Raw genomic sequence first — 388013 nt, forward strand, 5'->3', positions numbered from 1 at the left:
TCGCCGGCGTCAGCCTCGCGGGCGGCGCCGTCACCCTGCTGATCGCCCTGGGCGCCGTAGGGGCCGTCCTGTACGTGGCGCTGCGCCACGGCCGCCTGATCAGCCGCGCGGTCTCCTCCGACAGCGCCGAGATGCTGCTGCTCGTCGTCCTCGGCCTCACCCTTCTGATCGCCGGCATCGCCCAGCGCCTCCAGGTCTCCGCGGCCGTCGGCGCCTTCCTGGTCGGCATCGCCCTGTCCGGCGAGGTCGCCGAGGGCGCCAGCAGTCTCCTCACCCCGCTGCGGGACCTGTTCGCCGCGGTCTTCTTCGTCTTCTTCGGACTGCACACCGACCCCGCGGCCATTCCGCCCGTCCTCTTCCCCGCCCTGGCCCTGGCCACCGTCACCACCCTGACGAAGATCGCCACCGGCTACTGGGCGGCGCGACGTGCCCGGATCTCGGTCAAGGGCCGCTGGCGGGCGGGCGGAACGCTGGTCGCACGGGGTGAGTTCTCCATCGTCATCGCCGGACTCGCGGTCGGCGTCGAACCGCGCATCGGACCGCTGGCCACCGCGTACGTGCTGATCCTGGTCATCCTCGGGCCGCTCGCCGCCCGCTGGACCGAGCCCCTCGCCGGCCGTCTCACCGCGTCGCGGGCCGCCCCCGCCGAGGTGGCGGCCGAGGCCATCGGCGGCGCCGGCGACTTCGCGGACTCCGGGAGCGCCGGGACCACGGGGGCCGCCAGGGCGGTGCCCGCGCGCCGCTGAGGCGACCGTGCACGGTTGAGGCGACCGCGCGCTGTCGAGGCGACGGCGTGCCGCGAGACGGTGCCACCCCCCGGACGGCGGCGTCCGCGGGCGACAGGGAGATAATCCGCAGGCGAGCACGTCCTCGCCGAACGGGGAGGCCATGACCGACCGCAGCACGTCCGAGCCCTACCTCGACGGCTTCCAACGGATGCTCGCCGACGCCGTCGGCACCGGCCGCCGTCTCACCCGCGAGGAGGTCGAGTCCCGGCGGGAGCACGGCGCCTGGGCCGCCGAAGCCGGACACGACTGGCGCAGCCTCGTCCGGGCCCACCTCGTCGCCGGCCGGGAGGGCTGGCCGCGGGGGGCCGACCCGGCCGGCGTCCTCACCGTCGTCGAACAGGCGCTGGACGCGTTCGCCGACGGCTACGAGAACGCGCAGCGTCTCGTGATCCGCAAGGAGGAGGCCGCGCGCCGCGAGTTCATCGACGACCTGCTGCACGGGCGCGGGGACCCGGGACAACTCGCGGCGCGCTCCGAGCGGTTCGGGCTGCGCCTGTCCCGCGCGCACGCGGTCGCGGTGGCCGAGGGACCCGTCGAGTACGACGAGACGGACCCCGTCCCCCGCCGGGTGGCCGACGAACTCTTCGGCCGCTTCGAGCACCGCCGCATCCTGTTCACCACCAAGCACGGCCGGATGGTTTGCATCGCCCCCGGCGACCAGGACGAGGTCCTCACCCACTTCGCCAAGCACGCCTACGCCGCCGCCCTGGGGCAGATCCAGGTCGCCGTCGGCCGCCCGAGACCCGGACCGGTCGGCATCGGCCACAGCTACGAAGAGGCGCTCAACGCCCTGGACGTGGCCCAGCGCATGGCCCTCGACGAGCCCCTGCTGCGCGCCGCCGACCTGCTCGTCTTCCCCGTCCTCGCCCGGGACCGGCAGGCCCTGGTCGATCTGGTCCACAGCATCCTCGGGCCGCTCGAACGGGCCCGCGGCGGTGCGCAGCCGCTGATCACGACCCTGACGGCGTACTTCGACTCCGGCTGCGTGGCGGCGGCCGCCGCCCGGCAGCTCTCGCTGAGCGTGCGCGCCCTGACCTACCGGCTGGAGCGCGTCCACCATCTGACCGGCGCCGACCCCGCGGACCCCGGCCACCGCTACACACTGCAGACCGCGGTCATCGGCGCCCGACTGCTCGACTGGCCGACCAGACCGTTCCTAGAGACTGAGCGGGAGTGGCCGGCCTGAGCGGTCCCCGAACGCGGAACGCCGTCGGGCTCACTCCCGTTCGAGGATCGCCGCGGCCGCGTCCACGCCCTCCCGGGTGCCGATCACGATCAGGATGTCCCCGCCCGTCAGCCGGAAGTGGGGGGTCGGCGACGGGATGGCCTCGGCACGGCGCAGCACCGCCACGATCGAGACACCGGTCTCGGTCCGCATCCGCGTCTCCCCGAGCAGCCGCCCGTTCCAGTGCGACGTCGCCGTCAGCGCGACGCGCTCCGCCACCAGACCCAGCTCGGTGGTCGACAGCAGGTTGGGACTGTGGTGCGTCGGCGTCATCGCGTCGATGAGCGCCGCCGCCTCCCCGGAGGTCAGGCGCACCGACAGCGCGCAGTCGTCCGGATCGTCCTCCTGGTAGGCGTTCAGCGTCCGGGCTCCGTCGCGATGCGCGACCACCGAGATACGGCGCTGCTCCCGTGTGGTCAGGTCGTAGCGGACGCCGATGCCCGGCAACGGCGTACTGCTCAGGCGCGGAGCCCCCATGACTGCCCCCAGTCCGGTTCAAGCGTGCTGCGATCGTTGTCGGCCCAGCCTAGGCGCTGGCGGGCCCTCCTTCGGGACGGGCGTGCTCATCGTCGCCGACTTCTGCGTCGGGGACGGCCGAAGCCGGGCTCGGCGCACCGGTGGCCGGATGGGAGAATCCGTGTTCAGGTCCACGCTGCCGTGGGGCCGGCGCACCGCCCGCCGGCGTCCCTTCGGCACGGGGCCGGAAGGAGGCGTGGAACGTGATCGAGTGGGTGTGCCTCAGGCAGGGCACCAGGCCCGTACCCCAGCCCGTCGCGACTCCTCTGGTGTGGGCCACCGCCTGCGTCGGCGCGCTGACACTGGTGACGGTGCACAACATGCTCGTGGGCTCGGACCGCCCCGGGCTCGCGCTGGCCGCGCTGTCCCTGCTGGCGGGCCTGCTGGGGCTGTGCGCCCGCTTCACCGCCGCCCCCGGCACGGCCCTGCTGTGCTGGCTGACTCTCAACGGCTTCGCCGTCCCGCCCGCCGGCACCCTGACCTGGACCGGCCACCGTGACACCTTCTGGCTGACCTGCCTGTGCGCCGCGACCCTCGTCGGCACGGCGGCCGCCAGGATCGGCCATGCCCGCGCCGCCTACCGTCGTCTCGCGTCCGCGGTCACCACGCCTGCGGACCCGGAGGACGAGCCCGACATGCTGTGATCCGCGGGCGGGCGGCCCGAGGTCAGGACCGGGCACGCACCTGGCACGCATCCGGCACGCGCGGAACGCCGGCCCCACCGGCCCCACCGGCCCCCACCGGTCCGGCCGGCCCCCACCGGTCCCGGCCGGCCCCCACCGGTCCGGCCGGTCCCGCCGGCCGGCATCGATTCCTCGCCCGGCGCCATCGGGCACGGACGCGCGGCGGACCGTACCGACTGCCGACCGCCACCGGGTTTCCCGGGCTTTCGCTGCTCACACGTGCTGCCGGGGCTGCCGGGAGGCGCGTCAGGGGTGTAGAGGGGCTTGAGGGGCGTGTGTGTGGAGCAGCGGCGAGTGGGCACTCAGTGGGGCGGATAGTCGCGCCCCGTCCCGGGAGCGCCCTGCCGAACGGAGAACGCGATGACGGCGGAAGCATGGGCGCCGACGGCGCCGGCCCGGGCCTTCACGCCGCCGGGTGTGTACACGCCCCAGTGGGACACCCGGCTGCTGACGCGTGCCCTGTCCCGTGAGGACCTCGGCTCCGCCACGGAGGTGCTGGACCTGGGCACCGGCTCCGGAGCACTCGCCGTTGAGGCCGCACGACTGGGAGCCCGGGTGACCGCCGTCGACATCTCCCGGCTGGCCGTGCTGACCGCCCGGTTCAACGCGCTGCTGGCCGGCCAACGGGTCCGCTGCCGCCGGGGCGACCTCACCGCCGCCGTGTCGGGGCGCTCGTACGACCTGGTCGTGAGCAACCCGCCTTATGTGCCGTCGCCCGCCCTGCCACGCCGCGGTCTGGCGCGGGCCTGGGACGCGGGTCGGGACGGGCGCGTGTTCATCGACCGGATCTGCGCCGAGGCGCCCGCCGTCCTCAATCCCGGCGGCGCTCTGCTGCTCGTGCACTCGAGTCTGTGCGACACCCGGGCCACCCTGCGGCGACTGGCGGACGTCGGGCTGCGCGCCGCGGTCACCGACCGGGCCACCGTGCCGCACGGCCCGGTGCTGCGCTCCCGCCACCGGTGGCTCGTCCAGCAGGGCCTGCTGACGGGCGGCGAGCGCGGCGAGGAACTGGTGGTGGTCCGCGCCGAACGTGCGTGACGCCCGTGCGACGCGGGGGGAGAGACGCGACGCGAGAGGAGTGACGCAGGGGGAGTGACGCGTCGGGAGTGTCACGACGCGCAGGGTCTTGGGGACGTCTCGGGCCCGGTCGTCAGCCGGAAGCCGACACCACGCACGGCCTGGATGGTCAGGGCGTCCCCGAACTTGTGCCGCAGGGCGTAGACATGGGTGTCCAGGGTCTTGGCGGGGCCGAACCGGTGGGCGTCCCAGACCGCGAGGCTGCACAGGAGGTGCGGGATCACACTCAAGGCCGGGCAGTCCGGGGCGACTTCACCTCGGTCGATGCCGCGCCGGAGGATGGCGTTGAGGTCGTCGATGGCCGGGTTGAGCATCACCTCTCCCAGGGTGCGGCGGAGTTCGGGATTGTCGTAGATCGCGTGGCCGACGCCGAGTCGCAGTGCGACGCCACCCGCGACCGTCCGGTCGTCGGCCAGGCGGCCAGCGGGTACAGGTCACCGCGCAGCGAACCGGTGTCGATCGTGTCGATCTTCGTCGGTCGGCGGAACTGCAGGGCCGCGAGGACCAGTTGCGGCTTGCCTCCCGACTGGCGGTGGTGCACCCTCCCCTCGAGCGAAACGAAGTCGTTCTCTTGGGTGGGATCGGCGAAGCCGTGACGCCAAGGGAACGGCATCGTTTCCTTTGTGACGTGGGTCACAAAAATGCCGGTGGTTTCCTGGCGTCACGGCTCCCGAGGAGAGGTGTCGAAGTACGGCGTCACCAGCCTGTCAGCAGCAGATGGTTGAGGAGCAGCGCGAGCACGGCCTGCGCGGCGAGCCACGGCCGGGGCCGGGGAAGGAGTGCGCCCGCGGCGAGCAGCCACTGGGCGAACGGCAGCCAGATGCGCTCGGTCTCCGCCTTGCTCATCCCGGACAGGTCGGCGATCAGCAGCGCGGCGAACGCGGCGGCGACCAGCAGGGCGAGACGGAAGTCGGGGGAGGCGCCCCGCACGTCCACGAGCTGCGCTCGGGACCGGGGAAACGCGCCGCCGGCACGTCGCAGAGCGGCCACCGTGGCCGGACCCACGATCAGGACCGTGCAGGCGAGGTTGGCCCACACCCAGTAGCCGTAGGGCCGGACACCTCCGGCGCCCTGGTAGTAGCGGTGGACCAGCAGCCGGTACGCCTCCCACCAGTCGAAGCCCGCGAGAGTGAACGCGAGCGGCACGACGGCGACTCCGGCGAAGGCGTACGGCAGGGGCCGCAGTCGTCCCGGGCCGCCGAGCAGCAGGACGGCGGCCGCGATCACGGCGAAGAGGGTGAGGCCGTAGGAGAGGTAGCAGGTGAGTCCGAAGAGGAGACCCGCGGCGAAGCCGGTCTGGCGCGGCCGGTGTCCGCTGACCGCGAGGGCGAGGAAGGCGACCGTCCAGGCGGCGACCGCCGTGAAGTAGCCGTCGGCGGAGGTTCCCGTCCACACCGCGGCCGGCGCCAGCGCCAGGAACGGCGCCGCCCGGCGGGCGAGGCCCTCGCCCACCAGCGTTCGCACGGTGACGAGGACCGCCACGCACGCGGACCCGCCGACGGTGATGCACCAGACCCCGGCCCAGCCTCCGCCGCCGAGTCCCACCCGGTCGAGCAGGACGAAGGTGAGCGGCGCCGCGGGCGGGTGGCCCGCCACGTGCGCGGGCCAGTTGTCGGGGGACTGGAGCAGGATGTGGTGGGTGAAGTCCCGCAGGGCGGCCGGGATGTCGTGGAAGCGGTCGATGACCCGCAGATACTCGTGCCGGGTCGTGAGCCGGCCGGCGATCCCGCGCTGCCAGCCGTCGACGAGCGCCAGGGACCAGATCCAGGCCAGCGTGGCGCCCCACGTCGACCAGAGCAGCGTCCGCCACCGCAGCCGGGCCGCGACGGCGGGACCGTAGGCGACGACGGCGACCGCGACGACGATCGCCGCCGGGGTGCCCGGTCCGATGTGCGGCTGCCAGGTGGCCGACAGCGGGGGCCAGTTCACCCGCAGGGTGCCGTGCTCCCGCTCGATCGCGGTGCCCACCAGCACGGCGGCTGCGACGAGCAGAGCGGCAGCCGCCGTCGCGCCCAGGTCACGGAGATGATCACGATTCACAAGGGGAACGCTAGGCCGCGAAAGGCACGCCGACACCGCCGCGCCCGAGGACGTCAGAGTTTCGTCATGTGTCGAAGGCTCCGTCGCCCGGTCTGCCCGGCCTACGGTCGGCGCATGTCACGGTTGCCCACCCCGTCGTCCCTGTCCGCATCCTCCCGCCTGCCGACCTCTCCCCGCTTCTGGCGCAGCCCGCTGCGCGGGCCGTGGTTCACCTCCGTCCTCGGTGTCGTGCTGCTCGGCGGGATCACCGTGCTGTTCGTGACGGGGCTGCTCTCGTACGCCGCGTACAACCCGGATCTCTCGCCGGTCAATGACAAGACCCCGGACAAGGGACTGCTCGGCTTCTACCTCTTCGCGTGGCCGACGGATCCGACCTGGCTCTACCGGCTCAACCAGGGCGTCCATGTCACGCTCGGCATCACGTTGATCCCCGTGCTGCTGGCGAAACTGTGGTCGGTGATCCCCCGGCTGTTCGCGCTGCCGCCCGCGCGTTCGCTCGCCCACGCGCTGGAGCGCCTGTCGCTGCTCCTGCTGGTCGGTGGCGCGCTGTTCGAGTTCGTCACCGGCGTCCTCAACGTCCAGCTGGACTACGTCTTCCCTGGTTCGTTCTACCCGCTGCACTTCTACGGGGCGTGGGTGTTCTTCGCCGCGTTCGCCGCGCACGCGGTGCTGCGCGCACCGGCCGCCGTCCGTAATCTGCGCCGACTGCGGCACGAGACCGACGGCCCCAGGGACGTACCCGACGGCCCCAGGGACGTACCCGGCGGCCCCCGGGACGTGCCCGACGGCCCCCGGGACGAGACCGGCCGTGCGGCGGAGGTCTCCCTGGTGGCGCCGCGTCCCGTGGAGCCCACGGTGACGCGGCGGGGAGCGCTGTGGCTGGTCGGCGGCGGTTCCCTGCTGCTTTTCGCCACCACGGTGGGCCAGAGCTTCGACGGGCTCGCACGGTGGACGGCGCTCCTCGCACCGCGTGGGGGCGCGGATCCGGGCAGCGGGCCCGGCGGCTTCCAGATCAACAAGACGGCCGCCGCGCGGGGGATCGCCGCTGCGGAGACGAGCGCGGACGTGTGGCGGCTGACCGTCGTCGGGCCCGCGGGAACCGTCCGCTTGAGCAGGGCGGAGCTGCTGGACCTCCCGCTGCACAGCGCGGCGCTGCCCATCGCGTGTGTGGAGGGCTGGTCCACCTCCGACCAGTGGTGGCGGGGCGTGCGGCTGCGCGATCTCGCCGCACTGGTCGGTCACGACGCGGACACCGCCCCCGACGTCCTGGTGGAGTCGCTCCAGCGGAGCGGGGCCTTCCGCCGGGCGGCGCTGCGCGCCAATCAGGTGCGCGACCGGCGCTCCCTGCTGGCCCTGGACGTCAACGGCGAGCCGCTGACCCCCGACCACGGCTTCCCGGCCCGGATCATCGTGCCCGCGGCGCCCGGCGTGCTGAACACGAAGTGGGTCGCCCGGCTGACGTTCGGCGAACTGTGAGGACGTCGACGAGGCGAGCCGTGAGGACAGCCACGAGGCGAGCTGTGAGGACCCCGGTGAGGAGACACCTGTGAGGCGATCTGTGAGGCGATCTGCGAGGCGACGCGGTGCGGCGGCGGGCAGCCGTGCGCCCCGTGCGAAGACGACCCGGGCCCTGCGCGGGGAGGTCATCGGCAGCCCGTTCACCCTGCTGCTGCTGGCCTGCTCGTTCGCGCTGGCCGGATATGCGGGGGTGCGGCTGCTGACTGACGACTGGTTCGCGGTGGCCCTGTGGTTCGTGGGCGCGGCGCTCGTCCATGACCTGGTGCTGCTGCCGCTGTACGCGGCGGCCGACCGCGCGGCCGTGGGGTCGCTCGCCTCGGCCGGCCACCGCGCGTGGGCCCTGTACCTGCGGGTGCCGGCCGCTCTGTCCGGGCTGCTCCTGCTGGTGTGGTTCCCGCTGATCAGCGGGCGCGTGGAGGCGCGCTACCGGTCGACGACCGGGATGTCCGCGGACGGATTCCCGGCCCGCTGGCTGCTGATCACGGCCGCGCTCTTCGGCGGCTCGGCGCTGCTGCTCGCGCTGCGCCGGCGGTCGGGGCTGCGCAGGGCGACGAAGCAACGGCCGTCCGCCGACCACTGATCGGCGGCCCGCCAGCCCGACGGGCCGGTGCGCCCGAGCAGCGCCCGGGTGCCGAGCCGGGCCCAGGGGAACGGTGCGCCGGCGCCGCCCCGGACGTCGACGAGACGGACGCTGACGCACTCGTCGACGTCCACGGGAGCCGTCTCGGCGATCAGCAGGCCGCCGGGCAGCAGGACCCCCGCCAGCCTCTCGAGGAGGGCGCCCGCGTCACCGCCGATGCCGAGGTTGCCGTCGACGAGCAGGGCGGTGCCCCAACGGCCCTCCCCGGGAAGCGGCTCGAAGACCGAGCGCCGCAGTGCGGGGCCGCCGAGCCGGACCGTGTGCCGGACGGCGGCCTCGCTGACGTCGATGCCCAGAGCGGTGCGGCCCCGCGCGGCGAGCTCGGCGACCAGCCGTCCGGGACCGCAGCCCACGTCGAGGACGGCGCCCTCGCAGCGGTCCAGCACCTGCCGGTCCACGGCGTCGGCGCGCCCGCACCAGCGCTCCACGTCCAGGGGCAGCAGCCAGCCGTCCCCGCGGCGCAGGAAGAGCGGCCCGCGGCCGGCCCGGAGGGCGTCGGCGTACGGGTCGGCGCGGGACCAGCCGTGCTCCGCACCCTCGCGCGCCACCGTCTCGCGCGCCACCACCTCACGCTCGACCGTCTCGCGCGTCACCACGTCGTCCGTCACCACCTTGCTCGCCATCACCTTGCGCGTCACCACCTCGTGCGTCGTGCTCATCGGCTGCCGACCGCGTGGAGGCGGGTCAGGGCGGCGGCGAAGCGGCTGTGCGCGGCGCCGGCGGCGACCGCCTCGGCGTCGGCGGACGTGTCCACGTCCCGCAGGCGCGGCAGATCGCGCACGCGCAGTCCTGCGGCGACGAGCCGGGCGCGCTGCACCGCGCCGGTGGCGGACGTCGACATCGGTACCCCGCGCAACAGATCCGGGTCGGGGCGGGCCAGTCCGAGGGCCCAGAAGCCGCCGTCCTCGGCGGGGCCGAAGCAGGCGTCGTACCCCTCGAAGTCCACAGTGAGCAGTTCCGGCGTCACCTGTGGGGTGTCCATCCCGATCAGCAGGGCCGGGCCGTCGCACCCGGCGAAGGCCGCGGCGAGCCGCTCGTCCAGGCCGCCCGCGCACTGCGGCACGACGTCGAAACCGGGCGGCAGCCACGGCCCGCTCTCCCCGTCGAGGACCAGCACGCGACGCCCGGCGGGTGTCGCGGCGACCGTGCGCAGGGTGTCCTCGAGGGCCGCCTCGGCGAGCGAGGCGGCCTCGGCGGGTGTGAACGGCGGGGTCAGGCGGGTCTTCACCCGGCCCGGCCGCGGTTCCTTGGCGACGACGAGCAGGGTGATCATCGGCGGACCCCTTTCCGCACGGGCCCGGGCCCGGGAGTCGGAGCCGGAGCGGGAGCCGGGCTCGCCGCGAGCGTCGGAGATGGTGACGCCGACGGCGGTTCGGCCAGGACGCGGCTCATGTCGCGCACCGCGTGCCAGGTGCCGCGCCAGGTGCCCGTCACCTTGGACGCGCCGGACCGCGGCAGATACGGGACGTCGTGCTCGGCCACCCGCCAGCCCGCGTCGGCGGCCCGCACGACCATCTGCAGCGGATAGCCGCTGCGCCGGTCGGTCAGCCCGAGCCCGAGCAGCGCCTCACGGCGGGCGGCGCGCAGTGGACCGAGGTCGTGCAGGCGCAGGCCGGTGCGGCGGCGCAGCATCCGCGCGAGCGCGATGTTGCCGGCCCGGGCGTGCGCGGGCCAGGCGCCGCGGCCCTGCGGGCGTCTGCGTCCGAGCACCAGGTCGGCCTGGCCGTCTCGGACTTCGCGCACGAACGGCACGAGCAGGGCCGGGTCGAGTGAGGCGTCGCAGTCGCAGAAGCACACGATGCCGGCGGTCGCGGCGCTCAGCCCGGCGTGGCAGGCGGCGCCGAAGCCGCGGCGCGGCTCGTGGACGACGACGGCGCCGAGCCGCCGGGCGATGTCCGCCGATCCGTCGGCGGACCCGTTGTCGACGACCAGCGCACGCCAGCCGGAGGGAATGCGGGCGAGTACCCAGGGGAGCGCCTCGGCCTCGTTCAGACAGGGGAGGACGACGTCGACGTCCTCGAGCGGGGGAGGGGTCATCACGTCTCTCACCCTACGAACGGGAATAGGACATTTCGGACTTCGGCTCCTTACGAAACGCGGACGTCGATTACGGGACGGGGCCGCGGGGCGACGCGGGACGGCCCACGATGCGAGGCTGGCCCTATGGAACAGCAGCCGTACGAGCAGGCCGCGGACGCCCCCGCGAGCCGAGGGGCCGGGGCGACCCGGCCCCGGGTCCTGGTCGTCGACGACGACCCGACCGTCGCCGAGGTCGTCGCGGGCTACCTCGACCGCGCCGGGTACCTGGTGGACCGGGCGGGAGACGGGCCCTCCGCCCTCGCCGGCGCCACCGCCCACTGGCCCGACCTGGTGGTCCTCGATCTGATGTTGCCAGGCATGGACGGCCTCGAGGTGTGCCGGCGGTTGCGTGGCCGAGGTCCCGTCCCGGTGATCATGCTCACCGCCCGCGGCGACGAGGACGACCGCATCCTCGGCCTGGAGGTCGGCGCGGACGACTACGTCACCAAGCCGTTCAGCCCCCGGGAACTGGTGCTCAGGGTGGAGTCCGTGCTGCGTCGCACCCGGCCCCGGGTGGGCGCACGCTCCCTCGGCGCGGCCGGACTCACCCTCGACCCGGCGGCCCGCCGCGCCACCCGCGACGGCGCCGAACTGGCGCTCACGCTGCGCGAGTTCGACCTCCTCGCGTTCTTCCTGCGGCATCCGGGCCGGGCGTTCAGCCGTGAGGACCTGATGCGGGAGGTGTGGGGCTGGGACTTCGGCGACCTGTCGACCGTAACCGTCCATGTGCGGCGGCTGCGCAACAAGGTGGAGGACGATCCGGCCCGGCCCCGTCTGATCCAGACGGTGTGGGGCGTCGGCTACCGATTCGATCCCGCGGCCCCTGCCGGCCCCGGCGAGGAGTGACCGTGCGCGACAGCCTTCTCATCGCCCTGTACGCCCTGCTCGGCGCCGGCGCGGCCGGGTTGCTCGGCGCGGGCGCCCTGTGGCTGCTCCGCCGCCGGTCGCTGACCGGCTCGCTCACCGTGGTGGCGGCCGTCGCCGTGACCGCCATGCTCGCGGGCACCCTCGCGGTGGCGCAGGCGATGTTCCTGTCCCCGCACGACCTGAGCGTGGTCACCACGGTGGTCGCGATGGCGGCCGTCGTCTCCCTGGCCACCGCGCTGGCGCTCGGCCGCTGGGTGGTCGCCCGCAGCCACGAACTCGCCCTCGCGGCCCGCTCCTTCGGCGACGGCGGTGCCTTCACCGCACCCGACGGGCCGGCCACCGCCGAACTCGTCGCGCTCAGCCGCGAGTTGCAGGCCACCAGCGCGAAACTCGCCGAGTCCCGGGAGCGGGAGCGGGCGCTGGAGTCGTCCCGGCGGGAACTCGTCGCCTGGATCTCGCACGACCTGCGCACCCCGCTCGCCGGCCTGCGCGCGATGTCCGAGGCGCTGGAGGACGGCGTCGCCGTCGACCCCGGCCGCTATCTGCGCCAGATCCGCACCGAGGTCGAACGGCTCAACGGCATGGTCGGCGACCTGTTCGAGCTCTCCCGCATCCACGCCGGCGCCCTTGCCCTGTCGCCCGCCCGGATGTCCGTCTACGACCTGGTCGGCGACGCACTCGCCGGGGCGTACCCGCTGGCGTACGAGCACGGCGTACGACTGGTGGGGGACCGGGTGGAGCCCCTGCCGGTGGAGGTGGACGGCAAGGAGATGAGCCGGGTCCTCGGCAACCTGCTGGTCAACGCGATCCGCCGGACGCCCGCCGACGGCACCGTCATGGTGGCCGCCGAACGCTCGCCCGACGGCGTGGTGCTGTCCGTCTCGGACAGCTGCGGCGGCATCCCCGAGGAGGACCTCGGCCGTGTCTTCGACACCGGCTGGCGCGGCACCCACGCCCGGACGCCGCCGGCGGGCGCCGGACTGGGCCTGGCGATCGTCCGCGGCATCGTGGAGGCGCACCGGGGCCGGGCCACCGTGCACAACATCCCCGGCGGCTGCCGTTTCGAGGTGGTGCTGCCCGCGGCAGCTTCATGACGCGGGCAGCACCACCGGTCCTGTGTGGGGCGCGGCTTGTGTGCGGTGAGGTCTCTGTGCGGGGCGCGGTTCCTGTGCGACGCGATTCCTGTGCGGGGCGCGGTGCGGGCTACGCGCCGCGCATCGCCGCCGACGCGAACTCCCGCATCCCCTCCGCGAAGCCGACCTGAGGCTTCCAGCCCAGCTCCGCCCGCAGCCGGGACGAGTCCGCCGTGACGTGCCGGACGTCCCCCAGCCGGTACTCGCCGGTCACCGCCGGCTCGGGCCCGCCGTGGGCCGCCGCCAGCGCCGCCGCCATCTCGCCGACGGTGTGCGGCTCACCGCTGCCGGTGTTGTACGCGGTGAGCGCGCCGACGGCCGGATCCGCCTCCAGAGCGGCCGCGTTGGCCGCCGCGACGTCCCGTACGTGCACGAAGTCCCGTCGCTGCGACCCGTCCTCGAACACGCGCGGCGCCTCGCCCCGGGCGAGCGCCGAACGGAAGAAGGAGGCGACCCCCGCGTACGGGGTGTCCCGGGGCATCCCGGGCCCGTAGACGTTGTGGTAGCGCAACGACACCGCCGACCCGCCCGTCGACCGCGCCCAGGCGGCGGCCAGATGCTCCTGGGCGAGCTTGGTGGTGGCGTACACGTTGCGCGGGTCCGCCGCCGCGTCCTCGTCGACCAGCCCGGGCGACAGTTCCCTGCCGCACGCCGGACACCGCGGCTCGAAACGCCCGGCCGCCAGGTCGGTGACGATCCGCGGCCCCGGCCGCACCACGCCGTGCCGCGCGCACGTGTACCGCCCTTCGCCGTAGACCACCATCGACCCTGCCAGCACCAGCCGCCGCACGCCCCGCCCGGCCATGGCCGTCAGCAGGACCGCGGTGCCCAGGTCGTTGCGGGAGACGTACTCCGCGGCATCGGCGAACCCGGCGCCCAGCCCCACCATGGCGGCCTGGTGGCACACCGCGTCCACCCCGGCCAGTGCGCGCGACACGGCGGCTTCGTCGCGGACGTCCGCGGCGGGGTCGGCCCGCACGTCGAACACGACGGGTTCGTGCCCGCGCGCCCGGAGCGCCTCGACCACATGGGACCCGATGAACCCGGCACCGCCGGTGACCAGTACACGCATGACTCCACGCTAGAGCGGCGAACCCCCGAAGAGCTGGTCCGCGCCCGCCACGTCACGACTCCGTAAGAGTCAGTGAGTCAGTCATCGTGGGCCGCCCCGCCCTGCGGCGCACACCCCTCGTCGGCGAGCCGACGGGCGGTCAGCGCCGCGATGTCGTCCTGCAGCCGGTCGTGGCTGTGGGCCAGCAGATCGGTGTGCAGTCGGCGCAGCAGTTCGTCGGGCGGCAAGGCCCCCCAGGAGCGCAGCCGCTGTTGCAGCGGGTAGAACACGCCGCCGGGATCGCGGGTCTCGGTGACGCCGTCCGTGTACAGCAGGAGTTGGTCACCGGGCCGGAAGGCGTAGACTTCGACGCGATACGGATCGCCGACGAGCATGCCGAGGTTCAGCGGCGGGGCCGACCGCCCCCGGTCGAGTTCACGGACCTCGCCGGGCCCGATCAGCAGCGGCGGCGGGTGACCGCAGTTGACGACCCGGACGACGTCGTCGTCGGCGGGGACCTCGGCGAAGACGGCGGTGACGAACCGCTCGCCCGGGTCGGTGCCCTCGAGCAGCCTCGCCCTGCGGCTCATGCTCGTCTCCACCCGGTCCGCCAGCGCCGGGAGATCCGACTCGTCGTACGCCGCCTCACGGAACGCGCCGAGCAGGGCGGCCGCGGTCTCCACCGCGAGCAGGCCCTTGCCGCGCACGTCACCGATGAGCAGCCGCACCCCGTACGGCGTCGGAACGGCCTCGTAGAGGTCGCCGCCGATGCGTGCCTCGGCCGCGGCGGAGAGATAGAGGCTCGCAAGGCGCAGCCTGCCGATCCGGTGGGGGACCGGTCTGAGCAGGACGCGCTGCGCGATGTCGGCCACGAAACGCACGTCGGCGAGCGTGCGTTCACGACGGATCCGGTGGGCCGCCAGGATCGTGCCCAGGGCGCCCACCAGGGCGGTGCAGATGTAGGAGGCCACATAATGGCGGTCCCACAGATAGCCGACGGACCGGCCCGCGCAGCACGGGGTGCCGGCCAGCACCCCTTCGAAGAGGACGGCGAACACCGTGGCGCAGGCGACGACGGACGGACCGTGGGCGAACGCCGCCAGCAACGGCACGGCGATCAGCGCGAAACTCACCGGCCACCGCGTGGGCGTCACCGGCTCGATCAGCAGCAGCGCCACGACATACAGCAGCGGCAGCCATCGCATCCACGCCGGAGGCGCGGGCGGTCGGTTCCGCGCCGCCACGGCGGTCTTCGGCCGCCGGTCCGTGGACGCCTGCCTCACCCCACGCTCCTGCGCGCCACCGGGTGGGCGTGGCGTGCAGGCGGGCGGTAAGTCGCACGGTCGGGGTTACGCGGCCTTCGCACAGCGGACTCCTGTCACACAACCCGGGCAGGAGGTCCAGCCTGCTGTGCGCAGCCGCGGCACACCGGCGATTGCTCCGCCTGGCGGCATGTTCACCGCCCCGGACCCACTGTGCTGCCGCCCCCGTGGACAGTCTGAGCGGAAGGTGGGCCGGACGCGTCAGACGGTCGCAGGCTGCTTCTCGTCCGCGGCGGGAACGGACTCCGCCGAGTAGAAGACGGACTTGCCCTGCTTGCTGCGCCGGACCTGCCCCTTGGCCACCAGGGCCTCCAGGGTGCTGCGCACCACCGTGATCTTGATGCCGCGTTCCGGGTGGGCGCCGCTCAGCGCCTCGGTGACCTCCAGGGCCGACCGGGGCTCGCCCTTGCCGGTCAGGTGACCGACGACGAGTTCGCGCAGCGTCGGACCGTCGCCGGCCTTCGGTGCCGGCTTGGCAGCGGGCGCCTTCTTGGCCGCCGACGCCGACACCGACGCCGTCTTCGAAGCCGACTCCGTCTTCGGCGTCGACTTCGACGCTGCCGAGGTCTTCGACGCGGGCGCCGCCGCGGGCTTCGGTGACGCCGCGGGCTTCGGCGCCGACTCGGCCTTGGGCGATGACGCGGCCTTCGGGGACGACGTCGACTTCCTGGCGCGCGCCTTCTTCTTCTGCTCACGGCCCTGCGCGGCGGCCGGCACGGCGGTCGGCGCGGCCTGACGGGGAACGGAAGCCGTGGGCGCGCTCGCGGAAGCCGCCTCGCCCGCCTCCGCCGCCCCACCGAGCGCCTGCTGCATGTTGAGCAGCAGAGCGTGGTCGTGGCGCAGTGACTCCAACTTCTCCTGGAGCGCGCTCACTTCGTTGCCGAGACGCTCCTGCTCCTCGGTGTTGTGCTTCAGGTCCTCGGCCAACCGGGCGGCATACAGCGGCCTGAGGCTGGTCGTCTCGTCATGGTTGTCGGCCACGAGGGTCCTCCTTGGAGTGATGTGCCGTGGTTTTGCCGAATAGTACTCACCGCACTCATGACCGCGTCGCACATGTGCACAATCTCCCGCGCCCCGGCACCCGGTGGCCCCGCGGGGCCCACACCCCCCCGAACTCACCGCACGCCCCCGCAGAGCCGCGGCCGCTCGAGCCGAGTGAACCGTCACTGCCCCCCGGGCAGTTGCTGCTCGGTCCAGATGACCTTGCCTTCGGGGGTGTAGCGAGTGCCCCAGCGGTCGGCGAACTGGGCCACGAGGAAGAGTCCGCGGCCGCCCTCGTCCATGCCGGCGGCGCGGCGCAGATGCGGTGAGACGCTGCTCCCGTCGGACACTTCGCAGATCAGGGTGCGGTCACGGATCACCCGCACGGTGATGGGCCCGGTCGCGTACCGGATGGCGTTGGTGACCAGCTCGCTCAGGATCAGCTCCAGCGTGAACGCCTCCTCGTCCAGCCCCCAGGCGTGCAGCAGACCGCTGACGCAGGCCCGGACACCGGAGACGGCCGCCGGATCGGACTCCACCTGCCACAGGGCGGTCCGGTCACCGTCGAGCAGCCGGGTACGGGCGACGAGCAGCGCGACGTCGTCGCGCGGGGCGTTGGGCAGCAGGGCGTCCATCACGGCCTGGCACATCTGTTCAGGTGTGCGTCCGGCGTGTGCGACGACGCCGCGCAGCCGTTCGATGCCCTCGTCGATGTCCCACTGCCGTTCCTCGAGCAGACCGTCTGTGTACAGCACGATGCTGCTGCTCGGGGGCAGTTGGATCTCCGCCTTCTCGTAGGGCAGCCCGCCCAGTCCCAGCGGCGGCCCGGCCGGCACCCCGGCCAGCCGGGCCCGGCCGTCCGGGTGGACGAGAAGCGGCTCCAGGTGACCGGCGCGGGCCATGGCGCACCGACCGGACACCGGGTCGTAGACCGCGTACAGGCAGGTGGCGCCGGTCAGCGTCGGTGTGTCGCCGTTCTCGTCGTCCCGGTCCTGGTCGATGCGGGTGACGAGTTCGTCCAGATGCCAGAGCAGTTCGTCGGGCGGCAGATCCAGCGTCGAGAAGTTGTGCACGGCGGTGCGCAGTTGCCCCATGGTGGCGGCGGCGTGCAGGCCGTGCCCCACGACGTCGCCCACCACGATGGCGACCCGCGCCCCGGGCAGCGGGATGACGTCGAACCAGTCACCGCCGACGCCGCCGAGGCCCGCCTCTGCCGGCAGATAGCGGTGCGCCACCTCGACGGCGCTCTGTTCGGGCAGCGCGTGCGGGAGCAGGCTCCGCTGCAGGGCGACGGCCGTGGCGTGCTCGCGGGTGAAGCGGCGGGCGTTGTCGATGCTCACCGCGGCACGGGCCACGAGCTCCTCCGCGACCGACAGGTCCTCCTGGTCGTACGGGGTGGGTTCCCGCGAACGCCAGAACGTCGCCACGCCGAGGATCACCCCGCGGGCCCGCAGCGGAGCCGCGATCATCGAGTGGATGCCGGAGGCCACCAGGGCGCGAGCGCGGTCGGGAGCCTGTACCTGCCAGCCGGAGAACGCCGCCATGTCGGCCTCCAGCACCATCCGCCCCGAACCGAACCCGGTGGCCTGCGGCGTCGAGGGGTCGAAGTGGATGAGCTCACCGATCGGATACAGCGGTGTGCCCTCGCGGACGCCGTGCAGCGCGACCCGGCGCAGCTCCGCCATGTTCGCCAGGTTCGGTTCCTCCCCGCGCAGCACCGCGTCGGCCAGGTCGACGGTGACGTAGTCGGCGAACCTGGGCACGGCCAGTTCGGCCAGTTCCTCCGCCGTGCGCGTCACGTTCAAGGTGGTGCCGATGCGCAGGCCGGCCTCGTACAGCAGGCTCAGCCGCTCCTGGACGACCTCCACGCGCCCCACCAGGGCGCTGAGTTCCGTCGTGTCCCGCAAGGTGGTGACCGAACCCCCGGGGCCGGGCTGCGCTTCCATGGGGCGCTGGCTGACCGCCAGCAGCCGGGTGCCGACCTTGAGCACCCGGTCGGTGGCCGTCGTGCCCGCCAGCAGGAGCCGTTCGGCCCTCGGCTCCAGTCCGAGGCTGTCGACGGGCCGCCCCTCCACGTCGGCGCCGAGGTCCAGCAGGCGCCGCGCCTCGTCGTTGGCCAGCAGCAGCCGGCCCTGCCGGTCGATGATGAGGACGCCTTCGCGCACCGCGTGCAGGACGGCGTCGTGGTGCTCGTACATCCGGGTCATCTGCGCGGGGCCGAGCCCGTGCGTCTGCCGACGCAGCCGCCGGCTGATCAGCGCGCTGCCCGCGGTGGCCGCCGCGAGCACCAGCGCCGTCGCCGTCAGCACGAGCGGCGCCTGCCGGTCGGCCGCCACACTCACCCGCTTGACGGTGATGCCCGCGGAGACCAGCCCGACGATCTTCCCGCTCGGGTCCCTGACGGCGACGACGGTCCGCACCGACCGGCCCAGCGTCCCGGTGGTCGTCTCGGTGACGACTCCGCCGTGCCGGGCCTTGGTGATGCTGCCGATGTAGTGCCGGCCGATCTGCGCCGGGTTGGGATGGGTGTAGCGGATGCCGTCGACGCTCATCACCACGACGAAGTCCACGCCGGAGCGGGCACGCGTCTGTTCGGCCTGCCGCTGCAGTGCCGCGGTGGGTTTCGGTTCGCCCAGGGCCTGGACGACCGAGGGGGAGGAGGCGACGGCGGAGGCCACCGCGAGGGTGCGGTTGCGGGCCTCGCGCTCGGCGTCGGTGCGGGACTGCAGCAGCAGGGCGGCGACCGCGGCCGCGACCAGCACGAGGATGATGAAGACCTGCAGAACGAAAACCTGGCCGGCGACGGTCCGTAGCCCCTGCCAGGACCGCAGACGCCCGAGCCGTCGATCCATAGCCCCCATCTAACCGTGGCTCGTACCGGCCATCACCCTGGAATGCCGGGCTTGGCCGAACTCGTCACACGCGGTGCCGCGCTGTGCACCCACGGCACGGCGCCGGTTCCGCGGGACAGTCCCGCGCCCGACCGGTTCTGCCACCTACCGCCCGGTGCAGCCGCCGACGGGCCCGGAGCTCTCGCGGACGATCAGGTCGGTGCCGGCGAAGGTCGGTGCGGGGGGCCGATGGCCGCTCTCCAGCTGGGCGCGCAGCAGGGCGAAGGCGTCGCGGCCCAGCCCCTGGAAGTCCATCCGCACGGTGGTGAGGGCGGGCGTGAGGAACCCCGAGTGCGGGGCGTCGTCGAAGCCGACCACGCTGACGTCGCCGGGCACCTGCCGGCCGGCGTGGTGCAGGGCGCGCAGCACGCCCAGCGCCAGGTCGTCGTTGCCGCACAGGATCGCGGTGATGTCCGGGTCCTCCGCGAGCCTGCGCCCCTCGTCGTAGCCGACCTGGGAGTCCCAGCCGGCGCCGCCGCACGGTTCGGGCGGGGTGATGCCGGCCGTCTCCAGCGCGGCGCGCCAGCCCTGGGCGCGGGGGCCCTCGGGGCGGCGGGCGCCCACGGATGTGGGGATGGCGAGGTAGTGGACGGTCCGGTGTCCGAGCTCCAGCAGGTACGCGGTGGCGGCCCGGGCCGCCTCGCGGTCGTCGGCCCACACGGCCGGCAGGGGAGGCGTCCGGCCCGGCGGCGGGGCTTCGACGACGGCGGCGCACGGCACGTCGGCCGGAGCCCGGTCCAGGGCCGCGGCGCCGAGCGGATCGAAGCCGATGATCATCAGTCCGCCGCCCTCGGCCGCTGCCGAGGACATCGTGCGGTCGAGGTCGTCCTCGGACGTCAGCACCTTCATGCCCAGCGCGTATCCCGCGGCGCGGGCGGCTTGCTCCAGGCCCTGCAGGGTGGCCGCGTAGCCGTAGAGGGTGGTGTTCGACGTCAGCACGGTGAGGGACCGGGTCACGCCGCTGGCGAGGGCGAACGCGGTCGGGTTGCGTCGGAATCCGAGGCTCTCGACGGCCGCCTCGACGCGGCGGCGGGTCTCCTCGCGGACGTTGGGGTGAGCGTTGATCACTCGGGAGACGGTCTGGTACGAGACGCCGGCGGCCCGTGCGACATCGCGAATGCTGGCGGCTCTGCGTGGCTCCCGCCCGGAACCTGAGCGGTTGTCGGGATTCGTGTGACCGGTCACATCCATGGATCGAGTGTGCGAGGCCACCCTGCCGTGCGTCAAGCGACGTGAGTGACGGGGACCGGTGTTCGTACGACAGATATATTAGGAAACGGGTCGGCCGGTCGGCCAGGGTGGACCTGACCGGCCGGCCGACCCGTCGGTCAGGAAGACGTGGCCGCCGGGTTGCCGTAGTAGGCGTCGGGGCCGTGCTTGCGGGTGTAGTGGCGGTTGAGCAGGTGGGGCGGCGGCGGGGCCGTCGGGGACAGCGCGAAGGTGTGCAGCGCGATGTCGGCGACGGCTTCGCAGATGATGGCGTGCTCGAGTGACTTGCGGGCGCTCGCCCCCCAGGTGAACGGGCCGTGGTTGGCCACCAGGGCCGCGGGCACCTCGACCGCCCGCTGGTCGTCCTCCTCGAGCAGGTCCACGATGACCCGCCCGGTGTTGTACTCGTAGTCCTTCGCGCACTGCTCGGCCGTGAGGTCCGGGGTCACCGGGATCGGGCCGTTGAAGGTGTCGGCGTGGGTGGTGCCGAGCACCGGGATGTCACGGCGGGCCTGGGCGAAGGCGACGGCGCGGGTGGAGTGGGTGTGGGTGACGCCGCCGATGGAGGGGAAGGCGAGGTAGAGGCAGCGGTGGGTCTCGGTGTCGGTGGAGGGCCGCAGATGCCCGTCGACGACCGCGCCGTCGGACAGGCGCACGGTCACCAGGTCGTCGAGACCGAGGTCCTCGTAGGGGACCCCGGACGGCTTGATGACGAAGACGCCCGCCTCCCGATCGACGCCGCTGACGTTGCCCCAGGTCAGCGTCGCCAGGCCGACCTGAGGGATGGTCAGGTTGGCGTCCAGCACCTCTTGCCGCAGACCGTCGCGCACTCGTGCGGTCATCGGCTTCCTCCTTGCGTACGGATCAGAGCCACGGTGTCCGCCCTCACAGCGACTGGGCGAGACGGTGGTAGGCCGCGTTCCAGCGGACTTCCTTGGCGAACTGGTCGGTGCGGGTGTTCTCGTCGATGGTGAGGAGCTCGACGCCGGTCATGGCGGCGTAGTCGGTCAGGGTCTCCACGCTCACGGCCGAGCTGAGCACGGTGTGGTGCGGGGCGCCGGCGAGCAGCCAGCTCTCCGCGGACTCGGCGAGCGAGGGGCGGGGCTCCCACACGGCACGGGCCACCGGCAGGCGGCGCAGCGGCTCGCTCGGGGAGATGACGTCGACGACGTTCGCGGTCAGCCGGAACCGGTCGCCGAGGTCGGAGAGACCGACGACGACGGCCGGGCCCTCGGCGGCGTCGAAGACCAGGCGGACGGGGTCCTCGCGGCCGCCGATGGAGAGGGGGTGGATCTCGGCGCTGGGGCGGCCGGCGGCGATGGAGGGGCACACCTCGAGCATGTGGGCGCCGAGCACGCACGGCTTGCCGGGGCCGAGGTGGTAGGTGTAGTCCTCCATGAAGCTGGTGCCGCCGGGGCTGCCGGCGCCCATGACCTTCACCGTGCGCAGCAGGGCCGAGGTCTTCCAGTCGCCCTCGCCGCCGAAGCCGTAACCGTCGGCCATGAGGCGCTGGCAGGCGATGCCGGGCAGCTGGCGCAGGCCGCCGAGGTCCTCGAAGTTGGTGGTGAAGGCGGTGAAGCCGCCCTCGGTGAGGAAGGCGCGCAGGCCGGCTTCGATGCGGGCCGCGTACAGCAGGGAGTCGTGCTGGTCGCCGCCCGGGCGCAGGGCCTCGGCGACGTCGTAGGAGTCGGTGTACTCGGCGGCGAGTTCGGCGACGTCCTTGTCCGACACGGCGTCGACGACGGCGACGAGGTCGTTGACGCCGTAGGTGTTGACGGAGAACCCGAACCGCAGCTGGGCCTCGACCTTGTCGCCCTCGGTGACGGCGACGTCACGCATGTTGTCGCCGAAGCGGGCCAGCCGCAGGGTGCGGGCGGTGTGGCGGCCGACGGCGGCGCGGGCCCAGGCGGCGACGCGGCCCACGACGCGGGGGTCGGTGGCGTGACCGGCGACGATCTTGCGGTCGACGCCGACGCGGGACTCGATGTGGCCGAACTCGCGGTCGCCGTGGGCGGCCTGGTTGAGGTTCATGAAGTCCATGTCGATGCTGGGCCAGGGCAGCGACAGGTTGTACTGGGTGTGCAGGTGCAGCAGCGGCCGGTCGAGGGCGCTGAGTCCGGCGATCCACATCTTGGCGGGGGAGAAGGTGTGCATCCACACGATCACGCCCACACAGGTGTCGGAGGCCGAGGCCTCCTGGCACATCCGCCGGATCGCGTCGGCGTCGGTCAGGACCGGCTTCCACACGATCCGGACCGGGATCTCGCCCGGGTGACCCAGCGTCTCGGAGATGCTCCGGGACTGCTCGGCCACCTGCTGCAGCACGTCGTCGCCGTACAGGCCCTGGCTGCCGGTGAGAAACCAGACCTCGTGGTCGGGGTAGGGCGTGGCGTTGGCTTCCATGTCGGACGTTTCCTTTCGGGAATGATGACCACAGATCAGAAGGCGGTGACGTTCACCGCGCAGGGGGACGACGGGTTCAGACGGATGCCTCGGCCCGGATACGGCGCAGACGGTGCATGACCTCGTTGGCGCCGCGTCCGAAGTAGTCGTGAAGCTCCCGGTACTCGGCGAACAGGCGGTCGTAGGCCGCCGCCCGCTCGGGGTCGGGCTGGTAGACCGCCGGACGGGCCTTGCCCATGGCGTGGGCGGCGGCCCTGATGTCCGGGTACGAGCCGGCCGCGACCGCCGCGTGCATGGCCGCGCCGAGGGCCGGTCCCTGCGTCGAGTCGATGACGCCGAGGGGCAGGCGGGTGACGTCGGAGTAGATCTGCATCAGCAGCGCGTTCTTCGTCAGACCGCCCGCGATGATCAGCTCGCGCACCGGCACGCCGGAGTTCTCGAAGGCCTCGATGATGGTGCGGGTGCCGAAGGCGGTGGCCTCCAGCAGCGCCCGGTAGACGTCCTCGGGACGGGTGGACAGCGTCAGGCCCACGATGATGCCGCTGAGGTCGTGGTCGACCAGGACGGAGCGGTTGCCGCTCTGCCAGTCCAGTGCGATCAGTCCGTGCTCGCCGATCTTCTGCTCGGCCGCGAGCGCGGTGAGGTGCTGGTGCGCGTCGCGTCCCAGCGCGGCCGCCTCCTCGGCGTACGACGCCGGGAAGCCGGTGCGCACGAACCAGCCGAAGATGTCGCCGACGCCGCTCTGCCCGGCCTCGTAGCCCCACAGGCCCGGCAGGATGCCGCCGTCGACGACGCCGCACATGCCCGGCACCTCGGCCCACTGGTCGGAGCTCATGACGTGGCAGGTGGAGGTGCCCATGATGGCCACCATCCGGCCCGGCTCCACCGCGGTCGCGGCGGGCGCCGTCACGTGTGCGTCGACGTTGCCGACGCACACGGCGATGCCCTCGGGCAGGCCCGTCCAGGCCGCCGCCTCGGCGGTCAGCCGCCCCGCCAGATCGCCGAGCTGCCCGATCGGGTGCTCCAGCTTGGTCGTCACGAAGTCGGCGAAGTCGGGGTTGAGCGCCGCGAGGTACTCCGGCGACGGGTAGACGCCGTCCTGCAGCTGGCCCTTGTAGCCGGCGGTGCAGGCGTTGCGGACGTAGGTGCCGGACAGCTGCCAGACGATCCAGTCCGCGGCCTCCACCCAGCGCTCGGTGCGGGCGTAGATCTCCGGGTCCTCCTCGAGGAGCTGCAGCGCCTTCGCGAACTCCCACTCCGAGGAGATCTTGCCGCCGTAGCGCTTGATCCACGGCTCCTTGCGCTCGGCGGCCAGCGCCGTGATGCGGTCGGCCTGGGCCTGGGCGGCGTGGTGACGCCACAGCTTGACGTAGGCGTGCGGACGGCCGGCGAGCTCCGGCAGCTCGCACAGGGGGGTGCCGTCGGCGAGCGTCGGCACCATCGTGCACGCGGTGAAGTCCGTGCCGATCCCCACCACCTGCTCGGGGCGGACTCCCGAGCGGGCCAGCGCCTCGGGCACCGCGATGCGCAGGACGTCGATGTAGTCGCTGGGCACCTGCAGCGCCCAGTCCGGCGGCAGCGAGGTCCCGTCGGGCAGCTCCCGGTCGAGCACGGCGTGCGTGTACGCGTGCTCGGACGCGGCGAGCTCGGCGCCGTCGGAGACCCGGACCACCACGGCCCGCCCGGACAGCGTGCCGTAGTCGACTCCGATGACATAGGTGTCGGGACGGGACTCTTCCCCGCGCTCGTCCTGGATCTCGGCGTTCACCACCGGACCGCCCTTCTGTTCGGTATGACAATCAACGTTCGGTATTGCGGATAGGGGAAAGGTAACCGGTGGTGTGGAGGATGGGGAAGGCCGGGGCCCATGAAGACCCCGGCCGGGGTGATGTCAGCCGTTGAGCGGCGCGACGGTCACCTTGTCGATGTCGGGCGCGTACTTGCTGGAATTTGCGAAGGTGACGGTGTTGACGCCGGCCTTCAGGGTGACCGGGACCGGCAGGTCCCAGAAGTTGGACCAGCTGTAGGAGTTGCGGAACATCACCGTGTTCGTGGTGCCGTTCACCGAAATGTCCGCCGCCCTGGAGATGACGTTGGTGTTGTAGTTCCCGGAGCCGGCGACCTCGTTGTTCGCATAGCGCACGTTCATCACGTAGCGCCCGGCCGCGGGGGCCTTCACCTGGAAGGTGAGGGTGTTGGCGGCGCCCAGGCCGATGTGGCCGACGTACTTGCCGCCCGAGGACCAGGTGTTGCCGGAGACGTCCGCGGTCCCGGCGAGGGTGGCGTCCTCGGCCTCGTACGAGGTGATGCCCGTGGTGTCGGCGCCGCCGGTGACGCGCAGGTCCCGCAGGGTGAGGCAGGCATTGCCGGCCGGGGCGGCGGTGATGCGGTTGTTGCCCGCCGACAGGTACAGCCGCAGCGCCTTGTCGGTGACGCGGCCCCGGGTGGCGGGGAGGGTGACGGCGGTGGCGCCGTCCATGCTCAGGGTGCTGTCGCCGGTGGAGGAGTAGTCGGCGTGCACGGTGTAGTAGCCGTCGGCCGGCGCGTAGACGTCGAAGGCCGCCTTGTCGCCGCGGTCCAGCACCAGGGCGCCGGCGCCGCTGACGCCCGAGGCGGAGTAGTCGTAGGAGGGGGAGCCGCTGATGTCGGCGTAGGTCGCCGGGTAGACGGCGTCCGGTGCGGTGGCCGCCGTGAGGTCGATCTTGTCGAGGGTGACCTCGTTCGTGCCCTTGGCCAGGGTCAGCGTGTGCTGTCCGGCGGTGAGGGTGACCGGGACGCTCGCCTTGGCGCGGTAGGTCCAGTTCAGGGTGGACCCGTAGGTGAGGGTCCCGGCGGGAGCGCCGTCCACCGTGAGGGTGTGGGTGGCGGGGCCGCCGGACTGGTTGCCGTAGAAGACGTCCAGGTCGTACACGCCGGTGCGCGGGACGTCGACGGTGAAGGCGACCTTGCTGGTCGGCTGGTTCAGGCTGCCGACGTCCTTGGTGCCCGAGGTGGCGAAGCCGTAGGGGTTGGAGCGCGAGCCCTGCGAGTAGACCGTGCCGCCGGTGATCGCCGCGTTCTCCGCCTCGTACGTCGCCGACCAGGGCAGGCTCGCCGCGGCGGGCTTGCCGCTGCCGGCCGGGTTCACCGTGATGCGGTAGGCGGACATGGCGTCCAGGCCGGTCAGCGGCACGGTGACGCTGCCGTCCTTGGCCACGGTGGCCGTGGTGCGGGACACCACGGCGGGTGCGGCGGCCGCGCCCTCGTAACCGCTCCACGCGGTGCGCTCGACCGTGACGTCGACCTTCTTGCCGAACGAGGCCGGCACGTGCCGTATCACGGTGTCGACGGACCCGGAGGTGCCGCCGAGCAGCACCTGGGCCTGCTTGCGGCCGGTGTCCAGCGACGCGATGCCCTGGACGGTGTCGATGGTGTTGGACTGAGGCGGGGTGAGCTGGACGGTTTGGCCGGTGAGCCCCGCGTACCAGCGCAGCAGCCACCAGGTGCCGTTGGGGATGTTCGTCTGCACCGCGTTGTCGTTGAGGTTTCCGGCGATGTTCCAGTACGCCTGGTCGGCGTAGACCTTGTTCCGCTCGAACATGGACATCCACTGGATCATCTGACCCGGCACCGACTGGTCACGCCGGTTGCCGTACTCGTTGACGCTGACCGGCAGCCCGGGGATGCCCGCAGAGGCTTCCAGGGCCCGGTAGGCGGCCAGCGTGGACTCGAAGCTCGACAGCGAGCCGGGGTCGAGCTCGTGCCAGGTGGTGATGTCCGGCAGGACGTCGTTGGCCTTCGCCCACGGGTAGAAGTCGCCCATGAGGCGGGCGTCGTAGTGCGTCTCGTTGGGCCCGGCGATCCTGGCGTCCGGGATGATCGACCGGATCCTGCGGTAGACGGTGGTCCAGTCGCTCTTGAAGCTGTTGAGCGCGGCCGCGTACGTGGCGCTGTTCGAACTACCCAGCCCCGGGTACCAGTTGCCGTTGGGTTCGTTGAACGGCACCCACACGACATCGTCCGCGTCGGGACGGGCGGCGACCTCGCGGACCATCCTGTCGACCCTGGTCAGGTAGTCGGCCAGCCCCAGGTTCTCGTAGGGCCACTGGACGTAGTCGTCCTGCATGTAGACGTAGACGTCGCCGCCGCCGGCGCGGTCGAAGCCGGGCTTGACCGTCAGCGCGTCGCCGTTGGGGTGCTGCGCCCCGCCCTGCGGCTTCTGCACGACGGTCGTCATGTGCAGCGGGGTGACCAGTTCGTCACCGGGGACGCCGACGTCGCTCAGGCCGTACAGCGTCCCGTTGGCGCCGTGCATCACGGCGCCGGTGGTGCGGCCCAGGTCGACGGTGACCTGCGGGCCGGCCGCGTGGGCGACCGGACCGGTCAGGGCCGTGCCGGCCAGGACGGCGCTGAAGGCGACCGAGCCCATGAGGCGGCGGGCCTTCGGTGATCTGCGTGCGCTACGAGGCATGGATGTCCTCCGCCTCCCGCGTCGCTGCGGGAGGATCGTGGATGGAACCTGGGGCGGACCGGGGCGCGCGGGGAGGCGCGCCCCGGGGGTCGGGGGAGGGGTTACTTGACGGCGCCGCTGGTGATGCCGGCGACGACCCGGCGCTGGGCGACGACGAAGACCGCCACCATCGGCAGGCTCATCATCACGACGTAGGCGAAGATGAGATGCCAGTTGTTCAGGTACAGCTGCGCGTTGGCGACCTGGTACAGGTTGAGCGGGAGGGTGGCCTTGTCGCCGCCGCCGAGGACGAAGAACGCGTAGAACACGTCGCTCCAGGCGAACAGCATCACCATGATCGTCGCGGTGGCGATGACCGGGCGCAGCAGCGGCAGGATGACCTGGAAGAAGACCCGGACCGGGCCGGCGCCGTCCATGCGGGCGGCCTCCTCCAGCTCCTCGGGGAGACTGCGGATGAAACCGGTCATGAAGAAGATCGACGTGGAGAGGTACATCCCCGTGTAGACCGCGATCATGCCGAGCTGGGTGCCCGCCAGGCCGAGTTGACGCAGCTCCATCACGATGGTGATGACGGCCGGCGGGAGCAGCAGTCCGCTGATGCTCAGCGCGTACAGCGTGCCGGCCAGACGTCCGGTGCGCCGGGCGAAGACCCAGGCGGCGCCGGCGCCCAGCAGCAGCACCAGGACGACGGAGGGGACCACGACCAGCAGGCTGTTGACGAAACCCTGGATGATCTTGCCCTGGTCGAAGGCCTGTCGGTAGTTCTCGCCGGCCTGCACGTGGTGCGGCAGCGACAGGTTGGGTTTGATCGCCTCGGCCTGGGGCTTGGCCGAGGTGACCGCCACCAGCCAGAGCGGGATGCCGATGGCGACGGCCGCGATGACGAGGACGGCCACGGGCTGCACCCAGCGCAGGGGGCGTCGATGTGCCGGCGCGAAGGCGGTGACGGCGGTCACTGGTTGTTCTCCCTTCGGCGCAGGCCGACGATGACGGGCACGGCGAGGACGACGACGATGAGGAAGAGCACCAAACTCATCGCGGACGCCTGGGCGTACAGCCCCTGGCCGAAGACACGGAACATGTAGATGTTGAAGACTTCCGTCTCGCTGCCGGGGCCGCCCGCGGTGGTGGCCTGGACGATGTCGAAGGTGTTCATGGAGCCGATCAGCGCGGTGGTCACGTTGAACGTCACCGCGGGGGCCAGCAGCGGGAAGCGGATCGACCAGAAGGTGCGCCAACTGCCGGCGCCGTCGATGCGCGCGGCCTCCAGGACGTCGCCGGGCATGCTCTTGAGGCCCGCCAGGTAGACGAGCATGGCCAGGCCCATCCACTTCCACCCGTGGATCAGCGTCACCACCAGCAGCGTCCAGGTCGTCGAACCCAGCCAGGGTGTGTCCACCGGGTGGCCGGCCAGCGACGAGAGCATGCCGTTGAGCGCTCCGTCCTGGGCCAGCAGGGCCCGGAAGATGTAGCCGACGGCCAGGGCGGAGATCAGCACCGGGAGGAAGAAGACGGCGCGGAAGAAGCGGTTGAAGCGGGTGTCACGCTCCAGCAGCAGGGCGAGACCGAGACCGAAGCCGTTCTGGAAGACGGCCACCAGGACCGCGTACTCCACCGTGATGCGGATGTCCCGCGCCAGCGACCCGTCGTGCAGGATGGCGTCGAAGTTCGACAGCCCCGCGAACCCGATCTGCGGGTGGAACGCCGACCAGTCGGTGAACGGGTAGACGAAGTTCAGCAGGTTCGGCAGCAGGAAGAACATGCCGAACACGGCGAGCGCCGGCAGCGCGAACCACCACGGCTGGTCGGGTTTCCTGAGGGGGCGCCCTCGCCCGCCCTTCCGGGACGGACGGTCCCGGTCCTTCGCCTTGGGACTGGCGCTGACGTCCATGGTGGCGGTGTCCACCATCTTTCTTACCTCCGGTACGGGCCCCGGGCGCGCCGCCGACGGGCGGCCCGGGGGACGGGCTTGGTGAAAAGCGCCGGTCAGAAGCCGGAGATGCCGCGGGCCTTGAGGACCTGCTGGAACTGGTCCTGGGCGGCCTGGGCGACCTGCTGGGGCGTCTTCTTGCCGTAGATCATGTCGGCGAGGGCCAGGTGCATGTCCGGCGCGGTCAGCGCGTTGACCTGGAAGACGCCCGTCGCCGTGGACAGCGCCTTGGCCTGGGCGATCGCCGTCTGCGGCAGCCCGTCGGGGTTGGGCACGGACGGCTCCACGGACACCAGCTTGTTGGCCGTGATGTACGCGGGGTAGTTCGGGCCGAGCCAGAAGGACAGGAACTGCCGGGCGGCGTTCTGCCGCTTGGTGTCCCCGGTGTTGAAGGCGACCACGCCGTTGGTCTGGTCGGGCGAGTACTCGGCGTTGGCCTTGCTGTTGGCGATCGGGAACCAGCCCAGCTTCTTGTCCATCTCCGCGGTGCTGGAGGTGGCCTGGATCTCGGACTGCAGCGAGGTGACGTTCAGGGCCATCGCGGCCGTGCCGTCCATGATCGCCTTGCCCTGGTCGACGAACGTGCCCGTCCGGTAGTTCTTCTGGGCCAGCCCGCCGTCGAGGATCTTCGTCTTGTACTTGGTGATCGCGTCGACGATCGTCTTGTCGGTCCAGGACTCCTTGTTCTTGTTGAGGTCGTCCCAGAACGACTGCGGCAGATCCGTCATCTGCGCCTGCACCTGCCACTGCAGGGGCCACTTGTCGCCGCCGACCTCGAAGAACGGGGCCACGCCCGGGACCTTCGCCTTGATCGTCGCGGCGGTGGCGAGCATGTCGTCGTAGCTGGTGGGCATCGCGGTGATGCCGGCCTTCGCGAAGACGTCCTTGTTGTAGTACACGCCGAGCACGGCCGGGCTCGTGACGATCGCCGCGTAACGGTGGCCGTCGACCTGGCCGAGGCTCTGCTCCGTCTTGCCGAGCTTGGAGACCCAGTCCTCCTTGTCCAGCTGCAGCAGGTTCTTCGCCGGCTGGACGAACGGCAGCGTGCTGCCGGTGGGCTGCCAGAACATCAGGTCCGGCTTGTCGCCGGAGGCCAGCTTGGTGGGCACGTTCGACTCGTAGGGGTCGGGGATCACCTGGGTGGTGATCTTGGCGCCGGTGGCCTTCTCGAACGCCTCGATGGCCTGCTTGGGCTGCGCGACGCTGTTCTGCGCGACCCACATCGTCAGCTCGACGCCCTTGAGGCTCGCGGTGGGGTCGACCGACCCCTCGGGCGCGGCGCCGGGGGAGGAACCGGCGGTGCTGTCGCTGCAGGCGGTCGCCGTCAGCCCGAGGACACAGGCGGTGGCAAGGACGGAGAGGGCTCTTCTCATGGCGTGATCCTTGGTGGTGCGGAAGGGGCGGGGTGGGGCGGGCAAAGCGGAGACGGGCGAAGCGGAGACGGCTGGTGACACCGCGGTGAGCGGTGAGCGGTGCGTGGTGAGCGGCTGTCGGGTGCGGCGGGCGCGAAGGTCCCGTCGGTCCCGTCAACTCATGCGGTTCTGGGCCCCGAGCTCTCGCGGAGGACGAGGGTGGTCTCGACCGGGGCCGGCACCGTGGGCGGCCGGTCGCTGTCGAGTTGGCCGCGCAGCAGCCCGAAGGCGGCGCGGCCCAGTCCCTGGAAGTCCATGCGGACCGTGGTCAGGGACGGGGTGACGAAGGCGGAGTGCGGGGCGTCGTCGAAGCCGATGACGCTGACGTCCTCGGGGACCCGTCGTCCCGCGTGGTGCAGCGCGCGCAGGACGCCGAGGGCCAGGTCGTCGTTGCCGCACAGGATCGCGGTGACCGCCGGGTTCTGGGCGAGCTTCCGCCCGGCCTCGTATCCGGCCTGGGCGTCCCAGCCCCTGCCGGACGGTGCGGGAGCCTCGACCCCGGCCGCTTTCAGCGCCTGACGCCATCCTTCGGCGCGGGGTCCCGCCGAGCGCCGGGTTCCGGTCGAGGCGGGAATCGCCACATAGTGCACCGTCGTGTGCCCGAGCGCCAGCAGATGGTCGGTGGCGGCACGGGCCGCGGCGCGGTCGTCCGCCCACACCGCCGGCCGGCGGGGTGTCCGGCCCGGCGGCGGCGCCTCGACCACCGCCGCGCAGGGCACCTGCGCCGGCACCCGGTCCAGGGCGGCGGCGCCGAGGCGGTCGTAGCCGATCACCACGAGCCCGCCACCGGTGTCGGCGGCCGCCGCGATCGTCTGGTCCAGGTCGTCCTCGGGGGTCAGCAGCCGCACGCCGAGCGTGAAGCCCGCCGCCCGCGACGCCTCCTCCATGCCTTGCAGGGTGGCCGCGTAGCCGTGCAGGAGGGTGTCCGACGTGAGGACGGTGACCGACCGGGTGACGCCCCTGGCCAGCGCGAACGCGGTGGCGTTGCGCCGGAAGCCCAGGGCGTCGATGGCTTCCTGCACACGCTTGCGCGTCTCGTCTCGCACGCTCGGGTGGCTGTTGATGACCCTCGAGACGGTCTGGTAGGAGACGTCCGCCGCCCGGGCGACGTCGCGAATGCTGGCGGCCTTCTGCTGCCCTGGAGGGCGATCGGCCCGGCTGCCGAAGCTTGTGTGACCGGTCACTGACATGCGAGGATTGTGAGCGGTCACAACGTGCGCGTCAAGGGATTGAAACCAGGGAATCACCGCCCGGTCACTCCGGCCGGCGCGGCGAACCCGTCACCCGACCGGCGCGGATCTCCAGTTCAGCGCCCACGAGAACCACCGCAGGACCGAACCGTCCCGGAAGGGGAAACTGCCTTGACCACTGCCGTCGCGACAGACGCGAGGTCCCGTATCTGGTCCCGTCCGGAACTCGGACTGCACGCCGTGGTGGACGCCGGGGATCGGTGCGACTGGGCAGACCCGACCAGGACCGGGCCTGCCTGGTCCCCCTCGTCGAGGTGACCGCCACCGGCCACGGACGCCAGTGGTCCGGCGAACGCTTCGTCGAGACGTCCATAGGCGAACGCCTGACCTACCGCGGTCACGAGACGGTCCACGAGGACGGCCGGGAACGCACCACGATCCGGCTCTCGGACCCGGTGACCGGCCTCGCGGCCCACATCACCCTGGAGGCGGGCGGGAGCGCGGCGGTCCCCGGCGCCGGTTTCCTGCGGGCCCGGGTGCGCCTGGTCAACGAGGGCGACGCGCCGCTGCGGCTGGAGAGCGTGACCACGCTCACCCTCGGCGGCATCGCCGACGCCGACGGATCGCTCGACGGCCTCACCCTGCACTGGGCCGACAACGACTGGCTCGCCGAATGCCGCTGGCGGCAGGCCCCCTTCCGGGACCGGGTGGTCCCGCTGAGCCGGTCCGCCCACGGCCACGAGGGCCGCGGCTGCTTCGAGCGGTACTCGCAGGGCAGCTGGTCCACCGGCCGCCACCTCCCCGTCGCCGGCCTCACCGACCGGCACGGCAGGGCGTGGCTGTGGCAGATCGAGTCCAGCGCGGGCTGGCGCTTCGAGACCGGTGAGCGCGAAGGGTCCGCCTACGTCGCGCTGTTCGGCCCCGACGACGCCCACCACCAGTGGCACCACACCCTCGCGCCGGGCCAGGAGTTCCACACCGTGCCCGCCGTCCTCGTCCGCACGGAGAGCGGCGGGCTGGACGCAGCCTTCGGGATCCTCACCGACCACCGCCGCGGCATCCGCCGCGACCACCCCGACCACCGTGCGCTCCCGGTGATCTACAACGACTACATGAACACCCTGATGGGCGACCCCACCACCGAGAAGCTGCTGCCGCTGATCGAGTCCGCGGCCGCCGCCGGCGCGGAGGTCTTCGTCATCGACGCCGGCTGGTACGACGACGACGCCCAGGGCTGGTGGGACGCGGTGGGAGCCTGGGAAGCCGCCGCCGACCGCTTCCCCGGCGGTATCGGAGAGGTCCTGGACGCGATCCGGCAGCGCGGTATGACGCCGGGGCTCTGGCTGGAGCCCGAGGTCGTCGGCGTGCGCAGCCCGCTGGCCCGGGCGCTGCCGCCCGAGGCGTTCTTCCAGCGCGGCGGGGTGCGCGTCACCGAACACGGACGCCACCACCTGGACCTGCGGCACCCCGCCGCCCGCGCCCATCTCGACCGGGTCGTCGACCGGCTCGTCGGCGACTGGGGCGTCGGCTACCTCAAGCTCGACTACAACATCAACATCGGCCCCGGCACGGAGGGCGGCGCCGGCGACGGCCCCGAGAGCGCCGGCGCCGGACTGCTCGGGCACCACCGCGCCCACCTCGACTGGATGGCCTCGCTGCTCGACCGGCACCCGCGTCTCGTCCTGGAGAACTGCGGTTCGGGCGGCCTGCGCATGGACTACGCGCAGCTGGCCGTGACACAGCTGCAGTCCACCAGCGACCAGCAGGACTTCCTGCGCTATCCGCCGATCGCCGCCGCGGCCGCCACCGCCGCCACCCCCGAACAGGCGGCGGTCTGGGCCTACCCCCAGCCGGACCACAGCCTCGACGAGATCGCCTTCACCCTCACCGGCGCACTCCTCGGCAGGGTCCACCTCTCGGGGTTCCTCGACCTCATGGACGACGACCGGTCCGCCCTCGTGCGCTCGGCGATCGGGGTGTACAAGGAAATCCGGCCGCAGATCGCCGCCGCCCACCCCTTCTGGCCGCTCGGGCTGCCCGGCTGGGAGGACTCCTGGCTCGCGCACGGGCTGAGGGGCCCGGAATCCACGTTCCTGACGGTGTGGCGCAGGGGCCCCGGCCTTGAGCGGCGTGCCCTGTCCCTGCCGCATCTGCGGGGCGTCGGCCTGGTACCGGAGGTGCTGTACCCGCACCCGTCCGACGCCGGCGCCCGATGGGACGCCGACGCGGGGATCCTCACCGTCCACCTGCCCCGCCCCGACACCGCCGTGCTGCTGCGGTGGGACGACGCCGCCCACTGAGGCCGTGCCCGCCACGGGGGCAGGCCGGTGCCACGGACCTGCCCGCCCCGGAGGAACGGCCGCCGAGCGCGGCCCGGGTGACCTCGTCGAGCGTCAGGACCCGGCGCGTGCCGCGCGGGCCTGCCGGAAGTCGAGGTACGACAGCGCCGTCACCAGCAGCGGAACGATGACCCACAGCAGGACGACGCGGAGCCGGCCCGCCGTCAGCGCGGCGACGGCGAGCACGGCGACGGCACTGCCGACGAAGCCGAAGAACTGGCGGTAGGAGCGGAAGCCGCCCGACACGTCCGGCCGGGGATCGTCCTCGGCCAGCGCGGCGCGCGCGGGGTGGCCGTCCGGCGGGCCTGCCGCCAGGCGAAGAACCAGCGGGAGACCGCGTACAGGACAAACGTGCCCAGGTAGATCCACCACCCGATCGGGTCGTCGGGCAGGGCACGCGCGAGTGTCACCTGTGTCATGGACACCGCGTGCCCTGCCTCCCGGGGAGCAGACGGTTCCGGTTTCCGGCGGGGTGGGGCGGGGCCCGGCTCGTGGCCGCCGTCGGTGTCGGTGCAGGTGCCGCCGTCGGTGCCCGGGCCGCTGCCGAGGCCGGGCGGTCCGGGGCGACTCGATGGGGTGCGGTCGCGGCTGCTACGTTGCGGACGCATGAGTGACAACGTGTACGTGGGCAACGCCGGCAAGGACGCGGCGCTGGACCACGGCTGGCTGCTGGGCCACTTCAAGGACGCCCACGATCCCCGGCACAGTGCGGACGTCGAGATCAAGTGGGGCGTCCACCCGCGGGGCGACGAGCGGGTGAAGTGGGTGAGCGGTGAAGTGCGCACCGCCCTGCTGGTGCTCGTCAGCGGCCGCTTCCGGGTCGAGCTGCCCGGGCGCAGCGTCGTGCTGGCGGAGCAGGGCGACTACATCGTGTGGGGAAAGGGCGTCGACCATTCCTGGTACGCGGAGGAGGAGTCCGTCGTCCTGACCGTTCGGTGGCCGTCGGTCGCAGGCTACCGGGCCACCGCCGACGCCGCCCCCGACGACCGGGACTGAATTCTCAGCGCCCGCCCGCCCCGCCGGCCCATCCGCTCGGGCCGCCGCCTTCCGTGAAGGTCGCGAGGATGCGTTCGGCGGCCAGTGTCGCCGTCAGCCCGCCGTCCCTGACCTGCTGTTCCAGGACCGGGGCCAGGGCGCGCACCGCCGGGTCGGCGTGCAGCCGGCCGAGGAGTTCGTCGCGGACCATGGTCCACGTCCAGTCGACCTGCTGGTCGCGCCGCTTGGCCGCCAGACGTCCGGTGGAGTCCAGCACCGCGCGGTGCTGCTCCAGGCGCTCCCAGACGGTGTCCAGTCCCGACGACTCCCGGGCGCTGCAGCTCAGCACGGGCGGCGCCCACGCGGCGTCCTTGCCGTGCATCAGCCGCAGCGCGCCCGCCAGTTCGCGGGCGGCGGCGCGGGCGTCCCGCTCGTGCGGTCCGTCCGCCTTGTTCACGGCGATGACGTCGGCCAGCTCCAGGACGCCTTTCTTGATGCCTTGCAGCTGGTCGCCGGTGCGGGCGAGGGTGAGCAGCAGGAAGGAGTCGACCATGTTGGCGACCGCGGTCTCGGACTGGCCGACGCCGACCGTCTCGACGAGGACGACGTCGTAGCCGGCCGCCTCCATCACCACGATCGACTCCCTGGTGGCCTTGGCGACCCCGCCGAGGGTGCCCGCGGTGGGGGAGGGGCGGATGAACGCCGCCGGATCCACCGCGAGACGCTCCATACGGGTCTTGTCGCCCAGGATCGAGCCGCCGGTCCGGCTGGACGACGGGTCGACGGCGAGCACCGCCACCCGGTGGCCCCGCGAGGTCAGCAGCGTGCCGAACGCGTCGATGAACGTCGACTTGCCGACGCCCGGCACCCCGCTGACGCCGATCCTGCGGGCCCTGCCGCTGTGTGGGAGCAGCTCGGTCAGCAACTCCTGCGCCAGCGCCCGGTGCTGGGGCCGGGTTGACTCGACGAGGGTGATGGCGCGCGCGACGATCGCGCGCTTCCCGTCGAGCACGCCCTTCACATAGGTGTCGAGGTCGATGGCCATGGGCGTCAGAGGTCGTCGCCGAGATCGTGCCCGAGGTCGTCCGACAGCCGCTTCACCAGGTCGTACGCGGCGTCCGGGATCACCGTGCCGGGCGGGAAGACGGCGGCGGCGCCCATCTCCAGGAGCGTGGGCACGTCCTGCGGCGGGATGACGCCGCCGACGACGATCATGATGTCCTCGCGTCCTTCTTCGGCGAGCTGCTCGCGCAGCGCCGGCACCAGCGTGAGGTGTCCGGCGGCCAGCGACGACACCCCGACGATGTGCACGTCGGCCTCGACGGCCTGACGGGCCACCTCGCCCGGGGTCTGGAACAGCGGGCCGACGTCGACGTCGAAGCCGAGGTCGGCGAAGGCGGTGGCGATGACCTTCTGGCCGCGGTCGTGCCCGTCCTGGCCCATCTTGGCGACCAGGATGCGCGGCCGCCGCCCCTCGGACTCCTCGAACGCGGACACGAGGCCGCGGGTGCGGTCCACGGACGGCGACTCCCCTGCTTCGTTGCGGTACACGCCGGAGATCGTACGGATCTGGCTCGCATGCCGGCCGTACACCTTCTCCAGGGCGTCGGAGATCTCGCCGACGGTGGCCTTCGCCCGGGCCGCGTCGACGGCCAGCTCCAGCAGGTTGCCCTCGCCGCCCGCGGCCCGGGTCAGCGCGTCCAGGGCGGCCCGGCACGCGACGTCGTCCCGCTCCTCGCGCAGCCGGCGCAGCTTCTCGATCTGCTGGGCGCGCACGGACGAGTTGTCGACCTTGAGGACGTCGATCTGCTCGTCGCTGTCGACGCGGTACTTGTTGACGCCGATCACCGGCTGGCGCCCGGAGTCGATACGGGCCTGCGTGCGCGCGGCGGCCTCCTCGATGCGCAGCTTGGGGATGCCGGCGTCGATGGCCTTGGCCATGCCGCCCGCGGCCTCGACCTCCTCGATGTGCTGCCAGGCCCGGCGCGCGAGGTCGTACGTCAGCCTTTCCACGTAGGCGCTGCCGCCCCACGGGTCGATCACCCGCGTGGTGCCGGACTCCTGCTGGATCAGCAGCTGCGTGTTGCGGGCGATGCGCGCCGAGAAGTCGGTCGGCAGCGCGAGCGCCTCGTCGAGGGCGTTGGTGTGCAGCGACTGCGTGTGGCCCTGCGTCGCCGCCATCGCCTCGACGCAGGTGCGCGTGACGTTGTTGAAGACGTCCTGCGCGGTCAGCGACCAGCCCGAGGTCTGCGAATGGGTGCGCAGCGACAGCGACTTGCTGTTCTGCGGGTCGAACTGCTTCACCAGTTTCGCCCACAGCAGGCGCGCCGCCCGCAGCTTGGCGACCTCCATGAAGAAGTTCATGCCGATCGCCCAGAAGAACGACAGCCGCGGCGCGAACGCGTCGACGTCCAGGCCCGCTGCACGGCCCGCCCGGATGTACTCCACGCCGTCCGCGAGCGTGTATGCCAGCTCCAGGTCGGCCGTCGCGCCCGCCTCCTGGATGTGGTAGCCGGAGATGGAGATGGAGTTATAGCGGGGCATCCGCTGCGAGGTGTAGGCGAAGATGTCGGAGATGATCCGCATCGACGGCTTCGGCGGATAGATGTAGGTGTTGCGGACCATGAACTCCTTGAGGATGTCGTTCTGGATGGTCCCGGCCAGCTTCTCGGGCGGCACGCCCTGTTCCTCGGCGGCGACGATGTACAGCGCGAGCACGGGCAGCACCGCGCCGTTCATCGTCATCGACACGGTCATCCTGTCCAGCGGGATGCCGTCGAACAGCTGCCGCATGTCGTAGATCGAGTCGATCGCCACCCCGGCCATGCCGACGTCGCCGGTCACCCGCGGGTGGTCGCTGTCGTAGCCGCGGTGCGTCGGCAGGTCGAACGCGACCGACAGGCCCTTCTGGCCGGCCGCGAGGTTGCGGCGGTAGAAGGCGTTGGACTCCTCGGCGGTGGAGAAGCCGGCGTACTGGCGGATCGTCCACGGCTGGTTGACGTACATCGTCGGGTACGGGCCGCGCAGGTAAGGGGCGACGCCCGGGTAGGTGTCCAGGAAGTCCAGGCCCTCCAGGTCCTGGCCGGTGTACAGCGGCTTGACGGTGATGCCCTCGGGCGTCTCCCACAGCAGGTCGTCCCCGCCCGCCGCCCTCTTCACGGCCGTGCGCCACTCGTCGGCGCCGGCGTCGGCGGCCGGGGTCCCCAGTTCGATCCCGGTGAAGTCGGGGATTGCCATCAGGACACAGCTCCCATGCGGTCAAGGGTGGCGGACAGCACGGCGACGGCGTCGCAGCCCGCGAAGACGTACGCGTCGACCCCGGGGTACTGCCCGGGACGTCCGGCGAGGAACACGTGCGAGGCGCCGGCGGCCCGCAGCCGGGCCGCCTCCGACTCGGCCTGCTCTTCGTACAGGGCGTCACTCGAGCACAGGCAGACCTCCGTGGCGCCGCTGTCCTCGAACGGGCCCTCGGTGACGGGCTCGACGCCGCCGGCCTGGAACAGGTTCGCGGCGAAGGTCAGCCGGGCGGTGTGCGCGGCGGCCGGACCGAGCGCCGCCAGGTAGATCCGCGGCCGGGAGCCGGTCGCCGCGAGGTGGGCGTCCGAGCGCGCCCGCAGCGCCTCGTACGCCTCGTCGCGGCGCACCCGCGGCAGACCGCCGGAGCGTGGTTCGGGGGCGCTCTCGCGCAGCACCGGCTTCTCCGCGAGGAACGGGAACTCGCTGACCCCGGTGACGGGTTCGCGCCGCGTGGCGAGCCGGCCGCTGCGCGCCCGCCAGGTGTCGGCGAGGTCCTCCGCGAGGCGTCCCGAGCGCAGCACGGCCGCCTGGCCGCCGCCGCGCTCGATCCCCTGGAAGAACTCCCAGCCCGCGTGGGCCAGTTCGTCCGTCAGCCGTTCCACGTACCAGGAGCCGCCCGCCGGGTCGACGACCCGGGACAGGTGCGACTCCTCGATGAGGATGGTGGAGGTGTTGCGCGCGATGCGCCGCGCGAACGCGTCGGGCAGGCCGAGCGCGTGGTCGAAGGACAGCACGGTGACGGAGTCCGCTCCGCCCGCCCCCGCGGCCAGCGTGGCGATGGTGGTGCGCAGCATGTTCACCCACGGGTCGCGGCGCGACATCATCACCGGCGAGGTCACCACGTGCTGGATCTGCGCGCCGGCGCCGGGCGCCCCGGACACCTCGGCGACCCGGGCCCACAGCCGGCGGGCCGCCCGCAGCTTGGCGATCGTGAGGAACTGGTCGGCGGTCGCCGCGTAGCGGAACTCCAGCTGCCCGCAGGCCTGTTCCACGCTCAGCCCGGCCTCGGTCAGCTCCCGCAGGTAGCCGACGCCGGTGGCCAGCGAGGCGCCCAGTTCCTGCGCGGCGCTGCCGCCGGCCTCGTGGTACGGCAGCGCGTCCACGGTGAGCGCCCGCAGTTGCGGATACTCCTTTGCGCACAGCCGCGCGAGTTCGGCGGCCGCGGCGAACGCGACCGGCCGCCCGGTGCGGGCCTCGTGACCGAGGGGATCGGCGCCGAGATTGCCGCGCGCCGCGTCCTTCGCGACGCCCCGCTCCGCGAACAGCCGCAGCAACTCCCGTGCGGCGGGCCCGACCTGGTCGCCCGCGTCGAGGACGACCGGCGCCAGGTCGAGAAGCACACCGTCCAGGACCCGGTCGAGGGACGACACCGGGATGCCGCCTTCGCCGGCCACCAGCCACAGGGAGGTGACGCCGTTCTCCAGGTCCGCGAGCACGGCGCGGTCGTCGTCCGCCGTGTGCCGCTGCCGTACGTCCCAGCCCCCGACGGCATTTCCCTCGGGCCGGCTGCCGCGCACGAAGGGCGCGAAACCGGGGTGACCGTGCTCGGGCGCGGCGTCGCGCGCGGTGTAGAGGGGGCGGGTGCGCAACCCGTCCTCGAGGGCGGTGGACAGGGCTTCCTCGGCCTGAGCGCCCTCGACGTCCTTGCCCGACTTGCGCAGCACGCCTGTGATGAGGCGCTGCCACTGCTCGTGGGTGGCGTCAGGGAACTCGCCGGCCAGCTGGAGCCCGTCGTCAGGCAGGACCGTCATGCTCGGATGCTAGGCCCAAGACACGAAGGAGCAGCAGAGGGCATCGCTGTGACCTTTCCCTCGCCACGGCTGTGACCTGCCCCGCTCCACCGGGACTCGACGCGGCGAACCGGCTCGGACCGGCTGTGACCAGGCAAAACGGCCGATCCCGGCCGATGGTGCGAAGCCGGTTCCCCGGACCGGACGCCGGGGCGGCTACAGCGACGCGCCAGCGAGGCTGCAGCGGCGGCCCGGCGCCACTTCGGCGGAGCCGCCCGCTCCGCCGCTCACCGCCGCTCGCCCCGACCCGCGGCGAGGACTTCTGGCTTCCTGACCGCCGCCGCGTGACGCCCCGGCTCCCGGTCCCGTCGCTCAACTCCCGCACGGACCAGGCGATCTGACACTGAATCGCCCGGACATCCCTGCATGTACGCCGCCCGAGCCCCGAGCCCCGAGCCCCGAGCGTCGGCGGGCTGCCGCGCGCCGACTGCCGCCGTGGTCGAATCGTCGGACCCTTCTTCGCCGGCAGAGAGGCGCTCCACGTGACGACCCGCAGGGCGGCCCCGCCACTGACTCCCGAGCCCGAGCCCGGGTCGGGGTCCGCGGCGCCGCATCCGCTGCTCGCGTACCTCCTCGACGCCGCCGACGGCTGCTTCCCGCCCGCCGACGGCGCCGTCACGGTTCTGCCCGCCCTGCCCGCGCCGTCCGGCCCGCTGGAGGCGTCGGTCGCGTTCACCGGTCACGCCGTCGTCGCCACCGCGCTGACCGCGCCGGCGGTCCACGCCCTGCGCCCCGACGGCTTCGGCGGCTCGATGAGCCCGGACTTCCTGCGCGCCCTCGCCGGTCCCACGGGCTGGATCGGGTCGATCGACGCCGTGCTCGTCCGCCGCGGCGCCGGCGGGGCCGCCCGGCTGCAACCGCTCTGCGGGGCCGACGACCACCCGCGCGTGCGGTACGCCCGCCGGCTGCGCGGCGGCGTCCGGGTCTTCGGCGACGACCGGGGGCTGGTCACCCTGGCGGCGGGGCTCGCCGGCCGGACCGAACTGAGCATCGAACTGCACGCACCCGACGACGGCGGACGCCGTGGACGCGGCAGGTCGCTGCTCGGTGACGCGCTCACACTGGTCCAGGAGGACGAACCGGTCTTCGCCGCCGTCGCCCCGGGCAACGCCCGCTCGCTGCGGGCGTTTCTCGCCGCCGGTTTCACCCCGGTCGGCGCCGAGGTCCTCGTGCGGGCGGGGCGGGGTCGCGTGCCGCGGGCGTGAGACGGGGGTGGGGGCTGTGACGGTGGGCTCGGGTGAATTCGGGTACTCGGGGGCGCAGCGCGTTCTGCCGGGTCCTGTCGTCGGAGCGCGGAAGGGGTGTTCAAGGGGTCCCTAGGGCCGGAGCCGGTCCGGCCACGACCGTCGGGCAGGCGGACGGCAGACAGTATCTTCTGCGTCACTATGCCCATCTGAGTATAATATGCAACAAATGTGCGCTACTGGGCTTATGTGCCGGTCTGCGGGGAACTTGGTCTCCGCAGCCAGCCGCCGGCATCGACCCGGAGGATCAGCCCTCCACGTGGGCGTCCGGGCATACCCCGAGGAGTGAACGTGAGTATGCGTATCGGAGTGGAGGAAGAGTTCCACGTCCTGGAGGTGGAGAGCGGGCTCCTGGTGCCACGCGCCGAGGCCGTCCTGCAGCACCTGCCCAAACGGACCTTCACGACCGAGCTGCATCAGTCGACGGTCGAGTCGAACAGCGGTGTGCACACGTCGCTGGACGACCTGTACGCCGATCTCACCGAGACGAGACGGCGACTCGACGGGGCGGCCGCCTCGTCCGGTCTCGCGGTGATGGCCGCGGGCACCGCGCCCCTCGCGCCGGCCGCCTCCGCGCACCCCACCGCCGACGCCCGTTATCTGCACATGTCCGAGGAGTACCGCAGGATCGCCGACGAGCAGCTCATCTGCGGCGCCCAGGTCCACGTGGACGTGCCCGACCGGGACACGGCCGTACGCGCCATGTGCGTGGTGTCGCCCTGGCTGCCGGTACTCCTGGCGCTCTCCGCGAGCTCCCCGTTCTGGCAGGGGGCCGACACGGGCTACGCGAGCTGGCGCACCCTGGTGTGGCAGCGCTGGCCCACCGCGGGTCCCGCCGGCTGCTTCGCGAGCGCGGCCGAGTACGACGCCGCGGTGGAGGACTTCGTCCGCGCCGGGATCATCAGCGACCCGGGGATGATCTATTACGACGTACGCCCCTCCTCCCACCTGCGCACCCTCGAACTGCGCGTGTGCGACGCCTGCCCGCGCGCGGAGACCGTGGTGCTCATCGCCGGACTCTTCCGCGCCCTGGTGACCGAGGCCCGCGAGCGGCTGCGCACGCACGGCGAGCCGGGCTGTGCCGGACGGCACGAGTGGCTGCGCGGCGCCACCTGGCGCGCGGCCCGTTCCGGTCTCGAAGGCACGCTCGTGGACCCCGAGACGCACCGGGAGGCAGCGGCGGCGCAGGTCCTGCGCAAGATGCTCGTCCGGCTCCGTCCCGCGCTTGAGGCCCACGGCGACTGGGACACCGTCCGCTCGCTGGCGCGGTCGGCGCTCGCCGAGGGCAGCGCGGCCCGCCGTATGCGCCGTACCGCACAGGACGAGGACCTGCTGGCCTGCGTCGACATGCTCATCGCCGAGACGCGAGGCGAACGCCCCCGCGGACGGCGCGACCCGTCCCGGCCGTCCGCAGTGGGCGGCTCCCGCTCCTCTGTCCTGCGCCGAGTACTGCCGGAGGCCATAGGCCGCTGACGTGCTCATGAACGCCATGGAGCCGCCGCGTACTCGCCGCGTACCCGCCATGGCACCGGGTACCCCGACCGGGCAGCACCGGTCGGTCGACCCGCACCGGCGGGCTGCGAGCGGCGGTGTCCGCGCGGGCGGTTGCGCGGCAGCCACGCCTCGACCGCGCGGAGCCTGCCCGACGGCGCCTGTTCCGACGATCCGTTCAAAGATCGATCCGTCAGAAACGATCCGTCAGAAACGATCCGTTCAGAAAGGTTTTGTCATGTCCAGCAGCACGGCTGAGGTCGTGATCGGCGAGGGCGGTCCGGTTCTCCGGCAACGGCACCGGCCCGCGGACGCCGACGTGCGGAACGGAGGTGGTACGCCATGTGCGGTCTGAGCGGAGAGATCCGCTTCGACGGACGGCGCCCCGATCCGGCGGCCGTCGGGCGCATGAGCGACCGCCTCGCCGCCCGCGGACCCGACGGCCAGGGCCTCTGGACTCGAGGCGCGGTGGCGCTGGGACACCGGCGCCTGAAGATCATCGACCTGTCGGACCTCGGAGCCCAGCCGATGACGGACGCCGGCGGCGAGCTCACCGGCGTCTTCAACGGCTGCGTGTACAACTACCAGGAGCTGCGCGCCGAACTGCGCGGCCTCGGCCACCGCTTCACGTCGACGTCCGACACCGAAGTGGTGCTCAAGGCCTACCGGCAGTGGGGGACCGCCTGCGTCGAGCACTTCCACGGCATGTTCGCCTTCGCCCTCGTCGAGCACCGCACCGGCCGCGTGGTGCTGGCCCGCGACCGGCTCGGGATCAAACCGCTCTACCTGTCCCGGACGCCCGGCCGGCTGCGCTTCGCCTCGTCGCTGCCCGCCCTCCTCGCCGCCGGGGACGTGGACACCTCGCTCGACCCGGCGGCCGTCCACCAGTACCTCAGCTGGCACGCCACGGTGGCGGCGCCCCGCACCGTCCTGAACGGCGTGCGCAAACTGCCCCCGGCCACCGTGCGGGTCGTCGAGCCGGACGGCACGCACCGCGACCACCGTTACTGGCAGCCGTCCTACACTCGCCGGCCCGAGTACGCCGGCATGGGCGCGAACGAATGGCGTGACGCGGTGCTGGAGGCGCTGCGCACCGCCGTACGACGCCGGATGGTGTCCGACGTGCAGGTCGGCGTGCTGCTCTCCGGCGGCCTCGACTCCAGCCTCATCGTGGCGCTGCTCGCCGACGAGGGGCAGCGGGACCTGATGACGTTCAGCGTCGGCTTCGAGTCGGAGGGCGGCGAGGACGGCGACGAGTTCCGGTACTCGGACCTGGTGTCCCGGGAGTTCGCCACCGACCACCGCCGCCTGATGGTGCCGTCCGACCGGGTGTCGACGGCCCTGGACGGCGCGATCGAGGCCATGAGCGAGCCCATGGTCAGCCACGACGTGGTCGCCTTCTACCTGCTGTCCGAGCTGGTGTCGAAGGAGGTGAAGGTCGTGCAGAGCGGGCAGGGCGCCGACGAGGTGTTCGCCGGCTACCACTGGTACCCGCAGCTGGCCGAGGCCGCCCGGGAGGACGAAGCCGAGCAGTACGCCGACACGTACTTCGACCGGCCCCACGCCGACCTCGCCCGCGTCCTCCAGCCGCACATGCTGCCGCACGCCGACGTCTCGGGTGACTTCGTCCGCGCGCACATGGCGGTGCCGGGGGCGGAGAGCGCCCTGGACGCGGCGCTCCGCCTCGACACGCACGTCATGCTCGTCGACGACCCCGTGAAGCGGGTCGACAACATGACGATGGCCTGGGGCCTGGAGGCCCGGGTGCCGTTCCTCGACCACGAGCTCGTGGAGCTGGCCGCGGCCTGCCCGCCGGAGCTCAAACTCGCCGACGGCGGAAAGGGAGTGCTGAAGGAGGCGGGCCGCAAGCTCCTGCCGCGCGAGGTCGTCGACCGGCCCAAGGGCTACTTCCCCGTCCCGGCGATCCGCCATATGGCCGGACCCGTCCTGCAGCGCGTGCAGGAGGTGCTGAAGGCGCCCGAGGCGACACGACGCGGCCTGTTCCAGGAGTCGTACGTGGCCGAGCTCCTCGCGGCGCCCGACGAGTGCCGGACCAGGCGCGGAGCGAACGCCCTTTGGCAGGTAGCTTTGCTGGAGACATGGCTGCAGACGCACGGAATCACGTGACCGACGGCGACCGGAGCGAGCCGACAGCCGCGCACGGCCCGACGCCCGCGCCGCGGCGGGTCGACGCCGGCCTCGCGACACTCGGGGCGTCCTCGCGGCACGCGCCCACCCGGCCCGCGGAAACGTCGTCCACGGGCACGTCGTCCACGGAAACCCTCGCGGACATCCGGACCGCTGACACTTCGCTCGCGACCACGCTCGCGGACAGCCGGCCCGCGGACGGGGACACGCCCGGCGCGGTGTGCGCGGCGGCCCCGCCGCTGGTGCTGCTGCCCGAGGCGGCCGGACCGCGCGAGGCCGTCAGCCGGCTGCGCGCGCACGGCTGCTGGTACCCCTCCGCGGGCGCGGACGGCGCCGAGGTGGCCTTCATCTGCGACCGCGGCGGGGTGCCCCAGCTCTGGGCCGGCCCCGTCAACAGCGCCGAGGTGCGGCTGCTGGACTCCTCCCCGGACCCCGTCACCGAGGTCTCCTGGTCGCCGGACGGCCGCTGGATCGCGTACACCACCGCGCCGGGCGGCGGCGAGCACTCCCGGGTGCTGTGCGTGCGCCCCGACGGCACCGGACGGCGCGTGCTGGCCGGAGCCGACCCGGGCAGCACCGCCTACCTGGGCTGCTGGTCGCACGACGGCTCCGGTCTCGCCGTCACGGTCACCGCGCCGGCCGCCCGCACCCCCGGCGACGCCCCGGGCCGCCCGCCGGCGGACCGCGGCCCGGCCGCGGGCCCCCTCGACGGCGCCCTCCCGCCTGCCGGCTGGGCCGACCGCGGCGGACCCGCCACCCTCCTCGGCGCATCCTCGTACGACGCCGCGACATGGAAAGGACCGGCCACCGCCGGGGCGCCGGCCACCGCAATGGGGCCGGCCACCGCCACGGCGCCGGCGGCCGGGGCGACGAGCGGCGGTCCGACAGACGTCACCGCGCCGACGGCGGCGACCGTACGCCCCGACGGCGGCCTGTCGGTCTATCTGATCGACCCCGACGGGCTGGCCTCGCCCGCCCTGCTGACCACCGAGACCCACGCGGCCACCCTGCGGGCCTGTGACCTCAGCCGGGACGGCTCGCTCGTGCTGCTGCGCCGGGGACCGCGCGGCCGCCGGGAGGCCGTCGTGCGGCGGACGGACGACGCGACGGCCACCTTCGCCCTGCCGGTCGCCGACGGAGACCCGTGGATCGGCAGGTTCTCGCCCGACGCCCGCACGCTGTGGCTGCGCAGCAACGCGGACCGGGAGTACGCGGCCCTGCTCGCCGTGGTCCTGGACGCGGACGGCAGGCCCGACGCAGCGTCCGACGACCCCCTGGACGCGCCGGGCCACACCGTTGTCGTCGCGGAACGGGACGGCTGCGACCTCCAACTGCTGGCGCTGGCCCACGACGGCCGCACCGCCGCGCTGGCCTGGAACACCCGGGGGGCGAGCGAACTCGAACTGGTCGAGACCTTCCCCGCCTTCTGGGGCGTCCCCGTACGCCACGCTCCCGACCGCACGGGCCCGGCACGGCCCATCCCGCTGCCCCACGAGGTCGTCACCCGCGTCACGGCGGCCGGCGCGGGCCGCCTGCTGCTCGCGCTGTCGGGCTCGCAACGCCGCCCCGGCGTGTGGTGGGCCCACGAAGGCGTGTCCCTCCTGCGCACCCCCTGGTCCTCGAAGGACGAGGACGCCGTCCCGCCCGGCCGCCCGCCCGTGCGCCCCGTCCCGCTGCGGCTGACCGCGCGCGACGGACTGCCGCTGCACGGCTGGTACTACCGCGCGCCGGGCCGCCCCCCGAACGTGCCGGCCCCCTGCGTGGTCCATCTGCACGGCGGCCCCGAGGAACAGGAACGCCCCATCCTCCACCCGCTCTACCACGAACTGACCGGGCGCGGCCTGGACGTCTTCGCCCCGGACGTGCGCGGATCCTCCGGCCACGGCCGCTCGTTCCTCGACGCCGACCTCGGCGCGGGCCGCTTCGCCGCCCTGGACGACGTAGCCGACTGCGCGGCCCACATCGTCACGACGGGGCTCGCGGACCCGACCCGGCTGGCCGTCATGGGCCGCTCCTACGGCGGCTACCTGACGTTCGCCTCCCTGGTGTGGCACCCCGGACTGTTCCGCACCGGAGTGGCCGTCTGCGGCATGTCGGACTTCCTGACCTTCTTCGCCGCGACCGAGCCCTGGCTCGCCGAGTCCGCTGCGCACAAGTACGGTCACCCCGACCGCGACCGGGAACTGCTGCGCTCCCTGTCGCCGATGACCCGCATCGACGCGCTGCGCGTCCCGGTGCTGGCCGTCCACGGCGAACACGACACCAATGTGCCGCCGGAGGAGTCGCGGCAGTTCGTGCGGGCCGCCCGCGAACGGGGTCTCGCCGCCGAGCTGCTGACGCTGCGCGACGAGGGCCACGACTTCCTGCGCGCGGACAACCGGCGGCTGTTCCGCCGGGCCGCCGCCGACTGGATGGAACGCCATCTCCTGCTGTGAACGCCTCCCGGCGGGTGTGAACGTTCCCCGGATCCGGTGTGCGTAGAGCGGCGGACGCGGGGTAGTCGAAACCGAGTCGGCGGGAAGCGGCGCGATGCCTGGGGAGGTCGAGCGCCGCTTCCCGCCCTTTGAGGAAGGTGGCTTCCTCCATGGCGGTGTCGCCGCCGCCGACCACGACGATGGACAGTTCGTCCTCCTTCGGCAGGCCAAGTTTGCGGTAGCCGGATCCGGTCGCGATGATCACGGTCCTGGCGCGGTGGACGGTGCCGGCTGAGTCGGTGAGGAGCTTGATGTCGCCGGTCAGGTCGACGGACACGATGTCGTCGTCGATCATCTCGGCGCCGAACTTCTCGGCCTGGGCCCGCATGTTTTCCGTCAGGACCGGGCCGTCGACGCCCTGGGGGAAGCCGGGGAAGTTCTCGACCTCGGTCGTGGTGGTCACCGAGCCGCCGACGAAGATGTAGAGGGCGGCGGTGTATCCGGCGGGGCCGGAGCCGATGATGACGACCCTCGCGTATCTCGCTCACGCTGTGGCCTCCGGCTTCGCGGGGGCGATCTCGGCGATCAGGCCCTCGACCAGGGTCTTGATCTCGTCGCGGATCGGGCGCACGGCCTCGACGTCCTGGCCGGCCGGGTCCTCGAGCTTCCAGTCGAGGTAGCGCTTGCCGGGGAAGACGGGGCAGCTGTCGCCGCAGCCCATGGTGATGCAGACGTCCGACTCGCGGACCGCGTCGATGGTGAGGATCTTCGGCGTCTCCTTGGAGATGTCGATGCCGACCTCTGCCATGGCCTCGACGGCGGCCGGGTTGACCTGATCGCCGGGGTTGGAGCCGGCGGAGCGGACCTCGACGCGGTCTCCGGCCAGGTGGGTCAGCCACGCGGCGGCCATCTGGGAGCGGCCGGCGTTGTGGACGCAGACGAACAGGACGGACGGCTTGTCGGCCATGGTGATCGTTCTCTCTCGTCGCGTGGCGGAACCCAGCCGCCAATGACTTCAGCCCCCGCTGATGTCAGCGGTTGATGATGTGAGAATATCAGCGCATGCTGACTTCAGTCGATCCTGATGTGATCCGGGTGCTGGGCGATCCGCTCCGCCTTCAGATCGTGACCCTGCTGGCGCGCGAGACGCTCTGCACGACGCACCTGGTCGAGGAGACCGGAGCCAAGCAGACCAACCTGTCCAACCACATGAAGGTGCTGCGCGAGGCGGGGATCGTGGAGACCGAGCCCTGCGGCCGCTTCACCTACTACAAGCTGAAGCCCGAGGTCCTGGCCGGGCTCTCCGAGCAGTTCGCCGCACTGGCCGAGTCCGCCCGTACCGCTTCCGAGAACAAGAGGGCCTGCCCGTGACCTCCACCGAGCCCGCTACCGCCTCCGCTCCGGCCGGCGGTGGGGACGACTCGATCGTCAAGAAGCTCTCCACCCTCGACCGCTACCTCGCGGTGTGGATCCTGCTCGCCATGGCCGTCGGCCTCGGCCTGGGCCGTCTCATCCCCGGCATGAACGACGCACTGGCGAAGATCGAGATCGGCGGGATCTCCCTGCCGATCGCGCTCGGCCTGCTCGTGATGATGTACCCGGTCCTCGCGAAGGTCCGTTACGACCGGCTCGACCGCGTGACCAGCGACCGCAAGCTGCTCATCTCCTCGCTGGTCATCAACTGGATCGTCGGCCCGGCCGTCATGTTCGCGCTGGCGTGGATCTTCCTGCCGGACCTGCCCGAGTACCGCACCGGGCTGATCATCGTCGGCTTGGCCCGCTGCATCGCCATGGTCATCATCTGGAACGACCTCGCCTGCGGCGACCGCGAGGCCGCCGCTGTCCTGGTCGCGCTGAACTCGGTGTTCCAGGTGCTCGCGTTCGGGCTGCTGGGATGGTTCTACCTCGACCTGCTGCCGCGCTGGATGAACCTGGGCGACGGCCAGGGCCTGGACGTGTCCGTCTGGCACATCGCCCTGAACGTCGTCATCTTCCTCGGCATTCCGCTGCTGGCCGGCTTCCTGACCCGCCGCTTCGGCGAGCGGAAGATGGGCCGCGAGAAGTACGAGGCGAAGTTCCTGCCGAAGATCGGCCCCTGGGCTCTGTACGGGCTGCTGTTCACGATCGTCATCCTCTTCGCCCTGCAGGGAAAGACGATCACCTCGCAGCCGCTGGACGTCGTACGCATCGCACTGCCGCTCGTGGTGTACTTCGCGATCATGTTCTTCGGCACGTTCCTGCTCGGCAAGGGCCTGGGCCTGGCCTACGACCGCACCACGACGCTGGCGTTCACGGCGGCGGGCAACAACTTCGAGCTGGCCATCGCGGTCGCCATCGCGACCTTCGGTGTCACCTCCGGTCAGGCGCTGTCCGGCGTCGTCGGACCGCTGATCGAAGTCCCGGTGCTGATCGGCCTGGTCTACGTCGCGCTCGCCTGGCGAAGGAGGTTCGCCCCCGACGCGGTGACCACGGCCCCGTGACACGGCACACGGATGTAGTGGTGGTCGGCGGCGGCCAAGCCGGGCTCGCCGCCGGCTACCACCTGCGCCGGCAGGGTCTCGACTTCGTGATCCTGGACGCAGATACGGCGCCGGGCGGCTCCTGGCAGCACATGTGGGACTCCCTGCACCTGTTCTCTCCGGCGGACCACTCCTCGTTGCCGGGCCGGCTCATGCCCACCCAGGCGGGCGAGACCTACCCGGACGCCGGACACGTGGTCGACTACCTCGCCGACTACGAGAAGCGCTACGACATGCCGGTCCAGCACGGCGCCCACGTGGGCGCCGTGCGTCGCGACGCAGACCGGCTCCTGGTCGAAGCCGACGCGGGCAGTTGGCGGGGGAAGGCGGTCATCAGTGCCACCAGCACCTGGTCCGGTCGTCAGGCCGCAGCCGGCATGGCCAGCAGCTTGCCCATGGCCGCGAGCACCGAGGGCTCGACCCGGTAGTACACCCAGGTGCCGCGCCGCTCCGAGGTGAGCAGTCCGGCCTCCTTCAGCTTCTTCAGGTGGTGGGACACGGTGGGCTGGGAGACGCCGACGTCGGAGATGTCGCACACGCATGCCTCCCCGCCCTCGTGCGAGGCCACGGCGGAGAACAGCCGCAGCCGCACAGGGTCGCCGAGCGCCTTGAACATCCGCGCCGCGGTCTCCGCCTCCGCGGCGCTCATGGGGCGCTCGGCCAGCGGCGGGCAGCATGGCGCCACACCCTGACCATCGGCGGGCTCGATCAGCGGCAGCACCTTCGCATTCGACATACGTCTATGTTGACACACGTCGAACCAGTAACGGCGACGTCGATGTGCTCCATAACCGATCCCCCTGGATTCGATGAATGTCTATGTTGACGCTCATCAATACAGGTGCCATGCTGGGCCGCGCAAGCCATCGACAGATGTCGAACCACGCAAGGAGTCGCCGTGAACGCGCCCGCCACAACCGAGCTGCCCGTCGTCGTGATCGGAGCCGGACCCGCCGGCCTGGCCGCCGCCGCCCACCTGCTCGACCAGGGCATCGAGCCCTTGGTCGTGGAAGCCGGTCAGAAGGTTGGCGCAGCGGTGCGCGAGTGGGCGCACGTGCGCCTGTTCTCCACCTGGGGCGAGGTCGTCGACCCGGCCGCCGAGAAGCTCCTCGCTCCCACCGGATGGACCCGCCCCGACCCGGACACCTACCCCTCCGGCGGCGACTGGGCCGAGCAGTACCTACAGCCGCTCGCCGACGTCCTCGGCGACCGCGTCCGCCTCGGTGCGACGGTCACCGGCGTCTCGCGCACCGGCCGGGACCGCATCGTCGACGCCGACCGCGAGCAGCAGCCGTTCGTCGTGCACTTCACCCACGCCGACGGCCATGAGGAGCGCGTCTTCGCCCGCTCCGTCATCGACGCCTCCGGCACCTGGGCCACGCCCAGCCCGGCCGGCGGCAGCGGCCTTGCCGCCTTTGGCGAGCGTGCGGCGGCCGACCGGATCACCTACCGCGTCCCGGACCTGAAGGACCCCGCCGTCCGCGCCCGGTACGCGGGCAAGCGCACTGCCGTGATCGGCTCCGGCGCCTCCGCCTTCACTGCCCTCGCCTACCTCGCCGACCTCGCCAAGTCCAAGGACGGCGCGGGCACGAAGGGCGTATGGATCCTGCGTCGGGGCATCTCCGGGTCCACCTTCGGCGGTGGCGAGGCCGACCAGCTCCCGGCGCGCGGCGCCCTGGGCCTGGCGGCGAAGGCCGCCGTCGACGAGGGCCACGCGGACGCCGTGACCGGCTTCCGCACCGAAGCGGTCGAGCGCGACACAGACGGCCGTCTGGTCCTGGTGGGCGAGGACGGGCGCCCCCTGGACGCGGTCGACGAGGTGATCGTGCTGACCGGCTTCCGCCCCGACCTGTCCTTCCTGGGCGAGCTGCGTCTGGGCCTCGACGAGCGCCTCCAAGCCCCGGTTGAGCTGGCTCCGCTGATCGACCCCAACCAGCACTCCTGCGGCACCGTCTACCCGCACGGCCACCGCGAGCTCTCCCACCCCGAACCGGGGGTGTACCTGGTCGGGATGAAGTCCTACGGCCGCGCGCCGACGTTCCTGGCGATGACCGGCTACGAGCAGGTCCGCTCGGTGGCCGCCGCGATCGCCGGCGACCTCGACGCGGCGGACCGCGTGGAACTCACCCTGCCCGAGACCGGAGTCTGCGGCGGCGCCGGCCTGTTCGACGCCCCCGGCACCCAGGAGGCCGACGGCGGCGGCTGCTGCGCGCCCGCGCCGCAGCTCGTCCAGCTCGGCGCCCCCGTCGCGGCCGGGGCCGCTGCTGAGGAGGCGCCGGCGGGCGGCTGCTGCGGCTCGTGACCGACCTCAGCACCCGAGACGGCGGGGTCGCGACCGGAGCAGGGGACCGGTCGCGGCCCCGTGCCGCCCTGCCCGCCCTCTGCGCCACGCAGATCGTGAGCTGGGGCATCGTCTACTCCGCTACTCCGCCTTCCCCGTCCTACGACCTGTTCGCCCTGAACGGAAGCCGCTGGGCGTTCTTCCGCGGCGAAGTGTGCGGCAAGGGCCCCAAAGCCGCCGCGGTCACCTTGCTGACCCGCTACACCCTGCGGGCGGCGGCCCTGCACGATCCCGACCCGGTCACCGCGCTCACCACCTTGAACACGGTGCTGCACGAGCGCTGTACCGGCGGCGACCCGCGATACTGCACGGCGATCTTCGGCATCCTCACCCGTGACCCGTGACCCGTGACCCGTGACCCGGACACCGGTCACGTCACCGTCAGCCTCGCCTCCGGAGGGCATCCGCCCGCCCTCGTCATCCGCGGCGACGGAGAGACGGACCCACTTCGCCGTCCTGTCCGACGGCACGAAAATCGACTCCCCGCGGTTTCTGCGCCGCGCGGAGAAGAAGCTGAAGAAGGCCCAGCGGGAACTGTCCCGCAAACAGAAAGGCTCGAAGAACCGCGCCAAGGCCCGGCTCAAGGTCGCTCGCGCCCACGCCAAGGTCACCGATGCCCGCCATGAGTTCCACCACCGGCTCTCCACACAGCTGATCTCCGAGAACCAAGGGATCGCCGTGGAGGACCTGTCGGTGACGGGACTGGCCCGCACCAAGCTGGCCAAGTCCGTCCACGACGCCGGCTGGGCCTCATTCATCGACATGCTCCGGTACAGGGCGCAGCGGTACGGACGGACCCTGATCAAGATCGGCCGGTTCGAGCCGACCAGCCAGACCTGCTCCGGGTATTCCGATGACCGGGAATCCCCGCATGGTGTGCCTCTCTTGTTGCGCCATGCCGTCGGTAGGGGTGATCCAGGCGGACCGGACGGGGGTTCGTGAAATGTTTCCTCGGTTACAAAAGGCTTTCGTACACTTGCACGAGCCCAGGGAAATCGCCGGGCGAAAATAGCGGGGGAGGCGGCGCGAGGGCCGGGAATCAGGTGTGAGAGACCCCGAAGAGGGGACTTGAAGTGCAGGCAGGGCCCAGCGGCGGTCCCATGGGGCTGGCCCGGCCCAGGCTTCTTCGGTTCAGACTGCGTGCCGGGGGAGCCGCCCCCGAACGGTCATGAGAGTCCGCCCTTCTCGCAGACCAGGCGCGCGACCTCGCGGAGCTTGACGTTGTTCTCCTGCGAGTAGCGGCGCAGCACGTCGAAGGCCTGCTCCTCGCTGAGGCGGTGGCTTCCCATGAGGATGCCCATGGCCTCGCCGATGGCGTGCCGGGTGGCGACGGCCTGCTCCATCTGCGCGTGGGTGCGGGCGCTGGAGAACGCGACCGCGGCGTGCGAGGCTAGCAGCCAGCCGGCCAGCTCACTGGCCTCGTCGAACGCGCCCGGCCTCCGCGAGTAGAGATTCAGCGCGCCGAGATCCTCCTCGTCGGTGAAGAGCAGGAAGCCCATCATGCTGCCCACGCCGAGCGCGTGGGCCTGCGGGGCGTAGGCGGGCCAGCGCTGCTGCTCGCCGGTGAGGTCGGCGATGCGGAAGACCCGCTCCCCGTCCGCGCTGCGGGCGGCGTCGAAGCAGGGTCCCTCGCCGAGCCGCGCCTGCAGGCGGTCGCTGTCGACGACCAGACGATCGGTGGGGGCGAGCGACTCCACCTGCGCTTCGTGCAGCACGAGGATGCCTGCGGCGTCACAGCCCGTCACCAGTTCGGTGGCTGACGTGGTGATCCGCTCGAGTGTGGCGCCGACCGAATCCTGCGCGAGAAGATCCCGCGCCATCGACGCCAGCTGCTCCGCAAACCGGTCCCAGTCCACGCCGTCCTCCCTCGTCCGCCGCCCTGAAACCACCGCATACCCAGCTTTGCACGCGACGAGTACCACGGTGAGCGTGACGGGCCCGGGGAGGACCGGGGCAGCGGCGCGCGGTCACCGCCGGCGGCGCGCGCCTGCCGCACCTCGCGGTCGACCGCCCAGGCATCGGCCGCTGCCCCGAGGTGAATGCCCCGAGGTGAATGCCTCGAGCGACGCGGGTCGTGTCGCGGAGTCGTCGAACTCCCCGTCCTCAGGTCCTGGCCCACTGGACTCTCTGCATAGCCAGTTGTGGATCCTCCGTCAACGACAGGAGGACAGCCGACGGTGCAAGGTGGTGACCGCCGCCGCCGGGAGGCACCCGACGACAGCTCAAGTAGTTGTCCTGCAAGGCGAGTTGTCGGACAACGCCTGCTTCGCCTCGAGCTTGTTCCGGCTGCTCGCGCACAGCGGCCCCGACCCGCTCTACCGAGGAGAAACATGAAGTACCGATTGGCCGGGGCACTTGCCCTGGGGTCAGCCGGCCTTCTGATCGGCGGAGGAACTCCATACGCGGCCGACGCGGGCGCCTACACCGGCACCCGCGGCGGCTGGGCCGGCTGGACCGAGAACGGCGACACCCTGACGGTGTGCGACCTGAGCTCGGACGGGCACGGCGTCCGCGGCTACATCTACCCCCGGTTCCAGCGGCGACCCGGGTAACGGCAGCGTCCTCATCAAGGGCAACGACCCGAGCAACGACGGCAACTGCGCCACGTTCGCGAAGGACCTCAGCGAGAGCAGCCGCATCTCCATAAAGGTCTGAGTACGCCGGGCGACGTCATCACCTACTGCCGTTGCACCGCGATCCGGTAGCCGAGCGCCGTCGGCCGGGTCCCGGCGCCCAGAGCTCCGGGACCCGGCCTCTCATGTCGCCCCCAGTGCGTCGCGTGCGGGGAAGTCCTGCGACGCTCTGCCCTGTGCGACGACACCGCGGTCACCGTGGACCGCGGTCGTAGCCGCCTCAACTTCCGTCGAGACAAGGATCCACAGAATGCGTAGAAACGGCCTGCGAGCCGCTGTGGCCACCGCCTGCCTGGCGGTGGCCGCCCTGTTGTTGCCTGCGCACACCGCTGAGGCGGCCCCCGGCGACAACCCGGGAGCCCTTACCGCGATCACCTCCTCCTCGGAGCTGGCGAAGCTCCGACTGGTCGAGCACCGCGTTCCGACCGCCTCGCTCGACAACCTGGCGAACGAGATGGGCACGTCCCGCGGGGTCGACCAGGTCCTCGCCAGCGCCAACCACACGATGCGCAACGCGGCGAGCTGCTCCGGCACGGAGACCTCCGCCCTGCCGGTGAAGCCGACCGCTGAGTCCGCGTACTGCTGGGACACCGGTGACGCGGTGACACAGGACTGGCTGCCGCAGTCCGTTACCTCGTCAGGAGACGCGGACAACGACGGCGTGTGGGGCAACAACAAGGTGATTCTGTCCGGTTGGGGGCAGAACGGCACCACCACCACCGACCACATGGGCCGTATCGCCTTCATCGACGCCAACAACCCCAGTGCGTTCAAGTATCGCTGGGTACTGCCGGTCGTCCCGCTCAACGGCGGCACCGACTACCGCGCCCTCAAGACCCACATGGGCGGCATGGTCTGGTACCAGGACAAGCTGATCGTCACGTCCTGGGAGAAGGACGCCGATGCCAACGTGATGTACATCTTCGACATGAAGCGCATCCTCCAGGCGACCGTCAACAGCCCGACGGTCGGCAAGGTGAGCGGTGGATGGTCGGCAGGCGGGTACCAGTACGTGATGCCGGCCATCGGCTCCTACAGCCTCGCCGGCGGGGCCTGCAGTTCTGCCAACGACGACGCGCGGCCGTGCTTCGGGTCCGTCTCCCTGGACCGCAGCAGCGTGCCGGACAGTCTGGTCGCCACCGAGTGGTTCTCTTCCGGCGGCACGCAGCCGGCCCGCATCTGGCGATACGACTTCGGCTCGGACCCCGGCTACCTCGCCACGGACGGCAACGGCCGGGTGAACGCCTCGCAGGCGTACGAAACGAAGGCCGTCGGACTGCAGGGCGTGCTGTCCCACAGCGCCACCAGCGGCGGCACACCCGATTTCTACGTCGCCGACGCTCGCGGCGGTGTGGGTCAGCACGGCATCCTGTGGCGGCAGAACACCAGCGGAGCCAAGGCGGCCGCCAACTGCGGGCAGGACATCACATATGCCTGCTGGGGCCAGCACACCGAGAGCATGTCCTACTGGTGGAGTACGGGCCGGGTGTGGACGCTCACCGAATGGGCGGCAGACAGCGCGGGACACTGGTCCGGCACCGAAACGGCGATTCCGCAGCGCGTGCTGTTCTCCGTGCCACTGTCTTCGATAGACGCGTCCCTCAGCTGACAGCGGGTGCCCCAGGACACCGGTCTCCAGGGCGCAGCGGTTTCCAGGATGCCCTCCTGCCCTCCTGCCCTGCCCTCCTGCACTCCTGCACGACGGCATGCGGTCGGCAGCCGCGGCCGGGGAATCGTGGACCGCGTATCCGCGTTGTCACAGCATGGGAGAAGCATCCCGCTGCAGCGACGACGGGCCCGATCCGTCCATCCTCTCGAGGGCCCGCACGCGCCTCGCGGCCGACCGAGCGGGCACGCTCGCCCGGGCGGCCGCGCTGAGCCGGGACTTCGACGGGATCGTCGCGGCGAACGCCCTGATCGCGGTCGACGACGAGCACGACCCCGAAGGAGGCACCACCGCCTTCGAGCGGGCCCACGTGGCCTCCCTGATGGCGCAGGCGCACGAGCACCTGGAAGAACTGGACCGGGCGCTGGAACGTCTCGACCAGGGACAGTACGGACGGTGTGAAGGCTGCGGCAGGACGATCCCGCCCGAACGCCTGGAGATCCGTCCGGCGGCCACCACCTGCGTCACCTGCGCCCGGGGCGGCTCGCGCCGACAGCCGCCCCGGGCCTGACACGCGGCCGAGCGACCCACGTCACGACCCCGCGCGGGGCGTGTGGTCCGGGTCCGCCCCCAGGGCGTCCGTCCACGTGGCGCGCACGTTCTTCCACTCCCGTTCGCAGCCGCGTGCACGGTGTGCGGGGAGCGACCGCGGGCCGACGAGGTCCGCGTGCCGTGCCGGGCCGGCCCCGTAGAGGTAGCAGAGGTGATTGACGGCGCGCTGCTCGTCCGTGGAGTGTTCGTCCTCCTGGCCGTCGTCGACGTTCTCGTAGGTGATCGCGGACACGGCCGGCGACGCCCGGCGCGCCGGCCGTGTCCGACCGGCAGCCCGTGGTGAGGGCGGTGAGGACGAGGCAGAGGGCGATCGCCGCGGACGGCAGGGCGGCACGGGCCGGCTTCCTGCCGCGGATGTCTCCCCGGTCCTTGGTGCGGGCACGCATCGCCACCGGTCCCCCTCCCCGGATACCACCCCACCGGCATTCCTACCAGCGACGGCGCTCGGACGGTCGTCCGGCGAAGGCGCGGAGTGTGTGCGCACGCAAACGGGAGATGTGTCCTCCGGATGCCGTCCGCGCCGCTAGTCGGGGGCGGTGGTGGCGGCCCGGTCGGAGCGGCCGCCGGCGCCCAGCAGGCCCGTCGGGTGCAAGGGCTCCTCGGCCTCGAGCCGGGGCAGGGTCCGTCGTGTCGCACGCAGGACGAGCGGAGGGATCGCCGCCCGGCCCACTTGGGCCAGACGCAGCCACGAGGGGATGTAGACAGCGGTGCTCCGCTGTTCCACGGCATGGACGAGGCGGGCCGCGACGGCCTCCGCCGGGTGCACGCGCCGGGCGGGGAACGGCATGTGGCTCCGCAACTCCCGCAGGGCGGCGTACCGGTCGCCGTCGCGGATCATGTCGGTGTCGATCCAGCTGAGGTAGGCGAGGCCCACGGCCACGTCACGGTGCGCGACCTCGGCCCTCAGGGCGTGGGCGAAGGCCTCCACCCCGGACTTCGACGCACAGTACGCGCTCATCAGCGGGGCGGCGCCGAGGGACGCCAGCGAGGCGATCTGCAGGTGATAGCCCGCGGTCCGCATCAGGTCGGGCAGGAAGGCCCGCGCCGTCTGAGCGCTGCCGACGAGGTTGACCTCGACCACGCGGCGCCACGTCGCGGCGTCGGAGCGGGCGAAGGGGGCGGCTTCGGCGACGCCCGCGTTCGCCACGACGGCCGACGGCGGTCCCAGGCGCCCGCGGACGACCTCGGCGGCGTCGGCGAGGGCCCCGGCGTCGGTGACGTCGACCCGCAGGGCGAGCGTGGTCGCCGGCAGCGCGGCCGCCGTCGCCCGCAGCGCCGTCCCGTCGTGGTCGAGCAGGGCCAGCCGCGCCCCCCGCCCGGCGAGCGCGGCCGCGAGAGCCGCTCCCACGCCGCGTGCCGCTCCGGTGATCACGACGGTGCGGTCCTTGAGAGGGCTGTCGTCCACGGCGGTTCCCTTCTGGTGCTGCGGCACGCCGGCAGGGGCGGGCTCAGCCCGGACGGTCGCTGCCGTCGGCTGGACGGGCGGTGTGGGCCGGGTGGCCGGTGGTGCGTCGGGTCTCCTTCAGCTCGGCCTCGAACAGGTGGTCGCGGCCCTGGGCCAGCTGGTCCACGGCCTCACGCGCGAGGTGCGTGAACGGCCGGTGGTAGGTCGCGTCGTACGCCTCGACGATCTGGAAGGTCCAGTGCCCGGGGATCACGTTGCGGCCCAGGATCTCCGTGCGCACCTTGTCGGCCCACTCGGGGTGGCCGGCCTTGCGCAGCAGGTCGACGGCCTGGTCCAGCTGGAAGTCCGCGGTGCCGGTCAGCTGGTGGAAGCTGTAGAGGTGGCCCCGTGCGCGTTCGGTGGTCTCCAGGGCCTTGGACAGCGCCCCGAGCGCTTCCACGGTCTCGTCGCTGACGCCTTCCGGGCGCCGGTGGGCGCGGTCGGGGCCGTCCTGCGCAAGGGCGCGGTCGGGGCCGTCCTGCGCAAGGGCGCGGTCGGGGCCGTCCTTCGGGATGTCCATGGTGCTGTCCGTTCCTTGTGCAAAGGATCTCGGGGCGGTGGGGCGGGCGTCGTCACGGTGTGTGCGGTGGCTTCCGTCCGGTGCGGTCCCGGCGGGTGAGGACGCGCTGTGCGCGGGTGAGTCCCGAGAGCCGCTGCCGGTGCAGTGCGGCGCGGGCGGCGTTGGATCCCGGGGCGCCGTGGACGCCTCCGCCCGGGTGCGCGGAGGCCGAGGCGAGATAGAGCCCCTTGACAGGCGTCTCCGGGCGGCCGGTTCCGGGCACGGGACGGAAGACGAGCTGCTGGTGCATGGCCGCGGTGCCGCCGTTGATCGCCCCCCCGTACAGGTTGCTGTCCAGCGCCTGGAGCGTGGGCGGGGCCAGGATGCGGCGGGCCCGGATGAGGGAGCGGAACCCGGGAGCGAACCGTTCGACCTGGCGTTCGATCCGGTCGGCCATGATCTCCTGCTCCCGGGGACTCCAGGCACCCGTCAGCCCCTCGTCGCCCGCGTCCGACGTGACGACCTGCGGAAGATGGGTGTACGCCCAGGCGGCCTCGGTCCCCCGGGGCGAGCGTGAGGCGTCCGCCGTGGTCATCTGGCCGAACAGGGCGAACGGCCGGTCGGGCACCTGGCCCATGGCGATCTGGGCCGCGAAACGGGTGAGTTCGTCCACGCCGTCCGCCAGATGGACCGTGCCGGCCTGCGCGGCCGGCGCGGCCCGCCAGGGCACGGGACCGTCGCACGCCCAGTCCACCTTGAAGGTCGCGAAATCCCAGGCGAAGCGCCTGAGGTCGTCGAGCACCTGGGACGGCAGGTGCTCGGCCTCGACGAGCTCGCCGTACAGCGCCGACGCCGACACGTCCGCGAGGACGGCGCGCCGCGCATCCACCGTCTCTCCCTCGGCCGTGCGCACGCCGACGGCCCGCCCCTCCCGCACGATCACGCGGCGCACGCGCTGCCCGCAGCGCAGGACGCCGCCACGCGACCGCAGCCGGCGCACGAGGGCGTCGGTCAGCGCCCCCGCGCCGCCGACCGGCACCGGAAAGCCGTGGCTCTGCCCGAGCATGGACATCAGCCAGCCGAAGCCCCCGCTGCCCGCGGCCTCCGGAGCCAGGTCGGCGTGCAGCGCGTTCCCGGCCAGCAGCAGTCTGCCGCCCTCACCCCCGAACTCCTCACTCCCCAGACGGCGCACGGGCAGGATCAGCGTCCGGGCCATGCGCAGGCCGCCGGCCCCCCTGAGCCTCGCGGCGAGCCGGGCGGTGGCGCGCAGCGGCGGGAACGGGGTGAACAGGGCGTCCAGGATGTCCGGGGCGAGCCGGTTCCATGTGTCGTGCAGGCGCCGCCACGCGTCGCCGTCGCCGGGGTGGAAGGCGTCGAGGGAGTCGGCGGTGGCGTCGAGGTCCCGGGCGAGCACCGCGCAGCTGCCGTCTGTGAGGGGATGGGCCAGCACGCGGGGTGCGTGGCTCCAGCGCAGCCCGTGATCGCCGAGACGCAGCCGCCGCAGCACGGGCGACGCGGCGGCGAGCGGATAGAACGAGCTGCAGAGGTCGTTGACGAACTCCGGGTCGACCTCCCGGTCGTGGCGTACCGCGCCCCCGGGCCCCGGCTGCTCCTCCAGGACCTCCACGCTCCAGCCCTCGTCGGCGAGCAGGTTGGCCGCCACCAGCCCGTTGGGTCCGGCGCCGATCACCACCGCATCAGGCATGACCGCCGCCGACGCCGTGCGCTGCCTCCCCGCGCCCTCGCAAGCCCGACGGCCGTGCCGACCGGCTCTGGTCCTCGCAGACCCGGGCGAGCCGGGCCAGCATCGCGCGGTGCCGCAGCTGGATCAGTCCTTCGAAACCCACGTTGTGGAGCCGCCCGCTCGCTCCCTGCAGCGGATGCTCGTCCACGATCACCAGGCAGTGCTCACCCCAGGGGCGCAGCCCGATGGCGATGCGTGCCGATCCCAGCACGCCCGCGTGCGCCTCCAGCTCCAGTTCGGAGGCCTCCTCGCAATGCCGGACGACTGTCTCGTTGGTGAGCCGCAGGGGGCCGAGGCGCACCTCGTAGCGGATCGCGGAGCCGACCTGCGGCCACTGTCCCCGCACCGGTTCGGAGGACGCCGTGCCCACCACCCACTCCGCGTAGCGACCGCCGTCCGCGAGGACGGCCCACACGGTCTGGGGACTCACCTTGATCAGACGATGCCGTACCGCCACGCCACACCTCCGGAACACCAGGACAGGTCCCCCGCCGAGTGCCCATCCCGACGAACCCCAACCGGCGCCCGTCGACGGACGAGGTCCCCCGAAGCGGTTCCTTTGCTTCTGCGATGGCATAGGGGGCCCTTGCCGCGTGGTCCCGCGTCGGGCCGCAGGTGTGCGGTGCGGGACGGGGGAGTTCCGTGCGCTGCGGCAGGACGCACGTCCCGTTCCCCCGTGACACGGAGAGCGAAGGGGAGCGACGGATGCCGAGTGGGCTGATAGCGCCGGCACTCGGCGGCTTCGGCATCGGGCCGACCGGGTTCCTGATCGCCGGGCTGCTTCCACCGGTGGCGTCCGGTTTCGGAGTGTCCGAAGCGACGGCTGGCCGGCTGATCTCCGGGTACGCGTTGAGCGTGGCGATCGGCGCGATCGTGCTGACCGCGGCCACGGCTCGGTTGCCCCGCAAAGCGGTCCTGGTCGGCCTGGTGGCCCTGTTCGTCATCGGCAACCTGCTGTCGGCCGTCGCGCCGAACTGTCCGGTGATGATGCTCGGACGGATCGTCGCGGCGTTGTGCCATGGCTCGTTCTTCGGCATCGGCTCGCTGGTCGCCCGCAGCCTGGTCGCGCCGGAGCGGAAGTCCCGCGCGGTGGCGGTCATGTTCGCGGGGCTGACGCTCGCGAACGTGCTGGGCGTGCCGTTCGGTGCGCTGGTCGGCGAACGCTGGGGCTGGCGGGCGGCGTTCTGGGCGGTCACCGCCATCGGCGTGCTGGCGCTGGCGGGCATCGTCGCCCTCGTCCCCGGCTGGGCGGGCAACGCACCGCCGTCGCACGCGAGGAACGACCCGGACCCGGACCCGGCGCCGCCCAGCGGCCTGCGAGCCGAACTCCGAGCGTTCCGGTCCTGGCAGGTCTGGCTGACACTGACGGCCACCGCGCTCGGCTGCGGCGGGATGTTCGGCGCGTTCACCTACCTCGCCTACACCGTCACCGAGGTCGGCGGTTTCTCCTCGACGGACGTCGCCCGGCTGCTGATGGTGTACGGCGCCGGCCTCGTCGTCGGGAACCTGGTCGGAGGCCGAGCGGCCGACCGGGACCGCGACCGCGCCCTGGTCCTCGCCCTTCTCGGACTCGCCGTCACCCTGACCGCGTTCGGCCTGCTGGCCGGCAACGCCGTCGCGACGGTGATCCTGCTGTTCCTGATGGGGGCCTTCGGTTTCGCGAGCGTGCCCGGCCTGATCACGAGGGTCACCGACCACGCCCACGGGGCCGCGCTGGCCGCAGGCGCCAACGTGTCGGCGTCCAACATCGGCAACGCCCTGGGCGCCTGGCTCGGGGGCATGGCCATCAGCGCGGGCCTCGGCTACACCGCGCCGCTCTACGTCGGCGCGGGCGTCGTCGCCCTGTCGGTGGTCGTCATGGCCGTCGCCGCGAAGCGGGACGAGGCGCCCGTGCGGCAGACCGAACACATCACGTGAGCGCAGGGCCGGTGCCGGCGCGGGCCGGCCGTCGAGTGCCGGTCAGAGCAGGCCCAGGTCGCCGAGTTCCTTGTGCAGGGCGGCGCGTGGGCTCGCGGCGCTGTGGCGGGCGTCCGCCGTGTCGTCGGTTTTCGTGCGGCGGCCCCGGGTGCGGTCACGACCACGAGGGCGGTCGCGGTCGCGGAACAGCCATGCGCCCGCCAGGCCGCCGACCAGCCCGCCCAGGTGCGCGAGCCAGCTCACGCCGGGCGTGCCGGGGACCGCGACGGTGAGCATGTAGGCGAAGGAGGCCGCCATCACGACGCCGACGAGAGTGTCGAGCAGGTGCCGGTCGAAGAGGCCGCGGACGACGACGTAGCCGAAGTAGCCGAAGATCAGGCCGCTGGCGCCGACCGTCTCGACGTGTCCGTCCTCGAAGAACCAGACCGTGAGCCCGCTGGTCACCGCCACCAGCAGACTCAGCCCGAGGAAACGCACCACACCCCGGTAGGCGGCGAGGAAGCCGAACACGAACAGCGGGCCGGAGTTGCTCTCGATGTGGGCCCAACTCCAGTGCAGGAACGGCGCGGTGAGAACGTGCGGGAGGCTGCCCGTCTCACCGGACACCAGGCCGTACTCGCGCGCCGTGGCGTAGTCGTCCGCGAAGTTGACGATCTGCGCCAGCCCGACCAACGCCAGGAACCCGAACATCACGAAGAACGCCTTCCGCGCCTCCGCGACCGTCTGCTCCGGACTGCCCGGCGACGTGCCGGACCGATGCGCCACGCCGGACATCTCGTCGCCCATGGGCGCCCCCTCCCGTGCTGACCTAGATGATGCCAGTCGCCCGCCCCGCACGCCACGCCGGGTCGGTGGACGGCTCGTGCGAGCACCGTGCGAGGACAGGGCCCCGTGACGCCGGTCCGTTCAGCGGAGCCGGTCGTAGACCACGGCCGTCTCGCCCAGTTCGCCGGTCTCGTGGTGGGTGAGCCGCCACTGCGAGCCCGGCAGACCGTCCTCGAACAGCCGCCGGCCGCCGCCGACGATCTCGGGGCAGATCAGCAGGTACAGCCGGTCGACCAGGTCCGCGGAGAGCAGCGCCTTGATCACGCTCGCGCTGCTGTTGACGAGGATGTCGCCCTCGCCGGTGGCCTTGAGGCCGGCGATGACGTCGGCGGCCGGGGCGTTCACCACGCGGGCGTGGGCCCACGGCGCTTCGGTCAACGTCGTCGACAGGACCACCTTCTCCGTGTCGACCAGCCACTTCGCGTATCCGCGGTCCCGCGGGTCGGCGTTCTCGTCCCCGGCGACCATCGGCCAGAACCCGAGGAATCCCTCGGCGTTGACTCGACCGAGTACGGCCGTCGTGGCGTCCTGCCGCATGCGCGTGAGATGGCCCCGCGCGACCTCGGTCGTTGCGTAGCGGACGATCGCGCCGAGATCGCCCGGCCCGCCGGGGCCGCTGTACCGCCCGTCGAGGGTGAGGGCGAGGTTCGCCGTCACCTTGCGTCCGGGGGACTTGGACTTGGACTCGGTCATGACTGTGCGTCCTTTCCTTCGGTGTGCGTCGCCTCGGCGGCGCGCTGAGCGCTGCTGACGACGTCGGCGAGCTTGTCGAGGCTCTGGCCGAAGCCGATCTCGATGCCGGCGACGAAGTCCGCGGAGTCGACGGTGCTGTCGCTGAGGCGCCAGCGGGCGTCGAGGTCCGTGCCGGCGGCGGTGGCCCGCAGGCCGAGATCGACGTGAGCGGTGAAGGCGAGGCCGCCGCCCGGAAGCAGCGGCGACAACCGGTAGGCGAGACGCTCGCCCGGCTCCGCCACGTCGACGACTCCCTCGGCGCGTCCGGCAACCGGGTCGCAGCCGTCCGCGTCCTCGACGTCGCGGTACTCCTGGACGATCCGGCCGCCCGGCCGCGCCTCGAAGACCAGCTCGGAGACGCGCAGGTCGTCCGGCGCCCACCACCGGGCGAGCAGGGACGGCTCGGTGAGGTGACGCCAGACCAGCTCCGGGCGGCCGGCCAGTGACCGGTGGAAGCCGAACGATCGGCCGTCGGCCCATCCCGACTCCTCCGCGCGGCCCCTCTCTGTCTGCACTGCGGCGCCGTAGCGGGTGTGCGTCGTATGCGGGCCGTCGACCCGGTCCGCGTCGTCGGCGAGCCGGGTCAGTTCGGCCGCCAGCTCCCGCAGGGGGCCCGACCGCAGCGTGTAGACACGGCGCTGGCCGGTGCGCCGGGAGGTGAGGACGCCGGCGCGCTCCAGGGTCTGCAGGTGCTTGGTCGTCTGCGGCTGGCGCGCCTCGGCGAGCTGGGCGAGGACGCCGACCGAGCGGGGGCGCCCGGCCAGCAGAACCACGAGCCGCCAGCGGGCCGGATCGGCCAGTGCGGTGAGAAGTGCGTCCATGGCTCCAGTATTCCTCGACACGAATATTCGTGTCAAGGAATGCATAGGCTGCGGGAGGGAGTGGAGGGCGGACGGCGGAACCGGGCGGGGTGAGCGTCCGGTGGACGGGCAGTTGGCCGGAGGGCGCGGCGGCTCCTCGGCGGGTGCGTGCGGACGCGTCACGCACCCGGACCGGGGTCCGGCCGTACAGCCGAGGTGATGCCGGCGCGAGCCGCTTCGAGTTGCGCGGCGAACGCGATGCCGAGGAAGAGCGCGACGGCCGTGAGGTTGGCCCACAGCAGCAGGGCGATGAACGCGGTGAGCGGCCCGTACAGGGCGCCGAAGCCGCCGCTCTCCTCGACGTACAGGGCGAGCAGCCAGGTGGCCGCGACCCAGAGCAGCAGGTGCACGGCGGAGCCGAAGGCCAGCCAGGTGTACCCCGGCTGCACGCGGCGGGGCGACCAGCGGAAGATCACGGCGGACGCTGCCCAGGCCAGGACGAGGCCGACGGGGATCTCGAGAACGCTCCACCATCGTGGTCCGCCGCCCTCCCGTCCGGCGGACTGTGCGACGGCGTCACCGACGGCCTCGCCGGCGACGAGCACGACGAAGCCCAGCACCAGGGGCAGACCGGCCGAGATCGCGAGGACCAGTGCCCTGGCGTACTTGCGCGGGAAGGGGCGGTCGCGCTCGATGCCGTAGATGCGGTTGGCGCCGCGTTCGATCTGCCCCATGGCCGAGGCGAGGTTCAGCAGCGCGAACGCCAGGCCGAGCCAGAGGGCGAGCGTGCTCCACACGTCGCCGTCGGCGCTGCGCCGGGTCCCCGCGAAGGCGTCCTCGACGATGTCGGCGCTGGCGCCCGGCACGATGTGGCCGAGGGTCAGTTCGATGATCCGGCCGGCGCCCTCGGTGTGCACCGAGGTGGCCAGCCCTACGAGTGCCACGGTGCACGGCACCAGTGCGAGCACCACCTGGAAGGCGAGTGCGCGTGCGTTGCTGAAGCCGTCCGCGTAGCGGAACCGGGCGAAGGAGTCGATCAGCAGCCGCAGGCCTCCGTAGTGGCGCAGGGCGGTGAACGCCTCGTCTCCGGAGAGTTCCTCCCCGATCATGTCCCGGGTCTGGGGGACGTGGACGGCGGTTCCCATGGTGTGGACACTCCCTCGTCGAGTGGACGCTCCCCGTGCGGTTGCCCCGGAAACCGTCCCGCCCGACCTGATGCTTTCACGCCACGTCGATGCCCAGTGCCGTGTCCGGGCGGCAGAACCGGCACGGCTCGATGTTCGGGACAGCGAGCGCCGTGCGTGCCTCGTCGGCCCGGATCCGGTGCGAGGCGGCCTCGATCATGGTGCAGTCGGCCAGGTGGATCAGGGCGGGCTCGGGCCCGCCGGGGGTGCGCTTCTGCTGTACGACGAAGCCCTCGTCCCGCCCGGGGACCGGGTGCGGGGTGAAGCCGGGCAGCGACCCGGCGCCCTTCGCCCGGGGAGCCGGCCGACGCTGCGGCCGATGCTCGGAGCGGGCGAGCGCGGCGAGTACGGCGTCCCGCTGGAGCCGCAGGTAGACGGCCAGGGTCTCGTGCTCCGCCATCTGCCGGTCGAGATGGGCGAGGATCACCCGGAGCCGGGACGGGTCAGGCGGCAGCTGGGGCACGACGCGCCTCACCCCCGTCCGGGGTGGGCCCCATGGCGGAGCCCCCCTCCGCGTCCTGCCGTGAAAAAGGCTGCCCGCGCCGCCGCGCTCCGGCCACCGCCCCAGTACGGGTGGGACAGCACTTCGCACGACAGCCGGATGAGTCTGCGCCGCAGGGCGCTGCACGGCTGGGCGGCGAGCCGGCGGTAGGTGGTGTGCCAGTCCTCCAGGGCCTCGGCGAGATCGGCGGGAATCGGTCGCATGGCCGAATTCAATCATGTGTTCGATTTTCGGCGCCGGCCCGACGACCCCGACGGGCAGGTATCTCGAGCCCTACGCCGAGGCGGCCCGCACCTGGCTGCACGGCGAGGCCGAGGTCGTCGACACCACCCACCTCACGCCCGCCCAGGCCGCAACGCGGATCGCGGAGGCCGTCAAGGGCTGAGCTTGTCGTTCGACGTCCGGCTTCGGACGGGCGAGCCTGACGAAGGGGTCAGGCGGCGTAGAAGCCGAGCCATGGAGTGCTCGGGTCCGCAAAGTAGAAGCGGAAGAGGGTGCCGTCCTTGACGTCGGTGGCGATCGTGGTCCACTCGTTCGCCGTCGTGGTCTTGTAGTTGTCCTGGCAGTAGTTGAGGGAGGGGTGGGGCTTGTTGTAGAAGCAGACCTTCACCTTCCGGGCCGCCGAGATCTTGATGTTGATGTCGGCGCAGTTGCTGGTCGTCGACCAGTAACTGTTGCCCCAGGGAAGGTAGTGGGTGTTCCGGCTCTTCTCGAAGGAGTGGGCGCTGCCGTAGCAGGTAGCGGCGCTCGCGGTGGTGGCAGTGGCTACCACCCCCGCACCCGCGAGTGTGAGCGCCGCCGTGAACGCGGCGATCGCCTTGGGCGTCGTGCGTATGGTCATCGGTGTTCTTCCCCCTGTTTGTCGGAAGTCGTGCGCTCCGGCATCACGAGCCGAAGTCCCGGGCGCGGCCTCGTGCCGCTGGTTGCCGGGGCGGCCGTGTTCAGTGGGCGAGGGCGCCCCTGAAGGTGTTGCTGGCGAAGTCCAGGGAGACGCTGTAGCGGGTGCCGTTCTTGACGTCGCTGGCGATCACGCGCCACTTGTTCAGGTCGCTCGACTTGTAGAACTCCTTCCAGGAGTTGCAGGTCGTGCCGCCCGAGGCCGGGTGGAAGCACACCCGCACCAGCAGGGGGCTGGCGTTGCCCCAGCTGGTGATCTTCAGGTTGATGTCGTTGCACCGTGAGGTGGTGGTGTACGGGCCGAAACGGTGCTCGGCCTCGTCCGTTCCCATGTTGAAGGTCTTGCTGACCGCGCCCTCGTAGCAGGTCGCGGCCGCCGCGTTCGACGCGGTGCCGACCGTGAGCGCGCCGGCCGCCATGACCAGCCCACCCGCGACCGCCGTCAGCCGCTTTGCCGTCGTCCTCATAATCCGATCCCCCATAGGTCTCTGGTATCCGTACTCCGTGATCCGCAGATCCGGAATCCGTGGACAAGCTACAGAACCTGCAGCTCACAGGGTCCCTATAACTATTCAGGATGCTCCGCTGCGGGCCGCGAGAACGGCTGACCGCGGCCCAGTCTGGGCTCACCGTCGGGGCGGGCGACCCCGGGGATGGGAAGGTGGGGGAGTCGCATCCGTTCCACGGAGGAGAAGCCTCGGCATGGCCGTCATCCACCACACCGTCCTGAAGCCGACCAAGCTGGAGCTGCTCACTTCCTGGCTGCCCACCCGGCCGTGGTACGCCGGCGGCGCGGGCCGACCGGAGCCGGCCAAGGCCGGCGGCTTCCGGCTGGACGACCCGCAGGGCGAGGTCGGGATCGAGTTCATGGTCGTCACCGACACCGCCGGCCCGCACCCGGCCGCGTACCTGGTCCCGCTCACCTACCGCGGCGCCCCTCTCGAAGGGGCGGAACACGCCCTGGTCGGCACGACGGAGCACGGGGTGCTGGGCCGGCGCTGGGTCTACGACGGCTGTCAGGACCCGGTGCTGGTCGCCCAACTGCTGGCGCTCATCGAGGGCCGGGTCCAGGCGCAGGCCCAGAGCACCAGTGACACGCCCGACCGGGAGGTCATCCGCTCCTGCACCGGCGACGCGCCCCTCGCCGCGGACTTCTCCGCCGACACGGACCTCACCGCGCCCCTCACCGCCGCCGACGACCGGGACGGCACCGAACTGTCCGCACCGCACGGCACCAGGCTCCGCCTGAGGCGAGTGCTGACCCCCGCCCCGGACGACGCGCCCCTCCTCCCGCCGGACGCGACCGGCCATGTCGCCGGCTGCTGGCACACACCCGCCGGTACCCGCGAGCGGGGCCTGTTCGCCGTCCTGCTCACCGATCCGCGCGGTCAGGGTGACTCGTCCGGCGCGGTCAGCCGGGGATGAAGCCCGGCCACCGGGGCGGGGCGTCCCCCGGGCCCACCGGACCGGGGGACGAGTCCGGCGTGCCGAGCCACGTCACGAGGAACCGGGCCGCCGAAGACGGCGCCGAGCAGGAACCCTCTCACTGCTCACGGGTTCCGATGCCCGCCGCGTGGTCGGCGACGTACGTGCGCAGATCCCGTGGCGGACGCTGGTAGCCGGTGGAAGCGGGCCGCTCCGGGAGCTCCAGCACGGGCGGCGGCACCTCGTGGTACGGCACGGACGACAGCAGGTGGGCGATCATGTTCAGTCGCGCCCGCCGCTTGTCGTCGCTCTCGACGACGTACCAGGGCGCCTCGGCGATGTCGGTGTGCACCATCATCTCGTCCTTGGCCCGGGAGTACGCCTCCCAGTGGGTGATCGACTCCAGGTCCATCGGTGAGAGCTTCCACCGCCGCAGCGGGTCCTTGAGCCGGCGCCGGAAGCGCTCCTGCTGCTCGGTGTCGCTGACCGAGAACCAGTACTTGCGCAGCAGCACCCCGTCCTCGGCCAGCATGCGTTCGAAGATCGGACACTGGCGGAGGAAGAGCTGGTGCTCCTCCTTCGTGCAGAAGCCCATCACATGCTCCACGCCGGCGCGGTTGTACCAGGACCGGTCGAACAGCACGATCTCCCCGGCCGCCGGAAGGTGCTCCACATACCGCTGGAAGTACCACTGGGTGCGTTCGCGCTCGGTGGGCTTCGGGAGTGCCGCGATGCGCGCCACGCGCGGGTTGAGGTGCTCGGCGACCCGCTTGATCGTGCCGCCCTTGCCCGCCGCGTCCCGCCCCTCGAACACGATCACCAGCCGGGTGCCCGACGCCCGCACCCACTCCTGCAGTTTCACCAACTCCGTCTGGAGTCGCAGCAGTTCCTTCTCGTACGCCTTGCGCGGCAGTGCCGCCGCCTTCTTGCCGGACATGCCGCCTCCACCGCCCGTGACCCCTACGCCGACGACCCCGGAGTCCTCACCCGTGGCGAGATCGAACACCAGGACGCCACCGTACTGACCGACGACGCGCCGCGCACCCTGGACGGGCGCCGCGCACCCTGGACGGGCGCCGCGCACCCGGACGTGCACGGCGGTCCGTCCGGCCGTCCGCCCCGTCACGCGCCGACCGGCGCCCGTTCGTCGAGGAGCCCCGCCTCACGCAGGTCGGACCAGAGCCGGTCGGGGATCGGGGCGTCGAACGCCGCGGCGTCGAGCCGCACTTCCTGCGGGGAGCGCATGCCGATCACGATGCCCGCGACCGCCGGGTGCCGCAGCGGAAACGCCATCGCCGCCTCGGGAAGCCGCACGCCGTGCGCCTCGCAGACGTCGGCGAGTTCGCGCGCCCGGCGCAGGACGTCCGGTGAGGCGGGCGCGTAGTCGAAGTGGGCTCCCTCCACGGGGCGCGGAGTGGCGAGCAGCCCGGAGTTGAAGACCGACGCGGCGAGGACGGACACCCCGCGCTCCGTGCACGCCGGCAGCAGGTCGTCCAGAGCACGGTGATCGAGGAGCGTGTACCGCCCGGAGAGCATCACCACGTCGGCGTCGGTCTCCCGCACCAGCTCGGTCAGCAGCCCGGGGTCGTGCATGCCCGCTCCGACCGCCCCGACCACGCCCTGGGAACGCAGTTCCGCCAGGGCGGGGAAGCCTTCACGCAGCGCTGTGCCGAAGTGCTCCTCGGCGTCGTGCAGGAGGAGCACGTCGACGCGGTCGACGCCCATGCGGGCGAGGGAGTCCCCCACACTGCGCAGCACACCTTCACGGGAGAAGTCCCATACCCGGCGATGCGTGGCGGGTACGCGGAAACGCTCGTCGACGCGGCCCCGCGGATCCTGTGCGACGAGCAGCCGGCCCACCTTGGTGGACAGGGTGAACGTGTCACGCGGCATCCCGCGGAGGAAGTCACCGGTGCGGCGCTCGGACTGGCCGATGCCGTAGTGCGGGGACGTGTCGAAGTAGCGGACGCCGCAGTCCCAGGCGGCGCTCAGCGTCGCGGCCGCGGTCTCGTCGTCGAGCGGGGCGAAGAGCCCGCCGAGTGGTCCGCCGCCGAAGCCCAGCTCCGTGACCTCCACCGTGCTGCGCCCGAGACGGCTGGACCTCATCCGGTGCTCCTCTGCGTGCCTCGGCTCCGTAGCCGGCGGCGGCGGTCAGCGGACAATGCGGTGCTTTCGTCCGCCGCGGCGGAACCGGGCGGCGGCGTAGGCGAGATCGGCGAGGAGCACGACGGCGCCGATGACGAGCAGGTAGAACAACCCGTCGGCCGCGAATCCGATGATGCCGAGGACGAGGGCCACGAGGATCAGGAACAGGAACAGGGTCATCGTTTCTCCCCACTGGCGGGCCTCGGCGGCTTCGGCGGCTTTTGCGCTTTTGCGGCCTCGGCGTCTCAGCGGCGGGCGATACGGCGTTCGCCGCCGACGCCCGGCACGTAGTCCAGTTCGTAGTGGGCGAAGACCTTCGGCTCGTCCGGTGCGAGCAGCTCGCCGTCGACGTCGATCGACGGGGCCTTCCTCACCGTCTTCTTGCCGTAGGCCACCTTCAGGTTCCCGGGGCCCACCGTCGCCCCGGTGAGCGGTACGAACACCAGGCGGCGACGGGTGGGAAGACCGACGGTCACGGTGGCGAAACTGGGCACGTCGGTCCCGGTGTCCACATAGACCGACTCCAGGACGCCGATCCTGTGCCCCTCCGGATCCACCACGTCGTGACCGCGCCAGTCACGGATGTCGCCGGCTTCGAACATGAGCCACCTCCGCAGGTGCGGGTACCCGGCTTCGCGTCTTGGATGTCACCGCCGACCGCCGACCGCCGACCGCCGGTGGGGGCGTACTGGTGGGCGACCGCCGGTGGGTGAGCGGCACCGCGCGTCGCCGGGCCCGGCCGGTCACTGCGGGCGCGCCATCAGTATCGCGACGTCGTCCTGGGCGGGACGCGGGAGCATCTGCTCGAGGACGCCGTCACAGAGCGCCGGCAGGGGCCGTCCGGGTCGCCGCAGGGACCGGGCGAGCCGGTCGAGCCCCTGGTCGAGGTCGCGGTCCCGGGCTTCGATGAGGCCGTCGGTGTACAGCACGAGCAGGCTGCCGGACGGCAGCGGAACCTCTTCGGCCTCGAACTGCCGCCCACCGGTTCCCAGCGGGGTGCCGGGCGAGCCGTCGAGGAAGGTGACGGCGCCCGCGCCCGTCACCACGGCCGGCGGCGGATGACCGGCCCTGGCGACGAGGCATCCGCCGGCGGCGGGGTCGTGGACGGCGTAGACGCAGGTCGCCATCTGGTCGTCGCCCATCTCGGCCACGACGGCGTCGAGCGAGCGGAGCATGCGGGCCGGGTCGACGTCGTGGCGGGCGAGCGTGCGCACCGCCGTGCGGAGCTGGCCCATGACGGCCGCGGCGTGGATGCCGTGCCCCATGACGTCCCCGATGACGAGCCCCGTTCTGCCGTCGGGCAGCGCGATGACGTCGTACCAGTCGCCGCCGACGTCGTGCTCGCTCGCCGGCCGGTACCGGCCCGTGAGCTCGAGGCCGGGGACGACGGGCAGCGCGCGGTTGGTCAGACTGCGCTGCAGGGTCAGGGCCGCCGCCCGCTGCCGGGTGTACATGAGCGCGTTGTCGATGTTGAGGGCGGCACGCGCCGCCAGCTCGTCGATGAGCACGCACTCCTGGTCGTCGAAGGGCTCACGGCTGCGCAGCCGTGTCACCACGATCGCCCCGAGGACCTTGCCCCGGGCGACCAGCGGGATCAGCCGCGCGGACCCGAGGCTTATGAGGTAGGCGCGCAGCTCGTCGGCGCGCGGGTCGGTGACCAGGGCGGGAACGTCGGCCCGGTAGAGGTTGGTGGGGCGGCCGTCGGCGATGACCCGTTCGTAGAGGGAGCCCGCCGCGATCCGGGAGGTCATGCCGGGGCGCAGCTTCGCGGTCGGTGCGGCGGGATCGGGGAAGAGGGCGGCCGTCCGCCGGACCACGCCCCGGGTGACGGCGGTGGACTCGTCGGGTGCGAGGACCTCCTCGAGGAGCTGCACGTCGGCGGAGTCGGCGAGCTGGGGCACCAGCATCTGCACGATCTCCTCGGAGGTCTGCCGCAGATCCAGGGTGGTGCCGATGCGGGCGCCGGCCTCCGCCAGCAGCGCGAAGCGGTGACGGGCGCGTTCGGCGTCGTGTTCCGCCTGCTGGCTCTCGGTGATGTCGATGAGGGAGGCGATCACGCCCAGGGTCCGGCCGCCGCCGTCGAGCAGCGGCGCGTAGGAGCACGACCAGGTGCGTTCGCGGTCGGGGTCCGCGGGGGTCCGCCCGGTGCGGCGGACGTCGACGACGGCCGTCCCCCGCTCCAGGACCTCCCGCATGGTCGCCTCCAGCGCCACCGCGTTGACACCGGGCACGACCTCGGTCAGCCGCCTGCCGAGGTGCTCGGCGGCCGAGGCGCCGTTCATCCGGGCGAGGGCGTCGTTGACCCGGAGGAAGCGCAGGTCGGCGCCGAGGGTGGCTAGGCCGATGGGCGACTGGCGGAAGAGGCTCTCCAGGGCCGCGAGGGAATCGCGCATGCGCAGCACCTGGGAGGTCTCCACGGCGATCAGCAGAGCTCCGGGCCGGCCCCGCGCGTCGGCGGCCGGGACGATCCACATCTCCATGGTGACCTGGTGGCCGTCGCGGTGGCGCACCGACAGCGTGCCGACCACGGTCTCCCCGCCCTGGACGCGGTGGGTGAGGTGGTCGGCCAGCTCACGGTTGCCCTCGGGCACCAGAAGGGCCGAAGCGAGCCGGTCGAGGACGTCCTGCGGCCGGTACCCGAGCAGGTCCTGAGCGGCCAGCGACCACTCCACGATGCGGCCGTCCGAGTCCTCCCGCCACAGCGCGATCGGAAGCAGCTCCCGCAGTACGCCGGCGTACCCGACAGCTCCCCGAGGCTGCTCGGGCGCCGCGCCCGCCCGGTGAGGGGCTTCCACCGCGCTACCTCCCCATCGGCGTGGATTATATGAAAACACCATATCCAGAACATTCCGGGAAGAGGGGCGCTCGCGTACGCCCGCGCCGGACGCTTCCGTACGCCCGAGCCGCGCCCGGCCACGCGCGGGGAGCGTCCGCGTCGGACGGGGTACGCGTGTGTCCCGCGGTGCGGCTCTCTGACAGGCTCTGGCTCGTGACGTACGTAGTGACCGTGGACACCTGCATCCCGGAGGGCACTCCGGAGATGGACCCGCTTCAACGCGCCGGCGCCGTGGCGCTCATCGAGGACGGATTCGCCTCTGTGCGCTCCGTCAAAGGCCCCGAGGGAGTGGAAGTCGCTCTCCTCGACACCATCGTGGCCGTCCATCCCGGAGGCGCCCTGCTGAAAGTGATCGTGGACGCTCCGTCCCTGGAGCTCGCCGAGGACACCGTGCAGGCGCTCGTGGACGAGCTGCTGGAGCGCTCGGCGCTGCTGGCGGACTGGACGATCGAGCGGTGCGAGGTCGAGCTGCACCAGGATCTCGCCAGGGAGAGCCTCGACGCGGCCGAAGGCCCCGACGCCCCGCCCGACGACCTGGCCGCCCGCAAGGCCCGGCACTCCGCCGGCCCGTCGGTCGGGGACCCGGCGGAGGGCGACGGGGAGAAGAAGACCGCGGCGGTCAGAACGCAGATGCTCCGGCTGGCCGGAGCGCTGCGGTCGTTCCCTCCCGCGATATTCGGCGCGACGGGCGCGACGGGCGCGACGGGCGCGACCGGCATCACCGGGGTGACCGGCGCGACCGGGGAGGGAGCCGCCGCACTCGCCGCCGGCGCCCTCCTCTACGCGACCGACATCCTGGTGGACGAGCTGTTCGAAGACCTCCAGGTCCTGACGCAGGAGGACGCGGCCGTCGCCGAGTGCGAAGGCCCATTGTGGCACCTGGAACACCTTCCCGACCGTTACGCCCTCCAGTACGACGCCCGCTTCGCGCGCCGCTTCCTGGTGACCGTGATCGCCATGACCACCCGTTTCACCGACGGCTCCTTCCAGCGGCTCAGCTGCGTGGCCGAGGGACTCGCCCTGCGGCTGCTCCTCAACGAGACGACCACGACACTGGAGCTGTACGGACTCCTGGACGACGACGTGTCGGCCGCTCTCGACGCGTTCGCCGACCACGTGTACGAGGACATGGACCACCAGTGGCTCTACGACGACGCCCTGGGCGTGATCGACGGGGCGGCCGCCGGTACCGTCCCGAGGGCCGCGCCACTGGCGTTCAGGTCGTGGTTCACCCCCTTCGACGAGAGCGGCTACGTGCACCTGTCCCCGGCGGACGAAACCTGAAGCGGGCCGCGCGGTGAACGGCGCCCGGGGGCGGGCCGCGGGCGCGTCCGCCGTCGTGTGATGCTGGGCTTCATGACTGATCGACGCGAGGTCCTCGTCGTCCGCTGGCCCGGCCGGACCCGTTCCGCGGACGACGGGCCGGCCGCGCTGCTGGCCGCCTACCACCTGCGGACGGAGGCGGAGAAGGGCGCGGCCGTCGCCGACGTGGACGCGCTGCCGGAGCGCTATCGCAGGGAGATAGCGGACCCGCGGACGGTGTTCGCCGACGACGTCGTGCTCGTGGCGCTGATCGGGGACGCCACGGTGGGATGCCTGGTGGTGACCGCCCCCGCCGAAGGGCGGTCCGAGATCAAGAGGCTCTGGACGGATCCGGCGGTCCGGGGCCGGGGCGTCGCGTCCGGCCTGCTCCGCGCGGCGCTCGCGCAGGCCGCGGCGAACGGCGTCGGCGTGCTGCGGCTGTCGGTGTGGGCCTGGCGGACCGGGGCCGTCGCCCTGTACGAGCGGTTCGGCTTCGCCGTCACCGAGTCCTGGGACGAGCGGGAACAACTGGTGTGCATGGAGCGCGCCGTGTGAGCGGTCACCGCCACCGACACGCCGCAGGTGACGGATGCCTCACGGGTCGTTCGCGTGAAGGAGTGGACCGGCCGCCCCACCGGGGTCGATCGTGGGCGGCATGAACGATCACCGAGGTGCCATGAGCGACGTGCCGCCGGACGACGAGGCCGGTGAGGTCCGGCGCTTCTGGGGACGGCTCGGCCTTCCCGGGCTGGTCGACGTGCACACGCACTTCATGCCCGAGCGCGTCCTGCGCAAGGTGTGGCAGTACTTCGACGGGGTCGGGCCGCTCACGGGCGGGCTCGAGTGGCCCATCACCTACCGGCGCGACGAGGCGGAACGGACGGCCCTGCTCCGGCAGTTCGGCGTGCGGGCCTTCACCGCGATGCTCTACCCACACAAGCCCGGCATGGCCCCGTGGCTGAACGGCTGGGCGGCCGACTTCGCCCGCCGCACCCCCGACTGTCTGCACACGGCCACGCTCCACCCGGAGCCGGGCGTCGAGGCGTACGTCCGGGAGGCCGTCGAGGCGGGCGCACGCGTCTTCAAGGCGCACGTGCAGGTCGGAGCGTACGACCCGACGGACGAACTCCTGCGGCCGGCCTGGGCGTTGCTGGCCGAGGCCGGGGTTCCCGTGGTGATCCACTGCGGCTCCGGGCCGGCGCCCGGCAAGCACACCGGCCCGGAGCCGATCGCGCGGGTGCTGGCCGGGCACCCCCGGCTGCGGCTGATCGTCGCCCATATGGGAATGCCCGAGTACGAGGACTTCCTCGATCTCGCCGAGCGGTACGAGGAGGTGCGGTTCGACACGACGATGACGTTCACCGACTTCGCCGAAGAGCTCAGCCCGTTTCCCCGCCGGGCCCTGCCCCGGCTGGCCGCACTCGGCGACCGCATCCTGCTCGGCACCGACTTCCCCAGCATCCCCTACCCCTACCTCCACCAACTGCACGCCCTGGAACGCCTGGACCTCGGCGACGAGTGGCTGCGGGCGGTGTGCCACGACAACGCGGCCCGCCTGTTCGACGTCTGAGCGGAGACAGCTCGGCCCGAGGCCCCGGTTAATCCCGTGGAGGACCGCGTTCCGGCGCTCCTATAGTGGCCCGCATGCGTGCCTCCTACCCTCGGACCCCTCATTTGCCCTGGTCACCGGGCGCGTCCGCGGACGATGTGCGGGCCGCTGGGCTGAGCGGGCTCGCCGGGCGGGAGGTCGTCGTCACCGAGAAGCTCGACGGGGAGAACACGACGCTGTACGCGGACGGGCTGCACGCCCGGTCCGTGGACTCGGCGCACCATCCGTCGCGCACGTGGGTCAAGGCGCTGCAGGGGCGGGTGGGGGCGCGGATCCCGGCGGGGTGGCGGGTGTGCGGGGAGAACATGTACGCGCGGCACTCGATCCCGTACGACGAACTGGACGGCTACTTCTACGGGTTCTCGGTGTGGGAGGAGCACGACCGGTGTCTGGACTGGGACGGGACCGTGCGGTTCCTGCGGGCGCTCGGCGTGCCGACGCCGCCCGTGCTGTGGCGGGGCGTGTTCGACGAGCGCGCGCTGCGCCGCCTGCGGGTGGCGACCGGGCGGCAGGAGGGATACGTGGTCCGGACCGTCGAGGGCTTCGCACGCGAGGACTTCGCCGGACGGATCGCCAAGTGGGTGCGGCCGGGACACGTCACCACGGACACCCACTGGATGCACGCGGCTGTCGTGGAGAACGGGCTCGGTCCACGGGCCGCGCTGTGGGCCGTGCGATCCGGGGCGGATCCGGACACGACGGCACTGGCCCGGTACGTGGGAGCGGGAACGGCCCACGGCGAGGCGGAGGACGACGCGAACACCCACGCGCGCGCGGACGCGGCGGCGGCCGTCGAGACGGGCGCGCGGCTGGCCGCGCTGAGGCGCGGCGGGGACGCGCGGCTCGCGGGGGTGCTGGCCGCGCTGCTGCACCGCACGCCGCGCGCGTCGCTGATGCGCCGGGCCGCCGGCCCGCTGGGGGTGCCGCTGGCGAGGCGCGTCGCCGACCTGGTGGGCCTGCACACCGCACTGCACCGGCCGTACCCCGACGAGGAGCGGCGGGCCGGGCTCGTAGGGATGTCGTTCGCGGCCGACCTGGGGGTGCTGCACGCCGTCGCGGCGGCGGCCGCGGGGGACGAGCGGGCGGCGCGCGAACAGGTGGAGTGGTCCGCGCTGCACGCGGAGGAGGCGGGACTGCTCGCCGAGGCTCCGCTCGCGCCCCTGAGGTCCGGGCTGCGCGCGGCGCTGGCCCGGGACGGGATCCGCGGCGAGGCCGCGGACCGCTGCTGGGCGCAGACCCGGGACGCGTACGCGCGGGGACGGGTCCGCACGGTCGAGGACGCCGTGGCGGCGACCTGGCGGTGGCGCGCCGGGGACTTCCCCCGGCTGGTGCACCTCGTGGGCCCGTCCGGCAGCGGCAAGAGCTCCTTCGCGGCGCGCCTCGACGGCGTGTCGGCGCGCGTCGAGCTCGACGCACTGCGTGCGGCGCGCGGCGCGCGGGCCGACCAGAAGGCCAACGCGGAAGTACTGCGGGAGGGCCTGGGCCGGCTGGACGGAGCGCTCGCGGCCGGCGGCACGGTCGTGTGGGACGCCACGTCCCTCGACCCGCGGCAGCGTTCCCTGGTCCACGGCGTGGCGCGGCGGCGCGACGCACTGGTCACCCACGTCGTCGTCCTCGCCGACGAGGACGAGCTGGCACGGCGCAACGCCGGCCGCGCGCATCCGGTGCCGTCGGACGTGCTGGCGGGGCAACTGCGCCGTTTCGTGCCGCCCTATCCCGGCCAGGCGCACCGCACCTGGTACGTGGACGCGGACGGGACCGTACAGGACCGCGACGGCACACTGGAGGGGGAGGACGCCTGATGCGTACCAGCGAGGAGATCTACCACCGGGTGCGCTGGGACGCGCGGTTCGACCCCGCGCGGTTCGTGTTCGGCATCCACCAGCGGGGCGCCGCGCCCAAGCGCGTGCCGCTGGCGGCGTTCGTGCCGGGCGGCGAGATCCCCTGGCACCGGGTGCTGTTCGTCGAGGCGGACGGCGAGGTCGTGTGGGACCGCGCCACCGGGATGGACCGCGTCGACGCCTCCGGCGCCGGGCGGGTCCGCGAGGCACGGCTGCTGCGGGCGCCCTTCTTCACGGCGCGCACCCCGCACGCGTGGGACGGCCCCGCCGGGCGGTGGCTCCCCGCGGCGCACGACCGGGGGGAGCCGGGCCGGGACGGGACCCGGGTGCTGACCTGGAACACGCTCTGGGACCGCTACGACAGCGACCGCATCGACACCGCCCGGCGCCGCCCACTGCTGCTGGAGGCCCTCGAGCGCGCCGACGCCGACGTCATCGCCCTTCAGGAGGTCGAGACGGGGCTGCTGACCCTGCTCCTGGCGGCGCCCTGGGTACGGGCCCACTACACCCTCGGCGCCGACCCCTACGGCAAGGACGTCGACGACTGCGGTCTGCTGCTGCTCAGCCGGCTCCCCGTGCGGGAAGCCGCCCTGCACGCCCTGGGCCGCCACAAGGCCGTCACCGCCGTCGTCGTCGACACCGCGGCCGGACCGCTGACGGTGGCCGCCACCCATCTGACGAGCGACCACTCCGAGAACGGCCCGGCCCGGCGCGACGCCGAACTCACCCGGCTCGCCGAGGGAACGGCGGGGGTGCCGGGCGGCCTGGTCCTGGTCGGCGACTTCAACGACGGCGGCCCCGGCCCGGCGCGCACGCTCGGCATGCTCGACGCCTGGACCGAGACCCACGGCCCGCACGACGACTCGCCCACCTTCGACCCCGGCGACAACCCGCTCGCCGCCGTCTCCTCCCTGTCGGGCCGCGCCTCCCGGCTCGACCGCGTCCTCGTGCGCCCCGCCGACGGCCCGCGCGTGACCGGGGCGACGCTGCTCGGCACCACGCCCACCCCGGACGGGCTGTATCTCTCCGACCACTACGGGGTCGCCGCCGACCTGCACTGCGGCGCCGGCACGCCCGTCGACGTCCTCGACCTCGCGCCGACGCCCCGTACGGCACTGGCATGGGTGCCGCCGGGCGAGCTGTGGCCGGGACTCCAGGACGTGCGCCGGGACCACGACGTGCAGATCCGGCGCTGGCCGCCGCACGTCAACGTGCTGTTCGGGTTCGTCCCCGAGGCCGACTTCGAGGGGGCGGCCCCGCTGCTCGCCGCGGCGGCCGCGCAGGTCGAGCCGTTCACGGCACGCCTCGACGGGGTGCACACCTTCGCCCACGGGCGGGACGCCACCGTGTGGCTGGACCCGGCGGCGGACGACGGGACGCCGTGGGCAGAGCTGTGGCAGGCGCTCGTCCGGCGCTTCCCCCGCTGCCGTGGCCGCCACGACGGATTCACCCCGCACCTCAGCCTCGGCCGGACCGGCGATCCGCACGCCGTCGCCGCCGAGTGCGCGACCCGGCTCGCCCCGATGACCGCCCGCGTCGGCGAACTCGTCCTGCTGTCCCGGCGGGGCGAGGAACCGATGCGGCCGCGCGCCACGGTCGCCCTCGGCACCGGTGAGGTGCGGTGGCTTCCCGAGCCGGGCCTCGGCCGGCCCGACCGAGGACGGCAGGACTGGGCCTCGCCCCCGGCAGGCGCGCACGTCCGGCCGGTTGCCGACGAACCGGCGGCCGGGCACGTCGTACGGCGCCTGGCGGACGCGCTCGGCGAGGGAGTCGTCCACCTCGCGGGCTCGCGGCGCATGGGCTGCGCCCTCGCCGGAGCCGACCTGGACCTCGTCGCGGCGCTGCCCGGCGCCGTGGAACTCGCCGACGTACGGGAGCGGGTGACGGCCGCTCTGCCGCAGGCCGCACGGATGCGGGAGGTCGTCGGCGCGCGCGTGCCGGGACTGCGGTTCCACGCCGAGGGCCTCGACGTGGACCTGGCGGTCGTCGCCACCGGGACGGTGCCTGCGGCAAAGGCCCTGCCCCGGCGGGCCGAGCTGGGCGAGGCCGCGGCGGTCGCGTTGAGCTCGGTGTCGGACGCGGACGCGGTCCTCGCGGCCGTGGGCGCGCACCGCCTGCCGGCCTTCGCGGAGCTGGCCCGGGGCGTCAAGGCGTGGGCCCGCGCGCGCGGACTCGACGGAGCGCCGTTCGGCGGCCTGCCCGGCGTGGCCTGGACGGTGCTCGCCGCACGCACGGTCGTTCGGCCCCCTGACGTGCCGGACCCCGATGAGCTGCTGCGACGGTTCTTCGCGACCTGGGCGGCATGGGACTGGCGCGAGCCGGTCGGCCTCACCGCGCACGGGCGCGAGACCGGCGGGACGCACCACCACCAAAACCACCGCCCCACACCGCAGGCACACCTGACCCACCACGCCCTGACCGTGCTGACGCCCAGCGCGCCCGTGCGGTCCTGCACCGAACAGGTCGGCCCGCCCGGACGGGACCTGGTGAGCCAGGAGCTCTACCGCGCCTGGGAGACGGTGGAGGCAGCGGCCGGGTCCGGCGCCGATCCATGGCCCGCGCTGCTGTCCCCGCCGCCCCTGCACCGGCGGCACACGGCATGGGCCGTGGTGACGGTGCGAGGGCGGCGGACGCGGGACTTCGACGAGCTGAACGGGCGGGTACGCGGACGGCTGCGCGCGCTGCTCACGGCACTGGAGGAGGCGGGCGTGGCGGACGCGCACGCCTGGCCGCGGCAGTTGCCCCCGTTGCCGGAGTCGGCGCCGGCGTCCGCCGCGGAACCCACGGGCGCGCGCTACGCCATCGGGCTCGGACGCACGCCACCCGGCGCGCAGCGGCTGGCGGACCTGGCCGGCCGGTGGGCTGCCGGACTGCCGGGCGTGGAGGTGGCGCACGTCGACGGGGGAGCGGTCCCCACGCTGCGATGAGCCCCGCGGCGTGGGAACCGGCGCTCCCGCCCCGGCCTTCTTACGGCGGCGCTCCCTCCCACGCCTGCGTGCGGCGGCGGCGCGCACCGGCCGCCGACGTGGGGCGGTCAGGCGGCCTTCCGTGCGACGAGCCGCACGGGCACCTCGGCGTACGTGTTCAGAATGGTGTTCTCCGCGATCACCGGGTCGCCGGTGAACTCGATCCGCTCGACGGAGTCGAGCAGCGCGTGGATCAGGGCGTGCAGCTCCAGGCGGGCGACGCCGTGACCGACGCAGCCGTGCGCGCCGTGACCGAACGCCAGGTGGTCGCGCGGATTGCGGCGCAGGTCGAACTCGTCGGCGCGCTCCCACTTGCGCTCGTCACGGTTGGCGGAGGCGAACAGGGCCCACACCCGCGCCCCCTGCGGGATCGTCACCCCGCCGAGCCGCGTGTCGCGCGCGGCGACACGGGTGAGGCCCCGCACGGGAGTCTCGAACCGCAGGAGTTCGTTGATCGTCGAGGCCACCAGCCCGGGCTCGGCGCGCAGGGCGGCCCACTGGTCCGGGCGCTCGGCGAAGACGACGAGCAGATGGCCGATCGCGGCGGCCGTGGTCTCCAACGACGGGCCGATGAAGTCGACGAGGAGGAGCGGGCACTTCTCCTGCGGGATGACACCCTGCTCGGCTGCCTCGAGCATGGCGGCTCCGGGACTCCCGGGCGCGAGTTCGCCGCTCGCCGCGAGCTCGTGGGCGAACGCGAAGAGACGCTGCGTCATCTCCATGTTGTGCGGGGTGCGTTCGGTGACCGGGCCCAGCAGGTCGTTGCCCACCTGGCCCCACTCGTAGAGGTGCTCACGGCCCCGGTCGGGCAGGCCGAGGTAGTCGGGTATGACCAACATGGGCATGGCCTGGGCCAGTTCGGCGACGCCGTCGATCTCGCCCCGGGCGACGACCTCGGCCACGAGGCCCTGTGCCTTGCGGGCTATCTCCTCACCGCGACCCTGCACGGAACCCGGCCGCAGTCCGGCCCCGACGACGGAGCGCAGCACGTCGTGCTCCGGCGGATCGCTGACCAGGGTGACGCCCCGCATGATCCGGTTGACGTCGGGATCGAATCCCACGCCCTCGCCGGAGAGGAACGTGTCGTGGTCGGCCAGCGCGGCCTTCACCTCGTTGTACCGGGTGAGCGCGTAGACGTCCGGTTCGCGCAGCCGGACGACGCCGCCCAGTTCCCGCAGCTGCCGGTACTGCTCGTAGCGGATGCGCCGGTCCGAGGACGCGAACATGTCGATCTCTGCGCAGGGCACGACGGCCATGGGGTCTCTCCTGGAGGTGCGTGGGGGGGATGGTCGACGAAAGGGTGTGGGGGACGGTCGACGAACCGGGCGCGGGGGAGGGGTGGTCGACGACGTTCCTTCCTGACCGGGCGGGCCGGACACACCTTCCTGATCTTGCTCGGTCGCAGGCGTCGCAAAACCCCGGTTCGGCTGCGTCGCGGAAGGGGCGGCCGGAGCCCGGCGGTCAGCTGCGTAGAGTGCCGCCCATGACCGTCGTGCGCTCCCTGGTCCTGTTCCTCGTCGCCGCCCTGTTCGAGATCGGCGGGGCGTGGCTGGTCTGGCAGGGGGTGCGCGAGAACAGGGGCTGGGTCTGGGCCGGCGCGGGCGTCGTCGCCCTCGGCCTGTACGGGTTCGTCGCCACCTTGCAGCACGACGCTCACTTCGGCCGTGTACTGGCCGCCTACGGTGGCGTGTTCGTCGCCGGGTCGATCGTCTGGGGCGTGATCGCCGACGGCTATCGACCCGACCGGTACGACGTCGTCGGCGCCCTCGTCTGCCTGGCCGGCATGGCCGTCCTGATGTACGCGCCGCGCGGGACCTGACCCGGACCGCCCCGCGCCGCACGGGGGTGCGGCCGCCGCACGGCTCCTTCGCCGCCGCCTGAGCGCGGGCCGGGACGAGTCCTATGCCCGGGGCGCGCGCTGCTCCCCCGAGCCACGGACGATCAGCCGGGTGGGGACGGTGATGGTGTGGGCGCGGGTGCGGTCGCTGTCGAGCCGGCTCAGCGCGGTGGCGGCCGCCGCCCTGCCGAGTTCCTCCGCGTCCTGGGCGACCACCGTCAGAGCCGGTTCGAGCGCGTCCGCGAGCGCCACGTCGTCGAACGCGACGACGGCGACGTCCTTGCGTCCGCTGCGCGCGAGTTCGGCGACTATGCCCAGCGCCATGATGTTGTTGCCGGCGAACAGCGCGGTGGGCGGATCGGCCAGCCCGAGGAGCCGGGCTGTCGCGGCCTCGGCGCCCTGCTGGTCATGGGCGTTGGCGACGAGCGAGCGGTCGTGGACGATGCCCGCCTCCGCCAGTGCGGAGCGGTAACCGGCCAGACGTTCGCGGCGCGTGTAGAGCTTGACGGGCAGGTCGCCGACGAAGCCGATGCGCCGGTGTCCGTGGGCGACGAGGTGGGCGACGCCGTCGTGGGCTCCGGCCCGGTTGGAGCTGACGATGCTGTCCGTGGCCAGCCCGACGCCGGGACGGTCGAGGAAGACGACGGGAAGGCCCGCCGTGCGGTGGGACTTCAGGTGGGAGTGGTCGGCGCCGACGGACGGGACGACCATCAGGATGCTGACCCGGCGGGCCAGGAACTTGTCGGTGAGAGCGCGTTCGCGGTCGGGGTCGTCCGCGGAGGAGCCCATGAGCAGGGTCAGTCCGCGGTCGCGGACGGTGTCCTCGATGGCGCGCGCCACGGCTCCGAAGAACGGGTTGGCGAGGTCGGGGATGACCAGTCCGATGGTGGTGTCCGGGCCTCCGACGCGGATGTTGCGAGCCATCAGGTTCGGCTGGAAGCCGAGCCTGGCCACTGCTGCCAGTACCTGTTCCCTGGTCTGTGCGGAGGCGGGCCCGTCCTCGTTGAGGACCCGGGAGACCGTCTTGGCGCTGACGCCGACCTCTCGCGCGACGTCGGCCAGGGTGGGGCGGCGGTTGGCTGCCATGGAGGGAACCGTCTCCTGAGGGCTCTCGGTTCCGGCCGCGGCCTCGGCCGGAACTGCGAGAGCGGGGTTTGTGCTGTCAGGTGGCCTGGACTCCGGCGGCCTTGGCGGCCTCCGAATCCGCTACGACAGTATCTCCGGCCTCGTCGACGCTGAGGGCGCCGGTCATGATGGCGACGACCTCGGCCATGGAGTAGTCGGACGGCTTGATCAGCGCGGCGCGCCGGCCGAGGCGGTGGACGTGGATCCGGTCGGCGATCTCGAAGACGTGCGGCATGTTGTGGCTGATGAGGACCACCGGCATGCCCTTGTCGCGGACGCGCCGGATCAGGTCGAGGACCTGGCCGGACTCCTTCACGCCGAGGGCGGCGGTGGGTTCGTCCATGACGACGACGGAGCGGGCCCAGGCGACCGCGCGGGCGACCGCGACGGCCTGGCGCTGTCCGCCGGAGAGGGTCTCCACGGCTTGGGTGAGCGAGCGCAGCCCGATCTTCAGGTCGGCCATGTGCTCGGCCGCCTCCTGCCGCATGCGCTTCTTGTCCAGCATGCGCAGGGCGCTGCCGAGAACGCCGGGGCGACGCAGCTCCCGTCCGAGGAACATGTTCGAGGCGATGTCCATGGACGCTGCCACGGCCAGGTCCTGATAGACCGTCTCGATGCCGTGGGCCTGAGCGCTCTGCGGGCCGGAGAACGTGATGGGGCTGCCGTTCAGCCGGATCTCGCCCGCGTCCGGGACCACCGCGCCGGTGAGGGCCTTGATCAGGCTGGTCTTGCCGGCGCCGTTGTCGCCGATGACGGCGAGGACCTCGCCGGGCAGGAGGTCGAAGTCGGCGCCGTCGATGGCGGTGACCTGGCCGTACCGCTTGACCAGACCGCGGGCCTGCAGCACGGGCGTGGGGGAGGACGTGGCGCTCATCGGGCCTTCTTCCGGGAGATCTGGTCGACGGTCACCGCGAGGATCACCAGGACACCGGTGATCAGGGTCTGGTAGATGGAGGCGACGCCCATCAGCTGCAGGCCGTTGCGGAACACGCCGACGATGAGGACGCCGATGAAGGTGCCCAGCACCGAGCCGCGCCCGCCGAAGAGGCTGGTGCCGCCGAGCACCACGGCGGTGATGCTGTCGAGGTTGTCGGTCTGCCCGGCCTGCGGGTCGCCCACCCCGGTGCGGGAGATGAGCAGCAGGGCGGCGATGCCGTACAGCAGGCCGGCCACGGCGTAGATGCCGATGGTCAGGCGCGAGGTGCGGATGCCGTTGAGGCGGGCGGCCTCGGCGCTGTTGCCCAGCGCGTACACGTGCCGGCCCCAGCCGGTGCTGCTCAGCGCGTAGGCGAGGAGGAGGAACAGGGCGATGGTGACCAGCGAGCCGTAGGTGATGTCCGTGTGACCGAGCGGGAAGGTCTCCCCGAGCGCGGTCAGCGGGCCCGGCAGGCTGGTGACCGTCTGCTCCTCGGAGTAGATGTGGGTCAGCGCGAACGCCACGTTGAGCATGCCGAGCGTCACGATGAACGGCGGCAGCGGGATCTTCTGCACGAGCAGCCCGTTGAGCAGCCCGAAGCCGCCGCAGACGGCCAGACCCAGCGCGATCGCGACGAGCGGCGGGACCGAACCCTCTGCGGCCATCTTGGCGATCACGATGCTGCCGAACGCCATCACCGCCCCGCACGACAGGTCGATCCCCGCCGTGAGGATGATCAGGGTCTGCCCGATGGCGAGGGTGCCCACGACCATGACCTGCTGCACGATCAGCGAGAAGTTCCCGCCGGTCAGGAACTGGTCGGTCGAGAAGGAGAAGAAGGCGCAGGCCAGGAGGAGGGCTGCCAGGGGTCCGGTGGTCGGCGCCGTGAGCAGTCTGCGGACCGTGGTCGGTGCTTTGAGCTCCGAGTACGGCGTGGTCGTGGCTGTCATGCGAAGTCCTTGTCGGAAGACAGATGTCCTTGTCGGAGGACGGGGGCGCGGACCCCCGCCGCCGGGACAAGGGGGGCGGTCGTCCCCGGTCGGGGAGGTGGGCCGACCGCCCCGCTGAAGGGAGTGACGTGTCGTACGGTCCTGCGGAGGGCGGCTCAGCCCCAGCAGTTCTCCAGGCCGTAGGCGGTGTCCTTCGAGGCGACCCCGTCCTGTGCCTTGTCGCTGATCAGCGTGACGCCGGTGTCGGTGTAACCGGACGCCTTCGTGCCGTCCTTGGCGTACGCCACGACGGCCTTGACGCCCTCGGCCGCCATCTTCAGCGGGTACTGCTGCGACGTCGCGGCGATCTTGCCGTCCTTGACCGCCTGGGTGCCGGTGCAGCCGCCGTCGACGGAGACGATCAGCACGTCCTTCTCACGGCCCTTGGCCTTCAGCGCGGTGTACGCGCCCAGCGCCGCAGGCTCGTTGATCGTGTAGACGACGTTGATGTCGGGCGACTTCTGCAGGCAGTTCTCCATCGCGGTCTGGCCCTTGGCCTGGTCGCCGCCGGTGTCCTGGGCGCACACGACGTCCTTGTCCGTGGCGCCGAAGCCCTTCAGGAAACCGTCGTGCCGCTGGACGCCCACGGAGACGCCCGGCGCCAGGTCGAGGGCGGCTATCTTCGCGGTCTTGCCCTTCATGGCGGCCTTGGCGTACTCGCCGATCAGCTCGCCGGCCTTGAGGTTGTCGGTGGCGAAGAGGGCGTCGACCGCGCTCTGCGGGTCGGTCGGCGTGTCCAGGGCGATGACCAGGACACCCTTGGCGCGGGCCTTCGCGATCGCGGGCACGATCGCCTTGGAGTCGCTCGGCGTGATCAGGATGCCCTTGACCCCGGCGGCGACCATGTTCTCGATGGCGGTGACCTGCCCGGCGTTGTCCCCGTCGAACTTGCCCGCAGCGGTGGACAGCTGGGCGCCGTTCTCCTTGGCCGCCTTCTGCGCGCCCTCCTTCATCTTCACGAAGAAGGGGTTGGTGTCGGTCTTGGTGATCAGTCCGACCTTCACCTCGCCCGAGCCGGAGCTCGAGGAGCCCGAACCGGAGCCGGACCCGCAGGCCGTCAGGGTGAGGGCCGCGACGCCCGTGACCGCGGCGACTCTGAGGAGGGAGGAGGACAGGCTAGTGGTGCGAGACATGATCGACTCCTGTGGGATAGCGGGCGGCACCGGGTAGGGATCAGAGCGTGCAGCCCGGGGTGTCATCGTTGACTTATGTCATCGTTGACACTTCCTGGCGAGGATGATGGACTCCGGATCCCGGCAACGTCAATGCCTTCCACCCGTCACAAATCGGCAACGCCGCCGACCGCCGCCTTCGTGCAGTCGCTCGGTCGCGGTGGCGCCGCGTCGACCCTCCGCCCGTCCGCAGTCGTCCGCAGTCGTTTTCCGTACGGTTCTCCGAGCCCTTCCCGCCTTCCCCGCCTTCCCCGGCCTTCCCCGCCCTTTCCGAGAGAGAGCAGCCCATGAGCCCGCGTCAGATCACCGTTCTGGGAGAGTGCGTCGCGGACGCCTTCGCGGAACCGGTCAACGCCTCGAACGAACTCGCTCTGCGGGTGCTGCCCGGCGGCGGACCCGCGAACACGGCGGTGGCGCTGGCCCGGCTCGGGACACCGGCCCGCTTCCTCGCACGGCTGTCCGGCGACGTGTTCGGCCGCCTCTTCCGGGCCCACCTGGAGGCGTCCGGCGTCGACCTGTCGTACGCCGTCGCCGCCGCGGAGCCCAGCACGCTGGCGGTGGCGGAGCTGGACGCCACCGGTCAGGCCGCCTACTCGTTCCACGCCCAGAACACGGCCGACTGGCAGTGGACGCCCGGCGAACTGGCGGCGGTGGACCTGTCCGAGGCGGCCTGTGTGCACACCGGGTCGCTGGCGCTGGTCCGCGAACCCGGCGGGGCGGTGGTGGAGGAGTTCCTGGCTTCGGCGGCGCCACGGGCCACCATCAGCATCGATCCCAACGTCCGGCCGCTGCTGGTGCGCCCCGAGGTCTACCGCGCCCGGCTGGCGCACTGGTGCTCCCTCGCCGACGTCCTGCGGCTGAGCGAGGACGATCTCGAGCTGCTGCTGCCGGGTGTCGGGCCGGAGCAGGCCTGCGACACCTGGCACGAGGCGGGGGCGCGGCTCGTGGTGATCACGCTCGGCGCCGACGGCGCACTGGCCTCGCTCGACGGGGAACGGGTGCGGGTGCCCGCGGTGACCACCGGCGTCGTCGACACCGTCGGCGCCGGGGACTCCTTCACCGCCGGACTGCTGCACCATCTCGGCTCCCGAGGCCTCCTCGGCGGCCGGCTGACCGGTCTCGGTCTCGACGACGTCGCGAACGCCTGCCGGTTCGGCGCTCGCGTCGCCGCCCTGACCTGCTCGGTCGCCGGCCCCAACCCGCCGTGGCGGGACCAGCTGGCGCAGCTCGCGCCCACCGGCGGAGCCTGAGCGCTCCCGCCTGCCCGGCCCGGCCCACCGGGCGCGATCCACCCCGAGCCGTTGACGCGCGGGGCGGACCGCGCCCATCATCGGGCCACCTGATGTCATCGTTGACACAAGTCGACGCGGGCGGCCGGCAGCCGGTCACGCCCACGGCGGATCCCGCCGACACCGCGCTCTACGACGCCCACAGCTCACCGCCCACAGCCCGCAACACCACACGCCCATGACGGACAAGGACCCGAGACCGTGAAGAAGACCCTGCTCGCCGAGTTCACCGCCCGCGAAGGGGCGCAGGACGAGGTCGCCCGCCTGATCGGCGACTACGCCCTCAAGGTGCGTGAGGAAGAGGGCAACATCGCCTTCGACGTCTACACCAAGGCTGCCGAGCCGCGCGCCTTCTGGATCTTCGAGGTGTACCGGGACGAGGACGCCTTCCGGGCCCATCTGAACGCCCCCTACGGCGGCCCGTTCAACACCGCGCTCACCCCGCTGATCGAAGAGCCTGCCTCCGTGCTGACCTTCCTCGACCCGCTGGCCTGACGCGCTGACGCGCTGACGCGCTGACAGGCCGGCGGGCAGGCGGCCCGTCGGAAACGGCGCGCACGGCCGATCGCCGGCGGGCGGAATCTCCGTTGCCGACGAGCGGCGCCGGCCGCGATCCTGAGGCCATGAGGTTCTTCATATGCGGTTGAGGCTGCGGCAGTTCAGGTTCCGTACGGGTCCGCACGAACACCGTGTCGTCCAGCCGTGGGAGCCTCTGCGCCGTGCCTCGCTGAGCGCACCCGAGCCCATCGGCGCCCTGTTCGGCGACCAGGAAGGGCTGAACCGGCTCTCGGGCCTGTTCTCCTTCGCCGCGTACTCCAGGCACACGATCGTCCATGTGCCGCTGCGAGACTCCCCCCAGCCGGAGGAGGGCTTCGGCACGCCGGTCGACCTCGTCCTCGTCCATCACACGCTCGGTCTGCGCGCCGCCAAGTGGCCCGCGCTGCGGCGCAGGTTGACGCACGGCACGCCGCTGACCGCCGGCACCGACGAGGGCCACACCGCCCGGGACGCCGCACGGTGGGCGGAACGCGAGAAGCGGGCCGACTTCCGTGACCAGGTGCGGCACGCCACCCACGCCGGCACCTTCTTCCTGTTCGGGAGCCGGGACGTCTTCGCCGCGGCCGCCGGGGACCTTGCCGAGGCGGCCGCCCTGGGGCCGCGCCAGAAGGGCGTCGCGAAAGGTCACCCGGCGCTGATGACGACGCTGCTCACGCTGGCCCAGCCGCCCGGCGGCGGCCACGACGTCGAGGTGCTGGTCCTGTTCAAGCCTCCTCCGCCCTGCGCTCGCCCGGCACGGCCCGCGAGCTGAGCCGCCCTGAAGCTGGGGGCACTTCCGTCACGACCCCGGCGGTGTGTGATGCCCCCGGCGCTGGTCGCCGCTGTGCCGGCGGAGCCGGTCGGTGTGGCGGGCCATGTCGTCGACGCGCGCGGCGAGTTCGGGGTGGTCCGACGTCAGATACGGGCGCGTGCCGGTCAAGGGGGCGACGAGGGCGGCGGCGTCGTCCGCGGCGAGGGCGGAGGTGAGCTCGGCGAGGGGGGTGCGGGCCGCGGCGGGGAGGTCGCCGAGGGCGGTGATCTGTCCGGCGAGCCGGCGCAGATCGGCGGCGTTGGCGCGCGCCCATGCGGTGACGGTGCGGTCGGCGGCGCGGCGGTCGCGGGTGGCCTGGACGCGTTGCTCGCCGGTGGATCCGGGGCTCCCGGGGCGTACGCGCAGGTAGCGGCGTTCGGCAGCCTGGCGGCTGGAGACGCCGAGGGGGTGGGCGAGGTCGGCCCAGCTGGCGCCCGCCTCCCGGGCCTCCTCGATCAGGCCCGGTTCCCACCCGGCGAGCCGTTCGCGCACCTCGCGCAGCAGCAGGAGTGCGGCGAGCGCCTGTTCCGAGCTGGGCGGCACGGGCGCGGGATGCTCGTCCTCTGCCGACGGCGCCCCGGCGGTGCGCAGAGCCTCGTTGATCGTGTCGAGGGCCGCGGCCGCGAGGAAGGACGCGGGAGTGACGGTGGGGGAGTCGTGGTGATCGTCGGTGGTCATGCCGCCTCCGGTGGCTGCCGTCATCGTATGGACGACATCTTGCTTGTCATTGTTTCGATGACATGTTACAACGGAGGCAGGTCACCCCGCATTGGCAGCAAGTGCCTGAACCGAACACTGGAGGTGTTTCCCGATGTTGATGCGCACCGACCCGTTCCGCGAGCTCGACCGACTCACCCAGCAGCTCCTGAACACCACGGGCACGTGGTCGCGGCCGTCGGCGATGCCGATGGACGCCTACCGTGAGGGCGAGGAGTACGTGATCGCCCTCGACCTGCCCGGTGTCTCCCCGGACGCGATCGACATCGACGTCGAGCGGAACATGCTGACCGTCAAGGCCGAGCGGCGGCCCGTCGCCAAGGCGGACGACGTGCAGATGGAACTCGGCGAGCGGCCTCTGGGCGTGTTCTCCCGTCAGCTCGTACTGGCGGACACCCTCGACACCGAGCGCATCGAGGCGGACTACGACGCGGGTGTGCTGACCCTGCGCATCCCCATCGCCGAGCGCGCCAAGCCCCGCAAGGTCGCCATCGGCAGCGGCTCCTCGCGCCGGCAGATCAGCGGCTGAGTCCGCTTCGACAGCGCCGGAGGCAGGCAAGCCCTCCGCGGCCGTCGCGCCCCGCACGGCGGCCGCGGGCCGCGTCCCCCCTCGCGTTCCCGGTGGGTGTCGCGCGAACCCTCGCAGTGTCGCCGCACCTTCCTCCGGCCGGACGGCGCCGGTGGCCGGCGGGTGAGACCCCCGGCCACCGTCCCACCATTCACCACAGACGAGACACGATCACCACAGACGAGAAGGGCAACCGCTTCACCGATGATCTCCGTGCAGGAGCCGCGCCGGCCCGCCGTGGGCACGACGTTCGAGCAGATGCTGGAAAGAGTGCGGTACGAAGGCGCGTATCCGACCCGCGCCCAGGCCGAGGAGTCCGTGCGTGCCGTGCTGGCCGCTCTCGGCCGTCAACTCGACGGCGACGAGCGCGTGGAGCTCGCGGCCAGGCTGCCGTACGAGGCCGCCGTCACCATCGCCTCCGAGATCCCCGCCACCGAACGCCTCACCGGCTGGGGCTTCGTGAAGGACCTGGCGTCCCGCACCGGCGGGACGGCGGCCACCACCCGCTGGGACACCGGCACCGTCCTGCGGGTCGTGGCCCAGCTCGCCGGCGAGGATCTGCTCAGCCGTGTTCTCGCCCGACTCCCCTCCGGATACGCCCTGTTGTTCGGCCGCGCCGAACTCACCCAGGCAGCCTGAACCGGCGACCGTCACGTCGTGGGCGCGCCTCAGCACGCGCAGCGGGCGTTCAGTTCGGCGCGCCGTGCTCGGAACGGGCCCGCGGCGGCGGCGATCCGCCGGCCGACCGGTGAGGTGCGCAGGTGAGGGACGGCTCTCCCCGAGCGACGGGTGTCGCTCGGACTCGGGGGTACGCGCTGCACGCCGCGTCCCGAGCCGGTCCGGGCAGTGCGGCTTTCGTCTCCCATGAGCGCCGGCCAGGTGACCAGCGATGACCAGTACGCAGGAACGGCCCGAGTCCACCGTCCCCCGCGCCGGCCTTCCGGCACGGGGGACCGCGCAGGAGCGCGCCGCACGCATACGCCGCCGACTGGAGCGGCTGATCGGCATCGCGGCGACCGAGGGCAACGCTCTCACCGCTCTGCGCAACGGGGACGAGATCTTCCCGTTCACGGGCACCCTCGACAGTCACTTCGACGACGACGTGCGGGCCGCCGCGCTGATCCGCGAGGGGCGGTGGAAGCGGCGCTCCGTGCTGCAGAGGGCCCGGGAGACCGCCGTGGTCCCCGTCCGCCGCTTCCTGTGACTCCGGCGCGGCGCCTCCTCGACCGAGCGGGCGTCCACCCCCCACATTTTTCCGGTGGACGCAGGCATGGACGCAGAATAATGGGGTAAGCGCGGGACGGCGCCGGCTGCGTCCGTCCGGCGCGGCGGGCACTGCGGGTGGTTTCGACGATGGTTTCGACGATGCGGGAGGGACAGGTCATGACGCTCAGGAGCGCGACGGCAACGGACAGGCGGGCGCACGAGCTGCCGGAGATCGCAGACCCTTCCAAGGTCGCGCCGAGGGACGCGCGGAAGTTGTCGAAGCTGTTCTTCGACCAGCTGGCGGTGCTGGAGGAGGGTTCGCCGGAGTACCAGTACGCGCGGAACACGCTGATCGAGATGAACATGTCGTTGGTGCGGTTCGCGGCCGGCCGGTTCCGCAGTCGGGGGCCGGAGGAGATGGAGGACATCGTCCAGGTCGGCATGATCGGTCTGATCAAGGCGATCGACCGGTTCGAGCTGACGCGTGAGGTGGAGTTCACGTCGTTCGCGGTGCCGTACATCGTGGGGGAGATCAAGCGGTTCTTCCGGGACACCACGTGGGCCGTCCATGTGCCCCGCCGGCTGCAGGAAGCCCGTGTCCAGCTCGCCCGCGCCACGGAGGAACTGCGCAGCCGCCTCGGCCGTACGCCCACCACCAAGGAGCTCGCCGAGCTGATGAGCCTGCCGGAGGACGAGGTGCGCGAGGCACGCCTCGCCTCCAACGGCTACCACTCCTCCTCCCTGGACGCCGCCGTCAGCGGCAGCGAGGACGGCGAAACGGCGCTGCAGGACTTCATCGGCGCCGAGGACCAGGCGCTGGAGCTGGTCGAGGACTTCCACACCCTGACCCCGCTGATCGCCGGACTCGACGAGCGGGACCGGCAGATCATCCACATGCGGTTCGTGGAGGAGCTGACCCAGGCCGAGATCGGTGACCGTCTCGGCGTCTCGCAGATGCACGTCTCCCGGCTGCTGTCGCGCACCCTCGCCCGACTGCGGGAAGGCATGCTCACCGAACGCTGAACCCGCCGGGGACCATCGGGAACACCCGGCCGACCACGGAGAACAGCGCGTCAGTGGGTAGACCGATGACGGGCGCCCGCAGCCGCACGTGCGGGACGACCCGCTTGCCGGTTTCCACGGCGACCGTCGGTCGGGGCCCGGCGGGCGCCGGGCCTCACGCCGAACCGTTCACCGCGGAACCGGCTGAGACGGTGGTTGGAAACAGGCGGTGACCTTCTTGCCGCGGGGGCAGCGATAGGCCAGCCAGTCGTCGGCGAGGGCATCGACCAGCAGCAGACCGCGCCCTCCCGGGGCCGCGGTGCCGGGGTCGCGCGGCTCGGGAAGCCGGGGCGAGGAGTCGTGCACGGTCACATGCAGGCACTCCTCGTCCCACGTGAGGATCAGCTGCGCCGCGCTGCGGGCGTGCACATGAGCGTTGGTGACCAGTTCGGACACGGCCAGCACCACGGAATGCACCAGGTCGGGCGCGGTCCTCGACCAGGCCAGCGTCTCCAGGTGCGCTCGCGTCCAGTCCCGGGCGGCCTTCGCCCCGCTGTTCAGCGGCAGCGAACGCGCCCACCCCACAGCCCTCAGCGATGAGTCCTTCGCCACTGTCTCTCCTCGCGCCAACCGAACCAGCCGTCGTCGATGTCCCGTCTGCCCGCAAACACCGGGCTCAAGGCCGCCCCAGGGGGATACGCCGCACCGCGAGAGAGCGCGTCACGCGGCTCAGGAGGCAGGGCGGGGGACGTCGATCGAGCGGTTCTCCTCCACGACGCGGTAACCGGCGCTCGTGTACAGATTCATGGCCACCTCGTTGCCGCCCCACACGGTGAACATCAGCGCGTCGTCCCCGGCCGCGAGAGCCGTCTGCTCGCCGGCCGCCATCGCGGCCCGCCCGTACCCCTTGCCGCGGTGCCGCTCGTGGACGTGCAGCGAGTAGCCGTAGGTGACGCCCGGGAGATGCCCGTGCTTCAACCAGCCGGTGCCGATCGGCTCGCCGGCCGCCTCGAGCACCAGGAACGCGCTGTCGGGAGTCGCCAGACCTTCCGGAACCAGCTCGGCGAAGTCCCGGTCCGACTTGAGGACGGCCTCCTCGGGGCTCAGGGCTCCCGCCCGGACGATGTCAAAGACATAGGCGGCCTTCTCCGAGGCGAGCCACCCGGGATACTCGGCCCCGGTCATCGGCCGGGCGGTGACGCCGTCCAGCGGTGCCGCCGGGGAGTCGACGCGCCGCGCCCTGAGCTGGCCCCGGACACGGTAATCGTCGAACAGCTCGCCGGCGGGCTCGGCGAGCCGCACCGCCACCCTGCTCGCACCGCGCCTCGCGCACCACTCCTCGGCCCAGTCGCGGGCGGCCCGCTCGTGATCCCGGCCGGCGTGGGGGACGTCCACGTGGAGGTCGCCGATACGGCCCGTCAGCGTGCCGTCGGCGTCGGTGTCGGCATCGGTCACGCCCACCGCGACATACCCCACACGTGCCCCGGCGTCCGAGATCTCGGCGACGGTCCAGTCACCGGCATCGGTGCGTGCGGCCTCCAGCATGCTCTCCGCCGCGGCCGCTCCGAGTCCGGCCGCGGTGTAGGAGGCGCGTCGCCGCCGCTCGAAGTCGTTCCACCATCGGGTGCTGTCGTCCAGGACGGAGAATTCGATCACACGGTCACCCTAACTGAGGGGACCCGGTGGGGAGTTGCCCGGTTCCGGGCCCACGTCTCCCGGACCCCGCCGCGACCCGCGCGGCGAGGGGGCCTCAACTCCGGGGCGGGGTCCGCAGGGCGAGGAGGGCGACGTCGTCGTCGTTGGCGGCGGGGCGGACCCGGCGCAGCAGCAGGTCGGTGAAGGAAGCCAGCGGGCGGTGGGCGAGGGCGGCGGCGTGCCGGCGCAGCCGGTGCAGACCCTCGTCGAGGGTGTGGCCGGGTTCCTCGATCAGGCCGTCGGTGTAAAGGAGCAGGGTGGAGCCGGGCGGCAACAGGACGGTGGCGTCGGCACGGGGTCTGCGGGCGCCGGTGCCCAGGAGGATGCCGTGTCCTCCCGTGAGGTACTCGGCCAGGCCGTCGTGACTGATCAACAGGGGCGGTGGGTGGCCGGCGTTGGTCCAGGACAGCCGCCAGTGACCGTCGTCGGCCGCTTCGACCCGGGCGAGGATCAAGGTGGCCATGGCGACGTCGGTGATGTGCATGACCGCCTCGTCGAGCCGGGCCACGATCTGGCTGGGAGGCTCGTGCAGAGCCCATGCGTAGGCCCGGAGCATGTTGCGCACCTGCGCCATGCCGGCCGCCGCCTCCAGGTCGTGACCGACGACGTCGCCGACGGCCAGCGCGGTGGCGCCGTCGGACAGGGAGAAGGCGTCGTACCAGTCGCCGCCCACCTGCGAGGCGTCGGGCGCGGGCAGGTAGCGGACCGTCATCTGCAGGCCGGGCACGCGCGGCATCTGGGGCAGCAGATGGTTCTGCATGGTCTCGGCGACCTTGCGCTGACGCTGGTAGAGGCGCGCGTTGTCCAGGGCGAGGCCGGCGCGGCGGGCGATGTCCTCGAGCAGCGGAAGGTCGGTGGTGTGGAACTCCCCCGGCTGCTTGGCGCGGCCCAGGGTCAGCGCCCCGAGGACCGCGCGTGTGCTGCGGATGGGCGCGATGGCCGCGGAGTGGACGCCGGTGGCCTCGAACAGACGGCGCTGCTCGACCGCGATGCCGGAATCCGGGGGCCCCTGGTAGGTCTGCGGGCCGGCCAGGGTCGAGGCGACCCCGCGCAGCGCCCGGGACAGGGGCATCGGCGACTCCTCGGGGATCGGCGGCATCGGTCCCTGAAGTTCGTCGTGGCGCACCAGGTCGCCGCCGTCCGCCTCGACGACGACGGTGCGCCACACCTCGTCGCGCTCGGTGATGAGGTCGACGATGGCCCAGTCCGCCAGACGCGGCACCACCAGGGTCACCAGCCGGCGCAGTGCCTCTTCGACATCGAGGGTGGACGTCAGCTGCGTCGTCGTCGCGGCCAGCAGCGCGAGGCGTTCGAGCTCCGGCAGCAGCGTGGGAGCCGGCTCGGGCCGGGCGTCGGCCTCCGCCGGACGAGGGGCGTGGAAGAGGACGAGCGTGGTGTTCTCGTGGCCTGCGAGATCGAACGGGGTGATCAGCCACGAGATGGCCAGCAGGGAGCCGTCCCCGCGTGCGAAGTAGTCCTCCGGGGCCTGCTCGGTGCGACCGGCGTGGAACGCCTGCCGCATGTTGCACTGGCTTCTCGGCAGAGGCTGGCCATGGGCGTCCCGGTGCAGCAGGTCGTGCGCGTCCTGGCCGAGCAGATCCGCGGCGGGCCGGTCCAGCAGCTGCTCGGCGAGAGCGTTGACGGCGAGGATGCGTCCCTGCTCGTCCACGAGGTAAGCCCCGGTCCCGATGGCCTCGAGTCCCTCGGCCGGCGCGGTGACGGGTGCCGCCGGGAACCCCATCCGGTGGCTCTCCTCGTGCTCCGGTCCTGCTGCCATGCCCAGATCTCCTCAGCTCACTTCCGGCACACCCGTTCGACGATATCGGGTTCCCGACTGCCCCGGCAGCTCGAAACGAAGCCGCCGCGAGGAGCAGCCTGTCCCCGTCGCGCCACGACATGCCACGGGCCCCGGGGACGCGGCGACGGCCCTGAGGCCGCCGCCGCGCGATCGGTGCATCAAAGGGTCGACGAGGCTCGGCGAGGCTCGGCGGGGGGTGAGGAGGGTCAGCGCTTCGTGTAGATGAAGCCCAGCTTGTCGATCTCGTTCCCCGCGCGGCCGTGGAACCCGGCGAGCTGCAGGCCGGACGGTGCGGTGCGCGTCACGCAGTCGGACGTGGTCGTCCCGCCGGACAGGCTGCGGCCGAGGTTGGTGGTGAACTTGGCGGAGAAGACGCGCGTGAGACCGTCCTTGCGGCCCTGGCACAGCTGGGCGGAGGTGACGTACTCGCCGCTGCCCAGAGTCAGGGTCGAGACCGTGCCGCCGGTGCCGCCGTGGGTGAGGGCCTTGCCGCCCGCGAGGGTCAGGGCGACGCCGTCGACGCGGGTGCCGCTGCGCAGCGAGAGGCTGACGGGGCTCGCGCCGGCCGGTACGGCGTCGATGTCGTTGTAGTAGTCGCCGTGCGGTCCGCCGAACTGGTCGCTGAGCTGGAAGTCCGGGTTGCGCGACCAGGAGAAGCCGACGGCGACGGGGTCGTGGTCGGAGAGCATGAGTCCGTCACCGGTGAGGAACTTGGCGTGCTCGTTGTTGTACGACGTGGCGTCGAGCGAGACCAGTTTGCTGCCGCGGTAGAGGACCTTGTCGACGACCTCGCAGGTGTTGGGCACGGTGGGGCCGGTCTGGTCGCAGACGAGGGCGTCGCTGCCCTTGGCGGGCGGGGTGCCGCCGCGCACGAGTTTCACCCAGGCGTCGGTGAGTCCGTTGGCGGCGGCGAACTCGGCGATGGTGTCGCCGGCCCGGGTGTAGCGGGTGTTGGTGTCACCCATGACGACGACGGCGTTCCCGGCGGAGTGGGTCTTGATGAAGGCCGTCAGCTGGGCGAGGTTGTCGGCGCGCGAGGCGAGGTCGCCGGCGTTGGTGCCGGCGTTGGTGTGCAGGTTGTAGAAGTCGACGTAGACGCCCTCGGCGAGCCGTTCCCGGATGAAGGTGAAGCCCTTGGGGGTGAGGCAGTCACCGGAGTCGATCTGGCAGGAGTTCCAGCGCACCCGCTCGAAGTCGTCGGCGTCGTAGGGGAGTTTGGAGAGGGTGTTGAGTCCGCTGCCGATGCCGGCGCCGCCGCTGGTCGGGGTGCGGTAGGCGTGTGCGGTGTCGGCGGCGTAGAGGTAGGAGTGGTAGTTGAAGTCCTCCTCGACGTGCACGATGTCGTACGGCGCGATGCGTTGGCCGATGGCTGTGGTGCTGGTGTCGCGGGGTGTGGAGGCGCTGGAGATGATCGCCGGCAGGCCCGCGACGTTGTAGGTGAGGGCGCTGAAGGAGCCGGAGGCCGGGTCCGCCGCGGCGGCGGGTGTCGCGGTCGCGAGGAATCCGCCGCAGGTGACGGCCGCGGCCGTGAGGCAGGTGAGGAGACGGCGCATGAAGGGGAACTCCTGTGTGTGGGGAGTGGCAGCCGGAACTTACCGCCGGTAACCCAATTCTGTCGTCGCCTCTGTCGAGGGAGATCAAAACTTGACCGCGTGGTCTGGTCCAGGGGACGGCTGCGGCTTCCTGATCTTCCAACAGGGACGGCGGGCTTCCCGCTCGTCGGCGCCTACCGCACGAGACCCGGGGCGGGCCCGGTCACTCGGTGGAGCGCAGCGCGTTCCAGGTGTCGGGTCTCACGACGCCGTTGGCCTTGAGTCCCCGTTCGCTCTGGAAGGTCTGGACCGCGGCCTTCGTGCCGGCCCCGAACTCGCCGTCCGCGTCGGCGCTTCCCGCGCTGTACCCGCGCTTGGACAGCATGCACTGAACCTGCTGCACGCGTTTGCCCGTGTCGCCGAAGAGGGTGCGTGCCTTGCCGGCGTAGTACGTGCACTCGGACAGCCAGGGCGCCGTGTCGGTCACGGCGGACGGGGCGGCGGTGGACGGCGTGGGGGACGGGGAGCTGTCCGGTGCGGTTCCGGTTCCGGTGCCGCCCGAAGCGTTGACGTGCCCGCCGGCCGCGGAGGCCGACGCCTTGGCGTCCGGGGCGGGGGCGCCGGTCGTGCCGTCGCGGTTCTCGACGGCGGCGCCGTCCACGTCGGGGCGGGCGTGAGCGCTCGTGCTCGGGGAGGCCGGCGCGGTGGAGGCCCCGCCGGGTTCGGCGCCGACGGCCCTGGTGACACCGGTTTCCGGGGACGCGGTGGCGGGATGATCCTGACCGATGAGCAGAAACCCCGCCGCGCCCACGGCGCAGGTCGAGAGGGCCGCGGCGGCGATCAGCAGCGGCCTCCGCCTGCTCCGGGCGGGGGCCTGCACGGGGCCCGACCGCTGCGACGGCGTCGCGGCCGGGTCGCTCTCCGCCGCCGACGACGGTGACGACGCCGACGCCGGCGACGGTGACGACGGGGCGGGCGGAACCGGCGGAACGGCCTCGGGCGTCCGAACGGCCGAAGCTGCGAACGGGTCGCCCGCCGACCGGAGACGGGGCGTGCCGGCGGCAGGCAGGCGGAGCAGCGCCTCGTACGCCCGCTGCCGGGCCTGCACCTTCGCGCCCAGTGGCTCCGGCCAGACGGACGGCACGGCATGGGCCCCGGCCGTGGCGATCAGCTGCTGCGGGCTGGGCCGCTGCGTGGGCTCCTTGGCCAGACAGGCGGTCAGCAGCGCGCCGAGCTCCGGGTCCGCCGCGGAGATCTCACCGATCACCTCGGGATGGGGTTCCTCGAACGCCACCCGGTGCATCACGTCGACACCGGTGCCGTCGCCGAACGGAGCCCGCCCGGTCACCGCGTAGGCCAGCGTCCCGGCGAGCGAGAACACGTCCGACGCCGTGTCGGAGCGGCCCTCCCGCAGGTGTTCGGGCGACATGTAGGCCGGTGTGCCCACACGATTGCCCGTACCGGTGATCGCACTCGCGTCCGCGGCCTTGGAGATGCCGAAGTCGATCACGTGTGCGCCCCGGACGGACAGCAGCACGTTGGACGGCTTCAGGTCCCGGTGCACGATCCCCTCGACGGCGAGCCCGGCGAGCGCCCGGCCCAGTTCCCCCACCAGCCGCCAGACCGCGCCCGTCTCCAGGGTGCCGTCCTCGCGTACGGCCTCCGCCAGGTCGAAGCCGGGGAGGTACTCCGTGGCCATCCACAGCAGTTCGTCCTGGAAGCCCGTACCGCACAGCCGTGGCGCGTGCGGCGTCCGAAGACGGGCGTGCACCGACGCCTCGCGTTCGAAACGACGCCGGAAGCTCGGATCCTCCGCGTACTCCGGCCTGATCACCTTCAGCGCGACCAGTCCAGGACTCTCGTCCGTGGGGCGGGCCAGGTAGACCCGTCCCATGCCGCCGCTGCCTAACAGGGCTACCGGCATATACGGACCGACGCGCCTGGGGTCGCCGAGCCGCAGTGGTGAGGCACCGGTCTGCCGCAGCGTCGCCGCCGCATCGTCAGCAGGTCCCGGTCGCTGTCCCGACAAGAATTCCCCCGAAGTGACTTTCGATGAACGTTAGTTCGCCCCCATGGAACACGAGGCTAGCTCAGCCTGCGCGTGCGTTCAGCAAATCGGTCACTTCTTTTCACACGTCACCGGAGGTGATCCCTCCGGCCCGCGAGGGAGTCCGTGCCGGATCGCCCCGGTCCGCGACGGATGCACCGGACGTGCGCCGGCGTGCTCAGTACCGCTGTGCCTTGGCGACCTCGGCGGTCAGCGGCGGCTGGGGCGGCTTACGGCTGATGGCGAGGGGATGGGCCCGGGCGCCCGCCGCGAGGTCGTCGGCGCCGACGAAGCGTGTCTCGACGACGGCCCGCGGCTTTCCGGTGAGCGAGACGTCCGCTGTCGCGTTGCCCCGGCCCTCGACGTTCTTCAGCCTGCCGCACGAGGCCAACGACGCCGTACCCGCCACCGCCAGCATCAGGCCGGCGACGGCGGGAGCGACGCGGCGCCGCAGTGGTCGCGCCTTCGCGCCGGACGCACCGTCGTTCATCACGTCGGACCCCTCGTCAAGGTTTCCTGCCGCTCACGGCTTCTGCCCTCTCGGCGTCATCGTGCCCGGCGCAGTCCGGTGCAGCCACCCGGCGGGGTGCGGAAGAGTGGCGCCGAGGCGGCCGCAGGAGCTTTGGGGTCCCCGCACGCACAGGCGATCCATCAGGTCCTCCGCTGGGTATCCCCGGCTTCAGCCGGGGCGGGAAAGCGGAACGGTGCGGAGCACCGTTGTTCGTTGAGGTCAGGGCAGGGGGCGGCGCTGGCCCTCGATGTACTGACGGATGATCGACAGCGGCGCTCCGCCGCAGGAGGCCGCGAAGTACGAGCGGGACCAGAACACCGATCCCATCCCGGTTCGGTTGACGCGGCCGGTGTATTCGGCGCGCAGGTACCGGGAGCTGACGCCCTTGAGGCTGTTGACCAGCTTGGAGAGGGCGAGCTTGGACGGGTAGTGCACGAGCAGGTGCACGTGATCACGCTCGCCGTTGAACTCGCGTAGCTCCACCTCGAACTTGTCGCAGACCTCCCGCATGATCTCTTCGCATCGCCGAAGCATCTCGTCATCGAAGATTCCCTTCCGGTATCTGGTGACGAACACCAAGTGGGCGTGGAGATCGAAGGTGACGTGACGCCCCCTGCGGATATCGGTGTCTGGTTCCCAGCGTGGTGACATACCCCAAGGGCAGTAGGGTGATCGCAACGACCAGGAAGGGGGTGGGCCGGATGATCCGTGCGTACAAGTTCCTCATGCGGCCCACCGTGGGCCAGTCCGCCGCTCTCGGCGAGATGCTGCGCGATCACTGCTCGCTCTACAACGGGGCCTTGCAGGAACGGCGTGACGCCTACCGGCACGTGTCGAAGACGAGCATCAAGTACGGGATGCAGTCCGCGCAGCTCAAGGAGATCCGGGCGTTCGACCCGGAGCGTCAGGGCCGCTGGTCGTTCTCCAGCCAGCAAGCCACCTTGCGGCGCCTCGACAAGGCGTTCGCCGCGTTCTTCCGCCGCATCAAGTACGGCCAGACGCCCGGCTACCCGCGCTTGCGGGGAGTCAACTGGTTCGACACGGTGGACTTCCCCAAGGACGGCGACGGCTGCCGCTGGGACTCCACCCCGCATGATCCGCAGACCCGCGTACGCCTCCAAGGCGTCGGGCACGTCAAGGTCAAGCAGCACCGGCCCGTGGCCGGCAAGGTCAAGACCGTGTCCGTCAAGCGCGAGGGCAAGCGCTGGTACGTGGTGCTGACCGCCGAGCAGGCCCAGCCCGAGCCGCTGCCCAGGACAGGGTCCGTGGTCGGCATCGACATGGGCATCGCCTCCTTCCTCACCACCTCCAACGGCGAGCACATCGACAACCCGCGCCACGGCCGCAAGGCCACAGCGAAGCTCGAAGCCGCACAACGGAAGCTGTCCACCTTCGGACGAGTGCGCCGCGACAAGCGGACGAAGAACCACCAGCGGCCGTCGAGCGCGTCGCCGACCTGCACCGCAAGGTGCGGCGTCAGCGCCTGGACCACGCACACAAGACCGCGCTCGACCTCGTCCGCGACCACGACCTCATCGCGCACGAGAACCTGACGATCCGCAACATGGTGCGCACCGCCGCACCCAAGCCCGACCCCGACACGCCAGGGGCATTCCTGCCCAACGGCGCGGCGGCGAAGACGGGCCTCAACCGCTCGATCTCGGATGCCGGATGGGGGGTGTTCCTGACGATCCTGCACGCCAAGGCTGAAAGCGCCGGACGTGACGTGATCGCCGTGGACCCCCGCAACACCTCTCGGACATGCCCCGAATGCGGGCACGTCAGCGCGGAGAACCGGCCCACACAGGAGAAGTTCCACTGCGTTGGATGCGGCCACCGGGCGCACGCTGACGTCGTGGGAGCTTCCAATGTTCTGCGGGCCGGGCTGGCCCGTCGTCAAGCTCAACCAGCTTGACGAGAAGCCCCCGCATTTATGCGGGGGAGTAGTCACGTCCTCTGCTGCTGCTCGAGGAAGAGGAGGGCGAAGAGGAGAACGAAGAGGAAGAGGAAGACGAAGAGGAGGGCGAGGGGGAAGGCGGGGGGAAGAGGCCGGAAAGAGGCGTTGAGGACGCCACCGGAAGCCACTAGCCTGCATTGCCATTTGTCACTGCAACGGAGGCGTCCACTGTGGCCCGAGCACTGAACCTGTTGTCGACCGTGGTCCTGGCGGGTGGCCTCCTGGTGGGGGTCGGCACGCCGACCCAGGCGGCCGGCCGGACACCGGAGGTCATACCGATCGACCTCATGCTGGCCGGCTCGTACACCGACGCGGCCCGCGAGGCGATCGAGATCTGGAACACGGCCGTCCCGACGATCAAGTTCGTCGAGCAGGACACTCCGGCGGCACTGCGGGTCATGGAGTACAAGACGGCCAGGGGCGTTCAGTCCCACGTCAACATCAAGGGCGCGGGCCGGGGTTGGGTGTACCTCGAAGTCGGGGACGCCCAGTTGTACAAGCCCTCCCGCATCGTCGTCCACGAGTTGGGACACATCCTGTCGCTTCCCGACCTCGGTCCGGGCAGCCCCTGCGCCAAGGTGATGTCGGGAGGCTGGGCGGGATCGGACTGCGTCAACGTGCAGCCCGACGCCGCGGAGAAGGCAGCCGTCCGGGACTTCTTCGCCGCGCACGACGTCGGCGACCGGGTCCCGTGGTGGGGCTCGGGTACTCCCGCGCGGTAGGAGCGGCCGACGTCCGCCGGATCGCACCGGCGGACGTGGCTCGGTGAGCGTGTCCGTCAGGAGGCGGTCAGCCCGCCGGTGCAGGCGGCGCCGGGCTCGGGCGTCTGCGCGCCCTGGACGTACTTGAGCAGGAACTGCTCGACCCGGGCGTCGGAGGCCTTCTCGACCGTGAGTTGACGGCCCCAGGCGGACAGGGTGATCTTCCCGGCCTGGTTCTTGTCGGGGCTCATGAGCGTGTAGGGCGTCCTGTCGACCCTGTCGGCAAGGGCTTTGACGTCGGCGTCGGCGGCCTTGTCGTTGTACGTGACCCAGACGGCGCCGTGTTCGAGGGAGTGGACGGCGTTCTCGTTCGCTATGGCCCGGGTGTAGACCGTGCCGTCGCATGTCATCCACGCCTGGTGGTGGTCACCGCCCACGGGAGGCTGCATCGGGTAGGAGACGGTGCCGGCGACGTGGTTGCGGCCGAGCTTCTTCACGTCCCAGGTCTTCTCACCGGGGACCGGCTTCTCCGCGGCGGCGGACTTCTGCTCCTCACGCTCGTTCGCGTCGTTGATGGCGTACGCGCCCCAGCCGACGACGGCGGCGACGATGACCGCGCTGAGGGTGACGGTGAGGATGCGGTTGCGGCGCTCGCGGGCTCGCTCGGCGCGCCGCATCTCCTCGATACGGTCCTTGCGGGATGCGGCGGCGGCCTTCTTGCTGGTCTTGCTCATGACCGGGACGTCCTCGTCTCCGCCGTACGGCGGTGAGTGCGGGGGAAGGGATGGATGCCGGCGCGCTCGGGGGCGCGGGGCGTCCGTCTAGATCCGCTGCACGTTGAGGGCGTGAAGATCGGGGGCGCCCCGGCAGAGCGGCACGCCGGTGGCGTGGGCGGTGACCGGCTGTCGGGCCGGAGTCGGCGAACACGGCAGGACGACCGGCAACGGCTGGGGAGCCGCGGGGACGACGGCGGGTCCGCCGTGCGCGGACCTTGCGCAGCACCCGCCGCCCGAGTGGCAGTCGCCCGGACGTGCCGACGACACCGCGTGGTGCGCGGCGGTCCGGCCGCCCGCCGGCGCCTGTGCGGCGACAAGGGTCGCGGCGGTGACCGGGGTCGCGGCGGTCACGGAGAGGGCTGGGTGCGGGCCGGCGGCGGTGTGGACCGAAGGGCCCAGGCACAGGGCCACGGCGATGAGCAGCATCGTCAGCACGGCGCGGAGCGCCGCCACGGGCGAGTTCACCCACGCGTCACAACGCCTGTACAGGGTCCGGCTGTTCATCACGGTGATGCTAGCGGTGTCCGCGGTCGTGCGGGCGGTCGGGGCACGGACGGTCAGGTGCTCGCGGACACGACCGGCAATCCCGCGTCGGGCATGTGCGTTCACCTCGGCGTATACGTCGGATCGGGCGGACCTGTTCGCCTGGGGGCGGGCCCTGTGCACCATTCGCCGCGGAACGTCCGGGCGGCGTTGGCCGAGTTCGGTGAATGGCCTTCACGAGTTTTGTAGAAAGCCCTTCCATCGTCCCCTCGGCTTGCCACTCTCTTCCTGCACACCGCGGATGTCATGTCCGCAACCATTCGGTCCGCCGATCCATCGGACGACCGATTCGGCGAACCGCCGAACCGCCGAACCACCAGGAACCACCGAACCACCGAGGAACCACCGAACGGAACCACGGATCCACCGAACCACTGATAGGACCCCCATGCCTCGAACCAGCAGGACTTCCCGGGTCGTCAAAACCACGACCGTCGCGGGCAGCGCCTTCGCGCTCGCCGTCGCCCTGTCGGGCAGCGCCTCCGCCGGCGTGCTGCAGAACCTTCCCGAGAACGCCACCTCGCTCCAGACGTACTTCGAGCCCGTGTACGACTACGACACGGACTCGTGCTACCCGGCCGCCGCCGTCGACCCGGCCGGCAACCTCAACGGCGGCCTGAAGCCCACCGGTTCCGTCACCGGCCAGTGTCGCGGGGGCCACCTCGACCACGCCAACACCTACTCGCGGTCCAAGTGCGACAACGGCTGGTGCGGGATCATCTACGCCAGCTACTTCGAGAAGGACGAGGCGTCGCCCGGCATCGGCCACCGCCACGACTGGGAGTGCATGGTCGTCTGGGTCGCCGAGGGCGCGAACACGCCGTCCTACCTGTCCGCCTCCCGGCACGGCGGGTTCAGCACCCATCCGATCGCCGACGTCCCGATGAGCGGCCGGCGCGTCATGGCCGTCTACCACAAGGACGGCGCCAGCACCCACGCCTTCCGCTTCGCCCAGTGGGGTGAGACGGCCGAGAACGACACCGGCGCCTGGCACCAGGAGAACCTGCTCACCTGGGACAACCTGGCGCCCAACCTGCGCAACACCCTGAACGGCTCCGACTGGGGCGACGCCAACCTCCCCCTCCAGGACTCCAAGTTCAACGACACGCTCAACAAGGCCAAGCCGTCCGCGATCCCCTTCGACCCGTACGCCTGACGCCCACCGGCCAGCCGCCCCCTCACACACAGGGGCGGCTGACCGGAAACGGACGTCGCCGAGTGAAGCGGACGACCGCGCCCGCCGGCCGAAAGGTCAGAAGCTGCCGTAGTTGACCTGCCAGGTCGGCAGACCCATCCGGCGCCACACCGCGACGACGCGATCACGGTCGTCGAGGGAGACCCGCACCGCGAAGCGGTGACGCACATGCCGGTCGAACAGCTCCGCCTTCACCACGTCGTCGCGGCGGCCGTCGCCCGCGGCACGCATCCACAGCTCGTCGTACGGCACCTCGTGCGCACGCAGCCACGCCTCCGTCCGCTCGCGGTGCTCCTCACCGCGGCCCGAGAGCAGGACCACGACATCGCCGTCGGCGCCCCGGAAGGAACGCAGCGCATCGCGCACCGACACGTTGAGCAGGTCCTCCCCGCAGCGGGTGAAGTCGAACGGCCCCCGGGCGCCCCGCAGAGCGAGCGTGCCGTCGATGTCGCACATGACGGCCGACGGGAGGGCCGGGTCCACGACGTACGGCTCGACGGACGGCTCGTCGTTGAGCCACTCCGCGGTGAGCCGCCAGCCGCCCCGCTTGGCCACGCCGTGCTTGTGGGCCAGGAGCCGGATGATCTCCTCGCCGACCACGCGCTCCCGTGCGGCGTCGCGCCGGATGCACTCCTCCACCGGTACGTCGGTGAAGTCGTGCACGACGAAGGTGGCCTGTCCCGCCACGGCGGCCTTCAGTCGCTTCGGTATGTGCGGCGTCATGTGCGTGTTGTCCACGACGACGTCGAAACCGCCGTCGACGGCCGCGCGCACCGCCGCGTCCTGGATCGCCAGCACCGTCTGCTCATGCGCGTGCGACCGGCCGCGCTCGGGCGCCGGGACGTCGAGCATCGTCCGCAGATCGTCGAGGTTGACACGACGCATCCGGCCCTCGGACTCCGCCTGCATCCTGCGCGCGGCGGTCGTCTTCCCCGAGGCCGGAAGCCCCGTCATGACGTGTACTACGGGCACGGTCAGTTCTCCTCGTCGGTCTTGAACGGGTCGGACGCCTCCGGCCGGGTGGAACGGTACGTCACGAGCTCGGTCGGGCGCCCGTCCAGGCGCAGGAACATCGCCGGGCGCAGCGCGGCGTCGGGCAGCGCGCTCACGGCGCGGGCGAAGGCCCCCCGGTCGTCGGCGAGCGGGGCGAGGGACCGGAACGCCTCGTCGATCGCCCGCTCGCGGTCGTCCACCTGCTTCTCTATCCCCGCGATGACACCGCGCACCCAGGCGTCGAACTCGTCGGGCACCTGCTCCAGCAGCGCGTCCAGCGGCCGGCCCCCGGACGCGGTGACGTCCTCGGCCGAGCAGCCGAGCGCCTGGGCCACCTGCTTGGCGGGCAGCCCCGCGAAGCGCTGGATGCCGTGGCCGCGCCAGACGTCCCGCTCGGTCACACCGGTGAGCACCTTGTGGAGGCGCACGTACTCGGCCAGCTTGGCCTTGGCCCGCACACCCGAGGCGAAGCGCAGCACGAACCCCTCGGCCTCGGTACCGGTGGCCGCCCGGCCGCCGGGAAGCCGGTTGCCCTCGGCCAGGGCCAGCAGTTCGCCGAGCGGCATGGCCGGCCACACGGTGACGACCGAACCGATGTCACCCCAGTGCGTCGCGGCCTCGGCCAGGGCGACTTCCGTGCCGTCCTTGGCGAACGCGGCCAACAGCACCAGGTCACGGCGCTCGCCGTAGTCGACGACGATCCGGTTCTGCGGGTACAGGATCTCGGCCAGGTAGGTCACCCCGGGAACCAGGCGGGAGGTGTCCTTCCCGTCGAGCAGCCGCTGCGCCCAGGTGGCCTGGGTGCTGATGAACGAGCCCTTCGACGCGACCCGCCACCGGCCCGCGTAGTGGAACACCACCGCAAGGCTGCCGTCGACCTTCTCGTACACCTCGAACGGCTCGTCCGGCAGCTCGGGCGCGTACGGCTGACGGGCCTCGTGCTCACCCACGTTGAAGAACTTGGGCAGCGGCAGCGCGACGATCTCCCCGGTCACGTCGTCGGCCACCAGACCGCGGCAGCGGGTCGTCACCCGGTTCCACACCCGTTCGTACTGGCACACCCGCGTGTACGTGTAGATGGACAGCGGCAGTTGCGGGTGCTGCTTGCGCGTGACGTGCCCCGCGTCGAGCGCGGCCGCCAACTCCTGCGGCGGCAGCAGCTCGTGAAGAGTCAGGTCGACCTGGCTCATGGTGTGTTCCTCCCCTTGCTGATCCCTGATTGTCACGCGAGGGGAAGGCTTGTGAACAGCCATTTAGCTCCGGACGCGGCGCGGGGCAGGCCCACGCCGCCGATGGGTCAGCGCACGAGCAGAACGATCACACCCGTCAGATCCTCCCTGCCGCCGCCCTCGGCCAGGCGACGACGCATCAACTTCGCAGAGGGCCTGCTCGTCGCCGACGCCCTGTCGAGTCGGCTCACGGCCGAGGTGCGGCGCGAGGGGGTGCGCCGGGTCCAGGAGTACGCCCGCGGTGTCGCTCTCGCCCCACCCGTCGCCGTGGGATCCACGACCGCGACAGGCACGGCCATCGCCTTCCGGCCCGACGCCGAGATCTTCGAGACGACCGAGTGCTCGTTCGCCGTCCTGGCGGAGCGCCTGCGGCAAGTGGCCTTCCTCTGCCGCGGCGTGGAGATCTCGCTGACCGACCGACGCCCGTCCGGGGAGCGCAACGTGCGGTTCCGCTTCCCGGACGGGGTACGGGACTTCGTGGCCGCCCTCTACGCGGAGGCCGGCGGGGCCGTTCCACCGCCTCGGCCCTGATCCGTTCGTACCGTCGGATGTCGTTCCGTTCGGCTGCCTTGTAGAGGGCGTAGGGAACGCCCCACACGCTCAACATCACGATCCACGCCCCCATGAGGGCCAGTGTGATCGCGCCGGCCCGCCCGGTGCAATGAGGTCGGCAGGACGCCCCGGTACGTCGTTACGGTCTCAAATCGCTTACGCAGCACATCTGTTGCAGTGAGTGCTCCTTCCGTCATCCAGAACGTGGGCCGTGGCCGAGTGCCGGAGACGTCGATGAGCATGGACCCGGTCCGTCGGATGGCGCGCGCATACCGAAGGAACTAGGCTGCGCTCCTTCCGACGGAACGGGGCGCGGGGCACCATGAAGATGTTCGAGGCGTCACGTCAGGTGAAGTCGCTGTCCTGGGTGGGGGACGACCTCGTCGACACGGTGGGTGGGGGAATCCGCTGGACTCCCGACGGCACAGAACACCGTCCGGAGGTTCCGCGCACCTTCGCGGCCGACTTCGACCGGGCGGTCCATTCCCCTTCCGGACGCTACTCGGTCGTCTACCAGGAGCGCGGAACGCAGGCGTTGCTCCTGGACGGCGGGAGACCGTTGCGGGAGCTGGACCGCAGCGACTACCAGGCCGATGCGAGCGACTACCCCGTCGCCCTGGCCGTCCTGGGCAGCGGTCGTGAAGTGCTCGTCCACTGCCCGGACGAGTACAACGTGCTTCAGGTGGAGGACACCGCCTCGGGTGAGCGACTGACCACGGGGCCCCGGGACCCCAAGGACGTCTTTCACTCCCGGCTGTCGGTGAGTCCCGACGGCCGGCACGTACTGATGGCCGGCTGGGTCTGGCAGCCGTACGGCGTCGTCGAGGTCTACGACCTGGAAGAGGCGCTTTCCCGGGCATCCGCCTTGGACGGCCCGGGACTTCTGCCGATGAATCCGGGGATCGACGCGGAGATCGCCTCCGCCTGCTGGCTCGATGCGGACCGGCTGGCCGTGGCCACGACGGCCGACGAGACCCTCGACGACGAGGAGACACCGGCCCTCGGCACCCGGCAGATGGGGGTCTGGTCCCTCTCCGGGCGCCGCTGGCTCCACCGTCACCAGGGCGATACGGCCTACGGCACACTGATTCCGTGCGGCAACCGGGTCGTCTCCCTGCACGGCCATCCGCGGTTGATCGACGTGGCCGACGGCACGCCGGTGGCGCAGTGGCCCGAGGTGCGCGTATCACGCCGCGAGGGCGCCTACGGGGTGAGCCATACGCCGACACCCGTGGCCGCACCGCATCCCGACGGTTCCCTTCTGGCGGTGGCCCACGACCGGGGCATCGCGGTGCTCGCGTGCGGCCCCGCCGGACGACCGCTGCCGGGGGAACGGGACGGGGGCCGGGACCTGGACGAGGTCCAGGTCCCGGCCCCCGAAAACAGGGACGGCGTGACTACCGGGTGAGCTTCCAGTCCTGTGAGCCGTCCGTGGTCGCGTTCTGCAAGGTCAGCTGGGATCCGGGTGTGGCGCCCGTCAGGTAGAGGCTCGGGTTCTGCGCCGACTGCAGCCGGTAGTGGCCGTCGCCCGTCTTCACGAGGTTCCACGTGCCGGTGGCGCTGTCGTCCACCCACTGCCCGATCTTCTGCCCGGCCGTCGCGTTGCCCGTCCAGACGGCGGCCGCCCTGCCGCCCGACTTGTTGAGCAGGGTGACGCCGCCCCGGGGTTCGGTCACCAGGTGCCAGTACTGGGTGTCCGTGATCGCCGCCGCGCCGGAGTCCTCGAGGACGACGTCGGGCACGTCCCCGTTGCCGAGGTTCGCGTCGTTGGTCCTGTTGCCGGTGCCGATCACCTGGCCCGTCCTGCGGTTGACCAACCGGTGGTAGGCGCCCGCCGAGTCGCCGAGGTCGACCTCGGCGTGCGCGATCGTCGAGGTGCCCTGGTTGTTGAGTATCGCGACGCGCCCGGTCCCGTCGACGTACTGCAGGTTGCGGCTGTAGCCGGCCGGTGAGGTGGTCTGGTACTCCTTCCACACGCCGTCGCTGCGCCCGCTGTCGTTGACCCAGACGTCCCCGCTGCCCGCCGCGTTGTAGACCAGACGTCCGTCGGGCAGCCGGATGACGACCGGGCTGCCGCCCGTCGCGAGAGGCCGGGAGCCGGCGACGACCGGCAGTGAGGTGACGCCCATGCCGGTGGGCGAGCCGCGGAAGAACTTCAGCGGGTCGTCCGCGAGCACGTACCGCGTGTCGGCGCCGCCGCCCCAGTACTCGAAGGTGAGCAGCCACCGTCCGTCCGCCGTGCGCACGACGTTCGTCATGCCCGGCCGGCCGCCGCCGATCTCCTTCTTCCCGCCGCCCATGTCCTGGTCCGAGCCCGCGACGTCGACGACCGGAGCGCTCCAGGCGCCGCTGTTCCCGTTCCAGGTCCGGTGGACGAGGATCTGGCCGTGCGAGTCCGCAGCGGTGTCGTTGGCGGGGTCGAGGGTCGGGACGCCGGTCACCGGGTCGAAGCCCGTGTAGTCGTTCTCATCCGAGTAGTAGCAGACGAGTCTGCCCTGGTGGACCATCAGGTACGGCTCCCAGAGGGGATCGACCTGCTTGTTCGTGTTGGCGTTCGCGACGTTCCGGCCGACCGCGCCGGCGCTGCCGCCCTGCCAGCCGCCGGTGGCGATGACGTTGACGACCTTCCAGGACCTGCCGTCGTCGGTGCTGGAGTACAGGGCGATGGCCAGGTCCTTGCGGTCTCCGTCGTTGGACGGCGTCCAGTTCGGGTCGGCGGCCTTGTGCTCCTTGTAGTAGTAGTCGTCCCCCGACACGACACTGGCGAGCAGCAGCGTGCCCTTCCTGAGGGCGCCGACCTTCTGCGGAAGCACGTAGAGGTAGGGGTTGGTCCAGTTGCTCGTGTACTTCGCGTAGCGGGGGTCCCTGGAGAGGTACGCCGGAGCTTTGACCTCGGACAGCGGCTGCCACGACGTGCCGTCGTCGTCGCTCTTGTAGACCGGGAGGGTCTGCCCGTCCGCGCTGCCCGTCGCCGACACGACGGTGGACTTCTCGAAAGACGCGACGAGACGTCCGCTCGGCAGCTGCGCCGACTTCGGGTAGACCGCGCAGTTGCCGCGGCCCTTGAGGCACGGCTCGCTGCCGAGCTGGTACAGGGTCCCTCCCGTCGGGTTGTACGCCTGCGCGGCGAACGCGGGCACGGCCAGCAGCGCGGACGCGGCGGCGAAGGTTCCCAGCGCTTTTCCTGCACTTCTTCTCTGCATGGTTCCTTCTTCTGGGTGGTCAGGAAGGGATGCCGGTTCAGCTGTCCCGGCCGGCGCCCGCGCCCGTGGTGTCGGCGACGAGGACGCGCACGTCCCACGGGCCCAGACGCAGCGCGGCGCCGGCCGGCACGGGCCGGTCGTCGAGGACGTCGGTCAGGTCGGCCGGGGCGTCGGCGCTCGTGGGCTCCCAGCTCCAGTTGTGCACGATGTGGACGCGGCGTCCGTCGGCTGAGACACCGGTCGCCGCGGTCACGGAGGCGGGGAGCCCCTGCCATCCGCTGCGCGGGGCCGGGGCCAGCCAGGCGGCCAGGTCCCGGGCGAGACCACGGCCCGGAACCGTGCCCACGCAGGTGACCCGGCCCGCACCGTGCCGACGGGTGGTGACGGCCGGCCAGCGTCCGAAGTGCGGGTGCTCGTACGAGGCCAGGACGTCGGCGTCGGTGACCGTGAGACCTTCCGCCCAGTGGGTCGCCGTCGCGTCGGAGCGCACGTCGAGCGCGCCGCCGGGCACGCCGCGGACCGGCACGTCGTGCAGGAGGTTGCTGAACTCGTCGTAGCGGACGCCCGCCGCGTCGGTGAGGCGTCCGGGGGCCGCTTCGAGGCGGGCGCGGGCCTCGTGGTCGGCGTAGCCGGTGCGCGGGCCGAGCACGAGGTGACCGCCCGCGTGGGCGTAGGCCGCGAGCCAGTCGATCGTGGCGTCGTCGACGACGTACAGGGCGGGGGCGACGAGCACCGGATGGCGCCGCGCGGCCTCCTCGGGAGTCGTCCCCTCCCGCTGCCCGCTGGGGTCGTGCAACTGCCGCGCGTGGACGATCCGCACCTGACGGCCGGCCTCGAAGGCGCCGCGGTAGAACGGGTCGAAGACACGGTGGTAGGACGCGGGGTCCGGCGCGCCGTCCGGCTTCGACAGCGGCGGGTACTTCTGCATCAGCCACTTGCTCGGCATCGAGTAGACCATGGCGATGTCGCAGTCCGGTTCGAGACCGGCGACGAGCGGTCCCGCCTTGTCGAACTCCGCTCCCAGACGGGCCACTTCGGCGTACGTGCGGCCTGGCTGTCCGCTGTGCGGGAGGACGCCGCCCCAGTAGGTCTCCGCGCCGAAGCGCAGGGTCTGCCACTGCCAGTACTCGATCATCCGGGCGCCGCGGGCGACGTGCGCCCACGCGGTCTGCCGCCACTGGCCGTCGTAACCGGGGCGGTTGTCCCAGGGGAAGCCGATGGAGTTCGCGTTGGTCTCGGTGACCAGGAACGGCGCCTGGAGGGAGGAGAACATCCAGTCGGCGGTCTGGTACATCGCCCACACGCCGGTGGTCTTCCAGATCTGCTCGTGCCTGTCCGGTGTGGGATCCGGCAGCAGCAGGCCGTCCTGCATGTCGTAGTACGGGTTGCCGGAGGCGATGTCGAGACGGTCGCTCATCTCGTCGTCCTCCACCCCCTGACGGGTGTAGGAGATGCAGGTGGTGACGAACTGCCCCGGTTGCGCGTACTCCCGGACGAGGTCGGCCTGCCAGCCGATGAACTCGGTGACCTGGCGGGCCTGGAACGCCCGCCACGCGACGTCGTACTGGGGCTGCTCGTTGCCGTCCGGCGTCCACAGGTCGGCCCAGGTGGACAGGCGGTGCGACCAGTAGACCAGGCCCCACTCGCGGTTGAGGGTCTCCACGTCGCCGTAGGTGGCGCGCAGGTGGTCGACGAAACGCTGGAACACACCGTGGTTGTGGAGGAGGTGCAGTCCCGGCTCGTTGTCCACCTGCCAGCCGATGACCGCGGGGTGGTCGGCGTACCGGGCGGCGATCTTGCGGATGACCCGTTCCGCGTGGAAGCGGAACGCCGGGTGGGTGAAGTCGACCTCCTGGCGGGCGCCGAACCCGATGCGCTCGCCGGTGCGCCGCTCGCCGGCGATCTCCGGGTACTGGCGGGCCAGCCACATCGGCGCGGCGTAGGTCGGCGTGCCGAGGACGACGGAGATGCCGCGCTCGTGGGCGCCGTCGAGGACCGGCTGGAGCCACTCGAGGTCGAAGCGGCCGTTCTCCGGCTCCCAGGTCGACCAGACCGACTCGCCGACCCGGATCACGGTGAAGTTCGCCTCGGCCATCAGGTCCAGGTCGGTCTTCAGCCGTTCGTCGGGGAGCAGTTCGGTGTCGTAGGCGGGCGTGTACTCGTGGTAGTACGCGGCGCCGAAGAGGACACGGGCAGGCAGAGCCGCCATGAGGGGAAACCTCCGAGAAGACGGGGAGAGGTACGGGTGATGCGCGCTACTGCTTGACGCCGCCGGAGGCCAGTCCGCTCTGCCAGTACCGCTGCAGCATCAGGAACGCCACGACGAGCGGGACGATCGAGATCAGGGAACCGGTGACGACCAGCGCGAACATGTCGCTGCTCGCGCCCGCTCCGCCGTTCTGCGCCTGGGCGGCCCACGAGGAGAGGCCCACGGTGACCGGGTACAGGTCCGGGTCGTTCAGCATGATCAGCGGCAGGAAGTAGTTGTTCCACGTCGCGACGAGCGTGAACAGCAGGACGGTGACGAGGCCGGGGCTCAGCAGCCGCAGGACGATGCGGAAGAAGATCCGGGCCTCGCCGGCGCCGTCGATGCGGGCGGCCTCCAGGATGCTGTCCGGGACGGCGTCCTCCGCGTAGACGCGCATCAGGTAGAGGCCGAACGGGTTGACGAGGGAAGGCAGGATGATCGCCCAGGGCGTGTTGACCAGGCCCGCCTTCGCGAAGAGCAGATAGGTCGGGATCGCCAGGGCCGTGGTCGGCACCATGACGGCCCCGAGCACCAGGTTGAAGGCGGTGCGGTCGCCGCGGAAGCGGAACTTGGCGAAGCCGTAACCGCCGGCGGCGGCGAGGAGCGCGGCGCCGACCGCGCTGACGCCCGCGTACACGACGGTGTTGAGCAGCCAGCGCACGAAGACGCCGTCGTCCTGGGTGACGGTCACCTCGATGTTCGTCAGCAGCTGCGGAGCGTGCGAGAACCACAGGCCGAAGCTGTTGAACAGATCCTGCGTGCTCTTGGTGGAGGCGATCAGCAGCCACAGCAGCGGGAGGAGGAAGTAGCCGAGGGCGGCCAGCATCGCGATGGTCAGCGGGGTGCTGCGGCGGCGGGCCGACGGCGGCTGCTGCTTGCGGCGGCCCTTGCCGGCGGTGCGTTCGGCGGCCGGTGCGACGGGGGCCGGGGAGGTGAGGGCGCTCACGGGGTCCTCCTGCGGTTCGCGGTGAGCAGGACGGCGTAGGAGGCGCCCACGATGACGAGGCCGAGGAGGAAGGAGACCGTGGCCGCGTAGTTGACCTGTTGGCCGGTGAAGGCGAGCGTGTACGCGTAGAGGTTGGCGGTGTAGGAGCTCGTGATGACGTCCGGCGCGATGCTCATCAGCAGCTTGGGCTCGTTGAACAGCTGGAAGCTGCCGATCACGGAGAACAACAGGGTGAGCAGCAGCGCCGGGCGCAGGGCGGGGATCTTGATCGACCAGGCGATGCGCCAGGCGCCGGCGCCGTCCATGGCCGCGGCCTCGTACAGCTCGGTAGGGATCGTGCGCAGCGCGGCGTACAGGATGATCATGTTGTAGCCGACGAACTCCCAGGTCACGATGTTGGCCAGGCTGCCGAGCATCCAGCCGTCGCTGAGGAAGTCGGGGACGGGCAGACTGACCTCCCGGGCGATCTGGGCGAACGGGCCGAAGTCCGGGCCGTACAGATAGCCCCACATGAGCGAGGCCACCACGCTCGGCACGGCGTACGGCACGAAGATGCCCAGCCGGATCACCCGGGCGAGCCGCAGCAGGCCGCTGTCGAGGGCGAGCGCGAACAGCAGCGCCAGCAGCAGCATGAGAGGCACCTGCACCACGAAGAACAGTGCCACGCGGCCGACGCCCTGGACGAACTGCGCATCGGTGAGGGCCTGGGTGTAGTTGTCGAGGCCGACGAACGCCGTGCCGCCGATCAGACGCTCCTGGAAGAGGCTGAGGTAGGCGGCGTAGCCGAGCGGCGCGAGGAAGAGCAGGAGGAACAGCACCATGAACGGTGCGACGAACAGCGGCCCTGCCGACCGTCGCCGGCTCGCGCCGCCGCGCCCGGGCCGTGTCGGCCCGTCCCGGCGCCGGCCCTTGGGAGAGGCCGTGGTTGTGGCGGTCATCATCGGCCCTTTCTGAGGAGGGATGACTGGTGGGGGAGCGGGGACGGGTCCCGCCCGTGGAGCGGGACCCGGCGGGCCGTCAGGAGCCGACGGTGAAGCCCTGCTTCTTGGCGTACGCGGTGAGCCTCGACTGCCAGGCGCCGAGCGCGCGGACGGTGTCGGAGCGGTCGGACAGCGACTTGCCGACGGTCTCGGTCCAGTCGGTGGCCGCCTGGTCGAGGAACGGCGGCCACTGGAAGGAGGAGCTGACCGTGGAGCTGATGTCGGCGAAGACCTGGTTGACCTTCTGGCCGCCGTAGAAGGCCGGCGTGTCACCCACGAACGAGGCGTCGGTGAGCAGGGCCTTGGTCGCGGGGAAGAAGAACTGCTCGGTGGCGAACATCTTCGCGCTGGCCGGGTCGCTGTTGAGGAACTGGGCGAACTGGGCGGCCGCGATGGGGTTCTTGGTGGACCGGATGACCGCGGTGGTCGAACCGCCCCAGTTGCCCGAACTCGGCTTCGAGGCGTCCCACTGCGGCAGCGGGGCCGCCCGCCACTTGCCGGAGGTGGCCTTGGCGGAGCCGGAGAGGAACACCGGGCCCCAGGCGGCGGTGATCCAGGTGGCGTACTTGCCCTTGTTGAGCGCGGCGTACCAGGCGTCGGTGAAGTCGGGTTCGACGCCGATGACCCCTTCCCTGGCCAGGCCGCCCCAGTACGCGCCGAGCTTTTGCGACACGGCGTCGTCGACGCTGATGGTGATGTCGCCCTTGCCGGACGTGACGTACGGCTTGGCGCCCGCCTGCCACAGCAGACCGTGCCAGGCGGCGACCTGGCCGCCGGCGAGGTTGGTGAGGTAGACGTCGGGGTCGGCCTTGTGGAGCTTGCGGGCCGCCGCGGCGAACTCGTCCCAGGTGGTGGGGACTTCGATGCCGTGCTCGTCGAAGATGTCCTGCCGGTAGAGCATTCCCATCGGGCCGGTGTCCTGCGGGATCGCCCACACCTCGCCGTTCGTGCCGCTGACCTGCGCCCAGGTCCAGTCGACGAACGTGTCCTTCAGTGCGGCGGCGCCGTGGGGCCGCAGGTCCAGCAGGCTGTTGGTGATCGTGAACGTCGGGATGGCCTGGTACTCGATCTGGACCATGTCGGGAGCGCCGCTGCCGGCCTTCAGCGCGGTACGCAGCTTGGTGTACTGCGGGGTGCCCTGACCGGCGTTGACCACCTTGACCTTGATCGCCGGGTACTTCTTCTCGAAGAGGGCGACCTCCTTGGCGATGTCCGGGACCCACGTCCAGAACGTCAGCTCGGTCGGCGTCTTCATCGCCTTGTCGATGTCGGCCTGGCTCACCGGCTTGGCGGAAGCGGAGGAGCCGCCGCCGCTGTCGCCGCAGGCGGTGAGGGCGGCGCCCAGGGAGACCGCCCCCGCGGCGGTCAGGAAGAGCCGGCGGCTCATCTGGGAGGGGCTGGGGGTGGAGCGGAGTCTGTACATGGTGAACTCCCGCCGATGGCTGAGGAAGGCACGCCGGACGAGGGCATGCGGAACAAGGGGTGACGAGGGAAGGACAGCGATCGGACGTGGCGGCCGGGACACGGATCCGACGGGCCGGGGGTACGTCCTGTGGCCTCACCCGGTGGGCTTGCCGCCGCTGCGGCGGGAGTCCGGTGGCCGGGGGAGGAAGAGGAGTGAGGGAGAGGTGCTGCGGCGGGTCTGCTGCCCGGCCGCGGGGTGAGGAAGGGGAGGGGCGCCCTCGCCGCCGCGGGGTTTCCGCGGCCTGCGGGGGCGTCGGCAGGGGACGGTCGGCGCGGTGACCTGCGCGCGGCCCGGTCCCTGTGATCGTGCGCCCGGAGGTGGAGGCTGTCGCCCGGGCCGCGGGCCCCGGTCAGTTCTGGGCGGGGGCGGTCGCCTGCGCGGGAGGGGCGGGCCCGCCCGCGTCCGGACGGTGGGCGACACGGCGGCCACGATCCCGGGGCGGCCGGGTGGGAGGCGGGCCGGTCGAGGCGCGGAGGATGAGGTCGACCGGTGGCTCGCTCGCCGGCATGGGGTCCGCCTGCGGGTTCTCGATGATGTGCACGAGGCGTTTGATCCCCTCCTGTGCCACGACGTCGAACGGCTGCCGGATCGTGGTGAGCGGAGGAGCCACGTAGGCCGCGACGGGGATGTCGTCGAAGCCGACCACGCTGACGTCGTCCGGCACGCGCCGGCCGGCCTCGGTCAGTGCCCGGATGAGGCCGATGGCCATGTCGTCGTTGGCGGTGAACACCGCGGTCACGCCGGCGTCGGCAGCCAGCCGTCGGCCGGCCGCGTAACCGGAGGCCGCCGACCAGTCGCCTTCGATGACGGGCGGCACCACCCTGCCGTTCGCGACCAGCGCGGAACGCCAGCCCCGGGCACGGTCCCGGGCGGCGAACCACCGCTGCGGCCCGGCCAGATGATGGACCGTCACATGCCCCAGGTCCAGCAGGTGTTCGGTGGCCGTCCGCGCCATGACGTCGGCGCCGACACCGGCCACCAGCGACCTCGGCGCCGAGAACGGCGGCGCGCCGAGGACGAGGACGGGTACGTCCACGTCGAAGCGGGCCGCGAGATCTCCGTCCCGCCCGTCGTCGATCGGCTCGGAGATGACGATGCCGTCCACGCCCTGGTCGAGGAGTGAATGGACGGCGGGGGCGACGCCCGCGGGGTCGCCCTCCATGGTGTTGACCACGCGCAGGGCGTAGCCCGTGTCCCGAACGGCGCGCTCCACGCCCATGATCAGCGAGGCGGGTCCGTACAGGGCGGTTCCCAGTGTCACGACGCCGATCGACCGGGTCCGTCCGGAGGCGAGTGCCCGGGCGGCGTTGTTCAGCCGGTAGCCGAGTTCGTCGGCGGCCTCGAGGACGCGTCGGCGCACATCGGCGGAGACGTACGGCTCGTCGTTGAAGACCCGGGACACCGTCTTCTGCGAGACGCCCGCGACCCGGGCCACGTCCACACTGCGCGGTGCGCCGGAACTGCCGGCCCGTCTTGCCCCTCGCGTCATGGCGTCTCCCGGCCGTCGTGATGGTTCCAGCGGCACCGGTGGACGTCTGCCCGGCCGGTTCCGTCTGACTGCGCTGCCATGTCTACGCAGTCAGACGGAAGCCGTCAAGTGTCCGGAATACATTCGTGACGCCCTCGGAACCCGAGGGGCGGGCCCGTCGGGCGTCCTGCGGGAATAAGCAGGTGCGGGGTCCGTCGCATGTCTTGACGTCCCGCCTCTGACTGCGTAGACATATCCGGGAAGAGAGTGGCCGGAATGCGGTGGCGCGCCCCGAGTCCGGCGTGCCGAGCCTTGTGCCGCGCGTGCCCATGGCGTTGCCGGGAAGCTCTCAAAGGGTCGGTGTCACTCCCGTGCGCCCGGGGTGCGAGCCGGAGACCGATCCGGCCGCCGGTGCCGCCGTACCGGAGACGGCGCCCGGGGTGCGGGCCGGGCCGCCGCCGGGACCGGGCGGGGCAGGGACCGCACGAGAGGCGGAGCGGACGGCCTCGGGCATGGCGAAAGAGTCGGAAGAGCCGGAAGGGCCGGGCGCCGGCGGTTCGTCCGAGGCGTCGGTCAGGCTGGCGGCCAGCCACTGCTCGACGGCGGTGATGTGGACGGTCGCGGCGGAGGCGGCGAGCAGGGCGTCGCGTGACGTGAGCGCGGCGAGGATCTGCTCGTGGTCCCGGTGGGCGTGGTCCAGGGCGTGCCGGGTCCGGCTGCCGCGGACGATCCGGACCCGCTGGGTGCGGGTGGAGACCACCTGCAGCAGCGTCGAGAGGACGGGGTTGCCGACGGCTTCGACGATCCTGAGGTGGAAGGCCGTGTCGTGCGCGACGAACTCCTCCACGGTGGCGACGCTCCGGGACCGGTCGAGGATGCCCCGCAGCTCCAGGAGGTCGTCCGGCGTCAGCAGCGCGGCGGCCAGTCCCGTCGCCTGCGGTTCGAGCAGTCGGCGCACCTGGAGCAGCTGCAGAGCCGCGTGGCCCTGGGAGACGTCGGCGGCGAAGGACAGGGTCTCCAGCAGGAGATGGGGCTCCAGGCTGGAGACGTAGGTGCCGTCGCCCTGACGCGTGATCAGGATCCGCATGGCGGCCAGCGCCCGGACGGCCTCGCGCAGCGAGCTCCGGGACAGTCCGAGCTGTTCGGCGAGCATCTCCTCCTTCGGCAGCCGGGAACCGGGCGCGAGCTCGCCGGCGACGATCATCGCCTTGATCTTGTCGATCGCGTCGTCCGTCAGTGCCACGAGCGGGCCTCTCCGTGCTGGGGGGTGTGTGGTGCGGCGGCTCTGCCGGGCGCGGCACGGCGCCGGCAGAGCCGCGGGTGGGAGGCGGTTACTCCTGCTTCTCGCCGGAGGCGAAGCGCGAGATGATCAAGGCGACGATGATGATGGCGCCGTTGAGGAACTGGTTCCACAGCGGCGGCACGCCCGCCAGCGTCATGACGTTCACGACCAGCTGCAGGGTGAGGACGCCGGTGAGGGCACCGAAGACGGAACCCTTGCCGCCGTTGAGGCTGACCCCGCCGATCACCGTCGCGGCGAAGACCTGGAAGATCCAGCCGCTGCCCTGGGTGGCGGAGATGGAGCCGTAGTGGCCGCTGTAGAGGATGCCGGCGAACGCGGCGAGGACGCTGCCGAGGATGAGGACGATCCACACGATGCGGTCGACGCGGATGCCCGCGGTGCGGGCGGCCTCCGCGTTGCCGCCGATCGCGTACAGCGCCCTGCCGTGACGCAGCCAGGCCAGTGCGCTGCCCCCGACGGCGAAGAGCAGCGCGCACACCCAGATGGCGGCGGGCATGCCCAGCCAGGACGCCTTGCCCAGGTAGGTGAAGGACGAGGGCAGCTCGACGATGGACTGGCCCTCGGAGAGAGCGACCTGCAGACCGCGGAGCATGGTCAGCGCGCCGAGTGTGACGATGAAGCCGTTGAGGCGCAGCTTGAGGATGAGGAAGCCGTTGACGGCGCCGATCAGCGCGCCGACCAGCAGGCAGAGCGGGACGGCAGTCCACTCGGGAAGCAGGCCGAGTCCGTTGAACCGGCCGCCGCTGGAGGGCAGTACGAGCCAGACGGCGATGACGGGAGCCACGCCGATGGTGGACTCCAGCGACAGGTCCATCCGTCCGGCGATCAGGATGAACGTCGTGGCGAGCACCAGCAGACTCAGCTCGGTGGACTGCTGAGCCACACCGATCAGGTTGTCGGCGGTGAGGAAGGCCGGCGAGACGATGAACCCGATCAGGCCCAGGACGAGGATGGCCGGAACCAGGGACAGCTCACGGAAGCGTCCGAGGTCGACCCGGCGGCGGACGGTGTCGTCGGCGGCCGGCCCCGCCTTGCTCGCGGTGGGCTCGGTGAGATCTGTGGTGGCGGACATGACTACCTTCCGTGCTCGTCTGCGCCGGATGAGGCGGACAGGGGTGACGCGATGGTGTGGGCCGTGTCGCCAGAGACGCCCTCGATGGCGGCGACGAGGTCCTCGTCCCGCCAGCCGCGGTCGAACTCGGCGACGACCCGCCCGTGGAACATGACGAGGACCCGGTCACAGACCTTGAGGTCGTCCAGCTCGTCGGAGACGATCAGCGCGGCCTTGTCGTCGTCCGCGACCTGCCGGATCCTGCCGAGCAGGAACTCCTTGGACTTGACGTCCACGCCGTTGGTGGGCCGGATGGCCACCAGGACGTCGGGGACGGTGGCCAGGGCGCGCGCGACGACGACCTTCTGCTGGTTGCCGCCGGAGAGGGCGGAGACCGGGGTGGCGGCTCCGGGGGTCTTGATGTCGAGGTCGCGGATCATGTTCCGGGCGAACGCCCTGGTCCGGGCGGGCAGCACCGTGCCGAACGGGCCGAGCTGGTCGGTGACGGTCAGGGTGGCGTTCTCCGCCACGCTGCGGTTGCCGACCAGTCCCTGGAGGTGGCGGTCCTCGGGGACGAAGCCGACCCCGGCGGCGAGCGCGGACGGCACGCTGCCGGTGCGCACGGCCCTGTCGCGGACCGAGATCCGGCCCGCCCTGGCCCGGTGCAGCCCGGCGATCGCCTCGCCGACCTGCACATTGCCGCTGGCCGTCGCGCCGGCGAGGCCGACGACCTCGCCGGCGCGGACCGCGAAGGAGATGTCCTCGCAGGCGCCGGGCAGCGTCAGCGCGTCCAGCGTCAGCAGTTGTGCGGCGCCCGCCCGCGCGACCGGGGGCCGGCCCGCGGCGCCGACCACGGCGGCGGACTCGCCGGTCATGGCCTCCACCAGGGCCTGGTGCCCGAGCTCCGCGACGGGCGCGGTGAGGATGTGGGCCGCGTCGCGGTAGACGGTGACGGTGCTGCAGAGGTCGTACACCTCTTGCAGGTGGTGCGAGATGAACAGGAACGCGACGCCCTGGGCCTGGAGGTCCCGCAGCTTGTCGAACAGCCGCTCGATGCCGCGGGCGTCGAGCTTGGCGGTCGGCTCGTCGAGGATGATGAAGCGCGCGCCGAAGGACAGGGCCCGGGCGATCTCGACGAACTGACGCTGCTCGACGGTGAGGTCCCTGGCCCGCGCGGTGGGGTCGACGGCCACGCCGTACTCGGCGAGCAGTTCCTCGGCCCGCCGGCGCAGCTGCTTCCAGCGGATGGGCCGGACCGCGCCGCCGCTCTGCCGGTTCAGGAAGAGGTTCTCCGCGACCGTCAGCTCACCGATGATCGTGGATCGCTGGTAGACGCAGGCGACGCGGGAGCGCCAGGCGTCGATGTCGCCGACGGCGGGGGCGGGCTCGCCGGTAAAGCGCAGCGTCCCGGTGTCGGACTGCTGGAGGCCGGTGAGGATCGACACGAGCGTCGACTTGCCGGCGCCGTTGCGTCCGACCAGGGCGTGCGACTCGCCCGGGGCGACGGCGATACGGGCGTCGCGCAGCGCGACGGTCGCGCCGAATCGTTTGCTGATGCCGGTCGCCTCGGCCACCGGGGCCGGGGTGCCGGGGCCGGCCGCAGGCGCGGTCGCGGTGTCCGCCATGGTGGATACCGTCCTTCGGGTACGGGGGCTGGGGCTGGACCGGGGGCGGGTGGGCACCCCGGCCGGAGGGAGGGCGTCGGGCGTCGTCCGTCCCCCCGGCGCGGCGTGCTGGGACTGCCGGTCGTCAGCCGACGTTGTTGCCCCACAGGGTCTTGTCGTCCACGTTGTCCTTGGTGACCAGCGGCGCCGGCAGCTGGTCCTCGAGGCCGTTGGGGATCTTGATGATCGTGGAGTCGTGGTCGGTGGCGCCCGGCTCGAAGGTCTTGCCCTCGGCCGCGGCCTCGGCGTAGTACAGCGCGTACTTGGCGTAGAGGTCCGCGGGCTGGGAGACGGTGGCGTCGATCTGGCCCTTGCGGATGGCGTCGAACTCCTGCGGGATGCCGTCGTTGGAGACGATGGAGATGTGGCCCTTCTGGCCGGCCGGCTTGAGCAGGCCCTTCTGCTCCAGCAGGGCCAGCGTCGGCTGCAGGAAGACACCGCCGGCCTGCATGTAGACGCCGTTCAGGTCGGGGTGCTGGGCGAGCAGGCTCTGCAGCTTGGCGGAGGCCACGTCGCCCTTCCAGTCGGTGGGCAGCTCGAACACCTTGATCTTCGGGAACTTCGTCTTCATGCACTCCGCAAACGCCTCGGAGCGGTCGCGCCCGTTGATCGAGTCCAGGGCCCCCTGGAGTTCGGCGACCTTGCCCGTGCCGCCCAGCTGCTTGCCGAGGAACTCGCAGGCCTTGGTGCCGTACGCACGGTTGTCCGCGCGGACGACCATGTAGACGTCGCCCTTGTCGGGTCTGGTGTCGACGCTGACCACGGGGATCTTCTTCGACGCGAGGGTGTCGAGGGTGGAGGCGATGGCGCCGGTGTCCTGGGGGGCCATGACGATGGCCTTGGCGCCGGTGTTCTGGAACACCTGGACGTTGGCGACCAGCTTGGTGACGTCGTTCTGCGAGTTGCTGAGCGGCAGGGCGTTGAGGCCGCCCGTCTTGATGTCGCCCTTGACGTACTGCGCGTAGGAGTTCCAGAAGTCGGAGTCGGAGCGCGGCAGGTCGATGCCGAGGGCGGGCTTGTCACCGCCCGCGGCCGTCGAGCCGGTGCTCTCGCGATTGCACGCGGTGGCGAGGGCCAGGACCGCGACGACGGCGGTGACGGCTGCGGCGGTGGAACGGGTGTGAGCGAGCTTCATGGCCGTGTTATCTCCTTAGCCAGGGGCACAGGGCCGCAGGGCGACGGTGGGAAGGGGAGGCGTACCCGCCTGTCGGGAGGGGGCGGAGCCGCCGGCCGGGCACGTGCCGGTCCGGTGCCGAATGCGCGGATCGTGCCCGAGGAGAAGGGGATGAGGGTCAGCCGGTGACCGAGAGGGTGGCAGCGGGACGGCCACACGGGTGCGGCCCGAACGGCGCACCGATCGATGCGAACCATTCCTCCGATGTATCTCGGACGACCAGGACGTTACGACGACGTTGCCGGGATGCACAAGAGTCCACGGTCGACGATTTGCGCCGGATCGTGCCGCGAGCCGCCCAGGCGGTGCTCCGGCTCCCGGGATTGCTGGTCGTCATGCCTTTCGACCTGGGATTTCAAGGACGCGCAGGCTTCGGGCGATGGGTTGCCGTGGGCTCACGATTCGGCAACGACGTCGCCGGAAGGCGGCTTCGGAGTGGAGGGAGCCGCCCCGGAGCCGGTGCCCCTCTTCGGGGCAATCGGTGGCATGTCTGCTCATCTCGCTCTCGTCCCGCCGTCATCGAGGCGGATCTTCGAGCGCGCGGCACGGGATTCATCGGAGGGTGGGACGTGTGACGCCCCTCACGCCGGGGCATCACCATGGCCGAGCGGGCCCGGAGGGCACCGCTCCGACTAGGGCGCAGAAATACATCCGAGGAATCCATTGTCAGCTGCGGATTCGGCATCTATGGTCACTCTGCCGCCATACATCCGATGACTGCTTGCACGGATGAGTGAGTACCGCGGAACGGTCCATGCCCGGACGACCCGACGTCCCCGGCCCACGGCCGTCCCACACACGAAACCCGCATGGCAGAGGAGTTGCCCCAGTGAAACTGCTTCGAGTCGGCGCCCCCGGACAGGAGCGCCCCGCCGTCCGCACCGACGACGGCCGGCTGCTGGACCTGTCGTCCGTGACGCCGGACATCGACGGCCCCTTCCTGGCCTCGGGCGGAGTCGACCGGGCCCGCGCCGCCGTCACGGCGGGAGAACTGCCCGAGCTCGACGCGGAGACCTTGCGCGTCGGGGCTCCCGTCACCCGCCCCGGCAAGATCGTCTGCGTCGGTCTGAACTACCGCGACCACGCCGCCGAGACCGGTGCGGCGATCCCCCCGCGCCCGGTGGTCTTCATGAAGGACCCCGGCACGGTGGTCGGCCCGTACGACGAGGTGCTGATCCCCCGGGGCTCCGTGAAGACCGACTGGGAGGTCGAACTCGCGGTCGTCATCGGACGCCGGGCCCGCTACCTCGACGGCCCCGGCGCCGCGCGGTCCGTGATCGCGGGATACGCCGTCAGCCACGACGTCTCCGAGCGCGAGTTCCAGCTCGACTACTCGTCCCAGTGGGACCTCGGCAAGTCCTGCGAGACCTTCAACCCGCTCGGCCCCTGGCTCGTCACCGCCGACGAGGTCGGCGACCCGCAGAACCTCGGCCTGCACCTGAGCGTCAACGGCGTGAAGCGGCAACAGGGCCGTACCGCAGACATGATCTTCGCGGTCGACCACCTCGTGGCCTACCTGAGCCAGTACATGGTCCTGGAACCGGGCGACGTGATCAACACCGGTACCCCCGCGGGCGTCGCGCTGGGACTCCCCGGCACTCCCTACCTGCGTCCCGGCGACACCGTCGAGCTCGCCATCGACGGCCTCGGCGGCCAGCGCCAGACCTTCGCCCAAGCGTGAGAGGCACCACCTTGACTGCAACCTGCTCCCGGATCACCGCGGTCGACACCTACGACGTCCGCTTCCCCACCTCGCGGGAACTCGACGGCTCCGACGCGATGAACCCGGATCCCGACTACTCCGCCGCCTATGTCGTCCTGCGCACCGACGCCCGTGACGGACACGAGGGCCACGGCTTCACCTTCACCATCGGACGCGGCAACGACGTCCAGGTCGCCGCGATCGGAGCGCTGAGACCCCACCTGGTCGGGCGCTCCGTCGAGGAACTGTGCGCCGACCCGGGCTCGCTCAGCCGCGACCTGATCGGCGACAGCCAGCTGCGCTGGCTCGGCCCCGAGAAGGGCGTGATGCACATGGCGATCGGCGCCGTGCTCAACGCCGTGTGGGACCTCGCCGCCAAGCGGGAGGACAAGCCGCTGTGGCAGCTGCTCGCCCACGCCGACCCCGAATGGCTGGTCTCCCAGGTCGACTTCCGCTACATCGCCGACGCCCTCACCCCCGAGGACGCCCTGAGCCTGCTGCGCGAGGGCCGCACCGGCATCGCGGAGCGGGAGGCGATGCTGCGCGAGACCGGCTACCCGGGCTACACCACCTCCCCGGGCTGGCTCGGCTACTCCGACGACAAGCTCACCCGGCTGGCCAAGCAGGCCGTCGCCGACGGCTTCACCCAGATCAAGCTGAAGGTCGGCGCGGACCTGGACGACGACATCCGCCGCCTGCGCACCGCGCGTGCCGCCGTCGGCGACGGGATCCGCATCGCCATCGACGCCAACCAGCGGTGGAACGTGGACGAGGCGATCGAGTGGACCAACGCGCTCGCCGAGTTCGACCCGTACTGGATCGAGGAGCCCACCAGCCCGGACGACGTCCTCGGCCACGCCTCCGTGCGCCGCGCGGTCGCCCCCGTGAAGGTCGCCACCGGCGAGCACGTGCAGAACCGCATCGTCTTCAAGCAGCTCCTCCAGGCCGGCGCCATCGACGTCCTCCAGATCGACGCCGCCCGGGTCGGCGGAGTCAACGAGAACCTCGCGATCCTGCTGCTCGCCGCCAAGTTCGGGGTCCCGGTCTGCCCGCACGCCGGCGGGGTCGGCCTGTGCGAGCTGGTGCAGCACCTGTCGATGTTCGACTACCTGGCGCTGTCCGGCACGACCGAGAACCGCGTCATCGAGTTCGTCGACCACCTTCACGAGCACTTCACCGCGCCCGTCGTCATGCGCGACGGCCACTACCGGGCACCGCTCGCCCCCGGGTTCTCCGCCACCATGCGCGAGGAGTCCATCACCGCGTACCGCTACCCGGACGGCGCCTTCTGGACCGCCGACCGCGCTGCTCAGGAAGGAACGGCATGACCGATCTGTCAGGGCTCAGGGCGGTCGTCACCGGAGGCGCGTCCGGCATCGGCCTCGCGACCGCCCGCACGCTGGCGGCGCGGGGCGCGGCGGTCGCCGTCCTCGACCTCGACCCGGACGGGGTCGGCGAACCGCTGCTCGGCCTCCGGGCCGACGTCACGGACGACGCCTCGGTGCGCGCCGCCGTGCAGCAGGCCGCCGAGCGGCTCGGCGGCCTGGACATCGTGGTCAACAACGCGGGCATCGGCGCGGTGGGCACCATCGAGGACAACCCGGACGACGACTGGCACCGGGTCCTGGACGTCAACGTCCTCGGCATCGTGCGCGTCACCCGCGCCGCCCTGCCGCATCTGCGCCGCTCCGCCCACGCGGCGGTCGTCAACACCTGCTCGATCGGCGCCACCGCGGGCCTCCCGCAGCGCGCCCTGTACTGCGCCAGCAAGGGCGCGGTCCTCTCGCTCACTCTCGCCATGGCCGCCGACCACGTCCGCGAGGGCATCCGCGTCAACTGCGTGAACCCCGGCACGGCCGACACCCCGTGGGTCTCCCGGCTCCTCGACGCCGCCGACGACCCCGAGAGCGAGCGCGCCGCCCTCAACGCCCGCCAGCCCATGGGACGCCTGGTCACAGCGGACGAAGTCGCGGCCGCCATCGTCTACCTGGCGAGCCCCGCTGCGGCCTCCGTCACCGGCACCTCGCTCGCGGTGGACGGCGGCATGCAGGGGCTCCGGATGCGCCCGGCGGACCCGTCGTGAGGACCACGCGGCTGGGGGCCGGCGCGGTGACGGTGTCGGAGCTGGCGCTGGGCTGCGCCGCCCTCGGCAACCTCTACCGGCCGGTCTCCGAAGACGCCGCCCGTGCCACGGTGGACGCCGCCTGGGACGTCGGCATCCGCACGTTCGACACCGCCCCCCACTACGGCCTCGGCCTGTCCGAACGGCGGCTCGGCGCCGCGCTGCGCGACCGCCCCCGGGACTCCTACACCCTCTCCACCAAGGTGGGCCGGCTGCTCGTCCCGCATCCGCAGGGGGACGCCGACGACGACCTCGATCACGGCTTCGCCGTCTCGGCCACCCACCGCCGCGTGTGGGACTTCAGCGCCGACGGCGTGTCGCGCTCCCTGGAGGCGAGCCTCGAACGACTCGGCGTCGACCGCGTCGACGTGGCCCTGCTGCACGACCCCGACGACCACGCCGAGCAGGCGCTCCGCGAGGCGTATCCGGCACTGGAGCGGCTGCGCGCGGAAGGGGTGGTCGGCGCGATCGGCATCGGCATGAACCAGTCGGCGCTGCCCGCCCGGTTCGTGCGCGAGACCGACATCGACGTGGTCCTGCTGGCCGGCCGCTACACGCTCCTGGACCAGGAAGGGCTCGCCGAGCTGCTCCCGCAGGCCGCCGCCCGCGGCTGTGGCGTCGTCGTCGGCGGAGTGTTCAACTCCGGTCTGCTCACCGCGCCCCGGCCCGGTGCCACCTACGACTACGCACCGGCTCCGCAACCCGTGCTCGACCGGGCGCTGCGGCTGCTCGAGGTCTGCGAACGCCACGGCGTACCGCTGCGGGCCGCCGCGCTGCGCTTCCCGTTCGGCCATCCCGCGGTCGCGAGCGTCCTCACCGGGGCGCGGTCGCCGCAGGAGGTGCACGACACCGTGGATCAGCTGCGACGCCCGATCCCGGACGCCCTGTGGGACGAGCTGCGCGCCGAGGGCCTGCTCGACCCGGACACCCCCGTCCCCTCCGCCACGCCGAGCGGGCCGTCCGCACCGCCCGAGGAGCCGTCATGAAGGTCGCCCTGCACACCAAGGTCCGCGCCGACCGCGTCGAGGAGTACGAGGCCGCACACCGCGAGGTGCCCGAGGAGCTGACCGCCGCCATCCGCGCCGCGGGGGTGAGCGAGTGGACCATCTGGCGCAGCGGCACCGACCTGTTCCACCTGCTGGACGTCGAGGACTACCCGGCGATGATCGCCGAACTCGAGAGACTGCCCGTCAACACCGCGTGGCAGACGCGGATGGCCGACCTGCTCGACGTCGCCCACGACTACTCCGCGACCGGCGCGACCGCCTCACTGCCGGTGGTGTGGCAGCTGTGAACACGCCGCACGGGTCGCGGCACGGGGCGCCGCGCGCCATGGGAAAACGTCCGGTCCTGCCGATCTCCGATGACGGATGACGTGAGCCCGCGCAAACACAGTCGCCGTCCGACGCCGTGATTCGGCAGGATGATCCCCGTGGCCACCGCACCACCGCACCGGGCACCACGGGAGATGCCGCATGACTGACTGCTATCCGTACCGCGTCGCCACCGCGGAAGGGGAAGTGATCCTGATCTGGCGGCCCGGTGGGGGCGACGACCCCGATGCGCTCGCTGTCGACGGTGTGGGAAGGCTTCTCGCGTTCCACGACCTCGACGCGCTCCAGGACCACTGCGACCGCGACGGCCGTTGCCTCGTCCGGGAGGGCGAGGCCGCGCTCGATCTCGCCGCCGTAGATCGGTGGGTGCGACACCCCGGCCACGAGCCGGTCTCGGCGGGACTGCTGCTGGACGCCTGGAACTTCTTCGACGACCTCTCCCGGAGTGTGGACGTCGGCCCGCCCCTGCCCTCCCGGGGATCGCTGCAGGACGTCGCCTACGAGAAGATCTTCGGCGGCGAAGCCCGGACGGACGAGGAGACCGCGGCCGTGCGCGAACTGCTCCGCGTGGGGCTGCAGTCGTGGGAGCAGGCCGTGAACACCTCCGCCACCGGCTGACCGGGGTCGGGCCTCCCCGCCCACCCGGTCCGGGGCCGCTGCGTCGAGGCGCCGACGACGGGACCGCCGTCCAGCCGCCGGTCCGTCACAGGCCGGCGACTTTACCGCTCGCCGTCATCTCGTAGACGAGGGTGACGGTGCGGTGGCCGCCGGGGGCGAGAGCGAGGTTCCACCGGACGATGCCGTCGGCGTCGACGGCGTCCGGGGGTGGCGAACAGGCGTCTTCGCGCAGGCGCGTCTGCACGGCGGAGATCTCGGAGACGGGAATCCGTTCGCGCACGACGACAGCCCCTTCGGGGGAGACGCCCGGGGCGCCGGAGGAGGTCGGGGCGTCGGGGGCGGAGAAGCGGGACAGATGGAGCCGGACGGTGCGGGTCAGCACGGTCCGCTGGGTGAGGGGCGAGGTGTCGCGGACCTCCTCGGTGTGACGGACGACGCGGTGGTCGTCGAGGCTGCCGAAGGCGAGTTCGGCGCGGGCGGCGGGAGCGGTGAAGTCCAGTGTGCCGCGCCCGCTGTACCCACTGCGGCGCACCAGGTCGACGGGGCCGGCGAGCAGGGCGTGGCCGGACAGGTTGTCGAACCGGGCCACCTGGGTGACCAGCGGGGACAGTTCGGGCGCGCAGGCGTGCTCGACGCTCGCGGTCGTGGTGAAGACGGACAGCGGCACGCGATGGGCGCGGCCGTCCCCGGGCACGCCCACCGGCGCGGGGGCGCGCAGCACCCGTGTCTCGCCGCCGTCGTCCACTCCCGGCAGACCGACCACCGGTGTCGGGCCGAGGTCCGCGATCTCCTCCTCGCGCAGCTCGACGTCGACGCTGCGGCGTTCCGCGGGGGAGCGGTCCTGGAGGGTGAGCCGGTCCTCGCGCAGCCTCGGCGGGGCGGCAGCTTGCGCCGACCGGGCCGTGGACAGGGTCAGCGCCACGTCGGACCAGTCCTCGCCGGTGCGCTGCCAGACCATCGCGTCGGTCTCCAGGGTGAGCAGTTCCCCGTCGAGCACGGCCCGGTAGACGGGCCGCCAGAGCGCACAGGCGGTGAGATGGCTCAGCCGCAGACCGGCCGGTCCCGCGGCCGCGGCCTCCACGGTCAGCTCGATGTGGCCGGTCAGTTCGGCCGGTTCTTCCTCGGCCAGGTCCATGGCCTGCCGAGCCGCCGTGAGTTCGGCGGTGCGGTCGGCGAACCGGGCGTCCACGGCGCGCAGTCGCTCCTCGCAGGAATCCCGCTCGCCGTCCAGACGGTCCAGTTCGCGGTCCCAGCGGGGCCCCTCGACCTCGCCGTGACCGGCGCCCTCACCGATCTCGCGCAGCAGATCGGCGGCGAGACGGCCGAGCGTGTCCAGACGGGTGCGCAGCCGGTCGCGCCGGCGGCCCAGGACGCGCAACTCCTCTTCGAGGGCGTGCGCGCGGTGCCGCAGCGGGGTGTCGTCGTCGGTGGGCCCGGGGCCACGCGGGCTCCACTCGCGGACGATCCGCGCGTCGAGCACGGTCGCCGGGGCGTCGGCGGTGAGCTCGGCGTGCAGCGTGCGGTCGACGGCCAGCGCGCTCACCGGGCCCAGCCGCAGCCGCTGGACCCCGGCCTCGAGGTCGAGGACGGCGGTGCGCTCGACGTGGGCGCGGTCCTCCAGACACGTGACGGCCGTGACGGGCAGGGGGATCGGCTCGGGTGCCGTGGACATGGGTGCGTCAGCTCCTGCGGTTGCCGCCGGCCAAGGACTTGGCGGAGGGGATGCGGATCTCGTAGCCGCCGTCGAGGGCGGTGGTGGCGCCTGCGGGCAGCTCCACCCGCCAGACGCGGGTGCCGGGCGCGTGCTGTTCGGCGTCCGCGTCCGTCCGGGGCGGTGCCCAGTCGGCGCGTTCCTCGATCCGGACGTCCGCGTCGGAGGAGACCGGAACCCGTTCGCGGACCTCGACGGTGACGGGCTCGGCGAGCCGGTTGGCCAGCTCCACGTGGATCCGGTGGTCGAGCACGGTGGTCGTGTTGCGCAGCCCGGACGTCGACTCGTGCAGATTCGTGCGGCGGGTGACCCGGACGCCCTCGGCCTGCCCCAGCCCCACCCGGCACACACCGCCGGGCGCGAGGGTGGGCAGCGCCGCGGTCAGCAGGAAGTCCTGGCCGGCGGTGACCTCCACGGGGCCCGCCAGCAGCGCCTGGCCGGTGGCGTTGGAGAGCGCCAGCGTCGCGTACACGGTCTGCTCCACGGACGGCACACAGAGGTACTCGGTGCGCAGACCGACCGCGATCTCTCCGACGGTGACGGTGTGCCAGGTGCCGTCGGACGGGATGTCGGCGCGGGCGACGGCGTCGAAGCGGTGGTCGAACGAACCCGCCGACTCACGGGGCCGCACGGCGTGTGCGGGCAGCGGCAGCGCGGCCACGCTCTCGGCGCGGCGCCGGTACTCGGCAGCCGTCGGGTCGAACGGCACGTCGGGGAACAGCCTGCCTCGGCGGGCGTGCTGTTCTTCCGGTCCGCTCAGGACGAGAGCCGTGTAGTCGAGTTCGGACCCGCTCGGCCGCGGCGGACCGGCCTGACCGGTCGGACCGGAGCCCGCGGGTGCGGGGGCGGGAGGCCGCGGCGGCGCGGCCCGGCCGGGGGCCGCGGGCATGGCCGGGGGAGCCATGGCGGCCGACGACGCGGGGAAGCGGCTCCCGCCGCCGAAAGCCTGCGGGGCGGCACTGCCGGCCATCGGAGCGGGAGGCGGCGCCCCATAACCAGGCGGCGCCGCGGTGAGCGGCTGGTCGTACCCCTGCGGCGCCATCGGGATGGGCATGGGCATGGTCATCGGCGGCAGCGGGGGAGCGGGGGCACCGGCCACGGCCACGGCCACGGGCACCGGGCGTCCCTCGGCGCCACCGGCCGCGTGGGTCACGGTGGGACGGCGACCGGCCGCGTCGTACCCGGCGAACAAATCGGCCAGCCCCGACGGCGGTTCGCGCCAGCCGGAGGGCGTGGGGCCCGGCTGACGGCGTCCGATGCGCAGTGAGCGGAGCCTGGGCAGGTCGGTACGCCGCCCGAGGTCGGCGGTGGCCAGGGCGAGCCGGACGCCGGTCCAGTCCTCGCCGGTGCGCTGAGCGATGGAGGCGCGCAGCACCAGACGGCCGCTGCTCTCGCCCTGACGGTGCGTGAGCCGGTAGGCCGGCGCCCAGATCGCGCCCGGCACCGCGTACTCCACCTCCACCCCCGCCTGCCCTTCGGCGTCACCGGCGCCGTCGAAGGTCACCAGCGCGGAGACCGTGGTCCGCACGTGCGCGGCCGGTGCGTCGGTGGAGGCGCGGGCGAGCCGGTCGGCGGCGACCGTGAGGGCGTGCTCGGCCCGGCCCAGCGCCTCCTGCGACTCGGCGAGGCGGGAGTGCAGTCGGGTGAGCCGTTCGTCGACGAAGTCCGCGAGCGCCAGCCACGCGTCGACCGGGGTGCGGCGGTGCGGGTCGTCCCGCCTGCGGGTCGGGGGGACCGGACGCAGAGCCTTGACCTCGTCGATCAGCCGCACCTGCCGGTCGTGGCGTGCCCGCGCCGCCGCGCACTCCTCGCGCAGCCTCTCCACCTCGCTGTGCGACGCGTCGGGCACAGTGGTGCCGAGCGGCTCCGCCTCGACGTCCACTCGCGCCTCGATGACGCGTGGGCCCTTCCCGCCCGTGACCCGGACGCGCAGGGATCCGGCGTCCAGCGTGCGCGGGAGACCCGTCACCCGGACCCGGCCGCCCGGCGGCACGCTGCCCCGGGCCAGGCGGCGGCAGACAGCGCCCTGCGCGTACACCACGACCGAATCGAGGGCCGACCCCCACCTCGGTGCTGTCCCAGCCGTCATGTGCTCCGCCCCCGTCATGTCAGTGCTGGACGAAGCCTACGTCCAGGGCGACCGGGGCGACCGGCCCTGTGGACGAAGCCGCCGCCGCCGCGACCGAGCCGGGCAGGCTGACAAGCGACGCGCAGGTCAGCACAATGAGCGCATGCGCTACGAGGACAGAGTTGAGCTCACCGCGGTGAGAGCCCTCGTCGCGACCGCCCTCCTCGTCTCCTCACCGGTGCTGCTCCTGGCCGGCGAGCCGATCCGCCGCCACTACCTCCGCCACGTCTACCGGGACGACGCCCCGCAGATCCTGGACAAGGAGCGGGGCCTGGTCAGCGTCCACTACTTCGTGATGACCAGCCCCCTCCTCGCATGGTGCTGCCGGCCGACCGAGGCGCTCGCACGCGGCTTCGCAGGCCGTTCCGCACGCCGAGGCGAGACACCCGCGGACTGAGTCACCGCCGGTGGGCGCCCGACTCGCCCGACTGTCACATCCGGGCAGCAGCCTGGTCACAGAGCCCCGCGAAATCCCCCTGCCGGGGTCACCCTCCGGGTCTGCCGTGGCACGATTCCCGCGCACGCTTCACGTCCAGGGGGGACACCATGCGCATCCGCGCCACCATCGTCACCGCGGCCCTGCTTCTCGCCGCGCTCACCGCCTGCTCCTCGTCCGACGACGACGCCCCGGTGGCGAGCGACTCGGGCACGCCCGTCGCCGAGCCCACCGTCAGCGTCCCCGCGGGGCACGAGGGCGACGACCTCAAGGCGGCCGTCGCCGTCTACACCGCGTCCTATTTCGCCGGCGACGCGGACACCGCGTACGGCATGTTGTCCGCGCGCTGCGCGAAGGAGATCACCCGGTCCGCGTACACCGAGGTGGTGAAGAAGGCTTCGGCAGACTACGGCGCGGACCACACGGTGAGCGACGTGCGGGCCGAGGTGTCCGGCAAGACGGGGCGCGCCGGCTACAAGGTGACGGGACTGCCGAAGTTCGAGCAGCAGGCGCAGCCGTGGGTGCTGGAGGGCAATGCGTGGAAGTACGACGCCTGCTGACTCGAAGCCGCCCCGAAGAGCCGCCGCCGGCAACCGTGCCGACGAAGAACCCGATGGCCGCGACGGACGCTTCGATCATGAGTGGACTCTCGGGACGGGATGCCCGGAGCGCGGAACTCGCGCCCCGGGCACAGAGATGACATGGCGTCGGGTTCAGGCGCCGTCCCGCCGGGCGAACTGGAGGGACAGCGACCGAAGGACGTCGGCGGTCGAGGTGTCGGTGTTCCCCTCGTCGTGGACCTCGGCCAGGTGCACGAAGGCGTAGGAGAAACAGGTGGAAAGCGTGACGATGGCCGGCCCCAGCGCCTCCGTGATCACGGCCGTGGTCTCCTGGGCGGTGGCGTCGGCGGGCAGTTTGATCTCGGGCAGGGTCTCCGCGAGGAGCGCGGAGATGGATCCCGTCAGTGCGGCCTTGGCGTCCGGGTTCTCGCGGGCCTGTCGTCGTATCTCGATCGCTTCGGTGAGGATGCCGACGACTCGCTGCATGATCTCGGATTGCTGCATGGTCGCAGCCTATGACCGTCGGACAACCATCCGTAATCCGTCCGTACCCGGGAAGACGCCTCTTGATCGTCACTGACGTCCTCGGGGAGGAAGCACCACCATGGCCGCACCCGTTCGTGCTCCGCGTCCTGTGCGCCGCACCCGCCGGTTCGAACTCCGGGCGACGGCCCTGTACTTCGTCCTCCTGGCCGTCCTGCTGACGTTGGCGGGGGCGGTCGCCCGTACGGTGGCGGCGGCCGCCGAACGCCGTCCCGTCTGGGCCGTCGCACTCGCCCTCGTGGGAACCGGCGCCGTCGTGGCGGGCTGCCGTGGCGGGCGCCGGATATCGGCGGCGAGGCTCGCGCGGCGCGCCGCAGCAGCCCTGGACGAGGCCACGATGACGGCGGTCGACGTCCTCGACGCCCCGTCACCCGCACCCGCATCCGCGCCCGCGCCCTCCGCCCGTCGCGACGGCACGGAACGGACCGTCCTCCTCGTCGACCCCGCCGCCGACCGGGTTGCCGTCGGCACCGAGGAGATCGCTTACGAGGCCCTGGACCCCGACGAGTTCGAGCAGGCGATAGCCGAGCTGTGCCGACGCGACGGCTGCCGGGACGTCGACGTCGTGGGCGGAGCCGGTGACCTGGGTGCCGACGTCGTGGCGAGGACGCCGGACGGACGCCTGCTCGTCATCCAGTGCAAGCGCTACCACGACGGCAACCGCGTCGGTTCCCAGGACATGCAGCGGTTCGGCGGCACGTGTTACACGGTTCACGGGGCCGATGTCGCCGTCGTCGTCACCACCAGCGACTTCACCGGTCCCGCACTCGAGTACGCCGGGCAGTGCGGCATCGTCTGCGTGGACGGTCTTGAACTCCTGCGCTGGCAGGACGGGGTGGGACCACGACCGTGGGAGCACGAGTTCCCGGCCGGCCAGGAGTCACCGAGCCGGTCATAGCCCGCGACTCCGGTGCGCTCTGGCTGCTCAGAGCTCAGCGGGTGGGCAGGCAGGGCGAACTCGGGCTGGTCGAGCAGGCGCAGCCGGCTTCCGTCGGGCTGACGCCGCACGACCTGTGTCCGCTGTGGCGGACGACACTCCTGTGGCAGGCATGCCGAGTGACATCGCGGGTAACGGCGCACGTGAAACGGGGGAGTGAGGGCGAGACGAGTGGAATCGCATGCCGACGGAGACGGCTGTACCGGGCCGCGACAGCACCTCATGCGCACCGCCTACGCGATGGGCGGCGCCGACGGTTGCATCGCCGACGCCCGCCACCACGCCCTCGCGTTCCTCGACCGAGCTCGCGCCGATCATCGTCTGCACGTCCCCGACCGCGTACGGGACGTCATCCAGCTGGTGGTCAGTGAACTGGTCACCAACGCCCGCAAGTACGCCCCCGGCCCCGTCCTGATGGAGCTGCGGCTCACCGCCGACAGCGTGGACGTCGCCGTGTGGGACAACGACCCGACCGTTCCCATGGCCCGGCCCGCCGACCCGGACCGGATCGGCCAGCACGGCCTGGAGATCGTCAAGGCCGTCACCGCGCACCTCTTCGTCGAGCAGGAGCCGGTCGGCAAGCGCATCACGGCCCGTATCGCCCTGACAGTCCCACCCGGCGACACCACCGACGCCCGCCGGCCGCCGCCGTAGCTCAGCGGCGGCGGCCGGACGGCCCAGCCGTCTACGCCTTCAGTGAGGCCAGCACGTGTTCCGTCAGCTTCTTCGCGCTCGCGGCGCCGTTGTCCGAGCCCTCGGTGGACAGCACGCTGACGACGGCCGTGCCCGTGCGGGAGGCGATCAACGTGGTGCCGGTCTCCCAGGCGCTGCTGGTGAGGGTGATGGTGTACGCCTCGTCCCCGAGTCCGGCCGTGGCGGCCCCGGTGACCTTCACCTTGCTGTGGGTGTCGGAGTCCGTGTAGCTCGGGCACGCGGCGACGACGTCCGCCAGACCCTTCAGCACGTCCGCACCCGTGGTGCCACGGTAGACGTCGATCTCCTGGTCGAGCTCGGAGGACGTGTTCTGGTTGATGTAGGAGTTCTGCGCGAACGAGACGCCCTCGATGCCGGTGAGGCTGATCCAGCTGGTGGCCGCGAGGTCGGCGCAGCGCGGCTTGGCGGCGTTCTTCGTGGCCGGCGCCTGGTAGGTGTCCCCGGTGTCGCGGGCGAGACTGGCGTCGGCGGCGAAGCCGGCGGGGAAGTACGAGGCGGGCGCCAGCGCCTTCTTCAGTTGCGTCCCCGTCAGCAGGCCGGCGTTGGGGTCGGCGGCCTTCGACGGCGTGGCGGATGCGGCCGGGCTGTCGGCGGAGTCCGTGGAGGCGGAGGAGGAGCAGGCGGCCAGGGCCAGCGGGAGTGCCGCGACGGCGATCATCTTGGCGGCGTGGGACGGGAGACGCATCGAAGTCCTCGAAAGTGAAATGCACGGTGCACCAGGCCTGGGTGGGGGACCGGGAACGGGTGCGCGGGTAGCGCGGAGGTGCCTACGGCCTGGCCGGCGGGGCCGAAAGGTTGCCGAGCCCGGAGTGACCTTAGGCGATTTCCGGCCACAGAATGATCACCGGATACTCAAGGCCAGGTCAAAGTGTCGACCCCTCGAAGGTTTTGCCGTGTCCTGACGGAGCGGCGGGGCGAGGGAGCGGTCGGGGAGCGGAGCGGTCGGGGGAGCGAGGCCTTCAGGGCGGGCGACGGCGAGGGCGTGGAATTATCCGTGCCTCCCTCGTGCTGTCGTATCCACCAAGGTGGGACGCCGACGGTGGGCGAGCGCGCAGCGCGAGTGGCCGAGGCGGAGAGGAGAAGGAACCGACATGGCAGCGCAGACGCAGAGGGCCGTTCTGGCGGGCGGATGCTTCTGGGGAATGCAGGACTTGATCCGTCGGCTCCCGGGCGTGACCGCGACCCGGGTGGGCTACACCGGGGGTGACGTACCGAACGCGACCTACCGCAACCACGGCACCCACGCGGAGGCCATCGAGATTCTCTTCGACCCCGAGCAGACCGACTTCCGGACCGTCCTGGAGCTCTTCTTCCAGATCCACGACCCGAGCACGAAGAACCGGCAGGGCAACGACATCGGACTCAGTTACCGCTCGGCGATCTACTACGTGGACGACGAGCAGAAGCGGATCGCCGAGGACACCATCGCCGACGTGGACGCCTCCGGACTGTGGCCGGGCAAGGTCGTCACCGAGGTGGAGCCGGCCGGGCCCTTCTGGGAGGCCGAGCCGGAGCACCAGGACTACCTGGAGCGCTACCCCGACGGCTACACCTGCCACTTCCCGCGCCCGGGCTGGCGGCTGCCCGCCCGTTCGGACGCCTGACGCGCGGCCGTGCAGGCGCGGAGCTCACCTCCGGTCCGGGCCACCCGGGCCGGCCCGGTCCGCGTCAGCGTTGCGCTTCGCCGGCGTGCACCAGGCCGGTCTCGTAGGCGATGACGACCAGCTGGGCCCGGTCGCGGGCGCCCGGTTTGGTCATCGCGCGGTCGGCGTGCGTCTTGGCGGTGACCGGGGGTGACGAAGAGGCGTTCGGCGATCGAGCGCGGCTCGGTGGCGAGGTCCTTCACGTGGTCGATCCGGGCGTCGGCCACCTCCCGGCGGAAGGCGACCGTGGCGTACGCGGTCCTGCCGTCCTCGCTGATCTGCCCCTTGCCGACCGGCGTGTAGGGGCTGGTCACCGAGGCGTCGCCCGGCGCGTCGCCGATCTGCTTCAGGGTGTCGGTCATGGTCTGCTCGGTAGCGGCCCACCCACACGCTCGCAGTAGACGGGGGGCCGACAAAGGCGCGCGCTCCCGGGGGAGTGGGAGCGCCCGTGCGGGTCGCACGTCGTGCGGGCGGGGGCGTTCAGGCCCCGCGCAGCGCCTTCTCCAGGTGGGTCGCCCACCGCAGGGCCGCTGCCACGCACTCCCGGGTCCTCGGCTGAAGGCGGTGTCGCGGTCCGACGACCTGGACGGCGGCGACGACCTCGTCGCTGAAGTCGCGGACCGGTGCGGCCACGGAGTACAGGAGGGGTTCGGCCTCCTCGTCGACGATCGAGTAGCCGCGCCGGCGTGTCTTTGCCAGCCGGCGGAGGAAGTCGTCCAGGCCGGTAGGCGTGTTGGGGCCGTGGCGGACGAATTCCGTGCGGGCGAAGACCGCAGCCACCTCCTCGTCGTCGGCGTCGCTCAGCAGGGCCTGGCCGCAGTCGCTGCAGTAGGCCGGGAAGGGGCGGCCGATCCAGGAGCCGAGCTGCCGGCTGCCGGGCGGCACCCGCTCGGCGATGGTCACCGTGGTGTCGCCGACCAGGACGCCGAGGTAGCAGCTCTCGCCGGTCTCGGCCGCCATGCCCTCCAGCGCGGTGAGCCCGTCCGTGCGCAGGCGGTGGGCCGTGAGGTCGCGCGCCGTCGCGTAGAGCCGCCAATGCGGTGTGACGCCGCCCGAGACGTCGTCGCGGAGGGCGAACCCCTCCGCTGTCATGGCCGTGAGCATGCGGGAGAGCTGGCTGCGGTCGCGGTCCATCCGACGGGCCAGCTCCGAGACGGTCACCCCGGGGCCGTGCCACGGTCCGTCGGCCGTGGCACGGGCCAGCGCGGACAGGGCGTCCAGCCCCTTCGTCACGCTCGAGTCCACGTGCTCCTCCGCCCTGCCGGCGTGCTCCTGCCCGGGGCGTCGTCGTCCCCGTGACCGTCGGTCCGCACTGTACCGCCGCGCCCAGTCGATCATGATCTGTGCAGTATCCACATCTTGTCGTGCGATTAATGCACGCCTACTATCCTTGCGTCAGCCGCCGCCATATCAGCCGAGGGAGGACGATCATGACCACGACGACGATCACGCCGTACGCCGCCGGACCGGACCGGGAGGCCGCCGAACAGGCCGCCCCGACGTCCGTCCGACGCCGGACGGTGCGGACGATCAAGGTGTACTGGCCGGTCGCGACCGCGACACTGGCCGCCTGCGCGGAGGGCGACCTCGGGACGCTGCGCGCCGACGAGTCCTTCGCCGCGCTGCTGCGGATCCTGGAGACCTCGCCCGAACTCGGGGACTTCGGCGCCTACGGCGACGTCTTCGAGGTGGCGTTCGGCGCGGAGGGTTTCACCGTCCGGCCCGGCGCCCGCCCCGCACTCGGCTCGGTGGGCGGACGGTTCCTCTCCTCGACGCTCGCCGTCACCACCTACGTCGACGCCGCGACGACCGACGACGACCTGGCACGGGTCCTCGCCCGCCTCACCGACGCGCACCCCTGGGAGATCCCGGTGATCGAGCTCTCCGCCCCGCTGGACCTCGTCTCCCGCGCCTGACCATCCCCTGCACGGCCGTCGGACATCGCCGAGAAGCCGAGAAGCCGAGAAAGAGGACGAGCACGCATGACGCCGAACACGCACGCCCCCGTCGAACCGCCGCTGTGGGCCCTGCACCGGGAACTGATCGGCAAAACGGTCCGCACCGACCTCACCCACGCGTTCCACCCCGGACAGCCGCACTTCCCCGCCTTTCCGGACGAGAAGCGTGAGATGCCCTTCGACATGGCCCGCGGCGACGGCTTCACCGTGCACCTGTACACGATCGTCGGGCAGTGGGGCACCCATGTCGACCCGCCCGTGCACTTCGTGGCCGGTGCGCGGTCCCTGGACGAGATACCCGTCGACGAGATGATCCTGCCGCTCGTCGTCCTCGACATCACCGAACGCGTCGAGGCGGACCCGGACGCCGTACCGACCCTGGACGACGTCGCGGCCTGGGAGGCCCGCCACGGCCGCGTCCCGGAAGGGGCGTTCGTCGCACTGCGCACCGGCTGGGGCCGCCGCTGGCCGGACCCGGCCGCCATGGCCAACAAGGACGACGCAGGCGTGAGTCACTACCCGGGCTGGTCCGCCGAGGTGCTGCGCCACCTCTTCGAGGAGGCCGGCGTCACCGCGATCGGGCACGAGCAGACCGACACCGACCCCGGACTCGCCACCTCCGCGGGCGACTTCGGCCTGGAGCGGTACGTCCTGGAACGGGACCGCTGGCAGATCGAGCTGATGGCCCACCTCGACCGGGTGCCGGAGGCGGGCGCGCTGATCGTCGCCACCTGGCCCAAACCCCAGGGCGGGTCCGGCTTCCCGGCGCGGGTCTTCGCCCTGCACCAGGAAGGCTGAACGCGGTCGGCCGGACTCGGTCGGTCCAGCGCGGTTGTAGGGTGCGAAGGTGACGACGAACGGCCCCGAACCCCGACAACAGGGCCCGGGAGCGGCCGCCTCGCTGCGGATGGCCCTGCACATGGTCAACACCGTGCTGGACCGCGAAGCGTCCGGCCGCACAGGCTTCAACGTCAGCAGACTCGCCGACGAGGTCGGCGTCGAGCGCAGCAAGGCGTCACGCACCACACAGGACCTGTGCGACAAGGGCTTCCTCGCCCGCCTCGACGACTCGACGCTGCGCGCAGCAGACGCCTTCTTCGCCACCGCCGCGTCCCTGCACCCCGGCCTGCTCCGCCGCAGCCGCCCCCTCCTGCGCCGCCTCGCCGTCGAGCACGGCGCCGGCGCCCGGCTCTCCGTCCGCGACGGAGTCCAGGTCCGGCTGCTGCGCGCCGAATCCGCCGCCGGCTCGAACCAGGAGTGGCACGGCCGGGCGGCTCTCGTCACCCCGTGCTGGTGCACCGGCGCCGGCCGCGCACTCCTCCTCGACCACACCGCCGAGGACATCACCGCCCTGCTCGACGACTACGAGCTGATCGGCGTCGGCGGCCCGAACGCGGCCCACTCCGCCGGGGAAGTCGCCGCGGCCAACGACCGGGACCGCCGACGCGGCGTCGTCGCGGCGCACGGTGAGTTCGAGCACGGCGTCACCGAGTACGCCGTGCCCGTCCGCGACGGGCACGCCCGTATCCGGGCCGTCGTGTCGGTCGTCGGCAGACAGCGGGACCTCCTGCCGCGCGAGCACACGATCCGCACCGACCTCACCGCCGCCGCCGTGGCACTCGCACCATGCCTGACGGGCGACGACACACCGCGGTGACCGCACGGGCGCCTCGGTGTGCCGTCGCCCGTGAGTCCGGCCGGCGAGCGGCCGGCTGCCCGGAGAATCGCAGAACTTGACCACGGATCATGGCCGTTGCTCTCTGGTGGCGGCCGCTCTCACCGTGTAGCGTCGCTCTCAGATGTCGTGGTTGGCAGTACCTGCCCGCGCTGCGCGCGGGCGTTTTGCTGTGCAGTGCCGGACCAAGGCGATCACCTCCGGGGCCGCGCGGTGCGGTGCCCGACATTGACTGGGAGGCACCAGCATGGCCAGCGGAACTGTGAAGTGGTTCAACGCCGAAAAGGGCTTCGGCTTCATCGCCCAGGACGGCGGCGGACCGGACGTCTTCGCCCACTACTCCAACATCAACGCCACCGGCTTCCGTGAGCTCCAGGAAGGCCAGGCGGTCACCTTCGACATCACCCAGGGCCAGAAGGGCCCGCAGGCGGAGAACATCACCCCCGCCTGACCCTCGCACGGCCATCAGGTCCCGGAGCACTCACCGCTCCGGGACCTGATCGCATGTCCGGGCCCGTGCACCGACCCTCCTGGCCGGCCCCCGCTCACTGCCCCACCGTCCTGTCCCGCGACGGAGATCGTCCCGTGTGCGGCACTCGCGCATGACGAGCGACATCCGGGCAATGCGCCTGGTGTGACACGCGTGGGAATCGTCGTTCTGATCCTGTCGACCGCCCTCGGCGCCGCAGCCGCGGCGGTCGGGGTCTCGCCCTCCTGGTGGTACGCGGCCCTTCCGCTCACCCTCGTGGGTGCGCTGGGAGCCTGGGACCTGCTGCAGCGCAGGCACTCCGTACTGCGCAACTACCCCGTCCTCGGCCACGCCCGCTTCCTCCTGGAGCGCATCCGCCCGGAGCTCCAGCAGTACTTCGTCGAGCGCAACTACGACGGACGCCCCTTCGACCGGGACGTGCGCAGCATCGTCTACGAGCGCGCCAAGGGCACCGACGCGGAGGAGCCGTTCGGCACCGAACGGGACGTGTACCGGCCCGGTCACGAGTACCTGGTCCCGTCGATGGCCCCGTGCTCGGTGCCGGAAACCCCGCCGCGCGTGCGGACCGGCGGTCCGCACTGCGGCCGGCCCTACGACATGGCACTGCTGAACGTCTCGGCGATGAGCTTCGGGTCGCTGTCCGCCAACGCGGTCCTCGCACTCAACGGGGGCGCCGCGGCCGGGGGCTTCGCCCACGACACCGGTGAAGGGGGACTCTCCGAGTACCACCTCCGCCCGGGCGGCGACCTCGTCTGGGAGATCGGCACCGGCTACTTCGGCTGCCGCACCGGCAACGGCGACTTCGACTCCGCCGAGTTCGCCGACAAGGCGGCGCACGACCACGTCAAGTGCGTGTCCCTGAAACTGTCGCAGGGCGCGAAGCCGGGCATCGGCGGCGTCCTGCCGGGAGCCAAGGTGAACGCCGAGATCGCCCGGGTCCGGGACGTGCCCGAGGGGCGGACCGTTGTTTCACCGCCGTACCACCGGGTGTTCGCCACGCCACGCGAACTCGTGCGCTTCATCGCCCGCATGCGCGAGCTGTCCGGCGGCAAACCGACCGGCTTCAAACTGTGCGTGGGCTCACGCCGGCAGTTCCTGGCCGTGTGCAAGGCCATGCTGGACGAGGGCACGGCACCCGACTTCATCGTGGTGGACGGCGCTGAGGGCGGGACCGGCGCCGCGCCGCTGGAGTTCGCGGACCATGTGGGCGCACCGCTCACCGAAGGTCTGCTCACCGTGCACAACGCCCTCGTCGGCGCGGGCATGCGCGACCGGGTGCGGATCGGTGCGAGCGGCAAGATAGCCACCGGCGCCGACCTGGTCAAACGCCTGGTGCAGGGCGCCGACTACGGCAACGCCGCCCGGGCGATGATGTTCGCCGTCGGCTGCATCCAGGCGCAGCGGTGTCACACCAACACCTGTCCCACCGGAGTCACCACCCAGGACCCCCGCCGCGCCCGGGCCCTCGACGTCCCGGACAAGACGGCGCGCGTCCGGCGATTCCAGGAGGCGACCGTGGCCAGTGCCCTGCAGATCATGGCGTCCATGGGAGTCACCGACCCCGCGCAACTGCGCCCCCACATGCTCCGCCGGCGCGTCGACTCCCGTACCGAGCGCTCCTTCGAGGAGTTGTACGAGTGGCTCGCGCCCGGGCAGCTCCTCGCCGAACCGCCCGCCTCCTGGGCGGCCGACTGGCAGGCCGCCGACCCCGACCGCTTCACCGTCTGAACCGGAGGACCACATGACCCGTACCGTTGCCCGCGTCATCGTCGACGCGCTGGGCGAACTCGGTGTGCGCCAGGTGTTCGGCGTCGTGGGAGATGCCCTCAACCCCGTCACCGACGCCATCCGCACCACCGAAGGACTCGAGTGGGTCGGCTGCCGCCACGAGGAGGCGGCCGCGTTCGCCGCGAGCGCCCAGTCACAGCTCACCGGGACGCTCGGCGTGTGCATGGGCACGGTCGGACCCGGCTCCGTCCACCTCCTCAACGGGCTGTACGACGCGGCCAAGAGCCATGCGCCGGTCCTGGCGATCGCCGGTCAGGTACCGCTCGCCGAACTCGGCAGCGACTACTTCCAGGAAGTCGACAACGACGCCCTCTTCAGCGACGTGGCCGTCTTCCGCGCGACCATCGCCTCCCCCGACCAGCTTCCCCGGATGCTGGAGGCGGCCGTACGCCACGCACTCGGCCGCAAGGGCGTCGCCGTCCTCACCGTGCCGGGCGACCTGGGCGAGCAGCAGCTGCCCTCCGACCGGCCGGCCCGCTTCTCCCTGAACGCCCCGCTGAGCCGGCCCGACGCGGCGGCCGTGCGCCGCGCCGCCGAACTCCTCGACCGCTCCGAACGCGTCACCCTCCTCGTCGGGGAGGGCGCCCGGGCCGCCCGCGAGGACGTCCTCACCCTCGCCGACCGGCTGGCCGCGCCGATGGTGCTCACCCTGAAAGCCAAGGCGGGCTTCGAGGGCGACGACAACCCCTTCCAGGTCGGGCAGACCGGACTCATCGGCAACCCCGCCGCCGCCGCGGCCCTCCAGGACGCGGACACCCTCCTGCTGCTCGGCACGGACTTCCCCTACCGGGACTGGTATCCCGAGGGCCGGACCGTCGTCCAGATCGACACCGAGGCCACGCACATCGGACGCCGCGTACCCGTCGACGTCGGACTCGTGGGGGACACCGGCGCCGCCGTGCGCGACCTCCTGGACAGTCTCACCGTCGCGCCCGCCGGATCGGACGGAGCACGCGCGCGCTCCCATCTGGAGAAGGCGCGCGAGCGCTTCGACCGGTGGCGTACCGGGCAGGCCCGGCTCGCGGACCCCTCCCACGACAAGGGCGTCCTCGGCCGCGTCCGCTCCGCGCTGGACAACCGTGCCCACGACATCCGCCCCGAGGCGCTGGCCGCCGCAGTCGACCGGATCGCGGCCGACGACGCCGTCTTCACCTCCGACACCGGCATGGCCACGGTGTGGCTCTCGCGCTTCGTCGAGATGCGCGGCGGGCGACGCCTCATCGGCTCCTACAACCTCGGATCCATGGCCAACGCCATGCCCCAGGCGCTCGGCGCCCAGTGCCTGGACCGTGAGCGCCAGGTCGTGGCGTTCTGCGGCGACGGCGGCCTCGGCATGCTGCTCGGCGACCTGATGACCCTGAAGACGTATCGCCTTCCCGTCAAACTCGTCGTCTTCGACAACCGCCGGCTGGGCATGGTGAAACTCGAACAGGAGCAGGCCGGGCTGCCCGAGTTCGGCACCGTGCTCGACAACCCCGACTTCGCCGCCGTGGCGGAGGCCATGGGCATCACCGGCATCCGGGTGACCGACCCGGCCGACCTGGACAACGCCGTGCTGCGTGCCTTCCGCAGTCCGGGACCGGTCCTGCTCGACGTTCTCACCAACCCCGACGAGATCGCCGTCCCGGCCGAGCCCACGGTCGAACAGGGCTGGGGATTCGCGGTCGCCAAGGTGAAGGAGGTCGTACGAAGCCACGGCGAGCCGGGCGGCAACTGACGCAAGTCCCAGGAATGCCGGTCGAGGACGGGGGTAGACGCGGGAGTGCCGGACGATGGACCGGTGACAGGAAAACCGAACGATGGGGAGGGCACATGCCGGCGACGACGACCGTGCAGACCGCTGGACAGACGGTGGACGTACCGGAGATCGCAGACCCTTCCAAGGTCGCGCCGAGGGACGCGCGGAAGTTGTCGAAGCTGTTCTTCGACCAGCTGGCGGTGCTGGAGGAGGGTTCGCCGGAGTACCAGTACGCGCGGAACACGCTGATCGAGATGAACATGTCGTTGGTGCGGTTCGCGGCCGGCCGGTTCCGCAGTCGGGGGCCGGAGGAGATGGAGGACATCGTCCAGGTCGGCATGATCGGTCTGATCAAGGCGATCGACCGGTTCGAGCTGACGCGTGAGGTGGAGTTCACGTCGTTCGCGGTGCCGTACATCGTGGGGGAGATCAAGCGGTTCTTCCGGGACACCACGTGGGCCGTCCATGTGCCCCGCCGGCTGCAGGAAGCCCGTGTCCAGCTCGCCCGCGCCAAGGAGGAACTGCGCAGCCGCCTCGGCCGTACGCCCACCACCAAGGAGCTCGCCGAGCTGATGAGCCTGCCGGAGCACGAGGTCGTCGAGGCCCAGCTGGCCTCCAACGGCTACACGTCGGCCTCCCTGGACGCGACGATCAACGGCAGCGAGGACGGCGAGTCGGCGCTGGCGGACTTCATCGGCGACGAGGACGCCGCGCTGGGCCTGATCGAGGACTTCCACGCGCTCGCCCCGATGATCGCCGAACTCGACGAACGCGACCGCAGGATCATCCACTGGCGGTTCGTCGAGGAGCTGACCCAGGCCCAGATCGGCGAACGTCTCGGCGTCTCCCAGATGCACGTCTCCCGGCTGATCTCCCGTCTCCTGGCGCGCCTGCGCGAAGGCATGCTCAGCACCGCCTGACGGGCACGGAGCTCGCAGCGGGACGGCTCGCCGGCGGAGTGCCGTCGTATCGTTCGGCCCATGACGCACGGCAGAGGATCCGGCCCGGTGGCCCGATGAGCGGCTGGTGGGACTATCTGGAGGAACAGACCCGCCGGGAGGTCGACGCCGAGGTGCTGCGCGACCGCCACATCATGGCGGTCAAGGTCGTCCGAGAGGCCCTGCGACCGCTGGAACTGGATCTGCGGGAGGCGGAGCAGGTCGTTCACGCGCGGTACGCGGCCCTCGGCGACCGCGTGCAGTACAGGCCGCCCGATCCGCTCGACACCCCCTCACTCGTGGCCCGCGCCGCTGCGCTGCCGGGCCGGGTGGTGGCGGTCGAGGCGCTGTGGGACGGCGACACCGTCCACGACTGGTTCGTGGTGCTCGTCGCGGTCCTCGACGACGACTCGGGCGGGGAAGCATGCCTGGCCGTCGTCCACCACCGCCGTGGCGGGCCCGCTCCGGGCGCGGCGGCCGCCGCGGCGGGCCGGGCCCTGGCCGACGTCCTCGGGGTGCCGTTCCACTTCCCCTCACCGGACGCACCCGACGACGAGGCCCCGCGCCGGCGAACGGTCCGGCCGCTGCCCGGAACACCGTGATCACGGTGTTCCGGGCAGCGTGATCACCGACCTCGGGATCGAGTGGTCGTAGCCCGGCGTCCGCAGCCGCCCGCACGGCACGTGCGCGGTTGCTCTCGTCGGTCAGGACAGAACCCCGCGCAGGCGTCAACCGGCCGCGCCTCGCCGTTCGTTCAGGCGGGCTGCCACAGTTCGACCCGATTGCCCTCGGGGTCGACCACCCAGCCGAACCGGCCGACCCCCGCCATGTCCTGCGTCTCCTCGGCCACGTCCGCCCCCCGGGCGCGCAGTTGCGCGAGCATCGCGTCGAGGTCGCGAACCCGGAAGTTGAGCATGGTCCGCTGGGAGCGGGACCCGAAGTAGTCGGTCCCGGACTCGAATGTCGCGAACACCGTCGGTCCGGTCTCCTGACGCCACAGGCCGTGGTCGTCGGCGTCCAGACCCAGGCAGTCGCGGTACCACGCGCCCAGGGCCGCGGGATCTGCGGCCCGCAGGAAGTACCCACCGATTCCCAGCACACGTTCCATGCCCGCCATATTGCCGGCACCCGGGGAATCAGAGGCTGACGCGCGGCTCTGGCCCGCCGCGCCGACCAGGCGGGAACGGGCGCATCAGGCGACGTCGCAAGCAGGCCGACCACGCGCATCAGGGCACATCAGGGCACATCAGGCCCTGCTGAGCCACAGTCGCCGTCCGGCCACCGGACAGCTGCTGTGGCACGGCTGTCGGCGCGCAGCGGCCGAGGAGAGACCCGGTCACCAGTAATGGCGCCGTCCGGCGACGGCGTGTCCCATCGCGCCGAGAACCCACAGCACCGCCCCCACGGCCACCAGGATGACCCCGATGGTCCACAGGAAGGCGATGCCGGCGACGAGACCGATGACGAGCAGAATGACACCCAAGATGATCATGACGTCCCCCTTGGGGAGCGGTTGGGGAGCGGTTGGCTGCCACGTCGCGAGCGGCGGGGCCGGTGGCCGTTGAGGAAGGGGGGGAGGGGTGGCGGCTGCGGCTGACACCAGGCCGACACTTCACCGGGGCCCTGGAAGGGTTCCGGGCTGCTTCTCCTCACCGGACAGGCGGGGCCCTGGGCAACGATGACGCCTCACCCGTGTCCGGCGGGGGTGCCGACCCCGAGTACCCGCTTTCTTCGAGCCGTGAACGGGATCGGCGCCGTCGAAACGCAACCCGCCGGAATCGGACTCCCAGCCTGTCCGGCTCAGCCCACGCGCGGACGGTTCGACACGCTGGTCAACTGAGCAGAGGACTCCGCACCTCCGCACCTCGTCGCCTCACTGCAAGGGAAGTCAGCATGGCCATCGTCGTGGTTCTCGAAATGCCGGGGATGACCCAGGCCCAGTACGAGCAGAGCGCGGACAAGGTGGCCGGCCGCCCCGGTCCGGTCAAGAGCCCCGACGACTGGCCTGTGGCCGGGCTCATCTCGCACACGTCCGCACCCATGGACGACGGCTGGCTCGTCGTGGACGTCTGGGAGTCGGAGGAGGCGTTCCGCGAGTTCGGCAAGATCCTCCTCCCGATCCTCCAGGAAATCGGCCTCTCGGACGTCGAACCGCGGACCTTCCCGGTGTTCAACGTCGTCACCCGGTAGCCGGTAGCCGGTAGCCGGTAGCCGGTAGCCGGGCGCCGCACCGTGCGGCTCATGGAACGTGCTCTCTTGAAGAGCGACCTCCCCGGTGCCTCGTCCGCGCGGACGAGGCACCCGTCGTGCACCGGCCCGTGGCGGTGGTGAGAAGGTGAAAGGGACGGGCCCGGGGCGGACGGGCCGGCGCAACGAGGGGGACCCATGACAGACACGACCGCAGCGGCCGCCGCGTTCGCGGAGATCCCGACCACGACCCTTGCGGACGTCGTCGGCCGTGAGCAGGTCATGGAGATGGGCATCCGCCCGCTGTGGACGCCGGTGCCCCGCGTGGCCGGGCCGGCGTTCACCGTGCGATGCCCCCCGGGCGACAACCTCATGCTGCACGCGGCGATCCACCGCGCGGAGAAGGGCGCCGTCATCGTCGTCGAGTCGGGAGACCTGGAGTACGCGCTGGCCGGCGGCAACGTGTGCGCCGTCGCGCAACGCCGGGGCGTGGCAGCCTTCGTCGCCGACGGGCTCATCCGCGATCTGACCGAGGTGAGGGAGATGGGCTTCCCCGTGTTCGCGCGGGGGGTGATCCCCTTCCCCGGGGGCAAGAAGGCGGTCCAGCCGCTCAACGCCCCGGTGCGCTGCGCCGGAGTCGCCGTGCACCCCGGTGACATCGTCGTCGCCGATGAGGAAGGCATCGTGGTCGTCCCCTCCGCCAACACGCGGAACACGCTGACCACTGCCCGGGCGAAGCTCGCCAAGGAGGCCACCGAGACCCTCGACGTGTGGGAGACGGCCCACCGCGCCCGTATCGACGAAATCCTGCGCGCCGAGGGCTTCGAGGGCTGACGCGCTCACCCGCAGAGGGACCCTCGCCGCATCGCAGGGCGCTCAGTCGAGACAGAACTCGTTGCCTTCGGCGTCCCGCATCCACCGGCACGACTCGTTGTCCTCGTCGGCGAAAGAGGTGCGACCGCTTTCGGACGGGGTGTCACCAGTGAACTCCCGCCGGGACTTGGGCCGGCGTACCGCTGGACGCCAGGCGCCCGGGCCGCCCCGGCGTACCGCTGGACGCTGGGCTATGGTGCTCACTGCGCCTGACGCGAGGGAGATCATGGAGTCCGCCGAGGAGTCACCGACGACCACCAGCACGCCGTGGGGAAGCGCGCCTTTCCGACGGTTTCTTTCGGCCCATGTCATCTCGGTCACCGGCTCCGCGATGGCGCCCCTCGCACTGGCCTACTCCGTCATCGAGCAGGGCGGGGGGGCGGGTTCCCTCGGCCTCGTGCTCGCCACGAACACCGTCCCCATGATCGTGTTCCTGCTGGCCGGAGGTGTCTACGCGGACCGCCTGTCCCGAAGCCGGCTCCTGTTCCTCGGCAACCTGCTGGCCGGGGGCGCCCAGGGAGTGCTGGCCGTCACGGTGGCCACGGGACATGCGACGACGGCCTCGATCGCGGCCTGCGGTTTCGTGTCGGGCACGGCGGCCTCGTTCAGCGGGCCGGCCGCCCAGGGCGCCGTCGCGCAGATCGTTCCCGCTGAGCATCTGCAACAGGCCAACGCGTTGCTCAGACTGCCGACCAACGCGGTCAAGGTACTGGCTCCGGTCGTCGGAGGGTTCGTCGTCGCCGTGAGCGGCGCGGCGTGGGCCCTGGCCTGGGACGCGTTCACGTTCGCCGCCGCGGCGGTGCTGCTTCTCGGGCTGCGCCTGGACGCTCCGCCCTCCGGTTCCGGCAGTGCGCCGGCGGATCTGCGGGCCGGCTGGACGAGCTTCTGGTCGCGTACCTGGTTGTGGACCTACACGGCCGCCGGCACCGTCCTCGTCGCGGCCTGGCTGGCGGGTTTCCAGCTTCTCGGCCCACTCGTCGCCGCGTCGCAGTACGCCGGGGCGCGCGACTGGGGCCTGATCCAGGCGGCCTTCGCCTCCGGACTGCTGGCGGGAACCGTTGTGTGCCTGTGCTGGAAGCCGTACCGACTGCTCGTGGTCGCGATCGCCGCCGGAGGTGCGCTCGTGCTCCCCCTGGCTGCCATGGCCTGCGCGCTGCCCCTGCCGCTCGTGCTGGCGGCCGCGCTGCTGGCCGGAGTCGGCCTCGACGTCACCGTCGTCGCGTGGACCACCGCGTTCCAGCAGCATGTGCCTCAGGAGGAACAGGGCCGGTTGATCGCGTTCAACGGGATCGGGGAGCGTCTGGCCATCCCGGCCGGCTACCTCGTCACCGCTCTCGCGGCCCACTCCTTCGACGCGCGGACGGTGCTGCTGGCATGCGCCGCGATGATCGCCGCCGTGACCGTGCTCAACCTCTGCGTCCCGGCCGTGCACCGTGTCGACCGCCTGACTCCGGTCGACCGGCCGGGGGCGACGAACGACCGTCGCGAGGTGGAACAGACGTAGTGGCTCCGACGGCGCGGTTCGCGCCCGGGTCATGGAGCCAGGTCGCGCTCGTCCTCGAGGCGGACCTCCAGCTCGGGCCAGTGTGCGCGCCACCGCGTCAGATCGTCCGCGGCCGGTGGCCCTTGCGTGCGCAGCGACGTGAGGGGCAGGAAGCGGACGAGCGTTCCGGTGGTGCCGTCGGCGTCGAGCGGGTTCAGGTCACTCACGGGGACGCCATGCTCGTAGCGCTGGGTCCAGGCACCGTGGTGACGGCGGTTGGTGTGAACCAGCCACTCACTGAGCGCCGCCACGACGGACATCCCGCGACGGGGATGCCCGTCCGGAAGTCGCTGCGCGTCCGGGAAGTCGAAGAACCGCAGGTCCTTCGTCGCCATCACCGGCTTCTTCACCGTACGACCGTGGGCGTCGACCCGGGTGTCGGTGCCCCGTCCGTCGTCCGCCACGGACACGGAGCCGTCGCGGTGTAGAGTGACGACGCACCGCCCCCCGGCCCGTTCGGACGCCTCGTCGGCGGCGTACGCGACGACTTCGAGGACGAGGTGCGCCGGGCCGCCGGGGGCGAAGGTCTGCGGCTCATGGCGAATCCGGGCGAGATGGTCCAGATCCACGGTGCCGGCCCAGTCGTGGGTGGTGTTGGTCCAGGAGGCCGTTGCTTCGTCCATCCGGCAAGTATCCAGCACCCCGGCTGCGGCGAGCGGGGACTCCCGGAACGAGCGGCGCAGCCCCGCGCTGCCTCAGGACCGAGCACACACCGGGATGCCTACGCCCTACCCCCACCGGGCAACGACGCCTTGAACGCCCGGAGATCAGCGACGGCGAGGGTCTGCTCCGCGTCGTGCGCCTCGAAGGTGCCGACGCGCTGGAAGCCGAGGCGCGTCGCGAGCCGCAGGGAACGCTCGTTGGCGGTCTGGGTCACGATCAGGACCGGCTGGTCGGGCAGTTCGACGGCAGCCGCGCGCAACGCGGCCGAGGCGGCCTCGAGAGCCAGCCCCGCGCCCCAACTGCCGCGCCGGAGCAGGTAGCTCAGCTCCAGCTCCGCGCCTTCCTCCGTGAGATGCCCGGGAAGGTCGGGGGAGCGGTGGTCGAGTACGAGGGTTCCGACGCAGCGGTCGGTTTCCTTGTCGGCGATGACATAGGTGCCGGGCCTGGCGGCTACGGCGCCGATGCCGTTCGCGTCGAAGTACTGCTCGACGACGCTCCGGGGGCGTGGCCCGCCGAGGTGGGCACGGACCTGCGGATCAGTCTGGAGCTCGATCAGGCCCTCTACGTCCCCGTCATACGCTCTGCGCAGCCTGAGGCGGTCCGTGAGGATCTCCGGGGCAGACAGCGTGGGCAACGGGTTCATGCCGGTCATTGTCCCCTCACCAGGTCTCCCGGCAACCGCGGCGTGAGCGTCTTGCTGTAGACGGTGGAACTGCGCCGGACCGTCATGCCGATCCGCTCGTACAGCGACAGTGCCCCGGTGTCCGAGTGCGTCCACAGCGTGCACGTCCGCATCCCGTGGGCGTGGAAGGCGCGGAACGCCTCCCGCAGCAGCATGCGCGCGATCCCCCGGTTGCGGTGGTCGCGCCGTACCGCGACCCGCTCGACGTATCCCTCACTGTTCCCCTCGTCCTTGCCCGGGCCGTTCAACGACAGCACCGCGCCGACCATCTGATCGCCCGCGAAGGCGATCGGCGACGCCGCCGGCTCGAACGTCGCGCGTTCGACGGTGTGCCGGGCCCACTCCTCGTACGACTGCCGCCGCTGCTGCCACTCGTCGAACGCGTCCTCGGCAAGCTGGTGCACCGCTCGCCCGTCGCCGGGCCGGAACGGCCGGACCACGATCCCTTCGGGCGGCTCGGGCGCCACCGGTTCGTCCGGCAGCGCGATCTCCAGGAGCCACTCCGTGACGAGCGGGGAGTACCCCCTCGACCGCAGCAGCGCGACGGCCGCCCGGTCGCCGTCCGGGACGGTCTGGGCCAGCCTGTCACCGCCCATGCTGCGGGCCCCTGCCTCGACCCAGGCGAGCAGCGAACCGCCCAGTTCCCGCCCTCGATGGTCGGGGTGGACATCGACCGTGGACCGCCGCCCCCGCACCCACCCCCACCCGGCCGGCCGCCCGCCGTGGTCGTGGACGAGCACCGTGCCGGACGCGAGATCCAGACCCGGCTGACCGAGATCAGCGGCGATGCCGTCGGCGTCGGTCATGGCACGGCCGTGCAGCCGGTGTTCGCACGCGGCGACCAAGCGGTGGATTGCCTCGACGTCGGTCATGGTCGCCGGGCGGCTCCGGTAGCCGATCGGCAACCCGGGCAGAGGAGAGTCGGACATAGACGAACCCTGCGCCACCCGAGGCCGCTTGTCGACCGTAATGCCTCGCCGGCGCCACGCACGGTGTCGTGGAGCCGTCTCTCGGCCCCGCCGGCTCCCCCGGCATCATGGTGACATGATCACCGTTCACCTGACCTACGAGATCGACGCCGACAAACTGGAGGACTTCGAGGAGTACGGCCGCCGCTGGGTCGCTCTGGTCAACCGTTTCGGCGGCACGCACCACGGCTACTTCCTGCCGAGCGAGGGCGACAGCGACATCGCGTACGCCCTCTTCTCGTTTCCCAGCCTCGCCGCGTACGAGCAGTACCGCACGGACAGCGTGTCCGATCCGGAGTGCCAGGAGGCATTCGAACTGGCCCGCCGCACGCGTTGCATCAGGCGGTACCAACGCCGCTTCCTCCGCCCGCTCGACGGCGTGTCGTAGGCCGCTGGACGCCTGATCGGTCAGGACAGGATCTCGACGTACCCGTCGGTCGCGTGCACGCGGATCCGCTGCCCGTCCCGGATCAGCCGAGTGGCCTGCTCCACGCCCACGACGGTCGGCAGACCGTACTCCCGGGCGATCACCGCGCCGTGGGTCATCAGCCCGCCCACCTCCGTCACGAGGCCCGTGATCCCGACGAACAGCGGCGACCAGCTGGGGTCGGTGTAGGTGGTGACCAGGATGTCGCCCGGCTCGAGGTCGGCCTGTGCCATGTCGAGGACGACGCGGGCCCTTCCCTCGACGATCCCCGCGGAGACCGGGAGCCCGACCAGGGCGCCGGCGGGCACGTCGTCGCGTCGGTACGCCCCGGTGACGGCCTCACCGTCCGAGGTGAGGACCCGGGGCGGCGTCAGCGCGTGGTACGACCGGAACGCGTCCTTGCGCTGCCGGATGAGCCCGCCGTCGACCTGGTTCGACCTCGAGACGTGGTGGAACTCCTGGAACGTGAGGTAGAAGACGTCCTCCGCAGCGGCGAGCACACCGGCCCGCACGAGGCGTTCGGCCTCCTTCAACAGGGCCTGCTTGTAGAGGAAGTAGCGGCTGATGATGCCGTACTTGGGATACTCCCGGTACCCGATGAAGGTCCGGACCTGAGCGATCATCCGCTCGGTCTCGTCCGCCTTCCGGTCGCCGTCCGGCAGAGCCCGCAGGCGTGACAGCACCTCCGCTTCCTTCCGCAGCGCCTTCCGTCGGCCCTCTTCGAAGCGCCGCGCGGCGGCGCCGGGCTCGATGTTCCTGACGTTGTCGAGGATCACGGGCACGAGTGTGGTGGGGCGTTCGCGCCAACGCGGCCGCGTGATGTCGATCTCGCCGACGCAGCGCATGCCGTACCGGTCGAGGTACGCCTCGATGGCGGCCCGCGCCTCGGCCCCGCCCGCCAGCCCGCACAGCTCGTCGAGGAAGTTTTCGTCCCGGACATCCTGCAGGTACGCCACCACGTCCGGATAGGGGCGGATCACGTCGGCGACGTCGAGCAGCGCCAGTCCCATCTCCGACGTGACGTTGTCGGGGGCGGACAGGGTGAGCGTGTCGGCCGCGTTCTTCTCGCCCAGCCACTCCAGCAGCCTGTCGTTGAGCCACCAGGTGCCCTCCATCGCCACCATGATCGCCCGGATGTTCAGCGGGTCGCTCAGGACGCGCTTGTGCTCCTCGAAGGCTTCCGACAGAAAGTCGAACAGCTCCGGCCCGCTCTTCGTGCGGATGTCGCGCGCCAGGGCGGCGACGGACGCCTCGCTGCGGCCGACCAGTTCGGCCACGACGGCCGGATCGGTCGCGGTCGGGTCGAACTCACCGCCGACCGGCGGTCCGCCGGGAGCCGTGTCCGGGAGCGACGGGACGAAGTCGTCGAGCTCGAGGACGGTCTCCAACGCATCCCTGGTCAGCGGATCGCCTCGCCCGATGACGTCCAGGAGACCGGCGCGGCTCGCCGGTGCGGCCAGACGCGGGGTGACGTCGACGAACAGCCGCCCCCCCGCCTCGTGCATCGGGACCATGGCTGTCAGCCGCCACATGGACAGCCCCAGAGGCTTCATGGGGTCGGTCATCATCTGCCCGTGACCGACGGAGACGTAGACGTGGTTCTCCCGGTCGCCGGTCTCGCGGTCGCCGGTCTCGCGGTCGTCGCTCTCACGGTCGGGGACGGGGAACAGCGTCGTGATCGGCCGGCTCTGGACGATCCGGAAGTCGCCGTCGACCAGGCACCATTCGATGTCCTGCGGGCGGCCGAAGTGCGCCTCGATCCGCCGCCCGATCCCCGCGAGCCGCACTGCCTGCGCATCCGTCAGCGCCTGCTGTTCCTGCTGCCGCGGGTCGACGGCCACTTCCCGCGTACCGCCGGCCGGCACGGCGTGCAGGGCCAGGCGCTTCGCGGCGATCGTCCTGGCGACGACCTCGCCGTCCCGTACTCTGAAGACGTCCGGGTTCACCAGGCCGGAGACCAGGGCCTCGCCGAGGCCGAAGCCGGCGTCCACGGTGGCGACCTTCCGGTTGCCGGTCACGGGGTCGGCCGTGAACAGGATGCCGGACGCCTCCGGGAAGACCATCTGCTGCACGACCACAGCCATGTGGACCGTACGGTGGTCGATGCCGTTCCGCATGCGGTACACCACGGCTCGCTCGGTGAACAGCGAGGCCCAGCACCGGCTGACGTGCTCGAGGACCGCCGCCGGCCCCACGACGTTCAGATAGGTGTCCTGCTGGCCGGCGAAGGACGCCGTCGGAAGGTCCTCCGCCGTCGCGCTGGACCGAACGGCACAGGCGACCCGCTCGCCCAGCTCGGCGAGCGCGCCGGTGATCTCCTCGGCCAGCTCGCCCGGAACGACGATCCCTTCGACGGTCCGGCGGATCTCCGCACTCAGCGTGCGGATCTGCTCCCCGTCCTCCGGGGCCAGACGCGACAGCCGATCGAGCCGATCGTCCATCGCCGGCGCCTGCTCCATGATCCGGCGGAAGGCGTCCGTCGTCACGCAGAAGCCGGCCGGCACGCGGACGCCCTCGATCCGGGACAGCGCGCCGAGGTTGGCGCCCTTGCCGCCGACGGCCGCGATCCGCGTCTCGTCGACATCGTGAAGATTCCGCACGTACTGCCCGTTCATCGCTGTGCCTTCCGAAGCGGTCGTGTCCCGTCGCACCGAACCGGCCGATCGAACCCACGGCCCGGACTCCCTCGACCGCCGTGCCGGTCCCCCCGACGGTCCGACGTCATGGTGTTCTCCGAACGTCGACGACTCACGCACGTCGTGCCCTCGTTTCCGCAGGTTGTGGCCTTGGCCGACGATTTTGCGGCATCACCCGGGCCTTGCCGCAAGTCCCCCGGTGCGCTATACGTTGAGAAGGGCAAGGAGAAGGTTCTCCTTGCCCTCGTCTCTTTCCGGGCGCCGAACTCCGAGCGGTTTCGGCATCAGGTGAGGGCGGCGACGAGCAGGGTGAAAGCGGCGATGATGACGGCGACGCGGACGTAGTGGAAGCGGTTCCAGCGGTTCAGCTGCTCCTTCCAGTCGGCGGGCCGGTTCTCGGGGGTCCACGCCTTGTTCCGGTTGTTGATCGGGACGAGCAGCAGGATCGACATGACCACGCTGAGGATCAGCAGTCCGGCGGCGCTGACGACGAGGTGGGTGCCCCCGTGATGCCATCCGGCGACGGCCCAGACCGCGACGAGGACGAGCGAGCCGATGTACCAGACCGGCATGACCGCGCCGAGCATGCGGCCCCCGTGAGCATGGCCGAGGTTGCGGCTGTCCTCAGGGAGTGCGTTGAGGATCGGGTTGATGACGAAGGCGACGCTGAACTCCACCCCCACCATCACGCCGATGACCACGGTGGTGAACACCTCGAGTGCGTTGAGCATGACGACCCCTCCAAGGATCTAGCAGTGCTAGATGATGAGGCAACGCTAGTACTACTGCCGCTCGATTGTCTAGCGGTGCTAGAATCGTGGCATGTCGGTACAGGAACGCAAGGAGCGCGAACGGGCGGTCCGTGAACGCCTCATCGTGGCGACGGCCCGGGAACTCGCCGAGCAGCAGGGCTGGGACGCGGTCACCACCCGCCGGCTCGCCGAGCGCATCGAATACAGCCAGCCCGTCCTCTACAGCCACTTCCGCGGTAAGCGCGAGATCATCGGCGCCGTCGCCCTCGAGGGCGCCACCGAGATGGCCGCGGCGCTGCGGGCCGCTGCCTCCGCCGCCGCCGCGGACGGCCCGCGCGCCCGGGTCACCGCCCTGGCCCGCGCCTACCTCGACTTCGCTGAAGGCAACCCGGCGGTCTACGACGCCCTGTTCCAGCTCGACGGCGGTCTGGCGTACGCGCGGGAGAACACCCCGGAACCTCTCAAGGACGCCTTCGCCGCCCTGCTGGAGTGCCTGGGCGAGGTCGCCGGGGACGGCGTCCACCCGGGACTGTTCACCGAGGTGTTCTGGGCGTCCCTGCACGGGATCGCGACCCTGACCCGGGCGGAACGGCTACCGCCGGAGCTCACCGGGCAAAGGGTTGAGCTGCTGGTCGGCCGGCTCGCCGTGCTCTGACAGGCCGCAGCTGTACGAGGACGGGGCCGTGACGGCGCGCCGGACAGTCTGCGCTTCTGCCCCAACAGCGGCGACTACGGATCGGGTCCCCTGGGCGCGTTCTTCTGCAACGACCCACACCCACTTCGAAACCTACGGCGCGCAGCAGATCGCCGCACTGGTCGCCGGTGACGTACGCCGGCAGAACCTGCCGCTCGCGGGGTACCTCAGGTAGCGCCGGTCAGCCGCGGCTACCTCCGGTCCGGTGCGACGGCCGCCGGTCCGCGGCGCCGGACCGGCGGCGCGGGCGCAGGTGGGACCCCAGGGCCGCCGAGTTCCCGCCGGCCCCGGGCCCGCGCGCCGATTCCGGGGGCGCGGCTTAGTCTGTTGCCGGGGGGCATTCGGGTGAATCGCGCACCGAGAGGCCCCTGATGGACGACTACCCACTGATCGAGAACCACGGCCTCATCGGTGACCTGCAGACCGCGGCGCTGGTGACCACCGACGGCAGCGTCGACTGGCTCTGCGTCCCGAGGTTCGACTCGCCCAGCGTGTTCGGCGCACTGCTGGACAAGGACAAGGGCGGACACTGCACGATCCGGCCGCAGTACCCGGCCTACGCGACCAAGCAGCTGTACCTTCCCGACACGGCGATCCTGATCACCAGGTTCATGACCGAGGCGGGCGCCGGCGAGGTGATCGACTTCATGCCCGTGACCGGCGCGTCGGTCACCGAGAGCCACCGGCTCGTGCGCATGGTTCGTTGCGTCCGCGGCAGGATGTCGTTCGAGGTCGAGGTCGAGCCGCGGTTCGACTACGGCCGCAAGAGCCACCGGCTGCACATCAGCGAGCACGGGGCGGTGTTCGTCTCGGAGGACGGCGCGGAGCTCACGGTGCATCCCGTCCGCCAGCCGGACGACGCGCGGCTGCTCGATCTGCTCACCGACCGGCGGGAAGCCCTGCACTTCACCCTGACCCTGGAGGCGGGCCAGGAGCGCGGGCTGATGCTGGAGTCGTCCGCCGACGGCCCGCCCCGGGAGATGCGCCTGGACGAGTACGGCCGGCTCTTCGACGAGACGGTCGCGTTCTGGCGTTCCTGGCTGCGTCAGTCGCGCTATACGGGGCGCTGGCGCGAGACCGTGGAGCGTTCCGCCATCACGCTGAAGCTGATGACCTTCGCGCCGACGGGTGCCCTGGTGGCCGCGCCGACGGCCGCACTGCCCGAGCAGCTGGGGGGCGAGCGCAACTGGGACTACCGGTTCACCTGGATCCGTGACGCGTCGTTCTCGGTGTACGCCCTGCTCGGGCTGGGTTTCACCGACGAGGCCCGGGCGTTCATCCAGTGGCTCGCCGACCGGGTCGGGGAACGCGCGGGCAAGGACGGTGACACCGGTCCGCTGAACATCATGTACGCGGTGGACGGCTCCTCCGAGCTGGCCGAGACGACGCTCGACCACTGGGAGGGCTATGCGGGTTCCGCCCCGGTGCGCATCGGCAACGGCGCCGCCACACAACTCCAGCTGGACATCTACGGAGAGGCGCTCGACAGCATCTTCTTCGCGCACCGGCACGGTCTGCAGGTGGGACACCGGGGATGGCGGGCGCTGCTGACCAACCTCGACTGGCTGGTCGACCACTGGGACCAGGCCGAGGAGGGCCTGTGGGAGACCCGCGGCGGCCGCGAGGACTTCACCTACGGCCGGGTGATGTCCTGGGTGGCCTTCGACCGTGCGCTGCGGCTCGCCGAGTCCAACGGCCGGCCGGCCGGCGTGGAACGCTGGCGCGGCGCCCGGGACGACTGCTACGAGCAGGTCATGGCCAAGGGGTGGAACGAAGGACGTCAGGCCTTCGTCCAGCACTACGGCAGTGACGTGCTCGACTCCTCGCTGCTGCGCATGTCGACGGTCGGGTTCATCACCCCCGAGGACCCCTTGTGGTCCGCGACCCTCGACGCCATGGAGGAGGAACTCGTCAGCGACAGCCTGGTCTACCGCTACAACCCCGAGGCCTCACCCGACGGTCTGCGCGGCTCCGAAGGCACGTTCTCGCTGTGCACCTTCATGTACGTCGACGCCCTGGCGCGAGCGGGTCGCACCGAGAAGGCACGGCTCGTGTTCGAGAAGATGATGGGGTACGCGAACCATCTGGGCCTGTACTCGGAGGAGATCGACCCGACGGGCCGTCAACTGGGCAACTTTCCGCAGGCGTTCACCCATCTCGCCCTCATCGACGCGGCCATCACCCTGGACGCCGCGCTCACCCGCTCCAGCGCCGTGCCGGGCGTCGCGGGCCGGTGAACCTCCCCGGTCACGGCACCGGCTCACCCGCTCGCCCCCTCCGGCCCGGCCGCCGTCACGCGTGTGGTGTCAGCCGCCGGTGGCGAAGCCGGGGAAGAGGGTCATCCCGCCGTCCACGAAGAGCGTGGTGCCCACCACGTAGTCCATGAGATCGGAGGCGAGGCCCACGACGGCGTGGGCGATGTCCTCGGGGTCGCCGACGCGGTCGTAGGGGATCAGCCGCAGAAGGTCCTCGCGGGCCTCGGGAGTGTCCCAGGCGCTGCGGTTGATGGGCGTCCTGACGGCCCCCGGGGCGACGGCGTTCACGCGGATCTTCTTCGGCGCGAGTTCCTGGGCGAGAGTCTCCATCATCATCTGCACACCGCCCTTGGAGGCGGCGTAGTTGACGTGCCCGGCCCACGGGATGACCTGGTGCACGGAGCTCATGCAGATGATCTTGCCGGCTGCGCGCGACACCTCGGGGACGACCCCTCGGCGCAGGAACTCCTTCGTCGCCTCCCGCGCACACAGGAACTGCCCGGTCAGGTTGACGTCGAGGACCTTGTGCCACTGGGCGAGCGTCATCTCGGTGAACGCGGCGTCCTGCTGCATCCCGGCGTTGGCGACGAGGATGTCGATCGTGCCGAACTCCTCGACCATCCGGTTCGTCATGTCGACGACCTGGTCCTCGTCGGAGACGTCCGCCCGGTAGGCGGCCGCTCGCACCCCGAAGGACGTGATCTCCTCCACCACCTTGTCGGCCTCTTCCCGGCCGGACACGTAGTTCACGACCACGTCGGCTCCGGCCCGGCCCAGCGCGACCGCGGTCGCCAGCCCGATCCCGGAGTTGGCGCCGGTGACGAGTGCCTTCTGGCCTTTGAGCAGGTGGGCGGGGATCACGTCACGGGGCGCACCCTCGGTCGGACTCACGATGACGGTCTCCTCCACTGCGCGGCCGGGGCTTCCGGGGCTCACCTCACGGCTCCGGGGTCAGACATTCACCCAAGCACCGCGGTCGCGCGGGCGCGCGCCGTGGGGAGCCGTCTGGGGCCGACCGGGGGAGGAGGTTCGCTCACCGGAAGACGGGTGCCCGGTACCGGCCGGCCCAGTCGTGCCACCAGGCGGTCGCCCCCGCAGCGTCACCACGTCATATCCGGCCCTAGTCGAGAAGCCGGCGCTTCTGTGCTGCGAACTCCTCCTCGGTGAGGACGCCTTGAGCCTTGAGGTCGGCGAGTTGCCTGAGCTGGTCGATCTTGGCCGTCATGTCGTCGACGTGCGACTGCGGGGCGGCGGGGGCGGACGTGGCGGCCTGCTGGTCGGCGGCCGTGCGGGCGTCGTCCTGCTCGGCCCACCGGCCCGCCTGCCGCCTGGATACGCGGTTGGACACCGCGGTGGCCGTTCCCGAGATCACGGCGGTGCGGGCCACTCCGCGAAGAAGTCCTGGCATGTCACTCATCTCCCCTGGATCATTGCGAGGCCGGGACGCGCCGTGAGGGCGGCGCGGGCAGTGTCGGTTCAGCGGGCGGCCGCGGTTCCGCCGGGAGGAGGCGCCGGCTCGGTGGCGTCCAGTGACGCCAGCAAGGCGTCCACGGGGATGCGTCCCCCGGCCACCACCTGAGCGCCACCGCGCCGTAGGGCACGCGCCAGCGGAGCGGCCCACAGGTTCTCGTACACGACGACGGCCGCGGAGTTCCCGGGCTCCAGCGCGGCGCCGGCCTCGTCCAGGTCGCCCTGGTCCAGCAGACCGGAGGAGGCTCCCTCGAACACCGTCAGTTCGGCCTGGTCCTCGAGCTCCCTGAATTCGAGCGCGGCGACCGATCCGTCGGCGCCCTTCTGAAGGAAGACGAGGTCGAGGATGCGGATGACGCCGTCCTCGACCAGTTCGACGAGCAGGGGCATGCCCTCGCCCGTCATACGGCTTCCGGGGAACTCGACGATCAGATAGTCGACGGGCCCCATGTCCGCGACGTCCTGGTGCATGGCCACTCCTCAGCGGTGGGTCCGGCCCCGGCCGTCTCCCGCTGCGGCGCCGGTCGCCCGCGCTCGGGTCCGGGGACGGTCCTGCTCTCCAGCCATTGCAGCACTCGGGCAAGGGGCCTGCATGTCCTGCATGCCCTGTATGTGCTGCAAGTGCTGCAAGTGCTGCAAGTGCTGCATACCCGATATGTTCCCAATATGACTGCCCGGGCGGTTTGTCGATGATCGTCCTATCCTGTTGTGCGGGAGAGCTCCAGCAGTCGACGTGCCGGCTCCGCGCCGGCGGGAAGTGGGCGTCCGTGGCTGAGCGATGGAAAATGCGCGGCTTGGTCGGCGAACTGTCGGCCGAGTTCGTCGGCACCATGATTCTCATCCTCTTCGGCTGTGGCGTGGTGGCCCAGGTGGTCGCCGGCGGAGGGCTCACGACGCCGCCGGGAGGACTCGGCAACCACGACAGCATCGCCTGGGCCTGGGGCCTCGGCGTCACTCTGGGCGTATACGTCGCGGCGCGACTGAGCGGCGCCCATCTCAATCCCGCGGTGACGGTCGCCCTGGCCGCGTTCAAGGGCTTCCCGTGGAGCAAGGTCGCTCCCTACGCGGTGGCCCAGACCGCCGGCGCCTTCGTGGCGGCCCTCATCGTGCGGTGGAACTACACCGAGGCACTGGCGAAGGCCGACCCCGGGCACACCATCAAGACGCAGGGCGTGTTCTCCACGCTCCCCGCCAACGGCAATCCGAACCTGCCGGTCCACGAGTGGGGCGCGTTCCGCGACCAGGTCATCGGCACCGCGATCCTGCTCCTGCTGATCCTGGCCGTCACGGACCTGCTGAACACGCCGCCGGGCGCCAACCTGGCCCCGTTCATCGTCGGTCTGATCGTCGTGGCCATCGGCATGGCGTGGGGCACCAACGCCGGCTACGCGATCAACCCGGCCCGCGACTTCGGGCCCCGACTGGCCAGCTTCTTCACCGGCTACGGCGGAGCATGGCGAGATCAGTACGGGAACTTCTACTTCTGGGTGCCGATCATCGGTCCCCTGATCGGCGGCCTGCTCGGCGCCGGGCTCTACAAGGCCTTCATCGGCCGGTTCCTGCCGACGGCGGAGCCGGAGCCTCCCGGCCGCGTTCCGGCCCCCGAGGAATGACCCCCACAGCAGAGGCGGCAACTCATGGCTGACTTCGTGGGCGCGGTGGACCAAGGCACCACCAGCACCCGTTTCATGATCTTCGACCACTCCGGCAACGAGGTGGCGAAGCACCAGCTGGAGCACGCCCAGATCCTCCCGCGCTCGGGATGGGTCGAACACGATCCGGTGGAGATCTGGGAGCGCACCAACTCGGTGATCCAGAACGCGCTGCGGCACGGCAACCTCGCACCCGAGGACCTGGCCGCGATCGGCATCACCAACCAGCGCGAGACCACCGTGGTGTGGGACCCGCGCAACGGGCGCCCCTACTACAACGCCATCGTCTGGCAGGACACCCGCACCGACTCCATCGCGGCCGCCCTGGAGCGCTCGGGCCGGGGCGAGGTGATCCGCCGCAAGGCGGGGCTGCCGCCGGCCACCTACTTCTCCGGCGGCAAGATCCAGTGGATCCTGGAGAACGTCGACGGCGTCCGCGAAGCGGCGGAAGCAGGCCACGCCCTCTTCGGCAACACGGACGCGTGGGTCCTGTGGAACCTCACCGGCGGTCCCGACGGCGGTGTCCACGCCACCGACGTGACCAACGCCAGCCGCACCATGCTGATGGACCTGGAGACCCTCGACTGGGACGACGAACTGCTGGGCTTCTTCGACATCCCCCGGCGGATGCTGCCCACGATCAACCCGTCCTCCCACCGCGAGGCGTTCGGCGTGACCCGCACCTCGCGGCCGCTCCGCGCCGCCATCCCCATCGCCGGAGTGCTCGGCGACCAGCAGGCGGCCACCGTGGGACAGGTCTGCTACGCGCCGGGCGAAGCCAAGAACACCTACGGCACGGGCAACTTCCTGGTCCTCAACACCGGTACCGAGCTGGTCCGTTCGCAGCACGGTCTGCTGACCACCGTGGCGTACCAGTTCGGCGACAGCCCGGCGGTCTACGCCCTGGAGGGTTCCATCGCCGTCACCGGGTCGGCGGTGCAGTGGCTGCGCGACCAGATGAAGATCATCAAGGATGCGGCGGAGAGCGAGACACTGGCGCGCACCGTCGACGACAACGGCGGAATGTACTTCGTTCCCGCCTTCTCCGGCCTGTTCGCTCCGTACTGGCGCTCCGACGCCCGCGGCGCGATCGTCGGTCTGGCCCGCTACAACGACAACGGCCACCTGGCCCGGGCGACCCTGGAGTCCATCTGCTACCAGAGCCGCGACGTCGTCGAGGCGATGGAGCAGGACTCCGGAGTCCACCTGGACGTGCTCAAGGTGGACGGCGGCGTCACGGCCAACGACCTGTGCATGCAGATCCAGGCCGACGTCCTCGGAGTGCCGGTGAGCCGTCCGGTCGTCGCCGAGACCACCGCGCTCGGAGCCGCCTACGCGGCGGGCCTGGCCACCGGATTCTGGCGCGACACCGACGAACTGCGCACCCACTGGCAGGAGTCCAGGAGATGGGAGCCCCAGTGGTCCGACGACCAGCGTGCGGAAGGGTACGCGGGCTGGAAGAAGGCGGTGGAACGCACGCTCGACTGGGCCAAGGTCGAGTAGCGCGATAACCGCACAGCCCACCGGCCCGACGAGACCAGGCGCCGCCCGTGACATCGGGCGGCGCCCTGGGGTCACGGCTCCGGCAGGCACCCGGGGCCGCAGCCGAGACCGGAGCCGAGGCTGGAGCCGGCGGTCTGCGAAGCCGTGCCGGGCGCGCCGCACCCGCTCGGATGGATCGGTGCGTCCGGTGAGGGCGACGCCGCCCGTGGTGGCCGTGGCCGTGGCCGTGGCCGTGGACGTGGGCGTGGACGTGGGCAAGTGCGGACGGCGCGGAAGGCTGTCGTGCATGTTCACATCACACGTACGACCTGCGCGGCAGCGACACGGTGGCCGCCGATCTTTCCCGGCCAGGACCGGGACCGTCGTGGCGGCCGTGCCGGCCCTGGTCCCGACTCTCCCCCGGCGCCGCGGCCGCGGCGCCCCGGGCGGCCTGGATGCCACCTGCAGCGGCGACGGCAAGGTGCTCGCCGGCATCGCCTACGACGATCTTGCCGACGAGGTGGAGGTACAGCCCGACGGAAAGATCGTCTCCGTCGGCGCTTCCGTCGACGAACCGCTGGCGGAGAGCCGCTTCGGGCTGACCCGCCACAGCGCCGACGGCGCCCCGGACCCCTTCCTGCGCGCCGCACGCTCGGCACCCCCCACGCTGTCCCAGCGCCCCACCGGCTCTCCGGCGCCCCGCTCTCCGGCCGTGCGGCCGTGCGGCCGTGGGGCACTCATCGAACGGGGTACATCTCGGTCACGGATGTGAACTGGCGTCATGGGGCGTCGTGTGGGGTGGGGCTGTCCTGGCCCCTTGCTGTGGCTGTGATCTCTGGGAGTGATCAGGAGTGAGGGCGGTGACGGCATTCCGCCAGTCGATCAGTGTTCACATACTTGTCAGCCGAGGATGCCCACCCTATCCTCCCGAAGGGAAAGCGCTTTCCCGGCACCCCTGACCGTGCCGGGCAAGCGGCCCGCTTCACCAGCCGTGGGGCATGCCCGCGCGCCGCAACCGATCCGGCGCGGGGTTGACTCGGGCTGACCGCACCGAGATGCCGCCGCGCCGGAAGTCCGGGGCGCATCCCCCGGCAACTGCGCTCCGGGGTGCACTCCGGCGGCGCTCCGGGGCGCGGACGTATCGCGCTCACGCCGTGTACCGCAGCAACCTCACCGCCCTTTCTGTATGGGTGGGCGTGACATCCGCACCGGGCCGGCGGTGGTCTGTGGAGTCGCCAATGGCATGTACATGGCAAGAAGGGATGGTCTCGACTGCCCTCGGCGCCGGGCTCGGACGTGCGCGGCCCCTCTGCTACTCGATGACGAAAGACGAGGCGAGAATGAGAAAGCCAGTCGCTCTGCGACTCTCCGCGGCACTCGGCACGCTGGCCCTGGCGGCGGCGACGGGCATGGTCCTGTCGATGCCCACCGCGTCGGCGGCCGGCGCCGGCGCGACCGGGTTCGCCACCCAGAACGGCGGCACCACCGGCGGCGCCGGGGGGACGACGGTCAAGGCCACCACCGGCACCCAGATCCACCAGGCCCTGTGCAGCCGGGCCAGCAGCAGCACCCCGATCGTCATCCAGGTCGAGGGCGCCGTCACCGTCGGCAACACGGCGAAGGTGTCGGGCGGCAGCTGCAACACCGCCGCCGGCGTGATCGAGCTGAAGGGCATCAGCAACGTCACCCTCGTCGGCGTCGGCAGCGGGGCCGTGTTCGACCAGATCGGCATCCACATCCGCCAGTCGAGCAACGTCATCGTGCAGAACGTGACCGTGCAGAACGTGAAGAAGTCCGGCTCGCCCACGTCCAACGGCGGCGACGCCATCGGCATGGAGAGCGACGTGCACAACGTGTGGGTCGACCACGCCACGCTGACCGCCTCGGGCGGTGAGTCGGCGGGCTACGACGCTCTGTTCGACATGAAGGACGACACCCGGTACGTGACCCTGTCCTACAGCGTCCTGCGCAACTCCGGCCGCGGCGGACTCGTCGGCTCCAGCGACAGCGACCTCGCCAACGGGCCGGTCACCTTCCACCACAACCGGTACGAGAACATCGACTCCCGTACGCCCCTGCTGCGCGGAGCCACCGCCCACATCTACAACAACTACTACGTCAGCCTGAACGAATCGGGCATCAATCCCCGGGCCGGGGGCAAGGCCAAGGTCGACAACAACTACTTCAAGAACTCCAAGGACGTCCTCGGTACCTTCTACACCGACCTGCCGGGATACTGGCAGGTCAGCGGGAACATCTTCGACAACGTGAGCTGGACGCAGCCGGGCGAGGACAACAATCCCGCAGGGCCGAACCCGACGTCGAACACCACCGTCGGCATCCCCTACTCCTACAGCCTCGACGCCGCGTCGTGCGTGCCGTCGATCGTGACCGCGACGGCGGGCGCCAACACCGGCCTCAAGGTGTCGGACGGCAACTGCGCCGCGACGACGCCCACCGCGACCGCCGCCCCGACTTCCGCGCCCACGGCCACGCCGACGCCCACCGCGACGTCGACGCCCGCCGGCGCCAACCTGAGCCTCGGTGCCGCCGCCGACGGCTCCAGCAAGGCGTCCGGCACCAGCTACGGCAACGTCCGCGACGGCGACACGGGCACCTACTGGTCGCCGGCCGGCTCGACCGGATCCATCTCGATCAAGTGGGGCTCGGCGACCGCCATATCCAAGGTCACCCTTCGGGAGGCCGCCGGAGCCACCGGCAACATCGGTTCCTGGCGGGTGCTCAACGGCGACACCGGGGCGGTGCTGAGCTCGGGCAGCGGAGCGGGCGCGGTCTCATTCGCCTCCACCTCACTGAAGAAGGTCACCTTCGAGATCACGAGCTCGAGTGCCACCCCGAAGGTGGCCGAGTTCGAGACCTACGCCTGACCGGAGGGCGACACCGGGCCGGCCGCACCGGCGGCCGGCCGCTTCGCTCCCGCCGGCCGCAACCCGGTCAACCCGTCGTCGGCCATCAGCATGGCCTGCCGGCGCCTCGTCTCGCCTCACCCGCCTCGATCCCGTGGCGTCTGGCCGGAGGGGCCGACTCCATGGCCGCTCTTCGGATGGCACGACGCTGGGCAGCCGTTGTGGCGCCCCAGATCCCGTCGTCCTCGCCGTGCTCGAGGGCCCAGTCGCGGCAGGCGATGAGCACGGCGCAGCGGTGGCACACCGCTCGTGCCAGGGATGCTTCAGCGCCGGGAGCTACGACGTCCGACAGGGGGAAGAAGATCTCGGGATCCTCCCCGACGCAGGCAGCGTGATCGCGCCAGTCTGACGATTCCGGGTGTTCGCAACATGAGTCGGTCATGGTGCACCTCTCAAGGCCGCCCGAGGGCAGGACGAGCGATGGCCGCGGCACGCCACAGCGCCGCGACCCCGGCAGAGGTTGCGAGCATCCTATGCTCATATGTCTTATTTGCGGTAGGGGGTGACCCGACTGACGGCCGGTCGCGGCGGAGGTCGGAATCGGAGGGCACGGAGCGTTCGGAATCATCCCCGGGCGTAGGCCGCATGTCCGGTAGGGGAGGCGGGAGAGTGAGTGGGTGCGGTGTGCCGAGGCGCTGCGCACAGGGACAACCGCGGTGACGGTGCTGCCTCAAGTCCGCGGCGGTGGAGCAGGGTTGGCGACCGGTGAGCGCACCCCCGCATATGATCGGCCGGTGAACACCCCCGTCGTCCTCCAGGTTGCCGCGACGCCTACTGGTCCCGCTCTCGTTCTTCGCCCCTGGAGCTTGGCGGAAGCGGCGGCACTGGCCGAGGTGTTCCAGGATGCCGAACTGCGCCGCTGGACGAGCCATACCGTGAAGGACGGAGCGGACGGGACGCGATGGGTGCGGTCCCAGCAACAGAGCTGGGCAGCGGGGGACCGGTTCAGCTTCGCGGTCCTCGAGGCGCAATCCGGTGACCTCCGCGGGCGGTTGCTCGCAAACGTGGTCCTCAAGGAACGCGCGCCCGGCAAACCGGCCGCAGAGGTGGGCTACTGGACCGCCGCGCACGCCCGTGGGCGAGGAGTTGCTCCTCGCGCTGTTGAGGCGCTCACCGGCTGGGCCTTCGACACCTTCCGAGCCGACGGACTGGAGCGTCTCGAACTCCTGCACCAGGTGGACAACCAGGCGTCGTGCCGGGTCGCGCAGAAGAGCCGGTACGACTTCCAGCGGGTTCTGCCCGCGGCTCCACCCTTGTTCCCCCGGGCCGGCCACTTGCACGTACGGCGCACGAGCCCCTGACACCCGCGCGCTCGTCCGCGGGCGAGTCCGTTCGCGCGGGAGCGTGCGGGTGGGGCTACGACGGGCTCTCAGGTGGGCAGGTCGTGGTCGCTGATCGGATGGTGGCAGCCGCCGCGTCTGCACTGTCCGAGCGGGCCGCCGGCCTGGAAGTCGGGGCACGGGCAGGACAGACAGGGGACGGTGTCGCCCGGGTCGGGCCCACCCCACCCGCTGACCGTCAGTCTCGTCCGGGCCGATTCCCGGATGCGGCCCATGTGGTCGCCGAGCTGCCGGAAATCGGCCTCGCTCTCTGCAAAGGCCTTCTCCTGGGCGTCCGTTGGGTCGTACTGCATGGTGCCTCCAGGGGAAGGTGGCGGCGACGGCGTTTCGCCCCTTCCCCCAAGATGACCCGGCGGGCGCCCGCTCGCATGTCGGGCGTGAGGGGGGCTACCGCCACTCCGCGCCGGTCAACGGCCTCGCCGGGGCGACGGCAGACGCGCATCCGCCGTTCACTCGGCGTCGAGCTGGTGGTCGGCCCAGACGTAGGTTTCGGGCAGCAGGTCGGTGATGGGGACGGATCGGACGTGATCGTCATGACCGACGATGACCTTGAGGGCGGGGAAGTAGTCGAGGAGGACCTGCCGGCACCGGCCGCACGGCGGGATGACTCCGCGCTCGCGGTCGCCCACGGCGACGATCGTGTCCAGTTCGTAGGCGCCCTGGCCGGCCGCCGTGCCGATGAGGACCAGCTCGGCGCAGGGGCCTCCGGTGAAGTGGTACGCGTTCACCGCGGTGATGATCCGGCCGTCCTGATCGCGGGCTGCGGCTGCCACGGTGTGGTTGTCGCCCCGACAGCGAGTGCGGGCGACCTCCGCTGCGGCCCGGATGAGCCCGTGGTCGACGGGATGGATCTGCGTGGTCATCTTCTCCGCCTTCGTGAAGTGTCAGGTGACGTTGACCTGTGTGACGAGGGTGCGCAAGTCATTATCGGAGGGGTGCTCGCCCAGCGAAGCAACCGTTGGTCGGCGGACAGGCGGACAGGCTGAATCGACGCTTTCGGCTGCCACCCGGTCGTCGACCGGGGGCCTCGTCGCCGCGCGGTCTGCGGTCCGGGTGGGGCGCCGAGAGGGACCGAGGGGGGCCAGGACCTTGCATGCTCCCGACCGTCACCCGGACGCGCGCGCAGCCGTCGTACGCGCACTGCCGCCGCTGCCCGCCACCCCGTCGTCGGCCGCCGTCGTCAAGGACGCGGCGGGCAGATTCTTTGCGTCCTTCGTCATCGACACCGCCGCCGACGCGGCCCGGAGGCCGCAGACGGACCGCACCGTCGGCATCGACCTCGGCCTCACCCACTTCGCGGTCATCTCCGACGGCCGGGCCGGCACGGTCCGGGGCAGGCTGGCACGGATGCTGCGCCTGCGGAGGCCCGGCTCGGGTTCGGCGCCCCGTGGGTTCGGGGCCGGCGTCTCAGGGTTGAGGACGGGCCAGGCGGCGGAGCAGGGCCACCGCGTCGTCAACGGGCACCGGCTCGAAGAACCGGGCGTCGGCGAGCTCGACGACGGCGATCGCGCGTGGGGCCAGTTCGGCGCCGATGTCGGTGACGCGCAGTCGCTTGGCTCGGGTGTCGGCCGGGTCGGTTTCGCGCTCGATGAGCCCCTTGTGCTCCAGGATGCGCAGGACCTGGGAGGTCATCTTGACGTCGGTGCCCGCTTGCCGGGCCACCGCCAGCTGGTTGGGGTGCTCGCCCTGGGAGTTGAGCCACCAGGTGCAGGCGAGCAGGACGAACTGGACGTGGGTGAGCTCGAGGGGGGCCAGGGCTGCGGTGATGTCGCGCTGCCAGCGCAGTGTGGTGTGCCAGAGCAGCAGTCCCGGGCTGTCCTCGGGGCGGAGAGGCATCAGCGCAGCGCCAGTTCGACCAGCGAGGCCATGGTGTCGGGCCAGTCGGCGGTGATCCCCGGCCCGATGTGGGGGCCGGCCTCGTCGGCCCCGGGGCCGCTGATCTCCATTCGGTACACCACTCGGACCCGGTCGGGGTCGATCCGGTCGATCCGGTGGACCGTGCGCAACAGCAGGTCATCGAAGCGCGCTTCGTCGACGAACAGTTCGTGGGGCCGGGCTTCGGCGATGCGCAGCACGATCGGGTCGTCCCCGGGCGGTGTCATGGTGATCTCGGTGCCCGCCGCGAACGGGCCGCTGATCTCGATCTTCTCGATCTCCGCGTTCCAGGCGCTCCAGTTGTCGACGTCGGCCCAGAGCCGCCAGATCGCCTCGGGGGTGGCGACGGTCTCGATGCAGTGCTCGTACTCCCACATGTGTGCCTCCTCGACAGGATAATGTGTCCACAGACTATCTGTGCGAAGACTATTTGTCGAAGGGGGGATGGTCGTTCCGCGTGACGCGTCCCGGTCGTCCCGGGCGGTTGAATCGCCGACGTTCACGTCTGGGCCGGTATGTCGAGGGCGGTCCCGTACAGGCGGGACACCCGGATCGCGACGGTCACGCGCCGGTCGGGGAGCGGCTGCTCGCCGGGGGCCGCTTCGTCGGCGGGGTCGACTATCTGGGCCTCGCCCTCCGCCACGGCGAACGACCACACGTCCGGGCCGCTCACGTGCAGGGAGGCGTGGGGGTCGCGGCGCAGTTGGCGGACCTTGAGCCGGTCGGCGGTCGAGGAGACGCGCAGCACGCGCTCCTCGGCGTCCCAGTCGTAGAGGACGGTCGACAGGTGCGGGTGGCCGGTGCTCCTGACGCTCGCGAGTACCCCGAACTGCTGCTGCGTCAGCAGGTGGGAGAGCTTCTGGTCGGTGAGCGCACGGGGGGCCGGGCCGTCGTTCGTGGTGGTGCCGGTGTTCGAGTCGGTGGTGTCGGCGGTGGTCTCGCCGGCGGCGTGGTCGCTCAACAGCATCCCGGTGGCGACGACGGCGAGCGCGAGTCGGTGGGAGGGCGTGGCGGCGGGTAAGCGGGCGGGGTCGAATGCGGTGGACATGGGTCTCTCCTGTCAGTCGGAACGATAAGAGAGACCGTAGCAGATGGTTTTGTTGCAGACTATTTCTTTCGGTCTTACGCTTGCCTCGCCCGGCCCGCTCACCTGGCCTGGCGCGCCCGGCGGGCGGTGCGCGGAGCCTCGACGGGGATCGCCAGCCCGTCGCCTACCAGGTGCTGCAGGGCACGCAGGAGGCCTTCCCTGTCCTCGCCGGGCAGCGTGGCCAAGGCCTCGCGGTGCACACGATCGACGACCTTCTGGCTCTGCCGGGCGACGCGGGCGCCGTCGTCGGTCACGGCGATGATCCGGGCCCGCCGGTCCGTGCGGGAGGGTCGGCGCTCGGCCAGGCCCGCCTCCTCCAGGGCGTCCACCGTCACCACCATTGTCGTCTTGTCCATGTCGCCGATCTCGGCGAGCTGGGCCTGGGTGCGCTCCTCCTCCAGGGCGTGGACGAGCACGCAGTGCATCCGGGCGGTCAGGCCGATCTCGGCGAGGGCGGCGGACATCTTGCTGCGCAGGACGTGACTGGTGTGGTCGAGGAGGAACGACAGGTCCGGTTCGGTGCGCGCGGGTGCCATGGCGGTCATGCCTGCCAGGGTAGGGCAACTGGTTCCGAGACGGATTATCCGGAAGAGACCTTGCTGGAGGGCGGTGCGCCGGGCGCGGTGCGGGCCACGTAGACGGTGTTGGTCGACGTGCCGTCCTGCGCGGCGTTGTCGAAGTCGACGACCTGCGCAGCCGCGTGGGGGAAGACCTCCGAGAGCGCGGACATGAACTGCTCGTCGGGCGGGTCGTTCGACCACAGGGCGAACACCCCGCCGGGTCGGAGGTGGGCGGCGAGGGCGCGGAGCCCGGCGGGTCGGTAGAGGGCCGCGTGACGCGGATGGAGTACATGGCGCGGTGAGTGGTCGACGTCCAGCAGGATGGCGTCGAAGCGACGGCCCGGGGCCTCGGGATCCAGGCCGCGGGGGTCGGCGGCCAGCGCGAAGAAGTCGCCGTGCGTCAGGCGACAGCGGGCGTCCGAGGTCAGCCGGGCGCCGAGGGGCACCAGGTGCCGCCGGTGCCAGTCGATGACCTCGCCAAGCGCTTCGACGACGGTCAGCGAACGCACGCGGGGGTCGTCCAAAACCGCCTGGGCGGTGTAGCCGAGCCCGAGTCCGCCGACGGCGACGTCCAGTTCCGCCCCTTCGGTGTCAGGCAGCTCGGCCAGTCCGAGTTCCGTGAGCGCGATCTCGCCGGTGGTGAAGAGGCTGGACATCAGGAACTCGTCGCCGAGCTTCACCTCGTAGACGTCGTCGCCCGAGACCGGGTGGCGGCGCCGCCGCAGGCTGATCTCGCCGATGGGCGTCGGTTGCCAGTCGATCTCCTCGAAGCGCAGGCCCATCCGTTCACCTTTCGGGTTTCTGACGTTCTGAGTTCTGACGTTCTGACGAGGCGGCCCGGCCCGGGGACGGCGACCGGGCCGACGGCGTTGACGTGCTGCCGCAGGGCCGCCGCGGTCGGCGTGGCGGCAGACGCCCCGCTCCCGCGGGGGGAGCGGGGAACCCGGGCGGCGGGCCCGATCAGGCGTCGATGATGACGGGGATGATCAGCGGCCTGCGGCGGTGCGTACGGAACGCCCAGTTGGCCACGGCGCGGGCGATCAGCTGTTCGAGCTGGTGGGCGTCGCCGACGCCCTCCTGCGCGGCGGTGGCCAGCGTCTTCTCGATGACCGGAATGACCGGCTCGAAGGTCGCGTCGTCGTGGACGAAGCCGCGCGCCAGGAAGTCGGGCGCCTCGGCGAGGGCGCCGGTGTCGGCGTCGACGATGGCGACGACCGTGATGACGCCCTCCTGGGCGAGGGTGACCCGGTCCTTGAGGGACGCCTCGGTCGCGCCGCCGACTTCCATGCCGTCCACGTAGACGTTGCCGGCGGGCACCTTGCCGGTGATGGCGGCACGGCCGTCGACAAGGTCGACGACGACGCCGTCCTCGGCGATGACGACGCGGTCCGGGTCGACGCCGGTGCGGATGGCGAGGTCGGCGTTGGCCCGCAGGTGGCGGAACTCGCCGTGGACGGGCATGACGTTGCGGGGACGGACGATGTTGTAGCAGTAGACGAGCTCCCCGGCGCTGGCGTGACCGGAGACGTGCACCTTGGCGTTGCCCTTGTGGACGACGTTGGCGCCCCATCGGGTCAGGCCGTTGATCACCCGGTAGATGGCGTTCTCGTTGCCGGGGATGAGGGAGCTGGCGAGCAGGACGGTGTCGCCCTTGCCGATGCGGATCTGGTGGTCGCGGTTGGCCATCCGGGACAGGGCGGCCATCGGTTCGCCCTGGGATCCGGTGCACACCAGGGTGATCTTGTGGTCAGGGAGCTTCTCCAGCTCCTTGGTGTTCACGATCAGGTTGGACGGGACCTTGAGGTAGCCGAGGTCGCGGGCGATGCCCATGTTGCGGACCATGGAGCGGCCCACGAAGGCCACCTTGCGGCCGTGCTGGTGGGCGGCGTCCAGGACCTGCTGGATGCGGTGCACGTGGCTGGCGAAGCTGGAGACGATGACCCGGCGGGGCGCGGTGCGCATGACCTGCTCGATCGCGGGGTTCAGTTCGCGTTCGGAGGTGGTGAAGCCGGGGACCTCGGCGTTGGTGGAATCGGTGAGGAACAGGTCCACGCCCTCCTCGCCCAGGCGGGCGAAGGCACGCAGGTCCGTGATCCGGTCGTCCAGCGGGAACTGGTCCATCTTGAAGTCGCCGGTGTGCAGCACCATCCCGGCGCCGGTGCGGATCGCGACGGCGAGACTGTCCGGGATCGAGTGGTTGACCGCGACGAACTCGCAGTCGAACGGGCCGAAGCCGCGCCGGTCCCCCTCGCGCACGCGCACCGTGCGCGGGCGGATGCCGTGCTCCTTGAGCTTGGCCTCCAGGAACGCGAGGGTGAGCTTCGAGCCGACGACCGGGATGTCCCTCCGCTCCCGCAGCAGATAGGGCACGCCGCCGATGTGGTCCTCATGGCCGTGGGTGAGCACGATGCCCACGATGTCGTCCAGGCGGTCCCGGATCGAGGTGAAGTCGGGCAGGATCACGTCCACCCCGGGCTGGTTCTCCTCGGGGAACAGCACACCGCAGTCCACGATCAACAGCTTGCCGGCATGCTCGAAGACGGTCATGTTGCGACCGATTTCGCCCAAGCCGCCCAAGGCGGTGACCCTCAGCCCGCCTTCGGGCAACGGCGGGGCGGCTTTGAGTTCTGGGTGCGGATGGCTCATGACCTCACGTTACCGAAGAGTCCGCCGGTGTGATCCACCGCCTGCCCGTCCGGCCCTGCCCGCCGGCCCCGCCCGCCCTGCCCGAAGCGGACCGGGACGCTCCCGTGGTGGAGTGATCTCGCCTGGTGGGTAGGAACCCGTGTAAGAGGCGTAAGTCAGAAGAGGCACGCAATGGATCCATGGCTGATCTGGTTGATCATCGCAGCGGTGCTGGCAGTGGTGGAGATCTTCACACTGACCGCAGCGCTCGGGATGCTGAGTGCGGCCGCGCTGGTCACGGCCGGTTCCGCGGCGGTCGGGCTGCCGCTGCCCCTCCAGTTCGTGGTGTTCACCGTCGTGGCCGCGGCCACGGTGCTGTTCCTGCGCCCCGTCGCGCTGCGCCACGTGCTTCAGCCGCAGACGGCACGGTTCGGCGTGGACGCCCTGATCGGCAAGGCTGCCTTCGTCGTCTCGGACGTGACGGGCCGGGGCGGCAGGGTCCGTATCGACGGCGATGAATGGACGGCCCGCGCCTACGACGAAACGCTGGTGATCCCTGCCGGAAGAACCGTCGACGTCATAGAGATCAACGGAGCCACCGCGATCGTCTACCCCCGGGACTGAAACCATGGAAACCTCGGCGTTCTTGATTGCCGGCCTGCTCGTCGCGCTGTTCGCGGTCTTCACCGTGGTGCGGGCGGTGCGCATCGTGCCCCAGGCGCGCGCCCGCAACGTCGAACGGCTCGGCCGCTACCTCCGGACCCTGAATCCCGGCCTCAACTTCGTCATCCCCTACATCGACCGTGTGCACGAGGTGATCGACCTGCGGGAACAGGTCGTCTCCTTCAAACCGCAGCCCGTCATCACCGAGGACAACCTGGTCGTCGAGATCGACACCGTCCTCTACTTCCAGGTCACGGATCCGCGCGCGGCCTTCTACGAGATCGCGAACTTCCTCCAGGCGGTCGAGCAGCTCACCGTCACCACGCTGCGCAATGTCGTGGGATCCATGGACCTGGAGAAGACGCTCACCTCACGGGACACCATCAACAGCCAGCTCCGAGGGGTACTGGACGAGGCCACCGGGAAATGGGGACTGCGAGTCAACCGGGTGGAGATCAAGGCCATCGACCCCCCGCAGAGCATCAAGGACGCGATGCAGAAGCAGATGCGGGCCGAGCGGGACAAGCGGGCCGCGATCCTCGGCGCCGAAGGACAGCGTCAGTCGCAGATCCTCACCGCCGAAGGCGACAAGCAGGCCGCCGTCCTGCGGGCGGAGGGCAACCGCACCGCTGCGATCCTCCAGGCGGAGGGCCAGTCCCGGGCCATCGACGAGGTGTTCCAGGCCGTGCATCGCAACGACCCCGACCCCAAGCTGCTCGCCTACCAGTACCTCCAGACGCTGCCCCAGCTCGCGCAGGGGTCGGGCAACAACTTCTGGGTGATCCCCAGCGAGATCACCTCCGCACTCCAGGGTGTGTCCCGCGCCTTCAGCGAGGTGCTGCCCCCGTCTCCGGCCACCCGCGCGAAGCCCGAGGACGATATGGCCGCTCAGGCCGCCGACGACGCGGCGCAGGCCGCGGAAGCCGCTGCCGCCGCTCTCGCCGACGCGGCGAGAGCCGAACGCGCAACCCCGCCCCCGGACACCCTCCCCGCCCAGCCCCCGCACTGACAGCGGCCGTCTCACCAGGCGAATCACCCTCCGGACCACCCTGATGACCTCCGGACCACCCACCGAATGACCCGCCGGTCCCTCCACCGGCCCCCCACCGACGCTCCCGCCGGCGCCGACGGCAGGCGTCCCGCGAAGCCGACCGGACTGATCACTCCCATGGTCAGGGCCGACTTCGCGGGACGGGTGAGCGGCTACTCCGTGCGCAGGCCTTCCGTGCGCATCATCCGCAGCAGCGGCGGCAGGCTGAGCATCGTGACCGCGCCGACCACGGCCGCTCCCACACCGGTCAGGGTCAGGACGCTCGCCCAGTCCACGGCCACCGGTGCACGGGTCATCTTCAGCAGCACCGAGCCGAGGGCGATACCCACCGTGGTGGCCAGTACGAGACCGAGTCCGACCGGAAGGGCCGTCTGCCACAGCACCGACAGGCTCAGCGTGCGGCGCCGGGTGCCGAAGGCGACCAGCGCGGAGAGCAACTTCCTGCGCTCGCGCAGCTGCTCCAGCTGGGAGACGAGCAGACTCGCGCCGATCAGCGCCAGTACGAAGGCGGAGCCGACGAACAGGCCGGTGCGGATCGAGGCGTACTTGACGTCCTCCTGGGTCGCCGACCAGCTGAAGGTGCGGGCCAGCGGGTCGATCCGGGCGACGGCATTGCGCACGTACTCCCGTGCGTCCGGCACCGACGGGTCCAGACGCAGGTAGACCCCGTCCGAGAACAACGCGGGCGCGGCCTTGGCGGGCAGGGCGGCGGGGGTGACCAGCAGGGCGTTGGCGTTCTGCAGTGAGTCCTTGCGCGCGTCCACCACCCGCGTGCTCGCCGGAACCGTCCAGGGCGCCTCGATGCCCGGTTCGGTGGCGTCACCGTACGACGGGTCGACGTAGAGCTGACGGCCGGGCTTCACCACGGCGATCTCTTCGGCGTTGTCGGCGGAGGCGTAGCCGCTCCTCGTCCGGGTGATGAACACGTCGCCGTCCTTGCAGGAGGGCAGCGTGGCGAGTTCACGCAGCGCGGTGCAGTCACCCACGGTCAGGCCGTCGCTGTTCTCCGGGTCGCGACGCGTGTCCCCGTACTGTGCGATGGCCAGGGCCACCGCGGCCCGTACCCCCTTGGTGCCGGTGAATTCGCGTTCGACACCCGACAGCGGCTTGCGGTCGCTGAAGTCGACCTGCATCTGGACCCGGCCGGGGTCCATGCCGGTGGCCTTGACGTACCGGCTTTGCGTTCCCGTGAACAGCATCTGCAGGGCGATGGCCCCGGCCACGGCGACGGCGATGCCGTTGACCATGCGTGCGGCGGTTCCGCTGCTCAGCTGTAGCCGTCGTACCGCGAGCTGCCAGGACAGCGCGCCCATTCCGAGGCGGACGACGACCGCCTCCACGACCCAGGGCAGCAGCGCGGTGATGCCGATCAGCAGCAGCAGCACACCGCCGATGACGAGGTACTGGTTGAAGTCACCCTTCTCGCGGCCCTGGCCGATCATCGGGTAGAGCATCGCGAGGCCGGCCGGCGGAGGCAGCAGCCGCCACCACAGCCGGCGGCGGCGCTGCTTGGCCGTGCGCACGACGCCGAGCGGTTCCACCACCACGCCGCGCATCGTGAGCAGCGTGACGAGTACGGCGGCGACCGGGACCGCCACCGCGACCAGCGCGGCGAGCACGGGGGAGGGATCGAGGTAACCGGGCCAGACGCTCACCCCCAGCACCTCGGCGGAGCCCAGCGTCTGACGGCCGAGGAGGAAGAAGCCGGTGCCGATGACCAGGCCGAACAAGGCTCCGGCGAGTGCCTCGCCCGCCGCGATCCGCCGGGTCATGTGGCTGTCCGCGCCGACCAGGCGCAGCGCCGCCAGCCGGCGGTCGCGGCGCTCGCCGCCGAAGCGGACGGCGGCGGCGATGAACACGGCGACCGGGGTCAGCAGCACCACGAACACGACGAGGATCATGAGCAGCAGGACCGGGTCGGTCTCCTCGGTCGTCGTGTCCGGATTGCCGTACCGGGTCAGCCGGCGCACCGGGGAGACGTCCGTGAGCGCCAGCCCCGAGGCGCCCGCGTAGTAGGCCAGTTCGTGGGAGCCGATGAGTCCGCTCTCCCCGATCGTGCCTGTGATCCTGTAGGGCAGCCGCTCCCGCAGCAGCTCGGCGCCGTCCGAGGCGAGCAGGTCCTTCAGCGCGGGGGAGACCACCATCTCGCCCTTGCCGGGGAAGCCGTCGACCCCGGGGGGCAGCGGCGCCCGTTCGCCCTCGGGCTCGACGAGCCGACCGCGGATGTCGTCGTCGTGCCAGGTGGTGTCGGTGACGGCGAACAGTAAGGTGTCGTCGGCCTTCGGTGGGACCTTGGCGGAGTACCTGTAGTCGAAGCGGGCGTCCTCCACCCTGTCGCGGGCGGCGAACACGTTGGGCAGGGCGGTGCACAGCAGGAGCAGTGCCACGCCGAGGCCGACGCCGACGGCGGTGAGCGTCATCCTGATCCAGCCCTCGCGTCCGCCGGTGACGGCGAAGCGGGCCCCCATGGCCAGGTCTGCGGCGCTCCGCCACGCCCGGCCTCGCTCGTGCGGGAGGCGTCTCGTTCGAGGACTCATACGGCGCGCTCCATGTCGCGGCACTTGCCGTCCCGGACGACGATCTCACGGTCGGCGTAGGCGGCCACGGGGGCCTCGTGGGTGACGAGGACGACGGCCGCGCCGGTCGAGCGGGCAGCTTCCGTCAGCAGTCGCATCACGCGTTCGCCGTTGGAGGAGTCGAGCGCGCCGGTCGGTTCGTCGGCGAACAGCAGGCGTGGTCGGGTGACCAGCGAGCGGGCCACGGCGACGCGCTGGCCCTGGCCGCCGGAGACCTCGCCGGGACGCTTGGCCCCGAGGTCGTCGACCTCCAGGCGTTCCATCCAGCCGAGCGCGGTCCGCTCGGCGTCCTTGCGGGAGGAGCCGTTCAGCCGCAGCGGCAGGGCGACGTTCTCCACACAGGTCAGCTCGGGCACCAGCTGACCGAACTGGAACACGAACCCGAACTCGGAGCGGCGCAGTGCGCTGCGCCGGCCATCGCTCATCTTCGCCAGTTCACGGCCGTCGTAGAGAATCGATCCGGAGTCGGGCGGCACGATCCCGGCGAGGCAGTGCAACAGCGTGGACTTGCCGGAGCCGGAGGGGCCCATGACGGCGACGACCTCGCCGGGACGTATGGAGAACTCGGCGCCGTCCAACGCGTGGGTCGGGCCGTAGGTTTTGCGCAGGTCGTGCGCGGTGAGCAGGGAACCGGGGGGAGAAGGCGTCATCGGGTCGGGCCTCACGAAGTGTGTCGAGTCGGGCGGCGGTCGAGCCCCCAGGGGTGTGACCGGCGGACGTGATCCGTACTCTACACACCGTGTATACGCTGTGTGTATACACGGCGGGTGCAGGTTACTGCGCGGTGTACGGCAGTGCAGGTGACGGGGTCGGGATCCCGATCATCACGGTTGGAGAACGTCAGTCGCCCCCGACGGAAGCGACCGGACCGGAGGTCGACGGACGCGACCGCACCGGAGGTCTTCGTGTGCCGCCGTCAGAAGGAGTGGAAGCCGTCCCAGTAGGTGTCGGCGCTGTCGCTGAAGCGGTCGGGGTGCCTGCGTCGCAGTCGGGTGTATCGCTCGTTGAGCAGATCCACGGCCGACTGCAGGCTCGTGTCGAACCCAATGCGGATGGCCTGGATCGCGTGGATCTTGCGATTGTCCATGATCAGGTCGTCGATTCCCGACCAGCGCGGGTCGTCGGCCTGCTCCGCGGCCTTGCGGCTCGCCAGCTCGTCCTGGAGGCGTCGGACTTCATCGACGATCTCGGCGTCGGCGGCGACGCCGAGTGGGGTGAGCTCGCGCCGGCCCCCCTCCTCCCGGAGGATGCCGAGTGCGCTGCACAGCCAGGCTCTCAGGTCGCAGAGTTCCCGTCGCAACGCGTCGCGTTCCGCGCGCACCCTGGTGAGCTCGCGTCGCACCGTCTCAAGTTCCGCCTCTGGCATGGCGGCAGTCTGCCAGGAACGGCGGCACGTCTCCGCGGTCGTTCTCCGTGACTGTCCCGGCACCATCGACCGCTTCCCTCACCGCCTCCCGCGGTGCCCCCCCCAGGGCCCCCTCGGCGTCGGCCGCACGACGGTCTTCACTCACCGACCGGCCGGCGTGCGCAGCTCACCCTGCTCCTCAGCCGCCCGACGTCCCGACTGCGTCGATCACTTCGCAGTCTTCCCGGCGTAACCGCTCACCGCCCCAGGCGCCCAGCGGTTCGAGTGCCTTGTTGAGCGTGTGGCCGTGCTCGGTCAGGGAGTACTCCACGCGCGGTGGCACCTCGGCGTAGACCTGCCTACGCACGAGTCCGTCGCTCTCCATCTCGCGCAGGTGCTGCGTCAGCATCTTCTCGCTCACTCCCACCAGGGCGCGACGGAGTTCGGAGAAGCGCCGGACGCGATGGGCGTCGAGCTCCCAGAGGATCAGTCCCTTCCACTTGCCGCTGACCACGTCGAGCGCAGCGTCGATACCGCAGATGTAGGGCCCGCTTCTCGGTGTCCTGGCCATCACTGATCACCCTTACATAAAGGTAAGTACCGCAGAAAATAGTGGGTACTTCCGACCCTAGTAGTGCTGTCCGAGCATGGAGGGGTGAACGAACAACAGCAGCACCCCACCAGGCAGAACAGCGCTGTCACCGTGATCGGGCTGGGCCCGATGGGCCAGGCCATGACCCGCGCCCTCCTCGCCGCCGGCCACCCCGTCACCGTCTGGAACCGCACCGCCGGCCGCGCCGACGGCGTCGTCGCCGACGGAGCGAGGCTCGCCACCACACCGGGCGAGGCGGTCGAGGCGAGTGACCTCGTGATCCTCAGTCTCACCGACTACCAGGCGATGTACGACATCCTCGACGACGCCACCGACTCACTCGCCGGCCGGACGCTGGTCAACCTCAGCTCGGACACACCGGACCGCACGCGCAAGGCGGCGATCTGGGCCGCGGGTCATGACGCCGTTTTCCTCACCGGAGGTGTCATGGTGCCCGCGCCGATGGTCGGCACCGTCGCGTCCTCCATTTTTTACAGCGGGTCCGGCGAGGTGATGGAGCGTCACGGGACGACGTTGGCCCCGCTCGGCACGGCGAGGTACCTGGGGGAGGACCCGGGTCTGGCCCAGATGATGTACCAAGCGCAGCTCGCGGTGTTCCTCACGACGTTGTCCGCGCTGATGCATGCCACCGCCATGCTGGGTACCGCAGGGATGAAGGCCACGGAAGCACTGCCGGAGCTGTTGTCCTTCACCGACACGATCGGCGCGATCGTGAGAGCCGGCGAAGCAGCCCCCGGCGCCGCGCTGGACGCCGGAGAGCATCCCGGTGACCTCAGCACGGTGACCATGATGGGCGCGACGTCGGACCACATCGTCGAGACCAGTACGGCGCTCGGCCTCGACCTCGCGCTCCCCCTGGCGGTACAGGCTCACTACCGGCGCGCGATCGACGACGGTCACGGCGGCGACAACTGGACCCGCATCATCGACGCCGTCCGCAAGCCGCACCGCCCGTCGCGGGACTGACGAACACCCCGTGCCCCCGGGGTCGGCGGCCGACTGCTGACCGGCCGGTGACCGGCACCGGGCATCACCGGAGCGCGAACGACCCGCGCCGCTGCCACCTCGTCCCGTCGTGGACCATCAGATCGACCGACGACACGGGGCCAGTGACGGGAAGCCGGCCGTGCAGGTCGGCCTCGACCTCCTCCAGCACGGCGGCGTCCTGCCCCTGAGCGACGGTCAGATGCGGGACGACGTCGTCGAACCGCCCGCCGAACGGCGGGGTCTGCGGCCACCTCTCCGCGATCGCCTCGGTGAGCCGACGGAACGGGCCGTCCGGCTCGGGCACGAGATACAGGCTCCCCGGGAATCGCCCGCAGTGCTCGAACCGGACCTCGAAGGGCCGGTGACGGCCGATCACTTCGGCGACGGCAGCGCAGACACCGCCGTCGACGAGGCTCTCGTCGAGGAACGGGAAGAGAACGGTGACATGGGCCGGAACGCCCGCACGGGCCGACGGATCCAGCCGGTCGCGCCACGCTCGAACAGCGGGTTCCGCCTCGGGGACCCTCACGACGAGTCCCGTCTGCCCTGCCCGGAACTCACCGGTGTCGTCCGTCATCGCACCTTTGTACCAGCGAGCCCGGAACGAACACGACCGGTAAGCCGTCACCGGTCGTCATCCGCCTGTGTCAGGCGACCAGTTCGGCGATGCTCCGGGCCGCCAGCCACAGGCCCGAGAGGAGGGAGAGCGTGACGATCAGCTGTTCCTGGTGGTGCGCGAGCCAGCTCCGCAAGCCGTTCAACCGGGCGTTCGCGACGGCGGGAGCCCGGACCGCGTACATCTCCATGACGATGAGGCTGAGGGTGGCCAGCAGACAGTAGCCGGTCAGCGCGAGCCAGTCGGAGAGGGTGGAGAGGTTCGCGTCGACAGCCGTCGCGGCGCCGGCGCCGACCAGTGCCCAGGGCTGCAGCAGCCATGCCAGGCCGGCTGCCGTGGCCGGCGACGCGTTGTCGATCCGGGCGGCCCAGCGCGGCGGGCCATGAGGGCGCGGCGGTCGGCGGTGCCGGTGTGCGCCGTAGAGCACCAGTGCCAGGCCGATGGCGACCTTCACGGCGAGCACGGCGGTCGAGGGCACGCTGTGCCGGGCCGGGGGCCGACCACCGGTCAGCAGCATCACACAGGCGATCACCGCGATGAGGTCGGCCAGCCACGACAACAGGAACGCCAGCCCCTGGCGAACGCCCCGCCGCGAGGAGAGCAGCAGGATGAAGGCACTGTTGTGCAGTGGCCCCAGCGTGACGGCCGTACCGATCACCACCAGGTCGAGGACCATCGGATCGCCGCTCCTGGCTGTCGGGGCCGCCTGCCGCCCGTGGAAGGGCGGATCGGTCGGCGGGGTGAGGCGGCGCTGCGGCGCCGCATCCCGACTCTGCAGGCGGCGACCCGGCTGGTCAAGCAAGCCACACCCGGATGGGGCAGTACCCGTCGGCGCCCGAGCGGGACGCCCCGACCGCCTGCGGGACCCGGCGGCGGCGCGGCGGCCCGCGTCCTCACCGGCCCGTCCGCCGGTGAGGACGTTCAGGGCGTTCGACGGGCTCTGACGGCCCGGCGCGTTCCGTAGGCGGCGATGCCCGCGGCGAGGACCGCGGTTCCCCACGCGACGGACGTGACGGGCAGGGTGAAGGCCAGCACCAGGCAGCCGGTCAGGCCGGCCGCGGGGACGATGCGGGGAGGGCGGTTCTCGTCCCGCGTGAGCGTCCAGGCGGAGGAGTTGGCGACGGCGTAGTAGACGAGGACGCCGAAGGAGGAGAAGCCGATCGCGCCGCGCACGTCGGTGGTCGCGGCGAGCACCACGACCACTGCCCCCACCAGCAGCTCGGCGCGGTGCGGTACCTGGAAGCGGGGATGAACGGCGGCCAGGACATGGGGCAGGTGCCGGTCGCGGGCCATCGCCAGCACGGTGCGGGAGACACCCAGGATCAGGGCGAGCAGGGAACCGAGCGCGGCGACGGCCGCCCCGCCCCGGACGACGGGCGCCAGCCCGTCCGCCCCGGCGGCCCCCACCGCGTCCGACAGCGGCGCGGCCGCCTCGCCCAGCCCGCGAGGGCCGAGCACCGTCAGCACGGCGACCGCCACGGCCGCGTAGACGACCAGTGTGATACCGAGGGCGAGCGGGATGGCGCGGGGGATGGTGCGCGCGGGATCGCGGACCTCCTCGCCGAGGGTGGCGATGCGGGCGTACCCGGCGAAGGCGAAGAACAGCAGGCCCGCGGCCTCCAGTACGCCGCCGACGGTGGCGTCGGAGCCGACGTCCAGCCGGCCCGCGTCCGCCGCCGACGAGGTGAGGGCGGCGACCACGACCGCTGTCAGCACCGCCAGGACGACGGCGACGACGGCGCGGGTCAGCCACGCGGACTTCTGGATCCCGGCGTAGTTCACGGCGGTGAGCGCCACCACCGCGGCGACCGCCACCGCGTGGGCGTGAGCGGGCCACACGTACGAACCGACGGTCAGCGCCATCGCCGCACAGGAGGCGGTCTTGCCGATCACGAAGGCCCAGCCGGCCAGGTAGCCCCAGAAGTCACCGAGGCGTTCGCGGCCGTAGACGTAGGTGCCGCCGGAGGCCGGGTAGCGGGCGGCCAGCCGGGCGGATGAGGTGGCGTTGCAGTACGCCACGACCGCGGCCACCGCCAGAGCGGCCGGCAGCCCGGAGCCGGCCGCGCGGCCGGCCGGGGCGAGCGCCGCGAAGATGCCCGCGCCGATCATCGAACCCAGCCCGACGAGGACGGCGTCCGCGACGCCCAGCCGCCGCTGGAGCCGAGGTGACGCGGGCCCGGTGGGCTGGCTCATGACGTGCCTCCGTCTTCCGATGGGGAGCGGTCGCAACTGCCAGCAAGGTACATCAACCTGGTTTGATGTATTCTGGATCCATGAGGGCCTCAGGGGCTGCCGCCCCGCCGTTCGTGCGGCTGGCCGCCCACCCGCTGCGGTGGAAGCTGCTGGCCGAACTGGCCGCGAGCGACTACCGGGTTCGCGAGCTGGTGGCACGGGTCGGCCGGCCCCAGAACCTGGTCTCCTACCATCTGCGGCTGCTGCGCGGCGCGGGGTTGGTCACCGCCCGCCGCAGCAGTTTCGACGCCCGCGACAGCTACTACCACCTGGACCTGGAGCGATGCGCCCATGCGCTCGCCGGAGCCGGTGGAGCCCTGCACCCGGCGCTGGGTCTGGCCCCCGCTCCGCCGCTGCCGCCGCCTTCCCCGGCGCGTACGGCGGGACGCCCCCTCGTCCTGTTCGCCTGCACCGGCAACAGCGCCCGCTCACCGATCGCCGAAGCGCTGCTGCGCCACCGCACCGGCGGTCAGGTCGAGGTGACCAGCGCCGGCAGCCACCCCAAGCCCCGTATCCATCCCAGCGCCGTACGGGTCCTGCGCGAGCGTTACGGCGTCGACATCTCGGGGCGGCGGCCACAACACCTGGACACGCTGCTCGGCCGCCGTTTCGACCACGTGATCAGCCTGTGCGACAAGGTCCGCGAGGTCTGCCCCGACTTCGGGGACGACCCGCCACGGCTGGTCCACTGGAGCATCCCCGACCCGGCTGCGGCCACCGGACCGGGTCGGGTCGGCCACCCCGCGTTCGTCCGCGTGGCAGCAGAGATCGACACCCGCATCCGCTACCTGCTGCCGCTGCTCGTCCCCGCACCACAGGAGGTCCAGCCGTGACCACGCCCGCCCGGTTCGCCGGCGTCCGCTACCTCGTCGACGACGTCCAGCAAGCCATCGACTTCTACACCGGCCATCTCGGCTTCACCCTGCGCAGTCACCCCGCCCCCGCGTTCGCCGACGTGACACGCGGGCCGCTGCGACTGCTGCTGTCCGGCCCGGCCAGCTCCGGCGCCCGCGCCACCCCCAGCGGCCACGGCGCCGGGGGCAACCGCATCCACCTGGTCTTCGACGACCTCGACACCGAGATCGACCGACTGCGCAACGCCGGCCTCACCTTCGTCAGCGATGTGGTCTCGGGCCCCGGCGGGCGTCAGATCCTGCTCGCCGACCCCGACGGCAACCTCATCGAACTGTTCGAACCCGCCCACTGAACGCAGCCCGATCGCACCGCACGGGTAAGGGAACGCTCCGGGACTTGTAGAGCTCCGATGTGCCCCGGTCACGAAACAGGCGGACGGCGAAGCCGACAGCGAGGCAACGCCCTCGGCCCGTAAACCGTCTGGTCAACCGAGATGGCGCTGACCGGTGCCCATCGAGAACGGAGCGAATCGTGTTGATCGGCTTGCTGACCGCCGTGGCGGCATCCGTCTGTTACGGCACAGGCTCAGTCCTGCAAGCCGTCGGATCCCGCAGGTCCGCGCGGAACGACGCGGCGACCGGTGCCCGCACCCAGTACGGCGGCCCCAGCCTCTCCTCCACCGCGAAGGCCGCGATGACCTGGGAATTCGTCGTCGGTACCGTCCTGGACTTCGTGGGCTTCGCGCTGGGCGCGCTGGCTGCCCGGCTGCTGCCCCTGTTCCTCTCGCAGACCGTGATCAGCGCCAACCTGATCATCACCGCCGTGCTGAGCGTCAGGCTTCTCCAGATCCGGCTCACGCGCGCCGAGTGGACGTCCATCGGCGTGGTCTGCGCGGCGCTCGTCCTGCTCGCGACGGCGGCGGGGGAGGAGGGCAGTGGAAAGGGCGTCCCGATCTCCACGCACTGGTGGCTCCTCGTGGTCTCGCTGGCTCTGATGGTGGGCGGCACGCTCGCGGTGCGCCTCCTCGGTGCCCGTGCCGCGATCCTCGCCGGCCTGCTGTCCGGACTCGGTTTCGGCGCGCTCGGCGTGGGCGTCCGTGTCCTGAACGGCGTCGCTCCCTTCGACGCGGCCGCCCTGCTCACGGATCCCGCCCTGTACGCGATCGTGACGGCCGGCGTGGGCGGGATGTACCTGCACACCGTCGCCCTGCAGATCGGTTCGGTCAACGGGGCCACGGCGGCCCTGGTCGTCGGCGAGACCGTGCTGCCCGGCGCCATCGGCGTGCTCTGGCTCGGCGACGCCTCACGGGCCGGCCTCGCCTGGATGGCGGTCCTCGGCTTCGTCCTGGCGGTGGCGGGCGCGGTCGCGGTGGCGTGGTTCGGCGGTCCTGAGGCGCACACGCAGGCGCACGCGGAGGCGCACACGGAGGAGGAGCCTCAGCAGGCGACGGAACTGACGCCCACGCGCTGAACACCTGTCTCGCGCACACCCGACCCCACGCGCGAACACCCGACTTCCCGCCCACAGTTGAAGACGCCGGCGGCGGGACCGGTGTGCGAGGTGATTCCGTCTCCCGACCGCCCGGCCTACTCACGCACACCTGGGTAGCCGGGCTCAGGCGCAATGCACCGTCCCCCGCCTAGCCTTCGACCATGAGTTCCGCACACCGGCTCGAACCGTCGGAAGAAGAGGCCCGCCCGCAGCTGACCGGCACGTGGTCGCTCATGATGGGCAGCGCTGCCGTCGCGGCGATCGGCTGCCCCCTGCTTCCGGAGTCCGTTCCGTACCAACTCCGCTTCCTCCCCGTCTACTTCGTCCTGCCCCTGGGCGTCTGGGCGGTCGCCTCAGGAATCATCGCCCTGCGACGCATAGGCGGCGACGAGGGAGCCCGCCGCAACCGGGCGAAGGCCGGGATCACCCTCGGCGCCGTGGCCACGGTGACGGTGGTGGCCACCCTCGTCCGGGCGTACTGGGCGCTGAGCCGCATCTGAGAGCGGCGGGCCGCCCGGCCCTGGTGCCGGCGACCTGTCAGAAGGGGGCGGTCGGTCGCCACCCGACGCTCGAGCGGGTCGTGGGCGCCGGTGCGCACCGATGACCGGTTCTGGCCGACGTGTCGCCGCCCGCCGTGCGCGAGTTCGTCAGCCGGCCGACGCCTGTCGAATTCTCCCTGGAATCCCCGGTGAAGAGGCTCGGCGCGGCTGCTAGTCTTCGGCGTCTTGTCGCACATTCGTGCGCACACATCACGCCACTCGTCACATCAGTCCCGTGGGGGGATCCTGTCATGACCCAGTCAGTGCCGCCGTCCGAGGGCAACCCGTTCGCCCAGCAGTCCTCCGTCGGCGCACCGGGTGCGCCGCAGCCCGCCGACGGGAATCCCTACGCCCAGCAGCAGCCCGGTGCCGCGCTGCCTCCTCCGGTCCCTGCGCCGCCGGCCCGCAGCAACATCGCCCTCGGCCTGGTCGTCGCCGTCGTCGTGGCCCTGGTCGCCGCCGGTGTCTACGGCGCCATCATCGGTGCGACCGAGCGCGAGATCGGCTACGCGGCCATCGGCGTCGGTTTCCTCATCGGCTTCGCGGCGGGCAAGGTCGGGGGCGCCAACCCGGTGCTGCCCGTGGTCAGTGCCCTGCTGTCGCTGGGCGCCGTCTACCTCGGCCAGCTCATCGGCATCGCGGTGATCGGCGCCGACGAAGTCGGTGTCTCCGCGACGACACTGTTCACCGAGCACTTCGACGTGCTGACCGAGGGCTGGAGCGAGACCGCCGACGCGATGGCCTACCTGTTCCTCGCCATCGGCGCGTTCGCCGGGTTCTCCGGCGCGAAGAAGGGCGCACTGTAAACGACACGCGAGTACCGCCTGAACGCGCAACCCGCACATGACGCGGGCGCCGCATGACGCGGACGTCGAGAAGCGGGCCGTGCCTTCGTCGGCACGGCCCGCGCCTGCGGGACGGGTGCAGTTTCCTCGGGCCGTCAGCGCACCTTGTTCAGCTTGTCGAGGGCCTTGGCGAGACCGTTGGCCCACAGCTGGTTGACGCGCGACCGCTCGGCCGTGTTGGGGTAGCGGTTGGTGCAGCTCGTGCCGGGGCCGCCGCCCGACATCAGTTCGCTGCACGGGCCGGTGTAGTGGTCCGGCAACCCCAGCACATGGCCGGTCTCGTGCGCGGCGACGCGGATGGAGTCGTACCGCCGGTTCTGGGCGTAGTCGAGGAAGATGTAGCCCCTGCCGTGGCCGTTGGTGGAGGCGTAGGAGCCCCGGGAGTCGTTGCCCTCGTAGTACGAGAAGTCGCCGCTGCCCGAGGTGGACTGCAGCTTGACATTGCTCACGGAGCTGTTCCAGATCGACGCGGCACTCGATATCTGGGAACGGAAGCTCGGCGCCTGTGAGGCGTTGTAGTACACGGTCACCGACCGCAGGCTCGGGTTGGCCGCCTGCTTCTCGGCGACCGAGTCGAGGACCGCTTCGAAGAACGCCTTGTTGTTCGCCGACTCCTCGGCCGAACCGGTGTAACCGGCGACGAGGGCGGCGGAGCCGGTGGTCTGGGCGCTCGCCGGGATCGCGCTGCCGAGGGCCGCGAACGTCACGCCCAGGCCGAGCGCCAGCAATCTCCTGGAGGTCTTCACGGACGTGGAGGACGTAGGGGTGGACGTCATGTGGGGGGCTCCTGCTCGTTCGTGTGGGGTGGTGAACGATCGGTAGAGCCGAGTGTGCGGCAGCAGGGCGGCTCCGGGGATGATGCCAACCGGGGATAGCGCACGGCTATCAGAGCAACTCGGGCGGTTATGTTGGCGTTTGAACATCTGGCGTCTCATCAGACCCAGCGCCTACGCTCCGCGCATGGAGCTCGAGGTGAGGCACTTACGCGTGCTGTGCGCCATCGCCGACGCCGGGAGTCTGCACAAGGCGGCTCGTGAACTGGGCATGGCCCAGCCCTCGTTGAGCACCCAGCTGCGCCGGATCGAGCAGTTGCTGGGGGGCCAGCTGTTCCTCCGTGACTCCAGGGGCAGCCGCCCCACGCCGCTCGGGCAGGCGGTGGTCGGCCGAGCCCGGCCACTGGTCGCCGAACTCTCCGCGATCGTGACGGAGACCCGGGCCGCGGCCGCCCAGGCGGCAGGCGGGCAGCGGTTGCGCATCGGCGCGACCGCCAGCCGGGCGATCCCGGGCTGGCTCAGCCGGCTCCGCGCCCGCATGCCCGCGGTCGAGCCCAGCCTGCAGATGGACGTGTCCGCGAACGCCCTGTTGCGGCAAGTGGCCGAGGGCAGGCTCGACCTGGCGTTCGTGCACGAGGTCGAGGGCAGCCCGCTGCGCGTCCCGAAAGGGCTGGCCTTGCGCATCCTGGTGGAGCGCGAGCCCCAGTTCGTCACCATGGCCGCCGGCCATCCCGCGGCGGCCCGCAGCGAGGTGCGACTCGCGGACCTCGCTCACGACCGCTGGATGGTGGACGCCACCGTGGACGGCGAGTGGGACGGGGTGTGCCGAGTGCTGCGGGCAGCCGGGATCAAACCCGATCTGCTGCACGGCGACTACCTCACCGCCTACCTCCTGGCCGCCATCGGCGAGGTCGTCACGGTCAGCCAGCCGACCGCGCTCCCGCCCCGCTCCGACCTGGTCGTCCGGCCCCTCCACGGCGACCCGATAGGAGTACGACTGCTGCTCGCGGCCCGGACGGCAGACGAACTCGACGCCGAATTCCCGGAGTTGGAGAAGGCGTACTGGGAGGCGGCCTGTCAGGCACCGGCATACCAGGAGTGGCTGACGCGCGGAGCCGCCGGACGGCCCGCACAGACACTGCGCGCGGTGGGAGCCTGAGCAGTGACCGGTCGGTGCCGCAGGGATCTCACCCGCCGCCGGCTTCGGTCCGGCGAGCCAGGCGGAACAGGACCTGGGCGTACACGACGGTCGCCGTCGCGATGAGCGTCGGGATGACCGCCAGCGCGAGTATGCCCACCAGCGCGCGGACGTCTTCGGCACGCGGTGGGAGCCCCCGGTCCTTGTCCACGAAGAACCGGTAGCCGAACCAGGCCCAGATGGCCAGTGACAGAAGCAGCCAGCCGATCGACCACTTCTCGATCCGGTGACCGTCCTGGCGGAGCCGCTCTGCGTCAGTCCTCATCTCTCCCCCTGCTTCCCTCGTGCTCAGTGCTCAGTGCTCACTGCTCAGTGAGCACTGAGCACTGGCCCGTATCAGTGGCCCGTCAACGGTGGCCGGTTGTCGGTGGCCGGGCGACAGTTCATCACAGCGTGTGCGGGGCGCCGACACCGCTCCCGCGGCTCGCGTCGGTCACCGGCTCGTCGAGGGACGCCGCGAGGTTTCCGCCAGGTCGGCGAAGTGTCGGAGGTCCGGGGCTGATCAGCCGGTCGCGGACAAGGAGCGTGAAGGACGCGCGGCTCGCAAAGTGGCCTCCCTAGCCCGAATTCCGGTCACGGAATGCCGATTTCCGGTCACAATCCGATCAAGCCCGCTTCGCCATCGCTTACTTGACCGCTTCCGGTCTGACAACATCACCGAAGAGTGGGCAAGGGTGTCAGCGGAGGCTTGGGGGAAGCCGGGTGGCGAGTCACGGGGGGCGTTTCGGAGTGCGTTCGGGGCGGGCCACGCTTGTTCTGGCGAGGGCGCGAGCGCATCGGCCGCTGATCACCGCCGCGCTCGTCACCGTCCTGCTGACCGCATCCGTGCTGGCCGCCCTGGCCGCCTACTCGGCCGCGATCGGCGACGCGGCTCTGCGTCACTCGCTGGCCGAGCCGCGCAACGCCGCCGGTGCCGCGCTGGTCGTCACGGCCGAGGTGGGGACCGATCGTCGTCCGGCCGTCGACACCGCCGTGCGCGACGCGGCGCGCCGTACCTTCGACGGGCTGCCGGTGACCGTGCGGACGCTGGTGCGCTCCGGCCCGTACGCCCTGCCCGCGACCACGTCGGCCACCCCCACCGCCCCCACCGCACCCGCCCCCACCGCAGCCGCCCCCACCGCACCCGCGCCCGCCGCAGCCGCCCGGCCCGGCGGCAAGCCGGACCTCACGCACTTCGCGACGCTCGACCCCACCCAGGTCCGGTTCAGCCAGGGGCGCCCCCCGCGCGCGAGCACGCCGGACGTCGAGGTGGCGCTGCCCGACACCGCCGCACGACGGCTGCGGCTGGCGCCGGGCGCCCGCCTCACCGTGACCGACCGGCTCGGCGGGCCGCCCGTGCGGATCCTCGTCACCGGCGTGTACCGGCCCGCCGACCCGGCCTCCCCCTACTGGCTGACGGACGAACTGGCCGGTCGCGGCGTACGCCGGACATCCGGCTTCACCACCTACGGCCCCTTGCTGACGGCGCCCTCCGTCCTCGCCGGCGGCCGGGTGAGCGACGGACCGTCCGCATGGGTCGCCTCCGCCGACCTCACCCGCCTCACCGGCGAGCGCATCGACACCCTGCGCGCCGCCGCACGCACCGGACCGGCCGCCCTGCTGAAGCTGCGCACCGGGGACGACGGCGAGGCCGGGACGACCGCCAAGACCACCCTCCCTGAAGTCCTCGACCGGGTCGAGCGCTCCCTGCTCGTCTCCCGCTCCACCCTCCTGATCGTCGCCCTCCAGCTCGCCCTGCTCGCGGCCTGCGCGCTGCTCCTCGTGGCCCGGCTGCTCGCCGCCGAACGCACCGGCGAGACCCGGCTGCTGCGCGCCCGCGGCGCCTCCCGCGCCGCCCTCGCCGGCCTCGCCGCCCGGGAGGCGCTGCTGCTGGCCGGGCCCGCGCTGCTGATCGCCCCGCTGCTGGCAGGCCCGCTGACCCGGCTGCTCGCCGGACACGGAGCGCTGGCCCACCTCGGACTGGAGCTGGAGCTGCCTGCCGGCGGACGGCTCGGGGTGTGGCTGACGGCGGCCGGCGTGGCACTGGGATGCGCGCTGGCGGTGACGCTGCCGGCGGTCGCGGCGACCGGGTTCCGCACGCTCCGCGCCCGCCCCCTGCCCGCCTGGCTCGGGGCCGGGGCGGACCTGGGGCTGGCGGCGGCGGCCGGGATCGCCTACTGGCAGCTGGACAGCCGCGAGTCGGGCGCGGTGAGCGCGGACACCACCGGCGCCCTGGGCATCGACCCGCTGCTGGTCGCCGCGCCCGCCCTCGCGCTGCTGGCCGGCGCGGTCCTGACCCTGCGGCTGCTGCCCCTGGCCGCCCGCCTCGCCGAACGCCGGGCGACGGGCGGACGAGGACTGGCCACGGCGCTGGCCGGCTGGCAGCTCAGCCGCCGCCCGGGCCAGGGCGCAGGGCCCGTACTGCTGCTCGTCCTGGCCGTCGCACTCGGCGTACTGGCGATCGGCCAGGGCTCCTCCTGGGGACGCTCGCAGGGCGACCAGGCCGACTTCGTGGCCGGCGCGCCGGTGCGCGTCCTGGGCACCGGCGGCGGCGAACTCGGCCTCACACAGGGGTACGCGGCCGTGCCTCAGGTACGCGAGGCCGCCCCCGCCGTACGCACGACGCTGCCGCTGTCCGGTGACCGCACGGCGACGGTGGTGGCGCTGGACACCGCGCACGCGACGGACACCGTCCTGATGCGCCCCGACCTGGCGCCCGCCCCGATGAAGAAGCTGCTGGCAGGACTGGGCCCGGAGGGAGAGCCGGCGGGAGCACGCGTACCCGCCGGGACGACCCGGCTGACGCTGAAGGCGACCCTGGCCAGTTCGGTGCGGGGCGCGCAGACCGCGGCGACCGTGACCCAGACGCTGGAGGACGACCACGGCGTGCCCTACCCGCTGCCGTCAGGCATCCTCCCCGCCGACGCGCGCCCGCACCCGCTGTCGGTCGAACTGCCCAGCGGCCACGGACCGTTGACGCTCACCGGGATACAGCTCGTGCTGCCCGTGCCGTCCTCCCACGCGGAACAGCACACCCTCACCCTCGACGCCCTGACCGCGACGACCGCCGCCGGCACGGCACAGCCGGTGACCCTGCCGGCCGCGCCCTGGACGGTGGCCTCCGGCACCGACCAGCAGAGCTCGGCCGACGCGGGAACCGCGCCGACCAGCCCGCGCGTCCGCCCCGGCGCCCACCCGACCGCGGTGTACGGCACCGGCTACGTCCCGTCCGAACAGCCCTGGCTCAGCCCGTCACTGACGCTGCGCATGCAGATGGCACAGCCCCGGACCACCGCGGTGGCCGCCCTCGCCACCGACCGCTTCCTCGCCTCCACCGGCGCCCGCCCCGGCCAGACGATGGCCATCGCCGTGGAGGGGCAGAACGTGCCCGTGCGGATCGTGAGCGCCGTACGGCAGCTGCCGACGGTCCAGGGCGAGGAGGGCGACGGCGACGGCGGCGCCCTCCTCGTCGATCTGCCCGCCGTGAACCGGGTCCTCCAGGCCCGCTACGGGCTGGCCCTCGCCCCCACCGAGTGGTGGCTGCGGCCGGACTCGCCCTCGGACAGCGCGGAGATCGCCACCGCGCTGCGCGCCCGCCCCGACCTCGACCCCGAGCAGATCGTCGTGCGCGACGAGATCGCCGCCGAACTGCGCGACGACCCGTTCGGGGCGGGCCCGGAAGCCGCGTTCACCGCGGCGGCCGCCGCCGCGGCGGTGCTGGCCGCCCTCGGCTTCGCGGTGAGCGCGGCCGGGGCGCTGCGGGAGCGCAACGCCGAGTTCGCGATCCTGCGCGCCCTCGGCGCCCCGCGCCGCCGGCTGGCCCGTGCCGTCGCCGGCGAACAGGGCGTCCTGATCGCGCTGGCGCTGGCCGTGGGAACCGGCCTGGGCCTCGCCCTGACCCGCGCGGTGCTGCCGCTCGTCGTCCTGACCGGCGAAGCCACCCGCCCGGTGCCGGAGCTGTTCGTGGCACTGCCACCGCTGCGGGTGGCCGCCCTGGTGGCGGCCGTGGCCGCCGTCCCGGTCGTCGTCGTGGCGCTGCTGGCGGTGCGACAGGCCGATCCGGTGCAGGTGCTGCGGGAGGGGGAGTGACATGGTGATCCCGTTCAGTCGTACGAAGCGTGCCGCCGCCCCGTGGGTCCGCACCCGTCTGCGGTCCGCCCCAGGCGCCGCCCTCGCCCTCGCGCTGCTGGTGGCGGTGACCGCCTGCCTCGCCGCGGCGTTCCCGCGCGCCCTGGAGCGGTACGAGGACGCGGGCCTGCGTCACTCCGTCGAACAGGTGCCCCACTTCCGCAGCGTCGTCACCCTGTCCGCCCCGACGCCGCTGCCGAACCTGCCGCAGGACCAACGCGAGCAGGCACTGCGCCCCGCCACCGTGAAGCGCCAGTACGACAGCGTCATCGGCGCGGTCCGGCACCCCTTCGACCCCGACCCCCGCCAGTCGTCGTACGGCGTGACCACCTCCGTCAACCAGGAGGTGCCCGAGCCCTGGCTGCCCCGGCCGAGCGGGCTGCCCGCCCGCGTCTGCCTCGTCGCCCAGGCCGGCCTGGCCGACCACGCCCGGCTGAGCCAGGGCCGTCTGCCCCGCGCGTCCGCCTCGGTCACCGCGACGACGCCCGAGGTGGAGGCGGCGGTCAGCGCGGACACCGCCAAAAGCATGCGCATCGAGGTCGGGTCGGTCCTGCACGTCCCCGGCGCGGGCCGGGACGCGCTCGCCGTCCGGATCACCGCCATCGTCGAACCCCGCGACCGGGACGGCGCCTACTGGGCGACGGACACCCTGCTGCGCACCCCCGTGCTGATGCGGGTGGCGCCCGTCGACCCGGAGTCGCCCCGGTACTGGCTCGGCGCGCTGCTGCTGCCGTCCGAGGCCGCCCCGGCGCTGCTGGGCACCGAGGGCCGGCCCTACCGCTACTGGCGGCTGGCCCCCGACCCGCACACCCTGCGCCACCGCGACCTGGGCGCGCTCGAGTCCGCCCTCGCCGCCCTGACGTCGGGCCCCGACCTCCAGCGGATACGCACGGCCACCGACCCCCTCACGGACGCCCGCACCGGCCTCGACGACGTCCTCGCCTCCTACTCCCGCCTGCACGACGGCGTCTCCCCGCTGATCGCGGTCGCGGCGTTCGGCAGCGGCACGGTCGCCGTCGTCGTCCTGGCGCTGGCGGGCGGCCTGGCCGCCGACCGCCGCCGCACCGAACTGGCCCTGCTGCGCGCCCGCGGCGCCTCGCTGGCCGGCCTCGCCGCCCGTCTGCTCGCGGAGACGGCGGTGGTCGCCGTCCCGGCCGGGGCCCTCGGCCTGGCCGTGGCGATGCGGGCCCTTCCCGGCGCCCGGGCCCTGCCCGCCGTACTGGCCGCCCTCGCCGTCACGCTCGTCGCCGGCACCGCCCTCCCCCTGCGCGCGGCTGCCGCCCACCGGGTCGTCCGCATCCCCGCACTCCGCCAGGACGTGACGTCCGTACGACCGTCACGGCGGCGCACGGTCGCGGAGCTGACGCTGGTGGCGGTCGCCGCCGGCGCGGTGGTGACCCTGCGCCGGCAGGGCACCTCCGGCGGGTCCGGCGATCAGCTGATCTCGGCGGCGCCCGTGCTGGTGGGGGTGATCGCCGCGCTGCTGCTGGTCCGCCTCTACCCCTTTCCCCTGCGCGGCCTGGCCGGCCAGGCCGGACGGCTGCGCGGTGTGGTGAGCCATCTGGCCCTGGCCCGGGCCGGCCGCCGCACCTCCGCGTCCGCGGTGCTGCCGCTGCTCGCCCTGCTCACCGCCCTCACCACGGCCTCGTTCGGCGGCTCGGTCCTGGCGGGCATCGGCGAGACCAGAAGCCAGTCGGCGATCCTCGCCGTCGGGGCCGACGCCCGGCTGGAGTCGACGGTCGGCCCCCTGCCCGCGGGACTGGCCGAGCGGGTCCGCCGGATCTCCGGCGTCCGGGACGTCACCGCGGTGAGCATCGCGTACCAGGCGAAGCCGAACGACGGCCGCCAAGCGGTGCCGGTGGTGGGCGCGGACCCCGACCGCTATGCGGAGCTGACGAGCCGCACGGGCCTCGGCGCCTTCTCCGAAGGCGTACTGAAAACGGACCGCCGGGAGTCCGGGTCCGGCGCCGTGCTGCCCGCAGTGGCCTCCCCGCGCGTCGCGGACGCGCACGGCTCGTCCCCGTTCCCCGTCACCATGGAGGACGGCAGCAGTGTCACCGTCCGCATCGTCCTCGTCCGGGACAGCACACCCGCCGTGCCGGGCGCCGACTTCCTGGTGGTGGACCGGGCCGGCCTCGACGCCACGGCCGCCAAGCCGACGACGCTGCTGTTGACGGGCCCCGAAGCGGACGGCCGCGCCCTGCGCGAGACGGCCGGCGGCGAGGTGTCGGTCCGCCTCCGCGCCGACGAGCGGGCCCGGTACGTCGACTCTCCCCTCCAGTCCGGCGTGGAGCACCTCTACACGGCGGCGGTGGCGGCAGGCGCCGGCTACGCCGTCCTCGCGCTGCTCCTGTCACTCCTGCGCGCCGCTCCCGAGCGCGTCGCGCTGCTCGCCCGCCTGCGCACCATGGGCCTCACCCGTGCTCAGGGCCGCCGCATGCTCGTCCTGGAGTCCCTGCCCCAGGCCGTGCTCGCCGCGGTGGGCGGCGTCCTGACCGGCTGGTGCGCGATCCTTCTGCTCGCCCCCGGCGTGGACCTGACCGCAGTGGCCCTGCCGCCCTCGGTCGTTCCCCTGAAGCAGACCCTGCTGTCCCCCGACGCCTGGTCGCTGACGGTGCCGACGCTGGCCGTCATGGCGGTGACGGTGGGCATCGCCGGCGTACAGGCATCGTGGGCGGGGAGGAAGGGCGCGGTACGGGAGTTGAGAGCGGGTGACACCAGGTGAGCGGGCCGGCCCGCCGCCTCCCCGGCGGACCCGGCCTTAACGACGTCCCGGGCGGCCCCGGCGGTCCTGCGGTCGCCTGCCTCCCCGGCGGCCCCGGAGAGCCGGACGGCCACTCCTCGGGAGCCACCGGAGGCAGAACCCGATAAGCCACATCCGGCCCTCCCGGGCCGCCTCACACCTTACGGAGCCCGATGACGACGAATCCCACCCTCGCCGAACTGACCGACAAGGCGACCGCCACCCGCGATCGGCCCGCCTACGGCCACGACGCGCTCATCACCTGTGACCGTCTGGTCCGCATCTTCTCGGCGGACGGCGTGGAGGTGCAGGCCCTCCAGGGCCTCGACCTGCTCGTCCGCGAGGGCGAACTCATGGCTCTGGTGGGCGCCTCGGGCAGCGGCAAGTCCACCCTGATGAACATCCTGGCCGGCCTGGACACCCCCACCGCCGGAGTGGCCAAGGTGGCCGGCCACGACCTGCTGGCCATGACCGCGAAGGACCGCCTGCACTACCGGCGCAAGGTGGTCGGCTTCATCTGGCAGCAGACCTCCCGCAACCTGCTGCCCTATCTCACGGCGGCCCAGAACGTCGCCCTGCCCCTCCAGCTGGCGGGCGGGCGACACCGCTCCCGCTCCCGGGCCCGCGCCGAACGTGCCCTGGAACTGCTGGAGTTGCTCCAGGTCGCCGACTGCCGGGACCGCCGCCCGCAGGAGATGTCCGGCGGTCAGCAGCAGCGCGTCGCGATCGCCGTGGCCCTCGCCTGCGACCCGGCGGTGCTGCTCGCCGACGAACCCACCGGCGAGCTGGACTCCCACACCGCCCAGCAGATCTTCGCCGCCTTCCGCACGGCGAACGAGGAGCTGGGCACCACGATCGTCATCGTCACCCATGACCGCGCCGTGGCCACCGAGGTCCGCCGGACGGTCGCCATCCGCGACGGCCGCACCTCCACGGAGGTCCTGCGCCGCAGCGAGGTCGACGAGACCACCGGCCACGAGACGTTGGTGGCCCGCGAGTACGCGATGCTCGACCGGGCCGGCCGCCTCCAGCTGCCCGCCGAGTACACGAAGGTGCTGGGCATGCGCGACCGGGTGGCGCTGGATCTGGAGGAGGACCACATCACCGTATGGCCGGACGACAGCGGGCACAGCTGATCGCCCGACCGCGACCCGACGGCAGGCGCGCGGGCCGCTCGCCGCGTCGACGCGCCGCGGTGACGCGCCGTGCCGGGCCGGCCGACGGCGAACTCGTCACCGTCGTCACCTGTCACACCTCACCCGTCACCGGGCAGGCGACGGCTCGGCCTGCTCACTCGCCGCCCCCTGTATCTCCCCGTCGCGCAGCTCCAGCACCCGGTCGGCCAGGCCGAGCAGCGTCGCGTCATGCGTGGCCACCAGGGCGGTGACGTGTTCGCTGCGCACGACCGCCCGCAGCAGTTCCATCACCGTCTGGCCGGTCTCCGCGTCCAGCTGGCCCGTGGGCTCGTCGGCGATCAGCAACGAGGGGTTGTTGGCCAGGGCGCGGGCGATGGCGACCCGCTGCTGCTGGCCGCCGGAGAGCTCGCCGGGCCGCTGCGCCGCGTGGTCGGCGAGGCCCACCAGGGACAGCAACAACTCGACCCGCTCCTCGCGCTCCCGTACGTCGGCCCGACGCATGCGCATCGGCACACCCACGTTCTCCGCGGCCGTCAGGATCGGGATGAGGCCGAACGACTGGAAGACGAAGCCGATCCGGTCCCGGCGCAGCGCCAGCAGGCCGTCCTCGCCGAGCTCCGACAGGTCGAGGCCGTCCAGGGTGACCCGCCCGCGGTCCGGCGCGTCGAGCCCTCCGACGATGTTCAGCAGGGTGGTCTTCCCGGAGCCCGAACGCCCCTTGAGCGCGACGATCTCACCGCGGGGGATGTCGAAGGACACGCCGCGCAGGGCATGGACGGCGGCGGCTCCCTGACCGTACGACTTGTGGACGTTCTCGACACGCACCATGGCCTTGGTGACGCCCTGGCTCATGTTGTCCTCCCTTGATCCCCTGTGGGCCGGGCGCCAGTATCGCGGCCTTCCGCCCGGCCCTCAACGCCTGCCCGTCAGCTCACTGCCTCGTCCACTGCCTCGTCCACTGCTTCGTCGTGCGCAGGCGTGGTCAGTGCTCGCAGAGCGAGAATTCGCGCTCATAGAGCTGCTCGTTGTGTTCGGCGACGAAGAACTTGCGTTCCTGCATGAGTTGTTCGCGGAAGTCCCTGGCCTGCTCGAGCGTCATCGTCGAAGTGTCGGACCACGGCTGCTGCGGTGGCACATCGGAGGTCGAGACGATCTGCTGCGACGGGTCGACCAGGAAGAACGCGAGAGTCTTGCGGTGGCCCGGTCGGGTGGGGTCGGCGAGGCGGAACGGGCTGACCCGGTGCTGCAGGATGTTGGGGAACGCCAGGCAGCGGCCCGCCGGGGTCGACGTCGACCCCAGCGTCTGGTTCAGTGCGTCTTCGTCCTCCAGGCCGTAGACCTCACGCAGGCCGTTGTCGTCGTTCTGCTCGTAGTCGGGATCGTCGAGCGCCGTTCGGAAACCCAGCCGGCTCTCGGTGATGTTCTCGCTGTCCCAGTAGTAGATGCCTGTCGAGACGATCCGCTCGTTCATCATCCCCTCGACATGCCAGGAACCACCGGCGTATTCGGGCTTGTCGGGGGAGAGGTGAAGGGTGGCCAGCTTGACGATGACCTGGAGGCTGCGGCCGCGCAGGTCGACGCGGGCGGACTCGTCGGGCGACTCGGGCGGGGTGAAGGCCGGCGCGTCCGGGACGACCGGGCGGCGGTTCTCCCACCAGTCGTCCTGCGCCTCTTCCCACGCGGTGACGGCTTCGGCGTGCGACGCGTCATCGGTGTAGGAGGACCTGTCCGGGAATTGCGGCTGCGAGTCGTACCACCCGTAGGGATCGGCCTCGATCCGCAGGGGCCGTGGATGGCGCAGATCGGTGAGGACGTTCTCGAACAGGGGGCGCAGGCGCGCGAACAGGTCCGGCAGGACGGCGGCCAGTTCACGATGAGTCTCGGGGTGGACGTTGTTGACGTACGAACGGAAGGCGACACTCCCGTCGTCGTCCACGTCGACGTCCGTGGGCAGCCACTGGAACTTCTCCGAGAACTCGTGTTTCGAGTAGCGGTCCGTCGGGTTCTGCCAAGCCTTCTCGGGCGCCCCGCTCACTTCTCTCACCAGGCAGAACAGTGAGGGATGCACCAGATCCAGTACCTGCCCGTCGGACCCGGGATGCCAGTCCCGCTCCGCTTCGGGGACCTGTTCCAGTATCTGAACCGCCTCGCTCAGCCGGGACCTGAGCTTGTCGTCGACCAGGGTGTCCGACTGCCACACCCCGTCGACGGCGGACACCTCGACGCCGCTTCGTGCGTCCCGCAGCGCGGCGTAATGCCGGAGTTCGGCAAGCACGTACTGGACCTGCGCCTCGGTGAGGCCCTGGGCGACCGCTTCCTGCGTCCACCTGGCGACGATGTCGGCGTCGTTCATCTTGTCGAACCATCCCGGCTTCGTCCGGATCAGCGAGCTGCACTGCATCATCTCGAGTTCCCGCAGCGTTCGGGGGGTCGCGTACGACAGGGAAGGTGAAGCACGAAAGGGCAGCGGGAAGGCAGTCAGGCCGGTCAACGCTTCTGATCCTCACAGTCGGTGGGCAGTGGCGGGAAGAATACGTCAGCACACTGACACCGCCCGGCGTTCGGGGCGCGCACGACGGTGTGCCGGCCGGCCCGATCGTGGTCTCGCGGCACTGCACGACGGCGGCGACCGGGGCGCTGTCGTGCGAAACGGCGAGGCGCCCGGGTCCGTCGGCCTGACGGACCCGGGCGCCTCGCCGTTTCACTTCACTTCACCTCACCGCGTCACCTTCGCGTACGGCGCGAGGGTGATCCGGTCGATCAACGGCGCGTACCGGGAGCGGAGCAGCACGCCGGGGAAGGTGTCCGAGGCGTAGGTGACGCCGTCGAAGTTCGGGAGTTCTTCGGAGCGGAAGGTGAGCGTGTTCCGTCCCTTCTCGAGCTGGACGGGGACGGTCAGTTCCCAGAAGTTGTTCTGGTGGAAGGTGTGCGGGAAGAAGACCCGCCGGGTCTCGCCGCCGTTCACGGTGAGGTCGGCGTGACGGGTGAGCGGGTCCGGGTTGTAGTGGGTGGCCGGGGACTGTTCGGGGTTGGCGTAGCGGATGCGCAGTGCGTGCAGGCCCGGCTTGTCCGCGGTGACCGTGAACGTGGCGGTGTTGCCGTTGCCCGGTTCGCCGCCGATGCCGCTGATCGCGGTGCCGTCGGTGGCCAGGGAGAGGGGGCTGAGGGTGGCCGAGCCGGTGAGCTCGGCGTCCTGGGCCTCGTACGTGCGCGCCTCGAGGGCGCCTTCGGTCGGGGTGACCGTGAGGCGGTCGACGAGGGTGATGCCCGAACCTCCGGTCACCGTCACCTTGTTGACGCCGCCGGAGAGGGAGACGGCGACGCTGTTCCTGCGCTTGCCCAGGCGCAGGACGTCCTGGCCGTTGACCGTGACACGGCCGTCCGTGCCGACGAGCGTGTCGAACGTGAGGGTCGCCTCGCGGTCGGCGGGGGAGTAGACCCAGAAGGTGGCGGTTCCCTTCTTCGGGAGCCGGGCGGCGCCCGCGCCGGTGGCCGCCCGCTCGGGCAGGTCGTAGTCGGGGCGCGACCCGCCGCCCAGCCAGGCCAGTTCGCCCTCGTACACCTGCGTGCGGGCGGAGGCGTCCGGAAGGGACAGGGTCAGCCGGTCCACGATGGCGTCACCCTTGGTGACCCGCTTGCCGTCGAGGCTCTTCGCGGCGAGCGTCAGGATGTGCCTGCCCTTGGTGAGCTCGACCTCGGTGTCGCTGTGATCCCACACCACCCACTTGTAACCGAGCGGCAGGTGCATCTCCTGCTCGCTGTCCGCCGTGCCGTCCACCCGCAGGAACACGTTGGTCGGGCCCTGCTCCTGGACCTTGTCGAAGGTGTTGAGGGAGTTGGCGAAGACGCTCAGATCGTAGGCGCCGTCCTCGGGCACGTCCACGGGGAAGTCGAGCGTGACGTCCGAGCCGGTGCGCAGGCCGCCCACGTCGTAGCCGCCGGACGTGTAGAACTTCGACACGTCCTTCGTGGAGCCCTCGGGGCCGTTCTTCGAGTAGCCGGACCCGGTGTGGGCGGCGTCCTCGGCTTCGTACGAGCCCTGCCAGCGCACGGGCGCTGACTGCGTGGACTTCGCCTTCCCGCCCGGGCTGAGGACGATCTCGTACGCCGAGGACTCCTTGAGCGCCGGCAGTGTGCCGTCGCCGAAGTCGGCGGAGACGGAGCCGTCGGCGCCGACCTTCAGATTCGTCTCCGCGAGCAGCTTCGGGCCCGGGTTGTCGCCGATCTGCCCGCTCCACTCGATCTCGCGGATCCAGGCGTGGACGCTCTTGCCGAAGACCTTCTTCGGGATGCCGGCGAAGGTGATGTGTCCCTTGCCGGAGGAACCGCCGAAGATCAGCCGGGCCTGCTTCTTCTTCTCGTCGAGGGTGGCGACGCCCTGCATGGTGTAGTTCTGGCCGGGGAACGGCGGGTCGACCGTGACGGTGTGGCCGCTCATGGACGCGTATGAATGCAGCAGCCACCACTGGCCGTTGGCGCGGTTGGACTGGACGGCGGAGTCGGAGAGGTTGCCGTCGATGTTCCAATATGCGATGTCGGCGTCCACCTTGGACTCCTCGATCGCGGACACCCACTGGATCATCTGGCCGGGGACGGAGGTGTGATAGTTGAAGGCGTACTCGTTGATGTTGACGGGGAGTCGGGTGCCTTCCCGGTCGGTTCCCTTGAACAGGGCCTTCTCCCACGTCCGGTATTTGGTGACGCCGGCGCGTACCGCCTCCGGGTGGCTCAGCTCGTGCCAGGTGATCACGTCCGGCAGGGTGCCGGCGGCGAGGGTGTGCGTGAGGAAACCCTTCACCTGGTCGTACAGGATGCTGGTGTTGGGACCGGCGATGCGGGCGTCGGGCATCCTGCCCTTGATGAGCCGGTACGCGGAGTCCCAGGCGGCGAAGAACGCGTCGGGGGAGTTCAGCCAGCTGACCTTGTCGTAGCTCCACTCACCGGTGCCGAACATGTTGCCCTCGGGCTCGTTGAACGGCACGAAGACGATGTTGTCCTGGTACTGGCGCGGCAGCCGCAGCACCTGGTCGACCTGCTTGGCGATCTTCTCCTCGTACAGCTTGACCTTCTCCGCGGGGGTGGCGCCCGGCCACTCGTACGGGAACCCGCGATGGATGTCGGTCATGTAGATGTACACGTCACCGTCGGTGGAGTCGGCCAGCGGCTTGACGACCTCCAGCGCGTCGCCTCCCGGATGCTGAGGGCCGTCCTGCGCCTTCGTGGACACGGTGCGCAGGCCCATGCCCTCGATGAGGTTGTTGGTGGGGACGTCCGTCCCGTACACGCCATAGAGGGTGCCGGAGGCGCCGCCGTGGAAGGCGCCGGTGTCCGAGCCGAGGTCGACGGTGAGTTCGCCTTCCCGGACGACGGTGACGGTCGCGGTCACCCGGCGCCCGGCCGCCGTGCCCGCCGAGGTGAACGTGCCGGGCCGGGCGTACTTGTCCGGCGGTACGGCGTCCCAGACGATCGGTGTGTCGCGGTCGTAGCCGTCGGAGTAGGAGGAGCGGACCGACGAGGGGAGGGCCGGGGCTGTTCCGGTGGTGGTACGGACCTCGAAGGACGTCTGCGACAGCGTCTGGAGCGTGGGGACGTCGCCGACCACACCCGCCACCTGCTCGGCGCTGAGCGCCGCGTGCCATACCGTGAAGTCGTCGATCGCGCCCTTGAGGAGCGGATCCGGGTAGAAGGACTTTCCGATGTAGCCGGCTGCCGTGGCCGAACCGTCCAGCAGGTCCTTGGCCTTGACGGTCGTCGCGGAGGAGGAGACCGCCACGCCGTCCAGGTAGGTGGTGACCTTCCCGGCGGCGGCGTCGAGGGTCACCGTGACCGTGCGCCAGGCGTCGGCGGGAAGCGGCGCGTACCCGGAGACCTGGGACTCCGCGCCCCCTCCACCGGTGGTCACGGCGGTGCGCAGCACCCCGCCGTTGTTGGACGGGGTGGTGAAGAGGTACTTCGTGGTGCCGGCGCCCAGATCGAAGATCCGCTGCCAGGACGATGTGTCGTCGCCCCACTTCACACGGGCGGACACCGTCAGGTCGGTCGCCTCGCCGACCACTTCCCGGGGCAGGCGCACGTACGCGCCGTCGGACGTGGGTGCCCCGCCGGGCAGGGCGAGCGCCTTGCCGCCGCCCGTGCCTTCCACGGACTGCGCGGTGGAGCCGTTGACCAGACTCGCCGTCAGGCCGTTGCCGGAACTGTCGGTGATCTTCCCGGACGTGAGGTCGTCCTCGTCGAAGGTGTAGCGGGCCGTGGGCCGGGGTGTGTCGGCCGCCTGCGCGGGCACGGCCGGTGCGGCCAGCAGGCCCGCGCCGAGGGCCAGGACCGCGGCGGCGGTCGAGGCCCGGCGGCGGCCTGAACTGTCAGCGGGTGACGCGGATGGCATGTACTGCGTCCTCAATCCTGTGAGTTACGGTCCCGGTCGGCCTGGGCCGGCCCGTGGCAGTCGGCCGCATGCCGGGCCGCTGAACAGGACCCGGTGGCACGCGACATCGAACCGGTTCGATATCGAGGCCTCCCGAAGGCGGAGAGCCTCCTGGGGCCAGGTCGGTGTCCGGCATGGCAACAGGTCGTGGGGGGTGGACTCGGGGTCGTCGGAAGGATCACTCCATCGAATCGGTTCGCAGGAAGCTAACACTGGGAAAATCCCGCAGCAATACCCCCGACGCAAGGAGAGCCGGCGAGTGGGATGGATCGTACGGATTGTCCTGCTGCACGGAGAGACGCCCTGTATCGGCTGTGGACGACCATGCACCGCGGCGACATCGACCCGCTTCGAGCGGAGAGCGGACGGCGGCATGGTGCCGCGCTCCCCGCTCGGCGCCAAGGGGGTCCCGCGACGTTCGTGCGGTCCCCCGACGGCAGCAAGTACTGGATCATCGCCACCGACCTGTGCTGGGGCTGCGGTTCGACCGTGGACGGCTCCACCGACAACGGCAGCCGCAACCTGGTGGTGCGGGAGTCGACGGACCTCGTCACCTGGTCGCAGCCGTGGCTGCTCAACGTCGCCGGCGCGACCCCCGACGGCCGCAACGCCTGGGCCCCCGAGGCGATCTGGGCCCCCGAGACCAACGCAGGCGCGCGCGGCGCAGTGGGAATCGAAGACGGACTGCGTGCGGCTTCCCATGCAGGGGCCGCACACAGCCGGTCGCCGGCCTTGCGCCCGGACTTGATCTCAGCGCTGCTGTGGCGGTCGGGCGCCGACTGGTTCCACAGCTCGACGCGGCGGCCCCTGAAGCCGAACGAGGCTCCGCTCTGCGGCAGTCCGCGTTGCCCACCGCAGAGTGCGCCACAGACCTGTGGAAACCTTGCGAAACAGCCGTGACCTGCGCTTTCGGGCAGCATGCTCACGTCACCCCGTACCGTGACCGCCTCTGTCGGCAAGACGCTCGCGGCTATGGCTACGGCACGAGGACCACGGAGTTGATCGGCGTCATGTCGTACGGCGCGAAATCACCGGTCTCCCGGGCCACTTCGGAGCAGTTGACGCCGTTGTACCCGAAGCAGACCTGGAAGCCGGCACCGCCGGTCTGGCTGTTGACCAGCACGCGATCGCCGGTGACGTTGGACAGGTTGTGATAGCCGTAGCTGTAGAAGATGTTCCGACTCAGGATGCCGCCGTCCGTCTCGCGGATGCAGACTGCTCCGGACGGGCAGGCTGTCGCCGCGTCGGCGCTGGGCGCCATGGCGAGCCCACCCCCGACGGTCAGTGCCAGCGCTGCAGCGGTCGTCGCGATCCTGCGCATGTTCGGCCCCCTTGTTCTGATGTCCACGTTCGAGGTCGCCCCAGAAGAGTCCCTGCGACGAGGGCGCCCCGCCAATGTCCCTTCCGGCCATTGTCGCCACGCTGGCGTGACGCCATCACTTCCCGCCCTGGCCAGGGGCGCTCCTAGTAGCTGTCGTAGCTGGGCTTGCCGTTCGGCCGGTAGACGCCGACGACGGTGCCGCCCTTCGTCGTCGAAACGTTGACCGGCTCCAGCGCAGTGGGGATCGCTCCGTCGGCGAACAGCCGCTTGCCGGTGCCGACGATCACCGGGTGGACGGTCAGCCGGTACTCGTCGACGAGGTCGTGCCGCATGAGCGTCTGAGCGAGGTCCCCGCTGCCGACGACGTTGACGTCGCCGCCGTCGGACTCCTTCAGCCTGCGTACCGCATCGACGGTGTCGCCCTGGAGCAGCGTGGAGTTCTGCCACTCGACCGACGTCAGGGTCCGGGACGCCACGTACTTGTGCATGCTGTTCATCCGGTGGGTGAACGGGTTGTCGGGATCGGCGGTCGGCCAGTACGACGCGAAGATGTCGTACGTCTTGCGGCCGAGCAGCATCGCGTCGGAGTGCTCGTACCAACCGGCGATGGCCGCGCCGACCTCGTCGTCGGCCACCGGCTTCTGCCAGCCGCCGTGCTCGAAACCGCTTTCGGCGTCCTCGTCCGGACCACCCGGCGCCTGCATGACGCCGTCCAGGGTCAGGAACGTGCAAACAATGATCTGGCGCATGGTGCGCTCCCTTCGTCGACGGGTAGACCCCAGGCTCGCCGGAAACTCATCGGCGGGCTTTCCGCGGCGCAGCACGGGCAGCCGTTCGAAGCCATTCGGAGGTGTGGCGCGGTACCTCTCGGCCGACCCCGGCGAGGTCTGGCGTGCGCGGCCCGAAGCCCGGGGGCGGGCGAGCCGCGGGGAGGCGCGCGGCGCACGATGCCGGGCTGCGCCCGCTTCGACCGCGCACCAGTCCGCCCTCAACGGCGTCTGATCGATCCGCTGGATGCCGCGGTTGCGTCCACACACAGCGGCAGAAACGGGACTTGAGAGGGTGTCAGGTCCATCATGCCTGCTCGGAGACGGTTTCGGTAGGACCCAGCGCACGCCCGTTCGACCTTGTGGCAGTCGATTTCGCGCGCGAGACTCGTCGTCATCCACTCCCCGGTCGACGTGTCGGCAGCCCTTGGCGGCTGTCGATGCGTTCACCGTGCTGTCTCGCTGTGTGACGTGCGTCGACCGGGGGTGACGGGACGAAGGGGGAGCAATGGATCAGGACATGGTGATGCTGGCGAGGGTCAGACTGCTCAGTGCCAACCGGCGCGTGGTGCGCGGTGCCGAGGGGCTGTGGATCTACCGCCTTCTGACGCCGGTCGAGCCGGAGGTGTACGGGTCGAAGCTGGCGTACGTCCTGGTGGAGGCGAGCGCGTCGCTCCTGGTGCAGGGGTCGCCCGAGCAACGGTTGGCCCTGTTGGACGAGGCCATGGAGGTGGCCAAGGCTCTCAGTGCGTCGAATCCCTACCGGTCCATGGTGCTGGCGAGGGCCCTGGCCGCCAGGAAGCGCGAAATGGAGGGCCGACCGACGGCGCCCCCTGTGCCCGAGGGCTCAGGAGCATCGGACGCCCCTTAGAGGAGAGCCGCAGCGCGCGCATGACCGTGTGAGCGTCGGACCACGACTTCTCAGACGGTGAAACCAGGGGAGGAACCGGTTGCTGTCGTGTCTGGCGCCTGTCGGTTCACTCCCGAGGAGTGTCGCATCGAGCTCTGAACGCGGCCCGCGGCCTCTACGGTGCGGGCAGCACGGAGTGCAGCACGATGGGGGAGGCCTGGAGCGCGGTCAACTGAAGTGAGCGCCATATGACGTCGGAGGCGTCACGCGGCCGCCCGGTCCCGCGTCGGGGACCGGGCGGCCGTCAGCGGGTGCACCGTGGGCGGTGTCGGGGTGTGGGGGATCAAGGGTCGTCCTTCAGCCGCCGGCACGGCGCGGACATCGCGATCCCGGCAACGCCGGTGACATCGGGTGACATCGGTTCTCCCGGGCACGGACCCGGAGGCCAAGCAGGTCGTGCGCGGACCTCTCGCCGACCTCGGCCGGCAGCAGGAGTGGGTCACGGCTCGGCGGGACGGTGACCGCACGGGCCGCCGGGGCGGCGATCCTGTTCGTGCCACCCGTGATCCGGTCCAGTGATCCGATCCAGCGGATTCGCGCCCTTCGCAGTCTCGATCACCCGCTGGGTGCCCGGCGCGACGGAGGACGATGACCCGCATCACGTGCCATGGACCTGTCCACGCCAGGTCAGCGTCAATTCCCCGACGACCGGCAGCCCGAGGGTGGGGGCCAGGGTTCCGCTCCCCGTCATGCCCGACGTGAGAGGCAGGGTGAATTGCTGGAGCGTGGCGATCAGATGGCGGTGCCCCTCGCCGCCCGGCACCAGCACCCACAAGTGAAGGGTCTTCGCAGCGGGCTCCCACTCCCAGACCCCTTCTTGGCTCATGGCTCCGCCGATGAATGCCATGGTGCCGAACCATTTGTCCGTCGGGTGAGGGCCTGAGATCCCCGTATCCTCCCACTCGAACTCGATCTGAGCAGTCTGAGGGGTCCAGCTCGGGATGATGTCAATCTGCCCGCCGCGTCTCATGATCGCTCCTGATCAGTGTGGCTGGAGGTTTCCCGGAGCGGCCCACAAGGCCCATCGTTCCAGCGTAGGGCGCGGCGTCTCTGCCGGCGACTTCACATGATCTCGTTGAATCGACGAATCACCCTGCGGAAAGCCGGAGTGGGGGATGCCGGCCTTGGTGGTCGGCGGTGCGAGGGCGGCCTCGGTCCCCTGGGGGATCGGTGCGACAAGCACCCAAGGGACGGGGCGTGAGAGGGTGTGATTCGCTTCGGGACAGGGGGAGATGTGGGGCTCACCTACAACTACGACATCTACGTGCGTCCGCGGAATGTCGGCAGGGTGTTGACCGAACTGGCCGAACTGGCGCCACCGGCCCGTGCCGTGCCGCCGTTGGAGATCACCCTGCCCGGCGGTGACCGGCTCGTCCTCCCGTTCACGTCCCGTTTCGAGAGCGAGCCGGTCGACTGCTCCACGAGCAGCACGCTCGAGCTCGACATGTCCCTCATGTTCGAGCTCGATGACGCACTGCGTGAGTACGCGCAGACGAACGGCTCCGACCCCGAGGCCGACGGGCGCATCCAGATCGGGTACATCTACGCGATGATCCGCTTCGAGTCCCTTCTGCACCCTGGCTACACGTCGGTGGACTGCTGGGCAGCGACGACGGGAATGAGTCGCTTGTTCGCGCGGTCGGTCAACATCAGGAAAGTGTTCACCGAGCTCACCGCCGACAGCGGAGGAGTGTGCTGCCTGTTCGACACCGGAGACGGCGCCCCCGAGCAAGTGTGCTGGCTCAACGGTGAAGCCACTCAGGAGATGGTCTCCGGTCCTCGCTTTCCCGATCGGCGAGCACTTGCGGCGACTTGGGCCGACCCGGAGAAGTGAGCATCGGTGCTCCCTCGCTGAGGCCACGAGATCGGGGCGGCCGCGCCCTTCGGCGTTTCATCGGCCACCGCCCGACGCCGGGCCGAACGTGTCGGCCAGGCTGGTCAGGACGGAGCCGGGCCAGCTGGTCTCCCCGAACACGCTGACCGGCATGGCGAGCACGCCGCACTCACGCAGGAGCGTCCGAGCCGGGATGCCGACCGGGAAGAAGTAGTTGCCGGGGCAAGTCCGGCTCGCCGTGGGAACTGCCCCGAGCACGTCGTCCGGCAACCGTTCGAACAGCCGCTCAGCCCGTGCGGCCAGTTCGTCGACGATGCGCCCGGGCATGTCGCCGTGCTCGGTCAGCAGTCGGTGGGCGAGTCCCAGTTGCTCCCGGGCCGGCGGGTCCGACCGGAACGCTTCGGCCCACTCCGCCCACTCGGCCTGCTCCTCGCCCAGAAGGACCACGCCGAAGGTGCGTGGCCACAGCCAGCCCTTGGTGACCGAATGCAACAGGACCGCGCAACCGGTGTCCAGCAGTCGCCGTGTGCCCATGGCGAACGGAGCTCCCAGGTCGTAGACGCTGTCGATCAACACACGGCGGCGCGGTGATTCGCGCAGCCACGAAATCACCGCGGCGCACTCGGCCTCGGACAGGTAGCGGCCCAGTGGCTTGCTGGGGTTGGCGAGCAGCAGGTACTCGGCCCGGTCGTCCGCCGGCGAGTTCGGCAGGGCCGGCGCCGGCAGCGTCGGGTAGGACGCGGGCTCCAGGCCCGCAGCGCGGGCCAGCTCGAAGTAGACCGGATACACGTCGCTGGGAAGCCACAACCGCGCCTGCACGGCGTGCAGGCGCTGGAACACCACACCGAGCCCGTGCCGAACTCCTCGACAGACCATGGCGTGGCCGGACCACTCTTCCGGCAGCTGAAAACGCCGCAGCCAGGCACGGGCGAGGTCACACCGGTGCACCGTACTCACGTCGGCAGGCGGCTTCGGTCGCATCGGCGCAAGTGCCCGGTACACGTTGGTCTCGGCGGCGTCCAGAAGCGACGGGGAACCGCTGAGTTCCCGCTGCCGGAAGTCCTGGAACTCCTCGAACCTCATGCCGTCGCACCTTCCGGCACGATCTCGCTGGCCCGGTCCTCCAGGGAGGCGTAGCAGCGTCCGTCGGCCATCACGTTCCAGCTGCGCGCGATCCCGTTGGTGCGTTCCCAGAGCAGGCTGGGCTCGGTGTACGCGGCTATCCGCATCGTTCGTCCGTCCCAGTCGCCGTGGTAGACCGGTGCGCCCCAGGGCAGGCGGCTCGCCAGTGCGAAGCCGTGCTGCTCGGCGAACCCGGTGACGACCGACAGCGACACCTGGTGCTCTCGGCTCCAGACGTTGGCGGCGCGTTCGAAGTAGAGCGACTCGGTGCTGGTGGATACGTAGAGCTCTTTGAAGCAGACTTCCTCGACACCGAGGGCGGCTGCCCACGAGAGGTAGTCGGCGACCCCGTCCGCGTCGGCGACGCCACCGTGCTGGAGCACGCAGATCAGCCTCATCCGCAGCCCCGGCCGGCGGTCACGTTCCGTGCGCCAGGTGTCGATCACCGCGCTCACCGGTGTGCGCAGCGTCATCAGCCGCTCGTTGACGGCGTCGTCCTGATGGTGACGGGAGACCGCCAGCACGCTGAGGCCCGCGCCGCTCAGGGCCGCGAGGCGCTCGGCTCGGTCAGCGTGCCCGCCTTTGGCCAGGGTGTGCGCGTTGGTGATGAGAACGACTTTGGGGAAGGCCGCCGAGCAGGCGGACACCAGTCGCAGCTGCTGTTCGAACGGTATGAGTGTGGGCTCCCCGCCACCGGTGATCACCGCCCGCTCGGCGCCCGCCGCACGGGCGCGCTCCAGCCAGTGGGTGACCGCGTCCCACGGGACGCGCGCCGGCGCCTGGTCGCTGGAGATCGAGGCCGAGGAGAAGCAGAACGAACACCGCGCCTGGCAGGCGGAGGCGACCGGCAGAAGCGACACGGAGCGCGGTCGTGTGTCGGCGTAGCGACGCAGTGCCGACCCCTGCAGATGCAGGGATGCCGCCATCGCGTCCTCGACAGTTGTCGGGCGCAACGTGAACCCGTCGCACTCCTCGCCTACCTGGTCGAGCTCGTGGACTGCCGACAGTCGGATGCGAGCCTCGTGCAGTTCCATGCCGAGGCCGGTCGCCGCGTTGGGGGCCAGCTTGTCGGGGTCCACTGTGGTCTCCAGCACCAGCAGCCGGTCTCCGGGAATAGCCAGACGCTCCAGCAGGCGTCGTGCCTTGCCGATACCGATTCCCAATTCCGCACGGGACAGCAGATGGAACCGGTCGGGATAGGTGCTCTCCGGGATCCCCGCCTTGCCGTAGGCGTACGCGTACTTGTCGAAGCCCTTCGCGAAGTTCGACAGCACGATGACGTGGAAGCGCTGGTCGCCATGGTTCATCCCGTCATCATGCATGAAGGGGTTCCCGATGACATGGGCCCGAACTGCACGCGGATCGGAACGCGGTGTGCCGACCCGATCGTCGGCGAACCCGCCCCCGCCGCCGCCCCACGGTCGACGTCCGCTGTGTCGGGTCCGGCGCTCGGCAACACCCTGCGTCAACGAGCGAACCCGTGTGTCGGGGCGGGGCGGGCCACCGTCAGCTGAGGGACGCGTCTGACCAGGTCGCCTTCGAGGTGATCGGCAACGACGCCACCGTCACCATGGCCGCTGAGGCCGGGCAGTTGCTCAACGCCTTCGAGCCGGTCATCCTGCACTCCCTGTCGGAGTCGATGGTCCGTCCGCGTGCCGCGTGCCTCACCCTCGCCGAGCGCTGTGCGGACGGCATCACCGGCCGGCACCGAGGTGCTGCGCGCGAGCGTGGAGAACTCCGTCGGCAGCGGCCAGATCCGCGAACGAACCGCAACAGCGGCAAGGGAAGAAGGACGGCGCGGTCCGCCGCTGGTCGTTCCGGCCGCCGCAGGCCTCGAGGAAGGCAGGGAGTCCTGCCTTCCCGGGGCCGAGCGGGAGCCGCGTGTTCGGGGACCCCGCCGGCACGGTCATGAGCCGGTGATCACGGGCGCACCGGTCAGCGCTGCAGGGTGAGGACGCCCGGCCGGTAGGGCAGCTGCTCGTAGGGGGTGCCCTGCGGCGGGTTGGGGGCCTGGCCCTGGTAGAGGAACTGAAGGTTGCAGGGATCGATGGTCATGGTCTGGTCGGGGTTGTTGCGGACCAGGTCGCCGTGGCTGATGTCGTTGGTCCAGGTGGCGCCGCTGTTGGCCTTGCCCGCGAAGGGGCTGCTCTCGCTGGTGGCCTGCGGAGTCCATGAACCGTTCAGGCTGGAGGCGGTGAACGAGCGGAAGTAGCGCACGTTGCCGGACGTCTTCGCCTCGACGATCATGAGGTACTGGTTCTGGTCCTTGACCTTGTAGACCTGGGGCGCCTCGAAGAGGTTGTTGGTCGTGTCGCTCATGACCGTGGTGTACGAGGAGCCGAAGTTGCCCGGGAAGTTCCCGATCGGCATCGTCGCCCTGTAGATCTTGCCGTTGTCACCGGCGAAGAACAGGTACATGTTCTGGTCGTCGGCGATCAGGGTCTGGTCGATCGGACCGGTGCCGGATTCGGTGCTTGGGATGGTGCCGGTGAACAGCGGCTGCGGCGCGGACCAGCCGTTGGGGTTGGTGGGGTCGCTTGAGGTGCGGTAGATGAAGGGCCACGCGCCCCACTGATAGGCCAGCACCCAGATCTTCTTGGGCGCGAAATAGAGCAGGGTGGGCGCCACCGCGTTCTCGTTCATGCCGGTCTGGGGGGCCGATGCCATGTCCGACCAGTTCGTGAAGGGGGCGAACGCCATCGAGCCCCACTTCTTGGCGGACGTCGAATAGTTCGTCCCGTAGACCAGGTGCTTGCCGTTGTACGTCACGGTGGTGAAGTCCTTGAGCGAGGACCATCCGTTCGACGGCTGCGCCAGGGCGCCCGTCGAGGTCCACCGGTACGTCGACGGCAGGGAACACGTGCTGGCGGTCGAGGCCAGACCGGTCCACTTCTGGTTGCTGCCGCCGTTGCACGTCGCGATCTCGACCGCCGTGCCGTTGGCCGTACCGGATCCCGTAGTGGCCAGGCACAGCCCGGATTCCACGCCGACGATCGTGCCGTCGGAGTTCACCCGCCACTGCTGGTTCGCACCGCCGGTACAGCTCCAGATCACCGGCTTGGTGCCGGGCGTGGTGGCGTGGCCCGGAGCGTCCAGGCACTTGTTGCCGTACACGGTCAACTGGTTGCTGTCGGTCGCCGTCCACTGCTGGTTGGCGCCGTTCCAACAGTCCCAGATCTGCAGGGTCGTGCCGTTGGTCTGGCTGGCGCCCGGAACATCGAGACACCGCCCGGAGCCCGTGCCGCGCACGGCGCCACTGCTGGCCGCATGAGCCGGGTTGACGACGAGCGTCGCCGCCGAGGCGACCACGGCCGCCAGCACCACGGACAGATGTCCGCGGCTGAATCCACGTCTGTGCATGGGGGCCTGCCTTCTTTGAGTGAGCGATTCCGGCCGGCCCCTCGGAGGCCGGCCGGACTGTCGATGCGCGGCCCGATCCTGATGTTCGTCATATCGAACAAAGGTCGAAGCGTCGAGCATACGGAAGGGCGTGTGATCAGGATCCGCCTGGAGGCGGACCTCGGCTCAACGCAGGATGCGCCAGCGGTTGTCGGCGGTGCCGTCGTCCGAGTCCTGGACCGCGAACGCGCCGACGGCGGTGGAGTTGTTCGCGATGGCGAGCAGCTTGCCGCTGTTCACGTTGCGGATCTTGTAGGTCCCGTCGCCCTGGTCGAGCAGCGTCCATCTGTGGTCGGCGGTGCCGTTGTCCGACCACTGCAGCACGGTGGCACCGTCCGCCGTGGACATGTCCAGGATGCCGAGCACCTTGCCGCTGTTGGCGTTGCGGAAGCGGAACGCGTTTCCGTCGGTGATCATTTCCCAGTCGTGGTCGGCAGTGCCCGAGTCGTTCCACTGCAGGGCGCGGCCGCCGTCGGCCGTGGACATGTTCTGGATGCCCAGCACGAGACCGCTGCCCACGTTGGCCAGCCGGACGGTGCTGGTGCCGCTGGTGTTCCAGTAGACGGTGTAGTTGTGGCCGTGCGCGTTGTGGAACGGGCCCAGGTTGACGGTGGCGCCGTTGGCGGTGGCGGTGAAGGCGAGCGAACTGCTGCTGGTCCGTGTGATCGAGGAGGTGTTCAGCGACGGAAGGGAACTGAGCGTGGTGTTCCCGTAGTTGCCGGACAGGACCACGGGGCCGTAGGTGATCGCGGCGACGTTCGCGTTGTCGTTGGCCGCGCGCATGACGACCCGCATGGGCAGGCGGACGGTGACCGTGTCGCCGGAGGTCCAGGAGCGGTTCAGGGTGGCGTAGCTGCCGGGCGTGGTGGTGATGTTCTGCGCCGTGCCGTTCACGCTGACGGTGGCCCCTGCGGTCCAGCTCGGGATGCGGATGCGCATCGCCCAGGTTCCGCTGACGTTGCCCGTGACCTGGAGGGTCGTGGTGTCGCTGTCGGGGAACGACGTGGTCTGGGTGACCGTGATTCCGCGCTCCGACCAGGTGAGCACCGAGGGCACGAACAGGTTCACGATCAGCGTGTTGTCGGTGCGGAAGTAGATGGAGTCCATCAGCCTGGTGTGCATCTCCAGGCCCGTGCCCTGGCAGCACCAGAAGGTGCCGTAGTCGGTGCTCCAGGTGCCGCCGCCCCATGCCGGGCCCACGCCCCGTCGGCCTCCCGGGCCGAGCGGGGTGAAGTAGGTGACGTGGCCGTGGTCGTCGGCCGGGTTCTGCTGGCCGATCATCTGGTTCAGCCAGGCCCGCTCGTAGTAGTCGAACAGCGCGGCCCGGCTCGGGTCCAGGGCGAACAACTCTCGGGTGAGGGAGAGCATGTTGAAGGTGTTGCAGCTCTCGCAGGTGTCGTTGTTCAGGTAGCCGGCGATGGCATTCGGGGCACGGAAGTGCTCCGCCTGGCTGTTGCCGCCGATGGCGTAGGTGTGCGAGTTGACGGTGATGTTCCAGGCGTTGGTGGCGATGTCCCGGTAGCGGGTCGTGCCGGTGGCCTTGTACTCCCGGGCGGCCCCGATCCACTTGGGTACCTGGGTGTTGGCGTGCAGCCCGTTGAGCTGGTCCTGGCCGGAGGCCAGGGGGTCGAACACCGCGGCGTGGTCGAACCGCTGGGCCACGGTGAGCCACCGCGCGTCGCCTGTCTGCTGGTAGAGATCGGCCAGCACACAGTTCATGCCGCCGAACTCGGTTTGCAGCATGGCCTGCATCTGCTGGCCGCTCAACCGTCCGGTGCGCCAGTCGACCCATCCCGCCAGGGCGAGGAGCACGTCACGGGCTTGAGTGCTCCCGATGTGGCGCCATACGTCCAACAGGCCGACGAGGGTCTTGTGGATGGTGTAGTACGGCACGTTGCCGTTGGTCAGGGTCCGCTGCTCGAGAGCGGTGAAGTCGGACTCGGGGTAACCGGAGAGGTATCCGGCGCTGAAACCGGCGGCGCTGTTGTTGGCCTGGCATTTGGCCAGTTCCGCGACCATGGCGGTCGCCTTGTCCCGGCAGGTGGTGTCCCCGGTCACGGCGTACAGCTGAGCCCACGCCGTGAGGAAGTGCCCTTGGACGTGGGTGCGGAAGGGGAACGACGGCGCGTCCCAACCGCCGGTGGCAGCAGCGCCGTTGGTGGACAGGCGGTGGTTGGCTCGGAAGTTGTACAGCAGCCGGTCGACGTCGACGAACCGAAGGTAGTTCCGCGTACGGTTCTGGTTGTCCAGCCATCGGCTCGCGGTGAGGCGGACCCGACCGAGGTCGAAGGGGTGCGCGGCGACCCCGATGTCGGTCCTTGCGGGAGGTGTGGCCGCGTGGGCGGGAGTCGCGCCGATGAGGGATCCGGTGGCAGAGGCGGCGGCGGCCGCCCCGGCTGCTTGCAGGAGGCGCCGTCTGCTGACGGAGGAGGCCATGGTGCACCCTTCGGTGAGGAGCGAGCGGCAGCTTGGTCGTCGGTGTGTCGGCTCATGGGTCCGGCGGCCGGATGCGGCACATCACGGGCTGATCTGCTGCCGATGCGGTGCCAGGGGTCTCGGTCCCATCGATCCGGTCCGCTGATACATGGGATGGATTAACGGACACGAACCTCGCTGGTGTCTAGTCTTGCGACACAAAATCCTTGATCTTTCCCGAACGGTCCGGGCCCGACGGTGACTTGGCGACCCGTCGGACATCGGATGTGCCGCGCGGTCGCGTGAGGGGTGCGACAACTGGACGAGGTCGGCCCGGCCTGTCGCCGGGGCTCTCGCCCCGCCCGGGCCGTCCCGGAGACCGCGCCGCCCCCGCCAGACCGCGCCGCCGCGGGTGGGGTCCGTGGCGGCGCAGCAGGGGGCAAACGGGTCAGGCCCAGGGGCTGACCGCGGTGAAGGAGCTGTCGGTTTGGGTCATGGTTCCGTCAATGTTTCCGGCGGGTTCCGTTCCGGCAGGGTTCGCGCCGCCCCGGCTTTCGAAATGCCGTGGCCCCCGGGTTGCTTGGGCACCCGGCGTCCTTCAGTCTGAGGCGCCCTCGAGGAGCTCCGTGCCCTTGACCTGGCTTGGATCTCAGTGCCGCTCGTGCTCGGGGAGGGTCTGGGCGCACCAGATGGTCTTGCCGTCGCCGGCGTGCCGGGTTCCCCACCCCTGGGTGAGCTGGGCGACGAGCAGCAGGCCCCGGCCGCCCTCGTCGAAGGCGCGGGCCCGGCGCAGGTGCGGAGCGGTGCTGCTGGCGTCGGAGACCTCGCAGATCAGGGAAGTGTCGCGAATCAGCCGTAGCCGGATCGGCGGCTCGCCGTATCTGATGGCGTTGGTGACCAGCTCGCTGACGACCAGTTCGGTGACGAACGCCGCCTCCGCCAGACCCCAGGCGTCCACCTGGTCGACGGCGAACTTCCTGGCGCGCGGCACCTGCTCGGTGTCGGGTTCGACGTCCCAGTCGGCGACGTGCTGGGGAGCCAGCGCGTGTGTGCGAGCGAGCAGCAGAGCCGCGTCGTCCGTGCGGCGATCGGGAAGCATGGCGTCGATCACCGTGTCGCACAGGGCCTCCAGGGACGTTGCCGATCGGTTCAGGGCGCGCTGCAGTTCGGCGAGTCGCTGGTCGACGTCGCGTTCGCGGCTCTCCAGCAGTCCATCGGTGTAGAGGGCGAGCAGACTGCCCTCCGGCAGTTCGAACTCCGCGGCCTCGAACGGCAGTCCGCCGATGCCCAGCGGCGGCCCCGGATGGGCGGGTACCGGGGTCCTGGTGCCGTCGGGGGAGATGACCAGCGGCAGGGGATGGCCGGCGCTCGCCAGCGTGAGGCGCCGGGAAACGGGGTCGTAGACGGTGTACAAGCAGGTGGCGCCGGACTCGCCCGTCGGCTGGAAGTGACTGTCGGGCCGGAGGTCGCTGGCGAGGTGGAGGACGAGGTCGTCCAGGTGGGTCAGCAGCTCGTCCGGTGGCAGGTCGACGTCGGCGAGGGTGCGGACCGCCGTGCGCAGCCGGCCCATGCTGGCCGAGGCGTGCAGACCGTGGCCCACGACATCGCCGACGACCAGGGCGACCCGTGCGCCGGACAGCGGAATGACGTCGAACCAATCGCCGCCGACTTCCGTGCCGGTCCCGCCGGGCAGGTAGCGGGATGCCACCTCGACCGCCTCCTGGTTCGGCAACCCCTGCGGCAACAGGCTGCGTTGCAGGGTCAACGCGGTCGTGCGCTCGCGCGAGTACCGGCGGGCGTTGTCGATGGCGACGGCGGCCTTGGCGGTCAGCTCTTCGGCGAGGATCAGGTCGTCGGCGGTGAAGGCCTCGGGCCGGTCGAGCCGGGAGAAGGCGACGACGCCGAGCAGCGCGCCGCGCGCCCGGAGTGGCACGGTGATCCGGCCCGTGAGGCCGTCAGCGGCGACGGACTCGTCGATCACCGGGTTGCCCGGCGGCCAGTGGGCCGGGTCCGCGGCGAGCCCGGGTCCGAAGGCCCACTCGCCGCCCTCGCCGGGCTCGACGGCGAGCTCGACCGTGGGCAGGCCGGTGGCCATACAGCGGGCGGCGACGGAACCGGGAGCGTGCGCGACCTGTGTCGTCGGTCCGGGCACCCGGTCTGCGTCCTCCTTCGCGCTGTGCTGGGCGGCCCGGCTCAGCGTGATCGTCTCGGCGGGGGTGAACGCGGACGCGGAGGGCGGCTCGTCTCCGTGCAGCACCTCCTCGAAGAGATCCACGCAGACGAGGTCGACGAATCCCGGCACCGGGGTCCTGGCGAGTTCCTGAGCGGTGCCGATCACGTCGAGCGTCCGGCCGATGCCACCGCTGGCCTGGTTGAGGAGGAGCAGACGCTGCCGGGCCCAGTACTCGGCGCTCATGTCGAATCCCCAGTTGGCGACCGCGCGGACCCTGCCCTCGGCATCGCGGACCGGCCATATGCTGGTGGCCCAGGCATTGGCGTAGTTACTGCCCAGGGGGCGGAAAACGGTGATGAGGCGCGTGGCCTCGCCCGTTCTCGCCACTTCTGCGAGCGCGTCGGTGTAGGGCTCGTCGTCCCTCTCGGGAAACAGCGTGCGGTCGAATTCGGGAAGCACCTCGCGGTATTTCTTGCCGAGCACCTGCTCCTCGGAGTGCGCGATCACCCGGCCCGAGGACGCGTTGATCCACAGGAAGCGCAGCTCGGGGTCGTAGACGCCCAGAGCGAACGGGGACTGCTCGAAGGCCTGGTCGGCGATCATCGGGCGGCGGCCCCAACGCTGCATGATCACCACGCGGCCCAGCGCCCGCCCGTCGGGGGTGAGCAGTGTGTGAGCGGTCACCACGGCGTCCACCGTGGAACCGTCCCGGTGGCGCAAGGGGACGAACCCCGTGGCGTCGGGGCCGGCGTCGTAGCCGTCGAGGAGGCCGGGCGGCGGGGGGTCCACCAGCAGGTCGGTCACGGGGCGCCCGACGGTGTCCTCCGCCGTCCAGCCCAGGAGCACCCGGCCCCCCTGGCTCCAGCCGCTCACCATGCCGTCCAGGTCCACCATGACAGCGGCTGTGGGGGCATCCTGCTTGTCGACCATTTTCACGCACCACGCCTCCGTCCGGACAGCCGTGCCCGTCAGAGCTGGATTCCAGCGGCTTCTTCCAGCCTAGATCGGCCCCCGCTTGGCGGCGCTCTGACGGACGCGTTCGAGGCGCCGCGCTCACCGCGGTGCCGCGGCCGGGGCGAGACGGCCCTGGCGGAGCGCACGGGCGGTCCGGCGCGATCGTCGGCGTTCGCCTCCCGCGCCGACGACGCGATCGGGCGGCACGTCGCACGCGAAGCAGGGGATCGAACGCCTCATTCACGTTCTTGGCACCGAAACCGTGAACGCTGCCCCGCCGCCCCGTTCGGAAGATGACGAGAACCCCACAACGTGAGTGACGGAACACGCCCGTCCATCGCTCGACTTCTGCTGCACTGGCTGCCGGCCCCGGCCGCGCGAGCGGGCCCGGGCCGGGGCACGTCATCTGTCGTTGTCATCGGATGGGGCAGGAGTATCAGGCGCATGGCCATGGTGGAAGGGATCGACAGCCGCGGTATGCAGCACTGCGAGACGACGGCGCTCGACGTGCTGCTGCGGCACGAGGGCCTCGACGTGTCCGAGCCCATGCTGTTCGGGCTCGGCTGCGGACTGTCCTTCATCTACTGGGACGCCAAGGGAATGGACTTCCCCTTCCTGGGCGGCCGGGTCAAGCCGTTCGAGCTCACCAGGAACCTGGCCGCCGGCCTCGGCCTGGAGCTCCTCGTCGAAGAGACGACCTCTGCGCGCAAGGCGTGGCAGCACGTGGCGCGACCCATCGACGCCGGTCGGCCCGTAGGCCTCCAGCTCGACAGTTACCACCTGGACTACTTCACCACCAAGGTGCATTTCGGCGGGCACATCGTGGCCATGTACGGCTACGACGAACAGCAGGCCTACCTGGTGGACACCGAGCAGCAGGGCGGGGCCGTCTCGACCGGTCTCGCGGGCCTGGCCAAGGCCAGAGCCGAGCGTGGTCCCATGACCGCCAGGCACCGTTCGTTCACCGTCGTCGTGCCCACCGGCCGGACGTCGCTGAGAGACCGGATCACCCCCGCGATCACGGCCTGCGCCGAGGCCTTTCTGAATCCGCCCATCGCGAACCTGGGGCACCGGGGCATCGAGAAGGCCGCGAAGCAGGTGCCCACGTGGCTGCAACGCAGCGAGAATCCGCGCGAGGACCTGCCAAGGGCCGCCCTGCTGTTGGAGAAGGCCGGCACAGGAGGCGCCCTCTTCCGAAACCTCTACCGGGACTTCCTCGCCGAGTGCGCCGGACTGGGCGAGAACAGTCACCTGCGCACCGGCCACCGCCTGTACGCCGAGGCCGCCGTCCTGTGGACACAGGTCGCGGCACTCATCGCGACAGCGGGCCACTCCGGCGACGCGAAGCACCTCGTGCAGGCCGGAGCGGTGCTCAGTGAGCTCGCGCGCATCGAACACGATGCGATGCGCGCACTCAGCATGCTCTAGCAGGCCACGTCACGTCATGCTGTCGCCCGGCGGCGGGGCGCGTGACCTGAGCCGGGCGCGAACCGGTCCCGGGCGGGCGTTGACCGACGCGCGCGGCGGAGCATCACCGAGTCCACGCAGGTCGTATTCAGCGCGGCACGGGTCCGTCCAGCCGGCGGTAGAGGTCGCGCAGCAGGGAAATCTCGGCGCCGTGATGGATCAGCTCTCTGTTGACGTGCAGGACCCTGTTCTCCATGGGAAACCGCTCGGGACCCACCGTGGGCGGATTCTCCAGGTCGGCGTCCGAGAGCTCGCGGACCCCCGCGTTCCATCTCCCATACATCTCATCGAGCTGTTTCAGCGCCTCGTCAGCGGTCCCCGCGTAGGCGAATGTCTGGGAGTCGACATCCGGGCCGCCGAAGTACCATCCCACCCGATAGCCCAGGCACGAGACGATGATGTGCGCCAGCCGCCAGGCGATCGTGGTCACCGGCGCCGGCGCCGGCATCGGGTCAGGGGACGCGGAGTCCATCGTCCACTCCCCTGAACCTGCCGACATCGGTGCGGCCGACGTGCCACGTGGGCGAATGCTCCAGCAGCCACGCACCGGCTCCCAGAAGTACTCCTCATCGGCAAGACCGTCCAGCCGCGGCCGCAGGTTCTTGTGCCAGTACCAGTCCAGCTGGTCTGCGAGTCGCTCACTTCTTGTCATTTCCGCACACTACATACAACGGAGACCTGGCTGCGACGCTCGCGGACGCCGCCGGCCCGGTGGAAGCAGCAGAAGAGGACGTCGAGTTGGCTGAGCTGTTTCTCAGCGAGGCAGCGTTGCCGTGCAACCAGGTGCAGAGGAGCATCGTGCGCATGGCGCTCGAGCACCCGACCCCCGTCTCCCTGCTGGAGAAGCCGGGCTCCGGTGATGAGCCGGCCCCGCGGTTCGAGCGGTCCACCGGGCACTTCCGGACGCCGCACACCAGCAGAACTACCGGGTGCTCAAGCAGATGGGCGGCGACGGCTGGATCGACGTCCGGGACGTCCCGCAACGGGGGCGTCCGGACAAGAAGGAGCAGCACGAACTCCAGCATGTCGTGTTGCGCGGCGACGCCGCGTACGAACGCATGGTGATCGCCTGGCTCGACGACGTCCTCGTCCCACTCGCCGCTGGGGAGACCATCAGTCCGGACGGCTGTCGAGCAGGGCGTGACGCTCTTCGACCCGGCCGCGGCGTACGGCTGTTCACGTCGGAGCGGATCGTCGGCGACGGCCTCCGGCGCGCCGGCGACAAGGTGGTGATCACGTCGAGCCGTAGTGGGTTCGGCCCGCCGATGGACCGCAGGAGCGTTAACGTGTCATGTCTATGACATTAAAGGGGTGACGGTGCATATGAACGGATCCGTTGACAACAGTTCGACCCGTCTGGGCCTCGTACTGGGCGCGGCCCTGGTGTCGACCGTGCTCTGCACGCCGGCGACCGTGGCCGCTCCCGAGGAGGCCGGGAAGGGCCAGGGTGCGGCCGCCATCAAGCCCGCGCACGGCGAACGGACGTGTCCCGTCGTGTACTTCGACCTGGGGGAGACCCTGGTGCACACCGCCGCCGACGGCAGCACCACCTACCTGCCCGGGGCGGCCTCGTACCTGCGTACCCTGCGGGAACGCCACGTCAGAGTCGGCCTGATCACCAATGTCCCGCCCTCCTGGGGCACGACCGACACCGAGCGCGCCGCCCGGCTCCGGACGGAGGTCGACGCGACATGGCGGGGTCCGGCGGCCTTCGCCTGGGCGGACTTCGGCGACCGGATCCGTACGCCGCGCACCGAGGCCGAACGCAAGCCGTCCCCGGTCCTGTGGCAGCGCGCCAAGGAGGACTCGGCCGGCTGCCCGGTCGTCTACCAGGCGGAGACGGCCCAGGAGGTGTGCGTGGCCTCCTCGCTGGGCTTCGTGTCGTATCAGGTCGGACTGCCGCACCGGCCCGCGTTCCTGCCGGCGGGACTGGTCGAACTCCTCGGCCGTCGCCTCGCTTGAACGCAGCCGCAGCCGCAGCCGCAGCCCGAACTTGCCGGTCGGCGTACACCCTTGATCCGGGGCGTACGACGACGGACCGGCGCCCGCACCACGGTCATCCTTTTCGACGGTGGTCAAAGGGCTGATCTGCCGGCTGCCCGGCGGCCGGTGGCCTGATGGCCCGGCGGGTCCGGCCGTCAGGTCGTTCGTGATCTCCGAGGGGTCTGGCTCGGTTCGAGGGCCTCCTTGCGGCCGGCGTCCCCCGCGTCCGCCAGGTCGGGCGTAGCGTCGCCCGCCTTCGCCTCCGCCGACGCGGTGCCACCGGTTCCCGCTCGCCCGCCCGCCCGGGACGGCAGCGCCAGATTTCCGTCCCGGCCCGCACGGGCGACCACGCCGCTGCGCAGCAGCAGTTGGAATGCCCCGAGCAGCACCGCCGTGGCCAGCGCGCTGTGCCACAGCAGGGCGTCCAGATGACCGGCCGACAGGTACGCGCCCGCGGCGATCGCGGCCAGTGCGCACACCGCGCGGTCCACGATGCTCTCCACCGAGAGCAGGGTGGCCCGTGGTGCGTGCGCGGGGACCGCGTCGTTGACCAGTTTGCGCTGGACCGGGAACGCGAACCCCGTGGCGCCGGCGAACAGGCAGAGCAGCACGACGACGGTCCATGGCCCGCCGAGGGTCATGGCCGCCAGGGTGCCCGCCAGCGCGAGGCTGAGGACGGACACCCAGGCGACCGGCGGCAGTCTGCGGCTGAGCCATTGGGGTCGCGCGGACGCCACCGCCTCCGCCACGGTCATGGCGGCCAGCACCCCACCGTGCGATGCCTCGCCGATGCCGTGGTCCAGCAGGATCGGCTGGAAGAGGTTGACCTGGCAGATGCGTGACAGCGTGAAGACGGCGACACCCTGCACCATCACGAGGGCCAGGCACGGCGAGGAGGCGACGCAGCGCAGCGCGGTCCCCGCGTCCCGCAGGAAGGCGCCGCCCCGGCGCCCGCCGTCACCCCGGCCGATGCCCGTTCCGGTGTGCGCTTCGGCTTCCGCTCCGGCGAGGCGGGGCAGCAGCACGGCGCAGACGAGGGAGCCTGCCGCGCTCGCGGCGCTGAGCACGTACGGGGCCGGGTGCGCGAGAGCCATCAACGGGCCGACCAGCGGCCAGCACACCACCTTCGCCGCCAGCCCCAGTGCCCGCGCGGTGCCCTCCGCCCGAAGGTAGTGCTCGCCGCACCGTTGCGCCCGAAGCCCGTCGTACAGGTAGGCGCTCGCCGCGCCCGAGGTGAGCGACCGGCCGGCGGCGATGGCCAGGAAGTGGATCAGGAACCCCGTGTAGGAGGCGCTGACCACCGGGGCCAGGTTCGCGGCCGTCATCACCACCGCGCCGGCGCGCAGGCAGTTGCGGGTGCCGATCCGGTCGGCGATCAGCCCGGTCGGGATCTCCAGCAGGCAGAAGGCCACGTAGTAGATGCTCTGGATGCCGAAGATCTGCCCGTCCGAGAGGCCGGCCGCCTTCTGGTAGGCGTAGAACACCGGCATCCACCACAGCAGGTTGAACAGCAGTTGGAAGCCGTAGTTGAGCCGGATGATCCGGCGGGCGGTGTCGGTCAGGCCCGTGGCGGCTCCGGTGCCGGGGCGCCGCCGGCCAGGACGCGCCCTCACAGCGCGTAGGGTCGGATCTGGACCAGCCGGAAATCGCCCTGCTCGGTCATCAGCCACTCGATGTCGAGGGGCTTGTCCACGTCGGCCGCGCTGAAGTGGGACTGCAGGAGCCGTCCGGTCAGGGACAGGTCGGCGAGCCGGGCGCGGACCGCGGCGGACAGCCCCTGGCCCCACGAGCCCAGCGCGACGGTACGGCCGCCGCCCTCCACCGTGTTGTACAGGTACTGCTGCGGCGGCACCGTCCCGTCGACCACCTGCTCGGGGGAGCCCGGGGAACAGTTGAGGTAGACGTTGCGGAAGTCCTCCCGGCGGGTCGGGTTGCAGGTCACGAGGACGCCGCCCAGGGAGGCGGGCAGGTACTCCTGGATGATCACACCCATGTAGGTGTCGTCGAGGGAGATGCCGACCTGGTGGCGCAGCCGCACGCTGCGGGGCGACACGAGGGAGGCCCACACGTGGCGTACGGCGTCGAGGAGTTCACCCGTGCCGTGGACGGTGGTGACGGAGTCGTAGACGCCGGCCGCGGAGAACCCGGGTAGGTCTTCGGCGTTGGAGGAGGAGCGCACCACCAGCCGCCCGCGGGAGGCCGCCGCAGCGGGAAAGGCCTGGTCGATCTGCCGGGTGACCGACTCGGGGACGGGAGTGTGCCGGATCAGGTGCTGCAGGTGCAGGCACAGCGAGTCCAGGACGTCGGTGGCATCGAGTTCGAGCGCCATCTTCAGCTTGCCGATGCCCTGCTGGAGGGCCGGGGAGGAGGCGAGGAACCGCTGCTGGAGCGCGAAGGGGAGTGCGACGCCCTCCGGGGCGCCGACCGTCTCCGCGACGAACTCAGCTGCCCTTGCGCGGAGTTGCTCGACGGTGAAGGGGCTGAGGCCGAGGCGGGTGGCGAGGTGGCCGTAGAGGTCCTCGCGCGGCGGACGGGGCCGGCCATAGAAGGAGGTCAGGTCCACCGTGCGGCTGTCGAGGACGTGGTGCAGCTCGCCGAGGTTGGCCGCCTTCGTGCCGTAGCGGTCGCGGTCGGCACTGCGCAGCCGGTGCAGGGAGAGCACGGGGGCGCCTTCGAGCAGCGGCGGCTCGAGGCGTATGCGCTGCTGGTGCCAGGCCGGCGCCCGCAGGTCGGGTTCGTGGTCGAGACGCTCCAGGGATATGTCGTCCTCGTCGACCCGGTAGCGCACCCACGCGTCGTCGAGGCCGTCCTTGTCGACGAGTTGCTCCAGATCGCGGACGATCGCGTTGGGGATGCCCCAGCCGGAGGCGAGGACGTTGGTGTGCGAAAGCGGTGTGATCGGCGCGGTGTTGATGAAGCCGGCGACGCGCGGTACGTCGTCGGGCAGGCACGGCATCGCCACGATGTCGGCCCAGCCCAGGCCGGCTTCGGCCGCCGTGTACTCCTCGGCCGTCCGGAAGAAGCGCAGCCGCCCGGTGGCCTCGCCGGGGTTCAACGGTGTGCGCTCCCGGGAACCGAACAGCTCGTGGCCCAGAATGCGGGGCACCCGCCGTTCGGAGATCGCCGACAGCGTCTCCTCCTGCCCGTGGTTGGCGGGCTTGAGCAGCAGCGGCAGCCTGCTGTCGACCCGGGCCCGGACGAACTCGTAGAAGAACGCGAGCAGTTCGCCGTGCATGGTATCGGCCTCGGTCGTCTCCAGGACGAGGAACGGCCGCTCCCTGCCCGCCTCCTGCTCGGTGTGCAGGGACAGCACACCGAGCAGGAACCGGCGCTCGGGATCGGTGTAGACGGAGGCGTTGAAGGCGTCCAACCGCGCGTCCAGCGCGGCCAGGTCCATCCCCAGCACCCGAGTGGCGACGTAGTCGACGTGGAAGGGGTGTGCGCCGGTGTCGAGCAGATGCCAGGTGTTCTCCGCGCGGTCGACGACGACCTTGAGATAGGGGTGACCCGCCAGGACTCCCGACAGCGTCCGGAAAAGCGGCAGGGAGAGGTTCTCGCCGACGACCGTGCGGTCCGTCGCGGGCTCGGCGGCGCCGGTGGCCAGGTGGGTGCTCATGCGGGAACCTCCTGGGACTGCGCGGCGGGCAGCACCCGGGGCAGGGCGTCCACCAGGGTCTCGAAGTCCCGCAGCACCGTCCGCGGGTCGGCGGCGGAGAGCAGGCACAGGGCCGCCATGGTGTTGGCGCCCGCGACGGGGTCGTAGACCGGCACGACACTGCCGTCGGGCAGGGAGCTCTCCGCCACCACCGACAGCTCGCTGTCCGGGCTCAGCGGGACGTCCGACGCGACCAGGGGGAAGTCCCAGACCTTGCGGCCCTGCCAGGCCTCGCCCCGGCCGTCGACCGCGAGGACGACGAGGGAGCCCGCCGCACCCCGGGCCCGCTCCGGGGTCAAGGCCTGCTCCGGCCAGGCGACCGGGCGTCCCAGCAGGTGGTCGACGAGCATGCCCACCAGGTCCAGTTCGAAGACCTCCTCGATCTGCGGCACCGTCATCGCGCCGCCGAACCGGGCGGCGGTCTCGATGAGCCACATGCTGCCGTCGGGGCCGAGCTTGATCTCCGTGTGCGTCCCGCAGTCGAGCAGGCCCAGCGCGTCGACGGCGCGGCGCGCCAGGTCCACGACGCGTTCCTGCGCGTCGGGCGACAGCAGGGCGGGCGTGATGCCGGCGCGCTCGGTGAACGGCTCGATCGTGGGCATCCGGCCGCTGAGGCAGACGGGATGGAAGACACCGTCCGCCACGACGCCCTCGACGCTGAGGTAGTCGCCCCAGCCGGGCTCGTCGAACCAGCCCGCCACCGTGCCGCTGACGATCTCCTCGACCACGAAGTCGGCATCCGCCTCGGCGACATGCAGCTCCGCGTATCCCAACCGGGCGGACTCCGCCATGACCTGGCGCGAGCGGGCCCAGGCGGCGGACGCCTCGCCGGGAGAGGTGATGATCTGGTGGGCGGTGGATCCCGCGCTCCAGGCCGCCTTGAGGAGCAGCGGACAGGACAGGGAGCGCACCGCCGCCCGCAGATCCGCCTCCGTGGCGACGGGGCGGAACGCGGGCTGCGGCAGGCCGCTCCTCTGCCAGGTGCTGCGCATCAGCCGCTTGTCGCGCGCGAGTGCGGCGGCTGCGCCCGCGCCCGGCAGGCCGAGCTTCTCGCAGGCCTCGGCGACCGCGGCGACCGCGTACTCGGAGAAGGTGATCACGGCGTCCGCGCCCACCAGCCGGGCATGCGAGACGATCAGGGCGACCAGGTCGGAGCGGCCTGCGTCGTCCGGCGTCGTGACCGAGGCGCACAGTCTCCCTGCGGAACCCGTCACGGCGGGGGGAAGAGCGCTGAGCGCCAGCAGGTGCACGTCCGCCCTCGCAGCCGTCCGGGACAGGACATGGCCGAGCGGCGGACCACCCTTGGCATGCACCAACAGCACCGTGCTCACAGAAATTCGTCTCCATTCACCTGGTCGGCGGGGGCCGTCCTCGGCACCGGTGGCGCGGTGACGGGCCCGGGGATCGTGTGCGGGCAACGGCGTCCGGAGACGTGGCCCGCACACTCCAGGGGACCAGGCTGTAACCGCCCATATCGCCGCAGAGGCCGCTCGCGACTCAGGCAAATGCCTGAGTCGCGGGGTTGATCCGCACATTTTCGTCCCCGAAATCCGGGCCCGAGGGGCAGGGGCGGCGGCCACCGTCCACTTCCGGCAACTCGGCCGGGAATGGAGCTTGTGCTGCACCGGGCGGGATATCCAACGTCGTGTGACTGTGCGTCAGCCAGTCCTGTACGGACGGAGACCGTTGTGCCCGACCCGAGCCTCAAGACACTGCTCGATAACCTTCCCGTGTCCTGGAGGGAAGTCGACGAGCCGTGCCCGGCGGGGGAGAGGGACGCCGAAGGACCCTTGACGACAGGTGGGCCCGCCGACACCGGCGGCCTCGCCGACCCGGGCGGCTCACAGCACACCCCGGACCGGCGGCACCATGAAGCGGGGCCCGCGGCGCCCCCCGGTGGCGCCGCCTTCGCGGACCTCGTGGACCTCGCCCCGGCGCCCGCCTTCATCCGGGACCGCGAGGGGCGCTACCTGTGGGCCAACCACGCCTACGCGCACCTCTACGGCACCGTGCCGCAGCAACTGGTCGGCAGATACATCGAGGACTTCGACGCCCCGGCCGAGGCCGAGCGGTTCCGGGCCCTGGACCAGCAGATACTCACCCGGGGCAGGCCCGTCCGCCACACCCTCCGCTACCTGCGCCAGGACGGCACCACGGGCCGCGCGGTCGGCCACCGCTTCCCGGTGCGGGAACACTTGCGTACGTGCGTCGCCGGCATCTACGTGGACATCACCGACCACCTGCGGGCCACCGCGCAGCGCCAGGAGGCCGAGGAGAACCTCAGTGCCCTGCGCGACCACAGCGGTCTGCCCTGCGCCCTGTTGTCGGCGAACGGGCGGGTGATCGAGGCGAGCGTGGCGGCCGCCGAACTCTTCCACCTCGGCCTGACCGACCTCGTGGGCCGCCGCGCCCACACGCTGCTGGCCCCCGAACCGGGACCGGACCTCGACCGGTTGCACCGCCGCTGGAACAGTCTGATAGCCCGCCGCACCCGACGTGTCGAGACCACGGCCGTGCTCGTCGACACTCATGGACTGCAGCGGCGGGCGGAGCTCCACCTGACGACTATCGGCCATTCCGCCGGCCGAGCGCGGCACGTCTGGGCCGTGATCACCCATCAGAGTCTCGCCCACGAGGCGCATCCGCCGCTCACCGCCGCGCAGATCCGCATCCTGTCGTTGCTGGCACAGGGCAGCAGCAACAGCGACATAGCCGCCTCGCTGAAACTGTCGCGGCAGACCCTCGACTACCACCTCAGCCGCCTGCGGCACCTGCTGGGCGCCGCCACCCGTCCGGCCCTCGTGGCCCGCGCGTACGTCCTCGGCATACTCGCCCCCCACACCTGGCCCCCGCGCTCGGCCACGGCGGCCCATCCCCTCAGCGCCGCGTGACCTCCGCGGGCGGGAAAACCCCCGTCCGCGCCGGCGCGTACCGTGAAGCGGCGAAGTGCGGTGGCGGGCGACGTGCCGAACAGCGGCGGCAGATGCCGCCAGGACAGCCGCTGGTCAGCACCTACACCGGTGCCGTGAACACGGTCCGGTCGCTCGTCACACGGAGTGGTCCCACCACCTTGCGCGAGAACAGCGAACGACGGCAGCACCGGGGCGGCCGGCTCCCGGCACCCGGGCGCCGTAAGGGCTTTGTGGATGACGATCGTATCGACCACGGTGCGTCACTCCCGTGCCCCGTCTCGCAAGAGCCGGGGCGGCGTGGCCATCGTGGACCGGCGCGGGGAACCGGTTGCAGGGTGGTAGCCGCCGGAGCCGCTCTCCAGTAGCATACCGACCAGGCGGTACGTCGACGGTGTCCCCTGCGCCGTCATGTGCTCGATGAATACCAACGTTTCATCCGCCACAGGACGGAGAGCCGCTCATGACGCAGAACATGAACCGCGACAGCCTCGCCCTCGCGCGCGAGACCTGGAGAACCCTCGAGCCCTACCACGGGGCCGTCTACTTCTCGCCCGAAGCCGCAGCCCGGTACGACGAGTTGGGCGTGGACGCCAGGACGGGATACTTCGCGTCCCGTTCGGCCGCGCTCGGCGCGGCTTCTGCGGATCTGGTCATCGCCACGTTCTACAACTTCAATCCACAACTGGTGCGCCGGGCCATACCCGCGGCATGGAGAGTCGCTACGCCGCAGCAGTTCGCAGCTGCCCGGCTCGCAGGGATCGATGCCACGCTCCGCCGCATCCTCGGCGCGGAGGTCTCCTCGCCGACGATGGCCCGCGCGGCGGAACTGGCCCGTACCGCAGCGGAGGTGACTGTTGATCACCCACAGGGCCGCCCTCTTTTTGCCGCGCACGCCGCATTGCCGTGGCCGAGCGCGCCCCACCTCGTGCTCTGGCATGCGCAGACTCTGCTGAGGGAGTTCCGGGGCGATGGTCATGTGGGGGCACTGCTGACCGCCGGACTGAGCGGGATCGAAGCTCTCGTCACCCATGCCGCCGCAGGCGACGTCGATGCAGGGGTACTGCGCGACTCGCGGGCATGGACGCCGCAGCAGTGGGGCCAGGCCGTCCAGAGTCTATGTGAGCGTGGATGGCTCGACGACGGGCCGCACCTGGCCCTGACCGAGGAGGGGGCGCGGCGCAGGGCGAAGATCGAGCACACCACCGACAGGCTGGCCGCCCTCCCGTATCTCACCCTCGGTCCTACGGCCTGCGTCGAACTGTGCTCGCTGGTCAGGCCGTTCAGCCTTGCGGTGGCGAAGGAGCTCCTGCCGTGGGCAGTCGGCCGCCTGAGCGAAGGGAGCGGATGAGGGAGGGCACCGAGGTCGAGAACGCCCGATGGCGCCTGAACCTCGGTTCGTGACCACCCCCTTGCCCTCGAACGGAATCGTCACGTCCGTGGCCGCCCCCCCCAAGATCTGTGCCAGAACCAAGGTGCCACAGCATCCGGCGATCAAGGGGCTGGCAGATGTGCACGGGAAACGGCGGTGCCGGCGTCAGTGAGAGTGGCCGCCTTCGCGGTCCGGCCGAAACGGCGGCCCGCGCTCGGGCCGGCCGGTACTCCTCAGGGCCGGCCGGTACTCCTCGCGGGCACGGCCCTGCGGCTCCTGTGGGGAGGCGCAGGGCCGCACGGTGAGCTGGAACCCGCCCCAGGCCGTTCGCGGCTTCATGGACGCATGCCCTCCGGCATGGACGCACGCCCTCCGGCATGGTGGCCCTGACCGCGGCGCACACCGCAGCCCAGGCCCAGTGCCCTCCGTCGCCGAGCAGTTCGCAGCCCTGGCCGAACAGACCGCAGCCGCCTTTTCCGCGGCCGCGGAGCCGTCGCCGACGCAGTGCGCGCTTTACCCGGCGGTGCCGGGTCCTGCGTCAGAAGGTCAGGTTCCAGGCGTCGATCTTGCCCGTGTCGGAGGCGGCGTTGTCGTTGACGCGCAGCTTCCAGGTGCCGTTCGCGACCTCCGAGGAGGCGTTCACGGTGTAGGTCTGGGCGATGTTGTCGGCGCTGCCGCCGGCGCGGTTGTGCAGGGCGTAGACGGTGCCGTCCGGCGCCACCAGGTCGACCTTCAGGTCACCGATGTAGGTGTGCTTGACGTCCACACCCACCTTGAGGGTGGCCGGGGCGTTGCCGGTCACGCCGGTGACGGCGATCGGGCTCTCCACGGTCGCGTTGTCGTTGATGGTGAAGTCCGCGATGTTCTCGAAGTACTTGCCGGGCGGCGGGGTGGTCCCGACGGCCTTGAGGGCGTCGACCTGTCCCTCGCCGAAGAACGAGTTGTTGGCCGTCGTGCCCGTGCAGCGGTTGTCCGAGGGGCAGGCGATGTCGTTGGCCTGGGTGGCCAGCTTGGCGCGGATCTGCGCCGGGGTGATGCCCGGGTCGGCGCTGGCGATGAGCGCCGCCACGCCGGCCACGTGCGGGGTGGCCATCGAGGTGCCGCTCTTGCTGCCGTAGCCGCCGCCGGGGACGGTGGAGTACACGTTGCTGCCCGGCGCCGCGACGTCGATGACGCCCTGCCCGTAGTTGGAGAACGAGGCCTTGGTGATGCCCGTGCCGTTGGCCGCGACGGTGACCACGCCCGGCAGTTCGGTCGGGATGTCGAGGCAGGCGTTGGTGATGGTGCGGGTGACCGGTGTCGAGTCGTTCGGGCTCGCGGAGTCGGTCGTCTTGTGGGCGAGGTCGTAGTTCTCGTTGCCCGCGGCGGCGATCTGGAGGGAGCCCTTGCCTTCGGCGTACTCCTGGGCGCGCTTGACGCCCTCGATGATGGCGGCCTGGTCGATGTTGTCCGGGCAGTTGAACTGCCACGGGTCCGTGTAATAACTGTTGTTGGTGACCTTGAAGCCGTGGTCACCGGCCCAGACGAAGCCGCAGATGGTGTTCTCGGCGAAGAAGAAGGCGTTGCCCGGTTCGGCGACCCGGACCGCGGAGATCTTCACCCCGGGGGCCACGCCGACGACGCCCTTGCCGTTCTTGGCCGCGGCGATGGTGCCCGCTACGTGGGTGCCGTGCGTGTCGACGTCCCGCCAGGCGCCGGCGCGGGTGTCGGGCTTGCCGTAGGCGCAGGAGACCGAGTCGGCCGCATCGAAGTTGGGCGCCAGGTCCTGGTGCTGGTCGTCCACACCGGTGTCCAGGATGCCGACCTTGACGGAGGCGGAGCCCGGGTTCACGGCCCAGGCCTGGTCGGCCTTGATCTGGCTCATGTCGGCCCGTACCGGTTCTCCGGCCGGGGTCGAGGACTGGGCCGGATTGGCCGGGAGCGCCGGGGAGTAGGCGTCGGCCGGGACGTCCGAGGTGCGCGTGGCGCCGACCTGCTGCACGCCGGCGACGCCCCGCATGGTGGCGGCGAATCCGCTGGACGCCGAGTGGGCGACGATCACGCCGATGGCGTCGAAGTTCGAGAAGACGGTGCCGCCGTTGGCGGCGATCGCGGAACGGACCGCCGAATTGTCACCGGGGGCGGTGATCACGAGGTAGGCACGCGTGCCGGCCACCCAGGTCGCACTCAGGGAGGCCGGCACGGCGGCCGGAGCGTGGGCCTTGGCGGCCGGCGCGGTGGAGGGGGCGACGGGGAGCGTGCCCGCGAGGGCGCCGGGTGCGCCGAACGCGAGGGCTGCGCCGAGCGTGGCCGCCAGCACCAGTGTGCGTCGAGGTCGGCTGGATCTGTGGGGTATCAATGCGTCCTCCGGAGACGGCCCGGCCGTGCTGAGGGCACCGGCCGGGCCGTACGAAACGAGTGGTGGATGCAAGATGTCAGACGGCTGGTCCTGTGCGGAAGTACCTTTCCGTGCCGGGAAGTTACAGGGGCATGGCTGAAAAGAGACACACTCCGGGCATCCATCGGTGAGGGGGAGGTCGAAGATCGCGTTGCGGGCGGCGGCCCGGCTGGGCCAGGTACTCGTGTCGAGCCGAACGCGATCAGCGGGATTGCCTGACCGCGCCGACGCCGGCGACGGTCCGCCGGGCACAGCCCGCGTGTCTTCTGACACCTGATCATTTTGATCCGGTTGACGCGGCCTTCTACGACGCCGGAGCTCCACGGCAGTGTTAGGCCTGCTGTGACGGCAGCGAGATCGCGTTCGAGGCCGTTGACGAAGGTGTGGAGGCTGGGGAGGTCGTCGGCGCGGACCGCCTTGATCCATTGCGGGAGCTGGTCACCCTGGAGCTGGATGAGTATCTTCCCGAACGCGCGGACGTGCCCGATGAGGGCATCCAGTTCGGGGCAGTCGGCGAGGACGGACTTGACTTTCAGGCGCTCGCTCTCCGGCAGGGTGTCGGGGTGAGTCAGGATCCAGCCGGTGACCGTGCGTGGGGACGGCGGGCGGGCTGCAGGTGCGGTCGGGGATGTGCGGAACGGCTGGAGCGTCTTGATCTCTTCCCAGAGGGTCCAGGCGTTCGTGCTGCCTTCGGCCCATCGCTCGTGCAGGTAGGGCTGAAGTCGTCGAGCTTGGGCCTGCCAGCCCGGGCACCGAGCCCCGGCCGTCCGGCATCTGACACCGACTCGGATCACAGTCGCCCGTAGACCCGTCACGGGCCGGATGGGCCGTCACATGTCGTCGGCGAGGCGTTCGGCCAGGGCCAGCATCTCCGGGTCGTGGGGCCACCGGTCGGCGAGCGCCCGCACGGCCGCCTGTCGCACTCGCCAATCGGAGTCGTCGGCGGCCCGCTGACGCAGCAGCACCTCGGTGGCGGGGTCGTGGCGCCAGCCGCCGGCCAGCGCCTCGACCGCCGCGCGCCGGCTCGTCGCTTCGGTGCCGTTGGCGACGATGCCCCGAAGCAGCTCGCCGGTCGCCCGTTCCTCGCGCCAGCCCGCGGCCAGGAGGTGGATGACCTCAGCGCGCAGGAACCCGTCGGGGTCGTCGACGGCGAGCCGACGCAGCAGATCGCGGGTCCGCGAGATGCGAAAGCCCAGGACGAGGGCCCGGACGGCAGCCGTGCGGACGGAGGAATCGGGATCCTTCACGGCCCGCTCACGAAGCAGTTCCTCGGTCGCGGGGTCGTCGCGAAGGCTCGCGCCCAGCATCCGTACCGCCGTCGTCCGTACGTACGTGGCATCCAGGCGGACCGCGAGTCTGGGCAGCAGCAGCCGGGTGTCCGGGTCGTCGCGCCATCCGGAGGTAAGGGCGAGAACAGCCATTTCGCGCGTCCTCGGCTCGCCCTCGCCGTCGGCGATGCGGCGCAGCACCGCTCCGGCCTCGGGGTCTCCCGGCCACAGAGAGCCGAGGGCCCACAGCGCGGCCTGCCGCACCGACTCGCTCGCCTGTGAGGCGGTGAGTCCGCACAGCCACGGCAGCGTACGCGGATCATCGCGCCATCCCGTGGCCAGGACCCGCACGGCGGCCACCCGGACTTCCGCGTCAGGGTGTCCCTCGGCACGCTCGCGCAGCAGCAGGGGAGTCCTCGCGTCGGCGCGGCGGTCGGCGACGAGTGGCCCGAGTGCGGTGATGCGTAAATCCTCAGCCGGTGCGGGGTAGGACGCGAGGGCAGCGTCAGGGCGGACGGGCCCGGGCCGCATCCGGTCGAGCGCCTGCTTCGCGGCGTCGCGCAGCCACCTCTGCTCAGCCTGACCGGCGGCGACGTCCTCCAGCAGCTCCGCGGTCCGCGGGTCGTCGGGCCAGCCCTGGACCAGGACCGGAAACAGGTCAGCCCGCAGGTCCGGGTCCCGGTCGTGCGCGGCCCGCTCGCGGACGGCGGCCCCGGCGTCGGGGTCGCCCGGCCAACCGGAAGCGAGGCACCGCACCGCGGTGAGGCGGACTTCGGGATCCGGGTCATCGGCGGCGTACCGGCGTATCGCGTCGAACGTCTCGGGCTCGTCGCGCCAGCCGTTGACGAGTGCTCCCAAGGCTCCCCGGCGTAGGTAGGTGTCGTCGTCGCCGAGCCAGTGTCGCAGCGAGCGTGCGGCGGACGGGTCCGTGCGACGGGCCAGGGCGAACAACCGGACCCAGCCCTCCCTCATGTCTCCATCGGGGTCCGTCTCAGCGCATTCGCGCAGCAGTTCGGCCAGTCGCGGGTCATCGGGCCGTTCCTGGACGAGCGCGCGCAGGGCCTCCACCCTGGTGGCCGGCGTGGGGCCGAAGACCGCCTGGCCGTAGAGGTGCTCGTAGAACTCCGGGTGGTCGCCCAGCAGTGCGGCGCCGACCTGTGCGGCCGGTGGTACCTCGGACCAGGCGAAGTTCTCCCCTTCCCTCATGACACTGAGGAACTGACCGCGCGCCAGGTACCAGTCGCAGTACTGCCGATGGACAGCGGGACAGCGTGCGCCGAGCCGGGCGAACACGGGCGGCAGGGTTTGTTCCACCGCGAGCATCACCGGCGAACCAGCCTGCGCTCGTTCCGCGACCACGTGTTCGATCAGCGCGATCACCGCGCTGACGACGGCGGAGCACTGGGCAGGCAGTGCGCCGGGGTCGCGGACCTCACCGAGGCAGCGGGCGGCGAGCACGATGTGGTGGGGGATCTCGCGCGAAGACGCCCCGGACAGGCGGACGAACCACAGCGGATCCGCCGCCAGGAGGTGGTCGACGATCCGTCCGGCGACCCGAGGTTCGACCATGCCCGCGGTGAGGACGAGGGGTTCGTGCCGGGAGGGGTCGTTCCAGTGCTCGCCGTACTCCTGGTGAACCAGCGCGTCCTCGGTCAGGCTGCACTCCACGGTGAGCCGGTGGTGGAGATCCGCCGCGTCGAGGTATTCGAGCAGCGCGCGATGGAGGAATCCGTACATCGCGCCGCCGAAGTGACTGAGGATCCCGTTGCGTACGCGGAACTCCTCCAGCATCGCGCGGGTGAGCGCCGACGAGCGATCGGGTGGGAGCTTGTCGCGCAGGTAACCGTCGAGCTCCGCGGTCAACTCCCCGTCCGTCAGGAGGTTTCCCGCCGTCCCGCCCGCCCCGGTCCGCATCCGATGGGCCACGCGGCGCAGCAGCTCCATCCGCTCGCCGGCGCGCAGGCGCCCCGCGTCCTCGGCCACCCGTTTGTCGCGCGCGAACCGGCCCGGGTCCCACTGGGCGATGAACGTGCTCACGGTCTGTTCGAGCACCGCGCGCCGGTCCCTCGGCAGATCCCGGTGTTCACCGCGAAGGGCCAGCAGGGTGAGCATCAGCGGGTTGCCCGCCAGCTCAGCCGCCGCCGGTGTGTCGTCGACGGCGGCCCGCAGCCGCTCCCGCAGACGGGCCGCCTCGGCGGGCTGTTCGGGGAAGGCCGAGCGGTACCAGAGGGTCACGAACGCGTCGATCCGCACCCGGTCGAAGTCCCGCAGTACATGGACGCGAAAGCCCTCGCGTTCGAGTACGGCGTGCTGGTAGTCGACGATCCGGGACGTCACCACGAGGCGAGCGCTCGGGTAGCGTTCCGCGAGCCCCGCGATCTCGCCGGTGACCTCCTCGCGCAGCCGTGGGTCGAAGACCTCGTCGAGCCCGTCGAAGATCAGTACCGCGCGGCCGCCGGTACGCAGGTACGCGTCCAGCACGTCCTTCGGCAGGCCGGGCCCTTGGGTGTGGTGGAGGCGGTCGACGAGGTCGAGGAGTGTGCCGGTGCGCCACTGCGGGTCGGCGTACGCGCCGAGCTCCACCAGGAGCGGCAACGCCCCCGCGAGCGGCGCGAGATCCGCGTCAACCTCGTGGTCTTTGTCCATCGCGTCCGCGAGCGTCAGTGCGAGGTAGCGAGCCAGTGTCGACTTGCCGTGGCCCGGGTCGCCGAGCAGCACGATCCGGCGCGCGTCTTCTTGGGCCAGCACCTGGAAGGCGGGGCGGGCCCGGCCGTCGTCCAGCGGCCAATGGTCGGAGGCCGATGCGTCGGCGCGGCGGGCCGACGGTGCGCCCAGCCCCCCACCCTGCGCCGGCGTCTCCGGACGAACGGCCGGGGCCACGAACACGTCGGTCAACCGGAGTGGATCGGAGCGGACCGGCGAATGCGGGGAGGCGACGACGGCGAGGTGTACGTGCCGTCGCCGCAGTTGGGCGAAGTACGTCTTGCGCGCGGCGTCGAAGCCGGCCGGCGCGGGGCGGACGCGGCGTGCGGAAACGGCATCCTTGTACCAGCGTCTCCACTGATCCTCATCGCCCAGCGCCGCGTTCTCCGGCCCAAATCCCTTTGCGTCCCTCGCCCGCTTGATCAAGTTTTTCAGCACGGGACTGAATGTGTTCCAACTCCCCGGGTGGTGGCCGCTGACTCTCATCCAGTCGCTGATAACACTCCTGCTCAAAGTCTTCTCGCTGTCGGTGCCCCCCGGCTTTTTTGCCGCCGCTGTCAGGTCGGCGCGTCTGGCGGCTTTCGCCACCGCTGTCAGGTCGGGGTGTCCGGCGGCTTCGTGCAAATCCCGAAGCTGCTTGATGAACGCCAGCCGTTCCGCGCTCGGGACGCTTCCGCCTGCCATGAGACTCCCCCTCCGGCGCGTCTCGCCGTCCGGTCCGGTCCGGTCCCGTCCGGGCCGGACAACTCGCAGAATCTGATCTGACCTGTGCCTTTGCACGGGTCGAGGTGAACGGTCGCCAGCGGGGCGGCCTTGTTGCTGCTGAACTCAGGCGAGACCGACTACCGATTACTTCCGATCGAGGAAAAGGAGTCTTCCATGAGCACCGCGATGATCACCCTGCTTTTCGGAATCTGCCTCGCCCTTTTGGCGTCCGCCCTGTTCGCGGCCGTCGTCGGCTTGGCGGCCCGCATAGGAGGAGCGAGTCCCGCCTCGGCCTTTTCCCGGGCCGGTGACGCATTCACCAAGGCCCTGAATCTCACGCTGCTGATCATCGGCCTCGTCGTCACCGTCGCCGCCCGTTGAGGCATCGGCGGTTCACCCCTGCTCGTCGCCCAGGAAGAGCGGCGGGCGGTGGACGACGTAGATGGGCATGGCGTCGCGCATCTCGATGTCCCGCGCCGGCCGCGCGAGCCGGAGGCCGGGGAAGCGCCGGAACAGTTCCATTAGGGCGATCTGCATCTCCAGGTGCGCGAGCTGCTGGCCCGCGCACTGGTGGATGCCGAAGCCGAAGCCCAACTGCCCCTGCGCGGCCGGGTTGGCGATGTCGAGGGTGTCCGGGTCGGGGAAGCGGGGGGCGTCGCGGTTGGCGGCGACCAGGGACACCGTCACCGCCTCACCGGCACTGATCACCTATCCGGCCAGCTCGACGTCCTCCAGGGCGGCCCGGGTGGGGCCCGCGTGGATGATGGTCTGGTGCCGCATGACTCTTCCACGGCGTGCTTCGGGCAGGTCGAAAAGCCGAGTCACGGGTGGGTGTGCTCTGACCACGGTGAAGGGGGCTGTCCCCAGGTGGGTGCTGGCCTGGGATTCGAGGAAGCTGGCCCGGGCTCCGAGCAGGACGTTCAGCGCTGAGCAGTCGCAGAAGGTCACCTGGTCCAAGTCCACCTCGATGTGGCGAGGGCAGCCCGCCAGTGCCTGGTCAGTGGCCTCTTGCAGCCGTGGGCTGGTCACATGGTCCAGCTCTCCGGACACCAGGATCGTGATGCGGCGCTCCGGAGCTCCCAGCCGTCGCTCTTGGCTGCGGACATCGCCGCGTCCAGGGCCTGGCCGGTCACCGCCTCCAGAGCGTCCCGCAGCTGGGCGACCAGCCGGAGCCGTTGCGCGGGCACCAACTGCTCCGCCTCCGTGGAGAAGCGAGCCACGTCCGTCGCCAGGGTGCTGATCCGCGGGTCAGCGCTCATGGCCTCAGCATGCCCCCGTGTCAGCGGTCAGTTCGGAATCCCCACGTACGGCCAGTTGTGGTGTCACTCTTGGTTACGGCCCGGGCTCGACGTCTGACCCGATCGGTCACATGCGGATGAACGCGACCGGTTGTCGGGCCACGTCAGTGCCAGGCACAGCCGATCAGCTGCCCGCGGAGTGGGCGTCGGCAAGGGCCTCGCCGAAGAGCCGTCCGGCGAGTTCCACGCAGCGCATCCGGGCAGGAGAGAAGTCGTAAGGCATCTTGGTGATCGCTGCAGCGGCACTCATCTCTGTGCCCTCCTCCCCTTTCAGGTCGGCGTCGTAGATCTCGAAGATCTTCTCCTCGGCCGCGTCGAGACCAGCTGCCTCGATGGCCTGATTCAGGGCCATTTGGTGAGCGCATCGCTGTACGGCGAGCTCTTCGACGCGCGGGTCGTCGGGTTCGACGCCGTCATCGAGGGCGGCCTCGGCCGCCTCAAGGCGGTCCTCCTCGGCCCGCAGGTCGGGGTGGGTGGCCAGCACGATGAACGTGCCGGCCTGGATGGCGGCGCCCAGCGGCCCGAAGATCCGTTCCGTGACTAGCAGGGCGTCCAGATCGGAGGGGCGCAACGCGCCCGGGGGCAGGTGGCTGAGCCGGTCCGTGACCAGTTCGGAGAGCAGCCCCAGCGGGCTGCCCACCGCCTGCAGGCGCTGGACAGCCGCGCGCCGACGTTTGATGGCGGCCTCCTGCGCCGCCAAGGTTTCCTCCAGCCTGCTCAGGACCGACTCGATGTCCGGGGCTTGGTCCAGGGCTTCGTCTCCGGCTTCGTCCCGGGCTTCGCCGAAGGCGGCCCGCATGTCGTCCAGGCTGATACCGGCACCAGCCATCTTGCGGATCCACAGCAGGCGGGTCATGTCGTCATAGCCGTAGCGGCGGCGGCCGTCCCCGCCGCGCTCGGGCTCCGGCAGCAGACCGATCTCGTGGTAGTGGCGGATGGCGCGTGGGGTGATCCCGGCGAACGCAGCGGCATCACCGATCTTGACCTGCCGGGGAGGCGTGAGGGAGGCGTACATCGCAGACAGAGCCTTTCGTGCTGTGGTGCCCCGACCCCACCACATGCCGCTACGGCATGTGCAAGAACCCCATCCAGGTGCCATCGGGGCCAAGCCCTAGCTGCCGCCGGGACCGATCAAGAACGACGAACCGTCCGGTGACGCAGAGTGAACACCGGCGGCCAGATAGCTCCCCGCCAAGTGACCGCCGCTGGGGAATTCCCACCAACCGTCGAGTTGGCATGCTTCCGGCGTACCGTCGCGGACCGAGTGCGCCCAGGCGCACAGCGTTGACGGCGGAAGCACGCAGCCTGGAAAGCCGGGCCTCCTGGGATGAGACAGGAACGAGCAGCACCCCGGCCCAGCCGTCACACCTCAGGACCCATCGACCCCAGCTACACCGGCTGCCTCTTCCGCACCGCAGCTCCACCCATCGGGAATCAGTCTATAAACCACCAAGGTAGATGAAAACGACCTCTTATTGATCGTTTCCGTTCCGTGCAAGAGCGTGAGCTGGCGGGATGTTCCCGCGGAACGGATCGGCTGCAGCGGTGTGACGGCCTGGCGGCCCCGCATCCGCGGGGTGCGCGGGCGGTCACGTCACCGGCCAGGCCGGCTGTTCGCAGACCGCGGCTACGACTACGACTACGACACGTACCGTCGGCTTCTCCAGGCCCGCGGCATCACACCGAAGTTCGCCCGGAAAGGCACCGCGCACGGCTCCGGACCGGGGAAGACCCGCCGGGCGGTCGAGCGGACCTTCGCCCGGCTCCACCAGTTCAAACGACTCCGGATCCGCTACGAGACACGCGCCGACCTCCACCTCGCGCTGCTCCAACTCGCCTGCATCATCATCTGCTTGAGACGACCCCGAACCTCATTCTGAAATGATCAGTTAAGCGGAACCCCATGCCGGAGGCCCTGGGTGATGGTCGAGGAGAAGGCGTCCATTATGGCCGCGAGCGTGGAGCCCTGCTTGGCCATCCGGATCAGCATTTCGGCAGGGGCCCCGTCCTCGGTGCATGCGACGGTCAGGTACCCCTTGCCCTCGCCGACACTGAACGACCGGGTCGTCGACTGCATGCGCCGCAGAGGATGCTGCCGGGCCGGCTCGACAGCGTGCTCCCCGCTGCGCGTTCGCGTCGTGCTGCCACCGAACCGTACGGCCATGGAATGATCCCCATCCTTGGTCGCGAATCTGGGCAGAGCGCAAACGAATACTCAAACTGTGGGTATCAAATCGATGATGACCACAACATGTTGGGGCACGCCGAGCGAGCCCGCCTGAAGCCACGAGGGGCACAGTGACGACAACACCCCAACTGCACGGTGGTGTTGGGGTCTGTGAGCGCGTCGGTGAGCCGGTCTTCCGGCACGGTACCGTTGCCACGGGCTGTCTTCCGTGCTGCGGGACGCGAGCGCGTGACAGCAATGCACGTGCACGGGCTCGCCCCTGGCCCGAGGGCTGTTTCGACAGGAATCAAGTCCGGATCATCATCGAAAAGGACCAGGCTGTGCAGCACGTGTTGAATCTGTGGCGGCAACAGCTCGGAGAAGTACCCGAGTCGTTCTGGCAACGCACCGAGCTGAACGTGCTGATCCTTGCGGACACCGGACTCACCGTCCTCCCGGCCGAGATCGAGACGTTGTACCGGCTGACCACCCTGGACCTCGGCCACAACAGCCTCACGTCCGTCCCGGACGAGCTCGGCGACTTGACCGGCCTCAGCGGCTGTCTCTACCTGCACGACAACAACCTGTCCCAGCTCCCGGGCTCGCTGGGAAACCTGACGCGCTGCACTACCTCAACGTCGGCGAGAACGCTCTCGCCACCCTGCCCGAGGCCGTCGGCGGGATGGCCGACCTGATCGAGCTCCGGGCACAGCACAACCGGCTGGCCATGCTGCCCGACAGTATCGGCCGCCTCCGCAACCCCCGTGAACTCTGGTTGAGGGGCAACGGGCTGGAGAGCTTGCCGCCCTCTGCAGCCGACCTACGCGAACTACGCCACTTGGACCTGCGGGAGAACGCACTCGCCGAACTGCCGGGGATGCTGGCGGGCCTGCCCCGACTACGCCAGCTGGACGTGCGAAGCAATCACCTCACCCGGCTGCCGGACTGGGTCGTCGCCATGCCCTCACTGGAAAAGCCGGATCTGCGCTGGAACCCATGCGGGCTCGCCCCGCAAATGGTGACCACGCTGGAGCGGCGGGGACGCATCGTCCTGACGTGACTGAGCGAGGAGAAGCTCACTGCCGGGGCTGCCAGTCGTGCTGACGATCCAGGCGTGGTAGCAGTTCGAAACGGCGGAGCCAGACCAGACCAACTGGGACAGCTTCCGGCATGCACTCGCCCGCTACCAGATCAGCTGAGGCCACCCACATCCGCAGATCTCAACCGACCGAACCCGCGTCCGTCGCGTCAGCTCGGCCTGAGGACGATCGCCTGGCCGCCCGCGGGAGCCATCGCCACGTTCAGCGTGGTGGCCGAGGTGACCGTCCGGGTGCTGGCCACGACCGGCGTCTGGTAGGGGCTGGTGCCCGGGGTGCCGTCGGCGTAGACGGTCGCCGTGTATGTTCCGCTGCCCAGGAACGTCAGCGGGAGCGACAGGGTCCGGGACGTCTCGTTGGTCATCGCCCCGAGGTACCAGGTGTCGCCGTTGCGGCGGGCGACGGCGACGTACTGGCCGATCGATCCGGCGAGGGTGCGGCTCTGGTCCCAGGTGGTGGGGATGGCGTCGAACCATGGCAGCCCCGGCCAGTTGGACGTGTTCGCGTACTTGGACGGCGAGTCGTACCAGTAGAGGAAGTTCAGCGGCTGGTAGAAGACCGCCGCCATGGCCATCTGGTGGACGTTGGTGGTCTGGTTTCGCGACTGGCCGTAGCAGATGGTGTAGTCGATCGGCCCGCCGATGTTGCGGGCGAACGGCAGGGTCACGTTGTGGCTCGCGGTCGGGAAGCGCTCGTTGCCGCGCACGCCCTCCATGGTGACCCAGTTCGGGTACGTCCGTTCGTAGCCGAACGGCCGCACGTTGTCGTGCATGTCGATCAGCAGGTTGTACTTGGCTGCCGTCCTGACCCAGTTCGTGATCTGGTTCGTCATCGCCTGGGTGCCGTCGTTGACGAATCCGAGCTTGACCCCTACGACGCCCCAGCTCTTGTAGAGGCTGAACAGATTGTCGGGGGTGTGGGCCGCTACGCGGTCGACGTAGAGGATGACGCCGATGCCCTTGCTCGTAGCGTAGGAGATCACCGAGGGCAGGTCGATGTCCGCTATCGGCTTCGTCGCGTCGGTGCCTCTGACGTCGCCGTACCAGCCACCGTCGTACTCGATGAATTGCAGGCCACGAGCCACGGCGAAGTCGACGCCCGCCATCCCGGCGGCGGTGCTCAGCTGTACACGGAAGGCCTTGCCGGGCTTGATCCACGAGGTGTCGGCCAACGCGGTCGCGGGGGCCAGGTTGAGCACCAGCTCCGCGTTGTCGACCAGTTCGGCGTGGTTGGAGCCGGTCACCACCGCCCGCCAGGGCGTGGCAAAGGGCGTGGTGACCGTCGAGGTCGTCTGGACCGTGTCCCCACCGCGACCGGTGTGCTCCATCAGATACGCGGCGAGGGTGCCCGGCTGCCCGGACACGGAGCGGAGCATCAGACGCGGGAAGTCGAGGCGGGAGGATTCGCAGATGCAGGCGATCACGCTGCCGTCGGCGTACCTGGCGGTCAGCGGCAGGTCGGTCAGCGGGCCGGTGTCCGTGGTCGAGGTACCCGTGGAGGGGATCGATCCGGGCACGACCGGGTTGTAGGGGTCCTCGTCACGGGCGCTGTAGACGAGAGTGCCGTCGGGGAAGGCGAACGTGGTCAGTTCGTCGGCGATGGTGGCGGTGCCCTTGCCGAGCAGCACGTACCGGAAGGCGACGCCAGTCGGGTAGGCGCGGATCTGGACGCTGAAGTTGATCAGCGAGGCGGTGTCCTGGAGGTTCCAGCGCATCTCCTGGTAGTGGTCGCGGACGGTCGCGTTGCGGCCGTACACCGGAGTCCAGGTGTTGTCGATGGTCCAGTGCTGATAGTTGGTGATCACGGTGCCGGCGGCGCCGAGCACCGTCCCGTCGCTCAGCTCGAGGCCGAGAGCCGAAGTGTCGACCAACCTCACGCCTCTTCGCTTCGCCGACCAACTGAGCGCGCCCGAAGTGAGCGCCATCGTGATGGTGGTGCTGCCGTCGGGGGCCGTCGCGGTGACCGAGGCGTCGGCCGCCGCGGCCGTTCCGGCGGCGCCGGCACCCAGCGCCGCGGCTCCCATGGTGACGGCTGCTCCCTTGAGGAGTCGACGCCGCGAGAGCCGTCCCGGGGCACTGGCCGACGGCTGTTCAGGTATGGCGTGGCTCGCTGAATCTGTCATGACTCGTGCACCTCTCCGTTGCATGCATTTCCATGTGAACACAGACGAACAAGGTCAAACGTTCCTGGGCGCAGGCGCAGTTGGGCCCGCGCGGACGTTCCGTCCTCAAGCTGAAGCCGCTCACCGCAGGAAGGTCAGGACAGGAACCCTTCCAGGACGAGGGTTGCCGCGCCGAGGCTGACCGGGTTGCGGTCGATGGGGCAGAGACTGATCTCGGTGCCTTCCCAGGGTTCGGCGAGGGCGTAGCGGGAGGCGGTGTCGCGTACGTGCGGCAGCACGGCGCCGCCCAGACTGTCGGCGACCCAGCCGGTGAGCACGATGATCTGCGGGTTGCACAGGTTGATCAGGTTGGCGATGGCGATGCCGAGGTAGCGGCCGGTCGTGGCGATCACCCGCTGTGCGGCGGGGTCGCCGGCCGCGTGGGCGGTGGCCAGGGCGTGGATGGTCGCCGTCTGGTCGTCGGGGTGCAGGAGCGGACTGTCAGGGTCGGTCTCCGCGAGGTGCTGCATGATGCCGGGTGCGCCCACGTAGGTCTCCACGCAACCGACACATCCCCGGCGGCACTCGCGGCCGTCGATGACGAGGTTCGTGTGGCCCCATTCGCCGGCCGTGTTCGTGGCCCCGCGGTAGAGCGCCCCCTGGACCGCCAGGCCCGCGCCGACGCCGGTTCCAAGGGTCAGGACGGCGACGTTGTCGTGGCCGCGGGCGGCGCCGAACCACAGTTCGGCAACGGTGCTCGCACGCAGCGGGTTGTCGAGGAGGACCGGCACATCAGGGACCCGATCGGTGAGCAGGGCCTGCAGCGGTACGTCTTTCCAGTTCCAGTTCGGGGCGAAGACGGAGGCCGTGCCGTCCGGCCGTACCTGGCCGGGGATGCTGACGCCGATCCCGAGAATCCTGCCGCGCTCCACCTGGGCCTGCGCGATCGCGTCGTCGATGCCGCGGACGATTCGGTCCACGACGTAGTCCGGCGAGTTGGCGTGCGGGTGCAGTTCGTACTCGGCTCTGGCCAGAACCCGCAGAGCGGGGTCGAAGACCTCGACGTGGACGTAGGTCTCGGCGATGTCGACGCCGATGAGCCGGGGGCCCTCAATGCCGGGCGCGAGAAGGTTTCGCGGGCGTCCGCCCCCCGAAGCCTGCTGCCCTATCTCGGCCAGAAGCCCCAACTCGTGCAGCTCGTTGACGATGTCGGAGGCGGTGGCCACCGACAGGCCCGTGGCCGAGGCGATGTCGCGCCTGACGACGGGCGCCGAGGCGATGAGATGCCGCATCACCGCGAAACGGTTGGTCCGGCGTATGTCCTGGTACGTCCGCTTCAACGACGCTGTCCTGTGCTCGATGGGGCTGGGGCACCTGATCGTAACCACGGGGGTACGTCGTTGGAACTGTCGTGCACAGACTTTTTCTGGCTTGTTGACGAAGGGGTGTAGCGCGCATAACCTGCGTCTCGCTCCGCTCGCTGCAACCCCGTCAGCGGCAGGAATTCCCCCCTCCGATTGCGCGCCCCTCCACCCTGCGGGTTCGCGTCGCGCTCATACCGGCCGCACTCCGCGGCCGTCCACAGCGTCATCACCCGCTGGTGCGGTCTCTTCCTCAAGGCCCGGCCCACACCCGTTCTTCACAGCAGAGGTGCCCATGTCCCCTGAGCAGAACCCCAATACATCGTTCAGCCGCAGATCCTTCCTGCGCGCCTCCGGCACCGTGACGGCGGCGGGATTCCTCGCCGCGTGCGGCGGGAACACCGGTCGCGGCGGCTCCACCGGCGGTAAGGCGGCGATCAGCCAGTGGTACCACCAGTACGGCGAGGCGGGCACCCAACAGGCGGCGCTGCGGTACGCGAAGGCGTACACCAAGGCCGACGTGTCGGTGCAGTGGATCCCCGGTGACTACGCCTCCAAGCTCTCCAGCGGCCTGGTCTCCAGCAGCGGCCCCGACGTCTTCGAGTTCCACCCCGACGTCCAGATGGCCAAGTCCGGGCAGATCGTGCCGCTGGACGACATCATCGCGGAGGTGAAGTCCGACTTCACGGAGAAGGATCTGGCCGCCAACTCGGTTGACGGCAAGGTCTACGGCATCCGCATGATCGACGACCCGCAGTTCCTGTACTACCGCAAGAGCCTGCTGGAGAAGGCGGGCGTCCAGCCCCCGACCACCTTCGACGAGCTGATAGACGTCTCCCGCAAGCTCGACAAGGACGGGGTCAAGGGCCTGTACCTCGGCCTGAAGGGCGGCAGCGACATCCTGGCCAGTCCCCTGGTCTGGGCCACCGGCAGTGAACTGCTGACCGCCGACCACAAGGTCGCCTTCGACACCCCGGCGACTGTCGAGGGTCTGAAGAAGATGCGCGAGCTCTACACCAGCAAGACGCTGCTGCTCGGCGCACCCACCGACTGGTGGGACCCGTCGGCGTTCATCCAGGGCCTGACGGCGATGCAGTGGTGCGGCTTGTGGGCGATGCCCGGCATCCAGAAGGCACTGGGCGACGACTTCGGCATCGTCCCCCTGCCCGGCATCGGCAGCGCCGGCCGCCCGGTGGTCTACAACGGCGGCTGGTCCACCTACGTGAGCGCCAAGGCCAAGGACGTCGACGCGGCCAAGGCGTTCGTGAAGTGGCTGTGGATCGAGCAGACGAAGCTCCAGGAGGACTGGTGCACCTCCTACGGCTTCCACATCCCCCCGCGCAAAAGCCTGGCGGCGAAGGCCACCAAGCTGCAGAGCGGCACCGCCGCCGAGGCGGTGAGGCTCTTCGAGACCAACGGGCACTACGACGACCCTTACTGGACCCAGGGCATGATCACGATTTCCCAGGACATGGTGAACAACGCCGTGGTCAGCGGAAAGAACCCCGAGTCCGAGGTGGCCAAGGCCCGCACCCGGGTCGAGGCCGAACTCAAGAAGATCGCCTGAGGGGCCCTGACAAGCATGACAACCACCACCACCGGGGGCGCCCGTACGGGCGCCCCGGCGCCACCCGGCCCCGCGGCGAAGGTGAGACGTGACAGGCACGGGAAGCGAGGCAGCACCCGCACCTTCTGGCTCTTCGCGGGCCCCTTCCTGGCCGGTCTCCTGCTGTTCGTCTACGTACCGGTCGGCTGGAGCTTCTACCTGAGCCTCTTCCAGGCCCAGAACACGGTCACCCCGACGAAGTTCGTCGGCCTGGACAACTACGCGGACATCCTCACCGAAGGGCCGTTCACCGACAGCCTGTGGACCTTCACGCTCTTCGCGCTGATCGTCGTCCCTCTCACCTACGTCCTGGCTCTGGCGCTCGCGCTGCTCGTCCACCGCATCCGCGTCGCCCGCGCCTTCTTCCGTTCGGTGTTCTTCATACCCACCGCGTGCTCCTACGTCGTGGCATCCATGGTGTGGAAGCTGTCGATCTTCAACGGTGTGCGCTTCGGTCTCGCCAACACCGTCCTGGGCTGGTTCGGGATCGAACCCATCGCCTGGATCGGCACCGTCTCCCCGCCCTGGTACTGGATGGTGCTGGTCACGGTACGGCTCTGGCTGCAGCTGGGCTTCTACATGATCCTCTTCCTGGCCGCCCTCCAGCAGATCCCCAAGGAACTGTACGAAGCGGCCTGGACGGACGGCGCACGGCCCGGCTGGCAGACCTTCCGGCACATCACCCTGCCGCAGCTGCGCACCACCTCGGTCGCCGTGGTGCTCCTCCTGTTGATCGCGGCCTACCAGGCGTTCGACGAGTTCTACAACCTGTTGCCCAACACTCCTTACGCACGGCCGCCGTTGGTCTACCTCTACTACACGGCTCTCGGGCAGGGGCAGGACTTCGGCCACGGCAGCGCCGGGGCGCTGGTGCTGTCGGCACTCATCACGATGGTGACGCTGCTGCAGGGCAGGATCTTCGGCTTCGGAAAGGCGGACAGCTGATGGCCACCTCCTCCACCACCCCTGTCCGCGGCCGTCCACGCGCAGTCAGGCGTCCACGCGCAGTGAGCGGACGGGCCGGCAGCTTCGCCCTCTACACCGTCGCCGTCGTCGCGGCGCTGTTGTTCCTGGTCCCGTTCTATCTGCTGATCCGCAACAGCCTGGCCACCGACGCCGACCTCACCGGGGTGCACTGGAAGTTCTTCCCCACCGAGCTGCACTGGGAGAACATCCCCGAGCTGTTCAACGACCCCGCGGTTCCCATGGCGCACAGCATGTGGAACTCCCTCGTCGTCGGGGTGCTCGGCACCGCCGGGCAGTTGCTGGTGTGCTCCCTGGCCGGCTACGCGCTCGCCCGCGTCCCGTACCGGCACGCCAACAAGATCTTCTACGCGGTGCTGGCCACCCTCATGATCCCCAGCGCGGTCACCTTCGTGCCCAGCTTCGTCCTCGTGTCGTCACTGGGCTGGGTCTCCTCCCTGCAGGGTCTGATCGTGCCCGGCCTGTTCAGCGGCTTCACCGCCTTCCTCTTCCGGCAGTACTTCCTCGGCTTCCCCAAGGAACTGGAGGAGGCCGCCCGGATCGACGGGCTCGGCAGCTGGGGCACGTACTGGCGGATCGTCGTCCCCAACTCCACCGGCTTCTTCTCGGCGATCGCGGTGATCACCTTCATCACCAACTGGAACGCCTTCCTGTGGCCCCTGGTCATCGGCCAGGACCAGTCCAGCTGGACGGTGCAGGTGGCCCTGTCGACCTTCACCACCGCGCAGACCGTCAACATCCACGAGCTGTTCCTCGCCGCCACCGTGTCGATCCTGCCGCTGGTGCTCGTCTTCCTCTTCCTGCAGCGATACCTGGTCGAAGGCGTCGCCCACACCGGCATCAAGGGCTGACCGCAGAGCACCCCGGCAACGTACAGAACGCCACTCTTCGCACCGATCCATCCCGGAGTGATCCATGCCCAACCCCGCCAGCCGTCCGCCGCTCGCAGGGGCCGTACATCTGGACCCCGACTTCACCATCGGCGAGGTGAATCCGCGGCTGTTCGGATCCTTCGTCGAGCACCTCGGCCGCTGCGTCTACACCGGCGTCTTCGAACCGGGCCACCCCAGCGCCGACGAGGACGGCCTGCGCACCGACGTCCTGGCCCTGATCCGGGAACTGGGCGTCACCATGGTCCGCTACCCCGGCGGCAACTTCGTCTCCGGCTACCGCTGGGAAGACGGAGTCGGGCCGGTGGAGCAGCGGCCCCGCCGGCTCGACGGCGCCTGGCGGACCGTCGAGACGAACCGGTTCGGGCTGAACGAGTTCATGCGCTTCGCGGCCAAGGCCGACGTCGAGCCCATGCAGGCCGTCAACCTCGGCACCCGCGGCCTGCAGGAGGCACTCGACCTGCTGGAGTACACCAACCACCCCGCCGGCACGGCCTTCTCCGAGCTGCGCCGCTCGCACGGCGTCGACAAGCCGCACGGCATCCGGCTGTGGTGCCTGGGCAACGAGATGGACGGCCCCTGGCAACTCGGTCACAAGAGCGCCGACGAATACGGCCGCCTGGCCGCCGTCACCGCCAAGGCCATGCGCGACGTCGACCCCGGCCTGGAACTGGTCGCCTGCGGAAGCTCCAACCGCGCCATGCCGACCTTCGGCGCCTGGGAGGCCACGGTCCTGGAGCACACCTACGACCTCGTCGACTTCATCTCCTGCCACGCCTACTACGAGGAGAGCGACGGCGACATCGACAGCTTCCTCGCCTCGGCCGCCGACATGGAGGCCTTCATCGACGGGGTGGTCGCCACCGCCGACCACATCAGGGCCAAGCGCCACTCCGACAAGCGGATCAACCTCTCCTTCGACGAGTGGAACGTCTGGTACCAGAGCCGGCCGGTCAACAACACCGACACCCCGGACTGGAGCGTGGCCCCGCGCCAGCTCGAGGACGTCTACAACATCACCGACGCCGTCGTGGTCGGCAGCCTGCTGATCACCCTGCTGCGCCACTGCGACCGCGTCACCGCGGCCTGCCTCGCCCAGCTGGTGAACGTCATCGCCCCCATCATGACCGAGCCCGGCGGCCCGGCCTGGCGGCAGACCATCTTCTACCCCTTCGCCGACGCGGCCCGCCGCGGCCGGGGCCAGGTGCTCCGGCTCGCCCTGGACAGCCCCGTCCACGACACCGCCCGCTACGGCGAGGTGCCCCTGCTGCACGCGACCGCCGTCCGGCAGGAGGACGGGACGCTCACCGTCTTCGCCGTCAACCGGGACACCACGAGGCCGCTCGAACTCACCGCCGACCTGCGGGCGTTCAGCCCGGCGGCCGGGCAGGTGACGCACACCGCCCTGGCCGACCCCGACCGCCACGCGGCCAACACGCTCCAGCACCAGGACCGCGTGACGCCGAAGCCGGTGACCGGCACCGTCACGGACGGCGGACGGCTGAGCGCCCTTCTGCCACCGATGTCCTGGAACACCATCACCATCCCGCTCGCCCCCTGAGCGACCCCAGGATCCCACCGCACGACCCGCACGCCCCGCCCAATCCCTGGACCTCGACGGAGAGGTGACACCATGCCAGACACCACATCACACCGCACACCCCCACCGCGCACCAGATGGCGGATATCCCTCGCCACGCTCCTGACCCTGCTCGGCAGCCTCGCCGCCCTGCTCGTACCCGCCACGCAGGCACAGGCAGCCACGGTGACCTTCACCACGGGTGCCGCGCGCACCGACCAGAACGGCAACACGCTCCAGCTGCACGGTCTGGGCATCATCAAGGTGGGCAGCACCTGGTTCGGCTTCGGTGAGGACAAGACCGGCGAGACGTCCGCGGACACGTCGTTCCAGGACATCACCTGCTACTCCTCCACCGACCTCGCCAACTGGACGTACCAGGGCCAGGCGCTGAGTCGGCAGGCCAGCGGTGACCTGGGCCCGAGCCGTGTCGTGGAGCGGCCGAAGGTCATTTTCAACGCGTCGACCGGCACGTACGTGATGTACATGCACATCGACAGCACCACCTACGCCGAGGCCAGGGTCGGTGTGGCCACGAGCAGCACACCGTGCGGGCCGTACACCTACCGGGGCAGCTTCAGGCCGATGGGCAACCTCAGCCGTGACCTCGGCCTGTTCCAGGACACCGACGGCACCGGCTATCTGCTGAGCGAGGACCGCAACAACGGCCTGCGCGTCTACAAGCTGTCCGCCGACTACCTGTCCGTCGACAGCGTGGTGACGACCCTGGGCAGCGGCGGCAGCAGCGGCAGCGTCGAGTCGCCCGCCATGGTGAAGATCAACGGCATGTACTACGTCTTCGGCTCCCACCTGACCGGCTGGAGCCTGAACGACAACATCTACGCCACCGCCACCTCGCTGAGCGGCCCCTGGTCGGCGTTCCGGAACTTTGCCGCCCCCGGCACCAAGACCTACGGCAGCCAGACGGCGAACGTCATCACGGTCCAGGGCACCTCCGGCACCACCTACATCTACGCCGGCGACCGCTGGGACACCGCCAACCTGGGCGCTTCGAAGCTGATCTGGCTGCCGCTGACCATCAGGGGCACGACGGTGAACCTCGGCCAGTACCCGACCTGGTCCCTCGACGCCGCCGCCGGCACCTGGACAGCCGGCAGCGGGATCCCGTCGGAGGGGGTCCACACGCTGAAGAACGTCAGCAGTTCGATGGTGATGGACGTCTCCAGCGGTTCCACCGCGGCCGGCGCCAAGATCATCCAGTGGGCGTCCAACGGCGGTGCCAACCAGCAGTGGACCCTCACCCGGGTGGCGGACAACATCTTCACGCTCAAGAGCGTCAAGAGCGGCCTGTGCCTGGACGTCCCCGACAAGGCGACCACCGCCGGCGTCCAGTTGCACCAGTGGACCTGCAACGGCGGGACGAACCAGCAGTGGGCCCTCGACCTGACCGGCAGTTACACCGGCAGCAACTACATGCTGGTGGGCATCGGCAGCGGCCTGCACATCGGCGTCGCGGGCTCCACCGCCCAGGGAGCGGCGGTGGACCAGGAGCTCGGCGGCAGCGCGAGCGTCAACAGCGAGACCTGGACGCTCTCCTGACCCGCGTGCCCCGGCGGCCATGCCACCGAGGCTCGCGGGGCTCCACTGCGCCTCGCCGTTCCCCACGCGACTCGTTCCTGTTCGGCCCGGACGCTGAGCCGCAGTGTCTGTGCTTGTCCCGCGGACACACAAGGAGAATCTCCATGCCAGAACCGATCACCCGACGATCAGTGCTAGTAGGCATGGCGGCGATGACGGTCGCCGCCGCCGTGACGCCCACCCTGGCGGCACCCGCTCATGCCGCCTCCAGCCAGCCGCTGCCGCTCCCTCCGCTCCGCATCCCCAAGGTGGACCTGGGTCTGGAGCAGCAGCCCGACGACAAGACCCGGTGGCTGCAGGACGCGAAGCTGGGCATGTTCATCCACTGGGGTATCTACTCAGGCCCGGCCAAGGGCGAGTGGTACATGGAGAACGCCGCCGTCACCCCGGAGAATTACAAGAAGTACTTCACCGACGCGACCGGCGAGCAGTTCACGGCGAGCGCCTACGATCCGGCCGACTGGGCCCAGCTGGCCAAGGACATGGGCGCGAAGTACACCGTCCTGACGACACGGCATCACGACGGCTTCGCCCTGTGGCCCTCCACCCACCCCAACGCCTTCCACGCCGGACAAGCCCCGATGCGGCGGGACTTGATCAACGAATACGTCACCGCCGTACGCAACGCCGGTCTCAGAGTAGGCCTCTACTATTCGCCGATGAGCTGGCGCTATCCCGGCTACTACGACGTCACCGGCACCAACTGCCTGCCCAACAAGTGGGGATACACCACTGATCCCGCGCACAAGGAGAACGCGCGGATCATGAAAAACGAGGTGTACCAGCAGGTCAAGGAACTGATGACCCAGTACGGCAAGATCGACGACATCTACTGGGACGGCGGCTGGCTGGGTCAGCGCGGCACGGACGCGGACGCCGCCTTCTTCTGGGAGCCCGGCAAGTTCCGCGACAGCGCCAACGACTGGCCGGTGGACGCCGCCTACAGCGAGACCGACTCCGCCACCGGCCGCCCTCTCGGCCTGATGGGCATGGTGCGCAAACACCAGCCCGAGGTCACGGTCAACCTGCGCACCGGCTGGATGGGTGACTACAACAGCGAGGAAGGCCCCTCCATCCCGACCGGCGCCATGCGCACCGGGCAACTGGCGGAGAAGAACTTCACCATCTGCGGCACCTGGGGCTACAAGGCCGGCGCGCCCGTGATGAGCTTCAGCACGGTCATGAACATCCTGGTCAACTCCTGGGTGCGCAACATGACCTGCCTGGTCAATATCGGCCCTGACCGTACGGGAGCGGTACCCGCCGACCAGCAGGCCCTGGTGCGCAGGATCGGTTCCTTCCTGATCACCTGCGGCCAGGCCGTCTACGGCACCAGCAGCGGACCGTGGCAACCGGTGGACGGCCAGTACGGCTTCACGTGCAAGGACAACACCTTCTACGTCCACCTGCTGCCCGGCTACAGCGGTACGTCCTTCACCACTCCCCAGATCGGGGACGCGCAGGTCACCCGGGTCTTCGACGTGGCGTCAGGCGCGGACCTGCCGTACAGCGTGGACGGCAACGGCAAGGTGACCGTCACAGGCATCAACCGCACCCGCATCCCCGAGGACAGCATCGTCGGCGTCACGCTGGACCGGACGGTGTACCCCACCGACATCGCCGCGGGCAGGGCCGCCACGGCGAGCAGCGAGCAGACCTCCCAGGGCAACACCGCAGCGAAGGCGGTGGACGGCTCCACCGCGACCCGCTGGTGCGCGACCAACGGCAACACCGGCCACTGGCTGAAGGTGGACCTCGGGGCGGCCAAGTCGATCACTGGTACGCGGATCGCCTGGGAGTCCGCCGCCACGAACTACCGTTACCGGATCGAGGGTTCCGCCGACAACACGAACTGGACCACACTGGCCGATCGCACCGGCACCACCAGCACGAGCCAGGTGCAGGTGTCCGTGTTCGACGCACAGGCACGGTACGTGCGGGTGACGGTGACCGGACTGCCCTCCGGCGCATGGGCCTCCATCCGCAGCCTCGAGGTCTACGATCGGCCCTTCGCCGCGGACCTGGGGACTTTCCGGCTGGTGAACCGCAAGAGCGGCAAGGTGCTGGAGGTCAGCGGTGCCTCCGGCGCCGACGGCGCGGCCGTCGTCCAGTGGCCGTGGTCCGGTGGTACCAACCAGCAGTGGAAGCTGGTGCCGAACACCGACGGCTCCTACCGGCTGTCCAACGTCCGCAGCGGCAAGGTCCTGGACAGCCCCAACGGATCCGCCCAGGGTGCGGGCCTCGACCAGTGGACCGCCACCGACAGCAGCAACCAGTGGTGGAAACTGGTCCCCGCCACCAGCGGCTACTACCGGCTCGTCAACGTCGGCAACGGATGGTGCGCCGACGTCAAGGACGCCTCCACCGCGGACGGAGCGAGGGTCATCCAGTGGCCCAGCACCGGCGGGACCAACCAGGAGTGGCAGGTGACCGCCCTGTAGCATTGGCGGGGCCGATTGGGCAAGACGGACAACGGCATCGTCACGGTGGCCACGGTGTGGACCGACGGCCGCGTGTACTACCCGCTGCACGCGACTCCCTATACCCCGGCCCATCACTTCGCCCGCGGCCGGTCCGATCCGGCTTTCCGCACGAAACCCCAGCCGACCGCTGCCCTCGCGGCCCGCGGGAAGGAGGCGGGCTATGCCTGCCTGGCGGTGGTCGCCGACTGCGCCTACTGAAGTCAGCGACGACTGGTACTTCGCACTGCGTCAGGCCGGCCTGGCCTACGTGGCCGCGTTCAAGCCGCACCGCGGTACCTGGGCTCGCGCCGATCAGCCACACACCCCCATCGAGGCCGCGCATGCCCTGACCTGGCGCGATGCCAGACATCCAGGCGACTGGACGCCCGTTGAGCGTCACTTCCGCGACGGACACAGTCAGACCTGGTGGGCAGCCGATGCCCGCCTGGGCGGCTACGGCCCCGACTCACCCTGCCGCCTGGTCGGGGCCACCACCGATCCGGCCGCCCTGCCGGAGAAGGCCACCTGGTACCTGGCCACCAACCTGCCCCACCCCGACGCACCCCACGCCGCCCCCGACCCTCACCCGCCCGCCGACCTGGCCGAGATCGTGCGCCTCTACGGTCTGCGGCCGTGGATCGAACAGAGCTACAAGCAGATCAAGGACGAACTGGGCTGGGCCGACTTCCAAGTCCGCTCCGACCGCGCCATCCGCCGCCACCGGACCCTGGTCAACTGCGCCTTCTCCTTCTGCTGGGATCAGTGGTTCACCCCACCCCCCTGGACGCCAGCGCGCCGGACCCGTGCCCCGACGAGGGGCCAGAGAGGGTGACCAAACGGAGACCACCAGCCCCAACAGCCCTGCTGGCCCAGGGCCTTACGGGCCACCCGTTCCTGGCTCACCCCCCCCGCCGTCACCCTCAACCGATGGTGGCGAGCCTGGACGGACAAGGACCCACCCTCCGAGCTCCAAGCCCTGATCGACGCGGTCACCACCGGACACGGCATTCACCTCTACCGTCGGATTTAACGAACTACCGGTAACTGCGGGTGCGGACGCCGACGATCTCCGCGCGGTGCTGGTCGGTGGCATGGTGCCGGTCGGCGTGGTAGGCAGCCATCGCGCGGTCCGGGCCGTCGCCGTCAACACCCCCCGGCACACGCCCGATCGCCGCCGACGACGGTGTACGCCGCCACCCGAGCAGGTGACGGCCCCACGGCGAAGGCCCGTGAACGGCCCACCCGAGGCCCTCGCACCCCGCTCGGCGAGTTCTCGACGCTCCCCGCACCGTAGACGACCGCCGCAGGCACACGTCGACCGGACCGGCGTCAGTGAGTGCCACCGACCCCGCCGCGAGCGCGGGTCGGGCACCGAGCCGAACCAGAGGCTCAGGTGAGCGGCCCGGTCGGGGCCCGTAATGATCACCAAGCCCGTGCCCGCACCGCTACCTGCCCCTCACGCCAAAGACCCGTACAACCACGGGACTTGAAGCCTCATGGTGTCAGCCTGCGAACGTTTCTGCCCGCGGATTTTGCGCGGAGTATTGACGTTATTCATGGGATGTCTAGCATTCTCTCGATCGGCACTTCGGCCACTGTCCCGTATATCGAACAGGGCCGCACCGCACCGCCTCCGGACAGCCCCTGACGGGCCAAACCGGAGTCGCTTGCTCAAGGATGACGAGGTCCTTATGCACAGACGTATTTTCAGCCGCAGACGCCCGCCCGCGGTGCTCGCCGCCGTGGTTGCGGCCCTGGCCGCGCTGGCGGCGCTGCTCGTCGCCGGCCCGGCTCAGGCGGCCACCACCAGCGACGTGCGCGGTGTTGATTCCGGCAAGTGTCTCGATGTGTCGGGCTTCAGCCAGGCCGACGGCGCGAACGTGCACATCTGGGACTGCCACGGCGGGATCAACCAGCAGTGGACGTTGACGGACAGCAACCAGCTGACCGTGTACGGCAACAAGTGCCTGGATGTCCGGGGCGGCGGCACCACGAACGGGTCCCCGGTGCAGATCTGGTCGTGCAACGGCAGTGACAACCAGCAGTGGCGGGTGAACGCCGACGGCACGATCGTCGGCGTGCGGTCCGGGCTGTGCCTGGAAGTCTCGGGCTGGGGTAGGACCAACGGCACGGCGGTGCAGATCTGGTCGTGCCACGGCGGCACCAACCAGAAGTGGACCGGCCTGTCCGGGGCGAGCAACACGTGTGCTCTTCCGTCGACGTACCGCTGGACATCGACCGGCCCGCTGGCCCAGCCGAAGGCGGGGTGGTCCGCACTGAAGGACTTCACCAGCGTCGTCTACAACGGCAAGCACGTCGTCTATGCCACGTCGCACAACAACCTCGCCGGTAACGACGGTCGCTGGGGATTGGCGACCTTCAGCCCCTTCACGAACTGGTCCGACATGGCCACCGCCACCCAGACCACGATCCCCTTCGACGGCATCGCGCCGACGCTGTTCTACTTCGCCCCGAAGAACCTCTGGGTGCTCGCCTACAACGGGGGTTGGCCCTACAGCTTCTCCTACCGCACCTCGACCGACCCCACCAACCCCAACGGCTGGGGCCCGCAGCAGGATCTCTTCACGACCACCCTCCCGGACGTTGTGGATCCCGACGGCACGACCCGGAAGAGGGGCCCCCTCGACGTGACCCTCATCGGCGACGACACGAACATGTACATGTTCTTCGCCGACGATGAGGGCGGCATCTACCGCGCCAGCATGCCCATCGGCAACTTCCCGGGCACCTTCGGCTCGTTCACGAAGATCATGAGCGACTCGTCGCTCGACCTGTTCGAAGCGCCGGAGGTCTACAAGGTCCAGGGCCAGAACCAGTACCTCATGATCGTCGAGGCCCAGAATTACACGGGGTACGGTCGCTACTTCCGCGCGTTCACGGCCACCAGCCTCAACGGCACCTGGACACCGTCACCGCAGGCCAACACCGTGACCAGCCCCTTCGCCGGCAGTGCCAACAGCGGCGCGACCTGGACCAGGGACATCAGCCACGGCGATCTGGTTCGCACCAACCCCGACCAGACCAAGACCATCGACCCTTGCAATCTGCAGTTCCTCTACCAGGGGCGCGACCCCAGCACCGACGGCGGGGACTACGGCCTCCTGCCGTACCGGCCGGGAGTGCTGACACTGCAGCGCTAGCCGGTGGCGTGACACAGGTCCGGCTCCGGTCCTGACGTTCGCGGGCAACGACGTGCGCCGAACAGGGTGAGCGTCACAGCGAGCGATCAGGAACGGATGGAGTTGGAGCGGCGGGCTCGGTGCAAGGCCGAGCCCGCCCGTGCATGTGGAGAACCCGGATGGTGGCGGCCTCGTCCTGGTCGACCATGAGACGCGGAACGTGTCAAGCCTGGTGAGTCGGTCGGTTTCAGGGTTTGTCGAGTGAGCCGGGGTCGCCGGCGCCCGAGGTGATCACTGGGCGGCGGCGCGGTCGTCCGGCTGGTTGATCCACACGTTGGTGGGGAGCGCAAGGGACAGAGCCCGTCCGTCGCCAGCATCTACCGGGCCCTCGCCGACACGAGAAGATCCCAGGCGTACCCCGAGGCCGTCGAGACAGCACACGCCGACTTCGCCGCCCTTCAGCAGCGCGACCGCAGCCCCTGGTAGTTGGGTTCACGCAAACTGAAGTTCTTTCCAAAGGAACCCGAGGATGGGCTGTCGTGTTTTCGTTGGTTCGGCCTTCGGGTTCAGGCGAACACGCGGGGTGAGTACCGAGCGGACCGCCCCTTCGGCAACCCTCCTTGGGACGGTGCTGGCATCGTATAAATCATGAGAACAGCAGGAACGACACCGGAACCGGAGTCCTCAACGCGGAGCGGCCTCATGTCTCTGGGTGAGGTGGCGTGCCGTTATCAGGCTGATGAGATCCGCCCGGAGGACCTGCCGATGATTGCTGCCGAGGCGCTCGCGGCCAGGCTGGACACCCCGACGTTGCGCGAGCTCGCCGGATTGCCCCGCAACGCGGATGCCCGCGATATCCGCAACGCGTTTGAGCAAGCACTCTCCGAGGCCGGACTCGAGTTGCCTGATCCGGGCCTGGCACGGCGCCACGCGCTGCGTCGGCTGGCGGCGAGGCTGATCAACGAGGAAATCACTCCCGCCGACCTGACGACGGACGACTGGTGGGAGACGGAGGTCGAAACCGTTGAGGAACGATCATTCGTATCGCTGATCCCGCAATGCGGGTGCTGCATCGAGTACACGTTGGGGCTTGACCAGCGGAGGTGGGCGGCCGAGCTGCGGATCGCCGCGCTCGCCCTGACATCGTCTCCACCGATCGGCCCCGGTTGCTGACTCTGCCCTGACGGCATGTTCCCCCCCCATCAAAGGCGTGTAGCGGTCGATCAGACTTCACCGAAATGGCTGTTCAGCGGCCTGATCCAGCAAGGCCTGTGCGGAGTCCACGTAGCGGATGGCGGTCTTCTCGTCGATGCCGAGAACGAGGGCGAGGTGAAGGGGGTCGGCGGGGTGGGTCAGGGCTTCTTCGAACTGGCGGTCGACGTGGAGTCGCTCCAGGGTCGCGGTGAGGTTGCGGGTGGCCCGGGTGGTCCAGAGCTTGCCCGCCGGCCCGAGTTTGACGGCCGTCTTCTGGGTGATCAGCAGGTGTGGGTTGGCGGTGCTCGGTCAGCGGGTTCGGCGGTGGTCGAGCCAGTGCAGGACGGCCTGGCGGGTGAGGTCGTCGAGCGGGCGGACGTGACCGGCGACGGTAATTCGCTCGTTGCCGAGATCCACGTCGTCCAACTGCATCGTTAGGATCATCTTCGGCCGTGTCCCGTGGACGGCGGTGAGGGCAGTGATCAGCTTGATGTCCGGGGTGGTCGCGCTGGCGACCGCCTGGTCGATGTCCGCTTGCCCCAGGGCTGGGCGACGCCGCCAGCCTGCCGGTGGACACGGATCCGTTGGGTGGGGTTGCGGAAGACCTGGCCGTTCCCCTTCGCGTGACGGAACAACGACCGCAGTGCGACGACCCGGCTTTCCCGCTGCTTGCCGCTGGCGGCATCCCGGGCGGCGATGATGTCCTCCCGGGTGACCTCCCGCAGATGGTCGTAGAGGCTGGACCACTCCAGCAGAACCGATTGGATCTCGCTGAGGTAGGTCCAGGCGGTCTGCCGTGCGCGGGGCTCGGACCGCGGGCCGCCGTCGGGTAGGGGCCGGGCCCAGGATTCGACCTCGCCGCGGATGCCCGGGGCGACGGCGCCGAGCTTGCGGTCCAACCACGGATCGACCGCTGGCGTGCGGTCGTCAGTGAACAGGCCCAGTTAGTTGAGAACTTCGGCGGTCCGACCGACCGGGAGTCCCCGGCCACGCAGGGCCGGGAAGATCTCGGTGCAGCGGATCGACTCGCCCTCGGCATGGCCGGACAGCACGATGACCAGGGCCCGGTCGACGTCGCTGGCGACCCAGCGGGTCCACCCGCGCGCCTCACTCAGAGCGCGCGCTGCCCGGCGGGCCCGGATCATCCACGGGTTGGCCAGGTCGGCGTGCCGTTCACGTTCGAAGGTGCGGTAGTCCCGAGTGGTGAACAGAGGCGGCTGGATCCAGCCCGTCATCACGAGCGCTGGGGCTGGTCCTGGTCCCGTTTAAGGACTCGGCGCCCCTGCTTGCCGATGGGCGGTCCGCCGTTGCGGGGCCGCTGCAGGTTCGCGAAGAAGAGCTGTTGGTGCTTCACGCGCCGTAGGAAGGTCGTCGGTGCGGCGGCCTCGCCGTTGACGCCCGCTGCCTTGACGGCCCAGCTGGCCTGGGCCCGGCAGAGTCGGCAGTGGCCGTCGTGGATGGGAACCTCACGACGGCAGACAGTGCATGGGCCAGGCGGGTTGAGCTGGCCGCAGGTGTAGCAGGCCCGGCAGAACCGGCGGGGCAGCTGTCCCCAGGCGAAGCAGCCACGCAGGAAGCCGCGGTTTGCCGTCGCGGATCTTGCTCATCGTGGCGGCATCAGGCCGGCGGGAGGGATCGGCCGTCCCGGCGCTTGGGGATCACCGCCGGTGCGGCAGTCCCCGCGCCGACTGCCGCTCGTTCCGTCTCCGCCTCCCCCGGGCGGCTGACCTTCTCCGGCTCGGGGATCAGTAGATCGCTGATCTCGCAGCCGAGGACGACGCAGATGACGTCCAGGTCCTCCAGCTTGAGCGAGACGGGCTGCCCGGACCATAGGCCCGACATCTTCCCCGCCGAGATCACCAATCCGTGCTCGGCCAGGTTCCGCTGGAGTTCGGAAGCCTTCCAGACTCCTTTGTCCGCGGCGGTCAGCCGCAGGTTCCACCTCATCGGACCAGTCCTTCCAGCCGCTTCGCGGCCCGTTCCGTCCCGGAGACCCAGGCGTCCTCGACCCGGGTCTGCTGGACGTGGAGGTATCGCATCGTGGTGGCGATCCACGAGTGTCCCAAAACCTCCTGATTTGCCATCAAGTCCAGTCCGTTTCCGTCGAGTTGGGACGCGTAGAAATGCCGCAGGGCGTGCGGTGTCAGCTTCTTTCCCCACCCGGGCAGGTGCACTTTGGCCGCGTCCTTGAGCCCGTTGCGCAGGGCGTCGTCGCCCACCCGACGCGAGGACCCGTCGGCGTTCTTGCGCTCGGAGGGGAACAGCGGGGCGCCGGGGCGGGTGTGGTCGTCGTCGAACTGGCCCCAGACGTCCTCGATGAACCACCGGAGCCGTGGTCAGCGGTGCAACGCCCTCTGTGTCACCACCCGATCGGAGCACTACGTGTCACCAGACGACCCGAGATCCGCCGAGCAGCCGATGCCTCGGGGTCGCACGCCCCGCCGCCGTAGCCGGATGCTCCGGCATTGTGTCGTGGGGGCGGTGGCGGTGCTCGCCGCCTCGGCCGGTGTCGGCGCCCTGGCGCCCAGCGCGGGCGCCGCGCCGACCGTCGGCATCCGTGTGGATGCCGGTACCTCCTTGGGCACGGTGCCCAGCAGTGGTGTCGGCCTCAACACGGGCTACGGCGACGAGCATATGGGGAGCGTCAAGGCGACATCGCTGATGAAGGCGGCGGGAGTTCGGCAGCTGCGCTTTCCCGGCGGCTCCGGCGCGGACGACTACCACTGGAAGACCCACACCTACGGCGACGGCAGCGGCTGGATCCCCTCCAACACCAACTTCGACCACTTCATGGCCACCGCGCAGAAGGTCGGCGCCCAGCCGATCCTGACCGCCAACTACGGTTCCGGCACCCCCAAGGAGGCCGCCGACTGGGTCAAGTACGCCAACGTCGACAAGGGTTACGGCGTGAAGTACTGGGAGATCGGCAACGAGGTCTACGGCAACGGGCATTACGGCGACGGCAAGGGCTGGGAAACTGACAACCACGCCGACAAGAGCCCGAAGGAGTACGGGAAGAACCTCGTCGCCTACTCGAAGGCGATGAAGGCCGTGGACCCGAAGGTGAAGATCGGAGCGGTGCTCAACACCCCTGGCTTCTGGCCGGATGCGGAGAAGGCTGCCGGTGACACCGCCGACTGGAACAACACGGTGCTCTCCGTCGCGGGACGCTCGATCGACTTCGTCATCGTCCACTGGTATCCGGGCGGCACCACCACTGCCGAGCTGCTGAACACCCCCTCCCAGATCGCCGGTGTCAGGTCCTCGCTGCGCTCGCTGATCGCCACCCACGCGGGCTCGCACGCCGCTTCGGTGGAGATCGCCGTCACCGAGACCGACGCCGTCGGCTCACCCGCCTTGACCAGCCAGGCCGCAGCCCTGTTCGCGCCGGACACCTACATGACCTGGTTCGAGCAAGGTGCCACCCACGTGGACTGGTGGAACCTGCACAACGGCACGGGCGAAGCACCCACCACCGTCCACGGCGAGACCGACTACCAGGACGGGGGCATTCTCTCCGCCGGAACCTGCGCCGGGGGGAAGTGCGAACCGCCGCGCGAGACGCCCTTCCCCACCTACCGGGGCATCCGCTCACTGACCGCACTGGCGAAGCCTGGCGACACCATGGTCAAGTCGTCCTCGGGCAACTCGTCGGTCGCCGTGCACGCGGTGCGGAGCGGAAAGGGCGGTCTGAACGTCATGCTGATCAACAAGAGCCCGAAGGACGCGGCGCAGGTGTCGCTCTCGTACGCCGGATTCACCCCGGCCGCAGGGGTGGTCACGACCGTTTCGTATGCCAAGGGCGACACCTCCCTGACGACGGGCGAAGCGGGGCACGGCGGGCGCACAGAAGCTGCCGCCGTACTCGATCACGACTCTTCAGCTGAAGCCCGCGTCGGGGACTGCCGGCGCTGACAAGCCGTCGCCCGCCGCCACGCCGCCCGTCGCCGCGCCGCTTGTCTCCGCCGCCGGCAAGACCGGCAGCCGTGCGCAGGCGGAGAACGGCGCACCCGCCGGCCGGCCGTCCCCGAGCAGCAGCAACACGTTCGGCCCCCTGGCTTCCACCGGGGCGAGCACCGCTGTCACGTACAGCGCCATCGGTGGCCTGCTGGTCATCGCTGCCGGCGGCGTGCTGGTACTTCGCGGACGTCGCCGCAGGGCTTTGCACGGCAAGTGAGACCGCGTGAGTGACTGACGGCCCGGCAGCAACGCCACCCACCCGTGGCGTGCGCGCCGGGCCGTCGGCCTCCGCGCGGGCGTCGGCGTCGGCGGTCAGGAAACAAACAAGGCCCGGGTCGTTGGCCTGGCCTGCCTCGGCACCGGTCCCGACCCGCGGGGCGGCCCACGGGCCGCGTTCCGGGCCACCGTGGAACTGCCGCGCGAGGACTTCGCGATGAACTACAACCAGACCGTCCAGGCCGTCCAGGGCGAACAGCTTCCGCCGCTCGCCTGACGGCGGAGACGGCTCGGCCCCCTGCCTCACTCGGGAAGCAGGGGGCCGAGCCGTCTGTGTCCTGTGTGGCTGCTGGCGCCCAAAGTCGCCCGCCGCTCACGCGACGCCCGGGCGTCCTGGTAGTGCTCACGATGTTCCATCGGCAGATCGATGCCGTGCGATTCCTCGAATGCTCGGATCTCCACCTCTGGCATCCGAGGTGCCAGTTCGTACTGGTGCGTGTGCGCTCCGAAGCGCTTCCGCCCCGGGTCGTGTGCTGCCATCGCATGTATCCGTGCGCGTACGCCGTCCTCGTCCCAGCTCTCCATCCGGCGACGGTAGCGTTGAGGTCTGCGACCCGGTACGCCGCACCCTCGCGCCACGCGTCCCGAATGGAATCGCACCTACGCTGCGTGGCGTCTCCTGTGGGTCAGTGGCCGGCTGGGCCTTGGCTCGCGTTCTGGGTGTTCGCGGTGGGTGTGGTGGACGGTGCGGGTGCGGGTGCGGGTACGGATGCGGTGGTGGGGGTTTTGGTGTGGTTGCGGAGGAGGAGACAGATGAGGATTCCGATGGTCACTACCGCGATGGGGAGGGCTGTCGTGGTGTGGAGGGTGGTCAGGAAGGCGGCTGCGTAGGTCTTGCCGGTGGCGAGTTCGGCGGTGAGTCGGTTCTGGAGCAGGGCGCTGACGGTGGCGGCGCCGATGACGGAGCCGGTCTGGCGGATGGTGTTGTTGATGCCTGACGCCGCGCCTGCGTGGTGAGGTGGGATGTGGCGCATGGTTTCGGCGGTCATGGGTGCGAGGGTGCAGCCGATGCCGAGGCCGGTGAGGAGGGTGGCGGGGAGAAAGGCCTGCCAGGGTGTCGCGGGGCCGGCGGTGAGGGCGATGGCGACGATGCCGCAGGCGTAGAGGGTGAGGCCGGTCAGGAGGAGGGGTTTGCCGCCGATGCGGTCGGCGAGGCGTCCTGCGTAGGGGCCGAGGGCCATGGACACCAGGGACGAGGGGGCGAGGACGAGGCCGGCTTTCATCGCGCTGAGGTGCAGTACGGACTGCAGGTAGAGGTTGAAGGGCAGTACGAGGCCCAGCATGGCGATGGAGATGAGGCCGACCAGTACGGTCATGACGGTGAAGTTGCGGTCTTTGAAGAGGGTGAAAGGGACGAGGGGTTCGCGGTCCTGGGTGGCGCGCTGGTGCAGCAGAAAGACGCCGGCCAGTGCCAGGCCCGCGGCGATCAGGCCCCAGATTCCCGCCCCCCAGTGGTAGCGCTGACCTTCCTGGAGGCCGAAGGCGAGGCAGAACAGCGCGGCGGTGGCCAGGAGCACGCCCGTCAGATCGAAGCGGTGGGTGCGGGCGGGGCGGATGTCGGGGACGAGCGTGAAGGTCAGGGCGAGCGCTGCGATGCCGAGGGGCACATTCACCAGGAAGATCCAGCGCCAGCCGACGGTGGAGACGAGGACGCCGCCCAGGGTGGGGCCGGCCAGGGTGGCCGCGCCTGCGACCATGCCCCAGATCCCCAGCGCCGCGCCGCGTCGGTGGGCGGGGAACACCGACACGATCAGCGTCATCGTCTGGGGGACGAGGAGGGCTGCGCCGACGCCCTGCACGGCGCGGGCGGCGATCAGTGCCGCTGCGCCGGGGGTGAGTCCGCAGGCGATGCTGGCCAGGGTGAACACGGTCAGGCCTGCGGCGAACAGGGTGCGCGGGCCGTGCAGGTCGCCCAGTCTGCTCGCGGTGATCAGGGACACCGACAGGGCGAGGGCGTAGCCGCTGACCGTCCACAGGGCCTCATCCAGCGTGGCGCCGAGGCCGCTGATCATGTCGGGGATCGCGATGTTCACGATCGTCAGATCCAGCAGGGTCATGAAAAACCCGAGTGAGAGCGTCACCAGCACCGCCCAGGGGTTCGATCGCCACTTGCGCACGGCAGTCTCCTTCGTCCGTCGGGGGATTGCGGGCCGGTCTGCCCGGCGTCCCCCTCACGCTAATACATCAATAGAGATGCATCAATAGAGATGCATCTTTTGGCGATGTATCGAGACGGATGTACTGTGCGGGTATGGATGGAGTCGAGCTGTTCCTGTTGGGGCGCACCCTGATGAAGATCGGGGAAGGCGCCATGCCGGAGCCGGAGGGCGGCATGGCCCGCTACGGCGGTGGCGTACGGTCCGTGCTCATCGTGGTGAGTGACCTTTCCGCCCACCCCGACAGTGCCGTCGGCGAGATCGCCGCCCGCACCGGACTCCCGCAGAGCCAGGTCTCCACCGCCGTGGCCCGCCTGAAGGAGGCTGGCGCGGTCGTCACCGAGAACGACCCCAACGACCGCCGCCGCCTCCTGGTTCGTCAAGCGCCCCGTCCCTCCGACCGGATGATCCAGGTCAGGGCGACCACTATCGACGGCGCTCTCGCCGATGCGCTCGGAGACGAGGACCCTGTGGCGATGAAGGAAGTCACCGACGCGCTCGATACGCTGGCCCGGCATCTGTCGCCGCAGGCGGCGCGGCGCAGAAAGAGCTGACGCGGCTACTTGTCGTGGTCGGCACGCGCGGGGCCCTTGTCAGGGGGCAGGGGAAATCTCCGGACGCGCGACTGCGGTGCGAGGTGGGTGCCGCGACAGGTGGGGGGCCCGGCCGACCGGCGAAGGTCCGGTGTGGGCCCGCCCTTCAGTCAGCGCGTGCCGCAGAGACGTTCCGATCTCGCCATACTCGCCGGGGCGGCAGTGTGAGGGCTTCCGGTCCCGCGAGGGCGTAGAGCACCGTGCCGACCACCGCGAGGCACAGTGCCGTCCAGGTCGCCGCAGGCGTGCCGGCCGGCAGCAGCATCCAGGTCGCCACCTTCACGGGCACCGTGGTCGCCGGGGGCGGAGCGAGGAACGCGAACGCGAGCCAGGTGAAGGGGAACGCCCAGGCGTACCGTCCTCCCGCGACCGCCGCACCCAGGGCGGCCAGCCCCGCCAGTCCCGCGCAGTCCCGGGCGACGAACTCGGTGGTGGCCAGGTCCTGACCCACCATCTGCACGGTCAGGAGCACGGCGCCGACGATCGCGCCGCCGAGCAGCACGTGCGCCGCTCTGCGGGGAGCCCATCGGATCGCGGCGCTGCGGTCCAGGTCGAGGTCCTGCCCGCCGAGTCCGGTCGAGAGGGCCATGGCGCCCGCGGTGAGGACGACCGCGGGCAGTTGCGACCCACCAGGCGCGGCACTGCCGTCTCGAGTGAGCGCCCACCCGGCCGCGGCACTGATCAGCACCGTGGCGAGCGACGCGGGCACCTGGCGCGAGTGCGCGTACAGCGTCAGCCATCTCACTGGGACGGACCGCCTTTGAGTACCTCGAACGCGTCGCCCTCGCAGGAGAGAGCGGCGGCGTACATCGCGTTGATGCGTGCGAGCTGTTGCGCCCGTGGCAGTGCCATGAGCTCCTCCCACACCGGTCGGACCCTGGCGATGACGTCGCGGTTCAACGCTGCCGACCCGGTGCCGGGCAGCGGCTCGAGATCCCCCTCACGGGGACCTTCGGCGGCTGCCGCCGCCGGGCCTGGCGAGATCAGGGCGGCCCGCTGCGTGACCAGGAGAGTCGCCACGCACGCGGCTGCCATGGCCGCCGAATGACGTGCGCTGCGTGCGCGACGCGGTGGGGGATGAAGGAGAGGGGCAGGACAGAGCGTCGGGGCGCTGGGGCATGCCGGACTGGCGATGTGTCCCCATGGACCTGTCCGGCACCAGTCTCGCCAGAGGGTGAGACATGTGACGACTCGTTAGGCCGCGACCATGCCTGTCCCGGCCATTCCGGGACGTGCTCAGCCTCCGGTCACTCGCCGTAGAAGCCACCGAAGTGCGACGGCGTCGATCGCGGCCTCGAAGAACCAACCGCAGGACCTGCCCCGAGTGGAGAAAGCCCGTCAGGCGGCCGCCGAGAATCCTCATCGATCCGCAGTGCGGGATTTCGTGCTCAGCTCTTGTTCGGCCCCCGTCGGATGGATGTTTCCCGCTGCTCATCTGATCCGGACCGTCCGCGCCGCTTCGTGGACCCGCCGGGGCTTCGTCGGCTGAGGGCAGTTCGTGATCACCAGGGGACGACGCCGTCGTCCTCGAAGAACGAACCGCTCGGGCCGCCGTCGGGCAGCGTGGCGAGCCGGACAGCTGTGGCCGCGCCCTGTTCAGGGGTGCGGGGTCCGTGAAAGCCTGTGAAGTCGGTCGCGACCAGGCCCGGACAGGCCGCGTTGATCAGGATGTTCGTACCGGCGAACTGCCGGGCGTACTGCACAGTGAGGGCGTTGAGGAACGACTTCGACGGCGCGTAGGCCGCCATGATCGGCCCGATCTCGGTGTCCGGGTCCGCCTGCCGCGCCAGGGAGCCGACGCTGCTGGAGACATTGACAATACGCGGCGAGGCCGAGCGCCGCAGGAGCGGCAGCATCGCGTTGGTCACCCGGACGGCACCCATGACGTTGGTGTCCACGACCGTGCGGAGCACCTCCAGGTCGAGCGCGGTCGGGTCCTGCTCCCACCCCGGGCCCATTTCGCCCGAGATGCCGGCGTTGTTGACCAGAGCGTCCAGGCGCCCGGCCAACCCTTCGACCAGCTCCGCGGCATCGGTGACGCTCCGGTCGTCGGTCACGTCCAGCGGTACCCCGAACGCGTCCACGCCGAGGGCGCGCAGCTTTCCGACGGCGGTTTCACGTCGGGACTCATCACGGGCTCCCACGCCCACGCGGTACCCGAGGCCGCCCAGCCCGGCCGCGATCTCGTACCCGATGCCCTTGTTCGCGCCGGTCACCAGCGCGATCATCGTTTCGCTCATGCTGATGATGGTGGCCCTCGGACGAATAGCGCGGCCAACACCGATACGGTGCCCTGTCATACCTGTCAGGTATCACCGCGTATGCTGCGACCGTGCACACCCTGGAGACCCGCGAGCTGAGGTACTTCGTGGCCGTCGCCGAGGAACTGCACTTCGGGCGCGCCGCCGAGCGCCTCGGCATGGCCCAGCCGCCGCTGTCCCGGGCGATCCAGCAGCTCGAACGGCGCCTCGGGGTCTGCCTGCTGCAGCGCAACCGCCGCGGTGTCCGCCTGACCGGTGCCGGAGAGGTGCTGCTGCACGAGGGCCGGGCGGCCCTCGACGCGACCGCCGCCGCCGCTCGCCGCACCCGGCGCGCCGGCGGTGCCGACAGTCCCGGCGGCCCCCGTGACCGGCTGGTCCTCGCGGTGAAGGCCGCTGCGTCTCACGAACTGCTGCGGAAGCTTCTCGACGCCTACGCGGCCGAACCCGACAGCGCCGAGATCGAGGTGCTGCCGTGCGGCATTTGCGAGCAGGAAGAACTGCTCCGCGACGGACGCGCCGATGTCGCGCTCATGCACACGCCGTGGAACTCCCTCGCCGGCTTCGACAGCGAGGTACTGGCGGCCGAGGGGCAGGTCGCCGTCCTGCCTGCCGGGCACCCTCTCGCCGCCCACGAGACCTTGTCCCTGGCCGATGTCAGGGACGTCCCCGGTCTGCCGCTCGCCCGCTGGCCCACCCGCGGCGCCTACGCACCCGGCCCTGGCCCCGAGATCCACAACCAGACCCAACTGGCCCAGCTGATCGCCCTCGGACGCACCGTGGCGGTCGTCCCCGACTCCGCCCGCTCCTGGCTGTGGGCCGAGCACACGGCCGTTCCCTTGACCGACGCACCTCCCGTCGTGACCCACATCGCCTGGCCTGCGCACAGCCGCTCCCTCACCCTGGCCGGCCTGGTCCGTACGGCCGTAAGGCTATGACCAGGTCCTGCCCCCATCGGTCAGCACCCGGGACGGGGCAGCGCGTGAGACTGCCGGAAGCCGGCGGCGCAGGGCAGCCGGGGTCTCTGGCGCTACTCGGCCAGCGAGGGCGCACGGTGCGTCTCAAGCAGCCACAGCGACTGCCCATCGATGACGACGCGGCCCGCCGGGCTGTCCAGGGTCTCCAACCGCGGCGCGCGAAGGCCGCACTGCTCGAGCCGGCTGAAACCCCGTAGCGGGCCCCACCCAGGCGGCGGCCACAGCCGCGAACCCCGTCCGACGCGTGCGTCGGGCTCTCTGCCCGTCGGCCGTCCCAGCTGCTGTCGGGCGGGGGCGGCCGTCGGCCAGGGACTGTCCGCCTGTCGTCATCGGTGATCTCTTTCCCGTCCTTACCGATCAGCTGCCATCCGCCGCACCCCGGCTGGGCTAGGTTTCCGGACGGCTCGAACCCCGGGCCCCACGAAGGGGGTTGCAACCACTCGATGAAGCGTCACGGCACCGTCCTGCACCGCCCGCTGCGCAAGGCCGCCGCAGTCCTCACGCCCACCACGGCGGCCGCCGCCATGACACTGGCGCTCGCTTCGTCCGCCGCCGCGGCCACCTATCAGTACGACTGCCGTCGCCTCACGGGCGCCGGCACGTACGGCAACCCCCTCGCCCTGGGCAATGTGACGGGCCGGACCGTGGTGGCCGTGAACTGCCCGCCCCTGACGTCCGGCGCGGGTCACGCCAACCGCTATTTCAGCTTCACCCTCACCAGGCCGGCCCGCGTCCCGTCGTACGCGGGCGCGTCCTTCGTCCTCAACCGTACGCAGAAGTCCGCGGTCAACCCCTCGCTCGCCCGCGGCCCCTACACCGTCCTGCATACCAGCGCGGGTCTGTGGACGTACGACCGCAGCGGTGTCTTCAACGGTCGGTACCTGCCGCTGACCGCCCTGCCCGGCAGCGGAGTTCTCCCGGCCGGGACCTACCGGCTGAACATGCAGAAGCTCGACTCGCCGCTGCGGTCGCTCAGCACCCCCTGGTTCAACGTGGTCGTGGCCGCCCCCTGACCCCTCCACGGCTGACCGGCTTCACCCCCGAACGGCCGGCTCCGGCGTATGCGGTGTGCCGGAGCCGATGCCCTGGTCGTAGTTGACGTGCGCGGCCGGGGCGTCAGACGCCGACGGGCTGCCATTCCTGATTGGCGCCGCTGCCGGCGGGCCACTGGACGACCTTGACGCCGGCAGCGCCGGCCGGACCCGCCCGACGACCGGTGACGGCGATGAGCCGTCCTACGCCGCCGGGCTCGCCGCACTGTGCGACGGGTGACGCCTGTTCCAGGCCTCCCCGCTGCTGCCGCCCCAGGCCGGTCACGAGAACGACGTCTCCTCCTCACGCGAGTTCTTCCTCGAGAAGCTGGAGGAAGAACCTCCTCCCGGTACGTGAGCGGACCGCCCCCCGGCCGGCCGGGTGAGCAGAGCGGTTTGGCCCTTCAGCGGTTGAACACGAGGCGGGGCGCCGCGTTGCGGGCCAGCGAACGGGCCTGGTCGGGCCACCAGGCGCCGGCGGGCGGGTCGACGATGCCGTACTCGGGGTCGATCGTGCCGCCGGTGTTGCGCGTGCAGCTGCCGTCGGACTCGCCGGGGATCTTGATCCACAGGTAGGCGTCGACGAGGGGAACGCCCGTGGCCGCCGTGGGACGCGGCCCGAGCCCCCGTCCGGGCGCGTTGCACCAGACCTCCGGATCCCCGCTGTACCTGCCCGGCTCCGGGGTCCAGGCGCCTCGGCCGTTGCGGCTCGTGTCGATCACGAAGTGCTGCAGACGGCCGGACGGCGGGGCGCCCGCGTTCTGGTCGAACCAGGCGTCGGTCCACCGCCAGGTGGCGGGATCGGTCGAGTCGACGGCGTTGCCCGGGACGCCGTCGTTGGGGGCGGCCGACGAGTAGTACTGACTGGCGCACCAGTCGGTGTGGCCGCGTGCCTGCTGCGGTCCCTCGGTGGCGAACCACATGCACTTCGCCACCCAGGCGCCGTACCTGGCGTTGTGGCCGGTGGGGAGGGTGTTGGAGACGTTCAGGGAGAACCCGTCGGCGGAGCGGACCCCGGCGTCCAGGAGCCGCTGGGCCATGTCGCCGACCGGCCGCCACAGGACGTTCCCCGCGTCCAGGTAGACCGCGGTGCGCGGCAGGGCCTTGAGAGTCCTGACGGCGTACCCTAGGTCGGCGATCCGGGCGGCCGTGAGCGCGCCGGTCGGGTCGGTGCCGGGGCCGCAGTCCTTCGGGAGGAGGGCCAGGCCGTCGGGCTCGCCGACGACCAACGCCCGGCCCGGGCCGATGCCGGCGGCGAAGGCGTCGATCCACTGCCGGTAGGCGGCGGAGGACGCTGCTCCACCGCTGGAGTACTGCGAGCAGTCGCGGCCGGGCACGTCGTACGCGACCAGGACGGGCGTCCGGTGCGCGGCCCCGGCCCGGTGGACGAGTCGGCGCACCTTGGCGCGCACCTCGCCGGGCGTGCCCTCGGTGAACCATTCGCCCTGGGGCCAGCTCGCGAGCCGGGCCATGTTCGCGGCGTTCGCGAGGTCGCCGTGCTTGAGGTCCACGAGGGCCTGCTGTGCGGCCTTGCTGTGCGGGTCCGCGTAGAACGTCGTGCCGGCGGTGATCGCGTCCTGCCTCGGTGCCGCCCGGGACTGGGACGGGGGCTGCGGCTCCGGCCGGGCCTGAGCCTGGTTCGCGGTGAGAGCGGCGCAGGCGGTGAGCGCCGCCGCGACGACCACGGCGACAGTGCGGCGCGGCGGACGAGGTGCTTTCATGGCTGATCCTGATCTGGGGGATGGAGGGACAGGGGAGGAACGCCCACCGTCCGTGGCCCGTTCGCCGGGAACGGGCCACGGACAGCGGGCCGGGGGCCACGGGAGCGGGGGGTCAGTAGCCGTAGATCATCTTGTAGGCGACCTCCGGGAGGAACTGACCGGCCGAGGAGCCGCCTCCGACGCCGCAGTTGCCGTCGGACTCACCCGGGGTCTTGATCCACAGGAGCATCTCGGCGCCTCCGCCCAGCCGGGTGGGAGTGCCGATGCGGCGGCCGGAGGGGTTGCACCACTGGCCGTTGGAGCCGTTGCCGTTGCGGCTGGTGTCCACGACGAACGGCTTGGTGTAGCCGTACCGGGAGCTCAGTTCGCGGTTGACGGCATTGCCGTAGGCGGTGTTCTCCGCCGTGGTGAAGTAGTTGGAGATGTTGAGCGAGAAGCCATGGGCCTGCCGCAGACCGGCGTTGTGCAGCCGCTGGGCCATGGTCGCAGCGTCGGCCCAGCCCGGGTTGCCGGAGTCGAGGTAGACCCAGGTGTTGGGGGCCTGTCGGCTGAACTGGCTCAGGGCGCCGCTGAGCATGCCCTGCCGTTCGTTGATCTGGGCCTGGTTCATGCAGCCGTAGTCCCCGAGGGAGTCCGGTTCGAGAAGCACTACCGCCGGGCGGTTGGCGATGCCGCCGGCGAACTGCGCGATCCAGTTCGCGTACGCGGCCGGCGAGGCGGCGCCGCCCGCCGAATGGCCGCCGCAGTAGTCGCGGTTGTAGATGTTGTACGCGACGAGGAGGGGCAGTTTGTCCGCGCGGTCCGCCGCCCCCGCGTACGAGCCGGCGGCGGTGCCGATGGCCCCGCTCCAGGAGCCGAACCAGCGGGCGGCCGGAGTGTTGGCGAGGGAGGCGCTGATCGCGGGGGCCCGGCCGTCGCCGGGGTTGGCGGCGACCCACCGTTTCGCGCTGGCGTCGGGGTCGACGTAGAACCCGCTGGTCATGGTGGTCGGGTCGGCGGCGTGTGCCGACGGGGCGGCGGCGAGTGCCAGCGGCAGAGCGAAGAACACTGTCACGAGGGCGCGGAGCCTGCGGCGCATGACTGAACCTCGGTTTCCTGGCGGGGATGCGTCGCACGCGCTCGTCCCGAGCATGCGACGCGCTGCGGAGGTGCGGAGGTGTTGCCATTGGGAGCGCTCCCACTGGAAGCGTTCCCAATAACGCGGAGAGTCTTGGGGTGTGGTCGGTATGGTGTGGCGGGGCGTCAGAACTGTCAAGCTCCCGTACAAGAAGCACTGGTCACGTGCTCGTGCGGGCGACCGCGGAGCGTCAGATGCCTTCCCAGGGCGAAGAAGAGGATCTAGAGTCCTGGAACTGGAAGCGCTTCCAGCTCTCGCCCCGACCTCGAAGGGCTCCGGCTACCGGATTCTCGGGCTCTTCGGGGCCATGACGGAAAGGCCCACGGTCCATGGCAGAAGCCGCGCCTCGGCGGCAGGCGACGCTCGACGAGGTGGCCGCACTCGCCGGCGTCTCCCGATCTGTGGCCTCCCGCGCCCTCAACAACGCTCCGCATGTCAGCCGCGCCAAACGGGAGGCGGTCGAACGGGTCGTCCGGCAGCTCGGTTACGTGCCCAACCCGCGTGCCCGTGCCCTGGCCACCCGTCAGACGGGAGCGGCCGCCCTGGTCGTCTCCGGCGAGGATCCGTCGATCTTCGCGGACCCGTTCTTCGCCCAGGTGATCGTGGGCGCGTCGGCTGCCCTGGAGGAGGCCGACCTGCACCTCATGCTCTGCCTGGCCGCTTCCGACCGGGGGCGCAAGCGGGTGGAAGAGCTGTTCCGGTCCAGGGGCGCCGACGGCGTCATGCTGATGGCGCTGCGCGAGGACGATCCGCTGGCCCGGATGGCCCAGGAGGCGGAGATACCCGTCGTGTTCGGCGGACGCCCGGTAGGTCCGGCTCCGCGGTGGTACGTGGACGTCGACAACGTCGGGGGAGCGCGCGAGGCCACCGAGTACCTGCTCTCCCACGGCCGGACTCGTGTCGCCGCGATCTGCGGACGTCTGGACACCGAAGCCGGCCGAGCCGGTACCGCGGATACCGCGACGCCGTGCTGGCGGCCGGTCTCGATCCGTTCCCACCGCTGGAGGGGGACTTCACCGAGCCCAGCGGCGCCGCCGTCATGGCCGCCCTGCTGGAGAGCCACCCCGATGTGGACGGGGTGTTCGCCGCCAACGACAACATGGCGGCGGGAGCCCTGCGCAGCCTGCGCGGGCCCGCCGGCTGGTTCCCGCCGACGTCGCCGTGGTGGGCTTCGACGACCTGGAGATCGCCAAAATCGCCGACCCGCCGCTCACCACCGTCCATCAGCCCATCACGGCTCTCGGCCGGGAGACGGCCCGCATGCTGGTCGCACTCCTCGACGGTCAGGACCCGACCCCGCTGATCCTGCCCACCGGACTGGTCACCCGGTCCAGCGCCTGATGGGGTGGTCGGGCCCGTCCCCGGTCGTCTTCGAAGACCACCGGTGCGAGCGGCCGGGCGGCGAGGTCACGCCGGCGGACCTGGGCGCACCCATCGTGACCGTCCTGCCCGATGCGGCGCACCCGCGCCGGCGCGCCACCGGGTCACGGGCCGGGGTCTCCGACCGGCCGTGACCGACCGGGGGACCGCCGCGTCACAGGTGCCGGTTCGGCTGACCGGTAGCCGTCTCGGCGAACTGGTTGGTGTCGAAGAGCTGGCTGATGTGTCCGCCGAGTTCGGACCAGTGGTGCGCGGAGAGTTCGGCGGCGGCGACCGCGTCGCCGTCCGCGCAGACGTCGATGAGCTGATCATGGTGCTCGATGGTGTTGCGGCCGCCGAACAGCGTGGAGAACTTGCGGTAGAGGATGCGGTGGATCTGCGGGTGGAGCTGCTCGACGATCCGGCTGAGCACGGGGTTGTCCGCGGCCGCGAGGGGGACGGCGTGGAAGCGGTCGTCGGCCGCGAGGGCGGCGTCGATGTCGTTGGCGGCGACGGCCCGTTCGAAGTCCCTGTTGGCTTCGCGCATGAGCCGCAGGGCCTGTTCGGTCATGACCGGCACGGCCGTCTCGATCGCGAGCCGGTCGAGGGAGCGCAGGACGGCAAGGGTCTTCTCGACGTCGCGGCGGTTGAGGGTGGTGATGCGCGTGTAGACGCCGGGCTTGGCCTCCACCAGGCCGATGTCGGCGAGCCGTGCGAGCGCCTCGCGCACCGGGGTGCGGCTGAGGCCGAGGCGCTCGGCGAGCTCACCGTCCTTGACCTTCTCGCCGGGGACGAGTTCGCCGCGCACGATGGAGTCGCGCAGCCGCTGGAAGACCTCGTCGCTGAGAAGTCGGCGGGAGACAGGGCGGTCGAGTGACATATTGCGTACAGTACATCGCTGCTCGGTCGGCGCCCTATCCCGTGGTGCTCCTGTTGGTGGCCAGGCGGACCAGGGCCTGGGCCAGGATGAGCGACGGGTCGACGAGCGGAACGTCCACGGCGTCGGCGGGAAGACCCAGGGGGATCTCGGTGCAGCCGGCGATCACCGCCTGGGCGCCCCGATCGGTCAGCCGCCGCGCGGCGCGGGCGAGCGGCTCGGACGCCGTGCCGTCGCGGGCACCGGCTTTCACCGCGCGGACCGCCGTCATGACATCCCGGTCCTGACTGTCGCCGTCCGGCAGGACGAGGCGGATCCCGAAGCGGTCCAGCCGCTCCTGATACAGGCCCGCGCGGACGGTGCCCGTGGTGGCCAGCAGCCCGACGGTGTGGATCCCGGGGCGCCGGGCGGTGAGATGGCGGGCGACTTCGCCGATCATGTGGACGATGGGCAGGCCGGCGTGGGCGGCGATCCGCGGGACGAAGGCGTGCGCGGTGTTGCAGGGGATGGCGATGACGGTGGCGCCGGCCTCGCGCAGCACGCGGCTGCCGTCGAGGAGCCAGGGGGTGGGGTCGGGGCCGTCGCCCAGCAGGGCCTCGGTGCGGTCGGGGATGGTCGGGTCGGACCAGATGACCGTCCGCAGGTGGTCCTGATCGCTGGAGCCGGGGGTGGTCGCGACCAGCTTGGCGTAGAAGTCGGCGGTGGCCGCGGGGCCCATACCGCCCAGGATGCCGATGACCTCGGCCGACCGTGCGGTGCCCCTCACCGCGCCGTTTCCTTCTGCGGGGCCGTGACCTCGGGCGCGGTCGGGAGCCGGGTGCTGTCGTGGTCGGCGCGCCTGGCCTCGCGCCGCTTCTCCGAGCTGTCGACGACGGCGGCTGCCAGCGAGTTGCCGATGACGTTCACGCCGGTGCGGGCCATGTCGACCACGAAGTCGACGCCGAGGAGCAGGGCGATGCCTTCGGCGGGCAGCCCGACGGAGTTGCCGGCGGCGATGAGGACGACGATGGAGGCGGAGGCGACGCCGGCCATGCCCTTGGAGAGGATCACCAGCACCCCGACCATGAGCAGGAGGGCGGGCAGTGAGGTGTCCGCGCCGTAGGCGTTGGCGAGGAAGACAAGAGCCGCGGCCTGGTAGAGGACGGAGCCGTCGGTGTTGAAGGAGTAGCCGAGAGGGACGACGAAGGAGGTCGTGGAGCGGCTGACGCCGAACGCTTCGAGCCTGCCCATCAGCGGGGCCAGCACCGACTCGGAGCTACGGGTGACGAACGCGATCCCGGCCAGTCCGCCGACGCACCTGAGCAGCTCGACGTAGCGGATGCGGTAGACGGCGGCGATGAGCGGGAAGAGCACGCCGATGACGACAGCCAGCCCCGCGTAGACCACGGCGATGAAGCCCAGCAGGCTGCGCAGGTTGCCGAAGCCGTAGTAGGCGACGTCGTAGGAGATGAACCCGAGCACGCCCAGCGGTGCGGTCCGGATGACGTAGCCGACGACCTGGAACATCACCGCGGCGACGGACTCCAGGACGGCGGCGAAGGGTGCGGACTTCTCCCCGATCGCGGCCATGGCAACGCCCACGAGGAGGGCGAAGACGATGGCGCCGAGGAGGTTGCCCTCGCCGAACGCGGCGAAGATGTTCTTCGGCACGGCGTGCAGAACCAGTTCGTGGAAGTCGATGCCCTGGCTCAGACCGTTGAGGTCCCCGGCGTCGGCGCCGTGCACGGGGGCGCCCTTGCCGATGCCCGTGAGCTTGGCCAGGCCTACCGCGATCAGCAGGATCACGGTGGTGACGAGTTCGAAGTAGAGGATGGCCTTGCCGGCGATCCGGCCGACCTTCTTGACCGACTCCATGCGGGCGATGCCCAGCACGATGAGCGGGAAGACCAGAGGCAGGACGACGACCTGCACGAGGTTCAGGAAGACGTCTCCGAGGAGTTTCATCTGTTCGCCCGCGGCGGGGGCGAGGGATCCGATGAGGGCCCCCAGTCCGACGGCGATGACCGACTGGATGCCGATCGGCGTCTTCAGGCATCGCCGCAGGAGGCCTGAGGGCCGTGTCAGCGGCATTTCCGTGCTGGTGGAGCGGGTGTGTGTGGTGCCCATGAGAGTCCTTCCGCCATATGCAATATATTGCATTCTGCGTGTTGGTCGGTAAGACTGAGGCCGGAAGCACCGGCCTGTCAAGAGGCCCCGCACCGGTGCCCGCCCCACGTCCGGCGGCAGCGAAAGGGAGCAGCAGCCGATGGTGCAGGCCACACGCGTCGAGCGTGATCTGATCCGGGGACGAGGAAGTCCCCGCCGACGCCTACGGCGGCGTGTACGCGGTGCGGGCCGTGGAGAAGCTCGCGATCACCGGAACGGCCGTCGCCGAGTTCCCCGAATGATCACGGCGCCGGCCGCGGTCAAGTAGGCGGCCACGCGGGGCGATCGCGACCGGGGGCTGCCGCCGGCCGGCATCGCCGAAGCGATCATCGGCGCCTGGGGGATCCGCTCCGGACGGCTGGACGAGCCGTTCCTCGTCGACCGGGTGCCGTCGGATCGGCAGAACGCCTTCCGGTGCAGACACCCGCCCCACCGGAGAAGTGCGGGCAGGCTCGCCGGCCGCTCGGGCGTCACGTCCTCGGGCACGGGGACGGAGGCGAAGAGGAGCCGGTGTGTCTCCGGCCAAGGCACTGGCCCAGCGGCGCAGACGCCACTGGGCACCCGGCCTGCGAGGCAGGAGCGAGGGGCTCTGCGTGTCATTGCGAGCCGGTGGCCACCAGGGCCGCGGTGACGGGTTCGAGCTCGGTGTGTCATCGTCAACCGCGACCAGGGCGATCACCGAGCCCCGGTTCCCGCCGGCCGCTCGGTCCTGACGACGAGGACTTGATCGTTCAGACGGCCACCACCCGCCCCACTGAAGCCCGGCCAGACCCATAACCGCGTCGAGCTCTGCTTCTCGCCGGCGTACGCGTCGTGGGCCAACCGATCGGGGCGCACTTCGGGCTGCTGCGGCAGTTCACCATTGCCAACTCCAACCACCGCAACCACCGCAACCACACCGTGCAGACGCGGGCCCTGCACGCCTGTCTGCGCCGGCGCAACGCGAATGCCCGTCACTCCGACGTGCTGGCAGCCCAGCGCCGCGAGCGTGCCCGCATCCGCAGCGAGAGGGCATCCGTCGGGGCGGACGTCCCCTCGCCGATGCCGCTTGACCGGCCCCGCGACCTTGCCCGGCCGGGTCCTGGCAGTAGCCGTCCACCGTGGGCGCCAGCTGGAGTGAGGTTCCCAGTGTTCGCCGAACCGGCTGCGGGCAGCACGGGAGGGCGAGGCGCTGGTGGCTGCTACTTGGTGCCGACCATGCGCAGTGCGGCGAGTACCAGTGTCCGAGTGACGGTGACGACCTCGCTGACGTGAACGCTTTCCCGCGGACCATGGGCCAGGGTGACGTCGCCGGGGCCGTACTGCAGTGTGGGGATGCCCGCCCCGGCGTACAGACGCAGGTCACTGCCGTACGGGGCGCCCTGCTCGGCAGGCCGGGGGCCGCCGGTGACGTCGACGTGGGCGTCGGCGACCAGCGAGGCCAGCGGGTGTCCGGTCGGGAGCCGTCCGCTGGCGAACTGACCGCCGGGCCACGTCACCATGGCGGGGCGGGAGCGCAGCCAGGGGTCGGCAGCGCAGGCTTCCGCCACGCACGCCTCCAGTTCGTTGCGGGCCCGGGCCGGGTCCTCACCGAGCCGGACGCCCAGTCTTCCTTCGGCCACCAGCAGATCGGGCACGCTGCTGGCCCAGTCGCCGGCCTGCACGGTGCCGACGGACAGCGGGTAGGGGATGGGGTATTGGGACATGAGCGGATCGGCGCCGGTGTTGCGGCGGGCCTCCAGGCGGGCGAGCGCGCGGTGGACGGGCAAGTAGGCGTCGATGGCGCTCACTCCGGCGTACCTGGTGCTGCCGTGGGTGGCCCGGCCGGGTACGTCGATGCGAAAGGTCAGGGCGCCCGCGTTCGCGGTCATGAGCGCGCCACTGGTCGGTTCGGTGATGACGCAGGCGTCACCGGTGTACCCGCGCAGGAGGGTGCCGAACGCCCCGAGTCCTCCGTCCTCCTCGCTGACGACGAAGTGCGCGGACACCTGGCCGCGCAGCCTTGCGCCCGCGGCCCGTATCGCCGCGAGTGCGGCGAGTATCGCCACCACGCCGGCTTTCATGTCGCATGCTCCCCGGGCGTGCACCACGTCCCCGGTGACCCGCGGCTGGAACGGGTCACCCGGCCATTGCGCCAGGTCCCCGGGAGGGACGACGTCGACATGCCCCTGCAGGACCAGGCTCGGCCCGTCGCCGACCTGCGGCGTGCCTCCCACCAGACCCCACGCCTCCGTGCGGGGGGCCTCGCAGCCCGGAAATCGCGGATGCTCGCGCAGCTCGGGCAGGTTCATGGACCACAGGTCGACCTCGAGATCCATACGCTCCAGATGCCGGGCCAGAGCGTGCTGGAGCTCGGACTCCGCGGCGCTTCCCGTCACGCTGGGCACAGCGAGAAGTTCCAGCAGCAAGTGGGCGATGGCCGCCTCATCCACCGCGGCCAGCGCCGTGGCTTCCACATCGCTCAGGCTTGCCGTCATCTCCGCAGGCTCCTGTCTCGTGACATCTGGACAGCGGGAGACTATGTTCGGCAGCCGGTGCAAACAATCGCCATTTGCTTCTCTCCATCACCGATTTCTTGCAAGATTGGCTAGGTTGCGGCGAATTCTTGCGCCGTGGTCGGCCACTCTGAGACCGGGAGGGAAGGCATGGACGCCATCGACCAAGCAATCGTCCGCTGCGTGCTGCGCGACGCCCGCGCCACGTACGCCCAGATCGGCAAGGCGGCCGGGTTGTCCGCGCCGGCAGCCAAGCGGCGTCTCGACCGACTGGTGGCCACGGGTGCGATCCGCGGCTTCACCGCTCTCGTCGATCCTCAGGCGCTGGCCTGGCACACCGAGGCTTTCGTCGAGGTCTACTGCACCGGGAACCCCACCCCCGCCGAACTGCGCCGCGCGATGGAGGATATTCCGGAGGTCGTCGAAGCCTGTACCGTCTCCGGAGCCGCCGACGCGGTCGTCCACATGCTCGCCAGAGACATCACCCACCTGGAGCAGGCCATCCAGCGCGTGCGCGCCACCGCTCCTGTCGAGCGGACCGAGAGCGCCATCGTGCTCTCCCGGCTGCTGAACCGCCCTCGCCTGTGATCGACACGCGGTCGCCGCGAGTGTGGAGACGGGTTCGGGGACCACTTCGCCGACGACGTCAGTGCGACGGGCACCGGCGAAGCACCGACGACGGGGGTCCCCATAGATCTAGCCAGGTGAGCGGATACGGGCAGGCCGGCATCGAACTGTGCCGGGCTGACCCCGAAGCCCCTGGACAGGCCGCGAAAAGCCGTGGTCTGGCCGGCCCCCAAGCCCGGGCAACGGCCGGGGCGGTGGCTGATCGTCGGGGACGACGTGGCCGACCCCATCGACCCCACCTTGTCCTGGAGTTCCGGCGTGGTCGAGGGCCACGTAAACCGGGTGAAAACCATCAAAGAGCCATGTGTGGCCGGGCCTCGTCTTCAGCTTCTCCGCACCCGGATCCTCGCACAGCCGTGATCACGGACAACCCGGCAAGGATCAGCCGTCCACGGTGACCGGCTGGGCCGGTGGGCCATCCACCAGCAAAGACGCCAGCAGTTCTGGCAACTCAGCCGGTCGCAGAACATCGGACGTCGCGACCAACTCCGCGGCGGTCCACCAGCGGTGCCCGCTGATCGCGGCCCTCTCTGTGTCCTCGAAAGCCGAGGTGTCGACGTCAAACGCGGACACCCGGGCGATGTAGTAGCGCTGCCGAACCTCGTAGGCGACGCCTTCCCGGACCATCGCCCAAGGTCGCCCTCGCCATATCTCCGGGCCCAACGAGACGTTCGTCAGTCCGGTTTCCTCCCGCAACTCCCGCAAGGCTGCCTGCTCGTGGCTCTCGCCTGGCTTCACACCGCCTCCTGGGGTGAACCAGCGAAGAGAACCCCTCGCCTTGCTCCGTGCGGAGAACAGCAGTAGCCGATCGGCGTCATCCACCAGCACCACGCGGGCGCTCGGGCGGGGCACGAGGCCCCCCTCCAACGTCATCACCTCGTCAGCGTAGAACCTCGGCCGCCCAACTGAGCCACTCCCGGACCGAGCTCACGCAATCGCGGTCAGAGCCGATTTCAAAGAGCGTCATCACAGCACGGGCTGGAAATCGTGATGGCCGTCGCCCAGGGCTTCGAAGCCCGCAAGGAGCGGTCGGCAAGCGCACCACCCGCCCGCACAGCCCTCGCATACGAGCCGGTCACCGGCCCCGCCGCACGGCGACTCCAGGTCGTGTCTCTTGGAGCAGCCTGATTCAGCCATGGTGCTGAGGGCCGCGTGAGCGGACCGATGGTCTGCATGACGCCGACTAGGCTCGCCCCATGACGGAGCCACCTCTCACTGAGGCTGAGATCGTCGAGGCCGAACGTGATCTCGGTGTGTCCTTTCCCGAGGAGTACCGGACGTATCTGCGCGAGGTGAGCGCGGGCGGGGCGCTCTTCCGGCTTGAGCGGATGGGGCGTGGTTGGTGGTGGGCCGACAATGAGAAGTGGCGGCGCGAGTTGCTGGCCGTTCCCTTTCCGCATCCCGACTCCTATGCCGAGAGCGACGACGAACTGATGGGGCGTGAGCCACAGGCTGAATCATTCGAAGCCGGGCGGACGGCCGCCGAGCCGGCCTCGCCGCAGGCGGTGGCCGACTCGGTCGGAGGGCTGCGGGATGACTGCACGGATGCCGCTGCGTCGCAGGTGGCTGCGGATGGCGGGTGAGGAACAGGCGCGGTCGGCCAGAACGGCCAGGGACGGGCCGGGGTCCGCCCGGGCTGGAGCGGGACACTCGGATGCCTGTCATCACGGTCTCGAAGGCGCGTGCGTCACCTGCCTGGCCGGCGGTGACGGTGAAGGCGACCACGCATGCGGCCAGGTCCTATCGCAGGGGCACGGTGTGGCCGTAGCGCAGCAGGTTCTGTGGGTCATACGTCGTTTTCGTGCGGCGCAGACGGTCGTGGACTGCTGGGGTCCAGGCACGGGCGCGGTCGGTGTCGTCGCCCGGGGCGCCGTGCAGGTTGACCATCGTGCGGCCCGTGCCGTATGGGGTCATCGCGGTGTACAGGGCGGCCGTGGCCGCCTCCACTGCGGCGGCGGCCTCCGGGCCTGCCAGGACGCCGACCGATTCCAGCAGGTACGCGGCGTCGCGGGCGCAGACCGCGTCCTCGACGGGAGCCGGTTCGGCCAGTCGGCCGCCCATGTGACGCAGTTCGACCATGAGAAGCGGGTAGTCCTCACCCGCGTCCGGGCCTGCCTGCTCCAGAAGGGTGTCCACGGCCTCGGGGGTCAGGTCGCGCAGCAGCGCGCAGCACTCGCGGGCGGGGATGGGGTCCTGCGGGTCCTGGTAGATCTCGTCGACCTTGCGGTAGTCCAGGTCGGCCACCGTGTCGAACTCGACCGGCGCGGCCGCACGCAGCGGTGCCAGCAGGACATCCGCCTCGGCCGCGTCGCCGGTCCAGGCGACCGCGACGCGGGCGAGGAAGCGGCCGCGCATCGCTTCGGGGATGATCGGCATCGGGGGCAACCGCAGCAGGGTGAAGCCGGTGCACATCTCGGGTGGCACGGTGGGCGCCCAGTCGGCGTAGGCGCGCAGCAGGGACTCGGCGTGCTCGCCGGCGCAGTAGATGCCCCCGCCGACGACGCGGCTCAGTGGTACCAACCCGGTGACCAGGGACGTCACCACGCCCACGTTCCCCTTGCCGCCGCGCAGCGCCCAGAACAGGTCGGGCTCGTGGTCGGCGTCCGTCTCGTGCAGGGTGCCGTCCGGGGTGACGACCTGGAAGGAGTGGACCAGGTCGGAGGCGAAGCCGTAGGCCCGGCCGAGCAACGGCAGCCCGCCGCCGAGGATGTACCCAACCACCCCGGCGTCCGTCGCGGAGCCGTTGAGCCCGGCGAGGCCGTGCGGGACCGAGGCCTCCAGCAGCAGCCGCCACTTCACACCGGCGCCGACGGTCGCAGTGCGCGCCTCGACGTCGATGAGTACGTCGGTCATCCGGGCGGTGTTGATCAACAGTCCGCCGTCCACAGGAAAGTTCGCGCCGTGTCCGGTGGCCTGGACGGCGACGGGGATTCCGGTGGCGGCGGCCCAGCGCATAGCTCTGACGACGTCGTCTGCACCTGTCGCACCCACGACGACGTCGGGCGCGTGCCGGGCCGCCAGGTTGAAGGCGGCGACCTCGGCGTCGTAGCCCTCGTTCCCCGGGCGCAGCACCGGGCCGCGCACGTCAGACAGGGCGAACAGGTCGGGGGTGTGGTGATGGTGCGTGGCGGTCATCGAGGCCTCCTCAAGCGCAGGAGCGGCCGTCGCGGTCCTCCTTCTCAGGATGGACCTGGGGCGTTTGCGGTGCACGCGGGGCGGGCGTGTGAAGGTGGGGCGAGCGTGGCGCAGCCGGCGGCCGCAGATGCGGATCCGGTGGTGAGCATGACGTGCCCGGCCTGTTCGCCGAGTATCTTCAGGACGCCGCCGAGGTCGCGGTGCGCGATGCGCTGCGAGGCGGGTGGTCCATCCGGCGAGGCCAGGGGTGTTCGCTGTGGGTGGCCGCGCCGCTCAGCGCCCACCAGGCGGCCCTGCGCGCGTGCGCCGCGCTTCGGCTGCCGCGGCATTCACGTGCCGGGACACACGGTGTGCCTCGCCCACCCGGAACCCGCCGAGCAAAGCGCCTGCCTGGCAGGACTGGCTCCCGGCGCGGACATCGACCACCGTGGCACCACGTTCAGTCCCGATCTCATCAGCGACCTTCTCTGGGCTCTCGACGATCCCACCACCCGCCGCCCCCGCATCGGCGCCGCAGACTTCGAAGAAGCGTGTTTCTAGGGCGACACCATGTGCGGGTCGGCGTTCTCCGAGGACACCGCCTGGTTCAAGTCGGAGTCCTTCGCGGGCGACGCCTGGTTCAAGTCGGAGTCCTTCGCGGGCGACGCCTGGTTCGACTCGGCGTCCTTCGCGGGCACCTACATCGAGATGGCCTCCCGCCTGACCGAGCCCATCCTGCTGGGCCTGGCCGTCCTCGCCGTCCGCAACCGCGTCAAGCGCTGACACCAGCGCGGCGCCGACACGGCCGGTGCCCGCCCCGGCTGCCAGGGCACCCGGCTCTTCCGTGCCGGCAACGTCGTGTAGGTCGACGGATTCTTCGCGCGGACCGAGGCCCCGGCGGTCGAGGAGATCGCCGACGGCGTCGTCTCCATGGTCACCCGTCCCCGCCACACCTCGGTTCGGCGAACTCTGGACCATGCCGACCGAACAGGGGTGACCACGGCCTCCGTACGCAGGCCGGACAGGGGGAGCGGCCGGGGTGCGGCCGTGCTCAGCGCGGGCGGAGGACCGCCGTGCTCCGGGTCGCGGGGCAGGGCGGCGTGCTCCAGGCCGTGCAGCCGGGCGGCCGCGCGCCGGAAGCGTCCGGCCAGGTCGGCGTCGGTACCGCGGAGCCGCCGCAGATCGGTGTCGGTGGTGCGCAGCGCGGCGGACAGGAGGCGGGCCCTGCCGCGCTCGAGGCGCAGAACCGCCCGCGCGGGGGCACCCGTCGCCGCGTGTGCGTGCGCGGCCTCCGCGGCCACCTCGGTCGCCCGCGCCAGCCAGATCTCCGCGGCGGGGCGGGTCAGTTGTTTTCGGACGAGCAGGTCGACGGCGTCCACCGCGTGGTCGAACGCCTCCGCGGCCTCCTCGTGGGCCTCCCGGCGCGTCGCCCAGGCGCCCCAGGCGCGGCCGGCCACCAGCCGCACCGGTACGTTGTCCGGGTCGGCGAGCCGACAGCTCTCCCGGTAGGCGCGCACGGCCTCCGCTGCGTCCCCCGACTGTCCGCGGTCGGCGAGATTGTGACCGAACTCGCTGAGCCTGCCGGCCCGTTCGGGAGAGTCGGGCGCAGTGGCGCGGAGGGCACGGCGCAGTGCCCCGATCGCCTCGTCGAGCGGCGCGCGCTGACCGGTCCGCTGCGCCGTGGCACGCAGCGCCGCGGCGTGGTTGGTCAACACCGTGGCCGTGTACGGCGACTCCTCGCCGGACAGTCCGCCGGACCTGCTCATGAAGCTCCACCGACCGCTCCAAGGAGGCGCGGTCCCCGGCCAGTTCGGCGTGCAGCCGTAGCGCCGCGGCGAGGTTGCCCCGGCGCAGGGGCAGATCGGGCGAGCCGTCGCCGCTCAGGGCGACGGCCCGCTCGTGCATCCCGACCGCCCGGTGCGCCTCGGCCGCGTCGTCGAGCCGCCGGGCGCTCAGCCGCAGACTCGTCCCCACTGATCCAGGTACAGCGCCTCGTCGTCCCGTTCGGGTCCCGGCGAGGTCGCCGCCCGCTCGTGGGCGCGCACCGCCTCCCGCAGATCGGCCAGGTCGCCTTGGCATTCGTGCCGGGTCAGCAGGACGGTGCCCAGCCCGCTGCTGTGGGCCGCGTGCTCCGGCGATCCCGGCGGCGCGGCGCGCTCGGCCTCGGTGTACAACGCCACGGCCTCGTCCAGGGCGTTCCTGCCCTCGTGGACGTAACGGTCGGCGAGCACCGAAGCCAAGTGCGCCAGCCGGGCCGGTCGTTCGGGCGAGCGGGCGTCCGTACCGGCGAGCGACTCCCGCAGACACTCCTCCGGACGGCGCAGATCCCGGACGGAGCCGGTACACCCGAAGAACTCGGACAGGGCCACCCCCGGGGTGCCCAACGCCCGCGCGGACCTGCCGTCGTGTTGTACCGCCCGCTCGAACCACACGACGGCGTCGGCCAGATCGGCGGGGGTGCCGGTGGCGAAATACCGTGTGCGCAGCACGGACGCGAGAGTGGTCAGCATGTCGGCGTTGCGCGCGCCGGACGGCCACGGATCGTCGGGGTCCGAGGGCTCCTCGCGCGCCACCACCCGGCGCAGCAGCTCCGCTGTGCTGCGCGGCCCGGCTGCCCACGCTGCCGCGGTCCGCGACGCCCTCGCCGACGCCGACGCCGACGCCGACGCCGCGCACTTCGCCTGTCACGGGCAGGTCGACCTGCTCACCCCGCTGGACAGCGGGCTGCTGCTGGCCGGCACCGACGAACTGCGGCTGCGCGACCTGCTGGCGCTGCGGCTGACGCTTCGCCTGGCCGTCCAGTCCGCCTGCGAGTCGTATCTGCCGGGCACCGTCCTGCCGGACGAGGTGGTGTCGCTGCCCGGCGGACTGCACGCCCGATGGCCGGCTGCTATTCGGAGTACTCGTCGTCCGACTACGCATACGCCTGACCTCTGCAGCACCTGCAGCACCTGCAGCACCTGCAGCACCTGCAGCACCTGCAGCACCTGCAGCACCTGCAGCACCTGCAGCACCTGCAGCACCCGTGCTGGAGGTTGGGTGCGGTGTGTGCGGCCTGGTGACGGTGGGGGCTGTTACCGACGGACAGCGACCTGCCCCGCCCCGCCCCGCCCCGCGCCGCCGGGCGGGGCGGGGCGGGGCCGTTGACGTCACGGTTCGAGGTCGACGACCCCCTTGCCGCCCAGGATGTCCAGCGGTACGGAGACCTGGTCGTGCGTGATCAGCCATTCGCCGTCGATCTTCCGGAAGCAGAAGGTGACCCGGACCCACATGCCGCCCGCCGCCGTCCCGTCGGGCAGCGTGCCGCTGAGGCGGCCGAAGCCGTGTGTGAACGCCACGTCTTCGCCCACGGTGGGTATCAGGTCGCGCACCTCGTAGGTCACCTCCTGGAAGAACGTGAACACGTTCGCCCAGTTCTTGAGTTTCGCGTCGATCCCCACGTGCTGGAGCGGCGGATCGATGTCGAATGACACGACGTCCGTCGAGTAGAGCCGCCTCAGACCCTCGAGGTCCTTGGCCTCGATCGCGTCGATGATCCCGTCGATGTGGCGGCGGATCGCGGCTTCGTCCGTCTCGCGCTGTGTGGGGGTGGCTGTCCGTCCTTCGGTGCTCTGGGCGACGACGTGATCCAGCAGTGTGTCGAGGGCGCTGACGTGGTGGGCGCCCGGCTTGAGTTTCGCGTGGTCCTCGAAGTCGGTGCGCAGGGACAGCGAGACCTGCGGGGTCACTGCACCCATCTGGAGGAGCTCACACAGTGCCCGCAACTGGCGGGCCGCATGGGCGCCGCCGCCAGCGCCGTAGGAGACGAACCCAACGGCCTTGTGGGTCCACTCCGCGTACAGGTAGTCGATCGCGTTCTTGAGCACGCCGGGGATGGAGGCGTTGTACTCGGGGGTGACCATGATGAATCCGTCGAAGCGGGCGATGGTGTCAGCCCATGTACGGGTGTGCCCGTGCTGGTACCGTCCAGCGAGCGCGGGCAGAGGCTCGTCCAGATGCGGCAGCGGGTGGTCGAGCAGGTCGATCACCTCGAATGCGGCGTCGCCGCGGCGGGCCGCCCGCTCGTGGACCCACTGGGCGACCTGGTCGCCCTTGCGGCCGGGGCGGGTGCTGCCGATGAGTATTCCGATCCTGGTCATCGCTGTCTCCTGAGGTGTCCCACCCGGGTTCCCCGGGCCGTTGGTGTCTGTGAGCGGTACGACGACACGACCCCGCGGAACGTCAGGGAGAGTCGAAGACCTGACAATCGGACGTGCTGTCTCGTCGGACCGCCGAGGGACGATCCGAGATCAGGGAGCCACCGGAACCATGACCGATCACGCGAAGTCACGGCACGACGAGTCCGACGCGGGCTTGGACGCGATCATCAGCGAGCGGCGGCGGCTGATCGGTCTCGCCTACCGGCTCCTCGGTTCTCTGGCCGAGGCCGAGGACGCGGTCCAGGAGACCTACACCCGCTGGTACGCCATGTCCCGACAGCAGCAGGACGCCATCGAGTCTCCCGGCGCCTGGCTGACGACGGTCGCCACCCGCGTGTGCCTGGACCTCCTCGGCTCGGCGCGGGTCCGGCGCGAGCGTTACATGGGCGAATGGATCCCAGAGCCGCTGCCCGAGCGGACCGACTGGATCAGCGGGCGCCCAGGCGCCGCGACCGACCCCGCGGACCCGGCCGACCGGGTCACACTCGACGAGTCGGTGAGCATGGCGTTCCTCGTCGCCCTCGAATCCATGAGCCCGGCTCAGCGCGTCGCACTCATCCTGCATGACGTCTTCGGCTACCCGTTCGCCGAGATCGCCGGGATCACCGGCCGCACCCCGGCGGCATGCCGCGAACTGGCCTCCTCCGCCCGGCGCCGCGCCCGCGCCTCCCTGCCCCCTGCGGCCCCGGCAGCCCACCAGGCGCGCCTCGTCAGGGACTTCAAGCAGGCGTGGGACGCGCAGGACATCAACGCCCTCGTCAGACTCCTCGCCCCCGGCGCGACGTTCACTGCGGACGGCGGCGGCGTGGTCGCCGCCGCGCTCCAGCCGATTGAGGGCGGCGAAGGGATCGCGCGTTACCTTACCGACCTCGCCGTCCGGGCGTCCGGAAGCCTGACGGTCCTGGAGCGCACGGTCAACGGCCGGGCCGGTCTGGTGATCGAGCACGAAGGCGTCACCGTGGCCGTGTACGCGTTCGACGTCGCGGACGACCGGATCGCGCGCATCTGGGCAGTGCGCAACCCCGACAAACTCCGCCCGTGGACGGCGGGCTGACCGGCTGGACTACGACAGCCGGCCCGCGTCCCGTCGTACGCGGGCGCGTCCTTCGTCCTCAACCGTACGCAGAAGCCCGCGGTCAACCCCTCGCTCGCCCGCGGCCCCTACACCGTCCTGCATACCCGCGCGGGTCTGTGGACGTACGAATGCGGAGGGCGGGAGTCATCGCCGGGAGTCGGGCTTGTTGAGGTCGACTGACTCGCCCAGTGGGATGCGGGCGTAGTCAGTTGGGTGCTCCTCCGTCAGCCATGCGTCGAAGTTCTGCATCCCGATGTCGCTGAGGTTGGCGTCGTGGATGGGGAACGCCCGAGTCGGCCGTACGGCGCGGACGAACTCGATGGCTTCGCGGAGCTTCAGCCATGGACCGGATGCCGGCACGAGCAGTGTGTCAACCGGTTCGACGGGGACGAACAGGGAGTCCCCGGGGTGGTAGACGCCGTCGACGATGAAGCCGATGTTGGGGCAGCCGGGTAGGCCGTCGATGATCTCGGCGTGCTCGCCGCCGACGGCGCGCACGGTGAACCCGGCCGCGGTGAAGGTGTCTCCCCCTGCGACGGCGGTCGCGCCGTTGCCGAGGGCTGCGGCAAGGGCGGCGTGGGTGTGGACGGTCAGCGCGGGATGGCTCTTGCGGGCTGCGGCGAGCTTGCCCACGTCGATGTGGTCCTCGTGCTCGTGGGTGATGAGCACGGCGGTGGCGCCGGACAGGGCTTCCGTTTCGGAAAAGATCCCCGGGTCGATCACGAGCGCCCGATTGCCGTCCTCGATGCGCACACAGGCATGGCCATACTTTGTTAAACGCATCTGATCAACCTACCGTCAGGAGCCGGTCGGCATCAGCGATATGGGATGGGGCCACCGACCCCCGGGTCAGCCCGCGGCACCCACGAGATCGACGGTGGCCGCACCCGTCCTCGCACCGGCTTTCGCCAGCAGGATCAAGACCTACAGCCGGAGTATGAGGGGGAGTCGGCAAGGAGTGTGACCTCACATTCGACAACCACTGCCCTCTCTTCTGATGACGAACGCCTTCCCCGGATCGTCCTCATCGCCTCCTCCAAGGGCGGAGCGAGGGTGGACAGAGCCGCGACGGCTTCACGTATGTAACGGCAAACAGTCGCGCCCCCATGCCGAATTCTGCGGCGAGTTGGGCGTATGTGTTGCGTCACCGCAGGTGGGCCGGGGCGAGCAGGGCCTGGCGTACGGCGGAGAGTCGCCGCCAACGCGTCCTGGTCTCGCGTCGTCCGGCCCTCAGTTGTCCGGCTGAAGCTCACTGGCCGAGCTGCTGGATTTGCTCCCGCTCAGCCGCCCGCTATGGGATATACCAGCCTTGAAAGAGTGCGGGTGCGCCCGGTGCTCAGCTGTAGTAGGCGATCTTCTCGTCGAGAACTTCCATGGCCCGGCACAGAGCCGACACCCGTTGCTCCAGGGCGGCACGGCGCTCGCGAAGGAAGGCGACCCGGTGCTCCGGAGGATGCTCAGCGCGCAGAATGGCGATGAACCCCCGCAGGTCCGCGATGCCGAGGCCGGCCTCGCGGAAGCACGTGACCAGGCCGATCCAGAAAAGGTCGTCCTCGGTGTACTCTCTGCGCCCGCCGGCGGAGCGCCGGATCGGGCCGATGAGCCCTTCGCGCTCGTAATAGCGCAGTGTGTCGATGGAGACGCCAGTGCGCTCGACGGCTGTTGCCGGGGTGATGGTGGTCATGGGGCTCCTTTGGCAGCTGCTACCGGGCTTCGTCGAAGCGCGCGAAGTGCTCGTCGCTGAGCCGCACCCGGCGTGCAGCGAGTGCCTCCTCGATCTGCTCCACCCGGCTCGCGCCGACGATGGGATCGATGCCCTGCCGCATCAGCCATGCCAGGACGACCTGGTTCCTCGTGGCCGAGAGCTCGTCGGCGACGTCATTCAGGACCGCGAGCACCTGAACGGTCCCAGGGTGATCATATGTCTGCGGAAGCTGCTTGTCCGCGCGCACGTAGGAACCCCACATCAGCGAGCTGTAGGACCACACGGCGAGCCCTTCCGACCGCGCGAGGTCCAGGTCCTCGGCGCCGAGCAGGCGATGGCCGGCCTCCGCGAGGGAGGTGAGCGGGCGCGGCTGCACCAGTGAGTGGCGCAGTTGCAGGGCCGTCCACGGTTCCACGCGCTGCTCCCGCGCGAGTGACCGGGCGCGCTCGACGTGCCAGGCGGCGTGGTTGGCCGCCCCCACCCGCCGGGCCACCCCCTTTGCGACCAGTTCACCGAAGGCGCCGACCGTCTCTTCCAGCGGCACGGTGCGGTCCTCGGCGTGGGCCCACAGCAGATCGATGTGCTCGACTCCCAGACGTCCCAGGCTCTCCTCCACACCGGCATGGACGGCGCGGGCGGAAAGCCCTTCGGCGCTCCCCGGCCAGGAGTGCGGGACGAGCGGGTTCTGCCGGACCTTCGTCGCGATCCGTACCACGTCGCGAGCACCCGGACGGGCTCGGAGCCACGCGCCGATCAGACGCTCACTGGCGCCGCCGACGCCACTGGGGTCGGTCCAGAAGGAGTAACAGTTCGCGGTGTCGAGCCAGATACCGCCGCCGGCGACGAAGGAGTCGAGGATCGCGAAGGCCCGGTCGGGATCGACGCGGGTGCCGAAGTCCATTGCTCCGAGGACGATTTGGGGGTCGGTGGTGTTCATGCCGCTCATGCTCGTATCTGGAGCGCGCTCCAGGTCAAGAGCGGTTGTGGCGCAAGGGCCGGGGCCCTTGCCTCCGGGGGTCCGGTGCAGCGTGTGACAGATGCGCGTGACGATGCCCCCTGGACGACGATCCCCTTGGGCAGGTCTGTTGCGCGCTGAGCTGCGCGCCTCGGACGCTCCCGGCCTGCGCGCCGACGAGGACTCAGGCGGAGCGGAGAGCCGACAGCTGAGGGTGTGGTGGACCCGACAGCGCCTCTGAACTCCGCTCCGTCATCGACGCGCTAAAACTCCGTCGCCACAGGACACCCAGCGGCCTCTACTTCCACCAAGGCGAACACACCGTCTCGGATGCCACGTTGCGCGACGTGGCCACATAGACGCAAAGCCAGGGCCAACTCCACCATGGCCGCCCTGGAACACCTCCGCCGCCACTACAACCCCCGCTGGACCAAGGACGCACCTTCGGCGGGACGCGGCCCAGGCCCCCGGCGGCACAACGCTCCGGTGGTCGCGACGGCCCTACGCGATGTCGTCCGAGGCGTCGTGTGGCTCGCTGGCCGGACCAACACGGCCAGTGGTCAACGCACTCGAACCGACCCGGAAGCACCCGCGTCATCCACGTATCCCATGACCGAACCCGGACGAGTCCGGAGGACCCCGGGGCTGTGCCGGCGGTGTGGCTGTGGCTGTGGCTGGGCCACGGCTACGGCTGTCGGGCCGTGGTCAGAGCTGGAACTCCGCCGGCGACACGCCCAGCACACCACAGGCCTCCCGGAGGATCGCCTGTTCCGCCTGGGAGAAGTGGCCGTCGGCGCCGGCGATGACGATCCCGGTCTGGACGACCGCGCGGGCCTCGGTAGGCTTCTTCGCGGCCTTGGCGATCTCCTGCAGGGCCTCGGCCCTGCCCTGCGGGAAGTTGCGGGTGAGCTGGTCCACATGCCGGTTGAAGCGCTGGCGCAGCTGGTCCGGCGGAAAGTTCTGCAGCACGTCGTTGCTGAGGATCATCGACTCCATCTGCTGGCGCTCGGCGGCGTCCACATGCCCGTCCGCCGCCGCGACCAGGGCGCACATCGCCATGCTGGCGTCCCGGTACGCACCGCTCTTCAGCTCCGTCTTCAGGGAGCCGAGCTGTGTCTTGAGCAGGCCCACAAGCTGGGCCTTCGAACCGCCCCGCGAGCTGCCGTGCGAACCGCCGGCCGCCGGGGCGCCATGGCCCCCGTGGCTGCCGTGACCGCCATGGCCTCCGGCCGCGCCGTGGCCGCCGCCCTGGACCTGCTGTTGCAGCTGCTTGGCCTGGTCCTTGAGCCGGTCGAACATTGCCATTTGACGTCACCTCGGTATTCGTCGGGTCATGCATGCTCATTTGATCAACGTTCACCCCCGGGCAAAGGTTCCGCAAAGGCGCGGAGGATTGAGACGCCGGCGGAAGGGGTTGCCCGCGCCACGGCCCGATCGAGGCCGACGGTCGAGGGGATTGATCAATAGCCCCTCTGATCAGGGCATCGGCCAAACGCCCCTCAGTCGCGTGCACCTTCCGGTACGGTGCGTCCGGTACGTGCGTCCTCCACTGAGTCGGCGTCAGCTCACCGCTGCCGTGTACCCGTCGCAGACCCGCGCGGCCCTTCGGTCGGGAAGGGCTTCACGGTGCGGGTCACCGCGCCGCTCAGCGTCCACTGTGCGGTGTTGGAGGCGTGCGCCGCCCTCGCCGCAGAGGGGGCGCCCGGCCGGCGCAATGCTTACCAGGTATATGCCGACCGGGCTGCCGGCCAGTTCCCGGAAGTACCGCTTCTTGCCGGCCTTCTCCGCCGGCGTGGTGGGACCGTCAGCCGGCGATCCTGCCGAACAGGTGGTTGGCAGGAGCGTTGGGGTCGTTGCCGTAGAAGAACTCCGTGACCGCCTGGTGGAACTCGGCGCGGTCCAACGCACCGGAGCCGTCCTGGTCCAGAGCGGCGAAGACCGCGGCGCAGTCCTCGCCGGGAACACCGGCGACCGCGCCGAACATCTGCTTGAACTCGGCTTGATCGATCTTGCCGTCCGCGTTGAGATCGACCAGGTCGAAGAAGCAGTTGGTCACCGGCTCGATCTGTTCCGGATACAGCGCTGGGTCGGTCAGGACCCGTCTGAATCCTTCGGTCATCTCTCGCAGGTCGACCTTCCCGTCGCCGTCCTGGTCCATGGGGGCGATGACGTTGGTCCAGAACCCGTCCATCCCGTCGGCGAGCATACGGGCGGTCGTCGAGTCCGGCGCGACGCTACGGGCACCGATATAGCGCTCGCTCATCATGCGAACATCCCGATGGGTGATAAACCCGTCGCCGTCGACGTCGGCGCCCCTGAACCACTGGGCGTACTTGAGGTCTTGAAGTGCAGTCACGAACACGTACGGTATTCACTCCGTCACTCAGGCACAAACGGGCTCGTGGAGGGCCTGTCTCTCGGCGGCCTGGGCCGACCTGCCGTGCACGTGACGGTGGCGGACCACGAGGCGTGCACGCAGAGGGAAGAGGGTTTCGTGTCAATGTTCGAGGTCTGGCGGTGAGAACGCCTGCATCTCGGGAAGTGGATCGTCGTAGCGCTCCACATCGACCAGCGCACTGAGTGCACTCGGCCCCTGGGACAGGCGCGAGCACGGTCGATCCGCCGTGAGCACGTTCGGATTGCCGTGGCGGTCCAGTGTTCCGCTCAGGCCCGGCCGGACCGGATCCCACCACGCTCCCGTGGACAGTTGCACGACGCCTGCCATGACGTCGTCCGACAGGACCGCGCCCGCCAGACAGCCGCCCCGATCGTTGTAGACGCGTACGATCATGCCGCTCTCGATGCCGCGCGACGCGGCGTCCGACGGGTTGATCGTCACGGGCTCACGGTCGTGGATCTTCGAACTGAGGCTGTGGCCACCGTTGTCGTACTGGCTGTGCAGGCGTGCGGCGGGCTGATTCGAGATCAGGTGCAGCGGGAACCGGGCCGACAGGTCAGCATGAAGCCACTCCACCGGCTCGTACCACGTCGGATGCCCGGCGCAGTCGTCGTAGCCGAACGAGTCGATCTCCTCGGAGAAGATCTCGATCCGGCCCGACGGAGTCGGCAGGGGGAAACGCTGTGGATCTGAGCGGAGCGCCTCGAAGCTGCCGGGGAACGGTCCGGTCAACGCCGGCAGGGCAGCGGTGGAGTTCCGCCAGAAGTCGTCGAAATCAGGCAAGGCGGCATCGCCGCCGAGCTCGGACCTCGTCTGCTCGTAAAGGTGCCGGACCCATTCGAGCTCGGAACGCGACTGGGTGAACTCCTGCTCGTATCCGAGCCGGGAGGCGAGGGCGGCGAAGATCTGGTGGTCAGTGCGCGACTCGCCCTCCGGCTCGCGGACCTTCGGCATCGCAACGAGGTGGGGGTCGCAGAATCCCGCGGCGAAGTCGTCGCGCTCCAAGGTGGTGGCGACGGGCAGGACGATGTCAGCGAACTTGGCCGTGGTGTTCCACCAGGCTTCGTGGACCACCACCGTGTCAGGGGTCTGCCAGGCGCGGGTCAATCGATGCAGGTCCTGATGGTGGTGGAACGGGTTGCCTCCGCACCAGTAGATCAGGCGGAGCTCGGGCAACGTGAGGCGCCGGCCGTCGTAGTCGATGGTCTTCCCCGGGTGCAGCAGGGTGTCGGCGATCCTCGCGACCGGAATGAAGTCCGCCACGGGGTTGGAGACCTTGGGCACTGCCGCCACGGAAGGGCGGCCCGGGGCGACACCGGTCGCGTCCATCGTCGCGTAACCTGCGCCCCAGCCGCTGCCGGGCCGGCCCATGGAGCCCGCCATGGCGGCCAGCACGACAGACATCCAGATCGGTTGTTCGCCGTGGTCCGCCCGTTGCACCGCGTAGTTGACCATGATGAGGGAACGCCGGGTGGCCAGGCGGCGGGCGAGGTCGGTGATCGCGCCGCGGCTGATGCCCGTGATCTCCGCTGCCCAGGCGGCGTCCTTGGGGATGCCGTCGAACTCACCGCCGAGGTAGGAGGCGAAGCGGTCGAAGCCGACGCAGCACCGGCGGAGGAAGTCCTCGTCGTGCCACCCGTTGACCAGCATCGTGTGGGCGATGCCGAGCATCGCGGCGGTGTCGGTGTTGGGGACGACGGGCAACCACTCGGCGTCGAGGAAGCAGGCGACGTCGCTGCGGATGGGACTGACGTTGACGAACCGCACCCCGGCCTCACGGCACCGGCGCTGCAGGTTCTGCGTCTGATGCCTGGCCAGCCCCCCGGGGTTGATCTGGCTGTTCTTGAGGGCCAGCCCTCCGAAGGCCACGACGAGCTCGCAGTTCTCGGCGATCTCCTGCCACATCGGCATCCGGGACTGGTAGCTCCACGGATGCCCGCCGATCACATGGGGGAGGACGACCTCCAAAGCTGCGGTGCTGTACGTGTTGCGAGAGTCGGTGTATCCCCCGCCCAATGCCAGAAACCGTTGGAGTTGACCTTGTGCGTTGTGGAAGCCGCCCGCACTCGCCCAGCCGTAAGATCCGCCGAACACCGCGCTGTCTCCGTGCTGTGAACGAACTCGACGCAGTTCATCGCTCACCAGCGTGATCGCGTCGTCCCAGCTCACCTCCACGAAGGCGTCCGCGCCTCTGGCCGTGTCGTGGACACGGGGCAGGCCGTTCAGCCAGCCTTTGCGTACCGCGGGGCGCAGCACGCGAGCGTTGTCGTCGGCGGCTGTCACCATTCCGGGGCCGATAGGTGACGGCGCCGTGTCATCACCCCTCGGCTCAATTCGCACCAGCCGGCCGGAATCGACCACCGCGATAAAGCTGCCCCAGTGCGTGGCAACCGACATGCGTCGTTCCACGTGCATCAACTCCATCCCTGAAGTTTTTGCTGCCCTCGGAGAACGGATGTCGGTCGACGGTCCGCGGGACAGAGACTTCCCCTATGGCCTGCTGCGCAATCCCGCCGGTGGGCGCGATCGCCATCCCACCCCGCACCAGAAGGTGCGCCCCACATGGGTCCGGCGAAACAACTCGAGGCCGAGCGCATCGGTGGGAAGTTCGACTGGTTCTTCGGAGGCGGCGTTGTCGAGCACCGCAGTCTCACACGGCCCTGTCCATGAAGCCTCCGGTTCAGAGGACGGTAAGTGACTCGATGCCCGTTTCGGGGGTTGTGTTGGGTGAGGCGAGCTGGTTGCGGAGGCGCGGGGTGCCCTATAGCTGATCCTGAGTGAACAATCCGGGTTCGGTCTCGGTGGGGATGCGGCGGGCGACGAGGCGCTTGAGCTTGGAGTGGGTGCCTTCGACGTTCTTCGGCAGTAGCCCGAGTTCAAGGGCTTCACACAGGCCGCGGGTTGGCAGGACGGTCTCTCGTCTACGACGATCGCCAGGTGGCGGAAGGTGCCCGGGCAGGGCCGGTCGGATTTGCCCGGGGAGTGGTCACCGTCGAGATCGTCGGCCAGGGCGGTGGCGGTCGCGGGGGTGAGAAGGTCGTGGTCGAGTTCCGTGTAAAAGATCGTCAATTTGTTCTGCCCCTGTGGAACGATCACCGGCATGGAGATCGTTAGGTATGTGTTCCTTGTCTTCCACCTCTTCGGGTTCGCAGCGATCATGGGTGGCCTGTTCTTCCAGTTGCGCGGGAAGGACCCGGTGACCGGCAGTTACATGGTCAGCAGCACGGTCGTCCAACTGGTCACGGGCGCGGGACTCATCTGGACCCGCATATCCCTGGACCTGCCGGTGGACACCGCAAAGATGTGGGTGAAGCTGGGCTTGGACGTCCTGATTGCGGCGACAGCGGTGACGGGCATGCGCAACAAGCAACCGTGGGCCTTCTACGGCGTGGGGACGTTCACGGCCGCCGCAGCCGTAGTGGCCGTCGCCTGGACGTAGTTCCCCAGCGGGCTCGGTTGCGCATTCGGAGCACGAACACGCCCCAGAGGGCGGGTAGGTGACGTGCTGCCCTTTTTCGGGTCGGCAGCTGGGGCTGCCGGGCTGGTGGTGGCCTCTCGGGCGGCTATGGCCGCGGCTGGGTGAACAATCCCTGCTCGGGCTCGAGGAGGATTCCGCGGTCGACCAGTCGCTTGAGCTTCAGCCGGACGTTGTTGACGTTGCTGGGCGTGATCTCCAGGTCCATTGCCTCGCAGACCGCTCGCGCCCGCAGCGGGGTGTGGGTCGCGGCAAACACCGCCATGATCTGCTGGTAGGCCGGGTGGTCCGGCAGCGTCGCGGCCGGCGGCGTCGGTGGAGACGGCGGAGATGGGTCGGGCAGTGCCAGCAGGGTCTTGCGGGTGATGCGGACCTCCTCGGCGACCTGGTCGAACTTCGCCAGCTGTGCGGTGAGTTTCCGCGATGCGTCCCCGCGTGGCCTCGGCCTGCGCGGCGATCTCGCGTTCTTGTTCCTCCAGGTGCGCCAGCACCGCTCCCAAGGTCAGCTCGCTGCTGCTCATGCGCCGCGCCAGGTGGGGGAGGGCGGGATGGGCGGCGCGGACGCCCGGGGATCGGGGCGCGCTCAGCCGGTTGCGCGTCGGCCGGGCCGCCGCGCCCGTGCCGCAGCATCAGGGCACTGAGGTGCAGCACCGGATGTGGAGAAGCAGCCCGGTAACCGGGCCGGTAACATCAGGCGGCCTGCGGGGTGCCCGCCGGGATCGTCGGCCAGCACGATCGCGGCTTTGAGGCGCTTGCCCACCGGCTCGCGGCGGATCTCGAAGCTGCGGCACACGGCCATCACGATCTCCAGGCCGTGCTTGCCGATCCGGTTCGGATCGGCTTCCCGGGGTACCGGCAGGGCAGGATTGCTGTCCCAAACGCTGATCTCCACGGCCCTGTCGTTGACCTCCAGATCCAGCAGGCACGGGCCGGGCGCGTACTTGTGCGCGTTGGTCACCAGCTCGCTGACGACCAGCTCCGCCAGGCCCATCGCACGCTCCGACACCGGGATCCCGTGAACGGCCTGTACCTCGGTCATGAAACGGCGGGCCGCATCCCGGGCCTCACCGATCCGCTCCCCACCCTCCAGGGAGACTGCGGACCGTAGGGGACGGCCGACCAGCGACTGATCCTCGTCTTCGTGCACCACTGGCCCCATGCCGCCGCCTTGTCCTGAGCAACCCCGTTAAGGGCGTTCACCTACCCCAGAAACTTGACCCCACGCAAACCCTCGCATCACGGTTGCACAAGTCACTGAGTGCGGCGGCGACGTCAGGCGGGGGAGAGGTCGGAGCTGGCGTGGCACCAGCGTGCGGGGTGGCCCCACCGGCCGGAGGCATCGCGGGCGACGCCGACTGCCACCACTCGGGTTCCACCAGAAGTGACGTTCAGCGTCTCCCGGCTGCCGGCGGAGAACGACCGGACCGTCCATGGATGACCCGCGCCGCTCCGGGCGAGTGGCCCGGCGACCGATGAGCTGGCCGGCCGGGTGAGGGTGGTGGTGCGGCCGGTGTGCCGCAGGAGGCCATCGTCGCCGAGTAGACCGGTGGGAGCGGCCAGGGAGCCAACCGCGCCCACGGCCGCCTCGTTCGCCTCGCAGACCTTGTACTTCCGCCACCCGCGCACCGGAGCCGCTGGGCCAGGCTCTGGACCCGGCGGCGCAGCGACGCAAGCCTCATACAGAGGCCATGGACCGGGCCCGATGAGGGGCAGTCAGGCGTTCAACGCCTGCTCCACGGTGAGGTGGCATGGAATGACGGTGTCGACGCCGACCATCTGCAGCACACGCAGGACGGACTCCTGAGCGCCGGCGATGCGCAGCCACCCTTGCGCCTGGCTCACTCTCAGGTGGGCGGTGATGAAGACGTTGATCCCGCTGGAGTCCATGAAGGTCACACCGCTGAGATCCGCCACGATCCGCAGGGGCGGCGTCATACCGTCCCCCAAGGCCAGCGCCTGGCCGAGAGCGTCCTTGACGTTGCGGTCGATCTCGCCGTGCACGGTCACAATGAGGACGCCGTCGACCACTGCGGGCCTGACGGAGAACCGGCCCGGCCGGTCTTCCTTCTGGATGCTGCTCACCGTCTCCTCGACTGCGCCTAGGCAGGCCCGGGCAGGGCGTGCGCGGATGATTCTGCCCCACCGCCACGGCGGAATGCACCCTGGTGCCTGCCGAACAACGTGCCTCTGCCATGTATGCAAGGAGAGTGGGTACTCGCGCACTCGTGTACGGGGAATGAGGGCGAGGCCAGTGGGATCCCATGCCGACGGTGACGGCTGTAAGGCCGCGAACGGATACCTGATGCGCGCCGGCTACGCCCTGAGCGGGTACGACGGCTCCATCGCCGAAGCCCGCCACCACGCCGTCGCCTTCCTCGACAAGGCCCGGACCGACCATCACCTGCCCGTGCCCGCTCGCGCGAGGGACCTCACCCAACTGGTGGTCAGCGAGCTGGTCACCAACGCCCTCAAGTACGCTCCCGGCCCGGTCCTGCTGGAACTGGGCATCAACGCCCGCGCCGTGGACGTTGTCGTGTGGGACAGCGACCCGACCGTGCCCGCTGCCCGGGCCGCCGATCCCGACCGGATCGGCCAGCACGGCCTGGAGATCGTCAAGGCCGTCACCGAAGCCCTGTTCACCGAGCAGGAGCCGGTCGGCAAGCACGTCACGGCCCGCATCGCCCTGTCCGACGGCCTCGGTGGACACGGCACCAGTCGCCACCCCTAGTAGCCGACAGCGCGCCCCCTCGGCCCGTCGCCCTACTGAGGCCGATTACCTCCCCGTCGGACACGCAGAAAATCTGTGTTGGCTGGAGTAGACATTGGGCAGTGGTGTGGTTATGGTTTCTCTCGTAGGCCAGAGAGACAGAGGGCCTGGCAGACACGAACTGCCTGGCAGTAGTCCGTAGTTGCAGTGCGCAGGACGGTGCGGTGGTGGAGTTCCGGAGCCAGGGTTGTTGCAGGACGGTGACGGGACTGACAACCGGACCGGGTGGCCCGCAGTGATCAGGGGCCGCCGTGAGCAGTACGCAGTGGCAGTTGTGTAGGTGCAGTTCGCAGTACCCAGCAGTGAAGTCAGTGAGTGGTACCTCGGTGAAGGCGTCGGCTGCGGGCGCGCGCACCGGGAGGTTCGGCAGTGGGGTTCCAAGCCAGAGCAGATGCAGGAAAGGCGAACCGGGGCTGGCTGCCGAAGAGTGGCGCTGTGACAGGCCACTGAGCAGGTCGCATCACCAGCAGTACCAGCAATGAGGGAATGAACGGAGGAATTGGGCGCCATCAGGATCGCCCGGGCGGAAGTCTTGAGTCCGGGTACCGCAGGACATCGATAGTGAGGTGGTCTCCGGTCGAGCAACCGCGATCCCAGCATCCCCGACAGTGTTTCGGTCGGGTGTGCGGTGACAGAAGGCCGGCACAGAAGTAGGGCCGGCAGATGGTGAAGCAGTTCCTTCGGGCCCTGGCGCCGCACGGCGCCAGGGCCCTCGACGCGTTCGCCCTCCACCCGTTTTACAGAGAGGTCAGATGACAGCAGACGACACCTTCAGCCGACTCGACGACGACGATTACCCCGCCTACACCATGGGCCGGGCGGCCGACATGCCTGGCACCACCCAGAGCTTCCTGCGCGCCATCGGTGAACACCGGCTGATCACCCGCTGCGCTCCGAGGGCGGACACCGACGCTACTCCCGCTACCAGCTGGGCATTGCCGCCCGCGCCCGGGAACTCGTCGATCAGGGAACCCCCATCGAGGCCGCGTGCCGCATCATCGTCCTCGAGGACCAGCTCGAGGAAGCCCAGCGCCTCCACGCCGAACACCGCCGTAGCTCAGCCCTGCACACAGCCGCCACCTGATACGCGGTCCGCGCTGCCGCGCCCGGCCGCCATTTCAAGAATATGAGCGCATGATCGCCGAAGACAGTGAGCCGCCGTCCCGCGGACGGGAGCCCCGGCCCGGCCCGGGCAACCCGCCCGACACCCTGCGCATCCCGGCGAGGATGCGTATCCCGTCGCTACCGGCCGGCTGACTGCCGCTACCGGCCTGGAAGGCGGGGTGGAGCGGGCGGCGGCTGCGCTGAAGCCGAGGATGCGCGGCTGGCTGCACCCCCGGACTGAAGCACATACGCCTCGGCTGCACCGCTGAGACCACCGAGTCTCTGATCAACGGCGGAAAGTGCGACTACCCGAACGCCAAGTCCCAACTGGACGCCGCCCTGCAGGCCATGGCCCAGCACAAGGGCAAGGTCGCCTACGTCACCCTCAGCGTGGGCGCCAACGACATCCTCCTCAACTGCGCCAGCCCGGCCGGCACCCTCGACGGGGCGTGCCTGAACAGCGCGAGCCAGACCATGGCGAAGAATCTCGCCCGGATCTCGGGCGCGCTGCGCAACGCGGGCGCGAAGGACACCCAGTTCGTGGGCTCGACGTACCACAACCCGTTCCTGGGGGCCTGGTTGCTGGGCGCAGAGGGGCAGCAGGCCGCCAAGGAGTCGGCACCCCTGGTCAAGGCCGCCAACGCGGGGATCACCCAGGTGTACAAGTCCACCGGCTTCAAGGTGGCGGACGTCGCTGGGGCCTTCTCCTCGGACGACTTCACCACCCAGGTGAACGTACCCGGCGCGGGCGAGGTGCCGGCGAACATGGCCAAGATCTCCTTATCTTCCGTCCGTGCCGTAGGGCGGGACGGAAGATTGCAGACGGCGTCTGGCCTTGATCTTTAACTCTTCGATCCGAGGTGGTCGTGAGCCTCGCCGGAGCGCAGGTGTTCTGTGAGCCACTGTTCGGTGTTGCTCACGTGGAGCAGTGCGGCGGCCTGGCTGAGGGAGGCGTCGCGGGTGGACAGGGCGTTGAAGATCGCCTCGTGTTCGGCGAGGGTGCGGCCCGGGACCTGGGTGTCGACCAGGCCGCGCCAGATGCGGGCGCGCAGGGTGCGGCCGGAGATGCCCTCCAGGAGGGTGAGCAGGGTCTCGTTGCCGGTGGCGGAGACGACCGCGTGGTGGAAGGCGACGTCATGTGCGGTGAGCTGCCCGGGCTCGTCGCGGGACTCGCGCATGGCGTCGAGGTGGTGCTTGATCTTGGCAAGCTGAGCGTCGCTGATCCGGGTGGCGGCCAGGGCGGTGGCGACCGGTTCGAGGAGTCGTCGTACCTCCATGAGGTCCTGCAGGGCGGCGGAGTCGCTCTGCAGGAGTTCCACAGCACCGCCCAAACCTTCCAGGAGCAGGCTCGGCTGCAGGCTGGTCACGTACGTGCCGTCACCCCGCCGGACCTCCAGAACCCGCGCGACGGCCAGGGCCTTGACCGCCTCGCGGGCCAGGTTGCGGGACAGACCCAGCTGGGCCGCCAGGTCCGGCTCGGGCGGCAGTTTCGAGCCCGCAGGCAGCGCACCCGATCGGATCATCTCGCGGATCTGCGCTATGGCCTTGTCCGTCAGAGACACTGCGAACTCCTGCCGGGATCTTTCGCCGTGGGCACGTCCGGCCTGATCAGCCCCTGGGCGCGGAGATCGTCCCAGAGGCCGTCGGGGATGTGCCGGCGGTGGAGTTCCGCGTTCCGTACTACCTGTTCCGGGTTCCGCATACCGAGGGTGACGTTGATGATATTGGGATGCGTGAGAGGGAAGGCGATCGCGGCGGTCGGCAGGCTCGTGCCGTGCGCGGCACAGACCTCGGCGATCGCCAGAGCGCGGGTGACCAGATCGGCCGGGGCGTCCTGGTAGTCGTACTTCATGCCCTCGGCGGGGCGGTCGCGGGAGAGCAGTCCTGAGTTGAACACCCCCACGGCCACCACGCTCTTGCCGAGTGCTTGCGCGGCGGGCAGGACGTCGTCGACGGCGGACTGGTCGAGGAGGGTGTAGCGCCCCGCGAGCATCACCACGTCGGCTGCGGTCTCACGCAGGAAGCGGGCGAGCATGGCCGACTGGTTCATGCCGGCGCCGATCGCGCCGATCATCCCCTGATCGCGTAGTTCCGCCAGTGCGGGCATGGCCTCCTCGGCGGCCTGCCTCCAGTGGTCGTCGGGGTCGTGCAGGTAGACGACGTCCAGGCGGTCCAGGCCGGTGCGTTCCAAGGTCGCCTCGATGGAGCGGAGCACTCCGTCACGGCTGAAGTCCCACTGTCTGCGCAGGTCGTCGCGGACGACGAAGCCCGCGTCGTCGATGCCGCGCGGCTGTTCGTTGGGGACGAGCAGGCGGCCGACCTTGGAGGAGACGACGTACGCGTCGCGTGGACGGTCCCGCAGGGCGGCTCCCAGGCGTCGCTCGGAGAGGCCGAGCCCGTAGTGCGGCGCCGTGTCGAAGTACCGGACACCGGCCTCCCAGGCCGCCTCGATCGCGGCCTGCGCGTCGTGTGGAGGGGTGACACGGTAGAGATTGCCGATCACGGAGGCCCCGAAGCCGAGTTCCGTGAGGTCGACGGAGGTGTTCGTGATCTTGCGGTGTCCCATGGTCCGAGGTGTCACCTGTGCTCCTCTGGTGTTCCGGTTCGGTACGGCGTCCGAGGGGCCGGTCATCGTCTGACGGCGGCCGAGCCGCCTGCCATGAGCGCCTCGACCTCGGCGAGTGAGGCCATGGAGACGTCACCGGGCGTGGTCATGGCCAGTGCGCCGTGGGCGGTGCCGTAGGCCAGAGCGCGGTGCAGGCCGGCGGTATCGAGGTTCGCCGCGGGCCTGGCGCGAGCCGTCGAGCCGCCCTCCTGGTCGCCGCCGGTCAGAACTGCGTAGATCAGTCCGGCCGCGAACGCGTCGCCGGAGCCGATGCGGTCCAGGACGTGCAGGCCGGGCATGTCGGGGCCACGCACGCAGCCGGTCCGGGCCGACCAGGCGGCCGAGGACCAGTCGTTCACCCCGGCCGAGGGCACCGCGCGCACGGTCGTCGCCAGCACCTCGGCTTGGGGCAGGCGTCCCGCGACCTCTGCGAGCGCGTCCTGCACCTCGTCCGCCTCGACCCGCAGCGCCCCTGGGTACGGTCCGGCCAGGCCCAGGGCGCCCACGACGATGTCGGCGTGGCGGGCGAGCCTCAGGTCGACCTCGCGGGCGGCGTCGGCGCCGCCCCGGCCGGCCCAGAGGCTGGGGCGGTAGTTGGGGTCGTAGGAGACCGTCACACCGTGCCGCCGCGCGGCCGCCATGGCCTCCTCCGCGACGTCCACGGTGGTGTCCGACAGACCGGCGAAGACGCCGCCGGTGTGGAACCAGCGCGGACCCGAGGAGAAGACCGCGTCCCAGTCGACGTCCCCCTTGCGCAGCTGCGAGACGGCCGTGCCCTCGCGGTCGCTGACGCCCAGTGCGCCCCGGATGCCGAAGCCGCGCTCGACGAAGTTCAGGCCGTTGCGCACGCCGCGGCCGATGCCGTCCGCGGGCGCCCAGCGGATCATGGAGGTGGCGACACCGCCCTGGAGGATCAGGTCCTCGACCAGCCGACCCACCTGGTTGTCGGCGAGGGCGGTCACCACGGCCGTACGCAGGCCGAAGCAGCGACGCAGCCCGCGTACGACGTTGTACTCGCCGCCGCCTTCCCAGACCTGGAAGGTGCGAGCGGTGCGGATCCTGCCCTCTCCCGGGTCGAAGCGGAGCATCACCTCGCCGAGGGCCACCACGTCGGTCACGTCGCGCTCCCGTGCACGGCCTCGGCGGTCAGCCGGCGGATCTCCCCGTACTCGCCCCGCTCCAGATGGGCAGCGGTGGCCATCCAGCTGCCGCCGACGGCGAGGACCGCCGGGGCGGCGAGGTAGGCAGGCAGGCGGGCAGCGTCGATGCCGCCCGTCGGCACGAACCGCACCTGGGGGAAGGGTGCCGCGAGGGCGCGCAGCACCGGGATGCCGCCCAGCGGTTCGGCCGGGAAGAGCTTGACGGTGTCGAGGCCGGCCCGCAGGGCGCGCATCAGCTCGGTGGCGGAGGCGATGCCAGGCACCACGGGCACTCCCAGCTCGCGGCATGTGGCGACGACCGCCTCGTCAAAGCCGGGGGAGACGACGAAACGGGCCCCGGCCGCCACGGCACGGGCCACCTGCTCGGGCGTGAGGACCGTACCGGCGCCGACGGTCAGCCCGCCGTGGGCGGCCATGGTCTTGAGTACCTGCTCGGCGTCGGGGGTGCGGAAGGTGACCTCGGCGCACCGGGCACCGCCCGCCGCGAGCGCGTCGGCCAGCGGGCCGGCGGCCGCGGCGGAGGGCACGGTCAGCACCGGCATGACGCGGGCGCCGTCCAGCAGACAGGCCAGGTCGGTGTTACTCATCGGCCGAGCCATCCGCCGTCGACGGGCAGAACGGTGCCGTGGACGTAGGCGGCGGCGTCCGAGGCGAGGAACACCGTGGCGCCCGCGAGATCGTCGGCACTGCCCCAGCGTGCGGCCGGGATACGGTCCAGGATCGCCTTGCTGCGGACGGGGTCGTCCTGCAGGGCCTGGGTGTTGTCGGTGGCGATGTAGCCGGGCGCGATGGCGTTGACGTTGACGCCGTGCGGCGCCCACTCGTTGGCCAGGGCCTTGGTCAGGCCGGCGACGCCGTGCTTGGCGGCGGTGTAGCCGGGGACGGTGATGCCGCCCTGGTAGCTGAGCAGCGAAGCAGTGAAGATGACCTTTCCCTGGCCGCGGGCCACCATCGCCCCGCCGACGGCTCGGGTCAGCGCGAACTGCGCGGTGAGGTTGACCTGGAGCACCAACTCCCAGTCTGCGTCGGGGTGTTCGGCGGCCGGGGCGCGGCGGATCGTGCCTGCGTTGTTGACCAGGATGTCCACCGTCCGCTCGCGCCCGGCCAGGTCCGCCCCCAGGGCCCGTACGGCCTCGGGGTCGGCGAAGTCGGTGCGGATCGCCTCGAACGTGCGCCCCGCGGCGAGGACGTCCTTCTCCACCGCGCTGCCGGTCTCCTCCAGGTTGGCGCTGACCCCGATGATGTCCGCGCCGGCGCCAGCGAGGGCACGGGCCATGGCCCGGCCGATGCCGCGGCGGGCACCGGTGACGACGGCAAGCCTGCCGGTCAGGTCGAAGGCGTTCACTGGATGGCTCCCTGGGCGTCGTCGGTGCAGTCCACGAGGATCTTCATCACGTCGCCGCCGCCCTCCAGGGCCTCAAAGGCCGCGGGCGCCTCGGTGAGCGGCACGACCTTGCTGATCAGCCGCTCGGCCGGAATGGTGCCGTCGGCCACCAGGGTCACGGCCCGCTCGAAGTCGGCACGGTCGTACAAGCGGGCGCCTACGAGCGTGAGTTCACGCCAGAAGAAGCGGTGGAGGTTCACCTCGCGCGGGCGGGCGTGGATGGCTACCAGGCACAACCGGCCGCGCACGCCGAGAACCTCGACGGCGGTGTCCACTCCGCCTTGCGCGCCGGAGACTTCGAAGGCGACGTCCGCGCCGGCGTCGCCGGTCCACTGCCGGACCAGCTCGGGCATGTCGTCGGCGCCCGGGTCCCAGGTGGCCAGCCCCAGCTCCTCGGCGAGCCGCCGCCGGTGAGGGCTCAGCTCGACCACCCGGACGTCGGCTCCGGCTGCCCGGGCGACCAGGGCGATGAGGATGCCGACGGGGCCGCCGCCGACCACGACGGCTTTCTCGCCGTCGCAGACCTGGGCCCGGCCGACGTCGTGCACCGCGACCGCGGTGGGCTCCACGAGGGCGGCGTGGTCCAGGGGGAGGGAGCCGGGCAGCCGTACGAGGGTCGTGGCGGGCACGGCCCAGCGCTGCTGCATCGCGCCGGGGGAATCGATGCCGATGAAGTCCAGGTGCTGGCAGATGTGCCGGTGCCCCGCCTGGCAGGCCGGGCAGGTGTCGTCCCAGCTAAGCGGCATCACGGTGACCGCGTCCCCCGGCGACCAGCCCTCCACTCCTGCACCCACCCGCACGATCCGGCCGGACATCTCGTGCCCGAGGACGGCGGGCACGACGACCCGGGCGTCCATGTCGCCGTGGAAGATGTGCAGGTCGGTGCCGCAGATACCGACATAGGCGGGGGCGATCTCCACCTGGCCGGGTCCGGGGGGCGCGCTCTCGGCGGGCGCGGTGTCCAGGGTGCGGGCGGCGAGGTAGCGGACTGCGAGTGTCATCGTGTTCTCAGGGTCCCTTCAGCGCGGACGCCGATGGTGAGCAGCAGGTTGGCGTAGGTGCGGATGTCGGCGGTGACGACGGCGAGGGCCAGGTCGGGTGAGCGGGCGGCGTCGTAGAACTCGAAGCGGCCGAGCGCCTCGACGGGGACGGGCGCCAGCATCGAGCGGTACTCGGCGATGGCCGGCGGCTCCGGCTCGCCCTCGGGCGGCACCATCACGTGCGCCGACTCGACGGGCAGAGCCCGCAGCAGGACGTCGAGCACGGTGGTGCCGTCCAGCAGACCCGGCGCCAGGTTGAGATGGACGGTCCTGGTTCGCGGGCCGGTGGCCGTACTCGCCGGGTAGTGGCCGTCGGCGAGCAGGACCCGGGCTCCGTGCCCGGCTCCCGCCAGGGCTTCGAGGATGCCCGGGTGCAGGAGTTCGGTCAGCAGCATGGAGTGCCCTCCTTCCTTCGAGCGGGGTCGAGGCGGTAGAACGTGGTGGCGGTACCGGCGAGGACCGCCTCGGTCTCGGCGGCGGAGCAGCCGGCCAGGAGTTCCTCGACGGTGGCGGCCCACCGATTCCAGCCGCCGGCGAGGACGCAGACCGGCCAGTCCGAGCCGAACATCAGCCGGTCGGGGCCGAAGGCCGCCAGCAGGACCTCCCACACCGGCCGGATGTCGTCGACGGTCCACTTCTCGTGGTCGGCCTCGGTGGCCAGGCCCGACACCTTGCACCGCACCTGGGGATGCGCGGCCAGCCGCCGCACGCCCCGCTCCCAGTCGTCCAGGTCCTGCCGGGCGATGGGCGGTTTTCCGGCGTGGTCGAGAACCAGGGGAAGGCCGGGGAGGCGTTCGGCCAGGCGGATCGCCTGGGGGAACTGGTGGCTGCGGATGAGCAGGTCGTACCCGAGGCCCCGTTCGCCCACCGCCCGCAGTCCCCGCTCCACCGAAGGCTGTTGCAGCCAGGCGGCATCGGACTCCCCCTGGACGAGGTGACGTACGGCCCGCAGGTGGGCACCGCCGGGTCCGGCGCGCAGTGCGTCGAGTACGTCGCCGATCGCCGGGGACGTGAGATCCGCCCAGCCGACGACCGCGCCGATGAGCGGGTCACTGTCGGCGAGGGTGAGGAACTCGCGTGTCTCGTCGACCGACGTCACGCACTGGACGAGCACCGTGCACCCCAGCCGCCGGCCTGCCACGGTCGCGGTCGCGGCCGTGCCCAGGTCGTCGGTGCCGAAGGTGCGGCGGATGGGCTCGTGTGCGGGCTCGTCCAGCCAGGCCTGCGGCCGGATGTCCAGGTCCCACACGTGGTGGTGGGCGTCGACGAGGGTCTGGGCGTCAGACACGGGAGGTCCAGACGGGGCCGTCGGGGTACGTGTACTCCTTGAGGGACTCGGGGTGAATCTGCGCGCTCAGCCCGGGCAGGGTCGGCGCGAGGTAGTGGCCGTCTGCGATGCGTACGGGGTCGACGAAGTGCTCGTGCAGGTGGTCGACGTACTCGATGACGCGGTCCTCGGTCGTGCCGGAGACGGCGACGTAGTCGAACATCGACAGGTGCTGGACCATCTCGCACAGGCCCACGCCGCCGGCGTGGGGGCAGACCGGCACGCCGAACTTCGCGGCGAGCAGCAGGATGGCGATGTTCTCGTTGACGCCGCCGACCCGCGCGGAGTCGATCTGCACGATGTCCACCGCGCCGGCCTGCAGGAGCTGCTTGAAGACGACCCGGTTGGCGATGTGCTCGCCGGTGGCCACCTTGATGGGGCTGACGCCCCTGCGGACGGCGGCGTGGCCGAGGACGTCGTCGGGGGAGGTGGGCTCCTCGATCCAGTACGGGTCGTACGGCGCCAGGGCGCGCATCCAGTCGATCGCCGGGGTGACATCCCATCTCTGGTTGGCGTCGACGGCGATGCGGATGTCCGGGCCGACCGCTTCGCGGGCGGCGCGCATCCGCCGTACGTCGTCCTCCAGGTCCGCGCCGACCTTCAGCTTGATCTGGGTGAAGCCGTCGGCGACGGCCTCTCGGGCCAGGCGGGCCAGCTTCTCGTCGGAGTAGCCGAGCCAGCCGGGGGTGGTGGTGTAGGCGGGGTACCCATGGTCGAGGAGGCGGCCGATGCGCTGTGCGCGGCCGGGCTCGGCACGCTTGAGGATCTCCAGTGCCTCATCGGGGGTCAGGGCGTCGCTGAGCCAGCGGAAGTCGACCTGGGCGACCAGGTCCTCGGGCGACATCTCGCCGAGGAACTGCCAGACGGGCTTGCCCGCGCGCTTGGCGGCGAGGTCCCAGGCGGCGTTGACGACCGCTCCGGTGGCCATGTGGATGGCACCCTTCTCCGGGCCCAGCCAGCGCAGTTGGGGATCGTGCACGAGCGATCGGGAGAAGGCCCCGAGGTCGCCGCAGACCTCCTCGACGAACAGGCCCACCACGTGCGGGGCGAGGGCCGCGATGGCGGCTGCCTGCACGTCGTTGCCGCGGCCGGTGGTGAAGGCGAGCGCGTGGCCCTCCAGTCCGTCGCCGGCGTCGGTGCGCAGGACCACGTAGGCGGCGGAGTAGTCGGGTTCGGGGTTCATCGCGTCCGAGCCGTCGAGGTGTTCGGAGGTGGGGAACCGCACGTCCAGGACGTCCAGGGCGGTGATGCGGGCGGATGAGGGCACGGTGGAGGACATGGCGGCAACTCCTGTGAGGGGCAAGGCGGAATCGGTCCCCTTGCAACGAGACGTGAACGCGGCGGGATCGGGCGGCCGGTGGGGCCGCCCGGATCACTCCTGGACCTTGCCGCCGGTGATGCGGGAGATGGCGAGGGCGACCAGGATGATCAGGCCGTTGAGGGCGCCGATCCACTGAGCGGGGACGCCCGCCAGGGTGAGCACGTTCTGGATCATGAAGAGCAGCAGGATGCCGCAGAACGCGCCGAACATGGTGCCCTTGCCGCCGTTCAGGCTGATCCCGCCGATGACGGCGGCGGCGAAGACGGTGAAGATGTAGCCGTTGCCCTGCGCCGAGGCGACCGAGGCCAGGCGTCCGGACAGCAGCAGTCCGGCGAGGGCGGCGAGCAGGCTGCCGGTGACGATCACGATCCACAGCACCCGGTCGGTACGGATGCCGCCCGCCTTCGCCGCGTCGACGTTGCCGCCGATGGCGTACAGCGAGCGCCCGAAGCTGGTCCAGCCGAGGACCACGATCGCGACGGCGAACAGGGCGAGGGTGAGCCAGATGGAGGCGGGCATCCCGAACCATTGCGCGGTGCCGAGGTAGAGCATCGACTCGGGCAGTTGGAAGAAGGTCTGGCCGCCGGAGATGCCCGTGAGGACGCCGCGCAGGACGATCAGCATGCCGAGGGTGACGATGAAGCCGTTGAGGCCGAAGCGGATGATCAGCAGGGCGTTGATCACGCCGACGAGCGCGCCCACGGCGAGCGTGACGGGGATGGCCCAGGCGCCGGGGAGCAGTCCGAGTCCGTGTCCCGCGCCGGTGGGCACCACGAGCCAGGCCGCGACGCCGGGCGCGAGGCCCATGGTGGACTCCAGTGACAGGTCCATCTTCTTGACGATCAGGACCATCGCCTGGGCGAGGACCAGCAGGGCCATCTCGGACATGGTCTGCAGGACGTTGATGAGGTTGTCGGCCTGCAGGAAGACCGGGTTGACGATCTGGCCGACGATCGCGATGACCACGATGGCCGGGACGAGGGCGAGGTCACGCAGCCGGGCAACGGGTACCCGCCCGCCGAGCAGCGCGGTCCGCTTCGCCTGAGGCTCCGGGGCCTTGGCCGCGGCGGTGTCCGCGAGGACGGTTTCAGGCATTGAGGTCCACTCCTTCCATCACGGCCACGAGGTCGTGGTCGTGCCAGCCGCGGGCTATCTCTGAGGTCACTCGGCCCTGGAACATCACCAGGACCCGGTCGCACATACGCAGGTCGTCGAGTTCGTCGGAGGCGATGAGCACTCCGGTTCCGGTCGCTGCGGTCTCCTCGACCTTGCCGAGGAGGAACTCCTTGGAGCGCACGTCCACGCCCGCGGTCGGGTTGATCAGGACCAGCAGCTTCGGGTCGTCGGCCAGGGCGCGGGCCATGACGACCTTCTGCTGGTTGCCGCCGGAGAGGGCGGAGACGGGCAGATCGGGTCCCGGCGTCTTGATCGCCAGGTATTCGATCATGCCTTCGGCCAGCCGGTCCCGTCGGCCGCGGCTGAGGAACCCCTTCGAGCGGAGCCGATGGGGAACGGACAGCGTGGCGTTGTCCGCGATCGACATGCCGGGCACGAATCCCTGGTGGTGGCGGTCCTCGGGGACGAATCCGGCGCCGGCGGCGAGGGCGGCGGGCACACTGCCCGGCCGGGGCCGACGCCCGGCGATCTCCACCTCGCCGGTCTCGGCGGCCCTGAGGCCCACGACGGTCTCGGCGACCTCGGTGCGACCGCTGTCGGCGGCACCCGCGAGTCCGACGATCTCCCCGGCGCCCACCTGGAAGGTGACATCGCTGTAAGCGCCCTCAGTGCCCAGCGCCTGCACGGACAGCGCGGGCGTGGCGGTGCGGTCGAGGGTGCTCGACCGCGCCTGCAGCCGGTCGATCGCCGCTTCGCCGGTCATCGCGGCGACCAGCTCGGTGCGGGGGAGCTCGGTGACCGGCGCGGTCACGATGTGCCGGGCGTCGCGGAACACCGTCACCATGTCGCAGATCTCGTAGACCTCCTGGAGATGGTGGCTGATGAACAGGAAGGTCACGCCCTGGCGCTGCAGGTCGCGGATCCGGTCGAAGAGCCGGTTGATGGCCGCACCGTCGAGCTGGGCGGTCGGCTCGTCGAGGATGATGAACCGGGCGCCGAAGGACAGCGCCCGGGCGATCTCCACGAACTGCCGCTGCTCCACGCTCAGATCGCCGGCCGGGGTCTGCGGGTCGACGTCCACCGACCACGTCGACAGCAGCTCCTGCGCCCGCCGGCGCACACCCTGCCAGCTGATGAGCCGGCTGCGGCCGTGGTCGTGCCGGTTCAGGAAGACGTTCTCGGCTACGGTCAGCGTGGGGATGATCGTCGACTTCTGGTAGACGCAGGCCACGCGCTGTCGCCAGGCGTCGCGGTCCGCGAGGCGGGGTGCGGGGCTGCCGCCGAAGGTGACCGTTCCCTCGTCGGGGGCCTGCAGGCCGGTGAGGACCGACACGAGCGTCGACTTGCCGGCCCCGTTGCGGCCGACGAGCGCGTGGGTCTCGCCGGGCCTGATGGTGATCCGGGCGCCGTCGAGGGCCACCGTCGGACCGAATCGTTTGACTATGCCCGTCGCCTCGACGACGGGCGGGCCCACCTGGGACCGTCCGTCGTCCGCCGGGGCGGGCGCGGGGCTGACTGCTTGCTCCCCGTCGCTCATCACAACCGCCTTGTGCTCGTTAGCCGTTGGGTGCCTGAAACAGGGCAGGTCAGCCGAGGTTGTTGCCCCACAGGGAGGTGTCGTCGCTCTTGACGCTGGGCACGCCGCCATAGGTGCCGCCGTCGGCCGTGACCAGCGGGGCGGAGAGCTGGTCCTCGAGCAGTCCGTCACGGACCTGGATGATGGTGCTGTTGTGGTCGGTCTTGCCGGGCTTGAAGGTCTTCCCGTCGATCGCGGCCTTCAGGTAGTACAGGGCGTACTTGGCGTAGAGGTCGGCCGGCTGGGAGACGGTGGCGTCGATCTTGCCCGCGGCGATCGACTTGAGCTCCTCGGGGATGCCGTCGTTGGAGACGACGAACACGTGCTTCTTGTTCTTCGGGTCGACCAGCAGGCCCTTCTGCTTGAGGACCTGGAGCGTGCCGGACAGGGCGAAGCTGGACTGCATGTAGATGCCCTTGATGTCCGGGTGCTGGGTCAGACGCGTCTGGAGTTTCTGTGCGGCGACGGCGCCGTCCCAGTTGGTGGCCTCACCGAACACCTTGATGTCCGGGTAGTCCTTCTTCATGCAGTCGTTGAACGCCTCGGTGCGGTCGCGGCCGTTGATGGAGTCGAGGCCGCCCTGGAGCATGACGACCTTGCCCTTGCCGCCGAGCTTGGTGCCGAGGTACTGGCAGGCATTCTCGCCGTAGGCGCGGTTGTCGGCGCGCACGACCATGAACACCTTGCCGCTGTCGGGGCGGGTGTCGATGGCGACGACGGGGATCTTCTTCGCCTCCAGCTGCGCCAGCGTCGGCGCGATGGCGGCGGTGTCCTGCGGGGCCATGGCGAGACCCTTGACGCCTTGGCTGATGAAGGTCTGGGCGTTGGCGGTGAGCTTGGCGACGTCGTTCTGCGAGTTGGTGGTCTTCAGGTCCAGGCCCACCTCCTTGGCGTACTGGGGCGTGTACTTGATGTACGAGTTCCAGAAGTCGGTGTCGGAGCGGGGGTAGTCGACGCCGACCAGCGGCGTGCCACTCGCCGACGCCGCGGTGGTGGAGCCGCTGCTGCAGGCGCTGAGCAGCGCCAGTGCGCAGAGGGCGGAGGCGGTGGTGCAGAGGGCGGTCTTGAGTCTCATCGGTACTTCCTCGCGCTGGTCCCGGAGCGGGGGATTGTTTCGCCGGTGCGACCACTGTGTGTCGTCCGCGGAGAGATGGGATGTTTATAGATGCCGCTCAGTGGTGCTGTCTAGAGCGGGATGAAAAATCCCCTGACCAAGGTAGGTGTTTGATCTTGCGGTCCTCGCCAGGCGACCCCTTGTAGGTCAATCCATCCCATCAATGATGCGCTTCTGTGATGCACTGGCGCTTGCGCTCGTACCCTTTGGGTGCTTTTGTGCTGCCGGAGTCAGGCCGCCGTGAGCCGTCGGACTCCGACGGGCTGCCCTTCCTGGCCGGCGCCACTGACGACGACCACCGGATGGCCTTCGCGCCGTCGCCCGGTGGATCTGGGGCAGCCGCACATCACCTGGTGCCGCGGGGCGCGGCGGCTGGGCAGGGTGGCGCAGTCGGCCGCGAGGCGAGGGTGGTCTGCGGGGACCGGGAGGAGGGACTGCCCGCCGACGGCGAGCGAGGTGTCGCCGCCGGATGGCGACGACGCGGATGACGCCTTCGCAGCCGAATGCGCCGTACCCGAACCTGCGCGGCACCTCCGAGGCATCGCGCCCCGCTTCTCTGCGAAACATGGCATGTCTACGGCAGAATAAACCGTCGCTTAGGTGAATAAAAGGGCCTAAGTTTCTCCCTGGGTGAGCACTTTCATCCGCTTACCTGTTGACACGGAGCAGTTACGTCATCGAACTTCATGCGTAACATCCGGCACTTGGAGCCCAGAGCGAGGGCCGCGCCTGAAGCCCTTGGGACCGCAGGTCCTCGGGCTGTCGCCCAAACCACCTCACCCCGACACATCAGAGTCACCCGAAACCCGGGAGTACACCCATGCCGTCAGGAAGAAGACTGTCCCGTCGTACCCTGCTGGGCGCTGCGGGCGCCGCTGCAGCCGCGAGCGCGCTGCCCGTGGTTCCCGGCTTCTCCCGCCTGCTCACTCAGGCCGCCGCCGCGGATACGCAGACCAATCTGAGCAAGCTGGTGGACATGCGGTTCGGCATGTTCAACCACTTCAGCCTGGGAACGTTCACCAACGAGGAGTGGGCGGCCCCGAACCAGAGCCCCGCCCTGTTCGCCCCCCCGAGTGTGGACTGCGCGCAGTGGGCCGCGGCGGCCGCGGCCGCGAAGATGAGCTATGGCGTCCTGACGACCAAGCATCATGACGGCTTCGCGCTCTGGCCGACCGCCTACAGCACGCAGAGCGTCGCCAACAGCGGCTACAAGCACGATGTCGTGCAGGCGTACTGCGACGCGTTCCGGGCGCAGGGTCTGAAGGTCGGGTTCTACTACTCGATCTGGGACCGCACCTTCAGCGTCGAGGCATGGGAAAGCCGGCACGGGGTGAGCGGGCTCGACACAAGTGACGCGATCGAGCCCAAGGACATGACGTTCGTCCTGAACCAGATCACCGAGTTGCTGACGAACTACGGCACGATCGACGTGTTCATCACCGACGGCTGGGCCTGGCAGATGGGCCAGCAGGCCCTCTCGTACCAGCGGATACGTGAGCACGTGCGGTCGCTTCAGCCCGACATCGTGATGATCGACCACGGGGCACTGTCCGTCCCCTGGCTCGGGGACGCCATCTACTTCGAGGAGCCGCTCGGCGTCACGGCACCACCCGGCAACACCTACGCCGGCATGCAGGGGCAGACGATCAGCAACGGCTGGTTCTGGCACCCCTCCACCCCGACCGAAGGTCTGATGAGCCAGTCGGCGATCCTGTCGCATCTCTCCGACCTTGAGACGAAGTACACCTCGTTCATCCTCAACTGCCCGCCCAACCGCAACGGCCGGCTCGACACCAACATCGTCAACCGGCTCGCCGGGGTCGGCGCGGCCTGGAGCCCGAATCCGCGCCCAGCGCTGCCCCCCCAGCCGTTGCGCGTCGAGCACCCGGTCACACCGGTCAACGCCTACGCCACCGCCTTCCGCACCGGCGAGGGGCCGCTCAACGCCATCGACGGACTCAGTGACCGCGGCTACGAAACCTGCTGGTCCACCTGGGGCCTCGCGACGTCGCTGCCGCACTCGATCACGATCGACCTGGGCGGGGTGTGGAGCAACGTCTCCAGCCTCGAGTACCTGCCCAAACAGTGGAACCGGAACAACTCCACCGACGGCGACATCACCTCGTACACCATCTCCACCAGCACCGACGGCGTCACCTTCACCCAGGTCGCCGCCGGCAACTGGGCCGGCGACCGTACGGTGAAACTGGCCGAGTGGACCGCGCGCTCCGTGGGCTTCGTCCGAATCCGGGCCACCGCCGCCACCGGCGGGTACGCCAATATGGGCGGTGTCAGGATCGGTGGCAGGACCGCCAAGCCTGCTCTGGTCTCCCGGCTGTTCCCCAGTACCTCCACGGTCTACCGGCTGGTCGCGAGGCATAGCGGCAAGGTCGCCGACGTGTACAGCCTCGGTACCGCCAACGGAACCAACATCCAGCAGTGGCCCTGGCTGAACAACGGCGCCCAGAAGTGGACCCTCGTCTCCACCGGAGACGGCTACTACGAGGTCCGCAACATCAACAGCGGCAAACTCATGGAAGTCGCCGGCCTGTCCCGGGCGGAGGGCGGGAACGTGGCCCTGTGGTCGGACGACAACGTCCCCCAGCAGCACTGGGCCATCACTCCCACCGGTGACGGCTACTACTTCCTCACCAACCGGCTCAGCGGCCTGGCACTCACCGTCAACGCGGGCTCCACCGCTGACGGAGCCAACATCGAGCAGGCAACGTACAACGGGTCCACACACCAGCAGTGGCAGATCGCCACGGTCTGACGCGTGCGGCCGACCGGCGGGGGGAGGCAGGGTACGCACTGACCTCCGGCCCGCTCCTCCTCGGCCTGCGAGGGGCAGCGGTGGCGGCCCCCTGCGGGCGCGAGGCGCCCAGGCGCCTCGCGCCCGCTGAATGCGTGCCTGATTCCATCATTTCTCCGAGCACGTCACCATCAACGTCCGGCTGTACGGCTGTACTTCAGGGTTTCACTCAGGCCCCCACTCCTGCCGTACATCAACGCCGCTCTCACGCCGTCCGCGCACACTGCTTCCCCGCACTCGGCGACATGACCGGCGCCACCGTCCACCTCGCCGGCTCCGGGGCCGCCGACTCGGCCTGCGCCGACGGGGCCGCGCTGGTCCAGTAGACCTGCGGAAGCCGGCTCGGCCAGCAGTCCACGCTGCGGAGCGTCGGCGCTGTCATCTCGCCCCACTTCCGGCCCCGCCGCCATCTGATGCCCGCCCACGACTACCGAGCCGAGATGACCGTCCGCTTCGCCATCTGGGAGCAGATCACCGGCGTCGCCGGTCTTGCCACCGCGACCTGAGCAGGCCGGCTCCCAATCCCACCCTGCCCCGACGCGCCGTCAGGCAGTCACAGCCAACCACGTGACAACGCCGCCCGGACGGGCTGACGTTGCGCCTCCGAGCTGACACCTCGTGAAGCCGCCTTGTCAGCGGCCGCCTGGGAGCCCGGCGTGCGCTGGGCGTGCTGGCTGTCGGGTGATTCAGGCCGGGGCGGCCTGCTCATGGCGGGCGGTGCCGAGCCGGGCGCGGAGGGTGGCGGCGAAGTCTTCGGCGCGGGCCAGTTGGACGCGCAGGTCCTCGATCTTCTGGGCGGCGGCCTGCTCGTAGGTCTCTATCCGCTCCAGGAGTGCTTGCCGCTCGTCGATGCCGGCCGGCTCGTAGGAGTCGAGGCGGTCGGTGGCGTCCAGGAGGTCGCGCATTTCGTCCAGGGTGAAGCCGAGGGGCTTCATGCGGCGGATGACCATGAGGCGGGCGATGTCGGCCTCGGTGTAAAGGCGGAAGCCGCCCTGCGAACGGGCGGAGGGGATGACCAGGCCGGTCTCTTCGTAGTGCCGGATGGTGCGCAGGGACAACTCGGTCCGTGCGGCGACCTCGCCGATCTGCATGTGCTTGTCGTCCACGCCCGTGGTCCTGGCCCTTCCCCTTGTGGCGGGCCGCGTCCCGTGCGACCCCACCCACCTCTACTTTAACGTTAGGGTAGAGTTGTTGCCGGTGAGGGCGGCCCGGGCTGCCCCGCCACTGCCGTTCCGGGGCCGATGGTGCCCCCGGCGAAGATCCGATTCATGCAGGAGAGAGAGCGTGCGCGAGCCCTTGACGCCGATCGCCGCCGCCTGCCCGCCGTGACCCTTCGCCCGCGGATGTGAGCTGCCCGGCCGCCAGTGTGTGCCACCTGCCTCGCGTCCCCTTTTCGACTTCCGGCCCGCTGTGCGGGCCGTCCGCGGGGCGCCGACCTGGTCCCTGCGCGTCCTTCCCGCACACCCCGGCCTGCCGATGGGGGTGCCCGAGCACGACAGGTACGCATCTCCTTGTCTTCTGCTGCTGTGACTCCCGCCGCGCGGCTGCGAGGCCTCAAGCCCGACTGGATTGCCGACCCGAAGGTCTGGCGCACCGAGGTCCTGGCCGGCCTGGTCGTCGCCCTGGCCCTGATTCCCGAGGCGATCTCGTTCTCGATCATCGCCGGGGTCGACCCGGCGATCGGTCTGTTCGCTTCGTTCACCATGGCCGTGACCATCTCCATCGTCGGCGGCCGCCGCGCGATGATCTCCGCCGCGACCGGCGCCGTCGCGCTGGTCATCGCCCCGCTGAACCGTGAGCACGGCTTCGGCTACCTGGTCGCCGCCGTCATCCTGGCCGGCGTCATCCAGGTCGCCTTGGGCGCGCTCGGGGTGGCCAAGCTGATGCGGTTCGTGCCCCGTTCGGTGATGGTCGGCTTCGTCAACGCCCTCGCCATCCTGATCTTCATGGCGCAGATCCCAGAGATGCACGACGTGCCGTGGCCCGTCTATCCGCTGATCATCGGCGGTCTCGCGCTGATGGTGTTCTTCCCGAAGGTCACCAAGGTGATCCCGGCCCCGCTCGTCTCCATCGTCATCCTCACCGTCATCACCGTCGCCGCCGCGATCGCCGTGCCGACCGTCGGAGACAAGGGCGCCCTGCCGTCCTCCCTGCCCGTGCCCGGCCTGCCCGACGTTCCGTTCACGATGGCCACCCTGACCACCATCGCCCCCTACGCCCTCGCGATGGCACTGGTGGGCCTGATGGAGTCACTGATGACCGCCAAGCTCGTCGACGACATCACCGACACCCACTCCTCCAAGACCCGCGAGTCCATCGGCCAGGGCATCGCCAACATCGTCACCGGGTTCTTCGGCGGCATGGGCGGCTGCGCCATGATCGGCCAGACCATGATCAACGTGAAGGTGTCCGGCGCCCGCACCCGCCTGTCCACGTTCCTGGCGGGCTCGTTCCTGATGGTGCTGTGCATCGTCTTCGGACCGGTCGTCTCCGACATCCCGATGGCCGCCCTGGTCGCGGTGATGGTGATGGTGTCGTTCGCAACGTTCGACTGGCACTCCATCGCCCCCAAGACCCTCAAGCGGATGCCGGCCGGGGAGATCGCCGTCATGGTCATCACCGTGGCCTGCGTGGTCGCCACCTCTAACCTCGCCATCGGCGTCGTCGTCGGCTCCGTCACCGCGATGGTCATCTTCGCCAAGCGCGTCGCCCACCTCGCCAACGTCACCTCCGTCACCGACCCCGACCACGCCACGGTGGTGTACTCGGTGACCGGCGAGCTGTTCTTCGCTTCCTCCAACGACCTCGTCGGCCAGTTCGACTACGCCACCGACCCGGACAGGATCGTCATCGACCTGAGCGCGGCGCACGTCTGGGACGCCTCCTCCGTCGCCGCCCTGGACGCGATCGAGACCAAGTACGCCCAGCGCGGCAAGACGGTAGAAATCATCGGCCTCAACGACCCCAGCGCCGACCTCCACGGCAAGCTCACCGGCGAACTCACCAGCCACTGACCTCACCACTGTGACGGCCGCATCGGAGACGTCGGTTCTCCTTGGACGGCCATCACCGTGTCCGGTGAAAACAGAGGAACGCCAGACGGGGAGGCCGCTCAGCATCGAACGTTTTACAGTCCCCGGCTCAACAATGTGCCGAAGCACGACAGGTGTCACCCACAACTCGCACAGACCTGCGATTTTGTGGCGGTGAGGCACCGCAGTTGTCATCAGGGCGGCACGCTACTTGTCCCTGTCAGCCAGGGAGGCGGGGTGCTGTCACCGCCAGCCCACGCTCGTCGGCTGAGCGCTCCAGTCGGCTCGCAAGAGCACCGGCACCGGGCCGGTGCCCATGCTCCGCAGTACCTCTTCCGCAGGGCGGTTGTTGCGGGCAGCCAGCCGCGTCACGTACGAGCCGGTGGACTCGCCCTGCAAAACCGCAGCCGCAGGTGCACCCGGCGCCGCCCCAGCCATTCGTCCCGCTTCCCCGCCACGGCGGCGTCCTCCCTCCGGGAATGTCCGGCTGCGGCTCATCTAACTCCCGCCGCTCGGGGCAGGCAGCTCAGGCTGACCAAACGGTCCGAACTGGTGCCCCCTTCTGGAGCGCGAGCAGTTCGTCCTGGCGCACCTTGACGACAACGTCAGGCCCGCGCCACCGTGCCCGCGATCAGCGTGGCGACGGTGTTTTCCAGGGTGGCGCGCAGGTCCAGGCGGAGCTCCGTCACGGTGGGGTCGGCTTCGTAGGCGGCGAGCACGCTGGCGGAGGGCCGGCAGTAGGGCGAAAGGGTGCCGGCCAGGATCACCGTCATCAAGGCCACCGTCCAGGCGCCATCGCCGACTTCGGGCACGTACTGGCGGATGAGGTCGGCCGTGGTCGTGATGCCGGCGATGGCTGACCTCTTGTGCCGCAGCACGACGTCGACGGACACGTTGTGCTCCAGCACATTGGCCTGGGCGTTGACGAGATCGAGCAGCACCCTCTGGCGTGCGAGGGACGCGCCGAGTATCGCGGCCACCTGGTCGCCGCGTTCACGCGCCGACAGGTGTGGGTCGACACCCTTGGCCAGTTCGTCCGGCACCTGCGCCAGCCATCTCTCCATGGCGCGCACGAGCAGTTCGAACAGCACCGCCTCACGGGACTCGAAGTACCGCAGCACGTTCGACTTGGCCAGCCCGACCCGCCGGCTCAGCTCGTTGAGGCTCAGGTCGGCCACCGGCATCTCGTCGAGCATCGCCGCCGCCGTGTCCAGGATCGTCTGGCGCCGGATCTCGCGCTGCTCCTTGCTGCGTGCTCGCTGGAAGGTCATGCACCCCAGTTTACATACCAGCGGTCTCTTGACACCAGACCGTCGGTCTCTTACTGTCGGGACCACAAGAGACCTCCGGTCTATAGGGAGACTGACATGAAGTGGACCGAGCGTGACATCCCCGAGCAGAAGGGGCGGGTGGCGGTCGTGACCGGCGCCAACACCGGCCTGGGCTTTGAGACCGCCCGTGCTCTGGCGGAACACGGGGCGACGGTGGTGCTGGCCGTGCGGGACGTCGAGAAGGGCAGGCAGGCGGCCGCCCGCATATCCGGCGACGTCACCGTGCAGGAGCTGGACCTGACGTCACTGGAGTCGGTCCGCGCCGCCGCGGCCGACCTGCACGGCACACACAGGGGGATCGACCTGCTGATCAACAACGCCGGTGTGATGCAGCCGCCGAAGCAGACCACCCGCGACGGGTTCGAGCTGCAGTTCGGCACCAACCACCTCGGGCACTTCGCGTTCACCGGGCTGGTGCTGGACCTGCTGCTGCCCGTGCAGGGCTCGCGGGTGGTGACGGTCAGCAGCCTCGCCCACCGCATGCGGGCCGCCATCCGCTTCGACGACCTGCAGTCGGAGCGGGACTACAGCCGCGTCGCGGCCTACGGGCAGTCGAAGCTGGCGAACCTGATGTTCACCTACGAACTGCAACGCCGTCTCGGCTCGCTCAGCACCACGATCTCGGTGGCCGCACACCCGGGTCTGGCCAATACCGACCTGGTGCGCAACCTCCCCGCCGCGATGCGGGTGATCGCCCCCGTGATCGGGCCCTTGATGAGCCAGAAGCCGGAGATGGGCGCCCTGCCGACCCTGCGCGCGGCCACCGACCCCGCCGTCCGCGGCGGCCAGTACTACGGCCCCGACCGGATGGGCGAGTCCCGAGGACACCCGAAGGTCGTCGAGTCCAGTCCGGAGTCCCACGACCGGACCGTCCAGCAACGCCTGTGGACGGTCTCCGAGGACCTCACCGGTGTGAAGTTCCCGGTCTGAGCGCTGTCCCGTAAATGCGGTAGCCGCCGTCCGCGATGACCGTTGTCCTGCCGACGGCGTCCTTCGTGCCGGACAGTTCCCACCCTCAGCCCACCCGACCACGATCGCCACGTCGAGTCGTGCCTGCTCGGCCTCTGCGACGTCGATGAACGGGCCGACGTCCGGGAGACCGGTTCTGCGGTAGGGGTTCACTGTCGGGGCTCAAGCGATCAAGACATATCTTGCAGTTGAACATTCAACCAATCGTGGAGAAGTCCTGATGAACATACTTTTGTGGATCCTTGCGGGCGTGCTCGCGGCGATATTTCTGGCCGTCGGTCTGATGACGGTGCTCCGGCCGAAGGAGAAGCTGGCTGCAGCCGGCTTGGGCTGGGTCGAGGGCGTCAATCCCGTCGCCGTCAAGGCGCTCGGGGCTTTGGAGGTGCTGGCCGCAGTCGGTCTGACCCTGCCCGCACTCGTGGACATCGCTCCCATTCTGGTGCCGCTGGCCGCGACCGGCCTGATCGCGCTCATGATCGGTGCCGCGATCACCCATGCCCGCCAGAAGGAAACCCCGATGATCATGCTCAATCTGGTGCTGCTGGCGATGGCCGCAGTCGTGGCGTGGGGACGATTCGGCCCGCATTCCTTCTGAACGCGTCTGCCTGTCGAATCCAGCTATGCCATCCCGGTTCGATGTCGATGAGCGGGTCGACGTCTGGGAGACCGGTTGGGCGGCGCGGCGACGAAATACCGGAAAACCGCCTACTGCGGGCGTTACTACGGCTCTACCCCACAGGGTCGGCGACCCCAGTCACCGGCCACCGATCCTCACCGGCAAGGACGTGACCCCAATGCCCGAGCTTCGACTCCGGATCAACGGAGAAGACCACATCGCGGACGTCGCGCCGCAGGTCAGCCTGCTCGACGTGCTCCGCGAACACCTGTGGCTGACCGGCACCAAGAAAGGCTGCGACCAAGGGGCCTGCGGCGCCTGCACACTGCTGGTCGACGGGAGACGCATCGTGTCCTGCCTGGCCCTGGCGGTGCAGTACGAAGGTCGGGAGATCACCACGATCGAGGGCATCGCCCACCCGCTGCAGGAGGCCTTCGTCCGCAAAGACGGCCTGCAATGCGGGTACTGCACGCCGGGCCAGATCTGCTCGGCGATCGGGATGCTGAGCGAGTACGCCGCGGGCGCACCGAGCGCAGCCACCGAGGGACTGACCCCCGAAACACTGACACCCGCGGAGATCCGCGAACGGATGAGCGGCAACATCTGCCGCTGCGGGGCCTACAACGGCATCGCCGAGGCGATCCAGGAAGTCGCGTCATGAAGACCTTCAGCTACCTCAGTCCCCCCGACGTCGACGCCGCCCTGCGGCAGATCACCGCCGAGCCCGGCGCCAAGTTCCTCGGCGGCGGCACCAACCTCGTCGACCTCATGCGCGAAGGCATAGAGGCGCCCGCCACGCTCATCGACATCACCCGGCTGCCGCTCAACGGCATCGAGGAACTCCCCGACGGCGGGCTCCGCATCGGGGCGCTGGTCCGCAACAGCACCCTGGCGGCCCACCCGGACGTGCGCGCCCGCTACCCGTTGCTGTCCCAGGCCATCCTGCTGGGCGCCACCGGGCAGATCCGTAACATGGCCACGGTCGGCGGCAACCTGCTGCAACGCACCCGCTGCCTCTACTTCTACGACGAGGCCTCGGCGTGCAACAAGCGGGAGCCTGGTGCCGGCTGCTCGGCCCGCGAGGGCTTCAACCGGGGCAACGCGGTGCTCGGCACCAGTGACGACTGCGTCGCCACCCACCCCTCGGACATGGCCGTCGCGCTGGCCGCCATCGACGCCGTCGTGGAGGTCCGCAGCAGCCGCGGCAGCCGCCGCATCGCGCTGACCGACTTCCACCGGCTCCCGGGCACCACCCCGCATCGGGAGTCCGAACTCGAAGCCGACGAACTCATCACCGCGATCGAGCTGCCGCCGCTGCCGGTCGCCGCCCGGTCGCACTACCGCAAGGTCCGTGACCGGGCGTCGTACGCCTTCGCCCTCGTCTCGGTCGCCGCCGCCCTCGACATCGGCACCGACGGCCGCATCACCGACGTCCGGCTGGCACTCGGCGGCGTCGCGACCAAGCCATGGCGGGCACGCGCCGCGGAGCAGTCGCTGCTCGGCGCCCAAGCCACCGAGCAGAGCTTCGCCACCGCCGCCGCCGCCGAGCTCGCCGCCGCCATTCCCCTGTCCGGCAACGCCTTCAAGATCGACCTGGCCCGCCGGACGGTCGTGGCCGTGCTTCGCAAACTCACCACCGAACGGAGCGGATCGTGACCACACACGCCAATCCCCAGGGCGAACCCGGCGCGAACACGGATGCGTCCGTGCCGGTCGGCGGCGCGGTCGGCCGCCCGGTCGACCGCCGCGACGGCCACGCGAAAGTGACCGGGACGGCACTGTTCTCCGCCGAGCACCGCTACCCGAACCTCACCTACGCCACCATGGTGCACGCCACCATCGCCCGCGGCACGATCACCGGCATCGACACCGCCGCGGCAGCCGCAGTGCCCGGCGTCCTGGCGGTCCTCACCCATCTCAACGCGCCGCGGATCCGCCCGGTACGCAAAGCCAACATCATCCGGGACCTGGGACCGAGCATCTCGGGAACCGCGGTCGACTACCTCAACACCGATCAGGTCTTCTGGGACGGCCAACCCATCGCCGTCGTGATCGCGGAAAACTCGGCCGCGGCGAACGAGGCCGCCCCGCTCGTCACGATGACCTACCGCGAGGTGCCCGCGCGGGTGGACTTCGCCGTCGAGCAGAAGAACGCCACCGTGGCCAAGGGCGACCTCACCTTCGCCGGCGTGGCGAAAAAAGGTGACGCCGACGCGGCGCTGGCCACCGCGGAAGTCTCCGTCGACCTGCACTACACCACGCCCGGCCTGCAACACAACGCGATCGAACCGCACGCGACGACCGCCAGCTGGGACGGCGGCCACCTCACCGTGCACGACACCACCCAGTCCACCGATCAGACCCACAAGTACCTCGCCTGGCGGTTCGGCGTGCCGGCATCCCACGTCAGGGTGCGGGCCGAGTTCGTCGGCGGCGCCTTCGGCGGAAAGTTCGCCGTCTGGCCCGGCACGGTCATCGCCGCGATGGCGGCCAAGGCCGTCGGGCGACCCGTGCGCCTGGCGCTGAGCCGCAAGGCCGTCAGTTGGTCCGCCGGCGGGCGCACCGCCTCGAGCAACCGGATCGCGCTCGGCGCGACCCGCGACGGCCAACTCACCGCACTGATCCAGGACAGCATCACCCGCACCGGCTCCGTCGGCGGCCTGCTCGAAGCGACCAGTTCACCGGCCCGGCACCTCTACGGCGCCGACAATGTGCTCACCCGGCAGAACCTCGCCGAAATGGATCTGCTGCCCAACACCTCGCTGCGTGCCCCCGGCGAGGCGATCGGCAGCTTCGTACTGGAATCGGCCATGGACGAACTCGCCTACGAACTGGCGATGGACCCGATCGCCTTGCGGATGCGCAACGAACCCAAGACCGATCCGACCGGCGGCAAGAAGTTCTCCCAGCGGATGCTGCGCGAAGCCTTCCAGACCGGCGCCGAACGCTTCGGCTGGGCGAACCGCGATCCCCGACCGCGCTCCATGCGCGACGGCGAATGGCTCGTCGGCATGGGCACGGCCGCGGCCTATCACCCGGCCGTGCGGCTGACCGCCGACGTCAAGGTGCGGCTCAGCGACGACGGCACCGCGCTCGTGCAGTGCAGCTTCCACGAGATGGGCATGGGCGCCGCGACCGTCCAGGCACAGATCACCGCCGACGCGCTCGGTATCGGATACGAGAAGGTCCGGGTCGAGTACGGCGACACCGCCCTGCCGCCCGGGCCGATGGCCGGCAACTCCAACCAGACCGCGACCGTCGCCACCAGCGTCCTCGCCGCCTGCGCCGAACTCACCCGGAAGGTCACCGCGCTGGCCCGGCGTACGGGCACCACCGGTCAAGAACCGGCGACCACCCTACGAGCGGCGCACATCCCCTTCCTCGAAGCCTCGGTCGGATCCACCACCCGGCTCGGCGCACTACGCAGCCAAGGCCGGTTCCTGACCACCTTCCTGAAAGACCAACGCTGGTCCAAAGCCGCCCGCGGCGCGCAGTTCTGCGAGGTACGGGTGAACGCCGACACCGGCGAACTACGGATCTCACGCTGGCTCGGCATGTTCGACGTCGGCCACGTCATCAACCCGAAGACCGCCGCCAGCCAACTGCGCGGGTCCATCGTCATGGGCATCGGCATGGCGTTGTCGGAGCAGACCCTGATCGACCCCCGCAACGGCCGGACCATGAGCGCCGGCCTCGACTCCTACTACCTGCCGGTGCACGCCGACATCCCGCCGATCGACGTCGCCTGGCTCAACGAACCGGACAAGACAATGCCCCTGGGCATCATCGGTCTCGGCGAGGTCGGCGTGACCGGCGTGGCAGCCGCGATCGCCAACGCCGTTTTCCACGCCACCGGCCGACGCGTCCGAGACCTACCGATCTCCCTGGACAAGACGCTGTAACCACTGCCCGGCCTCGGCGTCCGGCATCCATACTCGTGGCCGCCGCCAGGCTGGCCAACAGCGCCTTCCACGCTCATTTCGTTTCCGAGGATGACCTGGCAGGACGCCACCGTCGCCGACCAACTGCCCGGCTCGGTTGTTGTCGCGCAAAGGCATCGACCACGTCCGCCCGGTTGGGCGCGGCCAGCGAAGCTGACGAGCACGCCAAAGCGTGACCAGGTCTGGCCGGTTTAACCACCAGCGAGGAGACCTTCCTCGCGTCTCGCACCGGCCTGTTTTGGAGACCGAATGATCGACATCGCCGACCAGCTCACCGACTGGGTCGCCAGCGGCAGGGACTTCGCCGTAGCCACCGTGGTTGCTGTCACCGGCAGCGCGCCGCGACCGGTAGGTGCCGCCCTCGCCGTCGACGGCGACGGCGTGGTCATCGGTTCCGTCTCCGGCGGCTGCGTGGAGGGCGCGGTGTACGAACTGTGCCGACAGGTGCTCCAGGACGGCGTACCGGTCCTCGAACGCTTCGGCTACAGCGACTCGGACGCCTTCGCGGTGGGCCTGACCTGCGGCGGCATCATCGACATCCTGATCACCCCGGTGCGAGCCGGGACGGCGGACGGTGAGGTGATCGCGGCGGCACTGGCCGCCTTCTCGGCGGGCGAGACCGTGGCGTTGGCCCGCATCGTCGATGGACCCGGCGACCTGACCGCACGGCCCCTCCTCGTACGTCCTGACGGCTCTCACGAAGGCACCCTCGGCGGTCACCGCGCACTGGATGCCACCGCCGCCGCGATGGCCCGAACCATGCACGACACCGGCACTGCCGTCATCGGCGAGGACGGCTCGCACTGCGGAAGACCGGTTACCCTGCTGATCGAATCCAGCGTTCCACCACCCCGGATGATCATCTTCGGGGCGATCGACTTCTCGGGTGCCCTGACCCGGATCGGCAAGTTCCTCGGCTACCACGTGACGGTCTGCGACGCCCGCCCGATGTTCGCCACCACTGCCCGCTTCCCGGAAGCGGACCAGGTCGCCGCCGACTGGCCACACCGCTACCTGGAGTCCACCGACATCGACAGCCGAACTGTGCTGTGCGTACTCACCCACGACGCCAAGTTCGACATACCCCTGCTGCGTATCGCGCTACGGCTTCCGGTCGCCTACGTCGGCGCCATGGGCTCGCGCCGCACCCACCAGGACCGCACCCGACGCCTGCGTGCGGCCGGAGCCACCGAACTCGAACTGGCCCGCCTTCGTTCGCCGATCGGCCTCGACCTGGGCGCCCGAACGCCCGAGGAGACCGCCCTGTCCATCGCCGCCGAAATCGTGGCCGAACGACGCGGCGGCAACGGAGCACCCCTGACCGGCACCAACCGCTCGATTCACCACGACAAGCCGGCCCGGACAGCCGACACGCTAGCCTCGGCGCACCAAACCCGGCCAGCGACCGCGAGGACGCCCAGTCAGGCGACCGTCGCCGCGGTCGCCGCACCGGCCAGGCCTGCTGTGACCCGTTACTGACTTCGGCTCAGGGTGAATCATCGCGAAGTCCCTCAGGGGCTTCGGGTGGTGGCTGTATTCCGTGGTGTGTGAGGTATGCGGATGGGGGCGGGCTGACCGCCGCGGGACGTCGGCGCCGGGAGAGGGGTACGGCTACAGGCGGCCAAGTTGTTCGAGCAGGAGATCAAGCCGTCGGAGGTGGCACGGCGCCTGCGGGTGAGCTTGAAGTCGGCCTATCGATGGCAGCAGTTGTGGCGGGACGGCGGCGTGCAGGCTCTGGCATCCCGTGGCCCGAGCGGATCGCGGTGTCGCCTGTCCCCGCGTTGTCTGGAGAAGCTGGCCGGGTATCTGGAGCAGGGGCCGGCCGCGCATGGCTGGGTGGAGGACCAGGTGTGGACCGCGGCGAGGGTGGCCACACTGATCGGCAGGAAGTTCCACGTCTCCTACAGCGTCTCCGGGGCGACGAGGCTGATGCACCGGCTCGGCTTCAGCCCGCAGGTCCCCGCGCGGCGGGTCGCAGAACGCGACGAGCAGGCCGTCACCGCGTGGAAGGAGGCGACCTGGACCGAGGTAAAAGAGCCCGGGCGGCTTGCGGAGGCTACGTCTGTTTCGAGGCCGAGGCAGGCTTCACCCGACGGCCGCCCAGAGGACGTACCTGGGGCCGGCGCGGCGTGACTCCGCAAGTGGCGGTCAGCGGGCGACCCTCGGCGCGGCTGTCGGTGGCCGGGCTGATCGCGATGCGGCCCGGCTCCCGCACCCGGCTGTGCCACCGCCTGCGCGTCCACCGCGCGGGCAAAGGCAAGCGCCGCGCCATGGGCGAGCGCGACTTCATCGCGCTGATCGACGGCGTCCACCAACTCGTCAAAGCGCCGATCGTGTTGGTGTGGGACCGCTTGAACACCCACGTGTCCCACGCTATGCGTGAGTTGATCGCCGAGCGTGCACGGCTGACGGTGTTCCTGCTGCCCGCCTACTCGCCCGACCTCAACCCCGTCGAGGGGGTATGGGCGCACGTCAAGCGCAGCCTGGCCAACCTCGCCGTGGTCGCCCTCGACCGGCTTGAGGCCCTCGTCCGCAACCGACTCAAGCGTCTTCAGTACCGGCCCGACATCCTCGATGGCTTCATAGCGGGCACCGGCCTGGCACTCGACGGACCAGCGTCACCCTGACGAGCCGAAGTCAGTAAGTGGCCGGACAGGGGCGGGCGAAGGGGTTGCCACGGCGGTCAGCGGGTCCGTAAAGACACGGGCAAAGGACGCTCACATCAAGATCGCCGGAAGAAAAGAGAGTTCGTTACGGCCGAGGAATGATCACGCCACGCCGACGATCTACGGGCCAGCCACTCTCACGTCCAGTCATCAGTTCTTCCTCCAGAGCGAAAGACAGGACAATGACGCCTACGCCCCACAAGCGCTCACGTCGAGCAAGGATCGCGGCCCGCATCGGCATGGTGCTGACCGCCGTGGCGCTCGCGCTCGGTATCACCGCCGGAACAGCCCTGGCGGACACGCTGACGTACAGCGGCGACTTCAGCTGGCGCGCGACGCAGGTGAAGCGGCTGGCCAACTGCGCCTCCACCCATTGGTACAACGGCACTCAGCAGGCCGCGGCCTCGACGGGCGACGCCTCGACCGGCAGCAAGCTCACGGCCTGCGACGGGGCGGGATCCGACTCGTACTGGGACGGCGTGCATCTCCTCGCTGCCGACACCCTGACCATGAACGGCCGTAAGGTCGGTTACCGCTCCGACCAGAGCTGCCCGCCCTCGCGCGGCTTCCAGTTCATCAAGTGCTGGTATGTGGGCGGCAAGACCAAGGGCAACCCCGTCATCAACGTCTCCATCATCGCGACCGGCTATGGCGGCCAGGACGTGGCCGTGGACTGGTACTACCTGTAGAAGAGGAACGCGGCCCAGGCTTCACCGGCGACGGTGAGGCCTGGGCCGCCGGGGCTTTTGGAGTCGCGGATGTGCATCGCGGTGGTGGGGGAGTGAGGGCAGGGGGCGATCTCTACGCAGTCCCCGCCGCCACTGTCGCTGCGGGCCCGCGCCCCCCAAAGGGACACGGGCCCGGAGCCGTGGACGGGGTGGGGCTGGGCGTCAGCCCACGTTCACCGAGTACGACGATGTGCTCAACTTGCCCTTGCCGCTGAAGACTTCCGTGCCCGCCTCGACACTCCGTCAGCGTCTCGCGCTTCGTGCCGAGGGGGCCCGCCTCGCCGCCGACGCGCTGAGGACCCGGATCCACGCGGTGCGCCGCGCTGACCGCCTGGGCTCCCGCTCCCGGCCGCACACCGTCGCCGTGCCCGCCGCTTCGAGGTCTCGTCTGCGGTCGCCCCGTACGGACCGGAAGGCCGGCCGCGTCCCGGAGCAGGCGACCGACGTCGCCGCGATGGATCAGACCCGCGCCACGTTCGAGGCCGCCGCCAAGATTGCCGCCAAGCTCACCGACGGCGTTCGGGACCGCGCCATCGCCTCCGGCCCCCGCCCGCAGCCCACCGCGACAACGACCTCGCCGACGCTGCGCCTGCCGAAAAGCTCATCCGCCCGGTTTCAGACGCCATGTCGATACTCGTGGAGGATGCCGCCGAGTCGTTGGCGTCGTCGTATGTCGAGGTGGGTAATCTGCTCCGGATCGCCGATTGGCATCGGTAAGGGGCGTAATGGGCGGGCGTTGGCGATGCCTTGATGGGGCCGGTGGGAGTTGTAGAAGTCTTCGAACTCGCGTAGTGCGTGGAGCAGGTGCGCTGGTTCCAGATCAGGGTGCGGTCCGGCAGCTCGTGCCGGCAGGTCTGCACCCACCTTTCCATGAGCGAGTTCATGCGCGGCATCCGTACTCCGCTGAGTACTACCTCGATCCCTGCATCGTTGAGGACGGTGTCGAACAGGGCGGGAAACTTTCCGTCCCGGTCCCGGATCAGGAACTTGGCCCGGCAGTCGGCGTCTTCGAGGTCCATGACGAGGTTCTTCGCAACTTGTGTCACCCAGGATGCGGTGGGGTGCGCGGTGGCGCCGAGGACCCGGATCCGGCGGCTGCCGTGCTCGATCACCGCACATACATAGAACCGCGCCCCGGACAAGGCAGGGCCCCGGCGTTTGCCCGGCTCGCCCCCGCCTGGGCCGGTTGATCATGCTGGCGGGCCCCGGAAGCAGATGAACACGGCACCTGTGGATCATGGAGTTCTCTACGCTGCAAGATCCACGAAGGTGCCGTGTTCGTTCCTCCATCATCCCCTGCCGTCGTTCCCGTCTCTCCGGCGCCCCGCCTGGAGGCCCTCGGCTCGGATGCTGCACGAGGCCAAGTCCGCGGCCTGGTTGCCGAGTTCGAGTCGGTCACCGATCCTCGCGGGGCGTGCGGGGTGCGCTACCGGGTCTCCTCGCTGCTGGCCCTGGTGGTCTGTGCGATGACCCCGGCGGGCCATGACTCCATCACCGCGGCGGCGGAGTGGTGCCGACGTGCGACGCCTGAGGAACTGGCCGCTTTCGGTCTGCCCTACCATCCGTTGCGCGGCCGCTACCGGATCCCGAGCGAGAAGACCTTGCGCACCGTTCTGGGGCGGCTCGATCCCGGTGAGGTCAGCGCGGCCCGCTACGACCACCTGCGGCCCCTGCTGTCCACGGTGTCCCACTCTCCCGAGCCGCTCATGCCCGACGGCGGCATCGAACGCGAACAGCGCCGCGCCCACCGGGCGGCCGCCCGCGCCGAACCGGTGCGCTCCCGGCGCCGGGCCATCGCGGTGGACGGCAAGTGCCTGCGCAGTGCGAAGCGCCCGGACGGCAGCCGGGTCTTCGTGCTCTCCGCCGTCCGGCACGGCGACGGCATCACCCTCGCCTCCCGCGAGATCGGCGCGATGACCAACGAAACCCCCGAGTTCCAACCCCTGCTCGACCAGCTCGACGACGCTGATCTCAAGGGGGCCGTCGTCACCGCCGACGCCCTCCACGCCCAACGCGACCACGCCGCCTACCTGCACGAACGCGGCGCCCACTACCTGCTGACCATCAAGAACAACCAGCGCAACCAAGCCCGTCAACTCCACGCCCTGCCCTGGAAGGAGATCCCCGTCATCCACCGTGACGACGCCCGCGGCCACGGCCGCCACGAACAGCGTCTCGTCCAGGTCGCCACCGTCAACGGCCCACCCGTTCAGCAGCCGCTGGTAGGCATCCAGCCGCGGTGACTTCGGCTCGCTGCGGCCGTTCTCCCAGTTCTTCACCCGGCAGCCTCACGCAGCCGGGCCCGCTCCGCCGGAGGCGGCAGGTGCGGCTCCTCGTTCAACAGAGCGTCGACGGACGCGAACAGCTCTTCCTCAGAAGGAGCCCTGAAGCCGACCTCGGCCACGCCGACGGCGGAGCCGCCCTGACCATCGCGATCCTGACCAACCACGCTCAGCCAGTGCACTACATCTCTGGCCGGGCCATCCAGCGAGCCTCGGAAAGCTACCGCGGCGAGGGCAAGACCGACGCCAAGGACGCCGCAGTCATCGCCGACCAGGCCCGACCTGCACCCCTTACGGACCGGCGACGAGACCGTCACCGACCTCAAGATCCTCACCGGCCGTCGCACGGACCTGGTCGCCGACCGCACCCGCACCGTCAACCGCCTACGTGCCCAACTGAACGGAATCTTCCCGGGCCTGGAGCGGGCCCTGGACCTCACCAACACCGGCCCGCTCGTGCTGCTGACCGGCTACCAGACCCCGGCAGCTCTTCGCCGGACAGGCAAAAAGCGGCTCGAGACCTGGCTGCGCAACCGTAAGGTTCTGCGCGCTGACCGGCTCGCCGAGACAGCTTTGGAGGCTGCCAGGTGACGACGAACGCACCATCGTTCACGAGAACGTCGCCCGTGTCAGGGCGACCCTGGACTGGATCGAGACCGCAGTCGACACCGGCAAGGTGGACGTCGACGGCGAGCTGGCACGTCTGCTGCAAGGCGAGTAGGCGATGCCCCGCGCTTCCGAGCGCAGATCACCCGCCGCCCCACGACACGCCGACACCGTCCGGTTCGTGCTCTTCGAGGCCCGCCCGGCCGGTCTGACCTTCAACCAACTGGTCAGGTCCAGCGAACTGTCGCCCCACCAGACCCGCTCGGGCCTGGCCTGCCTGCGGGACACCATCACCGAACGCGGGGGGCCTCCCCTGATCTGGACCCGCCCGGACGGCTACAAGTTCTGCGCCGACCCCGCCGAGCTCCAGGCATACGAGGTCGCGGTCATCCGTGGGAAGCTCACCGAGATCCGCAGGTTCATCACCGGGACCGTCGCCCCACATGCCGTCCTCCAGCCCAAGGGACGGTGGATCAAACACCTCAACACCCAGCTCAACTCGGTCGAGTCCACACTCGACGTCATCGCCGACTTCACCGACGCCTGACCGGCGGGGCCGGCCGCGAAGCGGCCGGCCCCGCCCCGTCTTTCAGGGAGGGAACGTTGTCACGGCGACGCTGCTACCCCTCCGACACCTGGGACGACGAATGGGCCCTGCTCGAACCCCTGTTGCCGACACCGGCCTGCGAAACGAAGGCGGGCGGCCGTCCAGAAAAGCACCCCCGCCGGGAGATCGTCGACGCGATCCGCTATGTCGTCGACACCGGATGCAAGTGGAGGGCCCTGCCCAAGGACTTCCCGCCCTGGCGCACGTGTTACGGATTCATGGCCCGCTGGGCTGCCGCTGGCGTCATCGGGCAGATCCGTGACCAGCTCCGCAAGCGGATCCGCCGCGAGATGGGCAAGGCGCCCGGAGCGGTCGCCACCGTCATCGACTCCCAGTCGATCAAGGCCGCCGAGACCGTCGGCAAGGACTCTCGCGGCTACGACGCCGGCAAGAAAATCAATGGCCGTAAGCGGCACCTGGTCGTGGACACCAAGGGTCTGCCGCTGTTCGTCATGGTCACCCCGGCCGACATGACCGACCGCAACGCGGCCAAGGAAGTGCTGTTCCGGCTGCGGCTGATGCACCCCGAGATCACCATCGTCTGGGCCGACTCCGCCTATACCGGACAGCTCGTGACCTGGGCGAAGACCTACCTGAACCTGACGATCAAGACCGTCAGCCGCCCGAACGATGCCTCCGCGTTCGTCGTTCTGCCCCGGTGCTGGGTCGTCGAACGCTCACACGCCTGGGTCATGCACGTCCGTCGGCACGCGCGCGACTATGAACGGCTCATCCAGCACTCGGAATCGCTCATCACCTGGGCCGCGATCACCCTTATGACCAGGCGCATCACCCGCCGAAACTCCCGCAGGAGCGGACAGCTGGCCTCCCGCGAGGCCCAACGCGACCGATCGTCTCGGCGCTGACGGTCAGCAGTCCCACCAAGAGGTCACCGGGCCTTCAAACCGGCCTCATTATCGCACCACCACGACGGCTCCACCTGGCAAGCCGCCACGGCGAGGCCGCGCCGTCAGCCGTCGACCAGCCGTGTTTCTGAGCTGGGCAAACACCGAAACCCCACAGACTGGCATGTCATGACCGGCTCAAAAGCAAGCAACTCAGCTCGTCTGATCTCACTGCGGCAGGCCAGCCTCGGCCGCCCGGCGGAAGACGTGCCCACACGTGGGTAACCGTATCGGCGCGCGTTCGGCGAGGACGAGCAGTGCATGGCGCAGCTCCGTGCTCAGCTGAGTGAGCCGGTGGCTGTACTGGCCGCCTCTGTAGACGTGCAGGCGGAAGATGTTGATGGCGTGTCCGTCACGGTCGTCGGCGAAGGTTTTCGGGAGCCCGGCGAGCAGTTCGTAGTCGCGCTTGCCAGTCGCCGCCTCGGCTACGGCCTTGAGGGACAGATCATCTAATTCTGCTGCGGACAATGAAGTGTCGACTGCGACAGCATGGGTCGCCAGGGCCGCGAAGATCTCGATCAGTCTCTCGCCTGCCGTCGTGTCGATGCCCCAGGCCTGCAGGTTCTCGTGGCGACGAGCCTGCCGCCATGGCTCTGGTCCACCAACGGCAGCAGGACACGACCCAGATGAGCGCATCGAGGCCACAGCATGTCGTGGTCGGGGGTCACGGTCGATCCTCTCGACGGCGAGTGGAAGGCCTGGGGCAGAGGACCAATTCGACGACCACCAGGCCCTCCAATTTCGCACTACGTCTGATCTGGGCGAGATCACGAACGCGATCCTGTACGTGGACCGCAGCTTCGTCGAGCACGCCGCAGTCCTCGAGCGAGAACACCGTCTCCTAGCGCGACCCGACATCACCGGATCAAAGCTGCATACCGGGATGAAACAACGGGAGAAGACGACCTCCTACTCCCCAGGGAGTAATCCGCAGCCGCCGTCACCCCCGGCAGTACGCGTCACCTCGCCCTCCCGCCCGACGAAAGCCGTGGTTCTGACCGGAAGTCTGGGGACGGAAGCAGACGTCACCCGGAGGGAGATCGGTCGATGAGGGCCGGAGAGACAACCGCTACGACGAGGCTGGGGCCGGGGCGCGGGCGAGCCGTTCCATGGGCGGTGCTCGGGCTGTGGATTGCGGTGATCGCGCTCGTCGGGCCGTTCGCGGCGAAGCTCGCCGATGTGCAGCACGACAAGGTCACCGACTACCTGCCGGCGAGCGCGGACTCGACGCAAGCGGCGAAGATCGAGGAGAAGTTGCCCGGTGGCGAGACCACCGAGATGGTGCTCGTCTACCACCGGGACGGCGGGCTCAGCGCCGCCGACCGGGAGACCGCGGCCGGGCAGGTCGCGGAGATCGCCCGGGAGCACGAGCTGATCGACGGTGTTCCCGACGGGATTCCGTCCAAGGACGGCACGACCCTGATATACCCGGTCGCCAGCAACGATCCCGGGGCGGACGAGGAGAAGCAGGACAAGCTCGTCACCGATGTCCGCGAAGTCGCCCAGGGCGAAGGCGGGTTGAGCGTCGATGTGGGCGGCACCGGCGCGCTGGGCACCGACTCCGGCGCGGTCTACGACTCGCTCGGCGGACCGCTGCTCTACACCACCGTCGCCGTCGTCGCCGTACTGCTGATCCTGATCTACCGCAGCCCCGTGCTGTGGCTCGTGCCCCTCGTCGTCGCCGGGATCGCCGACTACATGTCGATGGGCGTGGCCTACGGCCTTAACCAGGCCTTCGGCACGGCCGTCTCGGGGCAGAGTTCGGGTGTGATGACAATCCTTGTGTTCGGGGCGGGCACGGACTACGCGCTGCTGCTCGTCTCGCGCTACCGGGAGGAGCTGCGGCGCATCGAGCGACCGTACGAGGCCATGGTCGCCGCCCTGCGCGGCTGCGGGCCCGCCGTGCTCGCCTCCTCCGGCACCGTCGCCGCCGGACTGCTGTGCCTGCTCGCCGCCGACCTCAACAGCAGCCGGGGCATGGGCCCGCTCGGCGCCGTCGGTGTGCTGTGCGCGCTGATCGCGATGATGACCCTGCTCCCCGCCGTCCTCGTAGTGGTCGGACGGCGGGTGTTCTGGCCGCTCGTGCCCGCCTTCGGGAGCACGCCCAAGCAGCGGCGGAGCCTGTTCTCGGCGATGGGCAGCTCTGCCGGACGCAGGCCGCTGACGGTACTCGCGAGCGGTGCCGTGCTGCTCGGTGCCCTCGCCCTCGGCTCGTTCAACCTGCCGGGAGCGCTTAAGCAGGAGGACTCCTTCGTCAAGAAGCCAGAGTCCGTCGTCGCGATGGAGACCGTTGCCAAGGCCTTTCCCGACAGCGGCAGCCAGCCCATCGACGTGATCACCCCGCAGGGGCGCGTCGACGAGACCCTCGCGACCGTCCGCGGCACCCCGGGCGTCGGCAGCGCGGAGAAGGGGCGTACGGGAGGCGGCTGGACTGAGATCTCCGTCTTCGCGAAGAGCGCACCCCAGTCGGCGGGGGAGACCACCACCATCAAGTCCCTGCGGGACGAACTGAAGGGCTCCTACGTCGGCGGGGACAGCGCCCAGCAGATCGACCTGGAGGACACCAACGCCCGGGACACGAAGATCGTCGTACCGCTCGTCCTCGTCTTCGTGATGCTCGTCCTGATCGGGCTGCTGCGGAGTCTGGTCGCACCGCTGCTCCTGGTGGCCGCGGTCGTCGCGGTGTGGGGCGCCTCCCTCGGGATCGGCGGACTGGTCTTCGAACCGCTCCTCGGCCTCAAGGGCACCGATCCGGGGCTCGGACTGCTGTCCTTCGTGTTCCTGGTCGCCCTCGGCGTCGACTACGGCATCTTCCTCATGCACCGGATGAGGGAGGAGTCCCTGGCGGGAGCGGAACCGGCCACGGCGGCACTGACCGCGCTGCGCACCACCGGCGGCGTCATCGCCTCCGCCGGACTCGTCCTCGCCGCGACCTTCGCCGTGCTGACGAACATGGGCCTGGTGCAGCTGGTCCAGCTCGGCTTCGTGATCGCCGTCGGCGTCCTGCTCGACACCTTCCTCGTACGGACGTATCTGGTGACCAGTGCCAGCGTGGCCCTGGGCCGGAAGGTGTGGTGGCCGGGCGTGCTCTCACGGCAGCCCGGGCCGGCCGAACCGGCCGGGTCGAGCGGAAGGGGCGGACCGGCCGAGCCGCCCCGGCAGCCGGAAACCGTCAGTGCACCCTGAGCACGCAGACCGAAGGCCTCGATCTAACGCTCTGATTCGAGCACGCTGACCGTGCGCCTTGATCCGGCGGGCCTGCCTGGGCGCCTCTCCTTTCGGAGGGGCGCCCAGGCCCCCGCACGACTACCGGAAGATGGAGCCGTGGAAGAACGGGGAACGACCACAGGGGTACGCGACCGGTCGGCGGCGGAGACGGCGGACGGTGGCGACGGGCGGTCCCGTCGCGTCGAGCGCATCATGTCCGCCATCAACCGCGAACCGCTGACCGCACCGCACCGCACCCGCAATGACGCGGTCCTCGCGCTGGGCGTCGCCGTGCTCGCCCTAGCCATCACCCTGACGGGCGGCGAAGGGACCCGGCCCGACCATCTCAGCTGGATGCTGCTGCTCGCCGGGCACGTGCCCCTCTTATGGCGGCGCCGCAGTCCGGTGGTGGCCCTGCTCGGGGTGGTGGCCTGTATGGCTCCGTACTACGCCTTCGACTACAACCCTGCCCTGCCCACACCCGCGATCGTCCTGGCGCTCTACACCGTCGCGGCGACCGGCACCGTACGCCGCACGCTGCTCACCGGTGTCGCCGTCCTCGTCCCGACACTGATCAGCAACGGCCTCACCAACTCGGACGGGGCGCTGGAGTCCCTGGAGATCTCCGGCTGGATCATCGCGGTCCTGTTCGTCGGTATCGACGTCCGCTACTACCGCTTGTACGTCGCCTCCGTCGTCGAGCGGGCCGAACGGGCGGAGCGCACCCGGGAGGAGGAGGCCAGGCGCCGCGTCGCCGAGGAACGGCTGCGGGTCGCCCGTGACCTGCACGACCTGCTCGCCCACAGCATCACGCTCATCGGCGTGCAGACGTCCGTGGCGGCCCACGTCCTCACCGCCGACCCCGAGCGCCTCGACCGCAAGGCCGTCGCGCAAGCGCTGGACGACATCGCGGGGACCTGCCGGATCGCCCGGGGGGAACTGCGTACGACGCTGGAGGTGCTGCGGGCGCATGACACGGTCGTGGGAGTGGACGCGGATCCGGGGCTCGGTTCCGTGTCCGGTTCTGTTTCCGGGGCCGAGGACATGCGGGGGCCGCTGCCCGGGATCGACGGGCTGGCCGATCTCGCGGAGACCGGCCGGGTGGCCGGGGCCAAGGTCGAACTGTCCGTCCGCGCGGACGACATCCCGCCCTCCGTGGGCGCCGCCGCGTACCGGATCGTGCAGGAGGCGCTCACCAACGCCGTACGTCACGGCGGCCGCGAGGACCTCACCGTGCGAGTGGGTCTGTGGACCGCGGACGGCGCACTGCGGGTGAGTGTCAGGGACGACGGCTCGGGCGGCGGGGTGGGCCCGTCCGACGGCACCCCGGGGTTCGGGCTCATCGGAATGCGGGAGCGGGCCCGTAGCGTGGGCGGCACACTGGACGCCGGCCCGGGGCCCGCCGAGGGCTTCGAGGTGACCGCCACACTGCCGCTGTCCCGGGAGGACGAGGTTCGATGACCATCCGCGTACTGCTGGCCGACGACCAGAACCTCGTACGGGCCTCCTTCGCGATGCTCGTCTCGTCGGCAGGCGACATGGAGGTCGTCGCCGAGGCGGGCACCGGGCGGGAGGCCGTGGCGCTGGCCCGGTCGGCGCGGGCCGATCTCATCGTGATGGACATCCGCATGCCCGACCTCGACGGGATCGAGGCGACCCGGCTCATCGCCGCCGACGAGGCTCTCGCGGGGGTGAAGGTGCTCGTCCTGACGACGTACGAGACCGACGAGCACATCGTCGAGGCACTGCGGGCCGGGGCGTCCGGCTTCCTCGTGAAGGACATCAGGCCGGCCGAACTCCTCGACGCCATCCGCACGGTGGCCGCGGGGGACTCCCTCCTCTCGCCCGGTCCCACCTCGCGGCTGATCGCACGCTTTCTGCGCGCGCCGAACACCGGGACGACCCCCGCGGTGGGCGGGCTGAGCGGGCTGTCCGAACGGGAACGGCAGGTGCTCGCGCTGGTCGCGCGCGGTCTCAACAACCCCGAGATCGCCGACGCGTTGGGACTCAGCCCGCTGACCGCGAAGACCCATGTCAGCCGGATCATGGGCAAGTTGGGGGCGCGGGACCGGGCGCAACTGGTGATCGTGGCATACGAGTCGGGGCTTGTGATACCTGGGACTGTCTGAGTTCGGGCCGACTTCGAGGCGGGTTCAGGTTGCGTTCAGGGGGAGGGCAGACAGTCGGAAGTGTTCGGTCCGCGTTCGTCCCGGCTCACTCAACCTGCGCAAGCGCTGGGCAGTCCTACCGGATGCCGAGATCGGAACAGGCATCCGACCGCTCGACTGAGGAGAAGGATGGCGAATCTGAACACGCAGACGACCTGGATTGACGCACGTGAACGACTGCCGCGGGAGGGTGTACCGGTGGCGGCGGCGATCACGGGCCGGTACCCGGCTGACAGCGCTGAGTCCGAGAACGCGGTGGAGGAGGCGTTCTGGCTGGTGAGGCCGATGTACTTCACGACTCGGCACTTCAGTGAGGACGGAACGGAACACAGGGACTGCTTCGTCGACTCTGACGGATATGTCCGTCTGCCCTACGGCATTGCCGACGATGACACGGTGACTCACTGGGCTGAGCTGCCCACCCTGCCGGGCAGGACGACACACCTCGTTCTCGGGGACGACGTGCAGCCGGCGCTCCAGGATGCGTGGCGTGCTCGCCCTGGCACCTGACACACGTCCTGTTTCGGATGCGGAGTCGCTTGAACTGGTGCAGCCAGGCGAAGGCGCGCTTGTCAGCGAGCCGGTGGGGTGAGGGTGGTGCGGTCGAACGGGCCACCATGTGAGGCGGCGTACGTGACGGCCTCGTTGACGGCGTTGAGGCCGAACGACCGGACCCGTTCGGTGGCGAGGTCCAGGGTGCCCGAGGCGAGGAGCCGGATGATGCCGACGTTCGCTGTACGCGGGTACATCCACTGGCCGCGCACGGTGATCGAGTTGCGCATGATCCATGGGTACGGGAGGGCGAGGTCGTCGCCGCCGAGCATGCCGACGCCGCCCATGAGAACGACGCGGCCGTATTCGCGCACGGTCATGGCTGCCGTGCGCGCTGCCGAGCTGGGTGCGCTCGGCGGTAGCAGGTCGATCACCATGTCGATCGGGCCGTCGGCCGCCGCGGACATCGCCGCGCGGTCGCCGGCCTCGTCCCCGGTGAGCGGAACCGGGCGCACGAGCGGACCGAACCGATCGGCGAGGAGGTCGAGCGCGGCCTGGTTGCGGCCTGGGGCGACCACGCGGCCCGCCCCCATGGCAAGCGCCACCGCAACCGCGCTACTGCCGAGGTTGCCGGTGGCCCCGCTGACGAGCAGCGTCTCACCGGCTGCGAGCCCGCCGGCCAGCAGCCCGCCGTAAGGGATGACGTGCACGCCGAGCGCGGCCCAGCGGGCCGGGTCGTCCCCCGCCGCTGAGGGGAGCGGGAAGACGTTCTCCGTCGGGACCCGCATGAGCTCGGCGAACGAACCGTCGTGCAGGCACAGGGCGAGGCGCGCGCCCCTCGCCGCGGGAACTCCAGCCCTGGAGCGTGATGTCGGGCGTCAAGGCGTCATCACGCGAGCGCACCGTCGAGTCGCACCACACCAGGTCGCCGGGGCGCAGCCGGGTGGCGTCGGAGCCCACGTGGACGACCCGTCCCACGCCGCCGATCCCGGGCACGACGGGAGGGACCAGGGGGTAGTTCCGCTCGCCGCTGAAGACCTCAGCCGCGTAGGGCGCCACGCTGGCGGCGAGGACCTCGACCACCACCTCGCCGCCGCCGGCCTCGGGGTCGGGAACCTCCCGCACCGTGAGCGGGGCACCGAACTGCGTCAGAACTGCTGCTCGCACCTGATGACCTCCGTGTTCGTCCGTGTTCGTCGGGATCGACACTAGGAACCCGGCGGGCATGCGGGAAGCGACGATCAAGCATCTGTGGTATGCGTATCTCGCATGGACATCTCCAGTCCTGCGGCAGATCGCCGAGTCCGGCAGCTTCACCGCAGCAGCCACCCGGCTCGGCTACACACAGTCGGCGGTCTCACGCCAGGCCGCCGCCCTCGAACGAAGCGCGGGCACCGCCCTATTCGAACGCCGCCCTGACGGAGTGCGGCTCACCCCCGCGGGTCTGACTCTGCTGCGCCACGCTCGCACGATCCTGGACTGTCTGACGGCGGCCGAGGGCGACCTCACCGGCACCGTCCCGCGTACCGAACTGGTGCGGCTCGGACTGTTCCTGAGCGCGGGCGCGGCCATCCTGCCGCTCTCGCTCACCCACCTCGCGGCGACCGACCCGCAGATCACGGTCACCACGACCGAGGGCACCACGACGCTCGGCGAGAGCCGTCGCCCGGGAGATCGCCTGGCTCCAGGCCGCTGAGACCACCGGCGGCATACCCGCAGCCCGCGCCGGTAGCCGCGACCTGCCGAGCCTGGTCCTGGACCTCGACGCCACCCTCGTCACCTGCCACTCGGAGAAGAACAGGCAGCGCCGACCTACAAACGCGGCTACGGCTACCACCCGCTGCTGTGCTTCCTGGACAACACCGGCGAAGCCCTGGCCGGGGTACTGCGGCCGGGCAATGCCGGCGCCAACACCGCCGCCGACCACATCGCAGTCCTGGACGCTGCCTTGGCCCAGATCCCCGACGCCCACCGCCACGGCACCGACATCCTCATCCGCGCCGACAGCGCCGGAGGCGCGAAAGTCTTCCTCGCACACGTTCGAGCACTGCGCGAGCGGGGAATCCACACCTTCTTCTCCGTCGGATACGCCGTCACCGAACCAGTCCGCCGCGCAATCCGTGCCCTGCCCGACCACCTGTGGCACCCCGCGCTGGAGCAGGACGGCACCCTGCACACGTGGCAGAACTGACCGGAACGGTGGACCTGGCGGACCACCCGGACGGCACCCGGATCATCGTCCGGCGCGAGCGCCCACATCCCGGCGCCCAGTTGTCCTTGTTCGATCTCGACGAGGGTATGCGCCACCAGGTCTTCCTCACCCCCCACGACGAAGGCTCCCTGCAGCATCTGGAAGTCCGCCACCGTGCGCACGCCCGCGTCGAGGACCGCATCCGCTGCGGCAAGAACACTGGTCTCGGCCGCTTCCCCTCCCGCCACTTCGCCATCAACGCTGCCTGGCTGGAGCTTGCTCTGACCGCCGTCGACCTGCTCGCCTGAACCCAAGTTCTGCTACTGAACGGCGAATCGGCCTCCGTCGAGCCGAAGAAGTGGCCTCCGTCGAGCCGAAGAAGCTCCGCTACCGGCTGCTGCACGCAGCCGCCCGCATCACCCGCGGCGGGCGCCGCCTTTACCTGCGGATCTCCGCTACCTGGCCCTGGTGGAGCACCCGACCCGAGCGTCGGGCCTCGGCCATGCTCGCCTGACGGCAAGCGGCCAACAACCACGGGTCGCCGCGATCAGCCCGGCTGATCACTCCCAACCGAAACGCGGAGGCTAAGACTTGTCCCGTAACTGCTGGTCACGGGTGAGATGATCTTGTTGTGTCTGGTGTGATCACGGCGTCGGAGCCTTCCTGGATAGCCCCGTTCACCGGGCTGAGCCCGCGTCAGTTCGGGAAGCTGATCACAGCGTTGCGGCGCGAGGGTGCGGACCCGGTACGCAAGGGCCGGCCGTGGAGCCTGCCGCTGGAGGACCGTGTACTGCTGGTCGCCGCCTACTGGCGGACCAACCTCACGCTGCGCCAACTGGCGCCGCTGTTCGGGGTGTCGAAGTCGGCCGCCGACCGCATCATCGGCCACCTCGGACCGGCGCTCGCCCTCCAGCAACGCAAGCGGTTCCGCAAGGATGCCGTGCTGATCGTGGACGGCACCCTGGTCCCCACACGCGATCACCAGGTCGCCGAGCAGTCGAAGAACTACCGCTACTCGACCAACCACCAGGTCATCATCGACGCCGACACCCGGCTCGTCGTCGCCGTCGGCCGCCCGTTGCCCGGCAACCGCAACGACTGCAAGGCGTGGGAACTGTCCGGCGCAAAGGACGCCGTCGGCAAGACAACGGTCATCGCGGACGGCGGCTACCGAGGCACCGGCCTGGTCATCCCGCACCGCCGCGAACCCGGCCAGGCCGAACTCCCTGACTGGAAAGAGGAACACAACACCTCCCACCGCAAAGTCCGCGCCCGCGTCGAGCACGCCTTCGCCCGCATGAAGACCTGGAAGATCCTCCGCGACTGCCGCCTCAAGGGCGATGGCGTCCACCACGCCATGCTCGGCATCGCCCGCCTGCACAACCTCACCCTCGCCGGGTGACGGAGAAACGGCAGGCCATCCAGCACGTCAAAGATCATTTACGGGACAGCGCTTAGTGATGGCAGTCGACGCAGCACCCGGGGAAAGCGCAGGGCACCCGCACCACAAACCTCATAAAGTCACGACCGTCTCACTGGACTTGAAATCTTCCGGCAGCCCCTGGACTTCGGGCCCAGTTGCGACGGGCCTTGATTCTCGTGCGGGTGTCGAACGGCGCTCCGGAGAGTACTCCCGTCGGAGTAACGTCGTACCGCCTGTCTCCCGAGGGATGACGACCGCAGTATGACGAAACAGCACGGAATCGGGCCTAGCGTTGGGGCTATGCCGGAACTTGATAGTCCACTGCGGAGTTTCGGGGTGGCCACCAAGGCGCTGGCGACGGCGTTCCCTGTCGCCGCATGCGGGGTCACACGCCGACAACAGTGCGGGGCCCGCTGCGGCCGGCCCGCACAGCGCGCACGCGGACGGTCGTCAGCTCCACCACAGCCGCTGCGCACCGGCGAGCGGTTCCTCGACCTGAGCGCTGCCGCGGTGCGCGAGCAGGACGCGAAGACCCCCTGAAGCATCTCGCAGACGGATGCCGTACGGATACCTCACCACACCAACGCCTGAAGAGAGGGACTGACATGAAGCCCATGGGACGCCGCGGCTTTCTCACCGCCAGCACGGCACTTGGCATTGGTGCCGGCTTGTCCACGCACGCCATTCTCTCGGAAGCGAGCGAGAACGAGACTTCGGACAAGACTTTGGACATTTCACGGCGGGACCAGGACCTGCCCTTCATCGGCACGGAGGAGACCTTTTCGACTCCCACGTTGTTGAAGCTGAACTCCATCAATCAGGATCACATAGCGTTCCTTGAGGAAATTGGTCTTTCGGATCTAGGTCAACGCCGCATCGGCGATATGGATGCGGGGGGACTCAACGTTCAAATCCTCTCTGCTCATACACCCTCCGTGCAAAATGTCCCTGGGCAGAGGGGCATCGACCTTGCTAATCGTCTTAACCGGCAACTTGTAGACGGGCCAATCGCCAAATATCCGGACCGCTTCAGGGCTTTCGCCACCTTGCCCTTGCAGAGCCCGGAGGCGGCGGCGGATGAACTGGAACGCTCGGTTCGGGAAGATGGCTTCTTGGGCGCACTGACCAACGGACACATCGCGAAGAAGTATCTCGATCATCCCGATTTCGAGCCTGTGCTGGCACGTGCCGTTGCTCTCGATGTGCCGATCTACCTGCATCCCGGCTATCCAGCTGACGAGGTCTTCAAGATCTACTACAGCACCACGCGGTCTAAATACACGGAAGAGTACCAAGACTACATTTTCAGTGGGTCTGGATATGGCTGGCACCAGGAGGTGTTGACCCAATGCATTCGGATGATCGCGTACGGGGTTTTCGACAGATTCCCCAAACTGAAAATCATCATCGGCCACATGGGCGAAGGTCTTCCCTTCTACTACGAGCGGATCGTCAATGACATGGGCGAGCCAACCAAAGACTCGCTCGAGAAGCCCATCGGGAAATACTTCCAGGACAACTTCTGGGTCACAACCAGCGCATTTCCCCAGACCGAACTGCTCGATCTCCTGCTGAAGTACATAAGCGTGGATCGAGTGATGTTCGCAACCGACTACCCGTTCGCGGACATAAAGGAGCAGGCCGACTGGTTTCGCGGAGTCGATTTGCCACGCGAAGACAAGGAAAAGATTGCATTCCGAAATGCAGAGAAACTGTTTAGAATGAAAGTGCCCGTGAAGTGATACGCCGATGTCGGCCGGAGTGAAAGAATGCTTTACTGTAAGGCGAGAGTGCGGCCGAAGTATGCGGTGCGCGGCTGCCCCATAACGCGGTCTCATGCAGGCTCTTCTAAAGGCTGTTAGCGCCAGTTTGGACGGGCGGTCCGCTGCCATATCCACTACCCGGTATTTGCGCCGTTCGAATCCTGAGCTGGGCAAACGCGCAGCGAAGCTTTGCAAACAGGCACTCAGCGCCCCGGCCGCGTAGGGCGGCGGGGCGCGGTGCGGGGGTGAGTCGCGCGGCGCATGGTCAGTCGTCGGAGCTCAGGCCGCTGGCGCGGGCGATGCCGGCAGGCTCGCTGTAGAGGGCCTGCTGCCTCGGTGACGAAGTGACGGTGCTTTTCGCGCAACTCCTGCAGTTTCGCCGGGTCGTCGGCGGCGGAGGCTTCCACGATGGCGAAGCCGGGGCTGCCGTCGGGGCCGGGCATCTCCACGAGTCGGTGGTCCATGCGGCCGGTCAGGAGAATCGCCAGGACCGTCGCGTACTCCCGCTGCACATCATCGGTGAACTGTGAGGCGTCACCGACAGGGCCGGCCTGATGACCCTCGGCTATCAGGTGCGCTGTCTCGTGCACGGCCTTGGCCAGGACGTCGTACTGCTCGGGGTCCATGCGGGCCTTGAGCGTCTCCATGTAGAGGGAGACGTTGTCGATCCTGCCGTCGTCCGAGCCGGAGTCGTTCGCGTCGTTCATCTCGACAGCCTGGCCCGGGAGGCTGCAGGCGTCCAGGCCCGTACGCGGGGCGGCGCAGAGCGGTACAAGTACAAGTACCGGTATGGCGTCCATTCGGATCCGGCAGCCGGCCGTGGTGGACCGGGCCCGTCGAAGCGCTGTGCAGGCTCAGGCGGGCATCGGTGCCGGACGCAGCGACGCGAGCGGAGAGCGCCGGAGTCACCTCACGCTGACCGGTTCGGCCTCGTCGGCCAGGTCGGTCAGGATGTCGCTGATGCCCTCGATCAGCCGTGAGAAGTCCTTATCGCCCAGTCCTGCCCGCACGCACTCCACGACACGGGCGGCCCATTCCACCCGCGAGGGAAGGTCCAGGTTGACACCCAACTCCTTGTTGGGGGCGAGCTCCTGGAAGATGAAGTGCAGGAAGCCAGCGGTCATCAGGGCGCCTGGTGCGGTGTATTGCCGGTGAGCCTCTGCCGCCGCCCGGACCAGGCCTTGGGCGTTGGCCGGGTCATACGTCTTCATCGCGGTGTCGAGCAGAGCCCACGCGCCTGCCAGGTGGGCATCCATTTGCCGGCGCCGCCCTGGGACGGGCGGATTGCCGAACCGGCGCGCCACTTTCCCATGCAACTCTGCGCGATCGATGACGTCATTGAGGTCCATGCCCGTATCGCTATCCCGGTGGACAGCCGAGCGCATGAGACACAGCCGCAGGGCACGCCCCGTTCACCTCGATGGCGCAGTGCCGCGAGCGGAGCGCCCGGCCGTACAGGATGCTCCCCGAGCAGGCAGCGGTGGCACGACACCGACCGCGGCACTGCCGGCACCTCAGCGCTCGGCCTGCTCACGCAGGAAGCGGCGATCCTTAATCCGCCGACGCACCTGCCACCAGCGGGCGGTGTAGGCAAGGTCTTCCCGGCAGACGTCCAGGAACGCATCCTGGGCGGCCACCACAGCATCGGCCTGCTGGAAGCGGTCGGCGCTCTTCTCGTTCAAGTCCAGGTCGCCGGTCGCGGCAACAAGGGTCTCCGCGGCGGCGATGACGTGCACGCTGCCGCACAGCCGAACGCCCTGCAGCGCGCCGATGAGTTCACTGCTGAGCTCCCATGCCTGGGGCAACTGACCCAGCAACACCTTGTTCGCCGCCCGCCCGGCCTCACGCCGGAGGTGGGCGAACTGGTAGGCGTAGCCGAACGAGCGGGCGGAGGCGTCCAGCAGCCGCCGGTATGCCTCCGCGCGGTCCTCGTTGCTGCCTAGCCGGGGCACGCCTGTGGGTCGGTACCGTCCGATCAGAGCGCTGGCCACGCTGCCCGTGGCCTTGATGCCGGCAGCGGCCATGCCCGGCGTTATGAAGGTCATGCCCGGTTCTACCACCCGGCGGTCCCGGCGCTGGCCGGGACGCCGCAGCAGCCGAACCAGGTGAGCCGTTCCGTAGGCGGTGCTGGTCAGGTTGCGCAGCAGCGTCAGGGCATCGCTGTCGGGCGCAGCCGCCAGGTCGGTCAGGTAGTGAAGCAGATGGAACAGCACAACGGCCTCCGGGACGTCGGCGGACGGTTCTCGCCCCTTGCCGAGTCCGGGAGGCCGCCAGAGTGCAGCGGCGCCCGATGTGTTCCGAATGAGTACGGGGGCTCTCCTGTTCAGGATGAGCCATCAGTTTCCTGGAGCGTTAATCACCGCCCACCAGCGCAGAGGGAAAGCGTCTCTGACAGAGGCCGATACGCCCTCTACGGCGCGCATGGCACGCACATGGACAAGACTGCACGAACACCTCGGATGCCCGCCTGGTCCTCTCACCTTCGACATGGTCCGCCAGGCCGCGGTAGACAACCTGGAGGAGTCCGACGACCTGGACTGGAAGGAGATGCTTCCCCAGCCGCCCCGGGACGGCCGGTGGAACGAGTTCGCCAAGGACGTCGCCGCCATGGCAAACACCCGCGGCGGGCTGATCATCTTCGGGGTCCAGGACAAGACGACCGTCCTGACGGGCATCGACCCCGACGAGGTCAACCGGCAGCAGTACGCCCAGTGGATCCGCAACCACGTCCAGCCCTACCTGCCGGACCTGGACATATTCGAGCTGACCGACGGGACGAAGACGGTCCTGGTCGTCGATGTGCCAGCCAGCGAGATGGCACCGCACTTCGTGTACGGCGGCGCAGCACGCGACAAGGAACAGCAGACTGCGGTCGTCCCCTACCGGGACAACGACCACACCGCCTGGATGGCAGAGCACCAGATCGAGCGGGCCTACCGCGACCGCTTCGCCCGCGTCGGCCGGGCAGAGGAAGAAATCCAGCGTCACATCGACTTCACCACCCAGACCATCTCCGCGCACGCCTACGCGCCCTCGGCATGGTTCCTCGCGGTCTCCCGGCCTCAGCGGCCCCTGCCGCGCGGTGCCTATACGATGAACCGTGATGAGGCACGGGAGGTCCTGGAGGCCGCCAAGACACGAGCCCGCCTTCTGCACGCGAGAGAGCTGGTGCCCGGCCCCCTGGTCGGGATGGGGCCGGATATCCGGCTTAACCCGCGCCCCGGTCTGCGCCGCTGGGTGTGCAACAACCTCCAGTCACCCATGAACCGGGAGATCATCACCGAGCTGCACTACGACGGCACTGTGGTGATGGCCGCCAACCTGTCCTTCATCCGCGAGGGGGGCGCGGAGCTCCCAGGAAAAGACGACGGCCTCCGGGTGTCTGAGTGCGTGTTTTTGAAGGCTGGTGTTGAGGTCTGAACGTTGCGACGATCAGGGTTGTGGTGTCGCGAGGGGTGGTTCGGCGGTACTGCCGGGAGTGTGGTGATCCGTTGCCGTCGACGAGGGCGGTGACGGCAGTGTCTGCTCCAGCAGATGCAGGTCGCGGCACTGGCGGGTGCTTGAGCAGACCCGGCTGAGGGTGGTGGCGATCCAGTCCGGGGAACAGGCTGAGTGCCCGGTGTGCAGGCGGTGCTGGACGGTGGGGGTCGAGCGCGCACGGTCGGCGGTGTACTGCTCGCCGCGGTGCCGGGTGACAGCCTGTCGGGAACGGCAGGCGTCACGAAACAGTGTTGCGGAAACGCCGTAGCCGAACGGAAGTTGGGCCCCGGGGTCCCCGTGCGTTGTTCACGGACCGAATTGGCGGACGGTGTGCGCTTCGAGCGCCCCCGTTTCGCGCTCTGCCCCGCGATCTCGGGTCCGCGCCACCGTTTGAGGTGGACTGGAAGGGTGTCATGTTGACGGTTGCCGTGGGGCGGCCGGCCCGGCCAGGGCGGGATGGTGAGCGTCGTGTCGGAGCGGATCGGGAACGTCACTCGGGCGCGTTACGAGCAGATCGTGGCCGAGGCGCGGGAGCTGATCGCGCAGGTCTCGCGAGCTCAATTCGCTCTGGGTGACAAGGCGTTGGAGATTGAGCCGATGAGGCCGGTGGGCGGTTCGATGCCGAACGGGACCGACGATCTGTACACGGTGGAAGAGTCGTTGCAGATCTTCGCCGACGACATCGGGGTCGCGCGGGCGAACAGTGGAGGACTGGCGGTGGACGGCGAACAGGTGGCCGGCCGCGTGGCGCAGAGACGGGGTGTCCTTCACCGTGCACCGGGTGCTGGCGTCGGTCACGGATGAGGCGGAACGGTGGGCGGCGATCGAGGATCCGCCGTTCAACCAGCGCACCGGTCAGCGCCGCAGGACGCCGGACTCCGGGAAGCGGCTGGTGGGGCAGCGGGTGGAGCGTCCGGTGACGGTGGAGGAGAAGGTCCAGGCGGTGACCCACCTGGTCCGCGACGACGAGGTCGCCGGGCAGGTCGCCACCGGTCTGCTGCGGCGCCCGGCGGTTTCCTCGCAGGTCAGCCCGGAGGACAAGGTAAGGGTCGTGCAGGAGCTGGCCCGGGACGACGAGGTCGCCGGGCAGGTCACGGCCGATCTGCTGCAATGGCCGGCGGTCGCGCGGCGGGTGATGCGGGACACCACCACGCGGATGGCGGTCAACCGGGCGCAGTTCGACAACTCCGAGGAGACCCGCGAGCAGATCCGCGAGCGGACTCCGGCGGTGCGGCAGATCGAGCACACCATCGAGTATCTGGACCTGGTGGGGTCCTGTCACAGCTACGTCGCCGCGTTGGGCAGGCTGGTGCCGCGGCTACGGGGCCAGGAGTTCACCAAGGACGAGCGCGAGACCGTCCGCCGGGGCATCGCGAAGGTGCGGGCGGCGGCCGACTGGCTCGAATCGCGGTCGACCACGGCGAGTTCACCCTCGACGAGCAACTGGCCGCGCTCCTCAAAGGCGAGTAGCCGTGCCCCGTGCGGCACGGCCGCTCGCGGAGCACTACGGCGACCTGGTCTGGGCCTCACTGATCGAGGCCCGTCCCGCCGGACTCCACACCCGGCAGCTGGTGGCCGCGACGCGGCTGAAGAAATCCCAGGTCGCCCGGGGGATCCGACATCTTCGCGACGTCGCGGCGGCGGAACACCTCACCCCGATCATCTACACCTACAAGGACGGCTACGTCTTCTCCGATGAGCCGGCGGACTGGATCGAGTACGAGAAGAAGCAGTTCCGGCAGATCCTCGGTCGTCTCACCCGGGTGATCACGGGCACGCTCGACCCGCACCTGGCCCGCTGCCCGGAGGACGAGTGGGCCCAGCTCGCCGTCGCCCAGCTCACCGGGGTGCGCGCCACCCTCGCCCAGCTCTCCAAATAGCCTCCGCCTCAACCTCCCGCCCCGTCTACCGAGACCGCTATGCCCACCGTCCAGCGCCGCCGCTGCTATCCCTCGGACACCACCCCCGCCGAATGGGCCCTGCTCCAGCCCCTGCTTCCGGGTCCCGGCCTGCCAGACCAAGAAGGGCGGTCGGCCGGAGAAGCACCCGCGCCGCGAGATCGTCGATGCGATCCGTTACATCACCGACAACGGCGCGAAGTGGCGCGCTCTGCCCTCCGACTACCCTCCGTGGGAGACGGTCTACGGGTTCTTCGCCCGCTGGAACCGCCGCGGCGTGGTCACTTATATCCGTGACCAGCTCCGGCGTCGTCTGCGTACTGGCCTGGGACGATGCCCCTATCCGGTCACGCTGATCATCGATTCGCAGTCGGTCAAGGGCGCCTCCACGGTAAGCAGGGCGACGCGAGGCTTCGATCCCGCGAAATTGATCAACGGGCGGAAGAGACACGTCGCGGTGGACACGAAGGGCTTCCCAATGATTATGGTGACGCCCGCCGACATGCAGGACCGGGACGCCGCCCGCGAACTCCTCTGGCGCCTTCGTCTCACGCACCCTCAGATCACCCAGGCCTGGGCCGACTCCGCCTACGCCGGCCAACTCGTCACCTGGGCCGAGGACTTCCTCCACATCACTCTCAAGACCGTCTCCCGCCCCAAGGGTGCCAAAGGGTTCGTCGTCCTCCCGCGCCGCTGGCGTGTGGAACGCACACTGGGATGGATCATGAACGCCCGCCGCAACGCGAGGGACTACGAACGCCTGCCCCAACACAGTGAAGCTCACCTGAACTGGTCACTCATCACCCCTCATGACCAGGCGACTGACCCGGAAGAAGCCAGCCCGAGGTTGGGCGAAGAAGCCGAATCCCACGGGCTGAGACGGCCTACGAGGACGCACCAGGATCATCGTGGCAGCGGGCAGGAGCCGGTGAGGCCGCCGAGCCTCAGTCGCCGTACCGGATGGAGATCTTGTCCGTGCAGTTGTCGGGCAAATTGTTGATCCGCTCGCACACCCTCATCCACTCGATGAAGTTGATCACGAAATACGACCCAGCCGTTACGCAGACGCCGTTAGAGCCGCTCGAGTCAGTCCAACTCAGGGTTTCTCCGGCTTCATTCTGCAGTTGGATGTAGACCCCACGGCCGTCCGCCTCGTTGTCGCAGATGACGACGCGGCCAGCCGCATTGTAGTTGCCGGCCCAAAGCTCACCGACGTCGCTCCCGTGCTTCTGGAACACGAGCGGCCGGTCGGCTGCAGCCGCCGGTTCGGCCACGACAAGACTCGCGGCGATAGCGGTGGTGGTGAGGAATGCTGCGGTTACTCGCTTGCGGACCCTGCTCAGCTCCATGACTGTTGCTCCCCCGTAATTATGGTCTACCCAATCTGTTGGTCTTGGAGCTTAGTTCATCCGTTGCTCCTGCGTACCTATAACTTTGCAGGGACTGTGACCATGCCATTCCCCCGCCCACCTGGTGCCGGCAGAATCTGCCTACCGCACAGAACCGGATTTGAGATCCGCCAAGGTTCAAAAACACTCCCTACGTTGTTCTGCGGGACGCGGTGAGCCCCTCGTATGGTTCACCCACCCAGGGGTGCCGGGTGTGGTTCAAAACGCTCTGCCGCTGGTGGCTTTCAGTGATTGGCCGCCCGGTGCCCCACGACGACTCGGCTGCCAATTAGGAATTGCGAATGATCGCTGAGTAGGGAATCGACAGCGAGGTCGTCCGTCGGGAGGCACCAGCACCACCCCTCACGGAGGCATCACATGGCCATGATCTGGGCCGGCATCGACGCAGGCAAGACCCATCACCACTGCGTCGCGATCGACGAGAGCGGCCACCGGTTGCTGTCCCGTCGCGTCGCCAACGACGAACCCGAACTCCTCGAGCTCATCGCAGATGTCCTGGACCTGAGCGACGAGGTGACCTGGGGCATCGACCTGGCCGACGGCGGCGCCGCCCTGGCCATCACGATCCTGTTCAACCACGGCCAGCCGGTGCACTACATCTCGGGCCGGGCCATCCACCGCGCCTCCGAGAGCTACCGAGGCGAAGGCAAGACCGATGCCAAGGACGCCGCGGTCATCGCCGACCAGGTCCGCATCCGACGGGACCTGCACCCCTTACGCACCGGCGACGAGACCGTCACCGACCTCAAGATCCTCACCGGCCGTCGCATGGATCTGGTCGCCGACCGCACCCGCACCGTCAACCGGCTCCGAGCCCACCTCACCGACATCTTCCCTGGTCTGGAGCGGGCCCTCGACCTGACCAACACCGGTCCGCTCGTGCTGCTGACCGGCTACCAGGCCCCGGCCGCCATTCGCCGGATCGGGGTCAAACGGCTGGAGACCTGGCTGCGCAATCGCAGGGTCCTGCGCGCTGACCGGCTCGCCGAGACAGCCGTCGAAGCGGCCGGGCGCCAGCACGCCAGCCTGCCAGGGGAGAAACTGACCGCCCAGCTCGTGCACACCCTGGCGGCAGAGGTGATGGCCCTCAACCAGCAGATCACCGAGATGGACAAGGCGATCGAGGCCCGGTTTCGCGAGCATCAGGACTTCGAAGTGATCACCAGCATGCCCGGCCTGGGCGTGATCCTCGGTGCCGAGTTCCTGGCCGCGACCGGCGGCGACATGAGCCTCTTCGGCACCGCAGACCGCCTCGCCGGCTTCGGCGGCGTTGCACCCGTTCCGCGCGACTCCGGCAAGATCAGCGGCAACCTCCGCCGCCCACGCCGCTACAACCGCCGGCTCCAACGCGTCTTCTACATCTCCGCGTTGTTCAGCATCCGTCACTGCGAGGACTCCCGCCGGTTTTACGAACGCAAGCGCGCCGAAGGAAAGCGCCACATCCAGGCAGTCCTGGCCCTGGCCCGCCGACGCGTTAACGTCCTCTGGGCCCTCCTACGCGACGGACGGCCCTACGAGGCCGTGCCTCCCACTGCCCTGGCCGCTTGACAATCGGCATTAGGAATCACTGAGCACGGACGTACCTTTCCGACCCGCGCGCCAACGCGGGCCTACTCGGTGACCATCACAGGATCATTCGGGAAGGTACGCCCTCGGCGTTCCACCCGGGACTGATCCACAGGTATCGAGCATTGCTCGGCGCCCGATGAGCTGTACCTGCAAGTCATGGGCGACAACCATGCCGCGCGCCGGCTGTACGACGACGTCGGATTCCGCGTCTCGCACACCTACTACTACCGGCTCAAGCCCTGAGCCGGTCCCTGCCTCCGAGCCCCGGGCCCGACTTTCGGGCGGCGCTCACAAAATCGGCTGCCCCCCTTCGGAAGACGAACGGCAGCCCGTCGGGGTCGCCGGACTCGCGGTAGTGGAGGGTGGAGTCGAGGACGGGGAGGATGGGCACGGCGGCGTTTCACTTCGCTTTCAACACGGGGATTCAGAGGTTGAGGCTCAGGACACGGTCGACGGCGATCTCGACGACGACCAGGTCCAGCGGGGCGGGCGGGGCCGCGCGGTAGCGGACGGTGTAGCGGCGGACCGCCTCGGCCAAGCGCGCGGGGTCGTCGGTGACGGCGGCCCGGCCTTCGAGGGTGACCCAGCGGAAGCCGTCTGCCTGGCAGAGCGCGACACGGGCCGTCGGGCCGCCCGCCACCACGTTCCGGGCCTTGCGGGACCCCGCCCCGGTGGTCACCCGGACCAGGCCGGTGGACGCGTCGAAGGTGAAGCGGACAGGGGTGACGTGCGGGGCGCCGTCGGGGCGGAGGGTGGTGAGGGTGGCCGTGTGAGGGCGAGTGAGGAACGCCCGTGTGGCGGCCGGGAGTTCGACGGTCGCCCGGCTCACTTCTTCTTCACGCCCTCATTCCAGATCAGCTTGGCGATGTTCGGCTTCACGGCCGTGGTGATGACACCCATGGCTGTACGGACGTACCGCCGCTCCTCCAGCTCGCGCAGCATGCTCGCGGCGAGGTCGGCACGGGCGGTGAAGACGCCGTCGGCGCTGGTCTCGGCGGTGTGGTAGTCCGTGACGAGGGGGTGCTCGAAGAGGCCCGAGGGTCGGACGAGGGTCCAGTCTAGGTCCGTCTGACGGATCACGGCCTCCATGCGGCGCATGTCCTCGTGGAGGGTACGGCCCAGGCGTCGGTTCACCAGCGGGTCGAGCACGTGGTTGAAGAAGTGCGCGCCGGTGGGACGCCAGTTCGGGTCGGCGATGCTGGAGCTGACGGTGAGGAGCCGCTTGATGCCGTGGCGGGGCATGGCCCCGGTGATGGCCGTGGCGCTCGCCGAGTACGTGGTGATGGTCTCCTTGCTGAAGCGCGCGCCCAACGCGGACAGGACGGCGTCCGTCCCGCCGATCGCTGCGTCGACGGCCTCCGGGTCGGTGGCGTCGGCGACGGCCACAGCGAGGCCGGGTCGCGTGGGGAGGGAGCCGGGGCGGCGGGTCACGGCGACGACCTCGTGGCCGGCGGCGAGGGCCTGGTCGGTGAGGTGGCGGCCGGTGGGTCCGTTGGCGCCGAAGACTGCGATACGCATGGTGTCGGGTCATCCCTTCGTGTGGTTACCGGAACGCCCTTGACTGTGCCGATCAGGAAACGCAGGCTCAACGCTGATGAATAACGCCGCCCCTGCCCCCGCCCGCACCCGAGGCCGCCCCCGCGGCAACCCGCCGACCCGTGAGTCGATCGTCTCGGCGGCACGGGCGCTGTTCCTGCAGCGCGGCTACCGACGTACCACCCTGCGCGCGGTGGCCGGGGCCGCCGGGGTCGACCCGGCGCTGATCGCGTACCACTTCGGCTCGAAGAAGGGCCTGTTCGCGGATGTGATGCAGTTCCAGTGCGCCAATGCGCTGGCGGTGGACGACGTCCTCGGCGGCGACCAGGCCGGCCTCCCCGACCGCCTGATCGACGCGGTGACGGACCTGTGGGAGGACGCCGACTTCCTGCAGCTCACCGCCCAGAGCGACGAGGCTGCCGAGGTGATCCGCGAATACCTGGAACGCGAGTTGCTGGCCCGGCTTGTTGAATTTCTCGGCGGCCGGGACGCGACCGCCCGCGCCACGGCCGTGGTGACGATCCTCGGCGGCCTCATCTACACCCGCTACCTCAACCCCCTCCCCACCCCCGCCGCCCTCACCCCGTCCGAGACCCGCCACATCCTCACCCCGGCACTGCGCGCGGCACTGGCCCCTAGGCCGCGCACCGAGGCAACCACCAGAGCGGGCCGTCGGGGCTCGCCAACCTCCGGTGGAGGCCCCGTCCGGCCTTGACCACCTCAGCACATCCGGTACGGCTACCCCTGTAGGTAGCGGTGCAGGGAGGTTTTCGGGATGCCGGTCTTGGTGCTGATCTCCCCGTAGCTGCTGCCCTGCTCCTTGAGCAGGCGCGCGTACTCGATCTTGCTGCCGCGGTGTGGTCGGGCCCGTCGTGGGCGCTCCGCTCAGCGTGCCGCCGTGGTGGTCCCGCGTCCGGCGACCTCGCCGGGAGGGCCGCCGAGCCGTGGCGACTGGCGACCACACGGCCGCGATCAGCTGGGAACTGCCGCCCACGAGGTCCTCTTCGAGGCCACCGTCGATTCGCTGCGCCGCGTCTTCGCCGTTCCGGACGACGTTGCTGGCATCACCGAAGGACTCGTGCGCCACTGGCGCACCCCCGAGGGGGAGTACGGGGAGGAGTGGGAACGGGCATCCGAGGTGCGGAAGTCGATCGAGGCGTTCCACTCGCCGGATGGAGGTGCCATTGTGATCGTCCGATTCGTGGGTGGCCCGCTTTAAGGGTGCTTTAAGGGCAATACCAGTAACTTAAGGTTTACTGGATAGCGGCTGCGTGGGACCTTGGTCGGTGGATTGATCGAGGCTGTGCGCCAGTGCGGGGCGATGGCCACGGCTTCGGCCGGGCTCCGGTCGGGCTGTGGCGGGCGTCGGTGTTCGTCGCGTTTGACGCCGAAGTTGGACATCTTGCGTTTGACGGCTCGGGGGTTGAAGCGTCTGCGGCGGAGGGGCAGCTGGTGCCGGGCTATCTCCCGTAGGCCCTCGGAGAGGGCCGTGGCCAGGTGGTCAGGGGGAAAAGGCCGCCTGCGCGGTGACCTGGCGGCGTGCGGGACGGATGCTGCGGGTGAAGGAGAGCCGGTCGGCGTCGAGTTGGGAGGCGTCCGCGGTGTCGTGCATCAGGCTACGGATGGCGTAGTGGACCAGCAGATGGCCCCAGACCTCCTGCTCGACGCCGTCGGGCGAGCGGGAGCGAAGGACCTGGGCGGGTCCGCGTTGATGAGTCTTCAGCTCGTCCAGGGCGGTCTCGATCTCCCACCGTTCGTGGTAGAGGGCGGCCAGGTCGGTGGCGGACGCGGCCTCGGGGTCGAGGATCGTGGTGATCAGCCGATAGGGAGCATTCTGCTCGGGGAATCCGGGGCCTTGCAGGGTGTACTCGATGACCCGCACCGCCGTGGGTCGGCGCGTTTGCGGTGGTCCTTCGCAGCGACGATCTCCGACAAGTACGAGCCGTCGGGAAGTTCCTCGCGGACCGGCAGCACCTGGTGAGTACGGATCCGCCACAACAGGTCCGCGCCGCCGGCCGAGGCGGCGCGCCACAGATCCAGACCGCTGAGTGCCTGTTCCTGATCCGGGCATGCCAAGCGGCGGGAAGATGGCCGACGGGCGACTACCGGCTCTGACACATGAGACCTGTCCACGTCGTTCCGGGCATCCCTGCCTGCCGCACCTCTGTGCGGTCCGGTTGTCAGTACGCGCTGATACAACTCGTGCGTACCGACCCAACCAACAGAGGAGACCCATGGGCGACTGGGGAACCGGCAACTTCGACAGCGACACGGCCGCAGACCACCTGTCGATCCTCACGGACCGGCTCATCACCGAGGTGGCGGACGCGATGGCCGGCGACCCGGTCGAGATCGAGCCCGACGAGTACTGGGGAATTGCGGTGCCGGCCAACCTGGAGCTGCTGAGCCTTCTGGCGCGGCAGGGGTACGTGGGGGCATCGCTGCCCGAGGCCGAGGTGGTCGCGGGGTGGAAGAAGACGTTCATGGCGGTATGGGAGGGCCGCATCGACGCCTTGACGCCCTCATCGGGTTACAAGGACGAGCGACGCGCAGTCCTGATCCGTACTTTCGACGAGCTGGCCGATCTCAGGAGGAAGGAGGACTCGGACTGAGGCCTGCCCCCCGAACGGATGCTCACACGGCGTGCAGGACGAGCGGCACCTCCGCTCCATCAGCCGGTACGGCGGCCTGGAGGACCCCGGTCCGCTCGCCAGGACGAGATGCGCATCCGGACCGCCGCTTATTGACCCCAGGCTCTTCGACCTCGCGGTGGGTGGCTGCGAATGACTTCTCGTTCTCCTGGGGCCAACCGACACGTTCGAAGCCACGGCGGGGGACTGCCGACGGCCAACTTCGTTTCGTACGGTGGCAGCATGCGCAGGGACGGCGTTCCTCGGCTGAGGCTGGTTGTGGTCACGGACGACCGCGATGATGGGCCTCGGTTGTGCCGTGGGTGCGGTGGTCCGCTGATGCCGTCGGCAAGGGCGACAGCGGTCTTCTGCTCGTCCGTCTGCCGATCGCGGCATTGGCGGCGGATGCGGCGAGCGAGGGCGAGAACCGAGGCGGTGAAGGTCGGTGTGACGTCCAGCTGCCCGGAGTGCGGGACGTCGTGGACGGTCGGGGTCGACCATCCCGCCTCGGCAATGTACTGCTCTACCGTCTGCCGCAAACGGGCCTGGCACAGACGGGTCTGTGTAGTGAACGGTGGAACTCGGTCGGTTTTGTTTAGCGGCGTCCGGCGGTGAGCCGGCCGTCGAAGGTGATGTCGAAGGCTTGGAGTGCTGCCTTCCAGCGCATGGTCCAGCGTTTGCGTCCGGTGCCGGTCGGGTCCAGGCTCATGACGGCCAGGTAGACGCATTTGAGGGCGGCCTGGTCGGTGGGGAAGTGTCCCCGGGCCCGGACGGCCTTGCGGATCCGCGCGTTGATGCTCTCGATTGCGTTGGTGGTGCAGATGATCTTGCGGATCTCCACGTCGAACCGGAGGAAGGGCACGAACTCCGCCCAGGCCGCTTCCCAGAGCCGGACGATCGCCGGATACTTCCCGCCCCAGGCGTCGGTGAACTCCACGAACCGCTCCAGGGCGGCGTCCTCGGTCGGCGCGGTGTAGACGGGCCTGAGCGCCTTCGCGATCTTCTCCCAGTCCTGCCGGGCCGCGTAACGAAAGCTGTTCCGCAGCAGGTGAACGACACAAGTCTGGACGATCGTCGCAGGCCAGACGGTATTCACGGCGTCCGGGAGCCCGGTCAGGCCATCGCAGACCAGCATCAGGACGTCGGCCGCGCCGCGGTTCTTGATCTCGGTCAGGACCTGGAGCCAGTACTTTGCGCCCTCCCCGCCGTCGCCGATCCACAGGCCCAGGATGTCCCGGTGCCCCTCGGCGGTGACCGCCACCGCCATGTAGACCGGACGGTTGGCGACCTGCCCGTCCCTGACCTTGGTTCTGTCGACGATCTTGTGATCCGGACCGTGCTGCTCATCGTGTGAGCAGGACGCGTTTGCGAAGGAGATCGAGGCTGGCCCGGCCGAACATCTGGCGCTTCAGCATCTTCAGCCGGTTGATGTTGCCCTCGACAGCGCCGGAGCTGTGGGGCAGGGACAGCCCGTTGCGGACAGCGTCGAAGTCGCGGCGGAGGTTGTGGGCGAAGCCTGCGAGTGGAGCCAGGTTGTCCTGTTCGACAGTGGCGATCCAGTCCTCGAGGCGGTCGCCGTGGCGTCCGGTCATCATCGCGGCGAACTTTCTGACGTGACCGGTGAGCCGGTCCAGCTCGGGATCGCGCTCACGCAGGCGGTGCAGCTCGTCGGCATCCCTGCCCCGCAGGTGTTCGGGGTGGGTCATGATCCAGGAAGTGACCTCGCGGACCGACGGGGGCTTGGGGCCCACGGCAGGTGCGTGTCCGCGCCCGGTGCGGTAGCGCCGCAGGTGTCGTTGGACGGCCAACTCCCCACCCGGGTAGCCAAGTTGTTGTATCTCGCGGTAGAGCTGTGCGGCGTTTCTGACGCCTTCGTTCCAACGCCGGTGCAGGTAGCCGACGTACGGGTCCACGATGTGCGCCCGCTGCAGGCTCTTGGCAACGACATCGTCCGCGGAGCGGGCACCCACCAGCTTGCGGACAGTGGCCTGGTGCAGCTCGAGTTTCCGGCCGATCGCCGCCTTCGACATCCCCTGTTCCCACAGTTCGTGGGCGGCAGCATGCTGCTCACGCAGCCGGGTCACGATCTTCAGCTCTTTTGGTGGCTGGACCACCTCGGGCTTTGCCTCCAGGTGGTCGGGGTTGCCTTCCCGGCCGGGAGGCGGTTCAGCCAGGCGGGAGCGATAGGCGTTGACTGTCTTCTCGACCGCCTGGCCGAGGTTGGCCCACAGGTGGTAGCGGTCAGCGACCTGCTCGGCCTGCGGTGCCCCGGCCCGTGCTCCCTCGCCGTAACCGCTGGAACGGTCCCGGCAGATCACCTTCACCTCGGGGTGACCTTGCAGCCAGGCGGCCAGGTCCTCGCCCTCGCGCCCGTCATAGAGGTGCAGTGGCCGGTGGGTGGCCATGTCGATCAATATGGTGCCGTAGTGGCGGCCCTTGCGGAAGGCGAAGTCGTCGACGCCGAGTATCTCCACCTCGCCGGTCTCCGGTTCGGGCAGGGTCCTGACCAGCCGCAGGAGGGTGTCCTTGCCCACGGCGATGCCGGCCGCGGCCGCCAGGCGGGCTCCTGCCCGGCCGGCCAGAGCCAGCCCGATGTGCGTCAACAGTCCGCGCAGCAGCGGGGTGTAGCGGCTGTGCGGAGTGGTCAGTCCCGTGATCTGTTCGGCGAACGTCACCACCGTGCAGGCGGGGTTCTCGCAGCGGAAGCGGCGTACACATAACTCGATCACGACACCGAGACCGCCCACCGCGACGTCACGGAGCTTGCGTGCGTACCGGCCGTGCACCCGAGCCGAGCTCTGTCCGCACCGGCAGGACCCGGTCGCCGCCCGCACCCGTGTCCTCAACAGCACCTTGTCCGGCCGTCGCTCGACCTCCTCGATCGTCAACGCGGACAGGTACGGAAAAAGCTCCAAGAGCACATCACGAGGGCACCCGATGCATGATCGCGAACAGTCGGCGCGACCTGCTCAACCGTCCGGATCACAAGATCGTTGACAGAACCCTGACCTTCACGTTCACACAGTCGATGAAGACGACCGGGTAGACGCTGTCCAGCGGGCGGTTCTGCCATTCCGTCATGCCGGCCATCACGCTGTCGGTGATCGTGGAGATCGTGGACTTGGAGATCTCCGTGCCGTAGACCTCGCCGAGGTGCGCGGAGATCTCCCCATGCGTCAGCCCTTTCGCCGACAGCGACAGGACCATCTCGTCCACCCCGCCCAGACGCCGCTGCCGCTTCTTGACCAGCTGCGGCTCGAACGACCCGGCCCGGTCCCGCGGGACAGCGATCTCGACCGGCCCAGACTCGGTGATCACCGTCTTGGACCGGTGGCCGTTGCGGTAGTTCTCCCGGCCGCCCTCGGCCCGCTCACCGGGCTCGTGCCCCAGATGATCGGTGAGCTCGCCCTCCAGCGCGGACTCCAGCACCCGCTTGGTCAGCTGCTGCAGAAGGCCGCCCTCCCCGGTGAGCTTCACGCCACCGGCCTGAGCCGGCAGGGCGATTGCAAAGTCCGTTGATCGTGTGTTGGCGCAGGTCAGTTGAGTCCGAGGAGTGCCAGTGGCCGCTCGTAGGGGCGGAGGGCTGTCGTGCGGAGTCCGGCGGCGATGTTGGTGTGGCCGGCGTTGCGGAGCTGGTTGATGGCGAAACTGCGCAGGGTGGCCATGTTCTCCGGGCCGTGCCCGGTGCGGATCTTCGAGGCGTCCTCGCGAAAGGCGGTGTCCCGGACGAAGTGGAGCCTGTTCTCGATCACCCAGTGCGCCCTCAGGATCTTCGCGATGCGTTCCGGGGATGCCTGGCGGCTGGTCAGGTCGGTGATGACGTAGACGGTCTCGCGGCTCTGCTTACCGGTCTTGGCGTCGGTGCGGTGGCGTACGACCTTGGCGACCTGGGCGGCGTGGGGGAAGTCGACGCCGAGGTCGGTGACGGTCAGGGCCTGCACGACCCGGGTTTCCTTGCGGCCGTGGCCGGTGGTTCGGTCGTAGAACTTCGCCGTCGCCTCGCCCCAGGGCAGCGTTCGCAACTGCTCGTAGAGGTTCTTCTGGTTCCGCTTCACCGTGAAGACGTAGTGCGCTTTCTTCGCCTCGACGAGGAAGCGGGCGTGGTCGCGCTGGGTGTGGAGAGCATCGCCGGTCACGGTGACTCCTTGCAGGTCATAGGGGTCCAGGAGAGCGGCGAAGCACGTGATCTCGTTCGTCTTCTCCGGGACTCGGAGCTGGGTGACGGTCATTCCGGTGCCGGTCATCGCGGCCAGCAGGTGGGCGGCCTGGGTGGCGCCGAGGCGCGAGCCGCGGGCGCTCTTGCCGTCCACGGCGAGGGTGTCCGCGCCGGCCGGGTCGTGGCCGAGGAGGTCGGCCAGACCGCCGGGGCAGGTGTCCTTGATGACCCGGCGGATCGTCGCGCCACTGGGTGGGACCCGGACGGCCAGAGCGGTCGCGGTGCGGGCGCCGAGCCGGGCCAGAACGTCCTGCGGGGCGTCGGTGGCCCACTCATCGATCGCCGCGAAGCTACTCGCCCCGGTCACCACAGCGGAGCAGACGATCAGCAGTACTGCCACGAAGGGGTGACGCTTCCCGCGCCGGCACCGCGGATCGGCCAGCGTGGCCAGCCGCTCGGCCAGCGGACCCGTCGCACAGTGCTGACGGGTGGGCGACTTGACCAGACAGACGGTGGCAGACTGACGGCACATCGAAGCTCCGTTGGGCGCAGGCGACTTGGCAAGGTCACCTCCGCAACGGAGCTTCGTTGCGTCCGGTCGCGCACCCTCCCGGCATCGTCACACCGCCGTGACCTGCACACTCACGAGATCACCGCGACTTTGCAATCGCCCTGCCTGAGCCGGTGGCTTTGTTCACGAGTCGTGACGGCGGTTGTACACGGGTTTGGGAGGCGCCCGTTTCCACGGTCGGGTGATGTTCACGAGTTTTGAAGGCAGTGGGGGGCTTGCCAGGACAGCATCGGGGTGTTCCCGGTGAAAGGGCCTGGTCATGCCGCAGATGTCGAAGGTCGAGCTGTACGCGGCGATCCGTCGGGACCACCGGGCCGGCGTGACGATGCGGGAGCTGGAGCGCAAGTACAACGTCGCCTGGCGGACGGTGCGCAAGGCCCTGGACTCGGCCTGGCCGGAGCCGCGCAAGCCGCTGCCGCCGCGGCCGTCAGCGCTGGATCCGTACAAGGCGGTGATCGACGGGATCCTGCGGGCTGACCTGGATGCGCCGCGCAAGCAGCGGCACACGGTCACGCGGATCTTCCACCGGCTGGTCGAGGAACACGGCGCCCACGTGTCGTATCCAATGGTCAGGCGCTATGTCGCCGACCGGAAGCCGCAGATTGCGGTGGAGGCGGGTAAGGCACCCATCGAGGCGTTCATCCCGCAGACCCACCCACCCGGCATGGAGGCGGAGGTCGACTTCGGCGACGTGGCCGTGCGGCTCGCCGGCGAGATGGTGACCTGCTACCTGTTCTCCTTCCGCTTGTCGTATTCGGGCAAGGCCGTCCACCGGGTGTTCGCCTCTGCCGGCCAAGAAGCCTTCTTCGAGGGGCACGTACACGCGCTGCGGGTGCTGGGCGGTGTCCCGCGAGGCCGGGTCCGCTACGACAACCTCAAGGCTGCTGTCGCCCAGGTGCTCGGGCTCAGCCGGGCGAGGGTGGAAACCGACCGGTGGATCGCCTTCAGATCGCATTTCGGCATCGAGAGCTTCTACTGCCGCCCGGGCATCGACGGCGCTCACGAGAAGGGCGGGGTCGAGGGACAGATCGGCTACTTCCGCCGCAACCACTTCACCCCGGTGCCGGAGGTTTCCTCACTGGCGGAGCTGAACGAGATGGTCGAGCAGTGGGACCTGCACGACGGTCGGCGGCGGATCGGATCGCGGCCGCGGACCATCGACGAGTACTTCGCCGTCGAACAGCCGCTGCTGATGCCGCTGCCGCAGGAGCCGTTCGAGACCGGGCGGGTATTCACTCCCAGGGTCGACCGCTACAGCCAGATCACGGTCCGCACCAACCGCAACTCGGTTCCGGTCCGGCTGATCGGCAAGCGGGTCCGGGTGGTGCTGCACGCCTCTCACCTGGTCGTTTATGACCAGAACGTGGAAGTGGCCCGGCATGAGCGGCTGATCGCCAAGGCTGGCTGCCGCCTGGAGCTGGACCACTACCTCGAAGCCTTGATCCGTAAGCCGGGCGCCTTCCCTGGCGCCACCGCTCTCGAACAGGCCCGTTCCGCAGGCAAGTTCACCCCGGTCCACGACGCCTGGTGGGCTCAGGCCCGCAAGGTCCACGGCGAGCGGGACGGCACCCGGGCCCTGATCGAGGTGCTGCTGCTGGGCCGGCACATCCCCCACGAGCACCTGGTCGCCGGGCTGGCCACCGCCCTGCGGGCCGGGGCCCTGACCGCGGACGCGGTCGCCCTGGAGGCCCGCAAAGCCGCGCAGGCCGACGACGGGCCACCCGCCTCCGGCCGGCCTGCGGGCAGTGGCTCTGAGGTGTCGGGGACCGTGACGTTTCTGCACGAGTGGAAGCTGGCCCACCTTCCGCCGGACACCAGGCCGCTGCCCTCGGTGACCCCCTATGACCAGTTGCTCCGACGTCGTCGCGCCAGCGGCGGTGACCACCGAGAGGGAGAAGCCCAGTGACCTTGCCCCGCCAGAGAGGCTTGACCGGCCGCCGACGCCGCCATCGACACCGCATGCCGCATGCTGCGGCTGCCGTCGATCCGCAACGAGTTCTCCGACATCGCCGACCGGGCGGTGAAGGACCAGATGACTTACCGCGGCTTCCTCGCCGAACTGCTGATGGCCGAGTGCGACGACCGGGCCCGCCGCCGCTCGGAACGCAGGATCAAGGCGGCCGGCTTCCCGAGGGAGAAGTCGCTGCGGACCTTCGACTTCGACGCCAACCCGAACATCGACCCGGCCACCATCCACACCCTGGCCAGCTGCGAGTGGATCAAGAAGAGCCAGCCGCTCTGCCTGATCGGAGACTCCGGCACCGGCAAGTCCCACATGCTCATCGCCCTGGGAACCGAGGCCGCCATGAAGGGCTACCGGGTCCGCTACACACTCGCCACGAAGCTGGTCAACGAGCTGGTCGAGGCCGCCGACGAGAAGCAGCTGAACAAGACCATCGCCCGCTACGGCCGCGTCGATCTCCTCTGCATCGACGAACTCGGCTACATGGAACTCGACCGGCACGGCGCCGAACTCCTCTTCCAGGTCCTGACCGAGCGCGAGGAAAAGAACAGCGTGGCCATCGCCTCCAACGAGTCGTTCGGCGGCTGGACGAAGACGTTCACCGACCCGCGTCTTTGCGCGGCCATCGTCGACCGGCTCACCTTCAACGGCGCCATCATCGAGACCGGAACCGACTCCTACCGCCTCGCCACCACCCGAGCCCGGGCCGCAGAACCCGCCAAGGCCGGCTGACACATTCTCGGGCAGCCTCCTCGGCGGCTCACCGCCCTCACGGGCGGCGAGCCGCCATCGCAAGCACCGCCCGCCAGCTCGACACACGGTTTCCCGTTTTGAGTCGAAACGTTGCTGCCATGCCACCCATGAGCTGCTGGCGAGGCGTCAGTGGCGCTGCATTCCGAGCTGGTCCGCGGCGGCTTCCACGGTCTGCGCGAGCAGGACGGCAATGGTCATCGGCCCGACACCGCCGGGAACCGGAGTGATCAGACGAGCCCGGGTGAGGGCGGTGTCGTAGTCCACATCGCCGACGTTGCCCGGGTTGTAGCCGGCGTCGATCACGACCGCGCCAGGCTTGATGTCCTCACCGCGGATCAGCCTGGGCCGTCCCACGGCTGCTACCACGACGTCCGCTTCCCGGACGATCGCCGACAGGTCCGTCGTGCGGGAGTGGCAGTACGTCACGGTTGCGTCCTTGGCGAGCAGGAGCATCCCGGCTGGCTTGCCGAGAATCGCGCTGCGACCCACCACGACGGCGTGCTTGCCGGCGAGTTCGACGTCGTACGCTTCCAGCAGCTGCATGATCCCACCCGGAGTGCAGGACACGAAGCCTGGCAGCGCGAAGCTCATCGCGGCGAAGGAATGCATCGTGACCCCGTCGACATCCTTCTCCGGAGCGATGGCCTCGAACGCCGCTCGCTCGTCGATGTGCGGGCCACAAGGATGTTGGAGCAGGATGCCGTGCACTTTTGGATCGCCGGAAAGGTCAGCCAGGGTGTCGATCAGCTCGGCGGTCGTGGTGGTGGCGGGCAGACCGATATGCCGAGACTGGATGCCTGCCTTCGCGCACCGCGCTCGTTTCATGCGAACGTACGTGGCCGACGCGGGGTCCTCTCCCACCAGCACCGTCGCCAGACAGGGACTGGTCCCCGTGCGTCGTGAGATCTCCGCCGCCTTGGCAGCAGCCTCTTCGACGATGCGTTTGGCGAGGCTGGTGCCATCCATGAGCTGGGCCGTCTGAGTCGCGGACATCGTTGCCCTCCAGGCGTTGCTGACCACTCGCCCAGGCGCACGGCAACGACGTCTCGTCAGACCGCTCCCCGGTGGTGCTCCACCTCAGCGCCAGTCACGGCCCACGCTGAACTGTAGTAGACGCAGCATGCTCACACCGATCAGCGTCCTCGGTCAGGAGCGACTTGCGAAGGACGATCTCCTCTGCGGTGACGTCAATTCACGTGAACATTCCTGACGCGTCTACGCGTCAGATGCCTCCCGAACTCGCAGACAAATGCTGCTGCCGGAAGTGAACGAAGCCAGCCCGGGCAACCAACGCGGCTACCAGCCCGTCGTCCACGGCGCCCGTCCCACTCACAGCGGCCTTCCCGGCCTCGGTGTCACTCGTCACGTCAGTCATCAACTGTCGCTTCCAGCTCGGGAGTTACACCGCTCACCGTACAGACCCGCCCCGTCAAACAGCGGCCTTCAGGTCCTGGAGGGCAGAACACGTGTCGGCGTCCTGCGTGGACGCCTGCGCGAGGGGCTGCGCGTCGCGTCTCACCACCAAGCCTGGGTCGGACGTCCACGGAACGCCCCGGACTAGCCTCGCGCTTTCATGAAGCGGGCTGTCCGGCAGGCGGTCAGGAAAGCAGAAAGTGCCTCTGACCAGCAATGCCGGTGATTTAGTGCATCGGTGCAGGTGGGACGCTGTGCTGCTGGCGGTTTTGGGCGGGTAGACCCATGGGATGCATGAGGGGATTCGACCCGATCTGATGATGCGCCAGATGATCTCGGGACATGGCAACGGGGCTCCCGGTAGGACAGGAGATCGACCAAGATCCGACTGTCTGCAAGGGAGCCCCGTTGGGCGCTCAGTCTGCCATCGCTGCTGCCTCAATCGTCATGTCGACGCCCCGGCCAGTGTCCCCTCGAAGTCCCCGAAGACGGTTGGAGCCGCAGTTCGGCGACCGGATCCGACTCGGCGTACTCACTGAGGAGATCACCCCCGAAGTGGTCGACGAGGTACTGGAGTTGACCGGAAGGGCCGAGCGCCGCCGCAGGCTCCTGCCGGCCCGCGCGGTGGTCTACTTCGTCCTGGCTCTCTGCCTGTTCAGCAGCTCCGACAGCACCGGGCCGCCGGGATACCGGGTGGTCCTGCGGACCCTGACCGAGAAACTGCGGCACCTGCCGGGCGGCCTCGTCCAGCGCCTGCCCACCAGTTCGGCCCTCACCAGAGCCCGCCAGCGCCTGGGCGACAAGCCGTTCCAGGCGCTCTTCGAACGCCGGTGCGGCGCCCAGGCGACACCCGCGACCCCAGGAGCGTTCGCCTTCGGCCTGCGGCTGGTCGCCTGGGACGGCACCGCGCTGGACGTACCGGACACCGCCGGGAACGCTGCCGCGTTCGGATTCACCGGCCGCGACGGCACCAACAAGAGCGGAAACCCGCAGGTCAGACTGATGTCTCTGATCGAGTGCGGCACCCACGCCATCATCGACGCGGCCTTCGACTCGATCGCCAGATTCAGCGAGCACAAGCTCGCCCGACGCCTGCTTGCCTCCCTGCGGCCGGGCATGCTGCTGCTGGCCGACCGCAACTTCGCCGGCCACGAGTTGTGGGGCCTGGTCGAGGCGACCGGCTGCCACCTCGCATGGCGGATCAAGAAGAACCTCGTCCTGCCACCGCTGTGGGTGCTGCCCGACGGCTCGTACGTGTCCGTCATGCCCACCCCCGCCGAGGGCCAGCGCCTGGGCAACGCCCGCTTCCACGGCCGCACCCCGACAGGGCTGCCTCAAGGACACCTCGTGCGCATCATCGACTACACCGTCACCGTCCGGTCCCAGGACAGGCCGGCCCTAACCGAGAAGTTCCGCCTGGCGACCAGCCTGCTCGACCACCGGCAGGCGCCCGCACGGCAGTTGGCCCAGCTCTACCACCAGCGCTGGGAGATCGAGAACGGCTTCGCGGAACTCAAAAACCGGCTACGAGGCGCCGGCTTCATCCTGCGCTCCAAGACCCCCGAGCTCATCTGCCAGGAGGTCTACGCACTCCTCACCGTCTACCAGGCACTGTCCGCGCTCAAAGTCCACGCAGCCGAACAGGGCGAGGTCGATCCCGACCGGATCTCCTTCACCACGATGGTGCAGCTCGCCCGGCTCACAACCGCCGGACAGACCGCAGCGAACCCGCAGATCCTGTGCACCGCCCGACTCGAAGTCGTCCAGGAACTCCTCAACGACCTCCTTCCCCCACGCCGCGACCGCCGCTGCCAACGACTGAAGAAACCACCGAGGAACACCTTCGAAGCCAAACGCCGGGACGAGCCCCGCCCTCCCAGCCGCGTCAGCTACTCACTCAAAGTCACGGGGAACCCAGGACACCTATCCTCACCTGCGGAAACACCCTAAATCACCGGCATTGCTCTGACCAGCAAGAATGAGGATTGTCGAGGTCCTTGTTCCTGCCACCGCCGGAGGCACTTCCCAGGTGAAGCACTCTATCGGGTCCTATCCCCGCGTCCGTGTCCAGGACGACGGCCGCCAGGTCGTCTCCCAGGCCGGGTCGGTCCTGCTCGTCGAAACGGTCCGCAAGATCGGTCTTGACCAGGCCATATCCCAGGCTCTGGCTCCGTGGCGCAAACCGCGGGCCGTCCACGACCCCGGCAAGGCCCTCCTGGACGTCGCCCTGGCGGTCGCACTGGGCGGGGATTGCCTCGCGGACGTCGCGATGCTGCGGTGTGAGCCGCCGTCTTCGGGCCGGTCGCCTCCGACCCGACCGTCTCCCGTCTGATCGACATCCTCGCCGCCTCCGGCGAGAAAGCCCTGCGGGCCATCCGGTCCGCACGCTCCGAAGTACGCAACCGGGTCTGGTCGTTGGCCGGCGAGAACGCCCCGGACGCAGACGGCCAGGTCATCGTCGATCTCGACGGTGTCCTCGTGGTCGCGCACTCCGACAAGGAGGACGCGGCCGCGACCTGGAAGAAGACCTACGGCCATCACCCGCTGACCGCCTTCGTCGACCATGGACCGGGCGGCACCGGTGAGCCCGTCGCTGCCCTTCTGCGACCGGGAAATGCGGGCTCCAACACGGCAGCCGACCACATCACCACCGCGCGACTCGCCCTGGCTCAACTGCCGAAGCACTACCGGCGAGGGCGGCAGACCCTGATCCGCACCGACTCCGCGGGCGGCACCCACGACTTCGTGTCCTGGCTCGCGGGCGAGGCCGATGGTTGTCCTACTCGGTCGGCATGACGGTCACCGACGCGATCCACGAGCACGTGCTGAAGGTCCCCGCATCAGCCTGGACGCCGGCCGTCGAGACCGACGGTGAGGCCCGTGACGGGGCCTGGGTCGCCGAGCTCACCGGCAAGCTCCTTAACGGCTGGCCCAAGGGCATGCGACTGATCGTCCGAAAGGAACGGCCCCATCCCGGTGCTCAGTTGAGGATCACGGACGCGGACGGCATGCGAATCACGTGCTTCGCGACCAATACCCCTGACCGGCCGATCGCCGAGCTCGAGCTCCGTCACCGGCTACGGGCCCGGGCCGAGGACCGGATCCGGGCCGCCCGGGCCACCGGCCTGCGCAACCTGCCCCTGCACACAACAGCCCAGAACAAGGTCTGGCTCGAGGTCGTCCAGATCGCTCTCGACCTGCTGGCCTGGATGCCCATGCTCGCTCTCACCGGCAAGGCCCGACTCTGGGAACCCCGCCGCCTGCGATTCCGGCTGTTCTCCGCGGCCGCTCAGCTCGTCACCACCGGCCGCCGCAGGATTCTCCGCCTCACCCAGCACTGGCCCTGGACCGGCGAGATCACCACCGCTCTCGAACGGCTCACGCTCCTGCCCCCCCGGCTGACCAGCAACCTCAACCGTCCCGACGACAGCACCACCCGATCCCGGGCAGTGGAACCCGGCGCCCACCCGACGCGACAACCGGGCCGCCGGCCTGCCCCGTCAGCTCCGGAAAGCGAAAGGGCCCACCGACTCCGTCGGCGGACCCTCGCGAAAGATCGAGGCTAAGCGACGGCTCTGGCTGACGCTAAGACTTGTCCCGTAACTGCTGGTCACGGGTGAGATGATCTTGTTGTGTCTGGTGTGATCACGGCGTCGGAGCCTTCCTGGATAGCCCCGTTCACCGGGCTGAGCCCGCGTCAGTTCGGGAAGCTGATCACAGCGTTGCGGCGCGAGGGTGCGGACCCGGTACGCAAGGGCCGGCCGTGGAGCCTGCCGCTGGAGGACCGTGTACTGCTGGTCGCCGCCTACTGGCGGACCAACCTCACGCTGCGCCAACTGGCGCCGCTGTTCGGGGTGTCGAAGTCGGCCGCCGACCGCATCATCGGCCACCTCGGACCGGCGCTCGCCCTCCAGCAACGCAAGCGGTTCCGCAAGGATGCCGTGCTGATCGTGGACGGCACCCTGGTCCCCACACGCGATCACCAGGTCGCCGAGCAGTCGAAGAACTACCGCTACTCGACCAACCACCAGGTCATCATCGACGCCGACACCCGGCTCGTCGTCGCCGTCGGCCGCCCGTTGCCCGGCAACCGCAACGACTGCAAGGCGTGGGAACTGTCCGGCGCAAAGGACGCCGTCGGCAAGACAACGGTCATCGCGGACGGCGGCTACCGAGGCACCGGCCTGGTCATCCCGCACCGCCGCGAACCCGGCCAGGCCGAACTCCCTGACTGGAAAGAGGAACACAACACCTCCCACCGCAAAGTCCGCGCCCGCGTCGAGCACGCCTTCGCCCGCATGAAGACCTGGAAGATCCTCCGCGACTGCCGCCTCAAGGGCGATGGCGTCCACCACGCCATGCTCGGCATCGCCCGCCTGCACAACCTCACCCTCGCCGGGTGACGGAGAAACGGCAGGCCATCCAGCACGTCAAAGATCATTTACGGGACAGCGCTTAGGTGGTCAGAATGGGAGCCCCAGTACTCGTAGACGACGAGCTGGACGGGCGTTTCCTCCAGGAAGAAGTTTCCCTGTATGTGTTCACAGTTCCCGTTGTTGGAAGGGTCGGAGACGATCCAAACCACAGGGCCGGTACCGTCCTCGCCCCTTACTTCTGCCGTGATTCCTCGGCCGTCGCTCGTGTTATCGCAGACGGTGATCTTTTCCACGCCAGGGTCACCGTTGAGGTCGGCGTCGAAATAGACGGCTCCGCTCTGGTTGCTTGTGTAAATCCAACCGCTGTTTTGCGACGCTTGTGCCTGGGTGGTGAGTCCCATTGTCGATATCACCGCAATCCCAGCCACCATCGAGGCCTTTCGCAAGGCTCGCATATTTGTCTCCCGATCTGTTTCGCCCCAACGGAGGTGCCAACGAGTCATTTAGAGGCAGCTTTTCTGCTGTGTCATGAACAAGCAAGGCTTTATGAAGGCCGTGGACTCTCCGCTAACTCAATTGGGACGCTCAGCTAACACTGCAGCCGCAGTTGCTGTGACCAGCGGTCTGACTGCTCGTTGAGCCGGGCATGGCTGGGGACGTCACGGTTGATGAGGTGCACCGCTGGGAGACCCGTCTGGATGCTTTCCATGCTCGGGTCGGTGGGTACTTCCGCAGGTCGGAGCCGCGTCGGCGGGTGATGGAGTATCTGCGCGGGCTGCTTGCGCCCTTGGAGCGCAAGAACGGCTGGACGCTGGCTGAGCAGGCCGGCGAGCTGTGCCCGGACGGCATGCAGCGTCTACTGAAGGCTGGGACGCCAACAGGGTCTTTGAGAAGTGCCGAGGTGGGCTGTTTGCCTGCTGAGTGCCGGATGTGACGGCTTGTCGACCTCTGTCGGCGGCGACCAGGCGTCCAGGACGTCGCCGGTGAGTTCAGCGACCCAGGCGCCGTCGCGGATCTCGCCGCCCGCCTCGACGGCCGCCGTCCAGGCCGATGCCGGAACCTTCAGCACATGCTGGTGGACCTGCTCGGTGATCACCATGCCGACCGAGTAGGACAGCCACCGTCCCCGCTGAGCGAGCCAGGCGACGAAGTCGTGGGTGCCGCCCGCGGAGTCGGTGCGGATCAGGGTCCGGCGCCCGCGCCGGCATTTCTTCGGCAGCTGGGCCAGGGTCAGTTGGGCGGCGGTGATGTGGTCGGTGGCCGTGTTCGATCCCGCATTGCCGGGCCTTGACCCTTGATCCTGGACACACGAGACACTTGATCCTGAGGATCTGAGAACGGACATCTCGTGGTCATGAAGAACTATCCGTCGCAGTTCAAGGCGGACGCGGTCGCGCTGTACCAGTCGCGGCCCGAGGCGACGATCAGGCAGGTCGCCGCCGATCTGGGGATCAACCCCGAGACCCTGCGCAAACGGGGTCCGGGCAGCCGGTGCGAGCCGGCCCCGGGGGCGCCGGGCGGAGGTGCCGACCGAGCCGCCGACGCTGTTGGAGGCGGAGAACGCCGCTCTGCGGAAGAAGGTCCGTGAGCTGGAGGAAGAGCGCGAGATCCTGCGGAAGGCGGCGAAGTATTTCGCCGGGGAGACGCGCTGGTGAACCGCTTCCAGTTCGTCGCTGACCATCAGCGCCGTTACGGCGTGAAGCGGCTGTGCATCATCCTGGGCATCGCCCGCTCCAGCTTCTACTACTGGCGGGCGACGGCCGCGGACCGGGCCGCCCGGCAGGCGGCCGACGCCCGCCTCGCCGCCCGGATACGGGCCGTGCACCGCGAGTCGGACGGCGCCTACGGCGTCCCCAGAATCACGGCCGAGCTCCGCGAGGCGGGCGAGCGCGTCAACCACAAGCGGATCGCGCGGGTGATGCGGGGTGCCGGTCTGGCGGGCATGCGCTTGCGCCGCAGACACCGCAGCACTGTTGCGGACCCGGCCGCGGCGAAGGCCCCGGACCTCATCGGCCGCGACTTCACGGCAAGCGAGCCGAACACGAAGTACGTCGGTGACATCACCTATCTCCCTCTGGACGGCGGGAAGTTCCTGTATTTGGCCACCGTCATCGACCTCGCCTCACGCCGCCTGGCCGGCTGGGCGATCGCGGACCACATGCGCACCGACCTCGTCACCGACGCCCTGTCCGCCGCCGAACGGACCCGCGGCAGCCTCTCCGGGGCGGTCATGCACACCGACCACGGAGCCCAGGGCGGATTCAACTGGTCGTCGCAACACCTTGATCACGGAGGTATGCGATGGGACGAGACCGGAAGCAGAAGGTGCCAAAGGCGCCTGCGGGAGCGCGACGGCAGTGGGCGGCGGATCGGGCGATGCGACCGCCGATGCGTTCACCGGGTCGGCCGGAGCCGTCTCGTGCGGTGCAGCGCCACTTCTGGCGGCGGATCGCGTCGGGAGTGACGACGGCAGAGGCCGCGGTGGCTGTTGGCGTTTCATGGCCGGTCGCAACCCGGTGGTTCCGTCACGCTGGCGGGATGCCGCCGATCAGCCTGGACGAGCCCACCGGCCGCTATCTGTCGTTCGCCGAGCGTGAGGAGATCGCGCTGCTGCGCGCCCAGGAGTTCGGCGTGCGGGAGATCGCTCGCAGGATCGGCCGCGACGCGGGCACGATCTCACGCGAGCTGCGCCGCAACGCGGCGACCCGGGGCGGCAAACCGGTCTACCGGGCTCTGGTGGCGCAGTGGAAAGCGCAGCAGGCTGCGAAGCGCCCGAAGACCGCGAAGCTCGCAGGCGACGACAGGTTGCGAGAGTACGTGCAGGAGCGGCTCGCCGGCAGCGTCCGTCGCCCCGACGGCATGATCGTCACCGGGCCTGAGACGCCTGGGTGGAAGGGGCTGAACAAGCCGCATCGGCAGGACAGGCGTTGGGCGACGGCATGGAGCCCGGAGCAGATCTCGCACCGGCTCCGTGTCGACTTCCCCGATGATGAGTCCATGCGCATCAGCCACGAAGCGATCTACCAGGCGCTGTTCATCGAGGGCCGTGGCGCGCTCAAGCGGGAACTGGTCATGTGTCTGCGCACCGGCCGGGCGCTGCGGGTTCCCCGTGCACGGTCGCAGAACAAGCCGCAGGGGCATGTCACCGCGGACGTCATCCTCAGTGAACGCCCCGCCGAGGCCGGGGACCGCGCGGTCCCCGGACACTGGGAAGGCGATTTGATCATCGGGACGGGCCGCTCCGCGATCGGCACGCTTGTCGAGCGCAGCAGCCGCTCCACGCTCCTGGTGCACCTGCCCCGGCTTGAGGGCTGGGGCGAGAGGCCGCCCGTGAAGAACGGCCCCTCGCTCGGGGGCTATGGCGCGATCGCGATGAACGCGGCGCTCACCACGTCGATGGCACCGCTGCCCGAGCAGTTACGCAAGACCCTCACCTGGGACCGCGGGAAGGAACTCTCCGGTCATGCCCAGTTCGCTCTCGATACCGGGACAAAGGTGTTCTTCGCCGATCCGCACTCGCCCTGGCAACGACCGACAAACGAGAACACGAACGGGCTGCTGCGTCAGTACTTCCCGAAGGGCACTGATCTCTCCCGTTGGTCGTCCACGGACCTCGAAGCCGTCGCCATGGCGATCAACAACCGGCCCCGCAAGGTACTCGGTTGGCGGACACCGGCCGAGGTCTTCGAAGAGCAGCTACGCTCGCTGCAACAGCCCTGTGTTGCAACGACTGGTTGAACTCGCCCAGTACACCAGCCGGGCCTTCGCCGACGCCTGCCGCCAGGCCGGCGTCCGCCAGTCCATGAGCGCGATCGGCAGCTCGGCGGACAACGCGCTCGCCGAGTCCTTCAACGCGACGTTCAAACGCGAGACGCTTCAGGGCCGAAAGCACTGGTCCAGCGAACGCGAGGCCCGTCTCGACGCGTTCCGCTGGCTCAACCGCTACAACACCCGACGCCGTCATTCCCGCCTCGGACAACGCAGTCCCATCGCCTACGAGACAGCACTCGACACAACATCAACTACCCTGGCCCAAGCCGCATAGCCCGTGTCCAAGATTCCGGGTCAAGGCCCGTCACCCCGAGGTGAAGGTGATCTGCCGGGACCGTTCCAGCGGTTACGGCGAGGGAGCACGGGCCGGGGCACCGCAGGCCGAGCAGGTCGCTGACCGCTACCACCTGTGGGCCAACCTCGGCCAGGCGGTCGAGAAGACAGTCAACGCCTATCGCTCCCGCCTGGCTGAGTAGGTGTTTTTCAACCCGATGCCGCGTTGGCGAGCAGCTCGTCGAGTGATGCCTCGTGGGGCTCTGATCCGAGTCCCCTACTTGGTTTCGTTCGATTGTTCGATGGAGTGGGAGTGCCGGTGGGTTGCGACTCGTTCGCGGGTGGCGCATCGGCGGGAGCAGTAACGGCGCTCCGGGCCGCCGCCTTGGGCGATGAAGACGTTCTGGCAGCTAGTTGAGGCGCAGATCCTTCCCGGCGGGCGTTGGCGGTCCCAGACGAGGACGGTCAGGGCCATGCAGGAGGAGGCGAGGAGCCACTCGTCCCAGGCGGCGTTGTCGTCGTGGTCCAGGTGAGGATGCCAGGGGGTGTTGCCGCCGTGCGAGGTCAGGCGGAGCGGTCCGGTGTGGTCCAAGAGAAGGCGGTTGAGGGTGGCCGCGGCGCCGTCCGCGTGCTCGGCCGCGAAGACTTGCCGCAGTAGGTCAGCGGCTGCGCGCATCCCGGCAACATCCCGAGTCGTGAGTTCGATGGGGTCAGCCTCACCGTATGCACGAAGCACGCCGGCGACGGCGATTGGGTCAGGGTGCTCGTCAGCGAGGGCGTTGATCAGGGCGGCGGTGCGCCGAGCCGTGGTCAGCACGGAGTGCCGAGTGGACCAGTCGTCGCTGTTGAAGGACACCTGCGGAATGTAACGCATCTTGCTGAGTTTTGAGTTACCTCCGTAACGTCTTGTCGATGACAAAGCGTTACTCACTCCGCTTCTATCTCGCTGGAGCAGTGGCAGCTCGTGCGGGGGACGAGATGTCGGGACCGTCGCTGATGCTGGCAGCATTCGCCCTGGCCGGATCGGCCGTCGACGCGTCGTCGCTGCTCGCGGGCATCACGATCTCTGCTGCGGTGGGTGGGCCGGTGCTCGGAGCGCTCCTTGACAGAGCCGGACGGCCGGGACGCCTGCTGACCGGGGCCCTCGTCCTGTATGCGGCGGGGCTGGGGATGATTCTCGCGGGACTGGGCCGCTTGCCGTTCGGTGTCACCATCGTGATCGCTGTGGTGGCGGGGCTGCTGGGGCCGGCCCTGTCGGGCGGATGGACGGCCCAGCTGCCCCGTGTGGTGCTGGGCGACCGCCTGCCCCGGGCAAACGCGCTCGATGCCATGACGTTCAGCGTGGCGAGTCTGGCCGGTCCGGCTCTCGCAGGGGGCGTTGCGGAGACGCTGGGGGCCTCGACGGCCGTGGTGGTCTCCGCGGTGCTCATCGGCTTGGCGCTGCCCGCTGCCTGGATGCTGCCCGCCCGTTCCGGCCGGACGCAGGGTGCTCAGGCAAGCTCAGTGGTCAGTGATCTCGCTGCTGGTCTGCGAGTCGTCGTCGGGAGACCGTCATTGGCCCGAGCGACCCTCACCTCGGTCCTCTCGTGCTTTGCTCAGGGCATGCTGGCGGCCTGTATTCCGCTCCTGGGCGAGCGCGTCCTGGGCGGAGCCGGCCGCGGCGCGGTGCTGCTCTCCTGCACGGCGATCTCCGCGATGATGGCCAACGCCGTACTCGCGCGGTTTCCACGTGTGGTCGCCCCCGACACGGTTATCTGGGTCAGTGCCCTTGTCCAGGCTGCCGCGTTGTCCTTGGCCATATGGGGTCAACCAGCCGTGCTCATCGTGGCCGTACTCATCGCCGGGATCGGTGAGGGACCTCAATTGGCTGCCTTGTTCGCAGTCCGCCACCGGGAGGCCCCTGAACGACTGCGCGGGCAGATATTCACCACCGGCGCCAGCTTGAAGATCACCGGATTCGCCCTGGGGCGGCGGTTGCCGGACCGGTCGCGACCCGGTCCCTTCCAGGCACCTTGGCGCTCGCAGCGAGCGTGGCAGTCCTCGCCGCACTGGGATTCTTCGCTGTCCCGTCGGCATCTGCCACCCCGTCCGAGGACCGTGCGACATCGGATTGATCAGGCGCGGGCTGCCGGAGGCTTCTTGGTCCACTGGCTGGTGCGGGGGCTCTTTCGGGTGAGGCGCCGGGTCATCATGGTGATGAGTGCCCAGTTCAGGTGGGCTTCGGAGTGCTGGGGAAGGCGTTCGTAGTCGCGCGCGTTGCGGCGGGCGTTCATGCACCAGCCGATCGTGCGCTCGACTTTCCAGCGGCGGGGCAGGACGACGAAGCCCTTGGCCCCTTTGGGCCGGGAGACGATGCGGAGGCTGAGCCAGAGGCGTTCGCGGGCCCAGCCCACAAGTTCACCGGCGTAGCCGCGGTCGGCCCAGACCTGGGTGATCTGCGGCTGAGTGAGGCGCAAGCGCCAGAACACGTCGCGGGCGGCGTCGCGGTCCTGGATATCGGCGGGCGTCACCGTGATCATCACGGGCAGGCCGAGGGTGTCCACGGTGATATGTCGCTTGCGGCCGTTGATCTTCTTCGCGGCGTCGTAGCCACGGCTGTTCCTGCCAACGGTGGAGGCGCCCTTGACCGACTGGGAGTCGACGATCAGCGTGACCGGGTGCGGGCAGCGGCCCTTGCCGGTACGAATTCGGCGGCGGAGCTGGTCACGGATGTAAGTGACGACCCCGGCCCGGTTCCACCGCCAGAAAAACCCGTAAACCGTCTCCCACGGAGGGAAATCCGCAGGCAGGGCCCGCCACTTCGCGCCGTTGTCGACGATGTAGCGGATGCCGTCGACGATCTCCCGCCGGGGCCACTTCTCCGGATGCCCGCCGGTCTTGGTCTGGCAGGCCGGGACGGGCAGCAGGGGTTCCAGCAGTGCCCATTCGGCGACGGAGGTGTCGGACGGGTAGCGGCGGCGACGGGGGACAGCGGGCATGGAGGGCTCAGCAGGGGTGATCGGCGGTGGGCAGAGGCTATTTGGAGAGCTGGGCAAGAGTGGCGCGGACGCCGGTGAGTTGGGCGGTGGCGAGCTGGGCCCATTCGTCGTCGGGGTAGCGGGCCAGGTGCGGATCGAGCGTGCCCGTGATCACCCGGGTGAGGCGGCCGAGGATCTGCCGGAATTGCCGCTTGTCGTACTCGATCCAGTCCGCGGGGTCGTCGGAGAACATGAACCCGTCGCGGCGTGTCCATGTGATCGGCGTCAGGTTCTCCGCGGCGACGACGTCGCGGACGTGCCGGATGCCGCGGCCGATCTGCGAGCGGGTCAGGCGGGTGGCGGCCATGAGCTGGTAGGTGTGCAGGCCGGCGGGGCGTGCTTCCATCAGGGCGACGCGGACCAGGTCGCCGTAGTGCTCGGCCAGCGGCCGGGCCTCCCGGCGTCGCGGCATGGCCTACTCGCCCTTGAGCAGCTGGACCAGCTGCTCATCAAGGGTGAACTCGCCGTTGTCGAGGGCTCCTTCGAGCCAGTCCGCCGCGGCGCGGACCCGGCCGATCTGCCGGCGGACGGTCTCACGTTCGTCCTCGGTGAACTCCTGCCCCCGCAGCTGCGGGACCAGGCGGCCCAGGGTGGCTACGAAGTTGTGGCAGGAGCCGACCAGGTCGAGGTACTCGATGGTGTGCTCGATCGCGCGGACGGCCGGGGTGCGCTCCCGGATCCTGTCACGTGTCTCGTTGGAGTTGTCGAACTGGGCGCGGTTGACGAGCATCCGGGTGGTGTCGTCCCGCATCGTCTTCCGGGCGACATCCGGGCGGCGCAGCAGACTGCTGGTGACCTCCTGCGCGACGGTGTCGTCCCGGGTCAGCTCCGTGACGACCCGCACCCGTTCGGCCGGAGTGACGTGCTCGGTGACCGCCGGCCGCTTCAGCAGGTCGGTGGCGACCTGGGCGGCGACCTCGTCATCACGGGTCAGGTCGGCCACGGCCTGGACCTTCTCATCCACCGTGACCGGCCGGTCGACCCGCTGGCCGACGGCCCGCTTCGCGCCGTCCGGCGTCCACTGCCTCGCCCCCGTGCGCGGGTTGAACGGCGCGTCCTCGATCGCCGCCCACCGCTCGTCCTCGTCCACGACCGACGCGAGGATGCGATGAACAGTGAACGACACGCCCTCCCTGCGGCGCTTGGCCGGCCACCGGTTGGCGGTGTAGCGCCAGTCCTCCACCGTCCGGCGCTCCACCCCGATGTCGTCCGCGAACATCTGCAACGACTCCGTCACGGTGAACAGGTCGTCCGTGCCGTTCGGCATCGACCCGCCCACCGCCCTTATTGGCTCAATCTCCAACGCCATGTCACCGAGGGCAAATTGCGAGCGGGCGATCTGCGCGATCAGTTCCTTCGCCCGGGTGACGAGCTGTTCGTAACGCTGCCGGGTGACGTTCCCGATTCGGTCGGTCACGTCGGTCATGATGACCACCGTCCTCGCCCGGGTCCGGCCCAGCCGCCACGACGGGACCGATCAAAGGGGCGCCGGCCCCGGTCACTGTCCACCGTGACGCGCGCGCGACACGCCGGGGCAGGGCGTGAACCAGGGGCGCTCGAAGCGCTCGGCAGTCGCTCCCAACTACCTTGCAAATCCTGGGGTGTTGGAGGTGTTGGCGAGGCGTTCGGCTATGGCGTTTCCGTTACGCCGTTCCGTGACGCCCGCCGCTGGCGGCAGGCCCGTACCCGGCAACGGTCCGAGCAGTACACCGCCGCCTTTGACCGCTCCACTCCTACCGTCCACGACCGCCCGCAGACCGGGCACTCCGCCTGCTCTCCCCGCTGCATCGCCATGACCCGCTGGCGAGTCTGCTGAAGCCTCCGCCACCGTCGTGACCTGCACCGCCCCGAGCAGAACACCGCCTCCGCCGCCATCGTCTGCGGAAGCGGATCACCGCACTCCCGGCAATACCGCCGAGCCGTCCCGCCAACCCCCACGACTCAGATCATCCAGGCGTAGCCACCTCACGGCCAGGGATCAAAAACACCTACTGAACCGCCTCCCGGCCGGGAAGGCAACCCCGACCACCTGGAGGCAAAGCCCGAGGTGGTCCAGCCACCAAAAGAGCTGAAGATCGTGACCCGGCTGCGTGAGCAGCATGCTGCCGCCCACGAACTGTGGGAACAGGGGATGTCGAAGGCGGCGATCGGCCGGAAACTCGAGCTGCACCAGGCCACTGTCCGCAAGCTGGTGGGTGCCCGCTCCGCGGACGATGTCGTTGCCAAGAGCCTGCAGCGGGCGCACATCGTGGACCCGTACGTCGGCTACCTGCACCGGCGTTGGAACGAAGGCGTCAGAAACGCCGCACAGCTCTACCGCGAGATACAACAACTTGGCTACCCGGGTGGGGAGTTGGCCGTCCAACGACACCTGCGGCGCTACCGCACCGGGCGCGGACACGCACCTGCCGTGGGCCCCAAGCCCCCGTCGGTCCGCGAGGTCACTTCCTGGATCATGACCCACCCCGAACACCTGCGGGGCAGGGATGCCGACGAGCTGCACCGCCTGCGTGAGCGCGATCCCGAGCTGGACCGGCTCACCGGTCACGTCAGAAAGTTCGCCGCGATGATGACCGGACGCCACGGCGACCGCCTCGAGGACTGGATCGCCACTGTCGAACAGGACAACCTGGCTCCACTCGCAGGCTTCGCCCACAACCTCCGCCGCGACTTCGACGCTGTCCGCAACGGGCTGTCCCTGCCCCACAGCTCCGGCGCTGTCGAGGGCAACATCAACCGGCTGAAGATGCTGAAGCGCCAGATGTTCGGCCGGGCCAGCCTCGATCTCCTTCGCAAACGCGTCCTGCTCACACGATGAGCAGCACGGTCCGGATCACAAGATCGTCGACAGAACCCTGATCTTGACGTTGATGGCGTCGACGAAGAGGACCGGGTAGACGCTGTCCAGCGGGCGGTTGGACCATTCCGCCATGCCGTCCATCACCTTGTCGGTGATCGTGGAGATGGTGGCCTTGGACACGCTCGCCCCGTAGACCTCAGCCAGGTGCGCGGAGATCTCTCCGTGGGTGAGCCCCTTCGCGGACAACGACAGCACCACCTCGTCCACGCCGGACAGCCTGCGCTGGCGCTTTTTGACGATGGCCGGCTCGAACGTGCCCGCCACGTCCCGGGTACATTGACCTTTACCGGGCCGACATCGGTCAGCACGGTCTTCGCCCTGGTGCCATTGCGGGAGTTGCCGCTGCCCCGGCCCTCGGCGTCGTGCTTCTCGTATCCGAGGTGATCCGTAATCTCGCCCTCCAGGGCGGACTCCAGCACCCGCTTGGTCAACTGCTGCAGCAGCCCGCCCTCCCCGGTCAGCTGCAGACCCTCGCTGCGGGCCCGGTCCACCAGCATCGCGACCAACTGCTCGTCACTCGCCAGCACCGGCGCAGCCACCGGCTCGACATCCGCGCGCGCTATCTGCTCGATGGTGGTGTCGCTCATCAGGCGTCTCCTTGATCATCGGATCCGCCGATCATTGAACACTCCCGGCTCCCGGCCGGGTCTGGAGGTTAGTAGTCGAGGTCGAGGTAGTCGATGTCGTTGAGGGTGACGTCGGAGAGGCCCATGGCGCGGGCTCCGCCGTCTTGGAAGTAGATGTCTTTGAATCCTTCGGCGATGATCTGGCGCATCTGCTGGTCGCTGGCTCCGGCGTCGCGGGCGTTGAACAAGCGCTGTGCGTAGGTCGGGGGGAGGTGGACGGTAAGCCGTCGGAATCTTCCGTCGTCGGTGGTGCCGATGGGTGCGGTGTATCCGAAGCGGGCCCTTGTCTCTACGGTGATGCCCGTGGTGGTGGCGGCCTGTTTCTGTCGGCGTTTGCGGACCTGGGGCTGCCAGCGGGTCCGTACGGCGGCGTCGATGCGGTCCGTGATCGCCTGTGGCGGGTGTTTGCGTTCGCCCTTGCGGTAGCGCTCGACCGACCGCTGGCTGACCCCGATCTCCTCGGCGACAGCGCGGGTCGTCTTGAGCTGCTTGATCAGGTAGCCGATCTGCCCTTTGAGGGTCTTGGGGGGCTGGCGGGTGAACGCTTCCCTGTCGGCCCGCTCGATGGCGTCCTCGATTTCTGCCACGGCTCAGCCTTTCTCGACGGTGGGGTCCTGGCCGCCGGTGTCGGCCGACGGGGTCCGCGTCGTGTGCGTCCATCCGGTGTCGGGCACTGGCCTACTCTCCTTCGTCGAGGACGGCGTCGCCGCCTTTGATGTGGCGGGCGGGGTTGTGGCCCTGTTCCATGAGGTCGACCGCCCAGAGCATCGACTGGACGCCCTCCAGCTTCGCTAGGCCGGGGGTGGGTCCGAGGCGGAAGCCGCCGGGCTGGGGCTTGCCGGAGGCGGCGTAGGGCAGGAAGTCCAGCGGGCTGTCCCCGGGGCTGGGGTAGACGACGCAGTCGGAGAGCACGGCGAGCGGGTACAGGCCCGTCATCGTGGCCATGTTGCGCATCTTGCGGTGCATGTTGACGCGGGCCTTGGAGATGACGGCGGCGCGGATGTCGGGCCGCCAGGTGGGGCGTTGGAGGGCCGGCCACCGTTCGCCCTCCTTGTATTTCCTGCCCTGGGGGCGTTCGCGGAGCTTGCCGATGCCGCCCTTGACGGTGGCCTTGATAGCCGCCAGGACAGCCGCCATGGCCGGGTCGGCGTCTTTGTGCCGCTCCATCGCCGCCAGGAACTGAACGTCCGTGAGTTCCTTGGTGACGCCGAGGTCGGTGAGGGTGTCGATGTACGCCTCCTTGAGGCGGTCGTGCCACGGGTCCAGGTAGGCGCCGGTCTCGCGGCGCAGGTACGCCTCGAGCGGGGCGACGTTGTGGCCGAGTTCCTGGGCGTAGGCGACGGTGTGCGTCTGATACCAGGCAGGTCCCGTCGGCCGCTCCCCGGTCGGTGTGAACGGTGAGGGCAGGCGCGGGTCCACCTCGACGTGGGACAGGTCGACCAGCCAGCTCCCGGGGATCTTCGGGTTGAACGTTGGGGCGTGGAAGTGGTCGGGGCCGGACAGGCCGACGACCAGGCGGGCCGCGGCGGCGAGGAAGGCGGTGTTCAGGTCCAGGCCGACCGCGTACGGAAGTGTGCACTCTTCATCGCTGAGCAGGTCCACCGGCCGCACCCACTGGTACGCCTCCTCGTTCAAGAACCCGCCGCTCCAGCCGCTGTCCACGACGACCGGGTGTTCGGGGGTGGCCTCCGGCGGCGCGGGGGCCATCGGCTCGGTGCCAAGGCTGCCGGGGTTGTGGCCGGGCACCCAGTTCCCGCTCGCCTCGTCGCGCACCGCGCGGGTGGGCGGGCGCAGCGCCGTCATCAGCTCAAGGCCCGATACGGCTGTGGAGCCGCGCGGGGTGATGACCCGGGTCGCGTACACGCCGAGGACGCGGGCGACGTCGGCCGGCTCCATCTCCGCCACCCCGGGCCAGGACCGCTCGTCGAGGGCGTCCCAGGACAGGATCGCGAGCTGCACGCACTGCCGGTCGCGTCCCTGTGCCTTGCGGTAGATCCTTGCCCACGGCCCGAACCCGCGCTGAGTGAGCCGCCACTTCGCCTTCGCCACCTGTTTGACCACCGGGTGGTCCTCGGGCAGGCGCAGGGAGCGGCGCTGTTCGTGGCCTTCCAGGCGCTCGGGCAGTCCGAGTTTCACGGCGGCTGCGGCGGTGAGGACGATCAGCGGGTCGGAGTCCTTGCCGTAGCGGTTGAGCTTCGGCGCGCCGAGGCCGGACTCGCGCAGCGTCCACTCCACCAACTCCGGAACGGTGGTCGCCGGGCAGTCCAGCACGATCCCGCCCGTGCCGTACGCGCAGCCGTCACCGTCCAGGACCGCGAGCGGGCCGTGCGGGAAGCGCGGGTCGGCTGCCGGCTGCGCCGCCCTCTTCGTGGCCGGACGCCGCGACGGCGCAGCAGGCCGGACGGCAGGGCGTGCCAGCGCCGCAGCCGGAACGGCGGAAGCCTGAGGGGCCGCGGCATCTGCCGTCTCCGCCCTGGACGCACCCGGTTCGGCAGACGCCGCAGGCACGGTCGCGGCAACCGGAACTGTCGGAGCTGTGCCGGGGGCGGGGTACTTCGCCGCCCACCCGTTCAGCAGCCGCTGGTAGGCGTCCAGGCGCGGCGACTTCGGCTCGCTGCGGCCGTTCTCCCAGTTCTTCACCGACTGGGTCGTGGTCTTCAACGCGGCCGCCAGGCGGGCCTGCGTGATGCCGGCGGCCTCACGCAGCCGGGCACGCTCCGCCGGTGGCGGCAGGTGCGGCTCCTCGTTCAGCAGAGCGTCAACGGACGCGAACAGCTCTTCCTCGGATGGCATGACCCTGCACCCTTGCTCCAGGCAGTCCTTAACCACAAACTTATCCCACTCCTTAACCTTTCTGCGCCCATTCCAGCGCGGCGGGTGCGGTGAGTTTGCCGGCGGTGGGCTTCGCGCAGCGTGCTTATGGCCGTCGGGGGAGGGGAAGTGTGATCGCCATGACGAGCGTGATGCAGCACTACGGTCTGCTGTGGACCGACCCTGACGGTGCCCCGCAGGCGTCGGCCGGCAGGTACGACAAACGGTCGGCGAAGCGTCGCCGCACCGAACTCAAAGCTGTGGGCTGCACACGTGTCGAGATCGTGCCGGTCAGGCCGGGTGACGTTCCCGAGCCGGTTTCCTGAGCGAAGCGGGGACGTAGACAGAACTCTGCGATCAGAAGTCCCGTCCAGCAGCCCCCCGCCACGCAGCGCGTCGACCAGCCACTGAGCCATCCCTCAGTCGAACAGACCGAGGTCCGCGAGCAGCTGGCGCCGCGTATCGGGCAGCGAGTCTCGCCTGCTGCGCATGTTGCTGCGCCATACCCCGAGTCGGACCTCGGTTCCGTCTTCCAGCCGCTCTGTGTGCCCGCGTGGGACGGTCACGGTGCCGGTGCGGGCTCTGTACTGCGCGAGGGCCGCGACGCCCCGCTCGAACGTCGTAGAAGCCCTTGCGGGCTCCTCCGGCTCCGGGGCGAGCGGTGTGATGCCAAGCTGCTCCAGGCGCTCGCGCTGTCCGTCGGTCAGGGCCTGCCAGACCTTCGGCGTCCGCTGCCGG

At 70.6% G+C, this 388013-nt stretch carries 340 protein-coding genes, 46 pseudogenes and 1 riboswitch (1 of these 387 running past the window's edge); of the genes and pseudogenes, 174 read left to right on the forward strand and 212 right to left on the reverse strand.

Translation table 11 applies throughout. The features are described from left to right. Both QA802_RS39150 and QA802_RS39155 read left to right on the forward strand, forming a co-directional pair. Window positions 1–746: the 3' portion of a cation:proton antiporter gene (locus QA802_RS39150; protein WP_334533272.1), read on the forward strand. It extends 517 nt beyond the left edge of the window; 746 of the gene's 1263 nt are visible here — the last part of the coding sequence; its start codon lies beyond the left edge, outside the window; it ends in the stop codon at window positions 744–746. A 142-nt stretch (window positions 747–888) separates the two neighbouring features. Next, window positions 889–1974, forward strand: a complete 1086-nt coding sequence (locus QA802_RS39155; RefSeq protein WP_334533275.1) for a PucR family transcriptional regulator — start codon at window positions 889–891, stop codon at window positions 1972–1974. Between the two features lie 30 nt (window positions 1975–2004). Here the strand turns inward: QA802_RS39155 and QA802_RS39160 are convergent, their stop codons facing one another. Then, window positions 2005–2490, reverse strand: a complete 486-nt coding sequence (locus QA802_RS39160) for a cation:proton antiporter regulatory subunit (RefSeq protein ID WP_334533278.1) — start codon at window positions 2488–2490, stop codon at window positions 2005–2007. 242 nt (window positions 2491–2732) lie between these two features. Here QA802_RS39160 and QA802_RS39165 point away from each other — a divergent pair, with 242 nt between their 5' ends. Next, on the forward strand, window positions 2733–3173 hold the full coding sequence (locus tag QA802_RS39165) for a hypothetical protein (RefSeq protein WP_334533281.1): 441 nt from the start codon (window positions 2733–2735) through the stop codon (window positions 3171–3173). A gap of 399 nt (window positions 3174–3572) precedes the next feature. After that, on the forward strand, window positions 3573–4250 hold the full coding sequence (locus QA802_RS39170) for a HemK2/MTQ2 family protein methyltransferase (protein WP_334533284.1): 678 nt from the start codon (window positions 3573–3575) through the stop codon (window positions 4248–4250). A gap of 71 nt (window positions 4251–4321) precedes the next feature. On the opposite strand, the pseudogene QA802_RS39175 reads toward QA802_RS39170, so the two are convergent. The 4 genes and pseudogenes from QA802_RS39175 to QA802_RS39190 form a co-directional block, all read right to left on the reverse strand. After that, window positions 4322–4486 (reverse strand): annotated as a pseudogene (locus tag QA802_RS39175) (helix-turn-helix domain-containing protein); the annotation flags it as partial. Between the two features lie 51 nt (window positions 4487–4537). Then, a pseudogene (locus QA802_RS39180) lies at window positions 4538–4645 on the reverse strand (TetR family transcriptional regulator); the annotation flags it as partial. Further along, window positions 4603–4902, reverse strand: a complete 300-nt coding sequence (locus QA802_RS39185; protein ID WP_334533287.1) for a hypothetical protein — start codon at window positions 4900–4902, stop codon at window positions 4603–4605. The gene QA802_RS39185 and the pseudogene QA802_RS39180, both read right to left, overlap by 43 nt. 83 nt (window positions 4903–4985) lie before the next feature. Continuing rightward, complete coding sequence (locus tag QA802_RS39190; RefSeq protein WP_334533290.1) at window positions 4986–6329, reverse strand: hypothetical protein; 1344 nt, start codon at window positions 6327–6329, stop codon at window positions 4986–4988. 114 nt (window positions 6330–6443) lie between these two features. Here QA802_RS39190 and QA802_RS39195 point away from each other — a divergent pair, with 114 nt between their 5' ends. After that, entirely contained in the window at window positions 6444–7805 is a 1362-nt protein-coding gene (locus tag QA802_RS39195; RefSeq protein WP_334533292.1) for a molybdopterin-dependent oxidoreductase, read from the forward strand. Between the two features lie 465 nt (window positions 7806–8270). On the opposite strand, the gene QA802_RS39200 is transcribed toward QA802_RS39195, so the two are convergent. The 3 genes from QA802_RS39200 to QA802_RS39210 are packed head-to-tail and all read right to left on the reverse strand — an operon-like array spanning window position 8271 to window position 10524. Continuing rightward, window positions 8271–9146 carry a class I SAM-dependent methyltransferase gene (locus QA802_RS39200; RefSeq protein ID WP_334533294.1) on the reverse strand — a complete coding sequence of 292 codons (876 nt, stop codon included), beginning with the start codon at window positions 9144–9146 and terminating at the stop codon, window positions 8271–8273. After that, a complete protein-coding gene (locus QA802_RS39205) occupies window positions 9143–9760 on the reverse strand; it encodes a TIGR04282 family arsenosugar biosynthesis glycosyltransferase (protein WP_334533297.1) in 618 nt (205 codons plus the stop codon). The genes QA802_RS39200 and QA802_RS39205 overlap by 4 nt, the downstream gene beginning before the upstream one ends. Further along, a complete protein-coding gene (locus tag QA802_RS39210) occupies window positions 9757–10524 on the reverse strand; it encodes a glycosyltransferase family 2 protein (protein ID WP_334533300.1) in 768 nt (255 codons plus the stop codon). Before QA802_RS39210 ends, QA802_RS39205 begins: the two co-directional genes overlap by 4 nt. Before the next feature lie 126 nt (window positions 10525–10650). Between QA802_RS39210 and QA802_RS39215 the strand changes: the two genes are divergently transcribed. Both QA802_RS39215 and QA802_RS39220 read left to right on the forward strand, forming a co-directional pair. Further along, on the forward strand, window positions 10651–11412 hold the full coding sequence (locus tag QA802_RS39215; RefSeq protein ID WP_334533303.1) for a response regulator transcription factor: 762 nt from the start codon (window positions 10651–10653) through the stop codon (window positions 11410–11412). 2 nt (window positions 11413–11414) lie between these two features. Further along, window positions 11415–12527: a sensor histidine kinase gene (locus QA802_RS39220; RefSeq protein WP_334533305.1), complete on the forward strand. Its 1113-nt coding sequence runs from the start codon at window positions 11415–11417 to the stop codon at window positions 12525–12527. Between the two features lie 109 nt (window positions 12528–12636). Here the strand turns inward: QA802_RS39220 and QA802_RS39225 are convergent, their stop codons facing one another. The 13 genes from QA802_RS39225 to QA802_RS39285 all read right to left on the reverse strand — a co-directional run bounded on the left by QA802_RS39225 (window position 12637) and on the right by QA802_RS39285 (window position 31405). Next, on the reverse strand, window positions 12637–13638 hold the full coding sequence (locus tag QA802_RS39225) for an NAD-dependent epimerase/dehydratase family protein (protein ID WP_334533308.1): 1002 nt from the start codon (window positions 13636–13638) through the stop codon (window positions 12637–12639). Between the two features lie 77 nt (window positions 13639–13715). Further along, complete coding sequence (locus QA802_RS39230; protein WP_334533311.1) at window positions 13716–14900, reverse strand: PP2C family protein-serine/threonine phosphatase; 1185 nt, start codon at window positions 14898–14900, stop codon at window positions 13716–13718. Between the two features lie 240 nt (window positions 14901–15140). Continuing rightward, a complete protein-coding gene (locus QA802_RS39235; RefSeq protein WP_334533313.1) occupies window positions 15141–15920 on the reverse strand; it encodes a hypothetical protein in 780 nt (259 codons plus the stop codon). 182 nt (window positions 15921–16102) lie between these two features. After that, complete coding sequence (locus QA802_RS39240) at window positions 16103–18772, reverse strand: SpoIIE family protein phosphatase (RefSeq protein WP_334533316.1); 2670 nt, start codon at window positions 18770–18772, stop codon at window positions 16103–16105. A gap of 144 nt (window positions 18773–18916) precedes the next feature. Beyond that, the gene (locus QA802_RS39245; RefSeq protein WP_334533319.1) at window positions 18917–20002 is read right to left on the reverse strand and encodes a LacI family DNA-binding transcriptional regulator; all 1086 of its coding nucleotides are present in this window, start codon (window positions 20000–20002) and stop codon (window positions 18917–18919) included. 137 nt (window positions 20003–20139) lie between these two features. After that, a complete protein-coding gene (gene araD, locus QA802_RS39250) occupies window positions 20140–20862 on the reverse strand; it encodes an L-ribulose-5-phosphate 4-epimerase AraD (protein WP_334533322.1) in 723 nt (240 codons plus the stop codon). 43 nt (window positions 20863–20905) lie between these two features. After that, entirely contained in the window at window positions 20906–22423 is a 1518-nt protein-coding gene (gene araA, locus QA802_RS39255; RefSeq protein ID WP_319169196.1) for an L-arabinose isomerase, read from the reverse strand. Between the two features lie 76 nt (window positions 22424–22499). Further along, window positions 22500–24194, reverse strand: coding sequence for a ribulokinase (gene araB, locus QA802_RS39260; protein WP_334533327.1), 1695 nt, complete (start codon window positions 24192–24194; stop codon window positions 22500–22502). A gap of 120 nt (window positions 24195–24314) precedes the next feature. Beyond that, window positions 24315–26873 carry a CBM35 domain-containing protein gene (locus tag QA802_RS39265; protein WP_334533329.1) on the reverse strand — a complete coding sequence of 853 codons (2559 nt, stop codon included), beginning with the start codon at window positions 26871–26873 and terminating at the stop codon, window positions 24315–24317. Window positions 26874–26974: 101 nt separating this feature from the next. Continuing rightward, window positions 26975–27829: a carbohydrate ABC transporter permease gene (locus QA802_RS39270; protein WP_334533332.1), complete on the reverse strand. Its 855-nt coding sequence runs from the start codon at window positions 27827–27829 to the stop codon at window positions 26975–26977. Beyond that, on the reverse strand, window positions 27826–28782 hold the full coding sequence (locus QA802_RS39275; RefSeq protein WP_319169193.1) for a carbohydrate ABC transporter permease: 957 nt from the start codon (window positions 28780–28782) through the stop codon (window positions 27826–27828). The genes QA802_RS39270 and QA802_RS39275 overlap by 4 nt, the downstream gene beginning before the upstream one ends. Window positions 28783–28859: 77 nt before the next feature. Then, window positions 28860–30176, reverse strand: a complete 1317-nt coding sequence (locus QA802_RS39280) for an ABC transporter substrate-binding protein (protein WP_334533335.1) — start codon at window positions 30174–30176, stop codon at window positions 28860–28862. A gap of 158 nt (window positions 30177–30334) precedes the next feature. Next, entirely contained in the window at window positions 30335–31405 is a 1071-nt protein-coding gene (locus QA802_RS39285) for a LacI family DNA-binding transcriptional regulator (protein WP_334533338.1), read from the reverse strand. 260 nt (window positions 31406–31665) lie between these two features. On the opposite strand from QA802_RS39285, the gene QA802_RS39290 reads away from it, so the two are divergent. Further along, the gene (locus QA802_RS39290; protein WP_334533341.1) at window positions 31666–33705 is read left to right on the forward strand and encodes a glycoside hydrolase family 36 protein; all 2040 of its coding nucleotides are present in this window, start codon (window positions 31666–31668) and stop codon (window positions 33703–33705) included. A gap of 93 nt (window positions 33706–33798) precedes the next feature. Here the strand turns inward: QA802_RS39290 and QA802_RS39295 are convergent, their stop codons facing one another. Beyond that, window positions 33799–34113 (reverse strand): hypothetical protein, encoded by a 315-nt coding sequence (locus QA802_RS39295; RefSeq protein WP_334533344.1) that lies wholly within the window; start codon window positions 34111–34113, stop codon window positions 33799–33801. Between the two features lie 237 nt (window positions 34114–34350). Between QA802_RS39295 and QA802_RS39300 the strand changes: the two genes are divergently transcribed. Next, on the forward strand, window positions 34351–34740 hold the full coding sequence (locus tag QA802_RS39300; protein ID WP_334533347.1) for a cupin domain-containing protein: 390 nt from the start codon (window positions 34351–34353) through the stop codon (window positions 34738–34740). A gap of 4 nt (window positions 34741–34744) precedes the next feature. Here the strand turns inward: QA802_RS39300 and meaB are convergent, their stop codons facing one another. From meaB to QA802_RS39315, 3 genes are read right to left on the reverse strand one after another with little or no spacing between them, the layout of a single operon-like run. Next, the gene (gene meaB / locus QA802_RS39305; RefSeq protein WP_334533350.1) at window positions 34745–35764 is read right to left on the reverse strand and encodes a methylmalonyl Co-A mutase-associated GTPase MeaB; all 1020 of its coding nucleotides are present in this window, start codon (window positions 35762–35764) and stop codon (window positions 34745–34747) included. A 5-nt stretch (window positions 35765–35769) separates the two neighbouring features. Beyond that, window positions 35770–37956 carry a methylmalonyl-CoA mutase gene (scpA, locus tag QA802_RS39310; RefSeq protein WP_334533353.1) on the reverse strand — a complete coding sequence of 729 codons (2187 nt, stop codon included), beginning with the start codon at window positions 37954–37956 and terminating at the stop codon, window positions 35770–35772. Beyond that, window positions 37956–39767 carry a methylmalonyl-CoA mutase family protein gene (locus QA802_RS39315; RefSeq protein ID WP_334533356.1) on the reverse strand — a complete coding sequence of 604 codons (1812 nt, stop codon included), beginning with the start codon at window positions 39765–39767 and terminating at the stop codon, window positions 37956–37958. Before QA802_RS39315 ends, scpA begins: the two co-directional genes overlap by 1 nt. Window positions 39768–40288: 521 nt before the next feature. On the opposite strand from QA802_RS39315, the gene QA802_RS39320 reads away from it, so the two are divergent. The 4 genes from QA802_RS39320 to QA802_RS39335 all read left to right on the forward strand — a co-directional run bounded on the left by QA802_RS39320 (window position 40289) and on the right by QA802_RS39335 (window position 47124). Beyond that, window positions 40289–41011, forward strand: coding sequence for a hypothetical protein (locus QA802_RS39320; protein WP_334533359.1), 723 nt, complete (start codon window positions 40289–40291; stop codon window positions 41009–41011). A 336-nt stretch (window positions 41012–41347) separates the two neighbouring features. Then, complete coding sequence (locus QA802_RS39325) at window positions 41348–42523, forward strand: carboxylate-amine ligase (protein ID WP_334535179.1); 1176 nt, start codon at window positions 41348–41350, stop codon at window positions 42521–42523. Between the two features lie 360 nt (window positions 42524–42883). Beyond that, on the forward strand, window positions 42884–44668 hold the full coding sequence (locus QA802_RS39330) for an N-acetylglutaminylglutamine amidotransferase (RefSeq protein WP_334533362.1): 1785 nt from the start codon (window positions 42884–42886) through the stop codon (window positions 44666–44668). Beyond that, complete coding sequence (locus QA802_RS39335; protein ID WP_334533364.1) at window positions 44641–47124, forward strand: prolyl oligopeptidase family serine peptidase; 2484 nt, start codon at window positions 44641–44643, stop codon at window positions 47122–47124. The genes QA802_RS39330 and QA802_RS39335 overlap by 28 nt, the downstream gene beginning before the upstream one ends. A 79-nt stretch (window positions 47125–47203) precedes the next feature. Here QA802_RS39335 and QA802_RS39340 read toward each other — a convergent pair. Together QA802_RS39340 and QA802_RS39345 are read right to left on the reverse strand one after the other, a co-directional pair. Then, window positions 47204–47626: pseudogene (locus QA802_RS39340) on the reverse strand (NAD(P)/FAD-dependent oxidoreductase); the annotation flags it as partial. A gap of 21 nt (window positions 47627–47647) precedes the next feature. Continuing rightward, the gene (locus QA802_RS39345; protein ID WP_334533366.1) at window positions 47648–48070 is read right to left on the reverse strand and encodes an arsenate reductase ArsC; all 423 of its coding nucleotides are present in this window, start codon (window positions 48068–48070) and stop codon (window positions 47648–47650) included. Between the two features lie 95 nt (window positions 48071–48165). Here QA802_RS39345 and QA802_RS39350 point away from each other — a divergent pair, with 95 nt between their 5' ends. The 3 genes and pseudogenes from QA802_RS39350 to QA802_RS39360 all read left to right on the forward strand — a co-directional run. Then, window positions 48166–48474 (forward strand): ArsR/SmtB family transcription factor, encoded by a 309-nt coding sequence (locus QA802_RS39350; protein WP_334533368.1) that lies wholly within the window; start codon window positions 48166–48168, stop codon window positions 48472–48474. Then, window positions 48471–49583, forward strand: coding sequence for an ACR3 family arsenite efflux transporter (gene arsB, locus QA802_RS39355; protein ID WP_334533371.1), 1113 nt, complete (start codon window positions 48471–48473; stop codon window positions 49581–49583). Before QA802_RS39350 ends, arsB begins: the two co-directional genes overlap by 4 nt. After that, window positions 49580–49978, forward strand: a pseudogene (locus QA802_RS39360) (FAD-dependent oxidoreductase); the annotation flags it as partial. The gene arsB and the pseudogene QA802_RS39360, both read left to right, overlap by 4 nt. A gap of 5 nt (window positions 49979–49983) precedes the next feature. On the opposite strand, the gene QA802_RS39365 reads toward QA802_RS39360, so the two are convergent. Next, a complete protein-coding gene (locus QA802_RS39365) occupies window positions 49984–50358 on the reverse strand; it encodes an ArsR/SmtB family transcription factor (RefSeq protein WP_334533374.1) in 375 nt (124 codons plus the stop codon). Between the two features lie 162 nt (window positions 50359–50520). Between QA802_RS39365 and QA802_RS39370 the strand changes: the two genes are divergently transcribed. The 3 genes and pseudogenes from QA802_RS39370 to QA802_RS39380 form a co-directional block, all read left to right on the forward strand. Beyond that, complete coding sequence (locus QA802_RS39370; protein ID WP_334533377.1) at window positions 50521–51924, forward strand: NAD(P)-binding domain-containing protein; 1404 nt, start codon at window positions 50521–50523, stop codon at window positions 51922–51924. A 140-nt stretch (window positions 51925–52064) separates the two neighbouring features. Then, window positions 52065–52421 (forward strand): annotated as a pseudogene (locus tag QA802_RS39375) (PP2C family protein-serine/threonine phosphatase); the annotation flags it as partial. After that, window positions 52408–52905: pseudogene (locus tag QA802_RS39380) on the forward strand (RNA-guided endonuclease InsQ/TnpB family protein); the annotation flags it as partial. The pseudogenes QA802_RS39375 and QA802_RS39380, both read left to right, overlap by 14 nt. A gap of 224 nt (window positions 52906–53129) precedes the next feature. Here the strand turns inward: QA802_RS39380 and QA802_RS39385 are convergent. After that, the gene (locus tag QA802_RS39385) at window positions 53130–53819 is read right to left on the reverse strand and encodes a GAF and ANTAR domain-containing protein (protein ID WP_334533379.1); all 690 of its coding nucleotides are present in this window, start codon (window positions 53817–53819) and stop codon (window positions 53130–53132) included. Between the two features lie 474 nt (window positions 53820–54293). On the opposite strand from QA802_RS39385, the gene QA802_RS39390 reads away from it, so the two are divergent. The 3 genes from QA802_RS39390 (at window position 54294) to QA802_RS39400 (ending at window position 56773) form a co-directional block, all read left to right on the forward strand. After that, window positions 54294–54515, forward strand: a complete 222-nt coding sequence (locus QA802_RS39390) for a hypothetical protein (RefSeq protein ID WP_334533382.1) — start codon at window positions 54294–54296, stop codon at window positions 54513–54515. Window positions 54516–54846: 331 nt separating this feature from the next. Beyond that, window positions 54847–56205 carry a hypothetical protein gene (locus QA802_RS39395; RefSeq protein WP_334533385.1) on the forward strand — a complete coding sequence of 453 codons (1359 nt, stop codon included), beginning with the start codon at window positions 54847–54849 and terminating at the stop codon, window positions 56203–56205. Window positions 56206–56359: 154 nt separating this feature from the next. Beyond that, the gene (locus QA802_RS39400; RefSeq protein WP_334533388.1) at window positions 56360–56773 is read left to right on the forward strand and encodes a TraR/DksA family transcriptional regulator; all 414 of its coding nucleotides are present in this window, start codon (window positions 56360–56362) and stop codon (window positions 56771–56773) included. 21 nt (window positions 56774–56794) lie between these two features. Here QA802_RS39400 and QA802_RS39405 read toward each other — a convergent pair whose 3' ends face one another. From QA802_RS39405 to QA802_RS39425, 5 genes are all read right to left on the reverse strand, one after another. Then, the gene (locus QA802_RS39405; RefSeq protein WP_334533391.1) at window positions 56795–57046 is read right to left on the reverse strand and encodes a DUF4344 domain-containing metallopeptidase; all 252 of its coding nucleotides are present in this window, start codon (window positions 57044–57046) and stop codon (window positions 56795–56797) included. A gap of 291 nt (window positions 57047–57337) precedes the next feature. Continuing rightward, window positions 57338–58219: a short-chain dehydrogenase/reductase gene (locus QA802_RS39410; protein WP_334533394.1), complete on the reverse strand. Its 882-nt coding sequence runs from the start codon at window positions 58217–58219 to the stop codon at window positions 57338–57340. Window positions 58220–58262: 43 nt separating this feature from the next. Beyond that, window positions 58263–58778 carry a hypothetical protein gene (locus QA802_RS39415; RefSeq protein ID WP_334533397.1) on the reverse strand — a complete coding sequence of 172 codons (516 nt, stop codon included), beginning with the start codon at window positions 58776–58778 and terminating at the stop codon, window positions 58263–58265. Between the two features lie 52 nt (window positions 58779–58830). Then, window positions 58831–60462: a phytoene desaturase family protein gene (locus QA802_RS39420; protein ID WP_334533400.1), complete on the reverse strand. Its 1632-nt coding sequence runs from the start codon at window positions 60460–60462 to the stop codon at window positions 58831–58833. Further along, entirely contained in the window at window positions 60455–60958 is a 504-nt protein-coding gene (locus tag QA802_RS39425) for an SRPBCC family protein (RefSeq protein ID WP_334533403.1), read from the reverse strand. Before QA802_RS39425 ends, QA802_RS39420 begins: the two co-directional genes overlap by 8 nt. Window positions 60959–61206: 248 nt before the next feature. On the opposite strand from QA802_RS39425, the gene QA802_RS39430 reads away from it, so the two are divergent. Next, a complete protein-coding gene (locus QA802_RS39430) occupies window positions 61207–62418 on the forward strand; it encodes an MFS transporter (protein WP_334533406.1) in 1212 nt (403 codons plus the stop codon). 42 nt (window positions 62419–62460) lie between these two features. On the opposite strand, the gene QA802_RS39435 is transcribed toward QA802_RS39430, so the two are convergent. The 6 genes from QA802_RS39435 to QA802_RS39460 all read right to left on the reverse strand — a co-directional run bounded on the left by QA802_RS39435 (window position 62461) and on the right by QA802_RS39460 (window position 66664). Next, complete coding sequence (locus tag QA802_RS39435; RefSeq protein ID WP_334533408.1) at window positions 62461–63204, reverse strand: rhomboid family intramembrane serine protease; 744 nt, start codon at window positions 63202–63204, stop codon at window positions 62461–62463. 120 nt (window positions 63205–63324) lie between these two features. Next, window positions 63325–63936: a dihydrofolate reductase family protein gene (locus tag QA802_RS39440; protein WP_334533411.1), complete on the reverse strand. Its 612-nt coding sequence runs from the start codon at window positions 63934–63936 to the stop codon at window positions 63325–63327. Then, entirely contained in the window at window positions 63933–64796 is an 864-nt protein-coding gene (locus QA802_RS39445; protein ID WP_334533415.1) for a metalloregulator ArsR/SmtB family transcription factor, read from the reverse strand. Before QA802_RS39445 ends, QA802_RS39440 begins: the two co-directional genes overlap by 4 nt. Window positions 64797–64954: 158 nt before the next feature. Next, on the reverse strand, window positions 64955–65920 hold the full coding sequence (locus QA802_RS39450; protein WP_334533418.1) for a YihY/virulence factor BrkB family protein: 966 nt from the start codon (window positions 65918–65920) through the stop codon (window positions 64955–64957). Window positions 65921–65996: 76 nt separating this feature from the next. Further along, window positions 65997–66422 (reverse strand): DUF6233 domain-containing protein, encoded by a 426-nt coding sequence (locus QA802_RS39455; protein WP_334533420.1) that lies wholly within the window; start codon window positions 66420–66422, stop codon window positions 65997–65999. An 8-nt stretch (window positions 66423–66430) separates the two neighbouring features. Further along, window positions 66431–66664: a DUF8825 domain-containing protein gene (locus QA802_RS39460; protein WP_334533422.1), complete on the reverse strand. Its 234-nt coding sequence runs from the start codon at window positions 66662–66664 to the stop codon at window positions 66431–66433. Window positions 66665–66717: 53 nt separating this feature from the next. Between QA802_RS39460 and QA802_RS39465 the strand changes: the two are divergent. Then, window positions 66718–66846: pseudogene (locus QA802_RS39465) on the forward strand (ATP-binding protein); the annotation flags it as partial. Window positions 66847–66894: 48 nt separating this feature from the next. Here QA802_RS39465 and QA802_RS39470 read toward each other — a convergent pair. Together QA802_RS39470 and QA802_RS39475 are read right to left on the reverse strand one after the other, a co-directional pair. Further along, window positions 66895–67302 (reverse strand): hypothetical protein, encoded by a 408-nt coding sequence (locus QA802_RS39470; RefSeq protein WP_319167819.1) that lies wholly within the window; start codon window positions 67300–67302, stop codon window positions 66895–66897. A gap of 100 nt (window positions 67303–67402) precedes the next feature. Then, a complete protein-coding gene (locus QA802_RS39475; RefSeq protein WP_319167821.1) occupies window positions 67403–67825 on the reverse strand; it encodes a hypothetical protein in 423 nt (140 codons plus the stop codon). Window positions 67826–68060: 235 nt separating this feature from the next. Here QA802_RS39475 and QA802_RS39480 point away from each other — a divergent pair, with 235 nt between their 5' ends. After that, window positions 68061–68783: a maltokinase N-terminal cap-like domain-containing protein gene (locus QA802_RS39480; protein ID WP_334533427.1), complete on the forward strand. Its 723-nt coding sequence runs from the start codon at window positions 68061–68063 to the stop codon at window positions 68781–68783. Window positions 68784–68901: 118 nt separating this feature from the next. Here QA802_RS39480 and ppk2 read toward each other — a convergent pair whose 3' ends face one another. The 5 genes from ppk2 to QA802_RS39505 form a co-directional block, all read right to left on the reverse strand. Further along, on the reverse strand, window positions 68902–69720 hold the full coding sequence (ppk2, locus tag QA802_RS39485) for a polyphosphate kinase 2 (protein ID WP_334535180.1): 819 nt from the start codon (window positions 69718–69720) through the stop codon (window positions 68902–68904). 185 nt (window positions 69721–69905) lie between these two features. Further along, window positions 69906–70889 (reverse strand): aldo/keto reductase, encoded by a 984-nt coding sequence (locus QA802_RS39490; RefSeq protein ID WP_334533430.1) that lies wholly within the window; start codon window positions 70887–70889, stop codon window positions 69906–69908. A 45-nt stretch (window positions 70890–70934) separates the two neighbouring features. Then, on the reverse strand, window positions 70935–71108 hold the full coding sequence (locus QA802_RS39495) for a hypothetical protein (RefSeq protein ID WP_334533433.1): 174 nt from the start codon (window positions 71106–71108) through the stop codon (window positions 70935–70937). Window positions 71109–71173: 65 nt separating this feature from the next. After that, window positions 71174–71530: a PRC-barrel domain-containing protein gene (locus QA802_RS39500; RefSeq protein WP_334533436.1), complete on the reverse strand. Its 357-nt coding sequence runs from the start codon at window positions 71528–71530 to the stop codon at window positions 71174–71176. Window positions 71531–71671: 141 nt separating this feature from the next. Continuing rightward, window positions 71672–73723 carry a SpoIIE family protein phosphatase gene (locus tag QA802_RS39505; RefSeq protein WP_334533439.1) on the reverse strand — a complete coding sequence of 684 codons (2052 nt, stop codon included), beginning with the start codon at window positions 73721–73723 and terminating at the stop codon, window positions 71672–71674. 194 nt (window positions 73724–73917) lie between these two features. Between QA802_RS39505 and QA802_RS39510 the strand changes: the two genes are divergently transcribed. The 5 genes from QA802_RS39510 (at window position 73918) to QA802_RS39530 (ending at window position 81443) form a co-directional block, all read left to right on the forward strand. Next, a complete protein-coding gene (locus QA802_RS39510) occupies window positions 73918–75048 on the forward strand; it encodes a hypothetical protein (protein ID WP_334533442.1) in 1131 nt (376 codons plus the stop codon). Between the two features lie 72 nt (window positions 75049–75120). Further along, a complete protein-coding gene (locus tag QA802_RS39515; RefSeq protein ID WP_334533445.1) occupies window positions 75121–75621 on the forward strand; it encodes a GNAT family N-acetyltransferase in 501 nt (166 codons plus the stop codon). A gap of 100 nt (window positions 75622–75721) precedes the next feature. Next, on the forward strand, window positions 75722–76636 hold the full coding sequence (locus tag QA802_RS39520; RefSeq protein WP_334533448.1) for an amidohydrolase family protein: 915 nt from the start codon (window positions 75722–75724) through the stop codon (window positions 76634–76636). Window positions 76637–76710: 74 nt separating this feature from the next. Beyond that, complete coding sequence (locus QA802_RS39525; RefSeq protein ID WP_334533451.1) at window positions 76711–78477, forward strand: RNA ligase family protein; 1767 nt, start codon at window positions 76711–76713, stop codon at window positions 78475–78477. After that, on the forward strand, window positions 78477–81443 hold the full coding sequence (locus QA802_RS39530; protein WP_334533454.1) for a poly(A) polymerase: 2967 nt from the start codon (window positions 78477–78479) through the stop codon (window positions 81441–81443). The genes QA802_RS39525 and QA802_RS39530 overlap by 1 nt, the downstream gene beginning before the upstream one ends. Window positions 81444–81550: 107 nt before the next feature. Here QA802_RS39530 and QA802_RS39535 read toward each other — a convergent pair whose 3' ends face one another. Then, complete coding sequence (locus QA802_RS39535) at window positions 81551–82738, reverse strand: cytochrome P450 (RefSeq protein WP_334533457.1); 1188 nt, start codon at window positions 82736–82738, stop codon at window positions 81551–81553. A 227-nt stretch (window positions 82739–82965) separates the two neighbouring features. Between QA802_RS39535 and QA802_RS39540 the strand changes: the two genes are divergently transcribed. Continuing rightward, a complete protein-coding gene (locus QA802_RS39540; RefSeq protein ID WP_334533460.1) occupies window positions 82966–83301 on the forward strand; it encodes a YnfA family protein in 336 nt (111 codons plus the stop codon). Window positions 83302–83382: 81 nt separating this feature from the next. Here QA802_RS39540 and QA802_RS39545 read toward each other — a convergent pair whose 3' ends face one another. The 4 genes from QA802_RS39545 to QA802_RS39560 all read right to left on the reverse strand — a co-directional run bounded on the left by QA802_RS39545 (window position 83383) and on the right by QA802_RS39560 (window position 87482). Beyond that, window positions 83383–84405: a LacI family DNA-binding transcriptional regulator gene (locus tag QA802_RS39545; protein WP_334533462.1), complete on the reverse strand. Its 1023-nt coding sequence runs from the start codon at window positions 84403–84405 to the stop codon at window positions 83383–83385. A 76-nt stretch (window positions 84406–84481) separates the two neighbouring features. After that, a complete protein-coding gene (locus QA802_RS39550; RefSeq protein ID WP_319167850.1) occupies window positions 84482–85318 on the reverse strand; it encodes an ATP-binding cassette domain-containing protein in 837 nt (278 codons plus the stop codon). Further along, on the reverse strand, window positions 85315–86310 hold the full coding sequence (locus QA802_RS39555) for an ABC transporter permease (RefSeq protein ID WP_334533468.1): 996 nt from the start codon (window positions 86308–86310) through the stop codon (window positions 85315–85317). Before QA802_RS39555 ends, QA802_RS39550 begins: the two co-directional genes overlap by 4 nt. 155 nt (window positions 86311–86465) lie before the next feature. Next, a complete protein-coding gene (locus QA802_RS39560) occupies window positions 86466–87482 on the reverse strand; it encodes a sugar ABC transporter substrate-binding protein (RefSeq protein WP_319167853.1) in 1017 nt (338 codons plus the stop codon). A 326-nt stretch (window positions 87483–87808) separates the two neighbouring features. Between QA802_RS39560 and QA802_RS39565 the strand changes: the two genes are divergently transcribed. From QA802_RS39565 to QA802_RS39575, 3 genes are all read left to right on the forward strand, one after another. After that, window positions 87809–88771 carry a carbohydrate kinase family protein gene (locus QA802_RS39565; RefSeq protein ID WP_334533471.1) on the forward strand — a complete coding sequence of 321 codons (963 nt, stop codon included), beginning with the start codon at window positions 87809–87811 and terminating at the stop codon, window positions 88769–88771. Window positions 88772–89011: 240 nt separating this feature from the next. Continuing rightward, a complete protein-coding gene (locus QA802_RS39570; RefSeq protein WP_334533473.1) occupies window positions 89012–89305 on the forward strand; it encodes a putative quinol monooxygenase in 294 nt (97 codons plus the stop codon). Window positions 89306–89447: 142 nt separating this feature from the next. Beyond that, entirely contained in the window at window positions 89448–90119 is a 672-nt protein-coding gene (locus QA802_RS39575) for a hypothetical protein (protein ID WP_334533475.1), read from the forward strand. A gap of 27 nt (window positions 90120–90146) precedes the next feature. On the opposite strand, the gene QA802_RS39580 is transcribed toward QA802_RS39575, so the two are convergent. Further along, window positions 90147–90836, reverse strand: coding sequence for a type III effector protein (locus QA802_RS39580; RefSeq protein WP_334533477.1), 690 nt, complete (start codon window positions 90834–90836; stop codon window positions 90147–90149). 133 nt (window positions 90837–90969) lie between these two features. Between QA802_RS39580 and QA802_RS39585 the strand changes: the two genes are divergently transcribed. From QA802_RS39585 to QA802_RS39600, 4 genes and pseudogenes are all read left to right on the forward strand, one after another. Then, window positions 90970–91404: an Hsp20/alpha crystallin family protein gene (locus tag QA802_RS39585; RefSeq protein WP_334533478.1), complete on the forward strand. Its 435-nt coding sequence runs from the start codon at window positions 90970–90972 to the stop codon at window positions 91402–91404. 243 nt (window positions 91405–91647) lie between these two features. Beyond that, window positions 91648–92082, forward strand: coding sequence for a DUF2267 domain-containing protein (locus QA802_RS39590; protein ID WP_334533481.1), 435 nt, complete (start codon window positions 91648–91650; stop codon window positions 92080–92082). A gap of 250 nt (window positions 92083–92332) precedes the next feature. Further along, window positions 92333–92506, forward strand: a pseudogene (locus QA802_RS41820) (cardiolipin synthase B); the annotation flags it as partial. Between the two features lie 320 nt (window positions 92507–92826). Further along, window positions 92827–93672 carry an RNA polymerase sigma factor SigF gene (locus QA802_RS39600; protein ID WP_334533487.1) on the forward strand — a complete coding sequence of 282 codons (846 nt, stop codon included), beginning with the start codon at window positions 92827–92829 and terminating at the stop codon, window positions 93670–93672. A gap of 168 nt (window positions 93673–93840) precedes the next feature. Here QA802_RS39600 and QA802_RS39605 read toward each other — a convergent pair whose 3' ends face one another. The 7 genes from QA802_RS39605 to tnpA all read right to left on the reverse strand — a co-directional run bounded on the left by QA802_RS39605 (window position 93841) and on the right by tnpA (window position 101885). Next, window positions 93841–94263, reverse strand: coding sequence for an ATP-binding protein (locus QA802_RS39605; RefSeq protein ID WP_334533490.1), 423 nt, complete (start codon window positions 94261–94263; stop codon window positions 93841–93843). 117 nt (window positions 94264–94380) lie between these two features. Further along, window positions 94381–95307: a GNAT family N-acetyltransferase gene (locus QA802_RS39610; protein ID WP_334533493.1), complete on the reverse strand. Its 927-nt coding sequence runs from the start codon at window positions 95305–95307 to the stop codon at window positions 94381–94383. 94 nt (window positions 95308–95401) lie between these two features. Beyond that, window positions 95402–97087 (reverse strand): SpoIIE family protein phosphatase, encoded by a 1686-nt coding sequence (locus QA802_RS39615; RefSeq protein ID WP_334535182.1) that lies wholly within the window; start codon window positions 97085–97087, stop codon window positions 95402–95404. Window positions 97088–97350: 263 nt separating this feature from the next. Then, entirely contained in the window at window positions 97351–98697 is a 1347-nt protein-coding gene (locus QA802_RS39620; protein ID WP_334533496.1) for a jacalin-like lectin, read from the reverse strand. A 202-nt stretch (window positions 98698–98899) separates the two neighbouring features. Further along, a complete protein-coding gene (locus QA802_RS39625; protein WP_334533499.1) occupies window positions 98900–100570 on the reverse strand; it encodes a protein kinase domain-containing protein in 1671 nt (556 codons plus the stop codon). Window positions 100571–100901: 331 nt separating this feature from the next. After that, window positions 100902–101213 carry a hypothetical protein gene (locus QA802_RS41825; RefSeq protein WP_443042243.1) on the reverse strand — a complete coding sequence of 104 codons (312 nt, stop codon included), beginning with the start codon at window positions 101211–101213 and terminating at the stop codon, window positions 100902–100904. A 240-nt stretch (window positions 101214–101453) separates the two neighbouring features. Continuing rightward, window positions 101454–101885 (reverse strand): IS200/IS605 family transposase, encoded by a 432-nt coding sequence (gene tnpA / locus QA802_RS39635; protein ID WP_334533502.1) that lies wholly within the window; start codon window positions 101883–101885, stop codon window positions 101454–101456. 50 nt (window positions 101886–101935) lie between these two features. Here tnpA and QA802_RS39640 point away from each other — a divergent pair. Further along, a pseudogene (locus QA802_RS39640) lies at window positions 101936–103149 on the forward strand (RNA-guided endonuclease InsQ/TnpB family protein). A gap of 32 nt (window positions 103150–103181) precedes the next feature. Here QA802_RS39640 and QA802_RS39645 read toward each other — a convergent pair. Next, window positions 103182–103319 carry a hypothetical protein gene (locus QA802_RS39645; RefSeq protein WP_334533505.1) on the reverse strand — a complete coding sequence of 46 codons (138 nt, stop codon included), beginning with the start codon at window positions 103317–103319 and terminating at the stop codon, window positions 103182–103184. Between the two features lie 42 nt (window positions 103320–103361). Here QA802_RS39645 and QA802_RS39650 point away from each other — a divergent pair, with 42 nt between their 5' ends. Then, window positions 103362–103913 carry a snapalysin family zinc-dependent metalloprotease gene (locus QA802_RS39650; protein WP_334533508.1) on the forward strand — a complete coding sequence of 184 codons (552 nt, stop codon included), beginning with the start codon at window positions 103362–103364 and terminating at the stop codon, window positions 103911–103913. A 56-nt stretch (window positions 103914–103969) separates the two neighbouring features. Here the strand turns inward: QA802_RS39650 and QA802_RS39655 are convergent, their stop codons facing one another. Together QA802_RS39655 and QA802_RS39660 are read right to left on the reverse strand one after the other, a co-directional pair. Beyond that, complete coding sequence (locus QA802_RS39655; RefSeq protein ID WP_334533510.1) at window positions 103970–104626, reverse strand: thioredoxin-like domain-containing protein; 657 nt, start codon at window positions 104624–104626, stop codon at window positions 103970–103972. 87 nt (window positions 104627–104713) lie between these two features. Further along, window positions 104714–105172 (reverse strand): hypothetical protein, encoded by a 459-nt coding sequence (locus tag QA802_RS39660; RefSeq protein WP_334533512.1) that lies wholly within the window; start codon window positions 105170–105172, stop codon window positions 104714–104716. Between the two features lie 427 nt (window positions 105173–105599). On the opposite strand from QA802_RS39660, the gene QA802_RS39665 reads away from it, so the two are divergent. Then, the gene (locus QA802_RS39665; protein ID WP_334533514.1) at window positions 105600–106367 is read left to right on the forward strand and encodes an NPP1 family protein; all 768 of its coding nucleotides are present in this window, start codon (window positions 105600–105602) and stop codon (window positions 106365–106367) included. A gap of 96 nt (window positions 106368–106463) precedes the next feature. On the opposite strand, the gene QA802_RS39670 is transcribed toward QA802_RS39665, so the two are convergent. Both QA802_RS39670 and QA802_RS39675 read right to left on the reverse strand, forming a co-directional pair. Continuing rightward, window positions 106464–107378 (reverse strand): phosphatase domain-containing protein, encoded by a 915-nt coding sequence (locus tag QA802_RS39670; protein WP_319167870.1) that lies wholly within the window; start codon window positions 107376–107378, stop codon window positions 106464–106466. Window positions 107379–107380: 2 nt separating this feature from the next. Then, on the reverse strand, window positions 107381–108589 hold the full coding sequence (locus tag QA802_RS39675) for a T4 RnlA family RNA ligase (RefSeq protein WP_334533518.1): 1209 nt from the start codon (window positions 108587–108589) through the stop codon (window positions 107381–107383). Between the two features lie 51 nt (window positions 108590–108640). On the opposite strand from QA802_RS39675, the gene QA802_RS39680 reads away from it, so the two are divergent. Both QA802_RS39680 and QA802_RS39685 read left to right on the forward strand, forming a co-directional pair. Next, window positions 108641–109159: a hypothetical protein gene (locus QA802_RS39680; RefSeq protein WP_334533523.1), complete on the forward strand. Its 519-nt coding sequence runs from the start codon at window positions 108641–108643 to the stop codon at window positions 109157–109159. A 343-nt stretch (window positions 109160–109502) separates the two neighbouring features. After that, window positions 109503–110588 carry a WD40 repeat domain-containing protein gene (locus tag QA802_RS39685; protein WP_334533526.1) on the forward strand — a complete coding sequence of 362 codons (1086 nt, stop codon included), beginning with the start codon at window positions 109503–109505 and terminating at the stop codon, window positions 110586–110588. Here QA802_RS39685 and QA802_RS39690 read toward each other — a convergent pair. From QA802_RS39690 to QA802_RS39735, 10 genes and pseudogenes are all read right to left on the reverse strand, one after another. Beyond that, a complete protein-coding gene (locus tag QA802_RS39690; RefSeq protein ID WP_334533528.1) occupies window positions 110578–112383 on the reverse strand; it encodes an RICIN domain-containing protein in 1806 nt (601 codons plus the stop codon). The genes QA802_RS39685 and QA802_RS39690 overlap by 11 nt on opposite strands. A 37-nt stretch (window positions 112384–112420) precedes the next feature. Then, window positions 112421–114592: a beta-galactosidase gene (locus QA802_RS39695; protein ID WP_334533530.1), complete on the reverse strand. Its 2172-nt coding sequence runs from the start codon at window positions 114590–114592 to the stop codon at window positions 112421–112423. Window positions 114593–114638: 46 nt separating this feature from the next. Continuing rightward, on the reverse strand, window positions 114639–115577 hold the full coding sequence (locus QA802_RS39700) for a carbohydrate ABC transporter permease (protein WP_334533533.1): 939 nt from the start codon (window positions 115575–115577) through the stop codon (window positions 114639–114641). Then, entirely contained in the window at window positions 115574–116518 is a 945-nt protein-coding gene (locus QA802_RS39705; RefSeq protein ID WP_443042244.1) for a carbohydrate ABC transporter permease, read from the reverse strand. Before QA802_RS39705 ends, QA802_RS39700 begins: the two co-directional genes overlap by 4 nt. Before the next feature lie 76 nt (window positions 116519–116594). Continuing rightward, window positions 116595–117980: an ABC transporter substrate-binding protein gene (locus QA802_RS39710; RefSeq protein WP_334533536.1), complete on the reverse strand. Its 1386-nt coding sequence runs from the start codon at window positions 117978–117980 to the stop codon at window positions 116595–116597. Window positions 117981–118371: 391 nt separating this feature from the next. After that, window positions 118372–119511: a LacI family DNA-binding transcriptional regulator gene (locus QA802_RS39715; RefSeq protein ID WP_443042245.1), complete on the reverse strand. Its 1140-nt coding sequence runs from the start codon at window positions 119509–119511 to the stop codon at window positions 118372–118374. 529 nt (window positions 119512–120040) lie between these two features. Continuing rightward, window positions 120041–120733 (reverse strand): annotated as a pseudogene (locus tag QA802_RS39720) (FadR/GntR family transcriptional regulator); the annotation flags it as partial. Window positions 120734–120821: 88 nt separating this feature from the next. Continuing rightward, on the reverse strand, window positions 120822–121865 hold the full coding sequence (locus tag QA802_RS39725; protein WP_319167879.1) for an ABC transporter permease: 1044 nt from the start codon (window positions 121863–121865) through the stop codon (window positions 120822–120824). A gap of 2 nt (window positions 121866–121867) precedes the next feature. Next, window positions 121868–123469 carry a sugar ABC transporter ATP-binding protein gene (locus tag QA802_RS39730; protein WP_334533540.1) on the reverse strand — a complete coding sequence of 534 codons (1602 nt, stop codon included), beginning with the start codon at window positions 123467–123469 and terminating at the stop codon, window positions 121868–121870. Window positions 123470–123593: 124 nt separating this feature from the next. Beyond that, on the reverse strand, window positions 123594–124643 hold the full coding sequence (locus QA802_RS39735) for a sugar ABC transporter substrate-binding protein (protein WP_334533542.1): 1050 nt from the start codon (window positions 124641–124643) through the stop codon (window positions 123594–123596). A gap of 868 nt (window positions 124644–125511) precedes the next feature. On the opposite strand from QA802_RS39735, the gene QA802_RS39740 reads away from it, so the two are divergent. The 6 genes from QA802_RS39740 (at window position 125512) to QA802_RS39765 (ending at window position 130458) form a co-directional block, all read left to right on the forward strand. Next, window positions 125512–126363 carry a fumarylacetoacetate hydrolase family protein gene (locus QA802_RS39740; protein ID WP_334533545.1) on the forward strand — a complete coding sequence of 284 codons (852 nt, stop codon included), beginning with the start codon at window positions 125512–125514 and terminating at the stop codon, window positions 126361–126363. Between the two features lie 11 nt (window positions 126364–126374). Then, window positions 126375–127712 (forward strand): L-fuconate dehydratase, encoded by a 1338-nt coding sequence (locus QA802_RS39745; protein WP_334533548.1) that lies wholly within the window; start codon window positions 126375–126377, stop codon window positions 127710–127712. After that, complete coding sequence (locus QA802_RS39750; RefSeq protein WP_334533551.1) at window positions 127709–128467, forward strand: SDR family NAD(P)-dependent oxidoreductase; 759 nt, start codon at window positions 127709–127711, stop codon at window positions 128465–128467. The genes QA802_RS39745 and QA802_RS39750 overlap by 4 nt, the downstream gene beginning before the upstream one ends. Further along, window positions 128464–129492: an aldo/keto reductase gene (locus QA802_RS39755; protein WP_334533554.1), complete on the forward strand. Its 1029-nt coding sequence runs from the start codon at window positions 128464–128466 to the stop codon at window positions 129490–129492. The genes QA802_RS39750 and QA802_RS39755 overlap by 4 nt, the downstream gene beginning before the upstream one ends. Beyond that, window positions 129489–129800 carry an L-rhamnose mutarotase gene (locus QA802_RS39760; protein ID WP_334533557.1) on the forward strand — a complete coding sequence of 104 codons (312 nt, stop codon included), beginning with the start codon at window positions 129489–129491 and terminating at the stop codon, window positions 129798–129800. The genes QA802_RS39755 and QA802_RS39760 overlap by 4 nt, the downstream gene beginning before the upstream one ends. A 181-nt stretch (window positions 129801–129981) precedes the next feature. After that, the gene (locus QA802_RS39765) at window positions 129982–130458 is read left to right on the forward strand and encodes a hypothetical protein (RefSeq protein ID WP_334533560.1); all 477 of its coding nucleotides are present in this window, start codon (window positions 129982–129984) and stop codon (window positions 130456–130458) included. A gap of 85 nt (window positions 130459–130543) precedes the next feature. On the opposite strand, the gene QA802_RS39770 is transcribed toward QA802_RS39765, so the two are convergent. After that, a complete protein-coding gene (locus QA802_RS39770; RefSeq protein WP_334533563.1) occupies window positions 130544–132130 on the reverse strand; it encodes a DUF4139 domain-containing protein in 1587 nt (528 codons plus the stop codon). Between the two features lie 7 nt (window positions 132131–132137). Continuing rightward, window positions 132138–134258 (reverse strand): DUF4139 domain-containing protein, encoded by a 2121-nt coding sequence (locus QA802_RS39775; RefSeq protein WP_334533565.1) that lies wholly within the window; start codon window positions 134256–134258, stop codon window positions 132138–132140. Window positions 134259–134400: 142 nt separating this feature from the next. Between QA802_RS39775 and QA802_RS39780 the strand changes: the two genes are divergently transcribed. Together QA802_RS39780 and QA802_RS39785 are read left to right on the forward strand one after the other, a co-directional pair. Then, complete coding sequence (locus QA802_RS39780) at window positions 134401–134694, forward strand: hypothetical protein (RefSeq protein ID WP_334533567.1); 294 nt, start codon at window positions 134401–134403, stop codon at window positions 134692–134694. A 149-nt stretch (window positions 134695–134843) separates the two neighbouring features. Next, on the forward strand, window positions 134844–135293 hold the full coding sequence (locus QA802_RS39785; RefSeq protein WP_334533568.1) for a hypothetical protein: 450 nt from the start codon (window positions 134844–134846) through the stop codon (window positions 135291–135293). A gap of 153 nt (window positions 135294–135446) precedes the next feature. Here the strand turns inward: QA802_RS39785 and QA802_RS39790 are convergent, their stop codons facing one another. Beyond that, complete coding sequence (locus QA802_RS39790; RefSeq protein ID WP_334533570.1) at window positions 135447–135797, reverse strand: hypothetical protein; 351 nt, start codon at window positions 135795–135797, stop codon at window positions 135447–135449. A gap of 100 nt (window positions 135798–135897) precedes the next feature. Between QA802_RS39790 and QA802_RS39795 the strand changes: the two genes are divergently transcribed. Further along, on the forward strand, window positions 135898–136734 hold the full coding sequence (locus QA802_RS39795) for a restriction endonuclease (protein ID WP_334533573.1): 837 nt from the start codon (window positions 135898–135900) through the stop codon (window positions 136732–136734). Between the two features lie 47 nt (window positions 136735–136781). Here QA802_RS39795 and QA802_RS39800 read toward each other — a convergent pair. Further along, a pseudogene (locus QA802_RS39800) lies at window positions 136782–136856 on the reverse strand (DUF4440 domain-containing protein); the annotation flags it as partial. Between the two features lie 139 nt (window positions 136857–136995). On the opposite strand from QA802_RS39800, the gene QA802_RS39805 reads away from it, so the two are divergent. Continuing rightward, window positions 136996–137427 carry an ATP-binding protein gene (locus tag QA802_RS39805; protein ID WP_334533576.1) on the forward strand — a complete coding sequence of 144 codons (432 nt, stop codon included), beginning with the start codon at window positions 136996–136998 and terminating at the stop codon, window positions 137425–137427. Window positions 137428–137458: 31 nt separating this feature from the next. Here the strand turns inward: QA802_RS39805 and QA802_RS39810 are convergent, their stop codons facing one another. After that, window positions 137459–138172, reverse strand: a complete 714-nt coding sequence (locus QA802_RS39810) for a hypothetical protein (RefSeq protein ID WP_334533579.1) — start codon at window positions 138170–138172, stop codon at window positions 137459–137461. Window positions 138173–138578: 406 nt separating this feature from the next. On the opposite strand from QA802_RS39810, the gene msrA reads away from it, so the two are divergent. Continuing rightward, window positions 138579–139091, forward strand: a complete 513-nt coding sequence (gene msrA, locus QA802_RS39815) for a peptide-methionine (S)-S-oxide reductase MsrA (RefSeq protein WP_334533582.1) — start codon at window positions 138579–138581, stop codon at window positions 139089–139091. A gap of 64 nt (window positions 139092–139155) precedes the next feature. On the opposite strand, the pseudogene QA802_RS39820 reads toward msrA, so the two are convergent. Continuing rightward, window positions 139156–139278 (reverse strand): annotated as a pseudogene (locus QA802_RS39820) (DNA-binding response regulator); the annotation flags it as partial. Between the two features lie 2 nt (window positions 139279–139280). Between QA802_RS39820 and QA802_RS39825 the strand changes: the two are divergent. After that, a complete protein-coding gene (locus QA802_RS39825; protein ID WP_334535230.1) occupies window positions 139281–139433 on the forward strand; it encodes a hypothetical protein in 153 nt (50 codons plus the stop codon). Window positions 139434–139610: 177 nt separating this feature from the next. Here QA802_RS39825 and QA802_RS39830 read toward each other — a convergent pair whose 3' ends face one another. Then, entirely contained in the window at window positions 139611–140375 is a 765-nt protein-coding gene (locus QA802_RS39830; RefSeq protein ID WP_334533585.1) for an IclR family transcriptional regulator, read from the reverse strand. A gap of 185 nt (window positions 140376–140560) precedes the next feature. Here QA802_RS39830 and QA802_RS39835 point away from each other — a divergent pair, with 185 nt between their 5' ends. The 8 genes from QA802_RS39835 (at window position 140561) to QA802_RS39870 (ending at window position 148319) form a co-directional block, all read left to right on the forward strand. Beyond that, window positions 140561–141046: a hypothetical protein gene (locus tag QA802_RS39835; RefSeq protein ID WP_334533588.1), complete on the forward strand. Its 486-nt coding sequence runs from the start codon at window positions 140561–140563 to the stop codon at window positions 141044–141046. Window positions 141047–141112: 66 nt separating this feature from the next. Beyond that, window positions 141113–141886, forward strand: a complete 774-nt coding sequence (locus QA802_RS39840; protein ID WP_334533591.1) for a cyclase family protein — start codon at window positions 141113–141115, stop codon at window positions 141884–141886. Window positions 141887–141935: 49 nt separating this feature from the next. Further along, window positions 141936–142745, forward strand: a complete 810-nt coding sequence (locus tag QA802_RS39845; RefSeq protein WP_334533594.1) for an IclR family transcriptional regulator domain-containing protein — start codon at window positions 141936–141938, stop codon at window positions 142743–142745. 265 nt (window positions 142746–143010) lie between these two features. Continuing rightward, on the forward strand, window positions 143011–143214 hold the full coding sequence (locus QA802_RS39850) for a cold-shock protein (protein WP_037622929.1): 204 nt from the start codon (window positions 143011–143013) through the stop codon (window positions 143212–143214). Between the two features lie 183 nt (window positions 143215–143397). Further along, entirely contained in the window at window positions 143398–144981 is a 1584-nt protein-coding gene (locus QA802_RS39855) for an FMN-binding glutamate synthase family protein (RefSeq protein ID WP_334533623.1), read from the forward strand. Between the two features lie 13 nt (window positions 144982–144994). Continuing rightward, on the forward strand, window positions 144995–146758 hold the full coding sequence (locus QA802_RS39860) for a thiamine pyrophosphate-dependent enzyme (protein ID WP_334533625.1): 1764 nt from the start codon (window positions 144995–144997) through the stop codon (window positions 146756–146758). Window positions 146759–146853: 95 nt separating this feature from the next. Beyond that, entirely contained in the window at window positions 146854–147699 is an 846-nt protein-coding gene (locus tag QA802_RS39865) for an RNA polymerase sigma factor SigF (RefSeq protein WP_334533627.1), read from the forward strand. Window positions 147700–147794: 95 nt separating this feature from the next. After that, window positions 147795–148319: a hypothetical protein gene (locus tag QA802_RS39870; protein WP_334533631.1), complete on the forward strand. Its 525-nt coding sequence runs from the start codon at window positions 147795–147797 to the stop codon at window positions 148317–148319. A gap of 152 nt (window positions 148320–148471) precedes the next feature. Here QA802_RS39870 and QA802_RS39875 read toward each other — a convergent pair whose 3' ends face one another. After that, window positions 148472–148825 carry a VOC family protein gene (locus tag QA802_RS39875; protein ID WP_334533634.1) on the reverse strand — a complete coding sequence of 118 codons (354 nt, stop codon included), beginning with the start codon at window positions 148823–148825 and terminating at the stop codon, window positions 148472–148474. Window positions 148826–149053: 228 nt separating this feature from the next. Next, the gene (locus QA802_RS39880) at window positions 149054–149209 is read right to left on the reverse strand and encodes a DUF6131 family protein (protein ID WP_173985739.1); all 156 of its coding nucleotides are present in this window, start codon (window positions 149207–149209) and stop codon (window positions 149054–149056) included. A 401-nt stretch (window positions 149210–149610) separates the two neighbouring features. Between QA802_RS39880 and QA802_RS39885 the strand changes: the two genes are divergently transcribed. From QA802_RS39885 to QA802_RS39895, 3 genes are all read left to right on the forward strand, one after another. Then, a complete protein-coding gene (locus QA802_RS39885) occupies window positions 149611–149907 on the forward strand; it encodes a hypothetical protein (RefSeq protein ID WP_334533637.1) in 297 nt (98 codons plus the stop codon). A gap of 195 nt (window positions 149908–150102) precedes the next feature. After that, window positions 150103–150738, forward strand: a complete 636-nt coding sequence (locus tag QA802_RS39890; RefSeq protein ID WP_334533640.1) for an RraA family protein — start codon at window positions 150103–150105, stop codon at window positions 150736–150738. 265 nt (window positions 150739–151003) lie between these two features. Then, window positions 151004–152281, forward strand: coding sequence for an MFS transporter (locus QA802_RS39895; protein WP_334533643.1), 1278 nt, complete (start codon window positions 151004–151006; stop codon window positions 152279–152281). A gap of 29 nt (window positions 152282–152310) precedes the next feature. Here QA802_RS39895 and QA802_RS39900 read toward each other — a convergent pair whose 3' ends face one another. From QA802_RS39900 to QA802_RS39910, 3 genes are all read right to left on the reverse strand, one after another. After that, window positions 152311–152943 carry an ATP-binding protein gene (locus tag QA802_RS39900; RefSeq protein WP_334533646.1) on the reverse strand — a complete coding sequence of 211 codons (633 nt, stop codon included), beginning with the start codon at window positions 152941–152943 and terminating at the stop codon, window positions 152311–152313. A gap of 98 nt (window positions 152944–153041) precedes the next feature. After that, window positions 153042–153626: a GNAT family N-acetyltransferase gene (locus QA802_RS39905; protein WP_334533649.1), complete on the reverse strand. Its 585-nt coding sequence runs from the start codon at window positions 153624–153626 to the stop codon at window positions 153042–153044. A 5-nt stretch (window positions 153627–153631) separates the two neighbouring features. After that, window positions 153632–154594, reverse strand: coding sequence for a GNAT family N-acetyltransferase (locus QA802_RS39910; RefSeq protein WP_334533652.1), 963 nt, complete (start codon window positions 154592–154594; stop codon window positions 153632–153634). 115 nt (window positions 154595–154709) lie between these two features. Between QA802_RS39910 and QA802_RS39915 the strand changes: the two genes are divergently transcribed. Further along, entirely contained in the window at window positions 154710–155021 is a 312-nt protein-coding gene (locus QA802_RS39915; protein ID WP_319167911.1) for an NIPSNAP family protein, read from the forward strand. 20 nt (window positions 155022–155041) lie between these two features. Here QA802_RS39915 and rph read toward each other — a convergent pair whose 3' ends face one another. Both rph and QA802_RS39925 read right to left on the reverse strand, forming a co-directional pair. Next, window positions 155042–157675, reverse strand: coding sequence for a rifamycin-inactivating phosphotransferase (rph, locus tag QA802_RS39920; protein WP_334533657.1), 2634 nt, complete (start codon window positions 157673–157675; stop codon window positions 155042–155044). Window positions 157676–157980: 305 nt separating this feature from the next. Next, window positions 157981–158427: an anthrone oxygenase family protein gene (locus tag QA802_RS39925; RefSeq protein ID WP_334533660.1), complete on the reverse strand. Its 447-nt coding sequence runs from the start codon at window positions 158425–158427 to the stop codon at window positions 157981–157983. 91 nt (window positions 158428–158518) lie between these two features. On the opposite strand from QA802_RS39925, the gene QA802_RS39930 reads away from it, so the two are divergent. Together QA802_RS39930 and QA802_RS39935 are read left to right on the forward strand one after the other, a co-directional pair. Then, on the forward strand, window positions 158519–159103 hold the full coding sequence (locus QA802_RS39930; RefSeq protein ID WP_334533663.1) for a TetR/AcrR family transcriptional regulator: 585 nt from the start codon (window positions 158519–158521) through the stop codon (window positions 159101–159103). Window positions 159104–159513: 410 nt separating this feature from the next. Continuing rightward, window positions 159514–161379, forward strand: a complete 1866-nt coding sequence (locus QA802_RS39935; RefSeq protein WP_334533666.1) for a glycoside hydrolase family 15 protein — start codon at window positions 159514–159516, stop codon at window positions 161377–161379. 69 nt (window positions 161380–161448) lie between these two features. On the opposite strand, the gene QA802_RS39940 is transcribed toward QA802_RS39935, so the two are convergent. The 3 genes from QA802_RS39940 to QA802_RS39950 all read right to left on the reverse strand — a co-directional run bounded on the left by QA802_RS39940 (window position 161449) and on the right by QA802_RS39950 (window position 163338). Beyond that, window positions 161449–162288 carry an SDR family oxidoreductase gene (locus tag QA802_RS39940; protein ID WP_334533669.1) on the reverse strand — a complete coding sequence of 280 codons (840 nt, stop codon included), beginning with the start codon at window positions 162286–162288 and terminating at the stop codon, window positions 161449–161451. Between the two features lie 229 nt (window positions 162289–162517). Next, a complete protein-coding gene (locus QA802_RS39945) occupies window positions 162518–162805 on the reverse strand; it encodes an SHOCT domain-containing protein (RefSeq protein WP_334533672.1) in 288 nt (95 codons plus the stop codon). A gap of 68 nt (window positions 162806–162873) precedes the next feature. Beyond that, window positions 162874–163338 carry a DUF6325 family protein gene (locus tag QA802_RS39950; protein ID WP_334533674.1) on the reverse strand — a complete coding sequence of 155 codons (465 nt, stop codon included), beginning with the start codon at window positions 163336–163338 and terminating at the stop codon, window positions 162874–162876. Window positions 163339–163634: 296 nt separating this feature from the next. On the opposite strand from QA802_RS39950, the gene QA802_RS39955 reads away from it, so the two are divergent. From QA802_RS39955 to QA802_RS39970, 4 genes are all read left to right on the forward strand, one after another. After that, entirely contained in the window at window positions 163635–164480 is an 846-nt protein-coding gene (locus QA802_RS39955) for an MIP/aquaporin family protein (protein ID WP_334533676.1), read from the forward strand. 24 nt (window positions 164481–164504) lie between these two features. Next, window positions 164505–166022 (forward strand): glycerol kinase GlpK, encoded by a 1518-nt coding sequence (gene glpK / locus QA802_RS39960; protein ID WP_334533679.1) that lies wholly within the window; start codon window positions 164505–164507, stop codon window positions 166020–166022. A gap of 364 nt (window positions 166023–166386) precedes the next feature. Further along, window positions 166387–166773 carry an NHL repeat-containing protein gene (locus QA802_RS39965; RefSeq protein WP_334533682.1) on the forward strand — a complete coding sequence of 129 codons (387 nt, stop codon included), beginning with the start codon at window positions 166387–166389 and terminating at the stop codon, window positions 166771–166773. A 568-nt stretch (window positions 166774–167341) separates the two neighbouring features. Beyond that, on the forward strand, window positions 167342–168889 hold the full coding sequence (locus QA802_RS39970; protein ID WP_334533685.1) for a pectate lyase family protein: 1548 nt from the start codon (window positions 167342–167344) through the stop codon (window positions 168887–168889). 85 nt (window positions 168890–168974) lie between these two features. Here the strand turns inward: QA802_RS39970 and QA802_RS39975 are convergent, their stop codons facing one another. After that, complete coding sequence (locus QA802_RS39975) at window positions 168975–169496, reverse strand: WhiB family transcriptional regulator (protein WP_334533688.1); 522 nt, start codon at window positions 169494–169496, stop codon at window positions 168975–168977. Between the two features lie 166 nt (window positions 169497–169662). On the opposite strand from QA802_RS39975, the gene QA802_RS39980 reads away from it, so the two are divergent. After that, a complete protein-coding gene (locus QA802_RS39980; RefSeq protein WP_334533690.1) occupies window positions 169663–170229 on the forward strand; it encodes a GNAT family N-acetyltransferase in 567 nt (188 codons plus the stop codon). A 68-nt stretch (window positions 170230–170297) separates the two neighbouring features. On the opposite strand, the gene QA802_RS39985 is transcribed toward QA802_RS39980, so the two are convergent. From QA802_RS39985 to QA802_RS40025, 8 genes are all read right to left on the reverse strand, one after another. Further along, entirely contained in the window at window positions 170298–170561 is a 264-nt protein-coding gene (locus QA802_RS39985) for a hypothetical protein (protein WP_334533692.1), read from the reverse strand. A gap of 156 nt (window positions 170562–170717) precedes the next feature. Next, window positions 170718–171131 (reverse strand): cytidine/deoxycytidylate deaminase family protein, encoded by a 414-nt coding sequence (locus QA802_RS39990; protein ID WP_334533693.1) that lies wholly within the window; start codon window positions 171129–171131, stop codon window positions 170718–170720. Window positions 171132–171675: 544 nt separating this feature from the next. After that, on the reverse strand, window positions 171676–172104 hold the full coding sequence (locus QA802_RS40000; protein WP_334533695.1) for a MarR family winged helix-turn-helix transcriptional regulator: 429 nt from the start codon (window positions 172102–172104) through the stop codon (window positions 171676–171678). Further along, the gene (locus QA802_RS40005; protein WP_334533697.1) at window positions 172104–172520 is read right to left on the reverse strand and encodes an SRPBCC family protein; all 417 of its coding nucleotides are present in this window, start codon (window positions 172518–172520) and stop codon (window positions 172104–172106) included. The genes QA802_RS40000 and QA802_RS40005 overlap by 1 nt, the downstream gene beginning before the upstream one ends. A gap of 122 nt (window positions 172521–172642) precedes the next feature. Beyond that, window positions 172643–173110 (reverse strand): pyridoxamine 5'-phosphate oxidase family protein, encoded by a 468-nt coding sequence (locus QA802_RS40010; protein WP_443042324.1) that lies wholly within the window; start codon window positions 173108–173110, stop codon window positions 172643–172645. A 179-nt stretch (window positions 173111–173289) separates the two neighbouring features. Beyond that, window positions 173290–173775, reverse strand: coding sequence for a MarR family winged helix-turn-helix transcriptional regulator (locus tag QA802_RS40015; protein WP_334533699.1), 486 nt, complete (start codon window positions 173773–173775; stop codon window positions 173290–173292). A gap of 35 nt (window positions 173776–173810) precedes the next feature. After that, window positions 173811–174572, reverse strand: coding sequence for a spermidine synthase (locus tag QA802_RS40020; RefSeq protein WP_334533701.1), 762 nt, complete (start codon window positions 174570–174572; stop codon window positions 173811–173813). A gap of 178 nt (window positions 174573–174750) precedes the next feature. Then, entirely contained in the window at window positions 174751–176436 is a 1686-nt protein-coding gene (locus QA802_RS40025) for a ribonuclease J (protein WP_334533703.1), read from the reverse strand. A gap of 171 nt (window positions 176437–176607) precedes the next feature. On the opposite strand from QA802_RS40025, the gene QA802_RS40030 reads away from it, so the two are divergent. Further along, the gene (locus QA802_RS40030) at window positions 176608–177039 is read left to right on the forward strand and encodes an NfeD family protein (protein ID WP_319167927.1); all 432 of its coding nucleotides are present in this window, start codon (window positions 176608–176610) and stop codon (window positions 177037–177039) included. Between the two features lie 4 nt (window positions 177040–177043). After that, window positions 177044–178087 carry an SPFH domain-containing protein gene (locus QA802_RS40035; RefSeq protein ID WP_334533707.1) on the forward strand — a complete coding sequence of 348 codons (1044 nt, stop codon included), beginning with the start codon at window positions 177044–177046 and terminating at the stop codon, window positions 178085–178087. A 194-nt stretch (window positions 178088–178281) separates the two neighbouring features. Here QA802_RS40035 and QA802_RS40040 read toward each other — a convergent pair whose 3' ends face one another. The 4 genes from QA802_RS40040 to QA802_RS40055 form a co-directional block, all read right to left on the reverse strand. Beyond that, window positions 178282–180666 carry an ABC transporter permease gene (locus tag QA802_RS40040; RefSeq protein ID WP_334533710.1) on the reverse strand — a complete coding sequence of 795 codons (2385 nt, stop codon included), beginning with the start codon at window positions 180664–180666 and terminating at the stop codon, window positions 178282–178284. Then, entirely contained in the window at window positions 180663–181355 is a 693-nt protein-coding gene (locus QA802_RS40045) for an ABC transporter ATP-binding protein (RefSeq protein WP_334533713.1), read from the reverse strand. Before QA802_RS40045 ends, QA802_RS40040 begins: the two co-directional genes overlap by 4 nt. A gap of 266 nt (window positions 181356–181621) precedes the next feature. Further along, entirely contained in the window at window positions 181622–182071 is a 450-nt protein-coding gene (locus tag QA802_RS40050; protein ID WP_334533715.1) for a hypothetical protein, read from the reverse strand. Between the two features lie 178 nt (window positions 182072–182249). Further along, window positions 182250–182621, reverse strand: a complete 372-nt coding sequence (locus QA802_RS40055; protein WP_334533718.1) for a winged helix-turn-helix transcriptional regulator — start codon at window positions 182619–182621, stop codon at window positions 182250–182252. A gap of 84 nt (window positions 182622–182705) precedes the next feature. Here QA802_RS40055 and QA802_RS40060 point away from each other — a divergent pair, with 84 nt between their 5' ends. Further along, window positions 182706–183629 carry an NAD(P)-dependent oxidoreductase gene (locus QA802_RS40060; protein ID WP_334533721.1) on the forward strand — a complete coding sequence of 308 codons (924 nt, stop codon included), beginning with the start codon at window positions 182706–182708 and terminating at the stop codon, window positions 183627–183629. Window positions 183630–183693: 64 nt separating this feature from the next. Here QA802_RS40060 and QA802_RS40065 read toward each other — a convergent pair whose 3' ends face one another. From QA802_RS40065 to QA802_RS40075, 3 genes are all read right to left on the reverse strand, one after another. Further along, window positions 183694–184227 (reverse strand): 2'-5' RNA ligase family protein, encoded by a 534-nt coding sequence (locus tag QA802_RS40065; protein WP_334533723.1) that lies wholly within the window; start codon window positions 184225–184227, stop codon window positions 183694–183696. A 70-nt stretch (window positions 184228–184297) separates the two neighbouring features. Next, window positions 184298–184942 carry a GAP family protein gene (locus QA802_RS40070; protein ID WP_334533725.1) on the reverse strand — a complete coding sequence of 215 codons (645 nt, stop codon included), beginning with the start codon at window positions 184940–184942 and terminating at the stop codon, window positions 184298–184300. 245 nt (window positions 184943–185187) lie between these two features. Continuing rightward, window positions 185188–186459, reverse strand: coding sequence for an APC family permease (locus tag QA802_RS40075; protein ID WP_334533728.1), 1272 nt, complete (start codon window positions 186457–186459; stop codon window positions 185188–185190). A gap of 80 nt (window positions 186460–186539) precedes the next feature. On the opposite strand from QA802_RS40075, the gene QA802_RS40080 reads away from it, so the two are divergent. The 5 genes from QA802_RS40080 (at window position 186540) to QA802_RS40100 (ending at window position 190189) form a co-directional block, all read left to right on the forward strand. Continuing rightward, a complete protein-coding gene (locus QA802_RS40080) occupies window positions 186540–187331 on the forward strand; it encodes an arsenate reductase/protein-tyrosine-phosphatase family protein (RefSeq protein WP_334533731.1) in 792 nt (263 codons plus the stop codon). Beyond that, window positions 187328–187705, forward strand: a complete 378-nt coding sequence (locus QA802_RS40085) for a VOC family protein (RefSeq protein WP_334533734.1) — start codon at window positions 187328–187330, stop codon at window positions 187703–187705. Before QA802_RS40080 ends, QA802_RS40085 begins: the two co-directional genes overlap by 4 nt. A gap of 179 nt (window positions 187706–187884) precedes the next feature. Then, window positions 187885–188823: a DMT family protein gene (locus QA802_RS40090; RefSeq protein WP_334533737.1), complete on the forward strand. Its 939-nt coding sequence runs from the start codon at window positions 187885–187887 to the stop codon at window positions 188821–188823. A gap of 182 nt (window positions 188824–189005) precedes the next feature. Further along, window positions 189006–189344: a hypothetical protein gene (locus QA802_RS40095; protein ID WP_334533740.1), complete on the forward strand. Its 339-nt coding sequence runs from the start codon at window positions 189006–189008 to the stop codon at window positions 189342–189344. A gap of 290 nt (window positions 189345–189634) precedes the next feature. Further along, window positions 189635–190189, forward strand: coding sequence for a hypothetical protein (locus QA802_RS40100; protein WP_334533742.1), 555 nt, complete (start codon window positions 189635–189637; stop codon window positions 190187–190189). Between the two features lie 134 nt (window positions 190190–190323). On the opposite strand, the gene snpA is transcribed toward QA802_RS40100, so the two are convergent. After that, window positions 190324–191004 carry a snapalysin gene (gene snpA / locus QA802_RS40105; protein WP_334533745.1) on the reverse strand — a complete coding sequence of 227 codons (681 nt, stop codon included), beginning with the start codon at window positions 191002–191004 and terminating at the stop codon, window positions 190324–190326. A 184-nt stretch (window positions 191005–191188) separates the two neighbouring features. Here snpA and QA802_RS40110 point away from each other — a divergent pair, with 184 nt between their 5' ends. Further along, window positions 191189–192160, forward strand: a complete 972-nt coding sequence (locus QA802_RS40110; protein ID WP_334533748.1) for a LysR family transcriptional regulator — start codon at window positions 191189–191191, stop codon at window positions 192158–192160. Between the two features lie 28 nt (window positions 192161–192188). Here QA802_RS40110 and QA802_RS40115 read toward each other — a convergent pair whose 3' ends face one another. After that, on the reverse strand, window positions 192189–192464 hold the full coding sequence (locus tag QA802_RS40115) for a hypothetical protein (protein WP_334533751.1): 276 nt from the start codon (window positions 192462–192464) through the stop codon (window positions 192189–192191). A gap of 437 nt (window positions 192465–192901) precedes the next feature. Here QA802_RS40115 and QA802_RS40120 point away from each other — a divergent pair, with 437 nt between their 5' ends. From QA802_RS40120 to QA802_RS40130, 3 genes are all read left to right on the forward strand, one after another. Beyond that, a complete protein-coding gene (locus tag QA802_RS40120; RefSeq protein ID WP_334533754.1) occupies window positions 192902–196267 on the forward strand; it encodes an FtsX-like permease family protein in 3366 nt (1121 codons plus the stop codon). Between the two features lies 1 nt (window position 196268). After that, window positions 196269–199031, forward strand: coding sequence for an FtsX-like permease family protein (locus tag QA802_RS40125; protein ID WP_334533757.1), 2763 nt, complete (start codon window positions 196269–196271; stop codon window positions 199029–199031). A gap of 191 nt (window positions 199032–199222) precedes the next feature. After that, window positions 199223–200185 carry an ABC transporter ATP-binding protein gene (locus tag QA802_RS40130; RefSeq protein WP_319167946.1) on the forward strand — a complete coding sequence of 321 codons (963 nt, stop codon included), beginning with the start codon at window positions 199223–199225 and terminating at the stop codon, window positions 200183–200185. Between the two features lie 126 nt (window positions 200186–200311). On the opposite strand, the gene QA802_RS40135 is transcribed toward QA802_RS40130, so the two are convergent. From QA802_RS40135 to QA802_RS40145, 3 genes are all read right to left on the reverse strand, one after another. Further along, window positions 200312–201037, reverse strand: coding sequence for an ABC transporter ATP-binding protein (locus QA802_RS40135; RefSeq protein WP_334533762.1), 726 nt, complete (start codon window positions 201035–201037; stop codon window positions 200312–200314). Between the two features lie 130 nt (window positions 201038–201167). Next, on the reverse strand, window positions 201168–202676 hold the full coding sequence (locus QA802_RS40140) for a DUF4246 domain-containing protein (RefSeq protein ID WP_334533765.1): 1509 nt from the start codon (window positions 202674–202676) through the stop codon (window positions 201168–201170). A 225-nt stretch (window positions 202677–202901) separates the two neighbouring features. Continuing rightward, entirely contained in the window at window positions 202902–206567 is a 3666-nt protein-coding gene (locus QA802_RS40145) for a LamG-like jellyroll fold domain-containing protein (RefSeq protein ID WP_334533768.1), read from the reverse strand. Window positions 206568–206973: 406 nt separating this feature from the next. On the opposite strand from QA802_RS40145, the pseudogene QA802_RS40150 reads away from it, so the two are divergent. Beyond that, window positions 206974–207254, forward strand: a pseudogene (locus QA802_RS40150) (1,4-beta-xylanase); the annotation flags it as partial. Window positions 207255–207582: 328 nt separating this feature from the next. Here QA802_RS40150 and QA802_RS40155 read toward each other — a convergent pair. Together QA802_RS40155 and QA802_RS40160 are read right to left on the reverse strand one after the other, a co-directional pair. Beyond that, window positions 207583–207927 carry a hypothetical protein gene (locus tag QA802_RS40155; RefSeq protein ID WP_334533771.1) on the reverse strand — a complete coding sequence of 115 codons (345 nt, stop codon included), beginning with the start codon at window positions 207925–207927 and terminating at the stop codon, window positions 207583–207585. A 143-nt stretch (window positions 207928–208070) separates the two neighbouring features. After that, entirely contained in the window at window positions 208071–208676 is a 606-nt protein-coding gene (locus QA802_RS40160; protein WP_334533774.1) for a dihydrofolate reductase family protein, read from the reverse strand. Between the two features lie 526 nt (window positions 208677–209202). Here QA802_RS40160 and QA802_RS40165 point away from each other — a divergent pair. Continuing rightward, window positions 209203–209565 (forward strand): hypothetical protein, encoded by a 363-nt coding sequence (locus QA802_RS40165; RefSeq protein WP_334533777.1) that lies wholly within the window; start codon window positions 209203–209205, stop codon window positions 209563–209565. 637 nt (window positions 209566–210202) lie between these two features. Here the strand turns inward: QA802_RS40165 and QA802_RS40170 are convergent. Continuing rightward, window positions 210203–210574, reverse strand: coding sequence for a hypothetical protein (locus QA802_RS40170; protein ID WP_334533780.1), 372 nt, complete (start codon window positions 210572–210574; stop codon window positions 210203–210205). Between the two features lie 264 nt (window positions 210575–210838). Between QA802_RS40170 and QA802_RS40175 the strand changes: the two genes are divergently transcribed. Beyond that, window positions 210839–211438, forward strand: a complete 600-nt coding sequence (locus QA802_RS40175; RefSeq protein WP_334533783.1) for a hypothetical protein — start codon at window positions 210839–210841, stop codon at window positions 211436–211438. A gap of 57 nt (window positions 211439–211495) precedes the next feature. Here the strand turns inward: QA802_RS40175 and QA802_RS40180 are convergent, their stop codons facing one another. After that, complete coding sequence (locus QA802_RS40180; protein WP_334533786.1) at window positions 211496–212521, reverse strand: aminotransferase class I/II-fold pyridoxal phosphate-dependent enzyme; 1026 nt, start codon at window positions 212519–212521, stop codon at window positions 211496–211498. Then, on the reverse strand, window positions 212518–213867 hold the full coding sequence (locus QA802_RS40185) for a radical SAM protein (protein ID WP_334533789.1): 1350 nt from the start codon (window positions 213865–213867) through the stop codon (window positions 212518–212520). Before QA802_RS40185 ends, QA802_RS40180 begins: the two co-directional genes overlap by 4 nt. A 218-nt stretch (window positions 213868–214085) precedes the next feature. On the opposite strand from QA802_RS40185, the pseudogene aspA reads away from it, so the two are divergent. Next, a pseudogene (aspA, locus tag QA802_RS40190) lies at window positions 214086–214305 on the forward strand (aspartate ammonia-lyase); the annotation flags it as partial. 190 nt (window positions 214306–214495) lie between these two features. Here the strand turns inward: aspA and QA802_RS40195 are convergent. The 3 genes from QA802_RS40195 to QA802_RS40205 all read right to left on the reverse strand — a co-directional run bounded on the left by QA802_RS40195 (window position 214496) and on the right by QA802_RS40205 (window position 221477). Next, the gene (locus QA802_RS40195) at window positions 214496–215920 is read right to left on the reverse strand and encodes a non-reducing end alpha-L-arabinofuranosidase family hydrolase (RefSeq protein WP_334533792.1); all 1425 of its coding nucleotides are present in this window, start codon (window positions 215918–215920) and stop codon (window positions 214496–214498) included. A 165-nt stretch (window positions 215921–216085) separates the two neighbouring features. Further along, entirely contained in the window at window positions 216086–218395 is a 2310-nt protein-coding gene (locus tag QA802_RS40200) for a beta-L-arabinofuranosidase domain-containing protein (protein WP_334533795.1), read from the reverse strand. Window positions 218396–219023: 628 nt separating this feature from the next. Then, complete coding sequence (locus QA802_RS40205; RefSeq protein WP_334533798.1) at window positions 219024–221477, reverse strand: ATP-binding SpoIIE family protein phosphatase; 2454 nt, start codon at window positions 221475–221477, stop codon at window positions 219024–219026. Window positions 221478–221945: 468 nt separating this feature from the next. Here QA802_RS40205 and QA802_RS40210 point away from each other — a divergent pair, with 468 nt between their 5' ends. Then, the gene (locus tag QA802_RS40210; protein WP_334533801.1) at window positions 221946–222929 is read left to right on the forward strand and encodes a BtrH N-terminal domain-containing protein; all 984 of its coding nucleotides are present in this window, start codon (window positions 221946–221948) and stop codon (window positions 222927–222929) included. A gap of 127 nt (window positions 222930–223056) precedes the next feature. On the opposite strand, the gene QA802_RS40215 is transcribed toward QA802_RS40210, so the two are convergent. After that, the gene (locus QA802_RS40215) at window positions 223057–223620 is read right to left on the reverse strand and encodes a DinB family protein (RefSeq protein ID WP_334533804.1); all 564 of its coding nucleotides are present in this window, start codon (window positions 223618–223620) and stop codon (window positions 223057–223059) included. A 152-nt stretch (window positions 223621–223772) separates the two neighbouring features. Here QA802_RS40215 and QA802_RS40220 point away from each other — a divergent pair. Further along, window positions 223773–224065, forward strand: a pseudogene (locus QA802_RS40220) (PadR family transcriptional regulator); the annotation flags it as partial. Between the two features lie 226 nt (window positions 224066–224291). Beyond that, entirely contained in the window at window positions 224292–224930 is a 639-nt protein-coding gene (locus QA802_RS40225) for an HAD family hydrolase (protein WP_334533807.1), read from the forward strand. A gap of 176 nt (window positions 224931–225106) precedes the next feature. Here QA802_RS40225 and QA802_RS40230 read toward each other — a convergent pair whose 3' ends face one another. From QA802_RS40230 to QA802_RS40240, 3 genes are read right to left on the reverse strand one after another with little or no spacing between them, the layout of a single operon-like run. Further along, a complete protein-coding gene (locus QA802_RS40230; protein ID WP_334533810.1) occupies window positions 225107–226564 on the reverse strand; it encodes an MFS transporter in 1458 nt (485 codons plus the stop codon). Next, window positions 226561–228567 carry a PEP/pyruvate-binding domain-containing protein gene (locus tag QA802_RS40235; RefSeq protein ID WP_334533813.1) on the reverse strand — a complete coding sequence of 669 codons (2007 nt, stop codon included), beginning with the start codon at window positions 228565–228567 and terminating at the stop codon, window positions 226561–226563. Before QA802_RS40235 ends, QA802_RS40230 begins: the two co-directional genes overlap by 4 nt. Further along, window positions 228564–229937, reverse strand: a complete 1374-nt coding sequence (locus QA802_RS40240) for an ATP-grasp domain-containing protein (protein WP_334533816.1) — start codon at window positions 229935–229937, stop codon at window positions 228564–228566. Before QA802_RS40240 ends, QA802_RS40235 begins: the two co-directional genes overlap by 4 nt. A gap of 459 nt (window positions 229938–230396) precedes the next feature. Between QA802_RS40240 and QA802_RS40245 the strand changes: the two genes are divergently transcribed. Together QA802_RS40245 and QA802_RS40250 are read left to right on the forward strand one after the other, a co-directional pair. Next, window positions 230397–231497, forward strand: a complete 1101-nt coding sequence (locus QA802_RS40245) for a PAS domain-containing protein (protein WP_334533819.1) — start codon at window positions 230397–230399, stop codon at window positions 231495–231497. Between the two features lie 481 nt (window positions 231498–231978). Next, complete coding sequence (locus tag QA802_RS40250; protein WP_334533822.1) at window positions 231979–232866, forward strand: SCO6745 family protein; 888 nt, start codon at window positions 231979–231981, stop codon at window positions 232864–232866. A 559-nt stretch (window positions 232867–233425) separates the two neighbouring features. Here the strand turns inward: QA802_RS40250 and QA802_RS40255 are convergent. Together QA802_RS40255 and QA802_RS40260 are read right to left on the reverse strand one after the other, a co-directional pair. Next, window positions 233426–235186 carry a S8 family peptidase gene (locus QA802_RS40255; protein ID WP_334533825.1) on the reverse strand — a complete coding sequence of 587 codons (1761 nt, stop codon included), beginning with the start codon at window positions 235184–235186 and terminating at the stop codon, window positions 233426–233428. 908 nt (window positions 235187–236094) lie between these two features. Beyond that, the gene (locus tag QA802_RS40260) at window positions 236095–239673 is read right to left on the reverse strand and encodes a HEAT repeat domain-containing protein (RefSeq protein ID WP_334533828.1); all 3579 of its coding nucleotides are present in this window, start codon (window positions 239671–239673) and stop codon (window positions 236095–236097) included. Window positions 239674–240114: 441 nt separating this feature from the next. Between QA802_RS40260 and QA802_RS40265 the strand changes: the two genes are divergently transcribed. Then, window positions 240115–240321, forward strand: a complete 207-nt coding sequence (locus QA802_RS40265; RefSeq protein WP_306945182.1) for a hypothetical protein — start codon at window positions 240115–240117, stop codon at window positions 240319–240321. Between the two features lie 12 nt (window positions 240322–240333). On the opposite strand, the gene QA802_RS40270 is transcribed toward QA802_RS40265, so the two are convergent. The 4 genes from QA802_RS40270 to QA802_RS40285 all read right to left on the reverse strand — a co-directional run bounded on the left by QA802_RS40270 (window position 240334) and on the right by QA802_RS40285 (window position 242253). Continuing rightward, window positions 240334–240648: a cytochrome P450 gene (locus tag QA802_RS40270; protein WP_334533833.1), complete on the reverse strand. Its 315-nt coding sequence runs from the start codon at window positions 240646–240648 to the stop codon at window positions 240334–240336. After that, entirely contained in the window at window positions 240649–240990 is a 342-nt protein-coding gene (locus QA802_RS40275; protein WP_334533836.1) for an STAS domain-containing protein, read from the reverse strand. Then, on the reverse strand, window positions 240966–241199 hold the full coding sequence (locus tag QA802_RS40280) for a hypothetical protein (protein WP_334533839.1): 234 nt from the start codon (window positions 241197–241199) through the stop codon (window positions 240966–240968). Before QA802_RS40280 ends, QA802_RS40275 begins: the two co-directional genes overlap by 25 nt. A 163-nt stretch (window positions 241200–241362) precedes the next feature. After that, window positions 241363–242253: a MerR family transcriptional regulator gene (locus tag QA802_RS40285; RefSeq protein WP_334533842.1), complete on the reverse strand. Its 891-nt coding sequence runs from the start codon at window positions 242251–242253 to the stop codon at window positions 241363–241365. Between the two features lie 547 nt (window positions 242254–242800). Between QA802_RS40285 and QA802_RS40290 the strand changes: the two are divergent. Beyond that, window positions 242801–243118, forward strand: a pseudogene (locus tag QA802_RS40290) (transposase); the annotation flags it as partial. 5 nt (window positions 243119–243123) lie between these two features. Here the strand turns inward: QA802_RS40290 and QA802_RS40295 are convergent. Then, window positions 243124–243315: a TSCPD domain-containing protein gene (locus QA802_RS40295; protein ID WP_334533845.1), complete on the reverse strand. Its 192-nt coding sequence runs from the start codon at window positions 243313–243315 to the stop codon at window positions 243124–243126. A 431-nt stretch (window positions 243316–243746) separates the two neighbouring features. Between QA802_RS40295 and QA802_RS40300 the strand changes: the two genes are divergently transcribed. Both QA802_RS40300 and QA802_RS40305 read left to right on the forward strand, forming a co-directional pair. Continuing rightward, a complete protein-coding gene (locus tag QA802_RS40300; protein WP_334533848.1) occupies window positions 243747–244100 on the forward strand; it encodes a leucine-rich repeat domain-containing protein in 354 nt (117 codons plus the stop codon). Further along, window positions 244088–244465 (forward strand): leucine-rich repeat domain-containing protein, encoded by a 378-nt coding sequence (locus QA802_RS40305; RefSeq protein ID WP_334533851.1) that lies wholly within the window; start codon window positions 244088–244090, stop codon window positions 244463–244465. Before QA802_RS40300 ends, QA802_RS40305 begins: the two co-directional genes overlap by 13 nt. Before the next feature lie 188 nt (window positions 244466–244653). Here the strand turns inward: QA802_RS40305 and QA802_RS40310 are convergent, their stop codons facing one another. Both QA802_RS40310 and QA802_RS40315 read right to left on the reverse strand, forming a co-directional pair. Beyond that, a complete protein-coding gene (locus tag QA802_RS40310) occupies window positions 244654–246624 on the reverse strand; it encodes a glycoside hydrolase family 97 protein (protein WP_334533854.1) in 1971 nt (656 codons plus the stop codon). Between the two features lie 134 nt (window positions 246625–246758). Beyond that, on the reverse strand, window positions 246759–247943 hold the full coding sequence (locus tag QA802_RS40315) for an ROK family transcriptional regulator (RefSeq protein ID WP_334533857.1): 1185 nt from the start codon (window positions 247941–247943) through the stop codon (window positions 246759–246761). 316 nt (window positions 247944–248259) lie between these two features. Here QA802_RS40315 and QA802_RS40320 point away from each other — a divergent pair, with 316 nt between their 5' ends. The 7 genes and pseudogenes from QA802_RS40320 to QA802_RS41830 all read left to right on the forward strand — a co-directional run. After that, window positions 248260–249531 carry an ABC transporter substrate-binding protein gene (locus QA802_RS40320; protein ID WP_334533860.1) on the forward strand — a complete coding sequence of 424 codons (1272 nt, stop codon included), beginning with the start codon at window positions 248260–248262 and terminating at the stop codon, window positions 249529–249531. Between the two features lie 15 nt (window positions 249532–249546). Beyond that, a complete protein-coding gene (locus QA802_RS40325) occupies window positions 249547–250515 on the forward strand; it encodes a carbohydrate ABC transporter permease (protein WP_334533863.1) in 969 nt (322 codons plus the stop codon). After that, window positions 250515–251405 (forward strand): carbohydrate ABC transporter permease, encoded by an 891-nt coding sequence (locus QA802_RS40330; protein ID WP_334533866.1) that lies wholly within the window; start codon window positions 250515–250517, stop codon window positions 251403–251405. The genes QA802_RS40325 and QA802_RS40330 overlap by 1 nt, the downstream gene beginning before the upstream one ends. A gap of 64 nt (window positions 251406–251469) precedes the next feature. Next, the gene (gene arfA, locus QA802_RS40335) at window positions 251470–253005 is read left to right on the forward strand and encodes an arabinosylfuranosidase ArfA (protein ID WP_334533869.1); all 1536 of its coding nucleotides are present in this window, start codon (window positions 251470–251472) and stop codon (window positions 253003–253005) included. 72 nt (window positions 253006–253077) lie between these two features. Beyond that, window positions 253078–254583 carry an RICIN domain-containing protein gene (locus QA802_RS40340; protein ID WP_334533872.1) on the forward strand — a complete coding sequence of 502 codons (1506 nt, stop codon included), beginning with the start codon at window positions 253078–253080 and terminating at the stop codon, window positions 254581–254583. Between the two features lie 182 nt (window positions 254584–254765). After that, entirely contained in the window at window positions 254766–257063 is a 2298-nt protein-coding gene (locus QA802_RS40345; protein WP_334533875.1) for an alpha-L-fucosidase, read from the forward strand. Between the two features lie 3 nt (window positions 257064–257066). Next, a pseudogene (locus QA802_RS41830) lies at window positions 257067–258128 on the forward strand (IS701 family transposase); the annotation flags it as partial. Here the strand turns inward: QA802_RS41830 and QA802_RS40360 are convergent. Beyond that, entirely contained in the window at window positions 258119–258244 is a 126-nt protein-coding gene (locus QA802_RS40360; protein ID WP_334533882.1) for a hypothetical protein, read from the reverse strand. The pseudogene QA802_RS41830 and the gene QA802_RS40360 overlap by 10 nt on opposite strands. Window positions 258245–258775: 531 nt before the next feature. Between QA802_RS40360 and QA802_RS40365 the strand changes: the two genes are divergently transcribed. The 3 genes from QA802_RS40365 (at window position 258776) to QA802_RS40375 (ending at window position 261856) form a co-directional block, all read left to right on the forward strand. After that, window positions 258776–260245 carry a non-reducing end alpha-L-arabinofuranosidase family hydrolase gene (locus QA802_RS40365; RefSeq protein ID WP_334533885.1) on the forward strand — a complete coding sequence of 490 codons (1470 nt, stop codon included), beginning with the start codon at window positions 258776–258778 and terminating at the stop codon, window positions 260243–260245. Window positions 260246–260926: 681 nt separating this feature from the next. Next, window positions 260927–261397 (forward strand): hypothetical protein, encoded by a 471-nt coding sequence (locus QA802_RS40370; RefSeq protein ID WP_334533888.1) that lies wholly within the window; start codon window positions 260927–260929, stop codon window positions 261395–261397. A 15-nt stretch (window positions 261398–261412) separates the two neighbouring features. Continuing rightward, complete coding sequence (locus tag QA802_RS40375) at window positions 261413–261856, forward strand: hypothetical protein (RefSeq protein WP_334533891.1); 444 nt, start codon at window positions 261413–261415, stop codon at window positions 261854–261856. 44 nt (window positions 261857–261900) lie between these two features. On the opposite strand, the gene QA802_RS40380 is transcribed toward QA802_RS40375, so the two are convergent. The 4 genes from QA802_RS40380 to QA802_RS40395 form a co-directional block, all read right to left on the reverse strand. Continuing rightward, entirely contained in the window at window positions 261901–262317 is a 417-nt protein-coding gene (locus QA802_RS40380; protein ID WP_334533894.1) for a site-specific integrase, read from the reverse strand. A gap of 45 nt (window positions 262318–262362) precedes the next feature. After that, window positions 262363–262653: a hypothetical protein gene (locus QA802_RS40385; RefSeq protein ID WP_334533897.1), complete on the reverse strand. Its 291-nt coding sequence runs from the start codon at window positions 262651–262653 to the stop codon at window positions 262363–262365. Window positions 262654–263035: 382 nt separating this feature from the next. Next, entirely contained in the window at window positions 263036–263365 is a 330-nt protein-coding gene (locus tag QA802_RS40390) for a helix-turn-helix domain-containing protein (RefSeq protein ID WP_334533900.1), read from the reverse strand. Beyond that, the gene (locus QA802_RS40395; RefSeq protein WP_334533903.1) at window positions 263362–263637 is read right to left on the reverse strand and encodes a tyrosine-type recombinase/integrase; all 276 of its coding nucleotides are present in this window, start codon (window positions 263635–263637) and stop codon (window positions 263362–263364) included. The genes QA802_RS40390 and QA802_RS40395 overlap by 4 nt, the downstream gene beginning before the upstream one ends. Window positions 263638–263872: 235 nt before the next feature. Here QA802_RS40395 and QA802_RS40400 point away from each other — a divergent pair, with 235 nt between their 5' ends. Beyond that, on the forward strand, window positions 263873–265333 hold the full coding sequence (locus tag QA802_RS40400; protein ID WP_334533906.1) for a cellulose-binding protein: 1461 nt from the start codon (window positions 263873–263875) through the stop codon (window positions 265331–265333). Here QA802_RS40400 and QA802_RS40405 read toward each other — a convergent pair. Continuing rightward, window positions 265298–265516 (reverse strand): hypothetical protein, encoded by a 219-nt coding sequence (locus QA802_RS40405; protein WP_334533909.1) that lies wholly within the window; start codon window positions 265514–265516, stop codon window positions 265298–265300. The genes QA802_RS40400 and QA802_RS40405 overlap by 36 nt on opposite strands. Between QA802_RS40405 and QA802_RS40410 the strand changes: the two genes are divergently transcribed. Both QA802_RS40410 and QA802_RS41835 read left to right on the forward strand, forming a co-directional pair. Beyond that, a complete protein-coding gene (locus QA802_RS40410; protein ID WP_334535188.1) occupies window positions 265515–265595 on the forward strand; it encodes a hypothetical protein in 81 nt (26 codons plus the stop codon). The two genes, QA802_RS40405 and QA802_RS40410, sit on opposite strands and share 2 nt — an antisense overlap. 126 nt (window positions 265596–265721) lie before the next feature. After that, a pseudogene (locus tag QA802_RS41835) lies at window positions 265722–265871 on the forward strand (YceI family protein); the annotation flags it as partial. A gap of 26 nt (window positions 265872–265897) precedes the next feature. On the opposite strand, the gene QA802_RS40415 reads toward QA802_RS41835, so the two are convergent. Both QA802_RS40415 and QA802_RS40420 read right to left on the reverse strand, forming a co-directional pair. Further along, window positions 265898–266179 (reverse strand): hypothetical protein, encoded by a 282-nt coding sequence (locus QA802_RS40415; RefSeq protein ID WP_334533912.1) that lies wholly within the window; start codon window positions 266177–266179, stop codon window positions 265898–265900. Window positions 266180–266280: 101 nt separating this feature from the next. Further along, a complete protein-coding gene (locus QA802_RS40420; RefSeq protein ID WP_334533914.1) occupies window positions 266281–267771 on the reverse strand; it encodes a DHA2 family efflux MFS transporter permease subunit in 1491 nt (496 codons plus the stop codon). A 134-nt stretch (window positions 267772–267905) separates the two neighbouring features. Here QA802_RS40420 and QA802_RS40425 point away from each other — a divergent pair, with 134 nt between their 5' ends. Beyond that, window positions 267906–268364, forward strand: a complete 459-nt coding sequence (locus tag QA802_RS40425; protein WP_334533916.1) for a MarR family transcriptional regulator — start codon at window positions 267906–267908, stop codon at window positions 268362–268364. A gap of 145 nt (window positions 268365–268509) precedes the next feature. Here QA802_RS40425 and QA802_RS40430 read toward each other — a convergent pair whose 3' ends face one another. From QA802_RS40430 to QA802_RS40440, 3 genes are all read right to left on the reverse strand, one after another. Continuing rightward, window positions 268510–269148, reverse strand: a complete 639-nt coding sequence (locus tag QA802_RS40430) for a hypothetical protein (protein WP_334533918.1) — start codon at window positions 269146–269148, stop codon at window positions 268510–268512. Next, entirely contained in the window at window positions 269145–269438 is a 294-nt protein-coding gene (locus QA802_RS40435) for a hypothetical protein (protein WP_334533921.1), read from the reverse strand. The genes QA802_RS40430 and QA802_RS40435 overlap by 4 nt, the downstream gene beginning before the upstream one ends. A gap of 467 nt (window positions 269439–269905) precedes the next feature. Next, the gene (locus QA802_RS40440; protein WP_334533924.1) at window positions 269906–270643 is read right to left on the reverse strand and encodes an SDR family oxidoreductase; all 738 of its coding nucleotides are present in this window, start codon (window positions 270641–270643) and stop codon (window positions 269906–269908) included. A 92-nt stretch (window positions 270644–270735) separates the two neighbouring features. Between QA802_RS40440 and QA802_RS40445 the strand changes: the two genes are divergently transcribed. Together QA802_RS40445 and QA802_RS40450 are read left to right on the forward strand one after the other, a co-directional pair. Next, window positions 270736–271599: a LysR family transcriptional regulator gene (locus QA802_RS40445; RefSeq protein WP_334533927.1), complete on the forward strand. Its 864-nt coding sequence runs from the start codon at window positions 270736–270738 to the stop codon at window positions 271597–271599. Window positions 271600–272081: 482 nt separating this feature from the next. Continuing rightward, the gene (locus tag QA802_RS40450) at window positions 272082–272651 is read left to right on the forward strand and encodes a hypothetical protein (RefSeq protein WP_334533930.1); all 570 of its coding nucleotides are present in this window, start codon (window positions 272082–272084) and stop codon (window positions 272649–272651) included. Window positions 272652–272754: 103 nt separating this feature from the next. On the opposite strand, the gene QA802_RS41840 is transcribed toward QA802_RS40450, so the two are convergent. The 3 genes from QA802_RS41840 to QA802_RS40465 form a co-directional block, all read right to left on the reverse strand. Then, window positions 272755–272955 carry a hypothetical protein gene (locus QA802_RS41840; protein WP_443042246.1) on the reverse strand — a complete coding sequence of 67 codons (201 nt, stop codon included), beginning with the start codon at window positions 272953–272955 and terminating at the stop codon, window positions 272755–272757. A gap of 118 nt (window positions 272956–273073) precedes the next feature. Continuing rightward, window positions 273074–274390, reverse strand: a complete 1317-nt coding sequence (locus QA802_RS40460) for a glycoside hydrolase family 6 protein (RefSeq protein WP_334533933.1) — start codon at window positions 274388–274390, stop codon at window positions 273074–273076. A 112-nt stretch (window positions 274391–274502) separates the two neighbouring features. Continuing rightward, window positions 274503–275468, reverse strand: a complete 966-nt coding sequence (locus QA802_RS40465; RefSeq protein WP_334533936.1) for a glycoside hydrolase family 6 protein — start codon at window positions 275466–275468, stop codon at window positions 274503–274505. A gap of 368 nt (window positions 275469–275836) precedes the next feature. Between QA802_RS40465 and QA802_RS40470 the strand changes: the two are divergent. Then, window positions 275837–276848, forward strand: a pseudogene (locus QA802_RS40470) (LacI family DNA-binding transcriptional regulator). 193 nt (window positions 276849–277041) lie between these two features. On the opposite strand, the gene QA802_RS40475 reads toward QA802_RS40470, so the two are convergent. The 3 genes from QA802_RS40475 to QA802_RS40485 are packed head-to-tail and all read right to left on the reverse strand — an operon-like array spanning window position 277042 to window position 279849. After that, window positions 277042–277746: a GntR family transcriptional regulator gene (locus QA802_RS40475; protein WP_334533939.1), complete on the reverse strand. Its 705-nt coding sequence runs from the start codon at window positions 277744–277746 to the stop codon at window positions 277042–277044. Between the two features lie 34 nt (window positions 277747–277780). Beyond that, window positions 277781–278509 carry a cysteate racemase gene (cuyB, locus tag QA802_RS40480; protein ID WP_334533942.1) on the reverse strand — a complete coding sequence of 243 codons (729 nt, stop codon included), beginning with the start codon at window positions 278507–278509 and terminating at the stop codon, window positions 277781–277783. Next, on the reverse strand, window positions 278506–279849 hold the full coding sequence (locus tag QA802_RS40485) for a dicarboxylate/amino acid:cation symporter (RefSeq protein WP_334533945.1): 1344 nt from the start codon (window positions 279847–279849) through the stop codon (window positions 278506–278508). The genes cuyB and QA802_RS40485 overlap by 4 nt, the downstream gene beginning before the upstream one ends. Window positions 279850–280663: 814 nt before the next feature. Here QA802_RS40485 and QA802_RS40490 point away from each other — a divergent pair. Beyond that, a pseudogene (locus QA802_RS40490) lies at window positions 280664–280940 on the forward strand (IS630 family transposase); the annotation flags it as partial. Window positions 280941–281069: 129 nt separating this feature from the next. On the opposite strand, the gene QA802_RS40495 reads toward QA802_RS40490, so the two are convergent. Then, a complete protein-coding gene (locus QA802_RS40495) occupies window positions 281070–282344 on the reverse strand; it encodes an ArgE/DapE family deacylase (protein WP_334533947.1) in 1275 nt (424 codons plus the stop codon). Window positions 282345–282512: 168 nt separating this feature from the next. Between QA802_RS40495 and QA802_RS40500 the strand changes: the two genes are divergently transcribed. Then, window positions 282513–282950 carry an Lrp/AsnC family transcriptional regulator gene (locus QA802_RS40500; protein WP_306945068.1) on the forward strand — a complete coding sequence of 146 codons (438 nt, stop codon included), beginning with the start codon at window positions 282513–282515 and terminating at the stop codon, window positions 282948–282950. A gap of 420 nt (window positions 282951–283370) precedes the next feature. Here the strand turns inward: QA802_RS40500 and QA802_RS40505 are convergent, their stop codons facing one another. After that, window positions 283371–283862 carry an NUDIX hydrolase gene (locus tag QA802_RS40505; RefSeq protein WP_334535190.1) on the reverse strand — a complete coding sequence of 164 codons (492 nt, stop codon included), beginning with the start codon at window positions 283860–283862 and terminating at the stop codon, window positions 283371–283373. 323 nt (window positions 283863–284185) lie between these two features. On the opposite strand from QA802_RS40505, the pseudogene QA802_RS41845 reads away from it, so the two are divergent. Next, window positions 284186–284332 (forward strand): annotated as a pseudogene (locus tag QA802_RS41845) (SMI1/KNR4 family protein); the annotation flags it as partial. Window positions 284333–284449: 117 nt separating this feature from the next. Here the strand turns inward: QA802_RS41845 and QA802_RS40515 are convergent. Both QA802_RS40515 and QA802_RS40520 read right to left on the reverse strand, forming a co-directional pair. After that, window positions 284450–284711, reverse strand: a pseudogene (locus QA802_RS40515) (IS5/IS1182 family transposase); the annotation flags it as partial. A gap of 18 nt (window positions 284712–284729) precedes the next feature. Further along, window positions 284730–286124, reverse strand: coding sequence for an FAD-binding oxidoreductase (locus QA802_RS40520; RefSeq protein WP_334533955.1), 1395 nt, complete (start codon window positions 286122–286124; stop codon window positions 284730–284732). Window positions 286125–286673: 549 nt separating this feature from the next. Between QA802_RS40520 and QA802_RS40525 the strand changes: the two genes are divergently transcribed. Next, the gene (locus QA802_RS40525) at window positions 286674–286886 is read left to right on the forward strand and encodes a hypothetical protein (protein ID WP_334533958.1); all 213 of its coding nucleotides are present in this window, start codon (window positions 286674–286676) and stop codon (window positions 286884–286886) included. Here QA802_RS40525 and QA802_RS40530 read toward each other — a convergent pair. Together QA802_RS40530 and QA802_RS40535 are read right to left on the reverse strand one after the other, a co-directional pair. Beyond that, window positions 286802–287869 carry a hypothetical protein gene (locus tag QA802_RS40530; RefSeq protein ID WP_334533961.1) on the reverse strand — a complete coding sequence of 356 codons (1068 nt, stop codon included), beginning with the start codon at window positions 287867–287869 and terminating at the stop codon, window positions 286802–286804. The genes QA802_RS40525 and QA802_RS40530 overlap by 85 nt on opposite strands. A 186-nt stretch (window positions 287870–288055) precedes the next feature. Beyond that, window positions 288056–288613, reverse strand: a complete 558-nt coding sequence (locus QA802_RS40535; RefSeq protein WP_334533964.1) for a hypothetical protein — start codon at window positions 288611–288613, stop codon at window positions 288056–288058. Between QA802_RS40535 and QA802_RS40540 the strand changes: the two genes are divergently transcribed. Then, a complete protein-coding gene (locus tag QA802_RS40540; RefSeq protein ID WP_334533967.1) occupies window positions 288612–289250 on the forward strand; it encodes a CHAT domain-containing protein in 639 nt (212 codons plus the stop codon). The two genes, QA802_RS40535 and QA802_RS40540, sit on opposite strands and share 2 nt — an antisense overlap. Window positions 289251–289252: 2 nt before the next feature. Here QA802_RS40540 and QA802_RS40545 read toward each other — a convergent pair whose 3' ends face one another. Beyond that, entirely contained in the window at window positions 289253–290242 is a 990-nt protein-coding gene (locus tag QA802_RS40545; RefSeq protein ID WP_334533970.1) for an NAD(P)H-dependent oxidoreductase, read from the reverse strand. Window positions 290243–290411: 169 nt separating this feature from the next. Between QA802_RS40545 and sigJ the strand changes: the two genes are divergently transcribed. After that, window positions 290412–291356 carry an RNA polymerase sigma factor SigJ gene (gene sigJ / locus QA802_RS40550; protein WP_334533973.1) on the forward strand — a complete coding sequence of 315 codons (945 nt, stop codon included), beginning with the start codon at window positions 290412–290414 and terminating at the stop codon, window positions 291354–291356. A 165-nt stretch (window positions 291357–291521) separates the two neighbouring features. Here sigJ and QA802_RS40555 read toward each other — a convergent pair whose 3' ends face one another. The 7 genes and pseudogenes from QA802_RS40555 to QA802_RS40585 all read right to left on the reverse strand — a co-directional run bounded on the left by QA802_RS40555 (window position 291522) and on the right by QA802_RS40585 (window position 298859). After that, complete coding sequence (locus QA802_RS40555) at window positions 291522–292160, reverse strand: MBL fold metallo-hydrolase (protein WP_334533976.1); 639 nt, start codon at window positions 292158–292160, stop codon at window positions 291522–291524. Window positions 292161–292306: 146 nt separating this feature from the next. Continuing rightward, a pseudogene (locus tag QA802_RS40560) lies at window positions 292307–292611 on the reverse strand (transposase family protein); the annotation flags it as partial. 102 nt (window positions 292612–292713) lie between these two features. Then, on the reverse strand, window positions 292714–293061 hold the full coding sequence (locus tag QA802_RS40565) for a MerR family transcriptional regulator (RefSeq protein ID WP_334533979.1): 348 nt from the start codon (window positions 293059–293061) through the stop codon (window positions 292714–292716). A 19-nt stretch (window positions 293062–293080) separates the two neighbouring features. Continuing rightward, window positions 293081–294019: an aldo/keto reductase gene (locus QA802_RS40570; RefSeq protein ID WP_334533981.1), complete on the reverse strand. Its 939-nt coding sequence runs from the start codon at window positions 294017–294019 to the stop codon at window positions 293081–293083. 723 nt (window positions 294020–294742) lie between these two features. Continuing rightward, window positions 294743–295342: a tellurite resistance TerB family protein gene (locus tag QA802_RS40575; RefSeq protein ID WP_334533984.1), complete on the reverse strand. Its 600-nt coding sequence runs from the start codon at window positions 295340–295342 to the stop codon at window positions 294743–294745. A 499-nt stretch (window positions 295343–295841) separates the two neighbouring features. Then, entirely contained in the window at window positions 295842–296393 is a 552-nt protein-coding gene (locus QA802_RS40580) for an EF-hand domain-containing protein (protein ID WP_334533987.1), read from the reverse strand. A 141-nt stretch (window positions 296394–296534) separates the two neighbouring features. Further along, window positions 296535–298859: a molybdopterin-dependent oxidoreductase gene (locus QA802_RS40585; protein WP_334533989.1), complete on the reverse strand. Its 2325-nt coding sequence runs from the start codon at window positions 298857–298859 to the stop codon at window positions 296535–296537. Window positions 298860–299535: 676 nt separating this feature from the next. On the opposite strand from QA802_RS40585, the gene QA802_RS40590 reads away from it, so the two are divergent. Continuing rightward, the gene (locus QA802_RS40590; RefSeq protein ID WP_334533992.1) at window positions 299536–299874 is read left to right on the forward strand and encodes a hypothetical protein; all 339 of its coding nucleotides are present in this window, start codon (window positions 299536–299538) and stop codon (window positions 299872–299874) included. A 124-nt stretch (window positions 299875–299998) separates the two neighbouring features. On the opposite strand, the gene QA802_RS40595 is transcribed toward QA802_RS40590, so the two are convergent. The 3 genes from QA802_RS40595 to QA802_RS40605 form a co-directional block, all read right to left on the reverse strand. Continuing rightward, window positions 299999–300175: a hypothetical protein gene (locus QA802_RS40595; protein WP_334533997.1), complete on the reverse strand. Its 177-nt coding sequence runs from the start codon at window positions 300173–300175 to the stop codon at window positions 299999–300001. Between the two features lie 318 nt (window positions 300176–300493). After that, window positions 300494–301057 carry an ATP-binding protein gene (locus QA802_RS40600; RefSeq protein ID WP_443042247.1) on the reverse strand — a complete coding sequence of 188 codons (564 nt, stop codon included), beginning with the start codon at window positions 301055–301057 and terminating at the stop codon, window positions 300494–300496. A gap of 566 nt (window positions 301058–301623) precedes the next feature. Next, entirely contained in the window at window positions 301624–301992 is a 369-nt protein-coding gene (locus tag QA802_RS40605; RefSeq protein WP_334534003.1) for an STAS domain-containing protein, read from the reverse strand. A gap of 169 nt (window positions 301993–302161) precedes the next feature. Here QA802_RS40605 and QA802_RS40610 point away from each other — a divergent pair, with 169 nt between their 5' ends. The 3 genes and pseudogenes from QA802_RS40610 (at window position 302162) to QA802_RS40620 (ending at window position 304627) form a co-directional block, all read left to right on the forward strand. Further along, window positions 302162–302638, forward strand: coding sequence for an ATP-binding protein (locus QA802_RS40610; RefSeq protein WP_334534005.1), 477 nt, complete (start codon window positions 302162–302164; stop codon window positions 302636–302638). A gap of 791 nt (window positions 302639–303429) precedes the next feature. Next, a pseudogene (locus QA802_RS40615) lies at window positions 303430–303761 on the forward strand (helix-turn-helix domain-containing protein). A 368-nt stretch (window positions 303762–304129) separates the two neighbouring features. Then, complete coding sequence (locus QA802_RS40620) at window positions 304130–304627, forward strand: hypothetical protein (protein ID WP_334534008.1); 498 nt, start codon at window positions 304130–304132, stop codon at window positions 304625–304627. Here the strand turns inward: QA802_RS40620 and QA802_RS40625 are convergent. From QA802_RS40625 to QA802_RS40680, 12 genes are all read right to left on the reverse strand, one after another. Continuing rightward, on the reverse strand, window positions 304624–305343 hold the full coding sequence (locus tag QA802_RS40625) for a FadR/GntR family transcriptional regulator (protein ID WP_334534011.1): 720 nt from the start codon (window positions 305341–305343) through the stop codon (window positions 304624–304626). The genes QA802_RS40620 and QA802_RS40625 overlap by 4 nt on opposite strands. Continuing rightward, window positions 305334–306347 carry an aldo/keto reductase gene (locus QA802_RS40630; protein ID WP_334535192.1) on the reverse strand — a complete coding sequence of 338 codons (1014 nt, stop codon included), beginning with the start codon at window positions 306345–306347 and terminating at the stop codon, window positions 305334–305336. The genes QA802_RS40625 and QA802_RS40630 overlap by 10 nt, the downstream gene beginning before the upstream one ends. A 62-nt stretch (window positions 306348–306409) precedes the next feature. Beyond that, window positions 306410–307504, reverse strand: a complete 1095-nt coding sequence (locus QA802_RS40635; RefSeq protein WP_334534014.1) for a PfkB family carbohydrate kinase — start codon at window positions 307502–307504, stop codon at window positions 306410–306412. Next, window positions 307501–308133, reverse strand: a complete 633-nt coding sequence (locus tag QA802_RS40640; protein ID WP_334534017.1) for a bifunctional 4-hydroxy-2-oxoglutarate aldolase/2-dehydro-3-deoxy-phosphogluconate aldolase — start codon at window positions 308131–308133, stop codon at window positions 307501–307503. Before QA802_RS40640 ends, QA802_RS40635 begins: the two co-directional genes overlap by 4 nt. Further along, entirely contained in the window at window positions 308130–308891 is a 762-nt protein-coding gene (locus tag QA802_RS40645; RefSeq protein ID WP_334534020.1) for an SDR family oxidoreductase, read from the reverse strand. The genes QA802_RS40640 and QA802_RS40645 overlap by 4 nt, the downstream gene beginning before the upstream one ends. After that, entirely contained in the window at window positions 308888–309931 is a 1044-nt protein-coding gene (locus QA802_RS40650; protein ID WP_334534022.1) for a zinc-dependent alcohol dehydrogenase, read from the reverse strand. Before QA802_RS40650 ends, QA802_RS40645 begins: the two co-directional genes overlap by 4 nt. Beyond that, window positions 309928–310365, reverse strand: coding sequence for an RbsD/FucU domain-containing protein (locus tag QA802_RS40655; protein ID WP_334534026.1), 438 nt, complete (start codon window positions 310363–310365; stop codon window positions 309928–309930). Before QA802_RS40655 ends, QA802_RS40650 begins: the two co-directional genes overlap by 4 nt. Beyond that, window positions 310356–311258, reverse strand: coding sequence for an amidohydrolase family protein (locus QA802_RS40660; RefSeq protein ID WP_334534029.1), 903 nt, complete (start codon window positions 311256–311258; stop codon window positions 310356–310358). The genes QA802_RS40655 and QA802_RS40660 overlap by 10 nt, the downstream gene beginning before the upstream one ends. Then, window positions 311251–312576 carry an L-fuconate dehydratase gene (locus QA802_RS40665; protein ID WP_334534032.1) on the reverse strand — a complete coding sequence of 442 codons (1326 nt, stop codon included), beginning with the start codon at window positions 312574–312576 and terminating at the stop codon, window positions 311251–311253. Before QA802_RS40665 ends, QA802_RS40660 begins: the two co-directional genes overlap by 8 nt. Before the next feature lie 93 nt (window positions 312577–312669). Continuing rightward, the gene (locus QA802_RS40670; RefSeq protein ID WP_334534034.1) at window positions 312670–313713 is read right to left on the reverse strand and encodes an ABC transporter permease; all 1044 of its coding nucleotides are present in this window, start codon (window positions 313711–313713) and stop codon (window positions 312670–312672) included. Further along, window positions 313706–315271, reverse strand: a complete 1566-nt coding sequence (locus QA802_RS40675; RefSeq protein ID WP_334534037.1) for a sugar ABC transporter ATP-binding protein — start codon at window positions 315269–315271, stop codon at window positions 313706–313708. Before QA802_RS40675 ends, QA802_RS40670 begins: the two co-directional genes overlap by 8 nt. Before the next feature lie 49 nt (window positions 315272–315320). Further along, on the reverse strand, window positions 315321–316385 hold the full coding sequence (locus tag QA802_RS40680; protein WP_334534040.1) for a sugar ABC transporter substrate-binding protein: 1065 nt from the start codon (window positions 316383–316385) through the stop codon (window positions 315321–315323). An 859-nt stretch (window positions 316386–317244) separates the two neighbouring features. On the opposite strand from QA802_RS40680, the gene QA802_RS40685 reads away from it, so the two are divergent. Beyond that, a complete protein-coding gene (locus tag QA802_RS40685) occupies window positions 317245–319197 on the forward strand; it encodes an alpha-L-fucosidase (RefSeq protein WP_334534043.1) in 1953 nt (650 codons plus the stop codon). Window positions 319198–319616: 419 nt separating this feature from the next. Continuing rightward, window positions 319617–319742: pseudogene (locus QA802_RS40690) on the forward strand (IS6 family transposase); the annotation flags it as partial. A gap of 180 nt (window positions 319743–319922) precedes the next feature. On the opposite strand, the gene QA802_RS40695 reads toward QA802_RS40690, so the two are convergent. Then, window positions 319923–320342: a MerR family transcriptional regulator gene (locus QA802_RS40695; protein ID WP_334534046.1), complete on the reverse strand. Its 420-nt coding sequence runs from the start codon at window positions 320340–320342 to the stop codon at window positions 319923–319925. Between the two features lie 420 nt (window positions 320343–320762). Between QA802_RS40695 and QA802_RS40700 the strand changes: the two genes are divergently transcribed. Next, window positions 320763–322250, forward strand: coding sequence for a SulP family inorganic anion transporter (locus QA802_RS40700; protein WP_334534049.1), 1488 nt, complete (start codon window positions 320763–320765; stop codon window positions 322248–322250). A gap of 623 nt (window positions 322251–322873) precedes the next feature. Here QA802_RS40700 and QA802_RS40705 read toward each other — a convergent pair. Beyond that, window positions 322874–323539, reverse strand: coding sequence for a TetR/AcrR family transcriptional regulator (locus QA802_RS40705; RefSeq protein ID WP_334534052.1), 666 nt, complete (start codon window positions 323537–323539; stop codon window positions 322874–322876). Between the two features lie 96 nt (window positions 323540–323635). Between QA802_RS40705 and QA802_RS40710 the strand changes: the two genes are divergently transcribed. Then, on the forward strand, window positions 323636–324529 hold the full coding sequence (locus QA802_RS40710; protein WP_334534055.1) for an SDR family NAD(P)-dependent oxidoreductase: 894 nt from the start codon (window positions 323636–323638) through the stop codon (window positions 324527–324529). Here QA802_RS40710 and QA802_RS41850 read toward each other — a convergent pair. Continuing rightward, a pseudogene (locus QA802_RS41850) lies at window positions 324528–324611 on the reverse strand (IS5/IS1182 family transposase); the annotation flags it as partial. The gene QA802_RS40710 and the pseudogene QA802_RS41850 sit on opposite strands and share 2 nt — an antisense overlap. Window positions 324612–324788: 177 nt before the next feature. Here QA802_RS41850 and QA802_RS40715 point away from each other — a divergent pair. From QA802_RS40715 to QA802_RS40750, 7 genes and pseudogenes are all read left to right on the forward strand, one after another. Next, window positions 324789–325163, forward strand: a complete 375-nt coding sequence (locus tag QA802_RS40715) for a DoxX family protein (protein ID WP_334534058.1) — start codon at window positions 324789–324791, stop codon at window positions 325161–325163. A gap of 199 nt (window positions 325164–325362) precedes the next feature. Next, window positions 325363–325845, forward strand: a complete 483-nt coding sequence (locus tag QA802_RS40720) for a 2Fe-2S iron-sulfur cluster-binding protein (RefSeq protein ID WP_334534061.1) — start codon at window positions 325363–325365, stop codon at window positions 325843–325845. Next, on the forward strand, window positions 325842–326840 hold the full coding sequence (locus QA802_RS40725; protein ID WP_334534064.1) for an FAD binding domain-containing protein: 999 nt from the start codon (window positions 325842–325844) through the stop codon (window positions 326838–326840). The genes QA802_RS40720 and QA802_RS40725 overlap by 4 nt, the downstream gene beginning before the upstream one ends. Continuing rightward, window positions 326837–329086: a xanthine dehydrogenase family protein molybdopterin-binding subunit gene (locus tag QA802_RS40730; protein ID WP_334534067.1), complete on the forward strand. Its 2250-nt coding sequence runs from the start codon at window positions 326837–326839 to the stop codon at window positions 329084–329086. The genes QA802_RS40725 and QA802_RS40730 overlap by 4 nt, the downstream gene beginning before the upstream one ends. 288 nt (window positions 329087–329374) lie before the next feature. Beyond that, window positions 329375–330604: an XdhC family protein gene (locus QA802_RS40735; protein ID WP_334534070.1), complete on the forward strand. Its 1230-nt coding sequence runs from the start codon at window positions 329375–329377 to the stop codon at window positions 330602–330604. Window positions 330605–330672: 68 nt separating this feature from the next. Next, window positions 330673–331752: pseudogene (locus QA802_RS41855) on the forward strand (IS630 family transposase). A 221-nt stretch (window positions 331753–331973) separates the two neighbouring features. Continuing rightward, on the forward strand, window positions 331974–332480 hold the full coding sequence (locus QA802_RS40750; protein WP_334534076.1) for a hypothetical protein: 507 nt from the start codon (window positions 331974–331976) through the stop codon (window positions 332478–332480). Here the strand turns inward: QA802_RS40750 and QA802_RS40755 are convergent. Both QA802_RS40755 and QA802_RS40760 read right to left on the reverse strand, forming a co-directional pair. Further along, window positions 332471–332647, reverse strand: a complete 177-nt coding sequence (locus QA802_RS40755) for a DUF397 domain-containing protein (protein WP_334534078.1) — start codon at window positions 332645–332647, stop codon at window positions 332471–332473. The two genes, QA802_RS40750 and QA802_RS40755, sit on opposite strands and share 10 nt — an antisense overlap. Before the next feature lie 487 nt (window positions 332648–333134). Continuing rightward, window positions 333135–333661, reverse strand: a pseudogene (locus QA802_RS40760) (integrase core domain-containing protein); the annotation flags it as partial. Between the two features lie 132 nt (window positions 333662–333793). Between QA802_RS40760 and QA802_RS40765 the strand changes: the two are divergent. Beyond that, window positions 333794–334720: pseudogene (locus QA802_RS40765) on the forward strand (ISAs1 family transposase); the annotation flags it as partial. Here the strand turns inward: QA802_RS40765 and QA802_RS41860 are convergent. Then, window positions 334718–334923, reverse strand: a pseudogene (locus QA802_RS41860) (hypothetical protein); the annotation flags it as partial. The pseudogenes QA802_RS40765 and QA802_RS41860 overlap by 3 nt on opposite strands. Between QA802_RS41860 and QA802_RS40770 the strand changes: the two are divergent. The 4 genes and pseudogenes from QA802_RS40770 to QA802_RS40785 all read left to right on the forward strand — a co-directional run. Further along, window positions 334924–335386 (forward strand): annotated as a pseudogene (locus QA802_RS40770) (IS110 family transposase); the annotation flags it as partial. It abuts the pseudogene before it with no gap. Between the two features lies 1 nt (window position 335387). Then, window positions 335388–335522, forward strand: a pseudogene (locus tag QA802_RS40775) (DUF6192 family protein); the annotation flags it as partial. A 3-nt stretch (window positions 335523–335525) separates the two neighbouring features. Next, window positions 335526–335954, forward strand: a complete 429-nt coding sequence (locus QA802_RS40780) for a RacP protein (RefSeq protein ID WP_334534080.1) — start codon at window positions 335526–335528, stop codon at window positions 335952–335954. Window positions 335955–336010: 56 nt separating this feature from the next. Further along, window positions 336011–336880 carry an IS5 family transposase gene (locus QA802_RS40785; RefSeq protein WP_334534082.1) on the forward strand — a complete coding sequence of 290 codons (870 nt, stop codon included), beginning with the start codon at window positions 336011–336013 and terminating at the stop codon, window positions 336878–336880. A 207-nt stretch (window positions 336881–337087) separates the two neighbouring features. On the opposite strand, the gene QA802_RS40790 is transcribed toward QA802_RS40785, so the two are convergent. Further along, entirely contained in the window at window positions 337088–337555 is a 468-nt protein-coding gene (locus QA802_RS40790; protein WP_334534084.1) for a hypothetical protein, read from the reverse strand. 411 nt (window positions 337556–337966) lie between these two features. On the opposite strand from QA802_RS40790, the gene QA802_RS40795 reads away from it, so the two are divergent. The 4 genes from QA802_RS40795 to QA802_RS40810 all read left to right on the forward strand — a co-directional run bounded on the left by QA802_RS40795 (window position 337967) and on the right by QA802_RS40810 (window position 342804). Continuing rightward, complete coding sequence (locus tag QA802_RS40795) at window positions 337967–340105, forward strand: MMPL family transporter (protein WP_334534087.1); 2139 nt, start codon at window positions 337967–337969, stop codon at window positions 340103–340105. Between the two features lie 138 nt (window positions 340106–340243). Then, complete coding sequence (locus QA802_RS40800) at window positions 340244–341587, forward strand: sensor histidine kinase (RefSeq protein WP_334534089.1); 1344 nt, start codon at window positions 340244–340246, stop codon at window positions 341585–341587. Next, window positions 341584–342255, forward strand: coding sequence for a response regulator (locus QA802_RS40805; RefSeq protein ID WP_334534092.1), 672 nt, complete (start codon window positions 341584–341586; stop codon window positions 342253–342255). Before QA802_RS40800 ends, QA802_RS40805 begins: the two co-directional genes overlap by 4 nt. 168 nt (window positions 342256–342423) lie before the next feature. Then, window positions 342424–342804 carry an AQJ64_40280 family protein gene (locus QA802_RS40810; protein ID WP_334534094.1) on the forward strand — a complete coding sequence of 127 codons (381 nt, stop codon included), beginning with the start codon at window positions 342424–342426 and terminating at the stop codon, window positions 342802–342804. 62 nt (window positions 342805–342866) lie between these two features. On the opposite strand, the pseudogene QA802_RS40815 reads toward QA802_RS40810, so the two are convergent. After that, window positions 342867–343953: pseudogene (locus QA802_RS40815) on the reverse strand (alcohol dehydrogenase catalytic domain-containing protein). A 58-nt stretch (window positions 343954–344011) separates the two neighbouring features. Here QA802_RS40815 and QA802_RS40820 point away from each other — a divergent pair. From QA802_RS40820 to QA802_RS40840, 5 genes and pseudogenes are all read left to right on the forward strand, one after another. Continuing rightward, window positions 344012–344431 (forward strand): annotated as a pseudogene (locus QA802_RS40820) (LysR family transcriptional regulator); the annotation flags it as partial. Next, a pseudogene (locus QA802_RS40825) lies at window positions 344424–345491 on the forward strand (IS1380 family transposase); the annotation flags it as partial. The pseudogenes QA802_RS40820 and QA802_RS40825, both read left to right, overlap by 8 nt. Window positions 345492–345608: 117 nt before the next feature. After that, a complete protein-coding gene (locus QA802_RS40830) occupies window positions 345609–346379 on the forward strand; it encodes a transposase (RefSeq protein ID WP_334534097.1) in 771 nt (256 codons plus the stop codon). A 321-nt stretch (window positions 346380–346700) separates the two neighbouring features. Next, the gene (locus tag QA802_RS40835; RefSeq protein ID WP_334534100.1) at window positions 346701–346940 is read left to right on the forward strand and encodes a hypothetical protein; all 240 of its coding nucleotides are present in this window, start codon (window positions 346701–346703) and stop codon (window positions 346938–346940) included. A 65-nt stretch (window positions 346941–347005) separates the two neighbouring features. Continuing rightward, window positions 347006–348142: an amidohydrolase family protein gene (locus QA802_RS40840; RefSeq protein WP_334534103.1), complete on the forward strand. Its 1137-nt coding sequence runs from the start codon at window positions 347006–347008 to the stop codon at window positions 348140–348142. Between the two features lie 224 nt (window positions 348143–348366). On the opposite strand, the gene QA802_RS40845 is transcribed toward QA802_RS40840, so the two are convergent. From QA802_RS40845 to QA802_RS40855, 3 genes are all read right to left on the reverse strand, one after another. Continuing rightward, window positions 348367–348870: a hypothetical protein gene (locus QA802_RS40845; protein WP_334534106.1), complete on the reverse strand. Its 504-nt coding sequence runs from the start codon at window positions 348868–348870 to the stop codon at window positions 348367–348369. A gap of 198 nt (window positions 348871–349068) precedes the next feature. Continuing rightward, on the reverse strand, window positions 349069–349512 hold the full coding sequence (locus QA802_RS40850; RefSeq protein ID WP_334534108.1) for a hypothetical protein: 444 nt from the start codon (window positions 349510–349512) through the stop codon (window positions 349069–349071). 165 nt (window positions 349513–349677) lie between these two features. After that, complete coding sequence (locus QA802_RS40855) at window positions 349678–350376, reverse strand: hypothetical protein (protein ID WP_334534111.1); 699 nt, start codon at window positions 350374–350376, stop codon at window positions 349678–349680. Between the two features lie 274 nt (window positions 350377–350650). On the opposite strand from QA802_RS40855, the gene QA802_RS40860 reads away from it, so the two are divergent. The 3 genes and pseudogenes from QA802_RS40860 to QA802_RS40870 all read left to right on the forward strand — a co-directional run. Then, window positions 350651–351583, forward strand: coding sequence for an AlbA family DNA-binding domain-containing protein (locus tag QA802_RS40860; RefSeq protein WP_334534114.1), 933 nt, complete (start codon window positions 350651–350653; stop codon window positions 351581–351583). 528 nt (window positions 351584–352111) lie between these two features. Then, window positions 352112–352447 (forward strand): hypothetical protein, encoded by a 336-nt coding sequence (locus QA802_RS40865; protein ID WP_334534117.1) that lies wholly within the window; start codon window positions 352112–352114, stop codon window positions 352445–352447. Then, window positions 352425–352991 (forward strand): annotated as a pseudogene (locus tag QA802_RS40870) (DUF6192 family protein); the annotation flags it as partial. The gene QA802_RS40865 and the pseudogene QA802_RS40870, both read left to right, overlap by 23 nt. On the opposite strand, the gene QA802_RS40875 reads toward QA802_RS40870, so the two are convergent. After that, window positions 352928–353086: a hypothetical protein gene (locus QA802_RS40875; protein WP_334535231.1), complete on the reverse strand. Its 159-nt coding sequence runs from the start codon at window positions 353084–353086 to the stop codon at window positions 352928–352930. The pseudogene QA802_RS40870 and the gene QA802_RS40875 overlap by 64 nt on opposite strands. A gap of 29 nt (window positions 353087–353115) precedes the next feature. On the opposite strand from QA802_RS40875, the gene QA802_RS40880 reads away from it, so the two are divergent. After that, a complete protein-coding gene (locus QA802_RS40880) occupies window positions 353116–353523 on the forward strand; it encodes a hypothetical protein (RefSeq protein WP_334534120.1) in 408 nt (135 codons plus the stop codon). Between the two features lie 39 nt (window positions 353524–353562). Further along, a pseudogene (locus QA802_RS40885) lies at window positions 353563–354419 on the forward strand (IS5 family transposase). A gap of 66 nt (window positions 354420–354485) precedes the next feature. On the opposite strand, the gene QA802_RS40890 reads toward QA802_RS40885, so the two are convergent. After that, complete coding sequence (locus QA802_RS40890; RefSeq protein ID WP_334534123.1) at window positions 354486–354890, reverse strand: hypothetical protein; 405 nt, start codon at window positions 354888–354890, stop codon at window positions 354486–354488. Window positions 354891–355307: 417 nt separating this feature from the next. Here QA802_RS40890 and QA802_RS40895 point away from each other — a divergent pair, with 417 nt between their 5' ends. Beyond that, on the forward strand, window positions 355308–356498 hold the full coding sequence (locus QA802_RS40895; RefSeq protein WP_334519052.1) for an IS110 family RNA-guided transposase: 1191 nt from the start codon (window positions 355308–355310) through the stop codon (window positions 356496–356498). Between the two features lie 445 nt (window positions 356499–356943). On the opposite strand, the gene QA802_RS40900 is transcribed toward QA802_RS40895, so the two are convergent. Together QA802_RS40900 and QA802_RS40905 are read right to left on the reverse strand one after the other, a co-directional pair. Further along, entirely contained in the window at window positions 356944–357348 is a 405-nt protein-coding gene (locus QA802_RS40900; RefSeq protein ID WP_334534127.1) for a pyridoxamine 5'-phosphate oxidase family protein, read from the reverse strand. Then, complete coding sequence (locus QA802_RS40905) at window positions 357345–358037, reverse strand: NAD(P)-dependent oxidoreductase (protein WP_334534130.1); 693 nt, start codon at window positions 358035–358037, stop codon at window positions 357345–357347. The genes QA802_RS40900 and QA802_RS40905 overlap by 4 nt, the downstream gene beginning before the upstream one ends. A 76-nt stretch (window positions 358038–358113) precedes the next feature. Between QA802_RS40905 and QA802_RS40910 the strand changes: the two genes are divergently transcribed. Then, window positions 358114–358770, forward strand: coding sequence for a TetR/AcrR family transcriptional regulator (locus QA802_RS40910; RefSeq protein ID WP_334534133.1), 657 nt, complete (start codon window positions 358114–358116; stop codon window positions 358768–358770). A gap of 23 nt (window positions 358771–358793) precedes the next feature. On the opposite strand, the gene QA802_RS41865 is transcribed toward QA802_RS40910, so the two are convergent. Beyond that, the gene (locus QA802_RS41865) at window positions 358794–358898 is read right to left on the reverse strand and encodes a helix-turn-helix domain-containing protein (RefSeq protein WP_443042325.1); all 105 of its coding nucleotides are present in this window, start codon (window positions 358896–358898) and stop codon (window positions 358794–358796) included. A gap of 55 nt (window positions 358899–358953) precedes the next feature. Here QA802_RS41865 and QA802_RS40915 point away from each other — a divergent pair, with 55 nt between their 5' ends. Next, a complete protein-coding gene (locus tag QA802_RS40915; RefSeq protein ID WP_334534135.1) occupies window positions 358954–359274 on the forward strand; it encodes a hypothetical protein in 321 nt (106 codons plus the stop codon). Between the two features lie 282 nt (window positions 359275–359556). Here QA802_RS40915 and QA802_RS40920 read toward each other — a convergent pair whose 3' ends face one another. Beyond that, a complete protein-coding gene (locus QA802_RS40920; protein WP_334534137.1) occupies window positions 359557–359937 on the reverse strand; it encodes a transposase in 381 nt (126 codons plus the stop codon). 352 nt (window positions 359938–360289) lie between these two features. On the opposite strand from QA802_RS40920, the gene QA802_RS40925 reads away from it, so the two are divergent. Next, the gene (locus QA802_RS40925) at window positions 360290–360667 is read left to right on the forward strand and encodes a DUF4259 domain-containing protein (protein ID WP_334534140.1); all 378 of its coding nucleotides are present in this window, start codon (window positions 360290–360292) and stop codon (window positions 360665–360667) included. A 613-nt stretch (window positions 360668–361280) separates the two neighbouring features. Here QA802_RS40925 and QA802_RS40930 read toward each other — a convergent pair. The 4 genes and pseudogenes from QA802_RS40930 to QA802_RS40945 all read right to left on the reverse strand — a co-directional run. Next, a pseudogene (locus QA802_RS40930) lies at window positions 361281–361991 on the reverse strand (IS256 family transposase); the annotation flags it as partial. A 37-nt stretch (window positions 361992–362028) separates the two neighbouring features. Then, window positions 362029–363606: an ISL3 family transposase gene (locus QA802_RS40935; protein WP_443042248.1), complete on the reverse strand. Its 1578-nt coding sequence runs from the start codon at window positions 363604–363606 to the stop codon at window positions 362029–362031. An 82-nt stretch (window positions 363607–363688) separates the two neighbouring features. Next, window positions 363689–364177 (reverse strand): annotated as a pseudogene (locus QA802_RS40940) (transposase); the annotation flags it as partial. Between the two features lie 44 nt (window positions 364178–364221). Further along, window positions 364222–365373, reverse strand: coding sequence for an ISAs1 family transposase (locus QA802_RS40945; protein ID WP_334518345.1), 1152 nt, complete (start codon window positions 365371–365373; stop codon window positions 364222–364224). Window positions 365374–365680: 307 nt separating this feature from the next. Here QA802_RS40945 and istA point away from each other — a divergent pair, with 307 nt between their 5' ends. Together istA and istB are read left to right on the forward strand one after the other, a co-directional pair. Next, the gene (gene istA / locus QA802_RS40950) at window positions 365681–367318 is read left to right on the forward strand and encodes an IS21 family transposase (protein WP_334535194.1); all 1638 of its coding nucleotides are present in this window, start codon (window positions 365681–365683) and stop codon (window positions 367316–367318) included. Next, a pseudogene (gene istB, locus QA802_RS40955) lies at window positions 367315–368107 on the forward strand (IS21-like element helper ATPase IstB). The gene istA and the pseudogene istB overlap by 4 nt, the downstream one beginning before the upstream one ends. A 147-nt stretch (window positions 368108–368254) precedes the next feature. On the opposite strand, the gene QA802_RS40960 reads toward istB, so the two are convergent. Next, window positions 368255–369121 (reverse strand): bifunctional 5,10-methylenetetrahydrofolate dehydrogenase/5,10-methenyltetrahydrofolate cyclohydrolase, encoded by an 867-nt coding sequence (locus QA802_RS40960; RefSeq protein ID WP_334534146.1) that lies wholly within the window; start codon window positions 369119–369121, stop codon window positions 368255–368257. Window positions 369122–369143: 22 nt separating this feature from the next. Then, a riboswitch (ZMP/ZTP riboswitch) is annotated at window positions 369144–369229 on the reverse strand. An 804-nt stretch (window positions 369230–370033) separates the two neighbouring features. Between QA802_RS40960 and QA802_RS40965 the strand changes: the two genes are divergently transcribed. The 3 genes and pseudogenes from QA802_RS40965 to QA802_RS40975 all read left to right on the forward strand — a co-directional run bounded on the left by QA802_RS40965 (window position 370034) and on the right by QA802_RS40975 (window position 373944). Next, entirely contained in the window at window positions 370034–371491 is a 1458-nt protein-coding gene (locus QA802_RS40965) for an IS4 family transposase (protein ID WP_334522742.1), read from the forward strand. Between the two features lie 79 nt (window positions 371492–371570). Next, window positions 371571–373107, forward strand: a pseudogene (locus tag QA802_RS40970) (IS1380 family transposase). Window positions 373108–373173: 66 nt separating this feature from the next. Further along, window positions 373174–373944: a transposase gene (locus tag QA802_RS40975; protein ID WP_334534097.1), complete on the forward strand. Its 771-nt coding sequence runs from the start codon at window positions 373174–373176 to the stop codon at window positions 373942–373944. Between the two features lie 38 nt (window positions 373945–373982). Here QA802_RS40975 and QA802_RS40980 read toward each other — a convergent pair whose 3' ends face one another. Beyond that, complete coding sequence (locus QA802_RS40980) at window positions 373983–374318, reverse strand: hypothetical protein (RefSeq protein ID WP_334534149.1); 336 nt, start codon at window positions 374316–374318, stop codon at window positions 373983–373985. A gap of 245 nt (window positions 374319–374563) precedes the next feature. On the opposite strand from QA802_RS40980, the pseudogene QA802_RS40985 reads away from it, so the two are divergent. Beyond that, window positions 374564–374782: pseudogene (locus tag QA802_RS40985) on the forward strand (IS701 family transposase); the annotation flags it as partial. Here QA802_RS40985 and QA802_RS40990 read toward each other — a convergent pair. Next, window positions 374774–375262 carry a transposase gene (locus QA802_RS40990; RefSeq protein ID WP_334534152.1) on the reverse strand — a complete coding sequence of 163 codons (489 nt, stop codon included), beginning with the start codon at window positions 375260–375262 and terminating at the stop codon, window positions 374774–374776. The pseudogene QA802_RS40985 and the gene QA802_RS40990 overlap by 9 nt on opposite strands. Window positions 375263–375265: 3 nt before the next feature. Between QA802_RS40990 and QA802_RS40995 the strand changes: the two are divergent. From QA802_RS40995 to QA802_RS41010, 4 genes and pseudogenes are all read left to right on the forward strand, one after another. Then, window positions 375266–376381 (forward strand): annotated as a pseudogene (locus QA802_RS40995) (IS3 family transposase). After that, window positions 376294–377655, forward strand: coding sequence for an IS30 family transposase (locus QA802_RS41000; RefSeq protein ID WP_443042057.1), 1362 nt, complete (start codon window positions 376294–376296; stop codon window positions 377653–377655). Before QA802_RS40995 ends, QA802_RS41000 begins: the two are co-directional and overlap by 88 nt. A 4-nt stretch (window positions 377656–377659) precedes the next feature. Continuing rightward, window positions 377660–377962: pseudogene (locus tag QA802_RS41005) on the forward strand (transposase); the annotation flags it as partial. Between the two features lie 40 nt (window positions 377963–378002). Next, window positions 378003–378164, forward strand: coding sequence for a transposase (locus QA802_RS41010; RefSeq protein ID WP_334534155.1), 162 nt, complete (start codon window positions 378003–378005; stop codon window positions 378162–378164). A 74-nt stretch (window positions 378165–378238) separates the two neighbouring features. On the opposite strand, the gene QA802_RS41015 is transcribed toward QA802_RS41010, so the two are convergent. Beyond that, entirely contained in the window at window positions 378239–378835 is a 597-nt protein-coding gene (locus tag QA802_RS41015) for a CGNR zinc finger domain-containing protein (RefSeq protein WP_334534158.1), read from the reverse strand. A gap of 38 nt (window positions 378836–378873) precedes the next feature. On the opposite strand from QA802_RS41015, the pseudogene QA802_RS41020 reads away from it, so the two are divergent. Next, window positions 378874–380075, forward strand: a pseudogene (locus QA802_RS41020) (MFS transporter). Here the strand turns inward: QA802_RS41020 and QA802_RS41025 are convergent. From QA802_RS41025 to QA802_RS41035, 3 genes are read right to left on the reverse strand one after another with little or no spacing between them, the layout of a single operon-like run. After that, the gene (locus QA802_RS41025; RefSeq protein ID WP_328432895.1) at window positions 380076–380939 is read right to left on the reverse strand and encodes an IS5 family transposase; all 864 of its coding nucleotides are present in this window, start codon (window positions 380937–380939) and stop codon (window positions 380076–380078) included. A 37-nt stretch (window positions 380940–380976) separates the two neighbouring features. Then, window positions 380977–381390 carry a hypothetical protein gene (locus QA802_RS41030; RefSeq protein ID WP_099053976.1) on the reverse strand — a complete coding sequence of 138 codons (414 nt, stop codon included), beginning with the start codon at window positions 381388–381390 and terminating at the stop codon, window positions 380977–380979. A gap of 3 nt (window positions 381391–381393) precedes the next feature. Continuing rightward, window positions 381394–382404, reverse strand: coding sequence for a DUF6192 family protein (locus tag QA802_RS41035; RefSeq protein ID WP_334534170.1), 1011 nt, complete (start codon window positions 382402–382404; stop codon window positions 381394–381396). Window positions 382405–383433: 1029 nt separating this feature from the next. On the opposite strand from QA802_RS41035, the gene QA802_RS41870 reads away from it, so the two are divergent. Then, entirely contained in the window at window positions 383434–383796 is a 363-nt protein-coding gene (locus QA802_RS41870) for a transposase (RefSeq protein ID WP_443042326.1), read from the forward strand. A 36-nt stretch (window positions 383797–383832) separates the two neighbouring features. On the opposite strand, the pseudogene QA802_RS41045 reads toward QA802_RS41870, so the two are convergent. Continuing rightward, a pseudogene (locus tag QA802_RS41045) lies at window positions 383833–384305 on the reverse strand (transposase); the annotation flags it as partial. Here QA802_RS41045 and QA802_RS41875 point away from each other — a divergent pair. Next, complete coding sequence (locus tag QA802_RS41875) at window positions 384219–384440, forward strand: hypothetical protein (RefSeq protein WP_443042327.1); 222 nt, start codon at window positions 384219–384221, stop codon at window positions 384438–384440. The pseudogene QA802_RS41045 and the gene QA802_RS41875 sit on opposite strands and share 87 nt — an antisense overlap. A gap of 53 nt (window positions 384441–384493) precedes the next feature. Here the strand turns inward: QA802_RS41875 and tpg are convergent, their stop codons facing one another. Further along, window positions 384494–385051, reverse strand: coding sequence for a telomere-protecting terminal protein Tpg (gene tpg / locus QA802_RS41050; protein WP_334517131.1), 558 nt, complete (start codon window positions 385049–385051; stop codon window positions 384494–384496). A gap of 91 nt (window positions 385052–385142) precedes the next feature. Beyond that, window positions 385143–387257: a telomere-associated protein Tap gene (gene tap / locus QA802_RS41055; protein ID WP_334534176.1), complete on the reverse strand. Its 2115-nt coding sequence runs from the start codon at window positions 387255–387257 to the stop codon at window positions 385143–385145. Between the two features lie 158 nt (window positions 387258–387415). On the opposite strand from tap, the gene QA802_RS41060 reads away from it, so the two are divergent. Next, window positions 387416–387601, forward strand: coding sequence for a DUF8636 domain-containing protein (locus tag QA802_RS41060; protein ID WP_282089577.1), 186 nt, complete (start codon window positions 387416–387418; stop codon window positions 387599–387601). 93 nt (window positions 387602–387694) lie between these two features. Here the strand turns inward: QA802_RS41060 and QA802_RS41065 are convergent. Continuing rightward, a partial coding sequence (locus tag QA802_RS41065; protein ID WP_334534183.1) for a helicase associated domain-containing protein occupies window positions 387695–388013 on the reverse strand: 319 nt, incomplete at its 5' end.

The sequence above is a fragment of the Streptomyces sp. B21-105 genome, assembly GCF_036898465.1.
GTDB lineage: Bacteria > Actinomycetota > Actinomycetes > Streptomycetales > Streptomycetaceae > Streptomyces.

Bases quoted from the DNA above. Each gene is read 5' to 3' on its own strand.
- QA802_RS39865 (WP_334533627.1), top strand. From the start codon at position 146,854: ATGCCGGCGACGACGACCGTGCAGACCGCTGGACAGACGGTGGACGTA.
- QA802_RS40790 (WP_334534084.1), bottom strand. From the start codon at position 337,555: ATGCGCTCATCTGGGTCGTGTCCTGCTGCCGTTGGTGGACCAGAGCCA.
- QA802_RS40040 (WP_334533710.1), bottom strand. From the start codon at position 180,666: ATGAGTCCTCGAACGAGACGCCTCCCGCACGAGCGAGGCCGGGCGTGG.
- QA802_RS40280 (WP_334533839.1), bottom strand. From the start codon at position 241,199: ATGAGCGCTGACCCGCGGATCAGCACCCTGGCGACGGACGTGGCTCGC.
- QA802_RS40500 (WP_306945068.1), top strand. From the start codon at position 282,513: ATGGACGCCATCGACCAAGCAATCGTCCGCTGCGTGCTGCGCGACGCC.
- QA802_RS40585 (WP_334533989.1), bottom strand. From the start codon at position 298,859: ATGGAGTTGATGCACGTGGAACGACGCATGTCGGTTGCCACGCACTGG.
- QA802_RS40495 (WP_334533947.1), bottom strand. From the start codon at position 282,344: ATGACGGCAAGCCTGAGCGATGTGGAAGCCACGGCGCTGGCCGCGGTG.
- QA802_RS40000 (WP_334533695.1), bottom strand. From the start codon at position 172,104: ATGCCTCTCCGCCCCGAGGACAGCCCGGGACTGCTGCTCTGGCACACC.
- QA802_RS40025 (WP_334533703.1), bottom strand. From the start codon at position 176,436: ATGAGCCATCCGCACCCAGAACTCAAAGCCGCCCCGCCGTTGCCCGAA.
- QA802_RS40595 (WP_334533997.1), bottom strand. From the start codon at position 300,175: ATGGCGGTGTTTGCCGCGACCCACACCCCGCTGCGGGCGCGAGCGGTC.
- QA802_RS40890 (WP_334534123.1), bottom strand. From the start codon at position 354,890: ATGGAGCTGAGCAGGGTCCGCAAGCGAGTAACCGCAGCATTCCTCACC.
- QA802_RS40980 (WP_334534149.1), bottom strand. From the start codon at position 374,318: ATGGGACTCACCACCCAGGCACAAGCGTCGCAAAACAGCGGTTGGATT.
- QA802_RS40015 (WP_334533699.1), bottom strand. From the start codon at position 173,775: ATGACCGCCATGGCACCCGCGCGCACCGAACCGGACCTGTCGTTCCTC.
- QA802_RS40160 (WP_334533774.1), bottom strand. From the start codon at position 208,676: ATGCGCCAGATCATTGTTTGCACGTTCCTGACCCTGGACGGCGTCATG.
- QA802_RS39460 (WP_334533422.1), bottom strand. From the start codon at position 66,664: ATGCGACCGATTCCCGCCGATCTCGCCGAGGCCCTGGAGGACTGGCAC.
- QA802_RS39225 (WP_334533308.1), bottom strand. From the start codon at position 13,638: ATGCGTGTACTGGTCACCGGCGGTGCCGGGTTCATCGGGTCCCATGTG.
- QA802_RS39315 (WP_334533356.1), bottom strand. From the start codon at position 39,767: ATGACGGTCCTGCCTGACGACGGGCTCCAGCTGGCCGGCGAGTTCCCT.
- QA802_RS39555 (WP_334533468.1), bottom strand. From the start codon at position 86,310: ATGACAGCCACGACCACGCCGTACTCGGAGCTCAAAGCACCGACCACG.
- istA (WP_334535194.1), top strand. From the start codon at position 365,681: ATGTCGAAGGTCGAGCTGTACGCGGCGATCCGTCGGGACCACCGGGCC.
- QA802_RS39805 (WP_334533576.1), top strand. From the start codon at position 136,996: ATGCGCACCGCCTACGCGATGGGCGGCGCCGACGGTTGCATCGCCGAC.
- QA802_RS40665 (WP_334534032.1), bottom strand. From the start codon at position 312,576: ATGTCCTCCACCGTGCCCTCATCCGCCCGCATCACCGCCCTGGACGTC.
- QA802_RS39185 (WP_334533287.1), bottom strand. From the start codon at position 4,902: ATGCCGTTCCCTTGGCGTCACGGCTTCGCCGATCCCACCCAAGAGAAC.
- QA802_RS40535 (WP_334533964.1), bottom strand. From the start codon at position 288,613: ATGCTGACCACTCTCGCGTCCGTGCTGCGCACACGGTATTTCGCCACC.
- QA802_RS40405 (WP_334533909.1), bottom strand. From the start codon at position 265,516: ATGGCGCTGTACGTGACAGCGGTGCTCGCCCCGGTGGAAGCCAGGGGG.
- QA802_RS39935 (WP_334533666.1), top strand. From the start codon at position 159,514: ATGGACGACTACCCACTGATCGAGAACCACGGCCTCATCGGTGACCTG.
- QA802_RS39395 (WP_334533385.1), top strand. From the start codon at position 54,847: ATGCGTAGAAACGGCCTGCGAGCCGCTGTGGCCACCGCCTGCCTGGCG.
- QA802_RS39695 (WP_334533530.1), bottom strand. From the start codon at position 114,592: ATGGCGGCTCTGCCTGCCCGTGTCCTCTTCGGCGCCGCGTACTACCAC.
- QA802_RS40305 (WP_334533851.1), top strand. From the start codon at position 244,088: ATGGCCGACCTGATCGAGCTCCGGGCACAGCACAACCGGCTGGCCATG.
- QA802_RS39970 (WP_334533685.1), top strand. From the start codon at position 167,342: ATGAGAAAGCCAGTCGCTCTGCGACTCTCCGCGGCACTCGGCACGCTG.
- QA802_RS39795 (WP_334533573.1), top strand. From the start codon at position 135,898: ATGGCCGCACCCGTTCGTGCTCCGCGTCCTGTGCGCCGCACCCGCCGG.
- QA802_RS40845 (WP_334534106.1), bottom strand. From the start codon at position 348,870: ATGAACGACGCGAACGACTCCGGCTCGGACGACGGCAGGATCGACAAC.
- QA802_RS39885 (WP_334533637.1), top strand. From the start codon at position 149,611: ATGGCCATCGTCGTGGTTCTCGAAATGCCGGGGATGACCCAGGCCCAG.
- QA802_RS39170 (WP_334533284.1), top strand. From the start codon at position 3,573: ATGACGGCGGAAGCATGGGCGCCGACGGCGCCGGCCCGGGCCTTCACG.
- QA802_RS40415 (WP_334533912.1), bottom strand. From the start codon at position 266,179: ATGGAGAGCTGGGACGAGGACGGCGTACGCGCACGGATACATGCGATG.
- QA802_RS39475 (WP_319167821.1), bottom strand. From the start codon at position 67,825: ATGAGGACGACGGCAAAGCGGCTGACGGCGGTCGCGGGTGGGCTGGTC.
- QA802_RS40505 (WP_334535190.1), bottom strand. From the start codon at position 283,862: ATGACGTTGGAGGGGGGCCTCGTGCCCCGCCCGAGCGCCCGCGTGGTG.
- QA802_RS39285 (WP_334533338.1), bottom strand. From the start codon at position 31,405: ATGTCAGTGACCGGTCACACAAGCTTCGGCAGCCGGGCCGATCGCCCT.
- QA802_RS40565 (WP_334533979.1), bottom strand. From the start codon at position 293,061: ATGACCACCATCACCCCGGCAACAGCCGTCGAGCGCACTGGCGTCTCC.
- QA802_RS41030 (WP_099053976.1), bottom strand. From the start codon at position 381,390: ATGCCGCGACGCCGGGAGGCCCGGCCGCTGGCCGAGCACTACGGCGAC.
- QA802_RS40795 (WP_334534087.1), top strand. From the start codon at position 337,967: ATGAGGGCCGGAGAGACAACCGCTACGACGAGGCTGGGGCCGGGGCGC.
- QA802_RS40165 (WP_334533777.1), top strand. From the start codon at position 209,203: ATGGATCAGGACATGGTGATGCTGGCGAGGGTCAGACTGCTCAGTGCC.
- QA802_RS39495 (WP_334533433.1), bottom strand. From the start codon at position 71,108: ATGACCCTGTTCCTGTTCCTGATCCTCGTGGCCCTCGTCCTCGGCATC.
- QA802_RS39655 (WP_334533510.1), bottom strand. From the start codon at position 104,626: ATGAGCAAGACCAGCAAGAAGGCCGCCGCCGCATCCCGCAAGGACCGT.
- QA802_RS40145 (WP_334533768.1), bottom strand. From the start codon at position 206,567: ATGCCATCCGCGTCACCCGCTGACAGTTCAGGCCGCCGCCGGGCCTCG.
- QA802_RS39365 (WP_334533374.1), bottom strand. From the start codon at position 50,358: ATGTCGAATGCGAAGGTGCTGCCGCTGATCGAGCCCGCCGATGGTCAG.
- QA802_RS39390 (WP_334533382.1), top strand. From the start codon at position 54,294: ATGAAGTACCGATTGGCCGGGGCACTTGCCCTGGGGTCAGCCGGCCTT.
- QA802_RS39890 (WP_334533640.1), top strand. From the start codon at position 150,103: ATGACAGACACGACCGCAGCGGCCGCCGCGTTCGCGGAGATCCCGACC.
- QA802_RS39675 (WP_334533518.1), bottom strand. From the start codon at position 108,589: ATGAGCCAGGTCGACCTGACTCTTCACGAGCTGCTGCCGCCGCAGGAG.
- QA802_RS40010 (WP_443042324.1), bottom strand. From the start codon at position 173,110: ATGCTGTTGAGCGACCACGCCGCCGGCGAGACCACCGCCGACACCACC.
- QA802_RS39205 (WP_334533297.1), bottom strand. From the start codon at position 9,760: ATGATCACCCTGCTCGTCGTCGCCAAGGAACCGCGGCCGGGCCGGGTG.
- QA802_RS39210 (WP_334533300.1), bottom strand. From the start codon at position 10,524: ATGACCCCTCCCCCGCTCGAGGACGTCGACGTCGTCCTCCCCTGTCTG.
- QA802_RS39530 (WP_334533454.1), top strand. From the start codon at position 78,477: ATGCGTACCAGCGAGGAGATCTACCACCGGGTGCGCTGGGACGCGCGG.
- QA802_RS40345 (WP_334533875.1), top strand. From the start codon at position 254,766: ATGGCGGCGATGACGGTCGCCGCCGCCGTGACGCCCACCCTGGCGGCA.
- QA802_RS40530 (WP_334533961.1), bottom strand. From the start codon at position 287,869: ATGAGCAGGTCCGGCGGACTGTCCGGCGAGGAGTCGCCGTACACGGCC.
- QA802_RS41015 (WP_334534158.1), bottom strand. From the start codon at position 378,835: ATGCGTTACATTCCGCAGGTGTCCTTCAACAGCGACGACTGGTCCACT.
- QA802_RS40325 (WP_334533863.1), top strand. From the start codon at position 249,547: ATGACAACCACCACCACCGGGGGCGCCCGTACGGGCGCCCCGGCGCCA.
- QA802_RS40080 (WP_334533731.1), top strand. From the start codon at position 186,540: ATGAGGGCCTCAGGGGCTGCCGCCCCGCCGTTCGTGCGGCTGGCCGCC.
- QA802_RS39875 (WP_334533634.1), bottom strand. From the start codon at position 148,825: ATGGAACGTGTGCTGGGAATCGGTGGGTACTTCCTGCGGGCCGCAGAT.
- QA802_RS40340 (WP_334533872.1), top strand. From the start codon at position 253,078: ATGCCAGACACCACATCACACCGCACACCCCCACCGCGCACCAGATGG.
- QA802_RS39420 (WP_334533400.1), bottom strand. From the start codon at position 60,462: ATGCCTGATGCGGTGGTGATCGGCGCCGGACCCAACGGGCTGGTGGCG.
- QA802_RS40210 (WP_334533801.1), top strand. From the start codon at position 221,946: ATGGCCATGGTGGAAGGGATCGACAGCCGCGGTATGCAGCACTGCGAG.
- QA802_RS41825 (WP_443042243.1), bottom strand. From the start codon at position 101,213: ATGAACGACGGTGCGTCCGGCGCGAAGGCGCGACCACTGCGGCGCCGC.
- QA802_RS39775 (WP_334533565.1), bottom strand. From the start codon at position 134,258: ATGACGGCTGGGACAGCACCGAGGTGGGGGTCGGCCCTCGATTCGGTC.
- QA802_RS40400 (WP_334533906.1), top strand. From the start codon at position 263,873: ATGCTCCGGCATTGTGTCGTGGGGGCGGTGGCGGTGCTCGCCGCCTCG.
- QA802_RS40840 (WP_334534103.1), top strand. From the start codon at position 347,006: ATGAAGCCCATGGGACGCCGCGGCTTTCTCACCGCCAGCACGGCACTT.
- QA802_RS39300 (WP_334533347.1), top strand. From the start codon at position 34,351: ATGAGTGACAACGTGTACGTGGGCAACGCCGGCAAGGACGCGGCGCTG.
- QA802_RS41025 (WP_328432895.1), bottom strand. From the start codon at position 380,939: ATGCCCGCTGTCCCCCGTCGCCGCCGCTACCCGTCCGACACCTCCGTC.
- QA802_RS39350 (WP_334533368.1), top strand. From the start codon at position 48,166: ATGCTGACTTCAGTCGATCCTGATGTGATCCGGGTGCTGGGCGATCCG.
- QA802_RS39600 (WP_334533487.1), top strand. From the start codon at position 92,827: ATGACGCTCAGGAGCGCGACGGCAACGGACAGGCGGGCGCACGAGCTG.
- QA802_RS40285 (WP_334533842.1), bottom strand. From the start codon at position 242,253: ATGTACGCCTCCCTCACGCCTCCCCGGCAGGTCAAGATCGGTGATGCC.
- QA802_RS41060 (WP_282089577.1), top strand. From the start codon at position 387,416: ATGACGAGCGTGATGCAGCACTACGGTCTGCTGTGGACCGACCCTGAC.
- QA802_RS40650 (WP_334534022.1), bottom strand. From the start codon at position 309,931: ATGACACTCGCAGTCCGCTACCTCGCCGCCCGCACCCTGGACACCGCG.
- QA802_RS39840 (WP_334533591.1), top strand. From the start codon at position 141,113: ATGACGCCGAACACGCACGCCCCCGTCGAACCGCCGCTGTGGGCCCTG.
- QA802_RS39950 (WP_334533674.1), bottom strand. From the start codon at position 163,338: ATGCACCAGGACGTCGCGGACATGGGGCCCGTCGACTATCTGATCGTC.
- ppk2 (WP_334535180.1), bottom strand. From the start codon at position 69,720: ATGTCCGGCAAGAAGGCGGCGGCACTGCCGCGCAAGGCGTACGAGAAG.
- QA802_RS40100 (WP_334533742.1), top strand. From the start codon at position 189,635: ATGACCCAGTCAGTGCCGCCGTCCGAGGGCAACCCGTTCGCCCAGCAG.
- QA802_RS39550 (WP_319167850.1), bottom strand. From the start codon at position 85,318: ATGAGCGCCACGTCCTCCCCCACGCCCGTGCTGCAGGCCCGCGGTCTG.
- QA802_RS40590 (WP_334533992.1), top strand. From the start codon at position 299,536: ATGGAGATCGTTAGGTATGTGTTCCTTGTCTTCCACCTCTTCGGGTTC.
- QA802_RS39565 (WP_334533471.1), top strand. From the start codon at position 87,809: ATGAGCCCGCGTCAGATCACCGTTCTGGGAGAGTGCGTCGCGGACGCC.
- QA802_RS40125 (WP_334533757.1), top strand. From the start codon at position 196,269: ATGGTGATCCCGTTCAGTCGTACGAAGCGTGCCGCCGCCCCGTGGGTC.
- QA802_RS40365 (WP_334533885.1), top strand. From the start codon at position 258,776: ATGCACAGACGTATTTTCAGCCGCAGACGCCCGCCCGCGGTGCTCGCC.
- QA802_RS40170 (WP_334533780.1), bottom strand. From the start codon at position 210,574: ATGAGACGCGGCGGGCAGATTGACATCATCCCGAGCTGGACCCCTCAG.
- QA802_RS39415 (WP_334533397.1), bottom strand. From the start codon at position 58,778: ATGGACATCCCGAAGGACGGCCCCGACCGCGCCCTTGCGCAGGACGGC.
- QA802_RS39155 (WP_334533275.1), top strand. From the start codon at position 889: ATGACCGACCGCAGCACGTCCGAGCCCTACCTCGACGGCTTCCAACGG.
- QA802_RS40135 (WP_334533762.1), bottom strand. From the start codon at position 201,037: ATGAGCCAGGGCGTCACCAAGGCCATGGTGCGTGTCGAGAACGTCCAC.
- QA802_RS39785 (WP_334533568.1), top strand. From the start codon at position 134,844: ATGCGCATCCGCGCCACCATCGTCACCGCGGCCCTGCTTCTCGCCGCG.
- QA802_RS40655 (WP_334534026.1), bottom strand. From the start codon at position 310,365: ATGCTGCTGACCGAACTCCTGCACCCGGGCATCCTCGAAGCCCTGGCG.
- QA802_RS39790 (WP_334533570.1), bottom strand. From the start codon at position 135,797: ATGCAGCAATCCGAGATCATGCAGCGAGTCGTCGGCATCCTCACCGAA.
- QA802_RS39615 (WP_334535182.1), bottom strand. From the start codon at position 97,087: ATGGGGTTCCCGGCGGCACCCGTCACCGCGCCGGCCGAGGGACTCGAG.
- QA802_RS40155 (WP_334533771.1), bottom strand. From the start codon at position 207,927: ATGCGCAGGATCGCGACGACCGCTGCAGCGCTGGCACTGACCGTCGGG.
- QA802_RS40630 (WP_334535192.1), bottom strand. From the start codon at position 306,347: ATGGGACACCGCAAGATCACGAACACCTCCGTCGACCTCACGGAACTC.
- QA802_RS40250 (WP_334533822.1), top strand. From the start codon at position 231,979: ATGACGCAGAACATGAACCGCGACAGCCTCGCCCTCGCGCGCGAGACC.
- QA802_RS39880 (WP_173985739.1), bottom strand. From the start codon at position 149,209: ATGATCATCTTGGGTGTCATTCTGCTCGTCATCGGTCTCGTCGCCGGC.
- QA802_RS40390 (WP_334533900.1), bottom strand. From the start codon at position 263,365: ATGAGGTGGAACCTGCGGCTGACCGCCGCGGACAAAGGAGTCTGGAAG.
- QA802_RS40710 (WP_334534055.1), top strand. From the start codon at position 323,636: ATGAAGTGGACCGAGCGTGACATCCCCGAGCAGAAGGGGCGGGTGGCG.
- QA802_RS39480 (WP_334533427.1), top strand. From the start codon at position 68,061: ATGGCCGTCATCCACCACACCGTCCTGAAGCCGACCAAGCTGGAGCTG.
- QA802_RS40640 (WP_334534017.1), bottom strand. From the start codon at position 308,133: ATGAGTAACACCGACCTGGCCTGTCTGCTGGACGGCGCCCGCGTCATG.
- QA802_RS40670 (WP_334534034.1), bottom strand. From the start codon at position 313,713: ATGCCTGAAACCGTCCTCGCGGACACCGCCGCGGCCAAGGCCCCGGAG.
- QA802_RS41000 (WP_443042057.1), top strand. From the start codon at position 376,294: ATGCGACCGCCGATGCGTTCACCGGGTCGGCCGGAGCCGTCTCGTGCG.
- QA802_RS40715 (WP_334534058.1), top strand. From the start codon at position 324,789: ATGAACATACTTTTGTGGATCCTTGCGGGCGTGCTCGCGGCGATATTT.
- QA802_RS39925 (WP_334533660.1), bottom strand. From the start codon at position 158,427: ATGCTCAACGCACTCGAGGTGTTCACCACCGTGGTCATCGGCGTGATG.
- QA802_RS40075 (WP_334533728.1), bottom strand. From the start codon at position 186,459: ATGAGCCAGCCCACCGGGCCCGCGTCACCTCGGCTCCAGCGGCGGCTG.
- QA802_RS39625 (WP_334533499.1), bottom strand. From the start codon at position 100,570: ATGGGACGGGTCTACCTGGCCCGCCCCACGGACGAGAGTCCTGGACTG.
- QA802_RS40050 (WP_334533715.1), bottom strand. From the start codon at position 182,071: ATGCCAGAGGCGGAACTTGAGACGGTGCGACGCGAGCTCACCAGGGTG.
- QA802_RS40310 (WP_334533854.1), bottom strand. From the start codon at position 246,624: ATGACAGATTCAGCGAGCCACGCCATACCTGAACAGCCGTCGGCCAGT.
- QA802_RS40235 (WP_334533813.1), bottom strand. From the start codon at position 228,567: ATGAGCACCCACCTGGCCACCGGCGCCGCCGAGCCCGCGACGGACCGC.
- QA802_RS39590 (WP_334533481.1), top strand. From the start codon at position 91,648: ATGATCTCCGTGCAGGAGCCGCGCCGGCCCGCCGTGGGCACGACGTTC.
- QA802_RS40850 (WP_334534108.1), bottom strand. From the start codon at position 349,512: ATGGACCTCAATGACGTCATCGATCGCGCAGAGTTGCATGGGAAAGTG.
- QA802_RS39710 (WP_334533536.1), bottom strand. From the start codon at position 117,980: ATGTACAGACTCCGCTCCACCCCCAGCCCCTCCCAGATGAGCCGCCGG.
- QA802_RS39915 (WP_319167911.1), top strand. From the start codon at position 154,710: ATGATCACCGTTCACCTGACCTACGAGATCGACGCCGACAAACTGGAG.
- araD (WP_334533322.1), bottom strand. From the start codon at position 20,862: ATGACCGCACGAGTGCGCGACGGTCTGCGGCAAGAGGTGCTGGACGCC.
- QA802_RS39895 (WP_334533643.1), top strand. From the start codon at position 151,004: ATGGAGTCCGCCGAGGAGTCACCGACGACCACCAGCACGCCGTGGGGA.
- QA802_RS40435 (WP_334533921.1), bottom strand. From the start codon at position 269,438: ATGGCAGCCGCGTGCGTGGCGACTCTCCTGGTCACGCAGCGGGCCGCC.
- QA802_RS39620 (WP_334533496.1), bottom strand. From the start codon at position 98,697: ATGCGCCGTCTCCTCACCTGCCTCACGGCCGCGGCCGTCACCTGCGGC.
- QA802_RS39990 (WP_334533693.1), bottom strand. From the start codon at position 171,131: ATGACCACGCAGATCCATCCCGTCGACCACGGGCTCATCCGGGCCGCA.
- QA802_RS40680 (WP_334534040.1), bottom strand. From the start codon at position 316,385: ATGAGACTCAAGACCGCCCTCTGCACCACCGCCTCCGCCCTCTGCGCA.
- QA802_RS40385 (WP_334533897.1), bottom strand. From the start codon at position 262,653: ATGACGGGCTGGATCCAGCCGCCTCTGTTCACCACTCGGGACTACCGC.
- QA802_RS39520 (WP_334533448.1), top strand. From the start codon at position 75,722: ATGAACGATCACCGAGGTGCCATGAGCGACGTGCCGCCGGACGACGAG.
- QA802_RS39430 (WP_334533406.1), top strand. From the start codon at position 61,207: ATGCCGAGTGGGCTGATAGCGCCGGCACTCGGCGGCTTCGGCATCGGG.
- QA802_RS40110 (WP_334533748.1), top strand. From the start codon at position 191,189: ATGGAGCTCGAGGTGAGGCACTTACGCGTGCTGTGCGCCATCGCCGAC.
- QA802_RS40485 (WP_334533945.1), bottom strand. From the start codon at position 279,849: ATGGGCACCACACACACCCGCTCCACCAGCACGGAAATGCCGCTGACA.
- tap (WP_334534176.1), bottom strand. From the start codon at position 387,257: ATGCCATCCGAGGAAGAGCTGTTCGCGTCCGTTGACGCTCTGCTGAAC.
- QA802_RS39445 (WP_334533415.1), bottom strand. From the start codon at position 64,796: ATGGACGCACTTCTCACCGCACTGGCCGATCCGGCCCGCTGGCGGCTC.
- QA802_RS39195 (WP_334533292.1), top strand. From the start codon at position 6,444: ATGTCACGGTTGCCCACCCCGTCGTCCCTGTCCGCATCCTCCCGCCTG.
- QA802_RS40720 (WP_334534061.1), top strand. From the start codon at position 325,363: ATGCCCGAGCTTCGACTCCGGATCAACGGAGAAGACCACATCGCGGAC.
- arfA (WP_334533869.1), top strand. From the start codon at position 251,470: ATGCCCAACCCCGCCAGCCGTCCGCCGCTCGCAGGGGCCGTACATCTG.
- QA802_RS39735 (WP_334533542.1), bottom strand. From the start codon at position 124,643: ATGAAGCTCGCTCACACCCGTTCCACCGCCGCAGCCGTCACCGCCGTC.
- QA802_RS40545 (WP_334533970.1), bottom strand. From the start codon at position 290,242: ATGACCAGGATCGGAATACTCATCGGCAGCACCCGCCCCGGCCGCAAG.
- QA802_RS39835 (WP_334533588.1), top strand. From the start codon at position 140,561: ATGACCACGACGACGATCACGCCGTACGCCGCCGGACCGGACCGGGAG.
- QA802_RS39240 (WP_334533316.1), bottom strand. From the start codon at position 18,772: ATGGATCGACGGCTCGGGCGTCTGCGGTCCTGGCAGGGGCTACGGACC.
- QA802_RS39850 (WP_037622929.1), top strand. From the start codon at position 143,011: ATGGCCAGCGGAACTGTGAAGTGGTTCAACGCCGAAAAGGGCTTCGGC.
- QA802_RS40115 (WP_334533751.1), bottom strand. From the start codon at position 192,464: ATGAGGACTGACGCAGAGCGGCTCCGCCAGGACGGTCACCGGATCGAG.
- QA802_RS39345 (WP_334533366.1), bottom strand. From the start codon at position 48,070: ATGGCCGACAAGCCGTCCGTCCTGTTCGTCTGCGTCCACAACGCCGGC.
- QA802_RS40735 (WP_334534070.1), top strand. From the start codon at position 329,375: ATGATCGACATCGCCGACCAGCTCACCGACTGGGTCGCCAGCGGCAGG.
- QA802_RS40990 (WP_334534152.1), bottom strand. From the start codon at position 375,262: ATGTCCGTTCTCAGATCCTCAGGATCAAGTGTCTCGTGTGTCCAGGAT.
- QA802_RS39945 (WP_334533672.1), bottom strand. From the start codon at position 162,805: ATGCCAGGACTTCTTCGCGGAGTGGCCCGCACCGCCGTGATCTCGGGA.
- QA802_RS40295 (WP_334533845.1), bottom strand. From the start codon at position 243,315: ATGCAGTCGACGACCCGGTCGTTCAGTGTCGGCGAGGGCAAGGGGTAC.
- QA802_RS39470 (WP_319167819.1), bottom strand. From the start codon at position 67,302: ATGACCATACGCACGACGCCCAAGGCGATCGCCGCGTTCACGGCGGCG.
- snpA (WP_334533745.1), bottom strand. From the start codon at position 191,004: ATGACGTCCACCCCTACGTCCTCCACGTCCGTGAAGACCTCCAGGAGA.
- QA802_RS40095 (WP_334533740.1), top strand. From the start codon at position 189,006: ATGAGTTCCGCACACCGGCTCGAACCGTCGGAAGAAGAGGCCCGCCCG.
- QA802_RS40575 (WP_334533984.1), bottom strand. From the start codon at position 295,342: ATGGCAATGTTCGACCGGCTCAAGGACCAGGCCAAGCAGCTGCAACAG.
- QA802_RS40960 (WP_334534146.1), bottom strand. From the start codon at position 369,121: ATGTCCGCGACTCAGACGGCCCAGCTCATGGATGGCACCAGCCTCGCC.
- QA802_RS39490 (WP_334533430.1), bottom strand. From the start codon at position 70,889: ATGAGGTCCAGCCGTCTCGGGCGCAGCACGGTGGAGGTCACGGAGCTG.
- QA802_RS41035 (WP_334534170.1), bottom strand. From the start codon at position 382,404: ATGACCGACGTGACCGACCGAATCGGGAACGTCACCCGGCAGCGTTAC.
- QA802_RS40440 (WP_334533924.1), bottom strand. From the start codon at position 270,643: ATGAGCGAAACGATGATCGCGCTGGTGACCGGCGCGAACAAGGGCATC.
- QA802_RS39545 (WP_334533462.1), bottom strand. From the start codon at position 84,405: ATGGCAGCCAACCGCCGCCCCACCCTGGCCGACGTCGCGCGAGAGGTC.
- QA802_RS40055 (WP_334533718.1), bottom strand. From the start codon at position 182,621: ATGGCCAGGACACCGAGAAGCGGGCCCTACATCTGCGGTATCGACGCT.
- QA802_RS40070 (WP_334533725.1), bottom strand. From the start codon at position 184,942: ATGGTCCTCGACCTGGTGGTGATCGGTACGGCCGTCACGCTGGGGCCA.
- sigJ (WP_334533973.1), top strand. From the start codon at position 290,412: ATGACCGATCACGCGAAGTCACGGCACGACGAGTCCGACGCGGGCTTG.
- QA802_RS39265 (WP_334533329.1), bottom strand. From the start codon at position 26,873: ATGCCTCGTAGCGCACGCAGATCACCGAAGGCCCGCCGCCTCATGGGC.
- QA802_RS39705 (WP_443042244.1), bottom strand. From the start codon at position 116,518: ATGATGACCGCCACAACCACGGCCTCTCCCAAGGGCCGGCGCCGGGAC.
- QA802_RS40675 (WP_334534037.1), bottom strand. From the start codon at position 315,271: ATGAGCGACGGGGAGCAAGCAGTCAGCCCCGCGCCCGCCCCGGCGGAC.
- QA802_RS40805 (WP_334534092.1), top strand. From the start codon at position 341,584: ATGACCATCCGCGTACTGCTGGCCGACGACCAGAACCTCGTACGGGCC.
- QA802_RS40860 (WP_334534114.1), top strand. From the start codon at position 350,651: ATGGTCCGCCAGGCCGCGGTAGACAACCTGGAGGAGTCCGACGACCTG.
- QA802_RS40910 (WP_334534133.1), top strand. From the start codon at position 358,114: ATGAATAACGCCGCCCCTGCCCCCGCCCGCACCCGAGGCCGCCCCCGC.
- QA802_RS39515 (WP_334533445.1), top strand. From the start codon at position 75,121: ATGACTGATCGACGCGAGGTCCTCGTCGTCCGCTGGCCCGGCCGGACC.
- QA802_RS39750 (WP_334533551.1), top strand. From the start codon at position 127,709: ATGACCGATCTGTCAGGGCTCAGGGCGGTCGTCACCGGAGGCGCGTCC.
- QA802_RS39870 (WP_334533631.1), top strand. From the start codon at position 147,795: ATGAGCGGCTGGTGGGACTATCTGGAGGAACAGACCCGCCGGGAGGTC.
- QA802_RS40705 (WP_334534052.1), bottom strand. From the start codon at position 323,539: ATGACCTTCCAGCGAGCACGCAGCAAGGAGCAGCGCGAGATCCGGCGC.
- QA802_RS40035 (WP_334533707.1), top strand. From the start codon at position 177,044: ATGGAAACCTCGGCGTTCTTGATTGCCGGCCTGCTCGTCGCGCTGTTC.
- QA802_RS39560 (WP_319167853.1), bottom strand. From the start codon at position 87,482: ATGTCTCGCACCACTAGCCTGTCCTCCTCCCTCCTCAGAGTCGCCGCG.
- QA802_RS40330 (WP_334533866.1), top strand. From the start codon at position 250,515: ATGGCCACCTCCTCCACCACCCCTGTCCGCGGCCGTCCACGCGCAGTC.
- QA802_RS39810 (WP_334533579.1), bottom strand. From the start codon at position 138,172: ATGCGTCTCCCGTCCCACGCCGCCAAGATGATCGCCGTCGCGGCACTC.
- QA802_RS39585 (WP_334533478.1), top strand. From the start codon at position 90,970: ATGTTGATGCGCACCGACCCGTTCCGCGAGCTCGACCGACTCACCCAG.
- QA802_RS39580 (WP_334533477.1), bottom strand. From the start codon at position 90,836: ATGACCACCGACGATCACCACGACTCCCCCACCGTCACTCCCGCGTCC.
- QA802_RS39160 (WP_334533278.1), bottom strand. From the start codon at position 2,490: ATGGGGGCTCCGCGCCTGAGCAGTACGCCGTTGCCGGGCATCGGCGTC.
- QA802_RS40065 (WP_334533723.1), bottom strand. From the start codon at position 184,227: ATGACGGACGACACCGGTGAGTTCCGGGCAGGGCAGACGGGACTCGTC.
- QA802_RS39280 (WP_334533335.1), bottom strand. From the start codon at position 30,176: ATGAGAAGAGCCCTCTCCGTCCTTGCCACCGCCTGTGTCCTCGGGCTG.
- QA802_RS40525 (WP_334533958.1), top strand. From the start codon at position 286,674: ATGTGCGGGTCGGCGTTCTCCGAGGACACCGCCTGGTTCAAGTCGGAG.
- QA802_RS40725 (WP_334534064.1), top strand. From the start codon at position 325,842: ATGAAGACCTTCAGCTACCTCAGTCCCCCCGACGTCGACGCCGCCCTG.
- araA (WP_319169196.1), bottom strand. From the start codon at position 22,423: ATGGAAGCCAACGCCACGCCCTACCCCGACCACGAGGTCTGGTTTCTC.
- QA802_RS39525 (WP_334533451.1), top strand. From the start codon at position 76,711: ATGCGTGCCTCCTACCCTCGGACCCCTCATTTGCCCTGGTCACCGGGC.
- QA802_RS40460 (WP_334533933.1), bottom strand. From the start codon at position 274,390: ATGAAAGCACCTCGTCCGCCGCGCCGCACTGTCGCCGTGGTCGTCGCG.
- QA802_RS39435 (WP_334533408.1), bottom strand. From the start codon at position 63,204: ATGGGCGACGAGATGTCCGGCGTGGCGCATCGGTCCGGCACGTCGCCG.
- QA802_RS40205 (WP_334533798.1), bottom strand. From the start codon at position 221,477: ATGGTCGACAAGCAGGATGCCCCCACAGCCGCTGTCATGGTGGACCTG.
- QA802_RS40570 (WP_334533981.1), bottom strand. From the start codon at position 294,019: ATGAACACCACCGACCCCCAAATCGTCCTCGGAGCAATGGACTTCGGC.
- QA802_RS39440 (WP_334533411.1), bottom strand. From the start codon at position 63,936: ATGACCGAGTCCAAGTCCAAGTCCCCCGGACGCAAGGTGACGGCGAAC.
- QA802_RS40045 (WP_334533713.1), bottom strand. From the start codon at position 181,355: ATGACGCCTTCTCCCCCCGGTTCCCTGCTCACCGCGCACGACCTGCGC.
- QA802_RS39200 (WP_334533294.1), bottom strand. From the start codon at position 9,146: ATGAGCACGACGCACGAGGTGGTGACGCGCAAGGTGATGGCGAGCAAG.
- QA802_RS40945 (WP_334518345.1), bottom strand. From the start codon at position 365,373: ATGTGCCGTCAGTCTGCCACCGTCTGTCTGGTCAAGTCGCCCACCCGT.
- QA802_RS40030 (WP_319167927.1), top strand. From the start codon at position 176,608: ATGGATCCATGGCTGATCTGGTTGATCATCGCAGCGGTGCTGGCAGTG.
- QA802_RS39575 (WP_334533475.1), top strand. From the start codon at position 89,448: ATGCGGTTGAGGCTGCGGCAGTTCAGGTTCCGTACGGGTCCGCACGAA.
- QA802_RS40540 (WP_334533967.1), top strand. From the start codon at position 288,612: ATGTCGGCGTTGCGCGCGCCGGACGGCCACGGATCGTCGGGGTCCGAG.
- msrA (WP_334533582.1), top strand. From the start codon at position 138,579: ATGGCAGCGCAGACGCAGAGGGCCGTTCTGGCGGGCGGATGCTTCTGG.
- QA802_RS39930 (WP_334533663.1), top strand. From the start codon at position 158,519: ATGTCGGTACAGGAACGCAAGGAGCGCGAACGGGCGGTCCGTGAACGC.
- QA802_RS40200 (WP_334533795.1), bottom strand. From the start codon at position 218,395: ATGGCCTCCTCCGTCAGCAGACGGCGCCTCCTGCAAGCAGCCGGGGCG.
- QA802_RS40130 (WP_319167946.1), top strand. From the start codon at position 199,223: ATGACGACGAATCCCACCCTCGCCGAACTGACCGACAAGGCGACCGCC.
- tnpA (WP_334533502.1), bottom strand. From the start codon at position 101,885: ATGTCACCACGCTGGGAACCAGACACCGATATCCGCAGGGGGCGTCAC.
- QA802_RS39450 (WP_334533418.1), bottom strand. From the start codon at position 65,920: ATGGGAACCGCCGTCCACGTCCCCCAGACCCGGGACATGATCGGGGAG.
- QA802_RS39245 (WP_334533319.1), bottom strand. From the start codon at position 20,002: ATGGATGTGACCGGTCACACGAATCCCGACAACCGCTCAGGTTCCGGG.
- QA802_RS39770 (WP_334533563.1), bottom strand. From the start codon at position 132,130: ATGTCCACGGCACCCGAGCCGATCCCCCTGCCCGTCACGGCCGTCACG.
- QA802_RS39535 (WP_334533457.1), bottom strand. From the start codon at position 82,738: ATGGCCGTCGTGCCCTGCGCAGAGATCGACATGTTCGCGTCCTCGGAC.
- QA802_RS39660 (WP_334533512.1), bottom strand. From the start codon at position 105,172: ATGAACAGCCGGACCCTGTACAGGCGTTGTGACGCGTGGGTGAACTCG.
- QA802_RS39900 (WP_334533646.1), bottom strand. From the start codon at position 152,943: ATGGACGAAGCAACGGCCTCCTGGACCAACACCACCCACGACTGGGCC.
- QA802_RS40905 (WP_334534130.1), bottom strand. From the start codon at position 358,037: ATGCGTATCGCAGTCTTCGGCGCCAACGGACCCACCGGCCGCCACCTC.
- QA802_RS40465 (WP_334533936.1), bottom strand. From the start codon at position 275,468: ATGCGCCGCAGGCTCCGCGCCCTCGTGACAGTGTTCTTCGCTCTGCCG.
- QA802_RS40750 (WP_334534076.1), top strand. From the start codon at position 331,974: ATGACGCCTACGCCCCACAAGCGCTCACGTCGAGCAAGGATCGCGGCC.
- QA802_RS39860 (WP_334533625.1), top strand. From the start codon at position 144,995: ATGACCCGTACCGTTGCCCGCGTCATCGTCGACGCGCTGGGCGAACTC.
- QA802_RS39685 (WP_334533526.1), top strand. From the start codon at position 109,503: ATGAAGATGTTCGAGGCGTCACGTCAGGTGAAGTCGCTGTCCTGGGTG.
- QA802_RS40895 (WP_334519052.1), top strand. From the start codon at position 355,308: ATGGCCATGATCTGGGCCGGCATCGACGCAGGCAAGACCCATCACCAC.
- glpK (WP_334533679.1), top strand. From the start codon at position 164,505: ATGGCTGACTTCGTGGGCGCGGTGGACCAAGGCACCACCAGCACCCGT.
- QA802_RS39765 (WP_334533560.1), top strand. From the start codon at position 129,982: ATGACTGACTGCTATCCGTACCGCGTCGCCACCGCGGAAGGGGAAGTG.
- QA802_RS40020 (WP_334533701.1), bottom strand. From the start codon at position 174,572: ATGGGCCTGCGCTTCGAGGAGATCGACTGGCAACCGACGCCCATCGGC.
- QA802_RS39975 (WP_334533688.1), bottom strand. From the start codon at position 169,496: ATGATTCCGAACGCTCCGTGCCCTCCGATTCCGACCTCCGCCGCGACC.
- QA802_RS39335 (WP_334533364.1), top strand. From the start codon at position 44,641: ATGGCTGCAGACGCACGGAATCACGTGACCGACGGCGACCGGAGCGAG.
- QA802_RS40925 (WP_334534140.1), top strand. From the start codon at position 360,290: ATGGGCGACTGGGGAACCGGCAACTTCGACAGCGACACGGCCGCAGAC.
- QA802_RS40450 (WP_334533930.1), top strand. From the start codon at position 272,082: ATGAAGCGTCACGGCACCGTCCTGCACCGCCCGCTGCGCAAGGCCGCC.
- QA802_RS40835 (WP_334534100.1), top strand. From the start codon at position 346,701: ATGCCGGAACTTGATAGTCCACTGCGGAGTTTCGGGGTGGCCACCAAG.
- QA802_RS40195 (WP_334533792.1), bottom strand. From the start codon at position 215,920: ATGCACAGACGTGGATTCAGCCGCGGACATCTGTCCGTGGTGCTGGCG.
- QA802_RS40520 (WP_334533955.1), bottom strand. From the start codon at position 286,124: ATGACCGCCACGCACCATCACCACACCCCCGACCTGTTCGCCCTGTCT.
- QA802_RS39215 (WP_334533303.1), top strand. From the start codon at position 10,651: ATGGAACAGCAGCCGTACGAGCAGGCCGCGGACGCCCCCGCGAGCCGA.
- QA802_RS39500 (WP_334533436.1), bottom strand. From the start codon at position 71,530: ATGTTCGAAGCCGGCGACATCCGTGACTGGCGCGGTCACGACGTGGTG.
- QA802_RS39715 (WP_443042245.1), bottom strand. From the start codon at position 119,511: ATGACGCGAGGGGCAAGACGGGCCGGCAGTTCCGGCGCACCGCGCAGT.
- scpA (WP_334533353.1), bottom strand. From the start codon at position 37,956: ATGGCAATCCCCGACTTCACCGGGATCGAACTGGGGACCCCGGCCGCC.
- QA802_RS39400 (WP_334533388.1), top strand. From the start codon at position 56,360: ATGGGAGAAGCATCCCGCTGCAGCGACGACGGGCCCGATCCGTCCATC.
- QA802_RS40320 (WP_334533860.1), top strand. From the start codon at position 248,260: ATGTCCCCTGAGCAGAACCCCAATACATCGTTCAGCCGCAGATCCTTC.
- QA802_RS39780 (WP_334533567.1), top strand. From the start codon at position 134,401: ATGCGCTACGAGGACAGAGTTGAGCTCACCGCGGTGAGAGCCCTCGTC.
- QA802_RS39725 (WP_319167879.1), bottom strand. From the start codon at position 121,865: ATGTCCGCCACCACAGATCTCACCGAGCCCACCGCGAGCAAGGCGGGG.
- QA802_RS40265 (WP_306945182.1), top strand. From the start codon at position 240,115: ATGAGCACCGCGATGATCACCCTGCTTTTCGGAATCTGCCTCGCCCTT.
- QA802_RS40555 (WP_334533976.1), bottom strand. From the start codon at position 292,160: ATGCGTTTAACAAAGTATGGCCATGCCTGTGTGCGCATCGAGGACGGC.
- QA802_RS39275 (WP_319169193.1), bottom strand. From the start codon at position 28,782: ATGGTGGACACCGCCACCATGGACGTCAGCGCCAGTCCCAAGGCGAAG.
- QA802_RS39760 (WP_334533557.1), top strand. From the start codon at position 129,489: ATGAAGGTCGCCCTGCACACCAAGGTCCGCGCCGACCGCGTCGAGGAG.
- QA802_RS40180 (WP_334533786.1), bottom strand. From the start codon at position 212,521: ATGAGGTTCGAGGAGTTCCAGGACTTCCGGCAGCGGGAACTCAGCGGT.
- QA802_RS39665 (WP_334533514.1), top strand. From the start codon at position 105,600: ATGCCTCGAACCAGCAGGACTTCCCGGGTCGTCAAAACCACGACCGTC.
- QA802_RS40810 (WP_334534094.1), top strand. From the start codon at position 342,424: ATGGCGAATCTGAACACGCAGACGACCTGGATTGACGCACGTGAACGA.
- QA802_RS39910 (WP_334533652.1), bottom strand. From the start codon at position 154,594: ATGTCCGACTCTCCTCTGCCCGGGTTGCCGATCGGCTACCGGAGCCGC.
- rph (WP_334533657.1), bottom strand. From the start codon at position 157,675: ATGAACGGGCAGTACGTGCGGAATCTTCACGATGTCGACGAGACGCGG.
- QA802_RS40005 (WP_334533697.1), bottom strand. From the start codon at position 172,520: ATGTGGGAGTACGAGCACTGCATCGAGACCGTCGCCACCCCCGAGGCG.
- QA802_RS39330 (WP_334533362.1), top strand. From the start codon at position 42,884: ATGTGCGGTCTGAGCGGAGAGATCCGCTTCGACGGACGGCGCCCCGAT.
- QA802_RS39540 (WP_334533460.1), top strand. From the start codon at position 82,966: ATGACCGTCGTGCGCTCCCTGGTCCTGTTCCTCGTCGCCGCCCTGTTC.
- QA802_RS40215 (WP_334533804.1), bottom strand. From the start codon at position 223,620: ATGACAAGAAGTGAGCGACTCGCAGACCAGCTGGACTGGTACTGGCAC.
- QA802_RS40375 (WP_334533891.1), top strand. From the start codon at position 261,413: ATGTTCCCCCCCCATCAAAGGCGTGTAGCGGTCGATCAGACTTCACCG.
- QA802_RS39325 (WP_334535179.1), top strand. From the start codon at position 41,348: ATGCGTATCGGAGTGGAGGAAGAGTTCCACGTCCTGGAGGTGGAGAGC.
- QA802_RS40620 (WP_334534008.1), top strand. From the start codon at position 304,130: ATGGCCCAGCACAAGGGCAAGGTCGCCTACGTCACCCTCAGCGTGGGC.
- QA802_RS40685 (WP_334534043.1), top strand. From the start codon at position 317,245: ATGCCGTCAGGAAGAAGACTGTCCCGTCGTACCCTGCTGGGCGCTGCG.
- QA802_RS39985 (WP_334533692.1), bottom strand. From the start codon at position 170,561: ATGCAGTACGACCCAACGGACGCCCAGGAGAAGGCCTTTGCAGAGAGC.
- QA802_RS41870 (WP_443042326.1), top strand. From the start codon at position 383,434: ATGACCCACCCCGAACACCTGCGGGGCAGGGATGCCGACGAGCTGCAC.
- QA802_RS39730 (WP_334533540.1), bottom strand. From the start codon at position 123,469: ATGGCGGACACCGCGACCGCGCCTGCGGCCGGCCCCGGCACCCCGGCC.
- QA802_RS40425 (WP_334533916.1), top strand. From the start codon at position 267,906: ATGGATGGAGTCGAGCTGTTCCTGTTGGGGCGCACCCTGATGAAGATC.
- QA802_RS40780 (WP_334534080.1), top strand. From the start codon at position 335,526: ATGCCCCGCGCTTCCGAGCGCAGATCACCCGCCGCCCCACGACACGCC.
- QA802_RS40185 (WP_334533789.1), bottom strand. From the start codon at position 213,867: ATGAACCATGGCGACCAGCGCTTCCACGTCATCGTGCTGTCGAACTTC.
- QA802_RS39690 (WP_334533528.1), bottom strand. From the start codon at position 112,383: ATGCAGAGAAGAAGTGCAGGAAAAGCGCTGGGAACCTTCGCCGCCGCG.
- QA802_RS40370 (WP_334533888.1), top strand. From the start codon at position 260,927: ATGTCTCTGGGTGAGGTGGCGTGCCGTTATCAGGCTGATGAGATCCGC.
- QA802_RS40475 (WP_334533939.1), bottom strand. From the start codon at position 277,746: ATGTCACTCGACCGCCCTGTCTCCCGCCGACTTCTCAGCGACGAGGTC.
- QA802_RS40225 (WP_334533807.1), top strand. From the start codon at position 224,292: ATGAACGGATCCGTTGACAACAGTTCGACCCGTCTGGGCCTCGTACTG.
- meaB (WP_334533350.1), bottom strand. From the start codon at position 35,764: ATGGCCATCGACCTCGACACCTATGTGAAGGGCGTGCTCGACGGGAAG.
- QA802_RS39905 (WP_334533649.1), bottom strand. From the start codon at position 153,626: ATGAACCCGTTGCCCACGCTGTCTGCCCCGGAGATCCTCACGGACCGC.